Below are 449,590 nucleotides of genomic sequence, written 5' to 3'. Positions count from 1 at the left end.
TCCTCTGCGGTCACACGCATATTCCGCGGGCCGTCCAGCTGTCGGATGGGCGACTGATCGTCAATCCGGGCAGCGTCGGCGGGCCGGGTTATACCGACGACGCGCCGCATCCGCACAAGGTGGAGGCGGGGCTGCCGCATGCGAGCTATGCGATCCTCGACAACGCGTCCGGTGATTGGGCCGTCACCTTCCGGCTTGTGCCTTATGACAATATGGCGATGAGCCGGCTTGCCGCCGCGCGCAAGCGGCCGGAATGGGCGAGGGCTTTGGCCTCCGGCTTCGTCGACGTCTAACTCCGCTCAGAGGCGCCGGACGGCGAGAACCCGTGCCGGATCGAAGGCCTTGATTGAGACGGCATCGTCCTGATTGCCGCCGATCAGCAGCCAGTTGTCGCCGTCATAACCGACGAAGAAGCCGACATGGCCCTTCCAGCTGCTGATCGATTCTCGCCAGAGCACGACGACGTTCCCCTTCTGCGGTGGGCCGAGAACCGGGCGGCCCCATGTGGTCCAGGAGCGGGCATTGCTCTTGCCGGATCCCTGCTGGCCGAGTTCGGCAAAGCAGAAATTCGCGAAGTAGGAGCACCAGGAGACTTCGCTGTCGTCGAGGTCGGCGCTGCTGCCGTCCATGCTGCGATAGTATAGCGAGATCCGCGGATTGCTGGCGGGCCCCGGCACCTCCCGCACCTGCAGCGCCAGTTCTCGATAGGCGATGTCGATGGCCTGCTGTCCCTGGACGGGAAGATTGGCGGTGTGGCCGGCGATGCTTCTCATATAGTTCAGCCAGACATAGCCGTCCGCCTTGCCATCGCCTTCGAGATCGACCTTCAGCCAGTCGCCGCTGCGCTGCAGGCCGTAGACCCGCATTCCGGGGCTGAGGCTGCGGATGACCGGATAGTCCAGCGACGGCCCGCCGCGCAGGTTAAGACTGCTGCGACTGGCGACTTCGTAGAGCGTTCGTCCGGCATCGACATCCATCAGCTGGACCCGTCGTTCGGGTTCAACTTCGGACAAGGTGAACTGTCCGAAATCGGGCTGGCCGGGCCGGGTGATGTTGCTGTCGCAGTCCAGACCGTCGATCTTCAGGTCGATGGCATCCTGGTAGAGGTCATAGGAACCGGCACGCAGCGCATCGCGGCTGCCGGACCAGCCGAGCGCGCGGGCGAGCCAGACATAGTCGACCAACCCGGCTTTCTTCAATCGCGCACCGACCGTGCCGGAGCCATAGACACCGATCTTGTATCCTGCCGCTCTGAAAGCCCTGGCGACATGTTCGAAGTAGCTCTCGATCACTCCAAGCTCATCGGCGCGATAGAAGTCGTGGTCGACCGAGACATAGATCGCGCTTTCCTTCGGCTGGCCGACGGCGGCTGCGCATTCCAGCGCCCGCTTTGCATCATCCTCGGCATTGTCGTTGAGGAAATCCGAAAGCTGCCGGTGGTTCTGCTGGAAGACAACCGCCATGGTCATGCCGGCATCCGAAATCGCCTCGGCTTCTGCTCGCGTCAGGCATTTGTCGGGAAAGGTCTGGCTGTTTTTGCGATTGTAGTAGCGGATCACGCAGCGCGTTCCGCCGATCGCCAGGGCTTTTGCCCTGGTCTTCACACTATAGGGTGTATCGATAATCACGCGCGTCATTGCGTCATCCCCCGCGAAGTCATTCCGCGGGAAGATGGTAGCGCATCGGTAATGCACGTCAATAGTGTTTGACCCGGTCTTCTGCTCGCCAAGGTTGCTTTTGGTTGCGGCTGCCCAGACTACTTTGCGATTAGCTGTCTTCAGAACGGGCTTTCCGCAATAATGCCGCGATCCACATCCGCAAGCTGGCGCTTGCCGCATAGTGCCATGGTCACGTCCATCTCCTTGGCAATGATCTCCAGCGCCTTGGTGACGCCCTGCTGCCCCATGGCGCCAAGGCCATAGAGGAAGGGGCGGCCGATATAGGTGCCCTTGGCGCCCAAAGCCACGGCCTTCAGCACATCCTGGCCCGAGCGAATGCCGCCATCCAGATGCACTTCGATCTTGTCGCCAACGGCGTCGACAATCTTCGGCAGCATGGCGATGGAGGAATGGGCGCCGTCCAGCTGGCGACCGCCATGGTTGGAGACGATGATCGCGTCAGCGCCGGTTTCGGCTGCCATCCTGGCGTCCTCGGTGTCGAGAATACCCTTGATGATCAGCTTGCCGCCCCACTGCTTCTTGATCCATTCGACATCGGCCCAGGAGAGCTTCGGATCGAATTGTTCCGCCGTCCAGGAATGCAGCGAGGAGAGGTCGGTGACGTTCTTGGCGTGGCCATGGATGTTGCGGAAGGTGCGGCGGCTGGTCTGCAGCATGTTCCAGCACCAGCGCGGACGGATCGCCATCTGGTAGAGGTGTTTCGGCGTCAGCTTCGGCGGGGCGGCGAGGCTGTTGCGGATATCCTTGTGGCGCTGACCGAGCAGCTGCAGATCGGCGGTCAGCACCAGCGCCGAGCAGCCGGCAGCGCGAGCGCGCTCGATCAGGTTCACCACGAAATCACGGTCACGCATCACGTAGAGCTGGAACCAGAAGGGGCGCTTGGTGACGGACGCGACGTCCTCGATCGAGCAGATGCTCATGGTCGACAGCGTGAAGGGAACGCCGAATTCTTCCGCAGCCTTCGCCGCCAGCATTTCGCCATCGGCATGCTGCATGCCGGTCAAGCCCGTCGGCGACAGCGCCACCGGCATCTTCACCTTCTCGCCGATCATCGTCGTTTCCAGCGTCCGACCGCTCATGTCGACGAGCACGCGCTGGCGCAGCTTGATCCTCGAAAAATCGCTCTCGTTCGCCCTGTAGGTGCTCTCGGTATAGGAGCCGCTATCGGCATAATCGAAGAAGAGCTTTGGCACGCGCTTGCGGGCGAGCTTCTTCAAATCTGAAATTTCGAGGATCGGTGCCATGGTCTGGTTCTCCGGAAAGGTCTTGAGAACCGCAATATCACGGCAGCGGGCCGGCTGTGAACCATTGAGGGCGCGAGAGGTAAAATAAATTTACCTGTCCTTTATCGTCAAAAATGCTCGCCGGATCTGAACGGTCCGACCCGCATGCCGGCGGCCACGAGATAGGCTGTCGACCAGCCGATTAGCAGGAAGCCGTTCACGCCTTCCAGTGCGGCCAGCATGCGCCATTCCGGATGGGGGATGACGTCGCCATAGCCGACGGTCGAGAAAGTGATGGTGGCAAAATAGAGGGCCGTTTCGAAATCGTCGAGAAAGCCGATCACCAGGTAGCAGGACGCCCAAAGCCAGACCTCGGCCGTGAGGACGGCGAAGACGCCCAGGACCACCGTATTCATGGCCAGCATGCGGCTGCGATGGCCATGCAGGCGAATGCGATCGGTGACCCAACCCATGACATGGGTCACGCCCATCAGACCGAAGGTGTGGATCACCACGGTCAGCGAAATCATCAGGGTGCCGAGCGCGAGGTTTGTGATCATCGATGGGTGGTCTCCCGACCGGGTGAATGCTTATGGCCGCAATTCCTTGCGGAGCACGAATTTCAGTCCCGACCAGATCTCGTCGATGGCGCAGACCTTCACGTCGACGAGGCCGGTTGGCAGGAAGACTTGCCGCAAGACATCCTCGGTGATCGTCGTTGGCACTTTCGACGCTTTCTTGGGCCAGGAAATCCACAATACGCCGGTCGGTTTCAGCAAGGCCTTCAGATGTGACGCGTGATCCTCCAGCGCTGCCCGGGAGGTCTCAAAGAGGTGGATGTAATCGAGATCGGTGCCCTTGGCCGAGGCCAGATCGGCGCAAGACCGCGAAGCCGGCAGGCCATCCATCAGAGCGGTGAGGTTTTGTGGAAGGCCGATGAACAGAGCAGCGAATTCCGGCTTCAGTCCGAGCTTTTTCGGAAGAGGGGTGCCGGAATAGCCGCTTTCGCTCATCTCACCCTTACGCCTCCGCCCTCGGTTTCGATGCCTTGCCGGCGACATAGGTTTCGACCACCGAACGGTCGTCTCCCAGCGTCTGCAGGAGGAAGAGTTCTTCGCCGAGCGAGGTCACCGTTTCCATCCTCAGCCGCATGGCGGGGGTGGCTGCTGCGTTCAGCACCACGATATCGGCGTCCGTGCCTTCGTCCAGCGTGCCGATGCGGTCGGCGAGATCGAGCGCCACGGCATTGCCCAGCGTCATGTGGTAGAAGCTTTCGAGCGGATTTAGGCGTTCACCGAGCAATTGCTGGATCTTGTAGGCCTCGTCCATGGTCTTGAACATGGAATAGCTGGAGCCGCCGCCGATATCGGTGGCGACCGCGACGGTTACGGGCTTTTCACGGCGCTGAATTGCCTTCAGCGGGAACAGGCCGGAGCCGAGGAAGAGGTTCGACGTCGGGCAGTGCACAGCGACGGTGCCACTTTCCGCCATGGCATCAGCTTCTCGATCCGAGAGGTGGATCGCATGGCCGAAGAGCGCCTTCTTCCGCAGCAGGCCGTAGCGGGCATAGATGTCGGTATAGTCAGTGGCATCAGGATAGAGTTCGCAGGTGTAGCGGATCTCGTCGTGGTTCTCCGACAGGTGTGTCTGGATGTGCAGATCGGGGAATTCTTCGGCCAGCTTCTGCGTCATCGCCATCTGCTCAGGCGTCGAGGTGATGGCAAAGCGCGGGGTGATGGCGACGTGGTTGCGGCCCTTGCCGTGCCACTCATCGATCACGGCGCGGGTCTCGTCATAACCGAGTTGCGGCGTATCCAGGAGGCCCTGCGGGGCATTGCGGTCCATCATCACCTTGCCGCCGATCATCAGCGTGCCGCGCTTCAGGCTCTCGGCGAAGAAGGCATCGGCAGAGGCCTTGTGTACGGAGCAATAGGCAACCGCCGTGGTCGTGCCCTGGCGCAGGAATTCGTCGAAGAACTGCGTGGCGATCCGCTCGGCATGGGCGCTTTCAACGAAGCGGCATTCTTCGGGGAAAGTGTAAGTGTTGAGCCATTCCAGCAGGTTGGCGGCGTAGGAAGCGATCACCTGCATCTGCGGGAAATGCACGTGGCAGTCTATCAGACCGGGCAGGATCAGATGCGGGCGGTGATCGATCTCGGCTGTATCAGCACCGGCCTTGGGCTTCACCTCCGCGTAGGCGCCGACAGCGGCGATCTTGCCATCGCGGAGCAGCAGCGCGCCATCCTCTTCATAGAGATAGCTTTCCCGGTCAGCGGCATGCTCTGGAGCACGACGGAACGAAAGGAGGCGGCCGCGCATCAGGGTCTCAGTTGTCATCACTTGCCTTCGACCGTCGTCTCGTACCACGCGACGAGCAGCTTGCGCTCTTCGGGGGAGATTTCGGTGATGTTTCCGGGCGGCATGGCATGGCTGCGGCCGGCCTGGATGTAGATTTCATGGGCATGGGCGGCGATTTCGCCGTCCGTCTCGAACTTCACGTTCTTCGGTGCGCGCGCAATGCCTTCCCAGACGGGCTCGGCCGCGTGGCACATCGAACAGCGTCCCTGTACGACATCGCGCACGGCTTCGAAATGGCCGTTGTCGACAAAAGTCTGTTGCCGGGGCGAGAGGCTTGCCTGTTCTCCGTTGCCAGTCAGGACCTTCGGCACGGTCGAGAGCCACATGATGACGATGAAGATCACGACCGTTACCAGCCAGGTCCAGGTCGGCTTGCCCTTCCTCGCATGCGTCGTGTTGAACCAGTGGCGGATCGTGACGCCCATCAGGAAGACCAAAGCTGCAATCACCCAGTTGAACTGGGTGGCAAAGGCCAGCGGATAGTGGTTCGACAGCATGAAGAAGATGACGGGCAGCGTGAGGTAATTGTTGTGCAACGAGCGCTGCTTGGCGATGACGCCGTATTTCGGGTCGGGCGTGCGCCCCGCAATCAGGTCGGCGACGACGATCTTCTGGTTCGGGATGATGATGAAGAAGACGTTTGCCGACATGATCGTGGCGGTGAAGGCACCGAGATGCAGGAAGGCGGCGCGGCCGGTAAAGATCTGCGTATAGCCCCAGGCCATGGCGATCAGCACGATGTAGAGCAGCGCCATCAAGCCCCAGGTGTTGCGGCCGAGTGGTGACTTGCACAGGAGGTCGTAGAGGATCCAGCCCACAGCGAGGGAGGCGAGCGACAGACAGATCGCCTGCCAGGGGGGAAGGTCCAGAACGCTGCGGTCGATCAGGAAGAGATCGGCGCCGCCATAATAGACGACCGCCAGCATGGCAAAGCCTGAGAGCCAGGTGGCGTAGCTTTCCCATTTGAACCAGGTCAGGTGCTCCGGCATCGACGCGGGCGCCACCAGATATTTCTGGATATGATAGAAGCCGCCGCCATGGACCTGCCATTCCTCGCCATAGGCGCCGACGGGAAGCCCCGGGCGCTTCACCAGCCCGAGATCGAGCGCGATAAAATAGAAGGACGAGCCGATCCAGGCGATGGCCGTGATCACATGCAGCCACCGGACGGCGAAGGACAGCCATTCCCAGGCGATCGCGTATTCATACATCGGCTAAGTCCTTCTCGTTCCCCGTTTTGCCTGACATTGCGAAAAATTCCTCGGGAAGGGAAGGGGAAAGGACGCAGTGCAGCAAAAGCTGCACGGGAAGTTTTTGGTGTTCGGCCTCGACACGGATTTTGACTAGCGCCTCGGCAGCGCCCGGCGGATGCGCCTCAGCTCTTCGCGCCTGCCGGCATTGCCTCGAAGCTCGGCAGAGTGCTGCGCAGGAATTCGCGGAAAGCCCGGATCTTGCCGGCATTGCGCCGTGCTTCCGGATAAACCAGCCAATAATGCGATCCATCTTCGCAGGTGAGTTCGAATGGCTGGATCAGTGCGCCCGAGGCGATCTCTTCCGGATAGAATTCTGGTCGCAGGATGGCGATGCCATGGCCTGCGACAGCGGCGGCCGCTTCGAAGGACTGAGCGCCGAGCCGGGTGCGCTGGTGCGTGTCGAGTTCGACATCCGGATAGCCGGCCGCCGTGAACCAGATGCGCCACCAGGGATCGGACGGGTCGATGATGCGCAGCTTCAAAAGGTCGAGCGGTTCGCGGACCCCGCCGATGCTGTCGGCGAGCTTCGGGCTCAGCATCGGCGTGAAATGGTTGTGCATGACGAAATGCGCCCGCAGCCCCGGCCAGCTGCCCTTGCCGCTGCGGATGGCAAGATCAGCCTCCGTCCGGCTGAAATCGATCACCTCCTGCGAGGTCTCGAGCCGGACGGCAATGCCAGGATTATTCAGCTGGAATAGACCGAGGTGGCGGGCCAGCCATTGCGAGGCGAAGGTGGCCGTGGCGTGGATGATCAGCGTGCCGTCGGCCGTATTGCGCAGATCGGCCAGCGCCTCGCGCAGCAGTTCGAAACCTTCGGTGACCTTCGGCAAGAGCCGCTCTCCGGCCTCGCTCAGCGAAATGCGTCGCGGCTTGCGCAGGAAAAGCGCCTCGCCGACATGCGCCTCCAAAAGTTTGATCTGATAGCTTACCGCCGTCTGGCTCATGCCCAGTTCTTCGCCGGCGCGGGTGAAACTCTCAAGTCGCGCAACGGCTTCGAAGACGCGCAAGGCGTTGAGGGGAAGCTGTTTCGACAGTTTCATGGATAAGGCCTCTTTATGCACGGGCAGCGTAATTGAATTGGATTGCCGCCGCAACTGCAGGCACAAGAAGAGCATCAGAAACACGAAGATTGAAACCGCGTGGAGGCAGACATGGTGTCCGCGATCCGTAGAATCTTGCCATTCGACAGGCTGGTGTCGATCCTGTGGTCCGGAGTGACCCAGTCGCATCGACGCCAGCAGTTGCCCCATATCGATGACATTCCCGAGGATCTCCTGAAGGATATCGGCATCGAGAAACCGACATCTTCGTCCGATCCGCGCAGCGATCTCTGGCGGTATCGCCGGGGTTTGACGGACTATCTCCGTCCCGGTCCGTTCTGAAAAAGGAGTTTGGGATCAGTCGATTGCCGACATGTGCTGGCAATGTGATTCCAGCGCTTGAGAGACTGATTCAGCTCTGGGAGCCGAGCAGCACGCCAAGCAATTCCGCCGCGACCATGGCCGCAATCACCGCCGGGCGCTTGTCCTTCACCGCATTGCCGCCGATCGGCAGCGTCAGGCGCTCCATCGCCGACCGCTGGGTGCCCTCGCGATCGAGGAAGGAGGCGAAGGTGGCGCGCTTAGTCTTCGAGCCGATCATGCCGACATAGGCGAGGTCGGTTCGGGCAAGCGCTTCCCTTCCGATCAGGAAATCCAATGCATGGTCATGGGTCAAGATGACGACGGCGCCGCCGGGCCTGACCTTCGCCACCTCGGCCTCCGGCATCGCGACGCGGCGAAAGGTGATGCCGGCGGGCACGTCGCCGTCGATCTCCGTGCGCGTGTCGATCAGGCTGACCTTCAAGGGAAGGGGTGCCAACGCCTGGGCGAGCGCCAGGCCGACATGGCCGGCGCCGAAGACCATGACGTCGGGGAATGCCGCGCGTTCGCTTGCCAGGCGCTGCGTGAGTTCGACAGTGATGGCCTGGTCGACGACGCGGAACGACAGGATCGTGCGACCACCGCAGCACTGGCCGATCTCGGGGCCGAGCGGCACGTCGAGCGTCTCCGACACCGTTTCGCCAGCCAACTGCTTGCGGGCGTGTTCGATCGCCATGAATTCCAGATGGCCGCCACCGACCGTGCCCCAGATCGCTTCAGCCGCCACCAGCATCAATGTGCCGGCCTCGCGCGGGGTCGATCCCCTGGTCTCGGCGACTTCGACGAGAACGGCGTTGGGGTGGGTTTTGAGGAAGGCGGGGAGGGTGGTCAGGCTCATGATGCGGCAATTCTAGCATTCTCAAGGGGCAACTGGACAGCGCGGCTTTCAGTTTATCCGACAAAGGTTTCACAGCGCCTGTAACATGCCCGACGTGTTAAGGTTTCGCCTCGAAGACACAGGGGTTTACATGACCAGAACGCAGGGCCTGATCATCTGGTTGCTCGTCGCCTGCTTTGCCGTGGCGCTGTTCCTCGTCAATCCGCTCGCCGATATCGCCGCCCGGTTCAGCCGCGATGTCACGCTTGGCAGCGGCGCGCTTTACACGACATTGCGTGTGGCCAATTCCGTGATGAGCGTGGCGCGGGATGCCGATATTTCCGGTGGCGTCGGTGTGGCCTCGGTCACCGCCAGTCCCGGACAATTGCTGCAGCCGGTCATCAACACCATCGAGCGGCTGGTCGATCTTCTCTTCGGGCTCGCCATCGTCTCCGGCATCCTGTCGCTCATACTGGTGCCGGTCGCCAAAGTTGCTTCCGTGGCTCTCGGGGCCTGTGCGCTGTTTTGCGCCGGGCTCACACTCACGACACGTCAGTTGCCCTCGGTTATGGACCGTCTGGCGAAGGCCGTGCTCGTTCTCGGCGTGCTCGGGGCTGTTCTGCTGCCGGCATCCTACACCATCGCCTTTTACGCGGGTGACGCGATCACGGATCGTGCCTGGACAAACGCGACGGAGGTCTTCGACCGCATGCGCGGGCAGCAGGATCTGGCCGGTGCCGACGTGGACGTGGTGCCGCCTGTGGAAACCCTGTCTCCCACTGATCGTATCCCGCCGGCGGAGGATGGCATGTTCGATCGCCTCGGCTCCGCCTTTACAGGCACCCTGCAGGCCGCGTCTGACATGGCGGAAACCGCAGCCGCAAATGCGCAGGTGATCCAGGATGGCGTGGCAATCTCGGCCGATCTGTTCACCGCCTCGATCGGGATCGCGACGGCCTATCTCGTCAAGCTGCTGGTCCTGCCGGTGTTGATCCTCGCAGCCTTCCTCTATCTGCTGCGGGCCGCGACGCGTTGATCCATCACGCCCGCTTCAACCTCTCCACCGCCATCAGCACACGCTCCGGCGTCGCCGGAGCGTCGAGCCTCGGGCAGACGCGGTAATCCGCCACCGAAGCCACCGCCATCGACAGCGCCTCCAGCACCGAGATCGCCAGCATGAAGGGCGGTTCGCCGACGGCCTTGGAGCGGCCGATGGTGGGCTCTGCGTTTTCCGACCAAGGCACCAGCCGCGTGTTGAAGATTTTTGGCCGATCCGAGGCGAGCGGGATCTTGTAGGTCGATGGCGCGTGTGTGCGCAGGCGCCCCTTGCCGTCCCACCAGAGTTCTTCCGTCGTCAGCCAGCCCATGCCCTGGACGAAGCCGCCTTCGATCTGGCCGATGTCGATCACCGGGTTTAGCGACTTGCCCACATCATGCAGGATGTCGGTGCGCTCCATCAGGTATTCGCCGGTCAGCGTGTCGATCGAGACCTCGGTGCAGGCGGCGCCATAGGCGTAGTAATAGAAGGGCGTGCCGCGGCCGGCGGCGCGATCCCAGTGAATTTTCGGGGTCTTGTAGAATCCGGCGGCAGAGAGCTGGACGCGGGCGAGATAGGCCTGTTTGGTGAACTCACCGAAGGCAAAGATCTCACCGCCGACGCGCACCCGGTTGGGCAGGAACTCGACCTCGGAGGCCGGCACGCCGTATTTTTCGGCGGCAAAAGCGACCAGGCGCTCCTTGATCTGGCGGGCGGCGTCGTATGCCGCCATGCCGTTGAGATCGGAGCCGGAGGAGGCGGCGGTCGCCGAGGTGTTGGGCACCTTCGCGGTGGTCGTGGCGGTGATCTTTACCGTGTCGACATCCACCTGGAAACAGTCTGCAACGACTTGGGCGACCTTGGTGTAGAGGCCCTGGCCCATTTCGGTGCCGCCATGGTTCAGATGGATCGAGCCGTCCTGGTAGATATGCACCAGCGCGCCCGCCTGGTTATAGGCGGTCATGGTGAAGGAGATGCCGAACTTGACCGGTGTGAGGGCGATGCCCTTCTTGATCACCGGGCTCGTCTTGTTGAAGTCGATGATCGCCTGACGGCGGGCCTGGTAGTCGCAGGAGGTTTCGAGCTCCTCGACAACCTTCAGAATGATGTTGTCTTCCACCAGCTGGTGATAGGGGGTCACGTCTCGCCCCGAACCCTTTTCGCCGTAGAAATTGGCCTTTCGAACCTCAAGCGGGTCCTTGCCCAGTGCATAGGCAATTTCTTCGATTACCCGTTCGCCACCCAACATACCCTGAGGGCCGCCAAAACCGCGATAGGCGGTGTTGGAGACGGTGTGGGTCTTTAGGGGTAGCGAGGTCAGCTTCACATGCGGATAGAAATAGCTCGAATCAGCATGGAAGAGGGCGCGGTCGGTGACCGGGCCGGAGAGATCCGAGGAATAGCCGCAACGGGCGGCGAAGTTGGCTTCGATGGCGTGGATCTTTCCGTCATCGTCGAAGGCGACGTCGAAATCCATCTTGAAGTCGTGGCGCTTGCCGGTGACGCCCATGTCCTCGTCGCGGTCGGGGCGGAATTTCACCGCACGCTTCAGCTTCTTGGCGGCGAGCGCGGCGAGCGCTGCAAACTGGTTGCCTTGCGTCTCCTTGCCGCCGAAGCCGCCGCCCATGCGCCGCGTGTTGACGGTCACGGCATTCGAGGGAATGTCGAGCACATGGCCGACGATGTGCTGGATTTCCGACGGGTGCTGGGTGGACGACCAGACGGTCACGTCGTCGTCCTCGCCGGGAATGGCGAGCGCGATATGGCTTTCGAGGTAAAAATGCTCCTGGCCGCCGATGCGCATCGAGCTCTTGATGCGATGCTTGGCCTTGTCGAGCTCGGTTTCCGGCGTGCCGCGCTTCAGCGTCATGCCCGGCGTGACGAGTGGGCTGCCATTCTCCAGCGCGCCGTCGATGTCGGTCCAGAAGGGCAGGTCGCGGTATTCGACCTTGGCAAGCCGCGCCGCCTTGCGGGCCGCATCGCGGGTCTCGGCGATGACGGCGAAGATGGTCTGGCCGTGGAATTCGATTTTGTCGGTCGCGATCAGCGGCTCGTCGTGGCGGCCGCCGGAGGAGACATCGTTGACACCGGTGATGTCGGCGGCGGTGAGGACATCGATCACCCCCGGATAGGCCTTCACCGCCGAGAGATCGATCGACAGGATGTCCGCATGGGCGCGATCCGCCATGCCGAGTGCGCCGTGGAGGAGCCCTGCGGGTTCGGGAATATCGTCGATATATTCGGCACTTCCGGCGACATGCTTGTGCGCTGAATCATGCCGTAGCGACTGGTGCATCGGCCCCTTGATGTATTTCGTTGTCTCGTAGGTCGCCTTATCCATGATCACGCCTCCTCCGTCGCGAAGCGCTGCAGTTCCTGCGGCGTGCCCGACACTTCGAGGAAGAACCGCGTCAGCAGGTTCTTCGCCGTCAGCTGGCGATATTCAGCCGTGGCGCGCCAGTCGGTCAGCGGCTTGTAGTCGAGGTCGAAGGCGTCGCGGGCGGCTTCGACCGTTGCTTGGGTGAACGGCTTGCCGTAGAGCGCTGCCTCAACGGATCGAGCGCGTCTCGGGGTCGCGGCCATGCCGCCAAAGGCGATGCGGATATGGGTGACGATGCCAGCCGCATCCTTCTCCAGATGGAAGGCACCGCAGAGCGCGGAGATGTCTTCGTCGCGGCGCTTGGTGATCTTGTAGACGGCGACGTGACTGTCTGCTTTCGGGCGCGGCACAAACATGCTTTCGACGAATTCGCCGGGTTGGCGGTCCTGCTTGCCGTAGTCGATGAAATAGTCCTCGAGCGGCATCGTGCGGCTGCCCTTGGCCGAGCGCAACGTCACGGTGGCGGAGAGCGCGATCAGGGCCGGCGGTGAATCGCCGATCGGCGATCCGTTGGCGATATTGCCGCCGATCGTGCCCATGTTGCGGACCTGCTGGCCGCCGATGCGGGTGATCAGGCGACCGAAGGCAGGGATTTCCTGGCGCAGGACCTCGAAGGCGCTGGTGTAGCTGACGCCAGCGCCGAGCGTGATGCCATCGAGCGTGACCTCGATCTTCTGCAGGTCTTGCAGATGGTTGATGAACACCACGGGGTCCAGCACGCGCATCTGCTTCGTCACCCACAGTCCGACATCCGTTGCGCCGGCCACGACGGTTGCCTTGGAATGGGCGGACAGTGTTTCAGCCAGCGCTTCGACGCTGCCGGGGACGACTAGCCGGCGGCCATCGGGCCCGGCAAGCGCGATGGTCTCGCGGGTGGAAAGCTCTTCCAGACGCGCAATGATATTGGTCCGTTCGCGTTCCAGCGGGTCGAATAGCGCCGACGGCCTGACATGGCCCACCTGTTCGGCGGCCTTGACGATCGGCTCATAACCCGTGCAGCGACAGAGGTTGCCCTGCAGAGCGCGTTCGATCTCCGCGCGGCCGGGGTTCTCCGAGGCCATCCACAGGCCGTAGAGCGACATGACGAAGCCCGGGGTGCAGAAGCCGCATTGCGAGCCGTGACAGTCGACCATGGCCTGCTGCACGGGATGCAGCGTGCCGTCCTTGGCCGCCAAGTGCTCGACGGTCACGACATGGGTGGCATTGAGCGAGCCGACGAAGCGGATGCAGGCATTGACCGTCTCATACTTCAGCGCGCCGTCGACAAGCCGCCCGACCAGCACGGTGCAGGCGCCGCAGTCGCCCTCGGCGCAACCTTCCTTCGAACCCGTCAGCCGGCGCTTCAGGCGCAGGAAGTCGAGCAGCGTCTCGGTCGGGTCGAGGCTTGAAAGGGCGACGTCTTCGCCGTTCAGGATGAAACGAATGCTGTCTGCCATCTATAAATCGTGTCCCTCGGTGTCCGACTGCCGGACGCGGCTGCGTCGCCCATATTAGCGATGGTGGGCGGCGCAGCTCAATCTTTCAAGTTTATTGTGCTGTCCAGCCGCCATCAATGGAGATCGAGGTGCCGGTCACCTGGGCTGCAGCATCGCTTGCCAGGTAGATGGCCAGTGCTGCCACCTGGTCGATGCCGACAAATTCCTTGGTCGCCTGCAGATGTAGCATGACGTCGTTCTTCACCTGATCCTCGGAAATGCCGCGTGCCTTGGCGGTGTCGGGGATCTGCTTTTCGACCAGAGGTGTCAGCACATAACCGGGGCAGATCGCGTTGACGGTAATACCGTCGCGGGCTGTCTCCAGAGCCACCGTCTTGGTGAGGCCCAGCACGCCGTGTTTGGCCGTCACATAAGCCGACTTGAAGGGCGAGGCGACGAGGCCGTGGGCCGAGGCGATGTTGATGATGCGGCCCTTCTTCTTGGCTTTCATGCCCGGGATGGCCGCGCGAATCGTGTGGAAGGCGCTCGACATGTTGATCGCGATGATCAGGTCCCATTTCTCGATCGGGAATTCCTCGACCGGGGCGACATGCTGGATGCCGGCATTGTTGACGAGCACATCGATGCCGCCGAACGTTTTTTCGGCGGTGGCGATCAGGTCGGCAATCTCGGCCGGCTTCGACATGTCGGCGGCGTGGTAGAGCGCCTTGCCGCCGGACGTCTCAAGCGATTGGCGGATCTTTTCGATTTCGGCTGCATCGCCAAAGCCATTGATCACGACATTGGCGCCTTCCGCCGCGAAAGCCTTGGCAATGCCAAGGCCGATGCCGCTGGTGGAGCCGGTGACGACAACTGTTCTTTTCATCAGACTAATTCCTGTTTGACGCATGCCGGTGAAGCCCGGCCTTGATGTGTCCCGCCGGCCCGAGCCTAGTCCCAAAGGAAGTTCTTGTGCAACGGGCGTTTTACTGCGGTGCAATAAAGGCCGGGCAGAGGGCTGGTTGCGGAGAGGCGGGAGCAGAGCCAGGCGTGACACACTGTTCGATGGAGGGGACTTTGCCACCACAGGCTTAATCGCTATGTCAGACAAAACAGCTTACCAGCGGAGTTATGCCATGGAACTCGGTCTCTACACCTTCGCCGATGTCGATCCGAATGCGGCCAACAAGGGGGCGGAGGCCAAACGCCGCGTCGACGAGTTGCTGGCCGAGATCAAGCTTGCGGATGACGTTGGCCTCGATGTCTTCGGTCTCGGCGAACATCACCGCCCGGACTATATGGCATCGTCCCCCGCGACGATCCTTGCGGCCGCCGCCGTTCAGACGAAGAATATCCGGCTGACCAGCGCCGTGTCCGTCCTCTCCTCGGATGATCCGGTTCGCGTCTTCCAGCAATATGCGACGGTCGACTTGCTCTCCAGCGGCCGCACCGAGCTGATGGTCGGGCGCGGCTCGTTCATCGAGAGCTTCCCACTCTTCGGCTACGACCTTGAAGACTACGACCTACTGTTTGCGGAGAAGCTGCAGCTCCTGATGGAGATCCGCGAGAACGAAGTGGTGACCTGGGAAGGCCAGACCCGCAAGCCTATCCAGGCACGGGGCGTCTATCCGCGTCCGCTGCAGGATCTGCTGCCGCTGTGGATCGCGATCGGCGGCACGCCGCAATCGGCGGCGCGGGCCGGTTATCTCGGCCTGCCGCTGGCGCTCGCCATCATCGGCGGCGAGCCGCATCGCTTTGCGCCCTTCTTCGATCTCTACCGCCAGAGCGCTGAAAAGGCCGGCGTCGATCCGTCGCTTTTGAAAACATCGATCAACGTGCATGGCTTCATTCATGACACGGTGCAGTCGGCTGCCGACATTTTCTATGGACCGCAGGCGGTGGTGATGGACCGGATCGGTCGCGAGCGCGGTTGGGGGCCGACCAACCGGGCGCAATTCGATGCGTCACGCGGGCCGCGCGGTGCGCTCTTCGTCGGTGATCCGGAAACGGTCGCGGAAAAGATCGTTGCGATGCATGGCATCTTCAAGAACGACCGCTTCCTGCTGCAGATGGCGATTGGCCCCATGCCGCATCAGGAAATCATGCGCGGCATCGAACTCTTCGGAACAAAAGTCGCGCCGCTGGTTCGGAAGGCGTTGACGGAAAAGGCATCTGCCGCCTAAGGCAGCGGCCAGCCCGCCGAAGAAGCATTTGAAGGACCGCCATGATTGTCGAAACCGAAGAGGACCTTGTCCGTCTCAAGGACATCGGGCGGATTTGCGCCGCTGCCATCAAGGTGATGGCAGCAGCACTTGAGCCGGGGATCACGACCCGCGAGCTCGACCAGATCGGCCGCAAGCTCCTCGAAGACAATGGCGCGCAATCGGCGCCGGAACTCTGCTACCAGTTTCCCGGCGCCACCTGCATCTCGGTCAATGAGGAGATTGCCCATGGCATTCCCGGCGACCGGGTGATCAAGGCGGGCGACCTCGTCAACATCGATGTGTCGGCGGAAAAGCTCGGCTATTTCGGCGATACCGGCCAGTCCTTCATCGTGCCGCCGGGAACGGCCAAGCAGGAACGGCTGCTGCGTGACGGCAAGCGGGCGCTCTGGGTAGGCCTCAATCAGGTGAAGACTGGCCGTCCAATGGCCGATATCGGCAATTCCATCGGCGCCTTTGCCCGCAAGAACCGCTATACGCTGATCACCAATCTTGCGAGCCATGGGGTCGGCCGTTCGCTGCATGAAGAGCCGAAAGAATTGTCGACCTGGCCGGATCCGGACGAAACCCGGATTATGGAGGAAGGGCTGGTGTTCACTGTCGAGCCGTTCCTCTCGCTCGGCGGCCACTGGGCCGAGGACGGCGACAAGGACGCCTGGACGCTCTACAGCGATCCGCCGGCGCCGACCGTTCAGTTCGAACACACGATCGTGGTGACGAAGAATGGACCGCTGGTGCTGACGCTCGCCGACTAAGGCGAGCGTAACAGCGTCTCGTCAGACGCCTTATTCGGACTTCGAAAAGGCGACAGCGACGCCCTTTTTCTTGAAATAGGACTGCATGATCTTGCGGCCCTGGCGGTTCGACTGGGCGAGCTTCGACGGCTCGAACACGGCTTCCTTGACACCTTCGCGTCCCATCGCCGCTTTGAGCGCTGCAATGTGAAGATCGATTTCTTCATTGTCGTTGTTGATCGAGGTGTAGATGTTGTCGATGGCCTGCTGCAGGCTGAGGTCGCTCATGGGGCACTCCTGGAAAAAGCTTTGGGACTTCCCTAGCGATTTTTGGGGCTGAGGCAAGCGGACTTGGGTGGGGCGGTATGCCCTCGGCTTCTGCCAGCCGCTTGCAACCGGTGGCCAACAGCCCGTCTATTCTTGCGAACCTGTAATTATTGCGGGGGTAATTCCGCCACAATTTGGCAGTGGCATTGCTGCTGCGGCGCCAGTGCCCTAGGTTCCGTGTCGATTTGCAGGACTTCTCCCACACGAAGGTTCCCCCCGTGTTTCATTCCTTCTTCCCCCGGCCTAAGCTGTTCTTCACATCTGCGGTCATCTTCACCTTCGTCTGCGTTCTCGCCTGGTATTTTGGTGTCCAGGAGTTTGGGAACAGCCTGGGCTATGTGCATCCGGAGACGGAGCCGTTCGATCTCAGCTTCTTCGCCCTTCCGTCGAACCTGTTCTTCTACGCCTATTTCCTTCTCTGCATGATCGCCTTTGGTGGGGTCTGGACGATCCTGGCCAAGGATCATCCCTGGAAGATCTGGTCGATCTGGGGATCGCTGTTCATTATTGCGGCGGTTTATTTCGGCGTGCAGGTCTCGGTCGTCATCAACAATTTCCGCCGTCCGTTCGGCGATCTCTTGCAGAATGCGCTGTCGAAGCAGCCAGGCATCACCGTCTGGGATTTCTACAGCCTGCAGATCGTGTTCGCGAAGATCGTCTTCGTCAGCATGGCGATCTCGATCGTGACCGACTTCTTCACCAGCCATTACATCTTCCGCTGGCGCACGGCGATGAACGACTTCTACATGTCGAAGTGGGAGAAGGTCCGTCATATCGAAGGCGCTTCACAGCGTGTGCAGGAAGACACGATGCGGTTCTCCTCGACGCTTGAGGGTCTTGGCATTTCGCTGATTAATGCCGTGATGACGCTGATTGTCTTCCTGCCAATCCTGTTTTCGCTGTCGGGTTATGTCAGCGAGCTTCCGATCATCGGCGAGGTGCCGCATGCGCTTTTCTGGCTGGCGATCTTCTGGTCGGCCTTCGGGACAGTGCTGCTCGCCGTTGCCGGTATCAAGCTGCCGGGGCTTAATTTCCGCAACCAGCGCGTCGAAGCGGCCTATCGCAAGGAACTGGTCTATGGTGAGGATCATGCGGATCGCGCGCAACCCGCGACGGTGAAGGAGCTCTACAACAACGTCCGGGTCAATTATTTCACGCTCTACTTCCACTACCTCTATTTCAACGTCGCCCGCTATTTCTACATGCAGGCCGATGCGATCTTCCTGCTGATCGTGCTGGTGCCGACGATCGTTGCTGGCAAGATCACCTATGGTATCTATCAGCAGATCGCGACCGCCTTCGGACAGGTGTCGAATTCGTTCCAGTATCTGGTCAATTCCTGGACGACCATCATCGAGCTTCTGTCGATCCACAAGCGCCTCAAGGCGTTTGAGGCCGCGATCGACAACGAGCCTCTGCCGGAAATCGATCAGCGCTATCTGGAGCGGGAGGCTGTCGCTGGCGAGGTCGCTGCGGACAAGCCAACCTGACGGACTGAAGACCGCATAAAACACCAAGGCCGCGCCTGGGAAACCCAGCGCGACCTTTTGCTTTAATGCTTAAGGAACCATCACATATCGCCGGTGCCTGCAGCCTGGCCGCCCTTGGTGCCCAGCATCTCCAGCGCCTCGGAATAGGTGACGCAGGCGACATCCGGCTTGGTGCAGACCTCCGCCACCAGCCGCTCCATCGCCGCCCAATAGGCGCCGCCGTTCATGGTGACGAAGTGGAGGCCGATCTGCAGGGGCATGCGGTTCCCATTATACTGGGTCTCGAAGGCGGTCTTGAACGCCTTGTAGCTGCGCTCGGCGAATTCGTCGCCCTTCGACGGGTGGTCGATGCCGCCGGAATGGCGGATGAAGAGGTTGTAGTCCATGGCGATGATGCGGCGGTTCTCAGGCCCTTCCGGAATCAGCGGCAGGCCGAAACGGATCAGACCATTCTCTTTGCGCGGTGGCGCCGGGTCGTGGGTGACGAGGCTCGCATCGTAGCGATAGCCATGCTGGCGTTCGGCCTCGTAAAGGCTGTCGGGAGCGGAGAGATAGGGCGCGCGAAAACCGGTGATGCCGGATGTGACGAAGTCGGCCCAGCCTTCCGGCTCGCGATCAGCCAGCCCATTGTCCTTCCAGGCGCCGGCCAGCACCCGGTCAAAGCTCTCGAACTCGGTCAGCCATTGATCCTTGGTCCAGTCCTTACCATCGAAATGCCCGCAGGTGTGGCTGGCGATCTCATGACCTTCCTCGTGTGCGCTCCAGATGTTGTCGAGCCGGGTCGAAACCTCGTCCACCGTCTGGGCAAAGCCGATATTGGAGCGGCCGGCCTTGATGCCCGGTGCCTTGTAATCGCCTGCCCGCTCGCGCGGGATCAGCGTGGCGCAGGAGAGGAAATAGGTGAAGTGAGCATTGGCGCGCTTGGCGATGTCCCGGCTGCGTTTCCAGAGCTTGTTGTCGTGGGCGCCGTCGAAGGAGATCATCAGGATCTGTTTCGGTCTCGCTTCGCCCGCACCTTTTGCCGCAGGCGCCGGGTCTCCGGCAACCGCCGTCGTGGCGGTCAGGGCAAGGGAAATGGCCATCAAGGAACGAAACATCAGCAAATACCCGGACATCAACAAGGGGTGCTGGGTGTCATCCAAATGCGGCGAAGCTTTGAACAGGCTGGATATTCGAGCGGCGGACCAGTAAGGCTTTTGACAACACGACCTGAAAGGTTTTCTCCATGGCGCTTCTCATTCTCGGCATCATCCTGTTTCTGGCCACCCATCTGATCCGCGTCGTCGCGCCGGGCTTTCGCCTGTCGATGATTGAGCGCTTCGGCGAAACCGGCTGGCGCGTGATCAATTCCGTCCTCAGCCTCGTGTCGCTGGTGGTGTTGATCTGGGGTTATGCCACGGCGCGCGTGATTAATGTCTGGTTCCCGCCCATGGGCATGAACCACCTGACCATTACGCTGATGTTGATTGCCATGATCTGTCTGGTTGCCGGTTTCCTGCCGGCCGGGCATATCGCGACGAAGACGAAGCATCCGATCGTGCTGTCGATCAAGATCTGGGCCGCCGCCCACCTGCTCGCCAATGGCGACCTGGCCTCGATCCTGATGTTCGGTGCGCTGCTCGCCTGGGGCGTCGTGCTGCGCATCAACTACAAGCGCCGTCAGCGGGCCGGCGATCTCGTGCGGCGAACCTTCGTTTCGGCACGCTTTGATGCCATCGCCGTGGTCTTAGGTGTCGTCGTCTGGGCGCTGATTACCTTTAAGCTGCACGAAGTCTTGATCGGTGTGGCACCGCTGCCGATGTGAGGCCGCAGGCTTTTCGCGGTTTTCCCCTTACAAGCGGACAAAAATCGGCTAGAAGGCCGCTCACGCATGAGATTGCATGGAAAGGCCGGCGCTGCCGGGGGTATGAATGGTTGACCAGAACGACAGCTTTATCCGCGAAGTCAACGAAGAGCTTCGCTCCGATCAGGTGCGCAACGCCTGGAAGCGCTATAGCCGCATCATTATCGGCGTTGCGGTCCTGATCGTCGTCGGCACGGCCGGCCACAGGCTGTGGGATCACTGGAACTCCACCCAGGCCTCGGGCGCCGGCGACCAGTTCCTTGCCGCGCTCAAGCTCGCCGACGAAGGCAAGCGCGACGAGGCGGAAGCCGCCCTTCAGGCACTCGAGAAAGACGGCTACGGCGCTTACGGCGTGCTCGCTCGCTTCCGCGGCGCTTCGGTTCTGGCCGAAAAGGGTGATCCGGCGGGCGCAATCGCTGCCTTCAAGACCATTGGCGACGACAATGACGTGCCGGAAGCGGTTCGCAATGCAGCGCGCGTCCGTGCTGCCTGGCTGATGGTTGATACCGGCACCTATGAGCAGGTCTCGGCGGAAGTCGAAGCCATGGCGACGCCGTCCAATGCCATGCGCCACGCTGCTCGCGAAGCCCTTGGTCTCGCCGCCTACAAGGCCGGCGACATGGTGCGCGCCCGCGAATGGTTCGAGCAGATCACCGAAGACGCGGAAACCCCGCGCAACACGTCTGCCCGCGCCCAGATGATGCTCGACAACATCAAGGCGTCCGGCAAGGCGCCGTAACAACAAGGCCCTGAAGGGTCGGAAAGCTAGCGTTCCATGAGTTTCACCGTTGCCATCGTCGGTCGTCCGAATGTCGGCAAGTCCACGCTTTTCAACCGTCTGGTCGGAAAGAAGCTGGCGCTTGTCGACGACACACCGGGTGTGACCCGCGACCGCCGCCCGGGTGATGCCAAGCTCGTGGATCTGCGCTTCACCATCATCGATACCGCCGGTCTCGAAGAGGCCGGTGCGGACACGTTGGAAGGCCGCATGCGCGCGCAGACGGAAGCGGCGATCGACGAGGCGGATCTCTCGCTCTTCGTCGTCGACGCCAAGTTCGGCCTGACCCCGCTCGACAAGACGCTGGCCGAAATGCTGCGCCGTCGCGGCAAGCCGGTCGTGCTGGTTGCCAACAAGTCGGAAGCCAAGGGGTCTGACGGCGGGTTCTATGACGCCTATACACTCGGTCTCGGCGAGCCGGTGCCGATCTCGGCCGAACATGGGCAGGGGATGATCGACCTGCGCGATGCGATCGTCGAGGCGATCGGCGAAGAGCGCGCCTTTCCCGAGCCGGAAGATGTGGCTGAAACCGATATCGTGCTTCACCCGGGTGACGAAGAGGGTGAAGACGAGGAGTTCGAGCCGGAATATGACGACACGAAGCCGCTGCGCGTGGCAATCGTCGGTCGCCCGAATGCCGGCAAGTCGACGCTGATCAATCGCTTCCTCGGCGAAGACCGTCTGCTGACCGGGCCGGAAGCCGGCATCACCCGCGATTCGATTTCGGTCGAATGGGACTGGCGCGGCCGCACCATCAAGATGTTCGACACGGCCGGTATGCGCCGCAAGGCGCGCGTGCAGGAGAAGCTGGAAAAGCTGTCGGTCGCCGACACGCTGCGCGCGATCCGCTTTGCCGAAACGGTCGTCATCGTCTTCGATGCGACGATCCCCTTCGAAAAGCAGGACCTGCAGATCGTCGATCTCTGCCTGCGCGAAGGCCGTGCTGCCGTTCTCGCCTTCAACAAGTGGGATCTGGTCGAGGACCAGCAGGCGGTGCTGGCCGATCTGCGCGAAAAGACCGAGCGGCTGCTGCCGCAGGCGCGTGGCATTCGCGCCGTGCCGATGTCGGGCCAGACCGGCTATGGGCTGGAAAAGCTCATGCAGAACATCATCGACACCGACAAGGTGTGGAACAAGCGCATCTCGACTGCCAAACTCAATCGCTGGCTCGATGCCGTGCAGACGCAGCATCCGCCACCGGCCGTCTCCGGTCGCCGCCTGAAGCTGAAATACATGACGCAGGTCAAGGCCCGCCCGCCGGCCTTCATGATTTCCTGCACGCGACCCGACGCCCTTCCGGAAAGCTATATTCGCTATCTGACCAATGGTCTGCGCGCCGATTTCCAGATGCCGGGCGTGCCGATCCGTATCCATTTCAAGGCAGGCGAGAACCCGTTCGAAGGGCGCAAGCGCCGACGCTGAGGCCTCTCCTCAACCGGTGAGATCCGCCGGTCGGGTGCCGAAGCGGGCGCGTAAGCCCCGCTTGCGGCGCTGCTCCTTGGCTTCCACGACATTGTCGAAGAACTGTTCGGTCGCGGCCTTCCACGAATAGGTTTCGGCCAGCCTGCGGGCGCTCTCGGGCGAGGCTTGCAAAGCGGCGATGCAGGCGATCTGCAGGTTGGGGTTCAACGCCCCGGCATTGGAGCCGGACGGCAGGATGTCGATCGGCCCGGTGACCGGATAGGCGGCGACCGGAACACCGGAGGCGAGCGCTTCCAAGATCGTATTGCCAAAGGTGTCGGTCTTGGACGGAAAGACGAACACGTCAGCCTGTGCATAGGCTTGGGCCAGTTCCTCGCCATGCAGCATGCCGGTGAAATGCACGTCCGGATAATGCGCCTCAAGCTCGGCGCGGGCAGGGCCGTCGCCCACGACGACTTTCGAGCCGGGCATATCAAGATCGAGAAAGGCCGGCAGGTTCTTCTCCACGGCAACACGGCCGACCGTCATGAAGATCGGTCGAGGCAGGCCGAAAGGTTTTTCCGTTTTCTGGCGCGGGCGAAACAGGCCTGTGTCGATGCCGCGGCTCCAGAGGCTCAAATTCTTAATGCCGCGTGCGGTCAGTTCCCGGCGCAGGCTTTCCGTTGCCACCATGCAGGCGCCGCCGCGATTGTGAAACCAGCGGACATAGGCGTAGAGCCAGGACGCCTTTAGCGGCAAGCGAGCGGCTACATATTCCGGAAACCGGGTGTGGTAGCTGGTCGAAAACGGTTGACCGTTGCGCAGGCACCAGCGGCGCGCCATCAGTCCGAGCGGACCTTCGGTTGCGATGTGCACATAGTCCGGGCGCTGCGCCGCGATCATCCGCCCGACCTGACCTGGCCAGGCAAGCGAGAGGCGGATTTCCGGATAGGTCGGCATCGGGAAGCTGGCGAAGTGCTCGGGCGTCACCATCGAAACTTCGACCCCCATCGTCTTCAGCTCGCGATTGGTGGTCTCGATCGAGCGCACGACGCCGTTTACCTGCGGGTGCCAGGCATCGGTGACGATGGTCAGTCTGGAGGAGGCGGGGCTTGGCATAGGCATCGACATGGGGTCGCTCGATTTCGGAATCACCCCATGGACTTGGCGCTCATCCTGCAAGTGTCGTGACAAGGCCTTATGCGACCGGAACATTACAGCCGCATGTCAGTCTACGCTTTGTCGTGTTTGACATTCACCCCGCAAGGGGGTTGCCTGAACCTTGTTCCCGATTCCCGCAAAGGACGTGCCCATGACCAAAGCCGCCGCGAAACCTGTCCGCCCGAGTTCTTCCAACTGGTGGCGGGGCGCCGTGATCTATCAGGTCTATCCGCGCTCCTTCCAGGATACCGACGGCGACGGGATCGGCGACATCAAGGGCATCATCGCGCGGCTGCCCTACATTGCGTCGCTCGGCGTCGACGCCATCTGGCTCTCACCCTTCTTCACCTCGCCACAGGCGGACATGGGCTACGACGTGTCCGATTACTGCGACGTCGACCCGATGTTCGGCACGCTTGCCGATTTCGACGCGATGATGGCGGAGGCGAAGCGGTTGGGGCTGAAGGTGATCATCGACCAGGTGATCTCTCACACCTCCGACCAGCATCCCTGGTTCAAGGAAAGCCGCACCAGCCGCGACAATACCAAAGCCGACTGGTTTGTCTGGGCCGCCGCGAAACCCGACGGGACCGCGCCGAACAACTGGCTCTCCGTCTTCGGCGGACCGGCCTGGGAATGGGACGGCGTGCGCAAGCAGTATTACATGCACAATTTCCTCGCCTCGCAGCCGGATCTCAACTTTCACAACCGGGACGTCCAGGACGCCGTGCTCGATGCGGTGAAATTCTGGCTGGACCGAGGCGTCGACGGCTTTCGGCTTGATACGGTCAACTACTACTTCCACGACAAGGAACTGAGAGACAATCCGCCCCATACGCCCGACAGCGACAATGCCGGGCTCGATGCGCCCGACGTCAATCCTTACGGCATGCAGAGCCATCTCTATGACAAGACCCAACCGGAGAACATCGAGTTCCTCAAGCGGTTCCGGGCGCTGCTCGACCAGTACGACGATCGCACGACCGTGGGCGAAGTGGGCGACGGGGCACGCTCCCTGAGGACGGTTGCCGCCTATACGTCTGGCGGCGACAAGCTGCATATGTGTTACACCTTCGACCTGCTTGGTCCCGATTTCACGCCGAGCCATATCCGTCATTGCGTGCAGTCCTTCCAGAAACAGGTGAAGGACGGCTGGGTGTGCTGGGCCTTTTCCAATCATGACGTGACGCGGCATCTCAGCCGGTTCATCAACAAGCCGGAAGAGCGTGCGGCCGTCGCCAAGATCGCGATCTCTGTGCTCGCCAGCCTGCGCGGCTCGATCTGCCTCTATCAGGGCGAGGAACTGGGCCTGCCCGAGGCGGAGCTTTCTTTCGAGGATCTGCGCGACCCCTATGGCATCCGCTTCTGGCCGGCGTTCAAGGGACGTGACGGGTGCCGCACGCCGATGGTGTGGGAAAAGGCCAAGGCGCAAGCCGGCTTTTCGAGCGGCAAGCCCTGGCTGCCGGTACCGAAGGAGCATGCCGCCATCGCGGTTGATGCGCAGGAGAAGGACAAGGCTTCGGTGCTTGCCCATTACCGGGCGGTGCTTGCCTTCCGCAAGGCCCATCCGGCGCTGGTCGATGGCGAGATGGAATTCCTCTCGACCAATGAGGATGTGCTGGCCTTTACCCGCAAGAAGGATGACGAACAGCTGCTCTTCGTCTTCAATCTGAGGCGCGGACCACAATCGATCGCTCTGCCGCAGGGCCTGACGATCCGTGAAGTCCTCTCGATGCCGGGGCTTGCCGGCAAGCGCGAGAACGGGGAAATCCACATTGGACCACTCGACGGTTTTTGCGCGCGGATTTAGCGCGAGGGGCAGGATGACGCAAAGAGGGCGTGTCTCGGATTACCGGAGACGCGCCCGTCACGTCCCCTCATCCGGTATGTTCAGCACATGGCCGCAGGCCTTGCAGTGCACGGCGTCCGCATCATGGCGTTGCAGGCCGCATTCGGGGCAGGGGAAGGTTACCTTGTAGGGCCGGACGATCGCCTGGGCGAGGCGGACAAACAGCGAGATGCCGATGATCATGGTCACGATCGAGGTCAGCTTGCCGAAGGTGCCAGGCAGCGTGATGTCGCCGAACCCCGTCGTCGTCACCGTCGCCACGGTAAAATAAAGCGCGTCGATGAAGCCCGAGCCTGCGTCGAGGCGGTAGAAGAAGAAGCTGTAGACAAAGCCTGTGACCAGGAAGAGGAAGACCAGAAGGTTGATGAAGGCCGTGACCACATCGGCCTGATCCTTCAACCCCAGCCGGCGCAGCATCAGCTTGAAGATCGGCCGCTGAGCGACGGCCCAGATGCGGGCCACGCGCAGGAAGGCGAAGTTGAACAGCCATTGCGGAAAGAGCAGCGTGCAGAGCACGAAGAGGTCGACCCAGGTCATGGGTCTTGCGAGAAATCCCCGCGTGCTGCGCGAGGCGCCCCATTGGGCCAGGATTTCGATCGCGATCCAGGCGGCAATTGCATAATCGAGGATCAGATAACTCGGCCGGTCGCGCAGATAGGGGCCGGCGAGGAAGAAGCCGATGATCGCGAGATCGATCACCATCAGCGCGAACTGAAAGCGGATGGCGGCGGTATCGCGGCCGTAATAGAGGCGGGCGAGGCGCTGGCGGAGGAGGGGGGATTGATCGGATGACGTATTCATGCCGGCAGAAGCTATTCCGCGGCCAAAGCGGTCGATCTCGTCTGGTCTCCCCGACCGGCAAGAAGTCCTGCCACCGAAATGTCTTCGTCGAGGTCTTCCCAATGAATGCCGGCGGAACTGAGCTCGTATTTCAATAGATCGGCAGGGGATGCGGCCAGAAGCCGCGGAAACCAGGCAAGCGGCACGCCCAGGATCCGCCCGTCCGAGAGCGAAACCCACATGGTGGCATCGTCGAACTTAACTTCAGTCGCCGAAATGCTCATGCCAGGCCCTTTCGATCTCAGAACGGTTTTCGTTCACAATGCGCATGATATCAGAGAGTTCCCGGCTGTTGAACCCGTTGCTCTCGGCGAGCGCTATCTGCGGCTCCAGCCAAACTTTGGCATCGTCACCAGCCCGGAAGACATGGATGTGAACCGGTTCACGCGGGGACCCTTCATTGGAATAGAATAGAAAACGATATCCTTGCTTCCGAAAAACGATCGGCATGACTTTGCTCCAGTTGTTGTGCTGGACTTGATTCTAAGACGTGCCTGACTGCGTTCAGCGCGGCAGCATTCGATTTAAATTCCTTTTCTCAACGAGATGGAATTCAGCGAGATAGGCGAAAAGGGAGGGGCCTTGTTGGTACGATCCCTGTAGAGAAACTGGGCATTCGGCATTGTGACACGCCTCGCACTGAATTCTGCCCCGGTGCACACAACGCGGCAATCCTCACCCGATCAGGCAGAACTTGTCGACATCGACCATGCCCATGTCGGAGATCTTGAGGTGCGGGATGACCGGTAGCGGCAGGAAGGCGACCTGGAGGAAGGGTTCTTCCAGAGTCGTTCCAAGGGCATAGGCGGCTTTTCTCAAGTTATGCAGCGTGTCGCGCACGCTCTCATAGGGCTCTAAGCTCATTAGGCCGGCGACGGGGAGCGGGATCTCGCCGGTGACCTTGCCGTCTTCGACCACGACGAAGCCGCCCTTGATTTCGCCGAGCCGGTTGGCGGCCAGCGCCATGTCTTCCTCGGAGACGCCGACGACGCAGATGTTGTGGCTGTCATGGCCGACGGTCGAGGCGATTGCGCCCTTCTTCAGGCCAAACCCCTGGACGAAACCGTTGGCATGGTTGCCGTTCTTGCCGTGACGCTCGATGACGGCGACCTTGATCACGTCGTTTGCGAGATCGACGGAGGTCTGGTTGCCGGAGGTCGGCAGGCGAAAGCGGCGGTGTTCGGTGATGATCTTGCCGGGCAGGACGCCGATCACGGGTGTCTCGCCTTCGGCGACTGGCACGCCGAAATCGGCGGCCTTTACCGTCCGCGCCTTGACGCTATCGAGACCGACGGGGGCAACGGGCTTGCGGGTGGCGAAGAGTGCGTCGGTGACGCGGCGGCCGGCGGCAAAGACCATATCGGCCTTGCAGTTTTCGAGCGTGTCGATGACCACCAGATCGGCTCGCCAGCCGGGGGCGACGAGGCCACGATCTCTGAGGCCGAAGGCGCCGGCCGCCGAGATCGAGGCGGCGCGGTAGACGGCGAGCGGTTCGACGCCGTTTCGGATTGCCTCGCGGATCATGTAGTCGAGATGGCCCTGTTCGGCGATGTCGAGCGGGTTGCGATCGTCGGTGCAGAGCGCGAGGAACGGGGACAGCCGTTCGGTCAGGATCGGCATCAGCGCGTGCAGATCCTTCGACACCGAACCTTCGCGGACCAGGATATGCATGCCCTTGCGGATCTTTTCCATGGCTTCCGCAGCTGTCGTACATTCATGGTCGGTGCGAATGCGAGCTGCGAGATAGCCGTTCAGATCGCGGCCCGAGAGCAGCGGTGAATGGCCGTCGATATGGCCGTCCTGAAAGGCCTCGAGCTTGGCCATGCAGATCGGATCCTTGTGAATCACGCCGGGAAAATTCATGAATTCGGCGAGGCCGATGACCTTCGGGTGATTGCGGAAGGGTACCAGGCGTTCGATCGGCAGATCGGCGCCGGAGGTTTCCAGATGCGTCGCCGGCACGCAGGAGGAGAGCTGGACGCGGATGTCCATGATCGTCTGTTCCGACGAGTCGAGGAAGAACTGGATGCCCTCGGTGCCCAGCACATTGGCGATCTCGTGCGGATCGCAGATCACGGTCGTCACGCCATAGGGCAACACGCAACGGTCGAATTCATGCGGGGTGACGAGCGAGCTTTCGATATGCAGATGCGTGTCGATGAAGCCGGGCACGACGGTCTTGCCGGTGATGTCGATCACTTCGCGGCCTTCATAGTTCTCGACTGTCCCGACAATCGTCTCGCCGCAGATGGCGATGTCCGAGGCAACCAGCTCGCCCGTGACCAGATCGAAGAAGCGTCCGCCCTTCAACACGATATCCGCCGGTTCGCGGCCGGTGCCCTGGTCGATGCGGCGTTCAAGGTCGGTCATGGCGGCTCTCCGATTCTGTGTGCGGTGCAATAGTCTATCGCCTTGCCGGTTTGGGGGAAATGCCCGCCTAGTCCTGAACCTCCACCACAAACCCGAACCACATCGTCTCTCCGGCTGCCAGCGCCACCGTATAGGGCCGCTCGACCAGTTCCGCTGTGCCGCCGGCGTGCGCTGCCATGCCGTGCCAGGGTTCGACGCAGAGGAACGGCGCGCCGGGCTTTTGCCAGAGCGCGATATTGGGCAGGTTTTTAAAGGTGAAGGCGAGCGAGGGGCCGGTATCGGCGCCATAGGTGAGGGCGGTTCCGGCCCCTTCGGGGAAGATCAGGGCGTCGTTGTCGAAGAGGGCGTGGGTGAGTTCAAGCCGGCCGGATTGGAAGGGCGAGGTCGGCAGCGTCTCGCCGATCAGCCCGTTTTCCAGTTGCACCACGCCAGGCTCTGCGCCGTTTTGAAGAGTGACCGCATGGGGGCGGCCCTCGGCCCCCGGGAGCGGCCAGAGGAAGGCCGGGTGGAAGCCAATGCCGAAGGGCAGCAGCACATGTCCGCTGTTTTCGACGGTGGCCGTTACCGCCAATGATCGACCGTTCAGGCTGTGCTCGAGTGTCAGGCGGAAGTCGAACGGATAGACCTCACGGGTCTCGGAGGACGAGACGAGTTCGTGGCGGCAGGCCGTTGCCGTCTGCTCGACGAGCAAAAACTCCCGGCGGCGTGCAATGCCGTGCTGGGCCATGGGATAGGTTTGGCCGTTCACGGCCAGCATGTCTCCCGGCGCCTTGCCGACGATCGGAAAGAGGATCGGCGAGCGGCCCGTCCACCAGGCGGCATCCCCGTTCCAGAGCCAGTCCCGGCCATCTGCCGTTTTCAGCGACTGCATCTCGGCGCCGAGCGAGGCGATCTCGACGGACAGGTCTGCATTGGTGATGCGAATCGTCTCGGACATGGGGACTCCTTCTGCGCGTTCCGTCATCTTAGGGAGATCGGGGAGGGAGCGCGACGGGAAATGACGGAGGCTCAACGTTGCGGGACATGGATGGGAGCATCCCCAATGAGGAGAGCGGTATCACCGCTCATTCCTTCGCCTTTGCCGCCAGCTGTTCCACCGCTAGCCCGGCATCGCGCCAGGCCGAAAAGCCGCCTTCGAGATGGCAGACGTTTTCAAGCCCCATTTCCAGCGCCGTCTTCGTCGCCAAGGCCGAGCGCCAGCCGCTGGCGCAGAAGAACAGGAAAAGCTTGTCCTCGGCAAAGACAGGCTTGTGATAGGGGCTTTCCGGATCGATCCAGAATTCGAGCATGCCGCGGGGACAGGAGAAGGCGTGAGCGATCGTGCCTTCGCGTTCCCGCTCGCGCGGGTCGCGCAGATCGACGAAGACGACGTTGCTCGCGCCGTGCAGCCGGGCCGCTTCCGATACGTTCACGGCCTCCACGAGTGCATCGGCTTCCGCCAGAAGGTCCTTATAGCCTTTGCGCATGCCAGCCTCCCGATCATGTCTTGCGCAGCGAGCGCCGATATGGCTGCCCGTCGCTCTGATCATAGACTTCACGCGCGCTTCCGCAAAGCACTCAGCCGAACAGATCCGTCAGCAGATAGAACGTGGCGGAGATGAGGGCTGCCGCGGGCAGCGTCACGATCCAGGCGATGACGATGTTGCCGGCAAGGCCCCAGCGCACCGCCGTTGCGCGGCGCGCTGCTCCCACGCCGACAATGGCGCCGGTGATCGTGTGAGTGGTCGAGACCGGGACGCCGAGCCAGGTGGCGGCAAAGAGGGTGATCGCCCCGCCGGTTTCGGCGCAGAAGCCCTGCATCGGATTGAGCCTCGTGATCTTCGAGCCCATGGTGTGCACGATGCGCCAGCCACCGAAGAGAGTGCCAATCGCCATGGCCGACTGACAGGAAATGACCACCCAGAAGGGCACGTGGAATTCCGGACCGAGATAGCCCTGGCTGAAGAGCAAGACGGCGATGATGCCCATGGTCTTCTGCGCGTCGTTGCCGCCATGTCCGAGGGAATACAGCGAGGCGGAGATGAACTGCAGAATGCGGAAGGTGTTGTCGACCGCGAAGGGTGTCTGGCGGACAAAAACCCAGGAGACGATCAGTACCAGAACGAGTGCAAGCAAAAACCCGATCATCGGTGACAGGAAGATCGCCAGCACCGTCTTCGATAGGCCCGAAAAGACGATTGCACTGAAGCCGACCTTGGCAAGACCCGCGCCGACCAGGCCGCCGACAAGGGCATGCGAGGAGGAAGATGGAATGCCGAAGATCCAGGTGACGATGTTCCAGATGATCGCGCCCATAAGGGCCGCGAAGATCACGGCCGGCGAGACAATGGCGGGGTCGATGATGCCCTTGCCGAGCGTTTCAGCCACATGCAAACCGAAGAACATGAAGGCGATGAAGTTGAAGAAGGCCGCCCAGACCACCGCATATTGCGGCTTGAGCACACGGGTCGAGACGATTGTCGCGATCGAATTTGCCGCATCGTGCAGACCGTTCAGAAAGTCGAAGAAGAGCGCAACGCCGATCAGGGCGACCAGCAGCGGGAAGGCCAGCGTCGCTTCCATTACACGTTCTCGATCACGATGCCGCTGATTTCATTGGCCACATCCTCGAAGCGGTCGAGAACTTTTTCGAGTTCGCCGTAGATTTCGGTCCCAATGAGATAGGCCATGGCGTTGCCGCTGTCGCGATGAATGCGGTAGAGCGCCTTCAGGCCCTGGTCGTGCAATTCGTCCGAGCGGCCCTCGACACGCGTCACCTCTTCGGCAATCTGCGTCAGGCGCTGGTGGTTCTGGCCGATCTTGTCGAGCAATGGGATGGCTTCGGCGATGAGGCGCGCCGCTTCGACAACGGCGCGACCCATTTCCTGCATGCGCGGGTCGAACTCAGTCTGTTCGTAGAGGCGTACCGTCTTCACCGTCTTGTGCATCATGTCGATCGCATCGTCCATGGACTGGATGAGATCCTTGATGTCGCCCCGGTCGAAGGGGGTGATGAAGCTGCGACGCACGGCCTGGAGAACATCACGGGTGATGTTGTCCGCCTGGTCTTCCAGCGTGACGATGAGCGCGCAATTGCCCTCAACATCCTTGCCTTCAAGCAGTGCGCTCAGCGCTTCGGCAGCGCCAACCACCTTCTTTGCATGGGCAGCGAACATATCGAAGAAGCGGTCTTCGCGCGGGAGCATTTTACGAAACAGGCTGAGCATGGGTTCCGGACCCTTTCACGGAAATGTCATGCGGCTGTCATAAAAGGGTGGGCGCACAAAAGAAACCGTCGTGACACCGGTAAATGGCGGTTTTTCGTATTCCCTGGGGATGACCCATAAAAAAGAGGCGGACGTTGCCGTCCGCCTCGCTCGTCTCTGCTGTCGCCGAGCTTATTCGGCAGCCACCGTCTTGCCGGCTTCCCATTTGTAGACGGCGAAGCTCTGCGAGGTCAGGTCGCCGGTTTCGCCATAGGTCAGCTTGCCGATGGCGGTCGGGATTTCCGAGCCGTCCTTCAGCGCCGTTGCGACGGCTTCGGCATCGTCCGTGCTGCCAGCCTTGGTAATGCCGGCGGCGATCACTTCGACCGCGGCATAGGCATTCAGCGTAAAAGCTTCGGCCGGGATGTTCTTCGCCTGCAGGGCGGCAACCGCAGCCTTGCTGTCGTCGTTCTTCAGCGCGTCGGCGGCGTTGGTGAAGATCGTGCCTTCGGCAGCATTGCCACCGATCGTCACATATTCGTTGTTGGACAGGCCGTCACCGGCGATCAGTTGGGCGCTCAATCCGGCGTCCTTCATCTGGCGCACCAGAAGGCCGGCTTCCGGATGGTAGCCTCCGAAATAGATGACTTCGACGCCTTCAGACTTCAGACGCGTGACGAGTGCGCCGAAATCCTTTTCGCCAGCAGTCAGCGAATCCTTGAAGACTTCGGTGACGCCACCGGCATTCAGCGCCGTCTTAAAGGCATCCGCCAGACCCTTGCCGTACTGGCCCTTGTCGTCGAGGATGGCGATCTTCTTGTCCTTGTAGGTGCCGAGCACGAACTTGGCAGCGACATCGGCCTGCTGGTCGTCGCGGCCGCAGGTGCGAAACACCGTGGTCAGGCCACGGGCGGTGAGGTCGGGAGCGGTTGCGGTCGGGGTGACCATCAGCACGCCGTTTTCAGCCAGAACGCTGGAGGCGGGGACGGCGACACCCGAGGTGACCGGGCCGACGACGAAGCGTACGCCTTCGCCAACCAGCTGGTTGGCGGCCGAGACACCCTGCTTGGGTTCGGCGGCATCGTCGGCAATCTTCAGGCTCAGCTGTTCGCCGTTGACGCCACCCTTCTTGTTGATTTCTTCAACGGCGGTTTCCGCGCCGTTCTTGATCTGAGCGCCGACGGCGGCAAGCGGGCCGGTAAGCGGCGCCATCAGACCGAGCACGATTTCGGCGCGGGCGGCGGGTGCGGTAGCGATCAGCGCGGCAAGCGCTGCGCTGGCGAGATATTGAAATTTCATGTCCGTCTCCTTGGGTCGGCGCGACCGATCTGTGTCAGCTTCAACGCCATGAGGGTTCTTTTGTTGCTCCCCGGCTCGTCTTTAGACAAATTCGGCAAGCGGCAAAAGCCCGACCAAAGGGGTGCGATGTCACACCACAGATTTCTGCGGGAGAAGACGGGGTAGGCGCGCCTCAGACGATCAGGACGCGGCCCGTCGTGTCCGTGTCGTCGGCTTCGAAGCCTGCCTTGGCGGCTGCGGCGTCCTGCTCGCGGCGAAGCGCAAGCTCGGCCATGGCAATCTGCTGCAGTTCGAACAGATCATTGCTGATCTGGGCGCGGCGAGCGGCGAGCCGCGCTTCGTCGGCTCGGTTTTGCAGCGTGGGCTGAGGCGTGGCGTCGCCAGCGTCCACCGCTACGGTCGTGGAGGAAGTGTCTTTGCCGAACATGCGCTTGAAGAGGTCGACCACGGATATCCTCCCGGGACCTGACCCGGACAGATCGCCCCGGACCTGATGTCGGAGGCGGAGACGGCCGGGGCTGCTACAGTCGTCGGTCGGGCCCTCGCGGTCATCTGCGCCGGGATCGAACGTGCGATTCCCTTGACAATAAGGGATGGGGGCGGCGGGAACAAGCCGGGCGAAAGCGGGGCTGCAAGCTTTGGGCAAGGCATGAAAAAAGCGGCCACGCGGGCCGCTTCTTCCGGAATCATCAGAGATGAAACTCAGATGTTGTTCATCAGCACCTTGCGCAGCTTGTCGAAGAGTTCATCGATCTCGGCGTGCGAGATGATCAGCGGCGGCGACAGCGCGATGATGTCGCCGGTTGTGCGGATCAGAAGCCCGTCATTATAGGCGTTGAGGAAGGCGTTGAAGGCGCGCTTGGTTGGCTCGCCATCAATCGGTTTCAACTCGATCGCACCGATCAGACCGAGATTGCGGATGTCGATGACGTTCGGGCAGTCGCGGAGCGAATGCAGTTTCTCTTCCCAGTAAGGGGCGATCTCGGCAGCGCGGGTCAGCAGGCCCTCTTCCTTGTAGGTGTCCAGCGTGCCCAGCGCCGCAGCAGAGGCGATCGGGTTGCCGGAATAGGTATAGCCGTGGAAGAACTCGATCATGTGATCGGGGCCCTGCATGAAGGCATCGTGGATCTCGGCGGTGACGAAGACCGCGCCCATCGGGATAACGCCATTGGTCAGGCCCTTGGCGGTGACCATGATATCCGGCTTCACGTCGAAATACTGAGCCGCGAAGGGCGCGCCGAGGCGGCCGAAACCGGTGATGACTTCATCGAAGATCAACAGGATGCCGTGCTTGGTGCAGATCTCGCGCAGGCGCTGCAGATAGCCCTTCGGCGGGATCAGAACACCGGTGGAGCCGGAAACCGGCTCGACGATGACGGCTGCAATCGTCGAAGCGTCATGCAGGGTGACGATGCGTTCCAACTCGTCGGCCAGATCGCCGCCATGCTCGGGCATGCCCTTGGTGAAGGCGTTTTTGGCCGGCAGATGGGTGTGCGGCATATGGTCGACGCCTGTGAGCAGCGTGCCGAACATCTTGCGGTTGGAGACGATGCCGCCGACCGAGATGCCACCGAAATTGACGCCGTGATAGCCGCGCTCGCGGCCGATCAGGCGGGTACGCGAGCCCTGGCCTTTCACGCGCTGATAGGCGAGTGCAACCTTCAGCGCCGTTTCGACCGATTCCGAGCCGGAATTGGTGTAAAGCACATGCGCCATGTTGTCCGGCGCGATATCGATCAGGCGATTGGCCAGCTCAAACGCCTTGGGGTGGCCGAGCTGGAAGGCAGGCGCGTAGTCGAGTTCGCCCGCCTGTTCGCGGATTGCTTCGGTGATCAGCGGGCGGCAGTGACCGGCGTTCACACACCAGAGGCCGGCGGTGCCGTCGAGCACCTGGCGGCCGTCATGGGTGGTGTAATGCATGTCCTGGGCGCCGACGAAAAGACGCGGCTCCTTCTTGTACTGGCGGTTCGCGGTGAACGGCATCCAGAAGGCGCGCAGGTCGTTCGGCGTGGAATTGAGGCGGTTCGACATTGTGTTCTCCATGGCCCTTTCGGTCGCGGGCGGCCATTCTCCCGGCCATCGGCTCTTGCGCCGCGGCTGTCGTTTGCGCCGTCACGTTAGCAGGGCGAGAAGCGCGGTCAAGCCACCGCCGGGGTGGCATCAACAAAGGTCATGGAAGCTCCAGTCCGTGTGATCAATCCGCCGGCATCCAAAGTCCACGTCATCACGCTTTCATGGGTATCCCATAGCGTTCAGCCGGATGCTGACGCCCATGTCGTCCCGTTGCGAACTGCATCCGATCGCGAACCCATCATCAGTGCGGAGATTGAGCATGTCAGACAGACAGAAGACCCGCGCGCGGCCGACACCGCGACGCGCCTTTGCAGATACCTATGGAGACGTGCTTGCCAAGGGCATTGCCAGACGCAGTGTCCTCAAGGGGGGTTTCGCCAGCTCCGCTCTGCTGGGGCTTTCGCCATTGATGGATGGCTCGCCGGCAGCGGCATCCGGTTCCACCGCAACCTCGACGCTCACCTTTGCCGAACTTGCGCGAGTGCGTGACGATAGGGATCACTGGCCTGAAGGCTATCGCCGGCAGATCCTGCTGCGCTGGGGCGACCCGCTTTTTCCCGACAGCCCCGCCTTCGATCCGAAGACGCTCGACGGTGCTGCCGCTGCCCGGCAGTTCGGTTACAACAATGACTTTACCCAGTATCTGCCGCTGCCCTTCGGGTCACAGAGTTCCGAGCGCGGCCTGTTGGTGGTCAGCCACGAATATGCGACGCCCTTCCTGATGTTTCCGGGGCTCTCCAGCGAGGACTACCGGGAGAAGCTGACGGAGACCCAAATCCGCGCACTGATGGCCTCGGTCGGGGTCACCGTGGTCGAAGTGGCCAAGTCCGGCAGCGACTGGAGCGTCGTGCTCGACAGCCCGCACAATCGCCGCATCGACATGACGACCGAGATGGATATCTCCGGTCCGGCGGCAGGCGATGACCGGCTGAAGACAAAGGCAGACCCGACGGGCAAGCGCGTGTTCGGCACCATCTCCAACTGCAATGGCGGCATCACGCCCTGGGGCACCATGCTCTCGGGCGAAGAGGGCGCCATGGACGTCTTTGCCGGCGACTACAAGACGCTGCCCAATCAGGAACTCGTCGAGCGTCAGGGCTGGGACGAGGATGAGAACGACATCTATGCGGTGAGCCGCGTCGAGTCGCGCTTCAAGTTCGACGAAGAGCCGAACGAGTGGATGCGTTTCGACTGGGTGGTGGAGATCGATCCGTTCGATCCCGCGGCCAAGCCGGTCAAGCGCACCGCGCTGGGACGGATGACCCATGAGGGCGCGCAGTGCTGCATCGCGCCCGATGGGCGCGTTGTGGTGTTCATGGGCGACGATGACGACTTCGAGTATCTCTATCGTTTCGTCACCCGCGATGCGTGGAACCCGACCGATCGGGCGGCCAACCGTGACCTGCTCGACAGCGGCACGCTCTCGGTCGCGCGCTTCGAGAGCGACGGGTCGATGCGCTGGATCCCGCTCGTGGCCGGTGAGGGGCCGCTCACCGCAGCTGCCGGTTTCGCGAGCCAGACGGATGTCGTGCTCAACACCCGTGCCGCTGCCGATCTCGCGGGAGCTACGCCGATGGATGCGCCTGAGGGTTTCATCGTTCATCCGAAGACCGGCAAGCTCTATGTCGCGATGACCGAGAACGAGGACCGCCTCCCGATGGGAGAAGGCAAGGCGGAGGTGCAGGTCAATCCCGCCAATCCGCGTGGACCCAATCCGCATGGCCACCTGCTCGAACTCGTGCCGCCCGGTAGCATGGATGCGCCCGATTTTGCCGCGGAAAGCTTTGCCTGGGACGTATTCGTGCTCTGTGGGGATCCCGCCAAGCCAGAGGACGGCGCAATATTCCACCCGGCGACGTCGGCCAATGGCTGGTTCACCGATCCGGACAATCTCGCCGTCGATCCCTCTGGACGTCTCTGGGTCTCGACCGACGGCCCGCCGCCGGAAGGGGTCGCAGACGCGGTTTACGTCATGGATACCGAAGGTGCCGGCCGGGCCTTGCCGCGCCTGTTCTATGTCGCGCCTGTCGGCTCGGAATGCTGCTCGCCGACGTTCACGCCGGACGGCAAGACGCTCTTCGTCTCGGTCCAGCATCCCGGCGAGTTGCGCATGGCGGATGACGAGGACGCGACGTCGATCGCGGATGTCGGCACCCTTTGGCCGGATTTCACCGCCGACCACCCGGCACGACCGTCCTTGATCGTGCTCAGCCGCGACGACCAGGCCGTCGTGGGCAGCTGACCATCATGCCTTCGGCCGGGGTTCTGCCCCGGCCTTGCTCCCTAGGCTGTGCGAACACTGATTAAGATGCGCAGACGGCGCGAAGGTCGCGCCCGGCAGGTCCGGGGCATAAAGAAACCCGGCGGCGTTTGCCGACCGGGTTTTTTGATCTTCATCGTCGCGCGCAAATCTGCTACCCGAACGCCCGCGTCACCAGGCCCGTCCTCCTCGCGAGGCTGATGGCTTTGGGCTCTGGCAGCGCTGTCATCAGGCGGCGGTTTTGCTTGCTGCCATCGGTGCGCAGTAGATGCTTTCCAGCGTCGAAAGGATCTTGATGACCGACTCCGACGTCGAAGAGTAGTAGATCGTCTGGGCGTCGCGGCGGGTCTTCACCAGCTTCTGCGCACGCAGCTTGGACAGGTGCTGGGACAAAGCCGACTGGCTCAGGCCCACCTGGGCTGCCAGAACGCCAACCGGAACCTCGCCTTCAACAAGACTGCAGAGGATCATCAGACGCTTCGGGTTTGCCATGGCGGACAGCAAGCCGGCAGCAACGGTTGATTGTTCAGACAAAGCTTTGGTTTTCATCGGTTCAACTTTCCTTGGTCGAGCGCCTGGGGGAGGGGCAGTCGTAAAAAATCCGTGCCTTAGATATGTCGTCAAGTTTATCCATCACAACAAAATTGTATATGCCTAAATTTAAGGTACTGCGTATTCTGATTTAGGTAACTCTAATTCGAGTTGGGATTTTTCTGTGACGGGCGTCACAAATTCGTATCGGATCAGCATGTCTTTGAAATTTATGTCTAATCCATGCGAATCAATGCCGCAAACGGCCCAGTCTCCGCTGGGGGCGTGATGGATTTCGGTCGCTATCCTGCTTGCCAAGTCGGGGTCTCGCACCCCTAAATCTCGTATGAGGCTCTGCTGATCCTCCCAAAAATTGTCAGTGGGTATCGGGATCAGAAAGTCCTCTTTGCCCAAATGATAGGCGCGCCCGAAGCCCCCGTTCAGGCTTGCCCGTACCGGCACGAGACGGAAAAAGCGGAAATCGGGAAAATCGATATAGAGCTGCGATTTCGGATGGCGGGCGAGAAAGCGGAAACGCAGGCGGGCGTGTGCGGCGCTGTCGCGCTCGACGCTCTCGGCCAGGCATTGCAGCGTCAGCCGGGGATGGGCGAGCGGATCTCCCTTGGCCGGCTCACCGGTCAGCAGCGAAGCACGGGGATCGGCGAGCAGGGCGTTCGTATGGGCGGACAGGTTGGACACTAGAACGACGGCCGCGCCATCGATATCGGTCCCCAGCAGCACACGGCTGACCGAGGGGAAACCCGTCTCCGGATCGATGACCCCGATTGCGGCAAAGCGGGCACCGCGCAGCAAAATGCGCGCCTGGCGGCGCGCATCGTCGTCGGTGTCACGAATCACCTTCGGTTTGTCGTTCATGGCCTCGTCTCCGGCACCCGCCCCTTGGTCTTGCGGATGTCGGGCCGGGCGTCAGGCCTTTCGTCGGTGTTTGGTCAGGCCACTCACCACATCCTGGGCGTTGATGGTGCCGATGACGACGCCATTGTCAACGACCCCGATCGTGCCGGGTTGGCGCGACAGGGCATCGAGCACATCGACCAGCGGGGTGCGCGGAGCCGTCGTGCCGGTCACCTGACCCTGCTCGCCGGTCACGCCGTCGCGCATCACGTCAGCCGCTGTCAGCATGTTGATCGGGTTCATGTTCTGCACGAAATCCGCGACATACTGGTTGGTCGGGTTCTGGACGATTTCCTGCGGCGTGCCGCACTGGATGATGCGCCCGCCTTCCATGATGGCGATACGATTGCCAATGCGGAAGGCCTCGTCGAGATCGTGGCTGACGAAGAGGATGGTCTTCTTCAGCCGCGCCTGGAATTCGAGGAGTTCGTCCTGCAGGCGGGTTCGGATCAATGGGTCGAGGGCGGAGAAGGGTTCGTCCATCAGCAGGATCGGCGCGCCGGTGGCAAAGGCGCGGGCGAGGCCAACACGCTGCTGCATGCCGCCCGACAGTTCCTGAACCTTGCGGTCGGCCCATTTCGACAGGTTGACCAGCTCGAGCTGGGTTGCCACCGTCTTCTCCCGTTCGGCATCAGGGACGCCGGCGAGTTCGAGGCCGAAGCCAACGTTTTCGGCGACCGTGCGCCAGGGGAGAAGGCCGAACTGCTGGAAGACCATCGATACCGTGTGCATGCGCAGGTCGCGCAGCACCTGTGCCGAGGCCTTGTAGGGATCGACAAAGCCGGCATCGGTCTTGACGCCGACATTGCCACGCACCACCGGGGCGAGCCCGTTGACGGCGCGCAGAAGCGTCGATTTGCCGGAGCCGGAGAGGCCCATCAGGACAAGGATTTCGCCTTCCTGGACGGCGAGCGACGCGCCGGCGACACCAAGCACAAGGCCGGTTTCCGCGCCGATTTCATCACGGGTCTTGCCCTGGTCAACCATGTCCAGGGCACGCTGCGGATTGTCGCCAAAGACGATGTCGACATTGCCGAAGATTACTGCGTCGCTCATGCGTCGTCTCCCATGCCGGGGATGCGGAAGATCCGGTCGAGAATGATGGCGAGGATGACGATGCAGAGGCCTGCCTCGAAACCACGGGCGATGTTGACGGTGTTGAGCGCCCGGACAACGGGAACGCCAAGGCCGCTTGCGCCGACCAGTGCCGCGATCACGACCATCGAGAGCGACAGCATGATGGTCTGGGTGAGGCCTGCCATGATCTGCGGCGTGGCGAACGGCAGTTCCACCTTGCGCAGCACCTGGGAGGGTGTCGCACCAAAGGCCACGGCGGCCTCCACCAGGGATGGCGGGGTGGAGATGATGCCGAGGCGCGTGAGGCGGATCGGCGCGGGAATGGCGAAGATGACGGTCGCGATCAGACCCGGCACCATGCCGAGGCCGAAGAGTATGAGCGCCGGGATGAGGTAGACGAAGGTGGGGATCGTCTGCATGAGGTCGAGCACGGGGCGCACGGCCGTATAGAGCCAGGGGCGGCGGGCGCAGGCGATGCCGACGGGTACCCCGATCACCATTGATACCCCGGCTGCGGCCAGCACCAGCGCCAGTGTCTCCATGGTCTCCTTCCAGTAGCCCTGGTTGTAGATCAGGAGCAGGCCCAGGAAAGTGAAGACCACAACGCCGATCGACCGGCGCATGAACCAAGCAAACAGCGAGAAGAGCGCGATCATCAGGAGCGGATAGAAGGGCTCAAGCGCGGTGCCTTTCAGGAACGGGCCCTGCAGGACGAACAGCATCGCATTGATCGAGGCGCTGAGGATGGTGGCGATCAGATCGAACAGCACGTCGAGATTGGTGGTCAACCAATCGACAAAACTCTTCGACAGTGCCCCGATGGGCAATTTGTAGTCGGTCAGAAAGTTCATGGATGTCCCCGAACAGGCTCAAGTGTCTTGCCTGGAGACCGCGCGAAAAGCTCCCCCTCTTTCCGCGCGGTTCCCTCGTCGATGGACTGCTGTCAGAGGCCGAGGGCCGTCTTCACTGCCGGGAGGCCTTCGGAACCGTCTTTTGTGGTGACGCCGGCAAGCCAGGGGTCGATCACGGTCGGGTTGGCCTTCAGCCAGTCGGTTGCCGCTACTTCTGCATCGGCGCCGTCATTGAGGATCTTGCCCATGATCTCGTTTTCCATCTGGAGCGAGAACTTCAGGTTGGTGACGAACTTGCCGACATTCGGGCATTCGGCGGTGTAACCTGCGCGGGTGTTGGTGAAGATGGTGGCGCCGCCGAAGTTCGGGCCGAAGACATCATCGCCGCCCGAGAGATAGGTCAGCTTGAAGTTGGCATTCATCGGATGCGGTTCCCAGCCGAGGAAAACCACCGGTTCGCCATCCTTTTCGGCACGGGCGACCTGGGCCAGCATGCCCTGCTCGGAGGATTCGACCACTTCGAACTTGCCGAGATCGAACTTGTTGGCGTCGATCATGTCGAGGATCAGGCGGTTGCCGTCATTGCCCGGCTCGATGCCGTAGATCTTGCCGCCGAGCGCGTCGGCGTTCTTCGCGATATCGGCGAAATCCTTGATGCCGAGTTCGGCGCCCTTGGCATTGGTGGCGAGCGTGTATTTTGCGCCTTCAAGGTTCGGGCCGAAGATCTCGACCGACTTGTCGTCGCGATAGGGAGCGAGGTCACCTTCCATGGTCGGCATCCAGTTGCCGAGGAAGACGTCGATGTCCTTGTTCTTCAGCGAGGAATAGGTGACCGGAACGGAGAGCACCGTGGTGGTCGGCTCATAGCCGAGCGCTTTCAGAATGACCGAGGCGGTGGCCGTCGTTGCGGTGATGTCGGTCCAGCCAACATCGGAGAAGCGGACGGTCGAGCAGCTCTCGGCTTCTGCGGCCGCGAGCGGCATGGCGGAGAGCGCCAGCAGCGAAACGGTGGCGACGAGGGTGCGGCGACAGGCGAGGAAAGTATGCATTATAGGCTCCCGTTTTTTTAATTAAGTTCCCAAGTCAACAATCAATACCGAAGAATTGCAAGGATGCCCGTGCGTTTGCGCCGCGGCATGACCCCTGTTTGCGACCTCCATCCCCATGATACGTCGCAATACGACACCAATGTCGCGAATGCCGAAAATTGCCGCTCTCTTGATGCGCGTCAATGCGCGCCGTTGCCCTCTCGTGCGAAGGGGTATCATGATGCGAGGCGCCTCAGGGCGTTTGTCGAACAGGTTCAAGAGGAGTTCCGATGAAGACGTCTTCCATGCTCGTGCTTTTGTCCGCGCTTACCCTTCCGATCCCGGCGCTTGCCGAGGGCGATCCGGTCGCCGGCGCCAAGGCCTTCAAGGTCTGTTCCGCCTGTCACATCGCGACCGAAGCCAAAAACAAGGTCGGCCCGACGCTGCAGGGCGTCGTCGGTCGTCCGGTGGCCTCGATCGCCGATTACAAATACTCCACCGCCATGACCGAATTCGGCCAGGGCAAGGTGTGGGACGAGGCCTTGCTCACGGAATATCTGAAAGCGCCGCGGACTGTGGTCAAGGGCACGAAGATGGCCTTTGCCGGCGTGAAGAAGGACGACGACCTCGCCAATATCATCGCCTATCTGAAGGATCCGGCGGCCGGCGGCCAGTAAGGCCTGGGTTTCCCCTCGATTGCGACAGCCGCAGAAAGGCTGTCGCATTTCTCCGTCATGGCCTCTTGTGCAACTCTGTTCGCCATCCATATCGAATGGGCGAGTGCGTTGTGCTTAGCATCGCTTTCGCGGAGAGAAAATCCCGCTATGCTGGCATCGGAGAGGTCGGCACAGTCCGACGGGAGAGACAGGGGACGACATGGCTCAATTGCAATCCTTCGACAGCGAAATCGAAAAGACACGCCAGGTCGTGGCCGAGATGCGCGGCAAGATCGAGCAGTCCGGCAGCGTGCTCGACACGCTGGCGCGCAGCGATTCGAAACTTTCCGATCCCAATTTCGATATCGAAAACGCCCGGATCGACGATGTTCTCAAGCAGCAGAAGGTGATGGAGGCGAATATCGCCGACCTGATCATCGGGCTGGAGGATGCGACGAACGTCTTCGGCTCCGAATTCGAAAGTATGAAGAGCTTTTCCGGATACGAAAAATTCATCGGCATCTTCTCCAAGCAGAAGGCGCAGCGGATGCGGACCGAGCGGGTGCGCAACATGTCGCTCGCCGGCAATCTGCAGGAACTCCTGGCCAAATCGGACAGCATTGTCGGCATCCTGAAAGAGCAGAAAAGCGTGCTCGACGAGCGCTACAAGAGCTCCGAAGCAAGCCTGATCCAGGTGATCGAGCGGCGCAAGCAGACGATCGCCAACCTGGAAACGACCCAGGCCCGGATCGAGCAGTTGAACCCGATGCTGCTGGACATCGAAAACAAGATCGCCGCGTCCACCGATACCGGCGCGCGAACAGATCTCGAAGCGGAGCGCTCGAAGCTCGCCACCGAATACAACCAGGCCCAGGCACGCGAGCAGGAGCTTCTGGCGGAAAGCCAGACGCTGGAACGCTATACGTCGATGTTCCAGACCTTCGTCGACAGCCTCAACAATCAGATTGCCGCGCAGAACACGCTGATCAACAAGCTGACCATCGATACCGAGCAGCGGATCGTGCTCTACAAGGCGCTGGAAGACAGTTTGAAGACGGCTGCCCAGCAGGAGGTCGCCCACCGGATCAACACGCTCGGCTCCCAGGTGGACACCGCAGCGGAGGAAACCATGGCCGGCATCGGCGCTGCTGCCCAGCGGCATATCGGCGACCTGCTCGAACTGCATGAGAAGAACATGCTGTCGACGCAGGACATCCAGCGACGCAAGAAGCTGGCGGACGAGGCCTTTGCCCGGCGCTTCCAGGGTGTGCTCGACAAGCATAATGCGGCCAATTACGTGAAGCCGTGATGTTCGGATGCTCCAGCCTGAGGGGCCACCTTTGAACGCCATTGATCGCAGCAGCGCCGTTGCATCCTATTTCGCCACCATTTCGGCGGCGCTCACCGGGCTTGAGCTCTTCTTCGGCCTGCCGGAGCGGCGGATCCTGCAGAACGGGCCGCCGGGGCTGCATCTGCTGCCTTATCTCGACCGGCTGCGCAATTCCTTTGCCTCCTGGCACAACCGCGTTGCGTTCAGCGAGCAGTTCAAGATTTCCCGGGCCGAGAGCGGCTTTCCGGTTTTCAAGAACGTGTTGGAGCTGGAAAACGATCGGGCAGGTGCTGCGCAGCGGCTGGCTGCGATCCCGGCCGCCCAGGCCTTGCGTGAGGAAATGGTCGATTTCATCCTGCGACAGAAGGCGTTTCCCCAAGCCCTGCAGCAGCAGATGGCCGAGCGGCTCTATCTGGAACAGGTGGGGGCCGGCGAAGTCTTTTCGCCCTTCGTGCTGCCCACGACCGTTGCCGTCAGCGTCAACGGCGAGACGCGGCGGCCGAGCTATCTGGTCTCCTGGGCGGCCTTCGACGGGACAAGCACCTTGCCGATGATCTATCTCGCGACCGTCGAGGATTCCTCGGAAAACGTGACGAAGATCCTGGTCACGCCGGAGGGGCGGCTCGACGACCGCGTGGAGATCCCGCTTCCGGTCGGTGGGTTACTGAACCCCGAACTCGCCCGCAGTTTCGACGATTTCTGCGCAAGGAACTCGGCCTTTTCGCTCACACCCGCGACGATCGCCACCAATATGGACCGGGATTTTCCGACGCTCCATCCGAAATCGATCCGCCGCGTCGTGCTCGGACCGCTTTATTCGACGGGGATCACCGAGAATACCGGCCGGGTGAACGAGATCCTCAGCCGCGTGCGCAAGCCTGAAAATGCCTGGGTGATGACCTGGACGGTGCAGGAGGTGTTTTCCAAGCGGGAGCAAGCGGCGACCAAGGGCTTCTTTTCCTCGACGCCGGCAATCCAGGAATTCCATATCGAGACGCATGATCTCGAGGCCGCGCGCATGGGCGTCTCGACGTACGAGAAACACGCGCTGGTGCCGCATGATGCCTATCAGGCGCTTTATGCGGCCGGCGAAGTGGGGGCCGTCTTCGGCAATTACAAGGTCCACGTTATTTCCGGCGACCAGATCGTCAGCGAGGTCTAAGAGATGAGCGAGTTGACGGCCGGGCTGACCACGCTGCACGAGGCGGACATTGCCAGACATCTTGTCGTCGCCCAGGGCCTCGTCACGCGCTTCGTGGTGCTGGATGCCGGCGATGGCGGCAGCGATGGGGCCACTCTTGCCGGGACAGGCCGGCGCTTCGTCTCGACCGTATCCACCGGTTCGGTGCGCAAGACCCGTGAGGTGGACCTGACCAAGACCATTCAGGCGAGCGGGCAGGGCGATCCGCTGCTCACGCCCGCCCAGCACACGGTCCTCTACCGGATCAGGCGCGGGGCGCAGGTGGCGCTTGCTGTCGCCGACGTCTTCGCCCGGCAGACCGAGCTTGAAAGCCTGCAGGCCCGCAATATCACCGCTCCCTTGCAGGGCGAGGAGGCGGCACGGTTCAAGGGGCTACTGGCCTCGTCGGCTTATGTCTGTGCCTTCGCCTTATCCGCCTATCTGCTGGCGACCGTTTCCGGCGAGAGCGCTGAGCATGACGGCTTGCGCGAGCCGGATTTCCTCTTCGACACCGCACAGGACGGCTTGAAAAGCCTGGTCGGCGGGCTTGATGCAGGCTTGAAGGGGGCGGGTGACGATACGACCGTGATCGGCCGCACCCGCGCCTTTGCCGAACTCGCTCTCCAAGGGCTTCTCACCCGGAAAGCGCGGTTCGAGCACCTCGGCGCCTTCGAGAATGCCCATATCCGCGTCGACCAGGACGATTTTACCCTCGACGGTTTCGACGCCGTGCCGAGCGCCAAGTCCAAGCCGCTTTCGATGAGCTTCAAGAAGCCGGAAGAGATCATCGGCAACCACATCGCCAAATATCAGGCGCTGAAGCTTGCCAAGATGCTGATGGCCTATGATTTCGACCGGCAGATGAACCCCTTCGTCGAGCTTGGCGGCTTTCTCTTCACCTTCATCGGCGACGGCATGCCGGGCACGGGCAAGACGATCCTGATCCAGATGCTGGCGGGCCTCTTGAACGACTACTGCAAGATGGCCGGCTACGCCTTCCACTACGAGAATTTCGGCGTCGACCAGATCTCGTCCTATCAGGGCAAGTCCGGCCAGAATGCGAAAGCCTTCGTCAACAATGTCCTCAACCCGCGCGTCATCGGCTTCGGCACGATCGACGATGTGGACCAGGTGACGGCCAAGCGCTCCGACGACCGGGCGTCATCGGGGCAGCACGAGGTGACCGCCGTTTTGATGGAGAGCTTTGCCGGCGCCTCGACGGTGGTCAGGGGCAATGCGACCTTCGGCATGTTCTCCAACTACCCCGAGGATGTCGACGATGCCCTGCGCCAGCGCGCCGGCGCCCGCTGGCTGGTCGACGGGCCGCAGACGCGCGAGGACTATATCGACATCTTCTCGCTGCTCGTCGGCAAGAACCATCAGATCCCGCTCGGCGACCACCAGCTGTTTGCCGGCCAGGAAATCCAGAAGGCGGTCAGCCGCTCCTATGGCGAACATGACCGGCCCAAGGAAGACGGCCTCGTCGCCGTTTGGGATCGCTACGAGAAGGCAGAGGGCAAGATCGAGACGCTTGCCGATGTCGGCGCCTACCTGCACGCGATCAAGCTCGCCGAACCGCGCTTCACTGGCCGCGCGATCAAGAACATTACCGATGCCATCAAGATGCGGGCAATGGATGTCGAGCTGCCGGATGCCTGGTTTGAGCGCCCTGAGGCCTTCGTGCACAAGAGCTATGACGAGAAGCGCGCGATGATCGAGGCGCTGCGCGGTCCGGTGACGATGGAGATGATCTGCCAAGAGATCAACCGATACGCCGACAGCGAATTCCGCTACGCCGACAAGTCGGACGAGGCAGCGGTGGATGAGATCATCCGCCGGGAACGGCAGCGGGAGCGGGCGATCGCGGAGATCGAGCGGCTGAAGGCGGAGGGGACGTGGTGAGGCTGACGCTGTGTTTGGTTGCCCCTCATCCGCCCTTCGGGGACCTTCTCCCCATAGGCGGGGGAGAAGGCCTTGCCGCCGGCCACGCGCTCCTCCCTCTCCCCGCCTGCGGGGAGAGGGCAGGGTGAGGGGCTTACGCTTGACGCGGAACAGAGCGGGGGGAAGCGAGCGGTTAGAGAGGGGTGATGAGGATGGCGCTGTGTTTGGTTGCCCCTCATCCGCCCTTCGGGCACCTTCTCCCCGCAGGCGGGGAGAAGGCCTCACCGCCGGCCACGCGCTCCTCCCTCTCCCCGCCTGCGGGGAGAGGGCAGGGTGAGGGGCATTTGCAGAGCGCGATGTGGTCTAGGGGGCACAGATGCGGGGTGCGAACCAGAGGAAGACGGCACGGGCGAGAAGCCTTCGCAAGGTGGAGAATGATGCAGAGGCCGCCTTGTGGAGCGAATTGCGAGCGCGCCGTCTGGCGGGGCACAAATTCGTCCAGCAGCTGCCGATTGGGCCTTACTTTGCCGACTTTGCCTGTCGTGAGGCACTGCTCGTGGTAGAAGTCGATGGAAGTCAGCATGCAGACAGTGACTATGATGCGAAACGGAATGCCTTCATGAATGCAAATGGGTGGTCAGCGGTCAGGTTCTGGAACGGGGATATCCTGCGGGAACGCGAGGCCGTGCTCGAAACGCTTGTCGCAATTCTCGATGGCCGGCTCCTTGATGCTTGCGTCAGCCATGACCTGACATACCTGCCTGCGGAGCGGTCCGCATGAACCGCCTCCTCGAAGCCGAGCTCATCTATGGTCGCCTGCTGACCATTCGCGAGCCACATCTGATTGCCCGCTACAACAAGGCGCTCAAAGGCTTCGGCCTGCCGGAAACCGCGCTTCCCGAATTCGACATCGACATCACCGGCTTTTCGCCGCAGGTGGCGGCCGAGCTCGGCGATCCCGATTATCTCGACCCGAAGAAGGTCAATCGGCGTTTCGTCATCCTGACACCGGAGCAGAACGATCTGCCGGTGGTTCATACGAGCTTTTCCAACACCGCCGGCTTGATGCACGAATTCTTTGCCGCCAATGCCCGTGCCATCCATGCGATTACGCTCAAGGATGCGCTCTACGGCGAGATCGAGGATTCGGTCGCGGAGGTGAAGACGCTTGAAGATCTGCTATCGATCAACGAAGTAAAGTTTCGCGTGCTGTCGGCCGAAGACCTGCTCGGCAAGGCAGGGGAACTGCGCCAGCTCTGCGACCAGTTGCTGACGACCCCCGATGCCTGGCGCGACGATGTCATGCTCAACCGCATGGTGGACCTGTCGCGCCAGACCGGCGACATCCGGCAGAACACGCTGGTGCCGGACAAGGTGATCTTTCGTCACGACGCCTTCTGGGCCGATCATTTCGGCGGCGTCTTCGTCTTTGCTGACGGCAAGCAGGCAACGGTGATCTGCGATCCGGATGCGCCGGGGTTTCGCCGGTCGCGTCCCTGGCAGGTCAGCTATATCTCGATCAAGGACCCGGCCCAGATCTTCGACTTTCTGGCCCGCACCGGTCGCATCGAGCTGCCGCGGGCAAGCTGGGTGGAGGCCTCGGGTCTTCTCGCGCACCGGGCAGAACTGGTGCTGCTGTCGGTTGCCGCAAGCCAGGTGCCGCTGCCGGATTTCGCCCGCGTGGATGTGGTCTGGCAGCAGACGTTTCAGCACACGCATGGACGGGCGATTGCCGAACACGGCGTCTATCCCTTCCTGCAGGAAGCGATGCGGGTGCTGGCGCGCTCCGGCACGCTCAGCATCGCCGATTTTGACCCGAAACTGCGGCTCTGGCTTGTCCGGGCCCAGCCGGGACATGCCGACCAGTGGCTGACCAGCCGGCTGATCGCGCATCTGACGCCGGAAGATTTCGTTTCCCGCTTTGTCTTCGACAAGCAGGGTTTCTACCGCCACTACCAGTCCTATCCTTCGCCTTATGGCGATTATGTTGTATCCCGCCTGACGCAGACCTATCTGCAGGACAAGGCCCAGTTTCGCAGACGCCTCTATGGCATAGGAGATGACCATGCTTGATCCGATCATCGCGTTTTTCCAGCGCGTCTTCGCCGCGATCGGCCGCGGCGTCGGCCTGGTCGTCGCCTGGCTGCTCTGGCCGTTTCTCGCCGCCCATGGCTGGTATCGGGACCGCAGCTGGATCATCAAGGGGCCGATCCTCGCGATCCTCGTGCTGCTGATCCTCGCCTATGGCCAGTTTTTCTACCGCACGCAGATATGGAACGGTTTTGATCCGGCTTTCGTGACGAGTTACAAGCTGGACACGCGAACCGTGCCCGCGGGCGCGGCGATCCCGGACCAGGCCAATCGTTGCCAGGACTCGGCCATCGTCACGCTCGCCGCCGCTCTCACCGACCAGAATGTCAACCAGAACACCTGGATCTCCTCGACGCTGCTCTACAAGCTCGGCTTCTTCGGTATCGACTGGGACAACACGCCCTTCTTCGACAACAAGGCCTCCTTCCAGCGTGGCGTGAACCAGGTGGTGCGGCGCACCGCCATCCAGCTCGCCGACAATCTCGGCCGTGTGCGTGGCACGTCGGGCATCAACAACGACCTGCAGGATGCGCGCGGCAATATCCAGTTCGACGAGGGCACCTGGTATTTCGGCACCGATCCCTTCGGCTTCAAGACGCCGACGCCGAGCTATTATCGGGCCGCCGTCGACAGCTGGACCCGCTTCAATACCTCGCTTGCCAATTGCGATGCCGTCTTCGACAGCCGGGCCGATAACCTGCTGCAACTGCTCGACGGCATGGCAAGCGATCTCGGCAATACCTCCGATATTCTCCGCCGCCGTTCGGAAGAGTTCAATGCGGGCTGGTTCGACACCCGCGCCGACGACCGCTACTGGTTCGCCTTCGGCCAGCTCTATGCGCAGTATGCGCTTTTGAAAGCTGCCCATGCCGATTTCGGCGATGTGATCCGCGAGCGCAACCTCACCGCCATCTGGGCCGAGATGGAACGCCAGTTGCAGGGTGCCCTGAAGATCCAGCCAGCGATCATCTCGAATGGCAGCGAGGATGGCTGGATCATGCCGACCCATCTGACCACCATGGGCTTCTACACGCTGCGAGTGCGCTCCAACATGGTGGAGATCCGGGCGATCCTCGATCGTTAAGGGCAGGTTCCGCTTCAAAGCAAAAGGCCCGATCGCAAGACCGGGCCTTTGGTTTTTCAAAGGTTTGGATCGGTCAGCTGATGATCTTCATCCGGATCGCCTTGGCGACCAACTGCGTGCGATTAACGCAATCGAGCTTGCGGATGGCATTCGTCATATAGGCGTTCACCGTGTGGTCGGAGAGCGAGAGGATCTGGCCGATCTCCAGCGAGGTCTTGCCCTGGGCGGTCCAGCGCAGCACTTCCAGTTCGCGCGCCGACAGAACATTGACGGTGCTGGTCGTGCGACGCAGCCGGTCGAACACGTCGAAGGCCTGGGTGGTCAGCATGGACAATTCGTTGATGTCCTGCTGGGGCAGGGGCGGCCGGCTGCCGTCGTATCGGACGACGTAGCGGGTACCATCAATGGCAGTCAGCGAAAACAGGATGCCGGAGAGCAGATCGTGTTTGCGCATCAGTTCGGCAAGCGGAAAAGGGCACTCGAAATCCGGGCTGTGGCCGTCGGGTCCCAGCCACCAGGTGGCGTGCATGATCGTGCGGGTGATATGCGGGACCGTCGGGCAATAACGCAGGAAACCCTGACGGTCGAATTCGCGGCAATAGTCGACGGGAAGCGTCGTTTCGCGCACCAACGGTCCGAGGATCTTGTCCTGAGCCGTCGGGGCCGTGGCCAGGGTCACGTGATCGAGACCGTATTCGCGCGCCGCATGCTTCCAGCATTCCAACAGATCCGCACGGCTTTGGCAGCTCCCGATTTCCTGGCTCAAGAGCGTCTGTCGTTGTGGCAGCATTTTTCTTGTTTCGAAAGTTGAGAACTAACTGTAAGTTTGAACAATTATATCAGTCAGAACGAAAAGCTAGCGCTTTTTCGGCCCTGACCACCATTAATATGACTAATTCCTAAGCGGTGCCACTCAAAATAGCAGTTGCCCGTTACATCCAAATTCATACCGGCAAGGCAGAGCCCGCCTTCACCTCCTCCATCACCGCATAGGTATGGGTCTCGCGAACGCCGGGAAGCGGCAGGATCACCTCCGAGAGGAATTGCCGATAGGCATCCATGCCCGCGACGCGCGCCTTGACCAGATAATCGAAGCCGCCGGCCACCATATGGCATTCCATCACGTCGTCCGAGCGTTTGACCGCCGCCGCGAAGGTGTCGAAAACGTCCGCCGTCGTGCGATCCAGTTTCACCTCGATGAAGACCAGAAGGTTGCGGCCGAGCTTCTGTGGCGACAGGATGGCAGCGTAGCCGGTGATATAGCCCTCGCGCGTCAGCCGGCGCACCCGTTCGGCGGTCGCCGTCGGTGACAGGTTCACCCGCTCGGCAAGCTCGATGTTGGTCAGACGTCCCTCGGCCTGGAGCGCGCGGAGAATCTTGCGATCGAGGCGGTCGATTTCCTTGCTCATCTCTCTGCGAAACTCCATCTTGATAGTGATTGCTGCGGAAATTTGACTGAAGAATAGCGGGAAATTCTGCAAAGCTGAAGATATGTTGCGCATACCACGGAGGTGACAATGATCAAGCCAGCCACGACAGATTTTCCGCGTTTCGAAGCGCCCTATGCCGGCGACGATGACCAGTTCATCCGCCACTTTGCATCGCGCCTGTCGCTCTCGGGGAGCCAGAACAGCGCCATCGACCGCCGCGCCACGACCTATATCGAGGCGATCCGCAGCAATTCCGGATCGGTTGGCGGCGTCGAGGATTTCTTGCGCGAATATGGGCTGTCGACGCGCGAAGGTCTGGCGCTGATGGTGCTCGCCGAAGCACTGTTGCGCGTACCCGATGCGCTGACCCAGGATCGCCTGATCGAGGACAAGTTGAAGGAAGGCGGCTGGAGCGAACACGAGGCGCATGGCGACAGCTGGTTCGTCTCGGCCTCTGCCTGGGCACTCGGGCTTTCTGCCCGCGTCATCCGTCCGGGTGAGACGCCTGAGGGCGTCATGCGCGGCCTCGTCAAGCGCCTGGGTCTGCCGACTGTCCGCTCCGCGACCAAGCAGGCGATGCGCTTCCTCGGCCATCATTTCGTGCTCGGTGAGACCATCAAGGATGCGCTGTCGCGTGCGGCCAAGAGCGAGGAACGCGGCTATCGCCACTCCTTCGACATGCTGGGCGAGGGCGCCCGCACGGCCGAAGACGCCAAGCGCTATTTCCAGTCCTATGCCATGGCGATCGAGGCAATCGGCGCGCATATGGCCAAACACGGCAAGAGCCAGCAGTTGCCGAACCGCATGGGCATTTCGGTCAAGCTGTCGGCGCTGCATCCGCGTTATCTCGCCACCCATCATGACCGGGTGATGCGTGAGTTGGTGCCGGACCTTCTGAAGCTTGCGCAAATGGCGAAAGCGCATCAGCTCAATTTCACCGTCGATGCCGAGGAGGCCGACCGCCTGGAGCTGTCGCTGGACGTGATCGCGGCCGTCTTTGCCGATCCGTCGCTCTCCGGCTGGGACGGTTTCGGTCTCGCCATTCAGGCCTATCAGAAGCGTGCGCCTCAGGTGATCGACTATATCGACAGCCTCTGCCAGCAATATGGTCGCCGCATGATGGTGCGTCTCGTCAAGGGCGCCTATTGGGACACGGAAGTGAAGCGCGCCCAGGAGCGCGGCCTCGACGATTACCCCGTCTGGACCCGCAAGCCTGCGACCGATCTCTCCTATCTGCATTGCGCGGCAAAGCTCATGGAAAAGCGGGCCCGCATCTTCCCGCAGTTCGCCACCCATAATGCGCTGACCGTCTCGACGATCATCGAGCTTGCCGGTGCCGATCGCTCCGGCTTCGAATTCCAGCGTCTGCATGGCATGGGCGAGGCCCTCTACGACACGCTGCTGTCGGGCAATGACCGCATCGCTTGCCGCATCTATGCACCCGTCGGCGGCTACCGCGATCTGCTCGCCTATCTCGTTCGCCGCCTGCTCGAAAACGGCGCGAACTCCTCGTTCGTCGCCGTTGCCGGTGACAAGAACATCCCGGTCACGGCTCTGCTAGAGCGCCCCACCGAAAAGCTCGGCCTTGGCAATGGCCAGAGCGCCCGCCACAGTCAGATCCCGATGCCGCTTGGCCTCTATGGCGACCGGAAGAACAGCGCCGGCTTCGAATTCGGCCATCGCGACAATCTCGAACGCCTGATGAGCCGCATCAGCCAGCCGCTTGCCGCCATTGCCGCCCATCCGCTGGTGCCGGGTGCAACCGGCGCGACCAGCGACGAAGCCGTGCTGTCGCCCGCAGATCGGGCAATTAAGGTTGGTACCGTGCGCAACGCGACGCCCGCCGACGTCGACCGGGCCTTCGCCGCTGGTCGCAAGGGTTTTGCCCGCTGGTCGCGCGTCTCCGTTGAGGAGCGGGCGGCAACGCTCGACAAACTCGCCGACTTGCTGGAAGCCGATCGTGACCGTCTCCTGTCGCTGCTGGCACTCGAAGCCGGCAAGACGCTGGATGACGGTGTTGCCGAAATCCGCGAGGCGGTCGATTTCTGCCGCTACTACGCCGTCCAGGCCCGCCACCAGTTCGGTGAGGCCGAAGTCATGCCCGGCCCGACCGGTGAGCTCAATCGTCTGTCCTGGCGCGGCCGTGGTGTGTTTGCCTGCATTTCGCCGTGGAATTTTCCGCTGGCGATCTTCCTCGGCCAGGTCTCGGCAGCCCTTGTCGCCGGCAATGCCGTCATTGCCAAGCCGGCCCCCCAGACGCCCTTGATCGCCTATGAGGCGGTCAAGCTGTTCCACAAAGCCGGCGTGCCGGAAGACGTGCTGATGCTGCTGCCCGGTGCCGGCGATGTCGGGGCCGCGATCGCCGCCCATCCGCAGCTTGCCGGCATCGCCTTCACAGGTTCGACCGGAACCGCCCAGGCGATCAACCGGACGCTCGCTGCCAAGGATGGCCCGATCGTGCCGCTGATTGCCGAAACCGGCGGTCTCAACGCCATGATCGTCGATGCGACGGCGCTTGCCGAACAGGTGGCCGATGACGTCGTGCTTTCAGCGTTTCGGTCTGCCGGTCAGCGCTGCTCGGCGCTCAGGATCCTCTATCTGCAGGAAGACATTGCCGACGGCATGCTGGAAATGATCGAGGGGGCTGCCCGCGAGCTGAATCTCGGCAATCCGCTTGAGATCACCACCGATATCGGCCCTGTCATCGACGAGAAACAGAAGGCGATGCTGGAGGCCCATATCGCTGACATGAAGCGGAGCCAGAAGGTCCGTTATGCCGGCAAGGTACCCGCGACGGGCAACTTCTTTGCCCCTCATATCGTCGAGCTCGACCGCCCCGAGGCGCTCACCAAGGAGATCTTCGGCCCCGTGCTCCATGTCGTGCGCTGGAAGGCGAAGGCGCTCGATCAGGTCATTGCGTCCATCGACGCCACCGGTTTTGGCCTGACGCTCGGTGTGCATAGCCGTATCGAGGCGACGATCCGCAAGGTCACGGAGGCGCTCGACACGGGCAATATCTACGTAAACCGCAACATGATCGGCGCCGTTGTCGGCACACAGCCTTTCGGCGGCTCCGGCATGTCCGGCACCGGTTTCAAGGCGGGCGGCCCGGCCTACTTGAGCCGGTTCGCGGTCGAGCAGGTGATCTCGGTGAACACGGCGGCCGCTGGGGGCAATGCGAGTTTGATTGCCATTGGGGAAGGGTGAATTTGCGAGGTGAAGTCGCACCTCCCCCTTGAGGGGGGAGGTCGCCGCAAAGCGGCGGGTGGGGGTGAACCTTCACGAGTGCGAGGCGTGCGACCCGGGGCTAGCCTCCCAGCCGTCACCCCACCCCGGAGTTCGCTCCGACCGTCCCCTCAAGGGGAGGGTGACGTCGCTCAGATCTTATCTGCGCCGCCGCTCTTTTTCTTGCCGTGCATCATCACCTCCAGATAACCCAGCATCACCGCCGAAACGACGAAGGCGAGGTGGATGATGGTGAGCCACATCAGCTTGCCGTCGCTATACTGGTTGGCGTTGAGGAAGACCTGCAGCAAGTGGATGGAGGAGATGGCGACGATTGAGGAGGCCACCTTGATCTTCAGGCTGCCGGCATCGAGCTTGCCGAGGAATGAGACTTGATCGTCCGCCTCGTCGAAGCGGCTGACGAAGTTTTCATAGCCAGAGATCATAACCATGACGATGAGGCTTGCCACCAATGCGGCGTCGATCAACGCCAACATGGCAAGGATCATCTCGAAATCCTCGTAGACGAAGACGTTCTGGGCGATCTTCAGGAACTTATAGCCAAACGATACGGCGTAGATTGCGAGCGCTGCGACCAGGCCGAGATAAAAGGCGACGAGAATCCAGCGGCTCGACAGAATGATTTTCTCGATCAGCAGTTCCAGCGATTTCATCAAGGCATCTCTCGACAGGTCATTGTTGCACCGCAACTATTACATGGTTCCATTTGCGGGCAAGAGGTGGATTTTGGGTCCAAGTCAGTTTCAAGCTTTCCTGCTTCGTGATGACGGAAATCGCGCCTTTCTGCTTGCCACTTCGACTGCACTGTCCGATCCTCTCGCCCAATAAGAGGGGCAGGGGGAAACATGACAGTAGCATCGGACATCGACATCGCGCGTGCCGCCCAAAAGCGGCCCATCCAGGAAATCGGCTGCAAGCTCGCCATTCCCTCGGAAAGCCTGATCCCCTATGGCCACGACAAGGCGAAGATCTCCGCCGCCTTCATTAAAGGGCTGGAGGGGCGACCGGATGGCAAGCTGATCCTGGTTACGGCGATCAACCCGACACCGGCGGGTGAGGGCAAGACGACCACCACGGTCGGGCTCGGCGACGGCTTGAACCGGATCGGCAAGAAGGCGGTTATCTGCATCCGCGAACCTTCGCTCGGCCCCTGTTTCGGCGTGAAAGGCGGGGCGGCTGGTGGCGGTTATGCGCAGGTCGTGCCGATGGAGGATATCAATCTTCACTTCACCGGCGATTTCCATGCGATCACCTCGGCCCATAACCTGCTCTCGGCGCTGATCGACAATCACATCTATTGGGGCAATGAGCTTGGCATCGATACGCGGCGCATCAGCTGGCGCCGGGTGATGGACATGAACGACCGGGCGCTGCGCCAGATCGTCACCTCGCTGGGTGGCCCCTCCAACGGTTTTCCCCGGGAGACGGGTTTCGACATCACCGTGGCCTCCGAGGTCATGGCGATCCTCTGCCTCTCCACCGATCTCGAAGACCTGGAGCGGCGGCTCGGCGCCATCATCATCGGCTACCGGCGCGACAAGACCCCCGTCTTTGCCCGCGATCTCAAGGCCGATGGCGCCATGGCCGTGCTTCTGAAGGAGGCGCTGCAGCCGAACCTCGTGCAGACGCTCGAAAACAATCCGGCACTCGTGCATGGCGGTCCCTTTGCCAATATCGCGCATGGCTGCAATTCGGTGGTGGCGACGAAGACGGCGTTGAAGCTCGGCGACTATGTCGTCACCGAGGCCGGCTTCGGGGCGGATCTCGGGGCTGAAAAGTTCTTCGACATCAAATGCCGCAAGGCTGAGCTTGCCCCGTCCGCCGTCGTTATCGTCGCCACCGTGCGGGCACTGAAGATGAACGGCGGGGTTGCCAAGGAGGATCTGGGCCGAGAGGATGTGGCCGCCGTCGAGCGCGGTGCGATCAATCTTGCCCGGCATCTGGAAAACCTCGCCAAGTTCGGCGTGCCGGCCGTGGTGGCGATCAACCACTTCACCAGCGATACAGAGGCCGAAATCGCCGCAGTCAAGGCGGTTGCGAGAGGGCTCGGGGCGGAGGCCATTCTCTGCCGCCACTGGGCGGACGGCTCGGCAGGCATTGCCGATCTTGCCGAGGCCGTGGTGCGGATTGCCGAACAGCCCTCGCAGTTTCGTCCGCTTTATCCTGATGCTCTGCCGCTCTTTTCCAAGATCGAGCGGATCGCCACCGAGATCTACCGCGCCGGCGAGGTGACGGCCGACAAGGCGGTGCGCGACCAGCTGGCCGATTGGGAGCGGCAAGATTATGGCCATCTGCCGGTCTGCATGGCCAAGACGCAATATTCCTTCTCCACCGACCCGACCCTGCGTGGCGCGCCGGAAGGCCATGTGGTGCATGTGCGGGAGGTGCGCCTGTCCGCCGGCGCCGGCTTCGTCGTTGCGATCACGGGCGAAATCATGACCATGCCGGGACTGCCGCGCATGCCCTCTTCGGAGAAGATCCGGTTGAACGGCGAGGGGGCCATCGAAGGCCTGTTCTGACGGCTCACCCGGAGCACCCTGAAAACCTACCTGGAATTTGTGATATTTCCGCCACGGTGACGGCAGTCACAATTCATGATTAATAGAATCATGTTTTATATGTTGACTCAAGTTATCATGTTTTATACGGCGTGATTACGGCAAGGTTTTCGCCTTCGCCTCGGTTTTGACGCAATCACATTCGGCCAGCCTGCAGCCCGTTCTCGGGTGCGGGAGCGCATCTCCCTGGCCTTCGAAAGGACATTCGCATGAGCCCCCGGTCCGCCAGACCTCTTCTGCTCGCCTGCACCGCTCTGGTCGCAGTCTCCGCAATCCTCCCCGCGCAAGCCCAGGACGCCACGACGCCGACGACGACCACCAGCGGCGACGAAACCCAGCTGCAGACGATCGTCGTCAAGGGCAAACGCGTGCCGACGGGATCGGTGGCGGATACGCCGGTGGCAACAACAACGGATTCCAAAACACTGCAAAAGAAGCAGGTTGATGATGTCGACGATCTCGGCAACACGGTTGAACCCAGCGTTACCTATGTCCGACAGTCGAAAAGCGTAAACATTCGTGGCCTGGAGGCCGATCGGGTCCTGACCACCATCGACGGGATCCCGGTGCCGTATTTCTTCGACACGGTCTACAATTACGGCGGCGGCGCCGATACCTATGACTTCAACTCCCTGTCCTCCGTTGATGTCTTGCACAGCGCGGATTCCAGTCGAGCCGGTTCGGGCGCGCTGGGTGGTGCGCTTTTGTTGAACACGCTTGAGCCCGATGATCTTTTGGCAGAAGGCGCGACCTTTGGGGGCATCGGCAAGCTTGGCTACGACGGTTCAGACAAGTCTTTCACTGCCTCTGGCGCTGTTGCCAAGAAGGTCGAAAACACCTCGATCATGTTCCAGTCTTCCTACAAGAAGGGCCAGGAAACCGACACTAAGGGCGATGTTGGTGGTACCCGCAGCACCCGCACCGAAGCCGACCCTATGGATTACAACCAGCGGAATTTCCTCTTCAAGATCCGCCAGGATCTTGAGGGCGGACACCGGGTCGGCCTGACCGCTGAGCATTACGGTTATAATTCCCGCAAGGACTATATGTCTTCCAGCACCTACGGCACGACGTACCGCGCCGGAGACTATGATTTGGTCCAGGAAAAGGACCGTGATCGCGTATCTTTGGATTATGAATTTGAAGCCGTTGGTGACGATAGCCTGATCGACCGCGCAGCTGCGACCGTCTATTGGCAGCGTTCGACCCGAACGGAGGGGCAGGATTCCTATCGCCTGACGGCGCCGATCGGTGAGTACGACCGATTGATGGAAAGCGAGCAGCGCGACATCGGCTTCTCCGGCTATGCCAATTCCGATTTCGCGACAGGCAGCCTCAACCACCAAGTGACTTTCGGCGCCGATTTCCGCTTCACCCAGAGCAGCTACTACCTCTCAGGCGTCGACAGCTGCTCTGTCACCTGGGTTTCCGGTTGCGCCTATTATCACACGAACCAGTCTTATTCGCCCGATGTGAATTCCTATCGGTTCGGTGCCTATGCCGAAGATAAGATCACCCTTGGTAACAGCCCTGTTTCCATCACGCCCGGCCTCCGTTTCGACTGGTACAAGGAGGATCCGCAGTCCACGGCTACGTTCGAGGGTGACATGCCGGAAGGTCAGAGTGGTACCCGCTTCTCGCCGAAGATTCGTGCCGCGTGGCAGGTTCGTCCAGACATCGAGCTCTATGCGCAGTTCGTTACGGCCTTCAAGGCGCCGAACGCCTATCAGCTCTATGTCGACTACGACAATGCGCCGCTTTATCGTTCGATCGGTAACCCGGATCTGAAGCCGGAAACCAGCTGGGGCTTCGATGTCGGTGCCAATCTCGGCGACGAAGATTTCGGTGGTCGTGTCAGTGCCTTCAGCACCCGCTACAAGGATTTCATCGACACATCCGACATCATCGCCACATCAGGTTATTTCCTAGGTACCTATCAGTTCATCAACCGTGACAATGTGCGGATCAGCGGCGTCGAGCTTGAGGCGCACAAGACGTTCGCGAACGGCATCAATCTGCACGGCTCTCTGGCCTATGCACGGGGAACCGATCTGGACAGCGACGAGCTTTTGGCCTCCGTACCGCCGCTCAAAGCGATTGTCGGGTTTGGTTATGAGCAGGAGACTTGGGGTACCGATGTCAGCCTGGTCGCTGCCAGTGCCGTCTCTGAAGATTCGGCGGCGCTGACCAAGCCGGATGGCTATGGCGTAGTGAACCTGACCGGTTGGTGGGAACCGGAACAAATGAAGGGCCTTCGTGTCCAGGCAGGCGTCTACAACCTGTTCGACAAGAAGTATTTCGACGCGCTTGAGGTGAAGAACGTAACCAACGCCTCGGACATCTATTCGGAAGCCGGCCGCTACTTCAAGGTTGCGATTTCTCAAAAATTCTAACCCCCACATCCCCTTCCACCGCCTGCGGCGGCGTCCCATCCGGGGCGCCGCCGTTTTTCGTTTACCGGCAATAGCGGAACCCGCTCTTCCGCTCGATCACGTCCAGATGCAGGTGGTCCTGGTGCGCCGCGTCGCTGCCGGGGGAGAGAACGGTGGTGAAATAGAGGCAGGCGATGGCGTTGAGCGCCCGCTGGAAAGCCGCTTCTGCCGTGCCGTCATCCTGCTTGGCGATCATCAGCGGCACGTTCTCTTTGCCGAAACTCAGTGCTGCAATGTCGATGGCATTCCCGTGAGCGTGTTCGGAAATCTTGCCCGTTTCCGCGCTGTTGCGGTTGCGGCAGACATAGCCGGAGGCCTGGGCTATGCCCGACAGGGCCGGGCGGTTGGGAAAGGCGCGGGCGGCGGCCGGGATTAGCAGGTCGCGGGTCATCCGGGCGAGGCTGAGCGCGGTTTCGCAGCGGATCGTTGCTCCCGGCTCCAGCGTTACCGTCGGCAGGATGCGGCTGACCGTAACCGGGTGGGCGATGCCGCAGCCGGTCTCGTCGTCGATTGCGGCATCCTCGGTAAACTCCGCCCCCATCGCCTTCAGATCCCGCAGGCACATGGCGAGGTCTTCCGGCGTCTCGGAGACCGGCGCCGGATCGGGTGGCGGGGGCGGTGCTTTGGCTTCAGGTTCCTCGCCTTCAGCCTTGCCGTTTTCAGACGCGGGCTTGGCGCCCTCTTCGGGCGTTGCCGGATCCGTCTTCTGATCATCCGGTGCCTGCTCGGTCGGCTGCGGCTTGTCGGGAGGGGGCGTGGTCGGAGTATTCTTTCCATCGGGTGTGTCGCGCGGATCGGGCGAGGGCGTCGGCGGCGTGCCGGGGGGAAGGGGTGGTGTCGCCGGGGTATCCGTGCTGCCGCTTGCAGATTTTACTTCCGCGGACGCGCCCTCTTTCGTGGCCGCCTGTGCGGGCTTGGGTGGCGCCGGCGGGCCGATCTCGGGCAGTGTCACACCCGTTGCCGCCAGCCAGATCAGCATCAAGCCCGTTGCGTGTCTCATGGCCGCTCCTGTCGTTTGCCCCGGGGCGGAAACGACGGGAGCGGCAAAAGGTTCGATGGCGGGGTCCGCGCAAATCCTGCTTGCGCGCCGCGTCACCTCGGGTTATCAAATCGGCCATGAAGATCGTAACGAACAACATGGCTTGGTGGTGGGCTCGCTGACGCGGCCTTGACCAGTCATGTCTTCTCGACGATTGACCCAAAGCCGCCCGGAACATCTCCTGAGGCGGCTTTTTTGTATTCAAGGCGCCGGGAGAGGGCCTCGAAGAACGGAAAAGGACTGACATGTCGACGATTTTGCTGGAAGACGGCGCCGAATCCTACCAGACGCGCGGTGGCGTGACCGTCACGCGCAAGCGCCGCCCGACGCCCTATGCCGACGCCATCTCCACCTATGTCGACAAGCTCGACGAGCGGCGGGGTGCCGTGTTCTCCTCCAATTACGAATATCCCGGCCGCTATACCCGCTGGGATACGGCGATCGTCGATCCGCCGCTCGGTATCTCCTCCTTCGGCCGCAAGGTGTGGATCGAGGCCTATAACGGCCGCGGCGAAGCGCTGCTTTCGATGATTGCCGGGGCGCTTTCCGGCGTCGAGGATCTGGCGCTCGGCACCCGCACCGCGACCCGCCTCGATCTCGACGTCAAGCTTCCGTCCCGCGTCTTCACCGAGGAAGAACGCTCGAAGATGCCAACGGTCTTCACCGTGCTGCGTGCTGTCACCGGGCTTTTCCATTCGGAAGAGGATTCGGCCATCGGCCTGTTCGGCGCCTTTGGCTATGATCTCGCCTTCCAGTTCGACGCCATCGACCTGAAGCTCACGCGGCCCGACGACCAGCGCGACATGGTGCTGTTCCTGCCCGACGAGATCCTCGTCGTCGACCACTATTCCGCCAAGGCCTGGATCGACCGTTACGACTTCACCAAGGGTGACGTCACCACCATCGGCCAACGGGAAGAGATCGCGCCCGAGCCGTTCAAGCATACCGATACGATCCCGCCGCGCGGCGATCATCGCCCGGGCGAATATGCCGAGCTCGTCACCAAGGCCAAGGAAAGCTTCCGCAAGGGCGACTTGTTCGAGGTCGTTCCCGGCCAGAAGTTCATGGAACGCTGCGATAGCAAGCCCTCGCAGATTTCCAAGCGGCTGAAGGAAATCAATCCGTCGCCCTATTCCTTTTTCATCAATCTCGGCAACCAGGAATATCTCGTCGGCGCCTCGCCGGAGATGTTCGTGCGGGTGAACGGCCGGCGCATCGAGACCTGCCCGATCTCGGGCACCATCAAGCGCGGCGCGGACCCGATCGAGGATTCGGCGCAGATCCTGAAGCTGCTTAATTCCAAGAAGGACGAGAGCGAGCTCACCATGTGCTCGGATGTCGACCGCAACGACAAGTCGCGCGTTTGCGAACCGGGCTCGGTCAAGGTCATCGGTCGTCGCCAGATCGAGATGTATTCGCGCCTGATCCACACCGTGGATCACATTGAAGGGCGGCTCCGCGACGGCATGGATGCCTTTGACGGCTTCCTTAGCCATGCCTGGGCGGTCACGGTCACGGGTGCACCCAAACTCTGGGCCATGCGCTTCATCGAGAAGCACGAAAAGAGCCCGCGCGCCTGGTATGGCGGCGCGATCGGCATGGTCGGCTTCAACGGCGACATGAACACGGGGTTGACGCTGCGCACCGTCCGCATCAAGGACGGCATTGCCGAAGTCCGCGCCGGTGCCACGCTTCTGAACGACAGCGACCCGCATGAAGAAGAAGCCGAAACCGAACTGAAGGCCTCCGCCATGATCGCCGCCATCCGCGACGCCAAGTCCGATCCGAAGTCGAAGCGCGGCGTGGCGAGCGTCGGGCAGGGGGTCAACATCCTGCTGGTCGACCACGAGGACAGTTTCGTGCACACGCTTGCCAACTACTTCCGCCAGACCGGCGCGACCGTCAACACGGTCCGCACCCCGGTGCCGGAGGAGATTTTCGACAGGCTGAACCCCGACCTCGTCGTTTTGTCGCCGGGTCCCGGTTCGCCCACGGATTTCGACTGCAAGGCGACGATCAAGAAGGCGCGGGCCCGGGAACTGCCGATCTTTGGCGTCTGCCTTGGCCTGCAGGCGCTGGCTGAAGCCTATGGCGGGGAACTGCGCCAGCTCGCCGTGCCCATGCATGGCAAGCCGTCGCGCATCCGCGTGCTCGAACCCGGATTGGTCTTTGAAGGACTTGGCAAGGAAGTGACCGTCGGCCGCTATCACTCGATCTTCGCCGATCCTTCGACACTGCATCGTGACTTCATCATCACGGCAGAAAGCGAAGACGGCACGATCATGGGCTTCGAACACGCCAAGGAACCGGTCGCGGCCGTCCAGTTCCACCCGGAATCGATCATGACGCTGGGCGGCGACGCCGGCATGCGGATGATCGAGAATGTGGTGGAGAAGCTCGCCAAGCGGAAGAAGGTCAAGGCGGCCTGAGGAGTTTGGGCGGGGCGCGGCCGGCAGTGGCCGCGCCGTTTGACACCGATCGGTGCTCGGTTACAGTGTCTTCGTGTGGTTTTAGCCATGGAGCTGATCGATGAACAAGATCATACTGACCACAGAGATCGACGCTAGCCTCAATCAGGCACTCGAAGAGATTGCGCGGTTCGACAACCGTTCCCCAGGAGACCTCGCCGACCAGGCGATCCGCAATCTCGTGGAAGAGCGCGTGGCCACGCGCGAACTGCTGCATCACGGCCTAAGTCTGATCGATAGCGGTGATGTCAAGGCCATCGATAGCGCTGAGATCCATGACTGGCTGCTATCCAATGAGGACGAATTTCCGCAAGGACGCTGAAGGCGATGCGGCTGCGCTATCTACCGACCGCCGAGTTCGGCCTTCGCTGGATGCGCCGCTACTATCGTAGCCAACCACAACTCGACGTCGTCGCGGTCTCCGCAGCCTTGGCAATAGCGGAACAAAATATCCTGACCCATCCGGAGAGCGCTGCACGCTTCGAAAATCTCGATAGGGTAAGGGAGTATCACATACGCGGTACCCCTTTCTCTCTGCTCTATGCGGTTATGCCTGATCAGGTCGTCGTCATCGACGTTCGAGACGTGCGAGGCCAAAGGAGTGCAGAGATCCTCCGGAAGTTCCTTGAGGACATAGGCGCCTCGCCGACCGACGCCTGAGATCTATCCCCCTGTGCACACCCCATCTTCCGCCTTGACCTCGCCTTAACCCTTCGGCATTACGCTGGCATCAAACGAACCGCCCGCTTTGCCGGGCGGTTTTGTCGTTTTTGGAATTGCGGCTGCAATTCACTCGCATCTGCAGGGAAGAAGGCCATGGTGGCGACTGAAGACAATCTGGTGCGCAAGCTTGCCTTCTGGGGCATCCCGCTGTCGTTTGGTGTGATGGGCCTGAAGCTGCTTGCCTGGTGGGTCACCGGCTCGGTGGCGCTTTTGTCCGACGGTCTGGAATCGACGGTCAATGTGATTGCCGCTTTCCTCGCCTATTTCGTCATCCGCTACGCGCAGAAGCCTGCCGATGACGATCATCCCTATGGTCACCACAAGGCGGAATATCTCTCGGCCGTCCTTGAGGGGGTCCTGATTGTTGTGGCAGCACTCCTGATCATCCGCGAAGCCGTGCCGGCGCTTTATGAACCATCGCTGCCGGAAGCGCCCTATCTCGGCCTTGCAATCAATGCGCTCGCCGCCGTCATCAATGCCGCCTGGGCGAGCCTGCTCATCCGCGTCGGCAAGAGCCATCGGTCGCCGGCGCTGTCGGCCGATGGCCAGCATATCATGTCGGATGTCGTCACCTCAGGCGGTGTTTTGATCGGCCTGGTGCTGGTGCTTTTCACAGGGTATGCGATCCTCGATCCGGCTCTCGCCATCCTGGTTGCGCTGAACATCATTTGGCAGGGCTGGAAGGTGATCTCCCATTCGGTCGCCGGCCTGATGGATGTCGCCGTGTCGCCGGAAGAGGCAGAGGCCATCCGCCAGGCGATCAAGGAGAATTCTCAAGGATCGCTCGGCGTGCATTATCTGCGCTCACGGCGGGCCGGGGCCGCCACCTTTGTGGCCTTCGATCTGGTTGTGCCGGAAGCCATGACCGTCAGCGATGCGCATGTCATCTGCGACCGGCTGGAAATGGCGGTGCACAAGGCGCTGCCCGGCACCCGCGTCACCATCCACGTCGAACCGGAAAACGAAATGGCGCATGGCGCCGGCGTGCAGCTCTGACGCTGCCGCGACACTTCAGGAGAAAATCATGAGCATGACCGATGTTTCCGGGCTGACCCAGCTCGGTCAGGCCGTCGAGGCCCCGACCACCCCGGAAACCGCCGTGATGGAGCGGGTGCCGAACGGCAATGCCGGCACCGACTATGTCGTGCGCTTCACCGCACCCGAATTCACCTCGCTCTGCCCGATGACCGGCCAGCCGGATTTCGCCCATATCGTCATCGATTACATCCCCGGCGACTGGCTGGTGGAATCGAAGTCGCTGAAACTCTTCCTGTTTGCCTTTCGCAATCACGGCGCATTCCATGAGGATTGCTCGGTCTATATCGCCAAGCGCATCATCGAGCTGCTCGATCCCAAATGGCTCCGGATTGGCGCCTACTGGTATCCGCGCGGCGGCATCCCGATCGATGTCTTCTGGCAGACCGGCGAACCGCCGAAGGGTGTCTGGCTGCCGGAGCAGGGGGTGGCGACCTATCGCGGCCGGGGGTGAACCCCGCCTTCGCGCGTGACGCATGGCCTTGATCACGCTACGCTCCGGTTCGCTGAACCGAACCGGAGATGTCACAATGCCGAAATTTCTCGCGGTCTTCATGATGAGGCCAGAGAGCCTGGCGCGGTTTCGCAGCCTGTCCAAGACCGAACAGGATGCCATCGATGCGGCGGGCGTGCCGGCATGGTCGGCGTGGGAAGAGCGCCACGCGGCGGCCATTGTTCAGCATGGCGGGATGGTGGGAAAGACCCTACGCGTCACCCGGGAGGGCATTGGTCCCGCGACCAATGCGATCTGCGGCACCCTGATCGTCGAGGCGGATACGGCGGAGGCTGCGGCAGGTCTCTTTTCGGATCATCCGCATCTCACCATCTTTCCCGGTGACAGTGTCGACATCATGCCCTTCGTGACCGAGCCGCCCGTCTGACTGTTTGAAAACCACCCGATGAGGCGAGGTTCAAACCGCGTCTCAAACCGTTTGCGCCGCGTTGATCGAGGAGACGAACCGTTTCGTCCGCTCACGCTGCGGATCTCGGAAGATCTGTTCGGCGCTGCCGGTCTCGACCACGACGCCGGCTTCCAGAAAAACCACCTGGCTTGCAATCTTCGAGGCGAGGCGCAGGTCGTGGGTGGCGATGACCATGGTCGTGCCTTCGCCAGCCAGCCGGCTCAAGACGTCGACCACTTCGCCCGCCAGTTCGGGATCCAGCGCCGAGGTCGGTTCGTCGCAGAGGAGAACCTTGGGCGAGGGGGCAAGAGCGCGGGCAATCGCCACGCGCTGCTGCTGGCCACCTGACAGTTCTGCCGGCCAGGCATCGGCCTTATGCGCCATGCCGACCTTTTCCAGGAGTTCGATGGCGCGGGCCTTCGCCTTGTCGCGCGACCACTTCTGCACCGTGATCAACCCTTCCATGACATTCTCGATCGCCGTCCTGTGCGGAAAGAGCTGGAAGTTCTGAAAGACCATCCCGGTCTCGCCGCGGATCTTCTGGATCTCGGAAAAGGCGACCTTGCGGTTCGGGGCAAATTCGATGGCGTGGGCACCGATCTGCACCGTGCCGGAGGTCGGCTGTTCCAAAAGGTTGATCGAGCGCAGCAGCGTGCTCTTGCCGCCACCGGAGGGGCCGACAAGGGCCGTCACGCTGCCTTCGGGCAGCGAGAGGGAGATATCGTTGAGGATGGTCGCTTGGCCGAAGCGCTTGACGATGTGAGAGAGCGTGATCATCGGTTAGCCTCCAGCATGCCGCCATAGCGGCCGAATCGGGTCTCGAGCCTCGACTGCAGGTTGGACAGGATCGAGCTCAACGCGAGATAGATGAGCGCTGCCTCGATATAGAGGATTAGCGGTTCATAGGTGGTGGCGACGATGCGCTGGGCCGACTGGAAGAGCTCCGGCACGGTGATCGCGGCGGCCAGTGACGTGTCCTTGACCAGCGAGATGAAGGTGTTCGACAGCGGCGGCACGGCGACGCGCGAAGCCTGCGGCAGGATCGTGCGGCGCATGGCCTGGCTCCAGTTCATGCCGGTCGAATAGGCTGCTTCCCACTGGCCCTTTGGCACTGACGAAATGGCAGCGCGGATGATCTCCGAGGTATAGGCGCCGACATTGAGCGTGAAGCCGATCAGCGCGGCGGTGAAGGCATCAAGCAGGATGCCGACACTCGGCAGGCCGTAGAAAATGACGAAGAGCTGGACCAGAAGCGGCGTTCCCCTGATCACCCAGACATAGAAGCGGGCGATCAGCACCAACGGTTTCGCCGCAAACAGCCGTGTCACGGCAGTGATCAGGCCGAGCGTGATGCCGAAGGCGAAGGAGAGGAGCGTCAGGGGGATGGTGAACTTCACCCCGGCCCAGAGCAGGGTCGGCAGAGAAGTCAGCATCAGGTCGAGCCAGTGCGGCATGGGGGTGTCCTTGGAGCTGCGGACTGAAACGGAACGCAGCAGAGACGCTGAGCGCCACTGCTGCGGAGGAATTTTGCATCTATCGCAGACCAGGCAAGCGGCAAGGCCGATGCGGTCTGCTGTTGCGGTTGCGGCTGGTCTCCCACCTCCCCCTTGAGGGGGGAGGTCGCCGCGAAGCGGCGGGTGGGGGTGACTGTGACGCGTGCGGCGAGATCACCCCACCCCGGAGCTTCGCTCCGACCCTCCCCCTCAAGGGGAGGGTGGATGTTACTTCGACACGTCCTGGCCGAAATAGGTGTCGGCGATCTTCTGATAGGTGCCGTCGGCCTTGATGTCGGCCAGCGCCTTGTTGATCGCCGCGACCAGGTCCGCATCGCCCTTGCGGACGATGATGCCGGAGGCGTCGGCTTCTTCCTTTTCGGCGGCAATCTTCACCGGGGCGTCGGGCTTCTGCTTCTTGAAGTCGAGGAAGGAGAGGCTGTCATTGATCGTTGCATCAGCGCGGCCGGTCAGCACCAGCTGGATCGACTGGTCGAAACCGTCCGTGCCGACAAGTTCGGCGCCGGCGGCTTCCGCGATCTTGCCGAAGTTGCTCGACAGCGACTGGGCCGAGGTCTTGCCCTTCAGGTCTTCGAAACCCTTGATCTCGTCGTTGCCATCCTTGACGATCAACACGGCCTTCGAGACGATATAGGGATCGGAGAAGTCGTACTTCTGCTTGCGCGCTTCGGTGATGCCCACCTGATTGATGACGGCGTCGTAACGGTTGGCGTCGAGGCCAGCGATCAGGCCATCCCACTTGCCTTCGACGAATTCCGCCTTCACGCCGAGCTTATCCGCCACGGCCTGGCCGATCTCGACGTCGAAGCCGACGAGCTTGTTCTCGGCATTGTGGAAGGTGAAGGGCGCATAGGTGCCCTCGGTGCCGATCTTGATGACACCGGCGGCCTTGATCTGGTCGAGGTTCTCGCCGGCAAAGGCTGGTGCGAGGATGAGGGTCTGCAGGGCTGCGGCCGCTGCAATCGTCTTGAGCCAGCTCATCGTATTTCCTTTCATTCCATGGTTCGGTGCCGCCGTCTTCGCAGATCACGACCCTCATGGGATGAGAGAAAAGAGCGAATAAAATAGGCAAATGAGAATATTTTGCTCATTCGCTTTCTTGGTCGCTTCGCGTGGCTTTGTCTGTCGGCGAACCGAAACGCAAAACCGCCGCGAAGGTTCCGGTATGGAACAGTCGCGGCGGTCAGAAGGCGCGGGCGGACAGACCGCCCGAATGTCTGTATCAGCCAAAGGCGATGGCGGCGCCGCCGACCACGGTCGCAAGACCGAGCACGCGGGCGACCGTCGGGCCGAGGCGGGAGACGGTCATGCCAAGGGCAACGCCTGCGCCATGCAGGGCGCCGGTTGCGACCAGGAAGCCGAGGCCGAACGACAGCGCACCGGCCGAGCCGAGTTCACCGCCATGGGCGTGGCCGTGGAAAAGGGCGAAGAGGCCAACGACGGCAGCAGAGGCTGCCACCGGCAGACGGACCGCAGCAGCCACCAGCAGGCCGAGGCCGATGACGGAAGCGAGGATGGCAGGCTCAACGAAGGGCAGGGAGACGCCCGCAACAGCAAGACCGAAGCCGACGGCCATCATCGAAACGAAAGCTGCCGGAACAGCCCAGAGCGCGCGGCCACCGATCTGGCTTGCCCAGATGCCTACGGCAACCATCGCGAGGATATGGTCGGCACCGAACAGCGGATGCGAGATCCCGGCCATCAGCGAGCCATGCTCGGCCGGGTTCAGGTGCGCAAAAGCGGGTGCGGTTGCCGCGGCAAACAGGGCGGCGGTGAGTGAAAGGCGTTTCAGCATGATTTGGTCCCTCTTATTGGTCGACTCATGGCGGCCGGATGTCGGTCCCGCCGGTCGTTCCCTTATGTCATCTTTCAGACTAGCGTAAGCCTCAAGCGTCTGTCCACGGCAAAGCGTCAGGCAAATCTACGTCGATTGCCGGGGGTGAGCGCTCACGGTTGCGGCAGGTGGTGACGCGGTGAGGACAGGATCTGTGGCATTGAGGGCAGGGCTTAGACCCCGCCGCCCGCCCGCGCCAGGCGCAGGCCGGCGACGATGAAACCGATCTGCAGCAAGACCCGGCCGACTGCCAGGGGCCAGGGGTGGAAGATCGGATCGGGCCGCAAAAAGTCCCAGAGATGCAGGGGCACATAGGCAAAGCACAGAAGGGCGAAGGCGAGGCCGGCGCGGGCGCGAAAGCGGGGAAAGAGCACGGCCACCCCGATCGTCAGTTCGCCCAAACCGCTGCCGAGGACTGCCAGCCTTGCCGGAAAGATCGAGGGGACGATCGGAAAGAAGATCTCCGGTGCGACAAGGTGGGTAACGCCACCCGCCAGCATGACGATCGCGACGAGGGCGGTGAGCAGGCGGGTTTCGGTCACGGCAGTCTCCGATCATGACGCGCGCGATTGCGGCGTCCCTCTCAGATGGCGCCGCGCGATGATGCGGCAAGGTCGGCCGGGCGATTGTGGCTTCAGGCCGGACCGAGCAGGATGAAGGTCTCGCTCTTCGATACGCCGTCGACGGCCCGGATGGTCGAGATCAGGTCGTTGAGCTCCGGCATGGTCGAAACTTCGAGTTCGGCGATCATGTCCCAGACTCCGTTGGTGTTGGAGAGCGTCACGACGCCCGGTAGCCGCTTGACGGTCGCCACCGGCTGTTTCGGCGGGCCGACGAGCGCGATCAGCATCATCGCCTTGATCCGGTCCTTGGCGAGATCATCCTTCAGGCGGACGGTGAACCCCTTGATCTCGCCTTTCTCCACCAGCCGGTCCAGCCGCTTCTGGGCCGTCGCCCGGGCCACGCCGAGGATCTGCGCCAGTTGCGGCACGGAAGCACGTCCATTGATGCGCAGTTCGGCGACCAGCCGGCGGTCGAGATCGTCCATGATTTCCGTTTTCGTCAGAGAGCTTTCTATTTCGGCAGTATGAGCAAGATTCGCGCCGTTTGCATGCTGTTTTATGCACTCGCTCTCGGTTAGCACTTGTCTGGTGGCAATGACGCGGTTCCGACAGGACCGTCAAAGGAGAGAGCAGGGATGAGCGAAAACAACTCCGCCAACAGGGCGCCGGCCGGCATCGATCCGGCCCGCGTCGAGGCGATCGCGCTGCGTCTCACGTCCTGGGGCAGCGAGACGGGAAGTGCCGGCGAGGCCGCATTTGCGGATCGCCTGATCGGACTGTTGCAGGAGCTTCCCTATTTTCGGGCTCATCCCGAGGATCTGAGGCTGGTCGCGAGCCATGGCGAACCGCTGACCCGCAACGTCGTCGCGCTCGTTCGCGGCAGGGGGCGTCGGACGCTTGCGCTGGCTGGACATTTCGATACGGTGTCCACCGACAATTATCATGAACTGCGGCCACTCGCCTGTGACAGCCTGGCACTCAAGGCCGCCCTCATAGACAGCCTCTCGGCGCAGCGGACCCGATCCGAGCAGGAGGAGCGGGCGCTCGCCGATCTCGTGAGCGGCGATTTCCTGCCCGGGCGCGGGCTGCTCGACATGAAAAGCGGCCTTGCCGTCGCAATCGCCTGCCTCGAACGCTTCGCGGAAAACCCGGAGCGCGAGGGCAATCTCCTCTTCCTCACCACACCCGACGAAGAGCGTGAAAGCCGCGGCATGCGCTCGCTGCGCAACGCGTTGCCGGCGCTGGTCAAGGATCTGGACATCGAGATTTGCGGCGCGCTCAATCTCGATGTGACCTCCGATCAGGGCGAGGGCGAAGAGGGGCGCGCCGTCTTTGCCGGGACGATCGGCAAGCTCCTGCCTTTCGCGCTGGTTGTCGGCCTCAGTTCACACGCCGCCTATCCTTTCGAAGGAGTGAGCGCGCAAGCGATAGGGGCCGGTATTCTCGCCGAACTGGAGGGCAATGCAGATCTTTCCGATCGCGATGCACACGACATCTCGCCGCCGCCGATCTGCCTGGAGGCAAAGGATCTGCGCGACGGCTACGAGGTGACGACGCCGGAACGCTTCTGGCTTGCCTTCAACTGGCTTTACCATGCGATGTCGGCGGACGAGCTGTTCACCCGGTTCAGAGCCTGCGTCGAGCAAGGGGCAAGCGGTGCTGTGAGCCGCTTTGCCGATCAGGCGCAGCGCTATTCTTCGATGACCGGACGCCCGGCGTCGGCCGTGCCGGCCATGCCGCGTATCCTGTCGATCGCCGAGGTCCGGCAACGCGCCGAGGAGGTGATGGGCACTGACTTTGCGGCGCGATACGAGGCCGAACAGGCCGCGGCTGGCCGGATCGACAATCCCCTGATTGCCTCGAGACAGCTCGCGACCTTTCTCGTCGATGCGGCGCGCCTCTCCGGACCTGCGGTGGTGATCGGCTTTGCCGGCCTTCATTACCCGGCGAGCCGACTTGAGCTCGACCGGGCCGAGGATAGGGCGCTGCAGTCTGCGATCGATCAGGCACGACTGGGTCTGGCCGACGATGCAGCCCGGCGCGTCAGCTGGAAGCCCTGTTTCCAGGGCATTTCCGACATGAGTTTTCTCGGACTGGCCGCCGACTCAACTGACGTCGTCTCCGACAATACCCCGGTTTCACGCCTCGTTGACCGACCTCCGGCCTCGGCTCTGCGCTTCCCGGCCGTCAATCTCGGCCCCTGGGGTCGCGAGTTTCATCAGAAGTTCGAGCGCGTGCAGCGGCCTTATGCCTTCGCCGTGCTGCCGGATCTGGTCATGACTATTGCCCGGGAGTTCCTGGCGAAGGAGGCGGATTGAGGTAGCCTCATCCGCCGCTCGCTCACTTCTTCACGCCCAGCACTTCGGCGCAGCGCGACAGGCTGAGGCCATCGCCGTCGGTGTCGTTGCTTGCCCGGATGGCGGTGATGATTCCGCCCTTGTCGGTGTTGATCTGCAGCTCGCAGAACAGCTGCTGATATTGCGGCGGGCTGATCATCTGCGGCTGCCAGAAGGGGTCGCTGGTGACGACGCGGGTGCGGGTGACCGTCTGGCCGGAGCCGTCGGTGCGGGTTTCGGTGCGAACCACCGTGCGGGCGGGCTCGGGGCTGGTATAGGTCGGGGGCACGTAACGCGTCTTGTCGCCACCGCGCCAGGTGTAGATCTTGCCCGCGGACAGCGGATACTCACCGATTGGCGGACCATAGGCGGCAAAGAACTGCTCCACCGGCTGCCCCACCCAGCGCGAGCGGGCTGCATTGTTGGCGTCTTCCGTCGTGGTGCAGGCTGTGAGCACCAAGCTTGATGCCAGCATCAGGACGGCGCCGAGAGCGCGTTGAATCGACATGCATTTCCCCTCATTGACCGGGCCGATCTTAACCTGCCCTGCGCCCGGCCCGCAAGCACCCTGCGCCTGAGGCAGCCGTTCTCCCGCGTCCAAATCTGGCCGCAAGGCCATCGGCTCATGCCTCGACATTCGCCACTTGCCGCCGCACACTCCCTTCCGAACACAGAATGCTCGGAAGGGGCCGATGATACTGCACTATAGCCGCAACCCGAACCCGCGCCTCGCGGTTGCCGTTGCCCGGCATCTCGGCTCCGCCGTCATCTTCGTGCCCGCATCGCCTTTCGCCCCGGGACAAGCGGAAACCTATCGCCGGCTCAACCCCAGTCTGTCGATCCCGATCCTGGAGGAGGAGAAGGGAACGCTCTGGGAGGCGGATGCGATTGCCTGCCGACTCTCCCGCCTGTCGAAAACTGACTTCTGGAGAATCGATGACGAGGGCGAGCCCGACATGATCCGCTGGCTGAGCTGGGGCAAGGCGAACTTCGTCATGGCCTGTGATCAGGTGCATTTTGAATACGGGACGAAGCAACGTTATGGCATGGGGGCGGTCGATATGACCAAGGTGGAGGAGGGCCTTGCCCTTTTCCACCGGTCCGCACCCATCCTTGACGCTCATCTTACATCGCGCAGCTTTCTGCTCGACAGTGGTCTTTCCTACGCCGATTTCCGGATGGCGAGTTTCCTGCCCTTCAATGATGTCGCCGGCTTGCCGCTCTCCGCTTATCCCGCACTTCAAGACTGGTATCATCGTCTCGACAGTCTGCCGTCCTGGCATGATCCGTTCGAAGGTCTCGATGCGCCCGCCCTGCCAAAGGCAATGCTTGCCGCCGAGCGCTTGCAAAGCCAGTCCTGATGGTCCCGTGCGTTCGCCAGCACGCCATGCCCAAGGCAGGCCTTGAACACGACCCGATCACTTGGCGAGGCGCAAGGACGGGTGCCCCTCCTGCTGCTATGGCTTTCGATCTCGGTCGCCGGCCGGGTGATGCCCGTCATGTCAATTGCGGAGGCCGCAGATCGTGAAAGAGACTGAAACCCGCTTGGACAGCGCCTATTGGGCGGAAACGCCGGAGGCGCTCTTTACCGCGCTCGGATCGGGGCCGGGCGGGCTGAGTTCGGCGCGCGCGGGGGTGCTGATGTCGACCCTTGGTCCCAACAGCGTTGAAGAGAGCGAGCGCCACTCTGCGCTCCGTCTCTTGCTCCGGCAGTTCGAAAGCCCGCTGGTGCTGATTCTGGCGTTTGCGGTTGCCATCTCGCTCGCCCTTCAGCAGTGGATCGATGCGGGCATCGTCTTTGCGATCGTGCTCGGCAGCTCGCTCCTCAGCTTCTTCCAGGAATACCGCGCGTCCTCCGCCGTGGCCGAGCTCAAGAAGCAGCTGACGCTCACCAGCAGCGTCATGCGCGACGGCGCGCCGGTCAGTGTGCCAACGAACGGACTCGTGCCCGGCGATGTCGTGCTCCTGTCGGCAGGCAAGCTGGTGCCGGCCGACGGGCTGGTGCTCGAGGCGCAGGATTTCCTGGTGGTCGAAGCCAGCATGACCGGTGAGACTTTTCCGGTCGAAAAGACCGCCGGTCTAGTGGCCGCCGACGCGCCGCTCGCCAAGCGCAGCAACAGCGTCTTTCTCGGCTCTTCGGTGCGCAGCGGCACGGCCCGTGTCCTCATCACCCGCACGGGTCGCGACACTGCCTTTGGCGAAATCGCGGCGCGGCTTTCCACAAGAGAGGCGGAAACCGACTTCAATCGCGGGGTCCGCCGCTTCGGCTATCTGCTGATCCGGTTGATGGTGGTGATCGTGCTCTTCGTGCTGACGGTCAACCTTCTGCTCGGCCGGCCGGTCATTGAATCTTTGCTCTTTGCCGTGGCGCTTGCGGTCGGGCTCTCCCCCGAATTGCTTCCGGCGATCATCTCCGTCACGCTGTCGGCCGGCGCGCGCAGCATGAGCAGACAGGGCGTCATCGTCCGACGGCTGGATGCGATCGAAAACCTCGGCAGCATGAGCGTGCTCTGCACCGACAAGACCGGCACGCTCACCGAGGGAGAGATCGTCATGACCGGCGCGCGCTCGCCGCAAGGCGCGTCTTCGGACGTCGTGCGGCAGTTCGCCTTTCTCAATGCGGCCTTCGAAAGCGGTATCGAAAACCCACTCGATGCAGCGATCGTTGCGGCGGGGGAGGCGGCAGGACTGACAACCTCCGGCTACCGCAAGATCGACGAGATCCCTTACGACTTCGTGCGCCGGCGGCTGACGATCGTTGTCGAACCGCAAGCCGATCCCGCCTCGCACCTGCTCGTGACCAAGGGCGCCTTCGCCAATGTCGTTGACGTCTGCACCCGCATCGCCATGGATCAGGGGGAGGTGCCGCTCGATGCCCCATCCCGGGCCGCGATCGTGGCGATGTTTCAGGCTGAAAGCGCTAAGGGCTTCCGTGTGCTCGCGCTCGCGACCAAACGGGTTGCTGCCGTGCCGCGACACGAGCGGGAGGCGGAGGAGGGCATGTGTTTTTCCGGCCTCCTGCTGTTTTCCGATCCGCCCAAGGTCGATGCTCGCGATACCCTCAGCCAGCTCTCTCAACTCGGCATCCGGGTCAAGGTGATCTCCGGCGACAACCGCTATGTGACGGCCCATGTCGCGGAAAGCGTCGGGCTCGATCCGGCCTCGCTTCTGACTGGGGAGGATCTGGCCCAGCTTGACGATGCTGCGCTCTGGCATCTGGCGCCGCGCACCGATCTCTTTGCCGAGATTGATCCGCAACAGAAGGAGCGCATCGTGCGGGCGCTGCAGAAGGTCGGCGAATGCGTCGGCTATATGGGCGACGGCATCAATGATGCGCCGTCGCTGCATGCGGCCGATGTCGGCATTTCGGTTGACGGCGCGGTCGATGTCGCGCGCGAAAGCGCCGACGTCATCCTGCTCCGGCAGGATCTCGGCGTGCTGATCGCCGGCGTCCGGCAGGGGAGGCGGACTTTTGCCAATACGCTCAAATACATCTCGATTACCACCAGCGCCAATTTCGGCAACATGATCAGCATGGCGCTCGCGGCACCGCTCCTGCCTTTCCTGCCGCTTCTGGCAAAACAGATCCTGCTCAACAATTTCCTCTCCGATTTCCCCTCGATCGCGATATCGAGCGACAATGTCGACGAAGAGGATCTCGCCCGGCCACAGCGCTGGAGCATTACGGAGATCCAGCGTTTCATGATCGTCTTCGGGCTGATCAGTTCGCTTTTCGACCTGATCACCTTCACCGTTCTCCTGAAGATCTTCCATGCCGGCGAGCAGAGTTTCCAGACGGCCTGGTTCGTGATCTCGCTGATGACCGAGCTTCTAGTGGTGCTCGTGCTGCGCAGCCGAAAGCCGCTCGGCAAGACCAGCCCGAGCCGCCTGCTGCTCTGGTCGACGCTGGCCGTTGTCCTCGTCACGCTTGCTATTCCCTATCTCGGCTCTGCTGCCACCGCCTTCGGCTTCGTTCCGCTGAGCGGGGGCGAGTTCCTCGCGACGCTCGTCATCGTCTTCGGCTATATCGCTGTCACCAGCCTCGCCAAGCGGGTCTATTACGGCCATTGGCACCGGGCGGGGTGACGAAACGCATCTGTACCTGGCTCCAGATTTGCGGTTTGCCACCCTTGCAACTTGCCGTCCAGGGGCGGATAAGCGGCTATCCGCCATTGCCGATAGACGACATGCAAAATTTCTACCGCAGGTCCAAGCTTGTTCGCCGATCCCGGGTTCTCTGGGGTTCCCTCGGCCTCTGGAAGCCGCGTCTCGTGTTCTGGACAGGTGCGCTCGCCATCGGCGTCATCTCTGTCGTGTTCGCGCGCATGGCCGACCGGGCACAGGTCGCCTTCCTGTCGATGACGGAGATCGGCGGTTTCGGGTTTCTGCTGCCGATCATCGTGACGCCTCTGGGCTTTGCGCTCTGTGCCTGGCTGTCGATCACGTTCTTTCCCAATTCGCAGGGGAGCGGCATCCCGCAGGCGATTGCCGCGCGCCATCTCCATCACGACGAAGACCGCCATCGTCTGCTGTCGCTGCGTCTTGCCTTTGGAAAGATCCTCCTGACCGTGGTCGGACTGTTGTCGGGGGCATCCATCGGGCGAGAGGGGCCTACCGTTCAGGTCGGCGCCTCGTTCATGCTGGCCGTCGCACGCTTCGGCGGCATGGCACAGGCACGCGGTCTCATTCTTGCCGGATCAGCCGCCGGCATCGCGGCTGCCTTCAATACGCCGCTCGCCGGCATCGTCTTTGCCATCGAAGAGATGGGTCGAGCCTACGAATCCCGCGCCAACGGCATCGTGCTGACCGCCGTCATCCTGTCGGGCCTTGCGTCGCTGGCACTCGCCGGCAGCTATCAGTATTTCGGCTCGACCTCGGCCGCCCCGATCGTCTGGCGGGACTGGGCGCTGGTGCCGATCTGCGGCATCGGCGGTGGTGCGCTCGGCGCCGCCTTCAGCGCGCTCGCGCTGCATCTGGGCCTGCGCATCCGCCGCTGGGCGCAGCCGGCGCCGCTTAAGCGCATGGTGCTGCTGGCCGCTCTTTGCGGGCTGGGCGTCGCGGTGATCGGCGTGGTTTCCGGCGGCACCACGTTCGGCACCAGCTATGAGCAGGCGCGCGGCGCGCTCGAAGGGGAGGCGACGCCGATGCTGTTCTTTGCAGAAAAGCTCTTTGCCAGTTTCCTCTCCATGGTGTCGGGCATACCCGGTGGCATCTTTGCGCCTTCGCTTTCCATCGGCGCCGGGTTCGGCAGCACGATCGGCCAGCTGATGGGGACGAGTGTGGCGCTCGGTGCCGTGCTCGGCATGGCCGGTTATTTCGCCGGTGTCGTCCAAGCGCCGATGACGGCCTTCGTCATCATTCTCGAAATGACCGGCAACCACGAAGCGGTCATCCCGATCATGGCCGTGTCGATGATCGGCTATGTCACCTCGCGCATCCTGTCGCGCGAGCCGCTTTATCACGGCCTGTCGCGCAACTTCATCGCCGCGGCCATTCGCGCGCGGCGGGCCAAGGCGGCGGAAACGGAGCCTGCTGGCTGAGCCGGCCGTGTCGAACTGCAACGGCGGGCTCGGGGCGCCGGTGTGCACTTCCTTGCCTGAGGCGCGCAAAACACCATATCCAGACCATCACACATCATGATGCGCCCGTCCTTCATCCGGTCGCCGAGGAGCCCTTTCTTGTTTGCCTTTGACAACTCCTATGCACGCCTGCCGGAGCATTTTCACCGGCCCGCCAAGCCCGCCGCCGCGCGGGCGCCGAAGCTCATCCGTTTCAACCATGCGCTTGCCGAAACCTTGGGCCTTGATGTCGCGGGTACCGATGACGAGCGTCTGGCGCAGGTCTTTTCCGGCCAGGTAATTCCCGTCGGGTCGGCCCCGCTGGCCCAGGCCTATGCGGGCCATCAGTTCGGCCATTTCAATCCGCAGCTCGGCGACGGGCGGGCGCTGTTGCTGGGGGAAGTCATGTCGCCGTCGGGGCAGCGCTTCGACATCCAGCTGAAGGGTTCCGGCCCGACCGCCTTTTCGCGCCGTGGCGATGGGATGGCGGCACTCGGCCCGGTGTTGCGCGAATATATCGTCTCAGAAGCCTTTGCGGCACTCGGCGTGCCGGCCACGCGGGCGCTCGCAGCAGTCTCGACCGGTGAACAGGTGGTGCGCGAAACGCTTCTGCCGGGTGCCGTCTTCACCCGGGTCGCGGCAAGCCATATTCGCGTCGGCACGTTCCAGTTCTTCGCCGCACAGGGCGACGAGGACGCCGTCCGGACGCTCGCCGACTACGTCATCGACCGGCATTATCCGGAAGCGCGGACGGCGGAAAATCCTTACCTTGCCATGCTCACGTTTGTTGCGGAACGGCAGGCACGCCTCATCGCGCGCTGGCTGTCGATCGGCTTCATTCACGGCGTGATGAACACCGACAATATGGCGATTTCGGGCGAGACCATCGATTTCGGCCCCTGCGCCTTTCTCGACGAATATGATCCCCGCAAGGTCTTCTCCTCGATCGACGAGCGGGGCCGCTACGCCTATGCCAATCAGCCGGGCATCGGACAGTGGAACATCGCGCGGCTCGCCGAATGCCTGTTGCCGCTCCTGGATGCGGACGAGGAGAAGGCAATCGAGGCGGCGAACGGCGTGCTGAAGGCCTATGGCGACGTGTTCCAGGCGGCCTGGTTGCAAGCGTTCCGCGACAAGCTCGGGATTACCGGCGAGGCAGAGGACGACCGTGCGCTGGTCAACGATTTCCTCGAGCTTCTGCATCAGGGCGGCGCGGATTTCACGCTTGCCTTCCGCATGCTGTCGAAAGTCGCGGGCGGCGCTGCCGTGGATACGCTGGCCGATCTCTTCACCTCTCCGCTGGGACTGTCCGATTGGCTGACGCGCTGGCGGGCAAGGATCGATGACGGCCGCACGGCGGCGGAACGGCAGGCGGCGCTGGAGGCCATCAACCCGGCGCTTATCCCGCGCAATCATCGCATCGAGGAAGCGATCGCCGCCGCCGTCTATGGCGATTTCTCCTTTTTCCATCGTCTGGTCGAGGCGCTTGCCACACCCTATGTTGAGGATCCGGAGACAGCCGATCTGCGGCTGCCCCCGACGCCTGAGGAACGGGTCACGCGGACCTTTTGCGGCACGTGAATTTACCCTCAGCCGACCTCCAGAGCCCTGATGTTGGAGAGGAGGTCGGGTCCGACAGGCTCCCAGCCGAGGGTAGCTCGGGTGCGGGCCGAGGAGGCCGGCATGTCAAGCGTCGTGAAGCCGATCATCGGGCCGAAATGATCCTGCGCCTGCTCCGGTGTGAGCGACGCCACGGGAATGTCCAAGGCCTCGCCGATGGCACCGGCGATGTCGCGCAGGCTGACCGCTTCTTCGGCCACCGCGTGATAGCGCGCTCCCCGTTCCGCGCGGTCGAGGGCAAGGCGGAAGATGCGAGCCGTGTCGCCGAGGTGGCAGGCTGACCAGCGGGTGGCTCCGTCTCCAATATAGGCCGCACGCCCTTTGGCACGCGCGATGTCGATCAGGAAGGTCACCAGCCCCTGGCGCCGTGTGTCGTGGATCTGCGAGAGCCGCATGGTCGACAGGTTCACGCCATCATCGAGCAGAGCCTGACCGGCGCGTTCGGAGGCGATGCGCGGGTTCCGGTGATCGAGATCCAGCACATCTTCCCGTGCCAGCTCGCCATGGGCTGCGATCCCCATGCCGACGCCGGAGGTGATCAGAAGCGGTCGGTCAGACCCGATCAAAGCCTTGCCGAGTGCGGCGATGGCGACGGCGTCCTTCTGGCAATTGGCCTGGAAATTCGAGAAATCGTGGTCGAAAGCCAGGTGAATCACGGCATCGGCCTTCTCCGCGCCCCGCGTCAGGCTGGCGGGATCCTCCAATGTGCCGAGATGCGCCTCGACGCCCGCCGCGCGCATCTTTGCTGCTCCTTCTTCGGAGCGGGTGAGGCCGAGCACCTGATGGCCGGCGGCGAGCAGTTCGGGAACGACGGCGGAACCGATGAAGCCGGTCGCGCCGGTGACGAAGATAAGCATTTTTGTCTTCCTGCGTTGTTGATGCAGACAACAGATCACAGGTCTGCTATCCTGTTAAAGTAGTGACGTTATCATGGTATAATTCTTCTCAGGATTGGGATGCTCGCCCATGGCTGCGACGACATTGGCGTCCTTTCTCAGGGATCGCCGCGTGCGGCTCGATCCGGCCACCTTCGGTCTGTCGGGCCGGCGCCGCACCCCCGGTCTCAGACGCGAAGAGGTGGCGCAGCGGGCCAATATCAGCCCGACCTGGTATACCTGGCTGGAACAGGGACGGGGCGGCGCACCATCGGCGGATGTGCTCAACCGGATTGCGCGCGCCATGCTGCTGACGGAAGCCGAACGCGAGCACATGTTCATGCTGGGGTTGGGGCGGCCACCGGAGGCGCGGTACACGACGATCGAAGGTGTCAATCCGCGTCTGCAGCGTTTCATCGATCAACTGGAGAGCTGCCCGGCCATTATCAAGACGGCGACCTGGGAGGTCGTCGCGTGGAACAAGGCGGCGACGGTCGTTCTCTCGGATTATGGCAAGCTTCCGCCGGGCCAGCGCAACATGCTGCGTTTCCTGTTCACCAATCCGGAGGTATGGACCAAGCAGCACGACTGGGAGACGGTGGCCCGCTTCGCCGTTGCGGCGTTCCGGGCCGATGCTGCTCGGGCCGGAGCGGTGTCGCAGGTTCAGCAACTGGTCGAGGAACTGTCGGAGGCAAGCCCGGATTTCCGCCGGATCTGGAACGACAACCAGATCAGCGTGCCGGGCGAGGGCGCCAAGCGTCTCGTCCATCCGGTTCTCGGCGCCATCGATCTCGAATATTCGGCCTTTGCCGTCGATGGCAGGGTCGATCTCAACCTGATGGTCTATACGCCAGTCGATCCCAAGGTGGCGGAGCATATCCGCAGATTGGTCGGTGCAGGCGCGACGGGCGCGCATTCGAAGAGTGATCTCGTCGGGGTTTGAAGACAGGCCCGACGTCAATCGCCACCGCGTCGCGAAATTGTCCCATTGCCAGCGTCGAATGACAGGTCTCCAATCCGAGCCTGTTCATCTCCCGATTCTCCTCGCTTCCCCGCCCGGGAATGCCCTTTTCCAGAGCCCTTTTATGCTGCGCTTTTTCGAGACGATTATTGTTCCGACCGCCCGCGAGACGCCCGGCAATCCGCCGGAAGGGCTCCTCCGCTTCTACTGGTTCTTCGTGCGCCAGGCGAAAGGCCTGTTCATCGCGCTGATCTTTGCCAGCCTGTTTGTGGCGCTGGCCGATGCCGCGATCCCCGTTTTCATGGGAAAACTCGTGAAGGTGCTGACGGCGTCCAGGCCGGACCAGGTGTTTGCCGACGGCGCCTCGCTGATCTTCGGCCTCATCCTCCTCGTGCTTGTCATCCGGCCGCTGGTCACGGCGCTCCAAGGTCTCGTGCTCAACCAGGCGATTGCGCCCGGTGTCACCAATATGGTGCGCTGGCAGAGCCACTGGCATGTGATCCGCCAGAACCTCTCCTTCTTCCAGAATGATTTTGCCGGGCGGATCGGTTCGCGGGTGCTGGAAATCGGCCACACGCTGCGAAGCTCCGTCGTCTCGGTCATATCAGTCGTCTGGTATCTGGTGGCGCTCGGCCTGATCACCTCCGGCATTCTGGCGGCCGCCAGCTGGTGGCTGGTGCTGCCGGTGGCGCTCTGGACGCTGGCCTATATCGGCTTCCTCATCGCCATCGTGCCGCAGATCCGGCGCGGCTCGAAGGCGATTGCCTATGCGCGGTCCGATTTCGTTGGCCGCATCGTCGACAGCTATACCAATATCATGACGGTGAAGCTCTTCGCCCGGCCGGAAGAGGAAGACCAGTTCGTCCGCGAAGCCGTCGACCAGCACACGTCCCGCATGATCACCCAGCATCGCTGGCTGTCGCTGTTCTCGCTCGGGCTGACGCTGCTCTCGGGCCTGTTGATCGCCAGCACCACCTGGGTTGCGATCAAGCTCTGGGCGAATGGTGCCATCGGCATCGATATCGTCGCCATGGTTCTGCCGATGACCCTGCAGATTTCCGGCACCTCTGCCCGTGTCGCCCAGGAAATCACGCAGATATCCGATCAGGTCGGCACCGTGCACGAGGCGATGGACACGATTGCCAAGCCGATCGGGCTGACCGACCCGCTTTCCGCCAAGCCGCTTCAGGTGACAAAAGGTGCCATCCGCTTCGACAAGGTCTCCTTCCATTACGGCCGCAAGGGCGGCATCATCGAAGACTTCTCGCTCGACATCAGACCCGGCGAGCGCATCGGCCTGGTCGGGCGCTCCGGTGCCGGAAAGTCGACGCTGGTCAATCTTCTGCTGCGCTTCTACGACGTCGAGACCGGCCGCATCACCATCGACGGCCAGGACGTGGCTGAGGCGACACAGGCGAGCATCCGCCAGCACATCTCTGTTGTCACGCAGGATACCTCGCTGCTGCATCGCTCGATCCACGAGAACATCGCCTATGGCCGCCGCTCGGCCACCCGCGCCGAGGTGATCGAGGCGGCGCGCCAGGCGCATGCGGTCGAGTTCATTGAACAGCTCAGCGACTGGCACGGCCGCACTGGCTTTGACGCCCATGTCGGCGAACGCGGCGTCAAACTCTCCGGCGGTCAGCGCCAGCGTATCGCGATTGCCCGCGTGATCCTCAAAAACGCGCCGATCCTCATCCTCGACGAGGCGACCTCGGCGCTCGATTCGGAAGTCGAACAGGCAATCCAGGCAAGCCTCGAAGACCTGATGCAGGACCGCACCGTCATCGCCATCGCCCACCGCCTCTCGACCATCGCCGCCATGGACCGGCTGGTCATTCTCGACAAGGGCCGGATCGTCGAGCAGGGCACGCATGGAGAGCTGCTGGCATTCGGCGGCCATTATGCCGGGCTTTGGGCGCGGCAGTCGGGCGGATTTCTGGAGGCGGAGGGGTGATTCCTATGCAGATTGCGGGCCCCAAAGTCCCCCTCTGGGCTGCCGCCGATCTCCCCCACAAGGGGGCGAGACTGTGCGGCAAGCGCTCGGCTTTCCGTGCGAATTGTGCCGGCGGGTTAAGTCCTCCCCCTTATGGGGAGGGTTTGGGAGGGGACTTGTTTCTCCACAACCCACAAAAAAAGGCGCCCCTCGCAAGGCGCCTTTCTTGTCTCCGATGATTGAAACCGATCAGATGGCCGGCTGCAGCGTCATCGAGGTGCCGGTGGCGGCGATGTTTAGGCCGAGCTGGCCTGTGACGCTGACCGGCTGCAGGTGGATCGAGCCGGAGGTGCCGCCAAACAGCACATTGGCGCCGACGCCGGCACCGATCGTTGCTTCCGCCGTCGCGCCGCCATAAAGGCCGCCGAGCGAGCCCTTGTGGTAGCCGGCGGTCGGGGCAAAGACGGCCCAGATGATGCGACCCTTGGCAGTGTAGCCGAGGTCGACGCCGAACTTCTTGATCGAGCCGGAATAGGTGTCGAGCGGCTCGCCGTCGACAACAGAGGTGAAGGCGCAATCGGCGGTCTTGGCCGAACCCAGCACATAGCCGAAGCCGGAGCCGATCTGGCAGTCGAGATAACCGATGCGCACGCCGCCGACGCGGTCGCTTTCCTGGGCAACCGGAGCGGGTTCCGCATAGGTCATGTCGGCCGCGTGAGTGGTGCCGGCAGAGGCCAGCATGGGCAGGGCGGCAAGGCTGGCCGCGATCAGGGTCTTCATGGCAATTCTCCTTCCATGTTCTGCTGCCCGTCGGGGAGGTGGCCGTTATCGGCTTCTCGGGCAGCGTGGAACAACGTTTAAGCGCCAAGATTGATCCAACTGAGGCGGGAGATGGGCAGTAACGTGGCGATTTGGCTTGAATCCCCGGCTTTCTGCGCCCTGAGACCCTGGTCGCGCCCCAGCGGTCCGTGACTCGTGTGTCCTTCACATCCCCGGCTTGCGGAACATTCGGCAGCCGCAACCCTTGTTGAGGGACACCCAAGCCGGAGGATCAAGATGACACTGACTTTGCCCGAACTCGCCCACAAGATGAAGAAGATCGACTTCTGCATGATGCTCACCAAGACCGGATTCGGCACCATTGCCAGCCGCCCGATGAGCAACAATGGCGATGTCGACTATGACGGCGACAGCTTCTTCTTTTCCTATACCGACACCGCCAAGGTGCGCGAACTGACCGCCGATCCGACGGTCTCGCTCACTTTCACGGCAGCGCCCAGCCTGCTCGGCAAGCCCGGGATCTTCGTTGCCGTCCAGGGCCGCGCGAGCCTGATTGCCGACAAGGCGGTGTTCGAGGCCCACTGGACCTCCGATCTCGATCGCTGGTTCCCGGAGGGAATCGACACGCCCGGCATCATCCTGATCAAGGTGCATGCCGACCGGATCGAATACTGGGATGGCGAGGACAACGGGACGCTTGCGGTCTGAGCAGGCCGTCGCAGCATTCGTGCTGACGCAAACGCGCCATAGGGCGCCGGTTGATACCGGCGCCCTTTTCTGTTCTTGCGGCGACACGCGGTGAGGCCTCGCCGACGCGATGAGGCGGATGGTGCCGTGGACAAGGGAGAATGCGGGTCGTGGGGATCTTGCAGAATGTCGCAGACAGGCTGCAAATGTCTGGAGCGTGCTTTTAAGATCGGCGCCACAAGATCCGCTCCCATCATCCACTCCCAGGCATCAGGGCATCGTAAAGACCATGGCAGAGTTTCCGTCCAAGGCAAAAGTCGTCATCATCGGGCTCGGCGGCATCGTCGGCGCCTCCATCGCCCATCACCTGATCGAGCGCGGCTGGGACGACATCGTCGGCATCGACAAGTCGGGCATTCCGACCGATATCGGCTCGACGGCCCATGCCTCTGACTTCTGTTACACCACATCCCACGACTATCTCTCGGTCTGGACCACGCAGTATTCGATCGATTTCTACGAGAAGATGGGCCATTACGCCCGCATCGGCGGGTTGGAAGTCGCCCGCACCGGCGACGACACCTGGATGGAAGAGATCAAGCGCAAGCTCTCGTCTGCCCGCGCCTTCGGCACCCGCGCCCACTATGTTTCGCCCCCCGAAATCAAGAAACTCTTCCCGCTGATTGAGGAAGACCAGGTCATGGGCGGCCTCTTCGATCCGGATGCCGGCCTCGTCATTCCGCGCTCCCAGACGGTTGCCGGCAAGCTCGTCGATGCCGCTGAAAAGTCCGGCAAGCTCCAGATGTTCGGCAATACGCCGGCGAAATCCCTCATCGTCGAGGGCGGCCGCATCAAGGGCGTCGTCACCCATCGCGGCACGATCATGGCCGATCACGTCATCGTCTGCGCCGGCCTCTGGGGCCGCCTGATCGCCGAAATGGTCGGCGAAGACCTGCCCGTCATGCCGGTCGACCATCCGCTCACCTTCTTCGGTCCCTATAACGAGTTCGAAGGCACCGGCAAGGAAATCGGCTATCCGCTGCTGCGCGACCAGGGCAATTCCGCCTATATGCGCGACACCGGCGACCCGAAGACCACCGAGGGCGGCCAGATCGAATGGGGCTATTACGAGCAGCACAATCCACGCATGTGCCATCCGCGCGAACTCTTGGAAAAGCACGAGGCGCGCCTTTCGCCCTCTCAGCGCGACCTCGACATGGAGCAGATCCTCGAGCCGCTCGAAAAGGCGATGGAACTAACCCCGATCCTCGGCGAACTCGGCTATAACGAGAGCCATAGCTTCAACGGCCTTCTCCAGGTTTCTGCTGCCGGCGGCCCGTCCTGCGGCGAAAGCCAGAAGGTGCGCGGCCTCTGGTACTGTGTCGCCATCTGGGTCAAGGACGGCCCCGGCTATGGCAAGCTGATCGCCGACTGGATGACCGACGGCCGCACCGAGATCGACCACAACTCGATCGACTACGCCCGCTTCTATCCGCACCAGCTGACCGAAGACTTCATCGCCGGCCGCTGCTATGAGGCCGCCCAGAAGATCTACTTCCCCGCCGTTCACACCCGTGAACCCTATGCGTCGGGTCGCGGCGCCAAGCGTTCGCCGATGTATGAGCGCGAAGTCGAGCTCGGCGGCTATTTCATGGAGCTCGGCGGCTGGGAGCGTGCGCATGGCTACGCGGCTAACGAGCACCTTCTGGAAAAGTATGGCGACCGGGTCCCGGTTCGTGAAAACGAATGGGATAACAGGCACTTCTGGCGTGTTTCGAATGCCGAACATCTGGCGATGAGCGAGGATTGCGGCATCGTCAACTTGAGCCACTTCCACATGGTCGACATCGAAGGCCCTGACCATGTCGAGCTCCTGGAATGGCTCTGCGCCGCCAAGATCGGTGGCGACGCCAATATCGGCAAGGGCATCTACACCCACTTCCTCGACGACGAGGGCATGGTGCGCGCCGACTTCACCGTCTTCCGCCTTGCCGACCGCTGCCGCCTGGTCAACGGGGCGGACGCCGGCCCGCGCGACTTCCACTACATGAAGCGCGTGGCGCAAGATCGCGGCCTCGACGTCACCATCACCGACACGTCGGAGAAATACATCACCATCGGCATCTGGGGCCCGAACGCCCGCGAAAACCTGAAGAGGGTGGTCGCCGATCCCGCCGGTCTGGACATCGAGAACTTCCCGTTTGCCGCAATCAAGCAGATCGAAATATCAGGCAAGTCGGTCACCGCCTTCCGCATATCCTATGTCGGCGAGCAGGGCTGGGAACTGCACATGAAATACGAAGACGGCCTCGCCGTCTGGGATGCGCTCCGCGCCACCGGCGTCATGGCCTTCGGCGTCGAGACCTATGCGAACTCCCGCCGCATGGAAAAGAGCCTGCGCCTGCAGAACGCCGATCTCTTGACCCAGTACAACCTGATCGAGGCGGATCTGGCGCGTCCGAAGGTCAAGGAAGCCGATTTCCGCGGCAAGGCCAAGCATCTCGAATACAAGGCTCGCGATAAGCAGCCAGCCATGCTCTGCACGCTCGTCATGACCGACAATGTCGACAAGTCAGGTGTTGCCCGCTACCCGGTCGGCTCCATGCCGGTGGTCGACCCCGCAACGGGCGAAGTCCTGATCGACAGCCTTGGACGGCGGTCCTACACCACCTCGGTGGCGTTTGGCCCGACCATCGGCAAGAACATTGCGCTTGCCTATCTGCCGCAGGAGTATTGCGAGGTGGGGCGGAAATTGAATGTGGAATACTTCGCCGAGAGCTTCCCGGTCGAGGTTGCGGCGGTGGGGTATAAGCCGCTGTATGATCCGGAGAATCTGAAGCCGCGCAGCTGAGGGCAGGGCGGTTTCGGCAGAGAGTTATGGACCCGTCGGTTGGGAGACCGACGGGTTTTTTGTGCGCGAGTATCGAAACGCCCGTCTTGATCTTGCGATTAATTGTAGCTACATTAAATCATGGAAATCATCTGGGATGAGCCCAAGCGGCGCGCCAACCTAGAAAAGCACGGCTTCGACTTCGCCGACGTCAGCGAACTCGATTGGGAGAATGCCGTTGTCGAAGACGGGCAGCCAGATGCGTACGGCCGGCGACGGCTGAAGGCGATCGGATATTTCCGGGACGGAACGGCCGCCGTCGTCTTCGCCCTTCTCGGATCGGAAGCCATATCGATCATCAGCTTTCGCCCGGCAAGCGACAAGGAAAGAAGGAGGCTTCCATGGCCACCAAAAGCAAGACACTGAACACGTTCGAGACCGGACGCGGTTATGACCGCGAGGACTGGGATGCCGTCGAGTTTCCGGAACTGAGCGACGAAGAACTGGCAAAAATGCGCCCCGCACAGGAGGTTCTGCCGCCTGCTTTCTTCAAGGCGATGGAGGACCACCGCCGCGCGCGCGGGCGTCCCGCCGTGGCGCATCCGAAGAAGCAGATCACGCTCAGGCTCGACGAAGATGTCATCGCCAGGTTTCGCGAGACCGGCAAGGGTTGGCAGGGGCGGCTGAACGCCGCACTGCGCAAGGTGGTCGGGATTTGAGGGGCTCCGTTTGCTACGGCGTTTTCCTCCCCCATGCGGGGGAGGACGGAAAATCGAAGGCTTGAGGTCCGCGCAAGTCGCCTGAACTTCAGATCTTCCTGGAGAGGGGTGCGGTTCCGTTGGCAAATAGCCTTACCGAGCCCCCTCTTGCGAAATCTGAGGTTTGGCCCGATCGGGCCAATTCCTCTCAAAGCCTTCGCGCGGCGTCGCGCTCAGGCCTCCGTTCGCTGAAATCGATTCACGGGATCAATTTTTGGCCTTCGGCCACCGCTCCTAAGTCTCCCGCAAGTAGGGACGTACGACCCAAGATTGGCTTGTGTCTGGATCCTCGGGTCAAGCCCGAGGATGACGACCTCTCGGGGAGATAAGGGTATCCTCCGCAGACGTTGTCCGGTGAAGACAGTAGCGGAGGATACCAGTCGCTCCCCCATACTCCGTCATCCTCGGGCTTGACCCGAGGATCCAGACACAAGCTTTCTGAGGCTAGACGGTCACGCCAGACAGCCCCATTTCCCTAAAAAAGGGGAATGACTTCGAGACATTCTCCAACAAAATCAAACCCCGACACATTTTTTCATCCCCCACCCTTTTTCCTCCCTTAGACTCACAGCTGTCCCGCCCTCGGATACACCTGACGATGCGATGTCAGGCGAGGCGGGGCCGGCGCCGAACCCGATCGGAAGGACGTGCCTCAGGGGCACACAGACAAGGCGCCAACGCTGTCGCGAACCATACCAGACGGCGGGGCGAAACAAACGGCGGGGATGCGAGCCGGGCCGCATATGGCAAAGGCTTCATCCCCCGGGCGAGGGTCCCGGTCGGAATGGTGCACCATCCGGCGGGAACCTCCCGGGCCACCGGCTAGGCTGAAGCGGCACGTCATGTGCCGCCACAGCCGGACCCGCGCCCGGTCGAACGTCGGTTATCTTCGGGCCTGACCCGAGGACCGACGCCCGTCGCCGCCTTGCCAGAGAGACGCATGCAGCGGGAATAGACGCCGAACGGGGCGCCGGAAGGAGCCACATAAACTACTTAGACAGGTTGCTTCTGGCGCCTCGTCCGAGACTTGCATGACCGAACCGGAGGATGAAGATCCGACCGGCGGCGGCGCTTGGGTTTTTTGACAGTTTGAACATGCTTGCCTGCCATGACCCTGGAGACTGCGGATACGCTGGCAGATCCTCGGGACGGAGCCCGAGGATGACGATGGCGGATGGAAGAGAGTCCTCCACAAACGTTTCGACATCCTCAAACGCCTACGGAGGATACCCCGCCCAACCCCACACGCCGTCATCCTCGGGCTTTGTCCTGAGGATCTGCTGAGGGTTCAGTCGGCTTGGGTTCAGTGGTGGGCGGAGGCCTATCGAGGCCTGCTACGGTGATTTATGCCTCAGATCGGCTCACGTCGCGGCACCTGGTTCTCCTACTCTCAGGCAGCTGAACCGTCCGTTGCCCGCCCTTCACAACGCTGCCGCCAGCCTCGCCTGCAGCCAGTGCGGCACCGGCATCTCCGCCGGCTGCCTCTCGCGCAGCATGACCTCGAAATCTTCGCGTGGGATCGGGCGGCCGAAGAGCCAGCCCTGGAAGAGGTGGCAGCCGGTGTCGCGCAGGAAGGCGTGCTGGGTGGCGGTTTCGATGCCCTCGGCGACCACGTTCAGGTCGAGGTCGCGGGCAATCGAGACGATGGAGCGGACCAGCGCCTGGCCGCGGTCGCTGTCGCTGGCGCCGGCGACGAAGCTGCGGTCGATCTTGAGTTCGGTGACGGGCAGGCGGCGCAGATAGGCAAGCGACGAATAACCCGTGCCGAAGTCGTCGAGCGAGAAGGTGACGCCTGTTCGTTTCAACGCTTCCATCTTCTCGGCCACCGGTTCGAGGCCGGCGAGCAGCACGTTTTCGGTGAGTTCGAGGCGCAGGCGGGTGGGGTCGATCGCGTGGTTCTCAACAAGCTGGCGGACGGTTGCGGTAAAATCACTCTCGTTGAACTGGCTGGCGCTGACATTGACCGAGAGTGTGAGGCGGGTCAGCGCCGGATCGGCCTTCCAGCGGGCGAGCGTCCCGCAGGCTTGGTCGAGCACCCAGGCGCCGAGGACGGGCATCAGGCCGAGATCTTCGGCGACGGGGATGAAATCGGCCGGCGAAACGGTGCCACGGGTCGGGTGGTTCCAGCGCAAAAGCGCCTCGGCGCCGGTGATGCGGCCATCACGATCGACCTGCGGCTGATAGGCGAGCGAGAGTTCGCCGCGGCGCATGGCGCCGAGCAGTTCACGGGCAAGCCCGCGGGGTGCCGACAGGCGGCGCTGCAGGGCATGCACGGCGGCGGTGAAGAGCAGGGAGGCAAGTGCCGGATTGACCCAGACCCCGACCGCGCGCAGATCCTCCGGGATCGGGTCGGCAAAGGGCGAGACGCTGTTGGAGGCGTGCAAGAAAACGAAGGTTGCAAGGCTCGCGACGATGACAGCCCCCTGGGCGAGGGAGGGGCGACGCAGATAGTTGATATAGCCCATCATCGCCAGCAGGGGCAAAAAGAGGTGCGATACCCGGGGATAGGTGGGGTTTGGCACGTCGAAGAGCAGGCAGAAGGCGAAGATGAAGACCAGGAAGGAGACCTGGGCAACGAGCAGGAACAGATCCAGCTTGCCGGCGGTGACCAGTGCGAAGCAAAGGAGGCCGACGACCGCGGGGAAGACTTCGGCAACGGCCATGGCCTTGTGGCCGTGGGCGGCGAAGATGACAGCCCAAAGCGTGGCAAAACCGGCCACGGTCAGCGTCATCGCCTGATAGGCGAAGATTACGCGTCTTTCGCGCGCATCGGTGCTGCCGTCGGTACCCATCTGCCGTCCATCGGCGCCTAAAGCGCTTCGAGCCTTGCACCCGACCGCCTGATGCCGGGGCGTTCCTGGCTTTTCTGTTATCATGATGGACTTAAAGAATGCCTCCGGCTCATGATTAACAGGGGCTTTCCAAACCGGGCGGGGTCCGGCGGGCCGCTTTTGCTCTCCGGTTCGGAAAAGGCGGACTGGGAGAACGGAAAAGGCGGCCGCGGCTGTTGCCGTCGACCGCCCGATCCGGACCGTCAGGTCCTTCCTCCCCCCGGAGAAAGTCTGTGCGAAATGATCAGCCGGCCTTGGCGACCCTCATGACGTCAGGATCATAGACCCGGCCGAAGCGGTTTTCGAGGAAGGCGGGCAGGCCGATTTCCTCCTGGCGGACGAAGCCGACCTGCGGCAGCGTGCCATCGGCGAGCAGGTCGAGGACCGTGCAGATGCCGGCCGCCGTGGTGATCTGGATGGCGCTCATCTTCTTTCCCGCGACCACGCCGGCATAGACCTTGTTGGCATAGGTTTCCTGCAAATAGCGACCGTCCTTCCAGCCGCAGACGGTGACGAAGATCACGACCACGTCCTGCATGGTGGCGGGCAGGGCGTTTTCGAAGAGATCCTTCAGCACGTCGCGGCGGTTCTTCAGATTGAAGTCGTTGAGCAGCGCCTTGATGATCGCCTGGTGGCCGGGATACCGGATGGTGCGGTAGTTCATGGTGCGGACGCGACCGTCGAGGGTTTTTGCGAGCGTGCCGAGGCCGCCCGAGGTGTTGAAGGCCTCGTAGGTAACGCCGTCGAGCGAGAATTCCTCGCGCTCTTCCATGGCCGGCACCACCGTCAGTTTGCCCTCGACGATCGCCTCGCAGGGCTCGATGTATTCGTTGATCAGGCCGTCGGTCGACCAGGTGAGGTTGTAATTCAGCGCATTCGACGGATATTGCGGCAGCGCGCCGACGCGCATGCGGACCGTGTCCAGCGTGTCGAAGTGTTTCGTCAGATCGTTTGCGACGATCGAGATGAAACCGGGGGCGAGGCCGCATTGGGGAATGAAGGCGGAGCGGGCGCCGCGGGCGAGTTCCTCGACCTTGCGGGTCGTCGCGACATCTTCCGTCAGGTCGAGATAATGGGTCGCGGTGCGCGCCGCACTTTCGGCAATCGCACCGGTCAGGTGGAAGGGAGCGGCCGAGAGCACGGCGAACTGGCCCGAGAGTGCCGCATCGAGGGCGGCTGCGTCGGCAATGTCCAGTTCCCTGGTGGAGACGGCCGGATGGGCGTCGAGCTTTGCCAGCTGGTCGGCGCTGCGGTCGGCGACGGTGACGGTGTAATCGCCCGTTTCGGCCAGCATGCGGGCAATCGCGCCGCCGATCTTGCCGGCGCCGATGATGGTGATGTGATTCATGATGTGCCCCTTGATGTCCGTGAGCGCGCCCAGGCGCAATTGCATTTGATCAAGCCAGTGTGCGGACGAGGCGCGTTGATTCCAAGTGACGAAGTGAGCGAAACGACGTATCATTATCGCCGAAACGACGGATAGGAATGGCGATATGCAGGTTTCGGACAAGGACAGGGCGCTTCTCGCGCTGCTTTCGGAGAATGCCCGCATGCCGGTGGCCGAACTTGCGCGGCGGCTTAATCTTTCGCGCTCGACTGTTCAGGCACGGTTGGAGCGGCTGGAGGCGCAAGGTGTGATCGCCGGCTATGCGCTGCGCCTCTCCGACGCCTATCAGAGCGGGCTGATCCGGGCGCATGTCATGATTACGATGGCGCCCAAAGCGCTGACCCAGGTCACGGCCGAGTTGACTGCCATCCGTGAGGTGACGGCGCTCTATTCGGTCAATGGGCCATTCGATCTGATTGCCATCATCGCGGCGCCGTCGATTTCGGAGCTGGACCGACTGATCGACCGGATCGGCGAGTTATCGGGGGTCGAGCGGACGCTGTCGTCGATCATTCTGTCGACGCGAATTGCCCGGTAATCATTGCACGGAAAAAGTGTTAACTTGGAAGGGTGTTTTTAGAGGAAGTTAATCAACTCTGTGGTGTTGTAGGGTCGTCGAATATTCGTGGTGGGGGATGTCATGAGGCTGACTGCATTCCTGTTGGCGTGCATTCTGGGGGCGACGGCCTTGCCGGCAGCATCGGAGGCCGGTGCCGCGTCCTCCAGAAACGCCATTTCCGGAAGCTCCACCTGGATCAGCAGTCACGGCTCCGTCATGGTTCTGGATGTGGCAGACGATGGAGCGATCCATGGCTATTACGTCAACAACGCGCCGGGAAAGGGGTGTCGCGGAATCCCCTACGATCTCAGTGGTCAACTGACCGACCGGGCGATCTCCTTTCACGTCAGCTGGCGAAACGGCGTGGCGGATTGCCTGACGGAGACGCAGTGGCAGGGGCGTCTGCAGACATCACGCAATGGCAGCGTGGAAATGGTCACCGAATGGCAGCGCACCTCGACCCTTGTCCCGTTCAAGAAGCCCAAGACGGCATTCGAGGAGGGAACGGACATGTTCACCCTCCAGATCAATCATGGTGTGCAGTGGAATCTCGATTATTAGGCGGGACGGCAATTCGCTAAATGCCGCTTGCTCTTCACGCAGCCTTCAGCTCGGCTTTCGACAGGGCTCGTTCTAGTGCTGCGATGCAGGTCTCGTCATGATGCCGGCCGGCGCCTTCCCAGAGGATGGAAAGCGCCTTTTCCACCGGCATGGCCGGGCGGTACGGGCGGTCGGCGGTGAGCGCGTCGAACACATCCGCCGTGGCGACGATGCGGGTCTCGAAGGAGATCTCGTCGCCTTTCAATCCCCTCGGATAGCCGGAGCCGTCGAGCTTCTCGTGATGGGCACCGCCGATTAGAGCGAGATCGGAGAAAGCCGCGATGCGCGAGAGGATCGTTTCAGAGAATTCGGCGTGGCGCTTCATCTGCTGCCACTCCTCACCTTCCAGACGGCCGGGCTTGTCGAGCACACTGTTGGAGACGCCGAGTTTGCCGATGTCATGCAGGAGCGCTGCGCGCTTCATGCGACGGCGCTCCGCAGGCGGCATGCCGAGTTCCTCCGCGATGAGGTCGGTGAAGAGAGCGACCCGATCGCTGTGGCCGGAGGTATAGGGGCTTTTTGCGTCGACGACGCGGGCAAAGCCGGCGGCGATGTCGTCGAGATAGTCCTCGTCGGCCATCATCGCCTGTCGTCCGGGTTCAAGGGCGAGAACATACCGGTCCAGCCCGTCGGCGCCGAGTTCGGCGAAGAAGACCGGAGTCGCCAGTGTTTCGAACAGCGAGACGAGTTCGGGGTCGAACCAGGTGCCAGCGCGTTTGCGCACTTCAGCGAGTGCCGCTTCTGGGCCGGCATTGACGAAAAAGACATCGATTACCTGTGCCATCAGAGCGATACGGGCAAAGACATGGATTTCTGCCCCCTTCAGCCCCGCCGGCTGGCCACCGCCATCGACATGTTCGTCAAGATCCAGGATGCCGCGCGCCACTTCCTCGGAAAAACGCATCTGCCGGGCAATGTCTGCGCCACGCTGGCAGCGGGTCTGGATCAGGCTGCTGGCGAATTCTCCGCCATTCTTCAGGATGTTGAGGAGGCCCCGGAAGCGCTCAGCCAGGCCCGCTTCCATGCCCGTATGGGAAAGGACGAATTTCAGAACCTGAGGAAAAGAGCCGTCGACCAGCTTGAAGTCGCGTTTAAACTTCAGATCATCCGCCATATAGAGCTCGCAGATCCGGGCTGCATTGGAAGAGCAGCCGAGATCCTTCAGGAGCAGCGTGTAATAAAGATCGCGCAGTGCCTCTTCCGGCAGGCCGAGCGCCTTGCCGATGCGGGTGCCGATGAAACAGCAGCGAATGCAATGGCCGGGCGGCTGGCCTTCGGTCAGATCCAGCGCATGGCTGAGCGCTTCGATGATTTCTGCAAGCCTGATCTGTGTTGTCATATGCTCCGCCTCATGCGCCCTCGGCTTTTGAGGGAGCAGGCTAATTTAGGAGGCGCAGGTTAATGGCGCGTGTCCGGACTTGCAAAAATGCAAGTGCCGTTGGGATTCGGCGGCATTTCGACAGGCTTCTTGTCGGTGAACTCGTGGGAAAAGGAGCATCTTTTCCAGCATGTCACCTTCGGGTGATCCTGCAAACCGAGGGCCGCCTGTCTTTGCGGAAGACTGTTGCGGCCAGGACCCGACGCGCGCGGCGATATTCTGTGGAGCCAAAGGGTGATACGCCAGCGGCTAACCCTCTGTTCATCGCTTCCGTGCTTGTCTTTTTCCCGCATTGTCTTAAGCCATGAGACGCACTATGTGCGGATGAGCCAAACAAACGAGGACTGTCCCCTGTGATGAACGAAGACGAAGACGACAAGAGCAAGGAACTGCCGATCGGCAAGGAAACGGAAGCGAACCTCTTCAAGTCGCGTTCGATCTTCATCTATGGCGGCATCACCATGGAGCTGGCGCAGAAGGTCTGCACGCAGCTCGTTGCCCTTGCTGCCGCATCGGATGAAGATATCCGCGTGTTCGTCTGCTCGCCGGGCGGCCATGTGGAAGCCGGTGACGCGATCCACGACATGATCAAGTTCATCAAGCCGAAGGTCTGGATCATCGCGACAGGCTGGGCCGCTTCTGCCGGTTCGCTGATTTTCGTCGCCGTTCCCAAGGAACGCCGTCTGGCGCTGCCCAACACCCGCTTCCTGATGCACCAGCCGTCTGGCGGCACCCGCGGCATGGCATCCGATATCGAGATCCAGGCTCGCGAGATCATCAAGATGAACGAGCGCTTGATCAAAATCTACGCGAAGGCCACCGGCCAGAGCCAGGAAAAGATCGCCAAGGATATCGACCGTGACTACTGGCTGTCGGCTGAAGACGCCGTCACCTATGGTCTGGTCGGCCGGATCATCGAAAGCCATGCCGATATCGGCTGAGCCTTTTCGACAAGAAGAGACTAAAAAACCGCCGGGCATGCCCGGCGGTTTTGTTCTTAGGCTATAGGAAGCGCTCCAAAGCCAGTTTGCGCCTCAGATCAGCGGGCAGCCGCGACGGTTGGCGAAGCGGATGCGTTCCGGACCACGACGGGTGAAGCCTTCGACCGTCACACTGCGATCGGTCATACGGACGACCTGCGGGCGGCGTAGACCTTCGTCCAAAGCGGCGGCGCGGGCTTCGCGGGCGCTGCAGCCACGATCTCGCTCGCGGATCACCGGGCGGACACCGTTCGGGCCGATGCGCAATTCGACATCCTGGGCCGAGGCCGGTGCGACAAAGGCAGTGCCTGTGACGAGCATTGCCAGGGCAAGTGCGGATTTCATGATGGACATTGGGTGTTCTCCTCAATTCTGTTGCACAGAAATGCGGTGGAAAGGTAAAGGTTCCGGGAACTTGGCCGATGTCGTGTCGTCTCTTGCCGGGCAGGTTGGCTGAACTTCGTAAGGTCAGTCTCCGAAGAGACGAGAGAGCCAACTTCGTTTCTGTGGCGCGGCAAATTCCAGTCGATAAACCAGTGCTCCTGAACCCTTTGACGACTTTACGTGATGAACGGTGAATTTTGTCGTAGCATCGGTACCAACGGTGCCTGTTCTGACTGTTTTTTCTTTGAACTCGTGAGGCCCTTGCTATGACTTTGCGGGCAAAACCCTTTCGAGCACCTTGAAGATATGCGGATCGGCGCATTGGGTCGCATTGAACCGCATCATCGATGGGGCATTCTGGGAGGCAGAGAAGACATTGCCGGGGGCGAGCACGACGCCTTCGGCAAGCGCGAGGCGGGCGACTTCCGTGGCATTCCGGCCATCCGGCAAGGTGCACCAGAGAAACAGTCCGCCCCGTGGCTCGATCCAGGGCATGACGCCAAGGCGGGCGAGGCGCTTGCGGGTCTCGCCGAGCGCGGCGGCAAGCCGGCTGCGCAGAGACTGAAGATGCCGGCGATAGCTGCCGTCCTTCAAGACCGAAAGGATGAGTTCTGCCGCCAGCGCCGGTCCGGCGAAGGAGGAGGCGATTTTGAGATCGGTCAGGCCTTCGATCCAGTCAGCGCGGGCGGCGATATAGCCGATGCGCGTGGCGGCCGAGAGCGTCTTCGAGAAACTTCCGACATGGATGACGCGCTGCAGGCCATCAAGGGCTGCCAGCCGCGGAGCAGGCTGCTGTTCGAAATCGGCGAAGATATCGTCCTCGATTATGGTGAGGTCGGACGCCTCGGCGATCTTCATCAGGCGATGGGCGGTGGCGGGAGAGAGGCTGGCCCCGGTCGGATTGTGGAAGGCGGAATTGGTGACGTAAAGGCGCGGCCGGTGCGTGGCGACGGCTTCCGCAAAGGCATCGAGATCGGGGCCGTTCGGGGTGAAGGGAATGCCGACGATCTTTGCCCGGTGGGCACGAAGCAGGGCAAGAAAGTTGAAGTAGCAGGGATCATCGACAAGGACCGTATCGCCCGGTTCGAGCAGGAAGCGGCAGACGAGATCAATCGCTTGGGTGCCGCTTTCGACGAGCAACACCTGAGCGGGGGCAGCCTCGATGCCGCTTTCGGCCATGCGGCGCACGAGATGCTGGCGCAGGGGCAAGAGGCCGAGCGGCGTGCTGTAATCGGTCAGGCGGGATGTGTCGGCGCGCGACAGGCTGCGCAGAGCCTTGCGCAGATCCTGTTCCGGCATCCAGTCCGGGGGCATCCAGCCGCAGCCTGGTTTCAGGGCGTCGAGCGGGGCTTCGAGCGACTGCCGGGTGACCCAGAAGGGATCGACGGCGCGGTCGAGGCGAGGGGCGAGGTCTGAGAGCACCAGCGGCGCTTGAGGCGACAACACGTAGAAGCCGGAGCCTGGGCGGGATTGAATGACACCGTCGGCCACCAGGCGCTCATAGGCCTCGACCACGGTGGACGGCGAGACGCCGAAGAGATCGGCAGCCTTGCGGATCGACGGAAGTTTCGCGCCGGGACCGAGACTGCGGGAGGCAATGCGGGCACGGATGGCAGCCATGACGCTCGCCGTGCGGCCGGTGGAGGTCTCTGGTGTTTCGGGGTGGGCGGCGGCGCGGGCGTCCATGCGTATGGCTTTCGTTATCAGTACAGTTTGGCCGAAGTGTATCGGTCTGTGCCTGCCGAGTCGAGTGGCTTGCCGCTAGGGTGTGCCGCATGCCGTCGCGGCCTTGCTGAGGCGAGGTGCCGCGGTTGCGGTGTTACAGGACAAGGAACGGACAAACATGGACAAGGTGATGACCGGCGCTTCGACGACGGAAAAGGCGATGAAGAGACTGTTGCCGACCGACAAGGCGACGCTCGGATTCCTGAACGGTGCGCTCGGCATGTTGATCTTTTCGGCCTCGCTGCCGGCAACGCGGGTGGCGGTGCAGGGCTTTGATCCGGTGTTTCTAACGACGGCACGCGCCGCGATCGCCGGGCTTCTGGCGCTTGGCGTGCTGTTGCTGCTGAAGACCGTGCGGCCGGGGCGAGGGGATCTGGTCTCGCTTGTGGTCATAGCGCTTGGCGTCGTCGTCGGCTTTCCGCTTTTGACGGCGCTTGCGCTTCAGCACATCACTTCGGCGCAGTCGCTGGTGTTCATCGGGCTCCTGCCGCTGTCGACGGCCGTGTTTGGCGTCTTGCGCGGGGCGGAGCGGCCGAAGCCGGTGTTCTGGCTCTTCTCGCTGGCGGGAAGTCTGATCGTCGTCGGCTTTGCTGTCGCAAATGGCGGGCCGGCTTCATTGACGGGCGACCTGCTGATGATCGCCGCCATCCTGGTCTGCGGGCTGGGATATGCCGAGGGCGGGCGGCTGACGCGGCAGATGGGTGGTTTTGCCGTGATTGCCTGGGCGCTGGTGCTGGCCCTGCCGGTCATGCTGGTGTTGACCGTGGTGCTGAGGCCGCAGACGTTTGTCGATGTGACGGCGGGCGAATGGCTGGGACTTGCCTATGTCTCGCTGTTTTCCATGCTGATCGGCTTCGTCTTCTGGTATCGCGGTCTGGCGCTTGGCGGCATTGCCGCCGTCGGCCAGCTGCAGCTGCTGCAGCCGTTCTTCGGCCTTGCACTTGCGGCACTGCTGCTCGGTGAAGAGGTGAGCTGGGGCATGGGGCTGGCGACCCTGGCGGTTGTGGCCTGCGTGGCAGGCGCGCGCCGTTATGGACGGTGAGGCGGGTTCCAAATTAAGGTTAATCAAGTGTTTAACTTGACCGTCTCGTGTGACGCATGCGCAAGGTCGGGCTGAATTCCAGCCAGACGAAAGATGTGTCATGCAGACCCAGAGGCTCGACGGGCTCGATATTGCCAAGGGCATTGCCATCATTCTCGTCGTCTATGGCCATGTGATGCGCGGATTACAGGTGGCAGGGCTCATCTCCTTCAACGGTGTCTGGGGCTATGTCGATTATCTCGTCTACACCGTGCATATGCCTGTTTTCTTCGTCGTCTCCGGCTTTCTCTACGAAGGCGGGCGGCAACGGGCGCTTGCCGAAGGGGAGGCGGAGCATCGGGACGGGATGCTTCGTGACGGGATGACCGGCGCCACCGCCCGCCCGTTCTGGAAGCCGAAGCTCGTGACACTGGCCTGGCCCTATGTGCTGTGGTCGACGGTGCATCTGACTGCACAGGTGATCATGAGCGGGTCGGGCGTGGTCAATCGCGATGCCAGTCTCGGCCGGCTTGCGTCGATCGGCTGGGATCCGGTTTCACCCTTCTGGTTTCTCTATGCCTTGTTCATCGCTTTTGCCGCGAGCTATCTCCTGCAGCGCTACTCTGCGCGGCTGGTGGCGCTTCTCGCCTTTGCGCTGCTGATTGCGGTACACCGTTTGCCGGTGCCCGGTATCGTCATCGACCTCTTTTACGGGCTGGTCTATTTCTCGATCGGGCGGCTGGTCTTTGCCGAGCGGCTGGCCGGGCCGCTGCGCTCGGCGGTGACGCTGGGGCTTGCGACCGCGGGTTTCGTGCTCGCCGCCAGCATCGCCTATGACTATGCGCTCGACGTGCGGCTGGCAACGGTCGGAACGTTGTGCGGGCTGATCGCCTTCTTCATGTTGTCGACGATCCTTGCCCATTCGCCGCTGCGCCGGCCACTGGTGCTGCTCGGGCGCTGCACCATGGGCATTTACGTGATGCATATTCTGGTGATCGCGACCTTCCGGGCGGTCGGGTTGAAACTTCTGCATCTCGACCTGACGGCGTTGATCCTCGGGTGCATTGCACTTGCCGTGGCACTGCCGCTGTCGGTCCAGGTGATTGCCAACAGGCTCGGTATTGCGCGCTTTGTCGGGCTGCAGACCAAGCTCGACGATGTGCTGTGGCGAAGGCGCCAGGGGCCGGTCGCAGGCGAGTGAGCCTTTTAAGTCCAAGCCCAGCAAACGGCCGAATTCAACGCCATTCGTGCAGTTTTGCGCCCCTCAGCGGGCGGGTCGCGACGAGCGGCAGAGTTTCGCCCGCGCGCTCGGCATAGGCCATTGCATCGGCTTCATCGTTAAAGCCAATGAAGATCATCGAAAGGGATCGTGCCTCCGGCGCGCCCTTCTTGCGATAGGCAAACTTCACTGCGCAATGGGGAAAGCCTTCGTCGAGGACCAGGCCTTCGGGCAGGGCATCGGAGAGTGCCAGATGGGCGCCGAGGCCGAGAAAGCGGTCTATGGCGGCAAAGGCGGTGGCTTCGGGGAGCTGCTTGTTTTCGGTGGTCTTCGGTGCGCGGCCCCAGAAGAGCCTGTCGACCAGACCCTTCGCCCGCTTAGACTTCAGCACCACCAGGCCGCCGGCGGCAATCAGCTCCAGATGCGCGTCCCAGGTCTGGAAATGCTCCGGTGCCTGATGCAGCTCCGTCAGGAGGTCGCGGAGTTCGGTGGTCAGGTCGTTCTGCAGGGCCGGGGTCATAAAGCGTCTCTTGGCTATGCTTGAAAGGGGGCTCAGGTAGCGCCTCCTAGCATGGCGGGTGCCATGTGCCTATGGCCGACGATCCTGCTTGAGCGGATGGGCATGGCCCACGTGCTCAGGCGCGTTTCGCTGCGGGAGGCGGTGGATCCAGCCGTTCCTTCAACATGGCGAGCGACATGGGTTTGCCGATCAGATAGCCCTGCAGCAATTCGCAGCCGGCGTCGCGGGCGAAATGGGCTTGCTCGTCGGTTTCGATACCTTCGGCCGTGACCGGGATGTCGAGGGCGGCGGCAAGCTGGATGGTGGCTCTGAGGATGGCGTCATTGCCGCCCGAGATCAGCGAACGGTCGATCTTGACCTTGTCGAAGCCGAACTGGCGGAGCGTGCCGATGCTGGCATGGCCGGTGCCGAAGTCATCCATGGCGAAACGCACGCCGATGGCATGGAGGGCCGTGATCGAACGCTGCGCCCTGTCGGGTTTCGAGATGAACACGCCTTCCGTCACCTCGAGGATGAGGCGGTGGGGATCGAAGTTCAGGCTCGTCAGGAGTTGCTTGATCTCGTCAGCGAAATTGGGATTGCAAAGCTGCAAGGGCGAGACGTTGAGCGAAAGATCGAGCTCCGGCCAGCCGTGAACAGCCTCCAGCGCCGTCTGAAAGACCTTGTGCGACAGCTGATCGATAAGGCCCGAGCGTTCAGCAAGCGGAATGAACACTTCGGGGCTGACCGGGCCGGTCGGCGGGCTCCAGCGGGCGAGCGCCTCGACGCCGATGATCTTGCCGGAGGCCGCCGAGGTGAGTGGCTGGAAGACCACACCGATTTCGTCATTGCCGATGGCGGCCTTCAGGCGGCGCTCGGCATCCGCCAGGTTTTCCCGCTCGAGATCGAGTTCGGCGGAATAGGCCGCGGTCTGGCCACGCCCGCTTTCCTTGGCGTGATAGAGGGCGACATCGGCGCGGCGCACGACTTCCAGCGCCGGCTGGTCTGCCGTGAGGCCGGTGAAGCCGACGCTGGCGCCGACCTCGACGGTGCGACCGTCAATGGCGAAGGGCTGCTTGAGCAAATGGACGATGCGGGCCCCGACGGCCTTGGCATCGACCTCGTCCGGATGGATGAGGGCGAATTCGTCGCCGCCCATGCGGGCAATGGCAAAGACCCGCTCATGCACGACGCCGAGCGTTTGGCCGATCAGGCGAATGAGCTGGTCGCCGACGGCATGGCCCCAGGCATCATTGACGGCCTTGAAGCCATCGAGATCGATCAAGTGCACGATGCAGCCTGCCGGTGCCTGCGCGATCGCCTGGATGAAGCCTGCGCGGTTGAGCAGGCCCGTCAGCTGGTCGTGCGTCGCCTCGCGGGTTGCTTTGGCGGCGCGGGCGCTTTCACGGCGCAATTCCAGGCGCGAATGAAAGATCACGAGGATCACGAAGATGGCAAAGAGGATGGCGAGGATGACGAGCTGCGGAAAGACGCGGCTATAGACCGCCGTGCCGGGATCGAGCTTCGGCCAGTTGAGATGGGCGAGTTCCTCGCCATCCGTGGCAAGGAGCGGATAATCAAGCTGGCCTGTCACCCGATCCTTTCCAAGTGTCAGACCCTTCACCTGAAAATCATCCGCGATCGTGCCGATATAATCCGGCGTCAGCGTCTTGAAGAAGGTCAGGGTGTAGAGCGGGGTCGGCGGCTTGTCGTAATATGGCTGGATCGCCAGCGTCGAGGCCATGGTGATCTCGCCGGCCAAAGCGAAAAAGCCGACATGGGCATTGGTCGAGGGATGGCTGGAGGCGTCGCTCGCCTGGTCGGCGAAATTCGGGCCGAAGGCCTTGAGGGCATCGAAGGTCTTGCCCTTCAGATAGGCCGAGACCTGCCGGCCCTCAGGATCGAGAACGATGACGCCATCGTAAAGCGGATAATCCTCGCTGGTCGTGCCCCAGTTTTCATCGATCCAGCCTTGCGTTTCTGCAGAGCCGATCGCCGCATAGGCGTCGTCCCAGATCGCATTGTCCCGCACCGTCACGGACATGCGCTTCTTGATCGACGAGACGGCGGAGGCCACGGCATCGAGGGAGCGGTTTTCATCAATGCTGTTGGCGGCATCGCGCATGGTGATGACGACATTGGCCGACATCGCCGCGATCGCAGCCAATATCGCCAGCACGCTGATCGCCGCCATGACGACCTGGCGCGCCTGACGGGGCGGCGAAATATCATTTGCCATGGATGCAACCAGACCATTCGGGAGCCATTGCATGTCCTCTAGGGGGACGGCAGGAGACATCATGTCCGCAAAATGCGCTGCAGAAGATGCTGTAACAGGAAATGCTTTCGGAATGGTGTTGGTTGGGGTGTGGGATTTGAGGGGTGGGCGTTGTGGATTAGGGGGTCTCAGAGTACATTGTGGTCTCTGGTGGTCACTTGATGAGGTGTCGCGATGTCCAGCATCGGTGTGAAGGAAGCCAAGGCAGGTTTGTCGGGATTGGTAGACGATGCTGCGTCCGGCGAATTCGTGACCATTACCAAACATGGCAAGCCGGCGGCGGTGCTGGTCAGCATCGAGGCGGCGGAGGCGGCCAGGCGGGCGCTCGCCAAGGACCGGCCCAGCCTTGTGGCACATCTCAAACTGTTTCCCGCCGATGTGGATCTCGATGACGAGGTCTTTGCGCGCAATCGTCAGCCGTCGCGCGAGATCGAATTGTGAGCGGCTATCTGCTCGATACCGATGTGCTGTCGCTGCTGTCACCGGGGCGCGTGAACGTGCCCGAGAGGTTTGAGGTTTGGGTGGAGGCGCAGGAGCGGGAGGGGCAGATCTATCTGTCGGCGGTATCGATCCACGAGATCGAGAAGGGCATCCGGCTGCTGGAGGCCAAGGGCTCCGTGCAGAAAGCGAGGGCTCTTGAGGCTTGGTTGCGACCGCTTGTGACCCGGCTGGCGGATCTTGTTTTGCCTGTCGATGCCGAAGTGGCCCGGGTTTCGGGCGCACTCGAAGCTAAGGCCATCGCGGAGGGTGCCAATCCGGGTGCGTCAGATGCGATGATTGCCGGGACTGCGGCGTTTCACGGGTTGACCGTGGTGACGCGGAATCTGCGGCATTTTCGGGTGTTCGGGATTGAGATTTCAAACGTGATTGATATGCGATGAAACTGAAATGGCTCGATCGCGTGATGAGTGACCAGTTTCTCGTGGCTGAGGCCTGAGTTTCCAGCTGTTGTGCTATTGGTCCGAACCTCAGCTCAATAGACGGAACCAGTCGCGCACGGCTAGCTTTAGTCGGTCTCGTTCGTCTGCAGCTAGCGGACAGCAGTGAGCGATAGGTCCTCGCAGTAAGTTTAGTTGGTTGAGTACGCGACTAACTGCACTCTTAGATGAAATTATCGGAACAAAAAGATCGAAATTGTCAGTAATTATCTGTGATAGTTGTCCGAACGTAGTGTAGTCAATTGGGTTGTCGGATCTCAGAGTTATTGCAGCCTGCTCTTCCCTGTTTTTTATGGCTTGAACTTCGTTCTTGATGCCGACAGCTACTCGATTGGTGTTCCACCAATCTGCCCCCTCTGCCTCCGAAAGAGTGTCATTTATGAGTTTTCTGATTGAGACTTCTAGGCAATAAAATATCTCGTAGTACTCAGACATCCATGAAGCATCGTCTCGAATGGATTGTTCGAAATTTGCGTAATCCTCGTGCTTTCTAGCCTTTCTTCCCTCTTTTGTCGTCCGTAGGGTGACTCCCTTTTCGCGCTCAATTTTCCGCATTTCAGACGAAATCTGGGCCCCGCTCATACCAAAAGCGCGAAGATAAAGATCAGTTTTTTCAGTCATCTGAACTACTCAGTAGATTCGCTCTAAGACTCTTGAATATCGCGTTGAAAACCTCGATGTCAGTCGTCTCTGGTAAGTTGAGATTGATTGTATATCCCAGATTCAATCTAACGTTTTCGCCTTTCGTCTTCGAAACCATGTCGTGATTGATATGTGTCTGAGGTGAGATGGAGTAGGCAGCGTCGCTGTATCGCTCGTCGCTACTGGCAGAATTTTCCGGTTCAGAAAAGTCTGCCAAAGAAATCAGATTCCTTAGAGTGCTTACCGTGAGGCCTAGCGGTCTCGCGTCTTTCGCATAGCCCGTTTCCTGCATGATAATCTCTTTTAGTGACTTTTCATCACACTCATGCAGGTACTCGTTGCGTTGATATAAAGGGCCGTAAGCGCTCTTGATTGCCGTTGCCAATGCGCGTCCACCGCCAACGCCCCGATACCCTCTGTACAGTTCAGTGGGTGTTCCATCCGATGAAGCGAAACCAAGTCGCTTCAGAAACGTGGTCATTTGGTCCCCAGAACTGCCGGTTATTCCTAGTTTTGTTTTCACAAAATCTTGCGAAACCTTCGGAGGGGTCGCGGCAGTCCTAATAGCAGCGAACGCCTTATTTATATTTCCTGGTGAAGCTAGGTAAGGAACGTTGCTCATCTGATTTGACCATCCATCCGAATGCTACCGGCACAATAAGATGCACTCTGCGGTAGAAATCATTATAAGTGAAGGGTGGCTAAAGCTTAAGTGCCGCGTTTACTGCAACTCGGTGCTCTCGGTTGTCATGCTCGGCCTTGTGCCGGGCATCTGCCGTGGCGTCCGCACCTTGAACCTCGCCGTCTGCCGCTGGCGGCTGTAGATCCTCGGGACTTCGCCCGAGGATGAAGGCGGTGAAGCGGTTGGGCATAAGAAAAACCCCGCCAGATTGCTCCGGCGGGGTCCGCATTCCCTCAATCCTCAAACGCTACCCGCGCTCTCAGAACTCGACAGCCCGATCGCCGTCCTCGTCCTGAATGCGGGTCGGCAGGCCGATCTTGTTCAGGAGGTTGATGAAGGGCTTCGGCGGCAGTTCTTCGACGTTGGCCATCTTCTTGACGTCCCATTCGCCTGTGGCCACCAGCATGGCGGCTGCGACCGGCGGGACGCCGGCGGTGTAGGAGATGCCCTGGCTGCCCACTTCGTTATAGGCTTCCTTGTGGTCGGCGACGTTGTAGATGAAGACGGTCTTTTCCTTGCCGTCCTTCAGGCCCTTCACGTAGTCGCCAATGCAGGTCTTGCCTTCGTATTCCGGGGCAAGCGAGGAGGGGTCGGGCAGGCAGGCCTTAACGACCTTGAGCGGGACCACTTCCGAACCGTCGGCGAGCTTGACGGGCTGTTCGGAGAGGAGGCCGATCGACTTCAGGACGGTGAAGACGTTGATGTAGTGATCGCCGAAGCCCATCCAGAAGCGCACGTCGGCGCCGTCCATGTTCTTCGCCAGCGAGTGCACTTCGTCATGGCCGCAGAGATAGGCGCGGCGGGTGCCGACGACGGGCAGGTCGTAGTCCTTGCCGATCTCGAACATCTTGTTGACCTTCCATTCGCCGCCCTGCCAGGAATAGACGACGCCGGTGAACTCGCGGAAATTGATTTCCGGGTCGAAGTTGGTGGCGAAGTATTTGCCGTGGCTGCCGGCATTGATGTCGACGATGTCGACGTCGGTCACCTTGTCGAGATATTCGTCCTTGGCGAGACGCGCATAGGCGTTGACGACGCCCGGATCGAAGCCGGCGCCGAGGATGGCGGTGATGCCCTTTTCAGCGCATTCTTCCGCACGCTTCCACTCGTAGTTTCCGTACCACGGCGGGGTTTCGCAGATCTTGTTCGGCTCTTCATGGATCGCGGTGTCGATATAGGCGACGCCGGTGTCCATGCAGGCGCGCAGCACCGACATGTTGAGGAAGGCGGTGCCGACATTGATGACGATCTCGGTACCCAGCTTCTTGATGAGTGCCTTGGTGGCTTCGATGTCGAGGGCGTCGAGCGCATGGGCTTCGAGAACGCCTTCCTGCTTCATCGCCTTCTTCTCATGAACCGAAGCGATGATGGCGTCGCACTTTGCCTTGGTGCGCGAAGCGATATGGATGTCGCCGAGCACGTCGTTGTTCTGCGCACACTTGTGGGCAACCACCTGCGCGACGCCGCCGGCGCCGATGATGAGCACGTTCTTCTTCATAATGGGACCAACTCCTATGTCCAATCGTCAGAACCTTTTCCTGAGGAAGTTCAGGACAGGCTTGTTTCGTAGTCCGTGTAGTCGAACTCACGGACCGTCCTGAGGCTGCCATCCAGTTCGCGGATGGCGATTGCCGGCATTTGCACGCCGTTAAACCAGTTTTTCTTGACCATCGTGTAGCCGGCGGTGTCCTGCAGCGAGATGCGGTCGCCGATGTTCAATTCGTTTTCGAAGTTGAACTCGCCGAAGATATCGCCCGCGAGGCAGGACTTGCCGCAGACCTGGTACCGGTGCGGTCCCTGGTTGGGGTGGACCTTCGCGCTTTCCCGGTAGATCAGGAGATCGAGGAGATGCGCTTCGATGGACGAATCCACCACGACAAGATCCTTGCCGTTATAGAGCTTGTCGAGCACGGTCACTTCGAGCGTGGTCGACTTGGTGATCGAGGCTTCGCCGGGTTCCAGATAGACCTGGACGCCGAATTCGCCGGAAAAGCGCTTGAGGCGCTCGGCGAATTGTTCGAGCGGATAGTTCTCGCCGGTGAAATGGATGCCGCCGCCAAGCGAGACCCAGTCAGCCTTTTTCAACAGGGGGCCGAACTTCTGTTCGATGTCGCCGAGCATCGTGTCGAAAAGATCGAAATCGCCGTTTTCGCAGTTGTTGTGGATCATGAAGCCGGAGATCAGGTCCATGACCGGCTCGACTTTTGCGAGATCCCATTCGCCCAGCCGCGAGAAGGGGCGGGCGGGGTCGGCAAGGTCAAAGCTCGAGGAGGAGACGCCGGGGTTCAGCCGCAGGCCGCGGATGATGTCGGACGACTGTTTTTCGAAGCGGGTCAGCTGGCCGATCGAATTGAAGATGATCTTGTCGGCATGGCTGACGACTTCGTCGATCTCGTAATCGGCATAGGCCACGGAATAGGCGTGGGTTTCCTTGCCGAAACGCTCATGGCCGAGGCGGACCTCGTTGAGCGAGGACGAGGTCGTGCCGTCCATGTAGTCGCGCATGAAATCGAAGACGGACCAGGTGGCGAAGCATTTCAGCGCCAGAAGCGCCTTTGCGCCGGAGAGTTCGCGCAATTTGGCGATCTTCTCCATGTTCTGGAGGAGCTTCGATTTGTCGATCAGGTAATAGGGAGTCTGGATCAAGGCTCTATCCTTCGTGAACCCAGCCATATCAGGCGGAAGTGAACGGGACGCCCCGAATGCGTCGGAGGGGGGTCCATAGGCAAAAGGGGGGAAAAAGGCAAGAGGAAGCTGGGGTTTTCACCCTGACCGCCCCGGGCATGCCTCAACTTGGTGAAAGCTGCGTGACAGCCGGGGGCGAACGCCGGTTGCAAAGACCAGCCGGGGCTTCGGCTGGGCTTCGGTCGAGCGTACTGGAGGCGGTCGCGGGCGGCTTGCAATTCTGAGGGAAGGCGAGGAAAGCTCAAGATCTCACTCTCCGCTGCCCCGTTTCGAGACCTTGTCATGCTCAAAGATTTTTCTGCCCAGGCCGCTTTCATGGGCGTGCTCGTCGCTTTCGTCGGTTTCGCCAGTTCCTTTGCCGTCGTGTTGCAAGGCCTCAAGGGCGTTGGGGCGACGGATTACGAGGCGGCCTCCGGGCTGATGGCGCTGTCGGTTGCCATGGGGATCTGCGGCATCGTCTTGAGTGTCTGGACAAAGCTTCCGGTCTCGGTTGCCTGGTCGACGCCGGGGGCGGCGCTGATGGCAACGGCGGGTATTCCGGTCGGCGGTTTTCCGGCGGCAATCGGGGCGTTTCTCGTCTGTGCGGCGCTGATTGTGCTTGCCGGCCTCATCCGGCCGTTCGGGCGGGCGGTGGCTGCGATCCCGGCGCCAGTTGCCAATGCCATGTTGGCGGGCGTGATCCTCAATCTGTGTTTTGCGCCGTTCAAGGCGGTGGCTTTCGATGCGGCTCTGGGCTTGCCGATTCTGGTCGTCTGGGCCGTCGTGGCGGCGTTCAAGCGTCTCTATGCGGTGCCGGCGGCGCTGTTGACCTTCGTCGTGGTGATCGTCTTCGGGGTCGATCTGCCTGAGGGCGCGATGGCGAGCTGGGCGGCGTCGCTTGCGCCGCCGGTGGAGTTCGTGGCGCCGGCTTTCACGGTGCCGGCACTGGTGTCGATCGCGCTGCCGCTGTTCATCGTCACCATGGCGTTGCAGAACATTCCGGGTATCGCGATCCTCAAGGTCAACAAATACGAGCCCAATCCGGGGCCGATGTTTGCTGTGACCGGTTTGTTCTCGGCGTTGTCGGCGCCGTTCGGCGGGCATGCTGTCAATCTTGCGGCGATCACGGCGGCGATGTGCGCGGGCGAGGATGCGCATGCCGATCCTGCCAGGCGTTACTGGGCGGCAATCATCGCCGGCATCGGTTATGTGCTGCTGGGCTTGGCGGCCGGTGCCGTGACCGGCTTCGTGTCGCTGGCGCCGCCGATCCTCATTCAATCGGTTGCGGGTCTGGCGCTGATCGGGGCGTTTTCCGGTTCGGCGGTTGCGGCATTTCAGGTGCCGGAGACGCGGGAGGCGGCGGCGGTGACGTTCCTGGTGACGGCATCGGGGATCTCGATCCTCGGCATCTCCGGGGCGTTCTGGGGGCTGATTGCCGGGGTGGCGATGCTGGGGCTGTTGAAACTTGCGAGACCCCGGAGGTGAAGCGATTTCGCGTCCGGGTGATCGTCCTTGCGCTAGCGGCCGGTTTCTTTGGCTACGTCTTCTATACACGCTACTGGATCTGGCGCGACTGCATCGCGGCCTCGCAATCAAGCTGTCTGACGCCCGACGGCAGCAATGTCACCGATGGCGGAATGGTTTGGGGCGTGATCGCGCTCGGCTTCGCTGCGGCAGCCGTCATCGCTCAATTCGGTCGTCGCTGATCGGCGTGTTGTTCCTCTAGTGCTATCGCTCAGGTTGCGCTAGGTTTTGCGCATGGAGTTCGAATTCGATCCTGCCAAGAGCGAGGCGAACAAGGCGAAGCACGGAATCGATTTCGTGGCGGCGCAGGAGTTGTGGTATGATTTCTTTGCTGTCGACGCGGATGCCGGGTATCCGGCCGAAGCAAGGCTGATCCGTGTGGGACGGATCGCCGGTGTTTTATGGACAGGTGTTTACGTTTTGCGGAACCAGCGCGTTCGGATCATATCGGTGCGCCGTGCACGAAGTCAGGAGAGACGTCGCTATGAAGACAATCAGCGCTGAGGAGTTCGACCGCAAGTTCGATGATGGCGAGGACATCAGCGAATACATCGACTGGAGCACCGCGACACGTCCTAATCTTGAACCGGTTGAGCTGACAGTTACGGTCATGCGCGGGACGAAGCTCAGGCTCGAGCGTCAGGCGAAGGAGCTCGATGTATCCGTTGATTCTTTGCTTGAAGAGTGGCTGCGCGAAAAACTGGGCGCGGAGAGGCCGTCCGCCGCCGAATAACACCCTTGCGCGATTCATTTCGTCGCGCTATTCCTGATCCCATGAAGACCAACGGCACAACCATTGCTGCGACTGAAATGACGGCCCGCGCTGCGGCCGGCTTCGTCGCGTCGGTGCCAAACTCGCTTCTTCTTCTCGGCCTTATCCGCGGTTGCCGGGTCCATTGAGGAGCGCCCGGCGGCCGGGTTAGCCGTTTGGCGATTGCTCCTCGAAATCCCCTTTGTAATGCAATCCATCCCTTGAAAAGGGGCTGTCCGGACGTGTCAAACGTGAGCTGATTTGCTATCAGCTTTGCACGCCGCCAGCGACGAGAAGAGACGAAGACGATGATTTTGAAGACCCATACCGTGAAGCAGGGCATGCCGGACGCCTCGCAGAAGTATCGCCCCTATCCGCAGATTGACATTGCCGACCGCACCTGGCCGTCGAAGGTGATCGACAAGGCGCCGATCTGGTGCTCAGTGGACCTGCGTGACGGCAACCAGTCGCTGGTCAACCCGATGGGCCATGACCGCAAGGCCCGGATGTTCCAGCTCTTGCTCGACATGGGGTTCAAGGAAATCGAAATCGGTTTCCCCTCGGCGTCGCAGACCGATTTCGACTTTGCCCGCTGGTGCGTGGAAGAAGGCGGCGTGCCCGCCGATGTCTCGCTGCAGGTTCTGGTGCAGTGCCGGCCGGAGCTGATCACGCGGACCTTCGAGGCTCTGCAGGGCGCCCATCAGCCGATCATCCATTTCTACAACTCGACCTCCGAGCTGCAGCGCCGCGTGGTGTTCGGCAAGGATGTCGCCGGCATCAAGCAGATTGCCGTCGACGCAGCGAAGATGATCATGGACATGTCGGCCAAGGCAGGGGGCGGTTATCGCTTCGAATATTCGCCGGAGAGCTTTACCGGTACAGAACTCGAGGTGGCACTGGAGATCTGCAACGCTGTTATCGCCGAAGTGAAGCCGACGGCCGAGAACAAGCTGATCCTCAATTTGCCCTCGACCGTCGAGATGGCGACGCCGAACATCTATGCCGACCAGATCGAGTGGATGTGCCGCAATATCGATAGCCGTGAGAACGTCATCATATCGCTGCATCCGCATAATGACCGGGGCACCGGCATTGCTGCAACTGAATTGGGCTTGATGGCCGGCGCAGACCGCGTCGAGGGCACATTGTTCGGCAATGGCGAGCGCACCGGCAATGTCGATGTGGTGACCCTGGCGCTCAATATGTACACGCAGGGTATCGACCCGCAGCTGGACTGCTCCGACATCGAGCGGATCAAGGCTGTCTACGAATATTCGAACGAGATGGTCATTCCCGAGCGCCATCCTTATGCTGGCGAACTGGTCTACACGGCTTTTTCCGGCTCGCATCAGGATGCGATCAACAAGGGCATGAAGGCGATCAAGACCGCCAATCATCCGGTTTGGGAAGTCCCTTATCTGCCGATCGACCCGCAGGATGTCGGGCGCACCTATGAAGCGATCATCCGGATCAATTCGCAGTCCGGCAAGGGCGGGATCGCCTATATCCTGCAGGAAGACTATGGCATCAACCTGCCGCGCGCGCTGCAGGTGGAGTTCCGCGAAGATATCCAGCGGATCACCGACGAGGACGGCAAGGAGCTGCCGTCGAAGAAGATTTACGAGCGCTTCATCGAACGTTATGTCGAGCAGCCGCAGGCGCGCATCAAGTTTGTCGATCACCATACCTATCCGGCTGGATCCGACCAGAAGGGTATTCGCGTGGTTGCCGCCGAGATCACCGACAAGGGCGAGACGAAGCGGATCGAAGGCAAGGGCACGGGGCCGATCGACGGCTTCGTCAATGCGCTGTCGACCTATCTCGGCATAGATCTCTCGGTGCAGGACTATTCCGAGCATTCGCTGCAGCACGGCTCAAATGCTGCGGCCATTGCCTATGTCGAGATGGCGCATGCCGGCGGCAAGCTGTTCGGCGCCGGCATCAACACGAACATCGTGACGGCGTCGCTGGAAGCGATCGTCTCGGCTGCCAACCGCGTGCTCGAGACGCAGGCCAAGGGCTGAGGCCATGACGCTCTTCGCCGAGGTTCGACACACCTCCTCGGCGAAGGCCCCGCTTGTGCTCTTGCACGGGTTCGGCGGGATCGGCGCGCTTTGGGCGCCGGTCTTGGCTCAGCTTGATCCCGATACCCCGCTGATCGTCTACGACCTGCCGGGGCATGGACGGTCCATCGACGCCGAGGGGGCCGGGCATGCGGGTGTGATGGCAAAGGCCATTCTTGTCGATCTCGATCGGCGGGGAATCTCGCGCTTTCATCTGTGCGGGCACTCGATGGGTGGGGCTGCCGCAGCCCTGGTCGCGCTCAAGGCATCCGATCGGGTCCAGTCGCTGACCTTGCTGGCACCTGGCGGGTTCGGGTTCGACATCGATCATCAGGCCTTACGGCGTTATGGGTCGGCCGTCAGTTCGGATGCACTTTCGACTGCACTTGTTGCCATGATGGGACCTGGTCGCGTTCCCGATCCTGCTGTTCTGGACCTCCTGGCGAAGGCGCGGGCGCTTCCGGGCGCGACCAATCGACTGATGGAAATCCTCCAGTCCTTTTTGATCGAGAGGGAGGGTCGGATAGGGCAGGGCACTTTGCCGCTTTCGGCCCTTGAGGCTCTCGATATTCCGACCCGGCTACTCTGGGGCGTGGCGGATCCGATCCTGCCGGTGACGCAAGCCAAAAACATCTGGCCGAAGGCCGAGGTAACGCTGATCGAGGGAGCCGGCCACATTCTGATCGAGGAGGCGCCGGACCAGGTTGCCGCGGCGATTGCGGCGGCAATGGCTGGAGCGTGAGGCTTAAGGGCGAAGCAGCCGTTCGCTGTGATCGAGGATCAAGGGTGCATCTTCGTTCTCGATCTTGAACCGTTGCCAGTCGAGCTGCCACTTGCCGGCCTCGCCATCGATCGAAAAGAGATTATAGCCGGCGGCCGGTTTCTTGGCGCCAGGCCCCTGGCTTGCCGAGGCAATGCCGACCACGGGGATGTGTTTTTCGCGATCCGCCAGCCAGTTCAGCGTGTTCAGATGGGTGTGGCCATGCAGCACGAGTTCGGCGCCACCGGTGCGGATGGCGGCGGCGAAACGGCGGATGCCGATCATGCGCTTGTGCTGGGCAGCAGCTCCCCGGATCGGCGGGTGATGGATCATCACCACGCGGAACAGGCCTTCTTCGCCTGCCGCCCTCAAGAGGCCTGCCGTTTCGCGCGCCTGTCTGCCGCTGAAATAGCCTTGGGCGGAGAATGGCGGGGTGGCGATCGAGGTGGAGCAGCCGATGATGGCGATCGGCCCGCGGCGGCGGATATAGGGAAAGAGCTTGTAATGGTCCTGATAGATCAGCGGATCGTCATCGCCGCGCATGTAGTCGTACCAGGCCTGAACGGCTCGATCATGGGCGCCCGGAACATAGGCATCGTGATTGCCGGGGACGACCGATGTGTCGAGGGGGGTGCCCGCGAGCTTCAGCCATTCCGCAACGAGGCGGATTTCGAGCTTCGAGGCGAGGTTGACGAGGTCGCCGGTGATGGCGAGGTGATCTGGGTTGGCTTCGTGCAGGCTGTCGAGAACCATTTCCAGCGCATTGGGGAAAAGATGCTTGCGGCGGTTGCGGTGCCAGTTCACATAGCCCGTGATGCGCTTGGATGCGAGTTCCCGGATCGTCAGGTTCGGCAGGGGGCCGAGATGAACATCGGATATATGCGCGAGCTTGAACATGGCGCTTCTCTTAGCGAGGGCGGGAATGAGGGGCAAGGGAAATGACACCAGCCGATGACCGGAGCGCAAGACCCGATGGGGAAAGGCTGGGATGGGGGAAGAGGTTCCTTGTGCGGCTTCTGCATGTCTATTTTGCCATGAGCCGCGGGATGACGCTGGGTGTCCGCGCCGCCTGCTTTGATGCCGAGGGTCGCGTGTTTCTGGTGCGCCATACCTATGTGCCGGGCTGGCATCTGCCGGGCGGCGGGGTGGAGCGGGGGGAGGCGGCCTTGGAGGCGTTGGTCAAGGAGTTGCGCGAGGAGGGCAATCTGGAGATGACCGGGCAGCCGCTGCTCGTGCAGGTCTATTTCAATGGCCGGATCAGCGGGCGCGACCATGTGCTGCTTTACCGCGTGGACGTCACGCAGACGGCGGAACGGGTCGCTGATCGAGAGATTTCCGAATGCGGCTTCTTCGATCTGGCGTCTCTGCCTGATGGCACGACGGAAGCGACACGTCGCCGCCTCGCCGAAGTGAATGGCGAGACGGTGCTGTCGACCTATTGGTAGCGATCAGGCGGAGAGACGTTCGCGGTCGTGCGGGGCCGTCAGGTTGAGCTCCGGTCCGACGGGCACGACGCCGGTCGGGTTGATCATGGTGTGGCTGCGATAATAGTGATGCTTGATGTGGCGCATCTCGACGGTCTCGGCCACGCCCGGGGTCTGATACAGGTCGCGGAGATAGGCTGAAAGCGCCGGATAATCGGCAATGCGGCGGATGTTGCATTTGAAGTGGCCGACATAGACGGGGTCGAAGCGGACGAGGGTGGTGAACAGGCGCCAGTCGGCTTCGGTGACGCGGGCACCGAAGAGGTAACGCTGATTGGTCAGGCGCTCTTCCAGCCAGTCGAGGGTTTCGAAGAGCGGATAGACCGCGCTCTCATAGGCTTCCTGCGTGGTGGCAAAGCCGGCCTTGTAGACGCCGTTGTTGACGGTGTCGTAGACGCGCTTGTTGATCTCGTCGATCTCCGCGTGAAGGTCCTGCGGGTGCATGTCGAGCGTCGAGCCGGTCAGGCCGTTAAAGGCCGAGTTGAACATGCGGATGATTTCGGAGCTCTCGTTCGAGACGATCGTGTTCTGATGTTTGTCCCAGAGGACGGGTACAGTAACGCGGCCGGAGAAGGTCGGGTCGGCCTTCACATAGACCTGCCAGAGATAGTCCGAGCCGAAGAGGTGGTCGACGGTGGCGCCATCCCGCTCGTGGAATTCCCAGCCGTTGGACAGCATCAGCGGGTCGACGACCGAGACCGAGATCAGGTCTTCCAGGCCCTTCAAGGCGCGGAAGATCAGCGTGCGATGGGCCCAGGGGCAGGCATAGGAGACATAGAGATGGTAGCGGCCAGCTTCAGCCTTGAAGCCGCCTGTGCCGCTTGGACCCGGGGCGCCATCCGCCGTCACCCAGTTGCGGAAGCTCGCATCCGCCCGCTTAAAATGGCCCGAGGTCGACTTCGTGTCGTACCAGACGTCCTGCCAGATGCCGTCTACCAGCCTGCCCATGACGTGTTCCTTTCGATGTTTCTCACTTGCCGGGGAAGATACGGCACCCGGCTGCGATTGCGAGGGGCGATGCTATGAACAGTGCGTTTTCCGTTGGACGGACGGAAATTTTGCTGCTATCGGGAAAAAACTGACCAAAGAAAGCCTGTCATGACCCCTGTACGGAACCCACGACGACGCTGATGCTCCTAGCCGCCGCAAGGTGTGCTTGTGAACCCTATTGCTGTCTGTCTGCTGGTTTCTGTCATCCATGAAAAATTTCGGGCTTGTCTACCTCACCGAGGATGCGTCGCATGACGCGGTCATCGAACTCATCAACGAAGAAGCCTTCGGCCCCGGCCAGCACACCCGTGCGGCTGCCCGAATCCGCGAGCAGGGCCCGCATGACCGGTCGCTTTCCTATATCTGCGCCGACAATGGAGAGACGATCGCCTCTGTGCGCATGACGCCTGTTATGGCCGGTGGGGTGAAAGGGCATCTGCTTGGACCGCTTGCCGTCCGGCCTTCCCACAAGAACCGGGGCATCGGCCGCGAACTGGTGCGGATTGCAATCGAATCGGCGCGGCGCAAGGGCTCCGAGGGTGTGATCCTGATCGGCGACCCGCCGTATTACATGCCGCTCGGCTTCGAGAAGGTGACCTATAAGGCGCTGGATTTTCCGGGGCCGGTTGATCCGAACCGGGTGCTGGTGGTGCCGATCGGGGATGATGTGCACGAGCGGCTGAAGGGCGTGATTGCCTGGCGGGATTGCAAGGCCGTGGCTGTCGACGCTGACAATGTGGCTGGTTCTCCCGAGCGTCCGGCAAAGGCCTATGCCTCGGCCTGAGAGGGCTTAAGGTCTGCGCACCCGAGGGGTGATATCCCGCACCAGTTGCTGAAGGTCGCGCTGATCGCTCGTGTTGGTCTTGTCGAAAATGGCGGAGAGTTGCGATTTGACCGTGCCGTCAGAGACACCCTGCGCTTGAGAGATTTCGGCGCGGGAGCGGCCTTCCGACACATATGCCACGATCCGTTTTTCCGCACCCGTCAGGCCGAAAAGGGCTGCGACCGCATCGATGGCGGACTGGACGACCGTTCCGGCCGCGGCGATGAAAACAGCCGCTGCCGCGCGGCTTTCGAAACGCTCGCGTTGCACGCGTTTCTGCAGCGGCAGGACATGCGCGACGGCCGGATGGCTGCTTGAGCCCAGGGGAAGATCGATGCCGGCTGCGCCGAGCGAGACCTCGTCACGCGCGCCGACGCCCACGCTTTTGACCAGAGCCGCCTGCGCATAGGGATAGCGCGCCACCAGCTTGCCGGTGCGTTGCTCGACGACCACCTGATCGCGCAGGCGCTCTTCGGCGGCGGCATTGGCAAACAGGATCGACATGTCGTCGGCGACGATGATCACGGCATGCTCCAGCGCATCTATGACATCGCGCAGCACCGCATTTTCCGCGCGTTCCATTTCGAACATGTCGTGAATGGTGACTGCCCGGCGAATATGGGGCCCGAGGAGGCCGACGAGGTTGAAAACCCGGCGGTCGCTCGGCTCATACTGGACGGAGATGTTGATCGTCCCGACGCGGTTCGGGCGTTTCAGGACGGCCATGTCGATGGAGTTGACGATCTGGAACGGGGCGTGGAAATTCCGGTAGAGCGCGCCATTCTTCCAGACGGTCTCACCATCCGGGCCATAGAGGTGAAACATCCGCTCCAAGGTGTCCGGCTCGTCGGTGACCATGCGGTGGAGCAGGTGAAAGAAGGGGACGTCCTTTGCGTGCTGCATCAAGGTCTTGATAGCTTCGACGTCGTCGCAGGCAACCTGCGCCAGGCGGGCGGCGCGGGTGTTGGTATCGAAGACGGCAAGGGTAGTCAGGAAGCCATTAGCCTTGCGGTTGATGAGCGACAGCGCCTCCGGCCAGAGGTTTTCGCTCGCGACGCAATCATAAATGCTGCCGATCAGGTCTGATAAATCCTGCTGCATTCGTGCTGTCCTGTCATGTCCGGGGTGTCGGAGCCGCTGGTGCCCGGTCTTTTGCGCGGCCTGTTTGACGTTTCGACCATAACACAGAGTTGTATTTTTCAAATCATCCCCCGTGCGGGAGATGGCGCATGGGGGGCGATCCGTACAGTCGCCGTCGCGGATGAAGTGCTGTGCTGCGAGCCGGCTTTCGTCTGTGAAAGGCAACATCCGGAGGTATTTCACTATGATTTCGAAAGCGATCCCGCTTGCAGCGATCTTGCTGCTGGCGGGCGTGCCGTCCATTGCGGCGGCAAAAGCCGGCGGGTTTGTGAGCGAGGTTAGACAGGTCAATGCCCGCTTCGTGACCGTCGCGCAGGCCGTGAAGGAAGGTTACAAACCCATTCCCTGCACGAGCGGCGTCGAGGGCGGCGCCATGGGCATCCACTACGTCAATGCCGACCTGATCAAGGACGAGGTTCTTGATGTCGGAAAGCCCGAGGCTGTGATGTATGAGCCGGACGAGAATGGCAGGCTGCACCTCGTCGCGGTGGAATACATCACCACCAAGGGGCCGGCCAATCTCGGCGGACAGCTGTTCAGCCTGAACAGCGCTCCGAACCGCTACGGGCTGCCGGCCTTTTACGAGCTGCATGTCTGGGCCTGGCGGGACAATCCCAAGGGCACCTTCGCCGACATGAATCCCCGCGTCAGCTGCGATCACGCACACTGACCATCCCCCAAACACATTTCTACGAGGAGACTGCAATGCCGCAATTCGTGATTGAACGGAATATACCCGGCCTCGGCCAAATGGACGCCGCGACGCTGAAGGAGATTTCGGCGAAATCCAATGCTGTCGTCGCCGGGCTGGGCGAGCCTTATCACTGGATCACCAGCTACGTGACCGGCGACAAGATGTACTGCGTACATGAGGCAGAAAGCGCCGATGCCGTCTATCGGCATGCCAAAGAGGGTGGGTTCCCGGCGGACCGCGTGACGGAAGTGACCGGGCTGATCGGTCCGCAGACGGGCCGGTCCTGATGCCTTGCGCCCGCAGTCGGGGAATACGAGGCCCCTGGCTGCGGGCGTATCCATCCGTGCTTTCAGGTCGGGGCGCGGAACCAAACGAGGCGCGATCTGTTCCCCGTCTGTCCGCACGGCATCTCCGGTTGATCCGGACGTGCCGTCATTTGCATTGACCAGACAGGAGACAGACATGCTGAAATTCATTGGTGGAACGATCGGCGCCATTTTCCTCATCGGCCTGATCGTGGTCGTCCTGTTTTTCAAACTGATTTTCTGATCCGAGCGGGCCGGGCTGCCGCTGTCGTCAGCCTCGTCAAACGGCTGCTTCCGTTAGTTTCTTCCACCTTTCATCAACCGCTAGAGGCGGCGGGCGCCATTTCGCGTCGGCGTTAGCCCACCCACGTCTTCTTGCCGCAGCGGCAAACCCGTGAACGTGCCGTGCGCGAAGTCGGAGGTCTACGGGAGAGGCGCAAACACTTTTTGCGGAACCGTTCCGGCGCCGAACTGTTGGGCAGGCACCGGACGAAGCGGAAGGAGGAGGCGTAAAGACCTTTCACCCGCCGTCTTCGTCATAGACCCCAGTAATGAGGAGACGCAGATGCGCGCATTGGTTTGGCACGGCAAGGAAGATATCCGGTGTGATCAGGTGAGTGATCCGGAGATCGAAAATCCGCGGGATGCGATCATCAAGGTCACCAGCTGCGCGATCTGCGGGTCTGACCTGCATCTGTTTCATAATTTCATCCCGGCTATGATGCCGGGCGACATCATGGGGCACGAGACCATGGGCGAAGTCGTCGAGGTCGGATCCGGCATGAACGGCAAGCTCAAGAAGGGCGACAGGGTCGTCATCCCGTTCACCATTACCTGCGGCGAATGCGAGCAATGCCGGCGTGGAAACTTCTCCGTCTGCGAGGAATCGAACCGGAAGAAGGATCTGGCGGAAAAAGTCTTCGGTCATGCGACCGGCGGTCTCTTCGGCTATACGCATCTGACCGGCGGTTATCCGGGTGGGCAGGCGGAATATCTGCGGGTGCCCTATGCCGACAGCACGCATATCAAAGTGCCCGACAGCATGAGCGACGAGCAGGCGCTCTTCCTCAGCGACATCCTGCCGACCGGCTGGCAGGCAGCGGTGCAGTGCGACATCGAACCGACGGATACGGTGGTGATCTGGGGCTGCGGGCCGGTCGGCCAGATGGCGATCCGCAGTGCCGTTCTTCTGGGTGCAGCCCAGGTTGTGGCGATCGATTACCTGCCGGAACGTCTCTCGATGGCGGAAGCCGGCGGCGCGATCACGATCAATTTCAAGGAAGAAAGCGTCATCGAGCGGCTGAACGAGCTCACGAGGGGCAAGGGTCCGGAAAAGTGTATCGATGCCGTGGGCATGGAGAGCCATGTCTCGATGAGCCATCCAGACAGTCTGATGGACCGGGCCAAGCAGATGATGCTGATGGAAAACGATCGGCCACATGTGCTGCGCGAGATGATCTATGTCTGCCGACCGGGCGGCATCATTTCGATCCCTGGCGTCTATAGCGGCCTCGTCGACAAGCTGCCTCTGGGCATGGCGATGAACAAGGGCCTGACGTTCCGCATGGGGCAGACCCATGTGAAGCGCTGGACGGAGGACCTCGTCCGGCGCATCGAGGAAGGGCAGCTCGATCCGTCCTTCGTCATCACCCACACCGCCAGTCTCGAAGACGGACCGGAGATGTACAAGGTGTTCCGCGACAAGCAGGACAGCTGCATCAAGGTCGTTCTGAAGCCGTAACCGGAGGAGAAACCATGTCGATTTTCAGCAATCTCAAGCGCGACAAGAGCGATCCGACGGTCGTGTCCAAGGGGCCAAGCTCGTTTTCCTCCTCCGACCGGCTCGCCCGCAATCTTGGCTGGTTCAGCATCGGGCTTGGCCTTGTCGAGTTGTTCGCCGCTCACCGCCTGACCCGTACACTTGGCATGGAAGGTCAGGAGACCATGGTGCAGGCAGCTGGCCTGCGCGAAATCGGCACCGGGATGATGACGCTCTCGGTAGACAAGGAACTGGGGCTTGCGAGTCGGCTTGCCGGAGACGGCATTGATGTCGTGACCCTTGGCGCTGCCATGCATGCCGACAATCCGAAGCAGGACAATGTGGCAATCGCGCTGGTCCTGGTTGCCGGCGTCACGCTGCTCGACTTCATCGCGGCCGGTGCTGCGCGTGGACGGCATACGCGCCGCCTCGGCGAAGTGCGGGATTTCTCCGACCGCAGCGGTTTCCCGCGTGGGGTTGCGGGTTCGCGCGGGCTGGCGCGGGAAAAATCCAAGGCGATGGAGGGGTGAGGGGGCGCTAGAGGCGGTCCAAGGGCTGGACCGACAAACGCACCCCCCATGCTTTTCAGCAGAGCGGTGAGGCTCTTCAGTTCCGGATTTCCTCTTTCGGACAGGGTCCGGTAGAGCTGCGTCGGGTTCAGCTCGGCAGATTCCGCAATAGCCGCTACGCCACCAAAGGCTTTGGCCAATTGGCGTAGTGTTACGAGAAGCTCGCCTTGATCACCTTCGGCGAGGATCGCATCCAGGGTTGCTGCTGCAAGCGCCGGATCCTCGCCGAAAAGGCTCGCATGGCATCGTCGTGGGACTGGTCTTTCACGAGGAGACTGCTCTCTGCATTCCCAATAGTTTCGGTCCAGTTATCCGGTTTATTTCCTGCCGCGTCAGCATTTGACGACCGCTGAGCGCCCGGGCGGCGATCGGCTTGGTCAGGTCGAGCCCCTTCTTCAAGGGTAGATCCGATGGGTTCATTGAGTTCGCGCCGCGCAACTCAAGGTGTTCGCCGGTGCGCAGATCGCGCAGCATCCATTTTCCTGTCGGTCTTGCTTGATGTCGGCTTTGATCATGTCGCTACCAGAACGCGCAATTCGGGAAAATGCCAGACTATGGTCTCGGCGCTACCGCCCCTCGCGCCACCACATGGCCGAGACCGCCAAGAGCAGGATGCCCAAGCCGGCGAACCCTGCAAACAAAGGCAGCGTGTTGACGCCCTTCAGCACGGTTTCGTCGGTGAGGCGGATCAGCATGCGCCGGTCGTCGGCGACGCGGACTTCGCCGCGCACGGGCAGGATGTCGGGAACGCGGACGGCGTCGTTGCCGGTGTCGAGGCGGGCCGTCAGGCCGCGGCTTTCCCGGCTGATCGGGGCGAGTGTTTCGGTTGTCGAGACCATGGCGCGGAATTCGGGGGCGTCGACCGCGCCGACATGGACGAGGGTGGAGAAATCGCCATTGGTGACGGTGAAGAGGCCCGTTTCCGTCATGCGGCGTTCGCCGCGATAGAGGCCGGGCTGGATCTCCGAGAGGTCGAGCGTGAGGGTCTGGCCCGAGGGCGTGCTGATGGTGGCGGGGCCGGGGGCATCGCCGATGGTCTGGCGGGTCACTTCGAGCGTGCGCCCCTGAGCGCGGGCGCGCAGAGCCTCTTCTTCGAGCTCCGGCTCCTTCATCAGCCAGTGGGCGATGCGACGATAGAGCGAGACATGCGGGCCGCCGCCTTCGAAGCCGCGCGCCCAGAGCCAGCCTTGATCAGACAGAAGCATCGCGACGCGGCCCTGTTCGGCGCGGTTCAGCACCAGAAGCGGCCGACCTTCATCCGCAGTCATGACGGTTTCGCCAGCTGCGTCCGACACATCGACGCTGCGGAACCAGCGGCCCCAATGGGGCGGCTCACTGGTGGAGCCGGAGAGGCCACGGGTGACCGGGTGGCGTTTTCCCTGTTCCGACAGACGCGGGTAGAAGCCGGCCTGGTGCACTTCGCCGGTCGGGGCGGCGGGGAGAACGGATTCGAGCGGGGTAAGCGCGATCGAATCCTGGCTCGCATGTTCGGGGCCGGCGGCGATCAGAAGCGCGCCGCCGTTCTTCACATATTCGGCGATGTAGTCGTAATAAAGGATCGGGAGCACGCCGCGATGCTGGTAGCGGTCGAAGATGATCAGGTCGAAATCATTGATCTTCTCGACGAAGAGTTCGCGGGTCGGGAAGGCGATCAGCGAGAGCTCGTTGATCGGCGTGCCGTCCTGTTTTTCCGGCGGGCGCAGAATGGTGAAGTGGACAAGGTCGACGGAGGCATCCGACTTCAGCAGATTGCGCCAGGCGCGTTCACCGGCATGCGGTTCGCCCGAGACGAGCAGCACACGCAGGTTCTGGCGGATGCCTTCGATCAGATGGATCGCGCGGTTGTTGATGTCGGTGACTTCGCCCGGTGTGCCGGCGACGGAGAATTCCAGCACGTTGTTGCCGCCACGCGGCACCTTGAAGGCATAGGAGGTCTCGGCGCCAGGCAGGGCCGAGACGGTGCCGAGGTCCTCGCCGTTCATCTTGACGGAGACGTCTGCCGGCTGACTGGATTCCTGACCGTCGTCGAAGACGCGGAAGGTCAGTTCCTGCTCTTCGTCAACGATGCCAAAGCGCGGGGCACGCAGGATCTCGATGCGGCGGTCAAATTCGCCGGCTTTACCAGTGATCAACGCGTGAATGGGGGCGGAGAAGGGAAGCGGCTGGGTGTCCGGCGGAAGGTCATGGACCTGGCCGTCGGTCAGGAATATGGCACCGCCGACCCGAGCGGGTGGTACATCGGCGGTCGCGGTCTGCAGGGCCTCGAAGAGTTTCGTCGAGGGGGCTTCGCTGTGGCCGGGATCGGTGACTTCAACGATGCGCGGTTCGAGATTGGGGAAGCGGGCGAGGCGTTCCCGCAAGGCTGCCAGAGCTTCGTCGGTCTGGGCAGGGCGGCCAGCGATCTGCTGGCTCTGGCTGCGGTCGACGATGACGGGCACGACTGTGGTCAGCGGATCGCGTTCTTCCTGTAAAAGCAGCGGGTTGGCAAGCGCTGCGAGCACGGCCAGCGACGCGGTGAAGCGGATGAGGGTTCCGCGCAGGCCGCACAGCAAGCCGAGTGCGGCCAGGAGCGTCGCGAGAACCGCCAGAATGATGATGGCGAGCCATGGGATGAAAGGGGCGAATTCGAGCGTCATGTCACTGGCCCAACCGTTCGAGGAGGGCAGGGACGTGCACCTGGTCGGCCTTGTAGTTGCCGGTCAGCATGTACATCATGATGTTGACGCCCGAGCGGAAGGACATCTCGCGCTGCATTTCGTCGGCGGGGACGACGGGCAGGACGCTGGCGCCATTGGCATCCACCGCCCAGGCGCCGAGCAGGTCGTTGCCGGTGATCATGATCGGCGTCACGCCATCTCCGGAGGAGGCCACGCCGCTGTTGCTCGATTGCGCTTCCTGGCGGGCCTCGACCCAGAGGGGACTTCCTTCATAGCGGCCGGGGAAACCCTGCAGCAGATAGAAGGAACGGGTCAGGACGTGATCGGAAGGCACGGGCTCAAGCGGCGGGATGTCGATATTGGCTAGGATCGCCTGAAGGCGCTCGCCATTGGGTGTGGGGGCACCTTCATTGCCAAGCGAGGAGAACTGGTCGCGGGTGTCGAAGAGCACCGTGCCGCCTGATCGCATATAGGCGTCGATCCGGCTGATGGCGGCGGCAGAGGGCATCGGCGCCGTGGCCGAAATCGGCCAGAAGATGATCGGGTAGAAGGACAGCTCGTCCTTGGTGATGTCGACGCCCACGGGCGGAGCCGGCTCCAGTGTCGTGCGATAGGTGAGGAAGTCGGTGAGGCCCTGTAGGCCTTGTTCGGACAGCCGATCGACGTCGTCTTCACCTGTCACGACATAGGCGAGGTGGGTGTTGTCGAGCCGCTCGAGGATTTGTTCGTCGTCCGGCTTGGCGTCGGAGGCAAGCGTCTGGCCGGCAGACATTACGGCGGCCAGCCCAAAGGCGACCGCCAAGACCCCTGCGGTCGCCGCCCGTCTTGGCAACCTGGCCAATGCGCCGCCCATGAAGAGCACGATCAGGCTGTCGAGCACCAGCAGCAGGAAAGCTGTCGAGAGCAGCCCGGCCTTCAGTTGCACGGCGGCGGTGCCGGCCATGGGTTCGCGGGCCACGGTCAGGCCGCCGGGACTTTCAAGCGGGCGCAGCTCTGTTCCCGTCGGGAGCAGGTTGAGGGCAGTGAAGCCATCCTCGGTGCCGTAGAGGCCGGGCGGGTTGTCGAAAGTGGCGGCGTCAGGGCGATCGGGGCCGAGTGCGAGCGGCCGTGCGGTCCCCGCTTCGGAGGTGAGCGCGCCGCGCTCGTTGAGCAGTCGGTAGGGCGGAAGTGCCGGTGCGGTCGCCTGGCCGGTTTCGGGTTGCACGGTGCCGACACGGGTCAGCTGGACGACGCGGCGGAGCATTTCGACAAAGGTGCCGGAGATCGGCAGATCCGACCAGGCTGCGTCGGCGCTAACATGGAAGAGCACGATGCGGCCGGCGCCCTTTTCCTGGACGGTGACCAGTGGCGTGCCATCGGCAAGGCTTGCCCAGGTGCGGCCCGCCAGATCGGGACTCGGTTCGGCCAGCACCTGGCGCTTGACCAGGATCCCTTCGGGCTTCGGCATGCCGGCAAAGGGACCGAAGGTTGGAAAATCGGCGAGCGGCTGGGGTTCGGCCCAGGAGAGGGCACCGCCCAGCGCCCGTTCACCCTGGCGCAGCAAGACCGGCACCAGGGGATCATCGGCGGGGGCTGCGGCAAGACGGGGACCTGCAAAGCGGATCAGCGTGCCGCCGCGCTCGATCCAGGCCTGCAGGGGCTCATAGACATCGGCCGGCAGCCGGCCGACATCGGCGAGCACCAGGGCGGACGGGTTCTGGTTGAAGACTTCGGGAATGGCGACGGCGAGGTCGGGTTCGCCCGGTTTCACCAGATCCGCGTAAGGACCGAGCGCGCGCTCGATGTAATAGAGCGGTGACAGCAGCGGCTGGTAACCGTCGCTGCTGTCACCGGAGACAAGGGCCACCTTGCGACGGCGGAAACCGTCATCGAGCAGGTAGGTCGCGCCTGCCGAGGCGATGCCCGATATCGAAAGGCGGGCGAAATCGTTGCGGAGTTCAAAGGGAGCGGTGATCTGACCGGTCGCCTCAGTCGTTCCCGCCGCGAAGTCGACTGCGCCGGAGGCGATGACGCGGCCCTGGCGGTCCTGCGCATCCACGATGACCTGACGGGGTTCGGTGCCATCAAGGCGCGAGAGGCTGACGCTCAAGACATCGGCGCCGTTGTTTGCGCCGGTGATGGCGATGGCGGACGGTCCGTTGTTCTCGATCAGGCGGAATTCGGCGGGAGAGAGCGTCGCCAGATCGGTAAGAAAGGCGTCTTTGGCATCGCGGCTGATGCCGTCGGCGATATAGGCAAGTGTGCCGGGGCGCTCCGTGGCGAAGCTGGTGCGCAGCGCCTCAAGGGTGCGGGCGCGATCGGGACGCAAGGGACGCGGTGCGGCGGCGGCGAGTTTTTCGAGCGCCACGGCTGGTGTGCCCGGGGTGGCGTCCTGCGCCTGATCGGCGGTGAAGAGGATGGCGACGGGGAGGCTGCGACCGGCTGCGTCGCCGATGAGCGTTGTCGCGGTCTCGACGCGGCGATCCCAGTCGGCGGCGGTGGACCAGCTGTTTTCCACCACGAGAAGCAGCGGGCCGTCGCCGGAGAGCGTCGCGTTGCGCGGGTTGAGCACGGGATCGGCCAGCGCGAAGATCACAATCGCGGCCATCAGCATGCGCAGAAGCGTCAGCCACCAGGGGCTCTTGGAGGGTGTTTCCTCGCGCTTCAACACGCCGGCGAGGATGCGCAGCGGCGGGAAGACCTCGTATTTCGGGCGCGGCGGCGTGAGCTTCAGCAGCCACCAGATCAGCGGCAGGGCGAGCAAGGCGCCGAGGATGGCGGGGGCGCCGAAGGCGAGCGGAAGTCCCATCATAGGCTTGCACTCCGGGCAACGGCCGGCGTCATGCCCGAGAGGTGCATGTGGACGGCGACGAGGGCTTCGGAGGCGAGCCGGTCGGTGCGGTGATGAGTGAAACTCCAGCCCATGCGGCGCAGATGGTCCGAAAGACTGTCGCGGCGGGCGAGATAGGCGCGGCGATAGTCGTCGCGCAGCGTTTCGGCGCGGCCGGAGGTGAGCTTCTCACCGGTTTCGGGATCTGTGAATTCCGTGCGGCCGGTGTAGGGGAAGGTTTCCTCAGCGGGATCGGCGATCTCGACGACATGGCCGCGCAGGCCGCGCCTGGCGAGCGGAGCGATGCGCTCCATGACCCGATCGGCGTCGTCGAGGAAGTCGCCGATCAGAACGATGTCGCTCGCGCCTCGGATCATCCGGGTATCCGGCAGGCCCGAGGTCAGCGGGGCATGCATGATGGCGGCGGCGAGGCGTTCGGCGGCATTGCGGGCAGAGACCGGCTCCATGATGCCGGGGCAGCCGATGCGTTCGCCGGAGCGGGCGAGGATTTCGGCGAGTGCCAGCATCAGCACGAGGGCACGGCTTTCCTTCGAAACGCTTGCCAGCGTCGACTTATACATCATCGACGGCGACATGTCGGCCCAGAGCCAGACCGTGTGGGCGGCTTCCCATTCGCGGTCACGGATATACATGTGATCGTCACGGGCCGAGCGGCGCCAGTCGATGCGGGCGAAACTCTCGCCATCGGCATAAGGGCGGAACTGCCAGAAGTTCTCGCCGATGCCCCGCTTGCGGCGGCCGTGCCAGCCGGCAATCACGGTGTTGGCGATACGCTTGGCCTCGACCATGCAGTCGGGCACGAGCACGGCGCGTTGGCGGGCGCGCTGCAGCACTTCGCTTCCGGGTGTCTGTTCGACGATCTGGCCGATCGATGCCACGCGGTCAGAGCCTCCGTCAGCTGCGCAGGTTGGAAACGAGACCGGCGATGACGTCGCGCACGGTCATGCCTTCGGCGCGGGCGGCGAAGGTCAGCGCCATGCGGTGTTCGAGCACCGGCTCGGCCAGAGCATGCACGTCGTCGATCGACGGTGCCAGGCGGCCTTCGTAGAGCGCGCGGGCGCGGGCGCAGAGCATCAGCGCCTGACCGGCGCGGGGGCCGGGGCCCCAGGCGACGTTCTTGTCGGTCGTTTCATTGCCATGGCCGGGGCGGGCGGAGCGGACCAGCGACAGGATCGCGTCGACCACCGTGTCGGAGACTGGCATCTGGCGGATCAGTTTCTGGATTTCGACGAGACGCTCGCTGGTGATGACGGCACTGGCACGGTTGTCGCTGATGCCCGTCGTCTCCAGCAGGATCTGTCGTTCGGCGGCGAGTTCCGGGTAGAGAACGTCGACCTGCAGCAGGAAGCGGTCGAGCTGGGCCTCGGGCAGCGGGTAGGTGCCTTCCTGCTCCAGCGGGTTCTGGGTCGCGAGCACGTGGAAGGGTGCCGGCAGCTGGTAGGGCTGGCCCGCAATGGTCACGTGATATTCCTGCATCGACTGCAGCAGCGCCGACTGGGTGCGGGGGCTGGCGCGGTTGATTTCGTCAGCCATCAGCAGCTGAGCGAAGACGGGACCCTTGACGAAGCGGAAGGAGCGGCGGCCGTTTTCATCCTGATCCATAACCTCGGTGCCAAGGATGTCGGAGGGCATCAGGTCGGGGGTGAACTGGATGCGGTTCGCGTCCAGGCCGAGAACGGTACCGAGTGTCGTCACCAGCTTGGTCTTGGCGAGGCCGGGGACGCCGACGAGGAGTGCATGACCGCCGGAGAGGATGGCGAGCAGGGTGTTTTCGACGACCTTTTCCTGGCCGAAGATGACCTTGGCGACTTCCGCACGAATGAGAGCAATGTCGGCTAGTGCCTTTTCGGCCTCAACGACAATGGCCTTCTCGTCCAAGGCGACATCCGGGTTCGGCATCATGCCCATGGTCTGCTCCATCAGGTTTTGCCCAATCGGCGGATGAAGTCCGGCGAATCGAATGGGCGCGATCCTTGCATCCTATCAAACTAACTTATTGGCGACATGCCGGCTGACAAGCGCGCCTCGAATGACTATCTCGTGACTGTGATGGCAGAGAGACAAAACCGGGACGCAAACATGGCAGGTGATACCTTGAAGGCGACCACGGATGCGGCAGACCTTGCCGCGCTGATTGCGCGGGCGGCAGCGCAGACGGAAGGCGGAAAGCCCGGACTTCCGCCCGTGGACCGTTGGGAACCGCCTTTTTGTGGCGATCTCGACATGGAAATCCGCGCGGATGGCACCTGGTTTTACATGGGGACGCCGATCGGGCGCGCACCTCTCGTGCGGCTGTTTTCAACCGTCCTGCGCAAGGACGAGGACGGGAAAACCTATCTCGTAACTCCTGTGGAAAAGGTCGGGATCCAGGTTGAGGACGCGCCTTTCGTCGCCGTGGAGATGAGTGCGAGCGAGCGCGACGGGGTGGACGTGCTGACGTTCCGTACCAATGTCGGCGATGTGGTGGAGGCCGGCTCGGAGCATCCGCTGCGCTTTTCCATCACTGGCGAGAACCATGAGCTGAAACCCTATCTGCATGTGCGGGGACGGCTGGAGGCGCTGGTGTCACGGGCGGTGATGTATGATCTCGTCGCGCGTGGCGAGGTGCGGGAGGTGGAGGGTCAGCAAATGTTCTGCCTAACCTCCGGAGGTGCGGTCTTTCCGGTGATGCCGGCCGATGAACTGGACCGCCTGTCCCGATGAGTGAAGCCTTGTTTACAGCACAGGATTTCCGCCGCCGTGCCTTGGAGCAGGTCGCGCCGCTTGACCAGGCCTGGCGCGAGCATGGCGACCATGTGCTCAATCGCGACAGCATTCTGGAAATCGAGCAGCTGAATTTGCGCGATGCTGCGGTGTTGGTCGCAGTGATCGACGATCCCGACGAGGCGCGGGTGATCTTGACCAAACGGACCGACAAGCTGCGCAAACATGCCGGGCAGATCGCCTTTCCGGGCGGCGGGATCGACGAGGCGGATCTGTCGCCGGAAGAGGCGGCGCTGCGCGAGGCGGAGGAAGAGATCGGACTTGACCGGCGTTTCGTCGAGACGGTCGGGCGGCTGCCGCAATATCTGGCGGGGACCGGATTTCGCATCCAGCCGGTGCTGGCGGTTGTCCAGCCGGGTTTTGTCATCACGCCCAATCCCGACGAGGTGGAGAGCGTGTTCGAGGTGCCTCTTTCCTTTCTGATGAACCCGGACAACCATCGCCAGGACAGCCGAGTCTGGCAGGGCGCGGTGCGGCATTTCTACGTGATGCCCTATCGCGACCGGCACATCTGGGGCATTACAGCCGGGATCATCCGGACACTTTACGAAAGGCTCTATGCATGACCAATCTGTCCGATCAGCCCTGGTTTCAGGAGCCGGGCCTGAAGCGCCTGATGGCGCTTCTGAACGGCGGTGGCGCGGAGACGCGGGTGGTCGGCGGTGCCGTGCGCAACAGCCTGCTCGGCATGTCGGTCGGCGATATCGATCTGGCGACGACGCTCCTGCCGGCCGAGGTCACGGGGCGGGCCGCAGCCAAGCAGATCAAGGTCGTACCGACCGGGATCGAGCATGGCACGGTGACACTGGTCGTGGACGGCCGGGGCTATGAAGTGACGACGCTTCGGCGGGACGTGGCGACGGATGGGCGACATGCCGAGGTGGCCTTCGGGGCCAGCTGGCAGGAAGACGCCGACCGACGCGACCTGACGATCAACGCGCTTTATGTCGGTCTCGACGGCGAAGTCATCGATCTCGTCGGCGGTCTTTCCGATATGGAGACGCAGACGGTCCGCTTCATCGGCGATGCCGAGCAGCGGATTGCCGAGGATTATCTGCGGGTTCTGCGTTTCTTCCGGTTCTTTGCCCATTATGGCCGGGGGCGCCCGGATGCAGCGGGCCTGAAGGCCTGCGCGCGGGCGCGGGCGCAGCTGAAGACGCTTTCGGCGGAACGTGTCTGGAGCGAGATGAAGAAGCTGCTTGGTGCGCCCGATCCGGGCCGGGCGCTTCTGTGGATGCGGCAGTCGGGCGTCCTGACCGAAGTGCTGCCGGAAACGGAGAAATGGGGGATCGACGCGATCCCGGGCCTGATTGCTGCCGAACAGGCGCTGGGCTGGGCGCCGGACGCGTTGCTCAGGCTTTCAGCGATCACCCCGAAAGATCCGGCGCGGCTGGTCGGGCTTGCCGAGCGGCTGAAGCTCTCCAATGCCGAGGCGATCGCGCTTGACCGCTTTGCAAGGGCGCCGAAACCGCAGGAGACGGTGACCGACGTTGCCTTCGACCGGGACCTCTATCGCTACGGCAAGGAGGGCATCATCGCCGTGCTGAAGCTGGAATTGGCTTCTGCCCGTAGCCAGGCGGAAGGCGGCGATGCCAAGGCCATGGCGCGAAGCGGGCGGATGTCAGCGCTTCTGAAGCGGGCAGAGGGTTTTGAGCGGCCGGTGCTGCCGATCAAGGGCAGCGACGTTCTGGCCGCAGGCATACCTTCGGGCCCGAAGGTGGGCGAGATTCTTGGCAAGCTCGAGGAGGGGTGGATTGCATCCAACTTCACCCTCGACCGCGAGCGGCTTCTGGCGCGGATCTCGGAACTGGCTACAAAGTGATCTGCGGCGGGCGATACGTCAGACCGCAGTCTGTTGCTCTTCGCGCTGACCTTGCGGGCGGTCGCGGATGCGGTTCTTGATGTTCTCGACCATGGCTGGTCGAATGATGTCCTCGCCATGGGTCGTACGCAAATGCTCGACCGCGCGCCGCACCACTTCCGACTCTTCCTCGGCGCGGGTATGCCAATCGCAACCGGGTACCAGTGTTCCACATTCAAAGGTTTTCATGATGGCTCCTCCTTCGGATACTCCCTGGAGGCCTAACCAGAGTGACGAAGTTTTGTTCTGACGCTCGCGCACAAAAAAGCGCCCGCAGATGGCTGCGGGCGAGGGTGGATGCGCGGTGGATCTGGTATGGGTCAGTCTGGTCTTGCCCAGCAGTTAAAAACGGACTGGTTCGCTGCTGCCTTGCCGCGATGGGCGCCGGTTTCGATGGCGTTGGCGGCGGCGTGGTCGGTGAGATCGGCCCCTGCCAGACCCAGTCTGACCTGTTCGACGAAGTAGGAATGCGGCAGGTCAACATCACTCGACGCTCGCAGTTTTTCCGCCAGCCGATCAATCAACTCGGGCGCCTCGATCGGGCGGTCTGCGGGTTCACTCACGCGGGCACTGGTCACTGCGCCGGACGGGTTCATGGTAACTCTCCTCCTCCACATTGCGTGCAGGGGCAGCATGGGCAACCGTCGCGGCGAACGCAATGCAAACCGTCAAGTTTTCCGGGCAAATATCATAACTGTCCGGAATCCTAGGCCATTCTTTTTCGTGAGCCGGCGTGAGCGTTCCGATGTGAGCGTTAACGCCTGATTTCAGGGATAACGGACAACCGGAGGGAGCGAAGACAGGATTGATTCGACGTTGCCGCCCGTCTTCAAACCGAAGATCGTGCCGCGGTCATAGAGAAGGTTGAACTCGACATAGCGGCCTCTGCGCACCAGTTGTTCGTCGCGATCCTGCTCCGTCCACGGGGTGTTGAAATTGGAGCGGACGATCTTTGGATACACCATGTTGAAGGCGCGGCCGACGTCCTGAACAAAGGCGAAGTTGGCGTCCCAGCCGCCTTTTTCCGGCTGCGGATAGAGCCAGTCGAAGAAGATGCCGCCGATGCCGCGCGGCTCGTTGCGATGGGGCAGGAAGAAATATTCGTCGCACCACTGCTTATAGGTCGGGTAGTCGGCGACAACTGGGTGGCGCTGGCAGGTGATCTCCAGGGCGCGGTGGAAGAGGCGGGTATCCGGATCCTCCTGGGTGCGGCGTCGGTCGAGGACGGGCGTCAAATCTGCGCCGCCGCCGAACCACTGGCTGGTCGTGACGACCATCCGGGTGTTCATGTGGACGGTCGGGACATTGGGGTTGACCGGATGGGCGATCAGCGAAATGCCGGAGGCCCAAAAGCGCGGGTCTTCCTCGGCGCCCGGCATCTGCTTGCGAAATTCCGGCGAGAATTCGCCATGGACTGTTGAGGTGTGAACGCCGACCTTCTCGAAGACGCGGCCTTCCATCATGGACATGCGGCCGCCGCCGCCCTTGCCTTCCTCGCGCTGCCAGTCCTTCTGCGTGAAGCGGCCGGGTTGGCGGTCGGAGAGGGGGCCTGTCAACTCGTCTTCCAGCGCCTCGAAAGATGCGCAGATGGTGTCGCGCAGGCTTTCGAACCAGGCCCGGGCGGCAAGCTTCTTGCCCTCGATGTCGTCAGGCAATTCCTTTGGCAGATCCGGTCGCTGCATCTTTTCCCCCGCGCGTATTCCAATCCCCGAATATCAGGTCGGGGCCGTCCCTGCCATATGGTGCCCCACGTGTTCCATGAAAATCGACTCGCCTTGAGGTTTTGTCTGGTCTAAACTTTGCCTATGCGAGGGATGTCATGACGAAGATGCCCGGCCCGCCCAAGTTCAACGGCCTGAAGAAGCGCATTGCGGATCACCGCGCAGCGGCATCCGGGCGCAGCAGCAGCCAGTTCGTGCGCGAGACCTATTGCCTGACGCGCGAAGAAGCCCGCGCCAAAGCCCGCGAATGGTTTGATGATTTTCCGAAAGCCGCCTACTGGACGGAAGTGGAGAGCTGGCGCCAGCTTGAAGGCGACCAGATCGAGTTCACCATGCGGCGTCTGCCGTCTGCCGACTGACGGCGCGGATCCCGGTTGTCGGCGGGCCTGTCTCATTCTTGACCAAAGTGGGTATTCGCTAAAATGCCTCTGATCCGGGTAAGCGAAAGACAAAACCTTGATGGCATGTTGGATGTCACACAGCCGGGATGATCCCGGTGCCGGTGCGACATGAGATGCGACACAAGGTTTTTCCATGACATCAGTCGGGTTCAATCTGACTTCGGCCAGTTCTGCTGCGATGCTTGACGCCTCGTCGAAGGCGCTGGAGCGTGTGCGCCAGGCAGCCTCTGTCCGAGACACTGCTGCTCCCGCCAAGACCGCGGCTCCGACGGTACCGGATAGCAACACCGCCTACTGGTCCATCCCGACGACGTTCAGCGCTTCCAGCCTGTCACTCGGCAGCGTTCAGGATGCGAACGGGCTTGCGGCGGCGGTCACCGATACAGCGGCGAACGGGCTTGAACAGGCAACCGAAATCGTGGGCCGGATCCAGCAGAAGCTGGTGCAGGCCAAGGCTGTCGGTGCAAACAAGCCGGCGATCAATGCCGAGATCGACACGATGAAGGCGAGGCTCTCGGAGGTCATCGACGAGAGCGCGTTCAACGGTGAGAACTGGCTGCAGGTGAATGCCGGTCAGCAGCCGAAGGTTGCCTCGCTGCTCGCATCCGTGTCGACCGGCGATCAGGGAGACGTGTCGATCAACATGATCGACTTCGATACCGCTCAGGCGACGCTGGTGTCGAAGGAGAAGGCCGACGACGGCCTGCTCACCCGCGCCTATGCGGGCACGAGCATGAGCGGCGTGCCCTATGATTACTACCTGATGGACGCAAACTCCTCCGTGCCGAACCGTTCGAGCGCTCGGGAGATCCGCATCGATGCCGCGACCGGTTCCGACCAGATCGACGGAATGATCTCTGCGCTCAACCGCGTGCTGATCGACATGGTGGGGGCGAGTGCCGAAGTGGGCGCGGTACGCAACCAGATCTCGGGGGATGACGGCTTCATCGAGGGTCTGGCGCAGGCAAGCGACCTCGGGACCGACAGCCGCGTGGGCAGCGACCTGGACAAGGATGAAACCAAGCGCATGGCCGTGGAGGCGCAGTCGCAGCTTCAGGCCTCGGGCCTCAACATCTCCAATGCCTCGATGGCAGGCTGGTTGAAGATCTACCTGTAAGACGAATCCTCGCCTCAGTTTTCGGCGTCGGCTGGGGCACCCGTCAGCGACGGGTGCGGGACTTCTTCGGGCCGGACTTCAAAGGAGCTTTCCGGGCTGCCGTCGGAGCGGTTTCCTCTGGCTTGCTCGTGAGCGGGATGTCCGGCTGCGCCTCCGTAGCGGCCTCCATAGCCACGGCGGCGTCAGAGGCAGGTGTCGGGGCGGCTTCGGTTGCGGTCGTCGCCTCGATCGTGACTTCGCTCGTCTCTTCGGCTACCGGTTCTGCCAGTTCTACGACGGGTGCCGCCATGACCGGCAGCGGTTGCTCGACCAAGGCTCGGGTCGCCTGGTCCGGTGCGGCCAGGGCGGTTGCTGAGGGGACGGAGACGCTGGCCTCTGCGGTCTCCTCGGCTTGCGGTTCTGGTGCCTGAACGATGTGGCCGGCGAGGATGTCGGTGATGATCTTCGTCACCTTGATGGCGCCCGGCATATCGGTATTGGTCGAGTGGCCGCAGAAGGGGACGCGGATATCCGTTGCGATCTTTGGGCGGGAGTTGAGCTCGCCAAACCAGTCGAGTTCGCCGACGACGTCGGTGATATCGGCAAAGGCGTCCGGCATCTTGATGCGGCCGCCGAAGGTCACGATACGGGCGGTGTTGGCGAGGAGCTCCAGCCGGGCGGGGTCGCTTGCCTTCAGCGCATGGAGCGCATCGGCGATCACCCGGTTGCCGCGGGAATGGCCCGCAATCAGGGTGAACGAGAAGGAGGGATCGGCCAGCAGGCTGGTGACGGTATCGGCGTCGAGGCCGCGGCTCTTCTTGCCATCACCGTCCTCATCGCGTTTGCCATAGGCGCCGAGTTTGGGACGGCCCACGACGTCGTCAATGACTTCGAGATTGCTTCTGATGTGGCCGAGCCAGCCGAAGAGGAAGGCGCCGGCGATCGCCTCGTTGACGATGTCGCCGAGGCCGTAACCGGAGACGACGGCGGCGACGGGCTCGCCGATGGCGTTGGCCACGTTGCGGGCGAAGGCGGCAGCGCCGATGGCCGAACCGCCCATGCCGGCGACGGCAAGCGCATGCACGTCGCGGCCACCGCGCAGGCGGTATTCCTCGACGCTGTCGCAGATTGTGAGCATCGGGCCGCCCGTGGGCGGGACGATCATGATCAGGCCTTCGGAGGCCAGGCTGTCGCTGATGTAGAAGGTTTCGTCAGATGTCAGCGCCTTGACGTCGTAGTAGAGCGCGTCGAGGCCGGTGTTGCGTAGGCGCCAGGGTTCGAGCGCGGCGTTTCGCGCGGTGCGGTGACGGACGCGTTCCGGCAGGCTGAGGGATCGTGCAAACTGGGTCAGTCCAAGGGCGAATGCTGTTTCAAACATGTCCAACTCCCGTGTTTTGCTGCATTGCAACATATCGCGGATCGGATGATTTAGCAAATGCCGTTGTAATCCCCGGCTGCCGAGCCTCGCGCGGGATCAAGGATAGCCGGTTCCCGACGATCTCGCCTTGACGGATGCCTGTTTACCACGTTTCAGGATACGACATTGGTCTGACGCAGGGCCTCGCCAGCAATCATCGCGGCGGACATGGCGACGTTGATCGAGCGTTGACCCTCGACCATGGGAATGATGACGCGGGCATCGGCCGTGTCGTGCACATGGTCGGGCACGCCGGCACTTTCGCGGCCGAAGAGCAGGATGTCGTCTGGCCGGTATTCGAAGCGTGTATAGGGATCGGCGGCGCGGGTGGAGGCGAGCACGAGACGGCGGCCTCCCTCGCGGCGCCAGGCGTCAAAGCGTTCCCAGTTGACGTGGCGGACCATGACGGCGCTGGCGAGGTAATCCATGCCCGCGCGCTTCAGGTTCTTGTCGGACAGCACGAAGCCGGCCGGCTCGATGATATCCACGGTCAGCGCCAGACAGGCGGCGAGCCGGAGAATAGTGCCGGTATTGCCGGGAATATCCGGTTGGTAGAGGGCGATACGCAGGTCGGTCATGGCGGAGTTCTTACGGCAGGTGATGCGACGGCTCAAGGGCGCGGCTCCAGTCGCTGCGTCTGGAGGAAGAGGGAATGGCTGTGGTGCGGGAGCAACAGTTGCGACCGAATGTCTCGCCTGTTCGCGGCACGGCTGGAAATTGGAACAGGTCGGAGATAGAAGAGGGGCCTGTTCAACACGCAAGCGGGAGGGCCTTCGATGGATCAATTCGGTATGCTGCCCTGGCCGCGACAGCTTTTTATGGCGGCGTGACGGCGAACCTTTCGCCCTTTTTCCCAAACAGATTCATCCTGCGGCCATAACTGGCCTCAATCATTAAGTTTTCTGCGCATTTGCGACGCCTGCGAACGGGGTCTGCCTGCGCTTCAATTGCTGGAGTCATTCCCATGTTCTCGTGGTTTGAAAACCGCCTGAATGCCTATCCGGAGGGTGAGCCGACGCTGCCGCCGAAGGGGCTTGTCGCATTCTGCTGGCATTATACGAAACCGGCTTGGCCGTGGCTTCTGCTGCTGGGCCTGTGCTCTGGGCTGATCGCGGTTGCGGAAGTGTTTCTCTACCAGTTCCTCGGCAATATCGTCGATTGGCTGTCGAATGCCGATCCGAAGACCTTCCTTCAGACGGAAGGGCATACGCTGATCGGCATGGCGGCACTGCTGTTGATCGGTCTGCCGGCCATCGGTGTCGTCCATACCGTGACCATGCATCAGGTGCTGGCCGGTAATTTCCCGATGATCGCGCGCTGGCAGATGCACCGCTTCCTGCTGCGGCACTCGATGACCTTCTTCGCCAACGAGTTTGCCGGCCGCGTCTCGACCAAGGTCATGCAGACGGCGCTGTCGATCCGCGAAAGCGTGATGAAGATCATCGACGTTTTCATCTATGCGACGACTTTCTTCGTCTCGATGCTGGCGCTGGTTGCCTCCGTCGACTGGCGGTTGGGTGTGCCGCTGGTCGTCTGGCTGATCGTCTATGCGCTGATCCTTCGCAACTTCATTCCCAAACTGCGCAAGCTTTCGAGCGAACAGGCGGATGCCCGCTCGATGATGACGGGGCGGATCGTCGACAGCTATACCAATATTGGTACGGTGAAGCTGTTTTCGCATGCGGGGCGTGAAGAAACCTATGCGAAGGAGGGCATGGATGCGTTCCTGGGTACCGTGCATCGGCAGATGCGGCAGATCTCGCTTCTGAACATCTGTGTCGACATCAACAATGCCATCGTGCAGTTCGCGGTGGCAGCACTCGGCATCTGGTTCTGGCTGAACGGCAATGTCACGGTGGGTGCGATTGCGGTTGCGATCGGGCTTTCCATGCGCATCAACGGCATGTCGCAATGGATCATGTGGGAAGTGGCGGCTCTCTTTGAGAATATCGGCACTGTCTATGACGGCATGGGCATGATGACAAAGCCGCATGACATTATCGATGAGCCGCAGGCCAAGGCGCTTGCCGCGCCGAAGGGCGAGATCGTCTATGACGGCGTACGCTTCCACTATGGCAAGCAGAAGGGCGTGATCGAAGGCTTCTCACTGACCATCAAGGCCGGCGAGAAGGTCGGTCTCGTCGGCCGTTCGGGTGCCGGCAAGACGACGCTGATGAACCTGCTGCTTCGCTTCTACGATATCGAGAAGGGCAAGATCCTGATCGATGGGCAGGATATCTCGCAGGTGAGCCAGGACAGTCTTCGCGCGCTTGTCGGGGTCGTCACCCAGGACACGTCTCTGCTGCACCGTTCGATCCGTGACAACATCGCCTATGGCCGGCCGGATGCGTCAGATGCAGAGGTGATCGAGGCGGCGAAGCGCGCCAATGCCTGGGACTTTATTCAGGCGCTCGCCGACCAGCAGGGCCGCGTCGGTCTCGATGCCCATGTCGGTGAACGTGGCGTAAAGCTCTCGGGTGGCCAGCGGCAGCGCATAGCGATCGCGCGGGTCTTCCTCAAGGACGCGCCGATCCTGATCCTCGACGAGGCGACTTCGGCGCTCGATTCGGAGGTCGAGGCGGCGATCCAGGAAAGCCTGTTCAAGCTGATCGAGGACAAGACGGTGATTGCGATCGCGCATCGGCTTTCCACGCTGACGCAGATGGACCGGCTGATCGTGCTCGACAAGGGTCGGATCGTGGAGGAAGGCACGCATCAGCAGCTGGTTCAGACCGGCGGCATCTATGCCGATCTCTGGAACCGTCAGTCCGGCGGCTTCCTGCCGGACCAGACGGATCCGGAAGAGGAGCAGGCGAAGACGCTGCATGCCGAAGAGGCGGCCAAGGCGCTGGACGAGGCAGCCGAGGACGCGGCGGAGTGATCCGCTACCTGGCAAAACGACCGGGGACGATGATTGGGGGCAGAAATGCCCCCTTTCTGTTAGGTATTTGTTTTTCATGACAGACTGGCTGCAAGGAGGAAGGCAAGAAGTGCCCCCGACGGTGTAAGGTTTTGTTCACAGCCGGGCTGTCACGGAGGGGCAAGGGGTCGCTGTGATCCCGGTTCCTGTTTCAAGCGCGGATTTCAGTCGTGAAAAACCTCAAGATCAAAACCCTCTTGCCGCTTCTCTTCGGCCTCATGGTCATCGTCTCGCTCATACAGGGCGGCATTGCCATCCATTCGGTAAACGGCATGAGCGACCAGATCGGCGAACTCGGCGGTCGCATGGAGCGGTCTGTCCAGATCGCCGAGATCGAGACGCAACTCGGCGAAGTTCGCCGTCTCAACCTCATGATCCTCAACGCCAGCAATGCTGGCGAGAAGCGCAAACTGGTGGATGCAGCCCGTGCCGCAAGCGAAAAGCTCGGTGCGTCGATCCAGAGCTTCGAAGCGATGATCGTGCTGCCGACGGTTCGCCAGCATTTTGACGTGTTCAAGGACAAGGTGGCGCAGTATCAGGCGCTCGGTCAGAGTTTCATCGAGCAGGCACTGACCTCGAAGATCTACCAGGCCAAGGACACGATCGCGAAGATGGTGCCGATCGGCGGTGACGCCGGGGCGGCGCTTGAGGAGATCATCAAGGTCAATCATGACGTGGCTGCGACCCTCCGCGTCGAGAGCGAGGGTTCGGCACGCACGGCCTTCCAGCTTTCAGTCGCGGCCGTGATCTGCGCCGCATTGACGGCGCTCGCCGCGGCCGCCGTCAGTCTCTACCGCGTGGTGCGTCCGATCTCGGCAATCACCGATGCGATGCGGGGCCTTGCTTCCGGCAATACGGCGTCAGAAATTCCGTTCGGTGGCCGCCGCGACGAGATCGGCGAGATGGCAGAAGCAGTCGCCGTGTTCCGAGCCAATGCGATTGAACGGACCGAGCTCGAGCGCCAGGCCGAGGAGAACCGCTCGCTTTCCGAGACCGAGCGGCTGGCCCGCGAGGAACAGAAGGCGCGAGACGTGGCCGAAGTGCAGTTCGCCGTCGACCAGCTGGCCTCCGGCCTGCAGCGGCTGTCGGACGGCGATCTCGCCGTTTCGATCGATGCCCGGTTTACAGAGCATCTCGATGCACTGCGCATCAACTTCAACCAGTCGGTCGAGCGTCTGCGCGATGCGATGCTGGCGGTCAACGAGAATGCGCGCGCCATCGATGCCGGCGCCAACGAGATGCTCGCTGCCGCCGATGATCTTTCCAAGCGCACCGAACAGCAGGCGGCCTCCGTCGAGGAGACGGCAGCGGCGCTGGAACAGGTGACGACTGCGGTGAAAGATTCCTCGGTTCGGGCTGAAGAGGCGGGTCAGATGGTGGGCCGCACGCGTGCGGGTGCCGAGCATTCCGGCGAGATCGTCCGTCGTGCGGTCGCGGCCATGCAGCAGATCGAGAAGTCGTCGTCGGAGATTTCCAGTATCATCGGTGTGATCGACGAGATCGCCTTCCAGACCAATCTTTTGGCACTGAATGCCGGGGTCGAGGCCGCCCGCGCAGGAGATGCCGGCAAGGGCTTTGCGGTCGTGGCGCAGGAGGTGCGCGAGCTTGCGCAGCGCTCTGCCAGTGCTGCCAAGGAGATCAAGGGTCTGATCAACACGTCGGGCGAGCAGGTGCGCAATGGCGTGGCGTTGGTCGATGAAACGGGTCGGGCGCTGGAAACTATCGTGCGGGAGGTGCAGGAGATCAACCAGAACGTGGCGGCGATCGTGACTTCGGCGCGCGAGCAGGCAACGGGCCTGCAAGAGATCAATATGGCGGTCAACCAGATGGACCAGGGTACGCAGAAGAATGCCGCCATGGTGGAGCAGTCGACGGCGGCAAGCCATGGCTTGGCGCAGCAGGCCGCAACGCTGCTGCAGCTTATGGCGCAGTTCCGGACGGAGGAGGGCGGCCAGCGCCAGGCCGGCCGGATTGCTCCGGCTATGCCGACGAGCCAGCCGCAGATTTCGCCCGCACGCAGCCTTGGCCGCAAACTGGCTACTGCTTTCGGAGCGTAATTCGGCCGATGCCACAGACAGGCCGGTCCAGAGGTTGAGAGTAGGGCAGTCTGCGTTTTCAACGGTTCGAAGGAGGGGCAGCGATGCCCCTTCCTGCATTCAAGGCTGGTCAATTCAGCCGGTTGATCGTTCCATTCGTCGAATTGGCTTGTCCTTCCTCCCTCTCGACGGATATGCGGTGGCCTTTGATCACGGAGCCGCGGATCCTTTCCGCGAAATGCTATGCTGAAATATATGGACTGGCTCTGGGCGGTTCTCGCCGGGGTGTTGCTGGCGATCATGGTGACCATCAATAGCGGGCTTGCCGCCCACACCACGCCGTTTACCGCGTCCTGGGTGGTGCATGGTGTGGGCGCGGTCGCTGCCTTCGTGCTGCTGATGGCCAATCTGGCGATCGGTCGCAGGACCGGGCGGCTGAAGCCCGGCGGGCGCACGCCGCTCTGGACCTATTTCGGCGGAGCGCCCGGTGCGTTTGCCGTGGCGCTGAGTTCGATCGCCGTCAATTCGGAGCTGGCGCTGGCGGGCGGTCTGTCGCTGCTTCTGGTCGGCCAGATCCTGTTTGGCCTTTTGTCGGATCAGTTCGGCCTGTTCGGAACGCCGAAACGCGGGCTGAACCGGTTCGATTTCCTGTCCGCGGCTTGTGTGATCTGCGGAAGCGCGCTTCTCATCTTCTCCAAGGGGGCCTGAATGATCGGCGCTGTCGCAATAGCACTTCTGGGAGGCGCTGCCGTCGGCATGAGCCGGTCGATCAATGGCCGGCTGACGATGACGCAAGGGCCGTTCGTTGCCTCGGTGTGGAACCATGCGATCGGCTTCCTGCTGCTCAGCCTCTACATCCTCTTCATCCACCGGGTCGGGCTGCCGCTGCTGGCGGAGACGCCGGCCTTCTACTTTTTCGGCGGAATCATCGGCGCCTTCTTCGTTGCGATCAGCTCTTACGTCTTTCCGCGCCTCGGAGCTGCCCGGTCCGGGCTGCTGATCATCGGCGGGCAGATGATCACAGGGCTCCTGATCGATTATCTGCGCGGCACGGCGGAATTTCACCTTGGCCAGCCGGCCGGGGTCGCCTTGATCCTTCTCGGGATCTATCTGACGCGCTTTTCCCGCTGAGAGGGGCTTACGGCTGTGTTTTCGGCTTTTTAGTCATTTCGACAAGGATTGATTCTGCTCCCGGGTGTAGCCTTCCGTCATAGGAACACCCATGGAGGTGAATTCCATGCCGACAGCGACCGACCATCCCATTCTGCAAGGCAACCAGGCCGATGCGATCGGCCGAAGAGCGCTCGGCTTTCTCAGCAATCAGCGTCTTGCGCTCACGCCGGCGAATTTCCAGCTGATCTTCGAGGTCCTGGCCGAGGGGCGGGCTGAATTGCGGGAGGCATTCGTCAAGCTGCCGAAGCCGGTCCGGCAGGGCGATCTGACCGCACTCGCCAGCCGCTATCTGGTGGCATCGCCCGCACTCGATCAGTTGAAGGTCAGCACATCTGAGGCCCTCTCGACGCTTGGAGAACTGCGCAAGGCGCTGGAGGCGGGGACGCTTATCGTTCCGGACGACGCCGGGACCGAGGGTGGTGATCTTCTCTCCAGCGTCGACGATCAGGTTGGCCAGTGCCTGGAGGCGCTGCAACGTGTCCGGGACCAATTGGTGCCGACGGCCGTGGAGGTGCCGGGTCAGGAGCATCTGACGGCACAGCTCACCTTCGGGCTCGGAGGGTATCAGGCGCTTGAAGATCGCATCCAGGAAATGGTTGCCGGCGGACTTTCGGATCAGGGGTTGAGCCTGCTTCTTTGCAGGGTTGAAGGTCTCGAGCCGTTGGAGCGTGCCGGCCTTTCCAAGGTTTGCGACTACATGAAGAATACGCTCGGGCGGTTCTCACATCGCCTGATCGGCAAGGACGACACGGCCTATTGGACAGGACCGGACGAACTGGGTCTGCTGATCGGGGCGACCAGCGAGACTTATCTTGCTCAGCTCGGCGAGAAGCTGTCGCGGGTGGTCGCCGACGCCGAGGGAATTGCCCGCCGCTCGGTGAAAAGCCTGCCGAAGATGGCGTGCCATTTCGGCTGCGCGCGAACGCACCGACCGGTGCTTGCGGCGCAGCTCTACGGAACGGCCCGGCAATCGCTGCAGCGGGCGGAACTGACGGAGAGCGCGCTGCCGATCTTCAGCGAAGTCGCGGCCGATCCCGGCATGGCGCGGCGCTATGAAGCGCTCTACGGACGACGGCTGCGCTGAGACGTCTTGGTATTCCCGGAGGCCGCCCCTGCACCGGTCTCAGCGTGAACAATTTGTAATTCCACGCCCGCGCCATTTGCTTTGCCATCAAGGCGAAACCGCCTATATCGCAAAGCATGTTCCAAGCAATCGCACGTCTCTTCGAAAACTGGCTGGATCCCTTCGCGCGCTCGGATGACCTGAGGCCGCCGGAGAAGACCTTTGCCTTCGTCTGGTTCTATGTGCGCCAGGCGAAGATGGCCTTCTTCCTGATGGCGCTGTTTGGCGGGGCGGTGGCCATGCTGGAGGCGGGTCTGTTCTGGTTCGTCGGACGATTGGTCGATCTGCTGGATACCGTGCCGAAGGCGGCCGGATGGGACGGTCTGATTGCCGCACACGGGCTGGAGCTGCTCGCCATGGCGCTGATCGTGCTTCTCGGGCGCTTCCTGGTGGTGACCATCGGCGCGCTGGTCGAAGAGCAGGTGATCGTCCTCAACTTCTTCAACATGGTGCGCTGGCAGGCGCATGTGCATGTGAGCCGGCAGTCGCTGTCCTTCTTTCAGAATGATTTTGCCGGACGGATCGTTACCAAGGTCTGGTCGGCGGGGCAGTCAACGGGAGACCTGTTGACCTCGCTTCTGCAGGTCGTCTGGTTCATGGTGATCTACACCGTCTCGACCATGGCTTTGGTTGCCCAGCTCGATTGGCGGCTGGCGGCGATCATCGGGAGCTGGGTCGGGATCTTCTTGGCTCTGGCGCGCTATTTCGTGCCGAAGATCCGCAAGCACGCCAAGGAGACGGCGGAGGCTGCCTCCATGCTGAACGGCCGATTGGTGGACAGCTATTCCAATATCCAGACGCTGAAACTGTTCGGCCGTGAGCGGCAGAACGATCATTATATTCGCGCCGGCTTCGACCGGTTCCAGGATACGCTCAGGCCCTTCGCCAGGCTGCTGACGGGGGTGAGGTCGTCGCTTGCCATTCTGTCTGGCGTGATGATCCTGATGGTGGCCCTGTTGTCGGTGGATCTCTGGTTTGCCGGTGCCGTGACCGCCGGTGGCGTTGCCTTCACGCTCGGGCTCGTGCTTCGGCTCAACATGCTGCTTGGGCGGATGATGACGCAGCTCAACAGCATCATGCGCAATATCGGCACGATCCAGAATTCGGCCGAACTGGTGGCAAAGCCGATCGGGCTCACAGATGCGCCCGCCGCGACCAAGCTTGAGGTTCGTTCGCCGGGCATTCGCTTCGATGACGTGACCTTCCACTATGGACGGAAGAAGGGCGTTATCGGCAATCTGACGCTCCATATCGAGCCCGGGGAGAAGGTCGGCATTGTCGGGCGTTCGGGGGCGGGCAAGTCGACGCTCGTCAACCTGCTCCTGCGTTTCTACGACCTCGAAGGCGGGCGCATCCTGATCGACGGTCAGGACATCTCCAAAGTCACGCAGGAGAGCCTGCGCTCGCAGATCGGCATGGTGACCCAGGATACGGCGCTTCTCCATCGCTCGATCCGCGACAACATCCTGTTCGGCCGTGAAGACGCCGGCGAGGAGCGGCTGATCAAGGCGGCGGAGAGGGCGGAAGCGCTCGACTTCATTCAGAGGGTCGAGGACCAGCGGGGCCGCAAGGGTTTTGATGCGCATGTGGGCGAACGGGGCGTGAAACTTTCCGGCGGCCAGCGCCAGCGGATCGCGATTGCGCGCGTCATGCTGAAGGACGCGCCGATCCTTGTGCTTGATGAGGCGACATCGGCGCTCGACTCGGAAGTCGAGGCAGCGATCCAGTCCAATCTCGACCGGCTGATGCAGGGCAAGACGGTGCTTGCCATCGCCCACCGGCTGTCGACAATCGCCGCACTCGACCGGCTCGTCGTCATGGAAAAGGGGCGGATCATCGAGCAGGGCACGCATGCCGATCTGGTGGCGCTCGGTGGCCTTTATGCAGAACTTTGGGCGCGGCAATCCGGTGGTTTTCTCGATACCAGAAATGCCGAGCCGGCACTCTGAACTCGGGCCAGCGGCGTGTTTGGCGATGGCCTGATGGTTGTCTTTCCGCTGCCTCGTTCGAGGCGGTGCTCGTGCGTGTCACCTGCTTGACGATTGCCAGCCGTATTGCGTGCCCCGACCGCCATGGACGTGGGCGCCCAGTCTGCAATGACGCGTGGCTATAAGCCGCATGGGGACAAAGCCAATTTATTCCGCGACATAGTGGCTCCCCTCGGGTGGAAGACTGGACAGATCGGAATATCGAGCTTAGAACGCGCCAATCTGGCGGGGAATCTGTGGCCATGACATGGCCGAACTGTGATTCCCGCTGCGGGGGCAAATGCGGTTTGTCGCAGGATTGCGAAGAGGAAAAAGTGACCGTGAGCGAACACGAGACGACGACTGAACACGCGGGCGAGCCTACGCGCCGCGATTTTCTCTACATGGTGACCGGCATGGCCGGTGCGGTTGGTGCGGTTTCGGTCGCCTGGCCCTTCATCGACCAGATGCGCCCGGATGCCTCGACGCTCGCGCTCGCTTCGATCGAAGTGGACGTATCGGCGCTCGAGCCCGGCATGTCGCTGACAGTCAAGTGGCGCGGCAAGCCCGTGTTCATCCGCAACCGCACCGACAAGGAAGTTGAAGAAGGTAAGGCCGTGGCGCTTGCCGACCTCAAGGACCCGGTCGCCCGCAATGCCAATATCGATCCGACGGCTGAAGCAACGGACGTTGCGCGCTCTGCCGGCGAGGGCAAGGAAAACTGGATCGTCATGATCGGTTCCTGCACCCATCTCGGTTGCGTGCCGCTTGGCCAGTCCGGCGATTTCGGTGGCTGGTTCTGTCCCTGCCACGGTTCGCACTACGATACGGCCGGCCGTATCCGCAAAGGCCCGGCGCCTGCGAACCTTGCTGTGCCGACCTATGGCTTCGTTTCCGATACTGTGATCAAGATCGGCTGAGGGGATAAGACAAGATGAGTGGCCATTCCAGTTACCAGCCGTCCACCGGCATCGAAAAGTGGGTCGACGCGCGCCTTCCGCTGCCGCGCCTGGTCTATGACAGCTTTGTCGCCTATCCGGTTCCCCGCAACCTGAACTATGCTTACACCTTCGGCGCCATGCTCGCCGTGATGCTGGTCGTGCAGATCCTGACCGGTGTCGTGCTCGCCATGCACTACGCCGCCGAAACGACGGTTGCCTTCAACTCCGTCGAAAAGATCATGCGCGACGTCAACCATGGTTGGCTCCTGCGCTATATGCATGCCAACGGCGCATCCTTCTTCTTCATCGCCGTCTACCTGCACATTGCCCGTGGCCTCTACTACGGATCCTACAAGGCTCCGCGCGAAATCCTCTGGATCCTTGGCGTGGTCATCTTCCTTCTGATGATGGCGACCGCCTTCATGGGCTATGTTCTGCCCTGGGGTCAGATGTCCTTCTGGGGTGCGACCGTTATCACCGGCTTCTTCACCGCCTTCCCCTGGGTTGGCGAGTGGATCCAGCAGTTCCTGCTCGGCGGCTTTGCTGTCGACAACCCGACGCTGAACCGCTTCTTCGCGCTGCACTACCTGCTGCCGTTCATGATCGCCGGCGTCGTCATCCTGCACGTCTGGGCCCTGCACGTCACCGGCCAGACCAACCCGACTGGCGTCGAAGTCAAGTCGAAGACCGACACCGTTGCGTTTACGCCTTATGCAACGCTGAAGGACGCACTCGGCCTGTCGGTGTTCCTGCTGGTCTTCGCCTGGTTCGTCTTCTACATGCCGAACTATCTCGGCCATCCGGACAACTACATTCCGGCTGACGCTCTGAAGACACCGGCTCATATCGTTCCGGAATGGTACTTCCTGCCGTTCTACGCCATGCTGCGCGCCATCACCTTCAATGTCGGTCCGATCGACTCGAAGCTCGGCGGCGTTCTCGTGATGTTCGGCGCGATCATCGTGCTGTTCTTCCTGCCCTGGCTCGATACCTCGAAGGTCCGCTCGGCCGTGTATCGCCCCTGGTACAAGCTGTTCTTCTGGCTCTTCGTGATCAACTCGATCATCCTCGGCTGGCTCGGCGCCATGCCGGCAGAAGGCACCGGCCTGTTCGGCCTCCTGTTCCGCGGCGAATTCGTCGGCAACTATGTCGGTTACTCGCAGCTCGGCACCGCCTACTATTTCGGGTTCTTCCTCGTGATCATGCCGCTGCTCGGCCTGTTCGAGACGCCGAAGCGCATCCCGAACTCGATCACCGAAGCGGTTCTCGAAAAGAGCGGCAAGTCTGCTGCTGTCCAAGCCTGATAGCGCGAGAGAGGGAAACAAGAACAATGAAGAAGCTTCTCACGAGCATCGCGCTCATCGCTTCGATGGCCGGCTTCGCCGGCCTGGCCTCGGCCGCAGAAGAGGGCTCCGCTCTCGAGCATGCGGTCGAACATGCAGCCAAGAGCGGGCACTACCCGATCCTGAAGCCGAAGGAAGTCAACTGGAGCTTTGCCGGCCCCTTCGGTCACTATGACAAGGGCCAGCTGCAGCGCGGCCTGAAGATCTACAAGGAAGTCTGTTCGGCCTGCCATTCGATGAAGCTCGTGTCCTTCCGCACGCTGGAAGACCTGGGCTATTCGGAAGAGCAGGTGAAGGCATTTGCCGGCGAATACGAAGTTCAGGACGGCCCGAACGCCGACGGCGAAATGTACACCCGCAAGGCTGTGCCTTCCGACTACTTCCCGTCGCCGTTCCCGAACAAGGAAGCAGCCGCTGCCGCCAACAACGGTGCGGCTCCGCCGGACTTCTCGCTGATCGCCAAGGCGCGCGGCGTGACCCGCGGCTTCCCGCAGTTCGTCTTCGACATCTTCACGCAGTACCAGCAGGGCGGCCCGGATTATATCCATGCCCTCCTGACCGGCTATCAGGAGCCGCCGGAAGGCGTCACGGTTGCCGAAGGCACGCATTTCAACCCGTATTTCATGAGCGCTGCCGCTCTCGCCATGGCTCCGCCGCTCTCGGACGGTGCGGTTACCTATGACGACGGCACGCCGGAGACGCTCGACCAGTACGCTCAGGACGTCGCCGCGTTCCTGATGTGGACGGCCGAGCCACATCTGGAAGAACGCAAGCGCATGGGCTTCATGGTCATGGTCTTCCTCGCCATCTTCACGGCGCTGGTCTACCTGACCAAGAAGTCGGTCTATGCGAACAAGGAACACTGATCGGATTTTGATCGGTCGAACTTACAAAAGGCGGTCTTCGGACCGCCTTTTTTGTTGGGAGGGCCTGCCGAACTTGGTATGGTCCGCGCAACTCCTTCTTCTCCGACATTCGGATATTCCATGACCAAGATTTCTTCTGAACTGGCCGACTCCATCCGCTCCATTCCCGACTATCCGAAGCCGGGGATCATCTTCCGCGATATCACCACCCTACTTGGCGATGCGCGGGCGTTTCGGCGGGCGATTGACGAGCTGGTACAGCCCTATGCGGGCCTGAAGATCGACAAGATCGCGGGCATGGAGGCGCGGGGGTTCATCCTGGGTGGGGCGGTCGCGCATCAGCTCTCTGCCGGCTTCGTGCCGATCCGCAAGAAGGGCAAGCTGCCGCACGAGACTGTCCGGATCGCCTACAGCCTGGAATACGGCGTCGACGAGATGGAGATCCATATGGACGCGGTGAAGCCGGGCGAGAAGGTGATCCTGGTGGATGACCTCATTGCGACCGGTGGCACGGCTGTCGGTGCCGTGCAGCTGCTCCGCCAGATCGGGGCGGATGTCGTCTCCGCCTGCTTCGTCATCGATCTGCCGGGGCTTGGCGGTCGCAAGAAGCTTGAGGCACTCGGCGTCGAGGTTCGCACCCTGGTGGAATTCGAGGGGCATTGAGCCCTCTGACATCGACCGGGCGCTGCCGCCCGGTCGGCCTTGCTGGTGCCTCAGCGTTGCGCCAGCGCCAGTTTTCCCGCCATCAGCACAAAGCCGCCCGCAAGCACATGGTTGACCAATCGCATGCGCATGGGCCGTTCGACGAGCCCCTGGCGCATGGCGGCCGCGGCCAAGCCGTAGATTGCGAAGACCAAGAAGGTCACGGCCATGAAGATGAGGCTCAGGCCGATCATGGTGAGCAAAGGTGCCGGATCGCTGGGGTGGACGAACTGCGGCAGGAAGGCCAGGAAGAAGAGTGAGAGCTTTGGATTGAGCAGGTTGATCAGGACGGCCTTGCGAATGATGCGCCAGGCTTTCTGGCGTGGCTCAGTCGTCTGTTCCTGCACGAGGCCGCTTCGCCAGAGGCCGATCGCCATCCAGACGAGATAGGTGATGCCTGCGTAACGGATCAGCTCGAAGAGGCGGGGATCGGTCGCGACGAGCGCTGCCAGCCCCAGGGCAGCTGCGAGCATGTGCGGAATGATACCGAGCGTGCAGCCGAAGGCGGCGATCAGGGCATTGCGCCGCCCGCCGCCCAGGGCTGCTGCGAGCGTATAGAGAGCGCCTGTGCCGGGCGTTGCGACGATGATCAGGGTGGTCAGAAGGAAGTCGAGGGTCATGCCTGTCTCCTGCGTTGGCGGGAGCGAAGATGCAGGTATCAGGGAGGGTGGTCTTGTACAGGATTGCGGCTTAGCCAGGCGTTGCGATAGGCGCCGGGGGTGATGCCGAAGCGACGGCGGAATTCGCGGTGCATATGGCTCTGGTCAACATAACCGCAGGCAGCCGCGACCTCGGCAGGCGGGAGCCCGTGCCTGAGCAGGCGACGGCTCAGGTTTGCGCGGCCCTGCATGTGATAGGCATGCGGCGTGAGACCCGTGTGCTGGTGAAAGGCGCGGATGAGCTGGAAGCGACTGAGGCCAGTTTCGCGGGCGAGGGTTGCAAGGTTCACGGAGGCCGCCGGGTCGTCGTCCAGGCGTTCGCGCACACGGCGGAGTGTGGCGGGCAGGGGTGGAGGTGGTGCCGTCCGACGGCTCAGCGTTCTGCCGAGGAGGAGGATAAGCGCTTCGTGAACGGCATTTGCCTCGCCGGCTGCATCCGCGCCGTTCACCTTCGTATGCAGCGCGGTCAGTTGGCTGCGGATGGCCGGGTTTGTGAAGACCGGAAACTCGAATTCCAGCTCTGCGGTCGACGAGACGTGGTCCGAGACGCAAGCCGAGACGAGAGCGGGCGTCAGATAGAGCATGTGCCAACTGCGGGCCATCCGGCCGAGCGGTGCGCCGTCATGCACTTCGCCCGGATTGACCGTGATCAGCTGGCCGGCTTCGGCCTCCACCTGGCCGCGACCGGAGGCCGAGATCTGGCCACCGGCGGAGAGAAAGCCAATGCCATAGGTGTCGTGGCTATGTTTGGGAAAGACATGGGCGCTTGTGGCTGAGACCGCCTCCAGGCCGCTGACAGGTGTCGGGTGGAAGCGGAACTCGGCCATGGCGCGTCAGCTTGCCAGGGCTTTGGCGATATCGCCGGCAAGCTCCGACGGTGCCATGCGGGGCGAATAGCGGGCGATCGGCTGCCCATCGCGATCGATGAGGAATTTTGCGAAATTCCAGCCGATCTCGGTTCCCTGTTCGGCACCCGGTGTTTGCGCCTTCAGATAGGTGTAGAGCGGATGGGTGCCTTCACCGTTGACTTCGATCTTTGCAAAGAGCGGAAAGGTGACGGCGAACTGGGTTTCGCAGAAGAGGGCGATTTCCTTTTCCGTGCCGGGCTCCTGGCCGGCGAACTGGTTGCAGGGGAAGCCGAGGACGACGAGATCGGGATTGGCTTTGTAGAGGGCCTCCAGGCCCTCGTATTGCGGGGTGAGGCCGCAGGCGCTTGCCGTGTTGACGATCAGAAGCACTTTGCCAGCATAGTCCTTCAGGCTGCGCTCTGTGCCGTCAATGGCAGTCATGGTGAAATCGTGGACGCTCATGGCGCTTGCTCCTCGTCGGGAAAGAATTCGATCAGGTTGCTTTTGAAGCGGAGTACCGTTTCGCCGTGCTGGTTGACGCCTTCGGAGAGGGCTGAGTTCAGCATGTAGCGGCGCTTTCCGCTCACGGTCCGGCTGTCGATCGGGGTCATGAAGAAGGTGACAGTGTCGCCGGCAAAAACGGGTTTCAGCCATTGCAGCTCGGAAAAGCCGGGCGAGGGGCCGATCCTTGGAGGCTCGAGACCCTCGGCCTTGAGGCGCTTCATTTCGCGGCCGATGAAGCCGATAAAGCTCTTCATCCAGTTGGCGCAGGTGTGCCAGCCGGAGGCGCAAAGCGCACCGAAGACATAAGACTTCGCCGCTTCCGCATCGACATGGAAAGGCTGGGGGTCGAACTGCTCGGCAAAGCGGATGATGTCTTCGGCGCTGAAGGTGACGCTGCCGAGTTCGAGCCGTGTGCCGGCGGGATATAGGTCGAACATCTTCATGCCAGCACCTCGGCAGTCTCGCGACGGCGGACCATGACGGCATTGCGCGCCTTCATGACCAGCTCGCCGCGCTGATTGTGGATTTCATGGCCGAAGGTGACGATGCCGAGATGGGGACGGGAGCGCATGAGCCTGACCTCCTCAACGACCGACTGGCCGGAGAGCGTGTCGCCGGCCAGCACAGGCTTGCGCCACTGCATGAATTCGATGCCGGGTGCACCTTCAGACGCGGTGTTGAGCACGTAAGCGTCGATCATCATCCGCATGAAAAGGCTCGACGTATGCCAGCCAGAGGCGGAGAGGCCGCCGAGGATGCTGGCTTTGCCGGCTTCTTCCGAGAGGTGCATGGGCTGCGGATCGAACTCGCTGGCGAAGGCGATGATCTCGTCTGCCGTGACCGTGCGGGGGCCGAGCTCGAAGCGGCGGCCTTCGCTAAAGTCTTCATAGTGGAGCTTGTCGGGTGCTGTCATGTCGTCCTCGGTTTTCGGACAGTCTGCGCAGTCTCCCGGTATGTTCAAGTGTGAACTTGTTATTCGCGCAGAAAAAAGGCGCCCTCGCGAGGGGCGCCTTGTGGGGTGGCTTCAGGTGTTGAAGCGGAAGTGAATGACGTCGCCGTCGTGGACGACATATTCCTTGCCTTCGTCGCGGCCCTTGCCGGCTTCCTTGGCGCCGACTTCGCCCTTGAAGGCGATGTAGTCGTCGTAGCCGATGGTGAAGGCGCGGATGAAGCCGCGTTCGAAATCGGTGTGGATGACGCCGGCTGCGGCCGGTGCCTTGGTGCCACGGACGATGGTCCAGGCGCGGCATTCCTTCGGGCCCACGGTGAAATAGGTGATGAGGTCGAGCAGGTGGTAGCCGGCGCGGATCAGACGGTCGAGGCCGGCTTCGTCGAGGCCGAGTGCGGAGAGGAATTCGGTCGCTTCCTCTTCCGGCAGCTGAGCGACTTCGGCTTCGATGGCGGCCGAGATGATGACGCATTCGGCGCCCTGTTCGGCGGCCATCTTGGCGACGGCTTCGGTGTGCTTGTTGCCGGTTGCGGCATCACCTTCGGCGACGTTGCAGACGTAAAGAACCGGATGCGAGGTCAGGAGGTTCAGTCCCTTCAGGACTTCGATCTCGTCGGCAGCCATGGTCTTCAGGAGAACGCGGGCCGGCTTGCCTTCGTTCAGCAGCTTGATGACGGCTTCCATGACCGGCAGCTGGGCGGCCGCTTCCTTGTCCTTGCCGGTGGCGCGCTTGCGGGCCTGTTCGACGCGGCGCTCGAGGCTTTCCAGGTCGGCGAGCATCAGCTCGGTCTCGATCGTATCGGCGTCACCGACCGGGTCGATCTTGCCTTCGACATGGGTGATGTCATCATCTTCGAAGCAGCGCAGAACGTGGACGACGGCGTCGACTTCGCGGATGTTGGCCAGGAACTTGTTGCCGAGACCTTCGCCCTTCGAGGCGCCGCGCACGAGGCCGGCGATGTCGACGAAGGAAATGCGGGTCGGGATGATTTCCTTGGAGCCGGCGATGTCGGCCAGCTTCTTCATGCGCGGATCGGGAACGGCCACTTCACCGGTGTTCGGCTCGATCGTGCAGAAGGGATAGTTCGCCGCCTGGGCGGCCGCCGTCTTGGTCAGCGCGTTGAAGAGTGTGGACTTGCCGACATTCGGCAGCCCGACGATACCGCATTTGAAGCCCATGGCTCTATATACCTGCTCGGGATGGATTTTCGTTGCCCACGCCTATGAGGTATAGGAGGGGCATGGTCAAGTGTTACAGGCCTTGAAGCGGCCTCTAGATCCGGAAGGAACACCATGGCGAAGGATACGGTGCTTACACCGAAGACCGAAACGAAGCCGAAGGTGGAGAAGCCGCGGCTCTACAAGGTCATGCTGCACAATGACGACTACACGCCGCGCGAGTTCGTGACGATCGTCTTGAAAGTGGTGTTTCGGATGAGCGAAGAGACGGGCAACCGCGTGATGATGACGGCGCACAAGTTTGGCTCGGCGGTGGTCGTGGTCTGCACCCGCGAGATTGCGGAGACGAAGGTGACGGAGGCGATGGATCTCGCCAAGGAGGCAGGGATGCCGCTGTTGTTTACGGCTGAGCCGGAGGAATGAGGCATGACCACGCGCACCGACTGGGCGCTCGTCCGGCAGATGATGACTGCGGCAATCGACTTCTGCGAGGAGGTCGAGAGTGTAGGGTATCGCGAGACTGATCGTGACGCGACCACAGTCGTCCATGGCCAGGCTGTCAGTGTGCAGGACGTGTTGACGAGCGCATGGACCTATCCGGAAGCCATGCGCTACGCCATCATCCGCACACGGCACGCGGCCGCCGACGATCTCGCCTATGTTCCGGAGACCGCTCGGGTCCTGACTTCTATGGCTGCGGCCTGTGCCGAGCTTTGTGGAGCCAAGCCCGGAGCAGCCGAAGACGCTGGCGTCGGCGAGATGCTCCGGTGGTTCGATGGACATGCCGGAGAGACCCTGAGGGGGGCGTTATCGACGCGGGCAAAAGAAGACTGAGCGAGGCTCTCATCAGATTTTCGATGTCTCAGGGATACGGGCGATTACCTTGATCTCGAAATCGAAGCCGGCAAGCCAGTTGACGCCGATGGCCGTCCAGTTTGAATAGGGCGGGGCGGGGAAGATCTCTGCCTTCACCTTCATGATTGTCCCGAACTGGGTTTCCGGGTCGGTGTGGAAACTCGTGACGTCGACGAGGTCGGCGAAGGTGCAGCCGGCAGCGGTAAGCGTCGCTTCAAGATTGGCGAAGGCGAGGCGCACCTGGGTTTCGAAGTCGGGCTCGGGAGAGCCGTCGGGGCGACTGCCGACCTGACCGGAGACGAAGAGGAGGTCGCCGCTGCGGATGGCGGCGGAATAGCCGTGCGCTTCGTAGAGGGCGTGGCGGTCGGCGGGGAAGACGGGTTGCGGTCTGGTCATGGGTATCCTTTCGGGCATGGGATCTCGGTCCGCCCGGATATCGGGTCGGTGAAATGCCGCTTGGCTGCAGGCTGATGATTTCATATACGTTGCGTATGTAGATTTATACGCATACGGGTCGTATGTCAAATTCATATACGTAATGTATGTGAAGTCAGGAGATTGGCGTGAAGCGCACACGGTCGGAAAGTATGGCGGAAAATCGCGGCAAGCTAATCGTGGCTGCGCGCAAAGCCTTTGCTGAGAAGGGCTATGCGAATGCCTCCATGGATGCTCTGACCGCAGACGTAGGGCTGACGCGCGGGGCGCTTTATCACAATTTCGGTGACAAGCGCGGGCTGTTTGCGGCCGTTGTCGAGCAGATCGATACCGAGATGGCCAGCCGGGCCAAGGCGCTTGGGACAGCAGCAGGTGAGGGGTGGGCAGCCATGCTTGCCGAGGGCGCCGCCTATATCGAGATGGCCCTCGACCCGGAGGTGCAACGGATCGTGCTGCTCGACGGGCCGGCGGTGCTGGGTGACCCCTCGCGCTGGCCGAGCCAGAACAGTTGTCTGCAGGTGACCCGGCAGGCGATCGAGCAGCTTCAGGCGGATGGAGTTTTGAAGCCGGTGGATGCGGAAGCGGCGGCGCGGCTGATCAGCGGGGCGGCGCTCAATGCGGCGATGTGGATTGCTGCGAGCGACGAACCGGAGACTGTGCTGCCGAAGGCGCAGGAGGCGTTTCGTTTGCTCGTGGACGGTTTGCTGGCGCGCCCTTGAGGCTGAGGTTCAGCGCCGGACAATCGTCCTCCGTCAATCCCCCTTTGGGCCGAACAGCTTCTTCAGCATATCCGCCATCGGCCCCGTCTCCGGCAACTTTTTCGGCTGCTGCGTATTGCCGCGCGCCTGGCGGATATGGGACTGGGCGGCTGGTTTGGCGGGTTTGGGCGCCTTGGCGGGCTTTTCGTCATCAGGCTTTGAGCCGGTCGCCAGCGCAAGCTTGTTGAGAAGCTGCGAATCTTCGCCCTTGACCAGCATGTCGGCATTGTCAGCGAGCGCTTCCAGCAGCGGATCGAGCCACTCGGCGTCGAGCTTGCCGAAATCGCCGAGCACATGGCCATGGACGCGGGACTTGTCGCCGGGATGGCCGATGCCGAGGCGCAGGCGGCGATAGTTCTGGCCGCAATGGGCATCGAGCGACTTGATGCCGTTATGGCCGCCATGGCCGCCGCCGGTCTTGATGCGAGCCTTGCCGGGCAGGAGGTCGAGCTCGTCGTAGATGGCGGTGATCGCCTCGGGGCCGAGCTTGTAGAAGCGCATGGCCTCGCCGACGCTTTCGCCGGAGAGGTTCATGAAGGTCTGCGGCTTGATCAGCAGCACCTTTTCGCCGGCGATCGTGCCTTCGGAGATCTCACCCTTGAACTTCTTTGCCCAAGGCGAAAAGCCGTGGCGCTGCTTGATCGCGTCCACGGCCATGAAGCCGATATTGTGGCGGTTGCGCGCATAGGTCGACCCGGGATTGCCGAGTCCTGCCAGGATGATCATCGTGTGTCCCGTTTGTCAGTCTCGGGTTTTCCCACCGCGAAACGGGGCCGATGTCAAGGGTTGGTCGCCACTTCCGGCAGTTCTGCCTTGTCGAGGCCGTAGCTTGCGAGGATCTTTGCCTGGGTGCCGTCGGCGATCAGCGCGTCGAGTGCCGCCTGCATTCGAAGGCGCAGATCCTCGGGGAAGTCCGGATGACAGGCGATCGAGAAGGTCTGCTCGGTGAAGACGAACTTGACCTCGACCGGCTCGCCGGCCTGCTCAAGCGCGATGTAATGCTGCTCGTCCAGCGGCATCAGGTCGATGCGGCCGCTTTCGAGCTTTTTCAGGTTGAGCTTGATGTCGCTGGCAAGGTCGATCTTCGGAAAACCCTGCTCCTTGAGGAGGGTCTCGGTGTAATCGTCGCGCTGGGTGCCGACGGTGAAAGCCTTGGCTTCCTCGACGTTTCTGGCGTTTACGCCGCCGCCCTTTCGGCCGACCATCAGGTTTCGGCCGATAGCGAGGGGTTCCACCCATTGAAAGCGGCCATTGCGCTCCGGGATGTGGGCGGTGGTGAAGACGCAATGCATGGGGGTGGTTTCGGCCAGTGCAATGGCGCGAGCCCAGGGCATCATGTCGATGGAATAGGGCACGTCGATCTGCTTCATCATCAGCAGGACCTGCTCATAGCCGGCCCCCTTGATCTCGCTGCCCTGGCGGAAATTGTAGGGCGGGTAGTCCTCGGTGGTGAAATGAACGGCTTCGGCGGCGGCAACCGGGGCCGCCGCAAGTGAAAGCATGATGGTAAGCACTTTCATTGCGGTTCCCTCTTTCAGTGGCTGTCAGCCCGCCGAGGCCTTTCGGCTGCGGGCCGGTTGCATGGAGGCGTCGGCCATCAGTGTGGTGATCGCCTGGGGCCGGGCGAACAGATAGCCCTGGCCATAGTCGACGCCGAAATCCGCAAGGATCTGGCGTTGTTCGTCCGTCTCGATGCCCTCGGCCACCACCGTGCATTCCATCTTGTGGGAGATTGCGGTGATGCCTTCGACCAGCATGCGGCTCTTGTGGCGCAGTTCCGGGTTCTCGTCGGAGAGGGCCCGGATGAAGGACTGGTCGATCTTGACGATATCGACGGGGAAACGGTTGAGATAGCTGAGCGACGAATAACCCGTGCCGAAGTCGTCAAGGGCGAGGCGGTAACCGAAGCGGTTGAAGCCGTCGAGGATGGTCAGGATCTGCGGGTTGTCGTGCAGCAGCGTTGCCTCGGTGATCTCGATGACGATGCGCTTCGGCGCGATGCCGTATTCCGTGGTCAGTGCCGCGAGGCGCACGGGCAGGGACGGGTCGAACTGCAGCGGCGAGAAGTTGACCGCGAGATAGAGGTCGTGATTGCCCGTTGCTTCGCTGAGGCGGGCGAGATTGGCCAAAGCCTTTTCGAGAACCTTTCCGCCGAGCCTGGTGATAGCGCCGTTTTCTTCAGCCACTGCAATTAGCGGGGCAGGGGGCAGAATGCCCCGTTGCGGATGGACGAGGCGCATCAGCGCTTCATAACCGACCACACGCCCGCTCTCGACCTCAACGATCGGCTGGAAGAAGGCATCGAACCAGTCATTGGTCAGACCCTCCTCGATGTCGTGCTCGATTTCGGCGCGCTGGCGCGTGTGGTCCTGCAATTGCGGATCATAGAGCTGGGCGCCGTTCTTGCCATCGCGCTTCTTGCTGTACATCGCCATGTCGGATTTCTGCAGAAGCTCGGCGGCATTACTGGCGTGGCGCGGGTAAAGGGCGATGCCGATGCTGGCGCTGAGGCGCACGCTCGTGCCGTCGATCACCATCGGGTCGATGAAGATGTCGCAGAGGTTGCGGGCAAGCGCATGGGCAAGCGGCTCGACATCGGGTGCCCGTACGAGAATGGCGAACTCGTCGCCGCCGAGGCGTGCGGCGGTCGCGCCCTGCGGGACCAGATCGCCCATGCGGGAAACGAAGTTGCGCAGCACCTGGTCACCGGCCTGATGGCCGAGATTGTCGTTGATCCACTTGAAGCGATCGAGGTCGACGAAGATGCAGGCCAGTTCTTCTGCCGCTGCATCTGTCGCCCGGATCTCCAGGTCAAGGGCGCTTTCGAAGCCCTGGCGATTGCACAGCCCCGTCAGGTGGTCGGTGATCGCCTGGCGGTGGTTGCGCTCCTCCGACTGCTTGAGTGCGGTGACATCGGTCATGACGCTCAGAGACAGAGCCTCGGTATTGCCTTCCGGGTCACGACGGGCCTCGGCGATCAGCACGTCCATGATGCTGCCGTCGGCGCAGACGAACTGTGTTGTTGCTTCCAGGACGCCGGCGATGGAGCGGGTCTTCTTGCGATCGATATAGGCGTCCTGTGCTGCCGGCGGTACGAGCTCGATAAAGCGTCGCCCGACGATTTCGTGACGCCGGTAGCCGGTCGCAACCAGCCAATAGTCGCTGACGCCGGTGATGCGGTCTTCCTCGTCGAGCGAGAAGAGCATTGCAGGCGTCGTGTTGTAGATGTCGGTTGAGCGGCGATGGGCGAGCTTCAGCTCGCTTTCTTCCTGTTCCAGCTTGATCTGCATGGCGTTGAAGCTGCGCGCCAGGCGGCCGATTTCATCGTTGGACTGCCAGTCGACATGGTGGCGCGAGCCGAGCTGGCGCGTAGCTTCGATGGCGGCCGTCAGCTTTAAGAGCGGCTTCATCACCATGACGCGGTTGCCGATGATGGCGGCACCCACCACGCCGATGACGGCCAGCATGAAGATGCCGATCAGCAGCACTTCCGCCTGGCGCAGCGAATTGAACATGCCGATGCGGCTGTAATACAGGGTGATGGTGCCGACGAGCTTCGGTCCTTCCATCGCGCGGTAGTAGATTTCGCGGCTGACGGTCTCCAGACCGTTCTTTGGCCATCTCGGTAGCGCTGGCATGGAGACGGCGATATCGCCGGAGAGGTCCTTGACGGTGACACGACTGATCATGCCATTGGAGACGATCGTGGCGGTGATCTGTTCGACGCTTTCGCGGTCGAAATCCCAAAGGGGCTTTGCAAGCGCCTGCGCATTGGCAGCAATGACGACGTCGAGATTCTGCTGCAACTCGCGCGTGGCCCGATCTGTTGCCAGCGACAGGAACAGACCGAAGAGCGGCACGACCAGGATGAAGATCGTGGTCGCGACAATGGCAAGGAAGCGGCTCTCGACCGACCGGGTCATCGAGGTCCCGGCTCAACCGGGTTCCGACGGTGCGGCATGATCATCACGGGCTCCCTCGCGCAAAGATTGAGCAGGCACGGTTTCATAAAACCGTTTAAAACTACCTAAGGAAAGCTGTGACATTTGTCGTGGTTTCAGGAGAAACCAATGAAAAACCCACCCCTTCGCAGGGGTGGGCTCTCGATTTTTGCGCTGCGTCGAAGATTAGGCTTCTGCAGCTTCTTCTTCCATGCCGCCGGCCGGAGCAACGATCGTGGCGATGGTGAAATCGCGATCGATGACCGGGGTGACGCCAGCCGGAAGCTTGACAGCCGAGATGTGCACGCTGTCGCCGACCTTGAGGCCAGCGAGGTCAACCGTGATGAATTCCGGGATGTCGGAAGCCGGGCAGTGCAGTTCAACTTCGTGACGAACGATGTTGAGAACGGCGCCGGTCTTGATGGCGGACTTCTCTTCGTTGACGAAGTGAACCGGAACCTGAACCGAAACCTGGCTGTTGGCCGAGACGCGAAGGAAGTCGATGTGCATCGTGAAGTCACGAACCGGATCGAGCTGGTAGTCCTTCGGCAGAACGCGGATCTTTTCGCCGTTGACGTCGATGACGGCAACGGTGGTCAGGAAACCGCCGGCGTGGATGCGCTTGGTGATCTCGTTGGTGTTGATCGAGATCGAAATCGGGGCCTGCTTGTCACCATAGATGACAGCGGGAATCAAACCGTTGCGGCGAAGTTCGCGGGAGGACCCCTTACCTACCCGTTCGCGTGCTACGGCCTTGAGCTCGTAAGATGCGTGGCTCATGGCTTTACCTTTCAAGTTACTGGAGAGCCCTGGCGGTGCGTATAGCTTATACCAGGACCGGAGACCGTTGCCGGCCCCATCCGCATTGCCTCCAAGGGTGTCTGCGCGGATCGGGCGCCTATAGACCAGATGATGCGCAATAGCAAGGTTTGCCGGGCATAAAGGGGGGAGGATCGGTCGTGTCGCAAATCTGCGACACTCGCACCTGGCGAATTCACACGGGTACGAATTGCCACAGCCTCGGATGGATTGCATGCGCGTGCGGAAGGCGCATACTAACGCGACGCGCTTTGGGAGGAGCCGATGCCGCAGGAACTCAGTCATTCGGACCTGGTCTATTCGACGGCACGGCAGGCGTCTGCAGCCGTGATGTCGCCGGTTGCCGCCTCGTGGAGCCGCTGCCTCAATCTCTACCGCCTTCAGCCGGAGGCCGGTGCCAAGCCGGTGCAGGTCGAAGAGGCCCGCTTTCGAGACGCTCGACAGAAGATGGAACGGCTGATCGGTAATGCGACCGATGAGGTCGACCGGCTGTACCAGATGATCGGTCGTTCGGGCTGCTGCATTGTGCTTGCCGATGCCGAGGGCATCGTGGTGGACCGACGTGGGGCGCCGGGCGACGATTCTGATTTTCACCGGCTCGGTCTCTGGCAGCAGAATGTCTGGAGCGAGGCGAGTGCCGGCACCAATGGGATCGGTACGGCGCTTGCCGACGAGCGGGCCGTCATCATTCACCGCGACCAGCATTTCATGAGTGCCAATATCGGGCTCTCCTGCGCCACGGCGCCAATTCGCGACCATCTCGGCCGGGTGACGGCGGCGCTCGACGTTTCGACCTGCCGCAATGACGTCAACGACATGACTCTCGCTGTCCTTTCGCAGGCCGTTCGGGATGCTGCGGCCCGCGTCGAATGCAATCTCTTCCGCAGCGCCTATGCCGGGGCGCGCATTGTCGTCGTGCCACAGGTCAACACGATCGCCGCTCTGGTTGCCGTCGATGGCGACGATATCATTCTGGGCGCCACCAGGGCGGCCCGGGTGGCGCTCAAGATCGATGACCAGATGATCGCGCAAGGCTTGCCGGCGGCGGATGCGCTGCGCGAAACGCGCGGGGAGCCGAGCGGCGATCTGGAGGATGCGGAGCGGGCGGCCATCCGCCGCGTGCTGTCGCGGGCGCAGGGCAATGTCTCACTCGCCGCGCAGATGCTGGGGATCAGCCGCGCGACCTTGCATCGCAAGCTCAAGCGCTCCCAGATCCAATAGGCTTGCCGGCACTGTCGCATTCCTGAAACACAGTGCAGTGCAGTACGGTTTCGGGCGGCTTCTCACAGCAAGAGAAGCAGATGATCATCTTCCCATCGGAACCCGAGGAGGGGTTCCTGTCCTAAAGGGAGGATAATGCCATGAACATCCAAGTCCAGACGATTGCCGCATCGCCGTACAAGCTGAGATACGGCAACTTCATCGGTGGCGAATGGCGCGAGCCGGTCAACGGCCGTTACTTCGAAAACACCACGCCTGTGACCGGCGGCAAGCTTTGCGATGTCGCCCGTTCCGACGAGCAGGACATCAACCTTGCCCTCGACGCAGCCCATGCAGCCAAGGACAAGTGGGGCCGCACCTCGACCACCGAGCGCTCGAATATCCTGATGAAGGTGGCGCAGCGGATGGAGGACAACCTCGAACTGCTGGCCCGTGCCGAGACCTGGGACAATGGCAAGCCGCTGCGCGAGACCATGGCGGCCGACATCCCGCTTGCCATCGACCATTTTCGTTATTTCGCCGCCTGCATTCGCGCCCAGGAAGGCACGATCGGTGAAGTCGACCACGACACGATCGCCTATCACTTCCATGAGCCGCTCGGCGTCGTTGGCCAGATCATTCCGTGGAACTTCCCGATTCTGATGGCTGCCTGGAAGGTGGCGCCGGCACTCGCCGCTGGTAATTGCGTGGTGCTGAAGCCCGCCGAGCAGACGCCTGCCTCGATCCTGGTGCTTGCCGAACTTATCGCCGATCTGCTTCTGCCGGGCGTGCTCAACATCGTCAACGGGTTTGGCCTCGAGGCCGGCAAGCCGCTGGCGACGAGCCCGCGCATCGCCAAGATCGCCTTTACCGGCGAGACCTCGACCGGCCGGCTGATCATGCAGTACGCGTCGCAGAACCTGATCCCGGTGACGCTGGAGCTGGGCGGCAAGTCGCCGAATATCTTCTTCGAAGACGTCATGCGCGAGGACGATGACTATCTCGACAAGGCGCTCGAAGGTTTCGCCATGTTCGCCCTCAACCAGGGGGAGGTCTGCACCTGCCCGAGCCGTGCGCTGGTGCATGAGAAGATCTATGATCGCTTCATGGAAAAGGCGCTGAAGCGTGTCGCTGCCATCAAACAGGGCGATCCGCTCGATATGTCGACGATGATCGGCGCGCAGGCCTCCTCAGAGCAGCTGGAAAAGATCCTGTCCTATATGGATATCGGTCGCCAGGAAGGCGCCGAGGTGCTGATCGGTGGCGAGCGCAACACTCTCGCAGGCGACCTGGCCGGCGGTTACTACGTCAAGCCGACGGTGTTCCGCGGGCATAACAAGATGCGGGTCTTCCAGGAGGAAATCTTCGGACCGGTTGTTTCCGTCACGACCTTCAAGAACGAGGCGGAAGCGCTTGAGATCGCCAATGACACGCTTTACGGCCTCGGCGCCGGTGTGTGGAGCCGCGATGCCAACACCTGCTACAACTTCGGCCGCAACATTCAGGCCGGTCGCGTGTGGACCAATTGCTACCATGCCTATCCGGCGCATGCCGCTTTCGGTGGCTACAAGCAGTCGGGCATCGGTCGCGAGACCCACAAGATGATGCTCGACCATTACCAGCAGACGAAGAACATGCTGGTCAGCTACAGCCCGAAGGCACTCGGGTTTTTCTGAGGCTCCACACCTCCCCCTTGAGGGGGGAGGTCGCAGCGAAGCTGCGGGTGGGGGTGATGGTTCTGCTACCCAAACGATCACCCCACCCCGGCACTGCGAGCCGACCCTCCCCCTCAAGGGGAGGGTGGACCGTTGCTATCCGCTCGGAAGGAGCTACCGTGACCGAGACCCCCACTCCAGGCGAGCCACGCGTCATCGCGACGGATGCAGCACTCGAATTTCTCGCCGAGATCCGAAAAGACCATCCCGAAGTCCTGTTCCACCAGTCGGGCGGCTGCTGCGACGGGTCGTCGCCGATGTGTTATCCGGCGAGCGAGTACCGGGTGGGTGAAACCGATGTGAAGCTCGGCGAGATCGGCGGTGTGCCCTTTTATATCAGCGGCAGTCAGTATGACGTGTGGAAGCACACGCAGCTGATCATCGATGTGGTGCCGGGCAGAGGCGGAATGTTTTCGCTGGACAATGGTCGCGAGCGGCGATTTCTCACCCGCTCCCGCCTGTTTGCGGGCGGCGAGGCCTGTCTGCTGCCGGGCTCCTGAAAGGGTTGCGTCAGCGTAAGCCGATTTCTTCGCAAGCCTCATCGATGATGGCGAGCTTTGCGGCCTGGGATCCGGCATATTCCTCGCGGAACTGGCGGGATACCCACATCACCGAGCGACCCCTTGCCCCCTCCCAGCCGATGCTGCCCAAGGCTTCGGCCTCGCGCAGCTTGCGGTTCAGGTGGGTGCGGGACAGGCGGAAGAACTCCGCCATCTGGGGAACCGAGCGGACCTGCGTGCGCACCCGCTCAACGGAGGGGTCGGCAGGATCGATGCCGGCCAGCAGCCAGTCCATGACGATGCCGCCATTGTTCAGCCAAGTGAAGAGCGACCAGGTCTGCGGTGGTGTGCGGATGGCCGGGCTCACCATGAAGCGGGCGGTGATGGAGGGATGGAGGCGGGCCAGCAGGCTTTCGTCTCGTTCGAAGGCGCTCAGCCTGTTGCCGCCGTCGATGGCGTCCAGGCTGCGCAGGTGGATCCATGTCCAGCGGTAAACGCCCGCGATCGTGTGCGGCGAGGGGGCGACCGGCCGATTGCGCTTGTCGTCGGAATTCGTCTGGACGGCCATGCCGTAGACGAGCATTTCCTTCATGAAGGCATCTGCGGTGTTGACGCTGGAGATTTCGAACTGACGGACCTGCTCGAAAAAGCGCGCAAGGAATATCGCCGGGACACTTGCCCCCGATGCTACCTCCTTGAAATATAGGGCCATGGCGAGATGCCCCAGCAACCAGCGCTGCTGCGTGCCGAAGACGGAGGCGAGCCGAGGCGCCTCTTCATGAACTGCGAGCAAGGCTGCGGATTGCGCCCTGATCGCCGCGTGGAGGTGAGGGCTGGCAAGTAAGGTATCGACCGACAAAGACATGAAATAATGCGTCATCCTGGAGGACTGGAAAACTTAAGCAGTCTTCCACGGCGCGGAAGATACAAGAAGTATCCGCCGGCAGCAAACAGCATTATCACACTGATTCCAAAGTTTCTTGGAACATTATTAAAACGGCTCGGCTGGTCTCAGCCTTAGTCGAACAGGCTCGATACCGATTCTTCCGCGCTCGTCCGGTTGATCGCCTCGCCGAGCAAAGTCGAGGTGGAGAGAACGCGAATATTGTGGGCGGAGAGTACCGCCGTTGTCGGCTGGATCGAGTCGGTGATGACAAGCTCGCGCAGCTTCGACGAAGTGACACGGGTGACGGCGCCACCCGACAGAACGCCGTGGGTGATATAGGCTGTCACACTCGTGGCGCCATGCTTCAGCAGGGCTTCAGCGGCATTGCAGAGCGTGCCACCGGAATCGACGATGTCGTCGATCAGGATGCAGTCCTTGCCGGAGACGTCGCCGATGACGTTCATGACCTCGGATTCGCCCGGACGGTCGCGGCGCTTGTCGACGATGGCGAGCAGACAGTCGAGACGCTTGGCGAGCGAGCGGGCACGCACCACGCCGCCGACGTCAGGCGAGACGACCATGACGTTGTTCTGGTCGTAGTGTTCCTTGATGTCGCGGGCGAGAAGCGGCACGGCATAAAGGTTGTCCGTCGGGATGTCGAAGAAGCCCTGGATCTGGCCGGCATGCAGGTCGAGCGTCAGAACGCGATCGGCACCGGCCTCGGTGATCAGGTTGGCGACAAGCTTGGCCGAGATCGGCGTGCGCGGACCGGGTTTACGGTCCTGGCGGGCATAGCCGAAATAGGGAAGGACCGCCGTGATGCGGCGTGCCGAGGATCGACGGAAGGCGTCGATCATGATCAGCAGTTCCATCAGGTGGTCGTTCGTCGGGAAGGACGTCGACTGAACGACGAAGACGTCCTCACCGCGGACGTTTTCCTGGATTTCGACGAAGATTTCCTGGTCTGCGAAACGGCGGACGCTGGCCTTGCCGAGTGGTACGTTGAGATAGGAGCAGATCGCTTCGGCCAGTTGCCGGTTCGAATTACCTGCGAAAACCTTCATCTTGGCCCGCCTGTTACCATGCTGAGATGGGCGCTTTTTACCGTCCTCACCCTTGAATGCAAGAGCCTTGGACAGGAACACCCCTATTTTCGGTTAATCATCGGAAATTGAATCGTTTAGCAGGACTTTGCGTTGTGGTTCGGCAGCGCTCAGCCGGCCCTTCCATTTTTCCAGGCGACGTATTCTGCCATGCTCTTCGTGGCGATCTGCTGCATGACCGAGGCGGGCACGGCGGCCCAGGGATCCTTGGCTGCCGAGGGCACGACCTCCTGGCCCTGGATGCGGTGGAGGCGGCCACCATTGGCGTCCAGCACGTCCCAGACATATGTCACCGTGACATTGCCGCCATCGCTGAAGGCAGAGAAGTATCCCTTGAGGATATGTTCGCTCGTGGCGTCGTTGGCGCTCTTGATGGTGAGGCCACGGGCGCGGGCCTCGGCGCCGAGTTGCCGCGAGAGCGGCGTCACCGCCTGAACGGGGGCGCCGATGATCGGCAGGAAGCGGACTGTGCCGGCGCTGGGCTGGCTCGTCGAGGCTGATTGGGCGGCCGGTTGCTGCTGTTGCTGGGGATTGGCAGTAGCGCGCGTCGAGGCGGCTGCCTGGGGTGCTGACGGGAATTCCTGGGACTGGCCGTTCTCCAGCGGCGGTGATGCGACCGGGTTCACGCCGCCTTGTGCCAATGCGGCGGCCTGCGCTTCGAGCGTGTTCTGCGGGCCTCTTGGAGCGGTGGAATAGCTGCTGCCAGGCTGATCGAGCGGGGCGCTCTGGACCGATTGCACGCCGGCTGCTGCCACTGGCGAGGCTTCGCCATAGCCGGCCGGCTGCGCGCCGTTTCCGACATCGGCGCGGGGCGTGAGCACTTCTGTGCTGTTGCAGGCCGAGAGCAGCAACAGGGGCAGGAGCATGGCGGCAGAGCGCGTGGTCGAACTCGCTGAACGTCTCTTTGAACGTCTCAAGGGCAGATCCTTCCCCTTCGCCTCCTGTCACAATTTATGTGTCTAGCATGCTTCGTCTGTCAATTCCCTGAACAGATTGGAAAAGTGCCGCTCAGACTGCAATCAGGTCCAGCGGATGGCGCGACAGCGCACGCGGCGCGGTCTCGGTGGTGAGGTAGGTTTGGCCAAGCGTCATGGCGGCTTCTCTGTCGCTGTCCATGATGATCATGTGCACAAAGAGCGTCATGTTGGGCTCGATCTCCTGGGGATTGCCGGCATGGAGCATCTGATGCTCCATCCAGGAGGGCGAGAAGCGGGCGCCGACCGAATAGCCGCAGGCGTTGAAGCGGTGGCGTGTCAGGCCGCGGTCATCCATCGTGTGGGCATGGGCATCGAAGAGGTCGCCAAATGTGTGGCCGGGGCGCAAGACCTGCTCCATGGCCTTCATGCCTTCGGCGGCGGCAGCGTAGAGTTCGCGATGGCGGGCCGAGACCTCGCCGATCAGGATCGTGCGCAGCATCGGCGCATGGTAGTGAGCGGAGACCCCAGCCCATTCCAGGGTGAGCTGGTCATTGGCGGACAGTTTGCGGCGGCCGGACTTGTAGCGGCACAACAGCGCGTCGTGGCCTGAGCCGATAACGAATTCATTGGCGGAGTAATCCCCGCCACCGGCGAGCACGGTATGCTGGAGCGCCGCCAGAATGGCTGATTCGTCGGCCTCTGGCCCGATGAGTGGCAGAGCTGCGTCCAGGGCTTCGTCGGCCAGGCGTGCAGCTTCGACCACACGCTCGATCTCGGCCGGGCTTTTCACCAGCCGCAGGTCACTGACGAGATAGGATGCATCGCTGATCTGGGCGAAGTTCGTCAGCTGGTTGTCGATCTGACGGGCTACACGGCCGGTCATGCCGTGGGTATCGTATTCGATCCCGATGCGGGCGCCGAGGAGGTCGAGGTCGCTCAGAAGATTGCGCAGATCGGCCGTAGGATCGGCATTCATGCGGTCGACCCAGACCACGATGTTCTCGATCGTGGAGGTGTGTTTGGCTTGGCGCAGGTCAGGCGAGCGGGTCAGCAGGGTCATGCTGCCATCTGCCTTGACCACGAGGGTCTGGAAGAAGCAGTAGCCGAAACTGTCGTAGCCGGTCAGCCAGTACATGCTCTCCTGGGCAAACAGCAGAAGGGCATCGAGCTTGTCAGCTGCCATGCGGGCGATCAGGCGCTCGCGGCGCGCGGCGAATTCGCTCTCGGTAAAATGCAAAGCCATATCAGTCCTCCGTCATCATGATCGCCGAAATCTGTCGCCCGTAGTCCGGTTCCCCGGCATGGGTGGTTCGGCGATAGGAGTAGAACGTTTCAGGCGACGCATAGGTGCAGAGCCCGAGATTGTCGGCGGTGACACCGGCGCGCGTCAGCCGCATCAGGGTCAAGCCGGGCAGGTCGAACATGGAATGTCCGGCTTTTCTGCTCGGGGTGAAGAAGGTGGCAAAATCGGTATCCTCGGCGAGGAAACGGTCGACGAATTCCGGTCCCACTTCGTAATTGGCAGCGCTGATCGAGGGGCCGAGCGTGGCGCGGATCTTGTCCCGGCGGGCGCCAAGCGCGATCATCGCGTCGATGGTGTTTTCGAGGACGCCGCCGAGCGCGCCTTTCCAGCCGGCATGAGCGGCACCGATCACGCGGTTTTCGGGGTCGGCGAAGAGGATCGGCCCGCAGTCGGCGGTGAGCACGCCAAGGATGACGCCGGGCGCGGACGTGACCTGGGCGTCGGCCTGGGGCCGGCTGCCGTCATAGTTGGACGAGACCACCACCACGTCCGGTGAATGGATCTGGTGGGTGGTCGCAAGCCGCTCCGGACCGAGGTCGAACCAGGCGGCCACGCGGCGGCGGTTTTCCTGGACGCGGCCCGGTTCGTCATTCGATCCGAGGCCGACATTGAGGCCGCGATAAATGCCGTCAGAGACGCCGCCGTCGCGGGTGAAGAAGCCGTGGCGGATGCCGGCGCTGCTTGCTTCATCGAGATTGGCTGCAGTGATCGGGCGCGGTTGTTCGGCGGTGGTCATTGTCCGGTCTCCGGCGCTCGGCAAATCGGAGGTTCGTGAAGATTGCTCACGAAATGCCTGATTTCGTTCGGCTTTCACTAAAAGCGAGCCGGCGGGGTCGGGGGATGGTGGCGGTGGCGGGCGCCCGTGTCAATGCTTGACCTTGAAGGGGGCGAGGTGAAGTGCCGGCATGGAAACGGCCATGACCTTGAACAGTTCGCCCATATAACCCTTGCCGGCGCCGGCCAGCCTGTGGACAGCGTCGACCAGGATTTTCTGTGTCGCTTCGTCCTTGCCACGTCCGAGAACGGAGGCCCGTTCCTCGATGCCCAGGCCCACCAGGAAATCGCCCAGATGCATGCAGCCGTTCAGATGCACGCCGGCTGCCAGCGAGGTGCGGGCGAGGTTTTCGAAGTCGACATGGCTGGTGAGATCGGCGAGGCCCGGATGAGCGAGCGGCGGATCATATTCGTGGGCGCGTACCGCCTGCAGCGTGTCACCGAAGCCGCTGACCATGTGGCCGTAGTCGATGATCAGCGCCGTGCCGTGGCTTTGGCGCAGGCGCTCGCAGATCGTCAGCATCACCGACTGGCGGGCAGGGGCGACTTCAAAGATGTCGCCGTCCCGCGGCGGTGTCGTCGTCTGCGGCAGAAGATCGGGGTCGAGCGTGGCGACGCCGAGGGTGAAGCAGAGCTCGCCTTGATCGTCCAGCCCGACCATGCGTTCGCGAAAGCCGGAGGGCGTATTGACGAACTGGCGGATGGGGATGGCGTCGAAGAGCTCGTTTGCGGCGAGCAAAGTGAAGCCTTCCGGCACGCCGTCGAAGCTCTCGTGCCAGGAGACCTTGTCGCCGTGGCTCGAAAGCGTCTCCATCTGGGTGAGTTTGAGGAGTGCGCTGGTTTCGACCAGATGCACGGTCGCGGTCTCGTAGAGACCGGGGGCGGCGCGAGAGATGACGCGCAGCATGTCGGCCATCATCGTGCCGCGGCCGGGGCCGATTTCGACCAGGCGCACGTCGAGCGGCTCGCCATGGCGCTGCCAGGCATTGATCATGAAGATGCCGAGCATTTCGCCGAAGAGCTGGCTGACCTCCGGTGCCGTGACGAAATCGCCGGCGCGGCCGAAGGGATGGCGGGTGCGGTAATAGCCGTGTTCGGGATCTGCCAGGCAGAGGGCAAAGTAGTCGGTGACGCTGATCGGGCCGTTGGCCGATATCAGCGCCTTGATCTTTTCGGCAAGTGGTGTCGACATCGCTCAGCCCTCCTTGACCGGCGCGCGGGTCGCTCGGCCGGACCATGCCAGGATCCACAGGCCAACCAGGGCCATGGGCAGGGACAGGACCATGCCCATTGTCAGCCAGCCGCCGAAGAGATAGCCGATCTGGGCATCAGGCTCGCGAAAGAACTCGACGAAGATGCGGGCTGCGGCATAGAGGATGACAAAGACGCCTGTGATGCGCCCGGGCTGACGCAGTGCACCAAAGGCGCGCGCAAGCAGTTGCAGCAGGAGGAAGAGCAGGAGCCCTTCGAGGGCTGCTTCGTAAAGCTGGCTCGGATGACGCGGGAAGGGCCCTCCGGTCGGGAAAGCCATGGCCCATGGCACGTCGCTCGGGCGACCCCAGAGTTCGCCATTGATGAAGTTGGCAATGCGGCCGAAGAAGATGCCGAGCGGGGCAACGCTCGCGACGATATCAAACAGGCTCCAGAGCGGGACCAGATGCTTGCGCGCGAAGAAAACCATGGCGAGCGTGGCACCGAGAAAGCCGCCATGGAAGGACATGCCACCGTTCCACACTTCGATGGCGCGGACCGGATTGGCGGCGACGGCCGCGAAGTCGTAGAACAGGATGTAGCCGATGCGCCCACCGGCCACGATGCCGATGGCGACCCAGAGGATGAAGTCGTCGATCTGCTCGACCGTCGCCGGTGGGTTTCCGTTCCGCCAGAGCGAGGGACGGCGGAGCAGGTCGCGCGCGACGAGCCAGCCGATCAGGATGCCGGCGACATAGGCCAGCCCATACCAATGGACCGCCAGGGGACCGATCGAGAAGGCGATCGGATCGATCGCGGGGAAGGATACGACGGCGAAAAGGTCCAGGACTGACAACAATGGATAGCTTTCGTTGATGCAGGGCGAAAATGGCGTTGTGACATGGGGTGGTCAAGATGGAATCTGGACGCAAGGTCGCACCTTCAACCACCTTTATGTTCACACTGCGTCTTGCACGCCCAGGCTTCTGGTCCTACCTGATCTTCAAGGGGACAAAACGAGGTCCCGCATCCTGCTCAAGAGGAGAGTTTCATGTCGACAGGACCCAATCGCCTTTTCGATGATTTCGCCAAGCTGATGACGGATGCCGCAGGGGCTGCCCAGGGTGTGCGCAAGGAAGTCGAAACGGCCTTCCACGCCCAGGCCGAGCGCTGGCTGAACAGCATGGATCTGGTCAAGCGCGAGGAATTTGATGTTTTGCGGGAAATGGCGCTGAAGGCGCGTGAGGAAAACGAGCTTCTGCAGAAGCGGATCGAAATCCTCGAAGCGCAGCTTTCCGCTCAGGCGAAATAGGTCAGCCCTCCGACCGTCTTCCGACAACAAAAGTGTCGGCTTTTACATTTCATGTGCAATTTGCGGGACCCATAGTTGTGACTATGGGTCTTTTTGCGTTTTCAGCGGCTTGACGTCACGATTGTCAGGTCGCGGGCTGAAAAAAGTTGCGCCTTGTGGACAGGTGCGAAAAAGCCAATCGGCAGAGTCGCTTATGACCTGATGCAAAGGCGATTCCCGAACCGCCATCCACAGGGTCGATGGCCAAATCGGTGCTTTGGGGCTGGTGCTGGCATCAGGCGATTATACACTGATTTTAAATGATGATTCGAAACGGGCCTACACAAGTTTCGGACAGGGTGCGTGTTTTATCCTGGGGTCCTTCGGAATCGTTTTCAGTTTAGTTCCGGTCTTAGTGTTCGAGTGCTCCGGCGTTTTGCCGGTTGCCCGTTTTCACTCCGGTCAAGAAGGTGAAGCATGAGCCTCATGGAAATCGAAGTCGAACGCCAGTCAAACCCGGTCGACATGATCGAGTTTGTCGCTGCGACCAATGACTGGTCGTTCGAACGATCCGGCGAAGACGAGATCGCAATGACCGTCGAAGGGCGCTGGGCCGATTACCACGTCTCCTTCTCCTGGATGGAAGAATTCGAGGCCCTGCATCTCGCATCCGCTTTCGACCTGAAGATCCCCGAGAACAGGCTCAACGAGGTCATCAAGCTGCTTTCCTACGTCAACGGCCAGGTGCTGATGGGTCACTTCGACCTGTGGCGCAACGAGGACGTGGTGATCTTCCGCCAGTCGCTGTTGCTGGCCGGTGGCGCCGAGCCGACCAACCGCCAGGTCGAGGTTCTGCTTTCTTCCGCCGTCGACGCCTGCGAGGCCTATTACCAGGCTTTCCAGTTCGTCGTCTGGTCCGGCCTCGACGCCAAGAGCGCCATGGATGCCGTCCTGTTCGAGACCGTCGGAGAAGCCTGAGCATGAACCAGTCCGTCTTCGGGCAAATCGTCCTCATTGGTGCCGGCAATATGGGCGGCGCCATGCTGTCGGGCTGGTTGAAGAATGGCGTTCCGGGCTCTGCCGTCACCGTTCTTGATCCCGGCCCCTCCGATGCGATGAAGGTGCAGATTGCTGAGGCCGGCGCGCGCCACTCTGTCGCTCCGCCCGAAGGACTGGTCGCCGATATCCTTTTTCTCGCCGTGAAGCCGCAGGTGATGGATGCGGTCCTGCCGGGCCTCAAGGGGCTGGTCGGGCCACAGACCACCGTGGTGTCCGTGGCCGCCGGGAAGACGATCGCTTCCATCGAAGCGCATCTCGGATCGGTCGGGGTGGTGCGAGCCATGCCGAATACCCCGGCGATGATTGGGCGCGGCGTCACCGGCGCCTATGCCAATGAGGCCGTGACGGAGGCCAAGCGCGACGTCATCCATCGTCTTCTGAAAGTGTCCGGTCCGGTCGAATGGGTCGACAGCGAAGCGGCCATCAATGTCGTGACCGCGCTTTCGGGCAGCGGTCCGGCCTATGTGTTTTATCTCGTCGAGTGCATGGCAGAGGCGGGCCGCAAAGCCGGCCTGCCGGCGGACCTCGCCATGCGTCTCGCTCGGGAAACGGTCGCGGGGGCTGGTGAATTGATGCACCAGTCCCCCGACCCTGCGTCCAAGCTTCGGCAGAATGTCACTTCGCCGGGCGGCACGACGGCAGCCGCCCTGTCGGTGCTGATGGCTGACGACGGCATGCAGCCGCTGTTCGACGTCGCGATCGAGGCGGCGCGCAAACGTGCCGAGGAATTGGCGCAATGAGCGACGACGCCAAGAGGCCGGAAATCAGCTTCGCCGATTTCGAGAAGGTCGATATTCGCGTCGGCACCATCGTTGAGGTCGAGGGCTTTCCGGAAGCACGCAAGCCGGCTTTCAAGCTGAAGATCGATTTCGGCGCCGAGATCGGCATCAAGAAGTCTTCCGCGCAGATTACCGTGCACTACACGCCTGAAACCCTGCTCGGACGGCAGGTGCTCGGCGTGGTCAACTTCCCACCGCGCCAGATCGGGCCGTTTCGCTCCGAAGTGCTGACCCTCGGTTTCGAGGATGCAAATGGTGCCATCGTGCTGGCGGCTGTCGAGCAGGCCGTGCCGAACGGGCACAAACTGATGTGAGGACCTGAGGCGTAGCCGGCGGTCCAACCCTCTCCACCTAACAACAGTTACTTAGACTGGAACGCGCAGGATCGCCCGCAATCCGCCCTGCGGGCTTTCGTCGAGCGTCACGTTGCCGCCATGGCTGCGGGCAATGTCGCGGGCAATGGCGAGGCCGAGGCCGGTGCCGGAGGCGTCGAGATTGCGCGCCTCGTCGAGCCTGAAGAAGGGCTTGAAGACATCGTCGCGCGATTCCTTGGGAATGCCGGGGCCGTCATCGTCGAAGTAGATGACCAGCCATTTTGCCGTATGGCGCGCGTCAATCCGCAGCGTACGGGCGTAGCGCCGCGCGTTCGAAGCGAGGTTGGTCACAAGGCGGGTGAAGGCATTGGGGCGCACGGAGACGGTGCGCTCGCCCTCCATCGACCATTCGAGCGTCCTGCCGTGCAGGGTGAAATCGGCATTCAGTTTTTCAAAGACTTCGCCGAGGTCGAGCCGGCCGACATCTTCTTCGACCTCGCCCTTGGCAAAATCGAGGTAACCTTCGAGCATGCTCTGCATGTCGTCGATGTCCTGGTTCAGGCTTTCCAGCTCGGGGCCGTCGCCGGCGAGCGCCAGCTGCAGCCTGAAGCGCGTAAGGATCGTGCGCAGATCGTGGCTCACGCCGGCGAGCATGGCGGTGCGCTGCTCCATCTGCCGCTCGATGCGCTCTCGCATCAGGATGAAGGCGAGGCCTGCGCGGCGGACCTCGTCGGCGCCACGGGGGGAGAAGCCCTCCGGTGCCTTCTGGCCTTTGCCGAAGCTCTCCGCAGCATTGGCCAGCGCGAGAATTGGCCGGATTTGCCCGCGCAGGAAGAGGATGGAGATGACGATCAGGACGAGTGCGGTCGAGACCATCCAGACGAGGAAGATGTGCGTGTTGGAGGCGTAGGCGGCACTGCGTCTGGCAAAGATGCGCAACGTGCCCTGATCGACCACGATGCGGATCTCGACTGTGTCGCTGTCGCCGACGGTGTCGATCCAGAACGGCCGCCTCACGGTTCGGGCGATCTCATCGGAGAGAATCTGGTCCAGGATTGAGAAGAAGGGACGAGGGCGCGGGGAGGGGAGCTCCGTGCCTGGCTCCAGCGTGACGATCAGGTTGAGGTCATCTGCGGCGACATCGACGATCTTGTCGAAGTCTTGCGGTGTCGGATAGCGCTCAAGCAGTTCGATGACGGCTGCAATGTCCCTCGTGACGGCTGCCGACAGGCGCTCGGTGACCAATTGCCAGTGACGCTCCATGAACACGAAGGCGACAACGGTCTGAAGGATCAGCATTGGCAGGAGGATGATCAGCAGCGAACGAGCATAGAGACCGGTCGGCAAGCGGTGCCGCATCCAGCGGAGCAAGCCCTTGAGGCCCGTGGCCGGGCTGCGGTCGTGGTCCCGCCGGATCTGCTCGAATGGCGTCATCGTGTTCTGCTTCCTCGACGCCAGATGGCGTCGCTCCGTTCCCGCTCAGTCCATGCTCAGGCGATAGCCGATGCCGCGCACGGTCTGCAGCCAGACAGGGTTGGCCGGGTCGTCCTCGATCTTGCGGCGCAGCCGGTTGATCTGGACATCAATGGTCCGCTCGCCGACCTCCGCATCGTTGCCTACCAGTTCGTGGCGGGGGATGGTGTCGCCGGCGCGGGCGGCAAAGAGCAGCATGATTTCCTGCTCGCGGTCGGTCAGGCGGATGATCTCGGCGCCTTTGCGCAATTCCTTGCGCAGAAGTGAAAAAGTGTAGGGGCCGAACATGATCTGCTCGATCTTCGGCGCGTCCGGATTGGTATTGCGCTTGAGGATGTTGTTGATGCGCAGCACGAGCTCTCGGGGATCGAAGGGCTTGGCGAGGTAATCATCCGCACCCGCTTCGAGGCCGGCGATGCGACTGTCGGCTTCCGAACGTGCGGTGAGCAGGATGATCGGCACCGTCTTTTCGTCCGACAGGCTCTGTGTCAGCGACAGCCCGCTTTCGCCCGGCATCATCACGTCGAGCACCAGGAGGTCGAAGCTCAGACCTTCAAGCTTGCGGCGGGCTTCTGCCGCATCGGCCGCGACCGAGACGCGGAATCCCTTTTCCGACAGGAAACGATGGAGGAGGTCGCGAATACGGGTGTCGTCGTCAACGACCAGAAGGTGGGGCGCATCATCCGTCAGAACGATCTTCTTCAGCACGTTGTCAGGCTCCTTCTTCCTCAAGCGGGACGTCGACCGTCTGCTGCTGCATGCCCTTGAGGAAACGGCGCACGGTATCGCGTTCTTCTAGGCTCATGCCTTCCATGGCCCGGGCGATGCGGCGGGATTGGGGATCGGACAAAGCAAGCGACAATTCGCGACCCGCAAGCGTCGGGTAGAGACGGCGCTGGCGGCGGTCGGCGGGACCGGCCATCTGGCGGATATAGCCGCTGTCGATCAGCTCCTTCAGCACACGGGCAAGGCTCTGCTTGGTGATCTGCAGGATGCCGAGGAGGTCTGCGACCGTCATGCCGGGACGGCGGCTGACGAAATGGACGACGCGGTGATGTGCGCGGCCGTAACCCAGCTTGGCGAGGATCGCATCCGGATCGGAGACGAAGTCGCGATAGGCGAAGAAGAGGCTTTCGATCGTTTCGAAATCGATCGCCTTGTCATCCACCACCGTGAGATCCGGGAGAACCTTCTTGGCAGTCTTTGTCGCAGACTGTCGAACCACGCTGTCATTCCTTTCCGTGCCGAAGACCCGGTCTGATCAACCTCGTCCCAATATCGGCATGCATTCGTTTCATGGGCCATGCGATGGGGTCATCAGCCGGCCTAAGGTCATTGCCGGCGCTCTGGCCGTTCGGCGGCAAAGCTATGCGCAAGTGTAGCAAAATTCCAACAATTTTACGATCTTCGCACAGTTTCACCATTCCTTGGAAACCTATGGCTCCGCCTGTCGTTAAGCCCGCACGAGAACCGTCAGCCACAGGCAAGTGATGTCGGACACACTGTCCGGCGGAGAGAAGGAATAAGACTATGATCAGCCCCAGCCATGTTGAAGCCGAGACACCCAAGCCGAGCCTCAAGCCGCTCGCCATTCTGGTTTTCACGACGAAGATCGTCGTCGCCGGCTTTCTCGTCGCCCAGGCCTCCATGTTGCCGGCAAGCCCTGTTGCCCAGGTCTACGGCCTTAGCCGGTGATGACAAGCATTCCTCTGGCAGATCGGGCATGCTAAGTCGCTCGCCGTCTACATGAGAAGGAAGGCAGCGTCATGGGTCAGGTTCAAGCGGGCATCATCCCCGTCACTCCGTTCCAGCAGAATTGCACGATCCTGTTTGATGACGAGACGCGCGAGGGCGTGATCGTCGATCCGGGCGGTGACGTGGATGTCATCCTGGAGGTCATCGCGGAGAACCGGATCGATCTGAAGGCCATCTGGTTGACCCATGGGCATCTCGACCATGCCGGCGGTGCCGCCGAGTTGAAAGAGCGCACGGGGCTCTCGATCATCGGACCGCACAAGGACGACCTGCCGCTCCTGCAGCGGATCGAAACACAGGCGGCAACCTATGGCATTGCCGGTTTGCGCAGTGTCACCCCCGACCAATGGCTGGAGGACGGAGACCGGGTGTCGTTCGGGACGCATGAGTTCGAGGTCTATCACTGCCCGGGTCATGCGCCGGGTCATGTCATCTATTTCAATCGGGGCCAGAAGTTTGCGCATCTGGGCGACGTTCTCTTCAACGGCTCCGTCGGACGCACGGACCTGCCAGGCGGCAACCACGAGACGCTGATGACTTCGATCCGCGACAAGGTTCTGCCGCTGGGTGACGACGTCGGCTTCATCTGCGGCCACGGGCCGGGGAGCCGGATCGGCGACGAGCGCCGCAGCAACCCGTTCATACAGGGGCTGTGACTGATCTCCAGACAGCAGAAAAGCCCCGCGAGGGGCTTTTCCTTTGTTTCTGTCCCATGTTCAGCCGGCCGTGCAGAAATGCGACTGGCCGTCATAGCCGATATAGGTGCCGGTGCGCGAGTTGAAGCTCCGGTAACGCTGCGAGCAGTATTCGTACCAAGCGCCGGTCCAGGGTTCCAGATTATAGGACTGGTAGACGGGGCGCGGCTGGTAGACCGGCTGAGCGCGATAAACCGGGCGGCGTGGCGGCGGCGGCGGATAATCGTCGACATAGTAATCCTGGTCGTCGTAAACGGAGACCGGGCCCTGATCGACATAGACCCGGCGCTGTGGCGGAGGGCTTGCCAGAACGGAGCCCACGATCACGCCGGTCGCCAAACCAAGCGCGCCGAGCGCCAGGGCATCATTGTGGCGGTGATGGCGATAGTAGCGGTCGCCGGCTTCGGCCTGGGTCGCTGCCGCCATGGGCACCAGGGTGACTGCGGCCGCAAGGAATGCATGTTGCGCGAATTTCATCATGGCTTCGTTTCCTCGAAAAGGGCGGTGCTGTTTGAAGCATCACGCTATGGAAGAAGCCTAGAGCCGATCGGCTGAACGCAAGCTGAATGAAAAAACCCGGCATGGATGCCGGGCCGTAATTTTGTAGACTAAGCCGGCTGTTTGAAATCAGCCGGAGATCTGCAGGTTTACGGCCTTGGGGCCTTTGCCACGGCGATCGGGTTCCGTATCAAAGCTGACCTTCTGGTTCTCGGTCAGTCCCGAAAGGCCCGAAGCCTGTACAGCGGAGATGTGAACGAAGATGTCCGCACCGCCATTATCGGGCTTGATGAAGCCAAAGCCCTTGTCGGTGTTGAAAAATTTTACAGTGCCAGTCTCGGCCATGCGTCAGGTCCTTTTCTCTCTGCCCGTATTCGGCGGGGCAGCATTACAATGTTACCCGCTTGCGGGTGCGCGACAGGCATTTGTCGAAATGTGAGGAAAGGGGCCTTGTTACCGCAGACAATACCAGGACGTTGCTACAGGTCCCAATGTTGTCCGCCCAGGGTTGTTATAGCGTCCCCGGCGCGCATCTGTTTATAGGTCTTCCCATGCTCGCAAATTTGCCCGAACAGCGGAAGAGTGCTTGGTTTGTGGTTAATTGGCAAGCGAAAGTTTTGTCGGTTCGAAGCGCGAGATCCCCGCATTCCCAGTGCCCGCAGCCGAAAATGAACCCGTGCGAGGCGTCGATTTCGGCGTCGCGTGAAAATTTGCATCGCCTGCGATGCAGATCGCGAAAAATATGCATGCGATCACGGATTTTTTCGGTTGAAAATTTTGCGTGCGGCATAGGGTCGTCCGCGATCGCATGGCGGAGAAAATCCGCAGGATGTGTGCAATTCCCACCGAAAATGGCTGATCAATCACGTAGATTTCAGCCGCTCAAGCGGTGAGCGGGGCCCGATAGCCGTTGTGCTATCGCGAAGAGCACAGAAAATCGTCGTCGCGGCACGCTTGGGGCATGCGCGACTACGTCTGCGGTCTTGATGCAGCGGGTTGAGGCTGTCAGGTATCGAAGGTGACAGCCTTCAGTTTGTCGATGCCCAAGGCCTGCAGAGCCAGCTTCTCGTAAAACGGCTCCGACTTGCCAAGCTTCACCTTGTAGAGGAAGTATTTTTCAAAGCCGATCTTGGCGGCATGGACCCATTTGCCCTGTGACGACCAGTTGACGTTGCGGGGCGGCAATTGTGGCTGCGCGACGAAGGCGATGCCCCCATCGCCGAAATCGGCGAGGCAGACGGCGTTCCAGGTGCCCTGGGCATCGGGTTTCTCACCATGGATGAGGGCGGCGATGTTGTGGGCGGTGGCCGTCACCATGGATTCGATCATGAAGCCGGTCTTCGGCACACCGACCGCGACTGCGGTCTTCCCGAACGGCGGAATGGCGACGCAGACGCCGACCGAAAAGATATTGGGGAAGGTGGGGTTCTGCTGGTGCTTGTCGGCGAGGATGAAACCACGCGGATTGGTCAGACCCTCAATGTCGCGAATGGCAGATACGCCGCGAAAGGCAGGCAGCATCATCGTATAGGCGCTGGCGATCTCGTGCGTGGCCTTCACCGTGCCGTCGTCATTCATTTCTTCGGCCGTCACCTTGTCCGCATCGAACTTCTTCACGCGGGCATTGGTCACCCATTTGATGTGCTTGGAGCGAAGCGCGCTCTCGAGGAGGCCTTTAGTGTCCCCGACGCCGTCGAGCCCGAGATGGCCGATATAGGGTTCCGACGTGACGAAGGTCATCGGCACGCGGTCGCGCACCTTGGCATCGCGGAGTGCCTTGTCGAGAATGAAGGCAAACTCATAGGCGGGGCCGAAGCAGGAGGCGCCCTGGACGGCGCCGATGACGACAGGTCCGGGATTGGCAACGAGTCTGTCGAATGCCTCCTTGGCTGCAAGCGCATGATCGATGTGGCAGACGGACTGGGTATGGCCGTGTGGCCCGAACCCCTCGATTTCATCGAAGGCCAGTTCGGGTCCCGTTGCGATCACCAGATAATCGTAAGGGAGCGAGGTACCGTCAGCCATGTCGATCCGGCTTTCGGATGCCTGCAGGCGAAACGCGCCTTGCGGATGCAGCGTGATGTTGCGTTTGGCGCAGGCAGGGCGCAGGTCGACCTCGATCTCTTCGCGCCCTCGCCAGCCGACAGCCACCCAGGGGTTGGACGGGACGAAGGAATAGGTCGCGCCCTTGTTGATCAGGTGGATCTCGGCTTCCTTGCCGAGACGGTCGCGCAGTTCGTAAGCCATAATGCTGCCGCCGAGACCGGCGCCCAAGACCGCAATCCTATGCATAGTAGATACCTCCCAGTGTTGCTGGAGGATATTATATATACGAAACTACATAGATATCAATTTTTGTTTCTTTTGCCGGGTCCGGGGTGGTTATGGCGTGGCTCCTTTGCCTGGACCAGATCTTCAAGACTGCGGCGCCAGAGCCCATAGCCCCCGAAAGCCATGACGACAAAACAGAGACCGAGCAGGAGGATCAGCACTTTTCGCTCGGGCGTGGGAAGCGAGCTGGTTCCCAACGTGTGCCGCGCGTTGAGGGCCGGCGTGGTCATCAAGCCGATGCTTGAGGTGACCTCGCGGCTGGGAGGAAGCGGGGCGGAGTGCGCTGTGTCCTCCGTTGTGCTCGCGACAGGCTCGCGCGGGACCATCTGCGGATTGGCGATGCCGACCGAAGCAGTGCCGATCAAAAGGGCTGCAACGATTCCCATTCGGAAGCGGAGCCGGGTGGGGCGGGATGGCACTTTTGCGTCGAGGTCTTGAAGGGGCATGGCGGATCCTCGCTCTTGCTCTCGGATGCCGGATGGAACGCGCATTTCTGGACAGGAGCGAGACGGAATTGTGGCCATTCCGGTTCGCGCTCATATTCCTGTGAGGTGACGGCAGCGAAGCCGGGGAGGGGGATTGCCATGGTGACGCGATTCTTCGCGCGTTGACGATGCTTTCCGCTTGAAAGGCCGGGGCTCTTTCGCCATAGAGCTTGGACCTGAGGCCCCGGGGACCGGGGTCGATGTTCAATCAGCTCAGGACACACCCTCATGGCTTTCCTTGCCGACGCCCTATCCCGCATCAAGCCTTCCGCGACCATCGCCGTCACGCAGATGGCCCGGGAGCTCAAAGCGCAGGGGAAAGACGTCATTTCGCTCTCCGTCGGCGAGCCCGACTTCGATACGCCGCAGAACATCAAGGATGCGGCCGTTGCAGCGATCGCCCGCGGTGAGACGAAGTACACGCCGGTTGCCGGCATTCCAGAACTGCGCAAGGCGATTGCCGACAAGTTCAAGCGCGAGAACGGTCTCGACTACAAGCCCGAGCAGGTGATCGTCGGCACCGGCGGAAAGCAGATTCTTTTCAACGCCTTCATGGCAACGATCAATCCGGGAGATGAAGTCGTCATCCCGGCACCGTTCTGGGTGTCCTATCCGGAAATGATTGCGCTCTGCGGCGGCACGCCGGTTTTTGTCGAAACGACGATCGAGAACAATTTCAAGCTGACGGCCGAGCAGCTGGACAAGGCGATCACGCCGAAGACTAAGTGGTTCATGTTCAACTCGCCGTCCAACCCGTCGGGTGCTGCCTATAGCAAGGACGAGCTGAAGGCGCTGACCGACGTTTTGATGAAGCATCCGCATGTTTGGGTTCTGACCGACGACATGTATGAACACCTCGTTTTCGGCGACTTCGTCTATTACACCCCCGCTCAGGTCGAGCCGGCGCTCTATGACCGCACGCTCACCATGAACGGCGTATCCAAGGCTTATGCGATGACCGGCTGGCGTATCGGCTATGCGGCCGGCCCGCTGCCGCTGATCAAGGCCATGGACATGATCCAGGGCCAGCAGACCTCGGGCGCCTGCTCGGTTGCCCAGTGGGCCGCCGTCGAGGCGTTGAACGGCCCGCAGGACTTCATCACGGAATCGAAAAAGGCCTTCGAAGAGCGCCGTGACCTCGTGGTTTCCATGCTCAACCAGGCCTCCGGCATCGTGTGCCCGAAGCCGGAAGGCGCGTTCTACGTCTATCCGTCCTGCGCTGCCCTGATCGGCAAGACCGCCCCGTCGGGCAAGGTGATTGCCAATGACGAGGATTTCGTCATGGAACTGCTGGCGACCGAAGGTGTGGCGACCGTTCACGGCTCGTCCTTCGGTCTCGGCCCGAACTTCCGCGTCTCCTACGCGACATCGAACGCCAAGCTGGAGGAGGCCTGCAGCCGCATCCAGCGCTTCTGTGCTTCACTGAAGTAAGCGGCGGGCTTTATCGGCTGTCGGAGGGCTCGTCGAAAGACGGGCCCTTTTCGCGTTTTCCGGCTTTGTTGAGGGGGGCGAGCGCTTGTGGTAATGTCGGTTGCATGAAAACCGTCAGTCTGCAGGAAGCCATTCGCGATCTGGACACGCTTGCCCACGCGGTCGAGCAGGGCGAAGTCGTAACCGTGACGAGGGACGGAAAACCGGTGCTTGATCTTGTGCCGCATGCGGGGTCGGGCGAGGTAGAGACGAAGCCGAAAAAGGGTGGGATCGATTGGGAAGCGATGCAGGCACACCTACGTTCGATTGGTGTCGAGGACGCCGTTCCATATATTGCAGATGACTTCGATGATCCGCTGCCTGAAGACTTTCTCCTGAGGCCGCTTCCCTAGTGCCGCGTCTGCTGCTCGACACCCATATCGTTCTCGCGCTCCTGAGGCGGGATTTCGACCAGCAGTTCCCAGCGATTAGCAAGCGTTTCGCTGCTGGCGATGTAAGCGGCTTCGTGAGCGTTGCGACCCTTTGGGAGATCGCGATCAAAAACAGGCTTGGCAAGTTAGAAACAGGCATTCCATTGCCGGAGATCCCGGCAAACCTGAGGTCGGGCAGCTTGGAGATCTTGGGCATCGAAGTGGCCCATGTGCTCCATCCGCTTGACCCAGAACCTCCGACACGGGACCCGTTCGATCGGCTGCTGCTTGCCCAATGCCATGTCGAAGGCTTGCGTCTGGTGACAGTGGATCGCGCTCTCGTCGACCATCCCTTGGCCTTCCGCACCTGATCTGGAGGCCAGAGGCGGCTAGGCCCAATTCAAGCCTTTGTCAGCTTGACGATTGTCGACTCGCCGCCGCCGCGTTGTTCGGTGACGGCATAGACCGCGCCATCCGGGCCGACTTTGACGTCGCGGATGCGGGCGTCGAGGTCGACGCGTTCCTCATGCTTCACGCGGTCGTTTTCCATATGCAGGACGACGACACCTTGGCTGACGAGGCCGCCGAAGAGGAAGGCGCCTTTCCATTCGGGGATCGCTTCCGCATTGTAATAGGCCATGCCCGAGGGCGCGATGACTGGGTCCCAGTAATAGACCGGCTGTTCGGTGTCGGCCATTTGGGTGACGCCGTTGCCGACCGCCTTGCCACTGTACTCGACGCCATAGGTGACTTCTGGCCAACCATAATTCTTGCCGGCTTCGGGGCGGTTCAGTTCGTCACCGCCCTTTGGGCCGTGTTCCACGGTCCAGAGACGCCCCTGGCCGTCGATCGTCGCGGATTGGAGGTTGCGGTGGCCGAGCGACCAGATCTCCGGCTGAGCATTGTCCTGCCCTGTGAAGGGATTGCCTTCAAAGGGCTGACCCATCTCGGTGATGCGGAAGATTTTGCCGAGGCCGCTTGCAAGGTCCTGGGCCTGGACGCGCGGCTCTGCGTCGGAGCGCTCGCCAACCGTGACGTATAGTTCGCCCTGAGGACCGAAGGCGAGACGGGAGCCGAAATGCTTGTTGCCGTCATAGCTCGGCATCTGGCGGAAAATGACGCTGACGTCCTCAAGCGTGCCGCCACCCTGATCGTCGGGGACGAGGCGTGCGGAGGCGACGGAGGTGCCGTTGCCGTCCTCGCGAGGCTCAGAGAAGGAGAAGAAGATCATACCCGAGGTTTCGTAGTCAGGAGCCAGCGCCACGTCGAGCAGGCCACCCTGGCCATTGGCAAGGACTTCAGGGACATTGGCGATTTGAGGGCCGGCCTTGCCGTCAGTGCCAATGATGTGCATGGCGCCGGCCTTGGCGGTCACCAGCATGCGGCCGTCGGGCAGGAACTCCATCGCCCAGAGGTGGGGCAGGCCTTCCGCCACCACTTCCGTCTTGATCTCGATGCGCTGCGACGGTTGCGGCGCGCGCGTCTGTCCCTCGAAGGCCGGCTGCTGGGTTGGCGCATTTGGCGACTGCGTCTCGGCCGGCGTGCCCGCCTGCTGCGCTTGCACGGGCAGGGCAACGATGGTTGCTGACAACATGGTGCCGGCGAGAATGAGGGGCAGGCGGTTCATGGCTATCTCCTGGTCTTCATCAACATTCGGGGGTCAACGTTGATGTGGGCGCGAAGCTCCCAATCGACAGTCCAGGCGTCATCAAAATTGGTTCATCAGCGAGTGATCCGGAGGTTGGATCATCGGGATCAAAAAAGCGGGACCTTTCGGCCCCGCTTTCAGACTTTGCTTGATCAGGCCGCTGTCTTCACCCAGGGGCCGAGGATCGGCGCATTGGCGAAGAGGCGCTCACGGTCCCGCCAGAGCGCGGGGAGGGCAAGCACACCAAGGGCTGCCACCGTGATCGCTGTCTTGGTCAGTTGCGACAGTTCCGGCGTGTTCCCGTCGATGTAATAGACCATGTAGACGATCAGCACGTGCCAGACATAGATCTGCAACGAGTGGCGGCCGAGCAACTGCAGGAAGTTGAGCGTGAAGAGGCTGGTAAGGCCGGATGCCAACTTCTGGATCAGCGGGCTGTGATGGCGCGGGCCAGCGATTAGGATCCAGGCGATGCCATAGGCAACGGCTGCAAAATTGATCAGATAAACCGGACCGAAGTCGGCTCGCACCTCCATCAAGCCGAATTTCTCCAGCACGAAGCCGGGCATCAGGCCGTGGGCGGTGGTGATGCGCAGCGGCAGGAAGAAGATCGTGATGGCAAGGGCGGTCCAGGCAAGTGTCGTACGCTTGGGGTCGAAAACCTTCTGCCACTCGATCTTGCCCATCGAGGTCAAGGTGCCGGCGATGATGCCGGCGAAGAAGACGATCTGCCAGCCCATCAGGTTGAAGGAGACGCGCAGGCCTTCCTTGTCCGGCGCACCGGCAAGCCAGGCGTTGAGCGGATAGGTTACGATTCGGTGGAGGCCGAGTTGGGCGGCAAGCCAGACCAAGAGCGAGGCGATCGCAACGCCGAGCCACTGGCCGCGCAGGCAGAACCAGATGACGATCGGCGCAAAGACCATGTAGGCGATGTATTGCGGCAGGATGTCCATGAAGGTCGGCTGGACCAGGAAGGCGGCGACAGGGGCCAGCGACGCCGGATCCTTGAGGCTCACCGTCCCGAGCCAGTTCTGCCAGGCCTGGACAGCACCCGGCAGCAGAAGCTGCAGCACGAGGATGACCAGCACCACGCCCATGGCATAGCGGTAGAGCTCCAGCGCCCGCGACCAGATGCGGTCGCGACCAACCTGATAGCCGTCTTTCATCATCTTGCGGGCGTAGACCATGCCGGTCAGCAGGCCGGAGAGGAAGACGAAACCTTGAGCGTCTTCGACAAAGGCGAGGTTTCGGTGGTTGATCTCCACGAGCCAGAGCCCGCCGGCAAACACCATGTGGTTGATCAGCATGAAGACGAGGAAATAGCCTCGCATGCCATCAATGACGTCCAATCTTTTCACGTTCGACTCCCGCGTTAGCCCCCGGAACCCGACGGGGGGCGATCTTCAACCGCATCGTGTTGACAATGCGGCGGAAGGGCCGAAGGGGCCGATCCGTGCGGGGTGAACGGAAACTTTCCACAAAAGTTCCGAGCTTGGAGTCACCTCGACGTGAAGGCCGCGTGCACTGCACGCAGCGAATCACAGGCCTAGGAAGGCGAGCATGATGAAGGTGGCGAAGAGGACAAAATGGGTCATGCCTTCAATGGCATTAGTCTCGCCATCGTTCAGATTGATGGCAGCCGCGATGAGGGTGATGGCGACCATTGTCGTCTGTACCGGGGTCATGGCCATGACGAAAGGCTGGCCTGTGTAGAGGGCAATGCCTTCCATCACCGGGACCGTCAGAATGACCGTCGACAGTGACGCGCCCATGGCGATGTTGATCGTGGCCTGCATGCGGTTGCGCAAGGCGGCGCGCAATGCGGTCAGGATTTCCGGAGCAGCCGAGATCGCGGCAACGAGAATGGCGCTGAGAGCGACCGGGGCGCCGGTTCCTTCGAGGCCAGCGTCCATCAGCACCGACATGACTTCGGCAAGCACGCCGATCAGCACGACACCGAAGAGGATGACGCCGATCGACCAGAGCGCGGAGGGTTCGGCCCGTTCGGCAGTTTTTGCTCGTCCGGGATTGGGAATGGCGCTGGCGGGACCTTGGCCACGGCGTTTGCCTTGGCCAGCTGTGGCGGGCTTGGGCTTGGTCTGCTTTTCGGCGGCCCGGTTCGGATAGCTGTAGGAGAAGAAGTAGCTGTGGGTGCCCACCTGCATGCGCAGGAAGAGGCCGTAAAGGGCCAGCATGGCAAAGATGGTGAAGACGGAATAATACTGCCAGCGATCGGTGGGGATGAATTCCGGGACGACCATGGAAATGCCCATGGCGGTCAGGATCATGACGCCATAGGTCTTGCCGCTATCGTCGTTATAGGGCTGTTCGCCGTGTTTCAGGCCGCCAATCAGGGCGGCGAGACCCAGGATACCGTTGATATCCAGCATGACCGCCGAATAGATGGTGTCACGCACCAGCGTCGGGGAGCCACCCTTGTTCATCATGATGGCAAGAATGATCACCTCTACCGCGACGGCGGAGAGGGTGAGGATCATCGTGCCATAGGGGTCGCCTACCTTGTGTGCCAGAACTTCGGCGTGATGGGCTACCCGCATCGAGCCGACGACGATGGCCGCGATCAGGATTGCGGCGCCTGCGAGCGAAGCGACCTGCCCGTGCTCCAGCAGCGCATGCTCGCCAAACCAGGCGGCGATGCCCAACAGGATCGGAATGAGCAGAAGTCTTTCCTGCTTCAGCGCTGAGATCATGGAAGAGGTCCCCTTTGTTCCATGTAACGGGTGGAACACGCGCGTGTTCCCTTGGCAAGATGGCGTCGTCACAGATTTGCGCCCTGGCCGATTTGATGGAATAATCGCTTCAGCCGAGGAGGAGAAGGCCATGGTGAAGATCATCTACGAGATCGTTCCTCATGACGGCGGCTGGGCCTATCGGCTTGGCGGCGTTTATTCGGAAGCGTTCGCGACCCATGATCAGGCGATGGAGGCCGTGCGCATTGTCGTTGCCGAACAGCAGGTTGGCGACGAGCCGGTGACGATCAGCTATCAGGATGAAAACGGGCGCTGGCGCGAAGAGTATAGCGACGGCGGCGACCGGCCGGAAATCGAGGTTGTCGACGCCTTCGTTGAGACGTCTGCCCCGCCGGCCTGAGACGGCTGCCGCTTGAACCGCGGCCAACCCGGTTCATCGCGTCACGCTTCGGCCGCAGCGCCACCGCCCCGTCGGCCTGCAAAATCGAATAGTCCCGCCACAAGAGCGTCAAAGGTTGTGCGGTAGCGCGGCGTGGTCTTCAGGCTTTCGTGCATCACCACATAGGTCTCGAGGCCGAGATCGATCCGGCCGGGCAAGACCTCAACAAGGTCAGGATCAGTGCGACCAAGCGCGACCTGACAGACGCCGATGCCAATGCCGGCGCGAATGGCCGCGAGTTGAGCAAGATTGCTGTCGGCTCGGAACTGGAAACGCAGATCGGCCACGACGGGATTGTCCTTCAGGATTTCGCGGATATAGGCGAGCTGGCGGTCAAAGCCGATCAGGCGGTGGTTCGACAATCCGGGAAGGTCAGTCGGCTGGCCATACTTCTCCAGATAGCGCCGATGGGCGAAGAACCCCATTGGAAGCCGGCCGATGTGGCGGCTGAGAAGCGCGTTTTGCCGCGGCGTCGTCATGCGCACCGCGATATCCGCTTCCTGGTTCAAGAGGTCTTCGACAGTATCGGAGGCGGAGAGTTCGATCTCAAGACCCGGATGGCGGTCTTGCAGCTCGGCGAGGATCTTCGGCAATGCTTCGATGGCAATGACCTCGCTGGCGCTGACGCGCACAGTGCCGCGCACACCGTCCATATCTCCAGACGCGATGCGGGCGAGGGACGCCGACATGGCGGCCATCGATCGCGCGTGACCATGCATGGCGCGCGCCTTCTCCGTCGGCAGCAGGCCTTGTGGGCCGCGCAGGAAGAGGGCCGCGCCGAAGGCCTGTTCCAACGCCTCGATATGGCGGCCTGCCGTGGGTTGGGTCAGGCCGAGGCTGCGGGCGGCAGCCGACAGCGATCCAGTGTCGAGCACGGCGAGGAGGGTTCTATAATGGTCCCAGCTGATCTCTTCGATATCCATACATATATGTATAGCAGATCGACATTCTTTGGCAATTTTGAATATCTCCGTCACGTGACATCTTCTCTCCAGTCCAGAACCGAAGGAGACCGACATGACGCAGATGGATGCCATTGCCACACGCCCCTTAGCCCTTGTTCTTGGTGCCACCGGCGGTGTTGGCGGCGCGCTTGCTCAAGCTTTGGTGGCGCGCGGATACAAGGTGCGGGCCATGCACCGCAACCCGACGGCCCAGATGGTCGCGCGACCGGTCTATGAGTGGGTGAAGGGGGACGCCATGAATGCCGATGAAGTCTTGCGGGCCGCAAAGGGCGTCAGCCTCATCGTGCATGGCGTCAATCCGCCCGGCTATCGCAATTGGGGGCAACTGGTGCTGCCGATGATCGACAATACGATTGCCGCTGCCCGTGCCGTTGGTGCGCGCATCCTGATGCCGGGTACGATCTACAATTACGGGCCGGACGCCTTTCCGCTTCTGTTCGAAGACAGCCCGCAGACCCCTGTCAGCATCAAGGGCGGGATTCGGGTGGAGCTGGAGCGACGGTTGGAGCGGGCATCTGAAGAAGGCCTTTCCGTGATCCTGGTGCGCGCCGGCGATTTTTTCGGACCCGACGCCGGCAACAACTGGTTTGCCCAGGGGCTGGTGATGCCGGGCAAGCCGGTGCGCTTCGTCATCAATCCGGGGCGGAAGGGTGTTGGCCATGCCTGGGCTTATCTGCCGGATGTGGCCGAAACCTTCATGCAGCTTCTCGACACGGCGGACCAGTTGCCTGCCTTCGCCCGCTTTCACATGGATGGTTTCTTCGATAGCGACGGCACCCAGATGGCGAAGGCGATCGGCAGAGCGGTCGGCAATCCGTCGATCCGCGTCTGGTCCTTCCCCTGGTGGCTCGCCGGTCTTGCACGGCCCTTCGTGCCGCTTCTGCGGGAACTGCATGAGATGCGATACCTGTGGAAGCGCACGATCCGGCTCGACAACAAGCTGCTGGTCGACCATCTCGGCGCCGAGCCGCGTACGCCGCTTGACGAAGCGGTGAAGGCGACGCTTGCAAGCCTCGGCTGCCTTCCGGCTTCGGGTGCCACGCCTGCCGGTGTGCACCGCCTGATATCCGGCGGTGCAGCATGACGGCCGGGCTGGTGCACGAGCAGGGGCGCGGGCTCTCCTTCGGGCTTTTCTCCGGCTTCGCAGTTCTGGCGCTGGTCGGCATTGCCGGTCAGTTCCTGCTGGCCGGTATGTCGATCTTCGGCGCGGCCGACGCCTGGGGATTGCATGGCTTGTCCGGTGGGCTGCTGTCGGTTCCTGTGCTCGGCATGCTGGGGCTGGCGCTCGCCATCCCTGGCCTTCACCGTTTTCGCCGGGATGTGGGCGTGCTCACGGTGGTCTACCTTCTGCAGGTGACTCTGGCGGGGCTGGGGGCCGGCTTTCCCCTTTTAGGAGCGCTGCATCCGCTCAATGGGCTGATCATGGCCGACGTGGCGATGGGGATAACCAAGGCCCGGTTTTCGCGCGGGTGAGTTCGGCAGAATAAAGAGCCCTCGCATCGAGTGCGAGGGCGCGACTTGCTTATGGGATTGGAATCAGGCGAGCGCCGGATAGGTCGTGTAGCCCTGGGCTCCGCCGCCATAGAGCGTGGCCGTCTCCAGCTCGTTCCAGGCTGCGTCTTCCTTCAGCCGGCGGACGAGGTCCGGATTAGCGATGAAGGGGCGTCCGAAGGCGACGACATCGGCATAACCGCTGTCGACCGCTTCCATGGCGGCCGCCCTATCATACCCATTGTTGACCATCCAGGTGCCCTTGCCGCCCTTTGCGCGGTAAGCGGCCTTCAGCGCCTTCCAGTCGAAGGGCAGGACATCGCGCGGGCCGCCCGTGGCCCCTTCGATAACATGGATGAAGGCGAGGTCGAAGCCTGCGAGCTTTTTCACCAGGGCCGTGTAGACGGCGGCCGGATCCGGGTCCGAAACGTCGTTGGCCGGCGTCGTCGGGGAAATGCGGATGCCGGTGCGGTCAGCGCCGATCTCCTTGACGATGGCATCAACCACTTCGACCGTCAGGCGAATGCGGTTTTCGATCGAACCACCATAGGCATCGCTGCGCTGGTTGCTGTTCGAGCGCATGAACTGCTCAAGCAGATAGCCGTTGGCCGCATGGATCTCGACACCGTCGAAACCGGCCTCAATCGCGGCACGGGCCGCCTTGCGGTAATCCTCGATCAAGCCGGGGATTTCCGAGAGCTCCAGAGCGCGCGGCTCTGAGGTTTCGGCAAAGGCGCCGGAGCCATAGGCGTTCAGGATATATGTCTTGGACTTCGCTGCGATGGCAGACGGTGCGACTGGCTTGCCGCCATCCGGCTGAAGCGAGGTGTGCGAGATGCGGCCGACATGCCAGAGCTGCGTCACAATCTTGCCGCCGGCGGCATGAACCGCAGCGGTGACCTTTTTCCAGCCTTCAATGGCTTCCGGCAGGTAGAGGCCTGGCACATCCGCATAACCCTGACCTTGGTGGCTGATGGCCGTGCCTTCGCTGACGATGAGGCCGGCACCGGCCCGCTGGCGATAGTATTCGACGTTCAGGTCATTGGGAACAGCGCCCGGCGAACGGTTACGCGTGAGGGGAGCCATGGCAACACGGTTTGCCACGGAAATACGGCCGACGGTCGTCGGTTCAAAGAGCTTGGACATGAAACCTCTTGAGCGTTTCCGGCGGGGGAGGATTGGTCGCCGGGAACCAAGCATGTGGGTGGTCAGAGCATTCCGTTCAAGGTCTTGATGAATTCCTTGATGGTGTCTTCCTCGCGCCGATACAGGACCCGCTGGCCAACGCGTTTTGAGCTGATAAGGCCGGCGCGCTGCAAGGTCGCCAGATGGGCCGAGACGGCAGACTGAGATAGCCCCGAGCGTTCGAATTGCCCGGCGCTGATGCCTTCTCCAGCCTCATCCTTGGGAACACCAAAATATTGGTTGGGTTCCTTGAGCCAGATCAACATTTCCATGCGCGCAGGATGCGCCAGCGCCTTCATCACGTCCTCTAGGTACATGACCCCTCCAGTAAACTCGGCTTATCGACAGGGGCAGAAGTTCGACGCGCATTCCATTTATCGGGACGCGGCGATAGTTCCGCCTTACGCCCCCAATGCCGCAGGGTCGATTTTGTTCCGGACAAAAGGCAAAAAAAGAGGGCCACTGGAAAACCAGGGCCCTTTAAATTGTGAAGGTTAAAACCTCCAGAGGGGAACAGCTGCTGCGGTGGAACTGGGAGGAAAAAGCCACCATGTGCATCAGCCGTGTGCGATATGGTGGTTTTTTGTGCAGTGAACAATGCTTTTTTATGCATGTCAGGCATGCGGTGAGCGCAGGTCGGTGCGCCAAGCATACAATTTCCACCGAGGTGGCAGCCCTCAGAAGTTCCAGTTGCGCGCTTTCGCGACGATGAAATCCCGGAATGCCTTGAGCTTTGCGGCGTTCTTGATCTCGTCTGGATAGCAGAAATATGTATCGAAGGACGGGATATCTGCCGGGATGGCGAGCTGTAAAAGTCCCGGATCACGTCCGACGATATAGTCCGGCAGCATGGCTATGCCGATGCCCAGCAAACAGGCGCGCTTGATCGACGTCTGGCTGTTGATCTGCAGGTGCGGCATTCGGGCATTGTCGGACGAACGGCCTGCCGTTTCCAGCCAGTTGACGTCGAGCAGATAGTTTGGTGCGGGCTCGCCGAACGAGATGATCTTGTGATTGTCGAGATCCTCGATCGACTGTGGCTCGCCATAGCGATTGATGTAAGAGGGGGCTGCATAGACATGCATATGCACGGTGAAGAGCTTGCGCTGGATGAGATCCGACTGTTGCGGCTGGCGCAGGCGAATGGCGCAGTCGGCATGGCGCATGTTCACGTCCAGTTCCTCGTTGTCGAGGATGAGCTGGATCGACATTTCCGGATAGAGTTGCAGAAATTCCTGCACCTTGTCCGTAAGCCAGCCCTGGCCGAGGCCAACCGTGGTCGTCACGCGCAGTTTGCCAGAGGGCTTTTCCGTCGTTTCCGTCAGCTGCATCTTCACGGTCTGCAGCTTCAATAGAACGTCGTGGGCAGTGCGGTACAGCAATTCGCCCTGTTCGGTGAGGATCAGGCCGCGGGCATGGCGGTGGAAGAGCTTGACGCCGATATCCTGTTCCAGCGACGAGACCTGGCGGCTGATTGCCGACTGGGACAGATGCAGCTTGTCGGCGGCATGGGTGAAGGAGCCTGCTTCCGCGGCAGAGTGGAAAATGCGCAGTTTGTCCCAGTCCAGCGGCATGCCGCCCCCTCTCATGGCCTCTACTCCGCCGCTTGCTGGGCGGGGATGGACAGGGCCGTCAGATAACGCTCGGCTTCGAGCGCTGCCATGCAGCCCATGCCGGCGGCCGTGATCGCTTGGCGGTAGACGTCGTCGGTAACGTCACCGGCGGCAAAAATGCCCGGCACATCGGTTGCCGTCGAATCAGGGGCTGTCCAGAGATAGCCGTTTGACTTGAGCTTCAGCTTGCCCTTGAACAGTTCGACTGCCGGGGCATGGCCGATGGCGACGAAGACACCGTCGATCGGCATGTCAGTCACGGCGCCGGTCAGTTGATCCTTTAGCTTCACACCCGAAACAGAGGGCGGCATCGGCGGCTTGGCCGCTGCGCCGGTGATTTCTTCGACGGTGGTGTTCCAGAGGACGCGGATGTTCTCCTTGGCGAACAGGCGCTCCTGCAGGATTTTTTCCGAGCGGAAACTGTCGCGGCGATGCACGACGGTCACCGACTTGCAGATATGCGAGAGATAGAGCGCCTCTTCGACAGCCGAATTGCCGCCGCCGACGACGATCACGTCCTTGTTGCGATAGAAGAAGCCATCGCAGGTGGCGCAAGCCGAGACGCCAAAGCCCTGGAAATGCTGTTCGCTTTCGATGCCGAGCCACTTGGCCTTGGCACCCGTGCAGATGATCAACGTCTCGGCTGTCCAGACCTGGCCGCTGTCGGTCTTGACCGTGAAGGGGCGGTTGACGGTGTCGACTTCGGTCACGAGATCGCTGACGATCTCGGTGCCGACATGGATCGCCTGGTTGAGCATCTGCTCCATCAGCCAGGGGCCTTGGATTGGATCGGCAAAACCCGGATAATTCTCCACATCCGTGGTGATCATCAACTGGCCACCCTGTTCCATACCGGCAATCAGCACCGGCTTCAGCATGGCGCGGGCGGCATAGATGGCAGCAGTGTATCCGGCGGGGCCGGAGCCGATGATCAGCACCTTGGTGTGGCGGGCGGTCATGTCGTATTCCTTAGCCCGGATGGCGTGTCGTTCTGTGCGACCGGGCGACTATTAGAGTTTCGAGGCTTCGGGGTAGTTTAGGGATCGACAGGTTAGTTTTTCAAGTGCACCGAGCGAAAAATCAGGTGGTCACGTGCCCCGCAAAACATCCGCTGAAGAAATCTGCAGTTGCCGCAAATCGGCATAAGGTCGTTTCCAGCGGTTAGCGAAGAGACTTCTTCAACGCGGATCTGTCCGATATTTCGGCTCGATGTCCCCAGCTATTGCGTTAGGCCGGCTGGAATTCGCGAGTGAATGCAGCAATACACTCATCTGGGACTAGTGCACATGGCCTTGGCTTGAAGGGGAATGATATGGGTCTGAATGCCAGCCGGGTTTGGCTTGATCGTGAACTCGAAGCGTTCGGCAAATCGCTTCCACCTGGATGTCTTGTCCTAGATGCCGGAGCCGGATCACAGAAATATGCTTCGAAATTTTCACAGCAGCGTTACGAAACCGCAGATTTCGAGCAGGTCGATAAAGCGTATAAACCAAGCACGTATGTATGCGACCTGCGTTCCATACCTGTCGAAGACGGCCGATTTGATGCGGTGGTTTTTACTCAGGTGATGGAACATCTACCTGAGCCCAAGTTGGTGCTGAAAGAGCTGAATCGCGTGCTGAAACCGGGTGGAGTCATGTTTTTTTCGGCTCCGCTCTATTATCAAGAACACGAAAAGCCCTACGACTTTTACCGTTATACACAATTCGGCTTAATGTATCTCTTTGAACAATCAGGCTTTCACACAAACGAGATCCGGTGGCTCGAAGGCTTCATGGGTACCGTGGCCCATCAACTGCGCTACATGCGTAGTCACTTCCCACGTTCTACCGCGGGCTTCGGTGGTGGTGTAGGAGGACTTCTCTTGCTCGTCGTATTTCAGTTGTTCGGTCTGTTGGCGCGGTTAATGTCGCCTTTGGCGCGACTTGCCGACATCCGGCATCGCTACACGTCACGCGGCATGCCGATAAATTACATGGCGATCCTGAAGAAAACCTAGTTCGCCCATTGTCCCGCCATAAATGCACTCACCGACGGCAATGACTAACATACACAAGGGGCTGGAGCACTCCAGCAGGGTAAAGCGGCGATGGCCATGCGCGTTGAACTTGATGCAATAGATCTGAAAATTCTACGCGAATTGCAGCTAGATGGCCGCATAACCAATGTCGCGCTGGCAGAACGTGTAGGCATTTCCGCCCCGCCCTGTCTTCGGCGGGTGCGGAAACTCGAAGAGGCTGGCGTGGTCGAGAGCTATCACGCTGTGCTCAATGCCAGCAAACTCGGTTATGATCTAGTTGCCTTCTGCATGGTGGGGCTCAAGCACCAGTCCGAGGCCAACCTCAAGGATTTCGCGGCGGCCACGGACAACTGGTCGATCGTCCGACAAGCCTGGATGGTCAATGGAGACAGCGACTTTCTCCTGCATTGCGTGGCAGAGAACCTAACGAAGTTTCAGGACTTCGTCATAGAAGTGCTGACGGCAAACGAGCATGTGGATACGGTCAGAACCATGCTGACGATCCGACAGGTGAAGAAGGTTGGGTTGTTGGAGGTTTGAGCGTAGTCAGATCGCGACGGTTCACTTCACTTGCGAGACCCGATCCATGTTGCAGTAAAGCATTATCATCCTCTTGAAATTTGGCTTCATCATTCGGAACCCCTGATCCGCCAGGAAGGTATTGGTGGCTGCAAACGTGTCGGCCCGTTCTTTGCCTCGTTCGAAACCACAGTCGATCGTCACATAGTCCACATTCGCTAAAATCCCAGTGGCGCCTTCCAACACCTCTGGTTCGGCACCTTCAGCCTCGATTTTCAGCACTACGCGCCTGCTGCCCGACACATCAATGTCCAAATGATCCAGACGCTTCGCAGGCATCTCCACCACGTCTTCGTATTCGTTAAACTCGATCAGCGAGCCATCGGCGGTGCCTGGTTTGCGGAAAAATCTGAGGGTGGTGTCGACGTTCCAAAGAGCATGGCGGCGTGTCTTCGGTGCTCCGCCGAAAGCGTTGAGATCCACGCAACGCGCTTCAAGCGCCTCCGGCTCGAATGCTTCATAGCGGAGGCCATGTACACGAGCCCAAGCGCCAAGTTCGCCAATATTCGCGCCGCAGTCTATCAGCAAGTCGCTTGGCCCCAAATTCAGAAGATCCAGATGGTAGTGGCGGGCCAATTCCTCTATGCCGGCTATCACGCCCCGCTTGGAACGGTTGTGCCGGTTGCGTCGGCAGATGTAAAGTTGATGTTCGCCGTCCGATACGCGGTAGACGCTGCCTTGTTCGGTCACAGACAGTCGGTGTTTCTTTCCGCGAAGTTTGTTCCGTATGTTGATCAGTTCGCAGAAAACATTTGCGGGGAGGCGCTCTGATAGGTTCAGCATATCTCGTTCCTTAGCCAAGTGTGCTGTCGGTACCATGGTGCATAGGGGAGTGCCAGACTCCTGGCATAGCATCCCCGTGAATTGTTGCCCGGTTGAGAGCCTCCCTGTTTTCCTCGTTGAGAGCGGCTAAATCTGAGTGGGCCTATCGACGGGCGATGTCGGGCACTGTATCGGAAGCGTTGAAAGACAACGTTCCAGACCATCGACGTGAACTCATGGCGCCATTACCGCTTTCCGCCTTCATCATTTGCTTAAACGAGCAGGACTATCTCGGCAATTGCATCGAAAGCCTTGAGGGTTTCGCTGAGATCATCATCGTCGATTCCGGATCGACAGATGGAACTGCGTTGCTTGTGCAGTCCTACATCGATCGCGGCTTTCCCATTCGCTTTATCCATGAGCCCTGGCGCGGGTATGCGGGACAGAAGCAGTTTGCGCTGGAGCACTGCTCCCATGCCTGGTGTTTCAACATCGATGCGGATGAGCGGCTGGACGCGGCATTGCGAGCGGAGCTTCCGAAGTTAATTGCCGCGCCGCCCGAGGTGATTGGCTGGCGGGTCGCGCGGCGGCCTTATCTGATCGGCTACGGGTATACACCCGCGCATGTGCGCGAGCGCAAGAACCTGCGACTGATCCGGCGAGGAGCGGGGCGATACGACCTTTCACAACGGGTCCATGAGGGGCTTGTTGCAGAGGGGAGAGTGGAGCGCTCGTCTGCTGGTAGTCTTTTGCACTACCGACCACTCGTCATCGATGAACAGATCCTCAAAGAGAATAAATATTCGACGCTGAAGGCTGACCAGCAGGTTGCCGAGGGGAGACAGGCGAAGGTTTCGAAGCTGGTGTTCTCGCCCCTGCTTTATTTCCTCCGGCTCTATTTCCGCAATGGTTTGTGGCGCTGCGGCGCGCCGGGCTTCATTGAGGCGATGACCGGGGCGGTCTATGCCTTTCTGACGCAGGCGAAAATCTATCAACGACAGGCGCTCACAAGACGTCCCAACGTGGATGACATGGAGCGTGGGAGCAAAGAATGAAGGTCTTCCACTATCACTTTGGCAAGGACGGCGGGGCTGAGCGCTTTTTCGTGCATCTGGTAAATGCGTTGGCCAAACGGGGGGTGGAGCAGACGGCGGTCATTCGTCCGGACCGGCTTTGGCGCAAGGACATCGAGCAAGTTTGCGGCATCATCGAGAGCAATTTTCGCAATATGTCGCCCGACCGGTTGCTGTTGCCGATTCGCGTCCGCATGATGGCGGAGCGGGAAAAGCCGGACGGACTCATGTCGTGGGCGACCCGGGCCAGCCGGTTGATGCCGGCCTACAAGGGCTGCGTGAGGCTCTCGCGGCTCGGCGACTTTCCGACCAACCTCTCCTATTTCAAGAACACCGACATTCTGGTGTGCAATACGCCTGCCATCGGCGAGCATGTCCGCAAGCTCGGCTGGACGCGCGGGGTTGAGGTGATCTCCAATTTCACCGATACGGAAATCGTGACGCCGATCGAGCGCGCCAGGACGGGGACGCCGGAGGGTGTGCCTGTCGTCATGAGCATGGGGCGGTTCGTCCGGCGCAAGGGATTTCATACCTTGATCGAGGCCGTGTCCCGGCTTTCGCCGGATGTTCATCTCTGGCTTGCCGGCGATGGCGAAGAGGCGGACAGCCTGAGGGGCTTGGCTGCGGATCTCGGGATGACCGGACGTGTGCGCTTTCTCGGCTGGCAGAAGGATACCCGGCCCTATGTTGCGGCATCCGACGTGTTCGTCATGCCGTCGAGCCACGAGCCGCTGGGCAATGTCATCCTGGAGGCCTGGGCACAGCGCAAGCCGGTCGTCTCGTCCCGTTCCGAAGGGCCAAGCTGGTTCATGCGCGACGGCGAAAACGGATTGTTTGCCGAGATCGGCAATGCGGACAGTTTCGCCGGCGCCATCCGCCGCGTTATCGAAGAACCTGCGCTTGCTGAATCCATCGCCAATGGAGGCACCGCGACCCTGATGGGCCAGTTCTCCGAGGCGGCTGTCGCCGATGCCTATATCGGGCTGTTCGAACGGCAGGTGATAGCGCGCAGCTGATCAGCGGACTTGGGTGTAGACCTCGCCCAGTCGCGTCACTTCCGTTTCGATCCGGTAGAGGGATTGCGCGTGCTCGCGTGCTCCGGCGGCGGCCCGGGGGAGGGCATGTGGCTCGAGCATGTTCTGTGTGGCCGCGATCATTGCGGGTAGATCGTCTTTGGGAATGATGTGCCCGGGACTTTCGCCAGCAGAAGTGACAATCAACTCCGCAAATGCCCCGACATCCGTTGCCACAACCGGCACGCCCGTTGCCATGGCTTCGAGCGGGGTCAGCCCAAAACCTTCCCAGCGTTGTGGGGCGATGAAGAGGTCGAGGGTGCGGTACCAGTCGGCGATGTTCTTGTGTTCGCCAACGAAGAGGATGCGGTCGGCGAGGCCGGCGGCTTTCACTTTTGACTTGAGTTCTTCCTCGAAAGCCTGGTGCTGCGGGGTGGCGCGGCCGGCGACGATGGCGGCCCAGCCGGGATGCTGGGGTAGAAGCGCAATCATTGCGTCGACGAAGAGGTCGGTGCCCTTCTGGTGGCGGACACGGCCGAAGCAGCCGATGTAGCGTTTCTCGGGATCGAGGCCGCAGGCACGTTTCGCTTCAGCCTTGTTTTCGGCCGGTCGGAACTTGTCGCAGTCGATGCCGTGCATGACGACAGTGTTTGGCACTTCGAGATAGGCGGACGTCTTGGCACTGGTCGCGATCACCGCGTCCATCTGACGGATCAGAAATCTCGTCCAGCCGGAATGCTTGCGCTGCGAGGCGGAGGTGAAGACGAGCTTCAAGGGCATGCGCAAGAGGTCGCGCATGATGATGCCGGGCAACATCTCGATGTTGCGGCGGGCGTGCCAGACACGGTGGTCGGCGCCTGCCGGGCGCTTCCATAGCTTCCAGAGATCCCGATACCGCAGATGGGGTAGATGACCTGGAAGACCCGGACCCAGCACGGCGACCTTCTGCCCGAGCCGGTTCTGCACCGGGACGAGCTGGATGATCGTCGAGGTGACGCCGGACAGACGCATCTTGAAATTCGGCGCGATGACGTGGACCCCGGTGGGATCCACGTATGTCGTCTCGCTTTTCGCCATCAGGGTTTCGCGCCCATCAACCCCAGTTGACCGCAAGGATTTCGTAGGCCTTGGAGCCGCCGGGGGCGACGACTTCGATGTTGTCGCCGACTTCCTTGCCGATCAGCGCGCGGGCGATCGGGGAGGAAATCGAGATGCGGCCGGCCTTCACGTCGGCTTCCTGGTCGCCGACGATCTGGTAGGTCTTTTCCTCGTCGGTATCCTCATCGACCAGCTTGACGGTGGCGCCGAACTTGATCTTCGAGCCAGACATCTTGGAAAGATCGATGACTTCCGCGCGGGCGATCAGGTCCTCCAGCTCGCCGACGCGGCCCTCATTGTGGCTCTGCGCTTCCTTGGCGGCGTGATATTCGGCGTTTTCCGAAAGGTCGCCATGGGCGCGGGCCTCGGCGATCGCCTCGATGATGCGCGGACGCTCTTCCTGCTGGCGCCAGCGCAGCTCTTCGCTGAGCTTGGCAAAGCCGTTCTGCGTCATCGGTACCTTTTCTACCATGTCTTCTTCCTTCGTCTCTTTGGCCGCAGGCGCGGGCACAAAAGAAAACAGGTTCCGAAGCAAAGCTGCGGAACCGTGTCACAAATCAGGTTGCAACCACTATAGCAGAATGCTTCCAGAAATTTCCAGAGTTTTCCGACAGGGATGCCTGCGTCGCTCCATCCACTTGGGGAGAGCCCTGTAATGAACGGAAATCACTCACTTATTTTCGGGACGGACGGCCGCCAGACGGTTTGTCGCAGCCTGAATTGTTGACGATCGATATCAGAACGTATAGTGAACATACTTATGAAGAAATCGCTGAAAGATCGACTGGCCATTCTCTCCGATGCAGCCAAGTATGATGCGTCCTGCGCCTCGAGTGGCACGACAAAGCGGGATTCGAAAGCAAGTGGCGGGCTCGGCTCCACGGAAGGGTCGGGTATCTGCCATGCCTATGCGCCCGATGGTCGTTGCATCTCGCTGTTGAAGATCCTGCTCACCAATTTCTGCATTTATGACTGTGCCTATTGCATCAATCGCTCGTCCAGCAATGTCGAGCGGGCGCGGTTCACGCCGGACGAGGTGGTGTGGCTGACGATCGAGTTCTATCGGCGCAACTATATCGAAGGCCTGTTTCTCTCTTCGGGCATCATTCGTTCGTCTGACGATACGATGGCGGAGATGGTGAAGATCGCCCGGGACCTGCGCGTGAAGCACGGTTTTCGCGGCTATATCCATCTGAAGACCATTCCGGAAGCCTCTGCCCATCTGGTGGAAGAGGCAGGTCTTTATGCCGATCGTCTGTCGATCAATATCGAACTGCCGACCGACCACGGGCTGGAGCGTTATGCGCCTGAGAAGCGACCGGTGAATATCCGCCGGTCGATGGCGGATTTGAGGTTGAAGATCGAGGAAGCGCGTGAGCCGACACTGACCGGCAAGCGCAAGACCTTTGTGCCGGGCGGGCAGAGCACGCAGATGATCGTGGGTGCCGACGGGGCCAGTGACGCGACCATCCTCGGGTCCAGCGCGCGGCTCTACAGCTCCTATGGTCTGAAGCGCGTTTATTATTCGGCTTTCAGCCCCATCCCGGACAGTTCGAAGAACCTGCCTCTGATCAAACCGCCCCTGATGCGTGAGCATAGGCTCTACCAGGCCGACTGGCTCTATCGCTTCTACGGGTTTTCCGTCGAAGAGATTTCATCGATCGGGCAGGGCGGCATGCTGGATCTTGAGCTCGATCCCAAGCTCGCCTGGGCGCTTGCCAATCGGGACCGCTTTCCGGTCGATGTGAACAAGGCGGACAAGGAAACGCTGCTGCGCGTGCCGGGATTTGGCACCAAGACGGTGAACGCGCTGGTCTCGGCCCGGCGGCATCGCACGGTGCGGCTGGAGGATCTGGCGCGGCTCGGCGTGTCTCTCAAGAAGGTGCGATCGTTCATCACGGCGGAGGGATGGTCACCGCATCAAAGCCTCGACCGCTCGGATCTGAGGGCAGCCTTTGCGCCGCCGCCGGAACAGTTGCAGTTGTTTTGATGCGCCAGGTGATGCTGAAAGGCCGGGGGGATTTTGCCGAGTGGCGCCACGCCGCGCGGGCGCTTCTCGCCGGAGGTGTGCCGCCGCAGGATGTTCTCTGGCAATCAGCGGACGGCGGGGGAGACCTGTTCGGTTTGAATGCCGCCGTCGAAAGCTATGCAGGCGCTGCCGCCGGCTTCTCGGTGCCGAAGGGATTTCTGGAGGCTGCCGAGGCCGCGATCTGCCACAGCGATCCTGCGCGTTTCAGACTTCTCTATCGGTTGCTCTGGCGGATCGAGGAGGAGCGCTCGCTGCTGGAGGTGACTTCGGATCCCGATGTCAGCCTGTTGCGCGTGCTGATCAAGAATGTCAGGCGCGACAGTCACAAGATGAAGGCCTTTGTGCGCTTTCGCGAGGTGCCGGGCATGCAGAAGGGACGGCGCCGCGTCGTGGCCTGGTTCGAGCCTGATCATTTCATCGTTGCGCGCACGGCTGGCTTCTTCCAGCGGCGCTTCACCGACATGGATTGGCTGATCGCGACGCCGAAGGGCGCTGCGGCCTGGGACGGGGAGGTGCTGCAGGTCTCGACAGAGCCGGCGGCAAGGCCTGAGGCGGAGGACGAGACGGATGGGCTCTGGCAGACCTATTTCGCCAACATCTTCAATCCGGCGCGGGTAAAGATCCGGGCAATGCAGTCGGAGATGCCGAAGAAATACTGGAAGAACATGCCGGAAGCGGCTCTCATTCCGGATCTGATTGCGGGCGCCGAGCGCCGAGTGGCGGAGATGGCGGCGCGCGCGGCAAGCCAACCGCCAGCCTTCCACGAGCGACTGCAAAAGGCCTGGCGGGCGCAGGATGCGGACGAGGGGCGTGAGTCGTTGACGCCGCTCGAAACGCTGCGCCGCGAGGCGGCCGGCTGCACGCTTTGTCCACTGCATTGCCATGCCACCCAGACGGTGTTCGGCGAGGGGGCAGAGGATGCCGAGGTGATGTTTGTCGGCGAACAGCCGGGCGACACGGAGGATCTGGCGGGGCGGCCATTCGTCGGGCCCGCTGGCCGGGTGTTCGACGAGGCCATTTCCTTGGCCGGGATCAAGCGTGACGGGGTCTATGTGACCAATGCGGTGAAGCATTTCAAACATGAGCGGCGCGGCAAGCGCCGGATCCACATGCGGCCCGAGGCGGGCGAGGTGGCCCATTGCCGCTGGTGGCTGGCGAAGGAATTGGACGTCGTAAAGCCGAAGGTGGTGGTGGCGCTGGGCGCAACGGCCTATCTGGCGCTCACGGGAGAGGCAAAACCCATCGCCGAGGTTCGCGGCATGCCGATCCCGATGCAGCACGGGATGATCTTGTTCGTGACAACGCACCCGGCCGCCATTCTGCGCATGCCGGACGAGGCTCTGAAAGCGCGCAGCCTTGCCGTCTTCCGGTCCGATCTGGCGGATGTCGCTCGCCTGCGGGCCTCGCTGCAGGCTTAGCGGGACCCTCCTCAGTGTTGGCCGATACGGCTCTCGTCGATATGGGCGCGGGCGTAGACTCGTGAAACGATCGTGGCGAGCGCCAGCAGCGTGATACAGGCGAGCAGACAACAGAGGGCGAAGCCGCTGGCATAGCTGTCGCGGGCCGTGGCGAGCCAGGGCGCTGCCTCGTTGCCCGTCTTGCGGGCAATGTCGATTGCGCCGCCAAGCGTGGTGGTGACGGCTGCGGCGTCCGGTGGGGCAAGGCCGCTCAGGTCTGCCTTGGCCATGCCGAAGCGGTAGAAGACCGTCGCCAGGCTGCCAAGGATCGCGACACCGAGCGCGCCGCCAAATTCGGCGCTGGTTTCCGAGATGGCCGATGCGGAGCCAGCGCGTTCCGGCGGCGCGGTGCCGACAATCAGCCCCGTGGTTGTCAGGATCACGGGCACGAAGCCGATGCCCATGATCATGCTCGATGCGAGGACGCCGATGAGGCTGGAGTGCCAAGCGGCGATCGCCATCAGGCCGGTGCCGAGCGCATTCACAACAAGGCCTGCCAGCACGGTGCGGACGGGACCGAACCGATTCGTCACGCGCCAGGCCTGGAAGGACATGACGGTGAAAACCAAGGAAGAGGGTATGGACCAGAGCGCGGCTTCGAGCGGTGTCAGACCGATGACGAGCTGGAAGAACAGGTTCTGGAAGAGAAAGATGCCGAAGATGAAGAAGACCCCGGCGAGATTGACCAGCAGGGAGGCGGTGAAAGCCGGGATGCGGAAGAGAGCAAGATCGATCATTGGGTGATCAAGCGTCTTCTGGCGCCTGACGAAGATCCAGCCGACGACAAGACCTATGGCGATGGGCACGAGCTGTTCTGAGGAAAAGCCGTCGGCGGCCATCTTCTTGAAGCCGTAGACGACGGGCAGCACCGTCAGTAGCGAAAGCGCGACGCTCAAGAGATCGAGGCGACCGGCATTGTCGTCCTTGTATTCCGGCAGCAGGAAGGGCGCTGTTGCGAGGAGCAGCGCCATGATCGGCACGTTGATGAGGAAAACCGAGCCCCAGTGGAAGTATTGCAGCAGCAAGCCGCCGATCAAGGGGCCGATCAGCCCGCCAAGCGCGAAGGCGGTGCCCCAGATGCTGATGGCGCGGTTGCGCTCGCCTTCGTCGCGAAACAGGTTGACGACGAGCGAGAGCGTGGATGGGGCGATCGTGGCGCCGGCGATGCCAAGGAGCGCGCGCGCCAGGATCAGCATATCGGCGGTTCGGGCGAAGGCGGCAAAGACGGATGCGGCGGCAAAGAAGAAGGCGCCAATCAGCAGCACCTTGCGTCGGCCGATCCTGTCGCCGAGCGTGCCCATGGTGACAAGGAAGCCGGCGACCATGAAGCCGTAGATATCATTGATCCAGAGGAGCTGAGTGGCTGAGGGATCCAGATCGCGGACGATCGACGGGATCGCGAGAAAGAGCACGGAGAGATCCATCGAATAGATCAGGCAGGCGATGGACAGGATCAGAAGACCAATCCATTCGCGTCGGGTGGCCTTTCCGGCTTGGTGTTCAATTGTATCGGACATAATGCACTCTCTGGTTTCAAAGCCGCGGCAGGATGCTTCAGCGCCTTCGTTTCGACAAATGTCAAATATTGATGGAACGGTGCAGGTACATCGATCAATTCGGGTACCGCTTCATGCGCTGTCCGGCACCTCAACTCGAACGCACCATACCTTTCGCCTCGTCCCACTTGCCGTTTCCGCCGTCTCGGCTTGTCAATCTTGAAGCCGTCGCGTTTAAAGGGCGTCTGTTCCGGTTGCAGGGGAGGCCATCGGGCAGAGCATTGGGAGGTGCTTTTGCAATCGACATTCGTTCTGACTCTGGTCGCCATGTTGGCCTTCGCTGCCAATTCGCTGCTTGCGCGCGAGGCGCTGGGAACGGTTTCGATTGAGGCTGCCGGCTATACGGTGGTGCGGATCGTCTCCGGGGCGCTGGTGCTCTACGGCCTCATGCGACGCGGGAGCAAGACTCGGCGGACGGAAGGCCAGGGCTTGCCGGGGAGCTGGTGGGCCGCGGCGGCACTGTTCATCTATGCAATCGCCTTTTCTGCTGCGTATTTGTCGCTCGGCGCGGCGACGGGCGCACTCATTCTTTTCTCCTCGGTGCAGGCCAGCATGCTGGCCTATGGTCTGTTCAACGGCGATCGCCCCAGACTGCGCGAGGTGATCGGATTTGCAGTCGCTTTCGCAGCCTTCGTCTATCTGATCCTGCCGGGCGTGGGGCGGCCCGACATCGGCGGAAGCCTTCTGATGATCGTCTCCGGTATCGCCTGGGCGGTCTATACCCTGCGCGGGCGCGGGTCGCGGGATCCCATCGGCGAGACAGCCGGCAATTTTGTCCGGGCGTCCGTCTTCTGCCTGCCGCTTGCCGTCTTTGCAGTCCTTTATGAGAGCGCTTCCCAGGCCGGGCTGGCGCTGGCGCTCGGCTCCGGGGTTGTCGCATCCGGCCTCGGCTATTCCGTCTGGTACCGGGCTCTGCGCGGACTGACGACATTTCGGGCGGCGCTGATCCAGCTTTCGGTACCGGTCATCGCAGCACTTGGCGCAATCGTGTTCCTCGACGAGCGACTGACGCTGCATTTCGTCGTGGCCGGCGCCTGCGTCCTCGGCGGGATCGCCTTTGCCATTCTCGCCAAGCAGAAGCGGCAGGTATGATGCCTGCCGCTTCTGACAGCAGTCAGAGTACCTCGCGCTTACCTTGGGCATAGGCGTCCAGACGGGCCAGTGTCTGCTTGCCGCCGTCCACCGCACCGAATTTCAGCGTCGCATCGCGGGCCTCGGGCGTGGGGAAAATGAGGGTGATGGTGACGCGGGTGGTGTCGCCCTGGGGCTGCAGGGTGATGACCCCGTCGAAATGTGCGGCTTCGCTCATCTCGCCGCCATGCTCATAGGCGATGCGGGTCGGGGGCGTGATGTCCTGATAGCGGATCCAGTTCGGCCAGTCCTTGCCGTCCGGTCCATGCATCGTGTAGCGCCACAGGCCGCCGACGGAAAACTCCATCTCGTGGGTCTCGTTGCGGAAACCGTCCGGTCCCCACCACTGATCGACATGGCGTGGCTCGGTGAACATTTCGAAGACGAGATCGATGGGGGCGGAGACAAGGCGATCCACTTCGAGAATGCGGGCGGGGTCGATTTCTCCGGTCATGTCATTGATCTCCCTGTTCGAGGACCTGCTCCAGGCGGTCCAGGTTTTGCTCGTTGGCTGCGCGAATGAACTTTTGCAATTCGCGGTTTTCATCGGTCGGCTCAAACAGCATGCGCCACTTGAGGCATGTACCCGCGTCCGCTGGCTCGAATGTCATTTCGAGCGTGAAGACATGCATCGGCTCATGGTGGAGCGCGACAATGCGAACTGGGCGTTCGATGTCCTGAAAGGTCCAACGGTTGGCGAAATCGGTGCCGTCGGAGGATGTCATCGTCAGTCGCCAGTCGCCGCCCACCTGGAAGTCGAAGGCGTCGATCCGGTTGGTGAAGCCATGCGGCCCCCACCAGAGAGCAAGCTTGTCCGGATCGGCGAAGGCGTCGAACAGGATGGCCGGGACAACCGAATATCGCCGCTCGTTGAAGATTTCCAGCTTGTCAGTCATCGATGCGATCCTCCTTCTCTCGGCGTCCAGCCTGTATCCCAGCCAGATAGTCTTCCAGTTTATCCAGCCGCTGCTCCCAGAGCTTGCGATAGTCGCCCACCCAGGTGTCCACGGCCTTCAAAGGTTCCGGCTCCAGCCGGCAGGGGCGCCACTGGGCGCTTCGACTGCGCGAGATCAGCTTGGCCCGCTCCAGCACCTTCAGATGTTTGGAGACGGCCGGCAGGCTCATGGCAAAAGGCTCGGCCAGTTCGTTGACCGTCGCTTCACCGGTGGACAAACGGGCGAGGATGGCACGTCGCGTTGGATCGGCGAGGGCGAAGAGGGTTTCGGACAAGGGGTCAGCGGGCATGAGATTATCCTATCGGTTAATTAACCGACCGGATAAATAAAGGATGAGCGAGGGCGCGTCAAGGTTGGATCCTTTTTGAAAGTATGAAATGGGGGGCTAGACTTTAGACATGCCGTTCATGCAGCATCTTCAAGTGCGGCTGCCGGAAGGTTTGTGTTTGCGTTCAGCACTTCAAGGCCAACGATACGCCCGTCGCGATCGTAGTCGAGCATGATACCTTTCGCCACTTCCTCGGTCTCCCGAACCGGTTCGGTGGAGAAGCGGATATAGGCAGCATCGGCGGCGGCATCATATTCGAGCTTTGGCTTCATCGGGAGATCCGTGCCTTGCGATCGAGGAATGCCGTGATGATACGGATTTCGGTCGCGGTTTCCAAGCAGATTACCCGCATGATCCGACCTTCGCATTCCGGAACGTGCCGGTAACGCCTTTCCGTCGGCGGTCCGGACGGATCTGTCTCCGTCCACTCCGGTTCTCGGACCGTAAGCTCGTCCAGGCTCGATCGAGTTGCCGCTCCGAAATCACCGTTTCCGCATGGAGGGTGAAATGGAGCGGCTTCATTGATCCGCCTCAGAAATAGCTCTGCAGCGGACGTACCTCGAGCTGGCCGCCCTTGAGCGCCCGGATGGCTTCGGCGGCGGCAAGGGCGCCGGCCATGGTCGTGTAGTAGGGCACCTTCTGCATCAGGGCGGCGCGGCGGAGCGACTTCGAGTCCGAGATCGCCTTGTTGCCGTCGGTCGTGTTGATGACCAGCTGGACCTGACGGTTGCGGATGGCGTCCTCGATATGCGGACGTCCTTCCAGCACCTTATTGATCTTGATCGCCGGGATGTCGTTTTCGGCGAGGAAGCGCTGGGTGCCGCCGGTTGCCATGACCTTGAAGCCGATTTCGGTCAGGATCAGGATGGCGGGAAGGACGCGGGCCTTGTCTTCATCACGAACCGACACGAAGACCGTGCCGTCACGCGGCAGCTCGACGGATGCGCCGAGCTGGCTCTTGGCGAAGGCCAGCGCAAAGTCGGTGTCGAGGCCCATGACTTCGCCGGTCGAGCGCATTTCCGGGCCGAGCAGGGTGTCGACGCCGGGGAAACGGGCGAACGGGAAGACGGCTTCCTTAACCGCGATGTGCTTCAGATTGCGCGGATCGGGCTTGCTTCCATAGGCGGCGATCGCAGCGTCGAGCTTCTCGCCGGTCATGATGCGGGCGGCGATCTTGGCAATCGGGGCGCCGATGGTCTTCGCCACGAAAGGCACCGTGCGCGAGGCGCGCGGGTTGACTTCGAGCACGTAGATTACGTCGTCCTTGATGGCATACTGCACGTTCATCAGGCCGCCGACGTTGAGCGCCTTGGCCATGGCGGCCGTCTGGCGTTCCAGTTCGTCGAGCATGTCCTTGGACAGCGAGCGCGACGGCAGCGAGCAGGCACTGTCACCCGAATGGATGCCGGCTTCCTCGATGTGCTCCATGATACCGGAGACGAAGACGTTCTCGCCGTCGCAAAGCGCGTCGACATCGACTTCGATCGCATTGGTCAGGTAGCTGTCGAAGAGAAGCGGGTTCTTGCCGAGCAGGGTGTTGATCTGGCCGGTCTTGTCGTTCGGGTAGCGCTGCTTGATGTCCTCGGGAACGAGACCTGGGACCGTGTCGAGCAGGTAGGACTGCAGCATCGATTCCGAATGGATGATCTGCATGGCGCGGCCGCCGAGAACGTAGGACGGGCGCACGACCAGCGGGAAGCCGATTTCGGTCGCGACCAGGCGGGCCTGCTCGACCGAATAGGCGATGCCGTTGTTCGGCTGGTTCAGATCGAGCTTCATCAGAAGCTTCTGGAAGCGGTCGCGGTCTTCGGCCAGATCGATCATGTCGGGTGCCGTGCCGAGGATCGGGATGCCGTTCTTTTCCAAGGCTTCGGCGAGCTTCAGCGGGGTCTGGCCGCCGAACTGGACGATAACTCCGACCACTTCACCCTTTTCCTGCTCGGCGCGCAGGATCTCGATCACGTCCTCGGCCGTCAGCGGCTCGAAATAGAGGCGGTCGGAGGTGTCGTAGTCGGTCGAGACCGTTTCCGGGTTGCAGTTGATCATGATCGCTTCAAAGCCAGCATCCTTCAGGGCGAAGGCGGCGTGGCAGCAGCAATAGTCGAACTCGATGCCCTGGCCGATGCGGTTCGGGCCGCCGCCGAGGATGACCACCTTCTTGCGGTCGGAGACCTGGGCTTCGGAGCGCAGTTCGCCGACAAAGGGCGTCTCGTAGGACGAGTACATATAGGCGGTTGGCGAAGCGAATTCGGCAGCGCAGGTGTCGATGCGCTTGAAGACCGGACGCACGTTCAGGCCGTTGCGGAGTTCCGCGACTTCCTTCGGGCGCTTGCCGGAGAGCGAGGCGAGACGGGCATCGGAGAAGCCCATGGCCTTCAGCGCGCGCAGGTTTTCGGCGTCTTCCGGCAGACCATGCTCGCGCACGCGGGCTTCCATGTCGGTGATCGCCTTGAACTGGGCGATGAACCAGGGATCGATCTTGCACCCTTCATGCACCTCTTCCGGCGACATGCCGAGGCGAAGGGCCTGGGCGACCATGCGCAGGCGGTCGGGCGTTGGCGTGCCGATGGCGGCGCGGATGGCGTTCTTGTCGTCGCCCTGGCCGAGGCCCGGGATTTCGATTTCGTCGAGGCCGGTGAGGCCGGTCTCAAGTCCGCGCAGGGCCTTCTGCAGCGATTCGGCGAAGGTACGGCCGATGGCCATGACTTCGCCGACCGACTTCATCGCTGTCGTCAGCGTCGGCTCGGCGCCGGGGAATTTCTCGAAGGCAAAACGCGGGATCTTGGTGACGACGTAGTCGATCGACGGCTCGAACGAAGCAGGCGTCGCGCCGCCGGTAATGTCGTTGTCGAGTTCGTCGAGCGTGTAGCCGACGGCGAGCTTGGCGGCGACCTTGGCGATCGGGAAGCCGGTGGCCTTGGAGGCGAGCGCTGAGGAACGCGAGACGCGCGGGTTCATTTCGATGACAACGAGGCGGCCATCGGCCGGATTGACGGCGAACTGCACGTTCGAGCCGCCGGTTTCAACGCCGATCTCGCGCAGGACCGCGATCGAGGCGTTGCGCATGATCTGGTATTCCTTGTCCGTCAGCGTCAGCGCCGGAGCAACGGTGATGGAGTCACCCGTGTGCACACCCATCGGATCGATGTTCTCGATCGAGCAGATGATGATGCAGTTGTCCGCCTTGTCGCGGACGACTTCCATTTCATATTCCTTCCAGCCGAGGACGCTCTCCTCGATCAGAACTTCGGTCGTCGGCGAGGCGTCGAGGCCGGAATTGATGATCTCGTAGAATTCCGAGCGGTTGTAGGCAATGCCGCCGCCGGTGCCGCCCATGGTGAAGGAGGGGCGGATGATGGCGGGCAGGCCGACATGGTCGAGCGCCTGGGCGGCAATCGCCATGGCATGGGCCATGTAGCGCTGCTTGCGGTCGGTTTCACCGAGGTTCCACTGGTTTTCCAGTTCGTCGAGCGCCTTGTCGAGTTCCGGGCCGGAGAGTTCTGCGCGCAGTTCGGCGCGGGCGGCCTCATGGGTCTTGCGGTCGGCGTCCTTGATTTCGGTGGCATTGGCCAGCATCGACTTCGGCGTCTCCAGGCCGATGCGGGCCATGGCTTCGCGGAAGAGAGCGCGGTCTTCGGCCATGTCGATCGCGGCGGGCTTCGCGCCGATCATCTCGACATTGTAGCGATCGAGCACGCCCATGCGCTTGAGAGACAGTGCCGTATTCAATGCCGTCTGGCCGCCCATGGTCGGCAGCAGCGCGTCCGGGCGCTCCTTGGCGATGATCTTGGCGACGACTTCCGGCGTGATCGGCTCGACATAAGTCGCGTCGGCAAGGCCGGGATCGGTCATGATGGTGGCCGGGTTGGAATTCACCAGAATGACCCGGTAGCCTTCTTCCTTCAGTGCCTTCACCGCCTGGGTGCCGGAATAGTCGAACTCACATGCCTGGCCAATAACGATCGGGCCTGCGCCAATGATGAGGATGGACTTGATATCTTGGCGCTTCGGCATGGCTCTATCCGTTCTTTGACCTGCGCGAAAAACCGGCCTGGGTGAGGAAGGTCACCGGCCGGGCGCAGAGAGATGGTCTTTTCAGGCTAGAAGCGGCTTATAGGGAAAGTCGGCGTGCAAACCAACCCCATAATTGCTGGCTTTGGCAGGAAAGTTGGGGAGGGAGGGGTGGGGGACGAATGGCGCCGATTTTGCCCGCTCTGTCACAGGAGTTTCGTGCGGGTGGTCTAGGTACCCGTCAGATGCCACCGGAACCTCGCCATGACGCTTTCCACGCTTTCGCCAAACCTCGCACCATTTTCCCGCAGCTTGAATCCGAAGCCAATTCCGCATCTGGGCACCCGCTACAATGCCGCCGGCATTTTCCTGCCGGAGCCGGGCAATACGATCGTCTGCCACCTGCTGCCGGCGTCCGAGACGGAGGCCGTGTTGCAGGAGGTCCGCGGGCGCTATCGTGCCATGCCGGGCGGTCAGCACCTTGCCTTCACGGCCGAATCCAGCCTGCACATGACGCTGTTCCAGGGTGTCATCGAATATAGGCGTCAATTGCCCTATTGGCCGGAGGATGTGCCGCTGGAAACACCGATCGACGATATGACGGCGATCTTCATGGACCGATTTGTTGGCTTTGAGCCGGGATCAGTATTCCAGATGCAGGTCGTCGAGGCGACGCCGAACGGGCTGACGCTTACGGGTGTGACGGAGGCGGATCGGGCTGGCCTTAGGGCGTGGCGTGATCGGCTGGCCGATCTGCTCGGCTATCGCCATCCCGACCACGACGCCTATGCCTTCCACATCACCTTTGCCTACATGATCGAACGCTTCGACGACGAGACGATGATGATCTGGCAGTCGTTCCTGGAAGAGGTGGTCGCGGAGATCCGCCAGCGGGCACCGATCCTTTCGCTCAGGCCGCCGGCTTTTTGCAGCTTCCAGGACATGAACCATTTCGAGGAACTGCTGGTGCTGGAGCCCCAGGCCTAGCATCGAGGTGGATCGACGTTTCGCGGCTGCAAAAAAATGGCGGGGAAGCCCGCCATTTTTCGTCATCGGTTGCGCTTGGGGAGTTCAGAACTCTTCCCATTCCGCGCCGCTCGGGGCCGGTTTGGCGCCCATAGCGGAGGCGATCTTTCCGGCGAGCGCGCGGGCGGGAGATGCGACCGGACGCGCGGTTGCGGCAACTGGTGCCGGGCGTGCGGAGGCGGGGGTGTGGGGCGACGCCGAGCGCGATGGGCTGCTGTTTGCGCCAGAATGGGCGGGGGCTTGTCGGTTGGCCGAGGCCTGGCCGAGGTTGAACTGAGCGAGACGCGAGGACAGCGACTGCACTTCCGACACCAGCGTATGCGAAGCCGCATTGGTCTCTTCGACCATGGCGGCGTTCTTCTGGGTGCCCTGGTCCATGATGTTGACGGCGGCATTGATCTCGTGGAGGCCCGTCGACTGTTCGCGAGCGGCTTCGACGATTGCCTGGACATTGGTGTTGATCTGCTGAACCTCGGCGACGATGGCCGACAGCGCTTCGCCGGTCTGGTCGACGAGCGAGACGCCATGCTTCACCTGGTCGCCGGAGGCGGTAATCAGGCCCTTGATCTCCTTGGCGGCGTTGGCCGAGCGCTGGGCGAGTTCACGTACTTCCTGGGCAACGACGGCAAAACCCTTGCCGGCTTCACCGGCGCGCGCCGCTTCGACACCGGCGTTCAAGGCGAGCAGGTTGGTCTGGAAGGCGATTTCATCGATGACGCCGATGATGTTGGAGATCGACTGCGAGGACTGCTCGATCGCGCTCATGGCGTCGATCGCGGAACGCACCACCTCGCCGGAATGCTCGGCACTTTCCTTCGTGCGGCTGACCTGCAGGCCGGCATCCTCGGCGCGCTGGGTCGATTCCTTGACCGAGCGGGTGATCTGCGACAGGGCGGCCGAAGTCTGTTCGACGGAGGCGGCCTGCTGTTCGGTGCGGCGGGCGAGATCGTCTGCGGCGGCGCGGATTTCGTTGGAGCCATTTTCGATGGTGGTCGCGTTTTCGCTGAAGGAGACGAGGGCTGCGCGCAGTTTTTCGATCGAATCGTTGAAGTTGCCGCGGATCTCGTCGAGAGCCGGCGAGAAGGGTTTTTCCAGGCGGACGGTCATGTCGCCGTCGGAGAGACGGGCGAGGCCGGCGCGCAGTTCGTCGACGACGAAGCGGATTTCCTCTTCGCGCGCCTTGTGCCCCTTGGAGCGTTCGACGCGTTCGATTTCTTCCTGCTCGAAGCGGGCCTGGGCCTCTGCTTCCAGTTCAACCTTCTTGCGGTTGCTCTCCAGGAGGATGCCCAGTGAGCGCGAGAGGTCGCCGATCTCGTCGCCCCGTTCCTTGTCCGTCAGTTCGACGTTGAGATCGCCCGAAGCGATGCGGGTTGTCTGATCGATGACCCGATTGATGCGGCCGATGAAGCCGCGGGCGAGCAGCCAGCCGACGAGGACTAGGAAGACGGTGGCACCGGCGATCACGAGGACGGAGGTCCAGACGGTCTGGGTGAGGGCGCCAAGCACAGTTGCGCTCGGGACGGCGACCACGACCTTCCACGTTGCCCCTTCGAAGGGTTCGATCGGAACGGCAATTGCCATGCGCTCGACGCCGTCTTTGTCCGTGATGGTCCCCACCGTGCCGGGGGTTTTCAGGACGGCTTGCCAACCTGCGACGTCGACCCCGCTGTCCTTGAGTGCCTTGCCCATGACATCCTTCTCCGGATGGCTGACAAAGGCGTTGGCAGAAGAGAGGAGGGCGATATAGCCATCACCGAGCGGACGGTTGGACGCCAGATCGGCTGCGGTGTTGTCGAGATCGATGTCGGCGCCGACATACCCGACCGCTTTGCCCGCATCGAAGACGGGAACCGAAATGGTGGTCATCAGGACGTCCTTGCCATCCACCGGATAGATGTAAGGTTCGAGCAGGGCCGGTTTGCCGGTCTTGACCGGCAACTGATAGTAATCGCCAATACCAGGCTTGTCATAGTCGAGCAGCACATCGGTCTTGATGGCGCCGCCGGCACGGTAAATATAGGGAACGAAACGACCAGTCTGGTCATGGGCCGGCTTGCCGACAAAATCCTTGTCCTTGCCGTCGAAAGCGTCAGGCTCCCAGCCCGTCGAAACGCCGATCGAACCGGGATAGGCTTCCAATGCCTGCTGCATCACGGCCATGACGGTGGCGCGATCGGCCTGCCCGTTGGCACGCAGGGCCATGATCGCGGTTTCCATGCCCTCGACCATCTGGTGGCCAACGCGCAGGCTCTGCTCGATTTCGGCTGCGGCATTGGAGGCGGCCATATGCATTTGGTTGATACCGGCACTGCGGATGTGGCCATAGGTGAGGCCGAGCAGCGTTGCGGCAACGGCAATTGTGGTGACGACACCGAGCCCGACGGTGGAAAAGATGTTCCGGCTCGTGGCGGATTTGAAGAGCATGGGCCGTTCCCTTATTAGCCTTTTATCAGCATGGCGACGGCAGGCGTCGCCGTATCGGCGCGCAGCCGAATCCAAGCTGGAATCTACCCGTCGATGGTTAAGTAGTCCTTTATATTCGACTGAACGGTTATGTTGCCGGCGCCCTTGTCAGGATGAGCGTTTCTCCCGATGGTGGCGCAACTGAGATGACGGCGGGGGGAGAGATGTTTCAGGCTTACGCTGACTACGACGGGCTTGGACTGGCGGAGCTGATCCGCCGCGGCGACGTGTCTGCCGGTGAAGTGCTGGAGGCCGCGATTGCGCGGATCGAAGCGGTTAATCCTTCGCTCAATGCCGTCGTGCGGCCGCTCTTTGAGCGCGCCCGCAATCGCCTTGCCGCCGGAGTGGGCGACGGACCGCTTTCTGGCGTCCCGTTTCTGGTCAAGGATCTCCTGGCGCAGATCGACGGCGTGCCGACAGGCAATGGCAACCGTCTCTGGGCAGGGCAGGTGGCGCGGGGCGACAGCGAGCTGGTTCGGCGCTGGCAAGCGGCGGGCCTTGTGATTGCCGGCCGGACGAACACGCCGGAATTCGGATTGACACCCTATACCGAGTCAGGCGCAAGCGGGCCGGCACACAATCCCTGGGATGTGAGCCGCACGCCCGGCGGTTCGTCTGGTGGATCGGCGGCGGCGGTTGCAAGCGGCATGGTGCCGATCGCATCGGGTGGCGATGGCGGCGGATCGATCCGCATCCCTGCTTCAGCCTGCGGTATCTTCGGGATGAAGCCGACGCGAGGCCGCACGCCTGCCGGTCCGTTCATCGGGGAAGCCTGGTCGGGCTTTGCCGTCGAACACGTGCTGACGCGCTCGGTGCGCGATAGTGCCGCCGTGCTCGATGCCACCCATGGGCCGGATGTCGGATCGCCGCATCCGCTGCCGGTGTTCGCCGGGTCCTATCTCGAAGCCGTCTCCCGGATGCCGGGGCGACTGAAAATCGCCGTCTCCAAGGCGCCTATGCTGGGCAAGGCGGTGTCGCCGGAGGTTCTTGCGGCTTTCGATGAGGCCGTCTCCTTGTTGACGGATCTGGGGCACGAGGTGGTGGAGGCCGCACCGCCGGTCGACCGTGAGGCCTTCTCGATGGCGTTTCTCACTGCTTTGGCCGGCGAGTTGCGGGCCGATATCGAATTCACAGCGAAGACCTTTGGTCTCAGTATCCGCCCGGCTGACTATGACGCGTCGTCGTTCGGAATGGGGCTGCTCGGAGATGGATTCTCGGCGGCCGAGCTGGTTGCCGCACACCGCTATCTCAAACTTGCCAGCCGTTCGGTCTTAGGCTTCTTCACCAGTTACGACGTGCTGATGACCCCTGTGCTCTCGTCGCTTCCGGTGAAAATCGGGGCGCTGCAGCCGTCTGCTGCGGAAAAGGCGCTGCTCAATGTGCTGGGTTATGTTGGCGGCGGCTGGCTGTTGAAGAAGCTCGGCATTGCCGAGCAGTTGGCGGCGCAGACCTTCGAATTCATTCCGTGGACGCCTGTCTTCAACGTCACCGGGCAGCCGGCGATGTCGGTGCCGATTGGCTGGTCGAAGGAGGGGCTGCCGATCGGCATGCAATTTGTTGGCCGCTTTGCCGACGAGGAGACGCTGTATTCGCTTGCCGGACAGTTGGAGCAGGCGCGGCCCTGGAAGGACAGGCGGCCCGCGCTTTTAAGCGCGGGCACACCTTCCGCTGCAAGCTTTACAGTCCCGGGACCACCAGAACCTTGACCTCACCTCGGCCCGGCGGGTTGGATACAACCGCCGGAGCCTCATCGAGCGAGACCTTGCGAGAAATCAGCCGCTCAACTTCGATCGTGCCTGACGCGATCAGATCGGCGGCCCGGCGATGGGTGAAGGGGTTGAGGAACGACGTGACAACCTTCACCTCGCGGAAGAGCAGGTCGAAGGGTTCGATCTCGATCTTTTCGCCCTGGGCCATGACGCCGAGGATGACGACGGTGCCGCCGGGGCGCACCAGTTTCATCGCCTGCTGCACCGTCTCGCCGACCCCTGCACATTCGAGCACCACGTCGACCCCGCCGGGGACAAGGCCTGCCGGGCCAGTGATGGCTTCGATGATATCCGATGCCGAGGGATCGACGCTTCCGGTCGCGCCGAGCTGTTCTGCGAGTTCGCGGCGCGAGGCCTGACGGGTGGACAAAATGACGGTGCTGGCGCCGGCAAGTCGTGCGAGCTGCACGGTCAGCAGGCCAATCACGCCGCCGCCGAGCACGACGACGGAGGAGCCCGCCTTGATCTCGGAAAGGTCGATGCCGTGCAGGCAGCAGGCGAGTGGTTCGCAGAAGGCGCCGAACATCGGGTTGAGATCTGGAGGCAGCAGGAAGGCCTGTTTCTGCGGCACGATCACGTAGTCGGCAAAACCGCCGTCACGGGCGATGCCGATCGCCTGCAGATTGCGGCAGAGATTGACCCGGCCGTTGACGCAGTGGCTGCAGCGGCCACAGGCGATGTTCGGATCGCCGGTAATGCGATCACCGATAGCAAAGCCGCTGACCTGCGGTCCGATGGCCTCGATGATGCCGGAGAACTCATGGCCGAGCGTCACGGGTGGCTTCGAGGGGAATTCACCGTGGAACAGGTGACGATCGGTGCCGCAGACGCCGCAGGCCTCGACGCGCACCAACAGATCCTCCGGTCCGGGCATCGGCTTGTCCACCTCGCGCGTGAACAACTGCCCGACACCCTCGAGCCGCATGGCTTTCATTGAATTCTCCTCCAAACTTGAATCGCCCCCGGGCGATACTTGCATGTGGAACAAAGCGCTGCCAATCCATAAATCTGATGGGGTGGGCGGATGCAAAACACGGCGCTTGCGGTCGACGGATCGACTTGCCGGCGCTAGATAGGCAAGTCTCTGCCAATGGGACGCTTTCCGATGATCACTGTGCATTACCTCGACAATTCCCGCGCGCACCGCATCCTGTGGCTGCTGGAGGAGCTGGGTCTCGACTACCAGGTCAAGGTCTATCACCGGACGAAAGAGTACAGGGCGCCTGAGGAATTGAAGGCGATCCATCCGCTCGGCAAGTCGCCTGTCATCGAGGATGGCGGCCGGATCATCGCCGAAAGCGGCGCGATCATGGAGTATCTGATCGAGACCTACGGCGGCGAGAGCTTGCGTCCGCCGGAGGGCACGGATGCGCGGCTGCGCTATCGCTACTGGATGCATTATGCGGAGGGCTCGGCCATGCCGCTTCTCGTGATGAAACTGATCTTTGCGCGCATTCCGGGGCAGGTGCCATTCTTCATCCGGCCGGTGGCAAAGATGATCGCTCAAGGGGTGGCGACGAAGCTGATCGATCCGCAACTTTCCGATCACCTGTCGCTCTGGATTGCGGAAGTCGCCAAGGAGGGATGGTTTGCGGGGAAGGAGTTTTCGGCAGCCGATATCGCCATGAGTTTTCCGGTCGAGGCCGGCATGACCCGCATCGACAAGGGACAGGACAAAGCAGCGCTTCGCGGCTGGATGGAGCGCATCCGAGCCCGTCCCGCCTATCAGCGGGCGCTGGGGCGCGGCGGGGAATACGGCTATTCCAACAGCTAAAGCTTGATGACGCGATGGAACGCTTTAAGCTGATATGGCGTTGACGACGGCAACAGCCGGAGAGGGGAACATCATGGAATGGAAGGGCCGTCGTCAGTCGGACAATATTGAGGATCGGCGGGGGCAATCCTCCGGGGGTGGCTTCGGTCGCAACCCGTTTGGTCGCTCCGGCATTCAGATCCCCATGGGCGGGAGACGGGGCGGTGGCCTCAGCATCGGCACCATCATCTTTCTCGCCGTCATCTATTTCGTGCTGAAGGCCATGGGCATCGACATGCTCCAGGTGCTGAGCGAGGGCAATGTCTCCAGTGGATCCGGCTATGAGCAACAGGTCGGCAGCCGACCTGCCGGCCCGGCGAATGACGAGATGACGGCCTTCGTCCGCACGGTTCTCGCCGAGACCGAGACGACATGGAACGGGATCTTCAAGCAGTCCGGCGAGACCTATGAGGAGCCGAAGCTCGTTCTGTTCGACGGGACGACGCGGTCTGCTTGCGGTCAGGCTTCCTCCGCCACTGGTCCGTTCTATTGTCCTGGCGATCGCAAGGTTTATCTCGACACCGCCTTCTTCCGGCAGTTGTCCGATCAGTTCAACGCCGCCGGCGATTTCGCCCAGGCCTATGTGATCGCGCATGAGGTTGGCCATCACGTGCAGAACCTCACGGGCGTGTTGCCGGAGTTCAATCGCCAGCGACAGGCGATGGGTGAGCGCGAGGCCAACCAGATGTCCGTGCGGGTGGAATTGCAGGCAGATTGTTACGCCGGCATCTGGGCCAAGTCTGCCGACAAGGAGGGCATTCTGTCTAACGGGGACCTGGAGGAGGCGCTCAATGCCGCTCAGCAGATCGGCGACGACACGCTGCAGAAGCGCAGCCAGGGCTATGTCGTGCCGGATGCCTTCAACCATGGCACCTCTGCCCAGCGCATGACATGGTTCAAGCGCGGTTACGACAGCGGCAATGTCAGCGCCTGCGATACGTTCTCGGGCAACATCTGAGGCGGCGACAAGAGACCGGCGGCCTTCAAGTGCGCCGGTCTTCGCGTTCAGCGGATCAGAAGGGCCGTCAGCCAGAGGCCTAGGCCGAAGACCGTGTGGGCAATGAGGTTCATGGCGCGGACCTTGTTCGGGTTCGGCGTTTTGGAGGCGGCCCAGCCGATGCCAAGCCCCGGCTGGAGGAGGAACCATCCGGCGGCGACGGTGATGATGGCCCAGATCCAGGCCGGCAGAAAAGTCGGTTGCGCCAACCATTGCGGGCCCATGATCAGAACGAGCACCACGCCATAGAGGATGCCGACGGCATAATGGCTGATCCAACCGAGCGCCATTTCGTGGCGATAGGGGGCTGCGTCTGCGATGCTCTCGTGAAAGACCCTGCCGTTCTTCAAATGATAGAACCAGCGACCGACTGGCGCCCAATTCGCTTTCGGTTGGCCAAAGAACGTGCTGAGCAGGATGGCCCAGAGGTCCATCGCAACGGTTGCGCCCGCGCCGATGATGACGCCGCGCCAGATCAATTCAAACATTTGGAAGCCGTTCTCTAAGAGGAGTATCGATGGCAGCATAGGCGTAGGGTGGGGCCGCAGGAAAGAGGCTCTGGTGTTTTCCCACTGAGAGCCACGTGATCACCATCGGTGAAAGGAGCAGAGCGCTGTCTGCCTCAAATTTCATCAAATTATGTGAAGTCTTGACGAATTAAATTGCACAGTGGTGAATTCCGCTTGCCGGTTGTGAGGGCTTCTCCTATCGCTCCTATACATGCCGCGACCAGCCCCTGTCTGGAAGCGGCTTTTTTCGTTCGGATGCCCGTCATGCAAGCCACCGCTTTTTCCCACGCCAATCCTTCTACCGTTGCCGGCAGCTGGCTTTCGCATGTCCGGGCGACGATGTCGCTCGGGGTGCCGCTGATCGGTGCCCAGCTGGCGCAGCTCGGCATTCATACCACGGATGTGGTGATCGTCGGGCAGTTGGGGGCCGTGCCGCTTGCCGCAATGGTGTTAGCCGGGCAGTTCTTCTTCACGATCTTCATCTTCGGCTCCGGCTTCTCGATGGCGGTCATCCCGATGGTCGCGCAGGCCTATGGACGCAGTGACGTGATCTCCGTGCGCCGGTCGATCCGCATGGGCATGTGGGTGGCGATCCTCTACACGCTGTTGACGGCGCCGCTGTTCTATAATGCCGAAGCCATTCTCCTGTCGCTCGGCCAGAAGCCGGAGGTGGCAGCACTTGCGGCGGGCTACGTGCGGATCATCCAGTTCGGCCTGTTGCCGGCGCTGCTCTTTGCCGTCTTGCGGGCACTGGTGAGTGCGACCGGCCGGGCGCGCATCGTGCTCTGGGTGACGCTGGGTATTCTGGTTCTGAATGCCATCCTCGCCTATTGCCTGGTGCTCGGCCATTTCGATTTTCCCGCGCTTGGCATGACGGGGGCGGCCATCGTCGCCGTCATTGTCCAGTGGGTGAGCTTTCTTGCCATGGTGTCCTATCTGCAGACGCGGGAGGAGACGAAGCGCTATGAACTCTTCGTCCGCTTCTGGCGGCCGGACTGGCAGGCGTTCCGCGAGGTTCTGCAATTGGGTTTGCCGATCAGTGTCACCGTGCTGGCTGAGGTGAGCCTGTTCACCGGCGCGTCGCTGCTGATGGGGCGTATCGGCACGATCGAACTGGCGGCCCATGGCATTGCGCTGCAGCTTGCCTCGATTGCGTTCATGATCCCGCTCGGTCTGTCACAGGCGGCGACCGTCAGGGTCGGGGTCGCGCATGGGCGGGGCAATTATGCGGAGCTGGTGCGGGCGGCGATCACCGTGACGGGGATTGCGGCAATCCTGTCTCTCACGGGCGGCATCCTGTTCATGGCGATCCCGCATCTGCTCGCCGGTGCCTTCTTGAACGAGCATACGCCCGACGCAACGGATGTACTTGCCTATGCCGGGCCGCTGGTTGGAATTGCCGGGATCTTTCAGCTAGTGGATGGCCTGCAGGCAATCGCAAGCGGGCTCCTCAGGGGTCTCAAAGACGCGCGCGTGCCGATGATCATGGCGCTGATCGCCTATTGGCCGATCGGCTTCCTGCTGGCCTGGCTGCTGGCATTTCCGCTGGGCGTCGGCGGTATCGGCATCTGGATCGGCTTTGTCGTCGGGCTGGCGAGCGCTGCCGTCATGCTATGCCTGCGCTTTTACCTGAAGGTCCGGCATGAAATGCAAACGGCCCGGGGATGAACCCGGGCCGCCAATCTCGCTTTGCCTGATACGTCTCAGCGCTCGGCCAGTGCCGGTTCGCCTTTGGTCTCCCGCACCATGTTGATGAAGCGGCGGAAGAGGTAGTGGCTGTCTTGCGGGCCGGGGGATGCCTCCGGGTGATGCTGCACGGAGAAGACCGGCTTGCCCTTGAGGCGCAGGCCGCAATTCGTGCCGTCGAAGAGCGAAACATGAGTCTCTTCAACACTTTCCGGCAGGGACTTGGAGTCGACCGCGAAGCCGTGGTTCATCGAGACGATCTCGACCTTGCCGGTGGTGAAGTCCTTCACCGGATGGTTCGCGCCATGATGGCCCTGGTGCATCTTTTCGGTCTTGCCGCCAAGCGCCAGGCCCAGCATCTGGTGGCCGAGGCAGATGCCGAAGAGCGGCTTGTCCGACTTGATCAGGTTCTGGATCGCGGGCACGGCATATTCGCCGGTTGCGGCCGGGTCGCCAGGACCGTTCGACAGGAAGACGCCGTCGGGGTTGAGTGCCAGGATATCTTCCGCCGAGGTGGTGGCGGGGACGACGGTCACCTTGCAGTCAAGGCCGGCGAAGAGGCGCAGGATGTTGCGCTTCACGCCGAAGTCGACGCAAACGATGTGGTACTTGGCGTCGGCTTCACCGAGCGTGGTGTGGCCTTCGGTCCAGCTCCAGTCCTTTTCGCTCCAGACGGAGGACTGGCCCGAGGTCGCGACCTTGGCGAGGTCGAGGCCTTCGAGGCCGCTCCAGGCCTTGGCTTCAGCCTTCAGGGCCTCGATGTCGAAATTGCCGTTCGGGTCATGGGCGATAACGGCATTCGGTGCGCCGTTTTCGCGGATCCAGGCGGTCAGCGCGCGGGTGTCGACCCCCGAGAGGCCAATGACGCCGCGGCTCTTCAGCCAGGCATCGAGGTGCGAGGCGGCGCGGTAGTTCGAGGGCTCGGTGATGTCGGCCTTGAAGATCGTGCCGACGGCGCCGTGACGGGCAGCGGGTGTCAGGTCCTCGATGTCCTCGTCATTGGTGCCGACATTGCCGATATGGGGGAAGGTGAAGGTGACGATCTGGCCGAGATAGGAGGGGTCAGTCAGGATTTCCTCGTAGCCGGTCAGGGCCGTGTTGAAGCAGACTTCCGCCTGAACCTTGCCGGTTGCGCCGATGCCGTGGCCTTCGATAACCGTGCCGTCGGCGAGAACGAGGAGGGCGGTCGGCTTGCGGGTTGTCCAGGGAGCTGTCGCGGTCATGGTCGTTCCTTGTTCGCCCGCGCCCCGGCCCTCTTGTCGAGGCAGGGTCGCAGGGCCATCTATGTTGCAGATCGAGGGCGCGCGAGGACGCGCGGTTTCAAGCCCTGATGACAATTTGCGTGCAGGTGCCGAGCAATAGACGGATCGATCGACGAGGTCAATTCGTCAGTGTCTTCGGCTCACGGATTTCTCTCAAGCCATTTCAATGGTTTGTGCAATTCGTTTGCACTGCGGAAACTGTCTGGATATGAGAAGGCAACCACGAACAAGGAAAAGCCACAATTTCCATCGTCCGCCCCGGCTTTTCCGCGGAGAAAACAATGCTACGCGATATACTCGCCAATGCGATGAAAGAGTCCCTGAAGGCCAAGGATGTCAGGCGGACCTCGACGGTACGTTTGATTCAGACGGCGATCAAGGATCGTGACATCGCCCATCGCGGCACCGGCAAGGATCCGGTGACCGATGACGAAATCATGCAGATCCTGATGAAGATGATCAAGCAGCGGGACGAATCCGCCCGGATCTATTCGGAAAATGCCCGTCCCGAGCTGGCCGCCCAGGAGCTCGAGGAAATCGAGATCATCAAATCTTTCATGCCGGAGCAGATACCGGAGGAGAAGGTGCGCGCGATCTGCCAGTCGGTGATCAGCGAAACCGGCGCGCAAGGCTTGCGTGATATGGGCAAGTGCATCAGCACGCTCAAGGAGCGCTATGCCGGCCAGATGGATTTCGGCAAGGCATCCGGCGTGGTCAAGGACCTGTTGAAGTAGACTGGAACCTCACCTTGCGCGATTTTGACGCCGCCTTCGGGCGGCGTCTTGCGTTTCAGCCCTTCAAGCGCTTTTGCTCGTCGACGAAGTGACGCAGGACCGCGTTGATGCGGGTCTGATAGCCCTTGCCGGTTGCCTGGAAGAAATCGACGATATCCGGGTCGAGGCGGATGGAGATCGCCTTCTTCTTGTCGGGAATTACCATCTTGGCCTTCGACCAGTCGATGTCCATGAAGTCCTGCCAGTCGGGATCGTCGCGCATGGCGCGCTCGATATCCTCGTCGGTCATGGCATCGACGCGTGCCCAGTCGGTTTGGTCCTCACCGCGAGCGATCATCTCCTCAATTTCTTTGATCGTATATCTGACGATATTTTCTTTGTTCATTTTCGTGTGCCGCTCTTGCTGAGATGATGCGGCAAATTTCGCCGCGCATGATGAAGACCACTGCGATCAGTCTCAGGGTGTCCGGACATATGGCGAGTGTTCGCATTTCGCCACTTCTCTCCGAGTGCATGTCGAGGCGTGGCCCTTTCAGTGCATCGGTCGCACGTGGAAAGTCGATGCCATGCTTTTCGAGATTGGTTCGACGCTTGGCCTCGTCCCACTCGAACGCCCATTCCTCCTGCGGGATATCGTCGAGACTGCGCATCGGCTGGGGTCCGTGAAGCTGACAGAATCCATTGTATATACAATCGTCATTGGAATCAACGGCTGTGAATAGCGGGTAAGTCGCGCGAAAGCCTTGGCGCCGCCCGCCATCCCCGCCTATATGAAGATCATAAATTCAGGTGACCGATGCGCTTTTCCAACGACTTCCTCGACGAGATCCGTGACCGCGTGCCGATTTCGGCCGTGGTGGGCCGCCGTGTGACCTGGGATCGCAAGAAGACAAACGTCTCGCGGCAGGATTACTGGGCCTGCTGCCCGTTCCACGGCGAGAAGAGCCCGAGCTTCCACTGCGAGGACCGCAAGGGCCGCTACCACTGCTTCGGCTGCGGTGTGTCGGGCGATCATTTCCGCTTTCTGACCGATCTGGAAGGGTTGAGCTTCATTGAGGCTGTGCAGCAGGTGGCTGACATGGCCGGCATCGCCATGCCGCAACCGGACCCGCAGGCGGAGCGGCGGGAGAAGGAGCGGACCACGCTGCAGGACGTCATGGAAATGGCGACGCAGTTCTTTCAAGACCAGTTGCAGACGGCAAGCGGCGCCAAGGCGCGGGCCTATTTGCGGGAGCGCGGCCTGACCGGCCGGACGATCGAGACGTTTCGACTGGGTTATGCACCGGAAAGCCGCAACGCTCTGAAGGAGTATCTGGCGGGCAAGGGTGTGCCGAAGGAGCAGATCGAGGCCTGCGGGCTTGTCGTGCACGGCCCGGAAATCCCGGTGTCCTACGACCGGTTTCGCGATCGCATCATGTTTCCGATCCTGTCGTCGCGCGACAAGGTGATCGCCTTTGGCGGGCGTGCCATGTCGCCGGATGCCATGGCGAAGTATCTGAATTCGAACGAGACCGAACTCTTTCACAAGGGCAATGTCCTCTACAACTTCTCCCGCGCCCGCCGGGCTCTGCAGGGGGCGGACGGTGCTGAAACGCTGATTGCCGTTGAAGGCTATATGGACGTGATCGCGCTTTATCAGGCGGGGATCGAGAATGCGGTTGCCCCGCTCGGCACGGCGCTGACCGAAAACCAGTTGCAACTGATGTGGAAGACAACGCCGGTGCCGGTCCTGTGCTTCGACGGGGACGGAGCAGGGCAGCGGGCGGCGTTTCGCGCCGTTGATATTGCGCTTCCGCATCTGAAGCCGGGGCAGTCAGTAAGGTTTGCCATGCTGCCCGATGGCAAGGATCCTGATGATCTCGTCAAGCATGACGGCCGCGCGCCCTTCGACCGGGTCATGGCCGAAGCCCAGCCGCTGGCGGCGATGGTCTGGACGCGGGAAGTGTCGAGTGGTGTCTTCGATACGCCGGAAAAGCGCGCCGAACTTGAGGCCAAGCTCAAGCAGGTGGTGACGGTCATTGCCGATGAAAATGTGCGGCGGCATTACCAGCAGGATATTCGCGACAGGCTCTATGCCTTCTTCCAGGGCAGCCAGCCGCAGCGCGGTGAACGCGGCAACTATCAGGGCAATGGGCGCGGCCAGGGGCAGGGCGGACAGGGACGGTTTGGCGGGCGCCAGCCCGGGCCGGTTGCAGCCGGGCGTGGTGCGATTTCGGATCGGCTCGCACGATCCGGCCTCGTGCGCGGGCATCAGGATCAACCAACCCTTCGGGAGACGGTGCTGGCGCTGACCATCGTCAACCACCCGACTCTGCTCGAAGACGAGTATGACGAGATCGCTGCGATTGAATTCGAGAATGCGGCCCTGCAGAAACTCTGGTCGTCGCTGCTGACGGCGGTGGCGGAGGCCGATCATGGCCTCAGCCGTGAGGTGCTGATCGGCAAGCTGGAGGTGCATGGCCATGGCACGCTGCTCAGGACGCTCGACCAGCAGATCCGAAATGCGCGGCTATGGACCGCGACCGAGATCGCGGCCGCCGAAGATGCCCGCGAGGGCTATCGCCAGGCGTTGTCGCTCTACAAGCGGGCACGGGCCTTGAAGCGTCAGCGCAAGGAATTGGAACGGGAAGTCGCGGAGGCGACGGAAGCAGATGATGCCGAGCGCATCGATCAGTTGATCAGCGCGCTGCACGAGGTGCAGTCAGAAGTTGCGCGGATGGAAAATCAGGAAGCGATCATCGATGGTTTTGGCGTGATGTCGGGCCGGGTGAAGGGAGCGGCCACCGGGCACCACTGACGGTTTGGATCCAGCTCGCTGTCTCCTTGCGCCGCATTTTAGCGTGGGGGAAGGTGTTTGGCCTTCAGCGTCGTGTCGAATCTGCTGCTCGCGCCGTGCCGGCCCTCTTGTTTCCAGGGGCTGGCGTCCTACATCTGCGAAGATCGGTGATAAAGACGCCGTTGAACGGCTTGTTTTGTTGATTTTCCGCGTATCTGCTGCAGAAGAGCTTGACGCCAGGAAAAATTGTGGGAATCACCAATTCAAGCACACAAGGGTGACGTGGGTTCTGACGGGTCTCTGGTATGATGATAGGTCATGCAGACAATCGAAGGTTCGGCGCTGCGACCGCAATGCCCATAGTTAATCAGGAATTAAGCAACACTCCGTTAGGTCAGTGACAAGCGATACGCCCGGGTGAGTGGTCGGCTCTCCCATCCGTCCGGCGGTTCGCAGCATGATCAGACGTCAGGGAAAGCGACAAGATAAATGGCATCGAAAGTCAAAGAAAACGAAGAAGCCGACGGCGAACGCGACGGCGCGACGGACGGTCCGCTTCTCGATCTTTCCGATGACGCGGTCAAAAAGATGATCAAGGCCGCGAAGAAGCGCGGCTATGTCACCATGGATGAACTGAATTCGGTTCTGCCGTCTGAGGAAGTGACCTCGGAGCAGATCGAAGACACCATGGCGATGCTTTCCGACATGGGCATCAACGTCATCGAAGATGAAGACGCCGACGAGCCGGCGGCCGCCGAAGACAATGACGACGAAGACGGCGAAAGCGAGGGCGGCGAACTTGCGCCTTCCGCCGGCACTGCCGTCGCGACCGCCAAGAAGAAAGAGCCGACCGACCGTACCGATGACCCGGTGCGCATGTATCTGCGCGAAATGGGCTCGGTCGAGCTTCTGTCGCGCGAGGGCGAAATCGCGATTGCCAAGCGCATCGAGGCTGGCCGCGAGACGATGATCTCGGGCCTCTGCGAGAGCCCGCTCACCTTCCAGGCGCTGATCATCTGGCGCGACGAGCTCAACGAAGGCACGACGCTGCTTCGCGAGATCATCGATCTCGAAACCACCTATTCCGGCCCGGAAGCCAAGGCTGCTCCGCAGTTCCAGAGCCCTGAAAAGATCGAGGCTGACCGCAAGGCAGCCGAGGAGAAGGAACGCGAACGCGCCAAGCGCCGTCCGCAAGCCGCCTCCGGTGACGATGACGACATCACCGCCATGGGCGGGGAGGGCCTGCCGCCGGAAGAAGAGGAAGAGGACGAGGACGAATCGAACCTGTCTCTCGCCGCGATGGAATCCGAGCTGCGCCCGCAGGTCATGGAAACCCTCGACCTCATCGCCGACACCTACAAGAAGCTGCGCAAGCTGCAGGATCAGCAGGTGGAGGCGCGTCTCGCCTGCGCCGGCACTCTGTCTTCAGGCCAGGAGCGTCGCTACAAGGAGCTGAAGGATCAGCTGATCACGGCGGTCAAGTCGCTGTCGCTGAACCAGAACCGCATCGACAGCCTTGTCGAGCAGCTCTACGACATTTCCAAGCGCCTGATGCAGAACGAGGGTCGCCTGCTGCGCCTCGCCGAAAGCTATGGCGTGAAGCGCGAAGCCTTCCTTGAGCAGTATCAGGGTGCGGAACTTGATCCGAACTGGATGAAGTCGATCGCCAATCTTTCCGGCCGCGGCTGGAAGGAATTCGCCAAGGAAGAAAACGCCACGATCCGCGACATCCGCGGCGAGATCCAGAACCTCGCGACCGAAACCGGCATTTCGATCGCCGAGTTCCGCCGCATCGTGTCCATGGTCCAGAAGGGCGAACGCGAAGCGCGCATCGCCAAGAAGGAAATGGTCGAGGCGAACCTGCGTCTCGTCATCTCGATCGCCAAGAAGTACACAAACCGCGGCCTGCAGTTCCTCGACCTCATCCAGGAAGGCAATATCGGCCTGATGAAGGCCGTGGACAAGTTCGAGTATCGCCGCGGCTACAAGTTCTCGACCTATGCGACCTGGTGGATTCGTCAGGCGATCACCCGCTCGATCGCCGACCAGGCCCGCACGATCCGTATCCCGGTCCACATGATCGAAACGATCAACAAGATCGTCCGCACTTCGCGCCAGATGCTGCACGAGATCGGCCGCGAGCCGACGCCGGAAGAGCTGGCTGAAAAGCTTGCCATGCCGCTCGAAAAGGTCCGTAAGGTCCTGAAGATCGCCAAGGAGCCGATCTCGCTCGAAACCCCTGTGGGCGATGAAGAGGATTCGCATCTGGGCGATTTCATCGAGGACAAGAACGCGCTTCTGCCGATCGATGCCGCCATTCAGGCGAATCTGCGCGAAACGACGACCCGCGTTCTGGCATCCCTCACGCCGCGCGAAGAACGTGTTCTTCGCATGCGTTTCGGCATCGGCATGAACACCGACCACACACTCGAAGAAGTCGGCCAGCAGTTCTCGGTGACCCGCGAACGTATCCGTCAGATCGAGGCCAAGGCGCTTCGCAAGCTGAAGCATCCGAGCCGTTCGAGGAAGCTGCGCTCGTTCCTCGACAGCTGAGGCGCTTCTAAAATCGATGAATTGATGGCCGGAGCGGAAACGCTCCGGCCGTTTAGTTTTCAGGCCGGGTGCACCAGCATCCGCACAAGGCGGCGCGTGATCGGCAAAGCCATCAAGAGTGTGGGGAAGGCAATAACCCAGGACATGGCCCATGCGGGAAGCCAGTCTGAGACAAAGTTGGGGCCGATGCCGAGGTTCTTCACCGTTGCGACGGCTGAGACCACCATGGTCATGATGATTGACAGAATGAAGGGCATAAGGATGCCCGCAAAGCGGGCCGGAAAGCGCGCAAGCTGCATGTCATGTAACTTTCGGGATGGAAATCGTCGAAGGCGGATAAGCACATCTCTAACCTTTGAGAACACGCCCGTCGGGGACGATTTCAGGTTTGGATGCGTTGCCTCACGTAAACGCTTACGGACGAACTGAGCCGACGGGATCTGATACGATATTCTGAAGCAGGGTGCAAGCCGGTCGCGGGGCGCCAATGCGCCGTTTACCCGGAGAAAGACGCCCTTGCAATCAGATGACGCCTCCCTTTTCGCCGCAATCCTCGGTATGGATCTCTCAATGGTCGATAAGAGCTTGAAACGCTGGTGGCGCCCCAATGCCGGGCTTGCCGTCTCGCTGCTGCTGCATGTGGTGGTGGCGGCGGGGCTGCTGTTGTCGCTCTTCTTCCAGCCGGAGCCGCAAGCCGAAGAGCCGGTGGTTGAGGTTACGTTGGTGGCGCCGCCTGAGCCACCTCAGGTAGAACCGCCTTCTGAGGAAGCGAAAGCGGAGGAACCGCCCGCACCTGAACCGCCGCCTGCGCCAGAGCCGGAGAAACCACCCGAAGAGCCGCCAGCCGAGCCTCCCCCGCCACCGCCGTCACCGCAGGCGCAAGAGCAGCCGAAATTGCCGGATGCCGGAAAGGCGCCGATTCCGGTCCTGAGACCTGTGGTGAAGTTTGCCGAAGACGATTCCGGGCCGGAGATCTCCAAGGGGACTGATGCGGAAGCGGGTTTGACGCCGGAGGCAGCGGAAAAACTGGAGGAGGCCGAGCGCGAGGTTGCGGCTGCGACGCCGCAACCGGATATCGAACTGCCGAAGGCAACGCTTGCCGAGGAAGCACCTATGCCGGATGCGGCCGACGAAGCCGTCGAGGGCGAGGGGACGGAAGCTTCCCCGCCCGCTGCGCCTCAGGCGGCACCAGAGGCGGAAAAAGCTGCCGAGGCCAAGACTGCGGCGGACGAAAAAGCGAAGCCGATCCAGGAGGCGGCGCTTGTGCCCCGGAAGGTCAAGAAGCTGTTCTCAAAAGCAATTTCCGGCGATGAAGCGGCGTCGACTGCCATGGCGGGACTGTCTCGTCAGGAACGCGGCGACCAGCTTTGCGGCACCGAACTCAGTCAGCAGTTGCGCAACGGCAAACCCGCTTTCGTGCCATATCTCCTCCCGATCCTGCGTCTCAAGCAGGGAAACGTCATCGAAGTTAAGCTTGCGGCGTTTCGAGATGTGAACGGGGAGTGGATCAACATCGCGGTGCGTTGCGAGGTCGATGCCGATGCCACCGAGGTCGTGAATTTCTCCCTCTCCGTCGGCAAGCCGGTGCCGAAGGCGCAGTGGCGCGCGCGCGGCTTTCCCGAAAGTTGACGCGCGTCGTCAGTCTTAGCGCAACAGACCGAAACCGATCAACGCCATTACCACCGCAATCAGCCCGTCGAGTATGCGCCAGGCTATCGGTTTCGCAAACAGCGGGGCGAGCAGCCGGGCGCCATAACCGAGGCTGAAGAAGAAGACGAAGGATGCCGATGTCGCGCCGAGTGCAAAGGCCGGTTCCCATCCGGCATAGCGGGTGGAGATGGAACCTAGCAGTACGACCGTGTCGAGATAGACATGCGGGTTCAGCCAGGTGAGCGCGAGGCAGGTTAGGAGCGCGGCTCTGAGGCTGGTTCCGCTGTTCGCTGCTGCCGTCAGAGCATTGCCACCGATGAGCGCGCTCTTCAGACTTCTGAAGGCGTAGACCAGCAGGAAGGCGGCGCCGGCATAGCGCATCAGAGGCTCAAGCCAGACGAGGTTGGCCAAAACGGTGGCGAAGCCACCGACGCCGAGCGCGATGAGCAACGCGTCGGACACAGCGCAGGTCAGCACCAAAGGCAGGACATGCTCCCGCCGCAAGCCCTGGCGCAGGATGAAGGCATTCTGCGCGCCGATTGCGACAATCAGGCTGAGGCCGAGAAGAAAGCCGGCGGTCGAGGCAGCGAACATCTTTATGGTCTCCGGTGGTGCAGCCTTTGACTAGCGCGCGCTTCATCATTAAAAAAATTCAATCTACTAATCTCCTATTAGAGCTATCGATGTTCGATCCGACCCAACTGGCAGCCCTTTCTGCCATCTTGCGCAATGGCAGTTTCGAGCGGGCGGCGCGTGTGCTGGGGCTGACACAATCGGCGGTCTCCCAGCGCATCCGGCTGCTGGAAGAGCAGGTCGGCACGCCGCTCATCATTCGCGCACAGCCGTGTCGGGCAACCGAGGCTGGAGCGCGCGTGTTTCGTCATGCAGAGGAATTGCGGCTGCTCGAACAGGAGTTGCGCACCGATCTCGGCATAGGTCGTGAGCTGGGCGCTCTTGCGTCGGGCGGGACTGGTGCGGATGCGCGGGGCTGGCCCGCGGTTCGGGTTGCGGTCAACGCCGACAGTCTCGCGACCTGGTTCCTGCCGGCCCTGGCAGCCGCGGGGGGCCTCTTATTCGATCTCGTTGTCGACGACCAGGATCACAGCGCCGATTGGCTGAAACGCGGTGAGGTGCGGGCGGCGATCAGCAGTGCCTCGCGGCCCGTCCAGGGATGCGATTGTCGACCGCTTGGCGCCTTGCGCTATTTGGCGACCGCGAGCCCAGCCTTCTGCCGGCGCTGGTTCGGCGAAGAGGGCGTGACGCCGGCGGGGCTGCAGCGGGCGCCGATGCTGACTTTCAACGCCAAGGATCGGCTGCAGAGCCGCTGGGCCGAGCAGGCGTTTGGTGCGTCCCTGGCCGGACCCTCGCACTGGCTGCCCTCCAGTCAGGCTTTCGTCGATGCAGCCGCAGCCGGCCTCGGCTGGGGCATGAACCCCGAGGCTCTCGCAGCGCCAGCTCTCGCCGATGGACGGCTGATGGTGCTGAAGGCCGATTGCCCGCTCGACGTGCCGCTTTACTGGCATGTCAGTCGCTCGGTGCAGCGGCTGATGCAGCCAGTGACGCGGGCGGTGGTGGAGGCGGCGCGACGTGCCTTAAAGCCGGTCCTCTGAGCCGAAGCAGACCCTGCCGCTCGTCTCCTCGTTCTCTCTTGCCAGGCAGATCTCGAGGCCTATCTTTATCGAGAGAAGAGGAGAGGCCGATGTCCTTGAAAGATCAGGCGCTTGCCGTCATCGATGCGTTGAACCACCACGATTTTCCGGGGCTGATAACCCGTTTCGACGAGGACGCGATCCTGGACCTGCCGGATGGCATCCGGGTCGTCGGCCAGGCTTCGTTTCGCGATACGCTGTCGGCCTATGTCCTGCGCCACGAACTGACCCTCACCGATGGCGTGGTCATGGTGGACGAATCGGGATTTCGCGTGGCGGTCGAATGCACGCTGAACGGCCAGAACCGGCGGGGCGTGGATACCGCAGCCGACGGCGAAGCGGGACCCTATGCGCTGCCGGCGGTCATGGTGCTGGAACGGGAGGCGGATCTGTTCAGCCGCCTCAGCCTGTTCTGTGCCGTGCAGCCTTAAAGCTGGACGGGGTTCCGCCTCAATACTTGCCGAGCATGTCTTCGAGCACGGCGATGATCATGTCGTGATCCTCCTGCGATTTCAGGCCAGACACCGTCACCGCCGCAACAACGCCGGTGCCAGCGACACGGATCGGGAAGCTGCCGCCGTGATCGGCATAGTCGAGCGGGTCGAGCCCCAGGTCCGGCGTCACGCCGCGGTCGCGAAGCCTGTTGGTTTCACCGACCCGCAGGGACGCCTTGTGGAAACGCAGTGCGACATTGCTCTTGCGCCGGGCCCAGTGGTCGTTGTCCGGCGAGGCGCCGGGCAGGGCGGCATGGAACAGCGTGCGGTCCGGCGTGCGGATGTCGATGACGACAGGTGCTTTCTGCGACAGCGCAAGTGTCACGAGCCGCTGGCCGAGATCGAGGGCGGCAAGTTCATCGAAAGTCTTGAAGACGAGATGGGCTTCCTGCTTTTCGATCGTTTCGATCAGGCTCATTGCGGCATCCTTCCTGGCATGGGGACTGGCGTCTTGCAGTGGTTCGGGCGCGACACTACAGACTGCCCGGGACGCCCGCTAGGGGCCTCCCAATTCTCCGCCCGATTTTGAAGGCATTACGCAACGGCCGTCGGCCAGGGATAGAGACATGGCACAGCGACGCATCACGATCGACACCCGCGGGCCTGGACTTTACGAGTTCACCAAACATGCTGAGGATTTCGTCGGTCAGGCGGCCGGGGAAGACGGGGTGCTGACGGTCTTCGTGCGCCATACCTCCTGTTCGCTGCTGATCCAGGAGAATGCAGATCCGTCGGTGAAGGTTGATCTACAGGCTTTCTTCCGACGCCTGGTGCCGCCGGCAAATGATCCCTCGATGAGCTATATCATCCACCGGGACGAAGGGCCGGACGATATGCCGGCCCATATCAAGGCCGCCCTGCTACCGGTATCGCTTGGCATTCCCTATGCCGACGGCCGGCTGCTGCTCGGCACCTGGCAGGGCCTATATCTGGTCGAGCACAGGGACCGGCCACACCGGCGCGAAATAATCCTTTCCTTCTGACCCTGGTCGTTCCGATCGCCTGGCGCAGCACCTGAACGGCGGCTGAATGGCGACTTCGGACTGCGTTCAGCCGCCGCGCGCTAATCTCCTCTCAATCGCTTGCAAGAGCGGGCGCGACACACAAGACGGGCGAAACGCCCGAGGTCTTTGAGAGGAGACACGCAATGACTGGCATGCTTCGCAAACTTGGAATGGCAGCCCTGGTCTCGATCATGGCGACGACCGGCCTCGTCTCGACGGCATCGGCCGACAATTTCGGCTGGGGCATCTACATTGAAGGTCCGCGCGATGGCCGCGGCTGGGACGGCCCGCGTTATGATGATCGTCATCGTCCCGACTGGCATCGTCCGGGCTGGGGACGTCCCGACCGCCGGGGTCAGTGCCATCCCAATCAGGCCGTTGAAAAGGCTCGCTGGAATGGACTGCGCCGCGCCTTCATCGCCGATGTTTCGCCCCGTCGGGTGGTCGTTGCAGGCGTTCGTCACGGTTACCGCGACCGGATCGTCTTCGCCAATGTGCGTGGCTGCCCGGTGATCGGTCGCTAAAGGACCTGGCGCGTGAGGATAGGGGGTGCTGCCGGTCGGATCGTCCGCCGTACGATCGCAGCGCCTCCCGGGCCATGGGATTGCTGGCTGAACAAGATCAGCTCCCATGGCCTGACCCGTTTTCGAGATTGGATTGACAGCTTTTTCCCAGATCGTCGTCTCTGTGCCTTGAAGGTGCCAAGATCATTGCCCATCTTGGCTTCAACCCGCTGGTCCGGGCCCCTCTGGTAAGAGCCGCCGGCGCTCTTGCGATGTCGGACCGTTTCGACATCCATGCCGGCCCAAGGACCAGAGATTTGCCCCGCCACGATTCTTTTTTGATCGGCCCCGGACGCTTCGCGTCGCCCGGCGAGACGTTTTCGCCTCGCGGTTATCCCGGCCCGCGTCTTTTTCCGCTCCTTGCTCACCGAAAGGCGAAGGCAGACACGAAGGTGACGGCATGATCGGCGATTTCTTTTCCTGGCTGTTTGCCGTTTTCGTGGTCGATCCGATCGGCGCCGAGGTGGCCCTTCGTCTTGAGCAGGCGAAAGCGCCGGTCGCTGTCGTCTCGCAGGTGAATGATTGCCTGCAGACGACCGGTTCAGCCTTGCTCGACCGGGCCGGCAATGATGCCTGGTGGGCTCTCGGAACCACGATTTCCGTCACCACCGGCCAGACCGGCCTGGCCGAACTTTTAGACGCGGCCAACCCGGCCTGCGGTTCGATCGCCACCTATCTCACTGCCTCGGCCGACAGCTGAACCACATCACAAGAGGAGGAACACCACTCATGCCCCATCACAGCTCCATGCCCAGTCAGCATTCGACGGGTCGCTCGCCGCGCCGCCACCACGAGGACGAATCGCTTGGCAGCATCCGGGCGCGCCGCAATCTTCTTGCGGCTTATTGGGCCGGATCGTTGATCGGGCTGTCAGGGGAGGATCTTGGCCGCTATGCCAGCGACCTGCACGAGGCAGACCATGCGGAGGCCGGCGACGGCGACGTGATTGCACGTCTGTTCGAGGATCTGGAGGCTGCAGGTCACGGTATGAGCAAGAGCGATATAGCGGGCGCGCTGCGTCGCTTTCACGCCCAGGCGCTGAAGGACACCGGCTGCACCGAGTGATCCCTCAGCCTTGGTCTTCTGCCGCTAATGTTTAAAAACCGAGCGGCAGGGCGACAAGCGGGCCGATCAGCATGACCGTGGCCATGGCAAGCGCGATCCTGTCGCGCGCCTCGAAGAGCGGCCCGCGAAAGGCCGACGCCGGATAATGACGGCGGATTTCCGTGCGCGTCGTTTCGTCGGCAAGGGTTGCGCCGGGGCCGACCATGCGGGTGTCATCGCTGTCTATGGGGCGGTGCAGGTTTGTTTCGCTGTGCATAGAATATCTCCTTCAAATGTGTTGAACAGATCGAACCGGCGACCGCCGATGTTGTTCCCTCTGAGCCCGCAGCAGCGGCGCGAGTTGCGGCGTCGTGCGCGCGTGCACGCCCGCTTTGAAGGCGCAAGACATATTCATGCGTTGTTTCCCCGGCCAGACGCGCTACACTCCTTGCGTCACCATGAAACCGCTCGGGGAGGAGCAATTTGATGAGACGTATGTGGCCGGAGGAATTCAGCTTTATTGTCGACGGGGCGGAGGAAGTCACCATCGAGAGCCCCGCACGCCAGCGGGAGGACGGCACGCATAGCGATGCCATCCACCGCCAGGCTCTGAAGGTCCGCATCAGTCAGGCCGATTACGAGCGCATTTGGCCGCTTGCCGAGGCGCGCTATCGGCTGCAGGGCGCTTATACAGGCAAGGCGATCACCCTGATCGTCAACAATCCGCATTACAGCCAGTGGCACCCCGCCGACGGCGGGACCGTGGAAAGCGTATCCGACAGCGGAAGAGCTTATTCGACAAAGTACGTCGTGGTGTATTTCCTGCTGGATGACGTGCGCGAGACAGTGGACGCCTGAGAGGCGAAAGGCTGACGACAGAAATGGTGGGCCCGGAGGGACTCGAACCCCCAACCAAGCGGTTATGAGCCGCCGGCTCTAACCATTGAGCTACAGGCCCAGCCCGGCGCAGTGCCGTCGGGCGGGTAATGGTCACCCCGCTCCGGTCACGGGCTCTAACGCAATTTCCGGTATGCGACAAGCCTCTGCCGTAATCGCTTCACAATCCCGCGTCATCAAGAAGCCGGAAGGGCATTGTGTCGGGTGAGGCGAGAACGTCCGCCGGCACCGAGGGACAAAAGGATATTTCATGCTGAAATTTACACGCGGCCTCTTCGTTGCAACGGCGCTGTCCGGTGCCGTATTTTCGGCCGGTTTTGTTGCGCCGGCTTTTGCCAGTGAGAGCGAACGTCGCGAGGCCACCATCATGGTGTCGGGCGAAGGCGAGGCGACGGTTGCGCCCGATATGGCGGTCATTTCGCTCGCCGTGGTGCGGGATGCAGATACGGCCGGCGAAGCGCTCACGGCCAATTCCGCCGCCATGGCGGAGGTGCTGGCCGATCTGAAGGGCCAGGGCATTGCCGACAAAGATCTGCAGACCACTGACTTTTCGATCCAGCCGAAATATCGGCAGGAGAACAAGCCTGACGGGACCTACGAGGCTCCGGTTATCATCGGCTACACCGTCAGCAACGGCTTGACAGTCAGGGTTCGTGATCTGACGAAGCTCGGCGCGATCATCGACCGGTCGGTGAAGCTCGGCGTCAACCAGGGTGGCGGCATCACCTTTACCAATGACGATCCGGAAGCAACCGTCGAGGCTGCGCGGAAACAGGCGGTCGAGAAGGCTGCTGCCAAGGCGAAAACACTAACCGAGGCTGCGGGCGTGAAGCTCGGTCGGATTGTCGAGATTTCGGAGAATTTCGCCCGCCCGATGCCGCAGGTCTATGCGGCAGCACCGATGGCGAAGATGGCTGATGAGTCGGTTCCGATCGCCTCGGGCGAGAACCTCTATACGGTCACCGTCAATATTACCTATGCGATCGAGCAGTAGTCGCGGGAAGCATTGTTGTTGAACATGAAAGGGCCGGTTTTCCGGCCCTTTTGCATGTGCTGAGCGTGGTCGTGTTCAGACCTCGAGCGGATGCTCTGCGATCATCTTGGTCAGGCTGCCCTCTGCCGAGAAGAGAGGGATCAGGCAAGCCTGGAGCGCGTGGTAGATGTCACCCTTGCCGGGGAAGAGGCTGTTGGAGGGCTTGCCGTCTTCGGTCAGTTCCTCGAACCAGCCACCGTGCTCCCGGTCGAGATTGTTGTTTGCGATGTAGTTCCAGATCTTGCGGTAGCTCTCTTCGTGGAAATCGCTTTCCTGGTGCTGGTTGAGGAAGTGTGCGGCGGCAGCGCCTTCGCAGAGCGGCCACCAGAGTTTGGCGCGCTTGTCGGGGGCGTTTGCCCAATCGAGCGTGTAGAAGAAGCCGCCCTTGTCCTTGTCCCAGCCGAGGGCCATGGACTGGAAGAAGAGGCCGCGAGCGGCTTCCGGCATCCAGTCTTGTTGTTTGCCACCGAGCACCCAGAGCTGCAGGATGAGGCGCGCCCATTCCAGCCAGTGGCCGGGCGTGGTGCCGGCGGGGCGGAACATCTCGTTCGGATGGTAGTAGTTGCGGTCGACCACCCAGTTCTCATCGAAATGCTCGGCGACGCGGAAGGCTTCTTCGCGGGCGCGGCGGTTGATGATCAGGTCGGCGATACGCTCAGCCTTGATCAGATAATGGCGCTCGCCGGTGGCCTCAAAAGCGGCCATTAAGCTTTCGGTCAAGTGCATGTTGGAATTCTGGCCGCGATAGCCGGGGACCGGCTGCCAGTCGGCTGAGAACTCTTCCGCAATGGCGCCGTGTTCCTCTTCCCAGAATTTCTCCTCGATCACCTGGGTGATATCGGCCAGCATGGCGTCTGCCAGGGGATGGTTGATGCATTTGGCCGAGGAGGCTGCCAGCAGGACGAAGGCGTGGCCGTAACCCTGTTTCGAATCGTCTGCGGCGTCGGTGTCATTCGCCTGCCAGAAATAGCCGCCGTTCTTTTCATCGCGATGCCGCTCCCAGAGGTAATGCATGCCGTGGTCGACGATATCGGCGGAGCCCGGACGGCCCAGAAGATGGCCGATGGCGTAGCAATGCACCATGCGGGCGCTGGCATGAATGCCGCGGGCGGGATTGTCTGTTGATAGCGGCTTGCCGTCGCGCGACAGGTCGTAGAAGCCGCCCTTCGGGTTAATCGCCGGGCCCTGGAAGAAATCGAACAGGCCGTCGACCTGGGCGAGCAGCCATTTGCGGTGGTAGGGGCGGGTGCTCCAGGGACTCGAGGCCGTTGGCTGCGTTTGATTTTCCGACATTTCTTCCTCCCTGACTGCATCGTTGCAGCTTCTATAGCGGATTGGCCTCCTCGCTGCCACCGGGTGTCTACGGTGACGCACAGATGGATCGCATGTTGACATAAAGATATCTTTATGTGATTGGCGGATATCGCATGCGCAATAGGAGAGTTCGCAGATGCTCGATCAACTGTTCGGCCGCGAGGGCGCAAACCGTGACGGCGCGGAGATCCTGAAAGCGCTGCAACAGGCAGCCCGCGAACGTATCCTGATCCTTGACGGGGCGATGGGGACAGAGATTCAGGGGCTCGGCCTCACCGAAGAGGATTTCCGCGGCCAGCGCTTTCTCGGCTGCGCCTGCCACCAGCAGGGCAATAACGACCTTCTGATCCTCACCCAGCCCAACGCCATTGAGGATATCCATTTCCGCTATGCGATGGCGGGTGCCGATATTCTCGAAACCAATACCTTCTCTTCGACCCGGATTGCCCAGGCGGATTACGAGATGGAAGGGGCGGTCTATGACCTCAACCGCCATGGCGCCGAACTCGTGCGCCGGGCGGCGTGGCGGGCCGAGCGCGAGGACGGCAAGCGCCGTTTCGTCGCCGGCGCGATCGGGCCGACGAACCGCACGGCGTCGATCTCGCCTGATGTCAACAATCCCGGTTACCGCGCCGTCTCCTTCGACGATCTGCGTCTTGCCTATGGCGAGCAGATCGACGGGCTGATCGATGGCGGCGCCGACATCATCCTGATCGAGACTATCTTCGATACGCTGAATGCCAAGGCGGCGATTTTTGCCTGCGAGGAGCGTTTTCTGGCCAAAGGCATTCGCCTCCCTGTGATGATCTCGGGCACGATCACCGACCTTTCCGGCCGCACGCTGTCCGGTCAGACGCCGACGGCCTTCTGGAATTCCGTGCGCCATGCCAAGCCCTTTGCTGTCGGTTTGAACTGCGCGCTCGGAGCAGACGCAATGCGGCCGCATCTGCAGGAATTGTCGGGCGTTGCCGATACCTTCATCTCCGCCTATCCGAATGCCGGCCTGCCTAATGAATTTGGTCGTTACGACCAGAGCCCGGAAGAGATGGCCGAACTTGTTGCAGGCTTTGCAGAAGAGGGCATCGTCAATGTGGTCGGCGGCTGCTGTGGCTCTACGCCCGCGCATATCGCTGCCATTGCCGAGGCCGTGAAGGGCAGGGCGCCGCGTCAGCCCGCCGAGCATCGGCCATTCATGTCGCTCTCGGGTCTGGAGCCCTTCGAACTCACCAAGGACATTCCCTTCGTCAATGTCGGTGAGCGGACCAATGTCACGGGCTCGGCCAAATTCCGCAAGCTGATCACCGCCGGCGATTATTCCGCAGCTTTGGTCGTGGCGCGCGACCAGGTGGAGAACGGTGCGCAGATCATCGACATCAACATGGACGAGGGCCTGATCGATTCCGAAAAGGCGATGGTCGAGTTCCTCAACCTGATCGCGGCCGAGCCTGATATCGCCCGGGTGCCGGTGATGATCGATAGCTCCAAGTTTCCGATCATCGAAGCCGGCCTCAAATGCGTGCAGGGCAAGGCGGTGGTGAACTCCATTTCGCTCAAGGAGGGCGAGGAGAACTTTGTCGCCCAGGCCAAGCTCATCCGCAATTACGGGGCTGCCGTCGTCGTCATGGCCTTTGACGAGAAGGGGCAGGCCGACACTTATCAGCGCAAGGTGGAGATATGCCGCCGCGCCTACCGCATCCTGACGGAAGAGGCGGGCTTTGCGCCCGAGGACATCATCTTCGACCCCAACGTCTTTGCGGTCGCGACCGGCATTGAGGAACACGACAATTACGGCGTCGACTTCATCGAGGCGACGCGGACGATCCGGCAGGAAATGCCGCTGGTGCATATTTCGGGCGGGGTGTCGAACCTCTCCTTCTCCTTCCGCGGCAACGAGCCGGTGCGGGAAGCCATGCACGCGGTCTTCCTCTACCATGCCATCCAGGCGGGCATGGACATGGGCATCGTCAATGCTGGCCAGCTCGCGGTCTATGAGAGCATTGACAAGGATCTGCGCGAGGCCTGTGAAGACGTGGTGCTGAATCGCCGCCGCGACGGGACCGAGCGGTTGCTGGAGATCGCCGAGCGCTATCGCGGCACGGGTGAGGCCAAGGCCCGTACGCAGGACATGACGTGGCGCGAATGGCCGGTCGAAAAGCGGCTGGAGCATGCGCTGGTTAATGGCATTACCGAATTCATCGATGTTGATACGGAAGAGGCGCGCCAGAAGGCCGAGCGTCCGCTGCATGTCATCGAGGGGCCGCTGATGGCGGGCATGAATGTCGTCGGTGACCTCTTTGGTGCCGGCAAGATGTTTCTGCCGCAGGTGGTGAAATCGGCGCGTGTGATGAAGCAGGCTGTGGCCGTGCTGCTTCCCTACATGGAAGAGGAAAAGCGGCTGAACGGCGGCACGGGCGAGCGGCAGGCGGCGGGCAAGGTGTTGATGGCGACCGTCAAGGGCGACGTGCATGACATCGGCAAGAACATCGTTGGCGTCGTACTTGCCTGTAACAATTACGAGATTATCGACCTCGGCGTCATGGTGCCGGCGACGAAGATCCTCGAAGTGGCGAAGGCGGAGAATGTTGATGTCATTGGGTTGTCCGGCCTGATCACGCCGTCGCTGGACGAAATGGTGCACGTGGCGTCCGAAATGCAGCGACAGGGTTTTTCCGTGCCGCTCTTGATTGGCGGCGCGACGACAAGCCGGGTGCATACTGCGGTGAAGATCCATCCGCAGTATTCGGCGGGGCAGGCGGTTTATGTCACCGATGCCAGCCGAGCCGTCGGCGTGGTGTCTGCACTCCTCGCCGAAGATGGCAACGAGACCTATGTGGACGGCATCCGCAGCGAATATGCCAAGGTGGCAGACGCCCATGCGCGGGCGGAGGCTGAAAAGCAGCGCCAGTCGCTGGCTTCGGCCCGGGAGAATGCCGTGAAGCTCGACTGGAGCGCTTACAAGCCGACGAAGCCCAGCTTTACCGGCACGAAGGTATTCGAGACCTATGATCTCGCCGAACTCGCCCGTTATATCGACTGGACGCCGTTCTTCCAAACCTGGGAACTGAAGGGGCGCTATCCGGCGATCCTGGAGGACGAGAAGCAGGGCGAGGCGGCGCGGCAGCTGTTTGCCGATGCGCAGGCGATGCTCAAGAAGATCATTGCGGAAAACTGGTTCCGACCGCGCGCCGTCATCGGCTTCTGGCCGGCCAATGCTGTCGGCGATGATATCCGGCTGTTCAATGATGATAGCCGCCGCGAAGAACTCGCAACCTTCTTCACGCTGCGCCAGCAGATCGCCAAGCGCGAGGGCCGGACGAATGTCGCACTCAGCGATTTTGTCGCACCACTGGAGAGCGGCGTTCCGGATTACGTCGGCGGCTTCGTGGTGACCGCTGGCATTGAAGAGGTGGCGATTGCCGAGCGTTTCGAGCGGGCGAATGACGACTATTCATCGATCCTGGTCAAGGCGCTGGCCGACCGGTTTGCCGAGGCTTTTGCGGAAAGGATGCATGAACGTGTCCGCCGCGAATTCTGGGGTTATGCGCCTGACGAGGCTTTTACGCCCGAAGAGCTGATCTCGGAGAACTACGGCGGCATCCGCCCCGCGCCGGGCTATCCAGCGCAGCCGGACCATACGGAAAAGGTGACACTGTTCTCGCTTCTGGATGCCACCAAGGCAACGGGTGTCACGCTAACGGAGAGCTATGCCATGTGGCCGGGATCGTCCGTCTCCGGTCTCTATATCAGCCATCCCGACAGCTATTACTTCGGTGTGGCCAAGGTCGAGCGTGATCAGGTCGAGGATTATGCTGCGCGGAAGGGCATGGAAGTGCGTGAGGTTGAGCGTTGGCTGGGGCCGGTGTTGAATTATGTGCCGAAGGCGGAAGCTTGAGGATTGATTTGCCCCTCATCCGCCCTTCGGGCACCTTCTCCCCGCAAGCGGGGAGAAGGCTGGCGCGGCCGGCGTTCTGCGCCTTCTCCCCGTTTTACGGGGAGAAGGTCCCGGCAGGGGGATGAGGGGCTATTCTGAAAAATCTGCAATCGATCGAGGAGGATGCGGAGCCCGCTGTCGGCTTCATCCTTCAAGCGAAGACCCTCACAAACCGATTCCGAATTCGGCGATAAGGTATTGAGGCAGATTCCGAATTACCTTCAGGCCTCCAGCCTGAGCAGGATCGCCGTCGCATCGTCGCTCTGCTTGTAGCGCGGGAATTTCAGGCCGTCTGGATCGAGCGCGCGCTCATAATGGCGGAGCTCTGTGATCAGTGCATTCAGCCCCGCGGTCGCTGCCCGCTGGATCAGCGTCGCCGGATCGTAGAGCTTGTAGAGCGCGACCAGGTCGGCCACGCCGTCTGAGCAGAGGAGTGCGGTGGCGCCGCCGCCATGGACGGGGACATCGACCATCACGAGGTGATCGGCGGCTTACGGCACGATGCCGAAGGTCCAGGTGGTGCCGCCTTCCGTGTTCTGACGGGCGCGGCCGCGACGGAGGTCTTCCAGCGTCTGCGGATCATCATTGGCAACGCCGGCCGCACCGATGCCGCCGACGCGTGCGATGTGCTTGGCCGCCTGATGCTGTTCCCATTCATAGGTGCCGGGGATGGGGATGACGAAGTCGGACTGGCCGTTGTCGTGCAGGATGTACATGCAGCTGTCGCCCAGGCCGAACCAGCGGAAGCCGGTTGGCGTTAGCTGCAATCCGGTCAGGCTGCAGAGCGGCCAGGCGTAACGGGGCTGGTCGCCGGCAGTCGCCGTAAAGACCTCGCGGGCCTCCTCGGAAATCTGCCGGAGCACTGTCGCCGGGTCGGCGGTGGCGTCCAGGCGCTGGGCGAGGCGCGTGGTGCCAAATTCGGCGATCCAGGCGGCATCGGAGCCAAAACCCTCCATGAACTGCCGGTCGCCGAGCCCGGTCGCCCCATCCAGCACGAAAGCGGAATGGGCGTTGTAGCCGAGCCTATCCTCGTTGGCGCGGCCCTGCTTTCCTGGGTCGGAGATGGTGTCGATGATGGAAATGCGGGGCATGGGGCATCCGTCGGTTGGGCATGGCGAGCCGCGCTCGGGCTGCCTTTTGCTGGCTATCACGGGAAATCGCGGGCGTCAGCCGCCGGCGCTGCGGAAACGGTTCATAATGTCGGCGCGCATGGGGTCGGTCAGCACCCGGGCAATGCCGAATTCGAGCGGCGTCAGACTTGCCTCGTCCGGCTGGGTGATGCGGTTGGAGAGGATTTCCTCCGGCAGATAGGCCTTGACCCTGCTATCGACGATGGTGCCGCCGTTGCACAGGTGCTCCTGCGCTGCCGTTTTCGGATCCATCAAATGGTTGATCAGCGCGTGGGCGCCGCGAGGGTTCTGGGCTTGTGCAGGAATGGCGAAGAAGTCGGTCCAGATTTCACCGCCGTCCGAGCCGAGATTGAAGCCGATATCGCCTTCCTCGGCCATCTGATAGGCGTCGTTGCTCCAGCACATGGTGAGCCAGGCTTCGCCCGCGCGCATGGCAGGCTGGTAATCGCTGTCGATCGAATGGAGATGTGGTTTCACCTGCATCAGCAGGGCTTCCGCGGCTGCGAGCTCGGTGGGATCGCAGGAATTGAAGCCATGGCCGAGCGCAACCAGCGCATTGCCGATGGCCGTCAGCTGGTAGTCATGAACAATGGTGCGCCCCGAGGCTTCGTTCAACGCCACGTCGAAGAAGCCGCGCCAGCTGGAGATCGGGTAAAGCTGTCTCCGGTTGTAGGCCATGCCGGTGGTTCCGGCATTTTTGGGAACCGCGTAGCTGGCGCCATTGATAATCGAGGGGGACAGGTGGCGCTCCAAATGGGTCGCCGGGTTGAAGTTCGGAATGAGCGCGAGGTCGAGCGGCTGCAGCATGCCGCGCTCGACATAGGGGGCAATGGCATATTGCGTCGGGACGATGATGTCCCAACCGCGTCCGAGCTCCAGCGCCTGCATCATCCCCTCGTTCGAGCCGATGATGGAGATCGCGACCTCGACGCCGTAGGTGTTGGTGAAGTCCTCGAAGGTCTGCGGGTCGTGGTAATTGGGCCAGGTGGCGAGCGTCACCTTACGGCCCAGTCCCGTCGCCTCGGCTGCGGCAGTGGAGGTTGAGCCGGCGCCGAAAAACGCTGTCGCTGCCGCAATCCCCGTGACCGAAAGAAAGTGGCGACGCGTTACCGAACCTTTCTTCAACCGCATGAATTGCTTCATGAAGTCTTGTCGATCGATCTCGGCGGGCTTGTTCGCCATGGTCCTGTAACCCCGTACACTGCACAATGGAGTCATCTCACCACAAAGGCGTTAACGGGATTTCTCTCCCGTCACCGCAAAAATTGCAGCCAGCCGATCGTCAGATCATCCGGTCGATGATGCTGATGCCGCTTTCGGCAAAGCGGTCCATTTCTGTGAGGGCGGGCGCTGCCTCCGTCAGGGTCAGACGCCTGCCGATCAGGCGGGCCGGATCCAGGCTGCCGGAGAGGATCATCTGCATCATGGCGTCGTAGCGCCAGGATTGCATGCCGTGGCTGCCATAGATCTCCAATTCCTGGGAAATCACCCGGGCCATGGGAATGGCGGGCGTCGAATGCTCACCGAGCATCAGGCCGACCTGCACATGGCGGCCGCGCCGGCGCAGGTTGGTGATCGAGTTACAGCAGGTCTGGGGATGGCCCAGCGCATCGACCGAGACATGGGCGCCGCCGCCGGTTATGTCACGCACGGCGTCGACGGTGTCATGCACCGCACGGCTGTTGATGACAGTGCTCGCGCCGAGTTCTTTCGCCAGAGCCAATTTGTCCTCGGCAATGTCTATCGCGACGACATTGGCGCCGAGGGCCTTGCCGATCATGATGGCGGAAAGGCCGACACCGCCGCAGCCATGGACGGCCAGCCATTCGCCACCTTTCAGTCGTCCCTGGTCGACGACGGCGCGGAAAGAGGTGGCAAAGCGGCAGCCGAGGCCGGCGGCCGTTTCATAGGCGATTTCTTCGGGCAGATGCACGAGGTTCTGGTCGGCATAGTCGATCGCGACGTATTCGGCGAAGGAGCCCCAGTGGGTGAAGCCGGGCTGGAACTGCTCTTCGCAGACTTGCTGGTTGCCGGAACGGCATTCCTGACAATGGCCGCAGCCGGAGACGAAGGGGACGGTGACGCGCTCACCAACCTTGAAGCGCTTCACCTCACGCCCGACGGCGGCAATCGTGCCGGCGAATTCGTGACCGGGCACATGCGGCAGGTGAATATCCGGGTCGTGACCCATCCAGCCATGCCAGTCGCTGCGGCAGAGGCCGGTCGCCTTGACCGCGATCACGACGCCACCCGGAGTTGGCGTCGGGTCGGGCAGGGTGCGGATTTCGGGCATGGCGCCGAAGGCTTCGTAATACATGGCGCGCATGGGTCGTCTCCCGCTTGGTCGTTACGTCGAGGGTCGAGCGGTATTTGCCTTACTCGGCAAGCAGGATCAATGCCGAGGGATCGATCTTCACACCGACGGTTGCGCCGACAACGGGTGGTGCGCTGCCGGGATCGTTGAAGGTGTCGAAGCAGACCGGCTTGCCGCCGACATCGACGCGGGTGCGGATAACCGAGCCGAGGAACTGGCTCGATGTCACCGTGCCGGCGATGGTGGCGTCGGTCGGATCGGCCAGAGAGCCCGCTTCCGGGCGCATGGCCAGTTGTATGGCGGAGCCGTTGGCAGCGGGAATCTGCTCGTTGATCTTCAACGTCTTGTCTCCAATCCGGACGAGGCCCGCCCCCTGATCGGCGACCACGGCTTCGAGCACGTTCAGCGTACCGACGAAGGAAGCGACGAAGCGGGTGGTGGGGCGGTTGTAGATTTCGAAAGGCGTGCCGATCTGATCGGCCTTGCCGGCATTCATCACGACGATGCGGTCAGAGATCGACAGCGCCTCTTCCTGGTCATGGGTTACGAAGACGGTGGTGATGCCGAGCTTCTGCTGGATCTGGCGGATTTCTTCGCGCAGTGAGACGCGGATCTTGGCGTCGAGCGCAGAAAGCGGTTCGTCGAGCAGCAGGACCTGGGGTTTGGGTGCCAGCGCACGGGCGAGCGCCACGCGCTGCTGCTGGCCGCCTGACAGCTGGTAGGGGTAACGTTCGGCCAGATGCTCCAGATGGATCAGCGCCAGCATTTCCTTGACGCGCGTGTCGATGTCCGCCTTTGGCATGCCCGCAATCTTCAGGCCGAAGGCGACGTTGTCGGCGACATTCATGTTGGGGAACAGCGCATAGGCCTGGAAGACCATTCCAATGGTGCGCTGGTTCGGTTTCAGGTTGGTCTGGTCCTTGCCGGCGATTTCGATCGTGCCGGCCGAGGGCGTCTCGAAGCCAGCGATCATGCGCAGCACGGTGGTCTTGCCGCAGCCCGAGGGGCCGAGGAAAGAGATGAATTCGCCCTTGTCGATCGCCATGTTGAAATCATGCACGACCTTGGTCGGGCCAAAGGACTTCTGCAGGTGGGTGAGTTTCAGAAAGGTCATGAAAGGAAGTCCTCAAGCCTGGCGAGGGGCTGTTTTCTGGAGGCGGGAAACGAGCTGGATCAGACCGAGGCAGCCCCAGGTGATGCCGAAGGCGATGACGGCGAGTGCTGCCGGCTCATAGGCGCGGTTGGCGCCGAGCAGCTGCATATAGGGGCCGAAGGCCGGCTTGTTCAAAAGGGCGGCCATGGTGAATTCGCCGATGACGATGGCGAAGGTCAGGAAGGCCCCGGAGAGCACGGCGACCAGCACATTCGGCAGGATGATGCGCGAAATGATCGTGAACCAGCCGGCGCCGAGGCTTTGCGCGGCTTCCGTCAGCGTGCCGATATCGATGGTGCGAAGGCCGGTGTCGACGGCACGGTACATGTAGGGCAGGGCAAGCGTCGCATAGCCGAACATCAGGAGGATATCCGTGCCGAAGGCGGAGCCTGTCAGCGGCAGCCAGCTCGAGGTGTTGTAGAGCCGTATATAGCCGAAGACGATGACGATGGCCGGGATGACCAGCGGCAAGAGCGTGACGAATTCGATGTAGGGGCGAAGGCGCGGCAGCTTGAGGCGGACCCAATAGGCGGTCGGCACGATCAGAAAGACCCCGAAGATGATGGTCATCAGCGCCATGGTCACAGAATATGTGAAGGTTTCCTGGAACCGGGAATCGGCGAATACCTTGCTGTAAGCGTCGAAGGAGTACTCCCCGCGACGCATCTTCAGCGAGAAATTGGTCATGCCGATGAGCGGCAGGAAGAAGTAGAGGAGGCCGAAGATCAGGGCCCCCCAGGCCCAGAGCCGCTTCATTTCAACCACCTTTCGCTGCATGCGCGCAGCCAGATATAAAGAGCATTGGCGATGCCGGTGACAACGATCATGCCGAAGGCAAGCGCATAGCCGAGGTGCGGATTGCCGAGCACGTCGCCACGGATCTGGGCAAAGAGCAGGATCGGGACGATGTTAAGCGAGGAGCCGGTGAGCGCAATCGCGGTTGCGACGGCGCCAAAGGCATTGGCGAAGAGAAGCGCGATGGTGCCGAGGATCGAGGGCAACAGGATCGGGAAGGCAACGAGGCGCCAGTATTGCAGGTTGGTCGCACCGAGGATCGAGGCGGCTTCGCGCCATTCGCGCTTCAGGCCGTCGAGCGCCGGCGTGATGATCAGGATCATCAGCGGGATCTGGAAGAAGAGATAGGTGACCGTCAGGCCCCAGAAGGACAGGATGTTGAAGCCGAGAGCCCGCAGGTCAATGCCAAGCTGGGTCTTCAGAAAGATCGTGAGAATGCCGAGCGGGCCGAGGGTCGCCAGAAAGGCGAAGGCGAGGGGAACGCCGGCGAAGTTGGAGGCGACGCCCGAAAATGTCAGCAGCGGTCCGCGCACCCATTGCGGCAGACCGCCAAGCACGACTGCCGAGGCGACGGCAAAGCCGATCAGGCAGCCCAGGATGGCTGAAGCGAGGCTGATCTTGATGGAGATCCAGTAGGCGGACAGGATCGATGCGGTGAACAGACTGCCGATATTGTCGAAGGTGAATGTGCCGTCAGGCGTCTGAAAGGCACCGATCACGATCTTCATCGTCGGCATGATGAGGAACAGGATCGTGAAAGCGGCAAAGGGAACGACCCCGAGCCAATGCAATGGGAGCCGAAAGCGCTGTTGCTCGGACGCCCCCGCACTTACCTCGTGTAAAGACATGTCTCTTGCCCCTCGTCCGCTTGTCCCGCGGATCCTATTGAATGCAAATGCCGCCCCGGTCGCAAGACCGGGACGGCATTTTAGTGCGTGATATTACTGGACGTTCGCGCCGACGACGCTATCCCAGCCAGCCGTGACGGCTGCCTTGTTTGCGTCGACTTCTTCCAGTGTCGGGAAGTAGGCCTTCTCGTAGGAAGCGGCCGGCGGCAGCTTGTCGAGCAGGGCCTGCGGGATCTTGCCAGCCTTCGACATGGCGTTGAAGCGGGCCGGGTGGCAATAGCCGGCGAGCCATGCGGTCTGGCCTTCGTCGGAATACAGGTATTCCATCCACAGCTTGGCAGCGTTCGGGTGCGGCGCATAGGCCGAGATGCCCTGAACGTAGACGCCGGCGAGGACGCCCGAGGCCGGAACGATGACTTCAACCGGCGGGTTGCCGGCCAGCGTGTCCTTCCACGACAGGGCGTTGTAGTCCCAGGCAACGACGATCGGGGTCGAGCCCTGGGCGAGCGTGCCGGACTTGCCGATAACCGGAACGAAGTTGCCGGCCTTGTTCAGTTCGGCAAAGTACTTCAGGCCGGCTTCGCCGGCTTCCTTGCCAGCCTTTGCGCCGGAGGCGAGACCGGCGGCGAGAACGCCGAGGATGGCCTGGTTCGAAGCACGCGGGTCACCGGCGAGAGCGACCTGACCGGAATATTCCGGCTTCATCAGATCGGCCCAGTCGGCCGGCGTGTTCTTGACCAGATCCTTGTTCACGATCATCGACATCACGCCGTAATAGTCGCCGTACCAGTAGCCTTCGGCGTCCTTGATGGTGTCCGGAATTTCGTCCCAGGTGGAAACCTTGTAAGGCTGCAGCAGGCCTTCAGCCTTCATCTGCGGGCCGAAAGCGAGACCGACGTCGACAACGTCAGGAGCCTGCGGGCCCTTGTTGTCCTTGTTGGCCTTCACGGCTTCGACTTCGTCGGCCGAACCGGCGTCCGGGTTCAGTTCGTTGACGGTGATTTCCGGATACTTCTTCTTGAAGCCATCGATGACGGCGCCATAACCACACCAGTCGTGCGGCAGGGCGATCGTGGTCAGCATGCCTTCCTTCTTGGCGGCTTCGATCAGCTCGGCGCTCGGCTCGGCATAGGCGACGGCGGAGCTCGTCATGGCCAGAGCGGTCGTGAGCGACAGGAATTTGCGAAGATTGGTGGTCACTGTGTTTCTCCTCTGAGGTTGGCAGCGATGCGGTTCACTTATGTGGCCTTTGTTATCGTTGTGTGACGGATATCGGCCTCGTCTTATATGTCGCTAGAGCCGGTATCCCGTTTTGTCCTCCGTTGTGATTAGCGGGGCTTTCGAAACAGGCGCGCCTGTTCGAATAGCCCTTCCAGGGTGTTCATACGTTCGCGCGTCTCGTTCCAGGACGAGCTCTGCACGGCTTCTATCAAGGCTTCCACGACGAAAAGGGTCACAACCGAGCTGTCCCAGGCCGAGGGGGCTTCGATGTGGAGCTTGAAACAGTTGGCCGCGTATTGCGCGACCGGCGACATCCACTGATCCGTAAACAGCACGATTTCCACGCCATTGGCGCGCGCCACTTCGGCAAGGGTCGTCAGGTCGGCCTCGTAGCGGCGGATGTCGAAGATGACGAGCACGTCACCCTTTTGCATGTTCAGCACATGCTGCGGCCAGGAGCTGGCATTGGACGACATCAATGTCGTCTTCGGCCGGATGACCTGCATGTGGGTGAAGAAGTATTCGGCGAGCGCTCCCGTGATACGGCCACCGACGAAGTAGAGGCTGCGGTCGCGATCGCCCATCAGGCGAGCAGCTTCGTCAAACGTCGCCGTCTTCAGTTCGCCGAGTGAATCGCGCAGATTGGACATGACCGCTTCGGCAAAGCGATTGAGGATGTGGCGGTTCGGCGCGTTGGCGGCCCAGCGGTCGTGTTTGGCGATCGGATTGGAAATTGTCGCTTCGAGTTCCTGATGCAGATGCGCCTGAAATTCCGGATAGCCCTTGTAGCCGAGCTTCTGCACCATGCGGGCAACCGTCGGCGTCGACACACCGGCGTTCTCGGCCACCGTTGTGATGCTGCCGAGCCCGGACACGGGATAGTTTTCCAGCAGGCTCTCGGCCAGCTGTCGCTCAGCACGCGTCAGCCCATTGAAATGGGCATGGATCACGTCCGATACGGTGTTGGACGCATTCAACAAGGACCGAAGTCTCCCCTCAAGCCGATCTTTTGCCAGCTTTATTAGGATTAAGCCTCGCTGTCACAATTGAGTCAACCGGCCTTTGAAGAGATTTTTTCAGAACCGGATTGACACTGGCGCAACTGTGAAGAATTCTCTTCTTCAACAAAAGCAGCCTTTAAGGCGCGGGGGACAGCAGCATGCTCGTGAGGTCAGGGATCCTGACATCGGCAGATGGGGAAACCGTCGCCGTGGAGAACGTGAGTGCCGGCGGCGCGGTCGTGCTGGTCTGCGAGCACGCATCGCGTCTGCTGCCTGAAGCCGCCGGCACGCTCGGCCTGTCGAGCGATGCCCTGTCCAGCCACATCGCCTGGGATCCCGGTGCACTTGCCCTTTCTCGATTGCTGTCGGCCAAGCTTGATGCGCTCCTGGTCTATCAGCGGTTTTCCCGACTGATCTATGACTGCAATCGTCCGCCGGAATCGCCTGCCGCAATGCCGGAAAAGAGCGAGATCTACGAGATACCCGGCAACCGCGACCTGTCGGTCGCCGAGCGGTACGCACGGACTGCTGCGATCTATGTTCCGTTTCACGACCGGATCAGCGCAGAACTTTCGCGCCGGAGCGGGGAGGGGAGGCCGAATGTGGTCGTCACCGTCCACAGTTTCACGCCGGTCTACTTCGGCACGCCGCGGGAGGTCGAGATCGGCATCCTGCACGACATCGACAGCCGTCTCGCCGATGCGCTACTGGATGGCGCGGCGAAGGCTGGACAATTCCGCGTCGAGCGCAATTCACCTTACGGGCCGGAGGATGGTGTTACCCACACCCTGCGCCTGCATGCCTTGCCTGCCGGTCATGCCAACGTCATGATCGAGGTGCGCAACGATCTGATATCCAATTCCGTCGACCAGGAGGTCATGGCCGACTACCTCGCCGGGCTGATCGCAGATGCGGTCAGTGCGGTCGTGGGACGATAAATACGACCTCACGGGGAGCAGCATAGCTGCGAATAACCGCCACAAAAACCGGCGGGCCAAATACATGATCGCCGCAATCCCGCGGGCGATCTCCACTTTGGGGGATGCCATGTCAGATTACTCTGATACAGACAAGAAACAGGATCTTCATATCCTGCACTCCATGGGCTATGCGCAGGAACTGGAACGGCGCATGAGCTCGTTCTCGAACTTCGCCATTTCCTTCTCGATCATCTGCATCCTGTCCGGCGGGATCAACTCGCTCGGTCAGGCAACGTCCGGTGTGGGCGGTGCCGCGATCGGCATCGGCTGGCTCGTCGGCTGCGCGATTTCCGGCGTTTTCGCTCTCGGCCTCGCCCAGATCGCATCGTCCTATCCGACGGCGGGCGGCCTCTATCACTGGGCGTCAATCCTCGGCAACCGATTTACCGGCTGGCTCGCTGCCTGGCTCAACCTGCTCGGTCTCGTGACCGTTCTGGGCGCTATCAATGTCGGCACCTACTACTTCTTCTTCGGTGCTTTTGGTGCCTATTTCGGTCTGGAAGACACACTGATCGTGCGCGTTGGCTTCGTCGCCATCATCACCGCCCTTCAGGCCGTCATCAACCACTTCGGCATCGGGCTTACCGCGAAGCTCACCGACTTCTCGGGCTATCTGATTTTCGCAACGGCGTTGCTTCTGACGATCGCCTGCCTGGTGGCTGCACCGAGCTTCGAAATCAGCCGCCTCTTCACCTTCGCCAATTATACCGGCACGGAAGGTGCAAGTGGCGTCTGGCCAAACCCGGTCTCGACCCTGATGGCCTTTGGTCTCGGTCTGCTGCTGCCGATCTACACGATCACCGGCTATGACGCCTCGGCCCATACGTCGGAAGAAACCATCAAGGCTTCGACATCCGTGCCGCGTGGCATGATCTCGGCGGTCCTCTGGTCGTCTCTCTTCGGTTACGTGATGCTGTGCTCGTTCGTCCTGATGATCCCGAACATGGACGATGCGGCAAAGCAGGGCTGGAACGTTTTCTTCTGGGCCATGGACACCCAGATGAACCCGGTCGTTGAGGAAATCCTCTACTTCCTCATCTTCGTGTCGCAGTTCCTCTGCGGTCTGGCGACCGTTACCTCCCTATCGCGCATGATGTATGCCTTCTCGCGTGACAAGGGCCTGCCGGGTTCGTCGGCACTCGCCAAAGTCAGCCCCAAGCACCGCACGCCGGTCGCTGCGATCTGGGTTGGCGCCATCCTGTCGGTCCTGTTCGTCTGGTTCACCTCTGCCATCACGATCGCCGGCACGCCCGCCTATTCGATCGTCGTGTCCTGCACCGTCATCTTCCTGTTCCTCTCCTTTGCCCTGCCGATCGCGCTCGGCATCGGCGCTATCGGAACGTCGAAGTGGCCGAAGATGGGTGAATGGAACATGGGGATCGGCACCTACAAGTTGGTCGCCGTGCTCAGCATTCTCGCCATGGCGCTGATCTTCTTCATCGGCATCCAGGCACCGAACGACTGGGCTCTGCCAATCACGATCGGCTTCCTGGTTCTGACCGGGATTGTCTGGGTCGTGTTCGAGAACAAGCGCTTCAAGGGCCCGCCGATTGGTGACGAAGTCGCCAAGCGTGCCGCAGAAATCGCCGCTGCCGAAAAGGCTGTCGGTCAGGCCTGATCCTAGTCACGCGGGCCGGGGCGGTTCCCGGCCCGCGTTTCTCCTCCGATACCGGCGAACCGGTATCCGTCTCATTTCACATTGCGCGGACCATAGTCATGACCACCACTTACACATTCGAAGACCTGAAAAAGGACGTCGCCGAAGGGCGCATCGACACGGTTCTGGCGTGTCAGGTGGACATGCAGGGCCGGCTGATGGGCAAGCGTTTCCAGGCGGAGTATTTCGTCGATAGCGCCTACAAGGAAACGCATAGCTGCAATTATCTGCTCGCGACCGACATGGAGATGGAAACCGTCTCCGGCTACAAGGCGACGAGTTGGGAAAAAGGGTACGGCGACTACACGATGAAGCCGGATCTTTCGACACTGCGTCGGATTCCCTGGCTTGAGGGCACGGCGCTGGTGCTCTGCGACATGTATGACCATGCGACCCATGCGGAAGTGGCGCATTCGCCGCGCGCGATCCTGAAGAAGCAGGTTGCCCGGCTTGAAGCCATGGGCATGAAGGCCTTCATGGCGACCGAACTCGAATTCTTCCTCTTCGACCAGACTTATGACGCGGCGCGGCTTTCCGGTTACCGCGACCTCAAGCTGGTCTCGGGCTATAACGAGGACTACCACATCTTCCAGACGACCAAGGAAGAGGACGTGATGCGGGCGATCCGCAAGGGCCTGCAGGGCGCCGGCATTCCGGTCGAGAATTCCAAGGGCGAGGCCTCTGCCGGCCAGGAAGAAATCAATGTCCGTTATGCCGATGCGCTGACGATGGCTGACCGGCATGTGATCATCAAGAATGGCTGCAAGGAGATTGCCTGGTCGAAGGGCAAGGCGATCACCTTCCTTGCCAAGTGGCATTACAACGCAGCCGGCTCTTCGTCGCATATCCATCAATCGCTCTGGTCGGCCGATGGCAAGACGCCATTGTTCTTCGACAAGGACGGCCAGCACGGCATGTCGGAAACGATGCGGCATTATATGGCCGGGCTGCTCGCCCATGCCGGTGAGTTTACCTATTTCCTCGCGCCCTACATCAATTCCTACAAGCGTTTCGTCGCCGGCACTTTTGCGCCGACCAAGGCGATCTGGTCGAAGGACAATCGCACGGCCGGTTACCGCCTGTGCGGCGATCGGACGAAGGGTATCCGTGTCGAATGCCGCGTCGGCGGCTCGGATCTCAATCCGTATCTGGCCATGGCAGCACTTCTGGCGGCCGGCATCGACGGGATCGAAAAGAAGATGGTGCTTGAGCCGGAATTTTCGGGCGATGCCTATGGCGCGCAGGGCGCTCGTGAAATCCCGCGGACACTGCGGGCTGCGGCGGAAACACTGAATGGCTCGGCGATGCTGAGGGCTGCCTTTGGCGATGACGTCATCGATCACTATGTCCGTGCCGCCGAATGGGAGCAGGAAGAATATGACCGTCGGATCACCGACTGGGAGGTGGCGCGCGGTTTCGAGCGGGCGTGACGAAAGGTGGCCTTGAGGCCGCCACGATCCCTCGCATATGGGTGTAAACATGGACAGCGGCCTCGGCCGCTGTCATCTCATTCTAGAACAACAGGAAGACGATCATGACCATGATCCAATGCATTTCGCCGATCGACGGATCGGTTTACGCCGAGCGACCGGCGATGTCGCTGGAGGCGGCGACCGAGGCTGTGGCTCGTGCCCGCAAGGCGCAGAAGGCCTGGGCGCGGCGGCCTCTGGAAGACCGCGTTCAGCTGGTGCTGAAGGGCGTTGCCCGTCTCAACGAAATGTCGGACGAGGTCGTGCCGGAACTCGCCCACATGATGGGCCGCCCCGTGCGTTACGGCGGCGAATACAAGGGTTTCAACGAACGCTCGAACTATGTCGCAAACATTGCTGCTGACGCTCTCGCGCCGCTGGTCGTTGAGAACAGTGCGACTTTCGAACGCCGCATCGAACGCGAACCGCATGGCGTCGTCTTCGTCATCGCGCCGTGGAACTACCCTTACATGACCGCGATCAACACGATCGCACCGGCGCTGATGGCGGGCAATACCGTCGTCATCAAGCATGCAACGCAAACGTTGCTCGTCGGCGAGCGCATGGTGCGGGCGTTCGTCGAGGCGGGCGTGCCGGACGATGTCTTCCTCAACCTCTTCCTCGATCATGCAACGACATCGGCGCTGATCGCGGCCGGTAATTTCAACTTCATCAACTTCACCGGTTCGGTTGAAGGCGGGCGTTCGATCGAGCGGGCTGCTGCCGGCACATTTGCCGGTCTCGGCCTCGAGCTCGGCGGCAAGGATCCGGGTTACGTCATGGACGACGCCGACCTCGACGCTGCCGTCGATACGCTGATGGATGGCGCCACCTATAATTCCGGCCAGTGCTGCTGCGGCATCGAGCGCATCTATGTGCATGAAAGCCTCTACGACGCTTTCGTCGAAAAGTCGGTCGCCTGGGTGTCGAACTACAAGCTCGGCAATCCGCTCGATCCGGAAACGACGCTGGGCCCGATGGCCAACAAGCGTTTCGCCAAGGTCGTGCGCGAACAGATCGCCGATGCGGTGTCGAAGGGTGCCAAGGCGCTGGTCGATCCGAAGCTCTTTCCGGCCGATGACGGCGGCGCCTATATCATGCCGCAGGTTCTGGTGAACGTCGATCACTCCATGGCGTTCATGAAGGACGAGACCTTTGGTCCGGCCGTTGGTATCATGAAGGTGAAGAGCGACGAACAGGCGCTCGAACTGATGAACGACAGCCCCTATGGTCTGACAGCTTCGCTCTGGACGCAGGATCCCGAGCGCGCTGCCAAGATCGGCCGCGAGATCGAGACCGGCACCGTGTTCATGAACCGCGCCGACTATCTCGACCCGGCACTCTGCTGGACCGGCGTCAAGGAAACCGGCAAGGGCGGCTCGCTTTCCGTTCTAGGCTTCCAGAACCTCACCCGTCCGAAATCCTACCACCTGAAGAAAGTCACGAAATGAACATCGTCGCCAATTGGAGCTACCCCACCGCCGTCAAGATGGGACGTGGCCGCATCAAGGAACTGGCGGACGCCTGCAAGTCGCTCGGCATGAAGAAGCCGCTTCTGATCACCGACCGGGGCCTTGCTCCGATGGCGATCACGCAGACGGCGCTCGATGTGTTGGAAGAAGCGGGCCTTGGCCGTGCACTCTTCGCCGATGTCGATCCGAACCCGAACGAGAAGAACCTTGAGGCCGGCATCAAGGCCTACAAGGATGGCGGTCATGATGGCGTCGTCGCCTTCGGTGGCGGCTCGGGCCTCGACCTCGGCAAGTGCGTCGCCTTCATGGCCGGCCAGACCCGTCCGGTCTGGGATTTCGAGGACATCGGTGACTGGTGGACGCGCGCCAATTCCGACGGCATCGCGCCGATCGTCGCCGTGCCGACCACGGCGGGCACCGGTTCCGAAGTCGGTCGCGCCTCTGTGATCACCAACTCCGTCACCCATGTGAAGAAGATCATCTTCCATCCGAAGTTCCTGCCCGGCGTCGTGATCTGCGACCCGGAACTGACGGTCGGCATGCCGAAGATGATCACCGCCGGTACCGGCATGGATGCGTTCGCCCATTGCCTGGAAGCCTATTCCTCGCCCTTCTATCATCCGATGAGCCAAGGAATCGCGCTTGAGGGCATGCGGTTGGTCAAGGAATTCCTGCCGCGCGCCTACAAGGACGGCACGGATCTCGAAGCGCGCACCAATATGATGTCGGCTGCTGCCATGGGCGCGACTGCGTTCCAGAAGGGGCTCGGTGCCATCCACGCGCTGTCGCATCCGATTGGTGCTGTCTACAACACCCATCACGGCATGACGAATGCCGTCGTCATGCCGCCGGTGCTGAAGTTCAACCGTCATGCGATCGAGGACAAGATCGAGCGGGCCGCTGCCTATCTGGGGATCTCCGGAGGCTTCGACGGCTTCTACGATTACGTGCTGGCACTGCGTTCGGAATTGAACGTGCCTGCCAACCTGACGGCCATGGGTATTGCCAATGACCGGATCGACGAGTTGTCCGCGATGGCGATCGAGGATCCGAGTGCCGGCGGCAATCCGGTGAAGATGACGCTCGAGAACACCAAACAGCTGTTCGCCGACTGCTTCTGAGCGCGCCTCGGGGCTATGCAAGACAATGGAAACCCTGTCATCTTCGGCAGGGTTTTCTTTGTGTCTTTCGCCTGTTTGGCTGGTGTCTACTGATCGTTGGGGGCTGTATGTCGTTTCGAATGAAAGCTGTTTGCCGTCTGCTGACCGGCGTTCTCGCTCCAATCCTCACATTTCATGCCGCACCAGCGTCGGCCGAAAGCTATCAGGCGCTTCTCAAGAAGGGCTACACGGTGGGCAAGATGAGCCAGGGCAAATCAGGCTCGCTCGGTTGGGTGCTGACCGGCCAGGACGGTAAGCAGTTCTGCAAGGCGAAGGTCAGTCTTGCCGTGGTGGACAAGAAGACGCTGGTCAGCATTCTCGGCAGTGGCCGGATGGTGAAGGTTGACCGCGCGGCGTTCGAGGCCGGCATCGGTGGCCCCGATCCGTCGCTCCCACTCGTCTCCGACCTAAAGGCGGGCCGGGTTGGGCCGCAGCGTGTCGGCGCCTGCACGCCCCTGCGGGGCTGACTGGCCGACAGACGGTCCGTTTCTACATTCGAATATACAAGTTATTTCCGGTGCTTCCCCCCATTATGGGGGAGGCTGCGGAGGGGTGCGTTTCAGGTTTGTTAACCATAATTGGCAATGATGTGTGTACGCGGCGCCAATGACGAGGGTTGCCCCAGAGCGATGAAGCGCTCGGAACAGACCCCTTGAGGAACAAGCATGCCAGTCATCTCATTCGCCAATGCCAAGGGCGGCGCCGGCAAGACCACTGCAGCCCTCCTGCTCGCCACGGAACTGGCGCATCAGGGCTACCGCGTCGCGATCCTCGATGCCGATCCGCAGCGCTGGATTACCCAGTGGTCCGAGATGTCCGGCCCGCAGCACAATATCGAAGTGGTGTCCGAGGTCTCTGTCGCTTCCGTTCAGGGGCATATCCGGGACCTGTCGCGCAGCAACGACTATATCATCATGGACCTCGCCGGTGCGCGTGATGCCATGGTGACGACTGCAGTCGGTCTGTCGGACCATGTGATGATCCCGGTTCAGGGCTGTGCCATGGACGCCAAGGGCGGCGCGCAGATCCTCGACCTGATCAAGATGATGGAAGACACCGGCAATCTCGTCATTCCCCATTCCGTGGTGCTGACCCGAGTCACCTCCATGGTGACAACGCGCGCCCTGCTGACGATCAAGGGGCTGCTGGCCGCCCGCGGCGTCAATGTCGTCAATACGCCGATTGCTGAACGCAGTGCTTTCCGCGAAATCTTCGACTGTGGCGGCACGCTGTATTCGATGGATGCAGCAAAGATCAGCAATCTCGACAAGGCCCAGGAAAACGCCAAGGCCTTCGCCAGCGAAGTCCTGCGTCTCCTGCCGGTGAAGATCATCCGCTCCGCCCAGCCGCGCCGGTTGTTCCGCCTGGTGCGCAGCGCGGCTTAAAAAATCCTCCCGAGAGTACCACCTCCAAACCGCCGGTCCTGCCGGCGGTTTCTTTATGACCGCCACTCAACTGCGAAAGCCGCGAGCGGTCTGCTCGCGGCTTTCGGGAGAAGATTGCTGGCGTCCGCGTCAGTCGACGAATTCGACCGTGACGCCTGCCTTCACCATCTTGGCGAGTTCCGTCGCATCCCAATTGGTCAGGCGGATACAGCCGTGGCTCTGGGTGCGGCCGATCTTCGATGGTTCGGGTGTCCCGTGGATGCCATAGGTCGGCTTCGACAGGGCCAGCCAGACCGTGCCGACAGGGCCGTTGGGGCCGGGCGGGATCTGCAGGATCTTGTCGTTGGCGCCCTGCTGGAAGTTAACCTTCGGATTGTAGGTATAGCCCGGATTGAGCGCGATCCGCTCGATCGTCACCGTGCCTGAGGGCGAGGGGGTATCGGTCGAGCCGATGCTGGCCGGATAGGCGGCGACAAGGTTGCCATCGGCGCCATAGGCGAAGACCTGCTTCAGCGCCTTGTCGGCGACGATGCGGGCCACACTGCCGGTCTTGGCCGGGCCGGGATCGATGACCTTGATCATCGTGCCGGGAATGGTGAAGTCGACACCCGGATTAAGTTCGCGCAGGTAACCCTCATCCATGTGGAATTTCTCGGCCAGCATTTCTGCCGTCGACGTATAGGCCATGGCGGGAAGCTGGGCCTTGTGGGCGTAATCCTCGGGGATTGCAGCGACGTAAGGGCCGGCTGCGTCGCCAGCCGTGATCGTGTAGCTGGTTATGGCGAGGCCGCCGGACAGGCGCAACCGCTCCAGGATGTCGTCGGCATTGTTCGGATCGAGCGTCTCGCCGGTCATCTTTTCCCAGGCGACGATTGCCTTGTTGACGTTCTGGCCCATCTTGCCGTCGATCACGCCGGGGGAGACGCCTTCGCGGTCGAGGAAGACCTGCAGTGCTGTGATCTCAAGCCGTGACAGGTTGCTCTTCACCGGGATTTCCGGCGTCACGATCCGCTGGGGTGCCTGATCAGAAGGGGGTGCAACATCCGGCCCGCCATAGGGCATGTCGGAAGGGGAGCCGTCGAGCGGCTGCCCATCACCAGGCAGGGCGTCGGGAATGGATGCGGTCGTAACGTCGTCATCCCAGCCGCGCGGCTGCTGCGCAGGTCCGCCGCGGTAGGGATCGCGATAGGGATCGACGACGCCCGGCAGCGCGCGCGCCTGATCCTCCCGTGCGGGTGGGTAATAACTCTCGGCCGGAATTTCGGTTGCCACTAGATTGCCGAACCGATCGAACAGCACGGTGCGCCCCATGCGGTCACGGCTGATTATGACGTCTCCCTCTTCCGGGATGTAGTCGAGAATATCGCCTTCCGGAGACACCAGAAGGGTCTGTGACTTGCGATAGTCGTAGACGGATTGCGCCCAGGAGGCGCCTGCGGTCGCCAGCGACGTGGCTGCGAGAGCCATCATGAGCAAGCCTGATTTCCTGATGTCGTGCACGGTTCGGTTTCCTCGTCTCTGCGGGCGACAAACGCGACAAATTTGACACTAATGTGGAAAAGGTGAATTCATAATGAATATAGGATTAACTTGCTGTGGGGGCAGGGAGGAAACCGCTTAATCGATGCCATGTTCCGGGTGTCGATGCGGTCGCCTGAGGGGGGACGATGCAGGACCGATTGAGAATGGAAGCCTTTCTGCCTTACCGGCTTATCCGGGTTGCGGACCGATTCGATACGGCTTTCTCGCACTATTGCGGCCCCGAGGACGAATTGTCCTGGTCGGAATGGCAGGTACTCTGGTGCCTCGGGGAATACTCGCCGATCACGGCCAAGGCAATTTCAATGCATTCGGGTCTATCCAAAACGAAGATCAGCCGGGCGGTGAAAGTGCTTGAAGACCGCGGTTACCTGTTGCGCAAGCGCGATCGGGTTGATCGCCGCTTCGAGCTTCTCTCCTTGACTGAGGAGGGGGTGGCGCGCTTCGATCGGCTTGAGCGCTGTGCGCATGCGTTTCAGCATTGGCTTGAGCAGTCGGTTAACATCGCCTATCTGTCGTCGCTCGACAGTGGCCTTGCCGGGCTTGAACAACTGGCAGCGGTCGGACTTTTGCAGACTGCCGCTCCGGTGGTCGAGGAAACCTTTTCATGATTTCTTTTCGCGGTTCTCGTGGCCCGTCTCTAACACTGGATCAAAGTTCCGTCTTCGACATCGGAGCATGCGTGGTCGATGGCGTCGATCTTGCTCCCGGCCGCGCCATTCCTGACGATGGCGATCCGCGCATCGACCATTCGCTGGAAGGCTTTCTCTTCACCTGCGGACCCGACCACATCCGTCATCCGCATCCGTTGCCGGATGGAAAATCAATGTATCCCTTGCATGGGTCGTTTTCGGCGCATCCAGCACAGGCGCTGGCCGTCTCCATGGACGGGGCAGACCTTGTGGCCGAGGCGCGCGTGCCGGTGAGACTGGCCGATGGAGGACAGGCCGAGTTGCGGCGCCAGTGGCGGATCAAAGGGGACAGCGGCGAGGTGCAACTGGCCGACGAAGTTGTCAACACCGGCCAGACGGCGTTTCCCGCGTTCTTGATGTACCACATCAATCTGGGGGCGAAACATTTCGACGAGGGTACAGGCCTTGAAGGCGCGATGCTGGAGGGCGGCGGTTTTCCCTGGACCTTCGGTGAGGGCGATGGCGGTGTCTTCTGCGTGCCGGCTGGCCATGGTGGCTGGGCGGAAGTCCGGCTGGGGCCTATGACGGCGATCGGCGGCAAGCGGCTCAAGGTCCGTTTCCGCACGGACACGCTGCCCTTTCTGCAGGTCTGGCGCAACCAGAAGGCTCCGGCGCATGTGGTCGGCATCGAGCCGGTTTCGCACCGCTGGGTGAACCGCGACGAGTTGCGGGAGGCCGGCGAATTCGTCCTTTTGGAGCCCGGCGAGAGCCGGCATTACGGGCTGGCTTTCTCCTTTTCCTGAACCTTTAGTGTCCTTCGAAAAACGGTGCCGTCGCTTGCCGTCATTGACGCATGAGGATGCCCGTCGTAGATGTTGCGGCCAAGATTTCGATGAGGTTGAGCGGATGAATATCAGGCAGATCAACGAGGAATATTCGGTCACCGGCCAGATCACGGTCGAGGAACTCGATACGATCAAGCAGCTCGGCTTCAAGTCGATCGTCTGCCATCGCCCTGATGGCGAGGAGATGGGCCAGCCGAGTTTTGCGGCGATTGCGGCGCGGGCAGGAGAGCTCGGCCTGAAGATCAAACACGTGCCCGTCGGACCCATGGGCGTTACGCCCGATGCCGTGGCCGAGATGGTCGATGCGCTCGAGGATTTCGACAAGCCCATGCTTGGCTATTGCCGTTCCGGTGCACGTTCCACCGCGACTTACGAACACGCGCTTCGCCAGCGCGGCTGAGCTTTTTCCTTCTCATCGACGGGCCGGGCGGTTGTGCCCGGCCTTCGTTTTTTCACCACACTAGACAGGAGTACACCATGTCCATCAAGCGTATCGAGCCGGGCAAGCGCATGAGCGGCGCCGTCGTTCACGGCAACACCGTCTATCTGGCCGGTCAGGTCGGCGAAGGCTCGTCGGTTACCGAGCAGTCGAAGTCGGCACTGGCCGAAGTCGACCGCCTGCTGGCCGCTGCCGGCTCTGACAAGTCGAAGATCCTGCAGACCATCATCTACCTCTCCGACATGTCGACCTTCGGCGAAATGAACGCCGTCTGGGAAGGCTGGATCGACCCGGCGAACCCGCCGGCCCGGGCGACGAGCGAAGCTGCTCTCGCGACCCCGGACTACAAGGTCGAGTTCATCGTGACCGCCGCTCTCTGATTTGTTAGACGCATCTCAAGACAAAGGCCGGGAGCGATCCCGGCCTTTGTTGTTTTTGCTGGTGTTTTCTGTGGGGTCACGGTTTGGCAGGTGCCCCCGACTTGCGTCTGTGGGAAAGCCTTTTGAACAGGCGTCCGTCGATGGAGAGCAAGCCGAGCGCGATCAGGCCCATGCCGGCAAAATGGTTGAATGCCAATCGTTCACCGAGGAACAGATAGCCGAGCAGAATAGCGCTGACGGGGATGAGCAGGGTTACGAGCGAACTGTTGATCGCTCCACCGACGGCCAGAATGTGGAAGAAGATGATGTAGGCGAGGGCGGTGGACAGAAGCCCGAGACCCAGAAGGGCGGCGAAGGTTGTCACGCCCGGTACCGGCAAATGCCAGGGCGCATCGGCCAGCGCCACCACGGGGATCATCATCAGCGTCGTCGCCGACACCTGGCCGAAGGCACTGGTGGCCGGCGAGATGCCCAAACGCCGGAAACGCCGCCCAAAGACGCTCGCGAACCCATAGGAGAGGGCGGCTCCGAGGCAGGCGAAAATCGGCAGGAGCGGTAGTCCTTCGGCCCTCATCGCATTGCCGGCCATCAGCGCCGCGACGCCAGTGAATCCAAGCACGATCCCCGCGAGTTTGTTGCGTGTCATGCCCTCGTCTGATGTCAGCATATGTGCCACGAGGATGGAGAAGATCGGCGTGGTCGCATTCAGGATCGAGGCGAGGCCGCTTGCGATCTGCGTCTGCCCCCAGAAGAGAAGCGTAAAGGGGATCAGATTATTGAGGAGACCCATGCCGAAAAAGGCTGTCCAGGTGGCGGCGTCCGTCGGGATGGGCTGGCGGCGCAGGCGCAGATAGACGAAGAGGGCCAGCGCCGCAATCGAGACGCGGGCCAAGACCACCGAGAGCGGCGGCACTTCGGACAGGGCGACTTTTGAAAAGAAGAATGAGCCTCCCCAGAGGACAGAAAGTGCGAGGAGAAGAGCCCAGTCGGTGAGGCCCATGGATTGGTTCTTCTGCATGTGGTGGTTCCAGAGTTGATCGGCTGGCCATGAGTGGCTGGCTGCACCGCGATTGGCTCGCCGGATTCGGACTCTGTCCTTTTTGGGCTGCAAATGCTGGTGTAGAATCCTCTCCATGAGCCTCGATACCCAACAATGTGAGCAAGCATGGCTTGCGCGTGATCCCCAGTTTGACGGCCGGTTCTTCATCGGCGTTCGAACGACAGGGATCTATTGCCGATGCGTCTGCCCGGTGCGCCAACCCTATCGCTGCAATATCGAATTCCTGCCGAGTGCGGCGGCGGCAGAATTGGCGGGCTATCGCCCATGTCTGCGCTGCCGTCCAGAAACAGCCCCGTTCAGCCCGGCCTGGAAGGGGAGTGCGGCCATCGTGGAGCGGGCGGCAAGACTGATCCGCGAGGAAGGAGCACTTGATGAGGCTCATGCGACCGTCGAACTGCTGGCCGCTCGCGTCGGCGTGGGTGGGCGGCACCTGACGCGGCTGTTTCAAAAACATCTCGGCGCGAGTCCCGTGCAGGTCGCGAAGACCGCGCGGGTACAGCGAGCCAAGCGCCTGCTGACCGGAACGGATATGCCAATCACCGAAATTGCGCTGCAAGCGGGCTTCGGTAGCGTTAGGCGGTTCAATGCGGTGTTTCAGGAGGTGTATCGACGGCCGCCAACTGCGATTAAACGCAGCCTGTCGGCGCGGCAGCCCTGACGTGGGCGTTGCGCTGCATCCTTGTCTGGTCACGACAGAACGGCCGCGAGCGATCGCGGCTGTTCTGTTTTGATTCAAGCGACTGTCAGGCTTTGTTGCGAATTTGAGTCAAGGTGCGGGTCGGAGTAATCGCTTCCGGATCGAGCTTGATCTCGATGATCGTCGGCTTGCCGGAGGCGCGCGCGCGCAGGAAGGCGGGGGCGAAGTCTTCCGTCTTATCGACCGTCTCGCCGTGGCCGCCATAGGCCTTTGCGAGCGCTGCGAAATCGGGGTTGGTCAGGTCGGTGGCGCTGACGCGGCCCGGATATTCGCGCTCCTGGTGCATGCGGATCGTGCCGTACATGCCGTTGTTGATCACCAGCGTGATGATCGGCAGATTGTAGCGGATGGCTGTCGCGAATTCCTGGCCATGCATCATGAAGCAGCCGTCACCGGCAAAGCAGATGACCTCACGCTGCGGGAACAACTGCTTGGCAGCGACGGCGGCCGGCAGGCCATAGCCCATCGAGCCGGAGGTCGGGGCGGCCTGGGTGTTGAAGGCCTGGAAGCGATGGAAGCGGTGCAGCCAGGTGGCATAGTTGCCGGCGCCATTGGTGAAGATCGCATCCTTCGGCGTGTTTGCCTCGATCCATTCCATGATCGGCCCCATCTGCACAGCACCTGGGCCCGCCTTGGGCGGTGTCGACCAGGCGAGATAGGCGGCGTGCATGGTGTCGGTGCGCTCTGCCCATACAGGTGCGGCGGGGGCATCGAGGGAGGCGAGCGCTGAGACGAACTCTTCCGGTGCCGCACAGATGGCCAGATCGGCGCGGTAGACGCGGCCGAGTTCAGACGGATCCGAATGGATGTGAACCAGCTTCTGGGCCGGGTAGGGGATGTCCATCAGCGTGTAGGACGAGGAGGGCATTTCGGAGAAGCGGCCACCGAGCAGGATCAGCAGATCGGCTTCCTTGACTTCCTTGGCGAGCGCCGGGTTGATGCCGATGCCGACATCGCCAGCGTAGGACGGATGCATGTGATCAAAGAGCATCTGGCGGCGGAAGGAGCAGCCGACCGGCAGCTTAAACTTTTCGGCAAAGGCCTGGATGCCGGCAACCGAAGTTTCGCTCCAGCGGGTGCCGCCAAGGACGACCATGGGCCGCTTGGCACTCTTCAGCAGTTCGCCGAGGGCGTCGATCTGGCTCGGGCCGGGATGGGCTTCTACCTGAGTGTAGGGCTTCGCTTCCGGGGCTTCGACTTCATCGAGCAGCATATCCTCCGGCAGCGTCAGCACGACCGGGCCGGGGCGGCCCGAGGTGGCGACGGCAAAGGCGCGGGTGACGAATTCCGGGATGCGGCTGGCGTCGTCGATCTCACCGACCCATTTCGCGAATTCCGTGAAGGCGCGACGGTATTCGACTTCCTGGAAGGCTTCGCGCTCCTTCATGTCACGGCCAATCTGGCCGATGAACAGGATCACCGGAATCGAATCCTGCTTGGCAATATGCAGACCGGCCGAAGCGTTGGTCGCGCCGGGGCCGCGAGTCACCATGCAGATGCCGGGCTTGCCGGTGAGGCGGCCCCAGGCATCGGCCATCATTGCAGCCCCGCCTTCCTGGCGGCAGACCAGCGTCTCTATGCCGCTGTCCTTCAACGCATCGAGCACGGCGAGATAGCTTTCGCCGGGAACACAGGAGACGCGCTCGACACCGTTTGCCTTCAGCGCCTCGACGATCAGGGCTCCGCCGGTTCTCTTCATTTCGTCTTCCTTTCCAGCTCGGCCAGTTCGGCCAGAATTTCGTTTCCGTGTTCGCCGATGCGCGGGCTCGGGCGCTCGTAGCGCAAGGGGGTCTCGGAGAGCACGATCGGGGTGCGCACAGATGGGATCACGGTGCCCTTGTCGTCAGTCAGATCGATCTTCAGGCCGCGCGCCTGGACCTGGGGGTCGGCGAACATTTCCTCGATCGAGTTGATCGGCCCGGCCGGCACGGCATTGGCCTCGCAGGCGGAGAGCAAATCGCGCTTCTGCCATTTCACGGTTTCTGCGGTGACGACGCTGCGAACATCGACCTTGTTGGCGACTCGGGCCTTGTTGGTGGCGAAGCGTTCGTCCTCAGCGACTGCGGGAATGCCGAGGATGGTGCAGAGACGCTTGAACTGGCCGTCATTGCCGACCGCAAGGATCAGGTGACCGTCTGCTGTAGGCACCACTTCGTAGGGGCTGATATTCGGATGGGCATTGCCGAGGCGAACAGGCGGTTTGCCCGAGATCAGGTAGTTCATGTTCTGGTTGGCGAGCACGGCCGACATCACATCGAGCAGGGCCATGTCGACGAACTGGCCCTGGCCGGTCTTCATGACGTGGATAAGGGCTGCCTGGATGGCGGTCACGGCATAGATGCCGGTGAAGATGTCGGCGATGGCGACGCCCGCTTTCATCGGTTCGCCGTCCTTCTCGCCGGTGATCGACATGAAGCCGGACATGCCCTGGACGATGTAGTCGTAGCCGGCGAAATCGGCATAGGGGCCGTTCTGGCCGAAACCGGTGATCGAGCAATAGACGAGTTTCGGGTTGATCGCCTTCAGGCTTTCGTAATCGAGCCCGTATTTCTCCAGGCCGCCGCGCTTGAAGTTTTCGATGACGACGTCGGCAGAGGCGCAAAGGCGTCGGACAATTTCCTGGCCTTCTTCAGTCTTCAGGTCGACGGCGATGGAGCGTTTGTTGCGGTTGGTCGAATGGTAATAGGCGGCCGACAGGTTTTCACCGTCTGTACCCTCCACGAAGGGTGGTCCCCAGGCGCGGGTGTCATCGCCACCTTCGGGGTTCTCCACCTTGATCACGTCGGCGCCAAGATCCGCGAGCATCTGACCGGCCCAGGGACCGGCAAGAACGCGGGCAAGTTCGATCACCCGGATGCCGGATAGCGGTGGCTTTGCGGTCGGGCTGTCAGTCATGCGGTTCCCCTGCGGCAGGTGCCAGGCGACGCTTCTTGTCGGCTGTCATGAGTTTTCCTGCAATCGCACCAGTCTTAGCGCCGGTTCATGGCCTTCGCACTTGATTTTCTCTCATAGGGTCATTCCGTTTCGGCAAGCCGGGCAGGCACTTTATGCTGTGCTCCGATCCAGCCAGGACAGGAAGTCCGAGATCGCCTTTTCGCGACCGATCTCGTTCAGGGTCTCGTGACGCATCTCGTCGTAGATCGTCGTGGTGACCTGTGTCATGCCGGCATCCATCATGCGCCGTCCGAGCCAGCGGATCTCGCGTCCCTTGTTGGTGGCTGGGTCCTGACCGCCGCCGACGAGGTAGACGGGCAGGCCGGAGGGCAGGCGGGCGAGGTTTTCAGGTGATGCGCCGGCAAAGGTCAGGCGGAACAGGTCCTGCCAGAGCGAGACGCTGGCATCGAAGCCGCAGAGAGGGTCGGCGATATAGGTGTCGACCTCTGCCGGATCGCGCGAGAGCCAGTCGAAGGCGGTGCGGTGGCCGGGAATGGATCTGCCCCAGGCGCCGAAGGTGGCTTTCGGCAGGATAGCCGAGGGCACGTCCGAGCCTTTGAGCATTTTTTCGAGGGCGAGTACGCCCTGGGCGAAGCGACCGGCGGGGCCGGGATTGAAATTGGAGTTCCACACGGAGAGTGACTGGAAAGCCTGCGGATGGGTAGCGGCGGCATTGAGTGCGATCAGGCCTCCCATGGAATGGCCGAAGAGGGTTACGGGCAGGCCTGGGTGTCGCAGGATAGCGAGATCGCGCATGGCACGGACGTCGTTTATCACCTTGGCGACACCGTCACGGGCGGCAAACCGACCGATTTCTGTGTCCGGAGCGGTGGTTTCACCATGGCCGCGATGGTCGTGCACATAGACGTGGTAACCACGGGCGGACAGCGCCGTCGCGAAACCCTCGTAGCGGCGGGAATGTTCGGCAAGGCCGTGACAGACGATGACGATGCCGCGCGGGGTGCCGGTCGCTGCGAGGTGATGATAGGCAAGGCGGGCGCCGCTGGGCGCGTCGAGATAGCTGAGGTCCGTAAACATTCTTTCTCCATGGCGGGCATGTCGTCTGCGGTCTTATCTTGGCCCGCGACGTCTGCCGCCGCGCCTTTGACGCCCGGATCGTGCGCAATCCTGGGGCTTATAAACTTTTAGCGTTTCTCTGCTATCCCCCGAGATATGCCTGCCCTCTTGTTGGCGCCCCGTTGGATGGACATGCCAGATGCTGCAACGTAACACGATTCCGTCGACGCTAAGCCCCGTCGCTGTCAACGGAATGTGGCGGCTGGTCATGGTGGCCTGGCTCGTGTCTTTTGCCGTTGTCTTGTTCGATCTCGCTGACGGAGCGCTTTATCTCGGCGATACCGACGATGTGCTGCGGGCCTTGCAAATCAAAGAATTGCTGCGCAGCGGCGACTGGTTCGACCGGACGCTGCCCTTCATCTCGATGCCCGAGCCCTATGTATCGCCGTGGTCGCGGCTGGTTGACCTGCCTTATCTCGTCCTTGCTAAGGGGCTCTCCCTGGTTGTCGGTGACGAGGTGGGTCTCAAGGCGGCATTTCTTATCTGGCCGCCGGTCATGCTGGCCTTCTACTGCCTGCTCGTCGTCTCGATCGTCAAAGAGATGCTGCCCGAGGGTAGGGTGCTGGAGGCTCCGGTGCTGGTTGCCACGCTGCTGGCCATGGCGTTGTCGATCTGGGAGTTCTCACCCGGGCGCATCGATCACCATAATGTACAGCTGCTGGCCATCCTCTGCATATGCTGGGGTCTGATCCGGTGGACGCGTTGGAGCGCCATCGTCTCGGGTGTGGCTGTCGTCGTGTCGATAGCCGTGGGGCTTGAGCTCTTGCCGCTGGTCGCGGTGGTGTTGGCAGCTGTCTCTGGCAGTTGGTGTCTCCGGCGCTCGGGCAGTGCGGCCTTCTATGCTGCATTCGGTGTAACGATCATGATCTGTGCGCCACTTGCGGGCCTGTCGCTGATCGGGCTCAGGGGGATCGCAGCCACCGAATGCGACGCCTTTTCCGCGCCCTATATCGCTGGGCTGACGGGATATGGCGTGGTCACCGTGCTTGCGGCGGCTCTTTTGGCGCGATCGGCGCCCTGGCTTCGCACTGTCGTCCTGCTTCTCGCTGGCTCGGCTTGCGTGGTCTTGCTTGCATTCAGCTTTCCTCTCTGCCTCAGCGGTCCCTATCATATGGTCGACCCGCTCTCTCGTGCGCTCTGGCTGGAGCGGCTCGCGCAAGAGCATTCGATCCTGATCTATTTCGAGAAGGGATATTTTCCCCACCTCCTGACACTGGGGGTCTTGATGGCGGTGCTGGTGCTCGCTTCACCGGTTATCCGAGCCACATGGCAAAGTGGCAGATCCGGAACGCCCATCGTCTTTGCCGTTGCTATTGGCTCTCTGGTTCTCGCATTTCTTCAGACGCGCTACATCCGCTTCCCGATGGCGCTCATCCCGCTCTTCATTCCGGTGGCGCTGACTGCGGTCAACTATAGGCCAAGGTTTGCTGTGCAATCGCTTGTAGGATCTATAGCAATTCTTGCTGCTCTAGGCTGGACGCTGCACCTTGCCGTCCCGGTCAAACGAGGCAAGGTCACTCTGGCCGATTTCCTGTCTTATGCGGCATGCAAAGATGCAGATATGAGCGCGCTGAAGCAATTGGCGCCTGGCCGGGTGATGGCGCCCATGGCGGTAGGATTGGATCTTGCCCCCCACCTGCCTCCAGGTGTGGCGATCGCCGGAATTCCGTTTCATCGATCCTCGCCTGGCATGAGACGCATATTCGAGACTTTCGTGCAGGTTGATCTGCAGGACCGCCGCGAAGCCGCAGCCCCGTTCGATTATGTCGCGCTCTGCCGATTCGACGTGCCGGAGGAGTTTGCCGATGCCTTGCCGCTTGCGGCGCTTAGCAGGGGCGGGGACTGGCCTGGGCTGATCCGCCTCACCGAGCCGAAGAGCCAGTTGCAGGTCTTCAAAATCGACCATACCCGCTTTCAGTAGCGGCGAAAAAAAGCCGTCCGCTTTTGATCCAGGGGGCAATGTGCCGTTGCCCCCTCGCTGCAATTCGCCTACATAGCGGCAAATCCCATTCCCGCCGGAGCAAGACCCCATGGCACGCCAGTTCATCTATCACATGTCGGGACTGAACAAGTCCTACGGCGCCAAGAAGATCCTCGAGAACGTCAACCTGTCCTTCTACCCGGATGCCAAGATCGGTATTCTCGGCCCGAACGGTGCGGGTAAGTCGACGGTTCTGCGCATCATCGCGGGCAAGGACAAGGAATACACGGGCGAAGCCTGGCTCGCCGAAGGCGCGACCGTTGGCTACCTTGAGCAGGAGCCGCATCTCGATCCGGCCAAGACCGCTTTCGAAAACGTCATGGAAGGCATGGCCGACAAGCAGGCCGTGCTCGACCGCTACAACGAACTGATGATGAATTATTCCGACGAGACGGCGGAAGAGGGCGCAAAGCTCCAGGACATCATCGACAGCCAGAACCTGTGGGACCTGGAGCAGCAGGTCGAAATGGCGATGGAAGCTTTGCGCTGCCCGCCGAAGGATGCCGATGTCACGCTGCTGTCGGGTGGTGAGCGTCGCCGTATCGCACTCTGCCGCCTGCTCTTGTCGCAGCCGGATCTGCTGCTGCTCGACGAACCGACCAACCATCTTGACGCTGAAACGATCGCCTGGCTCGAAAAGCACCTGCGCGACTATCCTGGCGCCGTGATGATGATCACCCACGACCGCTACTTCCTCGACAATGTCACCGGCTGGATCCTCGAGCTCGACCGCGGACGTGGCATTCCCTACGAAGGCAACTATTCTGCCTACCTGCAGGCCAAGGCCAAGCGCATGCAGCAGGAAGCGCGTGACGAAGCCGGTCGCCAGAAGGCCCTGTCGCGTGAACAGGAGTGGATCGCGTCCAGCCCGAAGGCCCGTCAGGCGAAGTCCAAGGCCCGTATCAAGGCCTATGAACAGCTGGTGGATGCCGCCGAGAACATCCGTCCCGGCGATGCACAGATCATCATCCCGGTCTCCGAGCGTCTCGGCCAGGTGGTCATTGAGCTCGAAGGCATCAACAAGGGCTTTGAAGGCCGTACCCTGATCAACGACCTGTCGATCAAGCTGCCGCCGGGCGGCATTGTCGGCATCATCGGTCCGAACGGCGCTGGCAAGTCGACGCTGTTCAAGATGATCACGGGGCAGGAAAAGCCGGATGCCGGCACGATCCGCATCGGCGACACCGTGCATCTCGGTTATGTCGACCAGAGCCGCGATGCGCTGGACGGCAACAAGACCGTTTGGGAAGAAATCTCGGGCGGTGCGGAAATCATCAAGCTCGGTAAGTTCGACATGAACTCCCGTGCCTATTGCGGTGCCTTCAACTTCAAGGGCGGCGATCAGCAGCAGAAGGTCGGCAATCTCTCCGGTGGTCAGCGTAACCGCGTTCACCTTGCCAAGATGCTGAAGGCCGGCGGTAACGTGCTGCTGCTCGACGAACCGACCAACGACCTTGATACGGAAACGCTGGGCGCGCTTGAAAGTGCGCTCGAAGCCTTTGCCGGCTGCGCCATCATCATCAGCCACGATCGCATGTTCCTCGACCGTCTGGCCACCCACATCCTCGCCTTCGAAGGCGATGGCCATGTCGAATGGTTCGAGGGCAACTTCGAAGACTACGAACAGGATAAGATCCGCCGTCTGGGCCCGGATGCGCTCAACCCCGGTAGCCAGTCCTACAAGCGGCTGACGCGCTGATAGGCTCAGAGGCTTTTGCGCGCCGACAGAGTGAAGGGGCTGGCATGGTTGCCGGCCCTTTTCTGTTTGGTCGCCGGAACTGCGTTCATTCCCGCCGACCGCGACAATATTTTGACTTGCCTCACCCATAATAATCACATAAACATATCTTTATGTGATTATTATGGGTGAGGCTCCTGATGCAGTTTGGTGTCGACAATCTGGTGGATCTGCTGAAGGCGACCGGCGAGCCGACCCGTCTTCGCCTTCTGGCCTTGCTTGCAGCGGGCGATCTGACGGTGACCGATCTTACCGAAATCCTCGGACAGTCACAGCCCAGGATTTCTCGCCATCTGAAGCTGCTTGCCGAGGCCGAACTCATCGACCGCTATCAGGAGGGGGCCTGGGCCTATTTTCGGCTGAAGCAGGAGGGCTCCGCCTCGTCTTTGATCCGCGTGCTGCTCGACGTGGCGGATGGGGGCGATCCCGTGCTGCTGCGCGACCGCGACCGTTTGGCGTCCGTCAAGCGGGCCCGTGCCGAGAAGGCGCAGGCGTATTTCAGTCGCAATGCGTCTGAATGGGACGAGCTGCGCCGCCTGCATGTCAATGATGCCGATGTGGAAGCCGCTTTGCTGGCGCTGGTGGGCGAAGAGCCGGTCGACAGTCTGCTCGATCTCGGCACCGGGACCGGCCGCATTCTGCAACTGCTCTCTGATCGCTATCGCCGGGCCGTCGGCGTCGATGCGAGCCGCGACATGCTCGCGGTTGCCCGCTCCAATCTCGACAAAGCAGGTATCCTGTCGGCCACTGTGCGCCATGGTGACATTCTCAACCTGCCGCTCGATGCCAGCGACTATGATCTGGTGACAGTCCATCAGGTGCTGCACTTCCTTGAAGAGCCGGAACTGGCGCTCGCCGAAGCTGCCCGCATGCTGCGACCAGGTGGGCGTCTCGCGATCATCGATCTTGCGCCGCACGATCTCGACTATCTGCGCAATGAACATGCGCATCTGCGTCTCGGCTTTTCCCATGCGGTCATGGCCGACTGGCTGACGCGGCATGGGCTGGCGGTGGAACAGGTCGTTGACCTGCCGCCGCAAAGGGCAGCGGCGCGCGGACTGACCGTCACCATCTGGCTGGCACGCCGCGAAAGTGCCGACGCTGCCCAGCCGCTCGTTGAACCTCTTGCCCGGACGGGGAGCCGATAATGGCCCAGACAGCGCGACCCAATCCTGCCGACCTCAAGGTCTCCTTCGAGTTCTTTCCGCCCAAGTCGCCTGACATGGCCGACCAGTTGTGGCAGACCGTCAAGGCGCTCGAACCCTTCCAGCCTGACTTTGTCTCCGTTACCTATGGGGCAGGGGGCACGACACGCGAGCCGACGCTGGAGACCGTTGGACGGCTGATTAAGGACACCTCGCTTGCGACGGCTGCCCATCTCACCTGCGTGGCTGCGAGCCGCGACGAGGTTCGCCAAGTGGTGGATGAATTCAAGGCGCGGGGTGTGAAGCACTTCGTGGCTCTGAGGGGCGATCCACAGGGTGGGGTCGGCACGCGCTACACGCCGCATCCTGAGGGTTTCGAGAACGCGGCCGATCTGGTTCGCGGCCTGAGAGACATGGGCGAGTTCGAAATCTCCGTCTCGGCCTATCCCGAGAAACATCCGGAAAGCGCCAACGACGCAGCCGACATCGAGATGCTGAAGCGGAAAGTGGATGCCGGTGCGACGCGGGCGCTGACGCAGTTCTTCTTCGACAACGACCTGTTCGAGCAATATCTCAACCGGGTCCGCTCTGCCGGCATTACGATCCCGGTCGTGCCCGGGATCATGCCAATCCAGAACCTGGCGCAGCTCAAACGGTTCGCCTCGATGTGCGGCGCAAGTGTGCCCGAGAGGCTGGACCAGCGCTTTGAGGGAACGGACGGCGATGCGCAAGCGCGTGCAGAAGTGGCCGCCGATGTGGCCGCCGAGCAGATCGCGGATCTGGCGAAGCGCGGTATCGAGGAGTTTCATCTCTACACGATGAACCGTGCACCGCTGACCATCGCCACGCTGGAACGCGTCGGCCTCGCGCCGAAGTCGCGGCGGAACGTCTCGGGCGCTGCTGCCTGATTCACGATACCCGATTATGATAAAGGCGCGTGACATATGCTGTCACGCGCCTTTCTAATTGGTTTGAAGCATTGCTGCTGGAGAGGCCTCAGCCGGCCGTCTCATGGCGGGTGGTCCGTCTGATCTGCGATCAGATGAACAGCATCGTGGCTATGAAAACAAACGCCGCACCGACGATCAGGACATTAAGCGAATTGGTCAGTCCCATTGTGTGCCTCCTTGCGTTGACCGTTAGATATTATGTCCGATTTGTGTCAGCGGAAAGCGGAATCTGTGCTGCGCTGCCGCATGAATCGGTGGACAAGGTCACGCCTGTTTCTAAAACGTTTTTTATTTCAATCGGTTCCGATGCTCTCCCCAAATATTAATGGAGGTTAATTACGGTGAGCCTAGAGGGCGGTTTGCGGCGCTTACGGACCATCACCTTGTCGCAAAATCGCCGGCCGCTATCTCCAGGGTTCCAACCTTGGAACAAATGCTGCGACACAAAAAAACCGGGACTTGGCGTCCCGGCTTTCGAATTCGGCATGATCTGAGGTCTCGTTTCAGAGCGCGTTGAGGAGGGCGGATGTCGCCCAGCCATCGGCCGGCAACCCAAGGCGCTGCTGCTCCTTCTGGACGGCCACGCGCGTGCCCGAACCGAGGATGCCGTCGATCTTGCCGACGTCGTAACCGAGCGCTTCCAACTTGGTCTGCAGCATCTTCATCTCATCGACATTGAGGCCCGGCTCCGGGTTGCCCTTCTGATAAGGCGGGGCGCCCGACAGACGGGTGGCGAAATAGGCGGCCGAGGTCGTGTAGATGAAGGACTGGTTCCATTCGAGATAGATGTTGAAATTGGGATAGGTGATGAAGGCCGGGCCCTTGCGCCCCTGCGGCAGGACAAGCGAGGCGGGGAGGGCTGCAAAGCCGGTGTTACCATCGCGCGGGGTGACGCCGAGCTTGAACCAGTCGCCGGCAGTGAGCGTGCCGCCGAGGCCCGACTTCTCGAAGGGCAGGCTCTCGGGGATGGACACTTCCTGGATCCAGGGTTCGCCCTGCTTGAAGCCGAGATGCTGAATGAACTTCGCGGCGGTCAGGATGGCATCCGGGCTGCTCGTCTTGACGTTGATATGTCCGTCGCCGTCGCCGTCCACGCCGAATTCGATGATGTCCTTGGGGAGCATCTGCACCTGGCCAATTTCACCGGCCCAGGCGCCGGTATTGGTCGCGGGGTCGAGGTCGGCGTGCTGGACCATCTTGATGAGCGCCAGCAATTGCGGCCTGAACAGTTCGGGCCGGCGGCAGTCATGGGAGAGGGTGACGAGGGCATTGCGGGTGTTGAAGTCGCCCTGTACTGCGCCAAAATCGGTTTCCATCGCCCAGAAGGCGGTGATGACACCGGCCGGGACACCGTATTCCTGCTCGGCGCGGGCGAAGGTATCGGCATATTCGGTCATCTTCTGGCGACCGATGTCGAGGCGGGCCTGGGAGACGGTGCGCTGGGAGAATTCGAGGAAGGTCTGGCGGAAGACACCCTGGGAGCGGTCACGGGCTAGCACCTTCTCGTCGATCCGGGCGCCGGCCAGCGCCTTCTCCACCACGTCGGACGGGGTTCCGGCTGCAAGGGATTCCTGGCGAACGCCATCAAGGAAGGCGCCGAGATCGCCACCACATTGCTGCGCGAAGGATAAACTGGTCGAGGTGAGCAGCACGGCGAGGGGTAGGCTGAGGCGGGTGGCGAGCTTCATCAATCGGTCCTTTGGATATGACTTGGGAGGTCGGCGCGACACTGGCCGGACATGACGACGGTTCTGTGGCGCCGCCGACCAGACTTGACCAATCCCGCGTCTTTACCAGCTAGCCGGCAGGCGGATTGATCACTTGGAAACGGCAGCGACCCAGTTATGCCAATTCTTCTCTGTTCCGGCAAAGACATTGATGTCGGTCCCGCCCCGGATGCCGGGGATGACGCCGGTCGAGGTATATTGCCAGAAGGCCCAGCGCCGCTCCGAATAGATCTCGCTGGGGTGCTGGGCAACGGCGCGGACCCAGAAGTGATAGTCCTCGAAGGCGCCGGCGAGATTGTCGCGGTGAAAATCGACCGAGGTGTAGATGATCGGGCGCTTGCCGTAATAGGCTTCGAGCCGGTCCATGAAGCGCTTCATTTCGCTGCGCACCGTTGCCGCATCCGGTCGGGTGCGACAGGTCTTCGACGAGGGGTTCCATTCCGCATCGAGCACCGGCGGGAGCTGGATCGCCTCGCGCGGAACGTTTGCAATGAACCAGTCTGCCTGTTGGTCGGCCGTCGAGCAGAAATAGTAAAAGTGATAGGGCGCATAGGCGAGGCCGGCGGCGCGGGCGCCCTGCCAGTATTCGTTGAAGCGCGGGTCGACACGATCACCGCCTTCGGTCGCCTTGATGAAGACGAAGGAGACGCCGGAGCGGCGAACCTGGCTCCAGTCGATATCGCCGTTCCACTTCGACACGTCGATGCCGTGTACCTGATGGCGATGGGGCGTCTTTGCACCGAAATCCTGGGGGTCGGTGTCGTGGAAACGGGGCGAGACAGAGGCCGTCTCCATCAGGTCATAGCTGCCCGATGTGCAGCCGGCAAAGAGCAGGCAAATGGGCAAGAGTGCCGTCGAAAGCCACCGCATCGGTCATCCATGGGTCCGGAACTGAAAATCTCGCGGCCAGACAGACGGGTGAGGGCGGTCCGAAGGCGTTGAGATCCCATTTCCCCCCATCATGGTTAAAACGGGGTTACATGCAATCCGTCTGATGCAGTGATTTTTTCGCAGGGTCGCATCCCTCCGCGCCCAAGCACGGCATGCCAGGCATAGCCGCGCCAGAGGGGCTCGAAGGTGAGACGGGTTCCCGTTCTCATCGCCTGCCCCTCCAGCACGTCCCTGAGGTCTCCCCGGGGCGTCACATGAAAACGGGCAAGCCATGCCTGCAACCCGGCATGGGCAAAACTTGGCAGCCGCTCCTGCTGGCCGAAATCGACGATGTGCAGAGAGCCTGATGGCGACAGGGCCGCAAGCGCCCGGTCGATTGCGGCCTGCCAGTCGGGGATCATCGACAGGGCATAGGAGATCATTACCCGATCGAAACCCGCAATGCCAAAATCCTCTGGCGCAAACCGGGAGGCGTCGGCGACACGCAAAACCGGCTGGTCGCTTTCCCTGCGGAAGGTGTGACGGGCCGATGCCAGCATTTCGGCGGAGATATCCAGTCCATGCAGCCGGGCGGTCGGATAATGCCGCCGGGCTGCCAGGAGATTGCGGCCGGTGCCGCAACCGACTTCGAGCAGCGTGCCGTCCTGGGGTAGATCGAGCTCGGTAATCATCCGGTCGCGGCCGAGAAGATAGTATTTGCGTGTGAGGTCGTAGATGTGCCGCTGATAGCGGTACATGGCGTCCATGCGTTCCGCGTGACCAGAGCCGTCCGTCATGCCTGTTTCGGCGCTCATGCGGGACGCTTCTCGTAGATGTGGAAGCCACCGTAGATCGCCGAGCGGTCGCGCTTGTCGAGACGTGCGGACTGATCGGCAAGGTAGGACCACTGCGCAATCAGGCTGTCTGAGAGCTTTCCATCGAGCACGCTCACCTCCGCCGCCGTGCGGAAGATGACGCGCGCGCCGGGGGCTGCGGTGCGGGTGATCTCGGTCCAGAGTTCGTTCAACTGCTGTGGCGTCATCCAGTCCTGCGCGTCGAGCAGGACGAAGCGGTCGAGACTGGCGGCCGGCTTTTCCCGCAGCAGTTCGGTGAAGCCGGCATGGTGGACGGTGACGCGGTTCGTACAGTCGCTTATCGCTTCGAAATGCTGCGGCTGAAGATAGGTTGGCATTTGCCCTTCGCCGGCGCGCGGGTAGCGGCGCGCGAAGGCCTGCCAGGCGAAGGGATTGTCTTTCAGCGGAAAATAGCAGGCGAGCTTTTCGAGCCGGTGGCGCAGGATCGGCGCGATCGTGCCACTGTCTGACAGGCCAGCCAGCTCGTCATATTGCTGCGGCGGGATGCCGAGGCCGAAGAGCGAACTCTTGCGCGCCGTCAGCCAGCGGATGAGGGGCCGGTCGAAGAGTGGCGCGATCTGCGTGTCGAAGATGTGGCGCTGCTGGCGCAGGGATTTGGCCTTCACCATCTCTTCGAGCCTGACGCCATGCAGGCGGGCAAGCAGGTGGCCGATCCCGATGAAGCGACCGAGCAGTCCGGTGCGGTAGATATTGCGGCTGAAGACGCTGACGCGGCGGCGACCGCTGAGGCTGCGTCGCTGCCAGTAGCGACGGGAAGTCTCGTCGAGATGACGTGCAATATGGTGGTCGAAGACAGAGAGATTGCCTTTCTCGCCTTCTGTCCCGAGAAAACGCAGGACCGCGGCATGATCCGGCAAGTGGCGGAAGGCTGCAAGCTTCAGCCGGTTGAGCGCGACATGGTTGGGGTTGAGATCGACGACGTCGATGGTAGCAGGGCGGCAGCTCAGATAGGCCAGCATATTGCAGCCGCCGGACCCGATGGTGACGAGGCGGTGGCCTTCGGCAAGCTCCATCGCCTCCATGTCGACCTCGGGGTCTTCCCAGATCTGGGCATAGACGAGGCCCGAGAAGAGAAGGCCGAAGAGGCGTTCCGAGAGGCCTGCGGCCGACATCGGTGCGTGCTGCAGCAGCGCGTCCTTCAGTTTCTTGTTCTGGTGAAACCCGGCATCCGGTGCAAGCTCTGTCATGTCGATCCGCCATCACTTGAGGGTTGATGGCGTGTAGCTGGCCGGTGCTACAGTTTGATGACGCGGTTCGGACGTTGCCGGCTAACGGAATCTAAAGGCTTTTAAATCAAATTATCCCCATATCATTTGGGTGTTTTAACATGATGTTAATGAAGACGCCTCCGGGCCGGATTGTCCGATATTCCGTTGCCGGGTTTTTTGCCGGCGCCATTGCACCGGCCATTTCCGCTCTTCCTCTCCTTTGGTCGGACCTGGCCGACGGGGAGGTCTTCGACATTCTGTCGTCCTGGCCCCATCTCATTCTGGCAGGGCTTCCCATCGCCGGTGCCCTGCTTGCCGGGAATTTCGGCTATTTCGAACAGAGACTCCGCGGCCAGATCAGCGAGCTGGAACACGGGCGAAGCGATGACCTGCTGTTGGCCTGTCGGGATCCCCTGACGGGGCTTGGCAATCGCGTTGCGCTGCAGGACAGTCTGCGATCGATCCTCGGTTCTGAGAAGCGCAGCGATCATGCGCTGTTGCTGATCGATATCGACCGGTTCAAATTCGTCAACGACACCATGGGGCAAGACGCGGGCGATCATCTGCTCGTCCAGGTGTCACGCCGTCTTCGCCGAGCGGTTGGCGAAGATGCGCTCATCTTCCGGCTCGGTGGCGACGAGTTCGCCGTCATCCTGCCCAAGGCCTCGTCGAAAGCCATTGCCGAATTCTTCTGCCTGGAGATCGAAGGCAGCCTGTCGCAAGCGTTTCAGCTGCAACAGAAGCGGGTCTTTGCCGGCGTCAGCATCGGGGCGACGCTTCTGCTGGCGTCCGATGATGACCTTTCGCTTGTCATCAAGCGCGCCAATCTGGCGCTCGACCGTGCCAAACAGCGATTCGGCGCGAGCCATGCCTTTTACGACCAGGCTTTGGCGCAAGAGGCGATCGAGACGCTGGAGCTTGAGCGTGATCTGGCCCAGGCTCTGAGCGAGGGCGAGTTCTATCTGGAATACCAGCCCATCGTGGGCGTGAAGAACGGCCAGGTTCGCTCATTGGAAGCGTTGTTGCGCTGGCAGCATCCGACGCGCGGCCTGGTCGCGCCGGACGTCTTCATTCCGATTGCCGAGCGGATCGGTATCATCCTCGATATCGGCCGCTGGGTGGTTCAGCAAGCCTGCCAGGAGGCTGCACGCTGGCCGGCACCAACGGGTGTCAGTGTCAATGTCTCCGGCGATCAGTTCAAGGATCCGGGCTTCGTCGCCCATGTGTTCGACAGTCTCGCCGAGGCGGGCCTTTCGCCGGAGCGGTTGACGGTGGAAGTGACGGAATCGGTCTTTTCGGTCGAGCTCGAACTCGTCTGCCGTAGCCTGGCGCAGTTGCGCTCGGGTGGGGTGCGCATCGCACTCGATGATTTCGGCACCGGTTTTGCCTCGATCCATCACCTGAGGAAGTTTCCGCTGGACGAGTTGAAGATCGACCGGTCCTTTGCCCAGCAGATGGTCGAGACGAGCCAGGGCGCTATGCTCGTCGACCTCATGCACAAGCTGTCCGAGACTTTCCAGGTGAAGACGACGATCGAAGGCATCGAAACCGCGCGGCAGCTGGAATTCGTCAGGGTGCTCGGGATCGGTGAGGCGCAGGGCTTCCTGTTCTCGCGGCCATTCGGCGCCGGTGAGGTGCTCGGCTATCTGCAGTCGCGTCTGGGTGCCGGTACGTCTGCGCTGCCCGTCCACTGAGTTCTCTCTCTTTCAAGCGGGGACAGAGGCGGGCATTGCCGCCGGTCCTCTTTCGCCTGTCATGATTTCCTGATTGCATGGCCGCAACTGCGGAGGAAAACATGCGTCTCCTGTCAAAACTGTTGCTCGCTATCGGGGCTGCTCTCGCCATCCTGGTCCTGGGTGGATGCGTGTGGCTGTGGCTGGTGCCGCCTGACCTGTTGAGAGTGGGGACGGGCTATGCGGCCAAAATCGTCTGTTCGAACGTCTTCCTCGCCGGGCGCGATGCCGATGACGTGCTTGCGGATGACGTTCAGGCACCGGGACATCCGCTGTTGAAACTTTTCGGTGTCGAGGTGGACATGGATCGGCGGCTGGTCAAGGCTGAGCTCGCCGGCTTTATCGCGCCGTCCGTTTCCGTCTATCGCGACGGACTCGGCTGTGCCTCGGTGCCGGATGGCGACATTGCCTCGGCGCAAGGCATTTCGGCCCCGGTTTCCGAAGCCGTTCCTTCTGATGACACTGTGTCCTGGCCTGGGGGGGAGCGTATCGATGCGGCGGATCCGCGTCTGTCGACGGTGCTGCAGGACCAGGCCCTGCTGGGTTCCGCCTATCGTGCCGTGGTCGTGGTCAAAGATGGGCGCATCGTCGGGGAGAGCTATGGCGCCGGGTTCAACGCCCAGACGCCTCTGCTCGGCTGGTCGATGGCCAAAAGCGTCAATGCAGTGCTTGCCGGCAGGGTGGCGGCCGATCAGGCTGTGGATCTCGATATCGACGGCCTGTTTCCCGAGTGGGCTGCCGACACCAGAGCGCAGATCCGGCTATCCGATCTCTTGGCCATGCAAAGCGGACTCGATTTCAACGAAGATTATGGCGACGTCACCGACGTGACGCGCATGCTCTATCTGCAGTCTGACATGGCAGCCTATGCGCTCTCGCTGCCGGCCGCGGTTGAGCGCGGGACGCGGTTCACCTATTCCTCCGGCGAGGCGGTTTTGATTTCGCAATGGTGGATGTCGCGCTTCTCCGATCCCAAGCAGGCGCTCGCCTATCCCCGCAAGGCGCTGTTCGACCCGATCGGCATGCGCAGCGCCGTGCTTGAGGCGGACGCGCATGGGACTCTGGTCGGGAGTTCGTATTTGTACGCGACCGCGCGGGATTGGGCCAGGTTCGGATTGTTGCTGGCACAAGGCGGCGTCTGGGACGGCAAGGCCATTGTCCCCTCCGATTTCGTGACCCGTATGATGACGCCGACAACGGCTTCCGGCGGTGTTTATGGCGGGGCGCAGGCCTGGCGGCAGGGGCCGGGGGACGACGCGGACGCGCATTACGGTCTTCCGGCGGATGTCCTGTGGCTGCTTGGCCATGACGGACAGTCCGTGGCCGTCATTCCTTCCGAAAATCTGGTCGTGGTGCGGATGGGGCTGACGCCGAGCCGTGGTGGTTATCGACCGCAGCGACTGGTTGCCGCGATCCGTGACGCCCTGAAGTGATCGGTGTAAGAGGCAGGCTTTACTGCGTCAGATGCAGCAGGCCCCGGCGCTTGGCATCATAATAATAACCGCGGGCGTAGAGACGGACGGCGCCGTCGTGGTCATTGTCGGCGACGAGCCAGGCGCCTTTCAGGTATTTGACCGCGTATTTGATGTTGGTTTCCGCGTCGAACAGGCCCTCGGCGGGACCGTCGTAGCCCATGGCCTTGGCCGTGTTGTAGCGGATCTGCATCAGCCCGTAATTGCCACGGCTATAGGCCGAGGGATTGTAGCGGCTTTCGCGACGCACGACGCGGTGGACCAGTTCTTCCGGCACCTCGTAGATCTTGGCGTATTTCTTGATCAGCGCATTGAGGCGCGTCGGGCCAACCATCTCCGGCTGCGGTGCTGCCTCAAAGGCATCCGGATCGCCGGGAGGCGAAATGTCGAAGGGGTCGCCGAAGCTGGTGAGGGCCGTCGCACGAAGCGGTGCGGCATAGGCCAGTACCACGGGGGCAGGGGAGGCTGCCGTCGATGTCGGTTGCTGCAGGGCTTGTGCCGATGCCGGGGCCGCAAGCGTTGCCTCCATGGGTGCTGCTGCTGCGGTCAAGGCTTGCTGTGCGGGCACGCCGGGTGGCGTGGTGACCAAGGTCAGCGCCTGGGTGGCGGCGGTCTGAGGAGCCGTGGCCGAAAGAGCGGATTCCTTGAGGGCGGGGATCGGGGCTGCGGTCTCTGTGCCGGGGATTATCGGGGCGGGTCCGGGATTGGCGGCGGCCAGTTCGGCCTGGGTCATGGCCGCAGGGGCCGCGGATTGGCCTGCGACCTGTGCGGGCGTCTGCCCACTGGTTGCGGCTTCGGCTGCCTTGGCGGCCAGCATTTCTGGCGAATTCGGATTGGTCACCGGTGCTGCCGTGACATCCGCCTTCACGCTCTCATCGATCGCGGTGCATCCAGCCAGGCCTGACAGCACTGAAACAGCCAAGCAAAGGGCGATGCCGCGGTCTTTTCTGACGATCATGCCACTATCCGTCTACGAGAAGCAGGTAATCGATAGGCAAATCACCACCGATCAGATTTCCGTTTCTTAATCTATGCCCAGCATTGCGGCAAGCTTACGGAGCTGCCACGCCTTTCTGCAGCCTATGCGGCGATCTTTCGATAGCCCGCAGTGACCGTTCCGGCGGCGATCAGAACCGTGCCGCTGGCGCGCGTGATGCCCCGGCGTTTGGGGTGTTTCCTCAAGAATTCTCGTATCTTGCCAGCCGCGAGCGCATAGGCGAGGGTGGTTACGACTGAGAGGATTGCAAAGGTCGTCGCAAACTCCCAGGCATGCGGCAGGAAAGCCTCTCCTGCCGTCATGAATTGCGGCAGCAATGCGACAAGGAAGAGCGTGTTGCGGGTGTTGCGTATCGTTTCGCGACAGCAATGGGCGATGACTCGCAGCGGCTTTTCTTCCGGCAGATTGTCATTGTCGGCAATGAGGCCGCCGGCGACCGGTGCGCGCCAGGTGCGCACGGCGACATAGACGATAAAGGCACTGCCGAACCAAATGGCGTAGTCATAGGCGGCCGGTGGCATCTGCAGCATCAGCAAAAGGGCCGCAAGCGCGACCCCGATCGCCACCAGATTGCCGAGCGTGACGCCGGTTACCGTCGCGAAGGCCGTCTTCTTCCCATGCCCCAGGGCATACGCTATGACCAGCAGCGCAGAGCGACCGGGCACGGCCAACAACGCCACCGAGGCGACGGCAAAAACGATCCAGCTTGCATTGGACATGGCACTCACTCCTCACATGAGAGGAAGCCAGTTTTCTGAGCCCAGGTCAATTGATCGGACGATACTTCTGGCCGAGATAGTCCATCACTTCTTGGAACCAGGGTGACGACAGGTCGAAGGGCTTGCCGCCGCGGATGCGCGGGAACTCGATGGTGCGCAAGCGTCCGCCCTGATCCTCGTCGTGGCCGGTCACGCCGGAGACCTTGTTGAGGCCGCTTTCGACCGCGAGATCGACCATGCTCTGGATCAGGCGGAGGTCGTCGTAGTTGGCCGGGGCAGAGCGGGCATAGTAGCCGGACTTCTGCACCATGGAGCGGTCGGCATCGAGCAGCTTGGCGAAGTGCTTCTGGAACCAATTGCCGACATTGATCGTGTCGAGCTTCACATGGCCGAAGGCATCGCGCTTGATCTCTTCGCCGGCGGCCTCGCGTTCGGTGACGATCTCGTCCATGCAGGCGCCTTCGGAGACGAAGAGGGTAACGAAGCCGGTGCGGTCCATGATGTCCTTAAGGCGGGCTGCCTCGGCATGCATGTCGAAATGCGTTTCGGGCAGATAAAGCCCGTCGATGTTCTTCAGCTCCTGGTTCATCATGAAGCCGTCGACATATTCGTTGTTCTTCGTGCGCTGCATATAGGCGCGGGCGGTGGCGGCGGTCAGCCAGCCGCAATGGCGACCCATGACCTCGTGAATGACGAGCGTTCGCGGCGATGCGCTCTGCTCGTTCGAGACATGGTCGAAGAAACGCGCGCCGACTTCGGCCGCCGTCCAGGCGCCGAGCGTCTGCTTGATCGGGTAGACGTCGTTGTCGACCGTCTTCGGCATGCCGACGACCGTCAGGTTGTAGCCGTTGGCGCCGAGATAGGCGGCGAGATCGGCTGCCGTGGTGTTGGTGTCGTCGCCGCCGATGGTGTGGAGGATGGTGATGCCGTCAGCCGCGAGCCGTTCGGCCGCGACCCGCAAGGGGTTCTCGCCTTCCTTCACCAAGCCGCGCTTCACGCAGTCGGCTGTGTTGGTGAGCTTGACGCGGCTGTTGCCGATCGGCGAGCCGCCATAGCGATGCAGGACATGTGCCTTTTCCCGCATCTCACGGGTAATCTCGATCTTGTAGTCCATCAGCATGCCGCGAAAGCCGGACTTATAGGCGACCAGCTCGATTTCCGGAGCAATGTCGGTGTAGCGCTCGATGAGGCCGCCGACTGCGGAGGAAAGACAGGGGGCGAGGCCCCCGGCGGTCAACATCGCGACTTTCTGCTTGGCCATAAATCCTCCTAGGACAGGCGATCATCCGCCTGCATCTTCACGGTCGGGGCTAAAGGGATGCGACAGCGGCGCCGAGCTGTAAAGAAAAAAATGCAACGATTTCCGCAATTTCGCTGGCTTGTGCGGTAAAGTTTGGCGGAAGTGGAGTTTCAATCGTTTCAATTGCTGGCTCGCATGTCTGGGGGCTGTGGAAAAGGCAATGGCTCGTCGCGACGGTGTCCAAGATCGCCCCGGTTCAACAAAAGCAATTGGACATGAAGAAACTTTAATCCCGCCCAATGGGGCGATCTTCTTGCTTTTTGGCCCCATATTTGGTCAATCTCATTCATGATATTCGATTTCGCCTGCGAACAAATTTCGTCATTCTGGGACCGTTTGCTGGGTGCGATCGGTGAGGCGGCCGGCAATGTGATCGGCAGCATCGTGGAAGCGGTGCGCACTGCCTTCGAAGGAGACCCCGAGACGCGGCGCCGGGTCTCCTTCTCGGTTGCGATCATTGCGCTCTCCGCCAAGATGGCAAAGGCAGACGGCGTCGTCTCGAATGCTGAGGTCGAAGCCTTTCGCAAGATCTTCGAATTCCCGCCCGAGGAAGCGCGCAATGTGGCGCGGCTTTACAATCTCGCCCGTCAGGACGTGGCGGGTTTCGAGACCTACGCGAAGAACCTCGCCAGTATGTGCCGGACCTGCGACCAGTTTTGCCCGGTACTGGAAGACATCATCGATGCGCTCTTCCATATCGCCAAGGCCGATGGTCTGGTGCATGAGAAGGAACTCGCATTCCTGTCGCGGATCGCGGAGATCTTCTCGATCTCCGAAGAGCGCTTTGCCATGATCACGGAGCGGCACATCCATGTCGATGGCGACCCCTACGGCGTGCTCGGCGTGAAGCCATCGGATGATTTCGCGACGATCCGCAAGAAGTATCGCGCGCTAGCCGCCGAACATCATCCTGACCGGTTGCACGCACGCGGTATCCCGACGGAATTCCATAGCGTCGCCAACCATCGCATGGCCAAGTTCAACGCGGCCTATTCGGCGATCGAAAAGGCGCGCCGCGCGGCATGACGTCGTTTATTGCGGATTTCGTCGGCGCCGAGGTTTGCCCGTCGCCCAATCATGGCGAGCGGGTCGGCGTCGAGCGGCCGGATATTCTCCTTCTGCATTATACCGGCATGCCATCTGCCGAAGGCGCGCAGGCTTGGCTGTGCAATGTCGAGAGCCAGGTCTCCAGCCACTATCTGGTGCATGAGGACGGGCGCGTGGTGCAGATGGTGCCGGAGGCCAGGCGTGCCTGGCACGCGGGCAAAAGCGTCTGGCACGACGAGACGGACATCAATTCGCGCTCGATCGGCATCGAAATCGCCAATCCAGGTCATCCCGGTGGGCTGCCGGATTTCCCAGACCGGCAGATCGAAGCCCTGATCGAATTGTGTCGCGATTGCGTCGAACGGCATCAAATCCCGGCCGAACGGGTGCTGGCGCACTCCGATGTGGCTCCCATCCGCAAGGTTGATCCGGGTGAAAATTTCCCCTGGGGAAAGCTGGCTGCAGCAGGCGTCGGGCACTGGGTCGAGCCGTCCCCGATTGGCGGTGGGCGCTTCTTCCAGCGGGGTGACGCCGGCCAACCGGTCGAAGCGCTGCAGTCGATGCTCTCACTCTATGGGTATGGCATTGAGATTTCGGGCGAATATTGCCTGCGCACCGAGGGTGTGGTTGCGGCGTTCCAGCGGCATTTCCGACCCGCCAAGGTTGACGGTGTGGCCGATAGCTCGACCATTGAGACCCTGCACCGCCTGCTGACGCAGCTGCCGCGATACGCCTGAAACGGGGTTTCGGAACCACCTCCCGAGAGGCTCCGCGCGAACGCTTCGGCCGCAGTTTTGTTGCAGCGCCACACGATTTCCTTATTGCCGGGGTCTAAAGACCGGGCTGAACGCGACGGCGGCTCCATCAGGTGCCCGTCGCAAACATAAACACTGAAGGTCTGGAACGGGGAGCCCATGCAGGGCTCGCGACGCAAGGATTGCGTCCGCTTTGACGCGCGCCGGTTTCGACCTTTGTACGGAGACTGACCCTTCCCATGACAAGACGACTGGTTGCTGCTGCGGCATGCCTCGCTATCCTTTTGACTCAGATCCAGACTGCATCGGCCGGTGAAAAGGAAACGCGCTCGACATGGTCGCTGAAGACCATCACCCGAGATGCCGGTTTTCCCGTTGCCCCTTCCTTTTCGAAAAGCCCCTATGGCAAGATCATCTCGAAATACGCGAAAACCTATGGTGTTCCCGTCGATCTCGCCCATGCGGTGGTGCGCATCGAAAGCAACTTCAATCCAAAGGCTCGAGGCAGCGCTGGTGAAGTTGGTCTGATGCAGATCAAGCCAGCCACCGCCCGCGCCATGGGCTATCGCGGCACGACCAAGGGCCTCTACGATCCCGAGACCAATATTCGCTACGGCATGAAGTATCTGTCGATGGCCCATGAACTGGGTGGCGGCGAGACCTGCGGCACGATCCTGCGCTACAATGCCGGGCATGGTGCCAAGCGGATGAACCCGGTCTCCAAGCGCTATTGCGGCAAGGTTATTGCGCTGATCGGCAGCTGAGAAAACCTGTGGCCGAGGGCTTTGCTTCCATGGACAGGTTTGCGGCCCATGCTATCACCGGCTGTCGATTTCAGGTGGTGATATAATGGTTGAGCATTTCAGTACGATTGTCGTTGGTCGTGGCATGATGGGTGCGGCTTCTGCCCGATATCTCGCACTTGCCGATGAAACGGTCGCGGTCATCGGTCCGGACGAGCCCAAGGACTGGGGCCGGCACGATGGGGTCTTTGCCAGCCACTACGACGAGGCCCGTATCACCCGCACCATCGATTCGGACCCGGTCTGGGCGCGTTTGGCCAACCGCTCGATCGCCCGCTATGGGGCGATTGCCGCGGAGAGCGGCATCGATTTCTATAACGAAGTCGGATGCCTGATCGTCGGACCGAAGCGGGGAGGGCGGGATCCCTATGTAAGCCAGGTCAAAGTTGCCGCCGACGCGCTTGGCGTCGAGACGGATCTTCTGTCGGCCGTCGACTTGAAACAACGCTTCCCCTACTTCGACTTCGGTGACGCTTGCGAGGGGGTGCACGAACCGCGCAATGCTGGTTACGTCAACCCGCGCCGACTGGTGCAGGCCCAGAGCGCACTCGCCGAGAAGGCCGGCGCCCGCGTCATCCGGCAGACGGTAGTTTCGGTGCGGGAGGAGAGCGGCGCCTGCGTGGTGACAACGGATGATGGTGCGGTCTACATGGCCGACCGGGTTCTGGTGGCGGCGGGCGGCTTTACGATCAACGAGAACCTGCTGCCGCGCGCTCTCGATCTCAAGGTCTATGGTCGCACGGTCGCCTTCTTCGAGATAGCCGATGCGGACCTCCCGGCCTATGCCGGCATGCCGTCGCTCATTCATCAACCGGACGATCCCATCGATCACATCTATCTCCTGCCGCCGGTGCGTTATCCTGATGGCAAGACCTATCTGAAGATCGGCGGCGATCCCGACGATCTGCTGCTTGAAGCCGAGCCGGAGATCCGCGCCTGGTTCCGGCGGGGTGGGCGCATCAGCACCCGCAATCATCTGCAGCGGATCATCGGGCAGATCGTGCCGAGCCTGGCAAAGGCCCCGATCTCCATGGCGGCCTGCGTGACCTCGTTCACGCCCGAGAACTATCCGGCGATTGGCTATGCCAGCGAACGTGTCGCCGTGTTGACGGGCGGCTGCGGCGCCGCTGCCAAGAGTTCGGATGAAATCGGCCGCCTGGGCGCCGAACTGATCCTGCATGGCAGGATCGTCGACGACGCCTATGGCGACGTTTTCCAGCCTGTCTTCACAGACTGATTCACCAAAAGCGGCCAAGTCGCGCGCACTGCGTCATTTTCGTTGGCATTCGGTCCGCGCGTCGTTTAAGGACCGCTTGCCAGTTGGCCGGGCAGCCGCGCTTTACCAATGCCGAAAGGCGGTAGGGTGAGGAAAGTCCGGGCTCCACGGAAATACGGTGCCGGATAACGTCCGGCGAGGGCGACCTCAGGGAAAGTGCCACAGAAAGCAAACCGCCTCGCATGCGAGGTAAGGGTGAAAGGGTGGGGTAAGAGCCCACCGCGTCGCTGGTGACAGGGACGGCACGGTAAACCCCACCGGGAGCAAGACCGAATAGGGATGACGCGGGTGACGCGCAAGCGCCACTACAGCCTGTTTCCGGGCCAGTCATCCGGGTGGGTTGCGCGAGGCAGTGTGCAAACGCTGTCCCAGATGAATGGCTGCCACGTCCCGGGAAACCGGGGCCATACAGAACCCGGCTTACAGGCCAACTGGCAAAATCTCCTCTTTCTTCCGGCGACCGATAGGCGCTGGGCCCGAAGTTTTCGCCAAGCGGCTGAAACTGCGGCCAGAAAACTGTTCCGGCGGCTCGCACACGGATCGGGAGCGGCAGGCTTCGTCGGGCCGAAAACTGCTCTGGAAACAGGCGTTTCTAACCATTCGTTAAGCTTAACCGCCTATCAATAATTGGAGCCCGCGAAGGGTGCAGCCCGACCCGTTCCCATTGACGCCCATATAGTCCCATGGTATCCCATTCACATTCTGTTGCGGGGGCCGTCTTCGCCCCCAAGGTTCGGAAATCGCATGGTCTCTCCCGTGTTTCGGGCGGGTCTTTTCCGAGTGGTGCGATGGCGGGTGTTGTCATGTGTGTGCGGGGGTCGATCACCGGCTTCCCGATTTCGGGGAGGTCGGTCGTCCGTTATGAACCGCTTCCTGTCCAATGCGACAAACAGGATCGATGCGAAGGGGCGGGTTTCCGTCCCGGCGGCGTTTCGTGCCGTTTTGCTGCAGCGCGAGATTCAGGAGCTTTATTGTCTCCAGGATTTCGTCTATCCGGCGATCAATATCGGCGGTCCCGATTTGCTCGAACGATACGAGCAGAGAATGGCCGCGGAGGATCCCTTCGCATTGGAGGCGAACGAGATGTCGCTGCTCATTCACGGTGGCGGCGTCTTTATGCGGCTCGATGCCGAGGGGCGGTTGGCGGTGACGGATTTTATCCGGGATTTCACGGGGATTTCCTCGGAGGTCTGTTTCGTCGGTCGGTCGGATCATTTTCAGGTGTGGCAACCGCAGGCGTTTTCGGACGCTCAGGCGAGGGCCAGGGAGGTTGTCAGGCTGCGGGGCCTGAGAACCTGACAAAACGGGGAAACGGAATGGCGGCGAATCTTGGCGAAGGGCTTTCCGATGCCAATGGCGGATCGGTTCGCCACATTCCGGTTCTTCTCGATGGTGTGCTGAAGGCGCTGGAGCCCGGTGAGGGTAAGGTGATTCTCGACGGCACGTTCGGTGCGGGTGGCTATACGCGCGCCATTCTCGATGCCGGTGCTGATGTCATCGCGCTTGATCGTGATCCGAATGCGATTGCCGGCGGGCAGTCGATGGTTGCCGAATTCGGTGGAAGGCTTGCGCTTCATCATACGGAATTTTCGGCGCTCGCCGATTTTGCGCCGGACGGTGGGCTTGATGGCGTCGTGCTTGATATCGGCGTTTCCTCCATGCAGATCGACGAGGCCGGGCGGGGCTTCTCGTTCCAGCGGAACGGGCCGCTCGATATGCGCATGTCGTCGTCCGGCGTGTCTGCTGCCGATGTCGTCAATCGCGCCAAGGTTTCCGACCTCATCCGCATCTTCGGTTTTCTGGGCGAGGAAAAACACTCCGGCCGCATCGCGCGCGCGATCGAAAAGCGCCGTCTGAACGAGCCTTTCCAGACGACGCGGGACCTCGCCAACCTCATCGAGACTGTCAATCCGCGTAAGGCCAAGGACAAGATCCACCCGGCCACGCGCGTCTTCCAGGCGCTTCGCATCTTCGTCAACGACGAACTGGGCGAGCTGGCGCAAGCGCTGTTTGCTGCAGAGCGGGCTTTGAAGCCGGGCGGGCGGCTCGTCGTCGTCACCTTCCATTCTCTCGAAGATCGCATCGTCAAGAAGTTCTTTTCCGAGCGCGCCGGCAAGGCGTCAGGCTCGCGCCATCTTCCCATGGTCGAAGCGCGTCAGGCGACGTTTGAGCCGGTCGGCAAGGGCATGGTCGCGGCCAGCGAAGAAGAGGCCGAACTCAACCCGCGTGCCCGCTCGGCCAAGCTTCGCGCCGGTATTCGCACCATGGCGCCACCAGAACGGGCCGACATGACGATCTTTGATCTGCCGGACCTTGCAACACTCGAAAAGATCGGAGGCTGATTGTGCTGCGAACCTTCGACTTCCTGCTGATCGGGTCCATGGCGGCGGCTGCTGCCGTGACCTACCAGATCAAGCACGACACGGATAACAAGGCGGCCGAGGTGCGTCGCCTTGAGGCGGAGATCAAGCTGGAGAAGGACACGATCGACCTGCTGCGTGCCGACCGCGCGCTCCTCACCCAGCCGAACCGGCTCGATCGTCTGGTTAAGGCCTATGAGACGGAGTTGCAGTTGCAGCCGACGGCGCCGACGCAGCTTGCCCGTCCGGTCGAACTGCCGATGCCCAAGGATCAGCTGCCGCAAAAGGAAGTCGCCGAGGGCAAGAAAGCCGAGTCCGATCCGGTCAAGGACCTGATCACGACCGGTTCGGTCAATCCAGCAGAAGCGGTGAATGACTGATGAGCTTCCTGTCGCGTATCATGTTGCTGAAAAGCCAGGCCCATTTTTCCACCGATGTGCAACGCGGCGGGGCCGTTGTTTCCGGTCCGCGCATCCAGGGCACGGCAAAGCGCAAATCGGCGATGGCAAAGAATCGCGTCGGTCTGATGATCGCCGGCTTCTGCGTCGTCTATGCGATCATCGGCGGACGTTTGGTGCAATATGGCCAGGCCCAACCCGAGACGGTGTCGAGCATCCTGCCGGCAGACCGTTTGATGGCATCGCGGCCCGATATCCTCGATCGCAATGGCGAGGTGTTGGCAACCGACATCCGCACGGTCTCTCTCTTTGCCGAGCCGCACAAGATCGTCGACCCGGATGAAGCCGTCGAGCGCCTCGCGACCGTGCTGACCGACCTCGACATCAAGGGCACCTACAAGAAGCTCTCGTCGAAGTCGCGTTTCCAGTGGCTGCGCCGTCAGTTGACACCGAAGCAGCAGAGCCAAATTCTGGCACTCGGCATTCCTGGCATCGGTTTCCGACCGGAAAAGCGTCGCTTCTATCCCGGTGGCTCCACCGCCTCGCATATCGTCGGTTACGTCAATATCGACAACCGCGGCATGACGGGGATGGAGAAGTATATCGACAACCAGGGACTGGCGGATCTGCGGGCGCTCGGCATGACCAGCGATACCCCGCTTGAGCCGGTGAAGCTGTCGATCGACATTCGCGTGCAGAACATCGTACGTGACGTGCTGGTCGATGCGATGGCGAAGTTCAAGTCGATCGGCGCCGGTGGGGTCGTGCTTGATGCGCATACCGGCGAAGTCATCGCCATGGCGTCGCTGCCGGATTTCGATCCGAACAATCCGGCCGGTTCCGAAGAGGGCTGGCTCAGCCGCATGGCGAACGGCACGTTCGAAATGGGATCGACCTTCAAGTCGTTTACGATCGCCATGGGTCTCGACTCCGGCAAAGTATCGCTGAAGGACAGTTTTGACGCGCGTTATCCGATTCGCATCGGCGGCTTCACCATCAAGGACTTTCACGGCAAGAACCGCATCCTGACGGTGCCTGAAATCTTCCAGTATTCGTCGAACATCGGTACGGCCAAGGTCGCTGACCTCGTCGGCACGGATGCGCACAAGGAATTCCTGACCCGGCTCGGCCTGTTGTCGAAAATGCAGACCGAGTTGCCGGAGGTGGCGATGCCGTCGCAGCCGCGCGAATGGAAGAAGATCAATTCGATCACCATCTCCTTCGGTCACGGCGTCTCGACCACGCCGTTGCAGACGGCCGTTGCCGGCGTGGCGCTGGTCAATGGCGGCAAGCTCATCGAGCCGACCTTCCTGCCGCGGACCCGCGAGCAGGCTGATCTCGTCGCCAAGCAGGTCATCAAGCCTTCGACGAGCGACGACATGCGCTTCCTGTTCGAATGGAACGGCATCAAGGGGTCCGGCAAGAACGCTCGCGTGGAAGGCTTCGATGTTGGCGGCAAGACCGGTACGGCCGACAAGGTTGTGAATGGTCGTTACGTCGGCGACAAGAACTTCAACGCCTTCCTTGCGGCCTTCCCGATCGATAATCCGCGTTACGTTGTTCTGACCTTCATCGATGAGCCGAAGACCGACAAAGGCAACGGCGCGGCCCTCGCCGGCAACAGTGCAGCGCCAATGGTCGGCGAGATCATTCGCAGAAGCGCCGCAATTCTTGGTGTAGAACCCAAATTCGGGGAAGACGGGTCTGCTTTGCTCGTCTCTTATTGACCAGAATGAACAAACGGGGCGATTCGACTGATTTTGCCCCGGAAGGATGGACTGCACATGCTTTTGGGCACATTGGCCGGCGGGGATTATAAGAATCAGGTATTGGCGGCTGGTGCCGCTGATGTTGAGGTGACTGGGCTTTCCGCTGACAGCCGCAAGGTTGAACCGGGCACCGTCTTCTTTGCTCTTTCCGGCTCGAAGGCCGATGGTGGCGCCTATGTGGCCGACGCTGTCGCCAAGGGCGCTGTGGCGATCGTCGCCTCGCATCCGGTCGAGGCTTCCGTTCCCGTCATCGTCGTCGACAATGCACGCCGTTTCCTGGCGCTCGCGGCCGCCCGTTTTGTCGGTCGCCAGCCGAAGACCATGGTGGCCGTCACCGGCACCGCCGGCAAGACCTCGGTTGCCTCTTTCACCCGCCAGATCTGGGCCTTTGCCGGCCATCCGGCCGCGCAGATCGGGACCACCGGTGTCATTTCGCCCAGCCGCAATGACTATGGCTCGCTGACGACGCCGGATCCGCTGGCGCTGCACACCCTGCTCGGGGACCTTGCCGACGAAGGCGTGACCCATGCGGCGATGGAAGCGTCCAGCCACGGCCTCGACCAGAGCCGGCTCGACGGCGTGGTGCTGTCGGCTGCCGGCTTCACCAATCTCGGCCGCGATCACATGGATTATCATCCGACGGTCGAGGACTATATGGCCGCCAAGATGCGGCTCTTTGATACGCTTCTCCCCAAGGGCTCGCCGGCCGTCATCTATGCCGATGACCCGTGGTCCGACGAGGCGATCCGGGTTGCGACTGCTGCCGGCCATGATGTGCGCACTGTTGGTCGCAAGGGCACATTCCTCAGCCTGAAGCGCGTCGAGCATTTCCGCCACAAGCAGGTCGCCGAGGTGCATCACGGCGATCAGATCTTCGAGGTGCATATTCCGCTGGCGGGCGATTTCCAGATTGCCAATGCGCTGGTGTCGGCCGGGCTTGCCATTTCGACCGGTGTGCCGGTCGCCGTCGCGCTGAAGGCCCTGGAGACCCTGGTTGGGGCGTCCGGTCGTCTCGAACTGGTTGGGCAGACCAAGGCCGGTGCTCTCGCCTATGTCGACTATGCCCACAAGCCGGATGCGCTCGAAAACGTATTGAATTCGGTTCGCCCCTTCACCACCGGTCGTGTCATCGTTGTCTTCGGCTGTGGCGGGGATCGCGACAAAGGCAAGCGGCCGATCATGGGCGAGATCGCGACGCGGCTGGCGGATATCACCATCGTTACCGACGACAATCCGCGTTCGGAAGTGCCGGCCACCATCCGTTCCGAGATCATGGCTGCCACGCCTGATGGCATCGAGATCGGCGACCGCGCTCAGGCGATCCGCGCTGCGGTTGCCATGCTGTCTGGCGGTGACACGTTGATCGTGGCCGGCAAAGGACATGAAGAGGGGCAGACGGTCGGAGGAACCACGCTGCCCTTTTCCGACCATGCCGAAGTTCGGCACGCCTTGGAGGAGTTCGACCGTTGACCCTGCTCTGGACCTCACGCGACATGGTGGTTGCCATGGGCGGTCGGCCCTTCGGCCACTTGCCCGATGGCGTCACCGGAATTTCCATCGACAGCCGCACCATTACGCCTGGCGAAGCCTTCTTCGCGATCAAGGGCGATCGGGTGGATGGCCATGACTATGCGAGTCTTGCGATCGCCAATGGCGCCTCGCTGCTCGTCGTCAGCGAGGCGAAGCTTCCGGCACTGGGGCGTCTGACGGTCCCAATGATCGTCGTGGACGATGTGCTGGTCGGCCTGCAGAAGCTTGGCATTGCCGCGCGCGATCGGACGGCTGCGACCGTGATTGCAGTGACCGGGTCCGTGGGAAAGACCACGACCAAGGAAATGCTGCGCCTGGCGCTTGAGCCGTCGGGCAAGGTGCATGCCTCGGTCGCCTCCTTCAACAATCATTGGGGTGTGCCGCTGACGCTCGCCCGCATGCCGATGGATACGCGCTACGGCGTCTTCGAGCTGGGCATGAACCATGCCGGCGAAATCGGTCCTCTGTCGCGGATGGTCCGCCCTGATGTTGCGATCATCACCACGATCGCACCGGCTCATCTTGGCAATTTTTCGAGTGTCGATGAAATTGCCGATGCCAAGGCCGAGATTTTCGAAGGCGTGGTGAATGGCGGTGACGTTATCCTCAATCGCGACAATGCGTATTTCGAGCGGCTGGAGCAGGCAGCGCACGGATCGGGCCTCGAAAACGTGCACAGCTTCGGCCAGCATGCGAAGGCCGAGTTTCGACTGGCGGAATTTGATGGAGCGGCGGAGCTGTCGACGCTGTGGGTCTCATTCCATGGCGAAACGCGCGAGGTGACCATCGGCGCGCCGGGTCGACACCTGGCTGAGAACGCCATGGCGGTTCTCGCTGCCGTTTCGCTCGTCGGTGGCGATCTCGATGCGGCGATTGAAGCCTTTGCGCATCTGTCGGCCGTCAAGGGGCGCGGCGCTCGCCACAGACTGTCGATTGGCGGCGGCGCTCTGACATTGATCGACGAAAGCTACAATGCCAATCCGGCTTCGATGCGGGCGGCCATCTCGGTGCTTGCCTCGTCGCAGCCGCAATATGACGGCCGGCGGATCGCCGTGCTTGGCGACATGCTGGAGATGGGCGAGTTTTCCCCTTCGGTCCATGCCGAGCTTGCCGGACCCTTGCTGGCAGCAGGGATCGAGCATGTCTGGCTTGCGGGTGCGGAAATGGCAGCCCTGCGGGATGCCCTGCCGGAGACGGTTTCCGTCGTCTATCTCGAGACGACGGCGGAGCTCGCGAACTTCGTCACAACGGAGGTTCGCCCCGGCGACGTGGTCATGGTCAAATCTTCTCTCGGCATCGGCTTCGGCAAGATTGTATCGGCTCTGCTTGACAAGTATCCGGCATTCCCCGACACGGAGCGCCACTCTTAATTCGGGCTTTTGGAAAGGGCTCCCATGCTGATTTGGCTTGTGGAACTGGCGAACCACTTTCAGTTTTTCAACCTGTTCCGGTACATCACCTTCCGGACGGGGGCCGCTCTCTTCACCTCGGCTGCGGTGGTCTTCCTGTTCGGACCGATGATGATCTCGTCGCTTCGCGTGCGTCAGGGCAAGGGCCAGCCGATCCGCGCCGACGGGCCGCAGACACATTTCAAGAAGGCAGGCACGCCGACTATGGGCGGCTTGATGATCCTCGCGGGTATCGTGGTGTCGTCGCTGCTCTGGGCGGATCTGTCGAACATCTATGTCGTGGCGACGCTGCTCGTTACGCTCGGCTTCGGCGCCATCGGCTTCTACGATGACTATCTCAAGGTGACGAAGCAGACGGACAAGGGCTTTTCAGGCAAGGCCCGTCTTGGCATCGAATTCCTGATCGCCGGCATCGCCGTTTATTTCATGATGAGTTCGGCGCTCCATTCGGCCCCGCAGGGGTCTACATTTGGGTCCTCGGTCGCCTTTCCCTTCGTCAAGGACTACCTGCTCGATCTCGGTCTTTTCTTCGTGCTGTTCGGCGGCTTCGTGATCGTTGCCGCCGGCAATGCGGTGAACCTGACGGATGGTCTCGATGGTCTTGCCATCGTGCCTGTGATGATCGCTGCCGCTTCTTTCGGCGTGATCGCCTATCTGGCGGGTAACGCAGTTTTCGCCAACTATCTCCAGATCCACTTCGTGCCGGGTACCGGCGAACTCGCAGTGCTGCTCGGTGCCGTCATCGGCGCCGGCCTCGGCTTCCTGTGGTTCAATGCGCCGCCGGCCGCAATTTTCATGGGTGACACTGGGTCGCTCGCGCTCGGCGGCCTGATCGGCTCTGTGGCGGTTGCCACCAAACACGAGATCGTCATGGCGATTATCGGCGGTCTCTTCGTCATGGAGACTCTGTCGGTCATCATCCAGGTCGGTTATTTCAAGCTGACGGGCAAGCGCGTCTTCCTGATGGCGCCGATCCATCACCATTTCGAAAAGCTCGGCTGGACGGAAAGCCAGGTGGTTATCCGCTTCTGGATCATCGCCGTCGGCCTCGGCATGCTCGGTCTCTCGACCCTCAAGCTGCGGTGAGGCGAGAATGATCGCGGCGAGCAGTTTCAAGGGCAAGCGGGTTGCGCTCTTCGGGCTCGGAGGTTCCGGGCTGGCAACCGCGAAATCCCTGCAGGCGGGTGGCGCCGAGGTGTTCGCCTGGGACGACAATCCCGACAGCGTCGCCCGGGCCTCGGCTGAGGGGATCGCGACGATCGACCTGCACGGCATCGATTGGTCCACGATTGCTTCCTTGATTCTGTCGCCCGGTGTGCCGCTCACCCATCCGAAGCCGCACTGGACCGTGGCGCTCGCCAAGTCCGCCGGCGTCGAGATCATCGGCGACGTCGAGATCTTCGTGCGCGAGCGGCGCCTGCATGCGCCCGACTGCCCGTTCATTGCGATCACCGGGACGAACGGAAAGTCGACCACGACGGCGCTGATCGCGCATATCCTGCAGGCGAGCGGGCGTGACACGCAGCTTGGCGGCAATATTGGACGGGCCGTGCTGACGCTCGATCCGCCGAAGGCCGAGCGCTACTTTGTTGTCGAGTGCTCGTCCTATCAGATCGATCTTTCCCCTACGCTCAATCCGACGGCCGGCATCCTGCTCAACCTGACGCCGGATCATCTCGACCGGCATGGAACGATGCAGCATTATGCCGATGTCAAGGAACGGCTGGTCGCGGGGGCGGGGACTGCCATCGTCGGCGTAGACGACAGCTACTGCGAGTTGATCGGCGACCGGATCGAACGCTCTGGCCACAAGGTCATCCGCATTTCGAAACGCCAGCCGCTGGCCGACGGGCTCTATGCCGAGGGATCGCGCATTCTGCAAGCCGATCAGGGAGCCGTTTCGCTGCTGGTTGATCTTGATGGCATCCAGACGCTGCGCGGCAGCCACAACGCCCAGAATGCTGCCGCCGCGATCGCTGCCTGCCTTGCGGTCGGGGTCTCGGTCGAGGATATCCGCGCGGGGCTGAAGAGCTTCCCAGGTCTCAAGCATCGCATGCAGCCGGTGGGTCGCCGCAACCAGGTGGTCTTCGTCAATGACAGCAAGGCGACCAATGCGGAGGCTGCCGCCCCGGCGCTCTCAAGTTATGACCGCATCTACTGGATCGCGGGCGGACTGCCGAAAGAGGGCGGGATCGCAAGCCTCGCTCCACTCTTCCCGCGTATCGTGAAGACTTATCTGATCGGCGAAGCCGCCTCGGCCTTTGCCGCAACGCTGGGAGAACAGGTGGCCTTCGAGATCTCCGACACGCTCGATCGTGCGGTTGCCCATGCGGCGGCTGATGCGGCGCGTGACGCAGAACCCTCTGCCGTCATGCTGTCGCCAGCTTGCGCAAGCTTCGACCAGTTCAAGAATTTCGAGGTTCGCGGCGACAGCTTCGTCCGTCTGGTCGCAGGGCTTGACGGGATGGCCATGCTGATCGACGTGCCAGAAGGAGGCAAATGACATGGTGAGCCGCGTGGAGAGAGGTCCCGTTGCGGACTGGTTCTGGACGATCGACCGCCTGTTCCTGTTCACCTTCATTTTGTTGATGGGCATTGGACTGATGTTGTCCTTCGCGGCCTCTCCTGCGGTCGCCGAGCGTCTCGGGCTCGACAGTTTCCACTTCGTCAAGCGGCATGCAGCCTTCATGCTGCCGGCGCTGACCGTCATGATCGGCCTCTCCTTCCTGTCGCCGCGCCAGGTGCGGCGGACCGCCATGGTGATGCTCGCGACTGCGCTGATCATGATGGTGCTGGTGCTGTTCGTCGGCGTCGAGGTCAAGGGCGGACGCCGCTGGCTGTCGCTGCTTGGCCTGTCTATCCAGCCGTCGGAATTCATGAAGCCTGCCTTTGTCGTGATCTGCGCCTGGCTGTTTGCCGAACATGCGCGCCAGCCGGAAATTCCGGGCAATCTCTTTGCCATCCTTCTGTTCGGCATGACGGCAGCCCTCCTGATCGCCCAGCCGGACCTTGGGCAGACCATCCTGATCGGCAGCGTCTGGAGCGCGATGTTCTTCATGGCGGGCATGCCATGGCTGTGGATCGTGGTGCTGGGTGTCCTCGGTGCCACCGGTTTCTTCGGGGCTTACGTCACGCTACCCCACGTTGCCGGGCGTGTGGACCGGTTCCTCACCGGCGAAGGCGACACGTTCCAGGTGGACACGGCGCACGACGCTATCGTTCATGGCGGCTGGTTCGGCCTGGGACCGGGCGAGGGGATCGTCAAGCGCATCATTCCCGACAGCCATACCGACTTCATCTTCTCGGTTGCGGCGGAAGAGTTCGGCATCGTCTTCTGCATGGTGCTGGTCGCGATCTTCGGCTTCCTCGTTCTGCGCGGCCTCAGCCACGCCTATCGCGAGCGCAATGATTTCAACCGTCTAGCGGTTGCGGGCCTCGTGCTCCTCCTCGGAATTCAGTCGATGATCAATATCGGCGTCAATCTGCAGCTATTGCCGGCCAAGGGTATGACTTTGCCGCTGATCTCCTATGGTGGTTCGTCGATGACTGCGATCTGCGTGACTGCAGGCTTTATTCTTGCCCTCACGCGCCGTCGTCCCGAAAAGCGGGCTCAGGAGCGCAGCCTGTTTCGGTCCGTGGCCGGCGTTCCGGCGGAGTAAGCGATGTCCAAAGGTCTTGTTCTCCTCGCCGCCGGTGGCACCGGTGGTCACCTCTTTCCGGCCGAAGCGCTGGCCCATGAATTGAAGCGGCGCGGCTACGGCGTTCATTTGGTGACGGACAAGCGCGCCGAGCGTTTTGCGGGCACATTTCCTGCCGATGAGATCCACACGGTGTCCTCCGCCACGATTGGCTCGCGCAATCCTCTTGCCATGGCCAAGGCGGTTCTGACGCTCTGGCGCGGGTATCGCGAAGCCAAGACGCTGATCAGCCGCCTGCAGCCGAAGGCGGTGATTGGCTTTGGTGGTTATCCGACGGTTCCGCCGCTCTTTGCAGCCGCCGGCCTTGGTGTGCCGACAGCCGTTCACGAACAGAATGCCGTGATGGGCCGGGCAAACCGCCTGCTCGCCTCTCGCGTTGATGCGATTGCCGGCGGGTTTCTGGCACCCGGTGGTGCGCACCAGTCGAAGATGCGGCTGACCGGCAATCCGGTACGCCCGGCCGTCATCGCGGCGGCGAACATTCCCTATGTGCCGTCGGGTGAGGGGCAGTCCTTCCGGCTTGTTGTCTTCGGTGGTAGCCAGGGCGCGCAGTTTTTCTCAGAAGCAATCGCGCCGGCTGTGGCGATGCTGGCGTCTGAACTGCGCTCACGGCTCGTCGTGACGCAACAGGCGCGGCCTGAGGATGCGCAGAAGGTCAAGGATGCCTATGCAGCCCTCGGCATTCCGGCTGACGTGGCGCCTTTCTTCACGGATATGGCGGAGCGGCTGGCAGCTGCGCATCTGGTGATCTGCCGATCCGGTGCATCGACCGTTTCGGAACTTGCGGTCATTGGTCGCCCGAGCATTCTCGTGCCCTATCCCCATGCGCTGGACCACGATCAGGCGGCCAATGCGGCAGCACTTGCCGCGAAGGGTGGCGCACAGGTGATTGCCCAGGCAGACCTTTCGCGGGAGCGGATCCTGGGGCTGTTGCAACAGGCGATGGAGAACCCCGAATCGCTCGCCTTGACCGCGGCTGCGGCCAAAAGCACGGGCAAGCCCGATGCGGCCGGCTTGCTCGCCGATCTCGTAGAGGCTATTGCCGCCCGCAGGGGCGTTGCCCAGCGGAACGGAGCCACATTATGAAAATGCCGAAAACCATTGGTCTGGTCCACTTCATCGGGATCGGCGGGATCGGGATGAGCGGGATCGCAGAGGTCCTGCACAATCTCGGGCACAAGGTACAAGGGTCGGACCAGTCGGAAAGCGCCAATGTTCAGCGGCTTCGGGCCAAGGGCATCGAAGTCTTCGTTGGCCATACGGCTGAGAACCTCGGTGAGGCCGAGGTGGTTGTCGTGTCGACGGCGATCAAGAAGAGCAATCCGGAGCTGATCGCTGCGCGCGAAAAGCTGCTGCCGATCGTGCGTCGCGCCGAGATGCTGGCCGAACTGATGCGATTTCGGAATGCGATTGCCGTTGGTGGTACGCATGGCAAGACGACGACGACCTCCATGGTCGCTGCCCTTCTCGACGCCGGCGCGCTTGACCCGACCGTCATCAATGGCGGCATCATCAATGCCTATGGCACCAATGCACGCATGGGCGAGGGCGAATGGATGGTGGTCGAGGCCGACGAATCGGACGGCACCTTCCTGAAGCTGCCGGCGGATGTGGCCATCGTCACCAATATCGACCCTGAACACCTCGACCATTACGGCACCTTCGACAATGCACGCGCGGCCTTCCGCCAGTTTGTCGAGAACGTGCCCTTCTACGGCTTCGGCGTCATGTGCCTCGACCATCCGGAAGTGCAGGCGCTGGTCGGACGGATCGAGGACCGCAAGGTCATTACCTATGGTGAAAACCCGCAGGCCGACGTGCGTTTCTCGAATGTTCGGCTCGACGGTACACGCTCGATCTTCGACGTGGAAATCCGCCGCCGCCGCACCGGCCGTGTGTTCAGCTTCAAGGATCTCGTGCTGCCCATGCCGGGTCGGCACAACATCTCCAATGCATGCGCGGCGATTGCTGTTGCCAATCGCTTGGACATTTCGGAAGAAGCAATTCGCAAGGGGCTCGCAGGCTTCGGCGGGGTGAAGCGTCGCTTCACCCTCACAGGAACCGCCAACGGCGTTCAGGTCTTCGACGACTACGGCCATCATCCGGTCGAGATCAAGGCGGTGCTGAAGGCGGCGCGGGAATCCTGCAAGGGCCGGATCATCGCCGTTCATCAGCCGCACCGCTATTCGCGTCTCGCCAGCCTGTTCGACGATTTCGCCAATTGCTTCAACGATGCCGACACGATCTTCCTGTCGCCAGTCTATGCAGCCGGCGAAGATCCGATCGAGGGAATCGATTCGGAAGCGCTGGTATCGCGGATCAAATCGAGCGGCCATCGGGATGCGCGCTATCTCGCCGCGCCCGATCAACTCGCTTCTCTCGTCGCGGGCATTGCACAACCGGGTGATTTCGTGGTCCTCTTGGGGGCTGGCAACATCACCCAATGGGCGGCTGCCCTGCCGGCGGAACTTGATGCAATTGCGGGAAAGTCTTGAATGAAACAGGTGGATGGGGAAAAGCTGCTGGCCTCGCTGGGGTCAGGCGTCAACGAACTGAAGGGGCGGCTGACGCCGGATGCACCGATGGACCGCGTGACGTGGTTCCAGGCGGGCGGGCTCGCCGAACTGATGTTCCAGCCGCATGATACGGAAGACCTCATCACCTTCCTCAAGCTGTTGCCGGATGATGTGCCGCTGACCGTGATCGGCGTCGGCTCGAACCTTCTGGTGCGCGACGGCGGCATTCCGGGTGTGGTTGTGCGCCTCTCCGCCAAGGGCTTCGGCCAGGTTGAGCTTGCCGGCGAGAACCGTATCCGGGCCGGCGCCATCTGCCCTGACAAGCACATCGCAGCCATGGCTATGGACAACAGCATTGGCGGTTTCCACTTCTATTATGGCATCCCGGGGTCGATCGGCGGCGCAGTTCGCATGAATGCTGGTGCCAATGGCGGCGACACCGCCGGGCGGCTGGTCGAGGTCGAGGCTGTTGACCGCAAGGGCAATGTGCATGTGCTGTCCAATGCCGACATGGGCTACAGCTATCGCCACTCGGAGGCTTCGAGCGATCTGATTTTCACGCATGCGACCTTTGAAGGTTATCCGGAGGACCGGGCGAAAATCCGTGCCGACATGGATGCCGTGCGTCATCACCGTGAAACGGTTCAGCCGGTCAAGGAAAAGACAGGCGGCTCCACCTTCAAGAACCCCGAAGGACATTCGGCCTGGGAACTGATCGATGAGGCCGGGTGCCGTGGCCTGATGATTGGCGGGGCGCAGATGTCATCGCTGCATTGCAATTTCATGATCAATGTCGGCCATGCGACCGGCTACGACCTGGAATATCTCGGCGAGACGGTTCGCCAGCGTGTGCTGGAACATTCGGGCGTGAAACTTGAGTGGGAAATCAAGCGCCTGGGCATTTTTATGCCGGGTCGTGAAGTGAAACCTTTCATGGGATCATTGCCGGTCTGAGACTGCTGTTTTTGAGTATTCGTATTTGCATGAATTCTTAACTCGCGATCATTAAGCTCCCCTCAGTTTGGGGGCTATGATGGTCGCGAGTGTACATGCCTGGGTGATGCAGCAACTGACGCTGGGTGCGTTTTCGTCTCGTCAGGCCGTGCTGCGTAAAGCCGTTGTCATGGCCGCGAAGATTGCCGTCTTCGCCTATATCCTCAATATTCTCTCCCATCTCGTGCTCGTCGCATTCGATCTTCTGCCCTATGCACTGGGGCCGGCACTTGTGATCGCGACCGTGCTCACCCCACCCGTTTCCTTTGTCGTTGCCGTGATCGCCTATAGTGTCGTCGGGCTCGCCATTTACGATCTCGGCCTGTCGAATCAGCGTTTCGAAATGCTGAGCCGAACCGACATGCTTTCGGGGTTGATGAATAGACGGGCCTTTCTCGATGAGTTCGAGCGCGTGCGCGGGCAGGCGAGCCTCATCCTTTTCGACGTCGACCGCTTCAAGGCGATCAATGACGGCCTGGGCCACAAGACAGGCGACGACGTCATCGCGCAGGTTGCCGCGGTGCTGACAGCCGAAGCGCCAGACGGCGCCAAAGTCTCGCGCATCGGTGGGGAGGAATTCGCTGTGCTTTTGACAGGCCTTACTTCTGTCGAGGCTCTGGCGGTCGCAGAGGGGATGCGGCTCGCTGTCGAGACAGCGGAGTTTGTAGGCCCCGCCGGCGCTTTCCCGGTCACGGTGTCGGCAGGCGTCGCCGACGGAGTGGCAGAGCTCGGGTTCAGCGAAATATTCTCCATGGCGGATCGTGCCCTTTATCTCGCCAAGGCTGCCGGTCGGAATCGACTCGTCCATGCCAACACCCTGCCGACGGCTATTTCAGGAGAAGGGGGCGTGGTTTCTCCAGCTCTCGTGGCATTCGAGACACGCCGGTCCGCCTGATCGTCTGATCCCCAAAAAGTACATATTTTCAGTCATTTGACGCGGCTCGCTGAAACGTTGAATCCGCTCGCGCATGCATCGACCCGTGCGAGAAGTTAACGAAAGTAAACACTTCATTAACCTTAATGTTGTTCAACTGACATCGAAGGGATCGAAGCGGCCGCTGTTGCTGCATCTCGGTTTAACGGTTTTTTGCGAGGCGTTTTATGAGTGGCAAGCATGTCGCGGTTTTGATGGGTGGAATTTCATCCGAGCGCCCGGTGAGCTTGTCGTCCGGAACTGCCTGTGCGGCTGCTCTCGAGGGGCAGGGATACCGGGTGACGCGGGTGGATGTCGGTCGTGACATCGGTCGTGTGCTGGAGACCCTTCGCCCGGATGTTGCCTTCAATGCGCTGCACGGCCCGTTCGGTGAAGATGGCACCATACAGGGCGTGCTTGAATATCTCGAAATTCCCTACACGCATTCCGGCGTGCTTGCCTCGGCGCTTGCCATGGACAAGAGGCAGGCGAAGATCGTGGCGTCTCAGGCCGGAATCCCGGTGGCGGAGGCCATGGTGCTCAACCGCTTCGACATCGGCAACACCCATCCGATGGTGCCGCCCTATGTGGTGAAGCCGGTGCGCGAAGGGTCGAGTTTCGGCGTTGTCATCGTTCGCGAGGATATGGCGCATCCGCCGCAGATACTGACGTCCAGCGAATGGCGGTATGGCGATATTGTCATGGTCGAGCGCTATGTCGCTGGTCGTGAACTGACGTGCGGCATCATGGATGGCAGGCCGCTGGGTGTCACCGAGATCGTGCCCCTTGGTCACAGCTTCTACGACTACGACTCAAAGTATGCTGCCGGTGGGTCGCAGCACGTACTTCCTGCGCAAATTTCACCGAAAATTTACCAAAAAATACAATCATTGGCGCTTGAGGCGCATCGGGCGATCGGGTGCCGCGGAGTGAGTCGCTCAGACTTCCGCTACGACGATCGTCTGTCCGAGGACGGCGATCTGATCTGGCTGGAGCTGAACAATCAGCCTGGTATGACCCCGACCTCTCTGTTGCCCGAAATGGCGGCCCATGCGGGCTATAGCTTTGGTGAATTTGTAAGCTGGATGGTGGAGGACGCATCGTGTTCTCGATGAGTGGCAACAGGGTGGTCGAGGGCGAGAACGGATATTCCGCCATGCCGACCGGTGCGGGTGAGGGTGTGGTTCTGCCACGTCCGCTGCGTCGGACGGTGCGCTTCGTCGCCAGCTTCTGTTCGGGCCGTGTTCCGCTGCCGCGTCATCTTGGCAAGGTTTCTCTGGCTGCCTTCTATTCGGCGGTCGCTTTGCACGGCGTGATCGTCGGCGGCCATGGTCCTGAGGTCATGGAGACCGTAACGTCGACCGCCGGTTTTGCCATCGAGGACGTCCGGGTTTCCGGCAATCAGCACACGTCTGAAATCGACATCCTGCAGCTTCTCGGCCTTGATGGTGCCTCAAGCCTGCTGGAGCTCGATATCGCTTCGGCCCGCAAGGCGCTTTCCGAGCTTCCCTGGGTCGAGTCGGTTGAGCTTCGCAAGATCTATCCCGGCACTGTCGAGGTGATGCTGAAGGAGCGTCAGGCTTATGCGATTTGGCAGCATGGTTCCGACCTCTCCCTGATCGAGCGGTCAGGCAGTGTGATTGCGCCGCTGCGCGACAACAAGTTCGCCTCGCTGCCGCTCTTCGTTGGTCGCGATGCCGAAACCGCTGCGGCTGCTGTCGAGGAAGAGTTCGCGAAGTGGCCCGCGATCGCGTCTCGCGTGAAGGCCTTTGTTCGCGTGGCCGGGCGTCGATGGGATGTGCATCTGGACAATGGCGTGATCGTCAAGTTGCCGGAAGACCATATCAGTGAGGCGCTCGCCCTTCTGACCCGCTTCGACGAGGAGCAGCAGGTTCTCTCGCGCGACATCGTCGCAATCGACCTGCGCCTGCCCGACCGGATCGCGGTTCGTCTGACGCCGGAGGCGCAGGAGCGCCGGCAGGTGGCGGTCGAGGCCCGCAGCAAGGAACTCAAGAAGCTGGAGCAGAAGATATGAGCATCTTTGGTGGCTCCTCCTTCGGTCTGCCCCGCACGAAGCCGCTGTCCTCCAAGCGCGCTCATGTCGTGTCCGTGCTCGACATCGGGACCACCAAAGTGGTCTGCATGATCGCGCGGCTGACGCCGCGGCGCGAGACCTCGGTTCTTCCGGGTCGTACTCATAATGTCGAGGTCATTGGCCTCGGCCACCAGCGCTCCTATGGCATCAAATCTGGCGTGATAGCCGATCTCGATGCGGTCGAGAACGTGGTTCGGCTGGCGGTCGATGCGGCAGAGCGCATGGCTGGCCTTACCGTCGAGAGCCTGATCGTCAATGTTTCCGCCGGCCGGATCGGCTCTGACGTCTATACCGCCACGATCGATCTCGGTGGTCAGGAAGTCGAATCGGGCGATCTGCGCAAGGTGCTGATCGCTGCCGGGCAGAAGTCTCAGGGCAATGACCGCGCCGTGCTGCATTCGCTGCCGACAGGCTTTTCGCTTGACGGAGAGCGGGGAATCCGTGATCCACTTGGAATGTATGGCGACGTCCTCGGCGTCGACATGCATGTGGTCACGGCCGAACGTGCAGCGCTTCGCAATCTGGAGCTCTGCATCAACCGCGCTCACCTGACCGTCGAAGGCGTGGTTGCCACGCCCTATGCCAGCGGCCTTGCTGCCCTGGTCGACGACGAGGTTGAACTCGGTTGTGCTGCGATCGACATGGGCGGTGGCATGACCACCATCTCTGTCTTCGCCGAAGGCAAGTTGATCCATACGGACGCCATCGGGATCGGCGGTCACCATGTGACGACCGATCTGGCGCGCGGGCTTTCCACCCGTATCGAGGATGCTGAACGTCTCAAGGTCGTACACGGTTCGGCTGTCGCCAACGGCGCCGACGATCGTGAAGTCGTGTCCGTCCCGCCGATTGGCGAGGATGACCGCGACCAGCCGACCCAGGTTCCGCGGGCCCTGCTCACCCGGATTATCAGCGCGCGTATCGAGGAAACCCTCGAACTGCTGCGCGACCGGATCCAGAAGTCGGGTTTCTCGCCGGTGGTCGGCAAACGGGTCGTCCTGACGGGTGGCGCATGCCAGTTAACCGGCATGCCGGAAGCGGCTCGCCGTATTCTGGCCAGGAACGTGCGTATCGGTCGTCCGATGGGCGTGTCCGGTCTGCCGGCGGCGGCCAAGGGGCCAGCCTTCTCCACGGCGGTCGGGCTGACGATCTATCCGCAGATGGCCGACCAGGAAACACATGCCGGGCAGGGCGGATTGTTCTCGCCCTTCGGCAATGGAAGCAGCCGGATTGCCCGCATGGGCCAGTGGCTGAAAGAGAGTTTTTGAGCTTACCCACCGACCGCAAGGTTCGGCCAAGGGAAATCTGTTGAAATGACATGGCCGGCTTGGCGATGCGGCCGGAAAAAGAAGGAACGGGTACCATGACCATCAAGTTGCAGAAGCCAGATATCACTGAGCTGAAGCCACGCATCACCGTGTTCGGTGTCGGTGGCGGTGGCGGCAATGCCGTCAACAACATGATCACCGCTGGCTTGCAGGGCGTTGATTTCGTCGTCGCCAATACGGATGCCCAGGCGCTGACCATGACCAAGGCCGAGCGCATCATCCAGCTCGGCGTCAACGTCACCGAAGGTCTCGGCGCCGGTTCGCAGCCGGAAGTCGGTCGTGCAGCTGCCGAAGAGTGCATCGATGAAATCATCGATCATCTCAATGGCACTCATATGTGCTTCGTCACCGCCGGCATGGGTGGTGGTACCGGTACCGGTGCCGCTCCGGTCGTCGCCCAGGCCGCCCGTAACAAGGGCATCCTGACCGTCGGCGTCGTGACCAAGCCGTTCCACTTCGAAGGCCAGCGCCGCATGCGTCTCGCCGAATCGGGTATCGAGGAGCTGCAGAAGTCGGTCGATACCCTGATCGTCATTCCGAATCAGAACCTCTTCCGCATCGCCAACGACCGGACAACCTTCGCCGACGCCTTCGCCATGGCCGACCAGGTTCTCTATTCCGGCGTTGCCTGCATCACCGACCTGATGGTCAAGGAAGGCCTGATCAACCTCGATTTCGCTGACGTCCGTTCCGTCATGCGCGAAATGGGTCGTGCGATGATGGGCACCGGCGAAGCATCGGGTGAAGGCCGCGCCATGCAGGCCGCTGAAGCTGCGATCGCCAACCCGCTGCTCGACGAAACCTCGATGAAGGGCGCTCAGGGCCTGCTGATCTCGATCACCGGTGGCCGTGACCTTACCCTGTTCGAAGTCGACGAAGCCGCAACCCGTATTCGCGAAGAAGTCGACCCGGATGCCAACATCATCCTCGGCGCAACCTTCGATGAAGCGCTCGAAGGCATCATCCGCGTTTCTGTCGTTGCGACCGGGATCGACCGCGCCGCACTCGCCTCCAAGGGCTTTGAAGCCGCGCCTCTGACGAAGCCCGTTATGCGTTCTTCCGCGGCCGTTGCTCCGGCACCGGCCGCATATCAGCCTGCAATGACGCAGGCCCCCAAGCCGACCATGGATCCGGTCGCAGACACCATCCGTTCCGCTGAAGCTGAAATGGAACGCGAACTCGAAATCGCCGTCGCTCGCCAGTCGGCCCTGAGCCAGCAGCCGCAGCCTGTTGCCCAGCCGGAATTCCGCCCGGCCAGCAAGCTGTTCTCCGCTCCGGCTCCGGAAGTCGCTCCGGCCCCGCAGATGATGCAGCCGGTCGCTCCCGCGCCGGTCATGAGCCAGCCTGCTCCTGTCATGCAGCAGCCGGCCCCGGTCATGCAGGCGCCCGTTGCCCCGGCACCGGTCATGGCCGAGCCCCGCATGGCAGCCGAGCCCGTCCGCATGCCGAAGGTGGAAGACTTCCCGCCGGTGCTGCGCGCCGAGATCGATCACCGCGCCCATGCCGCAGCTCCTGCTGCCCAGGAAGATCGCGGCCCGATGGGTCTGCTCAAGCGAATCACCAATTCGCTGGGCCGTCAGTCGGAAGAAGAGCCTGTCATGGGTGACATGACGGGTTCGGCTCCGGCAGCACCGCAGCAGCAGCGCCGTCCGCTCTCGGCGGAAGCCAGCCTCTACGCTCCGCGTCGCGGCCAGTTGGACGACCTCGGTCGTGCAACGCCGGCTCGCGCTACGAGCGAAGACGACCAGCTGGAAATCCCGGCATTCCTCCGCCGCCAGACCAACTGAGTTACGGTTGGCCGCAGCCTTTCAAACCCGGGCCTTAGGCCCGGGTTTTCTCGTTTCAGGCCACCGGAATTCGACGGTAAATCTTGATCTTTTTCAGGTGGTTAGCTTCGTTACAGAGCGAAAGAAACAGTGATTTGGTAAAGACGCTGATGGCTCGTATGTATGAAATCGAAACAGGACCGGACTCGGTCCTTCTCGGATAACCTTCGGCACATGAACGAACGACCGTTCCTGCGCCTCGCAGATCAGGACCACAGGAATGGCAATTGCCTTGCTCGGATTTCAGACCACGATCGCAGCGCCGCTTTCGCTGACAGGGATCGGGGTTCATTCGGGCCGAGAGGTGACGATCACCTTCCTTCCGGCGGAAGCCGGCAGTGGCATCACCTTCGTCCGGCAGCATGACGACGGCACGACCAGCGAATATCGGGCCGTTTCCGCGCATGTCGGCAATACCGATCTCTGCACGGTGCTCGGCACCAATCCTCAGCATTCCATCGCGACGATCGAACATGTCATGGCGGCGATCTATGCGCTTGGCCTCGACAATCTCGTCATCGAGGTTGACGGTGCTGAAATGCCGATCATGGACGGCAGTTCGGAAGTCTTCATCGACGCCATTGAACAGGTCGGCATCACCAATCTCGGCGTCAAGCGTCGCTACATCCGCGTGACCAAGCCGGTCCGCATCGAAGCTGGCGCCTCCTGGGCCGAGTTTCGTCCCTATGATGGCACCCGCTTCGAAGTCGAGATCGATTTCGACAGCAAACTCATCGGTCGTCAGATGTGGGCGGGCGAGCTGAACGCTGAAACCTTCAAGACCGAACTGTCCCGGGCCCGTACCTTCGGCTTCATGCGCGATGTCGAGCGTCTGTGGGCTGCCGGTTTCGCGCTCGGTTCGTCGCTGGAAAACTCCGTCGTCATTTCGGACGACGACACTGTCATAAATGTCGAAGGCCTGCGCTACGAGAAGGACGAGTTCGTTCGTCACAAGACGCTTGATGCGGTTGGCGATCTCGCGCTTGCCGGCGCTCAGTTCATCGGCTGCTATCGTTCCTATCGTGGCGGCCACAAGCTAAACGCCAATGCCTTGAAGGCTCTTTTGAGCGATCCGACGGCTTATGAAGTCGTCGAAGCGCCGAGCCGCAACCACAAGGTCCGTGCCCGTGAGTTCGTCCCGGTTCATGTACCGGAATTTGCGCCCTGGACAGCGTGAACGGGCGCCCGAACCTTTACCGATCCCATCCGCGCCGGCTTTTCCCAAGAGCCGGCGTCGTCGTTTCTGCCGCAGGATCTTCGTCCAAGTCTGGTGCCTTGGTGACTTTCTCCCGTCCGCGCCACAAAAATGCGTTAAATCATCATCACTGCGTTGCCCTCATGCCGCTTTTGCGGCTAGAAACGCCATCTGAAAGCGACGGCTCACGGGCGGCGCTGCAATCGGGATCTTTCGAATGAGTCATGTAGGGTCGGTCGTTGTGAAGAAAGCCGCGCGTGTTGCTGGTCTCTGCGTCTTGATGTCGGTCGCGGGCATTGTTGCCGGCTGCCAGTCGGACCCGGATATCGACATCACCAAGCTCGCAGCCGAGACCGATCCGCCGGAGGTGCTCTACAACCAGGGCCTCGCCAACATCAAGGCCGGCAATATGAGCGAGGCGGCGCGCAAGTTCGACGCGGTCGATGCACAGCATCCCTTCTCGGAATGGTCGCGCAAGTCGCTGGTGATGAGCACGTTCACCAAGTATCGCCTGGGCCGTTATGCGGAAGCGATTACGACCGGCAACCGCTACATGAACCTCTATCCGAAGTCCGAAGATGCGGCCTATGCCCAGTATCTCGTCGGCCTGTCTTACTGGAAGCAGATCTCCAGCGTCACGCAGGACCAGAAGAATTCGGTCAAGACGATCGAGGCGATGCAGCGCGTCGTCAACGATTTCCCGGATTCGGAATATGTCGACGACGCGCAGGCTAAGATCCGATTCGCCCGCGACCAGCTCGCCGGCAAGGAAATGCAGGTCGGTCGCTATTACCTCGAGCGCAAGGAATACCTGGCCTCCATCCAGCGTTTCCGCAATGTCGTCGAGCAATATCCGAACACCAACCAGATCGAAGAGGCGCTGGCGCGTCTCGTCGAGGCTTATTATGCCATGGGCGTCGTTCAGGAAGCGCAGACAGCGGCTGCCGTGCTCGGACACAACTACCCCGACAGCCAGTGGTATGCCGATTCCTACAAGCTGCTGCAGCAGGGCGGTCTGGAGCCGCGGGAGAATTCCGGTTCGTGGATCTCGCGCGCCGGGCGTCAGCTGCTGGGAACCTGAGCCGGTTCCTACACAAGTGAGATCGTGAGCCCATGCTGGTCCAGTTATCGATCCGCGATATCGTCCTGATCGAACGCCTGGATCTCGTCTTCGAAGCCGGCCTGTCCGTGCTGACGGGTGAAACGGGGGCGGGTAAGTCCATCCTGCTTGACAGTCTGTCTCTCGCCCTTGGCGGGCGGGGTGACGGCTCGCTTGTTCGTCACGGCGAGGACAAGGGGCAGGTGACGGCCGTTTTCGATGTTTCCGGCGGTCATGCGGCAAGAGCCCTTCTGAAGGGCAATGGCGTCGATGACGACGGCGATCTCATCTTCCGGCGGGTTCAATCCGCAGATGGCCGCACCCGCGCCTATATCAACGACCAGCCGGTCAGCGTTCAGCTGATGCGTCAGGTCGGTCAGCTGCTGGTCGAAATCCATGGCCAGCACGACGACCGGGCGCTGACGGATACCGATGCGCATCGCATGCTGCTCGATGCCTTTGCCGGCCTGACAGACGAAGTCGTGACCCTGGGTGAAAGCTATCGCCGCTGGCGCGAAGCCGAACGAAGCTTCAAGACGCACAAGGCCAAGGTCGAGGCTGCAGCTCGGGAAGCCGACTATCTCCGGTCCTCCGTCGAGGAACTGGAAACGCTCTCGCCGCAGGACGGGGAGGAGGACGATCTCGCCGAGCGCCGCTCGCGCATGCAGAAGTCCGAACGAATCGCTGGCGACATTTCCGAAGCGTCAGATTTTCTCAACGGCAATGCCTCGCCTGTGCCCCATATCGCCTCGCTGATGCGCAGGCTGGAGCGCAAGAGCCATGAGGCCCCCGGACTGCTGGAAGAGACCGTACAGCTCCTGGGATCCGCGTTGGACACGCTCTCGGCAGCGCAGATGGAAGTCGAGGCGGCGCTGCGGCGCACCGAGTTCGACCCGCGCGAGTTGGAGCGGGTGGAAGAGCGATTGTTTGCTCTTCGTGCGGCGGGCCGCAAATATGCGGTCGCTGTCGCAGATCTTCCGGCGCTCGCCGAAAAGATGGTGACGGATCTCGCCGATCTCGATGCGGGCGAGGAGCGGCTCGGCCAGCTCGAAGCGGCCGTTCGCGAAACACGGGCGCATTACGACCATCTTGCGGTTCAGCTTTCCGACAAGCGCCGTCATGCGGCGTCCGCGCTTGCAGAGGCTGTGATGGCCGAACTGCCGGCGCTCAAGCTCGAACGGGCGCGTTTCATGGTCGAGGTGTCCACGGATGCCGAAGCGGCTTCGGCCGAGGGCATCGACACCGTCGAATTCCACGTGCAGACCAATCCGGGTACGCGGCCGGGGCCGATCATGAAGGTCGCGTCCGGCGGCGAGCTGTCGCGCTTTCTGCTCGCACTCAAGGTTGCGCTTGCCGATCGCGGCTCTGCACCGACGCTGGTTTTCGACGAAATCGATACCGGTGTGGGTGGGGCGGTTGCCGATGCCATCGGTCAGCGACTGAAGCGGCTTTCCGACCGGGTGCAGGTATTGTCGGTCACGCATGCGCCGCAGGTGGCGGCACGCGCCTCGACGCATTTCCTGATCTCCAAGGGGCCGGCCGGAGAGGCGGGCGACAAGATCGCCACCCGGGTCGCCGTCATGGAGCCGGAGCATCGGCGCGAGGAAATCGCGCGCATGCTCGCCGGTGCGTCGGTGACCGAGGAAGCGCGTGCGGCGGCGGCCAAGCTCCTTGCCGGCGAGGCATGATCGAACCGATCGCCCGGTGTTTCGTTGCAGTTCTGAATAGTACCTGTTTCGCTGGACCTTCATGTTTGCCGTGATTGAGACCTATTGGGCAGAGACCCTCGCCGTGCTCTCCGTCGTGCTCGGCACGGTCGCGGCGATCCATGCGGCCATGACCAAGCGCGAGGTGCGCTCGGCGCTCGGCTGGGTCGGTGTGATCATTCTGTCACCGCTGGTCGGCGCGCTGATCTATGCAGTGGCGGGCGTCAATCGTATCCGACGGAAGTCGCTGATGTCGCGGCGGGCGCTGGCTCTGGACGAGATCTGGCGCAGCCTGTCGCAGTTTGCCATCAGCCGCGAGCAGGTGATCGCGACATTCGGGCCGCGTTACGGTCAGATGAAGCTGCTCGGAGACCGGGTGACCCGGCATCCGCTGTCTTCCGGCAACAGTATCGCCTTGCTTTCCACGGGCGAGGAGACCTTCGACGCCATGTGTGCAGCCATCGATGACGCGGCCTGCAGCGTGATCCTGGAAACCTATATCTTCGATCGCGATCCGGTCGGTCGGCGCGTGGCCGATTGCCTGATCGCGGCGCACCGTCGGGGAGTGAGTGTGCGCGTGCTGGTCGACGCGGTGGGTGCGCGTTACAGCGTGCCGAGCATCATCGGTTATCTGGAAGACGGCGGCGTGCCTGTCGCGAGCTTCAATGGGCAGGTCATCATGGGGCTGCGGCTGCCTTATGCGAACCTGCGCACGCACCGGAAGATCCTCGTCGTTGACGGCGCCGTCGCCTTTGTCGGGGGCATGAATATCCGGGCCGGCTTTACCGGACCCGAGGCGGCGCGGGATACGCATTTCCGCATCACCGGGCCGGTGGTGGCGGATATTCTTGCGGTTGCGGCCGAGGATTGGCATTTCGAGACGAAGGAGGTTCTGCTGTCGCCAGACTGGAGCATTCGGCTTGAGGGTGCGATGCCGGGCAAGGGTACCGCGCTGCGGGCCGTGGTTTCGGGGCCGGACGCGCATCTGGAGACCAATCAGCGGCTGCTGATGGGTGCCTTTTCCGTCGCTGAGCGCTCAATCCGCATCGTCTCGCCCTATTTTCTGCCCGATACGACTTTCCTTGCCGCCCTCAACACCGCGGCGCGGCGTGGGGTCCAGGTTGAGATCGTGGTGCCGGCGAAGAACAATCTTGCCATTGTCGCGCGGGCGATGATGGCGCAGTTCGACCAGGTCCTTCGGGAGGGATGCCGGGTCTACATGGCGGATGGACCCTTCGATCACTCCAAGCTTATGGTGGTCGACGAGCACTGGTGCTTCGTCGGCTCGTCCAATCTTGATTCGCGGTCGCTTCGGCTGAATTTCGAAATCGACCTTGAGGTCTACGATCTCCAACTGGCCGCCCAGATCGGCCGGCGCATCGACACGACATTGGTGACGGCCCAGGAACTCACGAGCGATATGCTGAAGGCGCGTCCATTCTGGTTGCGGCTGATCGATCGTTTATTCTGGCTGGGATCGCCCTATCTCTGATGAAGGGCCGCTTTCGGGCGGCTGCGTGAGACTTCAAGCCTTGCGTCTGACGACGCGCAACCGACGAGGTTCCATGAAGACGAGCAGACCGAGCCTGGCGCGTACAATGATGACCACCTTGCGCAACCGGGGCCAGCGTCCGGAGGGTGCTGCCACGGGCCAATCCGGCGACGGGGTGATGACGGTTGCCTCCTACAATGTGCACAAATGTGTCGGCACCGACGGGCGTTTCGATCCCGGGCGGATCATTGATGTCATCCGGGAAATGCGGCCGGATGTGATTGCGCTTCAGGAAGCCGACCAACGTTTCGGGGAAAGATCAGGCCTGCTCGATCTCAACCGGTTGCGGCTGGAGACTGGCTTGCTGCCGGTTCCGGTCATGGCGGGTGCCAAGTCGCATGGGTGGTGTGGCAATGTGCTTCTGTTTCGCGAGGGGATTGTCGAAGACGTGCATCAGGTGTCGTTGCCCGGGCTCGAGCCACGCGGCGCGCTGGTGGCGGAGATCGAATTGCAAGGGCGGGAAGGGCGATCGGGCCTGAGGGTGATTGCGGCCCATCTCGGCCTGATGCGCTGGGCCAGGCGCCAGCAGGCGGATTTCATTCTCGACATCCTGCAGTCCCGCAGCGAGCGCCCGACGCTGCTGATGGGGGACTTCAACGAGTGGCGTCTCGGGCCAGGGTCGGCACTCACCCGGTTGGAGCCGGTGTTCGGCCCGCTACCACCGCCGATCCCGAGCTTCCCGGCTCGGTTGCCCGTCCTGTCCCTCGACCGTATCCTGGCCAATCGCACGGGGCTGATTACCGATATCACCGTGCATGATACGCCGCTTGCGCGGATGGCGTCGGATCATCTGCCGCTGACCGCACGGGTGGATCTGAAGAGCCTGAAGGATTGAGGAGAGAGCTGTCGAGACGGCTTTTCATTCCGGGAATTTCGATTAAGACCGTCGGGAAACGCATTCGGAGAACGGCATGAGCACGGATTTGGGCACGGATTTGGGCGCGGGCGTAGTTGCAGTCGAGGACCTGACGGAAGACCAGGCCAAAGCCGAGTTGCAGCGGCTTTCGGCCGAGATCGCTCATCACGACGCGCTCTATCACGGCAAGGATCAGCCCGAGATATCCGACGCGGATTATGATGCGCTGAAGCGGCGCAATGACGCGATCGAGGCGCAGTTTCCGCAGCTTGTCAGAACCGACAGCCCGTCGCAGCGCGTGGGGGCGGCACCCGCCGGCATCTTCGCCCAGGTAGTGCATGCCCGGCCGATGCTCTCGCTCGACAACGCCTTTTCCGACGAGGATGTGCAGGATTTCGTCGGCTCGGTCTATCGTTTCCTCGGGCAGATTCCGGATGGCTCCATTGCCTTTACCGCTGAGCCGAAGATCGATGGTCTGTCGATGTCTCTCCGCTACGAGAACCGCAAGCTGGTGACGGCTGCAACGCGTGGCGATGGTACGACCGGGGAAAACGTCACTGCCAATATCCGGACGATCAAGGAGATCCCGGAAGAGCTTCCTGCAGACGCACCCGACGTGGTCGAGGTGCGGGGCGAAGTCTATATGGCGAAGTCAGACTTCCTCGCGCTCAATGCGCAGATGGAGGCGGAGGGCAAGCAGGCTTACGTGAACCCGCGCAACACGGCATCCGGTTCACTGCGCCAGCTCGATGCGAAGGTGACGGCGAGCCGCAAGCTACGCTTCTTTGCCTATGCCTGGGGCGAAATGAGCACGATGCCGGCCGAGACGCAGTCGGGCATGGTCGAGGTGTTTCAGCGCTGGGGCTTTCCCGTCAATCCGCTGACGCGGCGTCTGACCTCGGTCGAGGAGATTATCGGTCATTATCGCGAGATTGGCCTCAAGCGCGCCGACCTCGACTACGACATCGACGGTGTCGTCTACAAGGTCGACCGCCTCGACCTGCAGGCAAGGCTCGGTTTCCGCTCGCGTTCCCCGCGCTGGGCAACCGCGCACAAATTCCCGGCCGAACAGGCTTTTACGACGGTCGAGGCAATCGACATCCAGGTTGGGCGCACCGGTGCCTTGACGCCGGTTGCCCGACTGACACCCGTGACCGTCGGTGGGGTGGTCGTGACCAATGCGACGTTGCACAACGCCGACTACATCGAAGGCATCGGCAATGCCGGCCAGCGTATTCGCGAGGAAGGGCATGACATCCGGATCGGGGACACGGTGATCGTGCAGCGCGCCGGCGACGTCATTCCGCAGGTGCTGGACGTCGTCATGGAAAAGCGACCGGCGGAAACGTCGAGATACGTCTTTCCGACGCAATGCCCGGTTTGCGGCAGCCATGCCGTGCGGGAGAAGAACGAGAAGACCGGCAAACTCGATTCCGTCACCCGATGCACCGGTGGCTTCGTGTGCCGGGCGCAGGCGGTGGAACACATCAAGCATTTCGTATCGCGCAACGCGTTCGACATCGAGGGGCTGGGCACCAAGCAGGTCGATTTCTTTTTCGAAAGCGATGACCCGGCCCTGATGATCCGGACCGCGCCTGATATCTTCACGCTGAAGGAGCGACAGGAAAAATCGCTGACGAAGCTGGAAAATATTGAAGGCTTCGGCCGTGTCAGCGTTCGAAAGCTTTTCGAAGCGATCGATGCCCGACGGGAGATTGCGCTCCATCGCTTCATCTTCGCGCTCGGCATCCGCCATGTCGGCGAGACGACTGCCAAACTACTGGCCCGTTCCTATGGCTCATACAGCGCCTTTGCCGAAGGCATGGAGGCGGCCGCGCTGAAATTCGGTGATGCCTGGAACGAGTTGAATGCGATCGAAGGCATCGGTGAAGTGGTAGCCGCCTCGATCGTCGAGTTCTTCAAGGAACCGCGCAATCTGGAGGTGGTTCAGCGCCTTCTGGCTGAAGTGCGGCCGCTCGATGCGGAGGCGCCGGTTGCCAGTGACAGTCCAGTTGCGGGCAAGACCGTCGTCTTTACCGGCTCGCTCGAACGCTTTACCCGCGACGAAGCCAAGGCACGCGCGGAGGGGCTTGGCGCCAAGGTCGCTGGCTCGGTTTCGAAAAAGACGGATTACGTGGTCGCTGGTCCCGGTGCCGGTTCCAAGCTCGATAAAGCCCGAGAACTGGGTGTGGCCGTGATGACCGAAGACGAGTGGCTGGCGCTGATCGGGGGATGATCGCTCACGCAGCGGTAAAGGTCGCGTCGGCGTGGTCGAGGATGGCGCCGTAGATCGGCTGGTCGGAGGGAAGCCCCCGGGCTGCTTCGCGTTCGTGATAGAGGCGGTTTCGGCCGGCGCTTTTGGCGAGATAGAGGGCGTGGTCGGCGGCTGCGTAGACGGCCGAGAAGTCGCGGGTCGGCTTGAAGTCGGCAATGCCGCCGGAGACGGTGACCGAGATCGTCTGCTGCATGCTGTCGATCGGACGGGCGGCGACGGCGCGGCGCAGCTTTTCGGCGGTCTGCATCATCTCGCCGTGGTCGAGATCACAAAACAGCACGGCAAATTCCTCGCCCCCGACGCGGGCTGCGAGATGCGGCTCCTTGATGTGTTCGCGTAGCGTGTGCGCGACCGCGACGATGACATCATCCCCCGCCAGGTGACCGTAGCGATCGTTGATCTGCTTGAAGCGGTCGATATCGAGGATGAGCAGATGCCCGTGCTCCACTTTCGCAATGTCCCCGATGAAGGCGCGACGGTTCAGGAGGCCCGAGAGCATGTCGTGACGGCTCTGGTGCTGGAATTCGCGCCGCGTGCGGGCGAGATGAATGACAGCATAACCCATATACATGGAGGAGAGCATGGTCAGGCTGTAGGCGACGATGATGGAGATGCCGCAACCGATGATCAGGTCGTGGATCAGCGGATTGCGGAGGATGCCAAGCGACCAGAGAACGATCAGCAGGCCGGCGACCATGAGGCAGGCGATGATCGAGGTGCGGATGGAGAGCCGTGTGCCGAACCGGACGACCGGCGCCCAGTTGTCGAATTCCGTCAAGCCGATGTCTCGGATGACCCAGGATTCAATCTGTTGCTTTAGCATCGGATTCTGCCCAGTTTTCTAAAAGTGTTCGCGTCTCAAATGAATTGATGCCGAGAGAAGTCTGCCGACGTTCGAGAGCGATATTCGAATGCAGTGTCTGTCAGCGGGCGAAGCTTTATTCTACCATACTGTCGCTGTCTGTGCAGGAATGCACCTCAGGCGTGTAGTATTTCTAACCCTTCAAAAATTAAGTTTCCGTGAAGCTGTAACTTAAGATTGCGTTGTTGCCAATTTCGGTCTGTTACCTTTATGGCTCTGTAAACCCGACAGCGCGGATCTTCAGGGTGAGCCGTGAAGGGTCGTTTTCGAAGATGACTGCACCGCGTGCGGTAGAACCCGCAGCGACATAGTCGAAGGTCACTTCCGCTTCCTCGACCAGACGGGACTGTTCCGAGAGTTGCGCGCGGACCTCAACGCCCGCCGCCGCGAGTGTCGCCCTGTTGCGCAGCTCAAAGACGACCTGGAAGCCGGTTGCGACCTTTTCCGTCGAGACGACCCGCGCGACCAGTTCTGGCTGGCGATCGTCCGTCGTCCAGATGTCCAACGCGAGCCAGCCGATGACACCGCAGATGGCGGCGAGCGAGACGAGGCCGGTGAGCCATTCGATCCAGTGGGGCCGTAGTTGTTCGATGTTTTTGGGTTGGGAACTCATCACGGGGACCTCACAATATCAGCCGGGCGGCGGCCGCTCCGACGGCGGCGGGAAAAGCCAGGACGATCACGACCAGCAGGGCTTCGACAGCGGCCATTCCGTCGAGCCGCTCGAAGGTCCAGAGCGCATAAAGGCTGACGGCGAGGGCAACCACGTAGCCGGGCAGGGTAAAGCGGATGAAGGCGTGCCAGCGCGGCTCGTCCTCTTGGAGAGAATGGCTTCCGCGGAAGGCAAGCGCATAGACGAAACCGTGCATCAGCAGGATGGAAATCACGGCGAGCGCCAGGGCATGCCAGGGCGTCATCTTGTAGGCGAGCAGGATCATCTCTTCGGTCGGGGCGAGATTAAGGGAGAGAAACAGCGCGCCAACGGCCATCATGAACAGTTCGATGGCGTAACTCGTGCCAGGCTTTTCCTCCCGCTCGTCCTCGGTGTCGCCATCCTCGTCGTCGTCATCGGACATGCTGAGCTGGCTGCGGCCGAGCATGGCGCCGATGCTGGCGGGCACGGCCTGGACCGCGACCATGCCGATCCACTGGTCCGGTGGCATGTCGATGGTGATGACGCCTAGCAGGACGAGGATAGCGGCGCTCGCAATAATGCCCATGCCATAGGCGACGACCGCGTCTCGGGCGGATTGAGTCCAGGTGGTGGTGTGTTCGAAGCCGATGCGGTGAGAGAGCACCAGCAACAGCGGCATGTTGAGGATCAGGAGGAGGAGGAGCCGTTCCCGCGACATGTAAAAGCCGAGGAACCACATCTCCATCGTCATCAGCATCGGAATGGAAAAGAGCAGCGCGCCGGCAAAGCCGCGGGCGATGCCCCTCAGGAAAGCGTCGACGTCCGTCCGTGTCGTCTGCCGTGTCTCTGTCGAAGCCATTGTTCCACCTTGTCCTGCCCGGCGACAATGCGGGAGGGAAAGATGTTGTTCCATCAGAGACTGGCTAAACTATGCCGGCTGCCGAGGTCAGCGGCGAAGCAGATGATGGCCGGCTCTGGGGCCGGCCTTCTGAGCGTCCGGCCACCCGGCCGAGTTATCGGTCAACCCTTGGGCTTGAAGGACTTCTTCTTCGCGCCGCCCGGGGCGCCACGATCGTCGAACTTGCCCTTGGGCTTGCCGGCGTAAGCGGGCTTGTCACCCTTCGGTTTGCCAGCCCAATCGGGCTTGGCCGACTTGTCCCAGGCGTTGGAGGCGCCCTTCGGCTTCTTGAAGGCCGGCTTGGCCGGTGCGTCGCCCCAGACTTCAGCATCCGTTACCGCCATGGCGTCGCGCGGTGCGCGGGCAGGAGCTTCATCATTGCGGGCGTAAGGCTTTTTATCGCCATAGGCTGGCTTGTCGCCATAAGCCTTCTTGTCCCCGTAGGCTTTCTTCTCACCGTAGGGCTTCTTATCACCATAAGCCTTTTTCTCGCCGTAAGGCTTCTTGTCGGCATAGGGCTGGCGCTCGCCTTCCTCGCGCGGCGGGCGGGCGGGGCGTTCCTTCGGGGCGGCGTTGAAATTCGGCATGCCCGGCAGGCGCTGCACGGTGATGCCGCGCTCCAGGGCCGCGTTCGGGCCAAGCGCTGCAACGAAGGTGTCGAGGCCGCTTTCGGAGATCTCGATAAAGGTCTCCTCCTGCTGCATCTTGATCGCGCCGATTTCGTTCTTGGTGATGTTGCCGTTGCGGCAAAGCATTGGGATCAGCCAGCGCGGCTCGGCGTTCTGGCGACGACCGACCGACACCGAGAACCAGACGCTCGGGCCGAACTCGCTGCGCGGCTTGGTGGCGGCGCTGGACGGGTTGGCGTAATCCGGCTCGCGCTGCTTGCGTACGGCTTCGGGATTGACCGGAATTAGATCTTCCGGGGCAGATCGATTGCCCCGCTGCAGGCGCAGGAAGGCGGCGGCGACCTGTTCGGCGCCGTGGGTTGAAAGCAGTGTCGCGACCATGGCGCTTTCGTCTTCGCCGATCGGCTGGGTGAGCGACGGATCTGCCATCAGGCGCTCGTCGTCGCGGGCCATGACTTCGTCGGCCGAGGGCGGAAGTGCCCAGGTCGGCCGAACATTGGCACCACCGAGCAGGCGCTCGGCCTTGCGGCGAGCGCTGTTCGGCACGATGAGGGCTGAGACGCCCTTGTTGCCGGCGCGGCCGGTCCGGCCAGAGCGGTGCAACAGCGTTTCCGAATTGGTCGGAAGATCCGCGTGGATGACGAGTTCGAGGCCCGGGAGGTCGATGCCGCGGGCGGCGACGTCGGTTGCGATGCAGACGCGGGCGCGGCCGTCGCGCATGGCCTGCAGCGCATGGGTCCGTTCGTTCTGCGAGAGCTCGCCGGAGAGGGCCACAACCGAGAAGCCGCGATTGTGCAGGCGGGCGGTGAGGTGATTGACGGCGGCACGGGTCGAGCAGAAGACGATCGCATTTCTGGCTTCATAGAAGCGCAGAACATTGATGATGGCGTTTTCGCGGTCGGGGTTGGCGACCATCAACGCGCGATATTCGATGTCGACGTGCTGCTTCTGCTCGGACACCGTTTCGATGCGGCGGGCGTCGCGCTGATAGCTCTTGGCGAGATCGGCGATGGAGCGCGGCACCGTGGCCGAGAACATCATGGTGCGGCGATCATCCGGCGATTCTTCGAGGATGAATTCGAGGTCTTCGCGGAAGCCGAGGTCGAGCATCTCGTCGGCCTCGTCGAGAACGACGACCTTCAGCTCAGACAGATCCAGCGCGCGCCGGGTGATATGGTCACGCAGACGGCCCGGCGTGCCTACGATGATATGAGCACCGCGTTCCAGCGCACGGCGCTCGTTGCGAATGTCCATGCCGCCGACGCAGGAGCCGATGATGGCATCGGTCTCGGCATAGAGCCATTCCAGTTCGCGCTGGACCTGCATGGCCAATTCACGGGTCGGGGCAATCGCGAGGGCCAGCGGCTTTCCGGCGCGGCCGAAGCGTGCTTCGCCTTCCAGAAGGGTCGGAGCCATGGCGAGACCGAAGGCCACCGTCTTGCCCGACCCGGTCTGGGCGGACACGAGGGCGTCACGGCCCAGCAGCTCGGGGTCGATCATGGCTTCCTGAACCGGGGTCAGGGTTTCATAGCCACGCTTGCGCAAGGCCTCGGCAATCGCCGGGACGATGGCGTCAAAATTCGTCATGCATTTGTCTTTCGAAAGTGATGGATGGTGCGGGCACAGGCACCGCGCCCGCCGAGTGCGGGTATGTTGGCGCCGTTCCTACCCGGAACCTCCGCAAAAGTACAGGGGGCCGGGGTGAAAAGGCGGGACATGGTGAAGGCGCCGGCGCAATCACGCCAGACGCCGATTTCATCTCACTCACCGCAGGCGTGCCATCGCGAAGGCATCGACATAAGCGCCGGACCGGAAGGCGTAGGACCGGTAGACGCCTTCCGTTTCGAATCCGAAGGACTGGTAGAGGCCGATTGCGGCCTTGTTGTCGCAGAAGACGGCAAGCTCAAGGCGGCGCAGGTCGAGCCAATCATCGGCGATCGCGACGATCTCGCCGAGCAGAGCGCGGCCGATGCCGCGGCGCTGGTAGGCGTCGTGAACGCCCATTCCGACCGTGGCCGCATGAGCGCGGCGTCCGGTCGCCCTGACGAGGCCGATATCTCCGACGATTATCTCGTCCATCACGGCGACAAGAGAGATGGCTTCGCCGCGTGGCTGCTCAAGGGTTTTTCGGACGTCTTCCGCTGGCTGGTAGGGCAGCCGCAGGGTGCCGGCACGGTAGCCAGGCAGATTGTGGAAGTCGGCGATCTGCTGAGCGTCTGCCGGCGTGGAGGGGCGGATGACGAGGCCTTCCGGCCAGGACGAGGCGGACGAAACAGGGGCAGGCTTGGTCAACTGTTGCATGGGCTCTCATTTCGATCGAGGGAGAGAGCCGGTTTGTCCTGCAACCCCGGCTGTCTCGCAGGGTTGCCGGGGAATGACTTGCGACCGATCAGGCCATCGAGACACGCCCAGCGCCCTGGAACAGGACGACGGTGAGCATGGTCATGAGAAGGGCCGAGGGTGCAAACGTCATAGGCAAAAGGTGCTGGCAGAATGTCTGCCTGTCAAGGGTGGTGGTCGGAGCGGTTGCTCGAATCTTCTCCTCGGTCTATGCCCATTGCATGTTCACCATAACACCTTTCGCCGAGCGTGCGATCGCCATCGATTTCGAAACTGCCACGGAGGCACGCGCAAGCGCCTGCTCTATCGGCCTCGCCTTTATCGAGAACGGCGTGGTGGTGCGGGTCGAGGAGCGGCTGATCCGGCCCCCGGGCAACAGATTTTCGCCGTTCAACACCGCCATACACGGCATCAGGCCCGAACACGTCGCCTACGCGCCGGAATTTCCCGATGTGATCTCGGAGTTCCTGGGGGATTTCGAAGGCGCAATACTGGTCGCTCACAACGCCGCGTTCGACTTTTCGGTGATCCGCGCCAGTCTTGATCTCTATGGAATGGCCTATCCGGAATTTTCCTATCTGTGCAGCGTCAAGCTCGCCCAGCGTCACTGGCCGGACCTCGGTTCGCACCGGTTGAATGTGCTGGCGGCGCATCTGGGGCTCTCGTTTCAGCACCACAATGCTGCGGAAGACGCGCGAATCTGTGCAGAGGCCTGTCTGGCGATGGCAGCGGAAGCGGGGGCGACGGGTCTCATTGATCTCGCGAGCCGTCTCGCGCTCAATCCTGGCCGGATCCATCGCGGTGGTTATGACGCCTGTTCCTTTGCCCGGAAGCCGAAGCGGACGGCTGTCGCCTTGCAAGGCTGATGCGGCGGCTTATCTAGAGGTCATCGATCACAAAGGAGTGAGGCCATGTCTCGTCGACTGTTCATCATCGCTGCCCTTGCCGCCGGCATCGCGGCCCCCGCTCTCGCGGAAGTCGTCGGAAAGGTCGGTGTCGACTGGGTCGGCAATGACATCGTCGTCGAGGCCGTCACCGATCCTGAGGTGAAGGGCGTCACCTGCCACGTGACCTATTTCGACCGTTCGATCATCGACCGTCTGAGCAAGGGCAACTGGTTTGAGGATCCGTCGAACAATTCCATCGCCTGCCGCCAGACGGGGCCGATCGAGATCGGCAAGATCGATCTGTCGGAAGAGGGCGAGGAGGTGTTTCGCGAGGGGCGTTCGATCATCTGGAAGTCTCTTGTCGTCAACCGGATCTACGACAAGTCGAATGATACGCTGATCTATCTGGCGCATTCACGCCAGGTGGTGGAGGGCTCGGCCAAGATGTCGATCTCCACGGTGCCCTTGTTCAACCAGAACGTCATCTGGGCTGACGGCAAGCCGAAGTGATCCGAGCTTTTCGGCCCTAGGAAGTTTTATGATGTGCTTCAATAGAAAACGCCCTGGGACCATAGGTTCCAGGGCGTTGTTTATTGGTCTACAGACGGTGGATTACTTGAGGTAAACCGTCTTTCCGCCGTTCGCAGCGGTCTCCACGAGAACCACATTCTCGAGCTGGACGTTCTGAGCCGTCAGTGCGGCAGTCAGACCAGGGTCCTTCTGGAGCTCAGCCTGGGCTTCCGCCATGGCCGTTTCGCTCTTGGAAAGCCGCTGGATCTTGGTGAACTTCTCGCGGGTGCTTTCGTCATTGAGACTGGTCATCAAAACGACGGTGACGTCGTCACTCATTGTCGAGGCCGTCGTCGCCGTGGTGTCGACCATCGGATCCGTGGTCTGAGCCAGTGCGGCGCCCGAGGCGGACGCGATGGTCATGGCACCGGCGAGAGCGAGCTTTACAGCAGAATTCATGGTGTTTCTCCTTGTTTTCTTTGTAGAAACTTCCCTTCGTCGGAAGCTTAGGGGAAACGTGCCGGCCCGCGAGCAGTTCCATCAAACAAACCACTGCTTGCGATAACTAAAGTGTGAGCACCAGACACAGCTAAAGAGGCGATCGGCTATGGGCCAATCGCGTTGCGAGCTTTTAGGGGCCGCGCGGCGACGCCACGCTTGTCTCGGGAAGAGCAGTCGGCTCAGGCGGCCTGAGCCAGTTCGTCGGCGATCACGGTGTCGAGGTTGAGGAAGCAGACCATCGACTTCTCGAGGGCAACGATCCCGCGGCAGAAGGCGCGCTGGGCTTCCGGAATGATTTCCGGTGCCGGCTGCAGGTCTTCCGAGCGGATGGTCATCATGTCGGAGACCTGCTCGACCAGAAGCCCCACCAGCTTGCCGGCGATATCGGTCACGATGATGGCGGCGCGTTCCGACGGTTCGGTCATTTTCATGCCCAGACGGCAGGCCATGTCGATGACCGGAATAACGGCGCCGCGCAGGTTGATCAGACCGAGCACGTAAGGCGGCGTGTGCGGCATCGGGGTCACCGGCGCCCAGCCGCGGATTTCCCGGATCGCCATGATGTCGATGCAGAATTCCTGATCGCCGAGATGGAAGGATACGATTTCGAGATACGCACCCGACTGTTTGATAGCATTGCTCATCTTAGAACTCTTCCCAGTGTTCTTTTGCAGCGGCACCGCTCGCGGATGCCGAGGCCGTTCGGTTGAATGTCCCGGCTACCTTTTTGATCAGGGCACGCGCGGGAGAGGGTCTTGCGGGAGCAGCGGCGGCGGCCGGCTCCGAAGCATGTGCATGAGCAGTGTGGTCCAAGTTCATCTTGAACTGGCCGACCAGGCGCGACAGGTTTTCTGCGTCGCTGGCCAGGGTATGGGATGCCGCGTTGGTCTGCTCCACCATCGCCGCATTCTGTTGCGTGACCTGGTCCATCTGTCCGACGGCCGAATTAATCTCGCTCAGTCCAACTGATTGTTCACGCGCGCTGGTAACGATTGCCTTAACGTGCTCATTAATTCGTAAAACATCTTCGCCAATCCGGTGGAGGGCCTCCCCGGTTGCCGTCACGAGATCGACGCCGCTGCGCACCTCCTCGCTGGAGCGGGAGACAAGCGTCTTGATGTTACGCGCCGCTTCGGCGGCACGACCGGCCAGCGCACGGACTTCCTGAGCAACGACCGCGAAGCCCTTGCCGGCATCACCGGCACGGGCAGCCTCGACGCCGGCATTGAGGGCCAAAAGGTTGGTCTGGAAGGCGATTTCATCGATCACATTGATGATCTTGCCGATTTCGCCGGTGGCATCCTCGATCCGGTTCATTGCCGCCATGGCATCGTTGACCACCGCGCCGGACTTCTCCGCGTAGTCCTTGGCGTTGTCGACCATATGGCTTGCTTCCTCGGCGCGTTCGGTCGAGGTTTTGACGGTCTGGGTAATTTCGGACAGCGCAGCCGAGGTTTCTTCCAGCGATGCTGCCTGCTGTTCGGTTCGGCGGGCGAGGTCGTCCGCCGCGCTGCGCATCTGCTGGCTGTTGGCGTGGATCGAACTGCTGTTGCTGGCAATCTCCGTCATGACCGTCTTGAGGTTGGTCGCGACCTCGTTGAAATCGTGCCGCAGCCGTTCGAGGTCGGCCGGGAAGGTCACGGTGATCTCGGCCGAGAGGTCTCCTTCGGACAGGTTTTTCAAACCTTTGCCGAGTGCGTCCACGGCGAGCTTCAGGGCGCGCGTATCGGCTTCGGCAGTCGACATGCGACGCTCGCGTTCGGCTTCGTCCTGAAGGCGCTGGCTGCGTGTGCTTTCCTCGAGGTCCTCCTTTTCGATAGCAGCGAGGCGGAAGACATCCGCCGACTTGGCCATGTTGCCGATTTCGTCACCGCGTTCCGTGCCTTCGATCGTTGCGTTGTAATCGCCGTCGACAATGCGCTGCATGCTGCGGGCAACGGCGCGGATACCGTTGGCGATGGAGTTGCCGTGGATGAATTGCAAAGCGAGCACGGTGAGGAAAGCGAGAGAGCCGAGAACGAGTTGGACATGCAAGGCTTCGGTACTGCGGCTCGTTGCCTCGGCGACGCGCTCTTCGACAATATTGCCGCCGAGCGCCGAGATATTGTTGAGCGTGCTGCCAAGGCGTTCGCCGGCGCCATCAATTGCGTCGTCGATGGCGGCGTATTTGTCATCCGATGCACCCGTTTCGACCATGTTTTTCAGATCGATCTTGATCGCCTGGGTGACGACCTGCAGGTCCTTGTCATAGGTCGCGACCTCGCCGGCAGCGCCAGCTTCGGCGGCAATGTCTTTCAGTGTCGCACTTCCTTCGGCAAGGATTGCGGTCGCCGAATTGATGATCTCAAGGCGCTCCGGCTGGATGCTGCCTTCGCCCCGATCGATGATCGTGTCCATGGCCGCCAGAACGAGCCTGGCATTAGCCAGCCGCATTTCGTTGACCTTCTCGACCTCGTCCTTGACTGTGATCGCACGATCCAGTGAGAGATTGAGCTGCGCGTTCTGGTACCAGCCGACCGCCAGCATCGAGCCGATGCCGAGCACGGCGGCGGCTCCCAAGGTCATCAGACGTTGCCTGACCGACAGGTTCTTACCCGTAATGTAATTCAACAAGCTGTGTCTCCCCAGGCTCCCAGCGGCCTATGATGCGCGCTGTGTCGATGTCATGCGAAGCCAGGCAGGACCTGTTGGACAGTCATGTCCCGCGTGGTGTCTCCACCACGACGCGGGCTGAGATTCGCATATTATAGTTAAACGTACGCTAATTTAACTCAACCTTGAGAGCCGATAGGGTCGCCTGTCATGAGCCGGTTGAAATGGCGCGGCGATAAAGATGCCAGGTCGCGTGGCCTGCGACCGGAAGGACCACGAGCAGGCCCGCGAAAGCCGGCAGGAGAGCGAGAAAGGCCGCCACCGCAATGACAAAGCCGAAGGTGAGCATCGGTAGCGGGTTCTCCATGACGGTTCGCATGCTCGTCAGCATGGCGGTGACGAAATCGGGGTCGTGATCCAGGAGAAGGGGCATCGAGATGACAGTTGCGGTAAAAAGGATGGTCGCCAGCACTGCACCCACCAGTGTTCCGATGGCGAGGAATGTCAGGCCCTCGGGGGTGTAGAGTACGAGATCGACAAAGGCATTCAGCGTGGCTGGAATGCGGAATCCGAGGAGAAGTGCCATCAGCAGGCGAACCTGGTAGATCCAGATCCAGAAGATGAAAAGCACTACGAACGCCATCCACGACAGTTGACGCTCGCGCTGGCGGCAGACCTCGGTGAGAACAGCTTTCCACCCGATCGGCTCACCGGCCTGATGACGCCGGCTGATTTCATAGAGGCCGACCGCTACGAAAGGGCCGACCAGCGGGAAGCCGATGGCAACCGGGATGATCATCCAAGGCAGATGGTAATAGGCCAGCATGACCGCGATGAAGAGCCCGCCGAGCGCGTAGATGGCTCCAAAGAACAGTCCATAGAAAGGGTAGCTGCGGAAATCACGCCATCCGTCGGCAAACGAGGCGACGACATCCTCCAGCGTCAGCCGATTGATCCGGAATTTCGGCAATGAGCCGTCTCTGACGATATGCTGGTCCATCTGTCCCTCCCAAGACGTCGGTCGCTCCATCAATCTGGCAGCAAAATCTGATTCCATTCCTTGATATCCGTCAAGTTGGCCTGTGGGGAGGTGATTGGGCGTGTCTTCCGGCTCGCAATGCGTTATGATTTAAGGATGATGTACTCGCAACACCGGCCTCGTTTTCTTCCCCTGGCTGCCCTTGGGCTTGCCGCGGTGCTGATGGCGTTCGTCATTTTCCTCGGCTGGATGCGTTTTGGAGGCGAGATCTTTCTCGATCTTGTTGACTCGGGCCTCGCCTATTGTTTCTGATGTCCCCAAGGCATGCTGTGCCGTGACAAATCCGCGCTGTGCAGTCTGTTGCGCCGAGTTGAATTGCTTTTCCGCGGCCTTAGGCCTATCCGGCTCAGCAACTCTTTTTTGATGCCGAGGATTGCCCTTCATGAAAGCCGTTCGTATCGTCTTGTGGACTGCCGTCATCATCATGGCCGGTGCGCTCGGCTGGTTGACCTACAGTGTCACGCAGTCAAACGACAAGATCGCCGAGGCACCGTTTGGCGTGCCGTTCCAGCTTGTGGATCAGAATGGCAAGCCGATCAGCGAGCAGGCGTTTCGCGGCAAGCCGACGGCGCTGTTCTTCGGCTTTACCCATTGCCCAGAGGTTTGCCCGACAACGTTGTTCGAACTCGACGGTTGGCTGAAGAAGGTCGATCCGGAGGCCAAGGGCCTGCAGGCCTATTTCGTCACGGTTGATCCGGAACGCGACACGCCGGAGATATTGGGCCAGTATATCTCCAACGTCACCGATCGCGTTAAAGGTATCGCCGGCGATCCTGCAAAGGTTGCCGAGGTCATCAAGGGGTTCCGTGTCTATGCCAAAAAGGTGCCGCTCGACGAGAGCAAGCCGGATGGCGACTACACCATGGACCACACGGCATCCGTCTTCCTGCTGGACGCCCAAGGACGCTTCAAGGGTACGATCGCTTACGGCGAAAATCCTGATACGGCCGTGAAGAAGCTCGAATACCTGATGAAGGGCTGATAGGCGCTTCACCTGCGGCGGTTGCCTTGGCGGCCATTGCGTTGTACCGCAACGCCTGACCTTCAGACGTCCGAGGAAGTACAGCCGTGAGCGAGATCCGCCTTTTTGTCAGCACGACCGAAGTCAATGCCAATCGCGTCCTCGATCTGCTGGGCTTCGAATTCGGCGAAGAGGATTTCGCCATCGCGACCACAGAGGTCGACGAGAAGGCGGATATCTGGGAAGCCTCGATCTATCTGATGATGGAAGACGAGGATGCGGTTCGCGCACGCTTCGAAACCGCCATCGCTGAAGAGTTTGCCGACCTTGCGATCGAAAGGGAGGTCATTCCCGATATCGACTGGATCGCCAAGTCGCTCGAAGGTTTGACCCCTGTCAGGGCGGGGCGTTTCTTGGTGCATGGCTCGCATGACCGAGACAAGGTTCAGCCGCATGACATCGCCATCGAAATCGATGCCGGCCAAGCCTTCGGTACCGGCCATCATGGCACGACGGCGGGCTGCCTGGAGGTGATTGAAACGGTGGTGCGGTCGCGCAAGGTGCGCAATGCACTCGATCTTGGCACCGGGAGCGGTGTGCTTGCCATCGCGGTGCGCAAGCTGCGGCAAATCCCGGTGCTGGCCACAGACATCGATCCCATTGCCGTCCGTGTCGCGCGTGACAATGCGCGGCGCAACCAGGTGGTCGATGCGATCGATTTTCGCACCGCTCCGGGCTTTCACTCGACGGCCTTTCGGGAATACGGACCCTTTGATCTCATCATTGCCAATATCCTGGCGCGTCCGTTGATCAAGATGGCACCGCAACTGGTGACACATCTGGCGCCCAACGGCTCAGTGATCCTGTCGGGTATTCTGGCGAGCCAGCGTTGGAAGGTGATTGCCGCCTATAGCAGCCAGGGTCTGTCGCATGTGCGTACCATCTGGCGCAATGGCTGGGTGACGATCCACTTTACGCAAGGGAAGGGCTGACTCCTAGAGTCAGGTACGTCCTTCTATCCTACATGAAAAAGGCGGCCCGCAAGGAGCCGCCTTTTTGGCATCGGCATCGTGCCGCGCCTTGGTCCGCGAGCGTGGGAGGAGCGCTCGAGCGGATGCTATCGTAAAATTTCAGATGATCGAACGCTGCGACGGACGGCGACGCAGTTCATCCCGGGTCAGGCCCATGGCCTTCAGCGATGCGTCGTCGAGAGAGAGCAGGGCGCCCGTGGCGTAGAGATCGGCCCGGCGCTGGCGGGCTTCCACGAGATTGTCGAGGGCGGTGCGCAGGAAGGACTTAGCCATTTCTCGGTTCCTTTCGGTTCGACGCGGTCGGCGCGTCGTCATGGGGTGAATATAGGCAAGGATGGTTCCTTGAGGCAGGGGACTTGTGGCACGGGAGCCCTGCAATTGCTGCATAGCAACATGAGGATGGCCTTAAATTTAGGCATAACGGATGGATGGGGGTGCAACTGCCTTCTTCGGCATCCCCGGAAGTTGAATTCTGGCGGATGGGCAGGGCGGGTCGGGCTTGCTATAAGGCCGGACAAGAATCCCGTCCATCAGCCGCAGGCATCTCATGTTCCAGTCCTTCGACGTCAAATCCACCCCGCAGCACGGCAAGGCTCGGATCGAGGCCCTGCGCGGGCTTTTCGCCGAAAACAAAATCGACGGTCTGCTCGTGCCGCGCTCGGATGAGTATCTGGGCGAATATGTCCCAGCCTCTGCCGAACGCCTGGCTTGGGCGACAGGGTTTACCGGTTCTGCAGGCCAGTTGCTGGTGACCGTCAGTCAAGCCGTTGTCTTCGTCGATGGCCGCTATGTGACGCAGCTTGCCCAGCAGGTGGATCCCGCCGTGTTCACCCCGGGGGATCTGGTGGGCGAGCCGCCGCACAAGTGGGTTACAAAGCATGCTGCCAAGGGTTTCCGCCTCGGCATCGATCCCTGGATGCATACGGGCGCCGAAGTGCGCAGGCTTGAACAGGCGCTGGCGGAAATCGGCGGAGCGCTGGTGCTCCTGCCGTTCAATCCGGTCGATCGGCTGTGGAGCGACCGTCCGGCTGAGCCTTTGGGAAAGGTGGCCATTCAGGCCGAAAACCAGGCCGGCGTTCCGGCGAAAGACAAGATCGCCCGCATCGCTGCTGATCTGACCGAGCGGGGGCTCGCCGCCGTCTTCATCACCGATCCGTCTTCCGTCGCCTGGATCTTCAACATTCGCGGCAATGACGTTCCGCACACGCCGCACCCGCTGTCGCGCGCCTTCATCAAGGCGGATGGCACGGCCGAACTGTTCCTCGATGCGCGCAAGACCAATCTTGAGGTGGAGACCTATCTGCGGGACCTTTGCGAGCAGGTCGATCCGAAGCTGCTTGCCGAGCGGCTTGAGCGGCTTTGCGCCGGCGGCGCGCGCATCCTCGTCGATCCGGATCTCGCGCCGCATGTGCTCGGCCATCTGATCCGCCATTTCGGCGGCGAAGTGGTGGAAGGTAACGATCCCGCCAAACTCGGGCGGGCGGTGAAGAACATGGTCGAGCTCAACGGCTCCGCTGCCGCGCATCTGCAGGACGGCGTTGCCATGGTCGAGTTCCTCTCCTGGTTCGACGAACAACCGCCTGGAAGCCTGACGGAGATTGCCGCAGCGCAAGCACTCGAAGCGACACGCGCGCGGGTCGGCGAGCGCATGCAGAACCCGCTCAAGGATATTTCCTTCGAGACGATCTCCGGTGCCGGCGAACATGCCGCCATCATGCATTACCGGGTCACGACGGAGAGCGATCGGCCGATCCATTTGGGCGAGATGTTCCTGATCGATTCGGGCGCGCAATATGTGAACGGGACGACCGACATCACCCGGACGCTCGCCGTCGGCACGGTGCCCGACGAGCAGCGGCGCTTCTTCACGCTGGCGCTGAAGGGCATGATCGCGATCAGTATGGCGCGCTTTCCGAAGGGGACGCGCGGCTGCGATCTCGATCCGCTGGCGCGCATCGCATTGTGGAAGGCCGGCGCGGATTTTGCTCATGGCACCGGCCATGGCGTCGGCTCTTATCTTTCGGTGCATGAAGGGCCGCAGCGGATTTCGCGCATGTCGACGCAGGAGCTCCTGCCCGGCATGATCCTGTCGAACGAGCCTGGCTATTACCGCCCCGGCAGTTTCGGCATTCGCATCGAGAATTTGATCTACGTGCGCGAAGCGGAGGCGATCGAAGGCGGCGACCAGCCGATGCTCGGTTTCGAGACGCTCACCTTCGTTCCGATCGATCGCCGGCTGATCGTCGAGGACCTGTTGACGCGGGAAGAATTGTGCTGGCTGGACGATTATCACCAGAAGACGCGTGACGAGCTGATGCCGCTGATCTCCGATCCGGCGCCGCGCAAGTGGCTGGAGAAGGCGACGGCGCCGTTCTGGCGCTGAGGTCAGACGAGGATCTGGCGCAGCACCATGACGACAACCCATCCCGCGATCAGCATCGGGATGGCCGAGAAGCGCAGGCCGACCAGCAGGGCGGCCGCCATGGCGATCTTGATGTCGATGCTGCCGGCGAAGAAGGCGGGTGCTACGAGGGTCGTCAGCACCGCCGCCGGCACGGCGTTCAAGGCGGCCTCCAGACGTGGCGGCATGGTCTTCAGGCGCTTGACTAGGATATAGCCACCGACCCGCGTGAGAAAAGTGGCGACGGCGGCGGCGAAGATCAGGACCACCATATAGGGCGTGAACAGCGTGCTCATGGCGCCTGCTCCCCGGTCGTGGTTTCCGTTTTCGGTGGCAGGAGGGCGGCGAGTGCCACGCCGGCGATGGCGCCGATGCTGATGTGCCAGGGGGCACCGACCAGGTGTTGGGCGAGGACGGAAACCACGCCGCTTACGATGACGATCAGCAGAAAGTTGCTGCGCCGGCGAAAGCCGAGCACCAGTCCCATGAAATAGATCGGTAGCAGCACGTCGATTCCCCAGACCGCGGGATCGCCGATGATTTTGCCGAGCATGCCGCCGATCGCCGACATCGCGACCCAGGGGAAATAGATTACGGCGCCGAAACCCAGATACCAGCGGTAGGTGACGGTGTGGCCGGTTTCTCCGCGCGCCAGCGTTTCCGCAAATTGCGGATCGGTGAGCAGGAAGAAGCTCAGAAGTTTCTGGGGCAGGGTAAAATGGTCGATCAACGGGGTCAGCGCTGCCGAATAGAGGATGTGGCGGAAATTGACCGCCAGGATCGACAGAACGACGATCCACAGCGGCACGTGCTGGCCGAAGAGTTCGATGCCGACCAACTGGCTTGCGCCTGCATAGACAACCGCGCTCATGAGGGTCGCTTCCGCCACGGTCTGGCCATTGGCGACCGCGACGGCGCCGAAGAGGATGGCGAAGGGGCCGGCGGAAATGATCACCGGCACGGCTTTGAATGCGCCTTCGGCAAATTCGGAACGGGGGGCGGGAACGCGACGGGACATTCAGTTCTCTCGGCTTTGGGCCTTGGCTAGCCTGTTGGCTCTCGCCGTGCAAACCAATAGGATTGATGGAACGACCATCTCCATTGATGCTTGGCTCCGATAACGGTGATCAAGCGCACAGACGGCGGCAAGGGGAGCACAATATTGACCAGCGATAAACTTCCCAAAGAGGCGCGTGATCACATTGCGATGGAGCTGAAGGCGTATCTCAGCGAGGAGTTCGATCTGGAGATCGGCCGCTTCGAGGCGGAGGGACTGCTGAACGCTGTGCTGCGTCTTGCAGGCCCTTATCTCTACAATGCCGGGCTTCGCGACGCTCAGGCCTTGCTGATGCGGCATGTCGATGACGTGAACGATGGCATCGACCAGCTGGAGCGCAGACCTGAGGCGTGATGGCTATTTTTTTGGCCGAACCTGGAAGGTGTGTTCGGGGCCGGGGAAGGTGCGGGCCTTTACCTCTTCGGCATAATCGGCAACCGCCTTGTCGATGACATTGGCGAGTTCGGCGAAATGCTTGACGAAGCGCGGTTTGAACTCGTTGAACAGGCCGAGCATGTCGTCGGAAACGAGGATCTGGCCATCGCAGGCTGGCGATGCGCCAATGCCAATCGTTGCGGATTTGACTGTGGTGGTGATCTCGCGGGCGAGGGGCTCGACCGTTCCTTCGATCACCATGGCAAAGGCGCCAGCTTCATCGATGGCTTTTGCGTCGCGGCGGATCTTGTCCTGTTCGGCTTCGCTGTGACCCTTGGAGCGGTAACCGCCAGAGGTGTTCACCTGCTGGGGCATCAGACCAATGTGGCCGAAGACGGGAACTCCGCGCGATACCAGAAAGTCGACTGTTTCGGCCATCTCCGCGCCACCTTCGAGCTTCACGCCGTCGCAGCCGGTTTCCTTCATCAGGCGTACGGCGTTGCGGAAAGCCTGTTCCTTGCTCTCCTGATAGGAGCCGAAGGGTAGGTCGACGATGACGCAGGCGCGCTTGGTGCCGCGCATGACGGCCTGACCGTGGGCGATCATCATCTCCATGGTGACGGCGACGGTGGTGTCCAGTCCGTAGAGCACCATGCCGAGGCTGTCGCCAACCAGCAGCAGGTCGCAATGGTTATCCATGATCCGGGCGACAGGTGTCGTGTAAGCGGTGAGCGAAACGATCGGCCTCACACCCTTGAGGGCGCCGATATCGGCCGGGGTCAAGCGCTTCTGGCGGGGTGGTGTGCTCATATCAGGCGGCCTCCATGCCGGTGGCGGCCGCTTGGCCGATGATGCGGTTGTCGAGAAGTTTCGTCTTGCCGAAGCGGACGTAGAGAAGGACGAGCGCGTTTCTGTTGACCGTTTCGATGCGCTCCAGGGTCTGAGGGTCGCGGATGGCGACGACCTCCGGTTCTGCCAAGGGCTCGGTGCGCAGGAATTCCAAAAGCTTCTCTTCCAGCGTGGCGACGTTCCGGATACCCGTCAAAAGCAGGCGTTCGGCCTCTGCCAGCGTCTTCGGCACGATGACGGCAGCCGCGCGTTCGGCCGGCGATAGGTAGACATTGCGAGAGGAGCATGCGAGGCCATCTGCCTCGCGCACCGTCGAGACGGGCACAATCCGCACCGGCTGGGCGAGATCCTCGACCATCTTCTGGATGATCGTCACCTGCTGGTAGTCCTTCTCGCCGAAATAGGCGGCGTCCGGCTGGACGATGTTGAAAAGCTTGGAGACGACGGTCGCCACGCCGGCGAAGTGGCCGGGTCGGGCTTCGCCTTCCAGTTCAGAGCCGAGCTTCGGCAGATCGACCACCGTCTGCATCGGCTCCGGATACATCTCCGTGACTGAGGGCGCAAAGAGGAAATCCACGCCGGCATCGCGCAAGAGTGCGGCGTCGCGGTCGAGGTCACGTGGATACTTTTCCAGGTCCTCGTTCTTCCCGAACTGCAGCGGATTGACGAAGATCGACACCACGGTTGCGTCATTCTCAGCCTTCGACCGGGAGACGAGGCTCAGATGCCCCTGGTGGAGATAGCCCATGGTCGGCACGAAACCGATCGACTGGCCGCTTCTGCGACGGGCTGCGAGCTTTTCCCGCAAAGCGGCGATCGTGGTGATGATATCCATGACCGGGCGTCCTCCCTGTCTTGCTCTTGCGCCCGCCTCTAACGCGTGCCGCCAAAAAAGGCAATCGCACGAATCATTTGCAGTTCTGTCTTCAGATTCCGATTCGGCTGCTGTCGGTGATCTCCACGCCGGCATCCGCCATGGCGGAAAGCGCGTCCTCGACGCCTTTCGGATCGATGCCCCGGCAGCCATCGGCAATCAGTCGAACCCGGACCCCCGGCAACATTTCCACCGCATCGAGCGCTGAAAAGCGGACGCAATAGTCTGTGGCGAGGCCCAGCAGGTCCAGTTCGGTGACGTTCTTCGATCTCAGGAACTCAGCCAGACCCGTCAGGGCGGCACGATCATTGTCCCGGAAGGCGGAGTAGCTGTCGACCTTGGGGTTCTCTCCCTTGCGCTGCACGTGGTCGATGCGGCTCACGTCCAGGGCGGGATGAAAGTCTGCGTCCGGCGTGTCCTGCACGCAATGATCCGGCCACATGACCTGCGGTTGGCCGGAGAGCTCACCCATGTCGAAAGGCTTCTTGCCTGCATGCTGGGAGGCGAAGCTGCCATGATTGGAGGGGTGCCAGTCCTGTGACGCGATGACCAGATCATAGCCGCCATCGCGCATCAGGCGATTGGCGACTGGCACCACGGCGTCGCCATCCGCAACCGGCAGGTTTCCGCCCGGGCAGAAGCCGTTCTGGAGATCGATCAGCAGCAGGGCCTTGGTCATGTGAGGGAACTCCGCTTGTTGTGCGGCGCAAGATGGCAATGCATGGGGAAGGGATCAAGGGAAAGTTTTGGAAATTTCTACGCGGTGCGGACGCCGAACGATTGTTCCATCGGCGATGGAACAATCGTTCCGTTGCTCCGTTCGACTGGTGTCGCAGGTCCCGCCTCCCGCGCCTTACGACGCGTGGGACCATTTCGAATATTCCCAGACATGAATGGACTTGGTATGTTTTTGACCATCACCATCGGCATTTTCGCCCTGTTAGGGCTCGTGCTCGGGGTCGGCGGAGCGCAGCTCGCCGCCCTCGGTGGAAGTTTGTATTATCTGATCGCCGGCCTCGTTTTTCTGGCGACCGCTGTTCTTCTTTTCTTGCGCCGAGCGGAGGCGCTCTGGCTTTACGGGCTTTTCATTCTCGGCAGCCTCATCTGGGCGATCTGGGAAGTCGGGCTGGATTGGTGGCAGCTCGGTACGCGTGGCGGTCTGGTGGTGGTCCTCGGCCTCTGGCTGATGCTTCCCTGGGTGCGTCGTCGCCTTGGGCCGGAGCACCGCCGCGGGCGGGTCGCTGCTTCCGTTCTGCCCCTGGCGGTGCCGGTGCTGATCGCCGTCATCACAGCGGCCATCTCCCTGTTCTCCGACCCCTACGACCGTTCCGGCAGCCTGCCGACAGATCAGGTCGCGGCGGCTCCTACGCTGGGTGGCGATGTGCCGGATGGTGACTGGCACCAGTATGGCCGCACGCCCTATGGCCAACGCTATTCCCCGCTCACCCAGATCAATACTGATAACGTCAAGGACCTGAAAGTTGCTTGGACCTACCAGACCGGCGACGTAAAACAGCCGCAGGATGTCACCGAAACGACCTATCAGGTGACGCCGCTGAAGGTAGGCGACACGCTTTATGTCTGCACGCCGCACAATTGGGCCATCGCCATTGATGCCGCGACAGGCAAGGAGAAATGGAAATTTGACGCCAATGCCGGCCTCAACTCCGACCGGCAGCATCAGACCTGCCGCGGCGTCACTTATTATCAGGATCCGGCTGCAACGGCAGGAGCCGCCTGTGCTGCGCGCGTCTACCTGCCTACCTCTGATGCTCGCCTGATCGCGCTCGATGCTGCAACCGGTGCGGTGTGCCAGAACTTTGCCAATGGTGGCACGCTGCAGCTTGGCCAGGGCATGCGCTACAACCCGGCCGGCTACTACTACTCGACCTCGCCGCCCGTCATTGCGGCCGGCAAGATCATCATCGGCGGCGCCGTCAATGACAACTACTCGACGGAATCGCAGTCCGGCGTCATTCGCGCCTTCGACGTGAACACCGGTGAACTCGTCTGGAACTGGGACAGCGGTAATCCGACCCAGACGGCTCCGATCGGGGAAGGTCAGAGCTACACGACCAATTCGCCGAACAGCTGGTCCGTCTTTTCCGTCGACGAACAGCTGGGCCTTGTCTACATCCCGCTCGGCAATCAGGTGCCGGATCAGCTTGGCATGGGCCGGACGGAGGCCGTCGAAAAATACTCGTCCTCAATCGTCGCGCTCGATGTAAACACCGGTCAGGACCGCTGGGTCCGCCAGACCGTGCATCACGATCTCTGGGACATGGACGTTCCGGCTCAGCCGGTGTTGATCGATATCACCAACCAGGAAGGTGCCGTGGTACCAGCTCTGGTCGGGCCCACCAAGCAGGGTGACATCTATGTGCTCGACCGTCGAACCGGCGAGCCGATCATTCCGGTGCGTGAACTGCCGGCGCCGGGTGGTGCAATCCCGGAAGACTTCACCTCGCCGACACAGCCAATTTCGGACCTGACTTTCCGCCCGCCGACACTTGAGGAACGGAACATGTGGGGCCTGTCGATCATCGACCAGATGATGTGCCGGATCGAGTTCCACAAGCTCAAATACGAGGGGCAGTACACGCCGCCGTCGCTGAACGGAACGCTCGTTTATCCCGGCAATTTCGGTACGTTCAACTGGGGTTCGGTTGCGGTCGATCCGGAGCGGCAGGTGATGTTCGGCATGCCGACCTATCTGGCCTTCACGTCCAAGCTCGTGCCGCGCGCCGATATCCCGCCGAAGGGAGAAGGCGAGAAGGGTTCCGAGCAGGGGCTGAACCGAAACGAAGGCGCGCCTTATGGCGTGGTCATGGGTCCGTTTCTCTCTCCGCTCGGCATTCCCTGCCAAGCGCCGCCATGGGGCACGGTTGCCGGCGTCGATCTGCGCACCGGTCAGACCGCCTATCAGCATCGGAACGGCACTGTCTACGACATGACGCCACTGCCGCTGCCGTTCAAGGTCGGTGTGCCGGGTATCGGCGGCCCGATGATCACCAAGGGCGGCGTTGTCTTCCTGGGTGCGGCTGTTGACGACTATCTGCGCGCCTATGACCTGACGACCGGCAACCAGCTGTGGGAGGCGCGTTTGCCGGCCGGCGGCCAGGCGACGCCGATGACCTATGCGCTTGATAATGGCAAGCAGTATGTCGTGATGGTGGCGGGCGGTCACGGGTCCGTCGGCACCAAGCCCGGCGATTATGTGATCGCCTATACGCTGCCCGACTGAGGCCGGGCAGGCGCACGCAAAGCTCTTGAACACCCTCTGCCGCAAGGCAGGGGGTGTTCCGTTTTCAGGCAGGTTCCAAGGATCCCCGTAGCGCCGAAACGGAACATTAACCATGTGATTCTACACACGTCTTGTAACGTGAGGATGTTTCGCATGAGTAGCCAAGCCATGACCGGCCAGACCACCCCGACCATCGCCTTCTTTCCGCTTGCGAACCGCCGGGACCTGGTCCGCCGATCGGCTGTCGAACTCGACCGCCTCAACGGCTATGCCGCCAACGAATTCTGGAAGACCACCTGCCGCAGCCTTGGAAACGAACTCCTGGCGCTCGGATGCCCGGAAGACGAGATGCGCGCCGAGATCATGGATTTCCAGGCAGCCGTTCAGATCGAACTGATGTGGCTGCATCGCGAGGAAGCGGCGCAGGGCTGACCTCAGAGGTTCTGTGCGAACGGAATTTCCTGCTCGACTGAAGCCGCCAAGCCGGCACGCGGCTTGACCGCCAGACGGTAGCCGAACAATCGGGCGAGAGGCGAAAGAATGGTAAAGAGCAGCTTCTGCACCGCGATCGGCGGTCCGGCGATGTAGAGGTGATCCCGGAAAGCGTGAAGTGCCAGTGCGACAGGCAGCAGCTTCACCGCGCCGTCGGCCTTGAAATAGCGCGGCTCTTCCGACGTCCAGCGCGCCAGATTGAGAAAGAACCGCAGATGCTGCTGGGCGGTGGTAAACGTTACCGTCAGGTGCGTCTCGCCGTCGAAGTCGTTGCGAAAGAAGTGGCGGGCGCCCTTCGGCACCGTCACTGATTGCCCTTCTTTGGCATAATGCTCCCGACCGTCGATCATCACCATGACGCGGCCGCTATGGACGGTGAAGATCTCGTCGGAATGCGGGTGAATATGCTCCACCGCATTGCCGCCACCCGACCCACCTTGGCCGAGCACGACGTCGAAGTGGGTGATGCTTGTTTCGTCGCAAGGCTGAGTGAAGACGAAGGTTTCATTGTTGTAGGCATTCAGAATGCGGGTGCCGGCCGGGACGAGCGTCTCGCTCATGGGGACCTCCATGGGGTTCGGTTTGCTGACATTTTCAGCCCGGGAAGACTGTTCACGGGCGGTGGAAAGCCGTGTAAGTTTCCGTCGTTTCTAGTTCAAACACCGTTTTTGCCGCTGCATTCACCGGATTTGCATAACGTGACCGCACCGATGAACTTCGATGACCTGCGATACTTGTTGGCGGTCGCAGAGACCGGATCGACCCTGGCGGCCTCGCGGCTGCTCGGGGTCAGCCAGAGCACGGTGTCCCGCAGGATCGCTGCGCTGGAGGCATCCATTCAGGTGGAGCTTTTCGACAAGCGGCGAACCGGCTATGCCCTGACGGAGGCTGGCGGCGCTTTGCTCGCTCCGGCAGAAGCTGTGCGAAAGGCAGTCGACGGGTTTTCTGCCGCCGTTTCCAGCCTGGGGCGCGCGGTCAGCGGCACCGTTCGGTTCACGACTAATGAGGTGATCGCCACCGTCGTTTTGCCGCATCTGATCGAACGGCTGAGGGAGGCGCATCCCGGTATCCGGCTGGAGGTGGATACCAGCAACATCCTGCGCGATCTTGCAACGGGTGAAGCCGATATTGCGCTTCGGGCAGCGCCGGCTCCGACACATCCCGATCTGGTCGGGGTCAAACTCTTTGAGGATTACTGGAGCCTGTATTGCTCGCGAAGCTATAGCCAGCGCCACGGTAGCCCCCGTAGTGTCGAGGAGCTCGCTGGCCATGCTCTGATCGGGATCGACAGCCATGTGCGGGGCAGGGCGATCCTTGATTGGGTGCGGGCGCATTTTCCGGCAGAGCAGACGCTTCTGCGGCACAATTCCGTACCCGCCGTGTTCAGCAGCGTGCGCAATGGCGTCGGCGTCGGCCTGTGCTCCGAATTCATCGGGTCGCGCGATCCCGAGCTTGTCCTTTGTTTTCGCCCACCGGTGCCGCCGGCTGCCGAGGTCTGGCTGGTAACCCATGAGCGCTTGCGTCATCTGCCGCGCATCCGCGCGGTGATGGACACAACCCGGGCGCTCATCAAAGCGATGATGTCCACACCTTCTGACGTTTGAGCGGGATCGATTGGCGTCAGCGATTCTTGTCTGTTGGCAAAGCTCCCGCCTGCTTGCCTTGCCGGCGCGGCCTTCCTACAAGAACCTTCATCCCGGCACACTCCAATTTGAAGCAGCGACGATTTGGCCAAGCTACATTTCATCTATGCCACCATGAATGCTGGCAAATCGACGCTTCTCCTGCAGGCGGCCTATAACTACCAGGAGCGCGGCATGCGGGTCGCGACCCTGATCAGCGCGATCGACAACAGGGTCGGCAAGGGCTGGATCGGTTCGCGGATCGGTCTGAAGGCAGAAGCGGAGGCTTTCGGGCCGGAAGACGATCTTTTCACCGTGATCAAGGCGGATCATGAAAAGGCGCCGCTCTCCTGCGTCTTCGTTGATGAGGCGCAGTTTCTCACCTCAGAACAGGTCTGGCAGCTGTCGCGCATCGTCGATGTGCTCGACCTGCCGGTCATGGCCTACGGCCTCAGGACGGATTTCCGCGGAGAGCTGTTTCCCGGTTCAAAGGGGCTGCTCGCCATTGCCGATGAACTGACCGAGGCACGCTCGATCTGCCATTGCGGCCGCAAGGCGACCATGGTCGTGCGGCTGGGCGCCGATGGCAAGGCGCTCAAGGACGGAGCGCAGGTCATGATCGGCGGCAATGAGACCTATATGCCACTGTGCCGCCGGCACTGGCAGATGGCCTTTTCTGTGGAAGAGTGCGGTATCGCCGCGGAATAAGTCTCGAAGCCCCGGCGGCTTCGAGACCGTTACACATACCCTTGAAGCTCAAGCCTTCTCGACAAAACCGTCCAGCACCCGCTTCTGGCCGGCGCGATCGAAATCGATCGTCAGCTTGTTGCCTTCGATGGAGGCGATGTTCCCGTTGCCGAACTTGATGTGGAAGACGCGGTCGCCGACCGAGTAGCGGGATGGCTCCGTGCTCGTCGATTTCGCCACCAGTTCGCCGTCGATCGTGCGGGCCTTGGGGCCGCTTTCGCCATAACCGATGCGCTCGACGGAATGACCGGAGCGATTGCCCCAGTTGTCCCGGGTGGCGTCTGTCTTATTGGCCTGGGCGCGCTTCCAGCCGGGCGTGGTATAGTTGTTCTGGAACGGCTCCTGCTTGTCGAAGCGGGACTGGCCATAGGGGTTGCGACCGTAGCCGCCATAGGAGGTCTCGGCTTCCGCCACTTCGACATGGGCCGGCGGCAGCTCATCGAGGAAGCGCGAGGGCATGGTCGACTGCCAGAGGCCGTGGATGCGGCGGTTTGAGACGAACCACAGGTGGCAGCGCCGCTTGGCGCGGGTAATCCCGACATAGGCGAGGCGGCGCTCTTCCTCGAGGCCGGAGCGGCCGCCTTCATCGAGCGCGCGCTGGTGGGGGAACAGGCCTTCTTCCCAGCCGGGCAGGAAGACGGTTTCGAATTCCAGGCCCTTGGCTGAATGCAGCGTCATGATCGAGACGGCATCCAGGTTCTCGTTCTGCTCGACATCCATGACCAGCGAGACATGTTCGAGGAAGCCGCGCAGGCTCTCGAAGGCTTCCATGGAGCGAACGAGTTCCTTCAGGTTGTCGAGACGACCCGGCGCTTCCGCCGACTTGTCGTTCTTCCACATGTCGGTATAGCCGGACTCTTCGAGAACCTGCTCGGCAAGCTCCGTATGGGGCGTATTTTCCAGCAGTTCGCTCCAGCGGCGGAACATCATGACCACGTCGAAGAGGGCCTTGCGGGCCTTCGGCTTCAGCTCGTCCGTTTCGATGATGTCGGCCGCTGCCGCGAGCATCGGGATATCGCGGGCTCGGGCGTAATCGTGCAGGGCACGGATCGTCGTGTCGCCGAGGCCGCGCTTCGGCGTGTTGACGATGCGCTCGAAGGCGAGATCGTCGGCCGGCTGACAGATCAGGCGGAAGTAAGCCATGGCATCGCGAATTTCCATGCGCTCGTAGAAGCGCGGGCCGCCGATGACACGGTAGTTGAGGCCAAGTGTGACGAAACGATCTTCGAATTCGCGCATCTGGAAGGAGGCGCGGACCAGGATCGCCATGTTGTTGAGCGGATGCTTGTTTCGCTGCAGCTGCTCGATTTCCTCGCCGACGGCGCGGGCCTCTTCTTCCGAATCCCAGGCGGCATGCACCACGACCTTGTCGTCGTTGGGATCGACGCGGTCGGTAAAGAGGGTCTTGCCGAGACGGCCTTCGTTATGAGCGATGAGATGGCCGGCCGCACCAAGGATATGTTCGGTGGACCGGTAATTGCGCTCTAGCTTGATCACCTTGGCGCCGGGAAAATCCTTTTCGAAGCGCAGGATGTTGTCCACTTCCGCGCCGCGCCAGCCATAGATCGACTGGTCATCGTCGCCGACGCAGCAGACATTCTGGGGTACGCCCTGCGGGCGCTGGGCGAGCAGGCGCAGCCACATATACTGGGCTGTGTTGGTGTCCTGATACTCGTCGACAAGCACGTATTTGAAGCGCTGGTGATATTCTTTGAGCACGTCCGGATTGGCGCGGAACATGCGGATCGGATGCAGGAGCAGATCGCCGAAATCGCAAGCATTCAGCGTCTTCAGACGATTCTGGTAGGCGACGTAGAGTTCGCGGCCCTTGCCATTGGCAAAGGCGCGGGCGTCGCCTTCCGGAATCTGCGCGGGATCCAGGCCCTTGTTCTTCCAGCCGTCGATCATCTGGGCGAACTGCTTGGCCGGCCAGCGCTTGTCGTCCAGCCCTTCCGCCTGAATGATCTGCTTGATCAGGCGCACCACGTCGTCGGTGTCGAGGATGGTGAAATCCGAGGAAAGGCCGACCAGTTCGGCATGCCGTCTCAGGAGCTTCACGCCGATCGAGTGGAAGGTGCCGAGCCAGGGCATGCCCTCGACGGCGCCGCCTACCAGATGGCCGATGCGTTCCTTCATCTCGCGGGCGGCCTTGTTGGTGAAGGTCACGGCGAGGATCTGGCTGGGATACGCGCGGTTGGTGGCAAGGATATGTGCAATGCGGGTGGTCAACACGCGTGTCTTGCCGGTGCCGGCGCCGGCGAGCACGAGAACCGGACCATCGACGGTCTCGACGGCCTCGCGCTGTTCCGGGTTGAGGCCCGTCAGGTAATCGGGCGCGCTCGCCTGACCACGGGCGGCCATGGCGCGGGCGGCAATGCCCAGTCCGCCAGTCGTCGGTGCTGCGGGCGCCGCAGCCGGCTTGCGCGGCGCAGGCTCCTCGTCGAAGAAGGGAATATCGTCAAAACCGTTAGTCATGCGGCTCAATGTAGTGATTCGGGATTGAAAGGCCAGTGACGGCGTTCTGGTTTTATTCCCGCATGTCCCGTTCATCACCGGTTTTGGCCATTGTGCGAAGAATTTGCCGACGCGGGACGGCCGGCAGGCACAACGATCACGCGGGCGTGAATTTGCGTGAGGTTACAAATCAGTAAGCTTGCCGTGTGGCCATTGCCAGACACAATCTGAGCGCCATACTCCGTTCTCGTTATTTTCAAGTTTTTCATCTGGAGCCCTGCATGCCGCTTTGGAAGCAACTCACCATCAGTGTTGCGCTGATGTTTCTCGGACTTTGTGCCTGGGTCTATATATCGCCCGGCGCAGGTCAGAGCCTCGTCCAGATGGGCGTGCCGAAAGGCCTGGTGGCGCTGATTTCGGCTGGCGGAGCGGACGGAGCCGGTGACGGGGCGCCGGCAGGCGAACGCGGAGCGGGGCAGGGACAGGCTCAAGGTCAAGGTCAAGGTCAAGGTCAAGGCCAGGGGCGTCGGGGCGGCGGTGGTCGCGGAGACCAGAATATCCTCGTTGCGACCCAGCCGGTTGAAACGGCCGTGGTCAATGATCGGCTGAACGCCATCGGGAACGGCGAGGCTGTCGATGCGGTCACCGTGATGCCGCAGGCATCGGGCACGATCGAGGAAATCCTGGTGACCTCCGGTCAAACGATGAAAAAAGGCGATGTGATCGCCAGGCTCGACAGGGACGAGCAGGTGATCCTGCGGGATCAGGCGGTCGTTGCCTTGCGCAGCGCGACCGAGCGTGCCGAATCCTACAACAATCTGAAGAGTTTCTCCCGGCTCGACGTGCTCGATGCGCAGATCGCGAAAGAGCAGGCGGAACTGCAGGTGCGTACCGCAGAGCTGAACCTGAAGCGGCGCGACATCGTGGCGCCGATTGACGGGGTGATCGGCATCATCGCGGTCAGTGTCGGCGACAATGTTACGAATAGCAGCGCTATCGTGTCGCTCGACAACCGCGCGCAGCTGCTCGTGGACTTCTGGGCGCCGGAGCGCTTTGCGGTCGCGGTCAAGCCCGGCATGCCGGTCGAGGCATCGTCGGTTGCACGTCCCGGCCAGCGCTTCACCGGCAAAATTGATGCCGTTGACAACCGCGTCGATCAGGCAAGCCGCACCATCAAGGTGCGGGCGCGGATCGACAATCCGGATGACGTGCTGCGAGCGGGAATGTCTTTTTCCGTCACCATGGCTTTTCCCGGAGATCGGTATCCGGCCGTGAACCCGCTGGCTGTGCAGTGGGACGGGCAGGGGTCGTTCGTCTGGCAGATCGTCGACAACAAGTCCGTGAAGACGCGTGTTCGCATTATCCAGCGCAATTCCGATCAGGTGCTGATCGACGCTGCGCTGAAAGAAGGCGACGTGGTGGCGATCGAGGGGCTGCAGCGCGTGCGTGAGGGCGGGGCCGTCGAGGTTGCCAATGCGGATCAAGCCAAGGCGCCGGAGGTGGCGACACGATGAGCGCGACCGAGACGCCTCCCGAACAGTCGGGCCGCAATTTTACCGCCCTTTTCGTGCGCCGGCCGGTGCTGGCGGCGGTCCTCAATACACTTCTGGTCGTTGCCGGTCTTGCGGCACTGGCCGGCATCGAAGTGCGCGAACTGCCTGATGTCGACCAGCCCGTCATTACGGTCAGCACCGATTATGACGGAGCGTCTGCCCAGACCATGGACCAAGAGGTCACGAGGGTCATCGAAGGCGCGGTCGCGCGCGTCAGCGGTCTGAAGTCGCTGTCGTCTCGTTCGCAGTTCGGCTCCAGCCGCACGACGCTCGAGTTTTCTGACAGCGTCGATCTGGCCGTTGCCGCCAATGATGTGCGTGATGCACTTGGCCGGGTGCGCAATCAATTGCCTGACGATGTCGATGAACCGCGCATCGTGAAGGCGGATTCCGATTCGCAGCCGATCATGCGGCTCGCGGTCACGTCCACGACGCTGTCGATGGAAGACCTGACGCTGCTGGTCGAAAACGAGATCTCCGACCGCCTGGCCGCCGTCGACGGCGTCGCGGATGTCGAGATCTATGGCGACCAGGAAAAAGTCTTCCGTATAGACGTCAACCAGGCGGCCCTTGCCAGCCGGGGGCTGACGGTCGCCAATCTTTCGACGGCGCTGCAGAGCGCTTCACTCGATGTGCCCGCCGGCTCGCTCGAATCGCTGACGCAGGACATCGTCGTCCGCGCGACCGCGAGCCTGACCTCGGTCGAGGATTTCGAGAATGTCCTGATCGGCAGCAATGTCCGGCTGCGCGATGTTGCGACCGTCACGCTCGGGCCCGATGATGGCACGACGGCCCTCAGGTCGAATGGCGTTGCCGGCGTCGGTCTTGGCATCATCCGCCAGGCACAGTCGAATACGCTCAGCATTTCGAGCGGCGTGCATGCGGCGGTCGACGGCCTGAAGGACGTCTTGCCGGAAGGCACTCGGATCGTCATCAGCAGTGATGATGCGGTGTTCATTCAAGGCGCGTTGCACGAAGTTGAAATCGCGCTGTCACTGTCGGCGGCCATCGTTCTCGTGGTGCTTTTCCTCTTCCTGCGCGACTGGCGGGCAACGCTTATCCCGGCGCTCACCATGCCGGTGGCGCTGATCGGGACCTTGGCGGCCATCTATCTGGTCGGCTTCTCGATCAACATCCTCACGCTGCTGGCCATCGTTCTTGCGACCGGTCTGGTGGTCGACGACGCCATCGTGGTGCTCGAAAACATCGTACGCCGCCGTGCCGAGGGCATGGGGCCGCGGGCTGCTGCCGTGCTCGGTACCCAGGAGGTGTTCTTCGCCGTTCTCGCGACGACGGCAACACTTGCCGCCGTCTTCGTGCCGCTCTCTTTCCTTCCGGGACAGCTCGGTGGCCTGTTTCGCGAGTTCGGCTTCGTGCTCGCCTTTGCCGTGCTCCTGTCTTCGGTCACCGCCCTGACACTGTGTCCGATGATGGCATCGCGCATGCTGGGCCAGGCGAAGGATGAAAATCGTGGGATCCTTGGAAGCTTCGGAAAGCGGTTCTCATCCGGCTACCGCCGCAGCCTTGGGGCCTGCCTGCGTAATCCGCTGATTGTGGTCGTGGTCGCCACGATGTTCTCAGCCGCCGCCTATGCCACCTTCACCACGATCCGAAGCGAGCTGACGCCGCGCGAGGACCGCTCGATGGTGATGATGCGGCTTTCGACGCCGCAAGGATCGAGCCTCGCTTATACCCGCGATCAGGTTCAGCGGGTGGAGGAAAATCTGAAATCCCTTGTCGACAGTGGCGAGATCCGCAGCATCTTCTCGATTTCCGGTCAGGGCTCGTCGAACAGTGCCTTCATGGTGATGACACTTGCGCCCTGGGACGAGCGTACCCGCACACAGGACCAGATCGTCCAGGACGTCAATGCTGCGGCGGCCAAGGTGCCGGCGTTGCGGGGCAACGTCTTCCAGTCGAACAGTCTGCGCATCCGTGGTGCCGGCAGTGGGCTGCAGATGGCGATTGTCGGCAGCAGCCATGAGAAGCTGACGGAAGCGGCGATCCAGATCGTCGATCAGATGCGCAACTCGCCTCTGCTGCAGACGCCGCGCCTCGACAATGAACCGACCCAGGCGCAGATCTCGGTGACCATCGACCGGGAGCGCGCATCGGATCTTGGTGTGGACATCAATGCGATCGGCACCTCGCTACAGGCGCTGCTCGAAGGGCGTTCGGTCACGGATGTCTTCATCGACGGCAATTCGATCCCGGTGCGTCTGGTGTCAAGCACTCAGCCGATCAATGATCCGACCGATCTCGAAAGCATCTTCCTCACGACCTCTGATGGCCGCGTCGTTCCGATGTCGACGATCGCGTCGCTTGAGGAGAGGGCGGTCGCTCCGCAGTTGAACCGGGAGCAGCAGCTGGCATCCGTATCGTTCTCCGCAGGCCTCAATGACGGTGTGGCGCTGGGCGATGCGGTGAGCGCCGTCAAGGCGATCGCCGAGCCGCTCCTGCCGCCGGGGTCGCGACTGGTGCCTCTTGCTGAAGCTGCGACGCTTCAGGAGAACTCCTATGGCATGGCGCTCACCTTCGGCTTTGCGATCGCGATTATCTTTCTGGTACTCGCAGCGCAGTTCGAGAGTGTGATCTCCGGCCTGATCATCATGGCAACGGTGCCGCTTGGGCTGGCCTGTGCCGTCTTTGCGCTCGTCATCACCGGCTCGACGCTCAACGTCTACAGCCAGATCGGCCTTGTGCTGCTCGTCGGGGTCATGGCGAAGAACGGCATCCTCATCGTCGAATTTGCCAACCAGTTGCGTGATCGCGGGCAGAGCGTGCGCGAGGCGATCGAGAATGCCTGCGCGATCCGCCTGCGACCCGTGATGATGACCATGATCGCGACCGTGCTGGGTGGGTTTCCGCTGCTTCTCGCACAGGGGGCGGGCGCCGAGGCGCGTATCGCGCTTGGCTGGGTGATCGTCGGCGGGCTTGGCTTTGCGACACTGGTGACGCTCTACATCACGCCGGTCGCCTATCTGTTGCTCGCCCGCTTCTCCAAGCCGCATGCCCATGAAGAGGCTCGGCTGAAGCGCGAGCTCGATGACGCCAATCTGAAGGGTGCGAATGATCCGGGAGAAGCGCCTCGGATAGCCGCTGAATAACAGAGGCACCTCGTTTAAAGCGGCGTGGCGTTTCTGCCGCTGGACAATGAAATCCGCCTATCCCATAGCAGGGACGATGCCTCGCAGGTGGCGTCGGGTTTGCAAATACGGGAGGCGACGGAATGGCTCGCAAGGATGTGATCGACGGCACGCGCAACGAAGAGGGGATCGCGAGCGCCCTGCCGATCCTCAAGCAGCGCTTCGGGGATCGCTTTCAGACAGGGCAGTCGTTTCGCGAGCAGCACAGCCACACCACGACCTATCTGCCGTCGCAGCTGCCCGACGGCGTCGTGTTCGTCGAGCAGACAGCCGATGTCCAGGAGGTGGTGCGGATTTGTGCCGCCCATCGCGTACCGATCATCGCCTTCGGAACGGGATCGTCACTGGAAGGGCAGGTCAATGCGCCGTCCGGCGGCATCTCCATTGATTTCAGCCGGATGAACCGCATTCTGCAGGTCAATGCCGAGGACCTCGATTGTACGGTGGAGCCGGGTGTGACCCGGGAAGACCTCAACACCTATCTGCGCGATACGGGGCTTTTCTTTCCCATCGATCCCGGCGCCAATGCCTCGCTCGGCGGCATGACCGCAACCCGCGCCTCGGGCACCAATGCGGTGCGCTACGGGACGATGAAGGACAATGTGCTGGCGTTGACCGTCGTTACGGCAGATGGTGAGGAGATCCGGACCGCACACAGGGCGCGTAAGTCGTCGGCCGGTTACGATCTCACCCGGCTCTTCGTTGGTTCGGAAGGCACGCTCGGGCTGATTACCTCGATCACGCTCCGGCTGCAGGGCATTCCGGCCAAGATCGGCGGCGGCGTCTGCGCTTTTCCGACGCTGGAAGATGCCTGCAATGCCGTCATCATGACCATCCAGATGGGTATTCCGGTTGCCCGCATCGAATTGCTCGACGAGATGCAGATCCGCGCCTGCAACGCCTATTCGAAGCTCTCTTATCCCGAGCGGCCGACACTTTTCGTCGAGTTTCACGGGACGGAAGAGACGGTCGCGCTGCAATCTCAGCAGTTTGCCGAGATCGCTGCCGAATTCGGCGCCGATGCCTTCCAGTTCACGGCGAATGCCGAGGAGCGCGCGCAGCTGTGGAAGGCACGGCACAACGCCTATTGGGCGAGCCGTGCGTTGGCGCCGGAACTTGCGGCACTCTCGACCGATGTCTGCGTGCCGATCTCGCGGCTCGCGGAATGCGTGGCTGAAACCCAGGCGGATATCCAGGAACAGGGCTTCCTGGCACCGATCGTCGGCCATGCCGGCGACGGAAATTTTCATGTCCTTCTGCTGTTCGATGACAAGGATCCGAAGGGCGTTGCGCAGGCCGAGGCCTTTCTCGAGCGGCTGAATGGGCGGGCGTTGGCCATGGACGGGACCTGCACCGGGGAACATGGAATTGGTCAGGGCAAGATCAGTTATCTGACCCAGGAACTGGCCTCTGCTCTTCCCGTCATGCGGGCGATCAAGGCGAGCCTCGATCCGCACGACCTGTTCAATCCGGGCAAGATTTTTCGCGTCTGACTACAAGACCTTACGGCTTGCTACCACGGCGAATTGGGTTACCCTGCGGCCGAAATCAAGGGAGTGGCATTGGTGCTCGGACGCATACTGGTTACGCTTGGCGGTCTTCTGGTGGTGGCGCTGTTTTCCGCCCTGCTCGCGCCGTTCTTCGTCGACTGGACCAATTTTCGGCAGGATTTCGAGGACCGCGCCAGCCAGTTGCTCGGCAAGAAAGTCGTCGTGCATGGAGCGGTCAGCGCCCGCATCCTGCCCTTTCCGTCGGTGACGATGGAAGACGTGACCGTCGGCACCGATGTCGATGGATCGCCGCTGGTGACGGTTGCCCGCTTCTCCCTCGATGCCGAGCTCGCGCCCTTCCTGTCGGGCGAAGCGCGTATCTTCGACATGCGGATCGAGCAGCCCAAGGCCCGGATACGGCTTCTGGCCGACGGTACCCTGGACTGGTTGCGCGGCAGCCGCCCAACCATCCCGGCGCGGACAGTCATTCTTGAAAAGGTCTCGGTGACCGGAGGTCATATCGAATTCATCGACGAGCAATCCGGTCGCAACCGTATCCTGTCTGACCTCGACGCCGATGTTTCGGCCCGGACCCTTGCCGGCCCCTGGTCGGTCTCCGGACGCGCGTCGCTTGATGGGGAGGTCGGTGGCTTTGCCCTCACCAGCTCCGAAAGTACCAATGATGCCCTGCCGATCCGGCTGAGGATCGAACCGGATGCGCGGCCCTTCGACGTCTCGCTGGAGGGGGAGCTTGCGCTCTCGGAGGGGCGGCCGATTTACAAGGGCCAATTCCTGTCGACGTGGAAGGTGGCTGAGGCTGAAGCCTCTTCAGCTAATGGGGAGGCCACCGTCCCGGGGCCCAGACTGCGCGGCGCCTTCGAACTGACCAATGAGAGCGTCACGGTTCCATCCTATCGGCTGGAACTGGGAGATGTGGCCGATCCTTACGTCATCACCGGCGAGGCCAAGCTCGATACCGGCGCCAAGCCGGAGTTTTTGCTGACAGCGGAAGGGCAGCAGGTGGACGTCAACCGGCTTGCGGCCGATGGCAGTCGAGCGGCAAAGACGGCGCGCAACGGTGCGGTTTCGCTTCAGCAGCGGCTCGCGCTCCTCATGCAGACGGCGGCAAAAATTCCCGTTCCCAACGTGCCTGGCCGCGCCACCCTGAAATTGCCGGCGATTGTCGCCGGTGACACCGTCTTTCGCGACATCCAGCTCGATGTGCAGCCGGCTGGAACTGGCTGGACGATCGATCGCGCCGTTGCGGTGCTTCCGGGCCGCACGCAGGTTGAGGCGAGCGGGCGGCTCGCTCTGATCGGTAGTCCTTCATTCGAAGGCAACCTGCTCGTTGCATCGACGCAGCCGTCCGGGCTTGCAACCTGGATTTCCGGCAAGGTCGATCCGGCAATTCGGCAGTTACGATCGGCGGGCTTTTCAGCGACCGTCAATCTGACACCGGAATTGCAGCGTTTCGAAAAGCTGGAAGTCGCCGTTGGCGACGAACCGCTGAAGGGCCGGCTGGAACGCGAATCGCCGTCTGGTGCTGCGCCCAATCTGTCTGTGGAGCTTTCCGGTGCAGGGCTCGATCTGGATGCGGCGCGCGCAATCGCAGCGCTTGTCATCGGCGAGGATGCCGAGCGCAACCTGCTGGCGGAGCGTGTGGCGGCGCGGCTGAAGATCGACAGGCTTGCGGCCTCGGGAATTGATCTGCGCGATGTGGATAGCATCGTCAGCTACCAGGGTGACAGGCTCTCGATCGAGCGTCTGAATGTCGGCGATGTCGCAGGTGCCTCGATCGGCATCACCGGGTCGATGGCTTTGGAGGCCGGGGTCTTCAATGGCGAGGGCCGGATATCGCTGCGCTCGGAAGACCCGACGGCGTTTCTGGCATTGCTGAACGAGCGCTTTGCCGGGCGGCCCGTGCTCGCCCGCCTTGCGGAGAGCGCAGACTGGTTTGCCGAGACGGACATGACCGCAGATCTCGTCCTGAACAAGGATGACGGCGTGCGCATCAACGGCGGCGGCCGGACGAACGGCAGCCGCGCGACCTTTGCACTTGCGGCACCGGATATTATGGCGCTCGCATCGGGTGCCGGCCGCAGCATTGACGTGAGCCTGGAAAACGAGGAGGCACAGGTGCTGATGGGGCAGGCGGGCCTTGCGCCACTGCCCTGGCCGATCGGCGAAGGCGGCAGGCTCAGCCTGACTTTGAAAGGCAAGGATGCCCGCACAGCGGAGACGGAAATCCGTTTTGACGGCGCCCGCTCGACACTGGCCGCGACTGGACAGCTGACAGCTGTCGACGGTCCGCGCCTCCTGGATGGTGCCTGGGACGTCTCTCTCAAAAGCGCGGATGCGGGCCCCTACCTGATGGCGCTCGGCGCGGGGCTACCTTCCATCGAGGCGGGCGTCGCACTTGATGCGCAGGCGTCTCTCGGTGTGGCGGACGGCCAGGTGACGGTCGACAAGCTGACCTCTACGATTGCGGGACAGGCGGTGAACGTGGCGGGAACGGTGGATCTGCGCGGAGCCGTTCCGGTTGCCAAGGGCTCCGTCTCGCTGGACAGCCTCGACCTTGAATGGCTGGCCGAGACCATGCTCGGGCCCGTGCACGATCCGGCTACGGGTGTTCTCGTTGCCGCGCCTCTTGCCAAAAGCGCTGTTACGGCCGATCTCGATCTGGATCTCAAGGCAAAGCAGGTCTGGCCGGAGATCGGGGAGGCGATGACGGATGTTTCGGCTAAGCTTGCCGCCAAGGCGGGAGAGCTGACGCTTGACGAGGTTAAGGGTTCCTGGCTCGGCGGGGCGATGGCGGGGCGGCTGTCGCTCGCCAATAGCGACGGCAATGGCTTCCTGCAGTCACGCCTCGATCTCAAGGGAGCCGACCTCAAGCGCAGTCTGAACGCCTTGCGCATCGAGCGTGGTCTCGATGCCTCCGATGTTCTGTCTGGTCCCTTCGACCTCACCTTTGTCGGTGAGGGTGGCGGCAAGAGTGCGGCCGAACTGATTGGAAATGCGAGCGGATCGGGCGAAATGAGATTGCAGCAGCTGAAGGTCGGGAACCTGGATCTCGCCATCCTTCCCCTTCTCATTGAGCAGGCAGATGCGCTCGGTACCGAGCTCGACCAGGACAAGGTCCGGGCGATGACGACGGAACTTCTGTCCGGTGGGGAAACGGTGGTCCAGGGGCTGAAACTCCCCTTTGCGCTCTCGGATCATACCTTGCGCGTCCAGAATGCCGTTACCGAGACAGGTGCCGCGAAACTCGATGGCACAGCACGGCTCGATCTGGAGCAGGGTGTGGTGGACGGCGAAATCGGCGTTGCGCTTTCGCCCGGCGATCTTGCGCTGGATGGGGCTGCACCGAATTTCCGACTGCTGTTGCAGGGCGATGCCCTTTCACCGGAGCGGGTGGTGGATGTGACGGAGCTTACTAATTTCCTCTCGCTGCGCGCTTTCGAGAAAGAACGTCGCCGTGTCGAGGCGTTGCAGTCGAGCGTGCTGGAGAAGCAGAGATTGCGGCGGGAGGCAGCGCTTGCACGGGCGAATGCCGAACGTCGGGTCCGTGCCGAAGAAGAGGCACGGCAGCGGGCTGAAGCAGAGCGCCTGCTGCAGGAGCAGCGGCAAACGCTTGAGGCCGCTCCGGCGGAGGCGGGCGCGGCGGAGCCCTCGGCAACGACGACGGAGAGTGTCCCGGAGGCGCCACTCTTGCCTGTGCCTTCAGAGGAACGCGTGGTGCGTCAGCCGCTCCCAAGCATGAAATTCGATGACCTGCCAGGCGTACAATAAATCACCCGTAGGATCTGCGGGTGTGCAGTTTCGTAACACGTTCGCAATGACGGTCCCTGTACAGGGACGGTGGCATCAGACGTAAGCGTAGCGCTCGCCGAAGGGCACGTCTTCCGGATTCTCCGGCACATTGGTGGTGCCGATCTTGTCGCTTTCACCCGACATGCGATGGTTCGCCTTGCTTTCCGGCGGAGGTTCGGGGCGCTGGGTCTGGTCTTCACCCGAGGCAGCCTTCGCCTGGGCGAGCTGGGCCTGAAGCTTGGCAAGTTCATTGCGCAATTCGGTCAGCTGCTGATTGATCTCCGCTTCGTCGTCCGAAGTCTCGGCGGAAGACAGGGCCTCTTCCTGCGTGGAGATGCCTTTCTGTACGCTGGCGATCTGGGCCTTGATTGCCGCAGTCGAGTCCTTGGAGCCGCCGGTCGAAAGGGTTTGCGTCGCACTGGTGCTGGAGGTGATGGCTGTCGTCATTTCAAAAGTCCTGTCGATAAAATGGCCGGATAGAGTTCTTACCGGCGGACGCTGAAATATCGCCGAAGCTCGAGAGGTTCAAACTAGGGTTCGAGGTATCTCGATGAGGCAATGCTACCGCTAACATATTAAATAAGTACGTGTGGCGTACCTATTTCTCCCGATCAGAGGCTGATATCTCGGTCTTTATTGCCTGCTTGAGATGCGCCAGGACATAAAGACGCAAAGCGGAAGAGAGATTGGCACCTGCGGGACGATGCTCGTCGACTTCGGCGATCAAGGCGGCGAAGCTAATCGACCGTTCGGCAGCGATGGTGCGAAGTTCGGTTAGAAAATTATCTTCGACCGAGAAGCTTGTCCGGTGGCCATGCAAGGTAATCGAGCGCTTGCGGATCATGGAGGCTGCAGCCTTCGGGCTTCAATGAGCGACGAGGCCCATGCGGCGGGTGACGATGACCTTAGGTCTCGGTGGGTTTCTCAATGCGGCCCTGATCCAGTTGCTTTGCGGCTTTTTCGTTTAGGGTACGGGTCAGGGTCTTTTCGGCCTTGGTCCGGCCATGGGTCAGGCGGTTCTGTTCGGCTGTCGCCTCGCGTTCTGCCCGCGCCTTCGTCTTGCGGAACTGGCGGAGATTGACGATGTCTGCAGCCATTCTTATCGTCCCGTGATGGAGAGCCGGCCTTTCGGCCGGCTTCGTTGGGTGCGTTACTGCTTCTTGCGGAAGGCGTCGAGCGAGACGACGGAGCCTTCCTTCTTTTCGTCGGAAACCGTCGCGTCCGATTCTTCCGCCTTGCTTGCCATGTCGAGCGGATAGGCGGTGATTTCGGCCTCGCCTTCGTCTTCCTCGGCCAGCGGCACGTCGAATTCGAGCTCGAAATTCACCGAAGGGTCATAGAAGCCGCGGATGGCGTTGAAGGGGATGACCAGCTTTTCCGGCGTGTCGGAGAAGGAAAGGCCAATCTCGAACAGGCTGTCGGTGACCTTCAGTTCCCAGAACTGGTGCTGGATGACGATGGTCATCTGCTCGGCATACTTCGCCTTCAGATGCTGCGAGATTCGCACGCCCGGTGCCCCGGTCAGGAAGGTGATGAAGAAATGATGGTCGCCGGGAAGACGGCCCGTGGCAGCAACTTCGGTCAAAACCTTGCGGATGACACTTCTCAGCGCGTCCTGGGCCAGAATGTCGTAGCGAATGTGGTCGTGCCCCATCAGATCCTGTCTTTCCTTCTCATGCCGTTTGGACGGCTATATGCCACGGCGCGTCGGTGGCGAAAAGCCCCGTCACGCGAAAGCGCTTCGCCGGAGGATACATCATTTCAACGCGTTCCGGTAGGCGCGACATGACAGTGCATGTGAGGGAAGAATAAATTGGGAGAAGGGGAGGTTAGGTGAAGGCTTCTGTTGCCAGGTGCCTTCGGACCCCGCCTCAAGGGGCTAACCTAGAGGACTTGGTTCGGATTTCCCGCACCGCCATTAGGCAGCGAGAGCATAACCCTTAGCGTTGTTGTCGTTTGCAACTACACTTGTGACCCGATAACGGCGGTATCATGCCGAGCAAAAGTTCGATCTTTACGCCCTTGTCGATCCTATTTCGCCCCCATCAAAAGCCGGTCTGAAGAGAGATCAGATCCGACCGGTTTTTGGTGGAGGCGCCGGGTACCGCCCCCGGGTCCAATAGGTTTATTACACCGACCGTTTATTGCCATAGCCGGAGCAAGCCCCGGCACGAGTGATATAGGTGTTTCCATCCTCCATGAAAAGAGGGCACGGGCAACTATCGCGCGCCGCTTCGCGTTCGACCGCTCATCGGCACTGGTTGCGGAAGACGATGTAATCGCCGGTCTGGTCGCTGAAATACTTGATCACATACCCTTTCTTGCCGCTATCGCCGGCGGGAACGCGGCAGCGCAAACCCCATTGCGGCGTCTGCCGGCATGATTCGACCAGGAAACATTGGCCGACTTCGAACTTCCCGATAATCGGGCTCTTCATGTCTTCCTTAGCGCGGATGTTCAGCTGGTTGAGCGCTTGGACACGCACCGGACCATTTCCGGTAAACGGCGGCACGAGGTCGGTTGCCTCGGCGCAGCGGTCGTTGTCATAGCGGCGGCGGCAGTTCTCTCTGCGTGCCGGTGGTGCTGCCGGTGCCTGAACGATGCGGGGCGTACCGATCCGCTGACCGCTCGCCGGTTTCAGGGTCACCAGGCTGCCATCATTCAGCTGCCCCATGAGGACCCCTCTGTTCGGCTGCAGCGTCGCGATTAGGAAGTTGTTGGTGCCGAGGATGGTCAGGCCGTTGCCGTTCGGTGCCCAGACCCAGGCAAAGGACATCGGCCCGACACAGGTATAGGTCGTCGCCTTCAACTGGCCGCCCATGGCCTGGCCGGAGAGATTGATGCTGCAGGCGCCGAGCGGGCCGCCCTCCACGGTCCAGTTGCCGACAAAGTCCTGAGGCGCCTGTGCCGTCGCCGGTGCAACGTTGCAGAACAGCGTCAGCCAAGTGACCAGCATTGCGACCATGGTGGGCGTTCTCATCTCTCTGTCTCCCTGTGTTTCAGTACATGGTTGTTCATCGGAGAGGCGAAGCGGATTCGGCTAGTCCAAAATCTGCCGGTATCTCTGCTGGTGAGCGGGATGCATGCCAGACAACCACAGTTTCGTCCTTGTGGCTCAATCGGGGAAAAGGGGTCGTGACCGCTTGGTTTGCGGGGGAGGAGGCGTTAGAATGAGACATCCATCACGACTCGCCAGGGACCCATGCACCAGTATCACGACCTCCTTCGCCATGTGCTGGAGACCGGCAGCGATCGCGGTGACCGCACCGGCACCGGCACGCGCTCCGTCTTCGGTTATCAAATGCGCTTCGATCTTGCTGATGGCTTCCCCGTCGTCACGACGAAGAAGCTGCATCTGCGCTCGATCATCCATGAGCTGCTGTGGTTCCTGAAAGGCGACACCAATATCGGCTACCTGCGCGACAACGGCGTGACCATCTGGGACGAGTGGGCCGACGAAGATGGCAATCTCGGGCCGGTCTACGGAGCTCAGTGGCGCTCCTGGCCGGATTACGAAGGCGGCCATATCGACCAGATCGCCCGGCTGATCGAAGGCATCAAGACCAATCCGAATTCGCGTCGGCATATCGTATCGGCCTGGAACCCGGCGCTCGTCGACGAAATGGCACTGCCGCCCTGTCACTGTCTGTTCCAGTTCTATGTCGCCGACGGGCGGCTTTCTTGCCAGCTTTATCAGCGCTCGGCAGACATCTTCCTTGGCGTGCCATTCAACATCGCTTCCTACGCGCTGCTGACCCTCATGGTGGCGCAGGTGACGGGGCTGGAGCCGGGTGAGTTCATCCATACCTTCGGCGACGCCCATCTTTACGCGAACCATTTCGATCAGGCGAAGCTGCAGCTCACGCGGACACCGAAGGCGCTGCCGGTGATGAAGCTCAATCCCGATGTCAGGGACATCTTCTCCTTCACCTATGACGACTTCACACTTATCGGCTATGAGGCCGATTCCAGCATCAAGGCGCCGATTGCTGTCTAAGCGACCGGCGAGAGCTTCATGACCGACATCAAGACCCTGATCATCGTCGCGGTCTCGCGCAACGGGGTCATCGGACGCGACGGCGACATGCCCTGGCGCTTGTCCACCGATCTGAAGCGGTTCAAGGCGCTCAGCATGGGCAAGCCGCTGGTGATGGGCCGCAAGACGTTCGAATCCGTTGGGTCAAAGCCGTTGCCGGGACGGCCGCATGTCATCGTCAGCCGGAGTGCCACGTTCGATATGCCAGGTGTCGAGACCGCGGCGACGGTCGAGGACGGGCTGAAACGTGCGCGCGCACTTGCCCGGGAGGCGGGTGTCGATGCGATCTGCATTGTCGGCGGTGGTGAGATCTATCGGCAGACGATAGCGCTCGCCGACGAGCTGCACGTGACCCATGTCGAGACCGATCTCGACGGCGATACGCATTTTCCCGACATCGATCCTGAACTGTTCGCGTTGGTGGAAGAAATGTCCGTTCCGGCCGGGGAAAAGGACAATTACCCGACGCGCTACGCGATATACCGTCGCAGGACCGGCCGATAACGGAAAATTTGCCCTGTCTTCGGAAGAAGTTGGCCGCTTCGCGTTGAAAGGCCGGGCTGCGATACCTATAACGCTCTGGAACCTTTCGTGATGCGGCTCTCAACCGTCGCGACCGCAAGGACTTGGGAGCGATTTACAGCAAAGAGGTATGAATGCCCTGGAGCAATCAAAACGGCGGCGGCGGCGGTCCTTGGGGCGGCGGCGGCGGCGGTAACAATCAGGGCCCCTGGGGGCAGGGGCCGAACCGGCCGCGTGGCGGCGGCGGTGGCGGCAATCAGCCCCCCGATCTCGAGGATCTTATCCGTCGTGGACAGGACCGGCTGCGCAATGTCGTGCCCGGCGGCTTCAACGGTGGTGCCTTCGTCATCATCGGCCTTGTGCTGATCGCATTCTGGGCGATCCAGGCGATCTATACCGTTCAGCCGGACGAGCGTGGCGTTGAACTTCGCTTCGGCAAGCCGAAGGAAGAAGTCTCGATGCCGGGCCTTCACTTCCATCTCTGGCCGGTCGAACAGGTCGAGATTGTCAAGGTCACCGAACAGCAGCAGAATGTTGGCAGCCGTGCCACATCGAACAATCCGGGTGCCGGCCTGATGCTTTCTGGCGATCAGAACATCGTCAGCGTGCAGTTCTCGGTGCTGTTCACCGTGTCTGATCCGCAGGCCTATCTGTTCAACCTCGAAGATCCGTCGCAGACGCTGCAGCAGGTCGCCGAAAGCGCGATGCGTGAAGTGGTCGGCCGCCGTCCGGCGCAGGACGTCTTCCGCGACAACCGCGAAGACATCTCGACCCAGGTGCGCGACATCATTCAGGGCACCATGGACAATTATGGCGCCGGCATCGCGATCAACGCTGTTCCGATCGAAGACGCAGCCCCGCCGCGCGAAGTGGCCGAGGCCTTCGAAGAAGTGCAGCGCGCACAGCAGGACGAAGATCGTTTCGTCGAGGAAGCCAACCAATACGCCAACCAGCGTCTTGGTCAGGCCCGTGGTCAGTCGGCCCAGATCCGCGAAGAGGCAGCCGCCTACAAGGATCAGGTCGTCAAGGAAGCGGAAGGTGAGGCCCAGCGCTTCATCTCGATCTATGACGAATATGCCAAGGCGCCAGACGTGACCCGCCAGCGGATCTATCTGGAAACCATGGAGAATGTCCTGCGCAATTCGAACAAGGTGATCATCGACGAAAAGCAGGGCGTCGTGCCGTATCTGCCGCTCAACGAAATCACGCGACAGCCGGGAACGCAGGCGGGCAACCAGCCTGGCGGCCAGTCGGCAACGGGAGGCAACTGATATGTCGAACCGTTTGCCCTATTTCGTCGCGGCCTTCGCCGTCGTCCTGTTCTTCGCCTATTCCTCGATCTTCGTGGTCAATGAGCGCGAACAGGCGATCGTCCTGCGCTTCGGCCAGATCCAGGATGTGAAGACCGAGCCAGGCCTTTATCTCAAACTGCCCTTCGCGTTCATGGATGCCGATCGCGTTCAGTATATCGAGGATCGTGCACTGCGCTTCGACCTTGACAATATCCGCGTTCAGGTTCGCGGCGGTGCCTTCTACGAAGTCGACGCCTTTGCCGTCTACCGGATCAACGATGCCCGTCGCTTCCGTGAAACGGTGTCAGGTGACCGGGACGCAGCCGAATCGCGCCTTCGCACCCGCCTCGATGCTGCACTTCGCCGCGTCTATGGTCTGCGCAATTTCGATGCGGCTCTTTCGGAGGAGCGTGGTTCGATGATGGCGGATGTTCGCAACGATCTTCAGGCGGCTGCCGGCAGCCTCGGTCTGCAGGTCACGGATGTGCGCATTCGCCGGACGGACCTCACCCAGGAAGTCTCGCAGCAGACCTTCCAGCGCATGAAGGCCGAACGTTTGGCGGAAGCGGAACTCATCCGCGCCCGCGGTAATGAAGAGAGCCAGCGTCGCCGCGCGATTGCGGATCGCCAGGTGGTCGAGCTGCAGGCCGATGCACAGCGCGATTCGGAAATCCTGCGCGGTCAAGGTGATGCCGAGCGGAACCGGATCTTTGCCGAGGCCTTCCAGCGTGATCCGGCCTTCTTCGAGTTCTATCGCTCGATGCGGGCCTATGTCGCCTCGATGAGCAACCAGGGCACGACCATGGTGCTGTCGCCCGACTCGGACTTCTTCCGCTTCTTCAACAGCGGCGTTGGTCGCAGCGACAACGCCCCTGTTGCGGCACCCGGTGGGGCTGTTGCTCCTGCTGTGCCCGCACCTGTGGCACCGGCGAATTGACGCTACGGCAGGTTCTCCGGAACCTGACGTTACGGAATACTGAAAGGGTCGGCCGAAAGGCCGGCCCTTTTTTGTTTTGCAATACGCGATCTCACGCAGTTTTCACAACGACCCATCGTGCAATGTTGCCCTTCGACGAGGAATCATGTGCTAGCTGTCGGATCGACAAGATCTGGTCGCATGTTGTGGCTATGACGCTTCCGGGAAATGTGATTTTCCGTTTCCCGGTTGCGCCCTATGTTGAAGTCGCCCTGATACTCCCAGTGAGGAAGCCGATGACCTATTCCGCCCGCCCGTCACGAAAGATCCTGCCGGCCCTGATGGTCGGAAGTGCCCTGGTGATGGGTGTTGCGAGCATGCCCTCCGTCGGAGAGGCCCGTGGGCCCGATTCGGTTGCCGATCTGGCGTCCGGCCTGCTGGGTGCTGTGGTCAACATCTCAACCTCGCAGAGCGTCAAGGAAGAGGGCGAGGGGCCGGCACCCCAAGTGCCGGAAGGCTCGCCGTTCCAGGAACTGTTCGACGACTTCTACAAGAACGGCGACAGCGGCGATAACAACAGCAAGGTCAATTCGCTGGGCTCTGGGTTCGTCATCGATCCCAAGGGCTTCATCGTCACCAACAACCACGTCATCGAGAACGCCGACGACATCGAGGTGATCTTTTCCGACGGTTCGAAGCTGAAAGCCAAACTGATCGGCACCGATACCAAGACGGATCTGTCGGTGTTGAAGGTCGAGCCGTCGCAGCCGCTGACGGCCGTCAAGTTCGGCGATTCGCGCAAGCTTCGGATCGGCGACTGGGTGATGGCGATCGGCAACCCGTTCGGGCTTGGTGGTTCTGTGACGCTCGGCATCGTTTCAGCCAGCGGACGCAATATCAATGCCGGCCCTTACGACAACTTCATTCAGACGGATGCGGCTATCAACAAGGGCAATTCCGGTGGACCGCTGTTCAACATGGATGGCGAGGTGATCGGGATCAATACGGCGATTATCTCGCCGAGTGGCGGCTCAATCGGTATCGGCTTTTCCGTGCCGACCGAGCTTGCCCAGAACATCGTCAACCAGTTGATCGAGTTCGGCGAGACGCGGCGCGGCTGGCTTGGCGTGCGCATCCAGCCGGTGTCCGACGAGGTGGCCGAAAGTCTGAAGATCGGTCGCGCCCGCGGTGCCCTGATCAGCGGCATCGTTGAGGACGGCCCGGTTGCCAAGGGGCCGATCATGGTTGGCGATATCATCGTCAGCTTCAACGGTCGGCCGGTGGCGGAAACGCGCGATCTGACGCGGATGGTGGCCGAGAGCCCGATCGGCGAACCGCTCGACGTCGTCATCCTGCGCGACGGCAAGGAGCAGACGGTAAAGGTCACCCTCGGCCTGTTGGAGGATGATGACGCGACGAGTGAGGAACCGTCGAACTCTGACCAGACGGTCGAACCGGACGAGGAAGGTCAGGATCCGGGCGCCGAGGATCAGGCTGAACAGGCTCCTGACACCGGCGAAAGCGAGGACGGCGATCAGACGGTGCCTGGCGAAACCCAACAGGCGGCTCCGGTGACGGAAGGTCTGATCGGGGTCGAGCTGACCTTGCTTGATGACGCGCAGCGTAAGTCTTTCAGCATTGCCGAGGGTGTCGAGGGCGTGTTGATCACGCGCGTGCTGCCGAATTCCAAGGCTGAAGCGAAGGGGTTGAAGGCTGGCGACGTCATTGTCGAGGTAGCGCAGGAGTTCATGCGCACGCCGCAGCAGGTGGCCGAGAAGCTGACCAAGATCAAGAGCGATGGCCGTCGCAGCGGTTACCTGATGATTGCCGACAAGGAAGGCAATCTGCGTCTGGTGGCCGTACCGCTCGAATAGAATTCAGGCGTAGCGCCGTTCGCTCCCGCCGGCGCCGGCTCTCAGAAAGGCGGCGAAGGCGTCGGCTGGCATGGGGCGGGAGACAAGATATCCCTGGATTTCACCGCAGCCCAGTTGCCGCAAGGCGACTAGCTGGTTTTGTGTTTCAACACCTTCGGCGGCCACGCTCATGCGCAGGTCCTTCGCCAGGCGGATGACGCATTCCACGATTGCGCGCCCGTCCTCGTTCGTTTCCATGTCGGAAATGAAGGACTGGTCGATCTTCAATTTGTCGAAGCGGAAGCGGCGGAGATAGCTCAGCGACGAGAAGCCGGTGCCGAAGTCGTCGAGGGCGATGCGGATCCCGAGCTTGCTCAGGGTCTTCAAGGTCTGCTCGACGGCCGGTGTCGAATTCATGAGTAGGCTTTCTGTCACCTCAAGCTCCAGGCGACCCGGGCGCATGGCATTCGCCTTCAACGCGTTCTCGACCATAGGGACGAGGCCCGGGCTCAGAAACTGGCGAGAGGAAAGGTTGACGGCGACACGGACATCGTCTGGCCAGTTCGCCGACACCCGGCAGGCTTCGCGCAGTACCCAGGCGCCGATGCTGGTGATGAGGCCGGTCTCTTCGGCAATCGGAATGAATTCCGCGGGGCTGATCGGACCAAGACGCGTGTGGTTCCAACGCAATAGCGCTTCGGCGCAGACCACTTGGTGGCTCTGCGCATCAATCAGCGGCTGGAAATACAGCTCCAGTGTGCTGAGGCTGACCGCCAGCGCCAGTTCCTGTTCGATCAGATTGCGGCGACGCGCCGTGGCATCGAGAGACGAGTCGAAATAGCGGAAGCGATTGCGACCGTCGGCCTTGGCTCGATACAAAGCGAGATCCGCGTTGCGGATCAACTGGTCCGGATCGGTTCCGTCGACCGGTGCGCAGGCAAGACCTATGCTGACGCCGATATGGGCGGTGCCGGAGCGCAGGTGGAAGGGCTGTCCCAGTCGCTTGATGATGCGGGTGGCGAGATGCCCGGCGCTTTTCGGATCTTCTCCAGACATATGGAGGATGACGAACTCGTCGCCGCCCAGGCGGGCCAGCGTGTCGCCTTCGCTGCAGAGCTGCTGCAACAGGCCGGCTACTTCACGCAGCAACTCGTCACCGCCAGCATGGCCATGGTTGTCGTTGACTTGCTTGAAACGGTCGAGATCGAGAAGGAGCAGTGAAAATCCGTCGCCGTGTCGTTCCAGCCGGGAGACGGCGCGGGCGAGATCTTCGTTGAGCAGAACACGGTTGCCCACGTCCGTCAGCGGATCATGGCGCGCCATGTGCTCGATCCGCAGCCGCGTCTGACGGTTTGTGGTGACGTCGCGCCCAACTCCGCGGTAGCCGATGAAGCGGCCGCTTTCATCATGTATCGCCTTGGCGGTCAGCGACCAGATGCCCAGCTCGCCGCCCTGTTCGACGCAGATATCGACATCGCGAAAGGACTGACGGGCTTCGAGCTTACGGCGGAAGCTCTCGCGATCCTCGATCTGTTCGATTTCCGTCATGAAATGCATGGCAAAGGGGATGGCATCGATGATGGGCTTGCCGACAATGAGGCTGTCCGGGGCAGCAAGTTTCTCGCAGAACCGGCTTGATGCGCGTTCAAGACGGAGATTCTCGTCAGCGCCCCAGAGCCAGTCGGCGGTATTCTGTTCGAAATCGTTGAGCAGCAGACCGATGACATCCCGCTGTTCGTCGGCAGCCATCTTGGCGCGGACCTTCTCCGTCAGGCTTTCGCATACCGCCAGCGAGGAGCGGACAATGATGGCGGCGAAGATGGCATAGAGGGAGAAAAGATAGAAGCCGACGACTGAGGCATTGCTGCCAAGTGCAATGGCCGCCCCGAGACCCACGATGCCGCAAAAGACGACAGAGGCGGGCGGGACTGTTGCGAGTGCAAAACCGCCGCCACCCGCCATGCCGACAGTCAGCGCAATCAGAACCATGCGCTGGGTTTCCGTCGCATCGGCATAGGCAACAATCGCAAGGGATGCCCAGAGCCCGCTGAGGATCGCGGCATGCAGGACCGCCTTGCGCGTGCCGCGTTCGCTTGCCTGCTCGCGCGGTGCCCGTGACCGGGACTTCCACCACTTGAAGGCCGTCGTGATTGCGATGGTGATCAGCATTGCGCAGATCAGGTTGACGGCGAGCGACGAAGGGCTGCCCCAGAAGGCGATCGCCGCGAGAGCGGCGTTGCCGATATTGGCGGCCATCATCCAGGGTGTGTTCTGACCGACGATCGACATGCGGATCGCGCGGATGCGCGGCGCTTCTTCCGCCGTCTGGCCGGCTTCACCCAGGCGCCAGAAGCGGTTGCTCCACGAGGATTTGGTGGCAGTCGAATGCGCCGAGAGAAGGTCTGTCATGCCGGACAGTATAGGCGGGACGCTTTAAAGGCGCGTAAATTGCTGAATTAGCCTTGTCTGCAATTGGTCGAAATTGCCCGTTCGGCTTGCTTTCGCGCAGAAAAGCACATGGTTTTTCAGATGCGGATGGCTGTCTGGCACGGAAGGGTGATCGAAGTCGCGCCCGTCAAGCTGCTGCATCTCGAGCCTTTGCATCACGGCAATCGAGCGCGTGTTGCCCTTGACGGCGAAGGCGTAGATCTCGGCCAGATGCCGCTCATTGAAGGCTAAGTCGAGAAGGGCGCGCCCCGCTTCGGTGACGTATCCCTTGCCCCAGAAGCGTGTCGCGAGCCGCCAGCCGATTTCAAAGGAGTCCTCGGGCAGTATTCCGGGCAGAGCGACCCTCGCTATGCCGCAAAAGCCCATGGCCTCGTCGGTTTGCCGATCAGCAAGAGCGTAAAAGCCGTAGCCGGTCTCCTCAATCATCGCCCGCAGCCTCTCTTGCAATTCGTCACATTCTTCGTGGCTGCGGCGCATGGGGAAGAATTCCATGACCTTGGGATCGCGGTTGATCTCGCGGAAGAGATCCCGGTCCTTGTCCAGCCAGTTTCGGAGCGTCAGTCGTTCAGTCTGAAGGATAATCGCCATGGCGCTTGCAGTGCTACGAAAGGACGAAGTCGGACTTGCGGTAACCCTGGAGATAGAGGAGGGCCGTCAGATCGGCATGATCGATGCGGATCTTCGCTTCGGCAGCCACTGAGGGCTTGGCATGCAGGGCGACGCCGGAGCCCGCGATGTCGAGCATTCCGAGATCGTTGGCACCATCGCCGACGGCAAGCGAATCCTGCGGCGAGATACCGAGGGTGTTTGCGATCTCGACAAGCGAGTCGACCTTTGCCTGGCGACCGAGAATGGGTTCCGCGACTTCGCCGGTCAGGACGCCGTTTTCCTCGATGAGTGTATTCGCGCGGTTTTCATCGAAGCCGAGGACGGCGGCAATTCGGGCGGTAAAAACGGTGAAGCCGCCGGAGACAAGGGCGGTATAGCCGCCACGCGCCTTCATGGTGGCAATGAGTTCCCGTCCGCCGGGAGTGAGCGTGATGCGCTTGGCGATGACCTCGTCGACCACCGAGATCGGCAGGCCTTTCAGGAGAGCGACGCGCTCCCTGAGCGCCGGCTCGAAGGCGATCTCGCCGTTCATGGCACGCGCAGTGATGGCAGAGACCTTATCCTTGAGCCCCACTTCTGCTGCGAGTTCGTCGATGCATTCCTGCCCGATCATCGTTGAGTCCATGTCGGCAATCAGGAAACGCTTGCGCCTGACCTCGGCAATCTGGACGGCGACATCGACGGCAAGGCCGGCAACGGCCTCGCGCAACTGCGCTTCTGCGGCAAGGGCATCCTGCCCATCGGGCAGCGGAATGTCGCAGGCGACGCCGTCGGCAAGCCAGTAGAGACGCGACGACTTGACTGCATCGGCAGCGCGTTCGGCGACGTCGGTGTTGAGGATGGGATTTGACGGATTGGCGACAAGCGTGGCAACGAAGGCCATGATGCAAGATCCTGGAAAGACGACAGAGGCCATCCTGATAACCGGGCCGACCGCCAGCGGCAAGTCCGCACTGGCGCTCGCTTTCGCCCGGCGGCATGGCGGCGTGGTGATCAATGCCGACAGCATGCAGGTCTATGATACGTTGAGGGTGGTTACCGCACGACCCGACGACAGCGAGATGGAGGGCGTTGATCACTACCTCTATGGCCATGTGCCGGCAGGCGCCTCCTATTCGACCGGCGACTGGCTGCGCGAGATGACCTTGCTGCTCGATGTCTTGAAAGGGCAGGGCCGGCTGCCGGTCGTGGTCGGCGGCACCGGGCTTTATTTCAAGGCTTTGACGGGTGGGCTATCCGAAATGCCTCAGATCCCGGAGGCGCTGCGCGAAAGGCTTCGGGCGCGCCTGATCGCCGAGGGGCCGGAGGTTCTACATGCGGAACTCGCAGCTAGGGATTCGGCCGTCGCTGCAGGGTTGAACCCCAACGACGGGCAACGCATCGTGCGGGCGCTGGAGGTTGTCGAAGCCACGGGTCAGTCCATCGATCACTTTCGCCGCCAGGCCGGCCCCATGCTGGTCGACCCCGACAAAGCGATGAAACTTGTCGTACTGCCCGAACGTAAGCTCCTGCATCAGCGTATCGACCGACGTTTCGCGCAAATGATGGATCAGGGGGGCGTCGAAGAGGTGAAGGCGCTGCTTGCCCTTCATCTTCCGCCGGAAATGCCCGTGATGAAGGCGATCGGCGTGTCGCAGATCGCCGCCATGCTTAGGGGTGAGGTCACGCGCGACGTGGCGATCGAAAGAGCGTCGGCTGCCACCCGGCAATATGCCAAGCGTCAGATGACCTGGTTTCGCAACCAGATGGACGAGAGCTGGGAGCGGATCGATCCAGCATCGTATCGGGTCGATTGACCATCCGGTCAGTCGCGCTTGTAGAGGCTCGACAGTGGCTTCTTGAGGATGCTTTCGCGGAGCGACGGCCCGCTTCCGTCCCGCCTGAGGGGCTGCGCGCCGAAGGATGGGGCGGGAGTTTCTGCCTGATAGGCGGGTGCCGGCTCTGCACGCCTGAGCACGTCACTCTCGCTCGCACGCGGCAGCATGTCAGGCCGGTAAGGCTCGATCGTTGGCGTCTGGGCAGCCGTGAAAGCCTGGCGCAGAGGGGCTGGCTCGTATTCCGTCCTCGAGACGGCCGGCGGCGTCGCTGCAGGGGCAGCAAAACGCGAAACCTGGGGCACGTCGTCCGCGATGGACTCGTCGTCGAGATCTTCGTCGTCATAGAGACCGTCCGGCGCCATCGGCACGTCGCGGCCTCCCATGCTGTTTTCGAACTGCTGCTGGAAGGCTGAGATATCCGGCCCTGCAATAGCACGCATACGGGACACGATCGAGCGGAGGTCGACCGTGTCAGGCGTCTCCTCAGTGATCTTGGCGTTGACGCCGTTGGCCTTCGGCAGAAGCTGCTCGCCCACCCGGGTGAAGCGCATGCGCATCGGAACGGCAATTGCCTCGCCGAAGGCGATCGCTTCGCCATTGCCGATCGAGGAGATGAAGCTCGTGGTCGAGATCGAGCTGTCCGGGATGGCCGAGCGGATAATCTCCTGGTCACGGTCGTTTGCCAGTCGCATGGCAAACAGCGTCGAGCACTGCGACAGGATCGTCTGGTCGAGTTCACCCGGACGCTGAGTGATTACACCGAGAGAGACGCCGTATTTGCGTCCTTCCTTGGCAATGCGTGCAATCGCCTGACGGGTGGGGAAGAAGCCGAGCGATGGATCAGCCGGGACGTATCGATGAGCCTCTTCGCAGACGACCAGCATGTGTATAGCGCCGTTCGACCAAAGCGCGATCTCGAAGGCCATGCGGCACAGCACCGACGCAACGGAATTCACGACTTCCGAGGGAATGCCCGATAGCTGGAAAGTGGAGATCGGCCTGTCTTCCCCCGGAATGCGGAAGATATGGGCGATCGTCTCCATGATCGTGTCGCTGATCGTGTTGTTGGAGAACATGAAGTGATAGCGCGGATCATTGATCGCGGCCATGATGCGCATCTTCAGCGAGCGCAGGAATGGCTTTTCACCGCGGCCTTCCAGCCGCCCAATCCGCTCGTCGATCAGGGCCATGAGGTCTGCGATACGGTAGGGAACGGGTGTGTCCGCCGTCATCGAACTCTTGTCGGCCGCTCGGCGCATCAGAGCGCTTTCATTGCCGCGGAAGGCGCGCTTCGCCTCTGGCAGCAGGTCGCGCAGGATGTCGAGCTCTTCAGGAACCGGCGGGCGGCCGCGGAAGAGCACTTCGGCAAATTCCTCAAGGCGCATCAGCCAGAAGGGCAGGTCGAGCGTGTCTGTGTCGATGACGACGGCCAGATCCGGGAAGGCTGCGGCAAATTCGTTGTGCGGATCGAGGATCAGGATGCGCAGCTTCGGATCGCTCTCGATCGCCTTGCGCAGCAGGAGCGATACGGCGGTGGACTTGCCGACACCGGTCGAGCCGACGACGGCGAAATGCTTCGACAACATGGACGGGATGTGGATGGCAGCATCGATCGACTCGTCCTGCGTCAGCTTGCCGATGACGGCAGTGTCGCCGTGATGGGTATCGTAGATGCGCAGAAGATCAGCGGCTCTTATCCGATGGGCGATGGCACCAAGATAGGGATAGCAGGAAATGCCGGTGGAGAAGACTTCCTGACCGGTTGCGCTGACATGCACTTCTCCGAGCAGTTCGACCTCGATCAGGAACTCGTTGTCGTCGCCTTCGCCCCAGTTTTTCGAACCGGTCTGCATGGAGTAGGCGAGTGCGACCACGCGGTTGCGTCCGACGCTGATCGAAATCAGACGCCCGACCGACCAGAGCTCGGTCAAATCGGTCCCGCCTTGTTCGGCGACTGCGGCAATCGTGGCGCGCGAACCATTGCAGGCGACGACTCGTCCCAGCATTCGGTTGCCCGGCCGCATTCCATCGCGGCGCTCTTTGTCTCCGGCGTCACCGGACTTGTGAAGATCATCGTTCGACAAGTGCATTCTCCCTGCTCGCGCGAGGGTATGAACAATCGCTTAAAACTTTGTGTAGGCGGGTAGCCCGGTGGTAAGAGTTGCGGCGGGAACGCAATAAAACTGCGTCGAAGGCGACGAAATTTGTTAAATGATGCGTTGACGCTCGACGGCTTTCTGGCTAACACTTCGCATCATGAAAAACTCGATCGCACTTATCGTGGTGGGAAGGCGCATGGGCAGGATGGTGTAACCATCCGGCGACAGCCACCCATGCGCTAGATGACAGGCTCCCTCAAGGGGCCTTTTTTTATGCCCAAATCCGGGCTATCAGCCCCAAAAATCCAGAAGGCAGATGGAAACACAGCATGACGGGTAAAGATAATCAGATGACTGGCGCCGAGATCGTCCTGCGCGCGCTGAAGGATAACGGCGTCGAGCATATCTTCGGCTATCCTGGCGGTGCCGTGCTGCCGATCTATGACGAGATCTTCCAGCAGGACGACATCCAGCACATTCTCGTGCGTCACGAGCAGGGCGCCGGCCATGCGGCCGAAGGTTATGCCCGTTCCACCGGCAAGGTCGGGGTTGTCCTCGTTACTTCTGGTCCTGGTGCCACCAACGTCGTCACGCCGCTGCAGGACGCGCTGATGGACAGCGTGCCGCTCGTCTGCATCTCCGGCCAGGTTCCGACCTCGCTGATCGGCTCCGATGCCTTCCAGGAATGTGATACCGTCGGCATCACGCGGCCCTGCACCAAACACAACTGGCTGGTCAAGGACGTCAACCAGCTGGCGAGCGTCATTCATGAGGCCTTCCGCATCGCCCAGACCGGCCGTCCGGGTCCTGTTCTCGTCGATGTGCCGAAGGACATCCAGTTTGCCACCGGCACCTATACGCCGCCGGATGCACACAAGCCGCTGAAGAGCTACCAGCCGAAGGTTTCGGGAGATTCGCGCGCCATTCAGGCCGCCGTCGAACTGATGGCGTCTGCTCGCCGCCCGATCATCTATTCCGGTGGCGGCGTCGTCAATTCCGGTCCGGAAGCAACCAAGCTGCTGCGCGAGCTGGTCGGTCTCACCGACTTCCCGATCACCTCGACCCTGATGGGTCTGGGCTGCTATCCGGCTTCAGGCAAGAACTGGCTCGGCATGCTGGGCATGCACGGTTCCTACGAAGCCAACATGGCGATGCATGATTGCGACGTCATGGTCTGTATCGGTGCACGCTTCGACGACCGTATCACGGGTCGCTTGAACGCATTTTCGCCGAATTCGAAGAAGATCCATATCGACATCGACCCGTCGTCGATCAACAAGAACGTTCGGGTCGACGTGCCGATCACCGGCGATGTCGGGCGGGTGCTTGAGGACATGGTCCGTGCCTGGCGGGCTCTGCCGAAGAAGCCGGAGGCTTCGCAGACGGCTGACTGGAATACGAGCATCGCCAAGTGGCGCGCTCGCAATTCCTTCGCCTACACCCCGTCGCGCGACGTCATCATGCCGCAATACGCCCTGCAGCGCCTCTATGAGCTGACGAAGGATCGCGACACCTACATCACGACGGAAGTCGGTCAGCACCAGATGTGGGCAGCCCAGTATATCGGCTTCGAGCAGCCGAACCGCTGGATGACCTCGGGTGGCCTCGGCACCATGGGTTACGGCCTGCCGGCGGCGCTGGGCGTTCAGGTCGCGCATCGTGACGCGCTGGTCATCGACGTTGCGGGTGATGCCTCGATCCAGATGTGCATCCAGGAAATGTCCTGCGCGATCCAGCACGAGCTGCCGGTCAAGGTATTCATCTTGAACAACCAGTACATGGGTATGGTTCGTCAATGGCAGCAGTTGCTGCATGGCAACCGCCTGTCGAACTCCTACACGGAAGCTATGCCAGATTTCGTCAAGCTGGCGGAAGCCTATGGTGCGGTCGGTCTGCGTTGCGAGAAGCCTGACGATCTGGACGGTGCGATCCAGGAGATGATCGACGTGAAGAAGCCGGTTATCTTCGACTGCCGGGTTGCCAATCTCGCCAATTGCTTCCCGATGATCCCGTCGGGCAAGGCGCATAACGAGATGCTGTTGCCGGATGAGGCAACCGACGAAGCCGTCGCCACCGCCATTGATGCAAAGGGCCGTCAGCTCGTCTGACCGGGAGGAAAAATCATGAACGCACACCTTCAACCAACCGGCTCTGCCTACTTCATCGCCAAGGAAACCGCCGCCGTCGAGAGCCATACGCTCTCGGTGCTGGTCGACAACGAGCCGGGCGTGCTTGCCCGGGTCATCGGCCTGTTTTCCGGTCGTGGCTACAATATCGAAAGCCTCACGGTGTCGGAAACGGAGCATGAGGCGCATCTGTCGCGCATCACCATCGTGACCCGCGGCACGCCAAGCGTGCTCGAGCAGATCAAGGCGCAGCTGGAGCGGATCGTGCCGGTCCACCGTGTGCTCGATCTCACCGTGCGCGCCCGCGAACTCGGCCAGGAGCGGCCGATCGAGCGGGAAGTGGCGCTGGTAAAGGTGGTTTCGACCGGCGACATGCGTGCCGAGACACTGCGGCTCGCCGATGCCTTCCACGCCAAGGTCGTTGACGCCACGGTCGAACACTTCATCTTCGAGATCACGGGCAAGTCGTCGAAGATCGATCAGTTCGTCTCGATCATGAAGCCGCTCGGCCTCAACGAGATCTGCCGCACCGGGATCGCCGCGATGAACCGTGGCTCGCAAGGCATGTAAGGAGTTCGGTCATTGCCGAATTGCGTAAGGGCGATCCTTCGGGTTGCCCTTTTTCGTTGGTGCTGATCAGGCGTCCATGCCGAGCAGGTCGAGAAGGCCCATCTGCTGCGGCGGGGGCGGAGCGGGCTGTTCCGCCTTCTTCACCTTGTCGCCTTTTGCCTTGGTTGGCATTTTTGCCGATACTTCCGCGTCCGCGGTAGAGGACTTCGGCTTCGACTTGCCTTTGTTCTCTGCCTTTGCGTTGCCGGTGTCGAGGCTGTCAGCTTTGCTTTCCGCAGACGCGTCGATCGTCTCCAGCATGGACTTCAGGGCGTGCCGGAGGGCCTCGGGCCTCAGACTGTAATGGATGTACTGCCCCTTCTTCTCACCTTCGATCAGCTCGGCATTTTCGAGGATCGACAGATGCTGGGAGATGGAGGGTTTCGCCATGTCGAAGCGGGCAGCGATCTCGCCGGCGGTGAGGGTCGATTGCGACAAATGCACCAGCATCATGCGACGTGGATCAGAAGCCAATGCGTGAAACACGCGTGAGGACGTCTTGTCCATTGCCGGATGAACATCCGTCTTGTTCTTCTTCGCCATATCGCCCCCGCCTATGCAGCCACGCTCTGGATTTTTCCAGAATTAGGAAATCTCCTAATTTCCTGAAGGACTGACGTAAAGGCCATATCCCACAGGGCCTGTGGACAGCGCATGCCTTGGTTCCTGTCAAATCATCTCGAGCGGCATTTTGCGCGCAGGCGGCGGGAAGGCGGCGTCGAGGCGGGCCCAATCCTCGTCTGATATGTCGAGATCGACGGCGTTGCGGTTCTCCTGCAACCGGCGCAGGTTCGAGGTCTTCGGGATCGGCATCACGCCATCGCGCTCAAGCAGGAAGGCCAGCGCCACCTGCGCCGGCGTCGCCTGATAGGCTTTTGCGACATGGATCAGTTCCGAGTTGTGAAGGATGCGGCCCTGTTCGATCGGGGAATATGCCATGACCGGGATCTTGTGCCCCTGGCACCAGGGGAGGAGATCGAATTCGATACCGCGGCGCGAAAGATTGTAGAGCACCTGGTTGACCGCGCACTTGTCGCCGTCCGGGATTGAAAACAGTTCCTCCATATCGTCCACGTCGAAGTTCGAGACACCCCAGGCGCCGATGCGGCCGGCCTGCTTCAATTCTTCCATGGCCGCGACTGTGTCTTCCAGCGGTTGCTCGCCGCGCCAATGCAAAAGGTAGAGATCGAGGCGATCAGTTCCGAGCCGATGCAGCGACCGTGTGCAGGCGGCGATCGTGCCGTCGTAACTTGCGTTCCAGGGCAGGACCTTCGAGACCAGAAAAGCCTCGTCGCGGCGATCCTTGAGGGCTTCGCCGACGACCTGTTCGGCACCGCCGTCGGCATACATTTCGGCCGTGTCGATGACCGTCATGCCAAGATCGAGCGCCAGCCTGATGGCGTCGATCTCTGCCGGCGCCTCGGCTTTGTTCTCGCCCATCATCCAGGTGCCGAAGCCGAGCGAGGGAACAGTCGTCCCGTCGGGGAGGGCGAGGCTGGGGATCTGGTCTTCCATGGTCTTCTCCTCGGCATGACGGCTGGAGGATAACAACCGCGCAGCATCTGGCAAGCCATCGATTGGTGCGCGCTGTCGACGGACCAAGCGTGTCACGGGGACAAGAAGCGACTGGCAAGGTGGGCGGCAAGCTTTATGCTGGCGGTCAAGAATCCAGGAGACCCCCTTGTCCGCCGATACCCTGTTTGCGCTTATCCTGTTTGCCTTTGCCACGTCGATCACGCCGGGCCCGAACAACATGATGCTGTTTGCCTCCGGTGTGAACTTCGGTTTTCGCCGCACCATCCCGCACATGCTGGGGATCGGTGTCGGTTTCTTCTCGCTGCTACTCGGGGTCGGGCTCGGGCTCGGCGCGCTGCTCTCCGCCTATCCGCCGGCCTTCATCGGCTTGAAGATCGCTGGCGGACTCTATTTGCTCTGGATCGCCTGGAAGATCGGTTCCTCCCGGACGATGGGCGAGGGGGAAGCCAAGGCGGCGCCCATGTCCTTCCTCTCGGCTGCTGCCTTCCAGTGGGTCAATCCGAAGGCCTGGGTGATGGCGGTGACGGCCATGGCGGTCTATCCGAATCCCGAGCATTATGCTTTGACGGTGGGGATTGTCGCGCTGGTCTTTGCCCTGGTGAATTTCCCGGCCGTGTCGATCTGGGCCGGGTTCGGTTCGGCGCTCAGGGAGTGGCTGGCGGTGCCGGTACGATTGAAATGGTTCAACATAACAATGGCCGTCGCTCTGGTTTTGAGCCTGTGGCCGATGCTGAAATAGGAGTGCGCATGTCAGGGCATCATCACGACCATGATCACGCGCATGAGCATGACCATGATCACGACAACCATTATTCCGACATGCAGGCGCGGGTGAAGGCGCTGGAAACGCTGTTGACCGAGAAAGGCCTGATCGACCCGGCCGCGATCGATGCGATCGTCGAGACCTATGAGACCAAGGTGGGTCCGAGAAACGGTGCGCGGGTCGTGGCCAACGCCTGGGCCGATCCTGCCTTTGCCGCCTGGCTGAAGCGGGATGCGACGGCGGCGATTGCAAGCCTCGGTTATACGGGCCGTCAGGGAGAGCATATGCGGGCGGTATTCAACACGCCCGACACCCACAATCTCGTCGTCTGCACGCTCTGCTCCTGTTACCCCTGGTCTGTGCTCGGCCTGCCGCCCGTCTGGTACAAGGCGCCGGCCTACCGATCGCGAGCCGTCATCGACCCGCGTGGCGTGCTTTCCGAATTCGGCGTGACACTTCCATCCACGACGAAAATCCGTGTGTGGGATTCGACGGCGGAACTGCGGTACCTGGTCATTCCGCTCCGCCCCGACGGTACCGAGGGTTGGGGCGAGGACGCTCTTTCAGATCTCGTCACCCGCGATGCGATGATCGGAACCGGTCTGGCGCTTTCACCGGAGACGCTGCGATGAACGGGCCGCACGATCTCGGGGGGCAGATGGGTTTCGGACCGGTGGCGCCGGAAGCGGACGAACCGATTTTCCATGCAGACTGGGAGAAGCGGGCGCTCGGGCTGACGCTGTCCTGCGGTGCGTTCGGTGCGTGGAGCATCGACGAGAGCCGGCATGCGCGCGAGACGATCCCGCCGGCCGACTATCTCGCTGCAAGCTATTACGAAGTGTGGATCCGCGGGATCGACATGCTGCTGGAGCGGCATGGATTTGCGAGCGCGGAAGAATTGCGGACGGGCCGTGCGCTCGGAAGCGGTGCCGTGCCAAAACGGGTGCTGAAGGCCGAGATGGTGGAGGGCGTTTTGGCGCGCGGCGGTCCTTGCGACCGGCCCGTTGATGTCAAGCCACGCTTTGCGGTCGGGGACCGGGTCAGAACGAAGAATTTTCATCCCACCGGTCATACCCGGCTGCCGCGCTATGCGAGAGCCAAGTGCGGGATCGTCGAGGCGGTACAGGGCGGGTTCGTCTTTCCCGACGACAATGCACATGGTCGCGGAGAGAACCCGCAATGGGTCTATACCGTCGTGTTTACCGGGGCCGAGATCTGGGGCGAGGGCGCCGATCCCAGCCTGACCGTGTCCATCGATGCCTGGGAGAGCTATCTTGAGCGCGTGTGAGACAGCGTCGCCGCTTCGCGGTTCGCCGGGCCTGCCGCTATCGGGCGAGGGAGAGCCGGTCTTTGCCGAGCCATGGCAGGCACAGGCTTTCGGTATGACGGTGCATCTTCATCAGCGTGGTCTGTTTACCTGGGCCGAATGGGCGGCGGCCCTGTCGGCGCAGTTGCACCTGCCTGACCGCGCGACGGATGGCAGTGACTATTTCGATGCCTGGGTCGCCGCTCTAACAGGACTGCTGTTCGACAAAGGGCTGGCGGACCCGGTGACCGTGCAGGCTCTGCAGGAGAGCTGGCAGAGGGCGGCGGAAGCGACACCGCATGGCTCGCCCATCGAACTTGCCAACGATCCGCTGCGGGCCTGATGTCCATGATTTGTTCTGCTTTCTTCGGCTTTTGCCTTGCATCGGGCCAACGAATCCGCGCATGACCTAGGCCATGCAATTCGCGCCCCAGCAAGACGAGGCCCTCAAGGCCGTTTCGAAATGGCTGAAGGAGGGGAAGACCCCTGTCTTCCGGCTGTTCGGCTATGCCGGAACGGGCAAGACGACGCTCGCCAAACATTTCGCCGAACATGTCGATGGCGATGTGCTGTTTGCCGCCTTTACCGGCAAGGCGGCGCAGGTCTTGCGCTCGCGGGGCGCATCGAATGCCAAGACAATTCACTCGCTCATTTATCGCCCGCGCGGCGAAGAGGCGGTGGAAGACGAGGAAACCGGCAAGACCTCGATCGCGCCGATGTTTTCGATCAACCGGCAGAGCCCGGTTGCCAAGGCGGCCCTGATCGTCATCGACGAATGCTCGATGGTTGACGAGGCGCTCGGGCGTGACCTGATGAGTTTTGGCACGCCGATCCTGGTGCTCGGCGATCCCGGCCAGCTGCCGCCCGTCTCCGGTGGTGGTTTCTTCACCGACCAGGAATCCGATTATCTGCTCACGGAAATTCACCGCCAGGCGCGCGACAACCCGATCATCCAACTCGCGATGCATATCCGCGAGGGCAAGGAGATTATGTATGGCGACTATGGCTCGACGGCACGGGTGATCTCGAAGAACGAGGTGACGCAGGACCTCGTGCTTGGAGCCGATCAGGTGCTGGTCGGGACCAACAAGACGCGGCGCCGCTACAACATGCGCCTGCGGGAGTTGAAAGGCTTCACGGTCGATTATCCGCAAGCCGGCGACAAGCTGGTCTGCCTGAGGAATGATCAGGTGAAGGGTCTGCTGAACGGCTCGCTCTGGCAGGTGATGACCTCGTCGCGCGAGACGGTGAAGCCGGGGATAAATCTCCTGATCAAGCCCGAAGACGACGACATGGATCGCGGTGCGGCCAAGATCAAACTTCTGAAGGCGGCCTTCGAGGACATCGAGACCGAAGTGCCGTGGTCGACCCGCAAGCGCTACGACGAGTTCGACTACGGCTATGCACTGACGGTGCACAAGGCCCAGGGCTCGCAGTGGAACGACGTGGTGCTGTTCGACGAGAGCTGGGCGTTTCGCGATACGCGCGAGCGCTGGCTTTACACAGCCGTCACCCGCGCGGCAGAGACGCTCACCATCGTCCGGTGAGCGCCATCTGGTTCACCGGGATTTGAGAGCCGCGAGCGTTGACATCAGTTCCATCGTGTCCTTGCCGGAGGTCTTCGCGATTTCGGCGAGCGGCTTGGCGCTGTCGGCTGCGGTGAAGCCCTTTTCTCTTAACGCGGCCACGACTTCGACATCGGATTTCCCGAGCAGCGGCGCCACCTGTGCCGGTGTGCCGGACGCGACAATGTTGACCATGGCGAAGGCGGGGTTGCCGCCTGGGCTGTTCGTCGTCCCCATGATTGCCGGCCCGGCGAAGACAAGACCGGCCACGAGACAAAGTCCGAGCGAGAGCACCATCGGCGGACGCTTGAAGTAGCCGAGAAACGGTCGCCAGTTCCTCCAGACATGCAGCAGGAAGGGCAGGATCAGCACCATGCTCAACCATTCGTGCATCTCGCGAAAGGCTGAAGCGCCAAGGTGAAAGAACAGCGCGATGCCGGAAATCAGGGAGACCAGGAAGAACCCGGTGGTCAAGGGCGTGGCGTAGCGTGAAAGATAGGAAGGCATGGCGAACCTGCGAATTGTTGACATGACGCGGGTTCTAACGATCGGTTCGGCGTCCGTCCCGTTACAAACTCTCCACCTTTGACGATGGGCAAACCTTGCTTCAGCTGATCACTATACCGAGGAGCACGGCTTTGGCGACGGCCTGGAAGCGGTTCTGTGCACCGACCTTGCCGACGATCTGCTGCTCGATATCGTCGACTTCCGACACCTTCATCTCCAGCGTGCGCGCGATCCGGATGGTCGTATAGCCCTCGGCCATCAACTGCAGGCAGTTCCGTTCGATGTCGGTGAGTTCAGGGCCGCTCCGCTTGGGGGCATGCCGCGCACTCGCCGGGTCCTCGTTCTCAAGGAGCGCATTCACCTGCTGCAGTTGCCGATGCACCATGGAAAGACCGGCTGCCAGTTCACGACGACGGGTCGCCAGAGCTTCCTCGAAGATCAGGTTTGCCTCCGCTTTGGACTTGGCAGTGGCGAGCAGTTCGAAGAGGTCCTGGATGACAGAGATCGGCATGCCGATCTCGCGGCAGACATTGATGACAGCCATGCGTGCGATGTCGCCGTGCTGGTAGACGCGCATCAATCCGATGCGGCTGGCCTCGATCAGGCCTTTCTCCTCGTAGAAGTGCAGGGTGCGGTGCGTGACGCCAAAGCGCTCGGCCATGTCGGCAATGGCCACCGATTCCAGCGGCAGATCGCTGATCGGGATGATATCCGGCAGGATCACATCCTGTCGTTTGCGCGTGAGAGCTTTTGAAATGGGTTGCAGATGGTGTGGTCCGTTCGGCATGTCCCCTCCAATGGTTTTGCGGTCCGCCCTTTGCCGGACGTCTCTCGCCTGTTCCTGTCCTCAACTCCTTCTGTTCCGTTTTCCGGATTCGGCCGCCAGACTCGCTGCCGCAGATCTAGAATACACGATATATTCGTAAATGTTAAAATAACTTTGTCATGAAGCTTGTAAGGCTCTGTGAAGCCTGTTGCCGGCCGGGAAGGTGGTCAGCTGTGGGCGCAGGTGAGCGCGAGTAGATGGGGAATTTCCGCAATCACATCCGTGGTCTTCTCAAGACCCGGCCATTCCTGCTGGTGCCGAAGTGCGCGCAGATAGGCAGCGTCCGAGCGGTCGAGGCTGTAGCGATAGGTTGCGTCGAGGCACTGCATCGCACTCGTGGAAAGGCCGTGGGCATGGCAGAACTGGTAGATGCGGCCCGGGATGGTCAGATTGGCGCCGGCGAATTCGTTGGCCGCGGCGCCCAGCTTCAGGATGTCATCCGACACCGGGATCGTGCGATCGTCATCCAGCAATTCGGTCCCAGTGCGGAGATGGCGCAGGCTGATCCGAAGGGCGGCATTGTCTTTGAGACTAGCCTCAAGTTCGAAATGCAAGGGATCTGCGAGACCGCCTGTGGTCAAGGGCCGTTCACCGATAGGCGCGATGCAGACGGCCCACAGACGGTTCTGCCAAAGCCTGATGGCATTCAAGAAGACGGAGCTTCCGTCGCTCACGTCGGTGGGAGGGGCGAAGAAGAGTTTCGGCAAGTCCTGTACGGGGCCCGTCGGATCCATGCGCGTCCGGCGGGTCAAGGTATTCAGGTCCCGGAGGAGACCGCCATCGACGCCTTCGTCCTTCGTCGCCCGTGAGACGCCGGCCAGTTCATAGACCGGTGCATAGCCGCCAAGGGGGATGCGTATGCGCAGGGGTTCGTCGCGGCCTTCTTGTGCGTAGAATAGGTTGAGCAGTTTGCGCAGCTTGCCCGCCTGGACCCGGACAAGCGGATCGGTGCCCGGATCAAAACCTTCGCCCCGGCTGAAGACGTCGATGCCGATCGTGTAGCCCTTCAACTGATGGGCGAGGCCCAGCTGCTCCATCTCGACCACGAATTTCAGGAAGCAGCGCAGCCTTTCCGAGCGCGCGAAGGTGCGGCTTCGCAGCACCCTTTGCAAAGCCTCCGCCACCATCGCGTTATCAATCCTCAGTCCCGTCGTCATGCGTACTCCAAGCCGTGCCGGCGCATGCTGCGGTGGGTCACCGTCAACAGGCCGATACTTGTGAGATCCGTCACAATCATTAAGCTGACTAATGGAAAGCGCGGTAGGGTCAATACCCTAAAGTCTAGGAGGGTCTGCCGGGTTTGTTCTCTTGCCCATCCATCAGCCGCGCCGATCAGTTCATCTGCAATTCTGGTTGGTCTTCTGGCGCGGGATGTCCTACATCTGCGGCCAGTCATTCCCGCCTCGGAACAGAAATCATGCCCGCCCAGCTCTCCGTGAACCTCAATGCCATCGCAATGCTGCGTAACCGCCGTGATCTTCCCTGGCCTGATGTCGCGCATCTCGGGCGGATTGCGCTTCAAGCCGGCGCAAGCGGGCTGACCGTGCATCCGCGGCCGGACCAGAGGCATATTCGCTTTTCCGACCTGCCCACTCTGCGGGCCCTGATCGACGACGAGTTTCCGAAGGCGGAATTCAACATCGAGGGCTATCCCACGGAAGAGTTCCTGGCGCTCTGCGAGGCGGTCGAGCCGGAACAGGTCACGCTCGTTCCGGATGATCCGTCTCAGGCCACATCCGACCATGGATGGGATCTGGTGAAGCATCAGGAATTTCTGAAGCAGGTGGTGGGACGTCTGAGCAATGGCGGGATGCGCGTTTCGCTTTTCGTCGACGGCGATGGACGGGCCGAGCCGATGCGGCTTGCGAAGACGACAGGGGTAGAACGGGTCGAACTTTATACCGGGCCTTATGGCGGCTGCTTTGACGATCCAGAGGCCGCACGGCACGAGGTGGAGCTGCTCGGTCGCACGGCAGATGCGGCAAAGGCCGAAGGACTGGCGGTCAATGCCGGTCATGATCTCACCGTCGCCAACCTGCCGCTTTTGGCAAAGCGCATCCCGCATCTCGCCGAGGTTTCGATTGGCCACGGGCTGACGGCCGATGCGCTCGAGTATGGGATGGCGGAGACGGTTCGCCGGTTCTGCCGGGCCTGCGGCCAGGCGATCTGAACGATCGCCTGAGCGGCTAGTCTGGTCGTCAGGCGGCACGCATCCCGATTGCGTTCTCAAGGACGAAATCAACGGCAGCCTGGGCGTGGATCGTGGTCGAATCATAGCCGGGAAGGGGAAGGGCGTTCGGATCGAGGATCAGGCAGATCTCGGTGCAGCCGAGGATAACGCTGTCTGCGCCTTCCGCCTTTGCTTTCTCGATAATCGCGAGCAGCCTCTCGCGGGACTGATCCCGGATATGACCGGCGCAGAGTTCCTCGAAGATGATGTCATGGGTTGCTGTGCGACCGTCTGCGTCAGGCACCATGATCTCCATACCATTCCGCTTCATGCGTTCGGCATAGAAGGGATGCTCCATCGTATAGCGGGTCGCGAGCAGCAGCGGGCGCTTCGCGCCGCCGGCCTTCAGCGCTTGCGCGGTCACGTCGATGATGTTGATGAGCGGAACCGAAAGGCCAGTTTCAACGTCGTCGGCAACCATGTGCATGGTGTTGGTGCAGATCAGGATGCAACCGGCGCCAGCCTTTTCCAGCCCCGTCGCAACGTCTGATAGGCGCTTGGCTGCCAGATCCCAACGACCGGATTTCTGCAATGCGACGATCTCTGCAAAATTCACCGAGTGCATCAGCACTTCTGCCGAAGCGAGGCCGCCCAGCCGAGTCCGCACGGCTTCATTGACCTGTCGGTAATAGACCGCCGAACTTTCGAAACTCATCCCGCCGATTAGGCCAATCGTCTTCATGGTGCATCTCCCTGTGTGAATGGAGACATGATGCCGCGGGAGGTGCGGGATGTGGTTGCGAATTTTCACGCTCTGCGGCGCCTTGGCGCCATTAATCCGGCGCGCTATAAGCGTTTTGCGCAATCAGCTTGCGCAGGGGTTGAAGGAAGGCGGGGAGAGATGGCGTGATTGACGAAAGGGACAGGAAGATTCTCGAACTCCTGCAGCAGGATGCGACCATCTCGATTGCTGATCTCGCGGAGCGGGTGTCCTTGTCTACCTCCGCCTGCTCCCGGCGTGTCCAGAAACTGGAGGAACAGGGCTACATCGCCCGGCGCATCGTCGTGCTCGACCGTAACAAAAGTGGCGTGCCGACGACGGTCTATGCTCTAGTGAAGACCGCACATCACGCCGATGACTGGATCGAGGAGTTTCGTCGCGCGATCAGCGACATCCCGGAAATCGTCGAGGCCCATCGGCTGACGGGCCATTACGATTACATCCTGAAAATGGTTCTGCCGCGGGTCGAGCATTACGACGTCGTCTATCGGCGACTGGTCAAGCGGGTCGAATTGTTCGACGTCTCGGCATCGATTTCGATGGAGACGCTGAAACACGGCCTCGCCGTGCCTGTCGATTACGCGCGGTGAGCTACTCCGGCTTGGGCAGGGTCTTGTCGTTGCGGCATTTGCTGATCGGCAGTTGCATGAAGCTGTAGATGGCCGTGACGCGGCCGACGAAACTGTCGCCGAAATCACTGCTGCGTTCAGTCTCGACTTTCATGCAGCCGCATGCATAGCCGTAATATCCGTTGGTCTCGACGAAATCGCCGGCGCTGAAGTCGGGCATGTTTTCCATGCCGAGAGGCTCTTGATCGGAGCCTTGTGCCAGCAGCATCCACGAACCGTCCCTGTCATCCAGCCAGTAGTTGCCCGGGGTCGGGTTCTCGATCCAGCCGCATCGGTTGTCCGCAGCGATCGCCGTGCTTGCGGCGGCCAGGATGAAGGCGAGGGATAGAATGAGCGGGTATGTGCGCATGGAGGCTCCTTGGATCGGAGCCCAGAATAGTGCTCTGTGTTGCCGTAGAAAACCGCCAAGGTTGGGCATAGCAGAGCAGGGCGAAAGATCCCGGAGGTGGTCCGGGATCTTTCAACAGACGCAGTGATCAATATTCGTTGGACAAGGTGCGTCCGACGAGTGTCACCGACCGGTCCGGGTTCACCCGGTAGATCTCGCGTACTTCGCGCCCATCGGCGTCGGTGAAACTGTGGAAGAAGCGAGTGCCAACGGGCGCTTCTTCGACATGAACTTCAGCCTGGTCATAGGTGATGGATCCGCGAATCGGTTCCACATTGGCGATTGCGGTCGATCCCGCGACAACGGCCATGAGGGCCGAGGAATAAATGGTTTTCATGGGGATGCCCCTTATTTAAACGGTCAGTCGTTTGTATTCAAACGTCGATCCAGCCGGCCGTCGCTCAGCTTGCGCCCGGCGGTGGTCTTGCATGTCAGGCTTCGGTAGGGTCAGATCGCGCGACTAAATGGTCGATCGCGACGTCAGAGGCGCTTTAGATGATCGTCGTCGCAGGCCGCCGACCTGGAAAGCGCGCACCGCGACAGGAACCGTTGCGCCTGTCTTGGCTATGGTCGGTATCGTCATCGTCATTCTGATCGTCAGCACAGCCAGGGCGATCGGCAACCATGCCGGAAGATTTGCGACTGCTGCTGCTAGAGTGTTCATCGACGTAGATATCCTGTGCTGCATCGAACTGCTCGGTTCGATGTGACTGATTTGGCGTATCTCAAGCTGATTTTCAATACCCCTTTGCGCACAATCGAACTGATCGGTTCTGCGAAAACCGTGGAGAGGCGCGTTGTTTTGTAGGAAAAGATTGTTCTAAAACAGAATCTTAGCGCAACGAGCTACTGTCATTTTGTTGTAACATATAATCGTTATTTTTCGTTCTGATCACCGTTTTGTGAGGCTGCCTCGGCTGAGGACGTGCCGCCTGCGGTGGCGGTTCTGGCCTCCAATTAGTGCGCGCCGTCAGCGCTTCGATGAAAAATCGAGAAATAACCCAAATCGTGGCAGACCGGCTTGACCTCTGCTCCGCGTATCGGCATACAGGCGGGAACCGTACCGTACGGTACTTGGAGTTCCGCATGTCCGTCGACACCAGTCAAAGTTCAGAGTTCACACCGCGCCAGAACGCCGTGTTGGCCGAGGCGTTGCGTCTGCTCGTCGAAGGGGGAGACAAGGCCGTCACCACGGCGGGTCTCGCACGCGCCGCCAATTGTTCGAAGGAAAGCCTCTACAAGTGGTTCGGTGATCGTGACGGTCTGTTGTCGGCGATGATTTCCTATCAGGCGAGCAAGGTTCGCACCTTCGAGCGACCCGGTGAGCGCCTGACTGTGGCGACCCTGACCGACCATCTCGACGTTTTCGCTTGTGACCTGCTGGAGGTTCTGGCAGGCGACGTGTCGCTTGCGCTCAACCGTTTGGCAATCGGCCAGTCGAGCCGCGACGGATCGAAGCTCGGTACGCTGTTGCTCGAACGCGGTCGTCGCCAGATCGACCGTCGGGCGCGGGCGCTGCTCGATGCCGGCCAACGCGACGGACTGTTGCGCTTCGGCGACGGCGAGGAAGCCTATCGGACACTCTACGGCCTGATCGTTAGCGATCTGCATGTGCGCATGCTTCTCGGCGAGGCCCCTCAGACACAGAAATTCGGTGCGCGCGCTGCAAAGGCGGTTTCCGCCTTCCTCGCGCTCTACGGCACCGACCGCGTTTCGGCGGGACTGGACGGGGCTTCCCGTGCCGGCGCGTCGATCAACAACATCCACCACAACTGACAAAGCATAGGGAAGGATACTACAATGCGCGTCTATTACGATCGTGATGCGGACTTGAACCTGATCAAGTCCAAGAAGGTTGCCATCATCGGCTACGGTTCCCAGGGTCGCGCCCATGCGCTGAACCTGAAGGATTCCGGCGCCCAGAACGTCGTGATCGCGCTGAAGGCCGGTTCCGCCACGATCAAGAAGGCCGAGGCCGATGGCTTCAAGGTCATGACCGTTGCCGAAGCCGCTGCCTGGGCCGACCTGATGATGATGGCAACGCCTGACGAACTGCAGGCCGACATCTACAAGGCCGACATCGCCGGCAATATCCGTGACGGCGCCGCGATTGCCTTCGCGCACGGCCTCAACGTCCATTTCGGCCTCATCGAGCCGAAGTCGACCGTCGACGTCGTCATGATCGCGCCGAAGGGCCCGGGCCACACGGTTCGCGGCGAATACCAGAAGGGCGGCGGCGTTCCCTGCCTCGTTGCCATCCATCACAATGCTTCGGGCAACGCCCTTGAACTCGCACTCTCCTACGCCTGCGGCGTTGGCGGCGGCCGTTCGGGCATCATCGAAACTTCCTTCAAGGAAGAGTGTGAAACCGACCTCTTCGGCGAACAGGTCGTTCTCTGCGGCGGTCTGGTCGAACTGATCCGCGCTGGCTTCGAGACGCTGGTCGAAGGTGGCTACGCGCCGGAAATGGCCTATTTCGAGTGCCTGCACGAAGTGAAGCTGATCGTCGACCTGATTTATGAAGGCGGCATCGCCAACATGAACTACTCGATCTCGAACACGGCCGAGTGGGGCGAATACGTCACCGGTCCGCGCATCATCACGGCTGAAACCAAGGCTGAAATGAAGCGCGTCCTGCACGACATCCAGACCGGCAAGTTCACCTCGGACTGGATGCAGGAATACCGCGCCGGTGCGGCCCGCTTCAAGGGCATCCGCCGCATGAACGACAGCCACCAGATCGAAGAAGTCGGTGCCAAGCTCCGCGCCATGATGCCGTGGATCGGCAAGAACAAGCTGGTGGACAAGGCGAAGAACTAAGTCCTTCGCATCTGTCTGATACGACAAAGCCGGGGAGGGGGACCTCTCCGGCTTTTTCGCGTCCTGTCCTCGATGGGGCGGGCGTATGGTCATGCGATCGCCCGCAGCGCCGTCGCGACGCGCGCTGCAAAGAGCAGCATGCCGAGGATCGTCAGGATTGAGCCCACAATCGCTGGTCCCTCGGTCATGCCGAGTACAGCCATCGCAATGCCCGGGATCATGATCCACAGGCCGAGGGTTGCCACACCGACGTGGATCTTCGCCAGTCGTGTGTCAGCGGCTCCTGGGACTGCGTGGTAATACAGGCCGTAAATGGCCATCGACACCCAACCCAGCAGATTGAGGTGCGCATGGGCCGTCATCAGCGAGTGGTCGTGCGAGGCGGCCATGACAATGCCGAAGGCCATGCCGGCCAGGGCGTAGACCGCTGCTGAAACGATACAAAAATATGCCAATCCGCGCATGAGGCGAACCTTTCGATATAGGTGAAGGAAAGTCAGGCGGGATGCACAGGGCTGTGCATCCATGCCGGGTGCTGCACTCAGTGACGCGGTGGCGGCAGAATCGTGATGCCGAAGCGTTCGGCTTCCGACGTGAGGCGCGCGGCATCGGGTGCACCCATCGGCGGAAAGATCGTCGTTTCAAACTCTACGGGCTCACCGACGGCCCGGAAGAAGTTTTCGTGCGCGCCGCCAGGCAGATTGATGATCAACATCCTGGATGGTGTGCTCGCGGCGTTGCGGAATGCGTGAACCGTCCCGGGGGCGACATAGACGAATTCGCCTGGTCCGCAGCGGCGCCAGGTGTCACCCAGCATGAATTCGAATGTGCCTTCGGTCACGAGAAAGGCTTCCGCGTCCGCCTGAAGATGCGGCGGTGCGCCAGCCCCCGGCGCCGAGCAGGATTCCACGATCGAGAACTGCCCCTCGGTGTCGGCCGCGCTTGCGCGGAATGTCAGAAGGCTGCCCAGAAAATGGACAGTTTGAGCGGGTTGAATAGTCGCATCTGCAATTGTCGTAGTCATCTTGCATTTCCTCTCCTTTGTGATACTTTATCCCGTAATGAGATTGTTGTCTCATAATGAGGTGAAAATGAGCAGTCAAGAAAAAAGTTTCGAGCGCATCAACCAGAAGAGGAGAACCCGTGCCGAGTTGCTCCGCGCTGCCCGCGAACTGACGGAGCGTGGGGCGCAGCCGTCGGTGGCTGAGGTTGCGGATCACGCTGGGATCTCGCGTGCTACCGCCTATCGCTACTTCTCCAAGCCTGAGGAAATGATCCGCGAAGCGGTGCTCGATGCTGTCGCCACCTCAATCCGCATCGAGCCCGTCGCATCCGGCGAGGGGCCTGACGCCGTGGGCCGGCAGTTGCAGATCCTGGTCGGCCGTATCTTCGATATGGTCCATGACAACGAGCCAATGTTCCGCGCGCTTCTTGCCAGCACTGTCACCGGCGATAGCAAGGTGAAGCGCGGCGCGCGGCGGATTGGCTGGCTGACGGAAGCGCTGGAGCCGCTTCGGGCGCAACTGCCTCCCGCCGATTTCCAGCGGCTGATCTATGCCCTGTCGCTGCTCACGGGCATTGAAACGCTTGTCGTGCTTGAAGATGTCTGCGGGCTGGATGCGCAGGAGGCCCGAGAGACGACGCTCTGGGCGGCCAAAACGATGCTTACGGGTTTGATGGGCGACACCGGCGGTTCCGCGGGAAAGTGAAGCCGCGCGCTACCTCGCACTCTGTGCTCAGGTCACATGCTGCATGCGCTCGACGGTGCGTGCACAGTTCCGGCCGGCTTGCTTGGCTGCATAGAGCCCCTGGTCTGCACGGCTGATCAGGGCGCGGACACCGTCATCGTCGTCTTCCAAAGAGGCCAGTCCGATGCTGATGGTGAGGGTTTCAGAGGGGGCAGCGATCCCTGACAAATCGAGCGCGGAGACTTTCGCAAGGAGGCCCGTGGCAAAGGCCTCGGCCTCCAGCCGGTCGGTTTTTGGCAGAATGACGGCGAATTCCTCGCCGCCGTAGCGGGCGGGATAGTAGGAGCGGACGGCGCATTCGTCGCGCAGCATGTTCGCGACCCTGCGCAGACACTCGTCGCCGGCGAGATGGCCATGGCTATCGTTGAAACGCTTGAAGTGATCGACGTCGAGGAGGAGAAGGGAGAGAGAGCCTCTGGATCGTGCCTCTTCCACCTCCGCCTGCAGGCTGTGGTCGAAGCTGCGCCTATTGGCAAGGCCGGTCAGGCCGTCGGTCGCGGCATGCCGCACCAGTTGCTCGTTTGCCTGTCTCAGCTTCTCGTTGCTCTCGGCGAGTTCGAGAACCAGTTTGCCGGTTTTGTGCTCGGCTGCCTGCCGTGCCTGTTCAAGCTCGACCAGCCGGGTCATGTAGCGTGCCTGGAACGCGACATAGGCAAGACAGATCGGGACCATCAACCAGTCGCCCTCACTCAGTGCCGCGACATTGACGATGCCGATCATGATCAGGATCACCAGGGCTGTCGATGCCGGCGCCATATAGGCGCGGGCAGCACAGGACTGGACGATGCCACAACCGACCGCCAGCACCACGACCTGCGCCTGCGGTCCGGAACCGAGATAGAGGATGGCAAGCGACGCTCCCCAAGCAAGGCCGGAGAGAAGCGATACCAGGATGAAGCCGAACAGCCAGGGCTTGAACGCTGCATCAGCGGTACGGCGCCGGAACATGGTGTCGGCAATCAAACGGATGAGAAGCTGGACGGTGAGCACGACCGCGACCGCCACCACCTTGCCCCCGTTTCCTTCCATGTAAGGGAGGATCGAGGCTGAGAGGAGGGCCGCTGCTGCGATGATGTGCGGATCGATCCTGTAGAGTTCCGCCAACTGCTCCCAGGGCGGAATTCGTTCCTTGTCGCCCGCGCCGATCATGGGTGTTGCAAGCGTCTTCAGGAGTGGCGGCGGGGTACGGTCGGGCATCAGCGATTCGCATTCCGGATTTGCATTGCCTAGCTTTAAATCTCCTAGCATTCGCATCCGTTAACGAGACGTGTTCGCGCCCAAAAATGACGCTGTCGAACGGTTTGAACCTGAACAAACATCGATAGGTCAGCATTGTTGACCTATCGATGTTTTCGTGATCTTCTGAGGCCATAACGACAAGCCTTGAGGAAACCCCGATGCTGAACTGGGACCACGTCTTTGCCACGCGCGCCACGCGCATGCGCGCGTCTGAAATCCGCGAATTGCTGAAACTGCTCGACCGGCCGGAGATCATCTCGTTTGCGGGCGGCATCCCCGATCCGGCATTGTTTCCCACGTCTGCCTTCGAGGCGGCCTATGCCGATATCTTTGCCGGCGGGCAGGCGGCCTCTGCCCTGCAATATTCGGTCTCGGAAGGGTATTTGCCGCTGCGCCAGTGGTTGCAGAAGGAAATGGAGCGGCTGGGGATTGCCTGCGGCGTCGACAATATCTTCATCACATCCGGTTCCCAGCAGGCGCTGGATTACCTCGGCAAGCTGCTGTTGTCGCCGCGCGACACGGCGCTGGTCAATTGGCCGACCTATCTCGGCGCTCTCCAGGCGTTCAACGCCTATGAGCCGACCTATGACCAGCTGAGTTTTGGCAATCGCACGCCGGACAGCTACCGCGCTGCGGCCGACAATGCCGGCGGACGGGTCAAGTTTGCGTATCTATCCTCTGATTTTGCAAACCCGACCGGCCAGACGGTATCGCAGGAAGAACGGCTCGCGCTTCTCAAGCTCGCCGATGAGCTCGACGTGCCAGTGATCGAGGATGCCGCCTATCAGCATCTGCGTTACGACGGCGAGGCAGTACGGCCGATCCTGTCGCTCGACATCGAGCGTCACGGCTCGATCGAGAAGACGAGGACCATCTATTGCGGCAGTTTCTCGAAGACGCTCGCCCCGGGCCTTCGGGTTGGATATGTGGTTGCCGCGACCCCAGTCATTCGCAAGCTCGTCTTGATGAAGCAGGCGGCGGACCTGCATTCGTCCTCGATCAACCAGATTGCGATCACTCATGTCGCTGAACGCCATTTCGATCAGCAGGTGGCCAAGATCAAAGCCGCCTATTCGGCGCGGCGCGATGCCATGCTGGCTGCCCTTGCGGCTCATATGCCGGCAGGCACGAGCTGGACGGAACCCCAGGGCGGCATGTTCATCTGGGTGACGCTGCCGGAGGGCCTTGATGGCACGGAGCTTCTGGCGCGGTCTGTCGAGACCGAAAAGGTGGCTTTCGTTCCCGGACAAGCCTTCTTTGCCGACCGGTCGGGGACCAATACCCTGAGGCTCTCCTTCTCCTGTGCCAACGAGGCGATGATTGCCGAGGGTATCAAGCGTCTCGGCCGACTGATTGCCACAAGCTTGCAGATTGCTGCCTAAGTTGCGCAACGGATTACCCCGAACCTTCGGATCGCGCTGACGAGGACGTCTGTTCTGCCGGTGCGGTCCGTTAGGCATGAGGGGAAAGGAGCCTTCATGGTTGCCCGCGCCCGGCCTGCATGCTTGACTGGTGCCCGGCCTGGCGCTCCCAGGCGTTCGGGAACAGTTTGTCATGACGCTTCGCATTGCCAGCTTCAACATCGAAAACCTCGTCACGCGTTTCGATTTCACCGGCTTTCGCAACCAGTTGCGTTCCGATCGTGTGCTGAAGCTGTTCGAGATCCGCAGCGAGGCCGATTATCAGCGGCTCGAGGCGGCACGGGTCGTTGCTGCCACCGATGATACACGGCAATTGTCGGCGCTCGCCATCGCCGATACGGATGCCGATATCCTGTGCCTGCAGGAGGTCGACAATATGGAGGCCCTGAAAGCCTTCGAATATGGCTATCTTTTCCGCATGGTCGGGTCCGGCTACCGGCAGAAATATCTCGTCGAAGGCAATGACAGCCGCGGTATCGACGTGGCGGTGCTGATGCGCGAGGAGACACGGCACGGCGAACGGATCGAGGTGCAGGACGTCAAAAGCCACGCGGCGCTGACCTATCACGACCTCAATCTTCATACGCCGGCACTCGGCCCCAACATCCAGCCGCAGGACCGGATCTTCAAGCGGGACTGCCTCGAACTCGATCTTCTTGTCGGTGGACGCCCGCTTACCCTTTATGTCGTTCATTTCAAGTCGATGACCAACGGGCGCGAGGGCGGGGACGGGCGCGCGAGCACCATGCCGGTGCGCGAGGCCGAGGTGAGGGCGGTTCGGCACATCATCGAGAATCGTTTCGGGCGCGAGCATGCGCGCGACCGCAACTTCGTCATCTGTGGCGACATGAATGACTATCAGGAGCGGATCGACGTGATCGGCGACCGGCGCCAAGGCTATGAGTTCGTGCCGCGGGATACCCTTCCCAGCGCCCTCGACATCTTCTCCCAGGATGGTTTTGCCGAGAACGTCATGCGCAGACGCGATGTACTCGACCGCTGGACGCTCTACCACGCGCGTGGGCCACAGGAGCAGCATCTTTGCCAGCTCGATTACATCTGGCTGTCGGCGGGCCTCGCGCGGTCCAATCCGAAGGCCGTGCCCGAGATCATCCGCAATGGCCAGCCGTTCCGGACGCCCTTCCCGCCGGGGCAGGAGGTGGAACGCTATCCCCGGATCGGCTGGGACCGACCCAAGGCGTCGGATCACTGCCCGGTGGCTCTCTCCCTGCATTTGCCTTGAGGAAATACGATGATCGACCATGTGATGGGGCTGCCAGCGGATGGCCGTGTTGTTGCGATAGAGGGATTGGATCTGCGGGTGGAAGCTGGAACGCATCCGCTTGAGCTTGCCCATACCGAGAAGATTGCAGCCCATTGGACAAGAGAACAGCAAGTTAATCCCGCGCTCTACAATGGTCGGCTGATTCTGCAGCGCGAGATGCGTTTCGAGAAAGGGCATATTCGCGCCGTTGGTCATGAAGCGTCTTTCGCGAGCTTTCTCTGGTGGCGTCGGCAGGCCGATCTTTCCGGTGCATGCCACCTCTTCGGTTATCCGGTGCTGGTGGCTGGCGATGGAGCGCTGATCGCGGTCGAAATGGCGGCGCATACGGCCAATCCTGGCCAGGTCTATTTCGCGGCCGGATCCCTTGATCCCTCGGACGTGGTCGATGGCCGCTGCGACCTCCACGGCAATATGCGGCGCGAGGTGCTGGAGGAAACCGGGCTCGACCTTGCGACCGCACAGACCGGCGGCGGGCTCTATGCCAGCTATCGCCCGCACAAGCTGACTGTGTTTCAGCTCTTTCGCTTTGCGGAACCGTCGGAGGTGCTTTTGCAGAGGATCGCGAAGTTTGCAAAGGCGGCGCCGGAGCAGGAGATATCGCGGGCCGTCGCGATCCGCAGCCCTGACCGCACTGCGCAGCGCTATGGTCCCGCCATGCTGCCGATCCTCGACTGGTACTTTGAAACGGTGGTGTGATGCTGTTCCTTGCCTTGCCCGGCATCGTCGGGCAGTGTGGCTTCGAGCGTGACCATCAGAGTGGAGACGGCCCGTGGCGAGAGAGTATGCAATTTACGACGTATTTACAGACAGGAAGCTTGCTGGGAATCCGCTCGCCGTAATCTTTGACGGCGAGGGATTGTCTGACGATGCAATGCAGGCCATCGCCCGGGAGCTCAACCTCTCGGAGACCGTGTTCGTGCAGCCTGCGGATCACGCGGCCCACACCGCCCGCATGCGGATCTTTACCCCAGGCCGCGAACTGCCCTTTGCCGGGCATCCGACCGTCGGAACGGCGATAGCGCTTGCAGAGCGCAGTTATGCCGGTAACCGCGACAGTGTCGATCTGGTGAGTGTGCTTGAGGAAAATGTCGGCCCTGTGCGCTGTGCGGTGCGGCTTAGAAACGGTGAGGCGGGTTTTTGCGAATTCGACCTGCCACGCGTCTCAAGCCGCCACGTACTGACACTCGACCCGCAGAAGCTCGCCGATGCGCTCTCCCTGAAGGCCAGCGCCATCGGCTTCGAAAACCATGTGCCGACCGTGTGGAGTGCCGGGGTGCCCTTTCTACTCGTACCGGTTCATGATCTTGCGGCCGTCGAGAGCCTGGAATTCGATCCACATCTGTGGGAGCGGGTTGCGCCGATGAGCGAGGGGCGTTTGACCTCGGCCTATGTCTATTGTCGTGGCGGCGTTCATCACGCCGCGAAGTTCCATGCGCGGATGTTTTCGCCAGACATGGGCATTTCCGAAGACCCGGCGACCGGAGCGGCGGTCGCAGCGCTCTCCGGTGCCATCCATCATTTCGATGCCCTTCCGGACGGTCATCACCCGATGATGATCGAGCAGGGCGTGGAGATGGGGCGCCCTTCGCACATCCACCTTCACATCGATGTAAAGGATGGCGCCGTTGCGCGCGCGCGGATCGGCGGGCAGGCGGTGCGTGTCGCGACGGGTGAGTTGGATCTCTGAAAAACAACGGGAATTTCGCTTTTTCGAAATTTTTTTGACCAGAAGGCCAAGAATTTTCGCCGACGCGCTGGACAAGGTCCCGGTTCCTGTTTATACGCCCGGTCACGCCACCGGAAACGGAGCGGACGCCACCAAAAACGGCGTGGTCGGGTGATTAGCTCAGTTGGTAGAGCAGCTGACTCTTAATCAGCGGGTCGTAGGTTCGAGCCCTACATCACCCACCAAATATCCTCAGAAATGAAAGATCGTGCCGCGGGCGTACACCGATTTGCGCGGCAATTTTGCAAGCTCAAGGAGCTTGTCCGGCTAAAGATTGTATTTCCCCGATTGTGACGGAGCGATCAGGCGGGAAACCGAGATGTTCGATAAACGTTCCGCCCTGCGGTCGTTGGTGTTCCGGTTTCGTATCGGTTCATCGGCCAGATTTGAGTGCATTAGCCTGTGGATAACTGTGGACAACGTCGATAGCCGGCTCAGCTTCAGGCCCTCAGGCGGGCTTGGGGCAGGACATATGGCGTTCCCTTTGGCGGAATGCGTCCGACTGCGCCCTCAATTCCGTAGACCCTAGCGACGATCTCATCCGTCAGCGTTTCGGCAGCGGTTCCTTCTGCAACCAGCTTGCCCTGATCGAGTACCGCAAGATGATCGGCGAATTCAGCGGCCAGGTTGAGGTCGTGCAGGATGGCGAGCACCGATCCACCTCGGCGGGCGAAGTCGCGAGCCAGTTCGAGGACGGAAATCTGGTGACCGATATCGAGGCTTGCCGTCGGCTCGTCCAGAAAGATTTTCCGAGCTTGGCCATCCGAGAAGGCGCTCGGCATCTGAGCAAGGACGCGGGCCAGTTGGACGCGCTGCTGTTCTCCGCCTGAGAGAGCATTATAGTCGCGACCCTCGAAGCCAGTCAGGCCGACACGGGTCAGGGCCTGTCGCGCGGCAAGGCCGGGCTCGAGGCTGCCGTAAGCGATCGCGCCCATGCGGACGACCTCCAGGGCGGTGAAAGGGAAGGAGAGGGCGGTGGATTGCGGGAGGACCGCGCGTTCTCTGGCCAGTTCGACTGCGCTGAATGTGCTGATCGGCCGATCCCTGTAGGTGACGACGCCTTGATCGGGAGAGAGCTCCCCGGAGAACACCTTGAGCAGCGTGGACTTGCCCGCCCCGTTCGGACCGATGACGACGGTGAAACAGCCGGGGTGAAGGTTCAGGTTCACTTTATCAAGGAGGCGGCGTCGTCCCCGAATTACTGAAATGTCACGGGCCTTGATCATCAGAGCGAACCCATCGCCCGGCGGCCATTGCGGCCGAGCAGTAGCATGAGGAAAACGGGTGCGCCGAGAAGGGCGGTGATGATGCCGATCGGCAATTCTGCGGGTGCAGCGATCGTGCGGGCGGCCGTGTCCGCCAAGAGGAGCAACGCTGCCCCGCCAAGCGCTGAGGCCGGCAGCAGGAAGCGGTGTGAGGGGCCGATGGCAAGACGCAGCAGGTGTGGGACCACGATGCCGACGAAGCCGATGGAGCCAGCCGCTGCAACGGTCGCGCCACAGGCTGCGGCGACTGCCAGGATTGTCAGCCGCTTCAGACGCTGTACGGGAACCCCCATGTGGAACGCTGCGGCGTCGCCGAGGATCAGGGCATCGAGGCCGCGGGCGACAAAGGGAATGATCAGCAGCACGAAGGAGACGAAGGGCAGGATGGAAAGGATCTTGGTCCCATTGGCCCCGCTCAGCGAGCCGAGCGACCAGAAGGTGATGTCGCGCAGGGCCCTGTCGTCGGCCATGAAGATCAGGAGGCCGGTGGCGGCACCGGTGAGCGCGGCGATGGCGATGCCCGACAGGACGAGCGCTGTCGTCGATGTGCGACCGTCCCGGGTGGCGATGGCATAGAGCAGGAAGGTATTGCCGAGGCCGCCGAGGAAGGCCATGAGCGGCAGAAAGAGGTTGCCGAAGAGAGCGGAGAGCGGTGAGAGTAGCGTCGGCCCGAGCACGATGGCCAGCACGGCGGCGAGTGCAGCACCGGAGCTGACGCCGACAATGCCCGGATCGGCAAGGGGATTGCGGAATAGGCCTTGCATCATGGCGCCGGAGACCCCGAGCGCCGCACCGATGAGCAGGCCCATTGCGGTTCGTGGCAAGCGGACCGCTTCGAGGATGATCAGGTTCTGGCGGTCGAGCGTTTGCGCGTCACCGCCGAGATAGGCCATCAGATCTGGCAGGCCGACACCGGTCGGGCCAATCACGATCGACAGGAAGACCGACAGTGCCAGCAGGAGCACGAGGGCGATGATGACCAGATGGCCGAGCGCGGACCGGTCACCCGCCATCGCCCCCCTGCTGCTCAAGACGGTCGGCATGCTCACGGCTTTACACTTTCGGGGTAGAGCTTGGCGTTCAGGTCTGCTGCCGCCTCGGTCGCGCGGGGGCCGAGCCCGAGCAGGAAGAGGCCATCCATGGTGATGAAGGAGCCGGTTCGGCCGGCGGGGCTTGCGGCCAAGGCCGGCAGGACGAAAGCCTGTTCGGCGGTCAGGTGCATTGCGCCGCCGCTCATCACCAGAACCACGTCGGGAGCCGCCGCGATGACCGCTTCATCCGTGAGTGGCTTGTAACCCGAGATGGAGGAGACTGCGTTTTCACCGCCGGCGAGGCGGATCATCGCGTCTGCCGAGCTATCGGCTCCCGCCGCCATGACACGACCATTGGCGAGCGACAGGGCGAAGAGAACCTTCTTCTTCGGCCCCGTGCGGGTGGCCACCTTGTCTTCCAGGGTCTTCAGTTTGGCGGCAACCTCGGTGGCCAATTCCTCTGCCTTTTTCTCGGCACCGATCGCCGCACCCACTGCGCGGATCTTGTCGGGGATTGCCGATGTATCGGGCGGAGAGGCGATCGATACGAAGGAAATGCCACTCGCCTTCAGGATCTCGATGGCGTCTGCGGGTCCCGCGCCCGATTCGGCAACGATCAGGTCCGGCTTTTGCGAGAGTACGCCTTCAGGCGAGATCTGGCGGACATAACCGACGTCGGGCTTGTCATCGGCTTCAACGGGATAGGTGCTGGTGCTGTCGACAGCGGCGATACGGTCGCTTTCGCCCAATGCATAAATGATCTCCGTCACCGTCCCGCCCAGGGCCACGATGCGGCTGGCTTCCGCCGCTTGTGCGGGCTCGAAAAACGTTGGCTGGACCGCGAGCAATATGGCGGCCGCCAGAGCGAATGCAGGGCGACGAGAGGGGTGGGAAAAGGACATTGGCTTGATCTTACCTATGCTTACAGACGCTATACCGGGAGGACAGGTCACTGTCCTCGGCACCTCGGAATAAAGAAATCTTGCCGGGCTGCCGCCGAGACAAATAACTTGACTGTGATAGCCAAGTTTATCTACCAAGGCAAGATATCGCGGTTGTTCCATTTGTCAGGCGATGCCGTCATACTCGGCATTCCGGCGCGTGCGCGGCCGTGTCCACCATCGTGTTTTGAAGAGAGGTAGTCACTCCATGTACATTGCCATGAACCGTTTTCGCGTCGTGCCGGGCTTCGAGGAAGCCTTCGAAAATCAATGGCGTTCGCGGCAGGGCCGGCTTGCCGAAATGCCCGGCTATGTCGAATTTCACATGCTGAAGGGGCCGAAGGCAGAAGATCATACGCTCTATGCCTCGCACACGGTCTGGGAGACCCATGCGGACTTTCTCGCCTGGACGAAGTCCGAGCAGTTCCGGGCTGCCCATGCGCGCGCCGGCGAGAGCAAGGTCCAGTATCTCTCGGGTCCGCATTTCGAAGGCTTTGAGGTGATCATCCATGAAGATCGCTCCGGCAAGCGCGCCGAAGTCGAAGCGGCTTGATCCTCCGATGCGCGCATTGTCCCTCTCAACACCCGAGCGCCGAGATCGGGCGATTGCTGCGCTTGCCGAGAAACCCGATGGTGTAATCGAGCAGATCGCGGCCAAGGCGGATGTGACCCCGGCCGAGGTTTTGGCTGTTCTTCCAGATGGCGCGGCTGTCGTCGTTCCGGCGGAACGCTGGGAGCCGATCTGGAAAGATCTGTCGACCTGGGGTGACATCCTGATGATCGTGCATACCGAGGATATCGTTCTTGAAGTCGAGGGCAGTCTGCCCGATGGCAGCGAGGGTCATGGCTGGTTCAACATCCATGGCGACAGCCCGATCGGCGGACATATCCGCAAGGAACGCTGTGTTTCGATCGCCTTCGTCGATCGTGGTTTTCATGGTCGCCGTTCCTGCTCGGTCTGGTTCATGAATGCCGACGGCAAGGCGATGTTCAAGGTCTTTGTTCGCCGCGACAAGGAGCGGGCGTTGATTGAAGAGCAGGTCGTGCGCTTCGAGGCACTGCGGCAGGCTAGCCTCTGATCCTTCCCGCGATTGACAGGCGCCGGCCACCACCGGCGCCCGTTCCGGCCTTGGATGTAAGCCGTTCTTTCTTTTGCCTATAACTGGTCCTATTGTCGCGCCATCGTCATCCATGACTGGACCTCCCCTTGTATCGACTGCGCCCGCCCCGTCTCGCCCTTGCCCTGTGCCTTGCAAGCTTCTTCCTCTCGGTTGCCGTCTCGCCCGACGGTGTCTTGGCACAGCAACAGGATCCGGCTCCGCCTGCCGCCGCGAGCGAGGCGCCGTCGGCGGCCCCGCCGTCCGCGACAGATCAGACCGCCGTGCCTGCGGCACAGCCTCCTGCGGCAGAGCCGCCGGTGGCACCCGAGCCTACGCGGGACGAGCAACTGGCTGCGGCTGGCGAGCGTCTCGCGGCCGCCAAGAAACAGCTTAGCCAATTGCGCGAGCAGGTGGACAAACACGAGCAGGACGATTCGCTTCTGGCTGAACTCAAGGTCAAGGTCGATGCGCTCGTTCGCGATGTTCTGCAGGTGTCCGTCGATCTCAGGCCGCGGCTCAACGACGTCCAGACGCGGCTGACGGAACTGGGTGCTGCGCCTGCCGATGGCCAGCCGCCGGAGGCAGCGAGTGTCACTGATGAGCGCAGCCGGCTGAATGCGGCGCGCGCGGAGATCAATGCCATTACGGGGCAGGCGGAAGACCTGTCGATCGAGGCGAAATCGTTGTCGGACAGGATTTCCGATATCCGCCGCGCGATTTTCACCAATGCGCTCTTTGCCCATACCGAGATCAACAGTCAGGTGTTTGACGAGGCGACCGGATCGTTCTGGTCCGATGCCGAGCGTGTCCGGCGCAGCATCAGCAGCTGGCTCGTCTTCGTGGTGAAGTTCAAGGCCGTGCCGCTGACGCTGGCGCTCCTTCTGTCGCTGGCGCTGGCCTCGGTCATCCTCTATGTGGAGAAGCGTTTCTTCAAGGACATCAAGCAGCGGGACCTCGCGGTCGAGGACCCGTCCTATATGAGCCGGTTTTCCGTCGCTTTCTGGTCGACGATCTTGCCGTCGATGGCGCTGAGCTTCTTTCTCGCATCCGCCTATTTCCTGCTCGACACGTTCAATGTCCTGCGTCCCGATATCGCGCCGATCGCCGCTGCCTTCTTCGCTCTGATCGGTCTCGTTTTCTTCGTTACTGCAGTGTCTCGGGCAGTGCTTGCGCCGTCTGCGGCAAACTGGCGACTGGTGAAGCTGTCGAACAAGGGCGCGCGCGACATCTCCATCGCGATTTTCCTGATGGCGGTGGTCAACGGGCTGGACTACCTGCTCGCTGTCATCAGCGACGCCTATAGTTCGCCTGTCGTGCTGACCGTGATGAAGAGTCTCGGCTCTTCGGTTATCGTCGGTTTCCTGCTGTTCTTCGTTTCTTTCCTCCGGCCGGTTCTCTCGGACAAGGGCGATCCCAATGCACCGGGCCGTCCCTGGCCACGGGCTGCGGCCGTAACGCTGCGGGCGATCGGTGTTCTTCTGATCCTTTTGGCGGGCATCGGCTATATCGGCCTTTCGCGCTTCCTCGCGACCCAGATCATCGTGACCGGAGCCGTGGTCGCGACGATGTATATCGGCATACTCTCGGGCAAGGCGATCTCGGCGCCGAACCAGTTCGGCGAGACGCGCGTCGGCCGTTACATTGCACGCCGCTTCAAACTCGGCCCGGTGGGGCTTGACCAGAGCGGCATTGCTGCCGGTCTGCTCATCTACATGTTCGCCCTTGTCGCCGGTTTGCCGCTGATCCTCATGTCCTGGGGGTTCCAGCTGCGCGACATGCAGCTCTGGCTGTTCAACCTGTTCACCGAAATCAATATCGGCACGATCCGCATCTCGATCTTCGGCATTCTTGGCGGCCTGTTGTTGTTCGTCGTCGGACTGATGCTCACCCGCTGGTTCCAGAAATGGCTGGATGGCAATGTGATGGCGCGGTCGCAGGTAGATGGCGGCGTGCGCAACTCGGTGAAGATGGGTGTTGGATATCTCGGCACCGGCATTGCGGGCATCGTCGGCATTTCCGCCGCCGGTATCGATCTGTCGAGCCTGGCGCTCGTCGCCGGTGCTCTTTCACTCGGTATCGGTTTTGGCCTGCAGAACATCGTGTCGAACTTCGTCTCTGGCCTGATCCTGCTCGTCGAGCGGCCTTTCAAGGTGGGCGACCACGTCATTACCGGGGTCAATGAAGGCATCGTGAAACGGATCTCGGTGCGCGCAACGGAAATCGAGACCTTCCGGCGTCAGTCGATCATCGTGCCGAATTCGGAGCTGATCAATACGCCGCTCGGCAACTGGACCCATCGCAATCGCGTGCAGCGGTCGGAAATCCCGGTCAGCGTCGCCTATGACGCGGATCCGCAGGAGGTGATCGACGTGTTGCTGGAGGTGGTGAACGGGATGCCAGACATCCTGCGCAATCCCGAGCCGCATGTCGAATTCCTCCGTTTCGGTGCCTCGTCGCTCGATTTCGAGCTCCGGTTTCACCTGGCCGACATGAGTGAGGGGCTCAATGTTCGCAATCGCGTGCGCATGGAGATCCTGCAGGCCTTCCGGGCGCGGGGCATCGTCATGCCTTACCCGCATCAGGACGTCATGCTGCATGTGCGCGAGCAGGATCGCCATGTGCTGGTCAGGCGGCGTGCAAAAACGGAAGCCGGGCGCGTGGCTGAGCCGGACGAATTGCCAGCAGCACCGGATGATGACAAACTCTTGCCATGAACGCCGCATTCAGCCGCCATTCAGGCGTAATGCGGCATAAGAGGGGCATGGCTGATCGAAATTCTTTCGGTCGCATTTGGCAAGGGACGGGGCTTCGGCTTCGCTGCAGGCATGACAATGCGCGTGATGACGTGTGCGTTTGGTGTGGTCGTTTCTGTGCTCGCTGCCGGATCGGCAATCGCAGCTTCGGTGCACAATGCCGGCCCCTCGTCCGTCGTGCTGATCGTTGTCGAAGACGGCAACAAGATGGAAGTTCCGCTTGATGCGGGCGGGGCGGAAACGATCTGCCCTTCCGGCTGCTTCCTGACACTTCCCAATGGTGATCGGATCGGTCTTGCTGGCGGCGAGACAGTGGAGATCAACGATGGCGTGGCGACGGTCAAGTAATGGCGGGCGGCAAGGGTGCAATTCATCGGTGCATTGCTCGCCTTGGTTATATATTTTATCTCGCTTAACTATTTTCGCACGGCCAAGCCTCTGAGAAGCCTCAGTTAACGCTTCCGAAAAACAAGCCTGATAGATGTCCTCGTGTTGAACATTTCACAGAAGGCACCTTCGATGGCTATCCTTGGCATATCCGGAATGCAGTATTCCGGGGAAACATTTCCCGACGTCCGGATCATCCTGGGAGAAGACTCGAACGTCTTCACTCAAATGATCAGCCAGCGCATGAAGGAGTTGATGGGCGTCGATGTCGAAATCTGCAGAACCTTCGAGGATCTGCAGATGGCCAACGAGCTCTCGGAAGAGCCGGTTACACTGGCGATCTCGAACATCAACCTGCCGGGGGCGGAAAACGGCGAGGCGCTCGAATATCTCATCGACTGCAATATCCCGACCATCGTCTTCACCGGCACGTTCCATGACGAGACCCGCGAGAAGCTGCTGGCCAAGGACATTGTCGACTATATCCTGAAGGACAATATCTTCGCCGTCGAGATGCTGGCAGAGTCGGTCTATCGCTTCCTGACCAACCATCGCCACCACGTGCTGATCGTCGACGACAGCGCGACAGCCCGTGCGCTGCTCTCCAGTCGTCTGAAGCGTTACAATTTCCGTGTCAGCCTGGCCGAAAGCGGCGCCAAGGCGATCGAGATCCTGAAAGCCAATCCGGATGTTGCGCTTGTTGTCACCGATTACAACATGCCCGACATCGATGGCTTCGAACTGACACGTCGCATCCGTGCGGTGCGCGGTTCGCATGAGCTGCGGATCATCGGCGTATCGTCCTCGACCAATCGTCTTTTGTCCGCGCGCTTCCTCAAGGTCGGCGGCAACGACTTCATGCTGCGCCCCTTCATCGACGAAGAGTTCTATTGCCGCGTCAACCAAAACCTCGACACGCTAGTGCAGATTAAGGCAGCCCAGCTGCGCATCAAATAACGAGAAGCTTCGGCGCAGTCTGCGCCTGCGGATTGCTGCATCCGATATGCCGTCGACCGCTTCAGCGGCCGGCGGCATTGTCTTTGAGCGTGGACAGACCGTCTCGCCGCTAGCTCTGGCGCCTCTCGGCAAAGGGCCTATATAGGCGTTTCGCTTCCTGTTCACCGAGTGCGCCATGCCCCCTATCATCTCCATTCGCTCGCTTTCCAAAACCTATGCCAATGGCTTCAAGGCCCTCGATGATGTCAGCTTTGATATCGAGGAGGGCGAGATCCTGGCGCTGCTCGGGCCGAATGGTGCGGGCAAGACGACGCTGATCTCGATCATTTGCGGCATGACCAATCCTTCCGTTGGAAGCGTCACGGTCGCGGGCCATGATGTGGTGAGCGAGTTCCGCAAGACCCGCGGCGAGATCGGGCTGGTGCCTCAGGAACTGACGACCGACATGTTCGAGACGGTGTTCAATACCGTCAGCTTTTCACGCGGGCTGAATGGCAAGAAGGCCAATCCGGCCCTCATTGATCAAATCTTGCGCGACCTCTCGCTCTTCGACAAACGCAATAATGCGCTTCGGGAACTGTCCGGGGGGATGAAACGGCGGGTCCTGATTGCCAAGGCGCTGTCGCATGAGCCGCGCATCCTGTTCCTTGATGAGCCAACGGCTGGCGTCGATGTCGCCCTTCGCAAGGACATGTGGCAGCTGGTGGAGCGTTTGCGCAAGACCGGCGTCACGATCATTCTCACGACCCACTACATCGAGGAAGCGCAGGAGATCGCCGATCGCATTGGGGTGATCGACAAGGGGCGCCTGCTGCTGGTCGAGAACAAGGACGCCTTGATGCGCAAGCTGGGCAAGAAGCAGCTCGCCATCAATCTCCTGGAGCCAATCACCAAGATCCCGGACAGTCTGTCGGAGTGGGAGCTGACTTTGAACGAGCGCGGCGACCAGTTGTTGCATGATTACGATCTGGGCAGGGCTGATGCGCATGTGGGGCGCCTCTTGCAGGCCCTGGAGGCGGCGGGCCTTCGCTTCGACGACCTGTCGACCCGCCAGACTTCTCTTGAAGATATTTTCGTTTCGCTGATCGGAGCCAAGGCATGAACACGGAAGCGGTCAAGTCGATCTATTTCTACGAGATGGCGCGCACACGACGGACGCTTTTGCAGAGCGTTATCTCGCCGGTGCTGTCGACCGCGCTTTACTTCATCGTCTTCGGGGCGGCCGTTGGCTCCCGCATGCAGGAGGTGGGCGGCGTCTCCTATGGCGGCTTCATCACGCCAGGGCTGATCATGCTCGCGCTCATCACGCAGTGCATTTCGAACGGTTCGGTCGGTATCTATTTCCCGAAATTCACGGGCACGATCTACGAAATCCTGTCCGCCCCCGTCGCGATGAGTGAAATCCTGCTGGGCTATGTCGGTGCTGCGGCGACGAAGGGCATGATGATCGGCCTGATCATCCTTTTCACGGCCATGTTCTTCGTCGACCTGCACATCGCCTATCCGGTGTTGATGCTGCTGTTCATGGTGCTGACGGCGGTGACCTTCAGCCTTGCCGGCTTCATCATCGGGGTGCTGGCCAAGAATTTCGAGCAGTTGAACCTTGTGCCTTCGCTCGTCGTCCCGCCGCTCACTTTCCTTGGTGGCACATTCTATTCGATCGACATGCTGCCGCCGTTCTGGCGGGCGGTCAGCCATCTCAATCCGGTCCTCTATCTCGTCAGCGGTTTCCGCTGGAGTTTCTTCGAAGTGTCGGACGTGCATCCGCTGATCAGCGTCGGCATGATTGGTGTGTTTCTCGCCATCTGTCTGGCGGTCCTGACCTTCATCTTCAGGACCGGCTATAAGCTCCGAGCCTGATCCATCAGTCGCGCAGGCGAAGCTCGTCGGTCTGCATCTGTAGGGAGCCGAGGGTAGAGAGGAAGCTCATGCCGAGCAGGCTCTGGTCGAGCCGTCCCTCTTCCAGGATGACGGCCGGAACATCGGTGCGGCTTATGTCACCCAACTTCAGTTCCGGCAGGCGGATCGGGGCTGCCTGGGCCTGTCCATTGGCAGTCAGCACTGTGCGGGTGAACTGCAGCGTGTTCGGATCGATGCCGATCCTCACCGCATCCTCGAATTTCAGAACGACGGAACTTGCGCCCGTATCGATGAGGACGGGAACGGAGACGGGGCCGATTTCCACGCTGGTCTCGAAATGGCCGCCGAGAGATTTGTGCAGGACGACCTCCGTTGATCCATCCGCATTCGTCACATACACCGCACGACCCGGCATCAGGCCTGCGAGTACCCGTTCACCAACAGCCCGCATGTCGTCTCGGTAGAGGTAACCGGTCACCAGTGCGAGCGCGATCAGCACCCAGATCGACAGCTGACGAAGGCTTTGCCCGACCGATCGGCGACCGAGCAGGATACCGCTTGAAATCATCAGAAGGATCGGCAGGGCGACGACGATTCTGCCGACGGCCTCGTTATCGACACCGAAAGTCTGGCCCTGATCGTGATTGACCACAAGAAGGACGAGGCCGATGCCGAGGATCGCAAGGCCAAGGACAAACCGCATCAACCGGTCTCGCGCTCGCGCTGCAGTCTGGTGCGACGTGTTTCCCGGCGTGGCTTGCGCTCGACGTTTTCGAGGCGCGCTGGCAGGCCGGCCATGATCACACGCCGTTCCTCGCTTGAATAGCTGGTCCAGCGACCGATCTCGTCACGCGTTCGGCCGCAGCCGAAACAGAAGCCGGTCTTGTCGTCTATCGAACAGATCAGAATGCAGGGCGATTCCATCGGCGTCCTTTCGCTCGGCTTCTATATCGGATGCCTAAAGGAAGATGGCAAGAGACAGGAGATAGCCGATCTCGGCGATCTGCTGGCTGGCGCCGATGGTGTCGCCGGTGTGCCCCCGGATCTTGGACTTGACGAAGGCGGTAAAGCCGGCCGTCATGAGGCAGGTCAGGGAGAGGGTGGCGACGACGGGCGCGAAGGGCAGGACGAAGAGGCCGAGAAGGATTGAGGCCGCTAGTCCGCAGGCGATTGCGAAACGGGTGGCAGCGGGATCTGGATGGCCGACGGAGGCTGCGACCCCATCTGCCTTCGCAGGTGGAAGGCTCGACCAGTGCCAGACCATGGCCGCCCTGCTAATGGCCGCAGCAGCAAGCCAGATGAGGGCCGTCGCGAGCGGGGGCCAGGCCGGCGTCAGCGCTGCGAGCGCGGCGGCGCGCAAACCAACCGACAGGATGAGGGCGAGTGCGCCATAGGTGCCGATCCGGCTGTCCTTCATGATGGCCAGCGCGCGCTCGCGGTCGCGTCCGCCGCCGAGCCCATCCGCTGTATCGGTGAGGCCGTCCTCGTGCAGGGCGCCGGTGACCATGACTTGCACGGTCAGGGATAGCAGAACGGCGACAAGCGGTGGAGCGTCCGCCAGGGCAAGGAGGCCGAGCAATGTCGCCGCCGGCAGCGTGATCAACAGGCCGGCGAGGGGGAAAGCCGCAACCGTTTGCGAGAGGGTGCCATCGTGATTGGCAAAGTATCGGTTCGGCACCGGAAAGCGGCTCAGGAAGGATATCGCCCTTGCCGTCTCGTTCACCAGGTCACGCCCACTCAGCATCAATGCGTCATCCATCCATATGACGACCGCAGCCGCCGTTTTTTGAGTTGAGACTGGCGAGCGCGGTCAGTATGAGAGATGCCACAAAGCCCGATTTGTCTGCAGATTACAAGGAAGCGCATCCCATGACCGTTACCGGCCTGCCATTCGACGATTTTCGCGTCCTCTTGCGCGACCTGCCGGGACCCAATACCGCAGCGCTGGTGGCTGCACGCGACCGGGACCGGACGCTGACAAAGCCACCGGGCGCGCTCGGTCGGCTTGAGGAAATCGCCATGTGGCTCGCCGCCTGGACCGGCCGTCCGCCGGCCGTCACCCGTCCGCTCGTTGCAATCTTCGCCGGCAATCACGGGGTCACCAAACATGGCATCACGCCGTTCCCGTCGTCGGTGACGCAGCAGATGGTGGAGAATTTCGCAGCCGGTGGTGCGGCAATCAACCAGATCTGCGTCACGTATGACCTTGGCCTCAAGATCTTCGATCTGGCGCTCGACTATCCGACGGGTGACATCACCTCAGAGCCGGCACTTTCCGAGCGCGATTGCGCCGCTACTATGGCTTTCGGCATGGAAGCGATTGCCGGGGGCACGGATCTGCTCTGCATCGGCGAAATGGGGATCGGCAATACGACGATCGCTGCTGCCATCAACCTCGCGCTCTATGGCGGCGAGGCGGAGGATTGGGTTGGACCCGGCACCGGCTCCGAAGGTGACGTGCTCTCGCGCAAGATCGCGGCCGTGAAGCAGGCGGTGGACTTCCACCGTGAGCATCTGTCGGATCCGCTGGAAGTGCTGCGGCGTCTCGGCGGCCGTGAAATTGCGGCCATGGCAGGTGCGATCCTTGCTGCGCGCATGGAGAAGATCCCCGTCCTGATCGACGGTTATGTGGCGACAGCCGCTGCAGCGATCCTGAAAGCCGCCAACCCATCTGCCCTCGATCACTGCCTGATCGGCCATGTCTCGGCTGAGCCCGGGCATCTCCGCTCGATCGAAAAGCTTGGCAAGACGCCGCTTCTCGCCCTTGGCATGCGGCTTGGCGAAGGCACCGGGGCTGCACTTGCTGCCGGGATCGTCAAGGCGGCTGCCGCCTGCCATTCCGGCATGGCGACCTTTGAACAGGCGGGCGTGAGCAACAAGACCCATGGCTAATCCGAAGAAGAAGCCCCCCCGGCCGCCCCGCAAGCTTGCTGCCGAAACCTTCGAGAAGAAGACGGGCATCGCCCATCTCTTCGCGGCCGGACAATATTCTGCCCAAGGGTTCAAGCGCCTCATCCAGGAGGCGGCATTCCGGCACGAGATCCTGGCCTTCGTCGCGGGCCTTGCGATCTTCGCACTGGTCGGTGCGGGTGCGCTCGAATTCCTCGGTTTCGTCGTGCTGATGCTGCTGATGTTTTGTGTCGAGGCGCTCAACACGGCGATCGAGGAACTGGTCGACCGGATCTCGCCGGAGATCTCGACCGTCGGACGCAATGCCAAGGATCTTGGATCCTTTGCGGTGTTCTGTCTGATCCTGGCGAATGCCGCTTTCAGCGGCTATGTCGTGGTGATGCGGCTGCTCGGATAAGCTCAGGCGAACTGGCGGCGGCGCGGCTCGACGGCGCGGGCCTCGCTGACGGCAGGCAGGCTTTCCAGAACCCGGTTTGACGGCAATATCGCGATCACTTCCGTGCCTTCGCGCAATTTGGACCTCAGCTTGAACTCGCCGCCGTGTTTGGCGAGGATCGCCTGGACGATCGGCAGGCCCAAGCCCGTGCCCTGTTCCGCACTCTTGATGGCAATCGATCCCTGTCCGAATGCGGAGAGCACAACCGGGATCTCTTCTTCCGGAATGCCGGGGCCATTGTCGCGGATGGAGACATATTGCCCACCGCCCGCCGTCCAGCCGGCCTTCACCATGATCTCGCCACCCTGGGGAGTGAACTTCACGGCATTGGATAAAAGGTTCAGGATGACCTGGCGCATGGCTTTTTCGTCGGCCCAGACGGACGGCAGGTTCGTTTCGAACTGCTCGTCGATCCGGATGTTCTTGGATTTGGCGCGCAGCTGGATCATGCCAATGCAGTCTTCCGCGAGTTCCAGCAGCGACACGGATTCTTCATTCAGCTCGTATTTGCCGGCCTCGATGCGCGAAAGGTCGAGGATCTCGTTGATCAATTCCAGTAGGTGCTTGCCGGAGCGGTGGATGTCGCCGGCATATTCCTTGTAGAGCGGGTTGTTGAGGGGCCCCAAGACCTCAGTCGCCATCACCTCGGAAAAGCCGAGGATGGCATTGAGCGGCGTGCGCAGCTCGTGCGACATGGAGGCGAGGAAACGCGACTTCGCCATATTGGCTTCTTCGGCACGGCGGCGCGCTTCGTCGGACAGCGAGTTGGCGACTTCCAGTTCCGCGATCAGGTCGTCCTTTTCTGTCTGGAAGGAGAGAAGCTTGAGATTGGCCTGATGCAGGCGATTGGTAATGTAGATGAAGAAGATCAGCGCTGTGGTGAAAACCGCCGTCAGGCCGAGGTCGAGCATCCGGTGACCGGATGCAGCGAGATAGGTGAGGGCGATCACCGTCGGCAGGAAGCTGAACAGCACCGCCTGACGCAGGAGCATGGTTGCCATGGCCGTGATCGAGAGTGCCAATAGCAACACGCCGCCCTTGTAGAAAAGGAAAGCGGTCTCGTCGCAGGCGACGCAGTCCTGCAGGGCAAACACGGCCCAGCAACTGCCCATCGCGACCTGCGCCAGAAGCAGAATATGGCGCCAGCGTTTCTGGTTTTGCGGGGTAATTTCGCTACGGGAAGCGCGCTTGACGATGACGATGCCGATGGCATGCATGGTCAGGCCGAAAAGCGCCCAAATGAAGAACTGGGGTTGGGAAGTAAAGTAGGAGCCAAAGCCGGCAACCAGCAGCAGCATGGTCGGAATCACGGCGGCACCTTGCAGCGTCGCGCCGATATGCATTCCAAGGATTTCGACGTCGAAAGCGGGGGATATACCCTGGCCGGACTGCAGGCGCTCACGATTCGTACGGACGGCCTTGGTCGCCGCCCGGTTGCGGTGTGCCCGCGTCAGGTCGACAACATTCTTGTCCGTCGATGTCGATACGCCGTTACTCATGAAGTTGCAGTCTTCCGCGCCTCAAGCGAACTTAGCGACCAAATCTTAAGAAGATCCTGCAGGGGAAGGATTTGTTTGCCATGTGCGCAAAGGTTTTGTTTTTGAAATGGGAGGGATTGTGGCGGTGACCGGTCGGCGGCTGCGGGATGCGTTGGTCGGCGCTGGCATGCTCTTCCTGGCGCTTTTGATCATCGCGAAGCTGGAGAACGCGCAGGCGATCCGAACCCGCGGGCCGTTCGTCGTGGTGGATGGCGATACTCTGACGGAAGAGGGGCGACGGCTGCGCATCAACGGGATCGATGCCCCTGAGCTCGGCCAGATGTGCGATCGGCCGAGCGGCTCCTATGACTGTGGCATGGCGGCGCGGGCAGGGCTCGTCCTTCTTCTGAAAGGCGCTCCCGTCGAGTGCTCCGGGCAGGAAGATGACGAAGATCGATATGGTCGCCTTCTGGTGACCTGTCTTAAGGGCGCGGTCGATCTCGGTCACGAAATGGTGGCCGCTGGGCTTGCCGTTGCAAACGGCGACTACCACATGGCGGAATTGCGGGCGCGCAAGGCCGGTTACGGGATCTGGGCCGGCTCGTTCGAGCGTCCGGAGGATTGGCGTCGACTGCAGAGGCTGGAGGCGAGGGAACCGGGCGGCTGGTCGCAGACGTTAACGTTTGACGCCTTGGGTCGATGGTTTCGAGGAAGTGACTGAGTGACACGTGTGATGACGGATAATTCCCTTCCCCCCATTGGACCGTCCTCCGATGCGCCGGTTCCGGTGGACACGCTCATCCACGCCATCTCGCAATGTCGTATCTGCCGCGACTGTCCCGCCGGCGGTCCGGAAAACCGCATGCCGCATGAGCCTCGCCCGGTCGCCTATCTCTCGTCGACTGCAAAAGTCTTGATTTCGGGGCAGGCGCCGGGTCTGCGGGTGCATGAAAGCGGCATCCCGTTCAACGACGCATCCGGCGACCGGCTGCGGTTCTGGCTCGGGGTCGATCGCGAGACCTTCTACGACCGGTCGCGCTTCGCCATCGCGCCCATGGGCTTCTGCTTTCCCGGCTATAATGCCGAGGGTCACGATCTGCCGCCGCGCCGCGAATGTGCGCCCCATTGGCGGGAAACGGTGATGCGGTCGATGCCGCAGGTCGAGCTGATCCTCGCCATCGGTCAATATGCACAGGCCTGGCATCTGGGCGGCCGGCGCGGCCGCACCATGACGGAAACGGTAGAGCGGTGGCGGGATACTTTTCTTACCAATACCGCCGGTCCGCGCGTACTTCCGCTGCCGCATCCGAGCTGGCGCAACACCGGCTGGCTGAAGCGGCATCCTTGGTTCGAGGCGGAAGTCCTGCCTGTGCTGAGACGAGAAGTTTCCCTGTTGATAGGGCGAAATGATTTTCCTTGAATCACTGATTTTCCGCTATATCGGAGAAAATCAGTTTTTACGGGAATCATCATGGATCGCCTCGATCGTAAAATCCTTCGTATCCTCCAAGAGGATTCCACCCTGGCCGTGGCGGATCTGGCGAAGAAGGTCGGTCTGTCGACGACGCCGTGCTGGCGCCGCATTCAGAAAATGGAAGAAGACGGTGTCATCCGCCGTCGCGTCGCCCTGCTCGATCCCGTGAAGGTTAATACGAAGGTCACGGTTTTCGTGTCGATCCGGACCTCGAGCCACTCCATCGAATGGCTGAAGCGGTTTTCCGAAGTGGTGGCCGAGTTCCCGGAAGTGGTCGAATTCTATCGCATGAGCGGCGACGTCGATTATCTGCTGCGTGTCGTCGTGCCCGATATTGCTGCCTATGACGCCTTCTACAAGCGGATGATTGCCAAGATTGAGATCCGCGACGTGTCTTCGGCCTTCGCCATGGAACAGATCAAGTACACGACCGAACTGCCGCTCGACTACATGATGCTGGACAACCAGAAGTCCGGCGAAGAATAGGATCGGCCTCGGCCCTACTTCAGCCTGGCGATCCGTTTGGGATCGCTCAGCTCGCGCATGGCATCCTTGCCGATCCAGCGGGCACTCGTGTCGTCGCTGCGCGCCAGGCTTTCCGCCAGCAAGAGCGCCTTTGTGTGGCAGGCCCGGCTGCGCTTGCCGATATTGCGCAAAGCCCAGTTGACCGCTTTCTTGACGAAATTTCGCGGATCCGTTGCATAGCGCTCGATGAGCGGGAGCCAGCCGATGAACGTCTCGTCCGGCTCCGTCTTGTTGTGGACTGTTGCGCCTGCGATCATGGCAAAGGCGGCACGTCTGACAAACTGTCGATCGTCTGTCGCGAAGGCTTCAACGAGATGGTGCCAGTAGGGCGTCTGTGTCAAAAGATCGGCAGCCGCATCGACGATCTCCCAGGAGTTGAAATCCGCGGCGAGCCGCCAGGCTTCGTCCAACGCCAGAAGCATCGGATCGAAGGTCCAGATCGCCAATAGACGCGCTTCCCGAATGCCGGATTGCCAGAGTTGGTGCGCGCGGGGCTGGTCTTTCCCGATGGTTTTGGCGAGTTTCTGGATCGCGGGGTTGCCGATCCCGAGTGCTGTGTCAGTCACAATCCCGAAACGTGCCATGCCGGCAAGATTCTCCTCCGACCGCATCGAGCGCAGGTGCGCGACGATCTCGGCTGCGGTCGAGGAGGGGCCGATCATTTTGTCTCAAGCCTTGCCAGGAGCGACGACGTGTCCCAGCGCTTGCCGCCTAGTTTCTGCACCTCACCGTAGAACTGATCGACCAGCGCCGTCACCGGAAGGCTGGCGCCATTGCGTCTCGCTTCGTTGAGGACGATGTCCAAATCCTTGCGCATCCAATCGACGGCGAAGCCGAAATCATATTTGCCAACATTCATGGTCTTGTGGCGGTTTTCCATCTGCCAGGATCCGGCCGCGCCCTTTGAGATGACATCGACGACCTTCTCGATATCGAGGCCGGCCTTCTTGCCGAAGTGAATACCCTCCGCGAGGCCTTGGACGAGGCCGGCAATGCAGATCTGATTGACCATCTTCGTCAGCTGACCGGCGCCGGCCGGACCCATCAAGCCGACCATCCGGGCATAGGCATCGATCACCGGTTTCGCCTTCTCGAAGACGTCAGGCTCGCCACCGCACATCACGGTCAGAACACCGTTTTCCGCGCCGGCCTGTCCGCCCGAGACCGGAGCGTCGATGAAGCCGCAGCCACGGGCTGCTGCTGCCTCGGCCAATTCGCGGGCAACTTCGGCCGAGGCGGTGGTGCTGTCGATCAGGATGGCGCCTGATTTCATCCCAGCGAGAGCGCCATCAGCGCCTATGGTCACCGAGCGCAGGTCATCGTCATTGCCGACGCAGGTGAAGACGAAGTCTGCGTCCCGGGCGGCTTCGGCGGGTGTGGAGGCCTGGTTTCCGCCATGCTGCTTCACCCAGGCCTCGGCCTTGGCGCTGGTGCGATTGTAGACTGTCACCTCGTGACCACCCTTGGCCTTGAGATGGCCTGCCATCGGATATCCCATGACGCCCAAACCGATGAATGCGACCTTTGCCATATGACCTGCCTCTGAAGTTTTGTCTGAGGCCGAGGCATAAAGCACGAAGGGCTGGATGGAAAGGTCAGCAATGCGCGGTGGCGCGGTCGTTTCGTCAACCCACCGCGTCCGGCTTTGGACCTTCGCCGTCGAGACGTTTCGACCGCTCGCCTAAGGAATCGGAAATCTCCTGCCAGATGCGCCTCAGGCGACGGACATGCAGGTCATCCGCGATCCAGCCCATCATGTGTTCGACTCGTGTCTTCACGTCTGCTGGCGTCAGGCCGAGCTTTTCGCGGAACCAGCGGCTGTAATCGTCCGGATTGTCCAGCGACTTGACGGTGGTCTGGTCGACCATCAGAAGTTTGACGCCGCCAATGCTGCATACATCCCGCAGGTTCTGAGTCGGAGCGATCAGAACGCCGGCAAGGAGCAAGTCGAACTCATCGGGACTGTCGCTTTCGGCGGAACCGGGTTTGCGGAAGTCGATCGCACGCTCCAGATCGAAGATTGTCCGTATCTGCAATTCGCGTAGAACCAGAAACTTTTCCAGTCCAACCAGGTGGCAGAGCTGGGCTTGTGCAATCCAGTCGACGGCCTGATAGATGCCGTAGGGCGTCTCGATATGCAGCATCAGGGGATTATATGTGGCAAGGCCCTGCACATCGTAGATACCAGACTCCTGCAGACGAAAACGGGTGGCGTAGTCGATGCCGTCGAGGGCGTCGAGCGGCGTGACCCGGGTCACCTTGTTGAACCGGTCGTCGTCCATCTTCACCCAGGAAATGATCGACTGCAGGCGCAAGATCACGAATTTCGAGGCGCTGTCGGGAAGGTAGCCGAGGACGGGCGCAAGAATGAGCCAAATGCGAGATACGTCGGGCAGTTGCATCGCTGCCGGCTGAGTGGCCTGACCGGCGCTCGTCGTATCTGTCACGATCCGTATGCCGAGCGTCGGATCCGGGATGGCCCGGTACGCTGCGACGATAAATACGACAGATACCACTGTCTCAACGGCGTAGCGCAGGAAAGTGAAGGGAGAGAGATCAAATGCCGCCAGCCCGCGCATGAAGCCGCGAATGGCCGCCAGATAAGCCCCGGCAAATGCAAGTCCTGCGATGAGATAAAGATCGGCCGCCAAGGGCGAGGTCAGCTTGCACTTCAGCGCGCAGGTCGTGGAAAGTTTGGCCGACAATCCCTGTAGCAAAGCGTCCATGCCGTAATACGTGACAATCATCATGCCGGTGGCGGAGACCAGCAGACGAAGATCAGCCCATTCGAACAGCCGAGCGTCCGCAATGTAATCATCAATCTCTTCGACGTGGGTCTTCTTGCCTTTCGTGGGGTCGTGCTGCGTCCGGCGAGGTATGCCTTGCACATATTTCGACCGAACGAACTCAACGGAAGGATTGAGATAGCTGCCGTCGTCTGGATTTTCCTGCGGCTTGGCGGTGGCAGGATACGACGTCAGAAAGTCTCTGATGATAAGCAAGCGCTTTAGCCGCATCTCGTTGCGCGCGTAGATAAACAAGACGGGCGTCAATACCGCGAGCGCCATAGCATAGGAATTCGGTACCCAAGTCTGCGAAGTACATGCGCAGAGCAAAGCCCTTAGGCAATTCACGAAATAACTTAGGTCCATCGTCGCCCCTCCTTTTTTAGTAGGAAAGCAGGGGAGAGGGGCGATGACTACAAATCACACACACCTTCAGATTGCATAATGCAACCTATACGTGACTCATATCTTTTTTGCAATAACCAGATGGCCCGGCGACGGGTTTCCGTCCTGCATGCGCACGTTGATGTCCGTGATCTCCACCAGTTCAAAGCCGGTGGCGGTCAGTCGCTCGCGCACATAGGTCTCTGCATGGACAAACCGCTGGTGAGGCCCAACGATGAAGGGACGGCCGGCCATGACGGCTTCGCTGGCCGTCTCGGATGAGAAGATGAAGATGCCGCCGGCGAGCATGTTTTCGGCGGCTCCGAAGAACAGGGGCTCGAGCGCGCCGAGATAGGGCAGGACGTCGGTCGCGGTCACGAGGTCGAAGGGTTCGTCGTCATTGTCTTCGAGGAAATCCTCGATCTCGGCCACATAAAGGGTCTCATAGAGATCTTTCTCGTGGGCGATCTCGACCATCTTCTCCGAGATGTCGATCCCGGTCATGTCGGCGACCATGTCGCGAAGTGCGCCGCCGGTCAGGCCTGTGCCGCAACCGAGATCGAGCAGGCGCTGGAAGGGGCCGAGTTCGAGGGTCTGGAGGCGCTGGCGCACCATCATCGGTACCGTGTAGCCGAGCTGCTCCACGAGAATGTCCTCGAAGGCTTCCGCATGCTGGTCGAAGAGGGTTTCCACATAGGCATCTGGTGCCTTGGGCGGGGCTTCGCCGCGGCCAAGCGCTGCGATGCGCACGGAGGCACCGCCGTGGTCGTCGGGATCGATCGCCAGCACTTCCTCATAGGCTTTGACGGCCGCGTCGATCTCGCCGGCCTTTTCCAGGGCGAGCGCTCGGTTATAGGCTTCCGCCAATGCTTCTTCGTCGATCTTGGCCATGAGGCGCTCCTGTCTCGGGGCCTTTCGCGGCCGGTTGGGGGTCGTCTAACCGGTCCGGGCTTGCTTGGCAATCGAAACGGAACAGGCTCGCGGATTGTGACGTTCTCAGGAACAGGGAGCCATGCCATGTCACCACTGCAATCCGAGACCGAGACCCTTGCGCAAATCACGCCGCAACAGCCGCCGCGTCGCGCTCCGGCCTTGCCCTCTACCTCGGCCGAAAAGGCCAATATGATCATCCACTATTATCGGGGCGAGATGGCCCGGATGACGAGCTGGCGGGATAGGATCGACCGGACGACCAACTGGTCGATGACGGTGGTGGCCGGTCTGCTCTCGGTATCGCTGTCGACGCCGACGTCCCATCACGGTGTGGTGCTGTTCGCTATGCTGCTGATCTCGGTCTTCCTGTTGATCGAGGCGCGGCGCTATCGCTTTTTCGATGTCTATCGCGCCAGGGTCAGGCAGCTGGAACGGCATTATTTTGCCCAAGCGCTCTGCCCACGGGCGGAGCTGAATGCCGACTGGGCCGATGCCATTGCCGCCAGTCTGAGGGCACCGTTGTTTCTCATCAGCTACCGGGAAGCGCTCTTTCGGCGCATCCGGCGGAACTATATCTGGATGTATCTGATCCTGCTGCTCGCCTGGGGTCTGAAGATCTCAAGCCCGAAACTGCAGGCGGGAGAACGACCGGTCGAGTTTGTCGGCAATCTCCAGCAAGTCGTGGTCAATGCACATCTGGGTCCGCTCCACGGCGCCGTGGTGCTTGGGTTCGTTCTCGCTTTCTATGTCGCCATCGTCGCCGCAGTCTTTTACCCCGAACCGGAGGACGGAGAATTTGCTCATGGCGAGGTGCATGTCTGAGCTCAGTCAGTGAAGGATGAACTCACCTTTCAGCGCGCGCCATTCGCTGGCTGCGATCATCTTCTTGTGCACATAGGTCACCGAATGAAGCGGTCCTTCGATCTTCTCCTGCCAGAAGCGCAGGAAGCCGCGCATCTCGGGAAAGTCTGGTGCCAGGTCGTAGTGCTGCCAGATGTAGGTTTGCAGCAGGGAGGGGTGGTCCGGCAGGCGATACAGGATCTGGGCGGTGGTCAGGCCATAACCCTTCAGCATCAGTTCCGTTTCGGTGTTCATGTGCGTTCTTTCCCCGTATTCTTGTAGAAGACGGATCGACGCGGACGGTGTCAGCGCTTCCGCGACCGACCGGGGCCGCGACCAACGCGGGCCCTGACATGATGGAAACATGACAGGGTAAACGAAGCTCTAAAGATGCCAGGTGTGAGGCAAAAACAAGTGGTTTCACAGTCACTTGGCAGCCTCCAAATGGAAGTGCTGCCAAGTGAGCTGAGACTAGCGCTTCAGATGCCGGGTCAGACGCGCTTCCAGCGCAGCCCAGGTGTTGCGCAGGAGTTCGACGATGGCGAGGTAGAAGATCGCGGCCCAGAGATAGGTCTGGTAGTCGAAGGTGCGCGAGAAGGCGTAGCGTGTCTGTCCCATCAGGTCGAGCACGGTCACGACCGCGACTACGGCCGAGCCCTTGATCATCAGGATGATCTCGTTGCCATAAGGACGAAGCGCGACGATCAGGGCCTGGGGCAGAATGATCTTCCAGAACGTTACGGATGGCGGCAGGCCGAGCGATTTTGCACCTTCCGTTTGGCCGCGCGGTACGCTTTGGATCGCGCCGCGCAGGATCTCGGCCTGATAAGCGGCGGTGTTCATGGTCATGGCGAGGATGGCGCAGTACCAGGCCTCTCGGAAGAACCACCACAAACCCACGGCCTCGATCTCCGCCCGGAAGGAGCCGAGACCGTAATAGATCAGATAGATCTGGGCGAGCATCGGCGTGCCGCGGAAGACGTAGACATAGGCATAGGCGATGGTGTTGAGCACGATGTTTTTCGACATTCGTGCATAGGCGATCGGTACCGAGAGCACCGCGCCGAGGGTGATCGAACTTGCCACCAGTGCCAGAGTGGTGGCCAGGCCCTGAAGATAGCGGGGTCCGTATTTGACGAATTTGTCGGTGTCCCAGCCGGTTACCATCATGTAGGCGAGCGCGATGGCAAGCAGCAGCCAGAGGCCAAGCACACCATAGCCGAGGGCGCGAGCCGGTGTCATGGCCGGCGTCACCAGAGGCGGTGCGGGGCGGGCGGGGATCAAGTCCAGGGCGTGGCTCATCGGCTTGTCTCCGCGCGGTTCGCCCAGTTCGAGATGGCGTTCAGCCCGAAGGAGGAGAGGGTGGCAAGCAGCAGATAAAGCGCACAGGCTATGGCATAAAACAGAAAGGCTTCCTTGGTCACTTTGGCCGCGACGCCCGTCTGGCGCAGGATATCGGTGAGACCGATGACAGATACGAGGGCCGTATCCTTCAAGAGGTTCATCCAGAGGTTTCCGAGACCGGGAAGGGCGATGCGGATCAATTGCGGGACGATGACCAGCCGCATGGTCCGGCGGCGCGACAGCCCGACCGCGCTGCCGGCTTCATACTGGCCCTTGGGGATGGCACGGAAGGCGGAAAGAAGCACTTCGGAACAGTAGGAGGAGAAGACGACGGAGAGTGCCAGCATGCCGGCGAAGAAGGCGTTGATCTCAACCCGCTCCTCGCTGCCCAGCCACGAAAGCACGGCCTGGACCATCATCTGGAAGCCGAAATAGACGATGAAGAGGGTCAGCAGTTCGGGAAGGCCGCGGAAGATCGTCGTGTAAATGCCGGCGGCTGTGCGCAGGCTCCGCTCTTCCGACTGCATGGCAAGCGCGATCAGGAAGCCGAGGAAGAGACCGACCGGCAGCGTGATCAGGGCAAGAACGATGGTGACTTTGACGCCAAGCGCAATTTCATCGGCCCAACCGACATTACCGCAGGACAACAAACCATCGCCACCGAAGAGCGCGAAGACGCCAACCGGCCCGCAAAACGGATCCAGCCAATAGGACAGAGTGGCCCAAAGCGAGCCCAGTGCGGAAGACAGTCCGCCCATGCCATTCCCCCTTGGCGGTTTTTTCCGCCTTCTTTCTTCATATCCGTAACGCAAGATGGCGGAAGCGTTGAACTTCCGCCATCGCAATTCTCAGAGGATCGGCAAATTAGTCCCCGTAGACGTCGAAGTCGAAATACTTCTTGTTGATCTCGGCATATTTGCCGCTGGCGCGGATCGCCTCGATCGCGGCTGTGAACTTGTCGGCGAGCGCGGTTTCGCCCTTGCGGACCGCGATGCCGGCACCTTCGCCGTTGATCTCCTTATCGATCGGCAGCGGGGTCAGGATCTTGCAGCAGGCGCCAGCGTCAGACTTCAGCCATTCCGAAAGAACGACGATATCGTCCACGACGGCGTCAACACGACCGCCTTCGAGGTCAAGCTTGTACTCGTCAGCCGTCGGATAGAGCTTCAGCTCCGAATCGGGCATGTGCTTTTCGGCATAGTTGGCATGCGTCGTCGAAGACTGTGCGCCGATGGTCTTGCCCTTGAGGCCTTCGACATCGGTGATCGGCGAATCCTTCGGCACGGCGACGGCCGGCGGGGTGTTGTAATATTTCTTGGAGAAGTCGACCTTCTCGAGGCGCTCCGGGGTGATCGACATCGAAGCGATGATCGCGTCGAACTTCTTGGCCTGCAGGGCCGGGATGATGCCGTCCCAATCCTGGGTAACGAATTCGCAGGTGACCTTCATCTCATCGCAAAGCGCCTTGGCGATATCGATGTCGAAGCCGACCAGCGAGCCGTCTGCTTCGAGATTGTTGAAGGGCGGGTAGGCGCCTTCCGTTCCAATGATAAGCTTTTCCTGCGCCATGGCAGAACCAGCGAAGAGCGACAGCGCTGCAATTGAGGCTGCTGCCAGAAAACGTGTCGGAATACGCATGAGATCCCTCTCTGTTGGCGGATGCCGTTTGTCTTTTTAACGCGGCTATCCTGGATCGTGTGGTCTGATGGGCCACACTTGGGCCCAATATTCGTCTGCTTTCGATGCCGAAATCAACAACAAAGAGTGTCGCATCCCATATTTAGGTGCGATGCGAGGAGCGGGATGGAACCTTGAGGAGTGTCAGTCGTCTCTTGCTCGATGGAGCAAAAAAGGTTCCAACTCGTTCAGACAAGGTTAATTTTGCAGAACCTAGCTTGCACGCAGTTTGGTTCGCGGAATCGACGTCGATTTTAACGGCGCCACTAGAAGCAATCGCCAAGATTGCATTTGGCGTGAAGGAAGGAAACGCAGGGATGTTCAAGAATAGATTGCTGAACACGGTCGCGATACCCGTGCTGTCCATGGCAGTACTGGCGGAGCCGGTGGCCGCGTCGGCCACACGTTTCGGGGAGACGCAAACGCAATCACGTCAGGCTGAGGAAGGGTTGATCCAGCTCGCACAGGCCGTTGTCTGCAGCGACGGCTCCGAGGCCGACGACCAGGAAACCTGCAACGCCCGCGACGCCGAAGCACAGGCGCAGGAGGAGCAGCGGCAGGCCGAAGCCCAGGCACAGGCTGAGGCGGAAGCCCAGGCTCAGGCCGAAGCACAGGCGCAGGCTGAAGCAGAAGCCCAGGCTCAGGCCGAAGCCCAGGCGCAGGCTGAAGCAGAAGCACAGGCTCAAGCCGAAGCTCAGGCACAGGCCGAGGCAGAGGCCCAGGCGCAGGCTGAAGCTGAGGCTCAGCAAAAGCAGGCGGAAGCCGAAGCCGAGGCCCAGCGCCAGGCAGAAGAAGAGGCGCAGCGTCAGCAGGCTGAAGCGGAAGCCCAGGCTCAAGCCGAAGCGGACGCGAAGGCTCAAGCAGAGGCTCAGGCTCAGGCAGATGCCGACGCCCAGGCGCAGGCTGAAGCCGACGCCAAGGCCAAGGCGGATGCCGATGCTGAAGCCCAGCAGCAGGCTGAACAGCCCGCCGAGGAGGCCCCGGCAGACAGCGTAACCTGCGCTGACGGATCGACGGCGACCAGCGAAGCCGAATGCCCGGTTCCGCCGGCTGAGCAGACCGAAGAACAGTCGCCTGACCAGCAGGCCGAGGAGCCCACGCAGGAACAGGCTGCTCCGGAAGAACAGTCCACGGAACAGCCAGCCGAAGATCAGGCTCAGACGCCTGCCGATGGCAACACGGACACCCAGACCGACGCCGAGGCTCCTGCCGACGGTGCCGAACAGCCTGAGCAAGCAACAGAACAGCCTGAGCAGGCAACAGAACAGCCGGAACAGGCGACCGATCAGCCCGAGCAGACGCCGACGGAAGAAGTCGTCGTGCCTGCCGTATTGCCGCCGGAGAATCAGCCGGTCGAGCAGATCACCGACAATCGCAGCGAAGAAGAGAAGCAGACGATTGCTGAAGATCCGTCGCAGAGCACCGACACCGTGGTCCTGCCTGTGGACAATGGAGCCGCCGTTCTCGACAGCGACAAGGACGCCGACAATACGGGTGGCGATGCCGCCCGCGAACAGCGTAGCCAGTTGCGCGCCCAGGAAGACGTAGCGCCGCCGCCGCAGACGGATGCGGATGCTCAGGCCGACGTGACCCAGGTCGAGCCGGAAACCGTGAAGGCGACCATCGCGGAGGAAGGCACACGCCTCGACGAGGCCCCGACCTTCGACGTTCCGACGACGGTGAACAATGTCACCAACGTGACCAATATCACCAACAACACGACGAATAACACGGTCAACAACACCACCAACAATACGGTGATCCAGAACAATGTTGTGAACCAGGTGACCCAGATCCAGGTCATTGAGCAGGTTGACAACCGAACGGTCATCAATGTCGGCAACCAGATCATCGTGCGTGGCGACGATCGTGAACGCCTGCGCTACGACTCGCAGGAAAGCTATTACGAGCAGCTGCCGCGTGGCCGCACGCGCGAAACGATCATCCGTGAGGATGGCTCGCGAATCGTGACCGTCTACAACCGCTACGGCGACATCGTGATCCGTTCGCGTATCTCGCCGCGTGGACGTGAATATGTGCTGATGTATTCGCCGGAGGCCGACAATGAGCGTCCGCAGGTCTTCGTCGACGTGGGTCTGTCGCTGCCGCCGATGCGCCTGACGGTCCCGGTTCAGGACTACATCATCAGCACTTCGCGTGCGCCGGATCGTGACTACTACGACTTCCTCGGTCAGCCGCCGGTGGAGCGTGTCGAGCGTGTCTACTCGATCGACGAGGTCAAGTCGTCCGCCCGTCTGCGTGACAAGGTCCGTCGTATCGACCTCGATACGATTACCTTCCCGTCCGGCTCGGCGGAAGTGCCGCTTGCCCAGGCGAAGACCTTGCGCAAGGTCGCCGATGCCATGAACAAGCTTCTGGAGAAGGATCCGGGCGAAGTGTTCCTGATCGAAGGTCACACCGATGCCGTGGGTTCCGACCAGGCAAACCTTGTTCTGTCGGACAAGCGCGCATCGACGGTTGCCCAGCTGCTCAGCGAAGTCTACGGCATTCCGCCGGAAAACATGTCGGTGCAGGGGTATGGCGAGCGTTACCTGAAGATCCGCACGGAAGCCGCCGAGCAGCAGAACCGCCGTGTTGCGATCCGCCGCGTCACCTCGCTGGTCCGCCCGAACGGCGTTTCCGCCAAGAACTGACGCTAGCCGTCTGAAACAACAGATAAAGGGGCCGCCGGTGTGATCCGGCGGCCCCTTTTTCGTTGTCAGCGGGTCTTAAGAGCGCGGCGGCAAGCCGGTGACCGTGATGATGAAGTCCGCGATTGCCGTGGTGTCATCGAGATCGAAGACCGGGAGATCCGCTTTCGGCACAGGGTGATCGGCGGCGATGGCCTTGATCCACGGGTCTGAGGGGCTGAGCGGTTCTCGCTTTGCCGCCTCCAGCCGCCTTGCCTCGATCTTCGGGACTGGCTCGCGCTTATAGCCTTCGATCAACACGAGATCGCAGGGTGCGATCCGGCTTAGGATTTCCTCGAAGCTCGGTTCCGGCGCCCCTCGCAGTTCATGCATGATGGCAAAGCGCGTGCCTGAGACGATCGCAACCTCATGAGCACCGGCCTGGCGGTGGCGAAAGCTGTCGGCGCCGACCTTGTCGATGTCGAAGTCGTGATGGGCGTGCTTGATCGTCGAGATGCGGTAGCCGCGCCGAGTGAATTCCTCCACCAGCCGCACCGCAAGCCCTGTTTTGCCTGAGTTTTTCCAGCCGGCAATGCCAAAAATCTTGGGCTTGTCCGTCATGCACCACCTCCTTCGATCACTTCTCGGGCGAATGCGAGATCCGCCGGGGTGTTGATGTTGAAGAAAGGATCGATCTCGCCTCGGCCGTCCGTCCTGGGGCGCATGGCGAAATCGACCATGCGGAAACGGTGCCGGCGGATGAAATCGCGGACGCGCCGGTTGTCCGGCGTTTCGAGCCAGGTTTGCAGGTCTGCAGCCAGCGTTGTCGGCCAAAGCGCGATCACCGGGTGTTCGCGGCCATTCGAGCTCGCAAGCACGATCTCGTCGGCAGAAAGCCTTTCTGTCAGGAGTTGGGCGAGGTCGCGTGGCAGGAACGGCGCGTCACCCGGTACGGTCAACAGGTGTTGCGCCTCGCCTTCGAAAGCCTGCACGCCGGCGAGGATCCCGGCCAGGGGGCCGGGGCGGTCCGCGATTGTGTCGGGGATGTTTAGGTAAGCTTCCGCGAGCGGATGGTCGGCAGGCAGGTTTACGGCAAGTGCCGAAACCTGTGGCCGCAATCGCTCGGCGATCACCTTGAGCACGGGCTCGCCGCCAAGCAGGGCCTGCGTCTTGTCCTCACCCAGGCGCCTCGAAAGACCGCCGCCGAGGATCAGTCCGGGAATGCGATTTACTGTCATCAGCGCGAGGCTCCGACGGACGGGTGACGCTGTAGCCACAAGACACCGATGGCGATCAGTGCCAGCACGCAGCAGGCGAGCATGACGAGAAGAAGCGGCATGGCGCCGGTCTCCGTCGAGAGAATCGCGGAGGCGAGCCAGGAGACGAAGGCACCGCCGCCCATGGTGATCGCGCCACCAAGACCGGAGGCGGAGCCTGCGAGTTCCGGGCGCACGCTGACGATGCCGGCATTGGCGCTGGGAAGCGAGAGCCCGTTGCCGAAGCCGACGATGATCTGCGGCGCAAAGAAGGCGAGGGAGGTGGTCACGCCTTGCCAGAACAGGACGACCGGAAGTGCTGCGCCTAAGACGGCAACACCGCCGCCGATCAGCATCATCGCTTCGATGCCGGCGCGGCGGGCATAACGGCCGGAGAAGAAGTTGCCGACAATGTAACCGGACGCGATGAACATGAACTGGAGGCCGAGCACGCTCGGGCTCATGCCCATCAAGGTGCCGCCGACGAAGGGTGCGCCGCCGAGAAAGGCAAAGAACGCGCCGGAGGTGAAGGTGGCGGCGAGGGTAAAGGCCCAGAAGCGGCCTGAGGTCAGGAGGCCGGGCCAGGCGCGAAACTGGGCGGTAAAGCTACTGCTCTTTTGCCGGTTGGTTTCGCCCAAGTCGTTGCGCACGAGAATGAGGACCAGCAGGCCGGCAATGGCGATCGCCGCGAAATTCGCCCGCCAGCCCAAGGCATCGCTCAGCAGGCCACCGACGGTCGGTCCGACCATCGGAACCAGCGTCATGCCCATCGTCACATAGCCGATCATCGAGGCAGCCTCCTCGACAGGCACCATGTCGCGAATGATGGCGCGGGACAAGACAAGGCCTGCGACCACGGCAGTCTGTGCCATGCGGGCGATCGTGAGTACCTCGATCGAGGTGGCGACCATACAGATGAGGGAGGCTATAAGCAGGATGACAAGGGCGCCCAGCATGACCGGGCGGCGACCGAAGCGGTCCGACAAGGGGCCGATGATCAACTGCACCAGAGCCGTCATCGCGATGTAGCCGGAGACGAGCAGTTGCACACGATCGTAGTCGACTGCCAGATCCTTTGCCATGGCCGGCAGGGAGGGCAGGAAGATGTTCATCGTCAGTGCCGACAGTCCCGCAATCGAGACGAGGCTGACGATATGCGGCGGGCTGGTCCGGTCAAGAAAGCGGGTCGGCGGCACGGGCGCTCCGTCTGGCGATGATCGAGCGGGATCAGCCGGGCGAGCCCGGCTCGGAGGCGCTGGCCAGCGCTGCCTTCCTCTGTTTTTCCCGATAGAAGGTATAGAGGCCGGAGCCGATGACAATGGCCGCCCCGATGCCCATCGAGAGGTCAGGCGTCTCACCGAAGAAGATCATGCCGAGCGCTACGGCCCAAAGCAGGCTGGTATAGCGGAACGGCGCAATGAAGGAGATTTCGCCGAGGCGCATGGCCATGATGATGGCCTGATAGCCGACGAAGAGGAAGGCGGAAGCGAGCGCAATTCGCGCGAAGGTGTTGAGCGACACCGGCTGCCAGCCGCCGAAGGCCGGGACAAGCAGGAGACCGGCAAGCGAGATCGAAGAGGCGGTGAAGAGGGTGACCGTGAGCGAGGAGACCCGGGGATCGATCTTGCGGGTCACGAGATCGCGTCCGGCCGCGGTGATGACGCTCAGCACCACATACAGCGAGGCGAGCGTGAAGCCCTCAGGACCGGGCTTGATGATGACCATGACACCGAGGAAGCCGAGACCGATCGCCGTCCAGCGCCGCCAGCCCACCGGTTCGCGGTAGATCAGAGCGGCGCCCAAGGTGACCGCGAGCGGCAGCGACTGCAGTATGGCCGAGGCATTGGCGAGCGGCACCTGCCCGAGCGCAGACAGGAATGCCACTGCAGCCAGTGTTTCGAAAGCGATGCGACAGAGGATCAGTGGCTGCAGGATGTTGCGGATATGATCGAGCGCACCCAGACGTCTGGCAACCGCATAGACGAGAACCGTCGTGATGGCACCGCGGATGAACATGATCTGGGCCACCGTCAGGTCGCCGGTGACGGATTTGGTCAGCGCATCGTTGAAGGTGAAACCTGCCATGGAGGCCGCCATCAACAGCGCGCCTCGGGTATTCTCGGATAAGGCCATTTACAGGGATTCCCATGCTTGCGGAGCGGTTGTAGACCATGGGACCCCGCGGAGAAACCGTATTTCTCCACAATCTTGGCCGGACGGACCCGGGAATGCCAAAAAGCGGGTTCTCAATTAACCGTTGTTCAATGTTCCACCGGCGAAGCTGACCATGGCTCCGCATGAGGTGGTGCCGCCCGCTCGACCCTGCGCCGATGTTGGCGCAGAACCGTCGATCCTCCCGAGGGTTCCATGAGTTTTATCGATCGCCTCCTGCAGAGCCGCAGGATCGTCACCAAAGTATTGCTGTTCGTTATTCCTCTCGTTTTTCTCATGGCCGGCGTCGGCCTTCTCGGTTATCGCACCGCCACCATGCTGAACGGTCACATGACCGTCACCCGCGCCACGATCGGCAATATCAGCGATCTGGAACAGCTGCAGAAGGGGCTGCAGGAGTTCAGCCTCGATCCGACGGAGGCGAGCAGGGAGGCTCTCCTGAAGGCGATCGATGCGCAGGAAAAGGGTCTCCGCGTTCTGGACGGCGTGCTGGCCAAGCAGGCGGCGACGGCAGATCTCGGCGCGCTGCGCAATCTTTCGTCGCTGATGCGTGACGAGACAGCTGCCCTTTGGGACAACAAGGTTCGGCGCGACACGCTGGATGCCGGTCTGACCGATGTGGTAGCCTCGCTGAAGAACGAGGGCCAGACAATCCTGAAGCAGGTCGACTTCGTGCGCACGGATCTGTCGGGCAAGGAGCGCTTCGCCAAGGAGCTGCTGTTCGATGCGTCCGCCTTCAAGAGCCTGCTGGATAGGCTCGGCAAGCTTCGTGTCGGCGTGCAGATGGCGTTTACACCGGAAGAACAGCTCTCCGAGACCAAGCTCTATATCGCGCCGCTGCAGAAGGACATCAAGAAGGCCGAGGCGATTGTCTCGGCCAAGGGCAAGGCTCTGGTCGATGAAATTTCCGCAGCCATGGCGAAGATCGACGCTGCCTTGAAGGGTGAAGCGACCGACGAGGCGAAAGCGCAGGAGATCGGCCGCGTCCTGGCTGAGCTGGTGGTGATCGAGCAGAAGATCACGCTGCAGGGCGCGAAGAATTCCGACGTGGCCGCCGATCGGTTCGTCAACCTCGACAAACTGATGGCCGAGCAGAAGGAATTGATGGAACTCGTCGATAACGCGGTCATGGAGATCGCGACGATGGAACTCAAGGTTCAGCAGATGCTGGGCACGCTGGACGATACCAGCCGCCAGACGGTTGTCAGCAAAGTCGAGACGCTGAAGGGGATCGGCGCTCGGATCTCGGAACTCGGTGCGAAGAACAGTGCTCTGCGTGATTTCGCCAAGAAGATCGAGCCGTCGCTCGCCTCGCTCGTCTCGGCCTCGCAGGAAAGGCTCGATGCCGGTCGAGACTGGCAGGCACGCCGCCTCTCGGCCAATGGTCATGTGTCCGACGCAATGGAAGCGTTGCGCAATTTCGTCAGCCACGCCCAGGAAGTCGGCCGCGAGGACAGCGAACGTTCAGCCTCGATTTCGGTTGTCACCATGGTCGTCGGCACGCTGCTCGCCATCATCGGCGGATTGATGTTGATCGAGACGCTGCGGGCGCCACTGAAGCGCATCACGGGCGTGATGTCGCGTCTTGCCAGCGGTGATCTTTCTGTCCCGATCGAGGGTCGCAATCGCGGCGACGAGATTGGCGACATGGTGCGGTCCGTTACGGTTTTCCGTGATGCAGCCCTGGAAAACAAGCGGCTCGAGGAAGAGGCAGCCGCTGCGCGGGCACAGTCCGAACAGGAAAGTGCGCATCGCTCGCAAGAGCGGGCGCGGGTCGAGGCCGATCAGCGGGCAGCACTTGAAGCTCTGTCATCCGTCCTGGAGGCGCTGGCCAATGGCCAGCTCAACGTCACCATGCGCAACGACCTGCCTGCCGATTTCGTCGCCATGGCGTCGACCTACAACCAGGCCGTCGAAACGCTGCGGGCGACGCTGGAAGAGGTGCGCGCGGCAAGTGCCGACATCAATGCGGGCACCGAAAACCTCGCCGTGTCCGCCGACGATCTGGCACGCCGCACCGAACAGCAGGCGGCGGCACTTGAGGAAAGCGTACGGGCACTGTCGCATTTGAGCGATGTGGTGCGTTCGACGGCGGATGGGGCAGGGCGCACCGCCCAGTCCGTCCAGGCGGCGCGTGACCATGCGCGTCAGTCCGGCGTGGTCGTTCGCAAGGCCGTGGATGCCATGTCCGAGATCAGCCGCTCGTCGGAAAAGATTTCGACGATCATCGGCGTCATCGACGAGATCGCTTTCCAGACCAATCTGCTGGCGCTCAACGCTGGCGTCGAAGCCGCGCGTGCGGGTGAGGCGGGCCGTGGCTTTGCCGTGGTCGCACAGGAAGTGCGGGAACTGGCCCAGCGTTCGGCCAATGCCGCCAAGGAGATCAAGACCCTGATCACCGCGTCCGGCGGACAGGTCCGCTCCGGCGTGGAACTCGTCGAACATACCGGCGTCGCGTTGCAGTCGATCATCGATCAGGTCGAAGAGGTCCAGAGCCTCGTCGAGACGATCTCGGCAGCGACCCGCGAGCAATCGACCGGCATCAGCGAAGTCACCAGCGCAGTGCGCGACGTCGAGCTGATCACCCAGCAGAATGCGGCCATGGTCGAGGAGAACAATGCCGAGATCCATGGATTGCGGCAGCGGGTCGACATCCTGATGCACAAGATCGGCCATTTCCGCACCGAGATCGCGGCTCCCGAGCAGCGGGATTTTCGTCGCTCTGCCTGACAGAACGGCTTGCCGGCGGCTCTAGCCGCCGGTGACGCTCATGTGCCGGCCAACGGCGGGCTTCTTGTGGGTACGGTCGATGATGAAATCGTGGCCCTTGGGCTTGCGGCCGATCGCCTCGTCGATCGCCGAGGAGAGGAAGGCATCTTCCTGCGAGGCACGCAGGGCCGTGCGGAGGTCGGCGGCATCGTCCTGACCGAGGCACATATAAAGTGTGCCGGTGCAGGTCAGCCGGACGCGATTGCAGCTTTCGCAGAAATTATGGGTCAGCGGCGTGATGAAGCCGAGGCGCCCGCCCGTTTCCTTCACCTCGACGTAACGTGCCGGACCGCCGGTGCGGAAGGGAATGTCCGACAGTGTGTAGCGGTCCTCAAGCCGTTGACGCACGAGCGACAAGGGGAGGTACTGGTCGGTCCGGTCCTCACCGATTTCGCCCATGGGCATGGTCTCGATCAAGGTCAGTTCCATGCCTTCGGCATGGGCGAATTCCATGAGGGACGGGATCTCGTATTCGTTGAAGTCTTTCAGCGCCACCGCATTGAGCTTGATGGCGATCCCGGCCTTCTGGGCTGCGCGGATACCCTCCATCACCCGGTCCAAGTCGCCCCAGCGGGTGATCGCCTTGAACTTGGCCGCATCCAGCGTGTCCAGGGAGACGTTGATGCGCCGGACACCGGCATCTGCGAGTTCGCCGGCGAAGCGGGCGAGTTGGGATCCATTGGTGGTGAGCGTGAGTTCGTCGAGGCCGCTGCCGAGGTGGCGCGATAGGCCTCGGATCAGGTGCATGATGTTCTTGCGCACCAGAGGTTCGCCGCCCGTGAGACGCAGCTTGCGCACGCCCTTGGCGATGAAGGCCGAACAGAGTCGATCGAGCTCTTCAAGCGTCAGCAGGTCCTTCTTCGGCAGGAAGGTCATGTCTTCCGCCATGCAGTAGGTGCAGCGGAAATCACAACGGTCGGTCACGGAGACGCGGAGATAGGTGACTGCCCGACCAAACGGGTCGATCATGGGTGCGCCCGGATCGCCAAGGGGTGTCGCCGTCAACGCGCCTGAAATCTGCTGCAAGTGATCGCTCCGTGTTGTCAGCGTAATGTGGGACTGCCGGCAACCTGCGTCAAGCGAGCTTGCGGGCGGAAGGCGGAATTGGCTTGCGCGGGTAAGATCTTCGCCCTAACTCTCACGCTCCATCTGCCGAAGAGAAGAGTGCATTATGTCCGATATCTGGCCGAGCGAACTCAAGGTGTCCAAGGACCGCCGCACGCTGACCGTCACCTTCAACGACGGTGTCGTCGTCACTCTGCCGGCGGAAATGCTCAGGGTTCTGTCACCCTCGGCGGAAGTACAGGGCCATGGTCCCGGCCAGGCGGTAACCGTGCCCGGCAAGCGCGATGTTACCATTCGTGCGATGACGCCCACCGGCAATTACGCGGTGCGGATCGGCTTCGATGACGGGCATGACACCGGCATCTTTACCTGGACCTATATGCGGGAGCTGGGTGAGCGCGGGGCAGAGAAATTTGCCGATTACGAACGCTCGCTCGCTGAAAAGGGCCTCACTCGCGATCCGCGCTGAGCGTTGCTGCGACAGCGGATTCGGCAGTCTGATCGGCAGCCATCATCCGTTGAATCAGCGTTTCCATCGTCTCTGCCATGCGCGTGCAGTCTTCCAGCGGCGTTGCCGAGAGCATGTCTTCGATCAAACCCGTCTGAATGACCATGGCCTGCTCGCACACCGCTCTTCCGTCCGCAGTCAGGAAGAGGCGAAGGATGCGCTTGTCCCGCTCGTCGGGACGGCGTTCCAGCAGTCCACGCTTTTCCATTTGCGGCAGCAACATGCTCATGTTGGAGCGACCCACCAGGAGCTTTCTGGCCAGTTCCTGCTGTGAGATGCCTTCAAAGCGATACAGATTGATGAGAATGTCGAGGTGCGGCGGCTTGATGTCGAGAGGCCCCAGCGCCCGGGTGAGGGCCTGTTGCATCAGCTGGCAGGCACGGCCCACGGCGATCCAGCTGCGAAAACGCGGATGGTCCCAGGGGAAGGCTTGATTTTTGTTCATTCTTGTACTTTATTGTTCAGCATTGAACATATCCATGGAATCCAGACTATGACATCCTTTGGTCTCAAGGTCACCCGCCTGGCTTTCGCGCAGCTGGAGAGGCTGTCGCCCCGGATCTCGGGACGGCTCGCCTTCGAGCTGTTTTGTCGCACGCCGTCGCGCAAGCCGAACGGAGCCAAGGCTCTTGCCGTCTTTCGTCTCGGGTCCGAGAGACTGCGCGATGCGCAGACGGTCCGACTCGCTTTGTCGCGAGGAATGGCGGCGGCCCACCACCTGACGCCTAGCCCGGCGAGCAGCGTCAAGGGAGCGCCTCGTATTCTCGTCGTACACGGCTGGGGGTCGCGGGCGGAATATCTGTCGGAGATGGCAGTCGGTTTGCTGGACGCCGGTGCGGAGGTCGTGCTGCTCGATCTGCCCGGGCATGGCGCATCGAGCGGTCGAAGGCTCGATCTCAGGCTCGCGGCCGAGGCGATCGTGGCGGCCGAGCGCCATTTCGGGCATTTCGACGGGGTCGTCGGACACTCCTTCGGCGGGGCTTCGGTCATGATGGCGGCGGGCGGCATCTTCTGCGACGTCCCGAAACTGAAAACGCCGCGCATTGCCTTGATCGGCGCGCCGTCGAGCATCAGCGAGGTTTTTAGTGGTTTTGCCGGTGCTGTCGGTCTCGGGCGGGCAAGCCTTGCTGCCATGCGGGGGCGCGTGCATGAATTGTCAGGCCGGCGCATCGAGGAGCTCGATGGCGTCGCCGTTGCGCGCCGGCTGGGGCGCCCCATGCTTGTCGTCCATGCCGAGGATGACAAGGAGGTGAATGTCGGGCATGCGCAGCGCTATATCGGTGTGTCGCCGCAGATCCGGCATATCTGGGCCAACGGCCATGGCCACCGCCGGATCGTGAGCGCGCCCGAGGTGATCCAGGCGGTTGCCGAGTTTCTTCTGGCCGAGCGTTTGCCCCAAACGGATCGTCAGCGCGTCGTGTCTTGAACTTGTCATCAGTGACCTCTAATCGCTAACCTGGCTTACGGTATAGCGGGGAGATACAGCATGACGATCATCAAGAACCCGGAAGAACTCCAGGCGATCTACGGCGATGTCTCCGAAGCCTCGGTGGCGAAGGTCGTGCCTTCTCTGACGGCTGCCTATCGGCTGATGATTCAGTCTTCACCCTTTGTGGCGCTGGCGACGGTTGGCCCGGAGGGGCTGGACTGTTCGCCGCGCGGTGACGCACAGGCCGTCGTCCGGATCGAGGACGACCGGACGCTCGCGCTACCCGACTGGCGAGGCAATAACCGTATCGATTCGCTGCTCAACATCGTGCGCGACCCGCGCGTGGCGCTGATGTTTCTGATCCCCGGGTCCAATTCGGTAATGCGCGTCAATGGACGGGCGGTGGTCTCTGTCGATCCAAGCTTGCTTGAGAGCTTTGAGATGGATGGCCGACATCCGCGTAGTGTCGCCGTCGTGACGATCGACGAAGTCTACTTCCAGTGCGCTCGCGCGGTGATGCGCGCGGACCTTTGGAACCCAGACCGCCGCGTTGCGGCTGGCGATCTGCCGACGCCGGGCGAAATGCTTAAGGAAGCAAAAGCGGGTTTCGACCAGGAAACCTATGACCGGGAATGGCCAGAGCGCGCCGCCAAGACCATGTGGTGATGTGGCAGGCGCGGATCAGCGCTTGTAGATCAGCCAGCTCTTGGTGAAATCCTTCTTCATGCCGTCTTCATAGGCGCGTGAGCGATTGCGTCCCGCGTTCTTGGCACAATAGAGGGCTATGTCGGCCTTTGCGTAAAGTTCGCCGGCGTCTTCGGAATCGGTTGCCATGCTGAAGCCGAGCGAGATGGTGACTGGGCCGTAATTCACCCCGGTCTTCGAGTTCTTGAAAGGTGTCGTCTCGAGAGCAGTGCGCACACGCTCGCAGACTTGTAGAACTTCCTCGCTGGTATTGCCTTCAACGATGATCGCGAACTCCTCGCCACCGGTGCGGGCGACGAAACAGTCGCGCCGCACATTGCTGCGCAGAACTGTTGCCACCGTCGCCAGGATCTTGTCGCCGACCGGATGTCCGTAGACGTCGTTGACCTTCTTGAAATTGTCGATGTCTGCAAGAACCAGAGCAGCGAGCGGGCGTGATCCACCCGCATAAATTGATGCCAGCTTTTCGTCGAAGGCACGACGGTTGGCGATGCGCGTCAGCGAATCCGTGTTGGCGATGCGCTTGTATTCGTCGAGTTCCCGGCGGACCTCGTCCATTTCCTGCGAACGTTGCGCCATCTGGACGACAGTCTCTTCGCCGTGCGCCATGGTGCTGCCGGTCGCTTCCGTCAGGATGTTGATTGCGCTGCGCAGGATGTCGGCACTGTTGCTGCTTTTTGAATTAATCCGGCTGTAGGTCTCGCCAAGCAACTTGTTGTAGCTTTCGAGAGATGTCTGCTCCTGGCGCAACACGCGCAGTAACGCATCGAGTTCGCTGAGCAGCTTGACATGGACGGCTTCGATGGCGCGAGACTGGTGATTGCCGAAATATTGCTGACCGATCGCGTCGAGTTCGTCTTGGCTCGCACGGCTTCCTAAAGCTGCCAGTTCGCGAGACAGGGTCGGGTTTGAGCCGATGAAAGCCTCGTAAAAGAGTTCGTAGTTGCGCGGAATGGGCGCAACACCCATCGAACGCATGGCAAAGGTGATCTGTGCCGCAACGTCGGGTGCTTGCGTCTTAGACGGCGCTGCCGTGGTCATTCGGCCAACTCCAATTATCCTCTGGGGGCTTTTACAGCTCAAAGAGATGTTAGAGGCAAATAATTTTGAAAACTTTAATGCTGCCGTTACGACAAGTAATTGACGGAAATTCGCGTCAATATGGATCTATCAGCTTAAGGTTCTGTTTTTGATCTTCTTTAGCTGCCGCAACGCCCGTCGCCTGACGTCGCGGCAATCAATTGATCCGAGAAAAATCAGCCGAGATTGAATTCCTGGAAGAAATCATTGCCCTTGTCGTCGGTGACGATGAAGGCCGGGAAGTCTTCGACCTCGATCCTCCATACGGCCTCCATGCCGAGCTCCGGATATTCCAGGACCTCGACCTTGCGGATGCAATCCTGGGCGAGACGGGCGGCCGGGCCGCCGATCGAGCCGAGGTAGAAGCCTCCATGGGTCTTGCAGGCTTCGCGCACCGCGCGCGAGCGGTTGCCCTTTGCCAGCATGACCATGGAGCCGCCGAAGGACTGGAACTGGTCGACATAGCTATCCATACGCCCGGCTGTGGTCGGCCCGAAGGAACCGGAAGCATAACCTGTCGGCGTCTTGGCCGGGCCGGCGTAGTAAACCGGATGATTCTTCATGTAGTCCGGCATGCCTTCGCCCTTTTCCAGCCGCTCGCGGATCTTGGAATGAGCGAGATCGCGAGCAACGATGATCGTCCCTGTCAGGGACAGGCGGGTCTTGACCGGGTGTTTGCTGAGTTCGGCGAGGATCGCCGGCATCGGCTGATTGAGGTCGATCTTGACCACGGATGAGGACAGCGCGGTTTCGTCGATCTCGGGCATGTATTTTGACGGGTCTGTTTCGAGCTGTTCGATATAGATGCCGTCGCGGGTGATTTTACCGACCGCCTGACGGTCGGCGGAACAGCTGACACCGAGCCCGATCGGGAGCGAAGCGCCGTGGCGGGGCAGGCGGATGACGCGCACGTCATGACAGAAATACTTGCCACCGAACTGGGCGCCGACGCCCAGGGACTGGGTGAGTTTGTGGATTTCCTTCTCCATCTCGATGTCGCGGAAGGCATGTCCGCTTTCCGACCCCTCGGTCGGCAGGCCATCGAGATAACGGGCAGAGGCGAGCTTGACCGTCTTCAGCGTCATCTCGGCCGAGAGACCGCCGATGACGATCGCCAGATGGTAGGGGGGACAGGCAGCCGTGCCGAGCGTCAGGATCTTCTCCCTGAGGAAGTCGATCATGCGGTCATGGGTCAGAAGCGAAGGCGTGCCCTGGTAGAGGAAGGTCTTGTTGGCCGAGCCGCCCCCCTTGGCCATAAATAAGAACTTGTAGGCGTCCTCGCCCTCTTCATAGAGGTCGATCTGGGCCGGGAGGTTGGTCTTGGTGTTCTTTTCCTCGAACATCTTGATCGGCGCGAGTTGCGAATAGCGCAGATTGCGGCGCTCATAGGCATCGCGAACGCCGGCAGCCAAGGCCTCATAGTCGTGACCATCGGTCCAGACGCGGCGGCCCTTCTTACCCATGACGATGGCGGTACCGGTATCCTGGCACATCGGCAGAATGCCGCCGGCAGCGATATTGGCGTTCTTCAGAAGGTCGAAGGCGACGAAGCGGTCGTTGTCGGTCGCTTCGGGATCTTGGAGGATCGAGGCGAGCTGCTTCAGGTGGCCGGGACGCAGGAGATGGTTGATGTCCGACAGAGCCGTCTCTGCCAGCAGGCGCAGCCCCTCAGGCTCGACGGTCAGGATTTCCTGACCCTTGAATGTTTCAACGGACACATAGTCCGATGTGATCTTGCGGTAGGGGGTCAGGTCTTCGCCAATTGGGAACAGATCGTCTGCCATCACGGGGCCTTTCGCGGCATCAGCTGGAAATTCCGGTGGTTTACGGGGAAGGACTTAAGATTTCAATGCGTCGAAAGCCGCAGGCTGCGCGTTGATATTTCACCAATGTCTTGAGGATGCGGCGACCGTCATGCATGTGTCGGCGGGCTGAAGATTCGGAGGAGAGCAGGCATGGCTTTGGACAGCGCTAACAAGGATAGCTGGCAACGTTCGATCGTGATCAAGATCTTTCTGGTGAGTTTCGTGTGCATTCATCTGCCGTTGATCGCACTTCTGCTCTTTTTCGGCACGGCATCACAATCGGATGGCATGACGGTCGCGCTCGTTGTTCTTGGCGCCACCCTCGTCGGTACCGTCGCCTGTCTTGCCACGATGTGGTGGCTGACACGGCCCCTGCGGCACCTGGCTTCCGCGATCACGCGCTATCGCACAGGTGGCAGCTTTCCCGAAGACCGCCTCGACAAGCATGGCGAAGACGAGATCGCTGTCGTCACGCGTGCCGTCTGCGGCATGGTCGGAGAGATTGCTGCCCTCGCCGAGCGGGCCGAAGGGCAACCGGCGCTTGATCCGCTGACGGGGCTTTTGAACGGCAGCGCTGCCTATAGCGTGCAGATCGAGCGACAAGGAAACGGCGGAGCAGACGTGACGGTTGCCGTGTTCGAACTGGAGGGAGTGGATGCCATGCAGGCCCTTCACGATCGCGAGGTGACCGATCGCGCTTTGGTGGCCGTGGGTGATCTCGTCCGACAGTATTTCGCGCCGCGCCTGGTCGCGGCACGTATGTCCGGGACGACCTTCGTGCTGCTGTTTGCCGGCGACAAGCCGAGCGCGGTGCTTCGCTGTTGCGAGGATTTGCGCCGAGCCGTGGCCGACCTCGAGGTTGGTCCGGTCGCGCGCGGCAGTCTCTGCGTCACCTTTGGCCTGGCTATCCGCCACGACCAGGAGACCATGGCCGACTTGATCCACAAGGCCGACATGGCACTATTCCGCGCCCGCGATACGCGGCGGACAGGGCTTGAGATTTTGCAGGCGATGTCCTGAAACGCAGGCGACAGCGTTTGTCGCTGTCGCCTGCGGTTTGATCAGTGCGGACCGATCATCAGTTCGGGGCGGACATACTGGTCGAATTCCTCATTGGTGAGATATCCGCCGCCGACCGCTTCCTCGCGCAATGTCGTGCCGTTCTTGTGGGCGGTCTTGGCGATCTTGGCGCAGGCGTCATAGCCGAGCTTGCCGTTCAGCGCCGTGACCAGCATCAGCGAGTTTTCCACTCCCTTGCGGATATTATCCTCGCGCGCCTCGATGCCAACCACGCAATTGTCGGTGAAGGAGACGGCCGCATCACCGAGCAGCTGGACCGACTGGAGGAAGTTGTATGCCATCATCGGATTGTAGACGTTGAGTTCGAAATGCCCCTGGCTTCCGGCGAAGGTGATCGCCGCCTGATTGCCAAAGATGTGGGCGCAGACCTGGGTCAGCGCTTCCGACTGGGTGGGGTTCACCTTGCCCGGCATGATTGAGGAGCCCGGTTCGTTTTCCGGCAGTTGCAGTTCGCCCAGACCGGCGCGCGGGCCGGAGCCGAGGAAGCGGATGTCGTTGGCAATCTTGAAGAGGGCGGCGGCTGCCGCGTTGATCGCACCATGGGCAAAGACCATCGCGTCATGGGCGGCCAGAGCCTCGAACTTGTTCGGCGCGGTGACGAAGGGCAGGCCGGTGATCGCACCGATCTCTTCCGCGACCTTCTCGGCAAAGCCGATCGGGGCATTGAGGCCGGTGCCGACGGCTGTCCCGCCCTGGGCCAGCTCATAGAGGCCGGGAAGCGTCAGCTCGATCCGCTTGATCGACGATGCGACCTGGGCGGCATAGCCGGAGAATTCCTGGCCTAGCGTCAGCGGCGTCGCATCCTGGGTATGGGTGCGGCCGATCTTGATGATGTGGTCGAAGGCTTTTGCCTTGGCATCGAGGGCCGAATGGAGGTGTTTGAGCGAAGGCAGCAGGTGGTGCACCACATGCTCGGCCGCCGCGATGTGCATGGCCGTCGGATAGGTGTCGTTTGACGACTGGCTCATGTTGACGTGGTCGTTCGGATGAACGGGCTTCTTCGAACCCATGGTGCCGCCGAGCATCTCGATGGCACGGTTGGAGATCACCTCGTTGGCGTTCATGTTGGATTGCGTGCCGGAGCCGGTCTGCCACACGACGAGCGGGAAATGGCCGTCGAGCTTGCCGTCGATCACCTCCTGAGCGGCTGCGATGATCGCGTCCGCCAGTTTCGGGTCGAGCTTGCCGAGCGCAAGGTTTGCCCGTGCGGCTGCCTGCTTGACGATGCCCAGAGCGCGAATGACGGGCAGAGGCTGCTTTTCCCAGCCAATCTTGAAATTGCCGAGGGAACGCTGCGCCTGAGCGCCCCAGTAGCGGTCAGCCTCGACCTCGATCGGTCCAAAGGTGTCTGTTTCGGTTCTTTTCGTCATGGGGATCTGCCTTTTCCGCGTGGCTCAGGGGGCGCTGCCCAAAGAGCAATGTAGGTGGCACGGCTGTTGTTGCAAACGGATGGCAATAAGTTGCGTCCAATTGTCAACTATTTTGTGGTCGGATGAATACCCAGAGGGCTTTCGGCCAGCGGCTTGTGTCAATTCTGGCACGTGTCACGACAATTTGTCCCGCCCGCAACCGTGCCTATCCCGAGGCTGAGGGATACTATCCATTAACGTCAATGAAAAATTAACGAATGTTTCCATTTAGTTTGCCGGCGACTTCCGTCTTTGAGATGTGCCGATCGCGCCAAATTTCGTCCGGCGATCCGTTCACGGTTTCGGCGCCGAACTTCCCAAGTAAAGGCTGATGGGCTAGTGATCCGCGCACATGGCCAGCAAGCCGCGAGTCCAAGGGGCTCGATGTGAAATGAGAGCGAGAATGACGAGAACCCCCACATTTGTAGTTACGGCATTTCTGGCAGCGACGACTGCCCTCGGCGCAATGCCGGGAGAGGCCTCAGCCACGACACTTCTCGATCTCCTGCGGGGTGGCCCCGGCCGCAGCACGCGCGAGCAGGCAAAGCCAAACCTGCTTGAGCAGCAGGCGCTGGGTGGTCTTGAAATGGGCGATCCTGAGCCGCTGCCGAAGGTCTCGGGACCACGATACTATACTTACAAGCCTGAGGCCCAGCGGGCGATCCGCATTTCGCCTGTCGCTGCAACAGGCACCGAAGCTGCCGCTTCGGTCGACGTGCAGGATCCGCGGCGGTTCCTCTCCGAGGTCAATGTTCGGGCGACCGAAGACGTCGCCAAGACCATCGAGGCTTATTATGCGGATCGCACCAAGCCTCTGATCTGGGTCGAGGCGACGGGTCTTTCGGAACGCGGTCGGCAGATGATCGCGGCGCTTGCCGATGCCGGTGCCGCCGGTCTCGCTCCGGAAGATTATGCCGTCGCAGTTCCTTCGGATACCGTCACTGATCCAGATCAGCGCCAGCGCGACCTGATGGGCTTCGAAATTGGGCTCTCGGCCAAGGTGGTGACGTATGTGCAGGACACCGTTCGCGGGCGCATCGATCCGAACAAGATCTCCGGCTATCACGATTTCAAGCGCAAGGGTGTGAACCTGGCACCGGTGCTGGATATGCTTCGCAAAAGCCCTGACGTTGCCGCCTACCTTCGCAACCGCGACCCGAAGAGCCCGCAGTTCGTCGCGCTGCGCAACGAGCTTGCCCGGCTTCGTGCGGAAGACGCACAGGCGTCCGTCGAGCCGATCACCATTGCTCCGGGCACGCTGTTGAAGCCCGGTCAGAGCAATCCGGAACTGTCGCGCATCGTCGGTGCGGTCAAGCAGGTGGCGTCGGAGGCGGTACTGACCCAGCATGCCGCCACGCTGGCCTCCTACACCGGCACGCCCGACTATACGCCGGAGCTGGTGTCGCTGGTCGAGACCTTCCAGAAGGAAAAGGGTCTGAAGGCTGATGGCGTCGTCGGCCCGGCAACAATCCGCGCCATGACGGGCCATAGCAATGCTGAGAAGATCGCAAAGCTTCAGGTCGCGATGGAGGCCGTCCGTTGGTTGCCGTCCGATCTCGGCCAGCGCTACGTCTTCATCAACCAGCCAGCTTTCCAAGCCTACTATATCAATGACGGCAAGGAACAGCTGTCGATGCGGGTGGTCGTCGGCTCAAAGTCGAACCAGACCTATTTCTTCCAGGACCAGATCGAAACGGTTGAGTTCAATCCCTATTGGGGTGTGCCGCAGTCGATCATCATCAACGAGATGCTGCCGAAGTTGCGCGCCGATCCTTCCTACCTGGATCGTCTCGGTTACGAGGTTTCCTATGGCGGCCGCAAAGTTGCCTCAAGCCAGGTCGATTGGAACACCACGCATTCTGTGGACGTGCGCCAGCCGCCGGGTGGCGACAATGCGCTCGGCGAGCTGAAGATCCTGTTCCCCAATGATCACGCGATCTACATGCATGACACGCCGTCGAAGAGCTTCTTCAATCGTGACATGCGGGCGCTTAGCCATGGCTGCGTGCGTCTGGCCCAGCCGCGCGTCGTCATGGCGGCTGCCGTCATGGGAACGACCGTCGAGGAAATCGGCAAGCAGATCTCGTCGGGGCAGAACCGCGCCGTACAGGTGCCGCAGAAGATCCCGGTCTATGTCTCTTACTTTACGGCTTGGCCGAACAAGGATGGCGTGGTCGAGTATTTTGACGATGTCTATGGACGCGACGACTATACCGGCAAGGCGTTTAAGGCGACCACGGATGCCCGGGCACCGCGCGCCTGAACGGCATTGCGGTTAATATGAGTGTCGAAGATGGCGGGCTGTGGCCCGCCTTTTTTGTGTCCGTTCAAGCTTGTCCGGTCAGGCGCTGAACGAGATCCAGGGTCAGTTCATCGAAATGGCCGATGACCGTGGATGCACCGAGCGTGTCGACGGCGACGTCTGAGTAGCCGAAGGGCACGGCGATGGAGGGAATGCCGGCGTTGCGCGCCGCCAGGATGTCGTTGATGCTGTCACCGATCATCAGCGCCTTGTGCGCCACTCCGCCGGCCATTTCCACGGTGCCGGTCAGGTGGGCGGCATCCGGCTTGCGCACGGCAAACGTGTCACCGCCGGTAATTGCTGCAAAATAGCCGGTGAGGCCAAGCTTTTCGATCAAGGGACGGGCAAGTCCCTCCATCTTGTTGGTGCAGACGGCAAGCAAATGTCCGGCGTCCCGCAGTCGCTCCAGCGCTTCGATCAAGCCCGGATAGGGACGGCTCTGCCCCGGCATGCCGGCGGCATAGTGATCGATGAAGCGTTCGAGCAGGGCAGGGAGTTCCTCTTCGGCCAGCGGCGCGCCTCTGAGCGCAAAGGCGCGGGCGATCATCACACGGGCGCCTTGTCCGACCAGGTGCGTCAGGTCCTCATAACCGACCGGGGACATGTCTTTGATCGCGATGGTATGATTGAGGCTGGCGACGAGGTCGGGTGCCGTATCCACCAGCGTTCCGTCGAGGTCGAAGACAATGGTCGTGGCTGGGCTGGTCAAGGTCACACTCCCGGGGTGTTCGGTCTGGCCTCCGGCGTTAGGGGAAATCCCCGCAAAAGGCAATTGCAGGCCCCGTTGCGGGGCTTTCGTTTGTGGAACGAGCCGTGTAAACAGCTTTCAACGCAACAGACGGGAGCTTTCGGCGCATGGACGCGCGGGAAATGAAGATCAAGGCGGCAGCCGAGGCATTGACCCATGTCGAAGACGGCATGCGGCTTGGCATCGGCACCGGTTCGACGGCTGAAGAGTTCGTGCGTCTGCTGGCCGAACGGGTCGCGGGTGGACTGAAGGTGGAGGGTGTGCCGACCTCCGAGCGCACCGCCCGGCTTTGCCTGGAACTCGGTGTGCAGCTGCGCTCGCTCGATGAGCTGCCGGAGCTGGATCTGACGATCGATGGCGCAGACGAGATCGATCCGCAGTTGCGGCTGATCAAGGGCGGCGGCGGGGCGTTGCTCCGCGAGAAGATCGTCGCTGCGGCCTCCAGCCGCATGATCGTGATCGCCGACGAGACGAAGATCGTCGACACGCTCGGCGCCTTTCCGCTGCCGATCGAAATCAACCCTTTCGGCCAGGTGTCCACGCAGATCGCGATCGAGGCGCTGGCCTCCCGGCTCGGGCTCTCCGGGGCCTTCGCCTTGCGCAAACGCAGCGACGACAGCGTCTACATGACGGACGGCGGTCACCTCATTCTCGACGCATCTTTTGGCCGCATTCCTGATGCAGACGCTTTGGCGGAACAGCTCAATGCGATCCCCGGCGTTGTCGAACACGGCCTATTCATAAACTTGGCATCCCTCGCGATCATCGCCGGTCCGGCGGGAGCGCGCGTGATGGAGCCAAAAAACTAACAGGAGCATAGAATTACATGATCAGCATTTCGGGTATGGGCCGTTTCGCCTCGATCGCAGTCATTGCCAGCAGTGTCATGCTGGGCGCGCTGTCTGCAAAGGCGCAGGACGTCGCTCCGGAGCATCTCCAGGCCGCCCGGGCCGCGATCGACGCGCTCGGCGTGACCGATCGATTCGACGCCATTCTGCCGAACATCATGGACCGCCTGACGGTTCAGCTCATCCAGGCCTATCCGAACCTGCAGGATCAGATTTCGTCCACGATTGAAGCCGAGGCGCTGAAGCTCGCAGCCCGTCGCGCCGATCTCGAGCGCGAGGCGGCTCTGGTTTATGCCAAGGCCTTCACCCCGGAAGAACTGCAGGCGATCACCGCCTTCTATTCCAGCGATGCCGGCAAGAAGCTGCTCAAGGATGGCCCGATCGCCACTCGCGAATTGCTGAAGGCTGCCGACATCTGGACGTCGGGCATGGCACGTGACCTGGAAAAGCAATCCAACGACGCGCTGCTCAAGATCGTCCAGCCGGAACAGCCGGCCGCCGCGGCGCCGAAGCCCTGATCCATTCCCTGTTAAATTACCAAGCCCGGGCATCGTCCCGGGCTTTTCTTTTGGTCCACCGGCCACCTATATCAGGCTGACAACGCCAGCACGCCCAAGCGCAGGAGCATTTTCCATGACTCAATTCGACTATGACCTGTTCGTCATCGGGGGCGGCTCCGGCGGCGTGCGCAGCGCGCGGCTTGCGGCAGCCATGGGCAAGAAGGTGGCGATTGCCGAGGAATACCGGTTCGGCGGCACCTGCGTCATCCGCGGCTGCGTGCCGAAGAAGCTGTTCGTCTATGCCTCGCAGTTTCACGAGCACTTTGAAGACGCTGCGGGCTTTGGCTGGACGGTTGGCGAGAGCCGATTCGACTGGCATGCGCTGGTGGCGGCAAAGGACAAGGAGATCGACCGGCTCGAAGGACTCTATCGTAAGGGCCTGGAAGGGGCGGGGGCGGAGATCCTGCAAACCCGCGCTGAGCTAACGGGGCCGCACAGTGTAAGGCTCGTTTCGAGCGGCCGGGAGGTCACCGCGGAGCGGATCATCATTGCGGTGGGCGGTGCGCCAAATCCGCATGCGTCGCTGCCGGGTCATGAATTGTGCATCTCGTCCAACGAAGCCTTCCATCTGGAGAGCCTGCCGCGGTCGATACTGATCGCTGGCGGCGGCTATATTGCCGTGGAATTCGCCAACATCTTCCACGGGCTCGGGGTCGAGACCACTTTGATCTACCGGGGCGCCGAGATCCTCAGCCGTTTCGATAAGGACATGCGGCGCGGCCTGCACGACGCGATGGAGGCGAAGGGCATCCGTATTCTCTGCCATGATCACATTCAGAAGGTCGAGAAGTCGCCGGCCGGCAATCTTCAGGTCGAGACGATGAACAATGGCGTGCTTGTGGTCGAGCAGGTCATGCTGGCGCTTGGACGCGACCCGAACACAACGGGTCTCGGCCTGGAGGCTGCCGGCGTCGAGATTAATGAGCGTGGTGCGGTTGTCGTCGATCACTACTCGCGCACCAATGTCCCCAGCATTTTCGCCCTTGGCGATGTGACGGACCGCGTGCAACTGACCCCTGTCGCGATCCATGAGGCAATGTGCTTCATCGAGACGGAATACAAGAACAATCCCACCTCGCCGGACCACGAGCTGATTGCCACCGCCGTCTTCTCCCAGCCGGAGATCGGCACCGTGGGAATGTCGGAGGAGCAGGCAGCGAAGAAGTTCGAGGAAATCGAGGTCTACCGGGCGCAGTTCCGGCCGATGAAGGCCACCCTTTCGGGCCGGGCTGAAAAGATGATCATGAAGCTGATCGTCAATGCGGCGGACCGCAAAGTTGTGGGAGCTCATATTCTCGGTCATGACGCTGGCGAGATGGCCCAGCTTCTCGGCATCACGCTCAAGGCCGGCTGCACCAAGGACGATTTCGACCGGACCATGGCCGTGCATCCGACGGCGGCGGAGGAACTGGTCACCATGTATAGCCCGAGCTATCGGGTGAAAAACGGCGAACGCATCTAAACGCGGAAAGGCCCGCCCTTCTGTGCGCTTGCACCGAGGAGGGCGGGCCTTTTCCAGCGCAGTGAATTTCTGCGATAGGGCCGGTTTGGACCTTCTCAAAAATGCTTTGCGAACTCCGTGGCGATAATCGGAGCCGTGAATACGGCCAACGCCAACAGGGACACTAAAAAGAACCGCAGCCTGCGGTTCCGACGGGTTTGTACGCCACTCCAGTCATACGCCATCACAATGATCCTCATGATCAACGCGAGAAACCTAAGGCTTCCCAACTCACTGCACTGCCCCCACCATGGCGAGTACCCGGCGAGGCTTGCGTGAAGCTGGCCGCAGCGGCGGGGCAGGAGGTCCCGGCTCTGCGGTATTTCGGAGATCACTGATGATGCGGCTGCGCCTGCCCGGGAGCAAGATTGCGTCTCATCTGGCCATGGTCAGGGGGCTGTGGAAACTGTGGGAAACCAGGGTGCAGTGCAGCAAATTATGGCTGCAACAGCCATTCGATCGGCGCTTGCCAGAGGGTGTCGCGGAATTGCGCGCGGAAGAAGCCGAGATGTCCGATCGGGCCGCCGGCTTGTTCGGGTGACAGCCAGCGGATTTCCGTGGGCGCCCGGTGGTAGTATTTCATGAGCGCGTGCTGGGCTCTTGGCGTGCCCCAGGGGTCGTCGGTCATGCCGAGGGAGAGGATCGGCGTCTCGACCTCACCAAAGCGCCGGGGCGCGTCCATGGTGGGGTCGGCGAAGAAGTATTCGGGGTGCCGGCCCCAGCGGGCCCATTCGCGAAACACGGTTCCGGGCAATGTTTGCCCAAGCCCGATCTGGCCGGGCACTTTGCCGAGCAGGAGCGCGAGCGGTACGCCGACCAGGTTCATCTGGCTGAACACACGGTAGCGAGGCTTCGTATTGCCCCAATAGCCGGTCATCGTCGCCACCATCAGATAGCGTCGAAATCGTTCCGAGCAGCCACCGAGCGCCAGCACCTGCCCACCGAAGGATTGACCAATGCCGACGAGTGAATGGCCTGGTGCCTGCCCGTCCAGCGCCTTCAAGGCTGCAGGCATGTCGAAATGCGCCCAGTCGCGCATCAGCATCGGCCGGCGCCAGCCTGGTGGCGGCGTGGATTGGGCGACGCCGCGATAGTCATAGGTGAGGGCGGCGCGAAAGCCATGATCTTGCACGAGGTGCTGGGCAAAGCGGGCATAGAAGCCACGCGGCACAGCAGCCGCAGACGAGATGAGGGCGAGGGGACCCTCGCCTGGCCCGGAAAACAGCGTCGCCGCTATTGGAAAACCGTCGGCTGCCGTGAGGACGAAGTCGCGTTTCACGGTTTGCTCTGCGTTCTCCTGTAGCGTCATCTGGAACCTCCCGCTCGCATCGCCATTAGCTTACGTTTACGTTCAGGTCAACGCAAGGGGTGGGGCGGCGCCGAGCATTCCGCATGTAAATTCTGACGCAACGTCGGGTGGCGCTACAGGCGTATTTAGTGTCGGCCGAAGGCCTTAAACTTCGGCTTTCCAAGCCTTAGATAACCGTTTATAAGCCCCCATCCCTTGCGGCCGGGAGGTTGCCGCAGTTCCAGTATCAGACAGGTGACGACAATGGCGCAGAATTGGACCCCGAGCAGCTGGCGGCAGAAGCCGATCAAGCAGGTTCCGGCCTATCCGGACCAGAATGCATTGAAGGCTGCCGAAGAGCAGCTCGCATCCTATCCGCCGCTGGTCTTTGCGGGCGAAGCCCGTCGCCTGAAGAAGTCGCTCGCCCAGGTTGCGGAAGGCAATGCCTTCCTGCTGCAGGGTGGTGACTGCGCCGAAAGCTTTGCCGAGCATGGTGCCGACAATATCCGCGACTTCTTCCGCGCCTTCCTGCAGATGGCCGTCGTTCTAACTTTCGGTGCACAGCTGCCGGTGGTCAAGGTTGGCCGCATCGCCGGCCAGTTCGCCAAGCCGCGTTCCTCGGACATGGAAAAGATCGGTGACATCGAGCTGCCGAGCTACCGTGGCGACATCATCAACGGCATCGAATTCACCGAAGAGGCTCGCATCCCGAACCCCGAGCGACAGCTGATGGCCTATCGCCAGTCGGCCGCGACGCTGAACCTCTTGCGCGCCTTCGCGATGGGTGGCTACGCCAACCTCGACAACGTGCACCAGTGGATGCTCGGTTTCATCAAGGATAGCCCGCAGGCCGAGCGTTACCGCAAGCTCGCCGACCGGATCTCCGAAACCATGGACTTCATGAAGGCCATTGGCATCACCTCGGACAACAATCCGAGCCTGCGTGAGACCGATTTCTTCACCAGCCACGAAGCGCTGCTGCTTGGCTATGAAGAGGCGCTGACCCGCGTCGATTCGACCTCCGGTGACTGGTATGCCACGTCCGGCCACATGATCTGGATCGGTGACCGCACCCGCCAGGCCGATCATGCGCATCTGGAATACTGCCGTGGGATCAAGAACCCGATCGGTTTGAAGTGCGGCCCGTCGCTGCAGGCGGACGATCTCCTGAACCTGATCGATATTCTTAACCCGCAGAACGAAGCCGGTCGTCTGACGCTGATCTGCCGCTTCGGCCATGACAAGGTTGCCGAGCATCTGCCGCGCCTCATCCGCGCGGTCGAGCGCGAGGGCCGCAAGGTCGTGTGGTCCTGCGATCCGATGCATGGCAACACGATCACGCTCAACAACTACAAGACCCGTCCGTTCGAACGCGTCCTGTCGGAGGTCGAGAGCTTCTTCCAGATCCATCGTGCGGAAGGCTCGCACCCGGGCGGCATCCATATCGAGATGACCGGCAAGGACGTGACCGAATGCACCGGCGGTGCCCGTGCCGTGTCGGCCGAGGATCTGCAGGATCGCTACCACACCCATTGCGACCCGCGCCTCAATGCCGATCAGGCGCTGGAACTGGCCTTCCTGCTCGCCGAGCGGATGAAGGGCGGTCGTGACGAAAAGCGCATGATGGTTGCGAACGGCTGAAACCAAGCTTCAGTTTTCCGAGTTTGACGATCGGGCGGGCTTCAACGAAGCTCGCCCGAAGTCGTTTTGGACAAGGAGAGCGGGCGACATGACTGAAAAGTCTTTGGGAAAATGCCTTTGCGGAGCAGTGACCATTACGGTCGCAGGCGAACTCGGGCCTGTCGGCTATTGCCACTGCACCCAGTGCCGCCGCCAGACGGGGCTCTATTACGCCGCGACCAATGCACCGCTCGACCGTGTCTCCATCACCGGCGAGGAGAATATCAGCCGCTACCGCGCAGGCGCCGAGGCGGACCGCGCCTTTTGCCGGATCTGCGGCTCAGCCTTGTACTGGAAAGGTGACGCCGAGAACACGATTTCGCTGATGGCGGGCCTGTTCGATAGCCCGACAGGGCTCACCGGCGGCTACCATATCTACTGCGCCGACAAGGGGGATTTCTATGAGATCAATGACGGGCTGCCGCAGTTCGCTGCTAGCCAGAGCTAATCTCGCTTCCCTTCAGGCGGCGACCACGTTTGTCGTGGCACTCAGCCCCAGCTCCAGGCGGGCCTCGTGGTAAGCAAGTTCCAGTGCTGCGAACTTGGCAGACTGCCAGGTGAAATAATCCTCAAGGAAGCTCTGGCTCAGCCAGAGACTGCCGCGGCGGCGTGGGTGTTCCCAACCCAGCAGTCCGTCCGTCTCTGCCTTCTTGAACATCCGCTTCAGATTGGTCGCGGAGACCTGATAGATCTCGCTGAGTTCGGCGAGCGTGACCGGACCGGCGAGCACACGCGGTGCCTGGCGATCGACTTGGTCGAGGCGGGCGATCAGGTCGTGCAGGATCATGCCGCCGAGATCCGACCACAGGAAGTGGCCGATGGAATCCGGCGGGTCGCGCCACAGGGGATCTTCGACCAGCATGTCTGCGGCGTTGGGCTGGGCGATCACGAAGATCGCTTCATGGTCGATCGACACCTGCTCGCGGTTCCCGCCGTCGAGGCGATCGAGGCAGGCCATGTGGCCGTTGAACCAGCTGCGCATGCCCCCGAGGCTCAGTTCCGTCGCCTCAAGCACGCGGACGCGCCGGTCCGGAACATCCGGCACGTCGCGGAGGAACTTGTAGGCGACGAGTTCGGCGAGATAGCCTGTTGCCGTGTTGCGGCTGGCAGCGCCGAGGCGCATTACCGTTTCGACGAAGCGGGTTGCTGTCAGGCCCGACAGAGGATCATCCGGCCTGCGGCGCAATGCCAGCGCAAACAGGGACTGCGTCATCAGCCACTTGCGATGCGATGCCTTGAGACGCGACATCCGCGGGGTGCGCAGGTGGATGCCAATCAGATGTTGGGCGATCTGTTTCTCGATCGAGGGGAAAAGCGGATGGGCCGCGATTTCAGCACGCGTCATGGGCGGCATGGCACAGCTCTGCTTCACATGATTGACTATTGGCATCTTAAACGCATCGGTCCAGTCAAAATGAAGGCTCGAAAACAGCAGCGACTACTGTCAAGCGCAACAAATGACTGAACAAAAAAAGTCTATGCCGGAATTTCAGAGATGCCGCAAGATATCGCGGCATTCAAATATACGATACCGGCAACTTCTTGACGGGACACGGTTAAGCGCTTCTCAGCTGTTCGGTTGAAGCCGCAATGCCTGTTCGGGGAAGAAACGTCCAAGTCCATAGCCTTCGCCGAACATGACGTCATGCTGCAGCATGCGGTAGTCGCGGATCAACGGATCGACGGCGCCTGCCATGGACCAGTCAGCCTGGGACTTGGCATTCCGACCGATCAGCTGGTGGCGATCGACGACCGTGTAGCGTTCCGCCACGCGTCCCAGAACCCCGGTGTAATACGGGTGGCGGTAGCCGGCGAGGCGCACGATCACGTGCGGCAGCTGTGAGGGGCTGACGGAGCCAATGTCTTTCTGCACGCCGCGCTTGGACGACCAGACGACAAGTGGGGTCTCATGCTCGCGCTTCATGGTGGGAACCGAAGCCTTGCGGGTCGCGACCACATTCGGCATGTAACCGCTTTCGGTATAGACTTCGCCGAGCGGCGGCAGATGGTCGCCGAACATGACGATGATGGTTTCCCGCCGACGCTTCTTGGCCCAGTCCATCAGCATCTTCAGGCTCTGGTCCGCTTCTTTCACCCCTTGAGTATAGGTAGCGAGCGTCTTGGTCGGCGCATCGGACAGCGTCGGCGCATCGACTTCCACGGTGTTCTTCACATAGCGGTGTTCTTCATAGGGACCGTGGCCCTGAAGCGTCACTGCGAAGAAGAAGAAAGGCTGCTCTGTGTTGTCCGCTTCCTTGATGATGTAGCGCGTCAGCGCGTCATCCGAGGCGAAGATGCCGCGCTTGTCCATGGTCGGCATGTTTTCTTCCGAACGGAACTGCTGGAAGCCGAGCGCTTGATAGACGTTCTGACGGTTCCAGAACCAGCTCTGGAAGGGATGGAATGCCTTGGTGACATAGCCCTTCGATTCAAAGAAGGTCGCGAGCGAGGGAAGCGGCCGGCGGATATACTGCTGATAGGGGATGCTGCCATAGGGCAGGAAAGCGTTGGAGAAGCCGGTGAGGGCCTCGAACTCGACATTGGCGGTCATGCCACCGAATTCGGGGGAGAACATGTTGCCTGATGCCGCCGACCTAATCGTCGGCATCGGGTCCTCGGAATAACGCACGCTGCTGAGGCGTGTCGGATCCCAGAGGCTTTCGCTCATCACGACGATCACATCCGCCTGACGGCCCGAGTAGAAGGACGCTGGCACACGATCTGACGGGATGTCGGTGATGGCGGGCTGGCTGTAGCCGTCCGGAGCGCTGATGCGGGCCATCGGCACGTTGAAGGCAAAGGCCATCAGGAAGCCGTTGTGGCGGTAGTTTTCCTTCTGGTCCCACATCATGGGAACGATGTTCAGGCGATCCCGGACCGCCGAGAAGGCCATCGGATCCATCAGGGAGACGAAGGAAGCCAGGATCGGCAGCGACACGGCAAGCCGGGCGATGCGTGAACGCATGCTGATCCGCACAAAAAGTTTGCGGCTCTTGTAGATCAAGATGCCGAGAATGGCGGTGATCGCGATTGTCGCGGCAGCGATGGCAAGCGCCGTGAAGGGCTGGGCTGCGACCATGACAGGCAGCAGTTCCATGATCTGCCGGCCGAACAGAAGGTCGCTCGGATAGAGCGGGTCGGACAGGTAGAGTTGCTTCTGACCGGAGAAGAAGGCCGGCAGCAGGGCCAAGGGAACTAGCAGGACGGCGGACTGATGCGCGCGTCCGACAATCGCATCCATGAAGAGCAACAGCAAGAAGACAATGCCGACTGCGACCATGCCCGCACGGCTTGTGGACGTCATATAGTCGCCGATATCGACAAAGGTGCCCCGGGCCAGCCATTCGCTGGCAACGACTGTCAGCAAGGCAATCAAGCCCGTCATCAGAACCTGGAGAACGACCTGCAGCACCTTGGCATTTTCGAACGATGCCTCGCCGGATCTGCCGATAGCCGGAAACATACTGTCGATTACCGATTTCGAACTGTTGTCGGCCACGTCTTTCTCCGGCGGATCTGGTAGGAGTACTAAAACTGTCGCATAGCTGTCACATAACGGTCATGAATGCTACATGAACCAAGCGATAAGCCTCTGTGTTCCCCTAGGAAATCCGCGTTTTTTTCAGACAGGGTGAACAACGACGGCGCAGAGCGTTGATGTTCGTCTGGCTTAACGTTAAATCGAGACCATGAGCGAAGAACTGAAAATGCCTGACGTCCTGCGCATTGCCGTTGCGCAATTCAATCCCACGGTCGGCGATGTCGTCGGCAATCTGGCGAAAGCCCGCGCGGCCCGGGCGGAAGCGGCCGCGCAAGGTGCCGACCTGCTGCTGCTGACAGAGCTGTTCATTTCGGGCTATCCGCCGGAAGACCTCGTGCTTAAACCGGCCTTCCTCAAGGCCTGCTTGCAGGCTGTCGAAGCGCTCGCCGCGGATACCGCCGACGGCGGGCCTGGTGTTGTCGTGGGTTTTCCGCGTCAGGGCGAAAAGGGACGGCACAATTCCGTTGCGATCGTCGACGGCGGCGAGATCCTGGCCTTCCGGGACAAAATCGACCTGCCGAACTACGGCGAATTCGACGAGAAACGTGTGTTCGTCGAAGGCGAGATGCCCGGTCCGGTCAACTTCAGGGGCGTGCGGATCGGCGTGCCGATCTGCGAAGAAATCTGGAACGATCTCGGCGTCTGCGAGACGCTGGCCGAGACAGGGGCCGAGCTGCTCCTCGTGCCCAATGGCTCGCCCTATTATCGCGGCAAGGTCGATATCCGCCACCAGGTGGCCCTGCGTCAGGTGATCGAAACCGGATTGCCGCTGATCTTCGCCAACCAGCTCGGCGGGCAGGACGAACTGGTGTTCGACGGCGCAAGTTTCGCCTTCAACGGTGACAAGTCGCTCGCCTTCCAGATGAGCCAGTTCGAGGAGACGCTGGCGGTCACCACCTGGAAGCGGACTACGGATGG

Annotated in this window: 431 protein-coding genes, 2 tRNA genes, 2 other RNA genes and 1 pseudogene (2 of these 436 cut by a window edge); 226 read left to right on the top strand and 210 right to left on the bottom strand. The window is 61.6% G+C overall.

Annotated elements, in window-relative coordinates; all coding sequences use genetic code 11:
• On the top strand, positions 1-293 hold the end of the coding sequence (locus tag ASE36_RS11920; RefSeq protein ID WP_062279571.1) for a metallophosphoesterase family protein. It extends 457 nt beyond the left edge of the window; the window shows 293 of its 750 coding nt (coding positions 458-750); its start codon lies off the left edge, out of view; the stop codon is at positions 291-293.
• 6 nt (positions 294-299) lie between these two features.
• Here ASE36_RS11920 and ASE36_RS22205 read toward each other — a convergent pair whose 3' ends face one another.
• From ASE36_RS22205 to ASE36_RS11885, 7 genes are all read right to left on the bottom strand, one after another.
• Complete coding sequence (locus ASE36_RS22205; RefSeq protein ID WP_162244215.1) at positions 300-1,637, bottom strand: TIGR02594 family protein; 1,338 nt, start codon at positions 1,635-1,637, stop codon at positions 300-302.
• A 140-nt stretch (positions 1,638-1,777) separates the two neighbouring features.
• A complete protein-coding gene (locus tag ASE36_RS11910; RefSeq protein WP_062279569.1) occupies positions 1,778-2,923 on the bottom strand; it encodes an alpha-hydroxy acid oxidase in 1,146 nt (381 codons plus the stop codon).
• Between the two features lie 107 nt (positions 2,924-3,030).
• A complete protein-coding gene (locus tag ASE36_RS11905) occupies positions 3,031-3,462 on the bottom strand; it encodes a potassium channel family protein (RefSeq protein WP_062279567.1) in 432 nt (143 codons plus the stop codon).
• 30 nt (positions 3,463-3,492) lie between these two features.
• The gene (locus ASE36_RS11900) at positions 3,493-3,915 is read right to left on the bottom strand and encodes a hypothetical protein (protein ID WP_062279565.1); all 423 of its coding nucleotides are present in this window, start codon (positions 3,913-3,915) and stop codon (positions 3,493-3,495) included.
• 7 nt (positions 3,916-3,922) lie between these two features.
• Entirely contained in the window at positions 3,923-5,239 is a 1,317-nt protein-coding gene (gene guaD, locus ASE36_RS11895; RefSeq protein ID WP_062279562.1) for a guanine deaminase, read from the bottom strand.
• Positions 5,239-6,471: a urate hydroxylase PuuD gene (gene puuD / locus ASE36_RS11890; RefSeq protein WP_062279560.1), complete on the bottom strand. Its 1,233-nt coding sequence runs from the start codon at positions 6,469-6,471 to the stop codon at positions 5,239-5,241. Before puuD ends, guaD begins: the two co-directional genes overlap by 1 nt.
• 164 nt (positions 6,472-6,635) lie before the next feature.
• The gene (locus ASE36_RS11885) at positions 6,636-7,553 is read right to left on the bottom strand and encodes a LysR substrate-binding domain-containing protein (RefSeq protein WP_062279558.1); all 918 of its coding nucleotides are present in this window, start codon (positions 7,551-7,553) and stop codon (positions 6,636-6,638) included.
• Between the two features lie 111 nt (positions 7,554-7,664).
• Between ASE36_RS11885 and ASE36_RS11880 the strand changes: the two genes are divergently transcribed.
• Positions 7,665-7,895: a hypothetical protein gene (locus ASE36_RS11880; RefSeq protein ID WP_062279556.1), complete on the top strand. Its 231-nt coding sequence runs from the start codon at positions 7,665-7,667 to the stop codon at positions 7,893-7,895.
• Positions 7,896-7,965: 70 nt separating this feature from the next.
• Here the strand turns inward: ASE36_RS11880 and xdhC are convergent, their stop codons facing one another.
• Complete coding sequence (xdhC, locus tag ASE36_RS11875; protein ID WP_062281272.1) at positions 7,966-8,766, bottom strand: xanthine dehydrogenase accessory protein XdhC; 801 nt, start codon at positions 8,764-8,766, stop codon at positions 7,966-7,968.
• Positions 8,767-8,902: 136 nt separating this feature from the next.
• Between xdhC and ASE36_RS11870 the strand changes: the two genes are divergently transcribed.
• The gene (locus ASE36_RS11870) at positions 8,903-9,787 is read left to right on the top strand and encodes a hypothetical protein (protein WP_062279554.1); all 885 of its coding nucleotides are present in this window, start codon (positions 8,903-8,905) and stop codon (positions 9,785-9,787) included.
• A 4-nt stretch (positions 9,788-9,791) separates the two neighbouring features.
• Here the strand turns inward: ASE36_RS11870 and xdhB are convergent, their stop codons facing one another.
• From xdhB to ASE36_RS11855, 3 genes are all read right to left on the bottom strand, one after another.
• Positions 9,792-12,128: a xanthine dehydrogenase molybdopterin binding subunit gene (xdhB, locus tag ASE36_RS11865; protein ID WP_062279552.1), complete on the bottom strand. Its 2,337-nt coding sequence runs from the start codon at positions 12,126-12,128 to the stop codon at positions 9,792-9,794.
• A 2-nt stretch (positions 12,129-12,130) separates the two neighbouring features.
• Positions 12,131-13,603 (bottom strand): xanthine dehydrogenase small subunit, encoded by a 1,473-nt coding sequence (gene xdhA, locus ASE36_RS11860; protein ID WP_062279551.1) that lies wholly within the window; start codon positions 13,601-13,603, stop codon positions 12,131-12,133.
• 91 nt (positions 13,604-13,694) lie between these two features.
• On the bottom strand, positions 13,695-14,468 hold the full coding sequence (locus tag ASE36_RS11855) for a 3-hydroxybutyrate dehydrogenase (RefSeq protein ID WP_062279549.1): 774 nt from the start codon (positions 14,466-14,468) through the stop codon (positions 13,695-13,697).
• 250 nt (positions 14,469-14,718) lie between these two features.
• On the opposite strand from ASE36_RS11855, the gene ASE36_RS11850 reads away from it, so the two are divergent.
• Positions 14,719-15,765, top strand: coding sequence for an LLM class flavin-dependent oxidoreductase (locus ASE36_RS11850; RefSeq protein WP_062279547.1), 1,047 nt, complete (start codon positions 14,719-14,721; stop codon positions 15,763-15,765).
• A 41-nt stretch (positions 15,766-15,806) separates the two neighbouring features.
• Positions 15,807-16,559, top strand: a complete 753-nt coding sequence (gene map, locus ASE36_RS11845; protein ID WP_062279545.1) for a type I methionyl aminopeptidase — start codon at positions 15,807-15,809, stop codon at positions 16,557-16,559.
• A 30-nt stretch (positions 16,560-16,589) separates the two neighbouring features.
• Here the strand turns inward: map and ASE36_RS11840 are convergent, their stop codons facing one another.
• On the bottom strand, positions 16,590-16,826 hold the full coding sequence (locus ASE36_RS11840; protein ID WP_062279543.1) for a hypothetical protein: 237 nt from the start codon (positions 16,824-16,826) through the stop codon (positions 16,590-16,592).
• A 257-nt stretch (positions 16,827-17,083) separates the two neighbouring features.
• Between ASE36_RS11840 and sbmA the strand changes: the two genes are divergently transcribed.
• On the top strand, positions 17,084-18,355 hold the full coding sequence (sbmA, locus tag ASE36_RS11835) for a peptide antibiotic transporter SbmA (protein WP_062279541.1): 1,272 nt from the start codon (positions 17,084-17,086) through the stop codon (positions 18,353-18,355).
• A gap of 80 nt (positions 18,356-18,435) precedes the next feature.
• Here the strand turns inward: sbmA and ASE36_RS11830 are convergent, their stop codons facing one another.
• Positions 18,436-19,452: a polysaccharide deacetylase family protein gene (locus tag ASE36_RS11830; protein WP_062281269.1), complete on the bottom strand. Its 1,017-nt coding sequence runs from the start codon at positions 19,450-19,452 to the stop codon at positions 18,436-18,438.
• Positions 19,453-19,580: 128 nt separating this feature from the next.
• Between ASE36_RS11830 and ASE36_RS11825 the strand changes: the two genes are divergently transcribed.
• From ASE36_RS11825 to der, 3 genes are all read left to right on the top strand, one after another.
• Entirely contained in the window at positions 19,581-20,159 is a 579-nt protein-coding gene (locus ASE36_RS11825) for an NnrU family protein (protein ID WP_062279539.1), read from the top strand.
• 106 nt (positions 20,160-20,265) lie between these two features.
• Positions 20,266-20,937, top strand: coding sequence for a tetratricopeptide repeat protein (locus tag ASE36_RS11820; RefSeq protein WP_062279537.1), 672 nt, complete (start codon positions 20,266-20,268; stop codon positions 20,935-20,937).
• A gap of 36 nt (positions 20,938-20,973) precedes the next feature.
• Positions 20,974-22,398: a ribosome biogenesis GTPase Der gene (der, locus tag ASE36_RS11815; protein ID WP_062279535.1), complete on the top strand. Its 1,425-nt coding sequence runs from the start codon at positions 20,974-20,976 to the stop codon at positions 22,396-22,398.
• Between the two features lie 9 nt (positions 22,399-22,407).
• Here the strand turns inward: der and ASE36_RS11810 are convergent, their stop codons facing one another.
• A complete protein-coding gene (locus ASE36_RS11810) occupies positions 22,408-23,508 on the bottom strand; it encodes a glycosyltransferase family 4 protein (RefSeq protein ID WP_062279533.1) in 1,101 nt (366 codons plus the stop codon).
• A 181-nt stretch (positions 23,509-23,689) separates the two neighbouring features.
• Between ASE36_RS11810 and ASE36_RS11805 the strand changes: the two genes are divergently transcribed.
• Positions 23,690-25,348: an alpha-glucosidase family protein gene (locus tag ASE36_RS11805; RefSeq protein WP_062279531.1), complete on the top strand. Its 1,659-nt coding sequence runs from the start codon at positions 23,690-23,692 to the stop codon at positions 25,346-25,348.
• A 57-nt stretch (positions 25,349-25,405) separates the two neighbouring features.
• Here the strand turns inward: ASE36_RS11805 and ASE36_RS11800 are convergent, their stop codons facing one another.
• The 11 genes from ASE36_RS11800 to ASE36_RS11750 form a co-directional block, all read right to left on the bottom strand.
• Positions 25,406-26,188 (bottom strand): potassium channel family protein, encoded by a 783-nt coding sequence (locus ASE36_RS11800; protein ID WP_062279529.1) that lies wholly within the window; start codon positions 26,186-26,188, stop codon positions 25,406-25,408.
• A gap of 11 nt (positions 26,189-26,199) precedes the next feature.
• Positions 26,200-26,451, bottom strand: coding sequence for a DUF2442 domain-containing protein (locus ASE36_RS11795; protein WP_062279527.1), 252 nt, complete (start codon positions 26,449-26,451; stop codon positions 26,200-26,202).
• On the bottom strand, positions 26,432-26,677 hold the full coding sequence (locus ASE36_RS11790) for a DUF4160 domain-containing protein (RefSeq protein WP_062279525.1): 246 nt from the start codon (positions 26,675-26,677) through the stop codon (positions 26,432-26,434). Before ASE36_RS11790 ends, ASE36_RS11795 begins: the two co-directional genes overlap by 20 nt.
• Positions 26,678-26,902: 225 nt before the next feature.
• Complete coding sequence (gene ade, locus ASE36_RS11785) at positions 26,903-28,597, bottom strand: adenine deaminase (RefSeq protein ID WP_062279523.1); 1,695 nt, start codon at positions 28,595-28,597, stop codon at positions 26,903-26,905.
• Between the two features lie 67 nt (positions 28,598-28,664).
• Positions 28,665-29,534 (bottom strand): aldose 1-epimerase family protein, encoded by an 870-nt coding sequence (locus ASE36_RS11780; protein ID WP_062279521.1) that lies wholly within the window; start codon positions 29,532-29,534, stop codon positions 28,665-28,667.
• 127 nt (positions 29,535-29,661) lie between these two features.
• Positions 29,662-30,063, bottom strand: coding sequence for a rhodanese-like domain-containing protein (locus ASE36_RS11775; RefSeq protein ID WP_062279519.1), 402 nt, complete (start codon positions 30,061-30,063; stop codon positions 29,662-29,664).
• A gap of 91 nt (positions 30,064-30,154) precedes the next feature.
• Positions 30,155-31,159 carry an inorganic phosphate transporter gene (locus ASE36_RS11770; protein ID WP_062279517.1) on the bottom strand — a complete coding sequence of 335 codons (1,005 nt, stop codon included), beginning with the start codon at positions 31,157-31,159 and terminating at the stop codon, positions 30,155-30,157.
• Positions 31,159-31,803 carry a DUF47 domain-containing protein gene (locus ASE36_RS11765; RefSeq protein WP_062279515.1) on the bottom strand — a complete coding sequence of 215 codons (645 nt, stop codon included), beginning with the start codon at positions 31,801-31,803 and terminating at the stop codon, positions 31,159-31,161. Before ASE36_RS11765 ends, ASE36_RS11770 begins: the two co-directional genes overlap by 1 nt.
• Positions 31,804-31,974: 171 nt before the next feature.
• On the bottom strand, positions 31,975-33,081 hold the full coding sequence (locus tag ASE36_RS11760; RefSeq protein ID WP_062279513.1) for a branched-chain amino acid ABC transporter substrate-binding protein: 1,107 nt from the start codon (positions 33,079-33,081) through the stop codon (positions 31,975-31,977).
• Between the two features lie 172 nt (positions 33,082-33,253).
• Entirely contained in the window at positions 33,254-33,529 is a 276-nt protein-coding gene (locus ASE36_RS11755) for a hypothetical protein (protein ID WP_062279511.1), read from the bottom strand.
• Between the two features lie 254 nt (positions 33,530-33,783).
• The gene (locus ASE36_RS11750) at positions 33,784-35,112 is read right to left on the bottom strand and encodes an aspartate aminotransferase family protein (RefSeq protein WP_062279509.1); all 1,329 of its coding nucleotides are present in this window, start codon (positions 35,110-35,112) and stop codon (positions 33,784-33,786) included.
• Between the two features lie 301 nt (positions 35,113-35,413).
• On the opposite strand from ASE36_RS11750, the gene ASE36_RS11745 reads away from it, so the two are divergent.
• The gene (locus tag ASE36_RS11745) at positions 35,414-37,396 is read left to right on the top strand and encodes a PhoX family protein (RefSeq protein WP_062279507.1); all 1,983 of its coding nucleotides are present in this window, start codon (positions 35,414-35,416) and stop codon (positions 37,394-37,396) included.
• 246 nt (positions 37,397-37,642) lie between these two features.
• Here the strand turns inward: ASE36_RS11745 and ASE36_RS11740 are convergent, their stop codons facing one another.
• From ASE36_RS11740 to ASE36_RS11720, 5 genes are all read right to left on the bottom strand, one after another.
• Entirely contained in the window at positions 37,643-37,963 is a 321-nt protein-coding gene (locus tag ASE36_RS11740) for an ArsR/SmtB family transcription factor (RefSeq protein WP_062279505.1), read from the bottom strand.
• Positions 37,964-38,074: 111 nt separating this feature from the next.
• The gene (locus tag ASE36_RS11735) at positions 38,075-38,821 is read right to left on the bottom strand and encodes a HugZ family protein (protein WP_062279503.1); all 747 of its coding nucleotides are present in this window, start codon (positions 38,819-38,821) and stop codon (positions 38,075-38,077) included.
• Between the two features lie 51 nt (positions 38,822-38,872).
• Positions 38,873-39,916: a choline ABC transporter ATP-binding protein gene (gene choV, locus ASE36_RS11730; RefSeq protein ID WP_062279501.1), complete on the bottom strand. Its 1,044-nt coding sequence runs from the start codon at positions 39,914-39,916 to the stop codon at positions 38,873-38,875.
• The gene (gene choW / locus ASE36_RS11725) at positions 39,913-40,788 is read right to left on the bottom strand and encodes a choline ABC transporter permease subunit (RefSeq protein WP_062279499.1); all 876 of its coding nucleotides are present in this window, start codon (positions 40,786-40,788) and stop codon (positions 39,913-39,915) included. The genes choV and choW overlap by 4 nt, the downstream gene beginning before the upstream one ends.
• 92 nt (positions 40,789-40,880) lie before the next feature.
• Positions 40,881-41,771 (bottom strand): choline ABC transporter substrate-binding protein, encoded by an 891-nt coding sequence (locus tag ASE36_RS11720; RefSeq protein WP_244474761.1) that lies wholly within the window; start codon positions 41,769-41,771, stop codon positions 40,881-40,883.
• A gap of 335 nt (positions 41,772-42,106) precedes the next feature.
• On the opposite strand from ASE36_RS11720, the gene ASE36_RS11715 reads away from it, so the two are divergent.
• The 7 genes from ASE36_RS11715 to ASE36_RS11685 all read left to right on the top strand — a co-directional run bounded on the left by ASE36_RS11715 (position 42,107) and on the right by ASE36_RS11685 (position 50,038).
• Positions 42,107-42,493: a c-type cytochrome gene (locus ASE36_RS11715; protein ID WP_062279495.1), complete on the top strand. Its 387-nt coding sequence runs from the start codon at positions 42,107-42,109 to the stop codon at positions 42,491-42,493.
• A 199-nt stretch (positions 42,494-42,692) separates the two neighbouring features.
• A complete protein-coding gene (locus tag ASE36_RS11710) occupies positions 42,693-43,781 on the top strand; it encodes a hypothetical protein (RefSeq protein ID WP_062279494.1) in 1,089 nt (362 codons plus the stop codon).
• Positions 43,782-43,812: 31 nt separating this feature from the next.
• On the top strand, positions 43,813-44,964 hold the full coding sequence (locus tag ASE36_RS11705; RefSeq protein WP_244474727.1) for a hypothetical protein: 1,152 nt from the start codon (positions 43,813-43,815) through the stop codon (positions 44,962-44,964).
• Between the two features lie 3 nt (positions 44,965-44,967).
• Positions 44,968-46,884, top strand: a complete 1,917-nt coding sequence (locus ASE36_RS11700) for an AAA family ATPase (protein ID WP_062279491.1) — start codon at positions 44,968-44,970, stop codon at positions 46,882-46,884.
• Between the two features lie 355 nt (positions 46,885-47,239).
• Positions 47,240-47,644 carry an endonuclease domain-containing protein gene (locus ASE36_RS11695; protein WP_062279489.1) on the top strand — a complete coding sequence of 135 codons (405 nt, stop codon included), beginning with the start codon at positions 47,240-47,242 and terminating at the stop codon, positions 47,642-47,644.
• Positions 47,641-48,936: a DUF6638 family protein gene (locus tag ASE36_RS11690; RefSeq protein ID WP_062279487.1), complete on the top strand. Its 1,296-nt coding sequence runs from the start codon at positions 47,641-47,643 to the stop codon at positions 48,934-48,936. Before ASE36_RS11695 ends, ASE36_RS11690 begins: the two co-directional genes overlap by 4 nt.
• Entirely contained in the window at positions 48,929-50,038 is a 1,110-nt protein-coding gene (locus tag ASE36_RS11685; protein WP_062279485.1) for a DUF2333 family protein, read from the top strand. The genes ASE36_RS11690 and ASE36_RS11685 overlap by 8 nt, the downstream gene beginning before the upstream one ends.
• A 73-nt stretch (positions 50,039-50,111) precedes the next feature.
• Here ASE36_RS11685 and ASE36_RS11680 read toward each other — a convergent pair whose 3' ends face one another.
• Together ASE36_RS11680 and ASE36_RS11675 are read right to left on the bottom strand one after the other, a co-directional pair.
• Entirely contained in the window at positions 50,112-50,828 is a 717-nt protein-coding gene (locus tag ASE36_RS11680) for a LuxR family transcriptional regulator (RefSeq protein WP_244474726.1), read from the bottom strand.
• A gap of 154 nt (positions 50,829-50,982) precedes the next feature.
• On the bottom strand, positions 50,983-51,447 hold the full coding sequence (locus tag ASE36_RS11675; RefSeq protein ID WP_062279483.1) for an Lrp/AsnC ligand binding domain-containing protein: 465 nt from the start codon (positions 51,445-51,447) through the stop codon (positions 50,983-50,985).
• Between the two features lie 108 nt (positions 51,448-51,555).
• Between ASE36_RS11675 and putA the strand changes: the two genes are divergently transcribed.
• Positions 51,556-54,675 carry a bifunctional proline dehydrogenase/L-glutamate gamma-semialdehyde dehydrogenase PutA gene (putA, locus tag ASE36_RS11670; protein ID WP_062279481.1) on the top strand — a complete coding sequence of 1,040 codons (3,120 nt, stop codon included), beginning with the start codon at positions 51,556-51,558 and terminating at the stop codon, positions 54,673-54,675.
• Between the two features lie 170 nt (positions 54,676-54,845).
• Here putA and ASE36_RS11665 read toward each other — a convergent pair whose 3' ends face one another.
• A complete protein-coding gene (locus ASE36_RS11665; protein ID WP_082511025.1) occupies positions 54,846-55,367 on the bottom strand; it encodes a TIGR00645 family protein in 522 nt (173 codons plus the stop codon).
• A gap of 192 nt (positions 55,368-55,559) precedes the next feature.
• Here ASE36_RS11665 and ASE36_RS11660 point away from each other — a divergent pair, with 192 nt between their 5' ends.
• Both ASE36_RS11660 and ASE36_RS11655 read left to right on the top strand, forming a co-directional pair.
• The gene (locus ASE36_RS11660) at positions 55,560-57,233 is read left to right on the top strand and encodes a formate--tetrahydrofolate ligase (RefSeq protein WP_062279479.1); all 1,674 of its coding nucleotides are present in this window, start codon (positions 55,560-55,562) and stop codon (positions 57,231-57,233) included.
• A gap of 248 nt (positions 57,234-57,481) precedes the next feature.
• Positions 57,482-59,665 (top strand): TonB-dependent hemoglobin/transferrin/lactoferrin family receptor, encoded by a 2,184-nt coding sequence (locus tag ASE36_RS11655; RefSeq protein ID WP_062279477.1) that lies wholly within the window; start codon positions 57,482-57,484, stop codon positions 59,663-59,665.
• A 61-nt stretch (positions 59,666-59,726) separates the two neighbouring features.
• Here ASE36_RS11655 and ASE36_RS11650 read toward each other — a convergent pair whose 3' ends face one another.
• A complete protein-coding gene (locus tag ASE36_RS11650; RefSeq protein ID WP_062611312.1) occupies positions 59,727-60,704 on the bottom strand; it encodes an extensin family protein in 978 nt (325 codons plus the stop codon).
• Between the two features lie 284 nt (positions 60,705-60,988).
• Between ASE36_RS11650 and ASE36_RS11645 the strand changes: the two genes are divergently transcribed.
• The 6 genes from ASE36_RS11645 to ASE36_RS11620 all read left to right on the top strand — a co-directional run bounded on the left by ASE36_RS11645 (position 60,989) and on the right by ASE36_RS11620 (position 65,850).
• The gene (locus tag ASE36_RS11645) at positions 60,989-63,172 is read left to right on the top strand and encodes an anthranilate synthase (RefSeq protein WP_062279473.1); all 2,184 of its coding nucleotides are present in this window, start codon (positions 60,989-60,991) and stop codon (positions 63,170-63,172) included.
• A gap of 100 nt (positions 63,173-63,272) precedes the next feature.
• Positions 63,273-63,533 (top strand): hypothetical protein, encoded by a 261-nt coding sequence (locus ASE36_RS11640; protein ID WP_062279471.1) that lies wholly within the window; start codon positions 63,273-63,275, stop codon positions 63,531-63,533.
• A 5-nt stretch (positions 63,534-63,538) separates the two neighbouring features.
• Positions 63,539-63,871: a hypothetical protein gene (locus ASE36_RS11635; RefSeq protein WP_062279469.1), complete on the top strand. Its 333-nt coding sequence runs from the start codon at positions 63,539-63,541 to the stop codon at positions 63,869-63,871.
• Between the two features lie 156 nt (positions 63,872-64,027).
• Positions 64,028-64,930, top strand: a complete 903-nt coding sequence (locus ASE36_RS11630) for a cation diffusion facilitator family transporter (RefSeq protein WP_062279466.1) — start codon at positions 64,028-64,030, stop codon at positions 64,928-64,930.
• A 28-nt stretch (positions 64,931-64,958) separates the two neighbouring features.
• Complete coding sequence (gene queF, locus ASE36_RS11625) at positions 64,959-65,423, top strand: preQ(1) synthase (RefSeq protein ID WP_062281264.1); 465 nt, start codon at positions 64,959-64,961, stop codon at positions 65,421-65,423.
• A 76-nt stretch (positions 65,424-65,499) separates the two neighbouring features.
• Positions 65,500-65,850: a hypothetical protein gene (locus ASE36_RS11620; protein WP_062279464.1), complete on the top strand. Its 351-nt coding sequence runs from the start codon at positions 65,500-65,502 to the stop codon at positions 65,848-65,850.
• Positions 65,851-65,892: 42 nt separating this feature from the next.
• Here ASE36_RS11620 and ASE36_RS11615 read toward each other — a convergent pair whose 3' ends face one another.
• The 6 genes from ASE36_RS11615 to ASE36_RS11590 form a co-directional block, all read right to left on the bottom strand.
• Positions 65,893-66,648, bottom strand: coding sequence for an amino acid ABC transporter ATP-binding protein (locus ASE36_RS11615; protein ID WP_062279462.1), 756 nt, complete (start codon positions 66,646-66,648; stop codon positions 65,893-65,895).
• Positions 66,645-67,325 (bottom strand): amino acid ABC transporter permease, encoded by a 681-nt coding sequence (locus ASE36_RS11610; RefSeq protein ID WP_062279460.1) that lies wholly within the window; start codon positions 67,323-67,325, stop codon positions 66,645-66,647. The genes ASE36_RS11615 and ASE36_RS11610 overlap by 4 nt, the downstream gene beginning before the upstream one ends.
• 267 nt (positions 67,326-67,592) lie before the next feature.
• Positions 67,593-68,366, bottom strand: a complete 774-nt coding sequence (locus ASE36_RS11605) for an amino acid ABC transporter substrate-binding protein (RefSeq protein ID WP_062279457.1) — start codon at positions 68,364-68,366, stop codon at positions 67,593-67,595.
• A 241-nt stretch (positions 68,367-68,607) separates the two neighbouring features.
• Complete coding sequence (locus tag ASE36_RS11600) at positions 68,608-69,180, bottom strand: HupE/UreJ family protein (protein ID WP_062279455.1); 573 nt, start codon at positions 69,178-69,180, stop codon at positions 68,608-68,610.
• A 212-nt stretch (positions 69,181-69,392) separates the two neighbouring features.
• Positions 69,393-69,761, bottom strand: coding sequence for a hypothetical protein (locus ASE36_RS11595; protein ID WP_062279454.1), 369 nt, complete (start codon positions 69,759-69,761; stop codon positions 69,393-69,395).
• A gap of 92 nt (positions 69,762-69,853) precedes the next feature.
• Positions 69,854-70,267: an Lrp/AsnC family transcriptional regulator gene (locus tag ASE36_RS11590; RefSeq protein ID WP_062279452.1), complete on the bottom strand. Its 414-nt coding sequence runs from the start codon at positions 70,265-70,267 to the stop codon at positions 69,854-69,856.
• Positions 70,268-70,417: 150 nt separating this feature from the next.
• On the opposite strand from ASE36_RS11590, the gene ASE36_RS11585 reads away from it, so the two are divergent.
• Complete coding sequence (locus tag ASE36_RS11585; protein WP_062279450.1) at positions 70,418-72,100, top strand: M20/M25/M40 family metallo-hydrolase; 1,683 nt, start codon at positions 70,418-70,420, stop codon at positions 72,098-72,100.
• Between the two features lie 22 nt (positions 72,101-72,122).
• On the opposite strand, the gene ASE36_RS11580 is transcribed toward ASE36_RS11585, so the two are convergent.
• Positions 72,123-72,626, bottom strand: a complete 504-nt coding sequence (locus tag ASE36_RS11580) for a hypothetical protein (protein WP_062279448.1) — start codon at positions 72,624-72,626, stop codon at positions 72,123-72,125.
• A 184-nt stretch (positions 72,627-72,810) separates the two neighbouring features.
• Between ASE36_RS11580 and ASE36_RS11575 the strand changes: the two genes are divergently transcribed.
• From ASE36_RS11575 to ASE36_RS11560, 4 genes are all read left to right on the top strand, one after another.
• Positions 72,811-73,479, top strand: coding sequence for a glutathione S-transferase family protein (locus ASE36_RS11575; protein WP_062279446.1), 669 nt, complete (start codon positions 72,811-72,813; stop codon positions 73,477-73,479).
• A 163-nt stretch (positions 73,480-73,642) separates the two neighbouring features.
• Positions 73,643-76,204 (top strand): magnesium-translocating P-type ATPase, encoded by a 2,562-nt coding sequence (mgtA, locus tag ASE36_RS11570; RefSeq protein WP_244474725.1) that lies wholly within the window; start codon positions 73,643-73,645, stop codon positions 76,202-76,204.
• Between the two features lie 101 nt (positions 76,205-76,305).
• Positions 76,306-77,658 carry a chloride channel protein gene (locus ASE36_RS11565; protein WP_062279442.1) on the top strand — a complete coding sequence of 451 codons (1,353 nt, stop codon included), beginning with the start codon at positions 76,306-76,308 and terminating at the stop codon, positions 77,656-77,658.
• Between the two features lie 99 nt (positions 77,659-77,757).
• Complete coding sequence (locus ASE36_RS11560; RefSeq protein WP_062281262.1) at positions 77,758-79,257, top strand: protein adenylyltransferase SelO; 1,500 nt, start codon at positions 77,758-77,760, stop codon at positions 79,255-79,257.
• Between the two features lie 8 nt (positions 79,258-79,265).
• Here the strand turns inward: ASE36_RS11560 and ASE36_RS11555 are convergent, their stop codons facing one another.
• Positions 79,266-80,153: an SDR family oxidoreductase gene (locus tag ASE36_RS11555; protein ID WP_062279441.1), complete on the bottom strand. Its 888-nt coding sequence runs from the start codon at positions 80,151-80,153 to the stop codon at positions 79,266-79,268.
• Between the two features lie 109 nt (positions 80,154-80,262).
• Between ASE36_RS11555 and ASE36_RS11550 the strand changes: the two genes are divergently transcribed.
• Positions 80,263-81,114, top strand: a complete 852-nt coding sequence (locus tag ASE36_RS11550) for a helix-turn-helix transcriptional regulator (protein ID WP_062279439.1) — start codon at positions 80,263-80,265, stop codon at positions 81,112-81,114.
• A gap of 142 nt (positions 81,115-81,256) precedes the next feature.
• Positions 81,257-83,089, top strand: coding sequence for an ABC transporter ATP-binding protein (locus tag ASE36_RS11545; RefSeq protein WP_062279437.1), 1,833 nt, complete (start codon positions 81,257-81,259; stop codon positions 83,087-83,089).
• Between the two features lie 228 nt (positions 83,090-83,317).
• Here the strand turns inward: ASE36_RS11545 and ASE36_RS11540 are convergent, their stop codons facing one another.
• Positions 83,318-83,848, bottom strand: a complete 531-nt coding sequence (locus ASE36_RS11540) for a DUF992 domain-containing protein (RefSeq protein ID WP_062279435.1) — start codon at positions 83,846-83,848, stop codon at positions 83,318-83,320.
• A gap of 276 nt (positions 83,849-84,124) precedes the next feature.
• On the opposite strand from ASE36_RS11540, the gene ASE36_RS11535 reads away from it, so the two are divergent.
• From ASE36_RS11535 to ASE36_RS11520, 4 genes are all read left to right on the top strand, one after another.
• Positions 84,125-84,556, top strand: coding sequence for a pyridoxamine 5'-phosphate oxidase family protein (locus tag ASE36_RS11535; RefSeq protein WP_062279433.1), 432 nt, complete (start codon positions 84,125-84,127; stop codon positions 84,554-84,556).
• 268 nt (positions 84,557-84,824) lie between these two features.
• Positions 84,825-87,386 (top strand): GcvT family protein, encoded by a 2,562-nt coding sequence (locus ASE36_RS11530; protein WP_062279431.1) that lies wholly within the window; start codon positions 84,825-84,827, stop codon positions 87,384-87,386.
• A 120-nt stretch (positions 87,387-87,506) separates the two neighbouring features.
• Positions 87,507-87,791, top strand: a complete 285-nt coding sequence (locus ASE36_RS11525; protein WP_062279429.1) for a BrnT family toxin — start codon at positions 87,507-87,509, stop codon at positions 87,789-87,791.
• Positions 87,767-88,084, top strand: a complete 318-nt coding sequence (locus ASE36_RS11520; protein ID WP_062279427.1) for a BrnA antitoxin family protein — start codon at positions 87,767-87,769, stop codon at positions 88,082-88,084. Before ASE36_RS11525 ends, ASE36_RS11520 begins: the two co-directional genes overlap by 25 nt.
• 1,460 nt (positions 88,085-89,544) lie before the next feature.
• On the opposite strand, the gene ASE36_RS11515 is transcribed toward ASE36_RS11520, so the two are convergent.
• Together ASE36_RS11515 and ASE36_RS11510 are read right to left on the bottom strand one after the other, a co-directional pair.
• The gene (locus ASE36_RS11515; RefSeq protein WP_062279426.1) at positions 89,545-90,915 is read right to left on the bottom strand and encodes a putative bifunctional diguanylate cyclase/phosphodiesterase; all 1,371 of its coding nucleotides are present in this window, start codon (positions 90,913-90,915) and stop codon (positions 89,545-89,547) included.
• 283 nt (positions 90,916-91,198) lie between these two features.
• On the bottom strand, positions 91,199-92,302 hold the full coding sequence (locus tag ASE36_RS11510) for a saccharopine dehydrogenase family protein (protein WP_062281260.1): 1,104 nt from the start codon (positions 92,300-92,302) through the stop codon (positions 91,199-91,201).
• Positions 92,303-92,447: 145 nt separating this feature from the next.
• Between ASE36_RS11510 and ASE36_RS11505 the strand changes: the two genes are divergently transcribed.
• Together ASE36_RS11505 and ASE36_RS11500 are read left to right on the top strand one after the other, a co-directional pair.
• Positions 92,448-92,879 (top strand): Lrp/AsnC family transcriptional regulator, encoded by a 432-nt coding sequence (locus ASE36_RS11505; protein ID WP_062279424.1) that lies wholly within the window; start codon positions 92,448-92,450, stop codon positions 92,877-92,879.
• A 102-nt stretch (positions 92,880-92,981) separates the two neighbouring features.
• The gene (locus ASE36_RS11500) at positions 92,982-93,461 is read left to right on the top strand and encodes an avidin/streptavidin family protein (RefSeq protein WP_082511021.1); all 480 of its coding nucleotides are present in this window, start codon (positions 92,982-92,984) and stop codon (positions 93,459-93,461) included.
• Positions 93,462-93,495: 34 nt separating this feature from the next.
• Here the strand turns inward: ASE36_RS11500 and ASE36_RS11495 are convergent, their stop codons facing one another.
• Positions 93,496-94,839 carry an HD-GYP domain-containing protein gene (locus ASE36_RS11495; RefSeq protein ID WP_062279420.1) on the bottom strand — a complete coding sequence of 448 codons (1,344 nt, stop codon included), beginning with the start codon at positions 94,837-94,839 and terminating at the stop codon, positions 93,496-93,498.
• Between the two features lie 395 nt (positions 94,840-95,234).
• On the opposite strand from ASE36_RS11495, the gene ASE36_RS11490 reads away from it, so the two are divergent.
• Positions 95,235-95,819: an ATP-dependent Clp protease proteolytic subunit gene (locus ASE36_RS11490; protein ID WP_062279418.1), complete on the top strand. Its 585-nt coding sequence runs from the start codon at positions 95,235-95,237 to the stop codon at positions 95,817-95,819.
• 93 nt (positions 95,820-95,912) lie between these two features.
• Here the strand turns inward: ASE36_RS11490 and ASE36_RS11485 are convergent, their stop codons facing one another.
• Together ASE36_RS11485 and ASE36_RS11480 are read right to left on the bottom strand one after the other, a co-directional pair.
• The gene (locus ASE36_RS11485; protein ID WP_082511110.1) at positions 95,913-96,203 is read right to left on the bottom strand and encodes a hypothetical protein; all 291 of its coding nucleotides are present in this window, start codon (positions 96,201-96,203) and stop codon (positions 95,913-95,915) included.
• Between the two features lie 303 nt (positions 96,204-96,506).
• Positions 96,507-97,928 carry a PLP-dependent aminotransferase family protein gene (locus ASE36_RS11480; RefSeq protein ID WP_062279413.1) on the bottom strand — a complete coding sequence of 474 codons (1,422 nt, stop codon included), beginning with the start codon at positions 97,926-97,928 and terminating at the stop codon, positions 96,507-96,509.
• A 199-nt stretch (positions 97,929-98,127) separates the two neighbouring features.
• Here ASE36_RS11480 and ASE36_RS11475 point away from each other — a divergent pair, with 199 nt between their 5' ends.
• Positions 98,128-99,009, top strand: a complete 882-nt coding sequence (locus ASE36_RS11475) for a DMT family transporter (RefSeq protein WP_062281257.1) — start codon at positions 98,128-98,130, stop codon at positions 99,007-99,009.
• A 100-nt stretch (positions 99,010-99,109) separates the two neighbouring features.
• Positions 99,110-100,189 carry an acyltransferase family protein gene (locus ASE36_RS11470; RefSeq protein WP_062279411.1) on the top strand — a complete coding sequence of 360 codons (1,080 nt, stop codon included), beginning with the start codon at positions 99,110-99,112 and terminating at the stop codon, positions 100,187-100,189.
• Positions 100,190-100,223: 34 nt separating this feature from the next.
• Here the strand turns inward: ASE36_RS11470 and ASE36_RS11465 are convergent, their stop codons facing one another.
• A complete protein-coding gene (locus tag ASE36_RS11465) occupies positions 100,224-100,727 on the bottom strand; it encodes a hypothetical protein (RefSeq protein WP_062279409.1) in 504 nt (167 codons plus the stop codon).
• A gap of 115 nt (positions 100,728-100,842) precedes the next feature.
• On the bottom strand, positions 100,843-102,945 hold the full coding sequence (locus ASE36_RS11460) for an EAL domain-containing protein (RefSeq protein WP_162244214.1): 2,103 nt from the start codon (positions 102,943-102,945) through the stop codon (positions 100,843-100,845).
• A 213-nt stretch (positions 102,946-103,158) separates the two neighbouring features.
• On the opposite strand from ASE36_RS11460, the gene ASE36_RS11455 reads away from it, so the two are divergent.
• Entirely contained in the window at positions 103,159-103,425 is a 267-nt protein-coding gene (locus tag ASE36_RS11455; RefSeq protein WP_062279406.1) for a type II toxin-antitoxin system Phd/YefM family antitoxin, read from the top strand.
• Entirely contained in the window at positions 103,422-103,865 is a 444-nt protein-coding gene (locus ASE36_RS11450; RefSeq protein WP_062279404.1) for a type II toxin-antitoxin system VapC family toxin, read from the top strand. Before ASE36_RS11455 ends, ASE36_RS11450 begins: the two co-directional genes overlap by 4 nt.
• A gap of 87 nt (positions 103,866-103,952) precedes the next feature.
• On the opposite strand, the gene ASE36_RS11445 is transcribed toward ASE36_RS11450, so the two are convergent.
• From ASE36_RS11445 to ASE36_RS11425, 4 genes are all read right to left on the bottom strand, one after another.
• Complete coding sequence (locus ASE36_RS11445) at positions 103,953-104,543, bottom strand: Swt1 family HEPN domain-containing protein (RefSeq protein WP_062611311.1); 591 nt, start codon at positions 104,541-104,543, stop codon at positions 103,953-103,955.
• Positions 104,536-105,186, bottom strand: a complete 651-nt coding sequence (locus tag ASE36_RS22595; protein WP_162244213.1) for a DUF5343 domain-containing protein — start codon at positions 105,184-105,186, stop codon at positions 104,536-104,538. The genes ASE36_RS11445 and ASE36_RS22595 overlap by 8 nt, the downstream gene beginning before the upstream one ends.
• Before the next feature lie 319 nt (positions 105,187-105,505).
• Positions 105,506-106,744, bottom strand: coding sequence for a saccharopine dehydrogenase family protein (locus tag ASE36_RS11430; protein WP_062279396.1), 1,239 nt, complete (start codon positions 106,742-106,744; stop codon positions 105,506-105,508).
• Between the two features lie 50 nt (positions 106,745-106,794).
• On the bottom strand, positions 106,795-107,892 hold the full coding sequence (locus ASE36_RS11425) for a carboxynorspermidine decarboxylase (protein WP_062279394.1): 1,098 nt from the start codon (positions 107,890-107,892) through the stop codon (positions 106,795-106,797).
• A 321-nt stretch (positions 107,893-108,213) separates the two neighbouring features.
• Between ASE36_RS11425 and ASE36_RS11420 the strand changes: the two genes are divergently transcribed.
• The 6 genes from ASE36_RS11420 to ASE36_RS11395 all read left to right on the top strand — a co-directional run bounded on the left by ASE36_RS11420 (position 108,214) and on the right by ASE36_RS11395 (position 112,990).
• On the top strand, positions 108,214-109,395 hold the full coding sequence (locus tag ASE36_RS11420; RefSeq protein WP_062279392.1) for a benzoate/H(+) symporter BenE family transporter: 1,182 nt from the start codon (positions 108,214-108,216) through the stop codon (positions 109,393-109,395).
• The gene (locus ASE36_RS11415) at positions 109,392-109,616 is read left to right on the top strand and encodes a hypothetical protein (RefSeq protein WP_062279390.1); all 225 of its coding nucleotides are present in this window, start codon (positions 109,392-109,394) and stop codon (positions 109,614-109,616) included. Before ASE36_RS11420 ends, ASE36_RS11415 begins: the two co-directional genes overlap by 4 nt.
• Positions 109,617-109,668: 52 nt before the next feature.
• Positions 109,669-109,938 (top strand): BrnT family toxin, encoded by a 270-nt coding sequence (locus ASE36_RS11410; RefSeq protein WP_062279389.1) that lies wholly within the window; start codon positions 109,669-109,671, stop codon positions 109,936-109,938.
• On the top strand, positions 109,919-110,167 hold the full coding sequence (gene brnA / locus ASE36_RS11405; RefSeq protein WP_062279387.1) for a type II toxin-antitoxin system BrnA family antitoxin: 249 nt from the start codon (positions 109,919-109,921) through the stop codon (positions 110,165-110,167). The genes ASE36_RS11410 and brnA overlap by 20 nt, the downstream gene beginning before the upstream one ends.
• A 326-nt stretch (positions 110,168-110,493) precedes the next feature.
• On the top strand, positions 110,494-112,209 hold the full coding sequence (gene leuA, locus ASE36_RS11400) for a 2-isopropylmalate synthase (RefSeq protein ID WP_062279385.1): 1,716 nt from the start codon (positions 110,494-110,496) through the stop codon (positions 112,207-112,209).
• Between the two features lie 4 nt (positions 112,210-112,213).
• The gene (locus ASE36_RS11395; protein WP_062279383.1) at positions 112,214-112,990 is read left to right on the top strand and encodes an alpha/beta fold hydrolase; all 777 of its coding nucleotides are present in this window, start codon (positions 112,214-112,216) and stop codon (positions 112,988-112,990) included.
• Between the two features lie 3 nt (positions 112,991-112,993).
• On the opposite strand, the gene ASE36_RS11390 is transcribed toward ASE36_RS11395, so the two are convergent.
• Positions 112,994-113,905 (bottom strand): metallophosphoesterase family protein, encoded by a 912-nt coding sequence (locus ASE36_RS11390; protein ID WP_062279381.1) that lies wholly within the window; start codon positions 113,903-113,905, stop codon positions 112,994-112,996.
• A 41-nt stretch (positions 113,906-113,946) separates the two neighbouring features.
• Here ASE36_RS11390 and ASE36_RS11385 point away from each other — a divergent pair, with 41 nt between their 5' ends.
• The gene (locus ASE36_RS11385) at positions 113,947-114,453 is read left to right on the top strand and encodes an NUDIX domain-containing protein (RefSeq protein ID WP_062279379.1); all 507 of its coding nucleotides are present in this window, start codon (positions 113,947-113,949) and stop codon (positions 114,451-114,453) included.
• A gap of 3 nt (positions 114,454-114,456) precedes the next feature.
• Here ASE36_RS11385 and ASE36_RS11380 read toward each other — a convergent pair whose 3' ends face one another.
• Positions 114,457-115,440, bottom strand: a complete 984-nt coding sequence (locus ASE36_RS11380; RefSeq protein WP_062279376.1) for a glutathione S-transferase family protein — start codon at positions 115,438-115,440, stop codon at positions 114,457-114,459.
• Between the two features lie 250 nt (positions 115,441-115,690).
• On the opposite strand from ASE36_RS11380, the gene ASE36_RS11375 reads away from it, so the two are divergent.
• The gene (locus ASE36_RS11375) at positions 115,691-116,266 is read left to right on the top strand and encodes a GNAT family N-acetyltransferase (protein WP_062279374.1); all 576 of its coding nucleotides are present in this window, start codon (positions 115,691-115,693) and stop codon (positions 116,264-116,266) included.
• 6 nt (positions 116,267-116,272) lie between these two features.
• Here ASE36_RS11375 and ASE36_RS11370 read toward each other — a convergent pair whose 3' ends face one another.
• Positions 116,273-117,406, bottom strand: coding sequence for a helix-turn-helix transcriptional regulator (locus tag ASE36_RS11370; RefSeq protein ID WP_062279372.1), 1,134 nt, complete (start codon positions 117,404-117,406; stop codon positions 116,273-116,275).
• Positions 117,407-117,629: 223 nt separating this feature from the next.
• Here ASE36_RS11370 and ASE36_RS11365 point away from each other — a divergent pair, with 223 nt between their 5' ends.
• The 4 genes from ASE36_RS11365 (at position 117,630) to ASE36_RS11350 (ending at position 120,733) form a co-directional block, all read left to right on the top strand.
• Positions 117,630-118,115 (top strand): hypothetical protein, encoded by a 486-nt coding sequence (locus tag ASE36_RS11365; protein ID WP_062279370.1) that lies wholly within the window; start codon positions 117,630-117,632, stop codon positions 118,113-118,115.
• 35 nt (positions 118,116-118,150) lie between these two features.
• Positions 118,151-118,426, top strand: coding sequence for a DUF4242 domain-containing protein (locus tag ASE36_RS11360; RefSeq protein WP_062279368.1), 276 nt, complete (start codon positions 118,151-118,153; stop codon positions 118,424-118,426).
• Positions 118,427-119,009: 583 nt separating this feature from the next.
• Complete coding sequence (locus ASE36_RS11355; RefSeq protein WP_062279366.1) at positions 119,010-120,185, top strand: zinc-dependent alcohol dehydrogenase; 1,176 nt, start codon at positions 119,010-119,012, stop codon at positions 120,183-120,185.
• Between the two features lie 14 nt (positions 120,186-120,199).
• Positions 120,200-120,733 carry a hypothetical protein gene (locus ASE36_RS11350; protein ID WP_062279364.1) on the top strand — a complete coding sequence of 178 codons (534 nt, stop codon included), beginning with the start codon at positions 120,200-120,202 and terminating at the stop codon, positions 120,731-120,733.
• 7 nt (positions 120,734-120,740) lie between these two features.
• On the opposite strand, the pseudogene ASE36_RS23280 reads toward ASE36_RS11350, so the two are convergent.
• The 6 genes and pseudogenes from ASE36_RS23280 to ASE36_RS11325 form a co-directional block, all read right to left on the bottom strand.
• A pseudogene (locus tag ASE36_RS23280) lies at positions 120,741-121,040 on the bottom strand (DNA-binding protein).
• The gene (locus ASE36_RS11345) at positions 121,037-121,246 is read right to left on the bottom strand and encodes a hypothetical protein (protein WP_062279362.1); all 210 of its coding nucleotides are present in this window, start codon (positions 121,244-121,246) and stop codon (positions 121,037-121,039) included. Before ASE36_RS11345 ends, ASE36_RS23280 begins: the two are co-directional and overlap by 4 nt.
• A 92-nt stretch (positions 121,247-121,338) precedes the next feature.
• Positions 121,339-123,408, bottom strand: coding sequence for a hypothetical protein (locus ASE36_RS11340; RefSeq protein WP_062279359.1), 2,070 nt, complete (start codon positions 123,406-123,408; stop codon positions 121,339-121,341).
• A 1-nt stretch (position 123,409) separates the two neighbouring features.
• Positions 123,410-126,220, bottom strand: a complete 2,811-nt coding sequence (locus ASE36_RS11335; RefSeq protein ID WP_062279357.1) for a DUF4159 domain-containing protein — start codon at positions 126,218-126,220, stop codon at positions 123,410-123,412.
• On the bottom strand, positions 126,217-127,137 hold the full coding sequence (locus tag ASE36_RS11330) for a DUF58 domain-containing protein (protein WP_062279355.1): 921 nt from the start codon (positions 127,135-127,137) through the stop codon (positions 126,217-126,219). The genes ASE36_RS11335 and ASE36_RS11330 overlap by 4 nt, the downstream gene beginning before the upstream one ends.
• Before the next feature lie 16 nt (positions 127,138-127,153).
• Positions 127,154-128,167: an AAA family ATPase gene (locus ASE36_RS11325; RefSeq protein WP_062281254.1), complete on the bottom strand. Its 1,014-nt coding sequence runs from the start codon at positions 128,165-128,167 to the stop codon at positions 127,154-127,156.
• A gap of 171 nt (positions 128,168-128,338) precedes the next feature.
• Here ASE36_RS11325 and ASE36_RS11320 point away from each other — a divergent pair, with 171 nt between their 5' ends.
• The 3 genes from ASE36_RS11320 to ASE36_RS11310 are packed head-to-tail and all read left to right on the top strand — an operon-like array spanning position 128,339 to position 130,844.
• A complete protein-coding gene (locus tag ASE36_RS11320) occupies positions 128,339-128,962 on the top strand; it encodes a DUF1285 domain-containing protein (RefSeq protein WP_062281252.1) in 624 nt (207 codons plus the stop codon).
• Positions 128,959-129,588: a CoA pyrophosphatase gene (locus ASE36_RS11315; RefSeq protein WP_062279353.1), complete on the top strand. Its 630-nt coding sequence runs from the start codon at positions 128,959-128,961 to the stop codon at positions 129,586-129,588. Before ASE36_RS11320 ends, ASE36_RS11315 begins: the two co-directional genes overlap by 4 nt.
• Positions 129,585-130,844: a CCA tRNA nucleotidyltransferase gene (locus tag ASE36_RS11310; RefSeq protein ID WP_062279351.1), complete on the top strand. Its 1,260-nt coding sequence runs from the start codon at positions 129,585-129,587 to the stop codon at positions 130,842-130,844. Before ASE36_RS11315 ends, ASE36_RS11310 begins: the two co-directional genes overlap by 4 nt.
• A gap of 18 nt (positions 130,845-130,862) precedes the next feature.
• Here ASE36_RS11310 and ASE36_RS11305 read toward each other — a convergent pair whose 3' ends face one another.
• From ASE36_RS11305 to hemF, 3 genes are all read right to left on the bottom strand, one after another.
• Positions 130,863-131,072: a DUF1059 domain-containing protein gene (locus ASE36_RS11305; protein ID WP_062279344.1), complete on the bottom strand. Its 210-nt coding sequence runs from the start codon at positions 131,070-131,072 to the stop codon at positions 130,863-130,865.
• Positions 131,073-131,203: 131 nt separating this feature from the next.
• Positions 131,204-131,479: a hypothetical protein gene (locus ASE36_RS11300; protein WP_062279342.1), complete on the bottom strand. Its 276-nt coding sequence runs from the start codon at positions 131,477-131,479 to the stop codon at positions 131,204-131,206.
• A gap of 171 nt (positions 131,480-131,650) precedes the next feature.
• Complete coding sequence (gene hemF / locus ASE36_RS11295; protein ID WP_062279340.1) at positions 131,651-132,565, bottom strand: oxygen-dependent coproporphyrinogen oxidase; 915 nt, start codon at positions 132,563-132,565, stop codon at positions 131,651-131,653.
• 137 nt (positions 132,566-132,702) lie between these two features.
• Between hemF and ASE36_RS11290 the strand changes: the two genes are divergently transcribed.
• Both ASE36_RS11290 and ASE36_RS11285 read left to right on the top strand, forming a co-directional pair.
• Entirely contained in the window at positions 132,703-132,963 is a 261-nt protein-coding gene (locus ASE36_RS11290) for a hypothetical protein (RefSeq protein ID WP_062279338.1), read from the top strand.
• Between the two features lie 175 nt (positions 132,964-133,138).
• Positions 133,139-134,122, top strand: coding sequence for a hypothetical protein (locus tag ASE36_RS11285; protein ID WP_062279336.1), 984 nt, complete (start codon positions 133,139-133,141; stop codon positions 134,120-134,122).
• Between the two features lie 43 nt (positions 134,123-134,165).
• Here ASE36_RS11285 and ASE36_RS11280 read toward each other — a convergent pair whose 3' ends face one another.
• Both ASE36_RS11280 and ASE36_RS11275 read right to left on the bottom strand, forming a co-directional pair.
• Positions 134,166-135,479 carry a cell envelope biogenesis protein OmpA gene (locus tag ASE36_RS11280; RefSeq protein WP_244474724.1) on the bottom strand — a complete coding sequence of 438 codons (1,314 nt, stop codon included), beginning with the start codon at positions 135,477-135,479 and terminating at the stop codon, positions 134,166-134,168.
• Positions 135,480-135,631: 152 nt separating this feature from the next.
• Positions 135,632-136,096, bottom strand: coding sequence for a tRNA (cytidine(34)-2'-O)-methyltransferase (locus tag ASE36_RS11275; protein WP_062279333.1), 465 nt, complete (start codon positions 136,094-136,096; stop codon positions 135,632-135,634).
• 386 nt (positions 136,097-136,482) lie between these two features.
• Between ASE36_RS11275 and ASE36_RS11270 the strand changes: the two genes are divergently transcribed.
• The 10 genes from ASE36_RS11270 (at position 136,483) to ASE36_RS11225 (ending at position 148,550) form a co-directional block, all read left to right on the top strand.
• Positions 136,483-138,399: an ABC transporter ATP-binding protein gene (locus ASE36_RS11270; RefSeq protein ID WP_062279331.1), complete on the top strand. Its 1,917-nt coding sequence runs from the start codon at positions 136,483-136,485 to the stop codon at positions 138,397-138,399.
• A gap of 209 nt (positions 138,400-138,608) precedes the next feature.
• Positions 138,609-140,495 (top strand): methyl-accepting chemotaxis protein, encoded by a 1,887-nt coding sequence (locus ASE36_RS11265; protein WP_062279329.1) that lies wholly within the window; start codon positions 138,609-138,611, stop codon positions 140,493-140,495.
• A gap of 222 nt (positions 140,496-140,717) precedes the next feature.
• A complete protein-coding gene (locus ASE36_RS11260; protein ID WP_062279327.1) occupies positions 140,718-141,182 on the top strand; it encodes a DMT family transporter in 465 nt (154 codons plus the stop codon).
• A complete protein-coding gene (locus ASE36_RS11255) occupies positions 141,183-141,605 on the top strand; it encodes a DMT family transporter (protein ID WP_062279325.1) in 423 nt (140 codons plus the stop codon).
• A 106-nt stretch (positions 141,606-141,711) separates the two neighbouring features.
• Positions 141,712-142,731 carry a hypothetical protein gene (locus ASE36_RS11250; protein WP_156378636.1) on the top strand — a complete coding sequence of 340 codons (1,020 nt, stop codon included), beginning with the start codon at positions 141,712-141,714 and terminating at the stop codon, positions 142,729-142,731.
• Between the two features lie 116 nt (positions 142,732-142,847).
• Complete coding sequence (locus ASE36_RS11245; protein ID WP_062279321.1) at positions 142,848-144,719, top strand: ABC transporter ATP-binding protein; 1,872 nt, start codon at positions 142,848-142,850, stop codon at positions 144,717-144,719.
• Between the two features lie 359 nt (positions 144,720-145,078).
• Positions 145,079-145,657, top strand: a complete 579-nt coding sequence (gene petA / locus ASE36_RS11240) for a ubiquinol-cytochrome c reductase iron-sulfur subunit (protein ID WP_062281250.1) — start codon at positions 145,079-145,081, stop codon at positions 145,655-145,657.
• A gap of 14 nt (positions 145,658-145,671) precedes the next feature.
• Positions 145,672-146,982 (top strand): cytochrome b, encoded by a 1,311-nt coding sequence (locus ASE36_RS11235; RefSeq protein WP_062279319.1) that lies wholly within the window; start codon positions 145,672-145,674, stop codon positions 146,980-146,982.
• Between the two features lie 26 nt (positions 146,983-147,008).
• Complete coding sequence (locus tag ASE36_RS11230; RefSeq protein ID WP_062279317.1) at positions 147,009-147,887, top strand: cytochrome c1; 879 nt, start codon at positions 147,009-147,011, stop codon at positions 147,885-147,887.
• Positions 147,888-148,007: 120 nt separating this feature from the next.
• Complete coding sequence (locus tag ASE36_RS11225) at positions 148,008-148,550, top strand: adenine phosphoribosyltransferase (RefSeq protein WP_062279315.1); 543 nt, start codon at positions 148,008-148,010, stop codon at positions 148,548-148,550.
• A 50-nt stretch (positions 148,551-148,600) separates the two neighbouring features.
• Here the strand turns inward: ASE36_RS11225 and ASE36_RS11220 are convergent, their stop codons facing one another.
• From ASE36_RS11220 to ychF, 6 genes are all read right to left on the bottom strand, one after another.
• Positions 148,601-149,209 (bottom strand): LysE family translocator, encoded by a 609-nt coding sequence (locus ASE36_RS11220; protein WP_062279313.1) that lies wholly within the window; start codon positions 149,207-149,209, stop codon positions 148,601-148,603.
• Between the two features lie 38 nt (positions 149,210-149,247).
• A complete protein-coding gene (locus ASE36_RS11215) occupies positions 149,248-150,075 on the bottom strand; it encodes an AraC family transcriptional regulator (protein WP_062279311.1) in 828 nt (275 codons plus the stop codon).
• A 6-nt stretch (positions 150,076-150,081) separates the two neighbouring features.
• Positions 150,082-150,558 (bottom strand): glutathione peroxidase, encoded by a 477-nt coding sequence (locus ASE36_RS11210; protein WP_062279308.1) that lies wholly within the window; start codon positions 150,556-150,558, stop codon positions 150,082-150,084.
• Positions 150,555-151,043, bottom strand: a complete 489-nt coding sequence (locus ASE36_RS11205) for a MaoC family dehydratase (protein ID WP_062279306.1) — start codon at positions 151,041-151,043, stop codon at positions 150,555-150,557. Before ASE36_RS11205 ends, ASE36_RS11210 begins: the two co-directional genes overlap by 4 nt.
• Positions 151,040-151,513, bottom strand: coding sequence for a MaoC family dehydratase (locus ASE36_RS11200; protein WP_062279304.1), 474 nt, complete (start codon positions 151,511-151,513; stop codon positions 151,040-151,042). Before ASE36_RS11200 ends, ASE36_RS11205 begins: the two co-directional genes overlap by 4 nt.
• Before the next feature lie 111 nt (positions 151,514-151,624).
• A complete protein-coding gene (gene ychF, locus ASE36_RS11195; RefSeq protein WP_062279302.1) occupies positions 151,625-152,728 on the bottom strand; it encodes a redox-regulated ATPase YchF in 1,104 nt (367 codons plus the stop codon).
• Positions 152,729-152,842: 114 nt separating this feature from the next.
• On the opposite strand from ychF, the gene clpS reads away from it, so the two are divergent.
• Both clpS and ASE36_RS11185 read left to right on the top strand, forming a co-directional pair.
• The gene (gene clpS, locus ASE36_RS11190) at positions 152,843-153,151 is read left to right on the top strand and encodes an ATP-dependent Clp protease adapter ClpS (protein WP_062279300.1); all 309 of its coding nucleotides are present in this window, start codon (positions 152,843-152,845) and stop codon (positions 153,149-153,151) included.
• A 3-nt stretch (positions 153,152-153,154) separates the two neighbouring features.
• Positions 153,155-153,562 carry a hypothetical protein gene (locus ASE36_RS11185; RefSeq protein ID WP_062279298.1) on the top strand — a complete coding sequence of 136 codons (408 nt, stop codon included), beginning with the start codon at positions 153,155-153,157 and terminating at the stop codon, positions 153,560-153,562.
• A 12-nt stretch (positions 153,563-153,574) separates the two neighbouring features.
• On the opposite strand, the gene ASE36_RS11180 is transcribed toward ASE36_RS11185, so the two are convergent.
• Positions 153,575-153,979 (bottom strand): RidA family protein, encoded by a 405-nt coding sequence (locus ASE36_RS11180; protein ID WP_062279296.1) that lies wholly within the window; start codon positions 153,977-153,979, stop codon positions 153,575-153,577.
• Between the two features lie 167 nt (positions 153,980-154,146).
• On the opposite strand from ASE36_RS11180, the gene ASE36_RS11175 reads away from it, so the two are divergent.
• On the top strand, positions 154,147-154,737 hold the full coding sequence (locus tag ASE36_RS11175; protein ID WP_062279294.1) for a TetR/AcrR family transcriptional regulator: 591 nt from the start codon (positions 154,147-154,149) through the stop codon (positions 154,735-154,737).
• A 33-nt stretch (positions 154,738-154,770) separates the two neighbouring features.
• Here ASE36_RS11175 and pth read toward each other — a convergent pair whose 3' ends face one another.
• The 4 genes from pth to ASE36_RS11155 all read right to left on the bottom strand — a co-directional run bounded on the left by pth (position 154,771) and on the right by ASE36_RS11155 (position 159,497).
• Entirely contained in the window at positions 154,771-155,502 is a 732-nt protein-coding gene (gene pth / locus ASE36_RS11170) for an aminoacyl-tRNA hydrolase (protein WP_062279292.1), read from the bottom strand.
• Positions 155,503-155,555: 53 nt separating this feature from the next.
• A complete protein-coding gene (locus tag ASE36_RS11165; RefSeq protein ID WP_062279289.1) occupies positions 155,556-156,296 on the bottom strand; it encodes a substrate-binding periplasmic protein in 741 nt (246 codons plus the stop codon).
• Positions 156,297-156,320: 24 nt separating this feature from the next.
• The gene (locus ASE36_RS11160; protein ID WP_062279286.1) at positions 156,321-158,699 is read right to left on the bottom strand and encodes an EAL domain-containing protein; all 2,379 of its coding nucleotides are present in this window, start codon (positions 158,697-158,699) and stop codon (positions 156,321-156,323) included.
• Between the two features lie 204 nt (positions 158,700-158,903).
• Complete coding sequence (locus ASE36_RS11155; RefSeq protein WP_062279284.1) at positions 158,904-159,497, bottom strand: 50S ribosomal protein L25/general stress protein Ctc; 594 nt, start codon at positions 159,495-159,497, stop codon at positions 158,904-158,906.
• A gap of 303 nt (positions 159,498-159,800) precedes the next feature.
• On the opposite strand from ASE36_RS11155, the gene ASE36_RS11150 reads away from it, so the two are divergent.
• The 3 genes from ASE36_RS11150 to ASE36_RS11140 all read left to right on the top strand — a co-directional run bounded on the left by ASE36_RS11150 (position 159,801) and on the right by ASE36_RS11140 (position 162,951).
• Positions 159,801-160,757, top strand: a complete 957-nt coding sequence (locus ASE36_RS11150) for a helix-turn-helix domain-containing protein (protein WP_062279282.1) — start codon at positions 159,801-159,803, stop codon at positions 160,755-160,757.
• A 140-nt stretch (positions 160,758-160,897) separates the two neighbouring features.
• Entirely contained in the window at positions 160,898-162,412 is a 1,515-nt protein-coding gene (adh, locus tag ASE36_RS11145; protein WP_062279279.1) for an aldehyde dehydrogenase, read from the top strand.
• 158 nt (positions 162,413-162,570) lie between these two features.
• On the top strand, positions 162,571-162,951 hold the full coding sequence (locus ASE36_RS11140) for a DUF779 domain-containing protein (protein WP_062279277.1): 381 nt from the start codon (positions 162,571-162,573) through the stop codon (positions 162,949-162,951).
• Between the two features lie 10 nt (positions 162,952-162,961).
• Here ASE36_RS11140 and ASE36_RS11135 read toward each other — a convergent pair whose 3' ends face one another.
• From ASE36_RS11135 to lgt, 7 genes are all read right to left on the bottom strand, one after another.
• Positions 162,962-163,816, bottom strand: coding sequence for a hypothetical protein (locus tag ASE36_RS11135; protein WP_062281248.1), 855 nt, complete (start codon positions 163,814-163,816; stop codon positions 162,962-162,964).
• Positions 163,817-163,968: 152 nt separating this feature from the next.
• Positions 163,969-164,901, bottom strand: a complete 933-nt coding sequence (locus ASE36_RS11130; RefSeq protein WP_062281245.1) for a ribose-phosphate pyrophosphokinase — start codon at positions 164,899-164,901, stop codon at positions 163,969-163,971.
• 149 nt (positions 164,902-165,050) lie between these two features.
• Complete coding sequence (locus ASE36_RS11125) at positions 165,051-165,806, bottom strand: hypothetical protein (RefSeq protein ID WP_062279275.1); 756 nt, start codon at positions 165,804-165,806, stop codon at positions 165,051-165,053.
• A gap of 142 nt (positions 165,807-165,948) precedes the next feature.
• A complete protein-coding gene (locus tag ASE36_RS11120; protein WP_062279273.1) occupies positions 165,949-167,100 on the bottom strand; it encodes a M24 family metallopeptidase in 1,152 nt (383 codons plus the stop codon).
• A 1-nt stretch (position 167,101) separates the two neighbouring features.
• A complete protein-coding gene (gene pgeF, locus ASE36_RS11115; RefSeq protein ID WP_062279271.1) occupies positions 167,102-167,896 on the bottom strand; it encodes a peptidoglycan editing factor PgeF in 795 nt (264 codons plus the stop codon).
• A gap of 129 nt (positions 167,897-168,025) precedes the next feature.
• Positions 168,026-169,126: a class I SAM-dependent methyltransferase gene (locus ASE36_RS11110; protein ID WP_062279269.1), complete on the bottom strand. Its 1,101-nt coding sequence runs from the start codon at positions 169,124-169,126 to the stop codon at positions 168,026-168,028.
• A gap of 3 nt (positions 169,127-169,129) precedes the next feature.
• Complete coding sequence (gene lgt / locus ASE36_RS11105; RefSeq protein WP_062279267.1) at positions 169,130-169,984, bottom strand: prolipoprotein diacylglyceryl transferase; 855 nt, start codon at positions 169,982-169,984, stop codon at positions 169,130-169,132.
• 192 nt (positions 169,985-170,176) lie between these two features.
• On the opposite strand from lgt, the gene ASE36_RS11100 reads away from it, so the two are divergent.
• The 4 genes from ASE36_RS11100 (at position 170,177) to ASE36_RS11085 (ending at position 172,568) form a co-directional block, all read left to right on the top strand.
• Complete coding sequence (locus tag ASE36_RS11100; RefSeq protein WP_062279265.1) at positions 170,177-170,437, top strand: accessory factor UbiK family protein; 261 nt, start codon at positions 170,177-170,179, stop codon at positions 170,435-170,437.
• Between the two features lie 456 nt (positions 170,438-170,893).
• Positions 170,894-171,394 (top strand): YbjN domain-containing protein, encoded by a 501-nt coding sequence (locus ASE36_RS11095; protein WP_062279263.1) that lies wholly within the window; start codon positions 170,894-170,896, stop codon positions 171,392-171,394.
• Positions 171,395-171,396: 2 nt separating this feature from the next.
• Positions 171,397-172,215 (top strand): pyrroline-5-carboxylate reductase, encoded by an 819-nt coding sequence (gene proC, locus ASE36_RS11090; protein ID WP_062279261.1) that lies wholly within the window; start codon positions 171,397-171,399, stop codon positions 172,213-172,215.
• Positions 172,212-172,568, top strand: coding sequence for a tRNA-binding protein (locus tag ASE36_RS11085; RefSeq protein ID WP_062279258.1), 357 nt, complete (start codon positions 172,212-172,214; stop codon positions 172,566-172,568). Before proC ends, ASE36_RS11085 begins: the two co-directional genes overlap by 4 nt.
• Before the next feature lie 51 nt (positions 172,569-172,619).
• Here the strand turns inward: ASE36_RS11085 and ASE36_RS11080 are convergent, their stop codons facing one another.
• From ASE36_RS11080 to ASE36_RS11070, 3 genes are read right to left on the bottom strand one after another with little or no spacing between them, the layout of a single operon-like run.
• Positions 172,620-174,002, bottom strand: coding sequence for an ATP-binding protein (locus tag ASE36_RS11080; RefSeq protein ID WP_062279256.1), 1,383 nt, complete (start codon positions 174,000-174,002; stop codon positions 172,620-172,622).
• Between the two features lie 45 nt (positions 174,003-174,047).
• Positions 174,048-174,749, bottom strand: a complete 702-nt coding sequence (locus ASE36_RS11075) for a response regulator (RefSeq protein ID WP_062279253.1) — start codon at positions 174,747-174,749, stop codon at positions 174,048-174,050.
• A gap of 4 nt (positions 174,750-174,753) precedes the next feature.
• A complete protein-coding gene (locus tag ASE36_RS11070; protein WP_062279251.1) occupies positions 174,754-175,266 on the bottom strand; it encodes a MarR family winged helix-turn-helix transcriptional regulator in 513 nt (170 codons plus the stop codon).
• Between the two features lie 305 nt (positions 175,267-175,571).
• On the opposite strand from ASE36_RS11070, the gene ASE36_RS22590 reads away from it, so the two are divergent.
• Both ASE36_RS22590 and ASE36_RS11065 read left to right on the top strand, forming a co-directional pair.
• Positions 175,572-175,736, top strand: a complete 165-nt coding sequence (locus ASE36_RS22590) for a hypothetical protein (RefSeq protein ID WP_156378635.1) — start codon at positions 175,572-175,574, stop codon at positions 175,734-175,736.
• Between the two features lie 71 nt (positions 175,737-175,807).
• Positions 175,808-176,452, top strand: coding sequence for an MBL fold metallo-hydrolase (locus ASE36_RS11065; protein WP_062279249.1), 645 nt, complete (start codon positions 175,808-175,810; stop codon positions 176,450-176,452).
• Positions 176,453-176,512: 60 nt separating this feature from the next.
• Here the strand turns inward: ASE36_RS11065 and ASE36_RS11060 are convergent, their stop codons facing one another.
• The 4 genes from ASE36_RS11060 to ASE36_RS11045 form a co-directional block, all read right to left on the bottom strand.
• Positions 176,513-176,917, bottom strand: coding sequence for a BA14K family protein (locus tag ASE36_RS11060; RefSeq protein WP_413813660.1), 405 nt, complete (start codon positions 176,915-176,917; stop codon positions 176,513-176,515).
• Positions 176,918-177,118: 201 nt separating this feature from the next.
• Entirely contained in the window at positions 177,119-177,334 is a 216-nt protein-coding gene (locus ASE36_RS11055) for a cold-shock protein (protein ID WP_006725577.1), read from the bottom strand.
• A gap of 660 nt (positions 177,335-177,994) precedes the next feature.
• Positions 177,995-179,281 (bottom strand): NAD(P)/FAD-dependent oxidoreductase, encoded by a 1,287-nt coding sequence (locus ASE36_RS11050; protein ID WP_062279242.1) that lies wholly within the window; start codon positions 179,279-179,281, stop codon positions 177,995-177,997.
• 56 nt (positions 179,282-179,337) lie between these two features.
• Complete coding sequence (locus tag ASE36_RS11045) at positions 179,338-179,766, bottom strand: hypothetical protein (protein ID WP_062611309.1); 429 nt, start codon at positions 179,764-179,766, stop codon at positions 179,338-179,340.
• 267 nt (positions 179,767-180,033) lie between these two features.
• Between ASE36_RS11045 and ASE36_RS11040 the strand changes: the two genes are divergently transcribed.
• From ASE36_RS11040 to ASE36_RS11030, 3 genes are all read left to right on the top strand, one after another.
• Complete coding sequence (locus ASE36_RS11040) at positions 180,034-181,236, top strand: pyridoxal phosphate-dependent aminotransferase (protein WP_062279238.1); 1,203 nt, start codon at positions 180,034-180,036, stop codon at positions 181,234-181,236.
• A gap of 104 nt (positions 181,237-181,340) precedes the next feature.
• Complete coding sequence (locus ASE36_RS11035; protein WP_062279236.1) at positions 181,341-181,628, top strand: type II toxin-antitoxin system Phd/YefM family antitoxin; 288 nt, start codon at positions 181,341-181,343, stop codon at positions 181,626-181,628.
• Positions 181,628-182,017, top strand: coding sequence for a type II toxin-antitoxin system VapC family toxin (locus ASE36_RS11030; protein ID WP_062279233.1), 390 nt, complete (start codon positions 181,628-181,630; stop codon positions 182,015-182,017). Before ASE36_RS11035 ends, ASE36_RS11030 begins: the two co-directional genes overlap by 1 nt.
• Before the next feature lie 29 nt (positions 182,018-182,046).
• Here ASE36_RS11030 and ASE36_RS11025 read toward each other — a convergent pair whose 3' ends face one another.
• From ASE36_RS11025 to ASE36_RS11015, 3 genes are all read right to left on the bottom strand, one after another.
• Positions 182,047-183,273: a PQQ-dependent sugar dehydrogenase gene (locus ASE36_RS11025; RefSeq protein WP_062279231.1), complete on the bottom strand. Its 1,227-nt coding sequence runs from the start codon at positions 183,271-183,273 to the stop codon at positions 182,047-182,049.
• A 173-nt stretch (positions 183,274-183,446) separates the two neighbouring features.
• Positions 183,447-184,652 (bottom strand): OpgC family protein, encoded by a 1,206-nt coding sequence (locus tag ASE36_RS11020; protein ID WP_062279228.1) that lies wholly within the window; start codon positions 184,650-184,652, stop codon positions 183,447-183,449.
• A gap of 180 nt (positions 184,653-184,832) precedes the next feature.
• Positions 184,833-186,005 carry a calcium:proton antiporter gene (locus ASE36_RS11015; RefSeq protein WP_062279226.1) on the bottom strand — a complete coding sequence of 391 codons (1,173 nt, stop codon included), beginning with the start codon at positions 186,003-186,005 and terminating at the stop codon, positions 184,833-184,835.
• Between the two features lie 130 nt (positions 186,006-186,135).
• On the opposite strand from ASE36_RS11015, the gene ASE36_RS11010 reads away from it, so the two are divergent.
• Positions 186,136-186,405, top strand: coding sequence for a DUF2188 domain-containing protein (locus ASE36_RS11010; RefSeq protein WP_062279223.1), 270 nt, complete (start codon positions 186,136-186,138; stop codon positions 186,403-186,405).
• A gap of 41 nt (positions 186,406-186,446) precedes the next feature.
• Here ASE36_RS11010 and ASE36_RS11005 read toward each other — a convergent pair whose 3' ends face one another.
• Complete coding sequence (locus ASE36_RS11005) at positions 186,447-187,367, bottom strand: LysR family transcriptional regulator (RefSeq protein ID WP_062279221.1); 921 nt, start codon at positions 187,365-187,367, stop codon at positions 186,447-186,449.
• A gap of 103 nt (positions 187,368-187,470) precedes the next feature.
• Here ASE36_RS11005 and ASE36_RS11000 point away from each other — a divergent pair, with 103 nt between their 5' ends.
• Positions 187,471-188,493 carry an NAD(P)H-binding protein gene (locus ASE36_RS11000; RefSeq protein ID WP_062281243.1) on the top strand — a complete coding sequence of 341 codons (1,023 nt, stop codon included), beginning with the start codon at positions 187,471-187,473 and terminating at the stop codon, positions 188,491-188,493.
• Positions 188,490-188,882 (top strand): DUF6220 domain-containing protein, encoded by a 393-nt coding sequence (locus tag ASE36_RS10995; protein ID WP_062279219.1) that lies wholly within the window; start codon positions 188,490-188,492, stop codon positions 188,880-188,882. The genes ASE36_RS11000 and ASE36_RS10995 overlap by 4 nt, the downstream gene beginning before the upstream one ends.
• Before the next feature lie 63 nt (positions 188,883-188,945).
• Here ASE36_RS10995 and ASE36_RS10990 read toward each other — a convergent pair whose 3' ends face one another.
• The 4 genes from ASE36_RS10990 to trxB form a co-directional block, all read right to left on the bottom strand.
• Entirely contained in the window at positions 188,946-190,046 is a 1,101-nt protein-coding gene (locus ASE36_RS10990) for an alkene reductase (protein ID WP_062279217.1), read from the bottom strand.
• Positions 190,047-190,108: 62 nt separating this feature from the next.
• Complete coding sequence (locus ASE36_RS10985) at positions 190,109-190,402, bottom strand: ArsR/SmtB family transcription factor (RefSeq protein ID WP_062279215.1); 294 nt, start codon at positions 190,400-190,402, stop codon at positions 190,109-190,111.
• A gap of 360 nt (positions 190,403-190,762) precedes the next feature.
• Positions 190,763-191,659 (bottom strand): LysR family transcriptional regulator VtlR, encoded by an 897-nt coding sequence (locus ASE36_RS10980; protein WP_062279212.1) that lies wholly within the window; start codon positions 191,657-191,659, stop codon positions 190,763-190,765.
• Between the two features lie 20 nt (positions 191,660-191,679).
• A complete protein-coding gene (gene trxB, locus ASE36_RS10975; RefSeq protein WP_062279209.1) occupies positions 191,680-192,657 on the bottom strand; it encodes a thioredoxin-disulfide reductase in 978 nt (325 codons plus the stop codon).
• Positions 192,658-193,010: 353 nt separating this feature from the next.
• Here trxB and ASE36_RS10970 point away from each other — a divergent pair, with 353 nt between their 5' ends.
• A complete protein-coding gene (locus ASE36_RS10970) occupies positions 193,011-193,697 on the top strand; it encodes a class I SAM-dependent methyltransferase (protein WP_082511017.1) in 687 nt (228 codons plus the stop codon).
• Between the two features lie 96 nt (positions 193,698-193,793).
• Complete coding sequence (locus tag ASE36_RS10965; protein ID WP_062281240.1) at positions 193,794-194,258, top strand: Lrp/AsnC family transcriptional regulator; 465 nt, start codon at positions 193,794-193,796, stop codon at positions 194,256-194,258.
• Positions 194,259-194,279: 21 nt separating this feature from the next.
• On the opposite strand, the gene ASE36_RS10960 is transcribed toward ASE36_RS10965, so the two are convergent.
• Complete coding sequence (locus tag ASE36_RS10960; protein WP_062611307.1) at positions 194,280-195,080, bottom strand: FkbM family methyltransferase; 801 nt, start codon at positions 195,078-195,080, stop codon at positions 194,280-194,282.
• 215 nt (positions 195,081-195,295) lie between these two features.
• Here ASE36_RS10960 and ASE36_RS10955 point away from each other — a divergent pair, with 215 nt between their 5' ends.
• Together ASE36_RS10955 and ASE36_RS10950 are read left to right on the top strand one after the other, a co-directional pair.
• On the top strand, positions 195,296-196,114 hold the full coding sequence (locus ASE36_RS10955) for a glycosyltransferase family 2 protein (protein WP_082511013.1): 819 nt from the start codon (positions 195,296-195,298) through the stop codon (positions 196,112-196,114).
• Positions 196,111-197,148, top strand: a complete 1,038-nt coding sequence (locus ASE36_RS10950; protein ID WP_062279199.1) for a glycosyltransferase — start codon at positions 196,111-196,113, stop codon at positions 197,146-197,148. The genes ASE36_RS10955 and ASE36_RS10950 overlap by 4 nt, the downstream gene beginning before the upstream one ends.
• Here ASE36_RS10950 and ASE36_RS10945 read toward each other — a convergent pair whose 3' ends face one another.
• On the bottom strand, positions 197,149-198,222 hold the full coding sequence (locus ASE36_RS10945; protein WP_062279196.1) for a glycosyltransferase family 4 protein: 1,074 nt from the start codon (positions 198,220-198,222) through the stop codon (positions 197,149-197,151).
• 16 nt (positions 198,223-198,238) lie between these two features.
• Complete coding sequence (gene greA, locus ASE36_RS10940; protein WP_062279194.1) at positions 198,239-198,715, bottom strand: transcription elongation factor GreA; 477 nt, start codon at positions 198,713-198,715, stop codon at positions 198,239-198,241.
• Positions 198,716-199,003: 288 nt separating this feature from the next.
• Here greA and ASE36_RS10935 point away from each other — a divergent pair, with 288 nt between their 5' ends.
• The gene (locus ASE36_RS10935; protein ID WP_062279192.1) at positions 199,004-200,233 is read left to right on the top strand and encodes a putative DNA modification/repair radical SAM protein; all 1,230 of its coding nucleotides are present in this window, start codon (positions 199,004-199,006) and stop codon (positions 200,231-200,233) included.
• Positions 200,233-201,690 (top strand): UdgX family uracil-DNA binding protein, encoded by a 1,458-nt coding sequence (locus tag ASE36_RS10930; RefSeq protein ID WP_062279189.1) that lies wholly within the window; start codon positions 200,233-200,235, stop codon positions 201,688-201,690. Before ASE36_RS10935 ends, ASE36_RS10930 begins: the two co-directional genes overlap by 1 nt.
• 11 nt (positions 201,691-201,701) lie before the next feature.
• On the opposite strand, the gene ASE36_RS10925 is transcribed toward ASE36_RS10930, so the two are convergent.
• Positions 201,702-203,246, bottom strand: coding sequence for an MFS transporter (locus ASE36_RS10925; protein ID WP_062279187.1), 1,545 nt, complete (start codon positions 203,244-203,246; stop codon positions 201,702-201,704).
• 267 nt (positions 203,247-203,513) lie between these two features.
• Here ASE36_RS10925 and ASE36_RS10920 point away from each other — a divergent pair, with 267 nt between their 5' ends.
• Entirely contained in the window at positions 203,514-204,377 is an 864-nt protein-coding gene (locus ASE36_RS10920; protein ID WP_413813654.1) for a DMT family transporter, read from the top strand.
• 22 nt (positions 204,378-204,399) lie between these two features.
• On the opposite strand, the gene ASE36_RS10915 is transcribed toward ASE36_RS10920, so the two are convergent.
• The 5 genes from ASE36_RS10915 to carB form a co-directional block, all read right to left on the bottom strand.
• Positions 204,400-204,870 (bottom strand): SRPBCC family protein, encoded by a 471-nt coding sequence (locus tag ASE36_RS10915; protein ID WP_062279182.1) that lies wholly within the window; start codon positions 204,868-204,870, stop codon positions 204,400-204,402.
• Position 204,871: 1 nt separating this feature from the next.
• Complete coding sequence (locus ASE36_RS10910; protein ID WP_062279180.1) at positions 204,872-205,312, bottom strand: SRPBCC domain-containing protein; 441 nt, start codon at positions 205,310-205,312, stop codon at positions 204,872-204,874.
• The gene (locus ASE36_RS10905) at positions 205,305-205,661 is read right to left on the bottom strand and encodes an ArsR/SmtB family transcription factor (protein ID WP_062279178.1); all 357 of its coding nucleotides are present in this window, start codon (positions 205,659-205,661) and stop codon (positions 205,305-205,307) included. Before ASE36_RS10905 ends, ASE36_RS10910 begins: the two co-directional genes overlap by 8 nt.
• Before the next feature lie 116 nt (positions 205,662-205,777).
• Positions 205,778-205,972 (bottom strand): DUF2283 domain-containing protein, encoded by a 195-nt coding sequence (locus ASE36_RS10900; RefSeq protein ID WP_062279176.1) that lies wholly within the window; start codon positions 205,970-205,972, stop codon positions 205,778-205,780.
• Positions 205,973-206,231: 259 nt separating this feature from the next.
• A complete protein-coding gene (gene carB, locus ASE36_RS10895) occupies positions 206,232-209,714 on the bottom strand; it encodes a carbamoyl-phosphate synthase large subunit (RefSeq protein ID WP_062279173.1) in 3,483 nt (1,160 codons plus the stop codon).
• Between the two features lie 261 nt (positions 209,715-209,975).
• Here carB and ASE36_RS10890 point away from each other — a divergent pair, with 261 nt between their 5' ends.
• Positions 209,976-210,698, top strand: a complete 723-nt coding sequence (locus ASE36_RS10890) for a DUF1868 domain-containing protein (protein ID WP_062279171.1) — start codon at positions 209,976-209,978, stop codon at positions 210,696-210,698.
• Positions 210,699-210,782: 84 nt separating this feature from the next.
• On the opposite strand, the gene ASE36_RS10885 is transcribed toward ASE36_RS10890, so the two are convergent.
• Positions 210,783-213,161 carry a methyl-accepting chemotaxis protein gene (locus tag ASE36_RS10885; protein ID WP_062279168.1) on the bottom strand — a complete coding sequence of 793 codons (2,379 nt, stop codon included), beginning with the start codon at positions 213,159-213,161 and terminating at the stop codon, positions 210,783-210,785.
• A gap of 203 nt (positions 213,162-213,364) precedes the next feature.
• Between ASE36_RS10885 and ASE36_RS10880 the strand changes: the two genes are divergently transcribed.
• A complete protein-coding gene (locus tag ASE36_RS10880; protein ID WP_062279165.1) occupies positions 213,365-214,906 on the top strand; it encodes an amidase in 1,542 nt (513 codons plus the stop codon).
• On the opposite strand, the gene ASE36_RS10875 is transcribed toward ASE36_RS10880, so the two are convergent.
• Positions 214,878-215,903 (bottom strand): zinc-dependent alcohol dehydrogenase family protein, encoded by a 1,026-nt coding sequence (locus ASE36_RS10875; RefSeq protein WP_062279163.1) that lies wholly within the window; start codon positions 215,901-215,903, stop codon positions 214,878-214,880. The genes ASE36_RS10880 and ASE36_RS10875 overlap by 29 nt on opposite strands.
• Positions 215,904-216,074: 171 nt before the next feature.
• On the opposite strand from ASE36_RS10875, the gene ASE36_RS10870 reads away from it, so the two are divergent.
• Both ASE36_RS10870 and ASE36_RS10865 read left to right on the top strand, forming a co-directional pair.
• The gene (locus ASE36_RS10870) at positions 216,075-216,743 is read left to right on the top strand and encodes a glutathione S-transferase family protein (protein ID WP_062281237.1); all 669 of its coding nucleotides are present in this window, start codon (positions 216,075-216,077) and stop codon (positions 216,741-216,743) included.
• 73 nt (positions 216,744-216,816) lie between these two features.
• On the top strand, positions 216,817-217,740 hold the full coding sequence (locus ASE36_RS10865) for a neutral zinc metallopeptidase (RefSeq protein ID WP_062279161.1): 924 nt from the start codon (positions 216,817-216,819) through the stop codon (positions 217,738-217,740).
• 47 nt (positions 217,741-217,787) lie between these two features.
• On the opposite strand, the gene ASE36_RS10860 is transcribed toward ASE36_RS10865, so the two are convergent.
• Positions 217,788-218,267 carry a DUF2938 domain-containing protein gene (locus tag ASE36_RS10860; RefSeq protein WP_062279159.1) on the bottom strand — a complete coding sequence of 160 codons (480 nt, stop codon included), beginning with the start codon at positions 218,265-218,267 and terminating at the stop codon, positions 217,788-217,790.
• A 285-nt stretch (positions 218,268-218,552) separates the two neighbouring features.
• Here ASE36_RS10860 and ASE36_RS10855 point away from each other — a divergent pair, with 285 nt between their 5' ends.
• Positions 218,553-219,956, top strand: a complete 1,404-nt coding sequence (locus tag ASE36_RS10855; RefSeq protein ID WP_062281234.1) for an MATE family efflux transporter — start codon at positions 218,553-218,555, stop codon at positions 219,954-219,956.
• Between the two features lie 35 nt (positions 219,957-219,991).
• Here the strand turns inward: ASE36_RS10855 and carA are convergent, their stop codons facing one another.
• Entirely contained in the window at positions 219,992-221,197 is a 1,206-nt protein-coding gene (carA, locus tag ASE36_RS10850) for a glutamine-hydrolyzing carbamoyl-phosphate synthase small subunit (protein ID WP_062279157.1), read from the bottom strand.
• Positions 221,198-221,517: 320 nt separating this feature from the next.
• Between carA and ASE36_RS10845 the strand changes: the two genes are divergently transcribed.
• Positions 221,518-221,970, top strand: a complete 453-nt coding sequence (locus ASE36_RS10845) for a GatB/YqeY domain-containing protein (protein ID WP_062279155.1) — start codon at positions 221,518-221,520, stop codon at positions 221,968-221,970.
• 55 nt (positions 221,971-222,025) lie between these two features.
• On the opposite strand, the gene ASE36_RS10840 is transcribed toward ASE36_RS10845, so the two are convergent.
• The gene (locus ASE36_RS10840; RefSeq protein WP_320410149.1) at positions 222,026-222,307 is read right to left on the bottom strand and encodes a BrnA antitoxin family protein; all 282 of its coding nucleotides are present in this window, start codon (positions 222,305-222,307) and stop codon (positions 222,026-222,028) included.
• Positions 222,308-222,311: 4 nt separating this feature from the next.
• Entirely contained in the window at positions 222,312-222,620 is a 309-nt protein-coding gene (locus ASE36_RS22195; protein WP_082511011.1) for a BrnT family toxin, read from the bottom strand.
• Between the two features lie 146 nt (positions 222,621-222,766).
• Between ASE36_RS22195 and dnaG the strand changes: the two genes are divergently transcribed.
• The gene (gene dnaG / locus ASE36_RS10835; protein WP_062279151.1) at positions 222,767-224,767 is read left to right on the top strand and encodes a DNA primase; all 2,001 of its coding nucleotides are present in this window, start codon (positions 222,767-222,769) and stop codon (positions 224,765-224,767) included.
• A gap of 468 nt (positions 224,768-225,235) precedes the next feature.
• Positions 225,236-227,299 carry an RNA polymerase sigma factor RpoD gene (rpoD, locus tag ASE36_RS10830; RefSeq protein WP_062279149.1) on the top strand — a complete coding sequence of 688 codons (2,064 nt, stop codon included), beginning with the start codon at positions 225,236-225,238 and terminating at the stop codon, positions 227,297-227,299.
• Between the two features lie 59 nt (positions 227,300-227,358).
• Here the strand turns inward: rpoD and ASE36_RS10825 are convergent, their stop codons facing one another.
• Positions 227,359-227,598 (bottom strand): DUF2798 domain-containing protein, encoded by a 240-nt coding sequence (locus ASE36_RS10825; protein ID WP_062279147.1) that lies wholly within the window; start codon positions 227,596-227,598, stop codon positions 227,359-227,361.
• Positions 227,599-227,815: 217 nt separating this feature from the next.
• Between ASE36_RS10825 and ASE36_RS10820 the strand changes: the two genes are divergently transcribed.
• On the top strand, positions 227,816-228,928 hold the full coding sequence (locus ASE36_RS10820) for a DUF930 domain-containing protein (RefSeq protein WP_062279145.1): 1,113 nt from the start codon (positions 227,816-227,818) through the stop codon (positions 228,926-228,928).
• A 15-nt stretch (positions 228,929-228,943) separates the two neighbouring features.
• Here the strand turns inward: ASE36_RS10820 and ASE36_RS10815 are convergent, their stop codons facing one another.
• A complete protein-coding gene (locus ASE36_RS10815; RefSeq protein ID WP_062279143.1) occupies positions 228,944-229,543 on the bottom strand; it encodes a LysE/ArgO family amino acid transporter in 600 nt (199 codons plus the stop codon).
• A gap of 89 nt (positions 229,544-229,632) precedes the next feature.
• On the opposite strand from ASE36_RS10815, the gene ASE36_RS10810 reads away from it, so the two are divergent.
• Together ASE36_RS10810 and ASE36_RS10805 are read left to right on the top strand one after the other, a co-directional pair.
• Positions 229,633-230,559, top strand: coding sequence for a LysR family transcriptional regulator ArgP (locus ASE36_RS10810; RefSeq protein WP_062279141.1), 927 nt, complete (start codon positions 229,633-229,635; stop codon positions 230,557-230,559).
• 89 nt (positions 230,560-230,648) lie between these two features.
• On the top strand, positions 230,649-231,029 hold the full coding sequence (locus ASE36_RS10805; RefSeq protein ID WP_062279138.1) for a hypothetical protein: 381 nt from the start codon (positions 230,649-230,651) through the stop codon (positions 231,027-231,029).
• 19 nt (positions 231,030-231,048) lie between these two features.
• Here ASE36_RS10805 and ASE36_RS10800 read toward each other — a convergent pair whose 3' ends face one another.
• The gene (locus tag ASE36_RS10800; RefSeq protein WP_062279136.1) at positions 231,049-231,510 is read right to left on the bottom strand and encodes a heme-degrading domain-containing protein; all 462 of its coding nucleotides are present in this window, start codon (positions 231,508-231,510) and stop codon (positions 231,049-231,051) included.
• Between the two features lie 148 nt (positions 231,511-231,658).
• Between ASE36_RS10800 and ASE36_RS10795 the strand changes: the two genes are divergently transcribed.
• The 4 genes from ASE36_RS10795 to ASE36_RS10775 all read left to right on the top strand — a co-directional run bounded on the left by ASE36_RS10795 (position 231,659) and on the right by ASE36_RS10775 (position 233,724).
• A complete protein-coding gene (locus ASE36_RS10795) occupies positions 231,659-232,075 on the top strand; it encodes a secondary thiamine-phosphate synthase enzyme YjbQ (RefSeq protein ID WP_062279134.1) in 417 nt (138 codons plus the stop codon).
• A gap of 173 nt (positions 232,076-232,248) precedes the next feature.
• A complete protein-coding gene (locus ASE36_RS10790) occupies positions 232,249-232,620 on the top strand; it encodes a hypothetical protein (protein ID WP_062281230.1) in 372 nt (123 codons plus the stop codon).
• Between the two features lie 439 nt (positions 232,621-233,059).
• Complete coding sequence (locus ASE36_RS10780; RefSeq protein ID WP_062279128.1) at positions 233,060-233,359, top strand: hypothetical protein; 300 nt, start codon at positions 233,060-233,062, stop codon at positions 233,357-233,359.
• 29 nt (positions 233,360-233,388) lie between these two features.
• Positions 233,389-233,724 (top strand): ATPase inhibitor subunit zeta, encoded by a 336-nt coding sequence (locus tag ASE36_RS10775; protein WP_244474723.1) that lies wholly within the window; start codon positions 233,389-233,391, stop codon positions 233,722-233,724.
• A 31-nt stretch (positions 233,725-233,755) separates the two neighbouring features.
• Here the strand turns inward: ASE36_RS10775 and ASE36_RS10770 are convergent, their stop codons facing one another.
• The gene (locus tag ASE36_RS10770) at positions 233,756-233,980 is read right to left on the bottom strand and encodes a hypothetical protein (protein ID WP_062279124.1); all 225 of its coding nucleotides are present in this window, start codon (positions 233,978-233,980) and stop codon (positions 233,756-233,758) included.
• Positions 233,981-234,198: 218 nt separating this feature from the next.
• Here ASE36_RS10770 and ASE36_RS10765 point away from each other — a divergent pair, with 218 nt between their 5' ends.
• Complete coding sequence (locus ASE36_RS10765) at positions 234,199-234,561, top strand: hypothetical protein (RefSeq protein ID WP_200945175.1); 363 nt, start codon at positions 234,199-234,201, stop codon at positions 234,559-234,561.
• Positions 234,562-234,585: 24 nt separating this feature from the next.
• Here ASE36_RS10765 and ASE36_RS10760 read toward each other — a convergent pair.
• Positions 234,586-234,661, bottom strand: a tRNA-Ile gene (locus tag ASE36_RS10760).
• 189 nt (positions 234,662-234,850) lie between these two features.
• On the opposite strand from ASE36_RS10760, the gene ASE36_RS10755 reads away from it, so the two are divergent.
• Positions 234,851-235,594 (top strand): SIMPL domain-containing protein, encoded by a 744-nt coding sequence (locus ASE36_RS10755; protein WP_062279119.1) that lies wholly within the window; start codon positions 234,851-234,853, stop codon positions 235,592-235,594.
• Between the two features lie 75 nt (positions 235,595-235,669).
• On the opposite strand, the gene ASE36_RS10750 is transcribed toward ASE36_RS10755, so the two are convergent.
• Entirely contained in the window at positions 235,670-236,926 is a 1,257-nt protein-coding gene (locus tag ASE36_RS10750) for an AGE family epimerase/isomerase (protein ID WP_062279117.1), read from the bottom strand.
• Positions 236,927-237,083: 157 nt separating this feature from the next.
• Between ASE36_RS10750 and metH the strand changes: the two genes are divergently transcribed.
• Positions 237,084-240,839 carry a methionine synthase gene (metH, locus tag ASE36_RS10745; RefSeq protein ID WP_062279115.1) on the top strand — a complete coding sequence of 1,252 codons (3,756 nt, stop codon included), beginning with the start codon at positions 237,084-237,086 and terminating at the stop codon, positions 240,837-240,839.
• Between the two features lie 260 nt (positions 240,840-241,099).
• Here the strand turns inward: metH and ASE36_RS23045 are convergent, their stop codons facing one another.
• The 9 genes from ASE36_RS23045 to ASE36_RS10705 all read right to left on the bottom strand — a co-directional run bounded on the left by ASE36_RS23045 (position 241,100) and on the right by ASE36_RS10705 (position 249,319).
• Complete coding sequence (locus ASE36_RS23045) at positions 241,100-241,351, bottom strand: hypothetical protein (RefSeq protein ID WP_244474722.1); 252 nt, start codon at positions 241,349-241,351, stop codon at positions 241,100-241,102.
• A gap of 18 nt (positions 241,352-241,369) precedes the next feature.
• The gene (locus ASE36_RS10740; RefSeq protein ID WP_244474721.1) at positions 241,370-241,969 is read right to left on the bottom strand and encodes a hypothetical protein; all 600 of its coding nucleotides are present in this window, start codon (positions 241,967-241,969) and stop codon (positions 241,370-241,372) included.
• 75 nt (positions 241,970-242,044) lie between these two features.
• Positions 242,045-243,190 (bottom strand): ABC transporter substrate-binding protein, encoded by a 1,146-nt coding sequence (locus ASE36_RS10735; RefSeq protein ID WP_062279113.1) that lies wholly within the window; start codon positions 243,188-243,190, stop codon positions 242,045-242,047.
• A 100-nt stretch (positions 243,191-243,290) separates the two neighbouring features.
• Positions 243,291-244,334 carry a zinc-dependent alcohol dehydrogenase family protein gene (locus ASE36_RS10730; RefSeq protein WP_062279111.1) on the bottom strand — a complete coding sequence of 348 codons (1,044 nt, stop codon included), beginning with the start codon at positions 244,332-244,334 and terminating at the stop codon, positions 243,291-243,293.
• 49 nt (positions 244,335-244,383) lie between these two features.
• Positions 244,384-245,436, bottom strand: coding sequence for an ABC transporter ATP-binding protein (locus tag ASE36_RS10725; RefSeq protein WP_062279109.1), 1,053 nt, complete (start codon positions 245,434-245,436; stop codon positions 244,384-244,386).
• Between the two features lie 12 nt (positions 245,437-245,448).
• On the bottom strand, positions 245,449-246,231 hold the full coding sequence (locus tag ASE36_RS10720; RefSeq protein ID WP_062279107.1) for an ABC transporter permease: 783 nt from the start codon (positions 246,229-246,231) through the stop codon (positions 245,449-245,451).
• A complete protein-coding gene (locus ASE36_RS10715; RefSeq protein WP_062279105.1) occupies positions 246,228-247,118 on the bottom strand; it encodes an ABC transporter permease in 891 nt (296 codons plus the stop codon). Before ASE36_RS10715 ends, ASE36_RS10720 begins: the two co-directional genes overlap by 4 nt.
• A 93-nt stretch (positions 247,119-247,211) precedes the next feature.
• Complete coding sequence (locus ASE36_RS10710; RefSeq protein ID WP_413813659.1) at positions 247,212-248,270, bottom strand: ABC transporter substrate-binding protein; 1,059 nt, start codon at positions 248,268-248,270, stop codon at positions 247,212-247,214.
• A gap of 176 nt (positions 248,271-248,446) precedes the next feature.
• A complete protein-coding gene (locus tag ASE36_RS10705; protein WP_062279101.1) occupies positions 248,447-249,319 on the bottom strand; it encodes a MurR/RpiR family transcriptional regulator in 873 nt (290 codons plus the stop codon).
• 179 nt (positions 249,320-249,498) lie between these two features.
• Between ASE36_RS10705 and ASE36_RS10700 the strand changes: the two genes are divergently transcribed.
• From ASE36_RS10700 to ASE36_RS10670, 7 genes are all read left to right on the top strand, one after another.
• The gene (locus ASE36_RS10700; RefSeq protein ID WP_062279099.1) at positions 249,499-250,278 is read left to right on the top strand and encodes an N-formylglutamate amidohydrolase; all 780 of its coding nucleotides are present in this window, start codon (positions 249,499-249,501) and stop codon (positions 250,276-250,278) included.
• A 109-nt stretch (positions 250,279-250,387) separates the two neighbouring features.
• Positions 250,388-251,938, top strand: coding sequence for an amino acid permease (locus tag ASE36_RS10695; protein ID WP_062281227.1), 1,551 nt, complete (start codon positions 250,388-250,390; stop codon positions 251,936-251,938).
• Positions 251,939-252,036: 98 nt separating this feature from the next.
• Positions 252,037-253,407: a glutamine synthetase family protein gene (locus ASE36_RS10690; protein WP_062279096.1), complete on the top strand. Its 1,371-nt coding sequence runs from the start codon at positions 252,037-252,039 to the stop codon at positions 253,405-253,407.
• Positions 253,408-253,511: 104 nt separating this feature from the next.
• On the top strand, positions 253,512-254,897 hold the full coding sequence (locus ASE36_RS10685; RefSeq protein WP_062279093.1) for an aldehyde dehydrogenase family protein: 1,386 nt from the start codon (positions 253,512-253,514) through the stop codon (positions 254,895-254,897).
• On the top strand, positions 254,894-256,039 hold the full coding sequence (locus ASE36_RS10680) for an iron-containing alcohol dehydrogenase (protein WP_062279091.1): 1,146 nt from the start codon (positions 254,894-254,896) through the stop codon (positions 256,037-256,039). Before ASE36_RS10685 ends, ASE36_RS10680 begins: the two co-directional genes overlap by 4 nt.
• Before the next feature lie 119 nt (positions 256,040-256,158).
• Entirely contained in the window at positions 256,159-256,545 is a 387-nt protein-coding gene (locus ASE36_RS10675) for a hypothetical protein (protein ID WP_082511010.1), read from the top strand.
• Positions 256,546-256,743: 198 nt separating this feature from the next.
• On the top strand, positions 256,744-257,463 hold the full coding sequence (locus ASE36_RS10670) for a ParA family protein (protein WP_062279086.1): 720 nt from the start codon (positions 256,744-256,746) through the stop codon (positions 257,461-257,463).
• Positions 257,464-257,592: 129 nt separating this feature from the next.
• Here the strand turns inward: ASE36_RS10670 and ASE36_RS10665 are convergent, their stop codons facing one another.
• On the bottom strand, positions 257,593-258,933 hold the full coding sequence (locus tag ASE36_RS10665; RefSeq protein WP_156378668.1) for a L,D-transpeptidase: 1,341 nt from the start codon (positions 258,931-258,933) through the stop codon (positions 257,593-257,595).
• Positions 258,934-259,148: 215 nt separating this feature from the next.
• On the opposite strand from ASE36_RS10665, the gene ASE36_RS10660 reads away from it, so the two are divergent.
• From ASE36_RS10660 to ASE36_RS10645, 4 genes are all read left to right on the top strand, one after another.
• Entirely contained in the window at positions 259,149-259,613 is a 465-nt protein-coding gene (locus tag ASE36_RS10660) for a MarR family winged helix-turn-helix transcriptional regulator (protein ID WP_062279084.1), read from the top strand.
• A complete protein-coding gene (locus ASE36_RS10655) occupies positions 259,610-260,437 on the top strand; it encodes a DUF4432 family protein (RefSeq protein WP_062279081.1) in 828 nt (275 codons plus the stop codon). The genes ASE36_RS10660 and ASE36_RS10655 overlap by 4 nt, the downstream gene beginning before the upstream one ends.
• Positions 260,438-260,540: 103 nt before the next feature.
• Positions 260,541-260,879 (top strand): TIGR01244 family sulfur transferase, encoded by a 339-nt coding sequence (locus tag ASE36_RS10650; RefSeq protein WP_062279079.1) that lies wholly within the window; start codon positions 260,541-260,543, stop codon positions 260,877-260,879.
• Positions 260,880-260,956: 77 nt separating this feature from the next.
• Positions 260,957-261,298, top strand: coding sequence for a RidA family protein (locus ASE36_RS10645; RefSeq protein ID WP_062279077.1), 342 nt, complete (start codon positions 260,957-260,959; stop codon positions 261,296-261,298).
• 76 nt (positions 261,299-261,374) lie between these two features.
• Here the strand turns inward: ASE36_RS10645 and ASE36_RS10640 are convergent, their stop codons facing one another.
• On the bottom strand, positions 261,375-262,316 hold the full coding sequence (locus ASE36_RS10640) for a DMT family transporter (RefSeq protein ID WP_062279074.1): 942 nt from the start codon (positions 262,314-262,316) through the stop codon (positions 261,375-261,377).
• Positions 262,317-262,431: 115 nt separating this feature from the next.
• Here ASE36_RS10640 and ASE36_RS10635 point away from each other — a divergent pair, with 115 nt between their 5' ends.
• Positions 262,432-263,016, top strand: a complete 585-nt coding sequence (locus ASE36_RS10635) for a bifunctional transcriptional activator/DNA repair enzyme AdaA (protein ID WP_062279071.1) — start codon at positions 262,432-262,434, stop codon at positions 263,014-263,016.
• A gap of 85 nt (positions 263,017-263,101) precedes the next feature.
• Here the strand turns inward: ASE36_RS10635 and ASE36_RS10630 are convergent, their stop codons facing one another.
• The 3 genes from ASE36_RS10630 to ASE36_RS10620 all read right to left on the bottom strand — a co-directional run bounded on the left by ASE36_RS10630 (position 263,102) and on the right by ASE36_RS10620 (position 267,027).
• Entirely contained in the window at positions 263,102-264,754 is a 1,653-nt protein-coding gene (locus ASE36_RS10630; protein WP_062279069.1) for a thiamine pyrophosphate-binding protein, read from the bottom strand.
• The gene (locus ASE36_RS10625) at positions 264,751-265,950 is read right to left on the bottom strand and encodes a CaiB/BaiF CoA transferase family protein (protein WP_062279067.1); all 1,200 of its coding nucleotides are present in this window, start codon (positions 265,948-265,950) and stop codon (positions 264,751-264,753) included. The genes ASE36_RS10630 and ASE36_RS10625 overlap by 4 nt, the downstream gene beginning before the upstream one ends.
• A 150-nt stretch (positions 265,951-266,100) precedes the next feature.
• Positions 266,101-267,027 (bottom strand): alpha/beta fold hydrolase, encoded by a 927-nt coding sequence (locus tag ASE36_RS10620; RefSeq protein WP_062279065.1) that lies wholly within the window; start codon positions 267,025-267,027, stop codon positions 266,101-266,103.
• Positions 267,028-267,205: 178 nt separating this feature from the next.
• Between ASE36_RS10620 and ASE36_RS10615 the strand changes: the two genes are divergently transcribed.
• The 5 genes from ASE36_RS10615 to ASE36_RS22585 all read left to right on the top strand — a co-directional run bounded on the left by ASE36_RS10615 (position 267,206) and on the right by ASE36_RS22585 (position 273,206).
• A complete protein-coding gene (locus ASE36_RS10615) occupies positions 267,206-268,987 on the top strand; it encodes a hypothetical protein (protein ID WP_156378633.1) in 1,782 nt (593 codons plus the stop codon).
• A gap of 109 nt (positions 268,988-269,096) precedes the next feature.
• Positions 269,097-270,746, top strand: a complete 1,650-nt coding sequence (ettA, locus tag ASE36_RS10610) for an energy-dependent translational throttle protein EttA (protein ID WP_062279061.1) — start codon at positions 269,097-269,099, stop codon at positions 270,744-270,746.
• A gap of 179 nt (positions 270,747-270,925) precedes the next feature.
• Positions 270,926-271,933: an ArsR/SmtB family transcription factor gene (locus ASE36_RS10605; protein WP_062279059.1), complete on the top strand. Its 1,008-nt coding sequence runs from the start codon at positions 270,926-270,928 to the stop codon at positions 271,931-271,933.
• Positions 271,933-272,838, top strand: coding sequence for a methylenetetrahydrofolate reductase [NAD(P)H] (gene metF / locus ASE36_RS10600; protein ID WP_062279057.1), 906 nt, complete (start codon positions 271,933-271,935; stop codon positions 272,836-272,838). Before ASE36_RS10605 ends, metF begins: the two co-directional genes overlap by 1 nt.
• A gap of 29 nt (positions 272,839-272,867) precedes the next feature.
• Positions 272,868-273,206, top strand: coding sequence for a hypothetical protein (locus tag ASE36_RS22585; protein WP_156378631.1), 339 nt, complete (start codon positions 272,868-272,870; stop codon positions 273,204-273,206).
• A gap of 177 nt (positions 273,207-273,383) precedes the next feature.
• Here the strand turns inward: ASE36_RS22585 and ASE36_RS10595 are convergent, their stop codons facing one another.
• The 4 genes from ASE36_RS10595 to ASE36_RS10580 form a co-directional block, all read right to left on the bottom strand.
• Entirely contained in the window at positions 273,384-274,568 is a 1,185-nt protein-coding gene (locus tag ASE36_RS10595) for a lytic murein transglycosylase (protein ID WP_062279055.1), read from the bottom strand.
• 129 nt (positions 274,569-274,697) lie between these two features.
• Entirely contained in the window at positions 274,698-275,477 is a 780-nt protein-coding gene (locus ASE36_RS10590; RefSeq protein ID WP_062279053.1) for a GH25 family lysozyme, read from the bottom strand.
• A 95-nt stretch (positions 275,478-275,572) separates the two neighbouring features.
• Complete coding sequence (locus tag ASE36_RS10585; RefSeq protein WP_082511008.1) at positions 275,573-276,292, bottom strand: class I SAM-dependent methyltransferase; 720 nt, start codon at positions 276,290-276,292, stop codon at positions 275,573-275,575.
• Positions 276,289-277,539, bottom strand: coding sequence for a DUF3419 family protein (locus ASE36_RS10580; protein ID WP_062279051.1), 1,251 nt, complete (start codon positions 277,537-277,539; stop codon positions 276,289-276,291). The genes ASE36_RS10585 and ASE36_RS10580 overlap by 4 nt, the downstream gene beginning before the upstream one ends.
• A gap of 140 nt (positions 277,540-277,679) precedes the next feature.
• On the opposite strand from ASE36_RS10580, the gene ASE36_RS10575 reads away from it, so the two are divergent.
• Both ASE36_RS10575 and ASE36_RS10570 read left to right on the top strand, forming a co-directional pair.
• A complete protein-coding gene (locus ASE36_RS10575) occupies positions 277,680-279,254 on the top strand; it encodes a putative bifunctional diguanylate cyclase/phosphodiesterase (RefSeq protein WP_082511006.1) in 1,575 nt (524 codons plus the stop codon).
• Between the two features lie 101 nt (positions 279,255-279,355).
• Positions 279,356-280,726, top strand: a complete 1,371-nt coding sequence (locus ASE36_RS10570; RefSeq protein WP_062281221.1) for a serine hydrolase domain-containing protein — start codon at positions 279,356-279,358, stop codon at positions 280,724-280,726.
• Positions 280,727-280,745: 19 nt separating this feature from the next.
• On the opposite strand, the gene ASE36_RS10565 is transcribed toward ASE36_RS10570, so the two are convergent.
• From ASE36_RS10565 to ASE36_RS10555, 3 genes are all read right to left on the bottom strand, one after another.
• Positions 280,746-281,723 carry a lytic transglycosylase domain-containing protein gene (locus tag ASE36_RS10565; RefSeq protein WP_062279045.1) on the bottom strand — a complete coding sequence of 326 codons (978 nt, stop codon included), beginning with the start codon at positions 281,721-281,723 and terminating at the stop codon, positions 280,746-280,748.
• A 122-nt stretch (positions 281,724-281,845) separates the two neighbouring features.
• A complete protein-coding gene (locus ASE36_RS10560; RefSeq protein WP_062279043.1) occupies positions 281,846-282,481 on the bottom strand; it encodes a LysE family translocator in 636 nt (211 codons plus the stop codon).
• Positions 282,482-282,527: 46 nt separating this feature from the next.
• A complete protein-coding gene (locus tag ASE36_RS10555; RefSeq protein WP_062279040.1) occupies positions 282,528-283,742 on the bottom strand; it encodes a pyrophosphate--fructose-6-phosphate 1-phosphotransferase in 1,215 nt (404 codons plus the stop codon).
• Between the two features lie 327 nt (positions 283,743-284,069).
• Between ASE36_RS10555 and ASE36_RS10550 the strand changes: the two genes are divergently transcribed.
• The 28 genes from ASE36_RS10550 (at position 284,070) to ligA (ending at position 317,141) form a co-directional block, all read left to right on the top strand.
• Positions 284,070-284,807: a J domain-containing protein gene (locus ASE36_RS10550; RefSeq protein WP_062279037.1), complete on the top strand. Its 738-nt coding sequence runs from the start codon at positions 284,070-284,072 to the stop codon at positions 284,805-284,807.
• On the top strand, positions 284,804-285,565 hold the full coding sequence (locus ASE36_RS10545; RefSeq protein ID WP_062279034.1) for an N-acetylmuramoyl-L-alanine amidase: 762 nt from the start codon (positions 284,804-284,806) through the stop codon (positions 285,563-285,565). The genes ASE36_RS10550 and ASE36_RS10545 overlap by 4 nt, the downstream gene beginning before the upstream one ends.
• A gap of 257 nt (positions 285,566-285,822) precedes the next feature.
• A complete protein-coding gene (locus ASE36_RS10540) occupies positions 285,823-286,347 on the top strand; it encodes a lytic transglycosylase domain-containing protein (protein ID WP_062279032.1) in 525 nt (174 codons plus the stop codon).
• Between the two features lie 85 nt (positions 286,348-286,432).
• The gene (locus ASE36_RS10535) at positions 286,433-287,623 is read left to right on the top strand and encodes an NAD(P)/FAD-dependent oxidoreductase (RefSeq protein ID WP_062279029.1); all 1,191 of its coding nucleotides are present in this window, start codon (positions 286,433-286,435) and stop codon (positions 287,621-287,623) included.
• Between the two features lie 79 nt (positions 287,624-287,702).
• Positions 287,703-288,101, top strand: an RNA gene (gene rnpB, locus ASE36_RS10530) — RNase P RNA component class A.
• A gap of 422 nt (positions 288,102-288,523) precedes the next feature.
• Positions 288,524-288,961, top strand: a complete 438-nt coding sequence (gene mraZ / locus ASE36_RS10525; protein ID WP_062279026.1) for a division/cell wall cluster transcriptional repressor MraZ — start codon at positions 288,524-288,526, stop codon at positions 288,959-288,961.
• 17 nt (positions 288,962-288,978) lie between these two features.
• On the top strand, positions 288,979-290,004 hold the full coding sequence (gene rsmH / locus ASE36_RS10520) for a 16S rRNA (cytosine(1402)-N(4))-methyltransferase RsmH (RefSeq protein ID WP_062279024.1): 1,026 nt from the start codon (positions 288,979-288,981) through the stop codon (positions 290,002-290,004).
• A gap of 2 nt (positions 290,005-290,006) precedes the next feature.
• A complete protein-coding gene (locus ASE36_RS10515) occupies positions 290,007-290,402 on the top strand; it encodes a hypothetical protein (protein ID WP_062279022.1) in 396 nt (131 codons plus the stop codon).
• Complete coding sequence (locus tag ASE36_RS10510; RefSeq protein WP_062279020.1) at positions 290,402-292,147, top strand: peptidoglycan D,D-transpeptidase FtsI family protein; 1,746 nt, start codon at positions 290,402-290,404, stop codon at positions 292,145-292,147. The genes ASE36_RS10515 and ASE36_RS10510 overlap by 1 nt, the downstream gene beginning before the upstream one ends.
• Positions 292,148-292,204: 57 nt before the next feature.
• The gene (locus ASE36_RS10505; protein ID WP_062279017.1) at positions 292,205-293,659 is read left to right on the top strand and encodes a UDP-N-acetylmuramoyl-L-alanyl-D-glutamate--2,6-diaminopimelate ligase; all 1,455 of its coding nucleotides are present in this window, start codon (positions 292,205-292,207) and stop codon (positions 293,657-293,659) included.
• Entirely contained in the window at positions 293,656-295,089 is a 1,434-nt protein-coding gene (locus ASE36_RS10500) for a UDP-N-acetylmuramoylalanyl-D-glutamyl-2,6-diaminopimelate--D-alanyl-D-alanine ligase (RefSeq protein ID WP_062279015.1), read from the top strand. The genes ASE36_RS10505 and ASE36_RS10500 overlap by 4 nt, the downstream gene beginning before the upstream one ends.
• Positions 295,090-295,113: 24 nt before the next feature.
• Entirely contained in the window at positions 295,114-296,214 is a 1,101-nt protein-coding gene (mraY, locus tag ASE36_RS10495; RefSeq protein WP_062279012.1) for a phospho-N-acetylmuramoyl-pentapeptide-transferase, read from the top strand.
• A gap of 7 nt (positions 296,215-296,221) precedes the next feature.
• Positions 296,222-297,631, top strand: coding sequence for a UDP-N-acetylmuramoyl-L-alanine--D-glutamate ligase (murD, locus tag ASE36_RS10490; RefSeq protein ID WP_062279010.1), 1,410 nt, complete (start codon positions 296,222-296,224; stop codon positions 297,629-297,631).
• A 1-nt stretch (position 297,632) separates the two neighbouring features.
• Positions 297,633-298,787 (top strand): putative lipid II flippase FtsW, encoded by a 1,155-nt coding sequence (gene ftsW, locus ASE36_RS10485; RefSeq protein ID WP_062279008.1) that lies wholly within the window; start codon positions 297,633-297,635, stop codon positions 298,785-298,787.
• A gap of 3 nt (positions 298,788-298,790) precedes the next feature.
• Positions 298,791-299,912, top strand: coding sequence for an undecaprenyldiphospho-muramoylpentapeptide beta-N-acetylglucosaminyltransferase (murG, locus tag ASE36_RS10480; RefSeq protein ID WP_062279006.1), 1,122 nt, complete (start codon positions 298,791-298,793; stop codon positions 299,910-299,912).
• Positions 299,909-301,321, top strand: coding sequence for a UDP-N-acetylmuramate--L-alanine ligase (murC, locus tag ASE36_RS10475; protein ID WP_062279004.1), 1,413 nt, complete (start codon positions 299,909-299,911; stop codon positions 301,319-301,321). Before murG ends, murC begins: the two co-directional genes overlap by 4 nt.
• Entirely contained in the window at positions 301,322-302,296 is a 975-nt protein-coding gene (gene murB, locus ASE36_RS10470) for a UDP-N-acetylmuramate dehydrogenase (protein WP_062279002.1), read from the top strand.
• 79 nt (positions 302,297-302,375) lie between these two features.
• Positions 302,376-303,230, top strand: coding sequence for a GGDEF domain-containing protein (locus ASE36_RS10465; protein ID WP_082511108.1), 855 nt, complete (start codon positions 302,376-302,378; stop codon positions 303,228-303,230).
• A 206-nt stretch (positions 303,231-303,436) separates the two neighbouring features.
• On the top strand, positions 303,437-304,363 hold the full coding sequence (locus ASE36_RS10460; protein ID WP_062278996.1) for a D-alanine--D-alanine ligase: 927 nt from the start codon (positions 303,437-303,439) through the stop codon (positions 304,361-304,363).
• Between the two features lie 41 nt (positions 304,364-304,404).
• Positions 304,405-305,283 (top strand): cell division protein FtsQ/DivIB, encoded by an 879-nt coding sequence (locus ASE36_RS10455; protein ID WP_244474758.1) that lies wholly within the window; start codon positions 304,405-304,407, stop codon positions 305,281-305,283.
• Positions 305,280-306,611, top strand: a complete 1,332-nt coding sequence (gene ftsA, locus ASE36_RS10450; protein WP_062278992.1) for a cell division protein FtsA — start codon at positions 305,280-305,282, stop codon at positions 306,609-306,611. The genes ASE36_RS10455 and ftsA overlap by 4 nt, the downstream gene beginning before the upstream one ends.
• Before the next feature lie 95 nt (positions 306,612-306,706).
• Positions 306,707-308,458 (top strand): cell division protein FtsZ, encoded by a 1,752-nt coding sequence (gene ftsZ, locus ASE36_RS10445; RefSeq protein ID WP_062281218.1) that lies wholly within the window; start codon positions 306,707-306,709, stop codon positions 308,456-308,458.
• A 259-nt stretch (positions 308,459-308,717) separates the two neighbouring features.
• Entirely contained in the window at positions 308,718-309,674 is a 957-nt protein-coding gene (lpxC, locus tag ASE36_RS10440) for a UDP-3-O-acyl-N-acetylglucosamine deacetylase (RefSeq protein ID WP_062278990.1), read from the top strand.
• A 235-nt stretch (positions 309,675-309,909) separates the two neighbouring features.
• Complete coding sequence (locus tag ASE36_RS10435) at positions 309,910-310,773, top strand: outer membrane protein assembly factor BamD (protein WP_062278987.1); 864 nt, start codon at positions 309,910-309,912, stop codon at positions 310,771-310,773.
• Between the two features lie 32 nt (positions 310,774-310,805).
• Entirely contained in the window at positions 310,806-312,479 is a 1,674-nt protein-coding gene (gene recN / locus ASE36_RS10430; protein WP_062278985.1) for a DNA repair protein RecN, read from the top strand.
• Positions 312,480-312,540: 61 nt separating this feature from the next.
• The gene (cls, locus tag ASE36_RS10425) at positions 312,541-313,989 is read left to right on the top strand and encodes a cardiolipin synthase (protein WP_062278983.1); all 1,449 of its coding nucleotides are present in this window, start codon (positions 312,541-312,543) and stop codon (positions 313,987-313,989) included.
• A 73-nt stretch (positions 313,990-314,062) separates the two neighbouring features.
• Positions 314,063-314,884 carry an endonuclease/exonuclease/phosphatase family protein gene (locus tag ASE36_RS10420; protein ID WP_062278980.1) on the top strand — a complete coding sequence of 274 codons (822 nt, stop codon included), beginning with the start codon at positions 314,063-314,065 and terminating at the stop codon, positions 314,882-314,884.
• Between the two features lie 76 nt (positions 314,885-314,960).
• Entirely contained in the window at positions 314,961-317,141 is a 2,181-nt protein-coding gene (gene ligA / locus ASE36_RS10415; protein ID WP_062278979.1) for an NAD-dependent DNA ligase LigA, read from the top strand.
• A gap of 4 nt (positions 317,142-317,145) precedes the next feature.
• On the opposite strand, the gene ASE36_RS10410 is transcribed toward ligA, so the two are convergent.
• From ASE36_RS10410 to ASE36_RS10390, 5 genes are all read right to left on the bottom strand, one after another.
• Positions 317,146-318,003, bottom strand: a complete 858-nt coding sequence (locus ASE36_RS10410) for a GGDEF domain-containing protein (RefSeq protein ID WP_062278977.1) — start codon at positions 318,001-318,003, stop codon at positions 317,146-317,148.
• Between the two features lie 247 nt (positions 318,004-318,250).
• Positions 318,251-318,655: a TIGR02588 family protein gene (locus ASE36_RS10405; RefSeq protein WP_062278974.1), complete on the bottom strand. Its 405-nt coding sequence runs from the start codon at positions 318,653-318,655 to the stop codon at positions 318,251-318,253.
• Between the two features lie 10 nt (positions 318,656-318,665).
• On the bottom strand, positions 318,666-319,535 hold the full coding sequence (locus tag ASE36_RS10400; protein WP_062278972.1) for a TIGR02587 family membrane protein: 870 nt from the start codon (positions 319,533-319,535) through the stop codon (positions 318,666-318,668).
• Positions 319,536-319,696: 161 nt separating this feature from the next.
• Entirely contained in the window at positions 319,697-321,790 is a 2,094-nt protein-coding gene (locus ASE36_RS10395; protein WP_062278969.1) for a DEAD/DEAH box helicase, read from the bottom strand.
• A gap of 177 nt (positions 321,791-321,967) precedes the next feature.
• Positions 321,968-322,504, bottom strand: a complete 537-nt coding sequence (locus tag ASE36_RS10390; protein WP_062278968.1) for a GNAT family N-acetyltransferase — start codon at positions 322,502-322,504, stop codon at positions 321,968-321,970.
• Positions 322,505-322,764: 260 nt separating this feature from the next.
• On the opposite strand from ASE36_RS10390, the gene ASE36_RS10385 reads away from it, so the two are divergent.
• Together ASE36_RS10385 and ASE36_RS10380 are read left to right on the top strand one after the other, a co-directional pair.
• Positions 322,765-323,409 carry a 3'-5' exonuclease gene (locus ASE36_RS10385; RefSeq protein ID WP_062278967.1) on the top strand — a complete coding sequence of 215 codons (645 nt, stop codon included), beginning with the start codon at positions 322,765-322,767 and terminating at the stop codon, positions 323,407-323,409.
• Positions 323,410-323,454: 45 nt separating this feature from the next.
• Positions 323,455-323,940: a CreA family protein gene (locus ASE36_RS10380; RefSeq protein ID WP_062278965.1), complete on the top strand. Its 486-nt coding sequence runs from the start codon at positions 323,455-323,457 to the stop codon at positions 323,938-323,940.
• Positions 323,941-324,042: 102 nt separating this feature from the next.
• Here the strand turns inward: ASE36_RS10380 and ASE36_RS10375 are convergent, their stop codons facing one another.
• The 5 genes from ASE36_RS10375 to ASE36_RS22580 form a co-directional block, all read right to left on the bottom strand.
• Positions 324,043-324,399 (bottom strand): hypothetical protein, encoded by a 357-nt coding sequence (locus tag ASE36_RS10375; RefSeq protein WP_062278963.1) that lies wholly within the window; start codon positions 324,397-324,399, stop codon positions 324,043-324,045.
• A gap of 221 nt (positions 324,400-324,620) precedes the next feature.
• Complete coding sequence (locus ASE36_RS10370) at positions 324,621-325,085, bottom strand: chemotaxis protein CheW (RefSeq protein ID WP_062278961.1); 465 nt, start codon at positions 325,083-325,085, stop codon at positions 324,621-324,623.
• Position 325,086: 1 nt separating this feature from the next.
• Positions 325,087-327,054, bottom strand: coding sequence for a methyl-accepting chemotaxis protein (locus ASE36_RS10365; RefSeq protein WP_244474720.1), 1,968 nt, complete (start codon positions 327,052-327,054; stop codon positions 325,087-325,089).
• Between the two features lie 187 nt (positions 327,055-327,241).
• Positions 327,242-328,033: a DUF2189 domain-containing protein gene (locus ASE36_RS10360; protein WP_062278956.1), complete on the bottom strand. Its 792-nt coding sequence runs from the start codon at positions 328,031-328,033 to the stop codon at positions 327,242-327,244.
• 129 nt (positions 328,034-328,162) lie between these two features.
• On the bottom strand, positions 328,163-328,456 hold the full coding sequence (locus ASE36_RS22580) for a hypothetical protein (RefSeq protein ID WP_156378630.1): 294 nt from the start codon (positions 328,454-328,456) through the stop codon (positions 328,163-328,165).
• On the opposite strand from ASE36_RS22580, the gene ASE36_RS10355 reads away from it, so the two are divergent.
• Together ASE36_RS10355 and ASE36_RS10350 are read left to right on the top strand one after the other, a co-directional pair.
• Positions 328,455-329,054, top strand: a complete 600-nt coding sequence (locus tag ASE36_RS10355; RefSeq protein WP_062278951.1) for an SCO family protein — start codon at positions 328,455-328,457, stop codon at positions 329,052-329,054. The two genes, ASE36_RS22580 and ASE36_RS10355, sit on opposite strands and share 2 nt — an antisense overlap.
• An 86-nt stretch (positions 329,055-329,140) precedes the next feature.
• A complete protein-coding gene (locus ASE36_RS10350; RefSeq protein ID WP_062278949.1) occupies positions 329,141-330,025 on the top strand; it encodes a 50S ribosomal protein L11 methyltransferase in 885 nt (294 codons plus the stop codon).
• Positions 330,026-330,163: 138 nt separating this feature from the next.
• Here the strand turns inward: ASE36_RS10350 and ASE36_RS22860 are convergent, their stop codons facing one another.
• The gene (locus tag ASE36_RS22860) at positions 330,164-330,337 is read right to left on the bottom strand and encodes a hypothetical protein (RefSeq protein ID WP_062278946.1); all 174 of its coding nucleotides are present in this window, start codon (positions 330,335-330,337) and stop codon (positions 330,164-330,166) included.
• A 274-nt stretch (positions 330,338-330,611) separates the two neighbouring features.
• On the opposite strand from ASE36_RS22860, the gene ASE36_RS10340 reads away from it, so the two are divergent.
• Positions 330,612-332,447 carry an aminopeptidase P family protein gene (locus ASE36_RS10340; protein ID WP_062278944.1) on the top strand — a complete coding sequence of 612 codons (1,836 nt, stop codon included), beginning with the start codon at positions 330,612-330,614 and terminating at the stop codon, positions 332,445-332,447.
• A gap of 2 nt (positions 332,448-332,449) precedes the next feature.
• Here ASE36_RS10340 and ASE36_RS10335 read toward each other — a convergent pair whose 3' ends face one another.
• Positions 332,450-332,761 (bottom strand): AzlD family protein, encoded by a 312-nt coding sequence (locus ASE36_RS10335; protein ID WP_062278942.1) that lies wholly within the window; start codon positions 332,759-332,761, stop codon positions 332,450-332,452.
• Positions 332,758-333,483, bottom strand: a complete 726-nt coding sequence (locus tag ASE36_RS10330; RefSeq protein WP_062278940.1) for an AzlC family ABC transporter permease — start codon at positions 333,481-333,483, stop codon at positions 332,758-332,760. Before ASE36_RS10330 ends, ASE36_RS10335 begins: the two co-directional genes overlap by 4 nt.
• A gap of 144 nt (positions 333,484-333,627) precedes the next feature.
• Between ASE36_RS10330 and ASE36_RS10325 the strand changes: the two genes are divergently transcribed.
• Entirely contained in the window at positions 333,628-333,876 is a 249-nt protein-coding gene (locus ASE36_RS10325) for a DUF2164 domain-containing protein (RefSeq protein ID WP_244474719.1), read from the top strand.
• Positions 333,877-333,879: 3 nt separating this feature from the next.
• On the opposite strand, the gene panB is transcribed toward ASE36_RS10325, so the two are convergent.
• From panB to pncA, 3 genes are all read right to left on the bottom strand, one after another.
• The gene (gene panB / locus ASE36_RS10320) at positions 333,880-334,707 is read right to left on the bottom strand and encodes a 3-methyl-2-oxobutanoate hydroxymethyltransferase (RefSeq protein WP_062278935.1); all 828 of its coding nucleotides are present in this window, start codon (positions 334,705-334,707) and stop codon (positions 333,880-333,882) included.
• A 1-nt stretch (position 334,708) separates the two neighbouring features.
• Positions 334,709-335,581 carry a pantoate--beta-alanine ligase gene (gene panC / locus ASE36_RS10315; RefSeq protein ID WP_062278933.1) on the bottom strand — a complete coding sequence of 291 codons (873 nt, stop codon included), beginning with the start codon at positions 335,579-335,581 and terminating at the stop codon, positions 334,709-334,711.
• A 91-nt stretch (positions 335,582-335,672) separates the two neighbouring features.
• Positions 335,673-336,299 carry a bifunctional nicotinamidase/pyrazinamidase gene (pncA, locus tag ASE36_RS10310; protein WP_062278931.1) on the bottom strand — a complete coding sequence of 209 codons (627 nt, stop codon included), beginning with the start codon at positions 336,297-336,299 and terminating at the stop codon, positions 335,673-335,675.
• A 225-nt stretch (positions 336,300-336,524) separates the two neighbouring features.
• Between pncA and ASE36_RS10305 the strand changes: the two genes are divergently transcribed.
• Positions 336,525-338,864: a glucose/quinate/shikimate family membrane-bound PQQ-dependent dehydrogenase gene (locus ASE36_RS10305; protein ID WP_062278929.1), complete on the top strand. Its 2,340-nt coding sequence runs from the start codon at positions 336,525-336,527 to the stop codon at positions 338,862-338,864.
• Positions 338,865-339,017: 153 nt separating this feature from the next.
• Positions 339,018-339,296, top strand: coding sequence for a DUF6074 family protein (locus ASE36_RS10300; RefSeq protein ID WP_062278928.1), 279 nt, complete (start codon positions 339,018-339,020; stop codon positions 339,294-339,296).
• A 2-nt stretch (positions 339,297-339,298) separates the two neighbouring features.
• On the opposite strand, the gene ASE36_RS10295 is transcribed toward ASE36_RS10300, so the two are convergent.
• Positions 339,299-339,916, bottom strand: a complete 618-nt coding sequence (locus ASE36_RS10295) for a cupin domain-containing protein (RefSeq protein WP_062278926.1) — start codon at positions 339,914-339,916, stop codon at positions 339,299-339,301.
• A 138-nt stretch (positions 339,917-340,054) separates the two neighbouring features.
• Here ASE36_RS10295 and ASE36_RS22575 point away from each other — a divergent pair, with 138 nt between their 5' ends.
• Positions 340,055-340,960, top strand: coding sequence for a LysR family transcriptional regulator (locus ASE36_RS22575; RefSeq protein WP_162244212.1), 906 nt, complete (start codon positions 340,055-340,057; stop codon positions 340,958-340,960).
• Positions 340,961-341,083: 123 nt separating this feature from the next.
• Entirely contained in the window at positions 341,084-341,686 is a 603-nt protein-coding gene (locus ASE36_RS10285; protein ID WP_062278922.1) for a thymidine kinase, read from the top strand.
• A 48-nt stretch (positions 341,687-341,734) separates the two neighbouring features.
• On the opposite strand, the gene ASE36_RS10280 is transcribed toward ASE36_RS10285, so the two are convergent.
• Positions 341,735-344,200 (bottom strand): ATP-dependent helicase, encoded by a 2,466-nt coding sequence (locus ASE36_RS10280; RefSeq protein WP_062278919.1) that lies wholly within the window; start codon positions 344,198-344,200, stop codon positions 341,735-341,737.
• A 260-nt stretch (positions 344,201-344,460) separates the two neighbouring features.
• On the opposite strand from ASE36_RS10280, the gene ASE36_RS10275 reads away from it, so the two are divergent.
• The 4 genes from ASE36_RS10275 (at position 344,461) to ASE36_RS10260 (ending at position 354,157) form a co-directional block, all read left to right on the top strand.
• The gene (locus tag ASE36_RS10275; RefSeq protein WP_062278917.1) at positions 344,461-345,693 is read left to right on the top strand and encodes an efflux RND transporter periplasmic adaptor subunit; all 1,233 of its coding nucleotides are present in this window, start codon (positions 344,461-344,463) and stop codon (positions 345,691-345,693) included.
• Positions 345,690-348,839, top strand: a complete 3,150-nt coding sequence (locus ASE36_RS10270; protein ID WP_062278915.1) for an efflux RND transporter permease subunit — start codon at positions 345,690-345,692, stop codon at positions 348,837-348,839. The genes ASE36_RS10275 and ASE36_RS10270 overlap by 4 nt, the downstream gene beginning before the upstream one ends.
• Before the next feature lie 122 nt (positions 348,840-348,961).
• Positions 348,962-350,371 (top strand): FAD-binding oxidoreductase, encoded by a 1,410-nt coding sequence (locus ASE36_RS10265; protein WP_062278913.1) that lies wholly within the window; start codon positions 348,962-348,964, stop codon positions 350,369-350,371.
• 72 nt (positions 350,372-350,443) lie between these two features.
• Positions 350,444-354,157 carry an AsmA family protein gene (locus ASE36_RS10260; protein ID WP_062281216.1) on the top strand — a complete coding sequence of 1,238 codons (3,714 nt, stop codon included), beginning with the start codon at positions 350,444-350,446 and terminating at the stop codon, positions 354,155-354,157.
• 75 nt (positions 354,158-354,232) lie between these two features.
• Here ASE36_RS10260 and ASE36_RS10255 read toward each other — a convergent pair whose 3' ends face one another.
• From ASE36_RS10255 to ASE36_RS10230, 6 genes are all read right to left on the bottom strand, one after another.
• Entirely contained in the window at positions 354,233-354,625 is a 393-nt protein-coding gene (locus ASE36_RS10255; protein WP_062278911.1) for a FlxA-like family protein, read from the bottom strand.
• A gap of 151 nt (positions 354,626-354,776) precedes the next feature.
• Positions 354,777-355,022, bottom strand: coding sequence for a ribbon-helix-helix domain-containing protein (locus ASE36_RS10250; RefSeq protein WP_062278908.1), 246 nt, complete (start codon positions 355,020-355,022; stop codon positions 354,777-354,779).
• Positions 355,023-355,083: 61 nt separating this feature from the next.
• Positions 355,084-355,275, bottom strand: a complete 192-nt coding sequence (locus ASE36_RS10245; RefSeq protein WP_062278906.1) for a DUF4169 family protein — start codon at positions 355,273-355,275, stop codon at positions 355,084-355,086.
• Positions 355,276-355,328: 53 nt separating this feature from the next.
• On the bottom strand, positions 355,329-355,832 hold the full coding sequence (locus ASE36_RS10240) for an SspB family protein (RefSeq protein ID WP_062278904.1): 504 nt from the start codon (positions 355,830-355,832) through the stop codon (positions 355,329-355,331).
• A 178-nt stretch (positions 355,833-356,010) separates the two neighbouring features.
• Positions 356,011-356,387, bottom strand: a transfer-messenger RNA (tmRNA) gene (gene ssrA / locus ASE36_RS10235).
• A gap of 39 nt (positions 356,388-356,426) precedes the next feature.
• Positions 356,427-357,158, bottom strand: coding sequence for an AprI/Inh family metalloprotease inhibitor (locus ASE36_RS10230; RefSeq protein WP_156378628.1), 732 nt, complete (start codon positions 357,156-357,158; stop codon positions 356,427-356,429).
• A 222-nt stretch (positions 357,159-357,380) separates the two neighbouring features.
• On the opposite strand from ASE36_RS10230, the gene ASE36_RS10225 reads away from it, so the two are divergent.
• From ASE36_RS10225 to ASE36_RS10205, 5 genes are all read left to right on the top strand, one after another.
• Entirely contained in the window at positions 357,381-358,175 is a 795-nt protein-coding gene (locus tag ASE36_RS10225; protein WP_062278900.1) for a thymidylate synthase, read from the top strand.
• 18 nt (positions 358,176-358,193) lie between these two features.
• The gene (locus ASE36_RS10220) at positions 358,194-358,718 is read left to right on the top strand and encodes a dihydrofolate reductase (RefSeq protein ID WP_062278898.1); all 525 of its coding nucleotides are present in this window, start codon (positions 358,194-358,196) and stop codon (positions 358,716-358,718) included.
• 152 nt (positions 358,719-358,870) lie between these two features.
• The gene (gene hflK, locus ASE36_RS10215) at positions 358,871-360,007 is read left to right on the top strand and encodes an FtsH protease activity modulator HflK (RefSeq protein ID WP_062278896.1); all 1,137 of its coding nucleotides are present in this window, start codon (positions 358,871-358,873) and stop codon (positions 360,005-360,007) included.
• A gap of 1 nt (position 360,008) precedes the next feature.
• The gene (gene hflC, locus ASE36_RS10210; protein ID WP_062278894.1) at positions 360,009-360,965 is read left to right on the top strand and encodes a protease modulator HflC; all 957 of its coding nucleotides are present in this window, start codon (positions 360,009-360,011) and stop codon (positions 360,963-360,965) included.
• A 275-nt stretch (positions 360,966-361,240) separates the two neighbouring features.
• Positions 361,241-362,818 (top strand): Do family serine endopeptidase, encoded by a 1,578-nt coding sequence (locus ASE36_RS10205; RefSeq protein WP_062278892.1) that lies wholly within the window; start codon positions 361,241-361,243, stop codon positions 362,816-362,818.
• A 3-nt stretch (positions 362,819-362,821) separates the two neighbouring features.
• On the opposite strand, the gene ASE36_RS10200 is transcribed toward ASE36_RS10205, so the two are convergent.
• Genes ASE36_RS10200 through serB form a run of 3 tightly spaced genes read right to left on the bottom strand, consistent with a single transcriptional unit; the run spans position 362,822 to position 366,737 of the window.
• Positions 362,822-365,206, bottom strand: a complete 2,385-nt coding sequence (locus ASE36_RS10200; protein ID WP_062278889.1) for a putative bifunctional diguanylate cyclase/phosphodiesterase — start codon at positions 365,204-365,206, stop codon at positions 362,822-362,824.
• A gap of 24 nt (positions 365,207-365,230) precedes the next feature.
• Positions 365,231-365,833 carry a GNAT family N-acetyltransferase gene (locus ASE36_RS10195; protein WP_062278886.1) on the bottom strand — a complete coding sequence of 201 codons (603 nt, stop codon included), beginning with the start codon at positions 365,831-365,833 and terminating at the stop codon, positions 365,231-365,233.
• 13 nt (positions 365,834-365,846) lie between these two features.
• On the bottom strand, positions 365,847-366,737 hold the full coding sequence (gene serB / locus ASE36_RS10190) for a phosphoserine phosphatase SerB (RefSeq protein WP_062278884.1): 891 nt from the start codon (positions 366,735-366,737) through the stop codon (positions 365,847-365,849).
• Between serB and miaA the strand changes: the two genes are divergently transcribed.
• Positions 366,736-367,650, top strand: coding sequence for a tRNA (adenosine(37)-N6)-dimethylallyltransferase MiaA (miaA, locus tag ASE36_RS10185; protein ID WP_156378627.1), 915 nt, complete (start codon positions 366,736-366,738; stop codon positions 367,648-367,650). The genes serB and miaA overlap by 2 nt on opposite strands.
• A gap of 8 nt (positions 367,651-367,658) precedes the next feature.
• Here the strand turns inward: miaA and ASE36_RS10180 are convergent, their stop codons facing one another.
• Complete coding sequence (locus tag ASE36_RS10180) at positions 367,659-369,755, bottom strand: ATP-binding protein (protein WP_062278879.1); 2,097 nt, start codon at positions 369,753-369,755, stop codon at positions 367,659-367,661.
• A gap of 365 nt (positions 369,756-370,120) precedes the next feature.
• On the opposite strand from ASE36_RS10180, the gene ASE36_RS10175 reads away from it, so the two are divergent.
• Both ASE36_RS10175 and ilvN read left to right on the top strand, forming a co-directional pair.
• On the top strand, positions 370,121-371,878 hold the full coding sequence (locus tag ASE36_RS10175) for an acetolactate synthase 3 large subunit (RefSeq protein ID WP_413813658.1): 1,758 nt from the start codon (positions 370,121-370,123) through the stop codon (positions 371,876-371,878).
• Between the two features lie 15 nt (positions 371,879-371,893).
• Entirely contained in the window at positions 371,894-372,466 is a 573-nt protein-coding gene (gene ilvN / locus ASE36_RS10170; RefSeq protein WP_062278874.1) for an acetolactate synthase small subunit, read from the top strand.
• Between the two features lie 66 nt (positions 372,467-372,532).
• On the opposite strand, the gene ASE36_RS23160 is transcribed toward ilvN, so the two are convergent.
• Together ASE36_RS23160 and ASE36_RS10160 are read right to left on the bottom strand one after the other, a co-directional pair.
• Positions 372,533-373,048, bottom strand: coding sequence for a metalloregulator ArsR/SmtB family transcription factor (locus tag ASE36_RS23160; protein ID WP_062278871.1), 516 nt, complete (start codon positions 373,046-373,048; stop codon positions 372,533-372,535).
• A gap of 126 nt (positions 373,049-373,174) precedes the next feature.
• Positions 373,175-374,020, bottom strand: a complete 846-nt coding sequence (locus ASE36_RS10160; protein WP_062278868.1) for an aldo/keto reductase — start codon at positions 374,018-374,020, stop codon at positions 373,175-373,177.
• A 166-nt stretch (positions 374,021-374,186) separates the two neighbouring features.
• Here ASE36_RS10160 and ASE36_RS10155 point away from each other — a divergent pair, with 166 nt between their 5' ends.
• The 5 genes from ASE36_RS10155 (at position 374,187) to ASE36_RS10135 (ending at position 377,657) form a co-directional block, all read left to right on the top strand.
• On the top strand, positions 374,187-374,780 hold the full coding sequence (locus tag ASE36_RS10155; protein ID WP_062278865.1) for a LysE family translocator: 594 nt from the start codon (positions 374,187-374,189) through the stop codon (positions 374,778-374,780).
• Between the two features lie 8 nt (positions 374,781-374,788).
• Positions 374,789-375,436, top strand: a complete 648-nt coding sequence (gene nthA / locus ASE36_RS10150) for a nitrile hydratase subunit alpha (protein ID WP_062281212.1) — start codon at positions 374,789-374,791, stop codon at positions 375,434-375,436.
• The gene (gene nthB / locus ASE36_RS10145; RefSeq protein ID WP_062278863.1) at positions 375,433-376,092 is read left to right on the top strand and encodes a nitrile hydratase subunit beta; all 660 of its coding nucleotides are present in this window, start codon (positions 375,433-375,435) and stop codon (positions 376,090-376,092) included. The genes nthA and nthB overlap by 4 nt, the downstream gene beginning before the upstream one ends.
• Entirely contained in the window at positions 376,079-376,453 is a 375-nt protein-coding gene (locus ASE36_RS10140) for a nitrile hydratase accessory protein (protein WP_062278861.1), read from the top strand. Before nthB ends, ASE36_RS10140 begins: the two co-directional genes overlap by 14 nt.
• Positions 376,454-376,526: 73 nt before the next feature.
• Positions 376,527-377,657 carry an ATP-dependent DNA helicase gene (locus ASE36_RS10135; protein ID WP_062278859.1) on the top strand — a complete coding sequence of 377 codons (1,131 nt, stop codon included), beginning with the start codon at positions 376,527-376,529 and terminating at the stop codon, positions 377,655-377,657.
• 12 nt (positions 377,658-377,669) lie between these two features.
• Here ASE36_RS10135 and ASE36_RS10130 read toward each other — a convergent pair whose 3' ends face one another.
• The 3 genes from ASE36_RS10130 to ASE36_RS10120 form a co-directional block, all read right to left on the bottom strand.
• Complete coding sequence (locus tag ASE36_RS10130; RefSeq protein ID WP_062278857.1) at positions 377,670-378,182, bottom strand: DUF4405 domain-containing protein; 513 nt, start codon at positions 378,180-378,182, stop codon at positions 377,670-377,672.
• 100 nt (positions 378,183-378,282) lie between these two features.
• Positions 378,283-378,969: a MerR family transcriptional regulator gene (locus ASE36_RS10125; RefSeq protein WP_062278854.1), complete on the bottom strand. Its 687-nt coding sequence runs from the start codon at positions 378,967-378,969 to the stop codon at positions 378,283-378,285.
• A 206-nt stretch (positions 378,970-379,175) separates the two neighbouring features.
• Positions 379,176-380,165, bottom strand: coding sequence for a hypothetical protein (locus ASE36_RS10120; RefSeq protein ID WP_156378626.1), 990 nt, complete (start codon positions 380,163-380,165; stop codon positions 379,176-379,178).
• A gap of 260 nt (positions 380,166-380,425) precedes the next feature.
• Between ASE36_RS10120 and ASE36_RS10115 the strand changes: the two genes are divergently transcribed.
• On the top strand, positions 380,426-381,178 hold the full coding sequence (locus ASE36_RS10115; protein WP_062278849.1) for a pyridoxine 5'-phosphate synthase: 753 nt from the start codon (positions 380,426-380,428) through the stop codon (positions 381,176-381,178).
• 28 nt (positions 381,179-381,206) lie between these two features.
• On the opposite strand, the gene ASE36_RS10110 is transcribed toward ASE36_RS10115, so the two are convergent.
• The gene (locus tag ASE36_RS10110) at positions 381,207-381,920 is read right to left on the bottom strand and encodes an aspartate/glutamate racemase family protein (RefSeq protein WP_062278847.1); all 714 of its coding nucleotides are present in this window, start codon (positions 381,918-381,920) and stop codon (positions 381,207-381,209) included.
• A gap of 164 nt (positions 381,921-382,084) precedes the next feature.
• Between ASE36_RS10110 and ASE36_RS10105 the strand changes: the two genes are divergently transcribed.
• Positions 382,085-382,549 carry an Lrp/AsnC family transcriptional regulator gene (locus ASE36_RS10105; RefSeq protein ID WP_062278845.1) on the top strand — a complete coding sequence of 155 codons (465 nt, stop codon included), beginning with the start codon at positions 382,085-382,087 and terminating at the stop codon, positions 382,547-382,549.
• 1 nt (position 382,550) lies between these two features.
• On the opposite strand, the gene ASE36_RS10100 is transcribed toward ASE36_RS10105, so the two are convergent.
• Together ASE36_RS10100 and ASE36_RS10095 are read right to left on the bottom strand one after the other, a co-directional pair.
• Positions 382,551-382,937 carry a DUF4087 domain-containing protein gene (locus ASE36_RS10100; RefSeq protein WP_062278842.1) on the bottom strand — a complete coding sequence of 129 codons (387 nt, stop codon included), beginning with the start codon at positions 382,935-382,937 and terminating at the stop codon, positions 382,551-382,553.
• Between the two features lie 127 nt (positions 382,938-383,064).
• Positions 383,065-383,313: a hypothetical protein gene (locus ASE36_RS10095; protein WP_062278840.1), complete on the bottom strand. Its 249-nt coding sequence runs from the start codon at positions 383,311-383,313 to the stop codon at positions 383,065-383,067.
• A 127-nt stretch (positions 383,314-383,440) separates the two neighbouring features.
• On the opposite strand from ASE36_RS10095, the gene ASE36_RS22570 reads away from it, so the two are divergent.
• The 3 genes from ASE36_RS22570 (at position 383,441) to ilvC (ending at position 385,796) form a co-directional block, all read left to right on the top strand.
• A complete protein-coding gene (locus ASE36_RS22570; RefSeq protein WP_156378625.1) occupies positions 383,441-383,686 on the top strand; it encodes a hypothetical protein in 246 nt (81 codons plus the stop codon).
• A gap of 376 nt (positions 383,687-384,062) precedes the next feature.
• Entirely contained in the window at positions 384,063-384,752 is a 690-nt protein-coding gene (locus tag ASE36_RS10090) for a TetR/AcrR family transcriptional regulator (RefSeq protein ID WP_062278838.1), read from the top strand.
• A gap of 24 nt (positions 384,753-384,776) precedes the next feature.
• Positions 384,777-385,796, top strand: a complete 1,020-nt coding sequence (gene ilvC / locus ASE36_RS10085; RefSeq protein WP_062278836.1) for a ketol-acid reductoisomerase — start codon at positions 384,777-384,779, stop codon at positions 385,794-385,796.
• 89 nt (positions 385,797-385,885) lie between these two features.
• Here the strand turns inward: ilvC and ASE36_RS10080 are convergent, their stop codons facing one another.
• Positions 385,886-386,260: a hypothetical protein gene (locus ASE36_RS10080; protein ID WP_062278834.1), complete on the bottom strand. Its 375-nt coding sequence runs from the start codon at positions 386,258-386,260 to the stop codon at positions 385,886-385,888.
• Positions 386,261-386,337: 77 nt separating this feature from the next.
• A complete protein-coding gene (locus ASE36_RS10075; RefSeq protein ID WP_062278832.1) occupies positions 386,338-386,820 on the bottom strand; it encodes a cupin domain-containing protein in 483 nt (160 codons plus the stop codon).
• A 67-nt stretch (positions 386,821-386,887) separates the two neighbouring features.
• On the opposite strand from ASE36_RS10075, the gene ASE36_RS10070 reads away from it, so the two are divergent.
• On the top strand, positions 386,888-387,505 hold the full coding sequence (locus ASE36_RS10070) for a TetR/AcrR family transcriptional regulator (protein ID WP_062278830.1): 618 nt from the start codon (positions 386,888-386,890) through the stop codon (positions 387,503-387,505).
• 27 nt (positions 387,506-387,532) lie between these two features.
• On the opposite strand, the gene ASE36_RS10065 is transcribed toward ASE36_RS10070, so the two are convergent.
• Positions 387,533-388,741, bottom strand: a complete 1,209-nt coding sequence (locus tag ASE36_RS10065) for a GGDEF domain-containing protein (RefSeq protein ID WP_062278828.1) — start codon at positions 388,739-388,741, stop codon at positions 387,533-387,535.
• A gap of 200 nt (positions 388,742-388,941) precedes the next feature.
• On the opposite strand from ASE36_RS10065, the gene ASE36_RS10060 reads away from it, so the two are divergent.
• The 5 genes from ASE36_RS10060 to ASE36_RS10040 all read left to right on the top strand — a co-directional run bounded on the left by ASE36_RS10060 (position 388,942) and on the right by ASE36_RS10040 (position 393,400).
• Positions 388,942-390,165 (top strand): PLP-dependent aminotransferase family protein, encoded by a 1,224-nt coding sequence (locus tag ASE36_RS10060; RefSeq protein ID WP_062278826.1) that lies wholly within the window; start codon positions 388,942-388,944, stop codon positions 390,163-390,165.
• A 172-nt stretch (positions 390,166-390,337) separates the two neighbouring features.
• Entirely contained in the window at positions 390,338-391,447 is a 1,110-nt protein-coding gene (locus ASE36_RS10055; RefSeq protein WP_062278824.1) for an endonuclease/exonuclease/phosphatase family protein, read from the top strand.
• 9 nt (positions 391,448-391,456) lie between these two features.
• Entirely contained in the window at positions 391,457-392,185 is a 729-nt protein-coding gene (locus tag ASE36_RS10050) for a hypothetical protein (protein WP_062278822.1), read from the top strand.
• A gap of 73 nt (positions 392,186-392,258) precedes the next feature.
• Complete coding sequence (locus tag ASE36_RS10045) at positions 392,259-393,176, top strand: PhzF family phenazine biosynthesis protein (RefSeq protein ID WP_062278819.1); 918 nt, start codon at positions 392,259-392,261, stop codon at positions 393,174-393,176.
• A 148-nt stretch (positions 393,177-393,324) separates the two neighbouring features.
• Positions 393,325-393,400: transfer RNA gene (locus ASE36_RS10040), tRNA-Lys, on the top strand.
• Between the two features lie 255 nt (positions 393,401-393,655).
• Here ASE36_RS10040 and ASE36_RS10035 read toward each other — a convergent pair.
• Genes ASE36_RS10035 through ASE36_RS10025 form a run of 3 tightly spaced genes read right to left on the bottom strand, consistent with a single transcriptional unit; the run spans position 393,656 to position 396,413 of the window.
• On the bottom strand, positions 393,656-394,441 hold the full coding sequence (locus ASE36_RS10035) for a heme ABC transporter ATP-binding protein (protein WP_062278817.1): 786 nt from the start codon (positions 394,439-394,441) through the stop codon (positions 393,656-393,658).
• Positions 394,441-395,529, bottom strand: a complete 1,089-nt coding sequence (locus ASE36_RS10030) for a FecCD family ABC transporter permease (RefSeq protein ID WP_062278815.1) — start codon at positions 395,527-395,529, stop codon at positions 394,441-394,443. Before ASE36_RS10030 ends, ASE36_RS10035 begins: the two co-directional genes overlap by 1 nt.
• Positions 395,526-396,413, bottom strand: a complete 888-nt coding sequence (locus ASE36_RS10025) for a heme/hemin ABC transporter substrate-binding protein (RefSeq protein ID WP_062278813.1) — start codon at positions 396,411-396,413, stop codon at positions 395,526-395,528. Before ASE36_RS10025 ends, ASE36_RS10030 begins: the two co-directional genes overlap by 4 nt.
• Positions 396,414-396,660: 247 nt before the next feature.
• Between ASE36_RS10025 and ASE36_RS10020 the strand changes: the two genes are divergently transcribed.
• The 7 genes from ASE36_RS10020 (at position 396,661) to ASE36_RS09990 (ending at position 403,509) form a co-directional block, all read left to right on the top strand.
• Positions 396,661-397,005, top strand: a complete 345-nt coding sequence (locus ASE36_RS10020; RefSeq protein WP_062278806.1) for an antibiotic biosynthesis monooxygenase family protein — start codon at positions 396,661-396,663, stop codon at positions 397,003-397,005.
• A 7-nt stretch (positions 397,006-397,012) separates the two neighbouring features.
• Positions 397,013-397,531, top strand: coding sequence for a heme utilization cystosolic carrier protein HutX (hutX, locus tag ASE36_RS10015; protein WP_062281211.1), 519 nt, complete (start codon positions 397,013-397,015; stop codon positions 397,529-397,531).
• Between the two features lie 128 nt (positions 397,532-397,659).
• On the top strand, positions 397,660-400,266 hold the full coding sequence (locus ASE36_RS10010) for a mechanosensitive ion channel domain-containing protein (protein WP_062278804.1): 2,607 nt from the start codon (positions 397,660-397,662) through the stop codon (positions 400,264-400,266).
• Between the two features lie 117 nt (positions 400,267-400,383).
• On the top strand, positions 400,384-400,653 hold the full coding sequence (locus tag ASE36_RS10005) for a hypothetical protein (protein WP_244474718.1): 270 nt from the start codon (positions 400,384-400,386) through the stop codon (positions 400,651-400,653).
• A gap of 171 nt (positions 400,654-400,824) precedes the next feature.
• Entirely contained in the window at positions 400,825-401,649 is an 825-nt protein-coding gene (locus ASE36_RS10000) for a response regulator (protein ID WP_062278801.1), read from the top strand.
• Between the two features lie 175 nt (positions 401,650-401,824).
• Entirely contained in the window at positions 401,825-402,751 is a 927-nt protein-coding gene (locus tag ASE36_RS09995; protein ID WP_062278798.1) for an ABC transporter ATP-binding protein, read from the top strand.
• Complete coding sequence (locus tag ASE36_RS09990) at positions 402,748-403,509, top strand: ABC transporter permease (RefSeq protein WP_062278796.1); 762 nt, start codon at positions 402,748-402,750, stop codon at positions 403,507-403,509. Before ASE36_RS09995 ends, ASE36_RS09990 begins: the two co-directional genes overlap by 4 nt.
• 4 nt (positions 403,510-403,513) lie before the next feature.
• Here the strand turns inward: ASE36_RS09990 and ASE36_RS09985 are convergent, their stop codons facing one another.
• From ASE36_RS09985 to ASE36_RS09975, 3 genes are read right to left on the bottom strand one after another with little or no spacing between them, the layout of a single operon-like run.
• Positions 403,514-404,215, bottom strand: a complete 702-nt coding sequence (locus ASE36_RS09985; protein WP_062278794.1) for a TIGR02281 family clan AA aspartic protease — start codon at positions 404,213-404,215, stop codon at positions 403,514-403,516.
• Complete coding sequence (locus tag ASE36_RS09980; RefSeq protein ID WP_062278791.1) at positions 404,212-404,433, bottom strand: DUF1289 domain-containing protein; 222 nt, start codon at positions 404,431-404,433, stop codon at positions 404,212-404,214. The genes ASE36_RS09985 and ASE36_RS09980 overlap by 4 nt, the downstream gene beginning before the upstream one ends.
• Before the next feature lie 34 nt (positions 404,434-404,467).
• On the bottom strand, positions 404,468-405,253 hold the full coding sequence (locus ASE36_RS09975) for an adenosylcobinamide-GDP ribazoletransferase (RefSeq protein ID WP_062278789.1): 786 nt from the start codon (positions 405,251-405,253) through the stop codon (positions 404,468-404,470).
• A gap of 125 nt (positions 405,254-405,378) precedes the next feature.
• Here ASE36_RS09975 and cobT point away from each other — a divergent pair, with 125 nt between their 5' ends.
• Both cobT and ASE36_RS09965 read left to right on the top strand, forming a co-directional pair.
• The gene (gene cobT, locus ASE36_RS09970; protein ID WP_062281205.1) at positions 405,379-406,401 is read left to right on the top strand and encodes a nicotinate-nucleotide--dimethylbenzimidazole phosphoribosyltransferase; all 1,023 of its coding nucleotides are present in this window, start codon (positions 405,379-405,381) and stop codon (positions 406,399-406,401) included.
• On the top strand, positions 406,394-406,816 hold the full coding sequence (locus tag ASE36_RS09965) for a diacylglycerol kinase (protein WP_062278787.1): 423 nt from the start codon (positions 406,394-406,396) through the stop codon (positions 406,814-406,816). The genes cobT and ASE36_RS09965 overlap by 8 nt, the downstream gene beginning before the upstream one ends.
• 2 nt (positions 406,817-406,818) lie before the next feature.
• Here the strand turns inward: ASE36_RS09965 and ASE36_RS09960 are convergent, their stop codons facing one another.
• On the bottom strand, positions 406,819-408,354 hold the full coding sequence (locus ASE36_RS09960; protein WP_062278785.1) for a sensor histidine kinase: 1,536 nt from the start codon (positions 408,352-408,354) through the stop codon (positions 406,819-406,821).
• Between the two features lie 118 nt (positions 408,355-408,472).
• On the opposite strand from ASE36_RS09960, the gene ASE36_RS09955 reads away from it, so the two are divergent.
• From ASE36_RS09955 to ASE36_RS09945, 3 genes are read left to right on the top strand one after another with little or no spacing between them, the layout of a single operon-like run.
• Positions 408,473-409,054, top strand: coding sequence for a thermonuclease family protein (locus ASE36_RS09955; RefSeq protein ID WP_244474717.1), 582 nt, complete (start codon positions 408,473-408,475; stop codon positions 409,052-409,054).
• A 12-nt stretch (positions 409,055-409,066) separates the two neighbouring features.
• Positions 409,067-409,753 carry a uracil-DNA glycosylase family protein gene (locus ASE36_RS09950; protein ID WP_062278781.1) on the top strand — a complete coding sequence of 229 codons (687 nt, stop codon included), beginning with the start codon at positions 409,067-409,069 and terminating at the stop codon, positions 409,751-409,753.
• A 51-nt stretch (positions 409,754-409,804) separates the two neighbouring features.
• A complete protein-coding gene (locus tag ASE36_RS09945; protein ID WP_062278778.1) occupies positions 409,805-410,293 on the top strand; it encodes an Lrp/AsnC family transcriptional regulator in 489 nt (162 codons plus the stop codon).
• A gap of 14 nt (positions 410,294-410,307) precedes the next feature.
• Here ASE36_RS09945 and ASE36_RS09940 read toward each other — a convergent pair whose 3' ends face one another.
• From ASE36_RS09940 to ASE36_RS09925, 4 genes are all read right to left on the bottom strand, one after another.
• Positions 410,308-410,994 carry a DNA alkylation repair protein gene (locus ASE36_RS09940; protein ID WP_062278776.1) on the bottom strand — a complete coding sequence of 229 codons (687 nt, stop codon included), beginning with the start codon at positions 410,992-410,994 and terminating at the stop codon, positions 410,308-410,310.
• Entirely contained in the window at positions 410,991-411,863 is an 873-nt protein-coding gene (locus ASE36_RS09935; RefSeq protein ID WP_062278774.1) for an NAD(P)-dependent oxidoreductase, read from the bottom strand. The genes ASE36_RS09940 and ASE36_RS09935 overlap by 4 nt, the downstream gene beginning before the upstream one ends.
• A gap of 94 nt (positions 411,864-411,957) precedes the next feature.
• Positions 411,958-413,334, bottom strand: coding sequence for a hypothetical protein (locus tag ASE36_RS09930; protein ID WP_156378622.1), 1,377 nt, complete (start codon positions 413,332-413,334; stop codon positions 411,958-411,960).
• Between the two features lie 246 nt (positions 413,335-413,580).
• Positions 413,581-414,393 carry a methyltransferase domain-containing protein gene (locus ASE36_RS09925; RefSeq protein WP_062278770.1) on the bottom strand — a complete coding sequence of 271 codons (813 nt, stop codon included), beginning with the start codon at positions 414,391-414,393 and terminating at the stop codon, positions 413,581-413,583.
• Between the two features lie 126 nt (positions 414,394-414,519).
• Between ASE36_RS09925 and ASE36_RS09920 the strand changes: the two genes are divergently transcribed.
• Positions 414,520-415,257, top strand: coding sequence for a DUF2270 domain-containing protein (locus ASE36_RS09920; protein WP_062278768.1), 738 nt, complete (start codon positions 414,520-414,522; stop codon positions 415,255-415,257).
• 6 nt (positions 415,258-415,263) lie between these two features.
• Here ASE36_RS09920 and ASE36_RS09915 read toward each other — a convergent pair whose 3' ends face one another.
• From ASE36_RS09915 to ASE36_RS09900, 4 genes are all read right to left on the bottom strand, one after another.
• Positions 415,264-415,530, bottom strand: a complete 267-nt coding sequence (locus ASE36_RS09915) for an usg protein (RefSeq protein ID WP_062278765.1) — start codon at positions 415,528-415,530, stop codon at positions 415,264-415,266.
• Between the two features lie 216 nt (positions 415,531-415,746).
• Positions 415,747-416,577 (bottom strand): ABC transporter permease, encoded by an 831-nt coding sequence (locus ASE36_RS09910; RefSeq protein WP_062278763.1) that lies wholly within the window; start codon positions 416,575-416,577, stop codon positions 415,747-415,749.
• Entirely contained in the window at positions 416,574-417,377 is an 804-nt protein-coding gene (locus tag ASE36_RS09905; RefSeq protein WP_062278761.1) for an ABC transporter permease, read from the bottom strand. Before ASE36_RS09905 ends, ASE36_RS09910 begins: the two co-directional genes overlap by 4 nt.
• Before the next feature lie 106 nt (positions 417,378-417,483).
• Positions 417,484-418,257 carry an ABC transporter substrate-binding protein gene (locus tag ASE36_RS09900; protein WP_062278759.1) on the bottom strand — a complete coding sequence of 258 codons (774 nt, stop codon included), beginning with the start codon at positions 418,255-418,257 and terminating at the stop codon, positions 417,484-417,486.
• Positions 418,258-418,613: 356 nt separating this feature from the next.
• On the opposite strand from ASE36_RS09900, the gene ASE36_RS09895 reads away from it, so the two are divergent.
• On the top strand, positions 418,614-420,950 hold the full coding sequence (locus ASE36_RS09895) for an OmpA family protein (protein ID WP_062278756.1): 2,337 nt from the start codon (positions 418,614-418,616) through the stop codon (positions 420,948-420,950).
• 75 nt (positions 420,951-421,025) lie between these two features.
• On the opposite strand, the gene mobB is transcribed toward ASE36_RS09895, so the two are convergent.
• The 4 genes from mobB to ASE36_RS09875 are packed head-to-tail and all read right to left on the bottom strand — an operon-like array spanning position 421,026 to position 424,315.
• Positions 421,026-421,547, bottom strand: coding sequence for a molybdopterin-guanine dinucleotide biosynthesis protein B (gene mobB, locus ASE36_RS09890; protein ID WP_062278754.1), 522 nt, complete (start codon positions 421,545-421,547; stop codon positions 421,026-421,028).
• Positions 421,544-422,164 carry a molybdenum cofactor guanylyltransferase MobA gene (gene mobA, locus ASE36_RS09885; RefSeq protein ID WP_062278752.1) on the bottom strand — a complete coding sequence of 207 codons (621 nt, stop codon included), beginning with the start codon at positions 422,162-422,164 and terminating at the stop codon, positions 421,544-421,546. Before mobA ends, mobB begins: the two co-directional genes overlap by 4 nt.
• Complete coding sequence (locus tag ASE36_RS09880) at positions 422,164-423,378, bottom strand: multidrug effflux MFS transporter (RefSeq protein WP_062278750.1); 1,215 nt, start codon at positions 423,376-423,378, stop codon at positions 422,164-422,166. The genes mobA and ASE36_RS09880 overlap by 1 nt, the downstream gene beginning before the upstream one ends.
• A gap of 31 nt (positions 423,379-423,409) precedes the next feature.
• Positions 423,410-424,315: a DMT family transporter gene (locus tag ASE36_RS09875; RefSeq protein ID WP_062278748.1), complete on the bottom strand. Its 906-nt coding sequence runs from the start codon at positions 424,313-424,315 to the stop codon at positions 423,410-423,412.
• 234 nt (positions 424,316-424,549) lie between these two features.
• Between ASE36_RS09875 and ASE36_RS09870 the strand changes: the two genes are divergently transcribed.
• Entirely contained in the window at positions 424,550-427,084 is a 2,535-nt protein-coding gene (locus ASE36_RS09870; protein WP_062278746.1) for a methyl-accepting chemotaxis protein, read from the top strand.
• Between the two features lie 21 nt (positions 427,085-427,105).
• Here the strand turns inward: ASE36_RS09870 and moaA are convergent, their stop codons facing one another.
• Complete coding sequence (gene moaA, locus ASE36_RS09865) at positions 427,106-428,092, bottom strand: GTP 3',8-cyclase MoaA (protein ID WP_156378665.1); 987 nt, start codon at positions 428,090-428,092, stop codon at positions 427,106-427,108.
• 202 nt (positions 428,093-428,294) lie between these two features.
• Between moaA and ASE36_RS09860 the strand changes: the two genes are divergently transcribed.
• Entirely contained in the window at positions 428,295-428,657 is a 363-nt protein-coding gene (locus ASE36_RS09860; protein ID WP_062278742.1) for a gamma-butyrobetaine hydroxylase-like domain-containing protein, read from the top strand.
• Here ASE36_RS09860 and ASE36_RS09855 read toward each other — a convergent pair.
• Positions 428,638-429,141, bottom strand: a complete 504-nt coding sequence (locus ASE36_RS09855; protein WP_062278740.1) for a MarR family winged helix-turn-helix transcriptional regulator — start codon at positions 429,139-429,141, stop codon at positions 428,638-428,640. The genes ASE36_RS09860 and ASE36_RS09855 overlap by 20 nt on opposite strands.
• A 48-nt stretch (positions 429,142-429,189) precedes the next feature.
• Between ASE36_RS09855 and ASE36_RS09850 the strand changes: the two genes are divergently transcribed.
• Positions 429,190-430,122, top strand: a complete 933-nt coding sequence (locus tag ASE36_RS09850; protein ID WP_062278738.1) for an alpha/beta hydrolase — start codon at positions 429,190-429,192, stop codon at positions 430,120-430,122.
• 60 nt (positions 430,123-430,182) lie between these two features.
• Complete coding sequence (locus tag ASE36_RS09845; RefSeq protein ID WP_062278736.1) at positions 430,183-430,791, top strand: pyridoxamine 5'-phosphate oxidase family protein; 609 nt, start codon at positions 430,183-430,185, stop codon at positions 430,789-430,791.
• A gap of 15 nt (positions 430,792-430,806) precedes the next feature.
• On the opposite strand, the gene ASE36_RS09840 is transcribed toward ASE36_RS09845, so the two are convergent.
• Both ASE36_RS09840 and ASE36_RS09835 read right to left on the bottom strand, forming a co-directional pair.
• Complete coding sequence (locus ASE36_RS09840; RefSeq protein WP_062278734.1) at positions 430,807-431,871, bottom strand: GGDEF domain-containing protein; 1,065 nt, start codon at positions 431,869-431,871, stop codon at positions 430,807-430,809.
• Between the two features lie 215 nt (positions 431,872-432,086).
• Complete coding sequence (locus ASE36_RS09835; protein ID WP_062278732.1) at positions 432,087-433,694, bottom strand: fumarate hydratase; 1,608 nt, start codon at positions 433,692-433,694, stop codon at positions 432,087-432,089.
• A gap of 171 nt (positions 433,695-433,865) precedes the next feature.
• Here ASE36_RS09835 and ASE36_RS09830 point away from each other — a divergent pair, with 171 nt between their 5' ends.
• Positions 433,866-434,735 carry a GGDEF domain-containing protein gene (locus ASE36_RS09830; RefSeq protein ID WP_062278730.1) on the top strand — a complete coding sequence of 290 codons (870 nt, stop codon included), beginning with the start codon at positions 433,866-433,868 and terminating at the stop codon, positions 434,733-434,735.
• A 41-nt stretch (positions 434,736-434,776) separates the two neighbouring features.
• On the opposite strand, the gene fumC is transcribed toward ASE36_RS09830, so the two are convergent.
• Positions 434,777-436,165, bottom strand: a complete 1,389-nt coding sequence (gene fumC, locus ASE36_RS09825) for a class II fumarate hydratase (protein WP_062278726.1) — start codon at positions 436,163-436,165, stop codon at positions 434,777-434,779.
• A 442-nt stretch (positions 436,166-436,607) separates the two neighbouring features.
• Between fumC and ASE36_RS09820 the strand changes: the two genes are divergently transcribed.
• Entirely contained in the window at positions 436,608-438,467 is a 1,860-nt protein-coding gene (locus ASE36_RS09820) for a L,D-transpeptidase family protein (protein WP_062611298.1), read from the top strand.
• A 64-nt stretch (positions 438,468-438,531) separates the two neighbouring features.
• Here ASE36_RS09820 and ASE36_RS09815 read toward each other — a convergent pair whose 3' ends face one another.
• Complete coding sequence (locus ASE36_RS09815) at positions 438,532-439,215, bottom strand: HAD family hydrolase (RefSeq protein WP_062278721.1); 684 nt, start codon at positions 439,213-439,215, stop codon at positions 438,532-438,534.
• A 146-nt stretch (positions 439,216-439,361) separates the two neighbouring features.
• Between ASE36_RS09815 and rpiA the strand changes: the two genes are divergently transcribed.
• From rpiA to gor, 3 genes are all read left to right on the top strand, one after another.
• Positions 439,362-440,063, top strand: a complete 702-nt coding sequence (gene rpiA, locus ASE36_RS09810; protein WP_062278718.1) for a ribose-5-phosphate isomerase RpiA — start codon at positions 439,362-439,364, stop codon at positions 440,061-440,063.
• A gap of 17 nt (positions 440,064-440,080) precedes the next feature.
• Positions 440,081-440,620 carry a DUF2059 domain-containing protein gene (locus ASE36_RS09805; protein ID WP_062278716.1) on the top strand — a complete coding sequence of 180 codons (540 nt, stop codon included), beginning with the start codon at positions 440,081-440,083 and terminating at the stop codon, positions 440,618-440,620.
• 115 nt (positions 440,621-440,735) lie between these two features.
• Entirely contained in the window at positions 440,736-442,124 is a 1,389-nt protein-coding gene (gene gor, locus ASE36_RS09800; protein WP_062278714.1) for a glutathione-disulfide reductase, read from the top strand.
• A gap of 475 nt (positions 442,125-442,599) precedes the next feature.
• On the opposite strand, the gene ASE36_RS09790 is transcribed toward gor, so the two are convergent.
• A complete protein-coding gene (locus ASE36_RS09790; RefSeq protein WP_062278710.1) occupies positions 442,600-443,472 on the bottom strand; it encodes a hypothetical protein in 873 nt (290 codons plus the stop codon).
• Positions 443,473-443,715: 243 nt separating this feature from the next.
• Between ASE36_RS09790 and ASE36_RS09785 the strand changes: the two genes are divergently transcribed.
• Positions 443,716-445,092 carry a class II 3-deoxy-7-phosphoheptulonate synthase gene (locus ASE36_RS09785; protein ID WP_062278708.1) on the top strand — a complete coding sequence of 459 codons (1,377 nt, stop codon included), beginning with the start codon at positions 443,716-443,718 and terminating at the stop codon, positions 445,090-445,092.
• Between the two features lie 88 nt (positions 445,093-445,180).
• Complete coding sequence (locus tag ASE36_RS09780; RefSeq protein WP_062278706.1) at positions 445,181-445,579, top strand: GFA family protein; 399 nt, start codon at positions 445,181-445,183, stop codon at positions 445,577-445,579.
• Between the two features lie 12 nt (positions 445,580-445,591).
• On the opposite strand, the gene ASE36_RS09775 is transcribed toward ASE36_RS09780, so the two are convergent.
• Positions 445,592-446,485: a hypothetical protein gene (locus ASE36_RS09775; protein ID WP_062278704.1), complete on the bottom strand. Its 894-nt coding sequence runs from the start codon at positions 446,483-446,485 to the stop codon at positions 445,592-445,594.
• 213 nt (positions 446,486-446,698) lie between these two features.
• The gene (locus ASE36_RS09770) at positions 446,699-448,594 is read right to left on the bottom strand and encodes an LTA synthase family protein (RefSeq protein ID WP_062281202.1); all 1,896 of its coding nucleotides are present in this window, start codon (positions 448,592-448,594) and stop codon (positions 446,699-446,701) included.
• Between the two features lie 226 nt (positions 448,595-448,820).
• On the opposite strand from ASE36_RS09770, the gene ASE36_RS09765 reads away from it, so the two are divergent.
• Positions 448,821-449,590, top strand: the 5' portion of a protein-coding gene (locus ASE36_RS09765; protein WP_062278702.1) for an NAD+ synthase. The gene runs 910 nt beyond the window's last position; 770 of the gene's 1,680 nt are visible here — the first part of the coding sequence; the start codon lies at positions 448,821-448,823; its stop codon lies beyond the right edge, outside the window.

It is taken from the genome of Rhizobium sp. Root274 (genome assembly GCF_001429245.1).
Classification (GTDB): Bacteria; Pseudomonadota; Alphaproteobacteria; order Rhizobiales; family Rhizobiaceae; genus Allorhizobium.
This window is presented reverse-complemented; position numbering and strand designations above follow the sequence as displayed.

Excerpts from the sequence above, each read along its gene's own strand:
- ASE36_RS11165 (WP_062279289.1), bottom strand. The coding sequence starts at position 156,296 with ATGAAAGTGCTTACCATCATGCTTTCACTTGCGGCGGCCCCGGTTGCC.
- ASE36_RS10115 (WP_062278849.1), top strand. The coding sequence starts at position 380,426 with ATGCCCGCCCAGCTCTCCGTGAACCTCAATGCCATCGCAATGCTGCGT.
- ASE36_RS09830 (WP_062278730.1), top strand. The coding sequence starts at position 433,866 with ATGGCTTTGGACAGCGCTAACAAGGATAGCTGGCAACGTTCGATCGTG.
- ASE36_RS10985 (WP_062279215.1), bottom strand. The coding sequence starts at position 190,402 with ATGTACCTAGAGGACGTGATGAAGGCGCTGGCGCATCCTGCGCGCATG.
- cls (WP_062278983.1), top strand. The coding sequence starts at position 312,541 with ATGTTTGCCGTGATTGAGACCTATTGGGCAGAGACCCTCGCCGTGCTC.
- ASE36_RS11260 (WP_062279327.1), top strand. The coding sequence starts at position 140,718 with ATGCTGAAATATATGGACTGGCTCTGGGCGGTTCTCGCCGGGGTGTTG.
- ASE36_RS11255 (WP_062279325.1), top strand. The coding sequence starts at position 141,183 with ATGATCGGCGCTGTCGCAATAGCACTTCTGGGAGGCGCTGCCGTCGGC.
- ASE36_RS10080 (WP_062278834.1), bottom strand. The coding sequence starts at position 386,260 with ATGCGCGGATTGGCATATTTTTGTATCGTTTCAGCAGCGGTCTACGCC.
- ASE36_RS10955 (WP_082511013.1), top strand. The coding sequence starts at position 195,296 with ATGGCGCCATTACCGCTTTCCGCCTTCATCATTTGCTTAAACGAGCAG.
- ASE36_RS22205 (WP_162244215.1), bottom strand. The coding sequence starts at position 1,637 with ATGACGCGCGTGATTATCGATACACCCTATAGTGTGAAGACCAGGGCA.
- ASE36_RS09840 (WP_062278734.1), bottom strand. The coding sequence starts at position 431,871 with ATGACCACGGCAGCGCCGTCTAAGACGCAAGCACCCGACGTTGCGGCA.
- ASE36_RS10175 (WP_413813658.1), top strand. The coding sequence starts at position 370,121 with ATGACTGGCGCCGAGATCGTCCTGCGCGCGCTGAAGGATAACGGCGTC.
- ASE36_RS10360 (WP_062278956.1), bottom strand. The coding sequence starts at position 328,033 with ATGGACCAGCATATCGTCAGAGACGGCTCATTGCCGAAATTCCGGATC.
- ASE36_RS10665 (WP_156378668.1), bottom strand. The coding sequence starts at position 258,933 with ATGATGGCTCTCGCAGCCACGTCGCTGGCGACCGCAGGCGCCTCCTGG.
- ASE36_RS11520 (WP_062279427.1), top strand. The coding sequence starts at position 87,767 with ATGGCCACCAAAAGCAAGACACTGAACACGTTCGAGACCGGACGCGGT.
- ASE36_RS09875 (WP_062278748.1), bottom strand. The coding sequence starts at position 424,315 with ATGGCCTTATCCGAGAATACCCGAGGCGCGCTGTTGATGGCGGCCTCC.
- ASE36_RS11325 (WP_062281254.1), bottom strand. The coding sequence starts at position 128,167 with ATGGGCATGATGCCGAACCCGGATGTCGCCTTGGACGAGAAGGCCATT.
- ASE36_RS10095 (WP_062278840.1), bottom strand. The coding sequence starts at position 383,313 with ATGAAAACCATTTATTCCTCGGCCCTCATGGCCGTTGTCGCGGGATCG.
- ASE36_RS10825 (WP_062279147.1), bottom strand. The coding sequence starts at position 227,598 with ATGCAGCTTGCGCGCTTTCCGGCCCGCTTTGCGGGCATCCTTATGCCC.
- ASE36_RS11550 (WP_062279439.1), top strand. The coding sequence starts at position 80,263 with ATGGCTGCGACGACATTGGCGTCCTTTCTCAGGGATCGCCGCGTGCGG.
- ASE36_RS11635 (WP_062279469.1), top strand. The coding sequence starts at position 63,539 with ATGCGGCTGCGCTATCTACCGACCGCCGAGTTCGGCCTTCGCTGGATG.
- ASE36_RS11690 (WP_062279487.1), top strand. The coding sequence starts at position 47,641 with ATGAACCGCCTCCTCGAAGCCGAGCTCATCTATGGTCGCCTGCTGACC.
- ASE36_RS10685 (WP_062279093.1), top strand. The coding sequence starts at position 253,512 with ATGACCATGATCCAATGCATTTCGCCGATCGACGGATCGGTTTACGCC.
- ASE36_RS09805 (WP_062278716.1), top strand. The coding sequence starts at position 440,081 with ATGATCAGCATTTCGGGTATGGGCCGTTTCGCCTCGATCGCAGTCATT.
- pth (WP_062279292.1), bottom strand. The coding sequence starts at position 155,502 with ATGATCATCCTGGCAGGACTCGGCAATCCCGGGTCGACCTATGCGCGC.
- ASE36_RS11350 (WP_062279364.1), top strand. The coding sequence starts at position 120,200 with ATGTCGATTTTCAGCAATCTCAAGCGCGACAAGAGCGATCCGACGGTC.
- brnA (WP_062279387.1), top strand. The coding sequence starts at position 109,919 with ATGAAGACAATCAGCGCTGAGGAGTTCGACCGCAAGTTCGATGATGGC.
- ASE36_RS11840 (WP_062279543.1), bottom strand. The coding sequence starts at position 16,826 with ATGAGCGACCTCAGCCTGCAGCAGGCCATCGACAACATCTACACCTCG.
- ASE36_RS11025 (WP_062279231.1), bottom strand. The coding sequence starts at position 183,273 with ATGAACCGCCTGCCCCTCATTCTCGCCGGCACCATGTTGTCAGCAACC.
- ASE36_RS10780 (WP_062279128.1), top strand. The coding sequence starts at position 233,060 with ATGATCGGCGATTTCTTTTCCTGGCTGTTTGCCGTTTTCGTGGTCGAT.
- ASE36_RS11535 (WP_062279433.1), top strand. The coding sequence starts at position 84,125 with ATGACACTGACTTTGCCCGAACTCGCCCACAAGATGAAGAAGATCGAC.
- ASE36_RS10590 (WP_062279053.1), bottom strand. The coding sequence starts at position 275,477 with ATGCGGTGGCTTTCGACGGCACTCTTGCCCATTTGCCTGCTCTTTGCC.
- ASE36_RS09920 (WP_062278768.1), top strand. The coding sequence starts at position 414,520 with ATGTCACCACTGCAATCCGAGACCGAGACCCTTGCGCAAATCACGCCG.
- ASE36_RS10890 (WP_062279171.1), top strand. The coding sequence starts at position 209,976 with ATGACGCTTTCCACGCTTTCGCCAAACCTCGCACCATTTTCCCGCAGC.
- ASE36_RS11810 (WP_062279533.1), bottom strand. The coding sequence starts at position 23,508 with ATGTCGATGCCTATGCCAAGCCCCGCCTCCTCCAGACTGACCATCGTC.
- ASE36_RS10370 (WP_062278961.1), bottom strand. The coding sequence starts at position 325,085 with ATGAGCAATGCTATCAAACAGTCGGGTGCGTATCTCGAAATCGTATCC.
- ASE36_RS09770 (WP_062281202.1), bottom strand. The coding sequence starts at position 448,594 with ATGTTTCCGGCTATCGGCAGATCCGGCGAGGCATCGTTCGAAAATGCC.
- ASE36_RS10300 (WP_062278928.1), top strand. The coding sequence starts at position 339,018 with ATGAGTAGCCAAGCCATGACCGGCCAGACCACCCCGACCATCGCCTTC.
- ASE36_RS11905 (WP_062279567.1), bottom strand. The coding sequence starts at position 3,462 with ATGATCACAAACCTCGCGCTCGGCACCCTGATGATTTCGCTGACCGTG.
- ASE36_RS10230 (WP_156378628.1), bottom strand. The coding sequence starts at position 357,158 with ATGAGAACGCCCACCATGGTCGCAATGCTGGTCACTTGGCTGACGCTG.
- ASE36_RS10695 (WP_062281227.1), top strand. The coding sequence starts at position 250,388 with ATGTCAGATTACTCTGATACAGACAAGAAACAGGATCTTCATATCCTG.
- ASE36_RS11490 (WP_062279418.1), top strand. The coding sequence starts at position 95,235 with ATGAACGAAGACGAAGACGACAAGAGCAAGGAACTGCCGATCGGCAAG.
- ASE36_RS10355 (WP_062278951.1), top strand. The coding sequence starts at position 328,455 with ATGAAAGCCGTTCGTATCGTCTTGTGGACTGCCGTCATCATCATGGCC.
- ASE36_RS10075 (WP_062278832.1), bottom strand. The coding sequence starts at position 386,820 with ATGACTACGACAATTGCAGATGCGACTATTCAACCCGCTCAAACTGTC.
- ASE36_RS10810 (WP_062279141.1), top strand. The coding sequence starts at position 229,633 with ATGTTCGATCCGACCCAACTGGCAGCCCTTTCTGCCATCTTGCGCAAT.
- ASE36_RS23160 (WP_062278871.1), bottom strand. The coding sequence starts at position 373,048 with ATGGCGAAGAAGAACAAGACGGATGTTCATCCGGCAATGGACAAGACG.
- panC (WP_062278933.1), bottom strand. The coding sequence starts at position 335,581 with ATGGATATCATCACCACGATCGCCGCTTTGCGGGAAAAGCTCGCAGCC.
- ASE36_RS10670 (WP_062279086.1), top strand. The coding sequence starts at position 256,744 with ATGCCAGTCATCTCATTCGCCAATGCCAAGGGCGGCGCCGGCAAGACC.
- ASE36_RS10910 (WP_062279180.1), bottom strand. The coding sequence starts at position 205,312 with ATGACTGACAAGCTGGAAATCTTCAACGAGCGGCGATATTCGGTTGTC.
- ASE36_RS11880 (WP_062279556.1), top strand. The coding sequence starts at position 7,665 with ATGGTGTCCGCGATCCGTAGAATCTTGCCATTCGACAGGCTGGTGTCG.
- ASE36_RS10845 (WP_062279155.1), top strand. The coding sequence starts at position 221,518 with ATGCTACGCGATATACTCGCCAATGCGATGAAAGAGTCCCTGAAGGCC.
- ASE36_RS10060 (WP_062278826.1), top strand. The coding sequence starts at position 388,942 with ATGCTGAACTGGGACCACGTCTTTGCCACGCGCGCCACGCGCATGCGC.
- trxB (WP_062279209.1), bottom strand. The coding sequence starts at position 192,657 with ATGACCGCCCGCCACACCAAGGTGCTGATCATCGGCTCCGGCCCCGCC.
- ASE36_RS09780 (WP_062278706.1), top strand. The coding sequence starts at position 445,181 with ATGACTGAAAAGTCTTTGGGAAAATGCCTTTGCGGAGCAGTGACCATT.
- ASE36_RS11100 (WP_062279265.1), top strand. The coding sequence starts at position 170,177 with ATGTCGACAGGACCCAATCGCCTTTTCGATGATTTCGCCAAGCTGATG.
- ASE36_RS11410 (WP_062279389.1), top strand. The coding sequence starts at position 109,669 with ATGGAGTTCGAATTCGATCCTGCCAAGAGCGAGGCGAACAAGGCGAAG.
- murG (WP_062279006.1), top strand. The coding sequence starts at position 298,791 with ATGTCCAAAGGTCTTGTTCTCCTCGCCGCCGGTGGCACCGGTGGTCAC.
- ASE36_RS11540 (WP_062279435.1), bottom strand. The coding sequence starts at position 83,848 with ATGAAGACCCTGATCGCGGCCAGCCTTGCCGCCCTGCCCATGCTGGCC.
- ASE36_RS10070 (WP_062278830.1), top strand. The coding sequence starts at position 386,888 with ATGAGCAGTCAAGAAAAAAGTTTCGAGCGCATCAACCAGAAGAGGAGA.
- ASE36_RS10195 (WP_062278886.1), bottom strand. The coding sequence starts at position 365,833 with ATGGCGATTATCCTTCAGACTGAACGACTGACGCTCCGAAACTGGCTG.
- ASE36_RS10255 (WP_062278911.1), bottom strand. The coding sequence starts at position 354,625 with ATGACGACAGCCATCACCTCCAGCACCAGTGCGACGCAAACCCTTTCG.
- ASE36_RS10720 (WP_062279107.1), bottom strand. The coding sequence starts at position 246,231 with ATGAAGCGGCTCTGGGCCTGGGGGGCCCTGATCTTCGGCCTCCTCTAC.
- ASE36_RS10615 (WP_156378633.1), top strand. The coding sequence starts at position 267,206 with ATGCTGCAACGTAACACGATTCCGTCGACGCTAAGCCCCGTCGCTGTC.
- ASE36_RS11475 (WP_062281257.1), top strand. The coding sequence starts at position 98,128 with ATGAAGAGACTGTTGCCGACCGACAAGGCGACGCTCGGATTCCTGAAC.
- ASE36_RS11480 (WP_062279413.1), bottom strand. The coding sequence starts at position 97,928 with ATGGACGCCCGCGCCGCCGCCCACCCCGAAACACCAGAGACCTCCACC.
- ASE36_RS11850 (WP_062279547.1), top strand. The coding sequence starts at position 14,719 with ATGGAACTCGGTCTCTACACCTTCGCCGATGTCGATCCGAATGCGGCC.
- ASE36_RS09775 (WP_062278704.1), bottom strand. The coding sequence starts at position 446,485 with ATGCCGCCCATGACGCGTGCTGAAATCGCGGCCCATCCGCTTTTCCCC.
- leuA (WP_062279385.1), top strand. The coding sequence starts at position 110,494 with ATGATTTTGAAGACCCATACCGTGAAGCAGGGCATGCCGGACGCCTCG.
- ASE36_RS11360 (WP_062279368.1), top strand. The coding sequence starts at position 118,151 with ATGCCGCAATTCGTGATTGAACGGAATATACCCGGCCTCGGCCAAATG.
- ASE36_RS22570 (WP_156378625.1), top strand. The coding sequence starts at position 383,441 with ATGGTCGATCGCGACGTCAGAGGCGCTTTAGATGATCGTCGTCGCAGG.
- ASE36_RS11455 (WP_062279406.1), top strand. The coding sequence starts at position 103,159 with ATGTCCAGCATCGGTGTGAAGGAAGCCAAGGCAGGTTTGTCGGGATTG.
- ASE36_RS11740 (WP_062279505.1), bottom strand. The coding sequence starts at position 37,963 with ATGAAAACCAAAGCTTTGTCTGAACAATCAACCGTTGCTGCCGGCTTG.
- ASE36_RS10775 (WP_244474723.1), top strand. The coding sequence starts at position 233,389 with ATGCCCCATCACAGCTCCATGCCCAGTCAGCATTCGACGGGTCGCTCG.
- ASE36_RS11335 (WP_062279357.1), bottom strand. The coding sequence starts at position 126,220 with ATGATGGGACTTCCGCTCGCCTTCGGCGCCCCCGCCATCCTCGGCGCC.
- mobB (WP_062278754.1), bottom strand. The coding sequence starts at position 421,547 with ATGACGGACAAGCCCAAGATTTTTGGCATTGCCGGCTGGAAAAACTCA.
- ASE36_RS11370 (WP_062279372.1), bottom strand. The coding sequence starts at position 117,406 with ATGCAGCAGGATTTATCAGACCTGATCGGCAGCATTTATGATTGCGTC.
- ASE36_RS11065 (WP_062279249.1), top strand. The coding sequence starts at position 175,808 with ATGGGTCAGGTTCAAGCGGGCATCATCCCCGTCACTCCGTTCCAGCAG.
- ASE36_RS11775 (WP_062279519.1), bottom strand. The coding sequence starts at position 30,063 with ATGCGCAAAGGCTATAAGGACCTTCTGGCGGAAGCCGATGCACTCGTG.
- mraY (WP_062279012.1), top strand. The coding sequence starts at position 295,114 with ATGCTGATTTGGCTTGTGGAACTGGCGAACCACTTTCAGTTTTTCAAC.
- ASE36_RS10935 (WP_062279192.1), top strand. The coding sequence starts at position 199,004 with ATGAAGAAATCGCTGAAAGATCGACTGGCCATTCTCTCCGATGCAGCC.
- ASE36_RS11510 (WP_062281260.1), bottom strand. The coding sequence starts at position 92,302 with ATGAATCACATCACCATCATCGGCGCCGGCAAGATCGGCGGCGCGATT.
- ASE36_RS10925 (WP_062279187.1), bottom strand. The coding sequence starts at position 203,246 with ATGTCCGATACAATTGAACACCAAGCCGGAAAGGCCACCCGACGCGAA.
- ASE36_RS10990 (WP_062279217.1), bottom strand. The coding sequence starts at position 190,046 with ATGTCCAAGCTCTTTGAACCGACGACCGTCGGCCGTATTTCCGTGGCA.
- ASE36_RS10885 (WP_062279168.1), bottom strand. The coding sequence starts at position 213,161 with ATGCTCTTCAAATCCGCCACGAGCCGGAACATCTTTTCCACCGTCGGG.
- ASE36_RS11675 (WP_062279483.1), bottom strand. The coding sequence starts at position 51,447 with ATGAGCAAGGAAATCGACCGCCTCGATCGCAAGATTCTCCGCGCGCTC.
- ASE36_RS11280 (WP_244474724.1), bottom strand. The coding sequence starts at position 135,479 with ATGTTTGAAACAGCATTCGCCCTTGGACTGACCCAGTTTGCACGATCC.
- der (WP_062279535.1), top strand. The coding sequence starts at position 20,974 with ATGAGTTTCACCGTTGCCATCGTCGGTCGTCCGAATGTCGGCAAGTCC.
- ASE36_RS11125 (WP_062279275.1), bottom strand. The coding sequence starts at position 165,806 with ATGCTCCTGCCCCTGTTGCTGCTCTCGGCCTGCAACAGCACAGAAGTG.
- ASE36_RS11605 (WP_062279457.1), bottom strand. The coding sequence starts at position 68,366 with ATGAGCTGGCTCAAGACGATTGCAGCGGCCGCAGCCCTGCAGACCCTC.
- ASE36_RS11430 (WP_062279396.1), bottom strand. The coding sequence starts at position 106,744 with ATGAAGAAGAACGTGCTCATCATCGGCGCCGGCGGCGTCGCGCAGGTG.
- ASE36_RS11390 (WP_062279381.1), bottom strand. The coding sequence starts at position 113,905 with ATGTTCAAGCTCGCGCATATATCCGATGTTCATCTCGGCCCCCTGCCG.
- ASE36_RS22580 (WP_156378630.1), bottom strand. The coding sequence starts at position 328,456 with ATGAAGGGCAATCCTCGGCATCAAAAAAGAGTTGCTGAGCCGGATAGG.
- ASE36_RS10660 (WP_062279084.1), top strand. The coding sequence starts at position 259,149 with ATGGAAGCCTTTCTGCCTTACCGGCTTATCCGGGTTGCGGACCGATTC.
- ASE36_RS10980 (WP_062279212.1), bottom strand. The coding sequence starts at position 191,659 with ATGCCGCTGGACTGGGACAAACTGCGCATTTTCCACTCTGCCGCGGAA.
- ASE36_RS11900 (WP_062279565.1), bottom strand. The coding sequence starts at position 3,915 with ATGAGCGAAAGCGGCTATTCCGGCACCCCTCTTCCGAAAAAGCTCGGA.
- ASE36_RS10340 (WP_062278944.1), top strand. The coding sequence starts at position 330,612 with ATGTTCCAGTCCTTCGACGTCAAATCCACCCCGCAGCACGGCAAGGCT.
- ASE36_RS10465 (WP_082511108.1), top strand. The coding sequence starts at position 302,376 with ATGGTCGCGAGTGTACATGCCTGGGTGATGCAGCAACTGACGCTGGGT.
- ASE36_RS11300 (WP_062279342.1), bottom strand. The coding sequence starts at position 131,479 with ATGAACCCGTCCGGCGCAGTGACCAGTGCCCGCGTGAGTGAACCCGCA.
- metF (WP_062279057.1), top strand. The coding sequence starts at position 271,933 with ATGGCCCAGACAGCGCGACCCAATCCTGCCGACCTCAAGGTCTCCTTC.
- ASE36_RS10595 (WP_062279055.1), bottom strand. The coding sequence starts at position 274,568 with ATGAAGCTCGCCACCCGCCTCAGCCTACCCCTCGCCGTGCTGCTCACC.
- ASE36_RS11080 (WP_062279256.1), bottom strand. The coding sequence starts at position 174,002 with ATGACGCCATTCGAGCAGATCCGGCGGGACCACGACCGCAGCCCGGCC.
- ASE36_RS10375 (WP_062278963.1), bottom strand. The coding sequence starts at position 324,399 with ATGAATTCTGCTGTAAAGCTCGCTCTCGCCGGTGCCATGACCATCGCG.
- ASE36_RS11005 (WP_062279221.1), bottom strand. The coding sequence starts at position 187,367 with ATGGATATCGAAGAGATCAGCTGGGACCATTATAGAACCCTCCTCGCC.
- ASE36_RS10770 (WP_062279124.1), bottom strand. The coding sequence starts at position 233,980 with ATGCACAGCGAAACAAACCTGCACCGCCCCATAGACAGCGATGACACC.
- ASE36_RS11655 (WP_062279477.1), top strand. The coding sequence starts at position 57,482 with ATGAGCCCCCGGTCCGCCAGACCTCTTCTGCTCGCCTGCACCGCTCTG.
- carA (WP_062279157.1), bottom strand. The coding sequence starts at position 221,197 with ATGACCGCGACAGCTCCCTGGACAACCCGCAAGCCGACCGCCCTCCTC.
- ASE36_RS11615 (WP_062279462.1), bottom strand. The coding sequence starts at position 66,648 with ATGATCACGCTCTCTCACATCGTCAAGCGCTTCGGCCAAGCGACCATC.
- ASE36_RS11235 (WP_062279319.1), top strand. The coding sequence starts at position 145,672 with ATGAGTGGCCATTCCAGTTACCAGCCGTCCACCGGCATCGAAAAGTGG.
- ASE36_RS09950 (WP_062278781.1), top strand. The coding sequence starts at position 409,067 with ATGACGGATAATTCCCTTCCCCCCATTGGACCGTCCTCCGATGCGCCG.
- ASE36_RS11780 (WP_062279521.1), bottom strand. The coding sequence starts at position 29,534 with ATGTCCGAGACGATTCGCATCACCAATGCAGACCTGTCCGTCGAGATC.
- gor (WP_062278714.1), top strand. The coding sequence starts at position 440,736 with ATGACTCAATTCGACTATGACCTGTTCGTCATCGGGGGCGGCTCCGGC.
- ASE36_RS10750 (WP_062279117.1), bottom strand. The coding sequence starts at position 236,926 with ATGTCGGAAAATCAAACGCAGCCAACGGCCTCGAGTCCCTGGAGCACC.
- ASE36_RS11315 (WP_062279353.1), top strand. The coding sequence starts at position 128,959 with ATGAGTGAAGCCTTGTTTACAGCACAGGATTTCCGCCGCCGTGCCTTG.
- ASE36_RS10335 (WP_062278942.1), bottom strand. The coding sequence starts at position 332,761 with ATGAGCACGCTGTTCACGCCCTATATGGTGGTCCTGATCTTCGCCGCC.
- ASE36_RS10950 (WP_062279199.1), top strand. The coding sequence starts at position 196,111 with ATGAAGGTCTTCCACTATCACTTTGGCAAGGACGGCGGGGCTGAGCGC.
- ASE36_RS10125 (WP_062278854.1), bottom strand. The coding sequence starts at position 378,969 with ATGCCGAACGGACCACACCATCTGCAACCCATTTCAAAAGCTCTCACG.
- ASE36_RS10055 (WP_062278824.1), top strand. The coding sequence starts at position 390,338 with ATGACGCTTCGCATTGCCAGCTTCAACATCGAAAACCTCGTCACGCGT.
- ASE36_RS11040 (WP_062279238.1), top strand. The coding sequence starts at position 180,034 with ATGGCTTTCCTTGCCGACGCCCTATCCCGCATCAAGCCTTCCGCGACC.
- ASE36_RS10380 (WP_062278965.1), top strand. The coding sequence starts at position 323,455 with ATGTCTCGTCGACTGTTCATCATCGCTGCCCTTGCCGCCGGCATCGCG.
- ASE36_RS11515 (WP_062279426.1), bottom strand. The coding sequence starts at position 90,915 with ATGGGTACCGACGGCAGCACCGATGCGCGCGAAAGACGCGTAATCTTC.
- ASE36_RS11345 (WP_062279362.1), bottom strand. The coding sequence starts at position 121,246 with ATGCTGCGCGATCTGCGCACCGGCGAACACCTTGAGTTGCGCGGCGCG.
- ASE36_RS10545 (WP_062279034.1), top strand. The coding sequence starts at position 284,804 with ATGACGTCGTTTATTGCGGATTTCGTCGGCGCCGAGGTTTGCCCGTCG.
- ASE36_RS11420 (WP_062279392.1), top strand. The coding sequence starts at position 108,214 with ATGCTCAAAGATTTTTCTGCCCAGGCCGCTTTCATGGGCGTGCTCGTC.
- ASE36_RS11715 (WP_062279495.1), top strand. The coding sequence starts at position 42,107 with ATGAAGACGTCTTCCATGCTCGTGCTTTTGTCCGCGCTTACCCTTCCG.
- ASE36_RS10635 (WP_062279071.1), top strand. The coding sequence starts at position 262,432 with ATGAGCCTCGATACCCAACAATGTGAGCAAGCATGGCTTGCGCGTGAT.
- ASE36_RS11245 (WP_062279321.1), top strand. The coding sequence starts at position 142,848 with ATGTTCCAAGCAATCGCACGTCTCTTCGAAAACTGGCTGGATCCCTTC.
- ASE36_RS10295 (WP_062278926.1), bottom strand. The coding sequence starts at position 339,916 with ATGAGCGAGACGCTCGTCCCGGCCGGCACCCGCATTCTGAATGCCTAC.
- ASE36_RS11555 (WP_062279441.1), bottom strand. The coding sequence starts at position 80,153 with ATGCTTATCTTCGTCACCGGCGCGACCGGCTTCATCGGTTCCGCCGTC.
- ASE36_RS11385 (WP_062279379.1), top strand. The coding sequence starts at position 113,947 with ATGACACCAGCCGATGACCGGAGCGCAAGACCCGATGGGGAAAGGCTG.
- ASE36_RS11870 (WP_062279554.1), top strand. The coding sequence starts at position 8,903 with ATGACCAGAACGCAGGGCCTGATCATCTGGTTGCTCGTCGCCTGCTTT.
- queF (WP_062281264.1), top strand. The coding sequence starts at position 64,959 with ATGAGCATGACCGATGTTTCCGGGCTGACCCAGCTCGGTCAGGCCGTC.
- ASE36_RS11310 (WP_062279351.1), top strand. The coding sequence starts at position 129,585 with ATGACCAATCTGTCCGATCAGCCCTGGTTTCAGGAGCCGGGCCTGAAG.
- ASE36_RS11340 (WP_062279359.1), bottom strand. The coding sequence starts at position 123,408 with ATGACGCTCGAATTCGCCCCTTTCATCCCATGGCTCGCCATCATCATT.
- choW (WP_062279499.1), bottom strand. The coding sequence starts at position 40,788 with ATGAACTTTCTGACCGACTACAAATTGCCCATCGGGGCACTGTCGAAG.
- ychF (WP_062279302.1), bottom strand. The coding sequence starts at position 152,728 with ATGGGCTTCAAATGCGGTATCGTCGGGCTGCCGAATGTCGGCAAGTCC.
- ASE36_RS22195 (WP_082511011.1), bottom strand. The coding sequence starts at position 222,620 with ATGCGCAGTCTCGACGATATCCCGCAGGAGGAATGGGCGTTCGAGTGG.
- ASE36_RS10905 (WP_062279178.1), bottom strand. The coding sequence starts at position 205,661 with ATGCCCGCTGACCCCTTGTCCGAAACCCTCTTCGCCCTCGCCGATCCA.
- recN (WP_062278985.1), top strand. The coding sequence starts at position 310,806 with ATGCTGGTCCAGTTATCGATCCGCGATATCGTCCTGATCGAACGCCTG.
- ASE36_RS10995 (WP_062279219.1), top strand. The coding sequence starts at position 188,490 with ATGACGGCCGGGCTGGTGCACGAGCAGGGGCGCGGGCTCTCCTTCGGG.
- hflC (WP_062278894.1), top strand. The coding sequence starts at position 360,009 with ATGTCGAACCGTTTGCCCTATTTCGTCGCGGCCTTCGCCGTCGTCCTG.
- ASE36_RS11825 (WP_062279539.1), top strand. The coding sequence starts at position 19,581 with ATGGCGCTTCTCATTCTCGGCATCATCCTGTTTCTGGCCACCCATCTG.
- ASE36_RS11640 (WP_062279471.1), top strand. The coding sequence starts at position 63,273 with ATGAACAAGATCATACTGACCACAGAGATCGACGCTAGCCTCAATCAG.
- ASE36_RS10730 (WP_062279111.1), bottom strand. The coding sequence starts at position 244,334 with ATGCGCGCCATGTATTACGAAGCCTTCGGCGCCATGCCCGAAATCCGC.
- ASE36_RS09910 (WP_062278763.1), bottom strand. The coding sequence starts at position 416,577 with ATGAGCCACGCCCTGGACTTGATCCCCGCCCGCCCCGCACCGCCTCTG.
- ASE36_RS11720 (WP_244474761.1), bottom strand. The coding sequence starts at position 41,771 with ATGCCGCTCGCGGCCGCAGAAGCCGAGAGCTGCTCGACCGTCCGCTTC.
- ASE36_RS10305 (WP_062278929.1), top strand. The coding sequence starts at position 336,525 with ATGTTTTTGACCATCACCATCGGCATTTTCGCCCTGTTAGGGCTCGTG.
- ASE36_RS10245 (WP_062278906.1), bottom strand. The coding sequence starts at position 355,275 with ATGGCTGCAGACATCGTCAATCTCCGCCAGTTCCGCAAGACGAAGGCG.
- ASE36_RS10250 (WP_062278908.1), bottom strand. The coding sequence starts at position 355,022 with ATGATCCGCAAGCGCTCGATTACCTTGCATGGCCACCGGACAAGCTTC.
- ASE36_RS09850 (WP_062278738.1), top strand. The coding sequence starts at position 429,190 with ATGACATCCTTTGGTCTCAAGGTCACCCGCCTGGCTTTCGCGCAGCTG.
- pncA (WP_062278931.1), bottom strand. The coding sequence starts at position 336,299 with ATGACCAAGGCCCTGCTGCTGATCGATCTCCAGAACGGCTTCTGCCCG.
- panB (WP_062278935.1), bottom strand. The coding sequence starts at position 334,707 with ATGAGCACACCACCCCGCCAGAAGCGCTTGACCCCGGCCGATATCGGC.
- ASE36_RS10550 (WP_062279037.1), top strand. The coding sequence starts at position 284,070 with ATGATATTCGATTTCGCCTGCGAACAAATTTCGTCATTCTGGGACCGT.
- ASE36_RS11800 (WP_062279529.1), bottom strand. The coding sequence starts at position 26,188 with ATGAATACGTCATCCGATCAATCCCCCCTCCTCCGCCAGCGCCTCGCC.
- ASE36_RS09860 (WP_062278742.1), top strand. The coding sequence starts at position 428,295 with ATGTCCGATATCTGGCCGAGCGAACTCAAGGTGTCCAAGGACCGCCGC.
- pgeF (WP_062279271.1), bottom strand. The coding sequence starts at position 167,896 with ATGACCACCGCCGAACAACCGCGCCCGATCACTGCAGCCAATCTCGAT.
- ASE36_RS10725 (WP_062279109.1), bottom strand. The coding sequence starts at position 245,436 with ATGACCTTTCTGAAACTCACCCACCTGCAGAAGTCCTTTGGCCCGACC.
- ASE36_RS11885 (WP_062279558.1), bottom strand. The coding sequence starts at position 7,553 with ATGAAACTGTCGAAACAGCTTCCCCTCAACGCCTTGCGCGTCTTCGAA.
- ASE36_RS10035 (WP_062278817.1), bottom strand. The coding sequence starts at position 394,441 with ATGATCAAGGCCCGTGACATTTCAGTAATTCGGGGACGACGCCGCCTC.
- putA (WP_062279481.1), top strand. The coding sequence starts at position 51,556 with ATGATCAAGCCAGCCACGACAGATTTTCCGCGTTTCGAAGCGCCCTAT.
- ASE36_RS09915 (WP_062278765.1), bottom strand. The coding sequence starts at position 415,530 with ATGAACACCGAAACGGAACTGATGCTGAAGGGTTATGGCCTGACCACC.
- ASE36_RS11375 (WP_062279374.1), top strand. The coding sequence starts at position 115,691 with ATGAAAAATTTCGGGCTTGTCTACCTCACCGAGGATGCGTCGCATGAC.
- ASE36_RS10900 (WP_062279176.1), bottom strand. The coding sequence starts at position 205,972 with ATGAAGCCAAAGCTCGAATATGATGCCGCCGCCGATGCTGCCTATATC.
- ASE36_RS09975 (WP_062278789.1), bottom strand. The coding sequence starts at position 405,253 with ATGCTGAGTGGGCGTGACCTGGTGAACGAGACGGCAAGGGCGATATCC.
- ettA (WP_062279061.1), top strand. The coding sequence starts at position 269,097 with ATGGCACGCCAGTTCATCTATCACATGTCGGGACTGAACAAGTCCTAC.
- clpS (WP_062279300.1), top strand. The coding sequence starts at position 152,843 with ATGGCGAAGGATACGGTGCTTACACCGAAGACCGAAACGAAGCCGAAG.
- ASE36_RS11045 (WP_062611309.1), bottom strand. The coding sequence starts at position 179,766 with ATGCCCCTTCAAGACCTCGACGCAAAAGTGCCATCCCGCCCCACCCGG.
- ASE36_RS11660 (WP_062279479.1), top strand. The coding sequence starts at position 55,560 with ATGACAGTAGCATCGGACATCGACATCGCGCGTGCCGCCCAAAAGCGG.
- xdhB (WP_062279552.1), bottom strand. The coding sequence starts at position 12,128 with ATGGATAAGGCGACCTACGAGACAACGAAATACATCAAGGGGCCGATG.
- hflK (WP_062278896.1), top strand. The coding sequence starts at position 358,871 with ATGCCCTGGAGCAATCAAAACGGCGGCGGCGGCGGTCCTTGGGGCGGC.
- ASE36_RS11685 (WP_062279485.1), top strand. The coding sequence starts at position 48,929 with ATGCTTGATCCGATCATCGCGTTTTTCCAGCGCGTCTTCGCCGCGATC.
- ASE36_RS22590 (WP_156378635.1), top strand. The coding sequence starts at position 175,572 with ATGATCAGCCCCAGCCATGTTGAAGCCGAGACACCCAAGCCGAGCCTC.
- ASE36_RS10605 (WP_062279059.1), top strand. The coding sequence starts at position 270,926 with ATGCAGTTTGGTGTCGACAATCTGGTGGATCTGCTGAAGGCGACCGGC.
- ASE36_RS09945 (WP_062278778.1), top strand. The coding sequence starts at position 409,805 with ATGGATCGCCTCGATCGTAAAATCCTTCGTATCCTCCAAGAGGATTCC.
- ASE36_RS10715 (WP_062279105.1), bottom strand. The coding sequence starts at position 247,118 with ATGTCTTTACACGAGGTAAGTGCGGGGGCGTCCGAGCAACAGCGCTTT.
- ASE36_RS10535 (WP_062279029.1), top strand. The coding sequence starts at position 286,433 with ATGGTTGAGCATTTCAGTACGATTGTCGTTGGTCGTGGCATGATGGGT.
- ASE36_RS10805 (WP_062279138.1), top strand. The coding sequence starts at position 230,649 with ATGTCCTTGAAAGATCAGGCGCTTGCCGTCATCGATGCGTTGAACCAC.
- nthA (WP_062281212.1), top strand. The coding sequence starts at position 374,789 with ATGTCAGGGCATCATCACGACCATGATCACGCGCATGAGCATGACCAT.
- map (WP_062279545.1), top strand. The coding sequence starts at position 15,807 with ATGATTGTCGAAACCGAAGAGGACCTTGTCCGTCTCAAGGACATCGGG.
- ASE36_RS10870 (WP_062281237.1), top strand. The coding sequence starts at position 216,075 with ATGATCACTGTGCATTACCTCGACAATTCCCGCGCGCACCGCATCCTG.
- ASE36_RS10460 (WP_062278996.1), top strand. The coding sequence starts at position 303,437 with ATGAGTGGCAAGCATGTCGCGGTTTTGATGGGTGGAATTTCATCCGAG.
- ASE36_RS11750 (WP_062279509.1), bottom strand. The coding sequence starts at position 35,112 with ATGTCGAACCGCCTCAATTCCACGCCGAACGACCTGCGCGCCTTCTGG.
- ASE36_RS10265 (WP_062278913.1), top strand. The coding sequence starts at position 348,962 with ATGGCTCGCAAGGATGTGATCGACGGCACGCGCAACGAAGAGGGGATC.
- ASE36_RS10420 (WP_062278980.1), top strand. The coding sequence starts at position 314,063 with ATGAAGACGAGCAGACCGAGCCTGGCGCGTACAATGATGACCACCTTG.
- ASE36_RS11575 (WP_062279446.1), top strand. The coding sequence starts at position 72,811 with ATGATACTGCACTATAGCCGCAACCCGAACCCGCGCCTCGCGGTTGCC.
- ASE36_RS11580 (WP_062279448.1), bottom strand. The coding sequence starts at position 72,626 with ATGTCGATTCAACGCGCTCTCGGCGCCGTCCTGATGCTGGCATCAAGC.
- ASE36_RS09870 (WP_062278746.1), top strand. The coding sequence starts at position 424,550 with ATGAGTTTTATCGATCGCCTCCTGCAGAGCCGCAGGATCGTCACCAAA.
- ASE36_RS11200 (WP_062279304.1), bottom strand. The coding sequence starts at position 151,513 with ATGACAGCACCCGACAAGCTCCACTATGAAGACTTTAGCGAAGGCCGC.
- ASE36_RS09960 (WP_062278785.1), bottom strand. The coding sequence starts at position 408,354 with ATGAGTAACGGCGTATCGACATCGACGGACAAGAATGTTGTCGACCTG.
- ASE36_RS11700 (WP_062279491.1), top strand. The coding sequence starts at position 44,968 with ATGAGCGAGTTGACGGCCGGGCTGACCACGCTGCACGAGGCGGACATT.
- murD (WP_062279010.1), top strand. The coding sequence starts at position 296,222 with ATGATCGCGGCGAGCAGTTTCAAGGGCAAGCGGGTTGCGCTCTTCGGG.
- mraZ (WP_062279026.1), top strand. The coding sequence starts at position 288,524 with ATGAACCGCTTCCTGTCCAATGCGACAAACAGGATCGATGCGAAGGGG.
- ASE36_RS11035 (WP_062279236.1), top strand. The coding sequence starts at position 181,341 with ATGAAAACCGTCAGTCTGCAGGAAGCCATTCGCGATCTGGACACGCTT.
- ASE36_RS10815 (WP_062279143.1), bottom strand. The coding sequence starts at position 229,543 with ATGTTCGCTGCCTCGACCGCCGGCTTTCTTCTCGGCCTCAGCCTGATT.
- ASE36_RS11205 (WP_062279306.1), bottom strand. The coding sequence starts at position 151,043 with ATGAAGATGTTCGACCTATATCCCGCCGGCACACGGCTCGAACTCGGC.
- ASE36_RS10755 (WP_062279119.1), top strand. The coding sequence starts at position 234,851 with ATGCTGAAATTTACACGCGGCCTCTTCGTTGCAACGGCGCTGTCCGGT.
- ASE36_RS11095 (WP_062279263.1), top strand. The coding sequence starts at position 170,894 with ATGAGCCTCATGGAAATCGAAGTCGAACGCCAGTCAAACCCGGTCGAC.
- ilvC (WP_062278836.1), top strand. The coding sequence starts at position 384,777 with ATGCGCGTCTATTACGATCGTGATGCGGACTTGAACCTGATCAAGTCC.
- ASE36_RS09925 (WP_062278770.1), bottom strand. The coding sequence starts at position 414,393 with ATGGCCAAGATCGACGAAGAAGCATTGGCGGAAGCCTATAACCGAGCG.
- ASE36_RS10020 (WP_062278806.1), top strand. The coding sequence starts at position 396,661 with ATGTACATTGCCATGAACCGTTTTCGCGTCGTGCCGGGCTTCGAGGAA.
- xdhA (WP_062279551.1), bottom strand. The coding sequence starts at position 13,603 with ATGGCAGACAGCATTCGTTTCATCCTGAACGGCGAAGACGTCGCCCTT.
- ASE36_RS22860 (WP_062278946.1), bottom strand. The coding sequence starts at position 330,337 with ATGGCTAAGTCCTTCCTGCGCACCGCCCTCGACAATCTCGTGGAAGCC.
- ASE36_RS11230 (WP_062279317.1), top strand. The coding sequence starts at position 147,009 with ATGAAGAAGCTTCTCACGAGCATCGCGCTCATCGCTTCGATGGCCGGC.
- ASE36_RS11855 (WP_062279549.1), bottom strand. The coding sequence starts at position 14,468 with ATGAAAAGAACAGTTGTCGTCACCGGCTCCACCAGCGGCATCGGCCTT.
- ASE36_RS10135 (WP_062278859.1), top strand. The coding sequence starts at position 376,527 with ATGCAATTCGCGCCCCAGCAAGACGAGGCCCTCAAGGCCGTTTCGAAA.
- ASE36_RS11665 (WP_082511025.1), bottom strand. The coding sequence starts at position 55,367 with ATGAAATCGCTGGAACTGCTGATCGAGAAAATCATTCTGTCGAGCCGC.
- ASE36_RS22595 (WP_162244213.1), bottom strand. The coding sequence starts at position 105,186 with ATGAGCAACGTTCCTTACCTAGCTTCACCAGGAAATATAAATAAGGCG.
- ASE36_RS10385 (WP_062278967.1), top strand. The coding sequence starts at position 322,765 with ATGTTCACCATAACACCTTTCGCCGAGCGTGCGATCGCCATCGATTTC.
- ASE36_RS10960 (WP_062611307.1), bottom strand. The coding sequence starts at position 195,080 with ATGCTGAACCTATCAGAGCGCCTCCCCGCAAATGTTTTCTGCGAACTG.
- ASE36_RS10205 (WP_062278892.1), top strand. The coding sequence starts at position 361,241 with ATGACCTATTCCGCCCGCCCGTCACGAAAGATCCTGCCGGCCCTGATG.
- ASE36_RS11505 (WP_062279424.1), top strand. The coding sequence starts at position 92,448 with ATGCAGGTTTCGGACAAGGACAGGGCGCTTCTCGCGCTGCTTTCGGAG.
- ASE36_RS10130 (WP_062278857.1), bottom strand. The coding sequence starts at position 378,182 with ATGCCTTCCTATCTTTCACGCTACGCCACGCCCTTGACCACCGGGTTC.
- ASE36_RS11220 (WP_062279313.1), bottom strand. The coding sequence starts at position 149,209 with ATGACCCTCGACTTCCTTCTGACCACCCTGATCATCGTCGCAACGCCC.
- ASE36_RS11215 (WP_062279311.1), bottom strand. The coding sequence starts at position 150,075 with ATGGCCGAGTTCCGCTTCCACCCGACACCTGTCAGCGGCCTGGAGGCG.
- guaD (WP_062279562.1), bottom strand. The coding sequence starts at position 5,239 with ATGACAACTGAGACCCTGATGCGCGGCCGCCTCCTTTCGTTCCGTCGT.
- ASE36_RS11380 (WP_062279376.1), bottom strand. The coding sequence starts at position 115,440 with ATGGGCAGGCTGGTAGACGGCATCTGGCAGGACGTCTGGTACGACACG.
- ASE36_RS09995 (WP_062278798.1), top strand. The coding sequence starts at position 401,825 with ATGCCCCCTATCATCTCCATTCGCTCGCTTTCCAAAACCTATGCCAAT.
- ASE36_RS10540 (WP_062279032.1), top strand. The coding sequence starts at position 285,823 with ATGACAAGACGACTGGTTGCTGCTGCGGCATGCCTCGCTATCCTTTTG.
- ftsZ (WP_062281218.1), top strand. The coding sequence starts at position 306,707 with ATGACCATCAAGTTGCAGAAGCCAGATATCACTGAGCTGAAGCCACGC.
- ASE36_RS10160 (WP_062278868.1), bottom strand. The coding sequence starts at position 374,020 with ATGGAAGACCAGATCCCCAGCCTCGCCCTCCCCGACGGGACGACTGTT.
- ASE36_RS10625 (WP_062279067.1), bottom strand. The coding sequence starts at position 265,950 with ATGACTGACAGCCCGACCGCAAAGCCACCGCTATCCGGCATCCGGGTG.
- ASE36_RS10280 (WP_062278919.1), bottom strand. The coding sequence starts at position 344,200 with ATGACTAACGGTTTTGACGATATTCCCTTCTTCGACGAGGAGCCTGCG.
- ASE36_RS11225 (WP_062279315.1), top strand. The coding sequence starts at position 148,008 with ATGACCAAGATTTCTTCTGAACTGGCCGACTCCATCCGCTCCATTCCC.
- nthB (WP_062278863.1), top strand. The coding sequence starts at position 375,433 with ATGAACGGGCCGCACGATCTCGGGGGGCAGATGGGTTTCGGACCGGTG.
- ASE36_RS11525 (WP_062279429.1), top strand. The coding sequence starts at position 87,507 with ATGGAAATCATCTGGGATGAGCCCAAGCGGCGCGCCAACCTAGAAAAG.
- ASE36_RS11010 (WP_062279223.1), top strand. The coding sequence starts at position 186,136 with ATGGTGAAGATCATCTACGAGATCGTTCCTCATGACGGCGGCTGGGCC.
- ASE36_RS11485 (WP_082511110.1), bottom strand. The coding sequence starts at position 96,203 with ATGAAATCCGCACTTGCCCTGGCAATGCTCGTCACAGGCACTGCCTTT.
- ASE36_RS09900 (WP_062278759.1), bottom strand. The coding sequence starts at position 418,257 with ATGCGTATTCCGACACGTTTTCTGGCAGCAGCCTCAATTGCAGCGCTG.
- ASE36_RS10275 (WP_062278917.1), top strand. The coding sequence starts at position 344,461 with ATGCCGCTTTGGAAGCAACTCACCATCAGTGTTGCGCTGATGTTTCTC.
- ASE36_RS10240 (WP_062278904.1), bottom strand. The coding sequence starts at position 355,832 with ATGGGGCACGACCACATTCGCTACGACATTCTGGCCCAGGACGCGCTG.
- ASE36_RS11620 (WP_062279464.1), top strand. The coding sequence starts at position 65,500 with ATGCCGAAATTTCTCGCGGTCTTCATGATGAGGCCAGAGAGCCTGGCG.
- ASE36_RS11650 (WP_062611312.1), bottom strand. The coding sequence starts at position 60,704 with ATGAGACACGCAACGGGCTTGATGCTGATCTGGCTGGCGGCAACGGGT.
- ASE36_RS10880 (WP_062279165.1), top strand. The coding sequence starts at position 213,365 with ATGTTTCAGGCTTACGCTGACTACGACGGGCTTGGACTGGCGGAGCTG.
- ASE36_RS10580 (WP_062279051.1), bottom strand. The coding sequence starts at position 277,539 with ATGACAGAGCTTGCACCGGATGCCGGGTTTCACCAGAACAAGAAACTG.
- ASE36_RS10680 (WP_062279091.1), top strand. The coding sequence starts at position 254,894 with ATGAACATCGTCGCCAATTGGAGCTACCCCACCGCCGTCAAGATGGGA.
- ftsW (WP_062279008.1), top strand. The coding sequence starts at position 297,633 with ATGGTGAGCCGCGTGGAGAGAGGTCCCGTTGCGGACTGGTTCTGGACG.
- ASE36_RS11910 (WP_062279569.1), bottom strand. The coding sequence starts at position 2,923 with ATGGCACCGATCCTCGAAATTTCAGATTTGAAGAAGCTCGCCCGCAAG.
- puuD (WP_062279560.1), bottom strand. The coding sequence starts at position 6,471 with ATGTATGAATACGCGATCGCCTGGGAATGGCTGTCCTTCGCCGTCCGG.
- ASE36_RS10100 (WP_062278842.1), bottom strand. The coding sequence starts at position 382,937 with ATGCGCACATACCCGCTCATTCTATCCCTCGCCTTCATCCTGGCCGCC.
- ASE36_RS11055 (WP_006725577.1), bottom strand. The coding sequence starts at position 177,334 with ATGGCCGAGACTGGCACTGTAAAATTTTTCAACACCGACAAGGGCTTT.
- ASE36_RS10505 (WP_062279017.1), top strand. The coding sequence starts at position 292,205 with ATGCTTTTGGGCACATTGGCCGGCGGGGATTATAAGAATCAGGTATTG.
- ASE36_RS10110 (WP_062278847.1), bottom strand. The coding sequence starts at position 381,920 with ATGAAGACGATTGGCCTAATCGGCGGGATGAGTTTCGAAAGTTCGGCG.
- ASE36_RS11820 (WP_062279537.1), top strand. The coding sequence starts at position 20,266 with ATGGTTGACCAGAACGACAGCTTTATCCGCGAAGTCAACGAAGAGCTT.
- ASE36_RS11270 (WP_062279331.1), top strand. The coding sequence starts at position 136,483 with ATGTTCTCGTGGTTTGAAAACCGCCTGAATGCCTATCCGGAGGGTGAG.
- ASE36_RS10330 (WP_062278940.1), bottom strand. The coding sequence starts at position 333,483 with ATGTCCCGTCGCGTTCCCGCCCCCCGTTCCGAATTTGCCGAAGGCGCA.
- ASE36_RS10410 (WP_062278977.1), bottom strand. The coding sequence starts at position 318,003 with ATGCTAAAGCAACAGATTGAATCCTGGGTCATCCGAGACATCGGCTTG.
- ASE36_RS11560 (WP_062281262.1), top strand. The coding sequence starts at position 77,758 with ATGCGCCCGTCCTTCATCCGGTCGCCGAGGAGCCCTTTCTTGTTTGCC.
- ASE36_RS10390 (WP_062278968.1), bottom strand. The coding sequence starts at position 322,504 with ATGCAACAGTTGACCAAGCCTGCCCCTGTTTCGTCCGCCTCGTCCTGG.
- ASE36_RS10645 (WP_062279077.1), top strand. The coding sequence starts at position 260,957 with ATGTCCATCAAGCGTATCGAGCCGGGCAAGCGCATGAGCGGCGCCGTC.
- cobT (WP_062281205.1), top strand. The coding sequence starts at position 405,379 with ATGACCGTTACCGGCCTGCCATTCGACGATTTTCGCGTCCTCTTGCGC.
- ASE36_RS10405 (WP_062278974.1), bottom strand. The coding sequence starts at position 318,655 with ATGAGTTCCCAACCCAAAAACATCGAACAACTACGGCCCCACTGGATC.
- hutX (WP_062281211.1), top strand. The coding sequence starts at position 397,013 with ATGCGCGCATTGTCCCTCTCAACACCCGAGCGCCGAGATCGGGCGATT.
- ASE36_RS11790 (WP_062279525.1), bottom strand. The coding sequence starts at position 26,677 with ATGCCGATCGTTTTTCGGAAGCAAGGATATCGTTTTCTATTCTATTCC.
- rpiA (WP_062278718.1), top strand. The coding sequence starts at position 439,362 with ATGGACGCGCGGGAAATGAAGATCAAGGCGGCAGCCGAGGCATTGACC.
- ASE36_RS11015 (WP_062279226.1), bottom strand. The coding sequence starts at position 186,005 with ATGATCTCAGCGCTGAAGCAGGAAAGACTTCTGCTCATTCCGATCCTG.
- miaA (WP_156378627.1), top strand. The coding sequence starts at position 366,736 with ATGATGCAAGATCCTGGAAAGACGACAGAGGCCATCCTGATAACCGGG.
- ASE36_RS11250 (WP_156378636.1), top strand. The coding sequence starts at position 141,712 with ATGCCGACAGCGACCGACCATCCCATTCTGCAAGGCAACCAGGCCGAT.
- ASE36_RS11355 (WP_062279366.1), top strand. The coding sequence starts at position 119,010 with ATGCGCGCATTGGTTTGGCACGGCAAGGAAGATATCCGGTGTGATCAG.
- ASE36_RS10795 (WP_062279134.1), top strand. The coding sequence starts at position 231,659 with ATGGCACAGCGACGCATCACGATCGACACCCGCGGGCCTGGACTTTAC.
- ASE36_RS09835 (WP_062278732.1), bottom strand. The coding sequence starts at position 433,694 with ATGGCAGACGATCTGTTCCCAATTGGCGAAGACCTGACCCCCTACCGC.
- ASE36_RS11695 (WP_062279489.1), top strand. The coding sequence starts at position 47,240 with ATGCGGGGTGCGAACCAGAGGAAGACGGCACGGGCGAGAAGCCTTCGC.
- ASE36_RS10800 (WP_062279136.1), bottom strand. The coding sequence starts at position 231,510 with ATGAGCCTGATCGAAACGATCGAAAAGCAGGAAGCCCATCTCGTCTTC.
- adh (WP_062279279.1), top strand. The coding sequence starts at position 160,898 with ATGAACATCCAAGTCCAGACGATTGCCGCATCGCCGTACAAGCTGAGA.
- ASE36_RS10090 (WP_062278838.1), top strand. The coding sequence starts at position 384,063 with ATGTCCGTCGACACCAGTCAAAGTTCAGAGTTCACACCGCGCCAGAAC.
- ASE36_RS10970 (WP_082511017.1), top strand. The coding sequence starts at position 193,011 with ATGGGTCTGAATGCCAGCCGGGTTTGGCTTGATCGTGAACTCGAAGCG.
- ASE36_RS09905 (WP_062278761.1), bottom strand. The coding sequence starts at position 417,377 with ATGGGCGGACTGTCTTCCGCACTGGGCTCGCTTTGGGCCACTCTGTCC.
- ASE36_RS09990 (WP_062278796.1), top strand. The coding sequence starts at position 402,748 with ATGAACACGGAAGCGGTCAAGTCGATCTATTTCTACGAGATGGCGCGC.
- ASE36_RS10000 (WP_062278801.1), top strand. The coding sequence starts at position 400,825 with ATGGCTATCCTTGGCATATCCGGAATGCAGTATTCCGGGGAAACATTT.
- ASE36_RS10630 (WP_062279069.1), bottom strand. The coding sequence starts at position 264,754 with ATGAAGAGAACCGGCGGAGCCCTGATCGTCGAGGCGCTGAAGGCAAAC.
- ASE36_RS11210 (WP_062279308.1), bottom strand. The coding sequence starts at position 150,558 with ATGAGCGTCCACGATTTCACCATGACTGCCATTGACGGCACAGAGCGC.
- ftsA (WP_062278992.1), top strand. The coding sequence starts at position 305,280 with ATGAGCATCTTTGGTGGCTCCTCCTTCGGTCTGCCCCGCACGAAGCCG.
- lpxC (WP_062278990.1), top strand. The coding sequence starts at position 308,718 with ATGGCAATTGCCTTGCTCGGATTTCAGACCACGATCGCAGCGCCGCTT.
- ASE36_RS10675 (WP_082511010.1), top strand. The coding sequence starts at position 256,159 with ATGAAAGCTGTTTGCCGTCTGCTGACCGGCGTTCTCGCTCCAATCCTC.
- ASE36_RS11805 (WP_062279531.1), top strand. The coding sequence starts at position 23,690 with ATGACCAAAGCCGCCGCGAAACCTGTCCGCCCGAGTTCTTCCAACTGG.
- ASE36_RS09940 (WP_062278776.1), bottom strand. The coding sequence starts at position 410,994 with ATGATCGGCCCCTCCTCGACCGCAGCCGAGATCGTCGCGCACCTGCGC.
- ASE36_RS10025 (WP_062278813.1), bottom strand. The coding sequence starts at position 396,413 with ATGTCCTTTTCCCACCCCTCTCGTCGCCCTGCATTCGCTCTGGCGGCC.
- ASE36_RS10930 (WP_062279189.1), top strand. The coding sequence starts at position 200,233 with ATGCGCCAGGTGATGCTGAAAGGCCGGGGGGATTTTGCCGAGTGGCGC.
- ASE36_RS10005 (WP_244474718.1), top strand. The coding sequence starts at position 400,384 with ATGCGCGTGATGACGTGTGCGTTTGGTGTGGTCGTTTCTGTGCTCGCT.
- carB (WP_062279173.1), bottom strand. The coding sequence starts at position 209,714 with ATGCCGAAGCGCCAAGATATCAAGTCCATCCTCATCATTGGCGCAGGC.
- murB (WP_062279002.1), top strand. The coding sequence starts at position 301,322 with ATGAAACAGGTGGATGGGGAAAAGCTGCTGGCCTCGCTGGGGTCAGGC.
- ASE36_RS10620 (WP_062279065.1), bottom strand. The coding sequence starts at position 267,027 with ATGTTTACGGACCTCAGCTATCTCGACGCGCCCAGCGGCGCCCGCCTT.
- ASE36_RS10640 (WP_062279074.1), bottom strand. The coding sequence starts at position 262,316 with ATGCAGAAGAACCAATCCATGGGCCTCACCGACTGGGCTCTTCTCCTC.
- ASE36_RS10270 (WP_062278915.1), top strand. The coding sequence starts at position 345,690 with ATGAGCGCGACCGAGACGCCTCCCGAACAGTCGGGCCGCAATTTTACC.
- ASE36_RS10565 (WP_062279045.1), bottom strand. The coding sequence starts at position 281,723 with ATGATCGTCAGAAAAGACCGCGGCATCGCCCTTTGCTTGGCTGTTTCA.
- ASE36_RS11135 (WP_062281248.1), bottom strand. The coding sequence starts at position 163,816 with ATGTCTTTGTCGGTCGATACCTTACTTGCCAGCCCTCACCTCCACGCG.
- ASE36_RS10220 (WP_062278898.1), top strand. The coding sequence starts at position 358,194 with ATGACCGACATCAAGACCCTGATCATCGTCGCGGTCTCGCGCAACGGG.
- ASE36_RS10395 (WP_062278969.1), bottom strand. The coding sequence starts at position 321,790 with ATGACGAATTTTGACGCCATCGTCCCGGCGATTGCCGAGGCCTTGCGC.
- ASE36_RS10735 (WP_062279113.1), bottom strand. The coding sequence starts at position 243,190 with ATGGCGAACAAGCCCGCCGAGATCGATCGACAAGACTTCATGAAGCAA.
- ASE36_RS09855 (WP_062278740.1), bottom strand. The coding sequence starts at position 429,141 with ATGAACAAAAATCAAGCCTTCCCCTGGGACCATCCGCGTTTTCGCAGC.
- ligA (WP_062278979.1), top strand. The coding sequence starts at position 314,961 with ATGAGCACGGATTTGGGCACGGATTTGGGCGCGGGCGTAGTTGCAGTC.
- ASE36_RS09790 (WP_062278710.1), bottom strand. The coding sequence starts at position 443,472 with ATGACGCTACAGGAGAACGCAGAGCAAACCGTGAAACGCGACTTCGTC.
- ASE36_RS11530 (WP_062279431.1), top strand. The coding sequence starts at position 84,825 with ATGGCAGAGTTTCCGTCCAAGGCAAAAGTCGTCATCATCGGGCTCGGC.
- ASE36_RS11710 (WP_062279494.1), top strand. The coding sequence starts at position 42,693 with ATGGCTCAATTGCAATCCTTCGACAGCGAAATCGAAAAGACACGCCAG.
- ASE36_RS10865 (WP_062279161.1), top strand. The coding sequence starts at position 216,817 with ATGGAATGGAAGGGCCGTCGTCAGTCGGACAATATTGAGGATCGGCGG.
- ilvN (WP_062278874.1), top strand. The coding sequence starts at position 371,894 with ATGAACGCACACCTTCAACCAACCGGCTCTGCCTACTTCATCGCCAAG.
- ASE36_RS11610 (WP_062279460.1), bottom strand. The coding sequence starts at position 67,325 with ATGCCGCACTGGCTCGACCTGATGCTGACTTCTCTGCCGACCCTGCTC.
- ASE36_RS11060 (WP_413813660.1), bottom strand. The coding sequence starts at position 176,917 with ATGGCGGCAGCGACCCAGGCCGAAGCCGGCGACCGCTACTATCGCCAT.
- ASE36_RS11395 (WP_062279383.1), top strand. The coding sequence starts at position 112,214 with ATGACGCTCTTCGCCGAGGTTCGACACACCTCCTCGGCGAAGGCCCCG.
- ASE36_RS11500 (WP_082511021.1), top strand. The coding sequence starts at position 92,982 with ATGAGGCTGACTGCATTCCTGTTGGCGTGCATTCTGGGGGCGACGGCC.
- ASE36_RS11770 (WP_062279517.1), bottom strand. The coding sequence starts at position 31,159 with ATGGAAGCGACGCTGGCCTTCCCGCTGCTGGTCGCCCTGATCGGCGTT.
- ASE36_RS23045 (WP_244474722.1), bottom strand. The coding sequence starts at position 241,351 with ATGGTCGATGTCCCCGTCCATGGCGGCGGCGCCACCGCACTCCTCTGC.
- ASE36_RS10840 (WP_320410149.1), bottom strand. The coding sequence starts at position 222,307 with ATGATCGCTCGCGGTGAGGACCAAACCGACTGGGCACGCGTCGATGCC.
- ASE36_RS11465 (WP_062279409.1), bottom strand. The coding sequence starts at position 100,727 with ATGACCCCGGCCCTGCAGAACGACCTGACCACCGAACTCCGCGACCTC.
- ASE36_RS11545 (WP_062279437.1), top strand. The coding sequence starts at position 81,257 with ATGCTGCGCTTTTTCGAGACGATTATTGTTCCGACCGCCCGCGAGACG.
- ASE36_RS10700 (WP_062279099.1), top strand. The coding sequence starts at position 249,499 with ATGCTCGTGAGGTCAGGGATCCTGACATCGGCAGATGGGGAAACCGTC.
- dnaG (WP_062279151.1), top strand. The coding sequence starts at position 222,767 with ATGCGCTTTTCCAACGACTTCCTCGACGAGATCCGTGACCGCGTGCCG.
- proC (WP_062279261.1), top strand. The coding sequence starts at position 171,397 with ATGAACCAGTCCGTCTTCGGGCAAATCGTCCTCATTGGTGCCGGCAAT.
- ASE36_RS10855 (WP_062281234.1), top strand. The coding sequence starts at position 218,553 with ATGCAAGCCACCGCTTTTTCCCACGCCAATCCTTCTACCGTTGCCGGC.
- ASE36_RS10765 (WP_200945175.1), top strand. The coding sequence starts at position 234,199 with ATGTGGCCGGAGGAATTCAGCTTTATTGTCGACGGGGCGGAGGAAGTC.
- ASE36_RS11110 (WP_062279269.1), bottom strand. The coding sequence starts at position 169,126 with ATGTCGACACCACTTGCCGAAAAGATCAAGGCGCTGATATCGGCCAAC.
- ASE36_RS10915 (WP_062279182.1), bottom strand. The coding sequence starts at position 204,870 with ATGACCGGAGAAATCGACCCCGCCCGCATTCTCGAAGTGGATCGCCTT.
- fumC (WP_062278726.1), bottom strand. The coding sequence starts at position 436,165 with ATGACGAAAAGAACCGAAACAGACACCTTTGGACCGATCGAGGTCGAG.
- ASE36_RS11320 (WP_062281252.1), top strand. The coding sequence starts at position 128,339 with ATGGCAGGTGATACCTTGAAGGCGACCACGGATGCGGCAGACCTTGCC.
- ASE36_RS11470 (WP_062279411.1), top strand. The coding sequence starts at position 99,110 with ATGCAGACCCAGAGGCTCGACGGGCTCGATATTGCCAAGGGCATTGCC.
- ASE36_RS11760 (WP_062279513.1), bottom strand. The coding sequence starts at position 33,081 with ATGAAATTTCAATATCTCGCCAGCGCAGCGCTTGCCGCGCTGATCGCT.
- ASE36_RS10965 (WP_062281240.1), top strand. The coding sequence starts at position 193,794 with ATGCGCGTTGAACTTGATGCAATAGATCTGAAAATTCTACGCGAATTG.
- ASE36_RS10945 (WP_062279196.1), bottom strand. The coding sequence starts at position 198,222 with ATGGCGAAAAGCGAGACGACATACGTGGATCCCACCGGGGTCCACGTC.
- ASE36_RS11445 (WP_062611311.1), bottom strand. The coding sequence starts at position 104,543 with ATGACTGAAAAAACTGATCTTTATCTTCGCGCTTTTGGTATGAGCGGG.
- ASE36_RS10740 (WP_244474721.1), bottom strand. The coding sequence starts at position 241,969 with ATGCCCCGCATTTCCATCATCGACACCATCTCCGACCCAGGAAAGCAG.
- ASE36_RS10875 (WP_062279163.1), bottom strand. The coding sequence starts at position 215,903 with ATGAAAGCCATGCGGCTCGAGGGTGTCGGGCAGTTGTTCACGCGCGAG.
- ASE36_RS10650 (WP_062279079.1), top strand. The coding sequence starts at position 260,541 with ATGAATATCAGGCAGATCAACGAGGAATATTCGGTCACCGGCCAGATC.
- ASE36_RS10455 (WP_244474758.1), top strand. The coding sequence starts at position 304,405 with ATGCCGACCGGTGCGGGTGAGGGTGTGGTTCTGCCACGTCCGCTGCGT.
- ASE36_RS11735 (WP_062279503.1), bottom strand. The coding sequence starts at position 38,821 with ATGAACGACAAACCGAAGGTGATTCGTGACACCGACGACGATGCGCGC.
- ASE36_RS11120 (WP_062279273.1), bottom strand. The coding sequence starts at position 167,100 with ATGGCTTTGCATTTTACCGAGAGCGAATTCGCCGCGCGCCGCGAGCGC.
- ASE36_RS10400 (WP_062278972.1), bottom strand. The coding sequence starts at position 319,535 with ATGGCTTCGACAGAGACACGGCAGACGACACGGACGGACGTCGACGCT.
- ASE36_RS11000 (WP_062281243.1), top strand. The coding sequence starts at position 187,471 with ATGGATGCCATTGCCACACGCCCCTTAGCCCTTGTTCTTGGTGCCACC.
- rpoD (WP_062279149.1), top strand. The coding sequence starts at position 225,236 with ATGGCATCGAAAGTCAAAGAAAACGAAGAAGCCGACGGCGAACGCGAC.
- ASE36_RS10225 (WP_062278900.1), top strand. The coding sequence starts at position 357,381 with ATGCACCAGTATCACGACCTCCTTCGCCATGTGCTGGAGACCGGCAGC.
- ASE36_RS09980 (WP_062278791.1), bottom strand. The coding sequence starts at position 404,433 with ATGGAATCGCCCTGCATTCTGATCTGTTCGATAGACGACAAGACCGGC.
- ASE36_RS11585 (WP_062279450.1), top strand. The coding sequence starts at position 70,418 with ATGAGCGAAAACAACTCCGCCAACAGGGCGCCGGCCGGCATCGATCCG.
- ASE36_RS11795 (WP_062279527.1), bottom strand. The coding sequence starts at position 26,451 with ATGAGCATTTCGGCGACTGAAGTTAAGTTCGACGATGCCACCATGTGG.
- ASE36_RS10655 (WP_062279081.1), top strand. The coding sequence starts at position 259,610 with ATGATTTCTTTTCGCGGTTCTCGTGGCCCGTCTCTAACACTGGATCAA.
- ASE36_RS11830 (WP_062281269.1), bottom strand. The coding sequence starts at position 19,452 with ATGTTTCGTTCCTTGATGGCCATTTCCCTTGCCCTGACCGCCACGACG.
- hemF (WP_062279340.1), bottom strand. The coding sequence starts at position 132,565 with ATGCAGCGACCGGATCTGCCAAAGGAATTGCCTGACGACATCGAGGGC.
- ASE36_RS11590 (WP_062279452.1), bottom strand. The coding sequence starts at position 70,267 with ATGGACGATCTCGACCGCCGGCTGGTCGCCGAACTGCGCATCAATGGA.
- ASE36_RS11130 (WP_062281245.1), bottom strand. The coding sequence starts at position 164,901 with ATGAAGGTTTTCGCAGGTAATTCGAACCGGCAACTGGCCGAAGCGATC.
- ASE36_RS11305 (WP_062279344.1), bottom strand. The coding sequence starts at position 131,072 with ATGAAAACCTTTGAATGTGGAACACTGGTACCCGGTTGCGATTGGCAT.
- ASE36_RS11155 (WP_062279284.1), bottom strand. The coding sequence starts at position 159,497 with ATGAGCCACGCATCTTACGAGCTCAAGGCCGTAGCACGCGAACGGGTA.
- murC (WP_062279004.1), top strand. The coding sequence starts at position 299,909 with ATGAAAATGCCGAAAACCATTGGTCTGGTCCACTTCATCGGGATCGGC.
- ASE36_RS10200 (WP_062278889.1), bottom strand. The coding sequence starts at position 365,206 with ATGACAGACCTTCTCTCGGCGCATTCGACTGCCACCAAATCCTCGTGG.
- ASE36_RS11290 (WP_062279338.1), top strand. The coding sequence starts at position 132,703 with ATGACGAAGATGCCCGGCCCGCCCAAGTTCAACGGCCTGAAGAAGCGC.
- ASE36_RS11680 (WP_244474726.1), bottom strand. The coding sequence starts at position 50,828 with ATGCTGCCACAACGACAGACGCTCTTGAGCCAGGAAATCGGGAGCTGC.
- ASE36_RS11630 (WP_062279466.1), top strand. The coding sequence starts at position 64,028 with ATGGTGGCGACTGAAGACAATCTGGTGCGCAAGCTTGCCTTCTGGGGC.
- ASE36_RS11365 (WP_062279370.1), top strand. The coding sequence starts at position 117,630 with ATGATTTCGAAAGCGATCCCGCTTGCAGCGATCTTGCTGCTGGCGGGC.
- ASE36_RS11050 (WP_062279242.1), bottom strand. The coding sequence starts at position 179,281 with ATGCATAGGATTGCGGTCTTGGGCGCCGGTCTCGGCGGCAGCATTATG.
- ade (WP_062279523.1), bottom strand. The coding sequence starts at position 28,597 with ATGACCGACCTTGAACGCCGCATCGACCAGGGCACCGGCCGCGAACCG.
- ASE36_RS11600 (WP_062279455.1), bottom strand. The coding sequence starts at position 69,180 with ATGCTGAAACGCCTTTCACTCACCGCCGCCCTGTTTGCCGCGGCAACC.
- ASE36_RS11765 (WP_062279515.1), bottom strand. The coding sequence starts at position 31,803 with ATGCTCAGCCTGTTTCGTAAAATGCTCCCGCGCGAAGACCGCTTCTTC.
- ASE36_RS10790 (WP_062281230.1), top strand. The coding sequence starts at position 232,249 with ATGCTTCGCAAACTTGGAATGGCAGCCCTGGTCTCGATCATGGCGACG.
- ASE36_RS10710 (WP_413813659.1), bottom strand. The coding sequence starts at position 248,270 with ATGACGAGCTCCGCCGTCGCCTATGCCGAGCCGAGCGCCGAGCTGATC.
- choV (WP_062279501.1), bottom strand. The coding sequence starts at position 39,916 with ATGAGCGACGCAGTAATCTTCGGCAATGTCGACATCGTCTTTGGCGAC.
- rsmH (WP_062279024.1), top strand. The coding sequence starts at position 288,979 with ATGGCGGCGAATCTTGGCGAAGGGCTTTCCGATGCCAATGGCGGATCG.
- ASE36_RS11085 (WP_062279258.1), top strand. The coding sequence starts at position 172,212 with ATGAGCGACGACGCCAAGAGGCCGGAAATCAGCTTCGCCGATTTCGAG.
- mobA (WP_062278752.1), bottom strand. The coding sequence starts at position 422,164 with ATGACAGTAAATCGCATTCCCGGACTGATCCTCGGCGGCGGTCTTTCG.
- ASE36_RS11185 (WP_062279298.1), top strand. The coding sequence starts at position 153,155 with ATGACCACGCGCACCGACTGGGCGCTCGTCCGGCAGATGATGACTGCG.
- ASE36_RS09820 (WP_062611298.1), top strand. The coding sequence starts at position 436,608 with ATGACGAGAACCCCCACATTTGTAGTTACGGCATTTCTGGCAGCGACG.
- ASE36_RS11460 (WP_162244214.1), bottom strand. The coding sequence starts at position 102,945 with ATGGCAAATGATATTTCGCCGCCCCGTCAGGCGCGCCAGGTCGTCATG.
- moaA (WP_156378665.1), bottom strand. The coding sequence starts at position 428,092 with ATGATCGACCCGTTTGGTCGGGCAGTCACCTATCTCCGCGTCTCCGTG.
- ASE36_RS09895 (WP_062278756.1), top strand. The coding sequence starts at position 418,614 with ATGTTCAAGAATAGATTGCTGAACACGGTCGCGATACCCGTGCTGTCC.
- ASE36_RS09965 (WP_062278787.1), top strand. The coding sequence starts at position 406,394 with ATGGCTAATCCGAAGAAGAAGCCCCCCCGGCCGCCCCGCAAGCTTGCT.
- ASE36_RS10555 (WP_062279040.1), bottom strand. The coding sequence starts at position 283,742 with ATGGCCAAGCAGAAAGTCGCGATGTTGACCGCCGGGGGCCTCGCCCCC.
- ASE36_RS09845 (WP_062278736.1), top strand. The coding sequence starts at position 430,183 with ATGACGATCATCAAGAACCCGGAAGAACTCCAGGCGATCTACGGCGAT.
- ASE36_RS11645 (WP_062279473.1), top strand. The coding sequence starts at position 60,989 with ATGTCGACGATTTTGCTGGAAGACGGCGCCGAATCCTACCAGACGCGC.
- ASE36_RS11565 (WP_062279442.1), top strand. The coding sequence starts at position 76,306 with ATGCAAAATTTCTACCGCAGGTCCAAGCTTGTTCGCCGATCCCGGGTT.
- ASE36_RS11285 (WP_062279336.1), top strand. The coding sequence starts at position 133,139 with ATGACATCAGTCGGGTTCAATCTGACTTCGGCCAGTTCTGCTGCGATG.
- ASE36_RS10860 (WP_062279159.1), bottom strand. The coding sequence starts at position 218,267 with ATGTTTGAATTGATCTGGCGCGGCGTCATCATCGGCGCGGGCGCAACC.
- ASE36_RS10575 (WP_082511006.1), top strand. The coding sequence starts at position 277,680 with ATGATGTTAATGAAGACGCCTCCGGGCCGGATTGTCCGATATTCCGTT.
- ASE36_RS11150 (WP_062279282.1), top strand. The coding sequence starts at position 159,801 with ATGCCGCAGGAACTCAGTCATTCGGACCTGGTCTATTCGACGGCACGG.
- ASE36_RS09785 (WP_062278708.1), top strand. The coding sequence starts at position 443,716 with ATGGCGCAGAATTGGACCCCGAGCAGCTGGCGGCAGAAGCCGATCAAG.
- ASE36_RS11180 (WP_062279296.1), bottom strand. The coding sequence starts at position 153,979 with ATGACCAGACCGCAACCCGTCTTCCCCGCCGACCGCCACGCCCTCTAC.
- ASE36_RS11745 (WP_062279507.1), top strand. The coding sequence starts at position 35,414 with ATGTCAGACAGACAGAAGACCCGCGCGCGGCCGACACCGCGACGCGCC.
- ASE36_RS10065 (WP_062278828.1), bottom strand. The coding sequence starts at position 388,741 with ATGCCCGACCGTACCCCGCCGCCACTCCTGAAGACGCTTGCAACACCC.
- ASE36_RS11160 (WP_062279286.1), bottom strand. The coding sequence starts at position 158,699 with ATGACCCGGTCGGTCGAGAGCCGCTTCCTTGCCATTGTCGCGACCACG.
- metH (WP_062279115.1), top strand. The coding sequence starts at position 237,084 with ATGCTCGATCAACTGTTCGGCCGCGAGGGCGCAAACCGTGACGGCGCG.
- ASE36_RS10435 (WP_062278987.1), top strand. The coding sequence starts at position 309,910 with ATGAGTCATGTAGGGTCGGTCGTTGTGAAGAAAGCCGCGCGTGTTGCT.
- ASE36_RS10585 (WP_082511008.1), bottom strand. The coding sequence starts at position 276,292 with ATGAGCGCCGAAACAGGCATGACGGACGGCTCTGGTCACGCGGAACGC.
- greA (WP_062279194.1), bottom strand. The coding sequence starts at position 198,715 with ATGGTAGAAAAGGTACCGATGACGCAGAACGGCTTTGCCAAGCTCAGC.
- ASE36_RS10570 (WP_062281221.1), top strand. The coding sequence starts at position 279,356 with ATGCGTCTCCTGTCAAAACTGTTGCTCGCTATCGGGGCTGCTCTCGCC.
- ASE36_RS10120 (WP_156378626.1), bottom strand. The coding sequence starts at position 380,165 with ATGACGACGGGACTGAGGATTGATAACGCGATGGTGGCGGAGGCTTTG.
- ASE36_RS10510 (WP_062279020.1), top strand. The coding sequence starts at position 290,402 with ATGAGCTTCCTGTCGCGTATCATGTTGCTGAAAAGCCAGGCCCATTTT.
- ASE36_RS10560 (WP_062279043.1), bottom strand. The coding sequence starts at position 282,481 with ATGTCCAATGCAAGCTGGATCGTTTTTGCCGTCGCCTCGGTGGCGTTG.
- ASE36_RS11495 (WP_062279420.1), bottom strand. The coding sequence starts at position 94,839 with ATGACAACACAGATCAGGCTTGCAGAAATCATCGAAGCGCTCAGCCAT.
- ASE36_RS11275 (WP_062279333.1), bottom strand. The coding sequence starts at position 136,096 with ATGACCGACCTGCGTATCGCCCTCTACCAACCGGATATTCCCGGCAAT.
- ASE36_RS10690 (WP_062279096.1), top strand. The coding sequence starts at position 252,037 with ATGACCACCACTTACACATTCGAAGACCTGAAAAAGGACGTCGCCGAA.
- ASE36_RS09935 (WP_062278774.1), bottom strand. The coding sequence starts at position 411,863 with ATGGCAAAGGTCGCATTCATCGGTTTGGGCGTCATGGGATATCCGATG.
- ASE36_RS10050 (WP_062278822.1), top strand. The coding sequence starts at position 391,457 with ATGATCGACCATGTGATGGGGCTGCCAGCGGATGGCCGTGTTGTTGCG.
- serB (WP_062278884.1), bottom strand. The coding sequence starts at position 366,737 with ATGGCCTTCGTTGCCACGCTTGTCGCCAATCCGTCAAATCCCATCCTC.